The sequence below is a fragment of the Pseudomonas syringae group sp. 247E2 genome, from assembly GCF_032587795.1.
In the GTDB taxonomy this organism is placed as follows: Bacteria; Pseudomonadota; Gammaproteobacteria; order Pseudomonadales; family Pseudomonadaceae; genus Aquipseudomonas; species Aquipseudomonas amygdali.
In genome coordinates this window covers 386,271-847,643 of sequence record NZ_JAWHPK010000008.1, presented here as the reverse complement: position 1 = coordinate 847,643, position 461,373 = coordinate 386,271, and the positions used below count along the sequence as shown (strand labels likewise).

Genomic DNA, 461,373 nt, shown 5'->3' with positions numbered 1-461,373 from the left:
AATCGAGGTGCTGCTGGACATCATTCGTGACCTGAAAGCCAAGGGCGTGGCGTGCGTGTACATTTCGCACAAACTCGATGAAGTGGCAGCCGTGTGCGACACCATTTCAGTGATCCGTGATGGCAAGCATATCGCCACCACCGCCATGTCGGACATGGACATCCCGAAGATCATCACCCAGATGGTCGGTCGCGAAATGAGCAACCTTTACCCCACCGAACCCCATGAGATCGGCGAGGTGATTTTCGAGGCGCGGAATATTACCTGTTACGACGTCGATAACCCCGGACGCAAACGGGTCGACGACATTTCGTTTGCTCTCAAGCGCGGGGAAATTCTCGGCATTGCCGGGCTGGTAGGCGCGGGTCGCACCGAACTGGTGTCCGCTCTGTTCGGTGCCTACCCGGGCCGATATACCGGTGAAGTTTGGCTGGACGGCCAACCTGTCGACACGCGCACGCCGCTCAAATCAATCCGCGCCGGCCTGTGCATGGTCCCGGAAGACCGTAAGCGTCAGGGCATTATTCCGGACCTGGGCGTTGGTCAGAACATCACCCTCGCGGTTCTCGATACCTACTCGAAAATGACCCGCATCGATGCCGAAGCCGAGCTGGGCAGCATCGACCGGGAAATCTCGCGCATGCACCTCAAGACGGCCAGCCCGTTCCTGCCGATCACCAGCCTGTCCGGTGGCAACCAGCAGAAAGCCGTGCTGGCGAAGATGCTGCTGACCCGCCCGCGCGTTCTGATTCTCGACGAACCGACCCGCGGCGTCGATGTGGGTGCCAAGTACGAGATTTACAAGCTGATGGGCGCGCTGGCGGCCGAAGGTGTGTCAATCATCATGGTCTCTTCGGAGCTGGCCGAAGTACTGGGAGTCTCCGACCGTGTGCTGGTGATTGGCGAAGGCCAGTTGCGCGGCGACTTCATCAACCATGAACTCACTCAGGAACAGGTGCTCGCCGCTGCGCTCAGCCACCCCGATGCCCCTGACAATAATGCCCGGAAGACCGCATAGATGAACCAGGTCAAACAGTTCTTCACCCGCTACAAAATGCTTGCGCTGGTGATTGCCATCGCAGTGATCTGGCTGTTCTTCAGTTGGCAGACCGATGGAGGGTTTCTGACCCCGCGCAACCTTTCCAACCTGCTGCGGCAGATGTCCATCACCGGCATTCTGGCTTGCGGCATGGTATTGGTGATCATCAGTGGCGAGATCGACCTGTCGGTGGGTTCATTGCTGGGCCTGCTCGGGGGGCTGGCGGCGATTCTGGATGTGGTTTACCACATGCCGCTGCTGGCAAACCTGAGCGTGGTTGCGCTATGTGGGCTGATGATTGGCCTGGCCAACGGCTACATGACGGCCTACCTGCGCATTCCCTCCTTCATTGTCGGGCTGGGCGGTATGCTGGCCTTTCGCGGCATTCTTCTGGGGATTACCGGCGGCACGACCATCGCCCCGGTATCGCCTTCGCTGGTCTACGTCGGCCAGGGATATTTGCCGCACTCTGTCGGTACAGCGCTTGGCGTACTGTTGCTGGCCCTGACGCTGTTCCTGACCTGGAAACAACGGCGCAACAGAGCCCTGCACGGGCTGGCGGCACATTCGATGATCCGTGATGTGTTACGCGTGGTATTGATCGGCGCTGTGTTGGGCGGGTTTGTCTATGTGCTCAACAGCTACGACGGAATCCCCGTTCCGGTGTTGCTGTTGCTGGTCCTGCTCGGTGTGTTCAGTTATGTCACCAGCCAGACGGTTTTCGGACGGCGCGTCTATGCGGTGGGCAGCAACATGGAAGCCACGCGGTTATCCGGCATCAACGTACAGGCCGTAAAACTGTGGATCTTCGGCATCATGGGCGTCATGTGTGCCTTCGCCGGGCTGGTCAATACCGCACGCCTGGCTGCAGGCTCGCCCTCGGCCGGCAACATGGGCGAACTGGACGCCATTGCCGCCTGCTTTATCGGCGGCACCTCCATGCGCGGTGGCTCGGGCACTGTCTACGGTGCCCTGCTTGGCGCGCTGGTCATCACCAGTCTCGATAACGGCATGTCCATGCTCGACGTCGACAGTTACTGGCAGATGATCGTCAAGGGCGGCATCCTCGTGCTGGCGGTGTGGGTGGACGTGAGCACACGGGCCGGACGGCGGTGATTCGCAGAAGTCAGAGGTTGTGCTGAACACTTTATTCTGGAGTTTCCGGTCTCGACAGGTCCCACAGGTTAATCGAGATACCGGGAACCACAGCGTGCGTTCCGGCCGCTCACCGTCGATATGGTTTTCTACGGATACTGGCAATGAACTCATCCTCCACTCTACAAAAGCTGCTTGATAGGCGTGGTCAGGCGGCCAACGGAAATTCTGCGACACAGGCCGTACAGTGGCAGGAAGGAATGAACCTCACGCTGCATGTAAACGGCGATAGCCTCACGATGTTGGCAGAGACCATCGATCTGCGTGCCGACCCTCAGGACGACATCCTCTTGCGCAAGCTGCTTGCCCATGCTTTTCCGGGCCTGCGGCTACGACGCGGCGCGTTGACCATCAACCCGGGCGAGAACACGTTGGTGTATTCCTACGAGCATGACTTTCTCGCACTGGACAAGACCCGATTCGAAAATCTGCTGGCTAACTTTGCCGAAACAACGCAGGAGTTGCGTAACACCGCGCAGCGCCTGCGTTACCGCTGAGGACAGAGCCCATGTTGAACAAGCCGACGTTGAACGAGATTTCCCCTACCGCACAAGCCGCTGCTTCCCATGCCGTCGAGGGCCCCACAAGCCCCACGCCAATGCGACTGGATGCAGCGCAAGGTCAGCGATCACTGCCACCGATGGACGCGCCATCGTCGCTACGCCTACGAGCGTCCGGCACATCGTCAGGTGGAGAACCGCAGGCGGCTCAGGAAAACTCAGGCAGCGCGGCTGCAGACAACAATGGAGCCGCACGCGCTCGGCGAGAGCCGGGGATTGATCCAGTCAGGCTTTTTGTGAAACTGATGGTAGGAACCCTTGCGCTCTCGACAGGATGTCGATTGACAAGGCATCCGGATGATTTTGCAAAAGATCCTGGAGGCAGTATATGGGCGGCCATGAGTTTAAAGCATCGCTCTTCTCAGAACGATCTGGATCAGGGAAACAGAACGGTTCTGGAGCGTTACGGCGCCTACATTCCCAAAGACAGTAACTGTTTCAAAGCAAAGGCAGACGTCACTCACGACATTCCCCCTGGCGTCGCAGGTCAGTGGAACGTTAAAACCCGTCAGGTGAAGCTGAACCCCAACATTGCGCTTGAAAGTCACCCGGCCGAGGTCGCAGGGCACGAGTTCATACACTGTTACACCCACCCGGAGTTCAGGGGTCGTCACATTGATCATCGGCACTGGAAAGCCTTGAACGAAGGCCTGACCACTCATCTGACGGAAAAACTACCCACGCCGAAACGCCTCTTGCCTATCCCTCTGGCCAAAGACCCCTATCACGGTTTCAAACTGGCCACAGGAGACTCATGGCCCGCTGCGGCGAAACGTATTGAAGGTGCTGTCGGCGAAGATACGCTGCTGAAAGCGTTCTTCGGCGGCGACGATGACGCCATCAGTGAAGTCGCCAAAGCCGCTGCCCAGATCTATCCCCGGCTTGCGTCAAGCCGCACCGAGCAGGAGTTGTACAGAGCCGGAATGATGCGCGGCTCGCAGCAATTGGCTGAGTGTTATGCCGGTGCCTTGCTCGCCAGCGGCCAGCCTTTGCCCGAGAGCTGGTCACGCAATATGCTCCCGGTGTTCAGTTTCTCGGACATGCAACCCGAGCAGGCGAAAAAGGCGCAATTGCAAGCAGAGCAGAGCCAGGAGCGAATGGGCATCATATTTGATGCGGCATTTTTCTCACCAGACCTGAAGACCCAACGACAGGCATTGGGCATGCTGCGCGAAGATCTACTGATGCACTGGGAAAACGTTGTGCCCGATAAAGGCTGATCCATCGAAGCCCTCGCTTTAAAGGCTACCGGGAAGGAAAGGTGCTCAAGCCTGCCTGGCCGCTACCGCTTCCACTTCGATCAGCGCACCGGGCAACGGCAGCGCCACTACCTGCAAAGCGGTGCGCGCGGGTTTCAAGGGTTGCTCGGGGGTGCCGAAAAACTGCGTGTAACCGGCCTGCAGGCCTGCAAAGTCAAGCTTGCCGCCGGTTTCCTCGGCCCCCACCAGAAACACCCGCAACTGCACGATATCGCCCAGATCAAGGTCCTGTTGCCGGAGGATATTGCGCAGTTTGTTGAACACCGAAACGCTCTGCACTTCAGTGTTGCCATAGGCGGCAGGCGTACCCGCCGGAGCGTGTGGGTCGGCAAGGTCGGGCAAAGTGCCGCTGATGAACACCAGGCTGGCCGAGGCAGGCACGGTCACGGTTTGCGAGATTGGAAAATCGCCGACGCTGGTACGTTGAATGCTGTCGCTCATGGTGTCACTCCTCAATGGATGTTGATGCTGCAATAAAGGCTCAGGACGCCGTGAGGGCCGCCGTCTGTCGTTGCTGGATGACCCGCTCGGCCAGTTGCCCGACCACATGGCGCGCCGAATTGGCGGCTGATTCCTGCCAGATACCCACGCCGCTCTGCACCAGCCCGTCGCCAGCGAAGTAAACCCGGCCATGAGGTTCATCCAGCAAGGCGCTGGCGTCGGCCGGGAAATGTTCGCGTTGCAGCCACGGGCCTTCGCTATAAGGAATCTGCTCCCAGGACACGGCCAACGGGTTACGCAAGTGATGCGAGTAACCGGGATGCAGCAGTTCGACCGCCTCTCTGGAGGCTGCGTATTGCGCCTCGAACGGTTTCGCGCCGAACACGTCGGCACCCTCCCCGGTCACGTAACCGGCGACGAGCAGGCCATCGCGGGTGTTCAAGTCATTGCTCGGGTACCACAGCAGGCGCGCCGGATGGTCGATCCAGGACAACCCGCCATAGGTGCGGTAATCGGTTTCCCAGAAGCGCGGGGATTGCCACGCCACCTTGGTCGCCTGATCGTTGCGGGTGCTCAGCAAAGCGGCCTTTACCGGATTACTGAAGTCGGTATCCAGCCTGGCCAGCAACGGCAACGGCAGGGTCGACACCAGATAATCGGCGCGTACTACCTGTTCGCGGCCGCTGTGTCTGTCGTGATAGGTGACCGCCACACCGTCTTCCAGTTGACGAATCTGGCGCACCTGCGCGCCCAGTTGCACCTGTTCAGTGAGGCGCTGGTAAAAGGCGTCGGTGATGCGGTCCATACCGCCGACCGGCTGAAACATGGTCGCCGAGAACTCGGGAAACTCAGTGTGCAGCAGCGCGCCCCACAGCTCGGGATGCAGCAGGCGCTCCAGCCCTACCGGCTGCGCACTGGTCGGCAATGCCCCCGGATGCGAGAGCGACTCCTGATGTCCAGAACGCAGGCTGCCCTCATAAGCCAGTTCCTGCGAGAGGTCGCCATACACCTGCAAAAACGCCAACAGGCGCTGACGCTCTTCGCCGCTCAACACATCGTCCAGAGCATCGCGCTGCACCGCCGTGGCCAGTAGACCCGAGAGGTGGCCGCGGGCGTCGTTGATAGCCTGGCCGACAGTGAACGCGGGCTGTTGCAGGTCCGGGCGGACCTGAGCGCCATGGCTGCTGTTGACCAGCACTTCAAGCGGCACCCCCAGCTCGCTGCAATAGTCGAGCAGCGTGCGGTGCTGGCTGGGAATCCGCGCTGGCCCGGCATTGAAATACAGCCCGGGATCAAAGCCCACGGTCTGCGTGCGACCGTCCTTGTAGTCCACCTGATCGCCGCTGCGCAACGTCCAGTTGCGGCCGCCCACTCGATCACGGGCCTCCAGCACTTGCACAGTAAACCCTGCCCGCGTCAATTCCAGCGCAGTCACCAGCCCGGCGATTCCGGCACCCAGCACCAGTACGCGAGTGCCCTGCCCCAGCCCGTTTCCGAGTTTCAGAGGTTTTGGCCGCCGGTGTGATGAAGGCCCCAGCCCCAGTACCGCAAGCGCGTCCTTGACGGCTTTTTCGCCACCTACCGCAGCAATGCTGGAAAGTGCTTCACGTCGTGTCAGTCCCATATCATTTGCTCCCTTGAAGTCCTCAATCCGGTAAGCCGGGCGGGTTGATCAGCGACTTGTCGACGCGCTCCACATCCAGGCCCCAGCGCTGCAACACTTGCTCGTACTGCCCGCCGGCAATCGCGCCTTCAAGGGCGGTATGAATCGGTTTGACCAGACCGTTGTCCTTGCGCGTGGTCACTGCGATATCAGCCTGCAATGGCCAGCCGCCGTTAACCGTGCCGACCCGCTTGATGCCTCCGGTGATGGCGGCCGAGTAGGCATACACCGAATTGGGCCCGAACAGCGCATCACTGCGCCCCGACTGAATGGCAAGCTGCGCAGCCGCCTGATCATCGAAATACTGCAACAGCGCAGGCTTGATACCAGCCTTTTCGTTAGCCTCGTTCCACGCCAACAGAACCTTTTCCTGATTGGTGCCGGAGCCGACGATGATCTTCAGCCCCGCGATGTCCGACGCCTGTTTTATCTCGCTGATTTTGCTGTTGGTCTTGACATAGAAGCCCAGGACATCCTGGCGGTAGGTGGCGAAATCGAAGCGTTTCTTGCGCGCTTCGGTCACGGTGACGTTACTGATGACTGCGTCGTATTTGCCCGAACTGACGCCCAGTGGCCAGTCCTCCCAACTGGTCTGCACCACGTTCAATTGCAGGCCCAGGCTGTCCGCCACCAGTTGCGCGGTGTCGGCCTCGCTGCCGATGGTGGTCTTGTCATCATTGGCCAGCAGCGCCAGGGGCGGCCCCGCCACACCGGAGACGGCCACGGTGAACTTGCCTGGCTGGGCAAACTTGAAGCCCGCCGGGATCTGCGCAATGGCCGCTTCGTTACGCGGTACATGAATGCGTTGTCGGTCAGGACTGAGGTCGACCGGTTGCGCGGTGGAAGCAAAAGCACTTTGCGCCACGCTGACGGCTATCGTCAGCAGGGCTACGCGGGCGGTATTCACTAGCATCAGCAATCACTCCTTGAAAGCGGGAAATTCACAGCACCTTGCCGAGAAAGGCAGCGGTGCGAGGGTGTCGGGGATGGTGGAAAACCTGTTCCGGCGGCCCTTGCTCAATCAACTGGCCATCGCACAGAAACACCACGTGATCCGCCACTTCCCGGGCAAAACCGATCTCGTGGGTCACTACCACCAGCGTGACACCCAGTTGCGTGAGCCCTTTGATGACATCCAGCACCTCGCCGACCAGCTCGGGGTCGAGGGCTGAGGTAGGTTCATCAAACAGCAGCACCTTGGGGTCCAGCGCCAACGCACGGGCAATGGCGACGCGCTGTTGCTGGCCCCCGGAAAGCTGGCGTGGGTAAGCGTCCACCTTGTCTGCCAGGCCAACCCTGGCCAGCAGTTCACCTGCTCTTGCCTGCGCCTCGGCCTTGCTCCAGCGTTTATGGGCCAACGGTGCTTCAGCAATGTTTTCCCAGGCGGTGAGGTGCGGGAACAGGTTGAAATTCTGAAACACGAAGCCGACCTTGATGCGCCGCTTGAGGATTTCACGCTCCTTGAGCTCATAGAGCAGATCACCCTTGCGCCGATAACCAACGTAGTCGCCGTCGATGGTGATGTAACCGCTGTCGATCTTTTCCAGGTGGTTGATGGTGCGCAACAGCGTGGACTTGCCCGAGCCGGACGGCCCGAGAATCACCGTGACCTTGCCCGGTTCAATGCTCAGGTCAATGTCCTTGAGCACCTGCTGGCTGCCAAAGCGTTTGCCCACGCCCTGGATCTGAATGCGCCCTGCGCGCACGGGTGCAGAGGCTTCACTCATGATGCTTCTCCTTCAACCAGCCGCGCACTCGCTGCAAGGGCGTGGGCGGCAAAACACGCGCCGTGCCACGAGCAAAGTGTCGCTCGACGTAGTACTGCGCGCTGGTCAACAGCGTGGTGATGATCAGGTACCAGACGGTGGCAACAATCAGCAGCGGAATCACCGCCTGGGTACGGTTGTAGATGACCTGCACGGTGTAAAACAGCTCTGGCAAGGCCAGCACGTAAACAATGGAAGTGCCTTTGACCAGGCCGATGATTTCGTTGAAGCCCGAAGGCAGGATCGAGCGCAGTGCCTGGGGCAGAATGATGCGGAAAACCCGACGCGAAGCCGGCAAGCCCAGGGCTGCGGCGGCTTCATGCTGGCCAGCATCGACACCGATCAGCCCGCCACGAATGATTTCTGCGGTATACGCCGCCTGCATCAGGCTCAAGCCCAGGACCGCCACGGTGAATTGACTGAGCACGTCGACCGTTGACCATTCGGCGAAGACCAGATCGGTAAACGGCACACCCAGTAAGATGTGGTCGTACAGGTAGGCGAAGTTGTAGAGAATGATCAACACCAGCAGCGCCGGCATCGAGCGGAAAAACCAGATGTAGCCCCAGGCCAGCGCCGCCAGCAGCGGTGAGCCCGACAGGCGTGCCAGCGCCAGCGCCGTGCCGAGAATGATGCTGAACACGGTGCTGAGCAGTGTCAGCAGCAACGTCTGGGCCAGGCCGCGCAGCACTGACGGCGAGAAGAACCATTGCCCGAACACGCCCCACTCCCAGCGCGGATTGGTCGCCAGCGAATGCACGATGGCGACCAGCACCAGTGCAGCGAATATCGACCCCACCCAGCGACCGGGATGCCGGGCGGGTACTACTTGCAACGCCTTGATCGGTGGTTGTGCTACCCGGCTCTGGCGCAGCGGGTACCGGCTGGGCTCGTCGATGAAGTCATAGGGTTTGGCGACAGTGGGCATGCTTGTTCCTCGCACTCAATGGGGGTTTTCAGGTGCTGGCCTTAAAAGGCGTAAGTCAGCCGGGTGTAGTAGTAACCGCCGGTAAAACCGTAGGGCGAATAGGTGCCGTAACTGCTGACCATGGTGCTGCTGGGAACCCCCTGTTTCTTTGGATAGATGTCGAACAGGTTCTTTGCGCCGATGGCAACGTTGAGGTTTTTGCTGAGGTTGTAGCCGAGGTCCAGATCGGTGATCCACTTGGCGCTGTACACCCGATCCAGATCGCGATTGGCTGAGGAATTGACCTCTTTGTAGGAACCGTACCGGGTCAGCGTCAGGTTCAGGTTGAAGCGCTCGATGCTCCAGTCGCCGCCCAGAATCAGTTTGGTACGCGGCTGCACGCCAGTAATCAGATTGCGGGCCTCGCGGTCCATCAGCTCATAGGACGTACCGAGGATAGAGGTGGATTCCTTGTAGCTAAGGATCTTTGTCTGGTTCCAGTTGAACGCCGCTGTCCACTTCACTGACCCGTACTGCCCAAGGTCCTGACGGTAGTTGCTGACCAGATCCAGCCCCTTGGTGCGGGTGTCGGCACCGTTGATGAAATACTGGCCGCCCGACGTCGAATCGATGCCGTTGTTGAGCAGCACCTGAGTGACCTCATCACCCAGCAGGGTGCCGGTCAGAGTGATGCGGTCACGCAGATTGATCACGTAGGCATCGGCGGTCAGGGTCAACTGATCGGTAGGCGTCAGGGTGAAACCGAGGCTGAAATTGGTGGAGCGCTCCGGCTTGAGGTCCTCGGCACCCAACGCTCTGGCGGCACCCGAGCCGGTCGGCAATACGCCGTAATTGATCGACTGATACACGCCGTCCACCACGCCGTAAGTGGTCGAACGTGCACTGAACAGACTGTTGGCCAGGGATGGCGCACGAAAGCCATTGCTGACGGTGGCGCGAACGGCGAACTGCGGGGTGAAGTCGTAGCGTGTGGTCAGCTTGCCGCTGCGGGTCGCGCCCACACCTTGGTTGTAATGTTCATAGCGCAGTGCGCTGCCGACATACCAGTCAGGCACAGGGTTAAAGCCCACGTCGACATAACTGGCGACACTGTTGCGCGAGGCGCTGCTTTCTTCATCCGGCGAAATGCCGTTGGTGACCTGCGCACCTGACGATGCACAGTTGCCCGGTGCAATGCAGTAACCGCCGTTGGCATAGGATTCATAGTCGCCCGCCTGCACCTCATACGTGTCGCGTCGATGTTCAAGGCCGTAGGACACGTCGAGGGGCTTTTGCAGGCCGATGTCAAAGCCGCGCTTGAAATCCAGGTTGGTGGTCAGCTCGGTGGAAATCCACGTTCCTGATGTGAAGCTGTTGGGCGTGGCCTCACCCAGCGACGGGTTCTGGTTATGCGTGGTGCCCTGCTCCGCCTCGTTGCGCCCGTACGTGCTGGACAGATCCCAGTCCCATTCACCAAGCGTGCCTTTGCCACCAAACGCAGCCTGAAAATCGTCTTCGTCGATGTACCAGGTCGGTGTGTATCCCGCCGGATAACCATTGGGCCCGGTGGTGATCGTATTGGTAATGGTCGGTAGGCGAAAATTCTGCCCCTGCTCGGCCTTGCGATGCGAATAGGTGGTGAAGGAATACAGACTGAAACTGTCATCGATCGGCAGCTCGGCGTTGTAACCCAGAGTCAACAGATTGGTCTTCGGCGTGCCGTAACCGCCATACGTGGACTTGCCCGCCAGGTCGTAGGCTTGTTCGTAGCTGTAGCCATTGGCGCTGGCCTTGTTGTCGTCATTCTGGCTGCGGGCGTCCAGCGCCAGTTGCACGATACCGCCGTCGCCAATCTCGAAGCCTTTATTGAGGCTTTGCTGCACGGTCTGCTTCTTGCCGTCATAACCGAGCCCGGCGTTGGTCACCGAGGTGCCGCTGGTGTCGGCCTTGAGAATGACGTTAATCACCCCGGCAATGGCATCGGAGCCATATTGAGCCGCGGCACCGTCACGCAGCACTTCTACATGATCAATGGCGCTGATCGGGATCAGATCCAGGTCTGCCGGCGCAGCGCCGGTGTTGATGCCATTGATATTAAGAGTCGCGCTGGTATGGCGGCGTTTGCCATTGACCAACACCAGCACCTCGGCGGCACTCAAACCACGCAAGTTGGGCGCACGGGCAATGCCGCTGGCGTCCCAACCGGTTTTTTCCGGCAGTGTCAGAGATGGGATGACCGCGCTCAAAGCCTCCATCAGGCCGGGCTTGCCAGTACTCTGTAATTGTTTGGCACTGACCACATCGATCGGCACCGGGCTGCTGGTCACGGTGCGTTGCTCGGCACCGCGATTACCGGTGACCACCACGGTGGACAAGGTACGACGCTCATCCTCGGAGGTTTTTTCCTCGGCCTGAATCGTCCCTGACAGCAAAACGCTCCCTATCGCCAACGCCAGCGGGCAGTAGCCCAGCACGGCAGTCGAGGCTCGGGCACGGTGTAAAGCTTGCTTCATATTCACTCCAGACATGGCCGTCATTGAAGCCATGCATGCAAATCGCAAAGTCGGGCGTTCCTGCTGTCGTAGGGACAGCGCGGTACGCACGTTTCAGGCTGTGCAGGTAAAACCTGCGCGATGAGCTAGCGGTGGGGTGAGAAGCCGGTTGGCGGCAGAAGTGACGCGCAGCGCCTGTCAACAGCAGGGCGAGAGGAATAAAGCCAGTGGCAGGATTGAACAGGCAACATACGTTGAACTCCCTTCCAACGATTCTGCTTGAGGGGAATGGTTTATCCCTCGGTCATGGCGCACTCGACGGCGGCCTGATGCGCAGAATCCTGATAACGATTGGTACCATCCGAGGTAAGGGGTAGGCTGTTGAAACCAAACATAACGGAATCAATTTCGAAAATATAATTCTATTTGGTCATAAGCTAATATTATTATTTTTGATTTATATTTATTTTATTATTCACAAATAGCATTTTCAGTTCTCAGGTGTCTGACTGACAGGAAGACCCGATTATCAGGCCGGGCTTTCCAAGGCTGCTTTACTTTGAGAGCAACAACTCAATCAGCTCATCCGCGCCTCTGGAAATACCCGCCTGCGCCGCCGACAAACGCCCGAAGGTCGAGCTTATGTCATAAACCTTTGGATATTGCCGAGTGACATAGGACTCCAGAAGCTGCGAAGTGGACGCATCGTATATCTCGACGGCATAGCTGACGGACCCGGTAAACGTACCTTCACGGTCTCTGGAGGCCTGAACGAGGTTATATGACCCCATGCCGATATCGAATCGGGAGAATGTAGACAGCCCGGTAACAGTGGTCTCGGCCCCGGTCAGGGTGAGGCGAATGCGCATTGTCCCGCGTGAAGGTGTGTCGGTGAACCGGAAATGCTTGCCCAGGGCTTCAGAGAACCTGACCGTCATGTCGTTAGCCAGGACGGTCTTTTCGTTGCGCTCCAGGTCTGAAAATTGCGCATCCGCTCCCGAGTAGATCACCACGGGTTCAAGCATTACCTTATCGTATTGGTTCCAGTTGACTGACGTCGAGTACTTGAAGGGAATACGACCCGAGCTGTCCTGTTTGTTGGGCCGCATTTCAAGTGATGACTCGATTCCTGAATAAGGCGACGGCTCGTGACTGGCACACCCTGTGACCAGAAAAACCAATAACAACAGCCCGGCCAACTTCATGTTTTTAACGTAGTGCATGCAGAACTCTCCAGCGTGATCAGGTTATTGAAATTCAAGCACTCACCGTCAATCCCCGAGCCCGACGACTATCAGGCACGCACCGTCACGGGCAGTACCTTTGAAGGGCACTGGTAATATCCCGGGACTGTTTATCCAGAAGCACGTTTTCCAGAGGAACTGTATCTTGGAGCACTCTCTTGCCTGATGCAGGGCCATCCATGATCGCGACGTACCGCGTTGCACGGCATTCAATCGATCATCATCAGACTGCTCTGCGAGGCGCTGCCGGACTGTTCTGGATATGTGTCAGTCTGCAATGAACTGCGAGACCACCAAAACTGTACCGACGTGTATAGTTTTAAACCGTTGGCGATGGGTCGTCAACCTAAAATGTACACATCGGTATGCTTTTGAAGAGTTCACTATTCACATCAAGCGGGGTGAACCCGTCAGACCCTTGCCCGGCAATCATTCCAGATTCCGCGAATCAGATCCTTGAGTAACAGTGCCTCGCTCCAGCGATCTGAAATTTCGCGCCCGTCACTCCCTGTGATTGCATACGGGGGTGGGCCCAGCTCGCACGTGAAAGACAGGCTGGCTGGTTTATTCGGTCGAGCCAGCCAATCTTCGATACCGTAACGCCACCAGGCTGAAAACCGCTCAAGCCAGGGACGGTGTTGTGCAAAGCTCAACGGCACCTGCACTTGTTCACTATTGGCTATACGGCCGTGAAACCCCCAACTATGGCGCAAGATGCTGTGAATGTGCTCGTCGTCCTCGGCCGTCGCCGACTCGGGCAACTCCCGACCTACCACGTAGTGGGACAAATCAGCCAGCAGTTTGAGGTCCGGCATCTGCGCCAGCACGTCGAGGGTAAACAACAGATCACTGGTAAGGCGGTAACGGTGAGTTTCCAGCAGAACCGGAAAGTCCACCTGCTCGGCCAGACGCTGCCAGCCCTCGATCAACGTGATCGCCTGGGCCAGCGTCCGCGGACGTGCATCGGCCTGCAGAGTCAGGTGGTGACAACCGTAGCGGCAAGCAACTTCAAGCGCCCTGTCCAGATCGGCCACTGTCTGTGGGAATAGCTGACCTTCAATCTGTAAGCCACGGGCCTCTGCGGCGGCATGCAGCCGCATGACATCGGGGGCATGCCAGTAATGGTCGGTGATCCCGTCAAAGCCGGCGGCGGCAATTCTGTCCAGTTGCGCCTCGACGGGAAGGTCACATTGGCCACGATGGTCCTGCATGGCCCATAGCGACTGAAATACCAGAAATGTGTCCATGTCAGAGCCTCAGCAGTTGTTTGAGCGAACACTCGGGGTCGTTGAGCATGGTGACGCTCAGCGGAGTTCTGGCAACGATCAGGCGCTCACACAGCTTGATACCTTTGGCAACGCTGTTGCCCATCGCCAGGCCACAGGCACCCTGCAGTCGTTGTTGCGCATCCAGGTAGAACAGCAACCGCCCTCCGCAGGCCAATGCGCGGCTGGCTGAAGGCAGGGGCTGCGTGGTTACACCGACTGTCTGCACGCTCCAGTCGTACTGATCGGACCAGAAGCCGGGCACGTCCTGGAAAGGAAGATCGTACCCCAGCATATTCAATGCGCTGTGGCGCCCCTGCGCTTCGGCGTTGCGCCAGGTCTCCTGCCGCTGGTACACCCCCTCGGGGTGCAGGCGATACTCACACACATCACCGGCGGCGAAGATGTCCGGGGCGCTGGTGCGCAGTCGATCGTCGACACGAATCCCTTGCCCCACGGCAAGGCCAGCCGCTACTGCAAGCTCGATGTTCGGCTGCATGCCAACGCCGACAACCACTGCGTCACAAGGCACACTCCGGCCGTCGACCAGCAGCACTGACTCGGCGCGCTCATTGCCTTGCACGCCTTCAAGCACGACATTGAGTTGTACATCGACGCCGTGCTGCCGATGCAAATCCAGCAATGCTCGGGACACTTCTTCAGGCAAGACGCGCCCGGCCAGACGAGGGCCTGCTTCGAGCAACGTCACCTGGCAGCCTAGAGCCCGCGCCGTCGCCGCAACTTCAAGGCCAATGAACCCGGCACCGATGATCACCAGGCGTGAACCGTGGATCAAGGCACCCCGCAACGCCAATGCTTCATCGTGGGTGCGCAGGTAGAAAACATTGCTCAGGTGCCTGGGGATCTGTGCCAGGCAACGCGCCCTGCCCCCGGTCGCCAACAGCAATCGGCTGTAAGGCAACTCATCGCCGTCAGCCAACTGCAGGCGATGACCCTGCGGGTCGAGGCTCTTTACCGGATTGTCGGTCAGATGCTCGATACCCAGCTCAGTGAGGCGCGTGTCCGCACACAGACTGCAACCGGCCAGGTCCACGGAGCATCGCAGCACGCCCTTGGACAAAGGTGGACGCTCATACGGCACGTGCGGCTCGGCGCCGATCAGTATCAGTCGGCCGGCGTAACCCTGATCGCGCAAGGTCAGCGCTGCACGGCCACCTGCATGACCCGCGCCCACGATAATCAATGGAGCATTCATGGCATGCACTCCTGATATTCAGTCACTGACCGCAAGCAAAACCCGCCCGGCTTCGACCCGTACGGCAAAGGTCTTGAGATTGACGCACACGGGTGCTCCAAGGGCTTTGCCATTGCGATAGTCGAAGCGGCCGTTATGTTTAGGGCATTCGATGACGTGATCTATTACCAGCCCGTCGGCGAGGTGAATCTTTTCGTGGGTGCACAGGCCCGCCGTGGCGAAAAATTCGTTGTCGGCGGAACGGTATACGGCATAGGTATGCGGGCCGTGATCGAAGCGAATGACGTCTTCTTCATCAATTTCGCCCACGGCGCATACATCAATCCATTGATTGTTCATGGTTTTTCTCTCTCGTTCGGGAACAACCGGAAAGTGTCAGCCGGAGGTCGCTTCAGGCTGGGGACGTACGGCGGTGGCAGACGCTGAAGCATGTGACACCTGGCGCTTGATGAAGTAGGTCGGGTCGCGGCGCTGCCTCAGGAGGGTTGGAATAATTTCCTTGAAGGCTTCGCCGAGGCTGGCATAAGGCGGCGGACAGTCGTGGCGGATCTCTTCATGAAGTTGCGCCAACGCGTGATACGGCACCATCGGGTACATATGGTGCTCAAGGTGGTAGTTCATGTTCATGTACAGAAAGCGCAGCACGCGGTTCATGTAGATAGTGCGGCAGTTGCTGCGATGATCGAGCACGTCTTCAGCCAGCCCCACATGTTGAGTAAGGCCGAACAGGTAAGACAGCCAGCCGCCATAAAGCATGGGCAAACCGACGTACATGAGGGGTAACCAGCTTTGCAGATACAGTGCCGCAGCAACCACTCCGGCATAAATAGCGAGCCAGATACGCGCGGCCAGAAACACTCTGGGCCATTCGGACACCGGGATGAAATCCTTCTCTTGCTCGCTCATGTGCGCAAAAGCATGTCGGCACACGCCGCCCATTGTTTTGATCAGTAAGGGAATCTGAAACAGGCTCAGGAACATCATCACAAGGCTCGGCGGCCGTGGCTCGACAATTTCCGGGTCGCGACCTACCACGATAGTGTCGGTATGATGCCGCGCATGGCTCCAGCGCCATACATGTGGCTCGAACATGCACATGAAACTGGCCACCTGGTACAACCCGTCATTCATCCACCGGGTCTTGAACGCGGTGCCGTGGCCAGTCTCGTGCCAGCGCGGGTTGGAGGCTGTGGCGTAAAGAACGCCATAAGCCAGGAAGAACGGCACACATGCCCAGGAACCCCAGAACCAGTAGCCGCCAAAACCGCTGACCAGCAGCGCCAGCAACCAAATGGCAGTGTCGAGCAAGGCCGGGCCGTCGCGGCGCTGCATCAATTGTTTCATGCGTTGACGGGATATGGGCGACTGGTACCACTCGGCAGATACCAGGCCTTTTTCCGCTGCACGGGCAGCTTCGGGGCCGGTCAGGCTATAGTCGCGCTGACAGGCTGCAGTGTCTTGAGGCATTGTTATTATTCTCCGCAAGTGTGAGGTTTCAGGAACTTTGCGTAAGAAAATATAGAGAGCACCCACCCCCTCTCAAGGCCTTGAATACATTCACTATCAAGCTATCATCGAGCATCTGCGGTGCTTGATAGTTTTCTATCAAGCCGCTTCAAGGGCATGTCATGAATAACAATAAGCGCCCCACCATCGCGACTGTTGCCGCGCAGGCAGGCTTGAGTGTCGCGACTGTCGATCGCGTGCTCAACGCCCGCGCTCCGGTAAACCCCGCTACCGCCGAGCAGGTGCTGAAGGCCGCGGAAGCAGTGGGTTATTTCGCCGCACGGCTGATTGCGCAGCGCATTGTCGAGCAACGTCCCACTTACCGTTTCGGCATTCTGTTGCTGAACACCGCCCAGGCGTTCTATGCCAACCTCGCTCAGGCCATTGGCCAGGCCGCGCAACGTCGTATCGGGGCCAACCTGACCTGCCAGTTCGAATACGTGACTGATCGCAGCCCGGCCGCCATCGTTGCCCAACTCGAACAACTGGCAGTGCAATGTGACGGCCTGGCGGTGGTCAGCTTTGCCCACCCGCTGATCAACGCTGCTCTTGAACAGATTCGCCAGGCTGGCGTCCCGGTGATAGCGCTGCTTTCAGACATTCATGAGAAGGCCGATGAGCCTTACGTCGGTCAGGACAATTATCAGGTCGGACGCACCATGGGCTGGCTGCTGGCACGTACCTGCGGTGCTCGCAAAGGCAGCATCGGCATTCTGCTCGGCGGCCATCGCTTTCTCGGTCATCAGGCGCGGGTTGAAGGGCTACACAGTTACCTGGCAGAACATGCGCCGGGGTTACGTCCTCTGGTGCCGCTGATCAACCTCGACAACTGTGATATCACCGAAGAGGCGAGCCTGGAATTGCTGGGCAATCATGACGATCTGCGCGGGCTGTGCGTGGTGGGCGGTGGTGGCGACGGCATCATCAGTGCTCTCTCGCAACTGCCCAGACGTCCAGCGCTGTGCTGCATTTTGCAGGAGTCCACCGAACTGTCGCGCCTCGCACTCGCGAACGGGCTGGTTGACGTGGTGATCGACTCCCAGCCTCTTCAAATTGCCGAGGCACTGGTAAATCTGCTGATCGAGTTGCAGACCGTCAACAGCTTCGATCCGCTCAGGCACCGGGTGTATGTACCGCTACAGATCGTGACCTCGGAGAATACCGACGCCTGACCGGCGTCAGAGCCCTCGAAAATCGGCGGCGTTCAAGCCGAATCGACTCATTTTGTTGTACAGCCCGCCGCGGGAAACGTTCAGCTGTCGAGCAGCGAGGCGAATGTTGCCTCGGGTGCTTTCGAGCGCCGCAATAATCGCGTGCATTTCGTGGGTGCCAAGGTCATGGGCCGCCAAAGGTACTGGCAGCCGGCCCGGCACCGCGGGGCCGCTCCGCTGCCTGATTTCAAGGGGCAGATCGGCGGGCTGGACGAGCTCACCCGTGGCCAGATTGGTCGCGCGCTCAATGCTGTTTTCCAGCTCTCGCACGTTGCCCGGCCAGCTATAAGCCACCAGCAATTCCAGGGCTTGCGCAGAAAGCCCCAGCACTGACTTGCGCAATGAACGGGCACAACGATCAAGAAAATGTTGCGCCAGCAAGGCAATGTCTTCCCTACGCATACGCAGCGGCGGTACGGTCAGGTTGAGCACGTTGAGTCGGTAATACAGATCTTCACGAAAGGCGCCTTCGGCCACTGCCTGACTCAAGTTACGGTGAGTGGCGGCAATGATGCGTACATCCACTGGTCGCGAGCTTTTCGCCCCGACCCGGGTTACTTCGCCCTCTTGCAACACCCGTAACAGGCTGACCTGCGCGTCGAAGGACATGTCGCCGATCTCATCAAGAAAGATCGTGCCGCCATCGGCCAGTTCGAACTTGCCCGCCGACCCGCCTTTAGCCGAACCCGTGAATGCGCCCTCGACATGGCCGAACAGCTCGCTTTGCACCAGGTCCCGGGGAATCGCGCCACAGTTGACCGCTACAAAAGGCCCGCTATTGCGGTCACTCGCATTATGGATCGCCTGGGCGAACAACTCCTTGCCGGTGCCGCTTTCGCCAAGAATCAAGGTGGTGGAATCGCTGCGACTGGCGATCCGCCCGAAATGCACGGCATCTGCAATCGCCCGTGAACGGCCCTGAATGGTCTCGAACGTGTAACGGGCCTGAGTGCCGATAATTCGCCGGGTGATCTCCCGAATGCGCCGATTTTCTCGCAGCGACACCACGCGCCCGCCCTGCTCCAGTGGGCATACCGAAACCAGACAGGACAACTGGCTGAAATCATGCAGTTCAAAGGTGCAGTCCAGGTCCCGCAGCCCTTCACCGATACGCGCCAGAATCTGTCCGTTCAAATCACTGCGTCCCAGACGCTGGAACGGGCTGCCCAGCAAATCCAGGCCGACCCGAAAAAGCTGCCGGGCATAGCGATTGAGCGCTTTTATACAGCCTCGTTCGTCCAGTACCACCAAACCTTCGTTGAGCACTTCGAGCACGGTTTGCTGTTCTTCCAGCAGCGCCTGCAAGGCCATTTGCCGCGAGACGGCCTCGGCCGCCGCCTGGACAGTGCCGAGCGTATGAAAATGGAACCAGCCAGGTTCTGCGGTCAGGGTCAGCATCGCCAGGGTCTTGCCTTGGGCATTGCGGATGGGCGCCGCAGCGCAATGCATTCGCCGCTGACGAAGGCCTGTACCGAAGTTTTCCTCTGCCAGTACATACACCAGGGAATCTTCAGCCAGGGCCAGCCCGGTGCAGTTGGTGCCCTGCACCGACTCCAGCAAACGCGTACCCACCGGCGTCAGATCCAGCCCGCAAAAATACAGTGTGGTGCCCTCAGCATCGGTGAGGTTGATATGGCCTCTCGGGTTATAGGCAAGCAAGCCGCGCATCACTTGAGCTGCTGCGGCAATCAAAACCCGATTGGCCGCCAGAGTAGCCGCAAGGTGTTGAGGGTCGACAAACCGGTAGTCGCGGTCTTCAGGGTTCACGCCGCCTGCGATGCTGCGTCCCCAGGAATCCCAAATAACCTTCCTGACCGTCGCCGGGCGCTCGTCAACGCCACTCAGGCGCGCCCGCCAGGCCTGCTCCAGTTCGGGTATGGGACCGCTGTTGAGTGCCACAGTCCCCAATGCGGTGAGGTATCCGAGGTCTTGCACGCTGAAGGTCGCAGACGGTGAGGACATTGATGTATCCATGTTTATATATTCAACATGTCAGTATAGACATGTCATTAAAATGAACACTTTTTGACTGGAAATTTTTAATAAACGTTTAAAATCAATAGCTTAAGTTATGGCATAGCCTTTGCTCTTCCCCCTTTGCCCGGCGCGCTTACGGCCGGGAAATAATCGAACAACAATTAAAAAGGGTTATTTCATGAGCAAAAAAATTCTCCGCCTTGGTCTGATTGGCGCCGGCCGCATGGGCAGCTTCCACGGCCAGACCGCCGCCCACCATGTTCCCGGTGCCTGCCTTGCGGCCATCGCCGACCCCACTCCGGGCCAGGCGTCGCGTCTGGCCGCAGAGTTAGGGGTAGATCGGGTTTACACCGACCCTCAGCAATTGCTGGACGACCCAGACCTGGATGGCGTGCTGATCGCTGCCCCCGCGCGCAGCCACGCAGAATTAGTCATCAGCGCGGCGCGGGCCGGCAAGGGCGTTTTTTGCGAGAAACCCATGGCGATCACTCTCGAGGAAGCCGACCGCGCTATCGCTGCGGCCGCCGATGCCGGCGTGCCCTTGCAAGTCGGTTTCAACCGTCGCTTCGCCAAAAGCTTTCGTACGGCTCATCTGAACGTGGTTGAGGGGCGTATAGGTACACCGCAACTGTTGCGCTCGTTAACCCGCGATCCTGCGCTGAACAATCCGGCAGCCTCGCCGCAATGGGTGATCTTTCTTGAAACGCTGATTCATGACTTCGATACCCTGCGCTACCTGAACCCCGGTGCCGAGGCAGTCAGCGTGTTCGTTATGGCTGATGCGCTGATTGCACCGGATTACAAGAACAATGGGTTTCTGGACACAGCGGTGGTGATGATCCGTTTCGACAACGGTGCCATTGCCACCGCTGAAGCCAGCTTTCAGGCGGTCTACGGTTACGACGTCCGGGGCGAGGTCTTCGGCAGTGCCGGCATGTTGACTATGGGCAACGTCAGTGAATCTGATCTGACCCGTTATCTGGCCAATGGCATACAGGCCGACTCCCAACGACTGGACACCGACCTGCTGCGTGACGCCTACATCGCCGAACTCAATCATTTTGCCGACTGCCTGCGTACCGGGGCCAAACCCCTGGCCAGTGGCGAAGATGCCCGAGCGGCGCTGGCCATTGCCCGCGCCTGCATCGAGTCGTTCCAGCAAGGCCGACCGGTGGCGGTGTCACGAGGAGTCTGCGCATGAGCTCCATACCGTTCACATTAGCGGTCAGCGCCGAGATGGTGTTCCTGGATTTACCCTTCACCGAGCGTGTCAGGCGTATTCACGAGCTGGGCTTCAGCGCCGAAATATGGAGCTGGGCCAATAAGGACATCGCAGCGCTGGCTGCCACAGGGGCGAATTTCACCTCCATGACCGGCTACACCCACGGCAATCTGACCGATGCCGACGCAATCCAGCACCTGCTGGACAGCGCACGCGAATCCCTCGCGGTTGCCGCCCGGCTCAATTGCCCGAGCCTGAACCTGCATGGCACGGGCCTTGACGACAAAGGTCTGCCCGTCAATCCGGTGGCTCATGTCAATGGACGCATGTGGCTGAGTGCCTGCAAAACGCTGGAAAAACTCGCTCGCCTTGGCGAAGAGGCCGGCCGGGTATTCTTGCTGGAAAACCTGAATACCGAGGTCGACCACCCCGGCACCCCGTTCGCTCGCGCTGAAGACACATTGGCCCTGATCGAAGCCGTGGGCAGCCCGCACCTGAAAATGAACCTGGACCTTTATCACGCGCAAATCGGCGAAGGAAACCTGATCGAACTCGTCCAGCGCTCAGGCAGCGCTATAGGAGAAATCCAGGTCGCCGACGTCCCAGGTCGCCAAGAGCCTGGTACGGGTGAAATTCATTATCCCGCCATTGCCAGAGCGTTGTTCGATATGGGCTACACGGGTGTCGTCGGGCTTGAAGGCTGGGCCAGTGGCAACAGCGAAGCAGCACTGGAACGCTTCAAAAAAGCCTTCACCCTGGCTTGAGGAACACCTTGGCAAGCTCTCGTGAAAAGCGCTGGAAACGTTCATGACAGGTCTTGGTGAACGTCACACATAACAACAAAAGGAAACGTCTCATGCCCTTCTGCAAACTGTTTATCGCCGTGCTGTTACTGGTTTCCAGCCAATGGGCTGCTGCGAGCTACCGAATTGGCGTCACGATCGCCAGAGTCGACGATAACTTCATGACATATGTGCGCAGCGGTCTGGAAGAAGCTGCCAGAAAAGAGAATGTGCAGCTCCAGTTCGAGGACGCTCAAGGCGATGTTGTTCGCCAGATCAATCAGGTTCAGGGCTTTCTCAGCCAGAAAGTGGATGCGGTCATCGTCTTGCCGGTGGACACCGCCGCCACGGCAAATATGACCCGCGCAGCAGTCGAGGCAAAGATGCCACTTGTCTACGTCAACCGTCACCCGGATGAGCGCGTCTTGCCCAAGGGCGTTACCACCGTGGCGTCCAACGACATTGAGGCAGGACAATTGCAGATGCGCTATCTGGCAGAAAAGATGGGAGGCAAAGGTACTATCGCGCTCATCATGGGTGACCTTGCGCAGAACTCGACACACGACCGCAGCGAAGGCGTCAAACAGGTGCTCAAGGACTATCCGGGCATAACGATCGTCGAGCAGCAAACAGCGGAATGGCAACGTAACAAAGGTATGGACCTGACCAGTAACTGGCTACTGGCGGGCAGAACCTTTGATGCCATCGTGGCCAATAACGACGAGATGGCCATCGGCGCCGCCATGGCGTTACAACAGGCTGGCAAAGCGAAGGGGGAAGTTGCAATTGTAGGCATTGACGGCTTGCCTGATGGCCTGGCGGCAATTAAACGTGGAATGCTGGCAGCCTCGGTGTTTCAAGACCCAAAGGCCCAAGCGACCACAGCTCTGCAATCGGCCATAAAAATGATCAAAGGCGAGCCGGTCGATGCCGAGGTCTGGGTGCCCTTCCAACTCATTACACCGGAGCAGGTAGCGGTGTTCGAGCAACATTATAAATAGTAGTCGGGAAGGCGAGTATCGAATGGTGGGATGGACGCCCTGACCAGATGAGTTTCGAAGTTCAGAGGCAACGCATGGCATGGGCTACCAAGCCGGGTATCGAAACTGGCGTAGAAGGTGTGCGCTGGGTACAGCGCTGCCAATAACGATACCGCCTGGGTGAACTATTAAAGCGCTGACTGCCGGGTTTTTTACCCGGCAGGATGGCTGCCCTGCCGGCGATTCAACCGACAGTGGCTTCCTTGCCGAAGTCTTCGTAGGTGCGCAGCGGGTGCCCGATAATGGCCTCCAGCCGGTCTACTGTTCCTTCGACTGCTTGAGGTGGCGACGGCTATATGGCTTCGGACGCCAAAACTGCTTCAGACAATCAGAAGTACATCACAAGAAAGTAAACCCGGGATATTTACCACAAAAACGAAAAAAGACGCCTAAGCGTCTTTTTTGTTAATCCCATATGCCTCTTGTGCATACATGGATTTATATTTGGAGCGGGAAACGAGACTCGAACTCGCGACCCCGACCTTGGCAAGGTCGTGCTCTACCAACTGAGCTATTCCCGCATTGTCTTGATGACGGGCGCTATTCTAGCGTTTCAGAAAGCTGAGTCAAGCCCTTGATTCAAAAACTTATTTTTTTTCTGCCGTAGTCTTGAGGTGCGGCCATGCGGCTCTGAGGTATTGCACCATCGACCACAGGGTCAGCCCCGCTGCAACGAGCAGCAATGCGTAACCGAGAATCACCCAGATCGTGATCGCAGGTGGGTTGCCCAGCAGAATGACCAGCGCGAGCATTTGCGCCGCCGTTTTCCATTTGCCCATATTGGAAACGGCAACCTGCGCACGCGCGCCGATTTCCGCCATCCATTCGCGGAGTGCAGAAATGACGATTTCGCGACCGATGATCACCGCTGCGGGCAGCGTCAACCACAGATTGGCATGCGCCTGAACCAGCAGCACCAGTGCAACGGCCACCATCAGTTTGTCTGCTACCGGGTCGAGAAAGGCGCCAAAGGGCGTACTTTGTTCAAGACGGCGGGCCAGATACCCGTCGAGCCAGTCGGTCGCCGCAGCGAACGCAAAGACTGCACTGGCGGCCATGTAGCTCCAGTGATAAGGCATGTAGAACAGCAAAATGAAGATCGGAATCAATAAAACGCGTAGTACGGTGATCAGATTAGGGATATTCATCGGCACAACTGGCTACGAGGTGAGCGGGCATTCTACTCGCTGTGCAGGTTTGCATAAATCGACTCTGCCAGCTTTTTACTGATTCCGGGTGCTTTTGCGATTTCATCAATGCTGGCACGGGACAATTCCTGTAATCCGCCGAAATGTTTGAGCAGGTCACGACGCCGGGTCGGCCCGACGCCTGCAACGCCCTCAAGGGTCGAGGTGCGCCGGGTCTTGCCGCGCCGCGCGCGGTGACCGGTGATTGCGAAACGGTGGGCCTCGTCGCGAATCTGCTGGATAAGGTGCAACGCTGGAGAATCGCCGGGCAGCGTGAATTCATGTGCTGCGTCGTTCAGGTAAAGGGTTTCAAAGCCCGCCTTGCGCGTGGTGCCCTTGGCGACACCGAGCAGAATCAGATCAGGCACCTGCAATTCATTGAGCACATCACGGGCCATGGACATCTGGCCCTTGCCGCCGTCCACCAGCAGCACATCCGGCAACTTGCCCTCCCCGGCCTTGATGCGGCTGTAACGTCGGGTCAAGGCCTGGTGCATGGCGGCATAGTCGTCGCCCGCCGTTACGCCTTCGATATTGAAACGCCGGTAATCGGACTTGATCGGGCCTTCCGGACCGAACACCACACAGGACGCTACGGTCGCCTCACCACTGGAGTGGCTGATGTCGTAGCATTCGAGGCGCATTGGCGGATCTTCAAGCCCCAGCACCTTGGCCAGCGCTTCGAACCGCGACGCAACATGCTGACGGTTGGCCAGCCGCGCAGTCAGTGCCTGCTCGGCATTGGTGACCGCCATTTGCTGCCAGCGCGCCCGGGTGCCGCGCACGCGATGACTGATAACCATCTCGACGCCGCGCAGTTCTTCGACGGCGTCGACGAACGCAGGGAAATCGTCGTTGATGACATTGACGATGACTTCGCCGGGCAGCTCACGGTCGATGCCGCCGAGGAAATACTGAGCCAGGAATGCCGACATCACTTCGCCGACCTCCTCTTCTATGCCGACCTGCGGGAAGAAGTTCTTGCTGCCCAGCACCCGCCCGCCCCGCACGCTGATCAGGTGCACGCAGGCACCGCCAGGGTTGACGAACGCGGCGACCACATCGACATCGCCGGTACCGCCGTCCATGCTTTGCTGATCCTGGACGCGGCGCAACAAGGCGACCTGATCGCGCAACTCGGCTGCGCGTTCGAAGTCGAGCGCCATCGCGGCTTTTTCCATGGAGGCGTTCAGTTCGTCACTCAGGGCATTGCTGCGTCCCTCGAGAAACATCACCGAGTGACGTACGTCCTCGGCATACACCTCAGGCTCGACCAGCCCGACACACGGCCCTTTGCAACGTTTGATCTGATATTGCAGGCAAGGACGCGTGCGGTTCTTGAAGTAGCTGTCCTCGCACTGCCGCACCTGAAAGGTCTTCTGCAGCAGGCTAAGGCTCTCGCGAATCGCGCCGGCACTCGGGTAAGGCCCGAAATAACGGCCCTTGGCTTTTTTGGTGCCGCGATGAATGCTCAGTCGCGGGTAGTTACCATCGGACAGAAACACATAGGGATAGGACTTATCGTCACGCAGCAGAATGTTGTAGGGCGGCCGCCACTCCTTGATGAGGGTCTGCTCCAGCAACAGCGCTTCAGTTTCGTTGCCCGTGATGGTCGTTTCAATCTGGGCGATGCGCGACACCAGCGCTCCGGTCTTGGGCGCGTGTCCGGTTTTGCGAAAATAGCTGGCAAGACGCTTCTTGAGGTTCTTGGCCTTGCCGACGTAAAGCAGTTTAGCTTCGGCGTCGAACATACGGTAGACGCCGGGACGACCGCTACAGGTCGCGAGAAATGCACTTGGATCGAATGTCTGGGTCATGTTCAGGCGCTGGCATCAACCATGCCGTGACGTACAGCGAGCAAAGCCAGTTCAACATCACTGCTGATCGAGAGCTTTTCAAAGATACGGTATCGGTAGGTATTAACGGTTTTCGGTGACAGGCACAGCTTGTCCGAGATGGTCTGGACTTTCTGGCAGCCGACAATCATCAGGGCAATCTGGATTTCACGCTCGGAAAGCAGATCGAACGGCGAATTGTTGACCTGCGGCTGAAACGACTTCAAGGCCAACTGCTGGGCAATCTGCGGGCTGATGTAACGCTGACCGGCAAACACCAGGCGAATGGCCTGGACCATTTCGGCAAGCCCCGCACCCTTGGTCATGTAGCCGGCAGCACCTGCCTGCAGCAAACGGGTCGGAAACGGGTCTTCTTCACAGACAGTGACTGCGACGACCTTGATATCAGGGTGGCTGCGCAGCATCTTGCGCGTCGCCTCCAGCCCACCGATGCCCGGCATCTTGACGTCCATGAGTACAACGTCAGGCTTGAGCTCGCGCGCCTTCTTCAGTGATTCCTCGCCGGAATCAGCCTGCCCGACAACCTGCAGACCGTCTATGTCGGCCAGCATGCGTGTGATGCCTGTCCGGACAAGATCATGGTCATCGACAACTAGCACCTTAATCAAGCAGACACCTCGCGCAACGGTCATAACGAATGCCAATCACCATAACAAAAACAATGAGTCAGACCTAGCACTGCGAACTCAGACTCTCGACAACTTGACGGTGGGTGCTTCGAGAACGACGGAAAAAAACCGCAGGCCGCAGAAAAGCAGGCTGCATGTCCGCCTCGCAATGCCTGCCCTAAGGAAGCTTTTCAGGAGCGGAAAGCTCGGCAATGGTCGTCGTCAAACGCCTGATCGCATCCTGATCATCCTTGGCCAACACCCGGTAATTACCCAGAATCTTTTCTTCGATCACACTGAGGTTGTCAATCGGCACCGGCGTGCGCGCTCCCGTCAGCACATAGAGCACATCCACACCTTTGGCCGCCACCGCAGCCAGGTAATCGGCCTTGGGCGCGCGATCACCATTTTCATACTTTCCCTGGGCGTTAGCCTCAACTCCCCCTATTTCACCGAAGGTACGCTGAGACATGCTCAGACGCTCTCGTTCTTTTCTCAGCCGACAACCGATTCCACTCATTTGAATCTATGATCCTGTTAAAGCCATCCTAACGAATGTTAGAATCCCGCGGAATTGAATAGATTTGAACGGTTTTGAACTATGCCCGGAATACGCACTGCCGCACAAGCCAAGGCCTGGCTCGAACAACAGGGAAAATCTGTTCAGGCATTCGCTCGGGAAAACAGCATTGATCCGGCGACAACTTACCAGGTGCTGGCAGGCCGCAAGAAAGGCAGGCGCGGTGAAGCGCATAAGGTAGCCGTATTGCTGGGCATGAAGATCGGGACCATCCCGAACATGCAAACCCCGCAGGAAGAAGTAATGGGTGAAGAGTAGCTGATCCTGCCGGAGACTGCAGGCGCAATATGTAGAAGCCTGGCCGAACCATAGCCTGCCGCCAGGTAACTGTCATCAGCCGTTGAGCGGTTTACCCCTCGCCCTCTGGACCACCACGTCAATGCTCGTAGCCATTGATAATCCTGGTGATTGAATTTTCCAATTGAATGCGCCGCCGCTCCTGAAGTAAGCTTCGGAGCAATCAACGGAGACCCACCATGCTGCAATCCACTTCATCACTGCTTAAAGCGGCTACCGGCATTTCCTGCCGTGCATGCGCTGTGGCTGTGCGGGTTGCCTCGGTGAATGCTCCTGTTCAGCTTAACTCTTATTATGGGTATTGGTTTAGCCACTGGCGCGCCTGATACCCATCCGGCGCCCACTTCAAGGGGACGCCAACCAGAGAATTCTCTACCCCCGGTCGGCTTCCCGACCGGGGGTTTTGTTTTTTCAGGGTCAGGCATTTTCAACCCTTCCTAAATATCACGCTGCACATTGAGGACTAGGACATGAATTACGCCACTTATTACCGCAACGACATCGACTTCGCCTGGCGATTTAGCCATCTCCGTTCGGGACAGCCTGCCGCCTCCGTTCGGTCACTGCCAGGTGGCAACCACAAACGCCCGGCCAATACGGCCCTTTGTCGAACACCCCAGTAGGTCTGCGCGGTACTGCACCGCCAGCCCAGGAAGCCAGAATATGAATTCGTCCGTTGCCGTAAAACCGTCCGACCTGTCCAGTCATGCCGTTGCTCTGGCAGACAACAGCCCCTCCTCAAAACGTCTGCCCGGCACGCTTGAACTGAAAATGCGCCTGCCACTGAATGCAGCGCTGACCGAACAGGTTGCTGCCCATCGCCGCGCCGTACGCGCCATCCTTGAAGGTGAAGACTCGCGACTACTCGTTATCGTGGGTCCTTGCTCGATCCATGACCCGCAATCTGCTCGTGAATATGCCGAGCGACTGGCCGGCCTTGCGGCACAAGTCAGTGATCAGATGCTGCTGGTGATGCGCGCCTACGTCGAAAAACCGCGCACGACAGTGGGCTGGAAAGGCCTGGCGTACGATCCCCATCTGGACGGCAGTGACGATATGGCTGAAGGCCTGGCGCTGTCGCGACAATTGATGCGTGACATGCTGCAAATGGGTCTGCCGATTACCACCGAGATACTGCAACCCATGGCCGCGGGCTATTTCGATGACCTGCTCAGTTGGGTCGCGATCGGCGCACGTACCACCGAGTCGCAAATCCATCGGGAAATGGCCAGCGGGCTGCCCATGGCAGTCGGCTTCAAGAATGGCACTGACGGTGGCGTCGCGGTGGCCAGCGATGCAATGCGTTCAGCGGCGTATCCGCATCGCCACTTCGGCATGGACGGTCACGGTCATCCGGCAATCATCCAGACGCAGGGCAATCCGGACACTCACATTGTGCTGCGCGGCGGCCACAGCGGCCCCAACTACGATGGCCAGAGTGTCGCTCGGGTGCAGGCCAGCCTGACCAAAAACAATATCGCATCGCGAATCATGGTCGATTGCAGCCACGCCAACAGTGGCAAGGACCCGTCATGCCAGCCCCACGTCTTTAACGATGTTCTTGAACAGCGCCTGGCCGGCAATACCTCACTGATCGGCATGATGATCGAGAGCCACTTGTTCGACGGCTGCCAGGCATTGGGCGGGACGCTGCAGTACGGCGTTTCGGTCACCGATGGCTGCCTTGGCTGGGAAGGCACCGAACAGCTATTGCGTCACGCGGTTGACCGTCTGCGTTACAGATAAACAGAGCGAAGGAACTTTGTCGGGAAATACCGCACTGAATCCGGTAGGCTGTTTCTTTTTTTTCACAGGAGATTATTCCCCATGGCTAAAGCCACTGCCCGCCACATCCTTGTTTCGAGCGAAGAAAAATGCAACGAACTCAAGGCTCAGATCGAAGGCGGCGCTGATTTCGCTGAAATCGCCAAGGCCAACTCCAGCTGCCCATCGAGCCGCCAGGGCGGTGACCTGGGTTCGTTCGGTCCAGGCCAGATGGTCAAGGAATTCGACACTGTCGTATTCAGTGCTCCGGTGAACACCGTTCAGGGTCCGGTAAAGACTCAGTTCGGCTACCACCTGCTGGAAGTGACCAGCCGCCAGGACTGATCCTGCTGCGCTGAGTACCAGACGGCTCATCTTCGGATGGGCCGTTTTTGCAGGTGGCCGTTAATACCGTTGCCTGCTCGTAGCAGCTTGGCGAAGCGACCATTTGTCTGTAGAAGATACCGCGACGCAGATGCCTGAGCGCTGCCGGGATTTTCGTCATACCTTGACAGCCAGTCGCCTTTAACCCTGACATTCGCTTGCGGACGTCAGTCAGGATTCGAGTCATGCGTTTTGTTTTTTCATCGTTGCTCGCCTTGACGCTGACCTTCGTTGGCGTTGTTCAATCGCTGTCTGCAGCACCACAGCACGCACTGACCGTTTACGGCGAGGCCCCGCGCTACCCTGCCGACTTCAAACATTTCGATTATGTGAACCCGGACGCCCCGAAAGGCGGCAGCATGCGCCGCTCGGCCATTGAAATAGGTCAGTTCGATCACTTGATGCCGTTTACCGACAAAGGTATGGGGGTTTCGCAGATCAATGGCCTGCTCTATGCCCCGCTGGCCATACGCTCTATGGATGAGCCTTATACGGTCTACGGACTTGTCGCCGAGAAAATGGAGCGTGGTGCAGACGGCCTTTCCTTGCGCTTTTACCTCAACCCGAAGGCGCGTTTCGCGGATGGCACCCCGATTACCGCCGACGACGTCAAGTACACCTACGAACTGCTGATGACCCAAGGCAACATGCAATACCGGACCCAGTTTGAGGCGGTCAAAGGCCTGGAAGTCGAATCCCCCTTGCAGATCCGTTTCGACTTCAAGCACAGCGACAGCCGCACCCTGCCCCTGGACCTCGCTTCACTGCCGGTATTCCCGGAGCACTGGTGGAAATCCCGCGACTTCGCCAGTGGCGCGGGGTTTGAAGTTCCTCCGGGCAGCGGGCCTTACACCATCAGCCGTGTCGACCCGGGGCGCACCGTCACGTTTCAACGTGACCCAGGCTGGTGGGGCAAAGACCTGCCGGTCAGCAAAGGCCTGTACAACTTCGACACCTTCAGCATCGAGTATTTCGGCGACATTGACGTGGCACGCACGGTTCTCAAGGGCGGGGCCTACGACTACAACCGCGAGTTTTCAGCGACCGGCTATTCAATTCGTTATGACGGCCCGGCACTCAGTGACGGTCGCTTGCAGAAGGCCCAACTGGCCAAGGGCGCGGTGCAAAGCTCACAGGGCTTCGTATTCAACCTGAGCCGACCGATGTTTCAGGACCGCCGCGTGCGCCAGGCGCTGTCGCTGCTCTGGGACTTCGAATGGACCAACCGGCAGTTGATGCGCAACATGTACATTCGCCAGGACAGCTTCTTCTCCAACTCGGAGCTGGCTGCCAGCGAGCTGCCGACTCCCGCCGAACTGAAAATCCTTGAGCCGCTGCGTGGCAAGGTCCCTGACCAGGTGTTCGACAGCGTGTTCAAGGCACCAAAAACCGATGGCACAGGCTTCATTCGCGACAAGCAACTGCAAGCACTGGCGCTGATGAAAGAGGCTGGCTGGAAGCCGCAGGGCGACCAACTGGTTAATGCTCAGGGCGAACCCTTCAGCTTTACGTTTCTCAACGCACAGAACGGTTTCGAAAGGATGCTGCTGCCCTACAAACGCACGCTGGCGCAGATCGGCATTCATTTTGATATTCGTCGCATCGATTCCGCGCAATACCTCAACCGAGTAATGGCCCGCGATTACGACATGATTGTCACCGGCTACCCGGTATCTACCTCGCCCGGGGCCGAGTTATACAACAGCTTTGGTTCGAAAGTAGCGATGGACCCAGGTTCCAGCAATTACATGGCACTTCAGGACCCCGCCGTAGACACCCTGATTGCAGGCCTGCTCAAGGCTGACAACAAGCAGACCATGACCGACTATGCACATTGCCTGGACCGGGTACTGCAATGGAATTACTACTGGATTCCCAACTATTACCCGCCAGGCTCCTCCACCGTCTGGTGGAACCGTTTCGGCATTCCGAAAATCCAGGCCAGCAACAATGAAGCCATCGAAACATGGTGGGAAATCAGCCCGACGCCATTGACCAATGAGCAGTTCGCTGAAAAACGCGGTGCTTCAGCCATCGTTTCGGAGATGCACTGAATGCTCGGCTATATTTTGCGTCGCCTGCTGCTGATCATCCCTACTCTGCTGTGTATTTTGCTGGTCAACTTTTTCATCGTGCAGGCCGCGCCGGGCGGCCCTGTCGAACAGGCTATTGCGCGCTTGCAGGGAATTGGCGGTGCGACCGTGGGCGCGGGGGCGAGCGAATCGGCCGATGCCGGACACTCCCGAGCGTCCCGAGGACTGGACCCGGTACTGATCAAACAGATCGAACATCAATACGGTTTCGACAAGCCCTTGCATGAGCGGCTCTGGCTGATGCTGAAGAGTTACGCCCGACTGGATTTCGGCAACAGCTTCTTTCGCGGTGCCACGGTGACCGACCTTATTCTGCAAAAAATGCCGGTCTCCATATCATTGGGCCTCTGGGCGACGTTGCTGACCTACCTGGTATCCATCCCGCTGGGTATTCGCAAAGCGGTCAAACATGGCAGTCAGTTCGATATCTGGAGCAGCACCGCGATCATCATCGGTTACGCCACGCCAGCCTTCCTGTTCGCCATGCTGCTGGTGGTGGTGTTCTGCGGTGGCACGTCACTGAACTGGTTTCCGGTGCGCGGGCTGGTCTCGGACAACTTCGAGCAACTGACCACCGTCGGCAAGATCGCTGACTATTTCTGGCATTTGGTGCTGCCTGTTTCAGCGCTGGTGATCGGCGGTTTTGCCACACTGACCCTGCTGACCAAACATTCCTTTCTCAACGAAATAACCCGTCAGTATGTGACTACCGCCCGCGCCAAGGGTATGAGCGAGCGGCGCGTGCTCTATGGCCATGTGTTTCGCAATGCCATGTTGCTGGTTGTGTCGGGTATTCCGCAGGCGTTCATCAGCGTGTTCTTTGCCGGTTCGCTGCTGATCGAAGTGATCTTCTCGCTGGATGGCCTGGGCCGCATGAGCTATGAAGCGGCCGTTTCGCGGGATTATCCGGTGGTGTTCGGCTCGCTGTTCATCTTTACCGTCTTCGGCCTGCTGATAAAACTGATTGGCGATGTCTGCTACACGCTGGTTGACCCCCGAATCGACTTCAGCGCGAGGAATGCATGATGCGTAGCCTCTCGCCGCTGGCCCGTCGCCGTCTGGAGCGCTTTCGCAGCAATCGCCGGGGCTGGTGGTCGCTTTGGCTATTCTGCGCGCTGTTTGCCCTGACTCTGGGCGGCGAGCTGATCGCCAATGACAAACCGCTGATAGTCAGTTACCAGCACTCGCTCTACTTTCCGGTGTTCAAGCGCTACACCGAGCAGCAATTTGGCGGCGAACTGCCCTTCCAGCCGGATTACCGCAGTGACTACGTGCGCCAGCTGATTACCAAGGGCGACGGCTGGATGCTGTTTCCGCCAGTCCCGTTCAGTGACGACACACCTAACTATGAGCTGACGACACCAGCGCCTAGCCCACCCTCTGCAAGCAACTGGCTGGGTACAGACGATCAGGCGCGCGATGTACTGGCTCGAGTGATTTTCGGTGCGCGCATTTCAATTCTATTTGCCCTGGTGCTGACCTTCATCAGTGCCTTGATTGGCATCTCTGCCGGCGCGCTGCAAGGCTATTACGGCGGCTGGGTAGACTTGCTCGGTCAACGTCTGCTGGAGGTCTGGTCCGGCTTGCCTGTGCTGTACCTGCTGATCATCCTGTCAGGCTTCGTCGAACCCGATTTCTGGTGGCTGCTGGGCATCATGGCGCTGTTTTCCTGGCTGACGCTGGTTGATGTCGTGCGCGCCGAGTTCCTCCGTGGGCGCAACCTGGAGTACGTCAAGGCAGCGCGTGCACTGGGCCTGGGGGACCGGAAGATAATCATGCGTCACATCCTGCCCAACGCAATGACTGCGACGCTGAGCTATCTGCCGTTCATCCTCACCGGTGCCATTTCGACCCTGACCGCTCTGGATTTCCTGGGCTTCGGCATGCCAGCGGGCAGCGCTTCACTGGGCGAACTGATCGCCCAGGGCAAGCAGAACCTGCAAGCGCCCTGGCTGGGCCTGACAGCGTTCTTTGCCCTCGCGTTGATCCTGACGCTGTTGGTATTCATAGGCGAGGCGCTGCGTGATGCCTTTGACCCGAGGTCCTGATATGCCGGAAAACCTGATCGAAATTCGCGACCTGAGCGTTGCGTTCAGCGGGCAAAAGGTCGTCAGCAACCTGAGCCTGGACGTACGCCGCGGTGAATGCCTGGCGCTGGTGGGTGAATCCGGCTCTGGCAAGTCCGTCACTGCGCACTCGATCCTGCAACTGCTGCCGCACAACGGTACGCTGACCACTGGCAGCATCACCTACCGGGGTCAACAACTGGTGGGTGCCGACCAGCGCACCCTGCGCGAGCTGCGGGGCAACCGCATTGCCATGATTTTCCAGGAACCGATGACCTCGCTGAACCCGCTGCACAGCGTGGCCCGACAGATAGGCGAGACGCTGCTGCTGCATCGCGGCATCAGTGGCCGTGAAGCGCAGAAACGCATTGTCGAACTGTTGGAAATGGTCGGCATTCAGCAGCCGGAAAAACGCCTGAAAGCCTACCCGCACGAACTGTCCGGAGGCCAACGCCAGCGGGTGATGATTGCCATGGCGCTGGCGTGCGAGCCGGAACTGCTGGTTGCCGACGAACCGACCACTGCGCTGGACGTCACCGTGCAACGCAAGATCCTCTTGCTGCTCAAGGAGCTGCAGCAGCGCCTGGACATGTCGCTGCTGCTGATCAGTCATGATCTCAATCTGGTTCATAGCGTGGCGCAGCGCGTCTGCGTCATGCGTGCCGGCGAGATTGTCGAGCAGTCCGATTGCAAATCGCTGTTCAAATCGCCGCAGCATCCTTACAGCCGCCTGCTGCTGGATGCCGAACCTGCGGGCGAGCCGCTGCCACGCGACACGCGGGAAACGGTTCTGCAGGTCGATAACCTGAAAGTCTGGTTCTCCCTGACCGGCGGCATTCTGCGGCGGCACAAGGAGTACCTCAAGGCGGTGGATGACATCAGCCTGAGTATCGAGCGCGGCAAGACCCTCGGTATCGTTGGCGAATCAGGTTCCGGCAAGTCGACACTGGGCCAGGCGATCCTGCGCCTGCTGGAATCACGCGGCGGTATCCGCTTCCGCGGGCAGGCGCTGGACGGCCTGAGTCAGAAAAAGATGCGCCCGTGGCGTAAAGAGATGCAAGTGGTCTTTCAGGACCCTTACGGCAGCCTCAGCCCGCGCATGTCAGTGGCGCAGATCATCAGTGAAGGACTTGAGGTGCACAGCCAGTTCGCCCCTGCCAAATGCGATGCCGAAGTCATTCGGGCGCTTGAAGAAGTCGGCATCGACCTGCAGAGCCGGCATCGCTACCCCCATGAGTTTTCCGGTGGCCAGCGTCAGCGTATCGCCATTGCACGGGCGCTGGTGCTGAAACCCGCGCTGATTCTGCTCGACGAGCCTACCTCGGCGCTGGACCGCACCGTGCAGAAACAAATCGTCGCACTGCTGCGCGAGCTTCAGGAAAAGCACGGCCTGACGTACCTGTTCATCAGTCATGACCTGGCGGTGGTCAAGGCGCTCGCCCATGATGTCATCGTGGTAAAGGACGGCAAGGTTGTCGAGCGCGGTGCCAGCCACGATGTGTTCGAATCACCGCAGCACCCCTATACACAGGAATTGCTGGCTGCTGCGCGCCCTGAATAATCTGGTCCACAATGAAGCTTCTGCCCGGAGCGCAGGAGCTTCACCGATTTACGCCTGCGGCCCCGGCGCGTCGTCATCGACCAGCCCCCACTCGGCGGTACTTGCCGTGCTGCTGCCGGTCGGGGCCGGGGGCGGCGTCGTCAGGCTGGCGACTCCGCCTTCACTGTGCAGTTTGAGGCGCAGACGAACGTTGTTCTGCGAGTCGGCATTCTTCAGCGCCTCCTCCTCGCTGATCGCCCCCTCGACGGCCAGATTGAACAACGCCGTGTCGAAGGTCTGCATACCGAGGCTGCCGGATTTCTCCATGATGCCCTTGAGTTCGGTCAGTTCATTGCGCTGAATCAGGTCGCGAATGGTCGGCGTGCCCATCATCACTTCAACCGCTGCGCGACGTTTGCCGTCCGGGGTTCTAACCAGCCGCTGGGACACGAACGCCTTGAGGTTATTGCCCAGGTCATGCAGCAACTGCGCACGACGCTCTTCCGGGAAGAAGTTGATGATCCGGTCCAGCGCCTGGTTGGCGTTGTTGGCATGCAGGGTCGAGATCGCCAGGTGGCCGGTGTCGGCAAACGCCAGCGCATGCTCCATGGTCTCGCGATCACGAATTTCGCCGATCAGAATCACATCCGGAGCCTGACGTAACGTGTTCTTCAGCGCCGCGCGGAAGCTTCGGGTATCAACCCCCACTTCGCGCTGGTTGACGATGGACTTCTTGTGCCGATGGATGAATTCGACCGGGTCTTCAATGGTGATGATATGGCCGCTGGCGTTGCGATTTCGGTAATCGATCAGCGCCGCCAGCGAGGTCGATTTGCCCGAACCGGTGGCACCGACGAACAACACCAGCCCGTGCTTTTCCATGATCACATCGAGCAGTACGGGCGGCAGGAACAGGTCCTCGAAACGCGGAATATCCAGCTTGATATTCCGCGCGACGATCGACACCTCGTTACGCTGCATGAAGATATTGATCCGGAACCGGCCGATGCCCGCCAGCGAAACAGCAAGGTTCATCTCCAGTTCGCGCAGGAATTCGAGCTTCTGCTCCTCGTCCATCAGCCCTTGGGCGATCACCGCAACCTCGCCCGGCTTGAGGGTTTCACTGCCCAGCGGCTTGAGCACACCGTTGAACTTGGCGCACGGAGGCGCTCCGGTGGAAAGATACAGGTCCGATCCGTCCTGACTGGCCAGAATCTTCAACAGCGCCGGAAAATCCATAATCAATACCGTACAAAATGAAGTAAATAGACGACGACCGTCATGACGGCACGCGTGACGCACGGGCGTCGCTCAGCAAGAGCAGGCATAATGGCAGCCTTTTGCAGCAGGTGATATTGCGACATGAAAGCCCAAGCCCGCCATATTCTGGTGAAAACCGCCGAAGAGGCCGAACAGCTCAAGCTGCGCATTGCCAAGGGTGAGGCGTTTGACGTGCTGGCTAAAAAGCATTCTAGCTGCCCATCCGGCAAACGTGGCGGTGATCTGGGCGAAGTCCGGCCAGGGCAAATGGTCGGTGCCATCGATCAGGTGATCTTCAAGAAGCCGCTACGCGTGGTGCACGGCCCGATCAAAAGCAAATTCGGTTATCACCTGGTGCAGGTCTTCTATCGCGACTGAGCCACAGGTCAAAAGCTGAAAAACCCCGAACCGGTTGAGGTTCGAGGTTTTTCGGGCCTTGACGAAAGCAGTGATTATTTCGGCGAAATCGCCCCGTCCACCAGCACTTGAGCTTCTGCTACCAGGCGCTTGAGGTGATCTTCGCTGACAAAACTCTCGGCGTAGATCTTGTAGATGTCCTCGGTGCCTGAAGGGCGTGCCGCAAACCAGCCGTTTTCAGTCATGACTTTCACGCCACCGAACGCCTGATCATTACCCGGCGCGTTGCTAAGCACCTTCTGAATCGGCTCCCCCGCCAGCTCGGTGGAAGTCACCTGCTCCGGCGACAGCTTGCTCAGCAGCGCCTTCTGCTGCGGGTTGGCCTTGGCGTCGACGCGGGTCGAGAACGGCTCGCCCAGCTCGTCGGTCATGGTCTTGTACGTTTCGCTTGGGTCACGACCGGTACGGGCAGTCATTTCCGCAGCCAGCAAGGCCGGAATCAGACCGTCCTTGTCAGTGGTCCAGACCGTACCGTCGCGGCGCAGGAACGAGGCGCCGGCGCTTTCTTCACCGCCAAAGCCCAACGAACCCTCGAACAGGCCCTGCGCGAAATACTTGAAGCCGACCGGCACTTCGTACAGGCGTCGACACAGGCGCGCAGCCACACGATCGATCATGCCGCTGCTGACCACAGTCTTGCCGACTGCCGCATCGGCGCGCCACTCAGGACGGTTCTGGAACAGGTAATCGATGGATACCGCCAAGTAGCTGTTGGGCGTCATCAGGCCACCGCTCGGGGTCACGATGCCGTGGCGGTCGTGATCCGGGTCACAGGCAAATGCCACTTGATAACGGTCCTTGAGACCGATCAGGCTCTGCATGGCATGGCTGGAAGACGGGTCCATACGAATCTGGCCGTCCCAGTCGACGGTCATGAAGCGGAACGTAGGGTCGACAAATTTATTGACCACATCCAGATTCAGGCCGTAATGCTCGCCAATCGCCGACCAGTAGCTCACCCCGGCCCCGCCCAGCGGGTCGACACCAAGACGCAGACCCGAATTGCGGATGGCGTCCATGTCGATCACGTTCTTAAGGTCGGCCACGTAGGTGTTGACGTAATCATGGCGGTGCGTGGTATCGGCACGCAGCGCTTTTTCATGGCTGATGCGTGAAACGCCAGTGACTTTATCGGCCAGCAGTTCGTTGGCCTTGTTCTCGATCCACTTGGTGATATCACTGTCAGCCGGGCCGCCATTGGGCGGGTTGTACTTGAAGCCACCGCTTTGCGGCGGGTTGTGCGACGGCGTAATGACGATGCCATCAGCCAGCCCCGAAGTACGGCCACGGTTGTAACAGATGATGGCGTGAGACACCGCAGGGGTTGGCGTGTATTCATCGCCTTGCGAGATCATCACCTCTACGCCGTTGGCAGCCAGCACTTCAAGAGCAGTGGCAGCGGCTGGCGTGGACAACGCATGGGTATCAGCGCCAAGGAACAAAGGGCCGTCGATACCATTTGCCTTTCGGTACAGGCAGATCGCCTGGCTGATAGCCAGCACGTGCCATTCGTTGAAGCCCAGATCGAACGACGTGCCACGATGTCCGGAAGTGCCGAACGCAACGCGTTGAGCAGGTACCGATGCATCAGGTTGACCGGTGTAGTAAGCCGTGACCAGTCTCGGAATATCGACCAGTAACTGCGCAGGTGCCAGCTTGCCGGCGAAAGGACTGAGACTCATACAACCTCCACTAAGAAATGAAATACGGAGAAAAAATAAAGACTTGCTGCAGGTAAAAACATAATCGATGCGGCAGTTTACTGGCAGTTCGACAGCGCTGCTTGAGTATCGATCCCTAAGCCGTTGACGTTTCAGGCCGCCACCACGCCGGAAACAGCTGCTTGACCTTGTGCTCGGCAAAACGATCGTCGATCAGCATCACCACGCCACGATCACTCTGGCTGCGGATCACCCGCCCCGCGGCCTGCACCACCTTCTGCACGCCGGGGTAAAGATAGGTGTAGTCGTAGCCAGCACCGAACAGTGCAGCCATGCGCTGCTTGAACTGCTCGTTGACCGGGTTGAGCTGCGGCAGCCCCAGGGTGGCGATGAACGCGCCGATCAACCGTGCGCCCGGCAAGTCGATACCCTCACCAAAGGCACCGCCCAGTACGGCAAAACCGATGCCCTGACTGCTCAGGGTAAAGCGGTCGAGAAACGCGTGACGCTCACTCTCGCCCATGCCCCGCGCCTGCTGCCAGAGGGTGATGTGCGGATGAGTCTGCGCCATCAGTTCAGCCACTTGTTGCAGGTAATCAAAACTGCTGAAAAACGCCAGGTAGTTACCTGGCCGCGCTTCGAACTGCTCCGCCATCAGCTCGACAATCGGTGCCAGCGAGGCCTGACGATGAGTGAAACGGGTGGAAATGCGGCTGACAATCCGCACGTCGAGTTGGTCGTGACTAAACGGTGATTCCACATCGATCCACGCTGTGTTGACCGGCAGCCCGAGCAGGTCCGCATAGTAATGCCGCGGGTTGAGCGTTGCGGAAAACAGCACGGTGCTGCGCGCAGCGGTCAGGCGCGGACGGATGAAGCGTGCTGGAACCACGTTACGCAGGCTGAGGCGCGACAGAATGCGCTTGCCGCCCGCCTCGCGCCGGGTGATGTCGAATATAAAATGCTCGTCGAACAGCTCGGCGATGCGTGCAAAGCCGATGGCTTCCAGATAGAAACCCTGCAACGTGCCATCCACTGCCTGCGGGTGCTCGTTGAAATGATCACCAATGGTCGAGATGCACTGGTTCAGGCTGCCGATGAGTTTTTCCGGTGCCGCCGAGTACGCCTGATAGGCAGCGGGCTGCACTTTGTGCAGCGCATTCCATTGCCGGTCGAGACGCTGCAAGGCTTTTTTAACGGGTTCGGGCGACGTCTGGATCAGGGCTTTCAACTGGCTCTGATCAAGACTGGCGCTGTACATCTGCCGGGCCCGCTCGACCATGTTGTGCGCTTCGTCGACCAGCACCGCCACGCGCCACTGATTGAGCTGGCCGAGGCCGAACAGCAGCGCACTGAGGTCGAAGTAATAATTGTAATCAGCGATTACTACATCGGCCCAGCGTGCCAGTTCCTGGCTGAGGTAATACGGACAGACCTGATGCCGCAATGCGGCCTCGCGCACGCTGGCCTGATTCAGCCAGGGCGACTCAAGTGCAGCGGCGCGGGCCGCTGGCAGACGATCGTAAAAGCCATTGGCCAGTGGACAGGAATCTCCGTTACAGGCCTTGTCCAGATGCTCGCAGGCCTTGTCCCGCGCCACCAGTTCCAACACCCGCAGCTTTAGCTCCGGCACACTGTGATTGATGACCTCAAGCGCATCCAGTGCCAGCCGACGCCCGGGAGTCTTGGCGGTGAGGAAGAAAATCTTGTCAAGCTGCTGACCGGGCGCCGCCTTGAGCAATGGAAACAGCGTGCCCACCGTCTTGCCGATGCCCGTAGGTGCCTGAGCCATCAGACAACAGCCGGTGCTCACCGCCTTGTACACCGACTCGGCCAGCACCCGTTGCCCGGTTCGAAAGGACGCGTGAGGGAACTTCAGGCTGCCCAGCGTCTTGTGCAGCGCCTGCGTATGCGCCATCTGTTGCTGCGCCCAGCCGAGGAATATCGTGCACTGTTGCTCGAAGAACTGTTGCAGCGTCGTTGCACTGAATGGCTCGCGAATCAGGGTTTCCTGCTCGCTGACAATGTTGAAATACACCAGAGCCAGCGTCACTTGTTCAAGTTGCAGACGCTGGCAAAGCAGCCAGCCGTAGACCTTCACCTGTGCCCAGTGCAATCGACGATGGTTGGCGGGCATCGCATCCAGCTCGCCGCGATAGGTCTTCACTTCTTCCAATTGATTGCGACCGGCGTCGTACCCGTCCGCCCTGCCCCTTACCGTCAGCTCGCGATAATCGCCACTCAACGACAACTCGGCCTGATAATCAGCGCCACGACGCGACGCGACCGTGCGGTGTCCGGCAATCCCTTCCTGAGCCGTGGGTGATGGTGTGAAGCGCAGGTCAAGATCGCCGACCTTGGCGGTGAACTCGCACAGTGCGCGCACGGCCACGACATAATGCGCAGGCGAGTCGCTGATGAGGGCTTGCCCGGAATCGGGTTTTACAGGGGCGGTCGGAGTCACTGCGCTGGGAAGCCGTAGGTTGTGAATACTGGACAGGCGTCCAGTTAACAGCCTTGAATCACGTCTGGCAAACATAAATGGATCGACGGCTTGCGATGTCAGTGCCTAGTGCAGACGCGCCTGCGTTAACGCTCCTCCCAACGCGGCCAGGCGCGCGGCCGGATCCTGACCCCAGTCGATGGCGTAGCTGACCCATAAATGCTGCCCATAACGGTTTTGCAGGCTGAACAGCTCGCCGGGAGTAATGACGATGCGCTGGGCCAGCAGCCTGTCGAAGACCTGGCGCATGTCTACGGGATGCATGCTCTCGGCCCAGACGCCGCAGCCGCCCTCGGGTACCTGATAACGCAACGCTCCACCCGTCTGTTCATCCAGTTGTTGTGTCATCGACTGCATGCGTCTGACCAGCGTTTCTCGCAACGCCACCAGTTGCCTGTCCAGACGCCCACTGCTGCACAATCTGGCAATCGCCCGCTGACGAATCGGCGGCAGTTCGAATGCTCGCAGCCAAAAATACTGCTGCCAGCGCACCTCAAGGGTTTTGCACAGCAGATAGCCGTAAGGGGCTTCAGGCCCAAGACTCTTGTCAAATGCGCCGATAATCACCAGACGCTGCGGGTCAACCCAGTGGCGCAGAGGGATCTGCTCGTAAGCAAATTGCAAACCCGCATGGCTGTCATTTTCCAGCACCCAGACTTGATGGCAATTTAACGCTCGCGCAACGGCCTCGCTGTTACCCGGAGGGCGCATGCTGCCTCGCACCGGGTTCAGTAAAGAAGGCAACACGGCAAGCCGGATATCATTGTCGCGCAACAGGTTATCGAGTCGCGCAGGATCAAGGCTGCCGGTCTCGTCCAGTGGCAGCTCGATAACGCGAATGTCGAACGATTGCAGCAAGCGCAGCAACGCCCAGGCGCAGGGCGACTCCACCAACACCACAGTGCCACGCAGCCCCAACGTTTCGATAACGGCCTTGAACGCCCCATGCAGGTCTGGGGCGATATAGACATTGTCAGCGTGCCAGCAGTGTTCTGCATCGCGGGTGTAGCGGGCTGCCAACGCGGTGCGCAGCTCTGGCTCGCCAAACGGCTGAAAACCTGGCTCCCGCAGGCGCGGATAATGCCGAGTCAGTTCTCGCTCCATTGCCGGTAGCGAACTTTCCTGTGCATGCAGAAGGGTCGGTTCATCGCAACCCAGCAGCGACATGCCCGGACGACTGGCGTTATCGCACAGTACGTGTAACAGATCGCCATCGCTGTCAGAACATGCCCGCCCCGCCCTGTTCCCGCTGCACGGTGCCGAGTAATAGCCCGACTTGGGAAGCGAATAGACGCGCCCTTCCTTTTCCAGTAGCGAATAGGCGCTTTGTACTGTGGATATAGATACGCTCAGTCGCTGCGCCAGCTGTCGCAGTGATGGCATCTTCAGCGCCAGCTCGCCTTGTTGCTGGTCGACCAGCCGCACCAGATAGCGGTAAACCGCCTGGTAAGCAAAATCCATGTTGTTTTTCATCCAGGTATCCGCCGCTCAGCCAGACCAGACTTTAGAAAGTCGCGACATGACTGATGCCGGTTGCCGACAGCAGCCATGATCCGAAACCGGTTCAGCGCCCGGAAAGCATCTCGACCACTGCCTGACCGGTCGCCGGGTCAACGGTCATGATTCGGCGTTTGTCAGGATCGGCAGCGCGAATTCTGGCGATGATTGAATGCGGGTCATCGAAGTTCACCCGTTGTTTGCCGTAAAGGTTTTGCAGCGATTGGAGGCTCAGACCGCTGATATCCACCAGCCACTGCATCACTTGATCCGGGGCCGTCGAGCCCGAGAGCACCTTGTGCAGATCCGGCAGTGCCACCAGCATGCCGGGATGGCAGCGGCGCAGAAATGATTCAAGGCCATCGCCCTGATTGACGAATGGCGAGAACAGCATGCAGACCAGTTGAGTCTCGTTCAGGCCAAACCCCTCCTGAGCGAAGCCTGAGGCCAGCTCGCGACGCGTCTCGATTCGCGCCCGCCCGGCATAAGCGCTGAGCGCCTGATCAATCAATCGTGGCGGCATCTGCTTTCTGCGCATCAGCGATGTTGCCAGCTCAAGGTATTCGGCTATCCCGTCGGCATAATTGCGCTCTTGCAGGTACTGCGCAGTCAGGCCCCGCATATGAGCCATCAGCAAAGGATTGGCGCAATCGGACTCACTGAAGCTGAACGACAGATCATCGAAGCGGAAATCAAGGAATTCAGTCAGCAGGTTCCAGTGCTCGTCTGCCTTGCAACTGACCAGATCGGCGATGGTGATAAAGGCTGGCGCGTTGGCTTTTTCAGGAACCGCTATGGATCGGTTTGCCCGCGGGCTGTCTTCGCCGTCCCCGTACAGTTCGTGGTAATACGCCTGGCCGATCGTGTCGATGACCTTGAGTACGCCAGTCAGCGTCTGGTTGCCCCAACTGCCCGTGTACTGCCCGGTGCGCTGGGCCAGACGCATGATCCACGTCGCGTACTGCCGCTGCTCCCTGCGTGAATCGCCGCTGACCACAGCATCGACACCGTTACCCCAGCTCAACGCGCGCCCCAGAAATTCCGCCAGCCCCAGATAGCAGGTATTGCAAAACGTGGTGCGCGCGTCACCTGCGGACAGATGTCCACCGAGCAGCATGTCCAGGCGATTCTGCTCGCGCCCTGCGCTGGAAAAAGGCAGATCCGGCTCGAAGGCCTGGGTGTACTGGTTGTCGATCACCAGCGTTTCGACGCGCGGGTCGTCATACAAAAACAATGCTGAATAGGTGCGGTTGATGTTATCCATCACCGCGGGTGTCATTCCCGCGTGGCGTCGATTGGCGACCCGCAAATTGAACGTACCGGGCGATCGACAGGCAATGCTCAACTGGGCGGCGCGCAAAAAGGCCAGCGTGTAGGCACTGTCCTTGCCACCGCCGAACGCCACCAGCACCTTGAAACCGGAAATCCGCTCGATCCCGCCAGCCGCGACAATCAATCGCTGAATCAACAACTGCAATGCCGTGCGTTCCGCACGGGTGAAATACCCCAGCAAACGTTGCAATACTTGCTGATAGACGTAATTCATTGCCTGTTCGTGGATAGAGCTCATTGTGTGTCACCTGCCTGTCGCTCAAGACGCGACACGGTGCAGGCAGAACATTGAACATCAAGCTGACAACCAAGTTTATAGTCGAGCATGACTCATTCCCTGAGTGGTAATTACCGACGCATTATCAATATCTTCAAAACAATTACAATAGACAGTTTTCTTTTGAAAACAACGCAGAATGTTTACATAAGGCGGCCGTATTAGACAACGCGTTTAAACGCCCCACTCATTCAGCAGCCAAGAACTTATTATTTTGCCAATTATACTCCACGCCAGATCCCTCTACAGGAAGCTCTCGGCGAGCAGGAGCGTATCGACATACAATGATGCTTTTACTCTGCCCTGTAGGAAACACCAGTGGCATTGTGCGCATTCTGACAGATTGATTAAACTTTAATACTCATGTCGCCCACAGCTCCATATTTACCTTCGTCCAGCGGAACTGAACCGGTACTTTCAATGAAGCCATAAAGAGCATCGTGCCCGGCGCGGCATTGTCGAGGTGAAATATCACACAGCCGGCATTCAATTGTCTCGATCATCGCCAAAGGTTCTAAGCGGCACTCACCGACATCGACCCACTCTGTCCTAAGCTTGATCAATGCGCTCTGCATTAAAGACGCACAAGGAGTTTTCAAACCCAACAAGGACGTACAACCATGGCCCTACCATCCGCTTCCCTCGAAAAAAGTTCATCTCCGACCTACGCCAGTCTGTTTCCGGAAAACCTAGCGCACACCACCTCCGCGGGCGCACTGGATTCCAGCGACGGGCCTCTTGCCTACCTGAGCGATCTGTATCAACGAGCCATCAAGCTGGAAATAATGGCCGACAACAAGGCCATCAAACTCGGTGTCCGACGCCCTGCGCTGGGCGATCTGCTGCTTGACGAAACCAGCGCCCACCAGACCGTATCCGCGCTAAAACTGGTGATCGATATACTCGCTCATCCCGCGCAGATGCTGGCCGGCATTACACCATTGCCGAATGCCATCGCCGCATCGGGCAGTCATGCAACGCTGCCATTCCATCTGGCTTTCCAGCAAATGCGGGCGGTGCTTGAGCAGAAGGGCATAACGCTGTTCGATGTGCACAAGCTTGCGTCTTATGATTATCCCAACTTCTGCTACCAGAATTTCCGCCAGAAAGACCTGCGCGCGGCCATACTCTCGGGCAGCGGCCTTGACCCGTCCCTGCACACACTGCTGCTGGACAATGAGACTGCGGCAAAAGCCGATTTTTTCAAAACTGCCTACGGCGTAGCCGGTAGCGCAACCGAGGCTCTGCTGGCGATCAGCGATGTAGCCCTGTTTCGCCACCAGACCGGGCTGAGCGAACAGGACCTTTACGACCTGCTTGCCCTCAAAAGTACGGACGATGGAAAGCAGACCGGCTTCAGCACCACGGTAAAACGTTCCGAACACCTCCCTGTCGCATCGCAAACAGAGGTTGCAGCCAGTCAGGTTTACGGTGCCTCGTTTATCAACAATGCCAGCAGCCCGGCAATCGCCATTACAGTGCCCGCTGACAGCTCGTCAGGCCAGCAACTGACCAACGTCAACGCCAGCCATTTCGCCCGCCTGCACAAGCTCATTCACTTGCAGCACTTCCTCGGCCTGCCGTTCGCTGACGTCGATACGCTGGTAATGTCCGCCTTGCGTGCAGAAGGTCAAACCAAAGATTTCCACTTTACCGCCAACACGTTGCGAGCAATCAGCGTGTTCCGTTACCTGCATCGTGATTTCAAGGTCAGCGCATGGCAGTTTGCGACCATGCTTGGCGCGTTGCCGGTATATTCGGTGGGTCAGGCATTGCCCGCTCTGGATACCGTATTGGGTGCGCAGGCCGCCAACGGTAACGACAGCAATCAGACCCGAGTGATATTCGATGACGCTGAGTTCGATCTGGATACCGACGCGGGCCAGGCTACGCTGGCGCAGATGTGCTACGCACTGAAGATCGACGAACAGACCGCCAGAGATTTCGTTGCAACTACACAGCGATTCCAGCAACCCGCCGCAAAAGGCGCCCCGACAAAACTGCCCAAACGAACACTGACCTTGTTTTCTGCGTTATATCGTCAGGTTTACCTGCCGCGCCTGTTGAGGCTATCGCCGCAGGCCGGGGCCGGTCTGATGTCGCTGCTGTTCATCGGCAACGACGACCTGCTCAAGCAACTGGCTGGCGCACCGACGCTTCTTGATAAAGACGATCAGCCGGACATCCTCGACGTGATAATGGCTGCGGTGAACCTCACTCAGTGGGCGAGGCTGCAAAACATCGGTCTGGATCTACTGGCGTTGCTGCTGACGCCCACGCCGGATATCGAGGCGAAAACGCTCCCCGCTCCGGCCGACTGGCTGGAATTGATCACGGAATCTGCAGATCGGCTGGGCAAATCATCGCTGACAGAAGCCAGACTTGCATCATTGGCCGCTGTGCAGCAGGTTGCACTCAAGGACGACAAGAATACCTGGCTGCAGCTTTTCAACCCTCTGATTGACACAGATGGCTGGGTCAAGGCAATTCCCGTATTCCAGGGCCAGGACCGCTTGGCGGCGATCAATGCTCAGATTTCAATCTGTCTGACGGGCGCGTTAGCACAGAGTGATGCATTGGATGTAGATGCCTACCTCAAAACCGGTGAGGCCTTCGCCGCGCAGATCAATGGAGCGCTGATCGCTCAGGAAGATGTTATCAAGTCGTTGGGGGCGGCGCTGTCAGGCAATAGCAATCAGCCTGGTCGATCGGTATTGAGTGAACAGCACGTATTGCTCCTGTTGCGCTGGCTCGACATCAGTACCGCTACCTTGCTCAATGAAATAAAAAACAACGCAATTCAGGCGGGCAGCCAGAACACGTTCAGCAAAAGCGCATTCGTCATGTGGTCAGAGCTAAAACGCCATGCCGAACTGATCATGCGCTTCAACCTCAGCCCCGCCGGGCTTGAGTTGCTACTGGAATACCCTGAGCAAATGGCCTTGGACGAGTCGGGATCAAGCCTTGACCTGTGCTACCAGCTTTCATGCCTTGGCAATTGGGTCAAACGCGCTCAGGAGACTGGCTATCAGGAGTCCGATGTTCTGGATTATCTGCAGGCCATCAACAGCGATGGAGACGAGTCAACAGGACTTGAGGCGGCAGAGCGACTGGCGAAGTTGATTGGCTGGAACGCTGAAGAAACGCTATGTGCCGTGGGGACTACGTATCTGCCGGAGCCAAAGCCTGCGCCAGAGGCCACCAAAGTTATCGTCAAACCAGATCGTAAGACATTTGCCGATTACCTCGCCAGCCTGGACAAGAGCTCCAGAGACACCGTCAACGGGAATGGAGGAGTCTCATATATTGCACAAAACTATTATTGGACCCTGGACATCAACAATGTGTATTCAGGGATAAAGCCGATATTCATGTCGTTTCAAAAATTTTTAAGCGATAACCCTGGACCGCTGATCGTTAGTCCGGATGAGTTCACTGAAGTCTATTCGCAAAATAAGGAAAGAGCTGAGTACCTGAAGAAAAGTGGCAAACTCTTAAAATTTAAAGGTCAGATTCTCGGCTTTACTGACCGCACGCGAACCGGGGACCCTTTAAATGGGCTGCTGAACACGGCACCCAAAGAAGTAGCTGAAGCCAAACCGATTCAGAAGAGAGCTTTCAATGTCGCCGATGTCGATCAGGTCCTGCGCTTACAGTTGCTTTGCCAGAAGACAGGGCTGTCATGCCAGTCGCTTATCGCATTGACTGCACTGGATGCAAAATCATCCTATGGACAGGTTCAGTCACTTGCCACGCTGTTGTTCGCAAGTTGTGATGAGGCCGAGCAGCACGCTATCAATATTCCGCTCAACGAAGCGTGGCGAGATGCACTGGTTGGCTACCTGCTGATCAACTTGCCCAACACGCCTGACTACAGGTTTTCCACTGCTGCCGACGCCGACGATCTGTCCAACTTTCTGCTGACCGACGTGCAGGTTTCCAGTGAAGTCATGACCAGTCAGATGGCGCATGCGACGGCCAGTTTGCAACATTACCTCAGCCGATTTTTCGCACACCTGGAACCGGGTTACGACACAGCGGCGCGGAATATTATTGCTGACGCGGACGACGAATGGCGTCGCTATTGCAACCAGTACGCGCGCTGGCGCAGTTGGCACCAACAGGTCAACCATCCGGAAAACCTTATCCAGCCGGCCTTGCGGCCCGGCAAGAGCCAACCATTCGTCGAGCTGGAAAATGAACTGAATCAGGGCAAACTGACCAACGACATGGTGCAACTCGCGGTGGCTAACTACATCGGCAAGTTCGAGCACGTCAGCAACCTGCAAGTGGTCAGCGGCTACCTCGACGGCTTTGACCCGGTAAGCGATACCTACCATTTCATCGGCAAGACCAACGTCGAACCGACTGAGTACTACTGGCGATCGCTGGATATCAGCAAGCGCGATAATCTGGGGCAACTCAGCCCGCTGGCATGGAGTGAATGGGAGAAAATCGGCTTGCCTCTGAGCGGGCAGATCGTGCAAACACCAACCACAGATGGGCAAACGCTGGATGTGATTCGTCCGATCATCATCGCTGGGCGTCCCTATGTGATCTGGGTCGAACGCTCGACCACTCCGATACCCAGCGCAGACGAAACGAAGCAGACGCCTACAAAGTTCAGAAAAATTACCGTGCATTACTGCTATAAGCAGATAGATGGGCTATGGAGCCCAGCGAATGAGTTGCTGGCCCTGGACGGGACAAAGGATGGCAAGCGTTTAAAAGATGAAAATAACAATTACCTTAAAGACGACACTTACAAACCCGGGCTAATTGCTATTGTGGACGAACATGGCAAGCGCGAGAACGACCCCTGGTTGATCGCACTGCTTTACGATGCAACGACAGAAGACAAGCCTGAAAGAGAGAACCCTATAAAAGGACAGCCAAAAATACCAGGTAAAAAGAAGGATGCGCTAGGAACGAAAGATTATGATTTTTTTGTTCAGGCGCGTGACTTGTTGTTGATTGATGAAAAAGTGATAGGCGAAGAACACCAAAATGAAGAGGACAAGGAAAGCAAACTGCTTACTGCATTGCATACTGAGTACAACGATGCTAGAAGGATTCAGCACGTGTATGTAGGTGATATTTTATCCAGCCAATCCTACAAACTTGAGTTTCAACTTACTGAAAGCGACTTTCCTATAAAATCGACAACAGATTCAACCAAAGGTGAAAACTCCACCCTCTTTACAAGAAAATATGAAAAAGCAGTTATAGATTTTTTCACTGACAGCACAGTACTTATACAGGATTCTGAACACATAAACGGGCTTGAACATTATATCGCCGAAATACTCGAAGCCGTAGGTATCTCGTCACCTACTAAAAATCAAAAAAAATATGTTTTACAGTTAATGCTCGAATTACTTAACGACATCGGCGACGATGGAAGTAATGAAATTAGGACACAAAACCATTCAGAATTTTTTAAAATAAACAACACAATAAATACACCCGAATACTTAATTGAACACATAAAAACCTTAAACCTTAAAACTGCTTCAACAAACGGAAACTTAACTGTCGCACTAACTTTCACATCGAGCAAAATATCATACAGAAAACTTGTATTCACCAACCACGAGCATCTTGTCACCCTCGTCCCAGTCAAGGCGTCGCCGAGCACGCTATCGACTTATGTAAAAAGACCACTGAACAAAACCTTACGTATTTCATTCAACTTTTTGCAGCAAATACCGCTGCCCAACGGCGCATGGTCTGCCCTTCAGGGTGATGCCGCCTTTGCCTCCATACAGCTGAAAATCCTTACCAAAGCTGCCGCTGACGAAACGTTCGTAGAGCGGGCCAGGAAAGAGGTAGTGGCCAATGGGGAGGCTTTTATCGAAGCAGACCTTGATGAGATTTCACCTGGTACTTACCAGGTGGCGTTGGTGGGGGTGGACCACTGGGTGGTCAATCAACTCCATGAAGTCAAAATAGTCTCGTCTCGAACGTTTACTCTATGGGACTGCAAAATCACCCGCAACCCGGAACAGGCCCTTTACCTGGAACTCAGTGGTATGCAAGACCTCCCGTTCAGCACTATCCGGCTCAACACGTTGTTCGGCAAGCAACTGGTCAGCCGGGCCACGCAGTCGGTTGATCGTGTGCTGGCATGGGATACACAGATGCTACTGGAGCCTGCCATCGACGCCGAAAGTACAGTTTCGGTGGACTTCCATGGTGCCAACGGGCGCTACTTCCGTGAATTATTCCTGCATCTCCCGTTTCTGGTCACCACACGTCTCAGCGAGGAGAAACAGTTTCAGGAGGCGTTACGCTGGTGTACTGAGCACTTGTTTGACCCTTACCGCACTGGCACTGGAGAACATGACCAACCTGCGCTGTGGAGTACCAGGCCGCTTGCCGACATCAGCACAGGCACGTCGCAGCTTGATGATTCTGTCGACCCGGCGATACGGGCCTTCACTTCGTCCCGTCACTACCGGCAGGCAGTATTCCTGTTTCTGGTCGAACACTGGCAGCGCGAGGGTGATCATTATTATCGGCACCTCACCCGTGACAGCCTCACGCAGGCCTGGCTCAGCTATCAGCAGGCGCTCAAGCTGATCGGCCAGATTGCCGAAACATCAAGGGGAGACAGCTGGACGGCTCAACCGTTGAAAGGCGTCACCGAAGGGGCGTTCCGTACCCCGCTCAACGCCCGCCTTACCGATCTGCGCAGCACCATCGAACAGCGCCTGTTCAACCTGCGCCACGGCCTGACGCTTGACGGCAAGGCAATGCCATTTTTGCCACTCTACGCAACCGACGATCCGTTCAGCCATTCATCCGGGAAAGCCGGTGGACTCAGTTCCACCTATAATAGTGCCTTCGGCCTGATACCGGTCTATCGTTTTCCCGCACTGGTAACGAGGGTGCAGCAAGCAATAAGGGTGTTGACCGACATGGGTCGTCATCTGATGCATCTTATGGAGAGTGAATTTGACACATCACTGTCGGTGCAGCTACAGGACCAGCAAGTCCAGCTTGCTGACTTCACAATAAAGCTCCAGGCAGAAGCGCTCAACGCTGCCCAGGCAGGCAAACAGACGCTGATATCGGGTAAGCATGCAATAGATTTACGGCACACGTTTTATAGGGATCAGGTCTCCGAGGGGAAAACTGATCTTGAGTCTATAGCACTGCGTTGCAAGGTCGATGCTGCGTACATGGAAACTGCGACGTCGTTACCAGAGGCCGTGAAAGGAACGCTTGATGCGCTGCCCAATGTTTTCGGTATGGCAATGGGTGGTCAGGAATTTTCTGCTCCGGTGTCTGCCGCGATTGGTGGTGCTCATGCTTTGAGCAGAGCACTGGCCTTCGCGTCGGACAGATTGACTACCGAGGCCGAATACGAACGTCGCTCAAGAGGCTGGCAACTTGAAGTGGATCTCGCCGCTTTCAAAATGGCGACCCTGAACCAACAAATCGTCGAACAAGACATACTTATAAAATCTGCAGCAATCGCCGTCGAAGAAGCAAAAGCTCAGCGTATTGCAATGCAGGAAGCCTATGTGTCGATGACCACCGGCTTCACTATCATTCCTACCTACAACTGGCTGGTCGCGCGGATGAGCACTGTCTACGCCCCGGCCTACGATGCGGTATTGTCAATGGCTCTCGCCCTCGAAGGCGCCTGGCGCTATGAGATAGGCGACTACGAACATGCGCAGTTCATTCGCACCGGCGGTTGGAATGACAACTTCCGCGGCATGCTGGCCGGAGAGTCATTGCAACTGGATGTGCTGGAGATGGAAGCGGCTTACCTGCAGTCTTCCGAACGGCGCATGAACATTCGCAAAACGGTTTCGCTCAGATCCCAAGTAGGTATAACCGACGACGGTAAATGGCTTAAGACGTTGCAGGAACTGGGCACCAAGCCTCTGATGTTTTCCTTGAGAGCTGCTGACTTCGACCGTAACTATCCCGGGCATTATTTGCGTCAGCTCAAGCATGTGTCGGTGTCCTTCAAGTTGCAATCCAGTGATCCGGACGGCTTGCAGAACCTCTGCGCTGTGCTTAACCAGACCGGCAGCACCACGCTGGTCAGACCGGATATCGAAGCCGCCAGGCTTTTGTACGAAACACGCAAGTCCAACCCGTACCTCAAGACCAATCTGCGCGCGCAACAGCAAATCGCGCTGTCTTCCAGCCTGTCGGACGACGGCCGGGGCATAGGCAGCGAAAACTGGCTGTGCGAGCTGATGTTCGACGATGGGCGCTATTTGCCTTTTGAAGGGACAGGCGCGATATCGAACTGGACGCTGGAATTTCCAGATGCAGAAGTTGTGAAGCAATTCATAGGAAAAGACAACAAAGCTGCGGTTACCGACATTCAACTGCACATCGTCTACACCGCCGCAGAGGGTGGCAGTCAGTTCGCGTCATCCATCAAGCAATTATTGAAGGAGCAGGAAACGCCAAACTCCTGAATGCAAAAGCCCTCCAGAGCGGAGGGCTTTTTTATTACAGGGCAAAAAAATATTAGACCGATTCGACTTCCAGCACCGCACGCCCACCAATCGGGCAGACGTCCATGTAACGGTGCGCCTGCACCACCTGCTCGAACGGGAAGCTGCGCGTCTGCAACGGCGCAAGTACCTTGTCGGCGGTCATTTGATTGATCTGCTGCAAGGCGCGTTGCAGTGCAGCCTCATCCTGAGTAATACCCAGCTCAGGCTTGCCGGTGAAATTGCCCAGGCAGTGCACGTAGAACTGAATGTTTTTCTGGAACGCAGCGCAGGCCGGGAACGGCGTCTGATTACCGCCTTGCAGACCATACAGCACCAGGCTGCCGCGTGGCGCGAGCACATCACCCATGATCGACATCTGCGGGCCACCGAGGCCATCGAAAACAGCATCGACACCACGGTTTTCGGTGTACTTGTTGATTGCCATCAACAAGTCCTGCTCTTCGGTGACCACCACCTTGTCGGCACCCAGCGACTGTAAATACTCACGGGCATCTTCAGTTTTGGTCGCGGCGATCACTCGAACGCCCAGCGCCTTGCCCAACTGCACGAAAGCAGGACCGGAACAGTGGCTGGCGTCGGTGACCAGCACGGTTTGCCCGGACTTGATACGCGCCAGGTCAACATAGGCAAAGTACGCCACCAGATACGGTGTGTAATGCACGCTGGCCTCGACCGGCGAAAGCACATCCGGGTAGCGAGTCAATGCCCGACGCGGCAATACGATGGTTTCACCATAGACCGGGTGCTGGTTGGCATCGGCTGCCGGAAAGCTGGCGACCTTGTCGCCGACTTGCAAATCGTCGACCCCATCGCCCAGCGCAGTCACCACGCCAGCCATCTCATAACCCAGGCCGGCAGGCAGCCTGGCCTGGGTAGACGCGAGATTTTGTCGCCAGAGAACGTCGTACCAGCTGACACCGATGGCCTGGACGCGCACCTGCACCTCGCCGGTAACAGGCGACGCGACAGGATGCTCTTCGAGCTTGAGCACCTCGGCCGGGCCAAACTGGTGAAAACGGATCGTGCGGGACATTTAGAACCTCGCCTGGTAAACCTTGATGCCACAAACTTTATCCGGGCATTGCCGGGAACACTATCGGTGGCTATTGATAGTCGACATGCCTGTCATCGATTGTGTCCTGTGAGCTGCATGTCGCAGCCAGAAAGCGTCTGGAAGCCACGATGCGCAATGGCCGCCATTGTTCGCATGTCGACGAGACATTGCAAGCCATGTGGACATTCCGTGGCCTTGCCATTAATTTTCCCTGCGCCAGACCCGCATTTGCTCGTACTATCGCACCCTGCTCACGTCCCAACCGACAAATGGCCCGAGATATTCCGCATGAATCGTAACGACCTGCGTCGCGTCGACCTCAATCTGCTCATCGTTTTCGAAACCCTGATGCATGAGCGCAGCGTTACGCGTGCGGCGGAAAAGCTGTTTCTGGGTCAGCCAGCCATCAGCGCCGCGCTTTCTCGGCTGCGCGGCCTGTTCGATGACCCGTTGTTCGTGCGTACCGGGCGCAGCATGGAGCCCACCGCCCGCGCCACAGAAATATTCGGCCTGCTTTCCCCGGCACTCGACTCCATCTCGACAGCGGTCAGCCGTGCTTCAGAGTTCGACCCGGCCACCAGCACTTCAGTGTTCCGCATCGGTTTGTCGGACGACGTCGAGTTTGCCTTGCTGCCCACCCTGCTCAAACGCCTGCGCTCTGAAGCTCCAGGGATCGTGCTGGTGGTCAGACGAGTCAATTACATCCTCATGCCGCCATTGCTGGCCTCGGGTGAAATCTCGGTCGGCGTCAGCTACACCCAGGACCTGCCTGCCAACGCCAAGCGCAAGGTTCTGCGCAGGAGCAAGCCGCAATTGCTGCGCGCCGACTCGATACCCGGCCCCTTGAGCCTCGACGACTTCTGCGCCCGCCCCCACGCACTGGTCTCTTTCGCCGGCGACCTGAGCGGGTTCATTGACGAGCACCTGGAAAAAATCGACCGCAAACGCCACGTCGTCCTCGCCGTGCCGCAGTTCAATGGCCTGGCGACACTGCTGACCGGCACCGACATCATCGCCACCGTGCCTGATTATGCCGCGCAGGTGCTGACGGCGGCTGGCGGCGTTCGGTCTGAAGACCTGCCGATCGAGACGCGTACGTTTGAGCTGCACATGGCCTGGAGGGGGGCACAGGATAATGATCCGGGGGAGCGTTGGTTGAGGTCGCGGATTCAGATGTTTTTTGGGGATCCGGATAGTCTGTAATGAAATCCCACTAAAATCAAAAAATACGTTATTGGCGATTGAAGTATCGGCTGTATGGCAAGGAAAACCGTTTCTCCATCGGCGCTTACCCCGATATCGGCCTGAAGGAGGCTCGCGACATTGCGCGCGGTGCGCTCATCACGCGGTCAAGACAATCACAGACTGTAAGTCCGCCACGGTGCTCTCGTGGCGGACTGATCAATTAGATGATAGTGCTCTGGATTGCGCGGGCAAGCCGGCCGTCGTCCATCATTTCACGAATCGCATGAAGCTCTGGATACATATCTCGATCCTCGTCACGTGCGGGCACGCAAGTACGGATCAAATCGTAGGCTGCCCCTGTGCCTCGACCAGGCCGTAGCGGGCGCTGGAACTCCAGACCCTGGGCAGCGCAAATGAATTCGACGCTGAGAATGTATGCTGCGTTGTTCGCTGCGGCACGCGCCTTACGCGCAGCACTTACACCCATCGACACGTGATCTTCCTGGCCTGCACAGGTCGAAACAGTGTGCACACTCGCAGGGGCCGCGAGCCCACGGTTATCGGCTGCCAGAGCGGCGGCAACATAAGGCGGAATCATGAAACCAGAGTTCGAACCGCTTCCATCTGCCAGAAATGCCGGCAAGCCGCTGAGATAACTATTGGTCAAACGGTCCGAGCGGGCCTGAGACATGCTGCTGAGTTGTGCGATTGCCACCGCCAGAAAATCAAGTGCCAACGCGGTTGGTGCACCATGACCATTGCCTCCGGGCAAGGCGATCAGCGTATCGTCCTCAACAACGAAAACCGGGTTGTCCGTCACCGAGTTTATCTCGATATCAAGCACGCTTCGGCAATAGGCAATGGCGTCACGGACAGCGCCATGTACTTGCGGAATGCAGCGCAGGCTAAGGGCGTCCTGTAGCCGGTGATCGACATTCGCCGCGATGATTTCACTGGAGTCCAACAGGCTCATCAACCGTGCGGCGGTTTTCACTTGGCCGGGGTGCGGTCGCATGCGTTGCAGGCGAGGGTCAAAACCCCTTGTATTGCCTTTCAGCGCCTCAAGGCTCATCCCCCCCGCTACATCTGCCAAAGCGATCAATTGTTCCGTCTCGTGGAGCGCCAGTGCGCCGATGCCGGTAATTTCGTAGGTTCCGCTGAGAAGAGCGTGCCCCTCCCGAGGGCCTGGTTCGCGTACAGCGATACCTGCTCGGGTAAGTGCCTCGCCGCCTGGCAGCAATTCTCCCTGATACCACGCCTGGCCCTGGCCAAAAACAGCAAGGCCAATGTGCGCTGTCGCTATCAGATATCCAACCGAGCCGCCACCAGGTGACCAAGGCGTGACGCCACGGTTGAGCATCTCAGTCATGGTAATGATGAGGTCGGAACTGACACCGCTGGAACCCTGCAGCAGAGCCTTGATCATCGTGGCCATGATGGCGCGTATAGCCTGGTCGTCGTGCGGTGCTCCTACCCCGCTTGCGTGACTTCTCAACATGTTGAGTTGCGATCGTGAAATCTCGTCCGGGCGTAGCGGCACTGAATACAAGTCACCCACGCCAGTGGTAAGCCCATAAATCGCCTTGCCGCTATCAAGTTCGAACTTAATGAGGTCGGACGTGCGTTTCATTGCGGCAAGCAAGACAGGGTCTAGAACAACACGCGCCCCGTAGGCAATCGCTGCAATATCCTCGACAGACGTTGGCGCTGCACCCAGTTCGACGGTCGTCATGTTACTGGTCAAGATTGTGTCCTCACTGAAAGGTTATTCGGTTGGTGGAACTCACCACGTCGCTGCAACGCCGCATGTGCCTCAGTTGATCTTGTGGGCGGTCAACCAGCGATCAGCAATCACGTCGATACTTTCATGCTCGTCCACACTGCCGTTCATGACGATAAGATCCTCAGTGGTCAACGCTGAGGAAACCGCATTGAATACGGCAGCCGCTTCAGGGCCGACTTTTTTAGCCGAGAAAATCGGCACAATGTTCTGGGCTGGAAAGAGGTTCAGAGTGTCCTCAAGGACGACAAGGTTGTTGCGTTTGATTGCTGGATCGGTCGAGGTCATATCGGCAGCATCAATTTGACCGTTCAACAAGGCGGAGAGCGTCAGCGGTCCGGCAACGTCCAGGGTTTTGAATGATTTGAATGTAAGGCCATACACGTCTTTAAGACCCTGGACGCCTTCTTTGCGAGACTTCCATTCCGGCGGTCCACCGAGGACTAGTTTGCTGGCGACGGGCTTGAGGTCAGCGATAGTCACAAGCTTGTATTTCTCCGCAGTGGCCTTGGTGACGACGACAACATCAGAGTCTTGAGCCGAAGATGGCGGCAACATCGATATGCCCTCCGGAAGCGCCTTACGCAAGGCTTCTGCCACCTCCTCGGGAGTATGCGCGGTTGCCTTTTTGTCGAGATAACTCAACGTGGCACCCGAATACTCAGGAATCATATCGATTGAGCCATCGAGCAACGCTGGCAGGTAGACCTCGCGGCTGCCAATATTCAGTTTGGTATTCACCGCAATACCCTTTGCCGTCAGAGCTTTTGCGTAGATCGTAGCGAGCAGCTGGCTTTCAGGAAAATCCGCCGAACCAATCGTGATGGCCTCCGTTGTCGGCTTTTCGGCAGCCATGGCTGAAACGGTCAACAGGCTGGAGACAGCGAACAAACCCAAGGCAAACATTGCTTTCATCATCGTCTGAACTCTCTAAAGGATCCCGAGGGAGGTTAGGTGGGTGAAATCATCAACACATGGAACGACGCCGGACGCATTTCGACACCCTCCGGGTCAGCCCGGGGGATACCAGCAGAAAAGACAACAGACCGATCAGCAGATCGACTCCGAGCGCGAGGACAGCAACCAGAAACGCACCTGCCGCCATCTGCGCATAATCGTTCTGAGCGCGACCATCGATAATCAATCGGCCTATCCCGCCGAGTGAGACATACGCAGCGATGGTTGCGGTCGAGATGACCTGGAGTGTTGCGCCACGCAGCCCGGACAGCATGAGCGGGAGCGCACAAGGCAACTCGACACGGAACAGAATTTCCAATGGCCGGTAGCCCATACCTCGTGCCGCATCGACAACGGCCTCATCAACAGCGACCATCCCGGCGTAGGTCCCGGTCATGATGGGCGGAACCGCGAGCAAAATGAGCACGATAAGACTCGGAACAATGAACGCCAGGTCCGACGCGAAAACGGGACCGAAGAGAATCACCAGAAGGACGATGAGACCGATGCTGGGCAACGCCCGCAGTATGTTTGCAAGCCCCGCGACCAGAACCACGCCACGTCTGGTATGCCCGACATACAGCCCAATTGGAACCGCAATGACCGCCGAGATCAGCAGTGCGATGCCGCTGTAAAGGAGGTGCTCCGCGACAAGCATCAGGACTCCTTCAGAGCCCGTCCAGTGGGAAAGATCAAAGAGCCAGTCGATCATGAGTGCCCCCTGCGCGGTTGCCAGGAAGTGAGTCGTGCAGCCAGGAAAATCACCAGCCCATCCAGCAGGACCGCAAGAATGAGGCAGAGCACGATGCCAACGATAATCGGGGTTAGAAAGCGCTGTTGCATCCCCTGTGAAAACAGCATGCCCAGTTGCGGCGTGCCAATGAGCGCCGCGACAGAAACCACGCTGACATTGGAAACAACGGCCACTCGTAAATTGGCAGCGATGACCGGGGTTGCAATGGGCAGCTCGACAGCAACCAAGCGGTGCAAGGCGCGGTAACCCATGGCATCAGCAGCCTGGAGTGTTTCTTCAGGCACTGAATCCAGGCCGTCGCTGACCGTGCGAATCAACAGTGCCAAGGTATAAACCGTGAGGGCGATCACCACGTTCATCGGGTCCAGTATTTTGGTCCCAATGATCCCCGGCAGGAGCACAAACAGCGCAAGTGCCGGGATGGTGTACAGAAGGCCAGCGGCCCCCAGAAGGACGGACTTGAAAACCCCGCTGCGTTGCGCTGCCCACCCTAATGGCAATGCCAGAGCAAGACCGATCACGACCGGCAACAGTGACAGGATCAAGTGTGACCAGAACAGTCCCGCGATGGTCCCGGATTGCTGCATTATCCAGTCGAACTTCATGACACTTTCCTGCCCGGTGCATTCTGGGTATCACCGAGTGCCGCTGCGACGTCCGTCAGACTTACTGTCCCCAGGAGCATGCCATCATTACCCACGACAACACCGCGTCGGCTTGGCGCACTCAAGGTGGCGTCGAAGAGTTGACGAAGCGTCCCATCGACGGGTGCCAGGGTCCCGCTGAGGTTCAAATCGCTAACCTGAACCGACGCCTGCAGGTTGGGAGCATCTGCCCAGCCGAGCGGTCTCCCCGCCGCGTCCAGCACCAGGATCCAGCGATCATTAGCGAGGTGACGTGCTGCCTGCGCTGACTCACCGAGCTTTACTGTCGGTTCGAAACGAAGAGGCAAATTGTCGGACATCGGCGTGAATCCCAGAAAGCGATACCCTCGATCACGCCCGACGAAATCAGCGACAAATGCATCGGCGGGTCGGGTAAGCAATTCCTGTGGTGAAGCCACTTGAGCCAACTCACCACCGGTGCGAAAAACAGCTACCTGATCACCGAGTTTGAGTGCTTCATCAATATCGTGGGTCACCATAATGATGGTCTTGCCGATCTCGCGCTGTAGTCGCAGAAATTCATCCTGTAACTGCAGGCGCACGACCGGGTCAACGGCGCTGAAGGGCTCATCCATCAGCATGAACTCAGGATCTGACGCCAGCGCACGGGCAACGCCGACGCGCTGTTGTTGCCCGCCCGAGAGTTGCCACGGATACCGATCCGCGAAGTCCAGCGCCAACCCGACACGCTCGATCAGCTCCAATGCAATGGTGCGCGCCTTGGAAGGCTTGATTCCATTCAGCAGCGCTGTAGTGGCGATATTCTGAATTACAGTTCGATGAGGAAAGAGTCCGGCGTGCTGAATCACATAGCCTATCCGCCGACGTAACAATGCCACGTCCATCTTTGACGTCGGCTCACCATTGAGGCTAATCGTGCCTGAACTCGGCGAGATCAATCGATTGACCATGCGAAGCGACGTTGTCTTGCCGCATCCAGAAGGTCCGACCAGGACAGTCAACTTTCCAGTGGGTGCAACCAGCGACAGTTGGTTCACCGCAACAGCGCCGCCGATGTACTCTTTAGTGACATTCTCAAACGTAATCACAGCACTTCCTCATTCAAGGGCAGGGACCAGACCGCAAGTAATGCTTCAGCTCACCGGACGTCCGGCCCCTGTGCGATGCAAGGTGTAACGGGTAAGAAGAGAAGTGTTCATCAGCGTCGCAAACCCCACCCAAGAGGTTTGGCAGTCGGAATAAACAGCTAGACACTCACCTGCCCCATGGCTGCGCCTCTGATGACAAATAGTCTTTCCCCCAACCCCTCTCAGGCGCACTCATTTCGCTTTTCGGTGATCAACACCACCGATGAGATGTCATCGTCGCCGTGCCCTTCCTGCGCCAGTTGCGCGAAATAACTTCTCGCAAGATCAGCAACGGGTAAGACCAATCCGTTTGCGGACATGATTGCCGCTGCGTTGTTGAGATCCTTGAGGAAAGTCCGCACATGGCCGCCCGGGACGAAGTTACGCTCTTCCATGCGCAGACCGTGGATCTGCAACATCTTGCTGTCCGCAAAGCCGCCCGTCAGCGCTGAGCGAACACGAGCTGGCTCCAGGCCCAGTTTGCTGGCGAGAACCATGACTTCCGAGACTGCAGTGATGGCAGTGGATGCAATGGTCTGACTGAGCAACTTGACCGTCTGGCCCGCGCCTGAGAGGCCAACGTGCGTTACACGGCCCATGCATTCCAATATGGGCCGGGCATATTCAATTGCATCGACACTGCCGCCCGCCATGATTGCCAGCGTCCCCAGCTCGGCCCCATCCGGACCACCCGAAATCGGTGCGTCCACATAGGACATACCCATTGCGTGGAAACGCTGGTTAATTTCCGAGGACTCATGAGGCGCGATTGAGCTCATATCAATGATCACTTGACCCTCGGCCAACTGATCAAGCAACTCTGGCGCGAAAAGTACTTCGCGTACCGCTGCACCATTCTCGATGACTGAAATCAGCAATTGCACATCGGTCGCCACGTCTGCCAGTGTTTTAACCGCCTGCGCGCCATGCGTCGCCAGCGCTTCGGCCTTCGCGGGCGTCCGGTTCCAGACGCGGACCTGATGACCTGCGTCCAGCAATCGCCGCACCATGGGAGCACCCATTACGCCCGCGCCGATAAATCCGATCCTCATTTGGTGCACTCCTCAACGAATTAGGATGTCATTACATGTCATGTAGAGTTACTAGCAAGCTCCGAGCCAACTCGCCACGGACCAAAACGAACGTGAGAGAGATTTTTCGCCGCCTCTAGTTGTCATGACATGTTTACACTATCTAGATCTGTAGGCGCTGTCGATAGTTTTTCGAGGCAAGATTTGATCGCACAGATCACTCCCGAAAATGTTCAGGCAATAAAAAACCGGCTCGGTGGCCGGTTTTTGCAATCCGTAGAACTACAGATCGGTGGGACGCAGAGATGTCGGCGCAATGTTTGGTGCCGCCTCTTAAGTCTGGGCCCCGTTCAGCAGAGCTGTGCCCACAAATCGTTGTCGAGATCCTGGGTGTACAAACCGGGTGAAAGAAGTCATCGCATCATTGACCCACGTTTTGCGCGTCAGTATCAGAAACGCTTCAGGGCCTGCCAACTCGAGTAGTGTCGACTCCACCCCGCTCGGCAACGCAGCCTGGATTTCGTGCTCAGACTTGGTCGGCATCGCAATGGACTGAAGGTAATCAGTCGTCGATTGCCTGGTGAAATCCTGAGCCAGGTAAAGCGGCGCAAAGCTTGGCGAGACATACCGGTCTTCCAGCTGAATCGGAACGCCGTCGGCGCAGTAGACCAATAGACTATGAAAGTAGTATTCCTGCCCTCCTGCCCCCTGCAGCAACGGTACCTCAGCCATGATTTTGGCCTTGGCCTTGACCCGTTCCAGCTTGTGGACCCTGATTGTCAGGATCTGTCCTCGACTGCGGATGTCGTCGGCAATGTTGTGCAGCTTTATGAAGGTAGACGCGACTCTCGGCGGAGCGACAAAGGTTCCCACGCCCTGAATCCGATCCAGCACGCCAGACTCCGACAGCTCACGAAGTGCACGATTGACCGTTAAACGTGAAGCCCCCATCTCGGCGACAAGTTCATTTTCGCTGGGAATTTTCTCCCCGGACCGGAAACGCCCACTTGCTATGCCGTCCAGTACATAGGCCTTGACTTGTTGATAGAGAGGAAGAGGCAATGGGGCACCCATCTTTTAAAAGAGGATTTAATCCTATCACGAATGAATTCAGGCGCATGCGCGCCATAAGCCGGGCTTGAGTGCCACCCGAGCCGCCTTTGGAGGGCATTTCATGTTTGATGTGGTTGTCATGACGTGTTTATATTAGCCAGGTGAAATTCACCCATTCAATGACGCGCACGCAATCCATAAACGCTCAGAAAATGACCGAGGTTCCTATGTCATCCACCACAGCATCACCCAGCCAAACTCAGGATTCGGCGAGCGCTGGCCCCCTCACGGGCCTGAGAGTTGTCGATTTTACCCGCGTGTTGTCCGGACCGTTTTCCACGGCGTTGCTGGCCGATCTAGGGGCTGAGGTCATCAAGATTGAGTCACCAGGGGGCGACGACTATCGTCATGTCGGGCCCTTTGTAGAAGGATCAAGTGCGTTATTCGCTTTTGCGAACCGAGGAAAAAAAAGCGTTGTTCTGGACTTGAAAAAGCCCGAAGACCTGAGCGCTGCACGCCAACTGTCGAGTACTGCAGACATCGTCGTGGAAAATTTTCGTCCAGGTGTAGCCGATCGCCTGGGAATAGGCTATGAGTCCCTGCGCTCATTGAACGAGAAATTGATCTACGCCAGTATTTCCGGCTTTGGACAACACAGCCCCTTCAAGGAAAAACCCGCCTACGACTTGGTCGTCCAGGCGTTGACCGGCTTGATGTCGATCAACGGCGATGCGGACGGCCCTCCCATGATTGTCGGCGAGGCATTCGGTGACCTCACTGCAGGATTATTCGCATCCTGGGCCATATTGGCGGCGGTGGTTCAACGCAACGCTAATGGAAAAGGCTGTCAGATCGACGTTTCAATGTTCGACTCATTGCTCACACTCATGCCCACTGCGGCGGCCAGCTACCTGGTCTCGGGCAAGGCTCCAACTCGAACAGGCAACCGTCACCCCTTCTCCGCACCATTCGGTGCATTTGCAGCGCACGACGGGAATGTCGTTATCGCCGTTTTAAACAACAAACTTTTCGAACAGTTTGCTCTCATCATTGGTCGCCCCGACTTATCCCGGGATCCGCGCTTTCAGAGCGATGAACTGCGGGGAATCAATGAAGCCGAGCTTCGAACTGCCATTGAGGCATGGAGCCAATCGAGATCTGTCGCCAGCATCGTTCAGGTGTTGGAGAAAACCGGAATTCCGTGCGCTGCCATTGATGATGTAGCCAACGCCGTGGACGGACCTCAGGCCGTCGCGCGGTCTCTGTTTCGTAAGGGGAATGTCGGCGAACTTGAGATGCGACTTCCGGAACAGCCGGTCCACTTCTCGACTATGTCCCGAGGGCAGCCGACGGTGGTGCCAGGCCTTGGACAGCACAATGACGTGCTCGCTGGACTGAAAACGGTCCTCAGTGATACTCAGCAGCCCTTAAACAAACAGCCTCAGAGCGTTGAGAATACTGAAGTTGTGACCCTGAATATTGATGGACCGGTTGCGACTATCACTATCAACAGGCCTGATGCCGCCAATGCATTGAGTGCCGAAGTCAGGGAAAAATTGCTGACGTTAGTCACAGAGTTGGAGTCAAACCGATCCATACGTGCAGTGATCCTGACAGGTGCTGGGTCCAAGGTATTCGCGGCAGGCTCGGATATTCGAGACATGGCATCGATGACCGGTGCCGAATCGATGGCGTTGTCTGAAAGTATTTTGCACCTCAACAATCGGATCTCAGCCTTGACCCAACCTGTCATCTGCGCAGTCAATGGTTGGTGTCTCGGTGGAGGCCTGGAGCTGGCGCTTGCCTGCGATATCCGAATCGCCTCGGATTCGGCAAGATTTGGATTTCCCGAAGCGAAGCTGGGAATCATGACAGGAGGCGGCGGCATACCACGCTTGATACGCGTGGTGGGGAGCGGCGTCGCACGGCACATGACACTGACCGGCCAATTCCTCAGCGCACAACGTGCTTATGAATCAGGACTGATCACTCAAGTGTGTGCACCTGACGAGTTGATGAAAGAAGCAAAAGCCATGGCGATGCAAATCGCAACACTTGCGCCGATAGCCTTGTCCCAGATCAAACGCATCATCGCGGTTGTAGAGAATACAGATGTGACATCGGGTATGCAGGCAGAAGCCCAGGCTTGCGCGGTTTGCTTCTCCACCTGGGACAAGAAAGAAGGTATGGATGCATTCTTGGAGAAACGTCTTGCTGCTTTTGAATGGCGCTAGGTTCTGCAGGTGGTTAGCTTTCAGCCACCATACTCTCAATTGGACAGTCGATTGGGGCGGCAGAAAACCTGCGCTGGTATAGCAGCTTGTTGCCTGGCGCACCCGTCACTTCGCCCCGTTGCGGGAGCGCCAAGTCTGCGAGCGAACCTGACGCGGGCGGCACGCGTTGCATAGTTTCGAACCCGAGCGCATTACGCTAAATCAGCAGACAAATGTGATGCGTTCGCTCTACCGTCAATGCCAACGTGCTCTACGAAAAATACTGTTACGGCGCAAACTCACCACGTTGTCAAGGTGTTGTGTATCGCTATTGCTAGCCGTGATTCACTCCAGGCCACTGAATATCTCCGCACAAGGCACTTTAAAGGTCAAGCCACAATCAAAGGGATCGTTGAAAGTTTTAGGCTTCGCGCAGAACAAAGTATCGCTTTCGAAATTATCAAGGGCACCATTAGTAATACCCCGAAACTTAAACAGTTTGTTGGGAAGAAGGGGAAAAGCAATTTTTTTGGCCCTCGCAGCAGCACCAGGCTTGTCATACTCTTCGCGTATGATTTTTCTCAGTAACTCTTTGTCTTTTTTGACATCGACCATCAACGCTATCCTTGACGCCTCGTTAGTACAAAAGCGGGAGTGAACACGATTCCCCGAGGATCGAGACCGGCAAACGCTGCCAACCCATCAGATAGCCTGTCTCGATACTGCATATGCGCAAAACCATTTCGCCTTTCGCGCATCCGGCTCCGTGTCAAAGGAGCCCAAGGACCTGACTGAGGGTAAAAAAGTGTGCAATTGCGTGTCCCAGAGTCAGCCAATCACCACAAGCCCAATAATGTCGCTGAAGGTGCCAAGTCACACCTCCTGGCTAATGACCCGTGACATCCTCGCGTTGCTCCACTAAATTACGCCCCCCGAAACGCCCTGAGCCTTTCGCGCCTCACATCTGAAATGCCTCAAACCTGAAATAGTGAAATTCAATGCCTGATTCCCAGACCAACGAAGCCCTGACCTCCTCCAAGCTGGAATACGAAAGCGCAATTGGTCTTTCCCAGCACGTGCCGCAGGCCAAGACCATCAGCGAGATGGTGCTTGATGCGTTCCAGACCGCCAAGGAAAGCGAAGAAATCCGTGAGCTGCGTGCAGCTATTCGCCTGGCGCAGGATGAGCACGATGACGACAAAGCTTACGAACTGATGGGCCAACTGAAGCGCCTCAAGGATGCCGAAGCAGCAGACAGCGCAGCACTGGCTGATCTTGGCACGCAGTTCCCGATCAGCCGTATCCTGTCCAGCTACAAGAATGATCCGGCGTTTCAGGAGCTGGTATATGGCCTGGCGCTCAAGGTGCTGAACCAGACGCATCAGGCGATCAGCACCCCCAATACCGCCAAGAGCAAAACGACGCGTGCCCGAAAGGAAGCCGAGGTCTACACCATCAGCAAGGATGGCCAGAGTGTCAGCCTGCCGTTGCGCACCCCGCGTTCCAACCTTAATGTCGACCGCGAAGCCCTCGAGTTCCTTGGTTTCACCTTTGTCGGCGAAGGCGACACCGCCGAACTGCAGGAAACAACCTTCGTCGACAATGAAGGCAGCGAACTGCCGGTGACCCGTAAAAACATCGTCACCGCCCTGCAACAGGGCAAGGCATTCAACGCTTACAGCATTGCGTAATGACGATCGGCCGGCGATGCGATAACGCCATGGCGCTCGCCTCGCCGACGACCATGTGTTGAGCGAAGAGCAAGTCCAGTGGTTGTCTCCAGCCACTGGCACCGATTTACTCCATCAGCCGATCGCCTCTCGCAAAACCATGAGCCCGCGCACGCAGCGCAATAACCAGGCTCAGCACTAACAATGCAAACAAGACCCACGTAAACGAGCTCACGCCCCACTGTCCAAGCAACACTCCGCCCAGTAGCCCACCGCCTGCAATAGCGCTGTTCCAGACAACGACATTCATCGAAAGCGCCACATCAGCGCCCTCACCTGCCGAGTCGGCGAGCGCGGTTTGCAGAAGCGTGGCGGCACCCCCAAAGGTCAGGCCCCAGATAAATACGCCTACATAGATGGCCAGGGCCGAGCCAGAAAACAGGCCCAGGAACACCGAAACCGCCGCAAAGCTCGCGAGGCTGGCCAGCACGGTCTTGCGTAAATGACGATCAACCAGCCGTCCCGTTACCCAGATGCCTGCCAGCGCGGCGACACCAAATGTCAGCAATACCAAATCAACGTCACTCGCCAACCCGGCCTCGGAAACAAACGGCGCGACGTAGGTATAAAGAATGTTGTGAGCCAGCATCCAGGTGAAGACCACTCCCAGTACCGAGCGTACGCCTGGGGTGAAAAAGACCTGACGCAATGCCATGCGCTGTGAAGCGGACTGGCCAGGGTAATCCGGCACTTTGATCAGCACCCAGATGATCAACAGCAGGGTCATTCCGGACATCAACCCGAATGCCATGCGCCAGCCCATCAACCCGCCCAGCCAGGTTCCGAGAGGCACGCCCAATGACAACGCGATGGGCGTTCCTACCATCGCGACCGCCAGCGCGCGGCCCTGCAATTGCGGGACGACCATACGTCGTGCGTAACCCGCGATAAGGCTCCAGGCCAGCCCCGCAGAGACGCCAGCGAAAAACCTCGCGATCAGGGTCAGCCAGTAGCTGGAAGACAGCGCAGTGACGGAATTGAATATCAGGAAGCCGACAATCGTCAGCAACAAGACTGTTCGGCGGCGCCAGCTCTGCGTAGCGATGGTCAGCGGAATGGCTGCCAGCAGTGAGCCCAACGCATAAACAGTCACCATTTGCCCTGCAAACGATGCCGAGACTCCCAGGCCACTGCCGATTTCGGGCAGCAAACCCGCAGGCAACGTCTCGGTCACGATGCAAATGAACCCTGTCATCGCCAAAGCCAGCAATGCCCCGAGCGGAAGTTTTTCGCACTGTTTCTCGTCTGCCGTCATTCGAATCTCTCCACTAATATACTGATCGATACAAATATAGGCAGGACATCCAAGGTAGTCAATGACTTATGTATCGACTAGTATTTAAATGATTCTGAAGGAGACCTGGCATGGCAAAGATGGGACGTCCGCGCACGTTTGACCGTGACGTGGCAATCAATCAGGCGCTGCATTTGTTCTGGGAGCATGGATACGATGCGACATCCTTGAGCCAATTGAAGGCGAACATAGGCGGAGGCATTACCGCGCCAAGCTTTTACGCCGCTTTTGGCTCGAAACAAGCGCTGTTCAATGAGGTGATGGAGCGCTACCTCGCCACCCACGGTCGGGTTACCGACAGCCTGTTTGACAACACTCTGCCGCCCAGGGAGGCGATTGAACTGACCCTTCGCCGGTCCGCAAAAATGCAGTGCGAGCCCGATCATCCCAAGGGATGCCTGGTGGCGTTAGGCCTGATGAGCGCTTGCACGGAAGAGAGCAAGGCTATTTCCGCACCGCTCGCAAAAGCCCGGAACCTGAATCGTGCGGGTATCGTTGCCTGCATCCACCGCGCCGTTGCCGCAGGGGAGCTGCCCGCGACGGTGATACCGGAGACCCTCGCTGCTGCGTTCGACAGTTTTCTTCTGGGCTTGTCTACACTGGCTCGCGACGGTGTTCCATATGCCACACTGGATGCTGCAGTCACTCAAATGATGGGACTGTGGGATAGCCTGCGTAGTGTTGCCGACGACCAATGACCCGTAAGCTCAGAAACCTCTGCATTCCCTGGTAATGCCTCGACGCATTGTGCACAGGCGTCCAATGCCAGAATCTTCACTAAATCCTTTCGGAGACCACCATGCTTCGCGCGTTTGAAAAATGGCTCGACCCCTTCCCGCCCGACGAAGTGCCGCCGCCTCCTGACGGTCTGGTGCGGTTTCTCTGGGCCTGCACACGGGGGGCTCGTGGCTATATCCTGGCGCTTGCGCTATTGAGTGCCGGCGTATCGATTTACGAAGCGTGGCTGTTTTCTTTCCTCGGACAGGTCGTGGACCTGCTGTCGGCGTGGAAGGCCGGCGACGCGACGGCCATGCAGGAAAGTAGCGTGCTGTGGGGCATCGGTCTGGTACTGCTGACCAGCATCGGGCTGGTGGCGTTGCGTACGATGGTGCAGCACCAGGTATTGGCGATCAACCTGCCATTGCGGCTGCGCTGGGATTTCCATCGGTTGATGTTGCGCCAAAGCCTTTCTTTTTTCTCCGATGAATTCTCTGGCCGTGTCACCACCAAGGTGATGCAGACGGCCCTGTCGGTGCGTGAGGTGCTGTTCACCCTCATCGAAATCGCACCCGGAATCGGGGTGTACTTCATCGCGATCATTGCATTGGCCGGCGGCTTCGACCTGAAGCTGATGCTGCCTTTCATTGCCTGGATCGCCCTGTTCGGTCTGGCCATGCTGTATTTCGTGCCTCGCCTGGGCAAAGTCGGACAGGAGCAGGCTAACGCGCGCTCATCGATGACCGGGCGTATCTCGGATGCCTACACCAACATCACCACTGTGAAGCTGTTCTCCCACTCCAAACGCGAGGCGCACTTCGCACGTGCTGCAATGGAGGACTTCAAGCTCACCGGCTTTCGCCAGATGCGCCTGGTCAGCCAGTTCGAGATCGTCAATCAGGTATTGGTCGTTGCGTTGATCATGGGTGCAGGTGGTTATGCCCTGTGGCTGTGGCACCAGGGTCAGGTTGGCACCGGTGCCGTTGCAGCGATTACCGCCATGGCGTTGCGCGTCAATGGCATGTCGCACTGGATCATGTGGCAAATGACCTCGCTGTTCGAGAACATTGGCACCGTACAGGACGGTATGGAAACCTTGACCCGCGGCCCCAAGGTTCAGGATGCGCCGGATGCAGCCGCGCTGGTCACCACGGGTGGTGCGGTAACCTTTGATAATGTGAGTTTCAATTACAACGGTGAACGTCAGGTGCTCGATGCCCTGAACCTGAGCATTCGGCCGGGTGAAAAAATCGGCCTGGTGGGTCGCTCCGGCGCCGGGAAGTCCACGCTCATCAACCTGCTGCTGCGCTTTTATGACGTGGACGAAGGAGCGATCAGTATCGACGGGCAAAATATTGCGCATGTCACTCAAGACAGCCTGCGTAGCGCCATCGGCATGGTCACTCAGGACACGTCCCTGCTGCACCGTTCCATTCGCGACAACATCGCCTATGGCCGTCCCGACGCGACTGATGCGCAAATCCACAGCGCGGCGGCCAGTGCCCAGGCCGATGGGTTCATCAGCCAACTGAGCGACAAGCAAGGCAATAGCGGCTACGACACTCTGGTGGGTGAGCGTGGCATCAAGCTGTCGGGCGGTCAGCGTCAACGTGTCGCGATTGCCCGGGTGATGCTCAAGAACGCGCCGATCCTGCTGCTGGACGAGGCCACCAGCGCGCTGGATTCGGAAGTCGAAGTGGCTATTCAGGAAAGCCTCGATGAAATGATGAAAGGCAAGACTGTGATCGCCATCGCCCATCGCCTGTCTACCATCGCAGCCATGGACCGGCTGATTGTCATGGACGACGGTCGCATCATCGAACAAGGCACCCACTCCGAACTGCTCGGCAAGAACGGAACCTATGCGCGGCTGTGGCAGCACCAGAGCGGCGGATTTCTCGGGGAGGATCAGGGTGTGGCCGATATCATCGATTAGGCAGACTGACCAATAGCCCGGCCAGGTCGCTGGTGGCGTACGCAAGCACTCCAGCGGCGATAAGAGAAAGGGCATCCATGCCCTTTCTTGCCTTTAAAGCGTTGCTTCGATCTTTTTGGCAGCAGCGTCACTGACCCAGGTGTGCCAGATTTCCGGGTGCTCCTTGAAGAATATCTTCGCCAGCTTGGGTGAATCGATACGCTCCTTGCTCATGCGGGCCAGGTTCTGGTTTAACAGGTCGATCGGCAGATTGACCTTTTCCAGAACGGCTACCAATTCCGACGCCTGCTCGTGAAAGACATTGGAAAGCCCTACCTGAATGCTGATTTTCTTATCGACGCCCGGCTTTTCTTCCAGCTTTAACAGATCGACTTGTCCCATTAACGGCGTCGGCGCCCAGTAGTAGAAAAGAATGGGCTCGCCCCGCTTGTAGCTCGACAAAACGGCAGCATCCAACGCCGGGCCTGTACCCGGGCGGAAGTTGGTATAACTGGCTTCCAGGCCATAGCTCTTAAGCATCTCGCTGTTTTCCAACTCGCAGGTCCAGCCCGCCGGGCAATTGTAGAAACGGCCTTTGTCCGGTTCTTCCGGGTCCTTGAAGAGCGCCACGTACTGGGTCAGGTCGGCGATCTTCTTCAGATCGGGAGCCTTGGGCTTGAGGTTGCGTTTGGCATCGCCTTCGACCAGATAACGTGGCACATACCAACCTTCGGTGGCCCCGATAATCGGTGCCCCCACACCGACTACCTTCCCACTGGCCGCCGCCTTGTTCCAGACCTCGCTTCGCCCGACCCACTCCTCCGCCAGTACCTGAATGTCGTTATTGCTCAAGGCGCTTTCCATGGTGATGGAGTTGCCTGGCAATGTATCGATCGCACAGCCATAGCCGTCCTTGAGCAATATCTGCAGTATGTCGGTGAGCAACATGCCGCTTTCCCAATTGAGCCCGGCAAATTTGACCGGTTTACCCGACTCGCACCAACCGGCGGCCTGGCTTGCAGCACTGCCGGCAAACAGCCCGAGAGCAATCAGTGTGGCGGTAAGGTTTTTTCTGATCTTCACAATCGCACGCTCCAACACAGTGAACAGAGTTATGGCAGTGCAAATGCTCGTCACATCAGTGGCGAACCTGTTTCATCTACATGAAACTCAAGCTCCTTGATGTATCGTCGGGAACCAATCTTCGCGCAGTCTCTGACCGGTCTGCATCGCATGCCCTGGATACGGTGGAGAGGTCCGTCCTGGACGCTCGAAGTAACGTATATCGTCGCCAAGCCAGCGCAGCGACAAGACACGACGGCGCTGAGCCGACGCATTGCCTTTAGCACCATGCACGGTACGGAAATCGAACAGCACCGCGTCGCCCGGCTGCATCTCCCACTCCAGTACCTGCAGGCCTTGCTCGGTATCAGTATCTGGATCCGGCGCGTCGCGGTACCCGCCAGCATCTTTGTAGAAATCGCTTTGATCGGCCCAGTGCACCGGTTTTATGCCCTTCTCCCAACGGTGTGAGCCGGCAAGCAGCCGCAGCGTCGACTCGCGCACCGGGTCCACGGGGATCCAGAAGCTCACGTTCTGGCTACCTTCGACAAAATAGTAAGGGATGTCCTGGTGCCATGGCGTGGCCTTATGCGCGCCGGGTTCCTTGACCAGAACATGATCATGAAAAAACTGTGCCGATCTGGAGCGCATCACGGCAGCCGCGACAGACGCTGCCGGTGAATCCTCGACCATGGCGCGAAACTCTGGAATCCGCTGCCAGTTGCAATAGTCGTCGAAAAAGCCGCCCGGTTTGTCATCCTTCTCGACGTAACGGCTGGCGTAAGCACCCGGCTCGGCGAGGTTACGCTCGATTCCGTCGGCAATGGTGCCGATCCAGTCGCGGAAAACGCCGCGCAGGCAAATTGCGCCATCGCGCTGAAAGGCCTCAATGTCTTCTGTCGTGAGGGCAAACGAATGTTGTGTCATGACCTGAAACTCCCTCGGAGAAGAATAAATGTGGGCAAGGGGCAAATATTTCATGACACTCAGCGAAGATAAAATAATATGTATTGATTTATCACCCAAGAAATTCTTATGAAGTTCAGTCTGCGACAACTCCGTTATGCGCTCGCTGCCGCCAAACACGGCAATCTCACGTTGGCGGCCGAAGAGCTGCATGTTTCCCAACCGTCAATTTCAACGGCGATTACCGAACTCGAGCAGCTTTTTGGTCAGCCGCTGTTTGTTCGTCAACGCGGACTGGGCGTATCGCTTACGCCTTTCGGGCGCACAGTGATGGCCCAGGCCAGGCGGGTTCTGGCCGAAGCCCGGACGTTTTCAGACATCGGCAGCGACAACAACGACTTTTCCGGAGAGCTGGTACTGGGTTGTTACGAGGACCTGGCACCCTATTGCCTGCCGCAGATCCTCAGGCGCCTGCAACAGGAACATCCGCGAGTGAGGGTCGACATGCGCGAAGGCGGCTTCGACTATCTGGGCAAGCGCCTCGCCGAAGGTACTCTGGAACTGGCGCTGACCTACGACCTGGGGCTGCCGGCAAACATGGCGTGTGTCGAGTTGCGTCAACTGACTGCCCATGCCCTGCTGGCGGCTGATCACCCATTGGCAAACGAGCCCGATGTCAGTCTGCACGCACTCAGTGAAGGCAATCTGGTAGTTACTGATCAGGTCCACAGCTGGCAGCACGTGCTGGACCTGTTCAACATGCATGGACTGTCGCCTCAAAGCCTCCAGCGCACCCACAGCTTCGAGTTTCAGCGCAGCCTCGTCGCCAACGGATTCGGTGTTTCCCTGACCTATACCAGGCCCTTCGGCGACCGCAGCTACGACGGTCAGCCCTTGGTGTGTCGCCCGATACGCGAAACGCTGCCCACTCAGCGCATCGTACTGGCCTACGATCAGCGCTATCCGTTAACGCCGCCCGCCGAAGCATTCAAAAACCAGGCCGTTGCCTGGTTCCAGGAAAGAGTACCTTTTGTCTGAGGCAGCGCCCGGGCGCCTATGACGCTGAAGCGGCGACAACCCGCCAACAACAAAATAAACAAATGCATTTTTAGCAAAAATACAATTATTCTTTGCCCATGATCAAAGAACTGAAAACGTTTATCGCCGTGGCAAGAGAAGGCACGTTCGCTGCGGCGGGCAGCAAGATCGGGCTCACCCAGGCCGCTGTCAGTGCGCAGATGCAGCGCCTTGAAGCTGAACTGGGCGTCGAGCTGTTCGACCGAAAAGGACGTTCAGCCCAGCTCAACCGCATGGGGCAGCAGGTGTTGTTACAAGGTCAGGATCTGGTGCGCCAGTTCAGCAGCCTTGGCACTACGACAGTAGGGCTACCCGCGAGCGTGCTGGTGACCATCGGCGCAATTGCCTCTGTACAACGCTCCTTTCTGCCGGAAGCGCTGGCTCGGTTTCATCAGCAATTCTCCGCGTGCAGGACGCGCGTCATTCCCGGCCTGTCCATGGACCTGGTCAATCAGGTGGACGCTGGCGAGATCGACATGGCAGCGATCATCCGTCCGCCCTTCTCACTGCAAAGCGACTTGCGCTGGACAACGCTGGTCCGTGAACCCTATCGCCTTATCGTGCCTGCTGACATGCAGGGGGATGACTGGGCCGAACTGATTTCGGCTCATCCATTCATTCGTTACGATCGATCGTCATTTGGTGGCCGACAGGTCGATAGGTTCCTGCGCCAGACCCATGTCTCGCTGCGCGAAGTCTGCGAGCTCGATGAACTGGATGCGATTATGAAACTGGTCGCCAACGGCGTCGGCGTCGCATTGGTTCCGGAAACGGCAACCCTGCAGAGATGGCACGCCGGTGTGCGCTCTATCGACTTGAAAGAGCATACGTTCCATCGCGATATCGGGCTGGTACATCGCGCTCGCCGCAGCCTGACCGAACCGGTAACCGCGCTGGTCCAACTGATCAACGAACACGCTCTGACTCGTTAGCGCTGCGCCCGCTCTAGCAGGCCTGGCGCAACATAGTGTGCGCCAGGCTTTTTACTATTTTGCGAACAGCTGACTCATGTCTTTGAACGCCTTGAACTCAAGCGCATTACCGCAGGGATCGAACAGGAACATGGTGGCCTGCTCACCCACCTGCCCCTTGAATCGAATGTAGGGTTCGATGACGAACTCGGTGCCGAAGGATTTCAAGCGCTCGGCCAGAGCTTCCCACTGAGCCCATTCCAGAATGATGCCGAAGTGCGGAACCGGAACGTCGTGACCGTCTACCGGGTTGCTGTGCACACTCTCTTGAGAGGCGGTTTTCGGGTGTTCATGAATCACCAACTGGTGCCCGTAGAAATCGAAGTCGACCCACTGATCGCTGGAGCGCCCTTCGGAAAGACCGAACACTTCACCGTAGAAGGCACGTGTCGCGGCCAGGTCATAAACCGGGATTGCAAGGTGGAAAGGAGAAAGACTCATCAGGACTCCGATTTCAGCTCTTGGTGGCGTGTGAAAGCGGGCAGCGTGCTCGCTGTCCGGCGACTTATTCAAGTTCCACTCATGCTAAGGCCGGGCGATACCAATAAAAATCAATATATATTTTAAAAATGCACAAATTATTTTTGTGATAGCGGTCATGCTCGTGCTCATGGGAGTCCACGTCGTGCTCATGGCCATGGCCTGTATGCCCGTGACTGAGCCTGGCACTTTCGACCTTGTACAACTGCTCGCCACGCCAGGTGCGCCATAGCATCCACAATGCAATGGCGATGATCACGGCAGATGACCCGAGCTGGAAGTAAGGTTCCGTGGTTTCAGCATCCAGCCCCTGGCCCAGATACATCCCGCCGATTGCCACCAGCCAGACGACAGCGGTGTGCGAAACGGTAGCGGCGACGCCGAGCATCACGGCCTGTTTCACAGAGCCACGAATGGCCACAATGAACGCCGCCATCATGGTTTTTGAATGCCCGGGCTCCAGCCCGTGCAACGCTCCCAGCAGAATGGCACTGGGGAAATACAGCCAGGCGTGCGAACCCCCTTGCTGCAACAGCTCGACGAAGTTGGGCATGTGAGACCTAGAGGTATTTGGTGATTTGCTTGAAGGCTTCCAGTGGTGCGCGCGCCCCTGGCAATTGAACCGAGCGTGTCTTAAAGGCAGTGATCGATATGATCCTGAATCAACGTACGCTTGGCCTGGCACACCGCTTTCTCGACCGCGTGCAGCTGCTGGGCGATATCCACACACTCGCGCCCTTCTTCGATCATGGTGATGATGCTGCGCAAATGGCCGTCGGCCCGTTTCAGGCGCTTTATAACAGCTGTGTGGGACAGGTGCGTAGGCCGTGGGGGTGGTCGTATTCACTCATGGCTTGAGCTCTGGCCTGGACAATTCAGACCGGCACTCTATCCCCCCAGGGAGGATAGAGTCAAAGGTAATGCAGGATTGGAACCGGAAGCGAGCCCACCTATGAAAACCTGTTCAATTCATCCCGTTGAATGCCAGCTCGCTGTCCTTGATGTTGGCAATCGGCCCGAGAATGGCTGGATCGAAGTCGCGGAGTGGCTTGCCCTGACGCAACAGCTGTGGCAGGTCCGGATTGGCCAGCGCGCCCTTGCCCACCGCGATGATGTCCGCCCCCTGATGAAGCACCTGGTCGGCTTTTTCCGGGTCGTGCAGGCCGCCATTGGCGATCAGCGCAACGCCTGGCGCGTAGCGTCGGGCCAGTTCGACCAGGCTGGCTTTACCTTGGGCAAAGGCCGGCTGCCATGCTTCGTGTTCGGTTACATGGATGTAATCGACGCCGGCACTGGCCAGCGTAGCGAAAATGACTTCGGCATCGCGCCCGCCCCCCGCCCATTTATGTTGAAAGTCGTTGACCTTGCCTTGTGAAAGACGCACACCCACCGGTGCCTGCCCGGCGACCTTTTTCACCGCGGCGATGACCTCAAGCGTCAGCCGCAGACGCTGTACGACCTCACCGCCCCATTGATCGGTGCGTTGATTGCTGTAATCGGTCAGAAACTGGTCCAGCAAGTAACCATTTGCGCCGTGAATCTCGACACCGTCAAAACCCGCAGTGCCTAAAGCCAGCTGCGTGGCACGGGCGAACCCGTCGATGGCCTCGGCGATATCCTTGTCGCTCATGGCTCGCGGAATTCGATAGCTGCCCGCGCCGTAATAGAACGCCATCTGTTCGCCCTTGGGACGAATGGCCGAAGGGCCCGCCGACTCGCTGACGAAGCGATTGGCCTGGCTGAGTGCGCCTGCGTGCATGAGCTGCGCAATCATGACACTGCCATGCCGGTGCACAGCATTGGTCGTGGCACGCCATGCCTGAGCCTGCTCGTCATCGGTGAGCCCGGGCTGGAAGCGGTAGCCTTGGGAAGAACTGCGATCTGTATAGTTGCCCTCGGTGATGATCAGGCCAAAACCACCCTTGGCGAACCGCTCGTAATAGCGCGTCATGTTCTGCGTTGCACTGCCCTGCTCGTCCGCGCTCACGCGTGTCATGGGTGCCACCGCAAACCTGTTCTTAAGTTTGAGATGACCCATGTCGAACGGGGCTGTAACGTGTTTGTTTATCTCGCTCATACTTCAAACCCTCACTGTGCAGATCGCCTGCGAATTGCCCGCAGTCATGGACAGAACCTGTAGCAACGGTAAGGGCTGGCGAAGACCATTGGAACCCGGCCGTGCAGATAAGGCGCTTTAACGAAAATGGATATAATCCGTGCAAATATCTGATATAGAGGTGTTCGCCGCCATTGCTTCCAGCAGAAGCCTGTCGGAAGCGGCGCGTCGACTCGGGTTGTCACCGATGGCAATCTCCAGACGTCTGGCTGCGCTGGAAAACGACCTGGGCGTCAGGCTGTTTCACCGTACAACCCGCTCGGTATCACTGACGCCAGAGGGCGAAGTTTTTCTGCCTCATGCCAAAACCATACTGGAAGCAAGCGAGGCCGCCCGCACCACGCTGAAGGCTGATGCAGGCTCTGCCAGTGGCGTTTTGCGGGTTACGGCGCCGAGTGTGTTTGGTCAGACAGTCATCATGCCGTTGCTGCCCGCATTGATGCTGGAAAACCCGGCACTGAGTATCGACCTGACGCTGTCGGACAGCATTGTCGACATCGCCGGACTGGGAATCGATGTCGCCATCCGGATTGCCACGATACGCGACTCGGCACTGGTAGCCAGGTCGCTGGCGCCCAACCCACGGGTGGTGTGTGTAAGCCCAGACTACCTGGCGAGGCACGGCAAACCAGCGCTACTGGAGGAACTCAGACACCACCCGTGCATTGCCTTGCACGCAATGCCCTGGTGGCCGTTCACAAGAAACGGCGAGCCCATCACCATTCGCGCTCAGGGCCCCTTCTCTGCCAACAGCGTCGAGGCCGTGCGCACGGCATGTAAACAAGGTATGGGACTGGCCATGCTGACCTATTGGGATGTCCGACAGGAAATCAACGAAGGCAGCCTTCAGCAGGTGGACTTCGAAGATGCCATGCCCGAACAGCTGTCTGTCACGGCAGTGCTGCCAACACGCCAGCGCGTTCCTCACAGGGTGCGCCTGTTCATTGACCGCCTTGAAGCAGCGCTCAAGAGCAAGGCAGGCGCGGCGGGAGCCACCTTGTAAACGAACGAACCGGCGTCAAGCCGGTTCGCAAACCATCCACTGCAATCAGACCTACAGGGGCTGCGTGATCAGGGCACGATTCTAAACGCGTAGTTAGCGATGGTTCTGGCGTCAAGCGGTTGTCTGTTCATCGGATGCTCAGGCTTGCCTGCGAGGAATTGGGCAAGTTTTTTCATATCCATGAACACCAGGTCCTTATTTCCCTGCTGACTGTAAAGCTCCGACGTGTCCGTCGGATTCCCCGCCAGGCCGATCACCTGCTGACGAGAATTTTCCAGCGACAATGGTTCACCAAAAAGGCAATGGGTCGCATCGTCCGGGTGATGGTGTTCCGCGTCCCTGAAGGGCGGATTTTGGGATTCAACAACGGCCTTGGAGACCGTACGCAGTTGATTGAATTGCGAGGTTATAGGGTCCCGGGCTGCGCGGATATCGTCCACAACTGCCGGCCGGTCCGCCGGATCGGTTATAAAGGCTGCAACAACCCTCCTTACTCCAACCCCCGGGTTCAGGTTAAGCAAGCGCATTCCGTAAGCCACATTATTTTCATAATCCTCCCGCTCCGGAATTACCCGCAATGCGCTGGAACGCGCGCCATCTGGTCGCCTGGAGGCAGCTGGAGGATGCACCGGAACGGCTGGGCGAGGCGGAGCACTAACGGGACGTGGCCCAAGCACGCGGTGCAGCGCAACACTCAAATCCATCAGCGGGCTTTCCACAAGGCTCTCAGCCGTGTCAACACTTGGGGGAATGCCCACGCTCTGCAACGCGTACGCTATATCCAAGGGGATCGGTTGGTGCCGCAATAGATGTCTTTCAAGCGCCGTGCGCAGGTCTTCCAGATTGACCCCTTGTTGAACCAATCCCTGCAAGGCTGCGGCGGCCTGGTTATTGCCACGATTACGCATCGCAGCCCTGTCGGGGCGTATGGGTACCTGATTGACGCGTGGCGGGCTTCTGTCTACCGGTGTCTGAGAGGTCGATGCGTTTGACGAACGTCTCTGATCAGGCGTCATCAGCCGGGCGAACCGCCCAAATAATGAACGCTGGCTGCTACTCGATGATGATTGCGTAGGGGTACGGGCCGCCGGGGGCCGCGTCGGTGTCCTTGCTGGAGTTGACGCCGCCTGTTGGCGATCCGCTCTACGGAGCGCATGACGGAGCTCGATAGCGAGCTCTGAATGGGGGTTGATTCCAGTCGCAATCATGTTAGGGAAATGCTCGCGCAAAATACTCTGTTCGGCTCTAGACAGAGCCATCTCTTCGCCTCTCATGATATTGCGCAGCGTGGTACGAGTATGGGCAAGATCAGCGCCCGCGCTGACCAATTGCTGAACGATGCTATTGGCGTGTGCCGTCACCCCTGCGTGCTGCGGCCTGGGTCTTGTCTCGGCAGGTGCATGCGGTGCTGCGGCATCGGCAGACCCATGCGGTCTGCTACGCACTTCAGCCTCCGCCGTTGGCGGCATGCCCTGCTCCAGCCACTCCCTGGTTTCGCGCGACAGCGGTCTGGACCGCAAAAGCCTCTCACGCCGATCTCGCGCCTGCGAGGCGGAAGCCTCTGAAGGGGGCGGCGGCACCTGCAGACTGTTCGAAGAGCTGGCGCCGCTGCTGGATTCGCGTGCGCGCCCTGATGCAGGCTCGGGGTCTGTGTGCCCGGTAATATAAGCGCCCGATGGCCCCGCTCTATTGATACCCACCATATGCTAATCCTCCGCGGTTTTCTGGCTGCGGGCTGACTCACCCGCAAAATCAGCAATGTGTGGCGATCAGGAAAGAACAGGTTCCACCCCGCTTCTCCCTGGAATCGCTGCGAACCTACACCGCAGACATTAACCAAGCACCATAAAATACCTATAAAGCATAATAAATTATCAAATAAATCATAAAAACCTATATTAGCTTATAAGAAAAAATACTTTTACAGCCTCCTTACATAAGAATACGGTCTTAAAACCAGCCGGATCGCTGCGCTCGACTTGAAGAGGACTTTTCCATGCACCGTACTCAACCTTCGACTTTCGCCTACAGATTCGTATATCGGAGGACAGCGCGATGACCGTGCGCCCTCTTCTTGCACGCCTGTTATTCGCCGTCATTACTGCCCTCACCCTGCTCGGCTGCTCGCCCTCTGGGCAAGAAGGCCAGGCAAGCAAGACGCTCAAAGTCGCTTTCTTCAGAGACAACACCACGCTGGTCAGCCTGGATCCGTTCCAGGTGTATTGGCTGGAGCACCGAGTGGTGCTGCGTAACGTCGCCGAGTCGCTGACCGATCAGAACCCACAGACCGGCACTATCATTCCCTGGCTGGCAGAACGCTGGGACGTCAGTGAAAACGCGCTGGAGTACACCTTCCACTTGCGCAAGGATGTGACGTTCAGCAATGGCACGCGCTTCGACGCACAGGCCGTGAAGACCGCCTACGACAGCAATAAAGCGTTTGCCGCGCAACTACCTGCAACCTTTGGCGCGACCTACCTGAAGGGTTACGACCACGCCGAAGTCGTGGACGATTTCACTGTCAAACTGGTGCTGGCCACGCCAAATGCGGGCTTTCTGCAAGCCACCTCCACCACCAACCTCGCCATTCTCGCCCCGGAGTCCTACACACTCAGCGTCAAGGAACGCTCGCTGGGTGCAATCATCGGCACCGGGCCATTCGTGCTGGAGCGCTACACCCCTGAAAGCGGTTTGCGCCTGATCAAACGCAAGGGCTATGCATGGCCATCGGCCAATGCGCAGAACCGGGGCGAGGCGCATCTGGATGCGGTCGAGGTCAGTTACGTTCCAGAAGAGAGCGTGCGCAACGGCCAGTTCGTTCAGGGCCAGGTCGACATCCTCTGGCCACGCAACCCGTTTTCCGAAGTGGACCTGAACCTGTTCAAATCCAGGGGCGCGACCATCCAGAGCCGCTCGCTGCCAGGGCCGGCCCTGAACATGTACCCCAACACGCGCGGCAATCGCATCCTCGCTGACCGCAATGTGCGTCTGGCGCTACAAAAAGCCATCGACCGCAAGACCTACGCCGCCACTGTTTACAACCCGCAATTTCCGGTGGTGTCGGGTATCTACGACGTCACCACGCCGTTTTACAAGAATCAGGCCGACAGACTGGCCTATGACCCAGAAGGTGCCGAGCGCTTGCTCGACGAGGCTGGCTGGCAGAAGAACGCCGACGGCTATCGGTACAAGGACGGCAAACGACTGAAGCTGGCCTACAACCTGTCCCCCGCTGAAACCGCTGGCGATGTGCTGATTCAGGATCAGCTGCGCAAGGTCGGCATCGAGCTCAAGCTCAACGTGGTGACCACCGCCGAATGGGCCGCTGCCAATGCGGCAGGCAATTATGACCTGACGTCCACCTACATGACCCGCGCCGACCCGATCATCCTGCAGACCATCATCGACCCGCGCAGCGCCAACAGCTCGACATTGGCGACCAATCTTTACGCACCGCAAACACTGCCCAAAGCCCTGGAACTGTTTGACGCCGGGCTGACCGCAACGCGCAGCGAACAACGCGCAAAAGCCTATGGCGACCTGCAGGACCTGCTGATCGATGAAGGTTCGGCATTCCCGGTCTACGAGCGGGTCTGGCAAGCCGCCACGGCGAAAAACGTGCGTAACTTCCACTGGACGGCGGAAGGCTTTGCGCTGTTCAACGATATCGAGATCGCAGCGCCATGAGCCGTTATATCCTCAGCCGGATCGCCCAGGCGCTGCTGGTACTCTGGGGTGCTTACAGCATCACCTACTTCATTCTGTATCTGCTGCCCGGCGATACCTTGTCGATCATGCTCAGCGCCTCGGGTGTCGAAATCGACTCCCTGTCCGCGCAGGACCTGGCGCAAGCCAAGCTCTATTACGGGCTGGACCGAGGCGTATTCGAGCAATACGTCGATTTGCTGTGGGGCGCTGTCCAGGGTGACTTCGGCAATTCGCTGACACTCAATCGTCCGGTTTCGAAACTGCTGGTTGAACGTCTGCCGCAAACCCTGAGCCTGGCCGGGCTGGCCATTGTTCTGTCGCTGATCGGTGGCGTCGGACTGGCTTACCTCACCGCCTACGTGCGCTGGCAGCCGTTGAAGGTCGTCTTGTCCCGGCTGCCGTCGCTGGGTTTTTCAGTACCGGTATTCTGGATGGGCCTGTTGTTTATTCAGCTGTTCGCATTCAGCCTTGGCTGGTTTCCAGCGACCGGCAATCAGGGCTTTTCCAGCTTGATATTGCCCGCTGTCACACTGGCGATCCCCAGTGCTGCAGTGTACGCGCAGGTTTTACAACGCGGCTTTCAGGGCGTCTGGAAAGAGCCCTACATCATTACCGCCTACGCCAAGGGCCTCACTCGCGCCCAGGTTCAGGCCCGCCATGCGTTCAAGAACGCTGCCTTGCCGCTGTTGACGCTGATCGGTCTGCAAGTGGGCAACACCGTGTCCGGTGCCGTGCTGGTGGAAACCATTTTTGCCCGATCAGGGGTCGGTCGACTTGCCCAGGAGGCCGTGCTGCGCCAGGACATTCCGGTGGTGCTGGCCATCGTTGCGGTCTCGGCAGCTGCTTTCGTCGTGGTCAATCTGATCGTTGACCTGCTGTACCCCGCGCTGGATCCGCGCATCGCCCACACGCCAAAGGTCTCCTGACGCCATGACTATCTTCGACAACCGCCTTGCGCGCCTGACCCGCCTTGTTGATTCCAGTCAAAGCCTTTCCGGCAAAACCGCCCCCGCCGCGCAATGGCGGCGGCGTAGCAACCTGAGTCGCGCCGTAGAGGCCGCCAAGCCTCTGCTGCGTCGTCCGGGGTTTCTGCTCGCGGTGGCAATGGTCGCCTTTGCATTACTGGCCGCGCTGGCACCCAACCTGCTGAGCAGCTACGCGCCTTACGCCACCTCGCCCAGCGACAAGCTCACCGCGCCAAATGCCGCGCACTGGTTCGGCACCGACGAACTGGGCCGTGATCTCTACACCCGCGTGGTACACGGATCGAGCCTGTCGGTACAAGCCGCATTGCTGGCGGTGGGCATCGCCATGGCCGGTGGCCTGAGCCTGGGGGTGATTTCCGGTTTTGCAGGCGGGCGCATCGATGCGGTAATCATGCGCCTGATCGATGTATTACTGGCCCTGCCCGGCCTGTTACTGGCGCTGGCGATTGTCACCGCCATCGGTTTCGGCACCATTCCGGTGGCCATCGCGGTGGGTGTAGGAATCATCCCCGGCTTCGCCCGTACCACCCGCGCCGAAGTGCTGCGGGTCAAGACCCTGCCTTACGTCGAAGCGGCGCGTCTGGGCGGTGCCAGCTGGACCCGAACTCTGCTGCGCCACATTCTGCCCAACGCCTGGGGCCCAGTGGCGGTGCTTGCCACGCTGGATTTCGGTGCAGCGATTCTGGCGACTGCCGGGCTGAGTTTCCTCGGCTTCGGTGCCGAGCCACCGGCTGCCGAATGGGGCACGCTGATCGCCAACGGTCGTCACTTCCTGATGACCGCGCCCTGGGTGTCGCTGCTGCCGGGCCTGTTCGTGGTCGGCGTGGTGTTCAGCTTCAACCACATCGCCCGCACTCTGGAAGAGACTCAACGATGACCGATACCGCTCAACTGATCGACATTCGTCATCTGAGTGTCGCCTACCGTTTCGACGGCCAGACCAACCAGGCCGTGCGCGGCGTCTCGTTTCAGGTGGCCAGGGGCGAAACCGTGGCAATTGTCGGTGAATCCGGGTCCGGCAAGTCGACCCTGGCCAACGCCATACTCGGCCTGTTGCCGGATAACGCGACCATCACCGGCGGCGAGCTGCACGTCGACGGTCACGACCTGAGCCACGCCTCCGAGCGAGAAAAACGTCGGGTTCGCGGCAGCGTGATCGGTCTGGTGCCGCAAGACCCGATGGTCGGCCTCAACCCTACCCTGCGCATCGGCCGGCAAATTGCCGAAGCACTGATTCAGGCCCACGGCCGGCGTTACTTGGCGGTGGATGCCGATGTGCTGGAGTTGCTGCAACAGGTCGGTCTGGACAAGCCGGTATTGCGCGCCCGCCAGTATCCGCACGAACTGTCCGGTGGCATGCGCCAGCGCGTGCTGATCGCCATCGCGTTGGCGGGCAATCCTCGCCTGATCATCGCCGATGAGCCCACCAGTGCTCTGGACGTGACAGTGCAGCGCAAGATCCTTGATCACCTGCAACACCTGGTGGCCGAGCGCGGCATTTCCCTGCTGATCATTACCCACGATCTCGGCGTGGCTGCCGATCGTGCTGACCGTGTGCTGGTGATGAACAAGGGCGAGTTGGTCGAACAAGGCCCGCCGCAACAGATAATCATCACGCCTCGCCATACCTATACGCGCGCACTGATCGCGGCAGCACCGGCTTTCGGCCAGCGCAAGAGCCCGGCAACAGTGCGCCCGGTATCGAGCAGCGACACACCTCTGCTGACCCTGAGCAACATCGGCAAGACCTATCGCCTGCCCTACGTGAAAGGTGAAGACACAGACTTCCAGGCATTGCAGGACGTCAACTTCAAGGTTTATCCCGGCCAGACCCTGGCCATCGTCGGCGAGTCCGGTTCTGGCAAAAGTACTGCGCTGCGCATTGCGCTGGGCCTGGAAAAACCCACGCAAGGGCGAGTTTTGCTGGACGGCCAGGATGTCACCGACCTGGGCTGGCGCGAGTTCAGACCGCTACGGCGACGCATCCAGCTGGTACAGCAAAACCCGTTCGCGGCACTTGATCCGCGCTTCACGCTATTCGAAAGCATCGTCGAGCCACTGGTCTCGTTCGGCCTGCTCAAAGGCCGTGAACTGGAGCAGGCCGCGCGCCAATTGATTGAGCGAGTGCACTTGCCCGTGGCGTATCTGGACCGGCTGCCCCGTGAGCTTTCCGGTGGCCAGCGTCAGCGCGTAGCGATTGCCAGAGCGCTGGCCCTGCAACCGGATCTGCTGCTGCTCGATGAGCCGGTTTCCGCCCTGGACGTGTCGGTGCAAGCGCAGATTCTTGACTTGCTGGTCGAACTGCAATCCGAATCCGGCATCGCCTACGTATTGGTGTCCCACGACCTGGCAGTCGTCGCCAGCGTTGCCCACCAGGTTCTGGTGCTCAAGCAGGGCAAGACCATTGAACAAGGTCCGGCCAGCGACGTTTTCGAACGGCCTGAAGCCACCTACACGCAAGAATTGATTGCCGCGATACCTGGCCGTCGCGCTGAACTGCAGGTCGCCGCGCAGCAGTAATCGACTGAGTCGCACCGATAAAACAAAAAGCCCTGACGCGCAAACGTCAGGGCTTTTTGTTATGGAATGTTTGGGCAGCACTTTAGCGTTGCCTTCTTAACAGTATTAGCATCTGAAAATGACGCTACAGCATCGAAAGCAGCAATATGGATATTCTTTTTAGGTATATACGTACAATAAAAAGAAATAAACATTCTAACAGCCTTTGATTTCAATAGCCTGCACGCGGCGAGTGCTACTTAGGACAAACAGGCTTATTCCTTTCGGTTGTAAAAACCCTTTTTTTATTATTTTATTCCATGCAAAAAGCTTTTTATAGTGAGGCTTCCTCTGACCGCTGCTGCATGCCCCAAGGACTACCCGATGTCTGCACGCCTCCTGTTACCAGGCCTGTTATTGCTGCTGGCCGGCTGCACCGCCTCCTCTGCTCTGCCCATCCATACCACCAACCCGGCCAGTTCGACCCTGATCGGCGACAGCAGCCGCCCGGCGCAAGCGCAATGGCTGCGTACCGAATTGTACTTTTCCGTCGGCGCGCTGGACGACCCGCAACCGCAAGTGAATACGGCCCGCTGGCGCGAATTTCTCGACAAGGAGGTCACGCCACGCTTTCCCGATGGTTTCACCGCATTCGACGCTTATGGCCAGTGGCGTGACAAAGGCGCTGTCCAGCCAGAGCGGTTGAGTACCAAAGTCATCGTGATCCTCCATGAAAACACCGCCAGACGCAGCGCAGACATCGAAGCCATACGCCTGGCCTGGAAACGGGTGACGGGGGATTTGTCGGTGTTGCGACTGTCGCAGCCTGCGGAGATTTCTTTTTGAGTGTGATTGGCTGATTCGCCATTGAACATAGCCTGTACCTGAGGGGTCATTGCCTCACAGGTTCGGCGTTTGATTGCCACGTGAGCGATGTCGGCCGCTAAGCGTACATAGCCAGAATCACGCCAAACAGCATGATCGTTAATATTGCCTCTTTTCTAGAAAACGACACGCCAATGACCACTTGAAAAATGACAGCCATCGCTACCGCCACACCTCGAAAAACTGATCGATTGCTGTCGCCAGGTTCCATGGGCTCGAAGGATGAATAGTGTTGCAGCGGTGCAAGGGAGTCAGGTTCAAACCAGTCATACTGCGAGCCTTGGAAAAACGCATAGGCAAGCAGGCATGTGAGGTAGACGGTGTACACGAAGAATCTGGTTAGGCACTTTTTTACTTTTATAAAACTCATATCACGAGCCGACTGAAGCGTTGCCAGGAATTGACAATGAAATTGCCATAACGAGTATCTCTTTTTATTTCTTCAAGCGATAAATCCATACCGCGGTTATAGCGAGCACCTATAACCCTAACTTCATCCACTCTAATAGAATCGAACAGATCATGGTCAGCAAGCATGCGCAGATGCCTTGCGACTACATTGATATTGTACACATCGCGCTCAAGGCAGTTAGCCAGCCCCCTTAGCTGATCGGTATTCATATCATCCGGGTTAAGCCCTAGCGTACGAGCTGCAGTACGAAGCTGTATGCTAACCCATCCGAAGCTTGTTTTTGCCGGCGGCACTGTCACGACTCTCGACGGAGTACCCAGATGGTCAAAGCTTCTTATCTCGAATGCGACTCTATCTATAAAATTCGGATCTCCCCCTGTTTCAATCCAGCACACCCCGGCCAACAGCTCTACAGGAAGTGAATACTCATCCGCCGATGCTCTAATGTAATGCTTATTGTGGACTAACCACGCATCTTTAAAATTCTTTATATAGCCACGTCCACCAGCAAAGCGCTCAGGCACCAGCTTCCAAATAATGACATCCAGTATACCCCACGCTGGACTATGGTTGGAATTCGTACTGCAAAAATCATTCATATCAAATCCTTGATACCTGACTCACCTACACAAAATATCTGTATTGGAATTCGCGAAGATAAGCGCTTTACGCAAACGGCTTGTTTGCGACCCTGTCCCACCCACCGGAAACCATACCCGCGCTAGCACCGTCTGTGCGACGCTGCTGAGAATATTCAAATTTTATTCGACCATAGTTCAGTGTGATAGACTCTACCGGCAAGCCCGCATGCTCTGCACCCCGCCCACTGACTGTAGAGATTAAAACCTCCTCCATAACAATATCTAGGTATTTAAATTTCTCACTGCCAGCGCGATGCACTCGAAGCGTTACGATTTTGATGTGCGAGCCTTTGCAGCACAGTTCAAACAGCTTCGGCGTTGCGCGGTCTACATATTTACTGATCTGAAAATCTACAAGCGTCACGCCACCAGCGGACGCACCACCGCTTGAACTAGCAGAGTGACTGATCGATTGCACAGCATCATAATGGTAGGATAATAACTCGATTCACCCCTTATGTTCGGCATCCACAGATTCACCTTCAACACCTTCCACTTTCATAAACGTATCAAATGACATGGCGACTTCCTGACATGAGGTTTAAGAAAGCCCAACATACACTGACCTTTTCACTCATTAACAGAGTTCATCACTCGACACTTAACTTTCAGAATGCGCCGTCAGATTTTTATGCCCACTCAATTAGGAAATTCACACCAGCAATGTAGTAATTATCTCACTCAACGTGTAAGAATTTTCCATTGCGCTGCAGCTCCCAAACAACCCAACATACCATCCAGACTTTAGTTCTGCTCGACGAGCTACTATCCCCCGTGCCACCCCACCCCCACCACGCTAACCTCCCCGCCGCTCGCTGCAAAATCAGCGGCTGGGTTTGGCGACCCAAAGAAAAGACAAAATACGCACCATCGCAAAGCAGCCGACTCTATCGGTCTGACTTTCGCGCTATGGCGGCTGTGTGCGGGAGACCTTCGGGTCTGCCGGGGGTTTGTCTTTTTGCCCGGTTCGCCAACCTTCACACAGCTGCCACCCATTCGTTTGGCGACGATTCGTGACGGCTCTTGATAAACAAAAAAGAGTGTCATCCATGCAAAATATTGCTCTCAGAAACACCCACACCGCCTATTTCGACGCCACTCTGTTTCTGCGTCACGGTCGCATGCTGCGCGCCATTTTTACTGACGCCCAAGCCTGGTTCTGTCTGGCCGACCTTGCCCGGCTGATGGGCAAGGCGCTGGACCAGCGCGCCACGCTCAAGCTCGATGCAGACTAGCGTCGCGAGGTCTGGTTGCAGGCCAATGGCGAGTGCCAGCGGCAATTGATGATCAGCGAGTCCAGCACGCTGGCGCTGCTGGTTCATCACTACGTGCCGGAGAACCGCGCGCTGCGTCAGTGGCTGACGCATGAGGTGCTGACAGTTTTGCACGATCAACAGAACGTGACTCTGGACAACCCCAGAATGAGCCAGCTGCAATGGCCGGGCACGTCGCTGAGCGTGCTGCACTGGCGCAGCGAAACCTGGATTCGGTTGCGTGATATGCCGAGTGTGGTGACCGAAGCAGCACCCCGGCCAGAGAGCACGCTATGGCGCAGGGTGTTGAAGCGGATGGAATGCAAAAGCGCCGTTGATTGATGACCCCCACCCTCAAAAACCGTAAGTAGCCCGCGCATAGTAATACGCACCGTTGGTGCCGATTGGTGACAGCACGTCGTACGGCAGATTGCCGCCATAGTTGATTTGTGAGTTGGAACGCTCCGGATAGCGATCCGTGAGGTTATTGCCGCCTACTGCGATGTCGAATGTCGGCGTGAATGTGTACTGCACCTCGGCGTCCAGCTGCCATACCGCGTTGTACGTCTGCTCTGGCTGGGAGTCGCCAAAATCGAACACGCGGGTGGTCTTGCCCTGTCGTGTCAGTCGCCCGAGCAAGCCCCAGTGCTGGCTGGCCCAGTTGGCAGAAAACATCAGGCGGTCACGGGGTGCTGCGTCGGTCAATGTGTTGCGCTCTTCAACACCGACCAGTGCGTCGTCACCAATGCCCAGTGCACTGAGTTGCGAAGGCGTGCCTTTGGTCTTGGTGACTTTGGTGTGGTTCCAGGTGTAGGCCGAGGTCAGGCCCAGTTGCCCGTCGAGCCAGGGCTGGTGATAGTTGAGCACCAGCTCGGCACCGTCAGTGCGGGTATCGGCAGCGTTGGTAAAGAAGTTCACATCGTGGACCCCGGCGACCCCGAGGTTGTTATTGATATATTGCTCCAGCGCATCGCTGCCGATGCGCTGAGAGAAGGTGATGCGATCCTTGACGTCGATGCGGAACACATCCAGTGACGCATCGAAGCGCTCGCTCAATTGCGCGGTGAGGCCGAGGCTGAAGTTTTTCGAGGTTTCCGGCTTCAGGTCTTCGGCACCCAGCGCCCGGGCAATCGGATCATTGACTGATAACACACGAATATCGGTCAGCGTGCCGCCGGTGCCGAAGTTGCTGGTGGTGTGCTGAAAACCGACCTGCGCCAATGACGGTGCCCGGAAATTGTTGGATATGGCGCCGCGCAACGCCAGTTGTTCAGTCAGGCGATAACGGCCGCTGAGTTTACAGGTCAGTTTGCTGCCGGCATCGTCATAATGCTCCCAGCGCGTGGCGGCATCGACGAGCAGGCGGTCGGTCAGGTCGCCGGACAGTTCGGCGTAGGAGCCGAACACATTGCGGTCCAGGTCCACCTCTTCGCTCGGGCGCAGGCCGTTGGCACCATCGGCCCCGGTGCCAAAGTAGGAAGCTGCATCACCGGCGTAGGTCAGGTAATTTTCGTAACGGTATTCACCGCCCAGCGCCAACACGAAGGAGCGTGAACCCAGACGCAGCTCGCGGCTTGAATCAAGGTTGGCGGTGGTCTGGCGCAATTCGTAATCACCGGTATCAAAACGCGTAGGCGAATCCGCCCCCAGGGCAACGTTGAGGGTGCGTTCGGTGGCGGACTCAAAGCGGTTGCGGCCGTGGGTGATGCTGCTGTCGTAATCCCAGTCTTCTCCGATCAGCCCCTTGAAACCCGCTGTGGCCGACAGGTCAGTGTTATCGCCCAGCGATTGCGGCAGGTAGCCGTTGGAGTAGAACTGCGGTTGATCCGTAGGGTAGCGATAGAACTCGGCACCGGTGGTATGCCGCTGGTTGTACGTACCGAATGAATACGCCTTGCCGTTACCCAGTGGCACTTCGCTGTTGAACCAGAGATTGACGTCGCGCGCTACACCGTCGCCCATCACATAGTTGCGCTGCCCCGGAGTGTCGGCAAAGCCGTCGAAACCGGCGCGGTTGGTCGGGTTCCGGTCCTTGTATTCAGTACCACCACGGATGAACCCGCCCTCTTCACCCAGCCGTGTACCGATCTTCGCCGTGGTCAGGCTGTTCTGGCCATCGGTAGTGGTTTTGCCGATAGCCTTCTGCCGGGTGTGGTAGGCGCCATAGGTGGAGGAGACTTCGCCGCCTTGCGGGGCGTCGTCGAGGATGATGTTGATGACCCCGGCAATCGCGTCAGAACCATACTGTGCACCGGCGCCGTCGCGCAGCACTTCAATGCGCTTGATCGCACTGATCGGGATTGAGTTGAAATCCACCGGCGCGGTGCCACGGCCGATCTTCGACGAATCATTGACCAGGGCCGAGGTGTGACGACGCTTGCCATTGACCAGCACCAGCACTTGATCCGGGCTCATGCCGCGCAGTTGCGCCGCACGCACATGGTCGGCGCCTCCGGAGTTGGACTGACGGGGAAAGCTGAAAGATGGCAGCAAGGTCTGCAACGCCTGACCAAGCTCGCCATTGCTGGCACCGGCAGACTTCAAGTCACCGGCGGTCAGCACGTCCACCGGGACCGGCGAGTCCAGTACCGTGCGCGCTTTGCCACGGGTTCCGGTGACCGTTACCGCCCCCAGACGCGTGTCATCGGCACTGTCGGAAGTTTCCTCTGCCTGCGCAGAAAGTTGCGTCAATGCCGACACTACAGCGGCGGCCAGTAATGAACGTGAACGATAATACATACAGCGCTCCTTTAAATCGCAGGCAACACCGGTCCGTGCTGGCATTAAAGCCAGCAAGAGACCCTGCTGTAGTTATATGTTTATATCGGCAAACCCACTGGTGCTCCGCCAACAGCAACTGTTGGAAGGTCAACAATGTTCGAACTTTCTTTCCACTCCTTGCGCTGGCTGAACAACTATTGATTCAGGCTTGCGAAGTGACAGCGCGCAATTATTTGGCGAGCGGAATCCACGGTGCATTGGCAACATCCTTGGCGTCCGCGAATGCCGGTAGTTTCTGCGCAAGATCACGCACGTTCTTTACATCAAGATCAAGCAACTGTTGACGGGTTATCAGCGCTGGCGGCACCTGCACGCGGCTGCCCGGATCTTCACCGGCAATGCGCATCGCCAGGCTGCGCACACTGATTGCGCCAATCACTTCAGGGTTGACGGCGGCCGTCGCCACCCAAGCGCTGTCAGGCTCCTTCATGATCTGGATATCGGAAGTCGAAATATCTGCACTGTAGATTTTGATCTGCTTGCCAAGGCCCGCTTCGTCGACGGCAATCTTCGCCCCTTTGGCAAACTCGTCGAACGGCGCGAAAATCACTTGTAGCCCCGGATTGGCGCGCAGGACGGCACTTGCCTGATCCGCTACAGAGTTGGCAATCGGCGGGTTGAGCGTCCCGAAGCGAGCCTTCTCGACGATGCCGGGGTTGGCTGCCTTGACCTCACGCCAGATATCGTCGCGGCGCTCCATCGGGGTAAAGCCGCCAATGAACACATAGCCCGCCTGGAACGCGTTGCCGTTGTCCTTCAATGCCTGCCCAAGGGCCAGACGCGCGAGCTCGTGGTGATCCTGCTCGACCTGCGTCACTTGCGGGTTACCCAGATCAACGTCGAAGGCAACCACTTTGATACCCTTGGCAACGGCCTTGGCCACGGTGTCCTTGAGGGTTTCTGCGAGGCCCAGCTGAATAATTATGCCATCCACACCGAGGTCGATGGCCTGTTCGAGCATTTCCCGCTGGGTGGCGGCCTGCTGCCGTGCATCGAACAGGCGCAGATTGATGCCTAACGCTGCAGACTGTTTTTGCACGCCGCGCAGGTACGCTTCCGGAAAGTCGCCGGAAAACATGTAACCCACCAACGCGATGTTCACACCGCCCTTGTCGAACGGCGCTGGCGCACCGGCAATCCCGGCCGCATGGGCGCCGCCAGCCAATGTAAAAACCAGTGCCGCAGCAAACAGTCGGCGTAGGCCGCCGTGGATGATTCCGTACATCGTGTATTCCTTTTCCGAAAAAGCTCAGCGCGCCCGTTGCGCGAGGCCGAACGTGAACATCAGAGCGAGGACCAGCACCGCGCCCTTGACGAAATCCTGGGTGTAATAAGGGGCATTGAGCATGGTCAGGCCGTTGAGCAGCGTGGCGACCAGAAGCGCACCTATGAGGGTGCCGAACGCATTGGGCTTGCGAGCCCCGAGCACCGCGAAACCGATCAGTGCCGCGCCCAGTGCGTCGAGCACCAGACCGTTGCCGGAACTCACATCGCCACGCCCCAATCGCGCTGCCAATAACAGGCCGCCCAGCGACGCAAGCAAGGCCGACAGCACGTAGGCCAGCAGCTTGTATTTTTCCACCGGGGCCCCGGCCAGACGCGCCGCGCGTTCGTTGCCACCGATGGCGTAGAACACCCGGCCAAAGCGGGTCAGTTCCAGAAACCCCCAGACCAGCAGCGCCATGACGGCCATGATCAGCACCGGAACCGGCACGGTATCCCACAGCCTGGCGCGGCCCAGCGCGAGAAATCCAGCGCTGAAACTGCCGCTGGCTTCATCGCCATCAGGCAAGGTCATGCCTACCGCAATTGAACGTCCGCCGGTGGGAATCAGCTGCACGCCGATGATCAGGAACATGCTGCCCAGCGTGGCCAGAATGTCCGGTATGCCCATACGCACGATCAAAAAGCCATTGAACAGGCCCACCAGCGCACCACAAGCCAGGCTGATGAAAATGGCCGGCAGCGGCCCCCAATCGAGTACCACCATCACGTAGCTGGCGCACATCACACTCATGGCGGCCACCGCACCGATCGAAAGATCAAGCCCGCCGACCGACATGCTCAGCGTCACACCCAGTGCCAGCAGCGCCACGATGGATACCGACTGAAGGATGATGAACAGGTTGCCAACCCGCAGAAACGCTGGCTCGACGATGGAAAACAGCAGCAGGACCAGCGCCAGCACCAACAGCAAGCCGTAATGGACGATGAAGCGCAGAATGGCGTCGTCACGAGGCGGTTTCCGGGCTATGGAAGGAAAGGAATCAGACAAGAGTGGCTCCTTGAGGCAGTAAAGGCCGGGCGGCAGGCTGCGGCGTAACGCCCGCCAGTTGCGCAAGCAGTTCGTCGCGGTGCAGGCCGGCGCGCGGGTATTCGGCGACCACACAGCCGTCGCGGACCACCAGAATGCGATCGGCTATTTCCAGTGCCTCGTCGGGGTCGGTGCAAATCACCAGCGTCGCGCGCTGTGAGGCACTGGCGCGGATGCGTGTACCGATTTCGCGGCGGGCGCGGATATCCACGCCTTGGAAGGGTTCGTCGAGAATCATTAGACGGCCGTTGCCTAACAGCCAGCGCGCCAGCACGACCTTCTGCTGATTGCCACCGGAAAGGGTTTCCATCGGCACATCGACGCCAGCGCACTTGATCCCCAGGGACTGCACCTGGTCCTGCACCGCCTCGCGCTCCTTGCCCTGGCGGATGAACCCGCCCCGACTGAAACGCGACAGAAATGGCAGCGTCAGGGTTCTGGCCAGCGAAAAGCCTGGCACCAGCGAACCTCGCGCGCGGTCTTCACTGGCCATGAATACCCCACCGGCAATGGCCTGACGCGGTGATTGCGGTGCCCACGGCTGCCCGTCCAGCTCCAGGCTTCCAGCCAGTGGTTTGCGCAAGCCATAGAACAGTTCGGCAATCTCGCTTTTGCCCGCACCCAGTAGACCGATCATGGCCACCACTTCACCTTCGTGCAGGCTGAGGTCAAAGCGCTCACTGTACGCATCGAGCCGGCAGCCCCGCACCTTCAGGACTTCACGACCACTTTCGCTACGCTGATGCGCCACCGCTGCCAGCTCGCTGCCGAGCATGGCCCGCACCGCAGCGGCAAGGTCCAGCGGCGCAGCAAACTCGCCGCTGACGCGTCCGTCACGCAGCACAATGGCCCGATCAGCAATGCGCTGAAGGTCGGACAAACGATGAGAAATGTACAGAATGCACACGCCTTGGGCGCGCAATGTATCGATCAATTCAAACAGGCGCTGCGCCTCGGTAGTCGATAACGATGCGGTCGGTTCATCCAGCACCAGCAGCCTTGGCTGCAACGCCAGCGCGCGCGCCAACACCACCAATTGCTGTTGCGCAGTCCCCAGGCTTTCGATCGGCGCATCGAGCGGCAGGCTCAGTTGCAGCGGTGCGGCGATCTGCGCAGCCCGCTGGTGCAGGCGCTGGCGTTGACTCCAGAATGGTGCGTCCTGCTGGCACAATTCGTCGAGCAGCAGGTTCTCGGCCACGCTGAACCCCTGCACCAGCGCTTGCTCAACGTGTTGATGCACGGCGACGATACCGGCCTGACGCGCCTCCAGCGGTGAGGCAAAACGTGTCGCCCTGCCCCCGACCAGCAACTCGCCAGTATCATGGCGATGGCTACCGGCAAGGATTTTCACCAACGTGGATTTACCTGCGCCATTGGCACCGAGCAAGGCCACCACCTCACCCGGAAAAAGACTCAGATCGATGTCTTGCAATACACGGCTTGAAGCAAACGACTTATTCAGGCCGCTAACGCTGACCCACGCTTCTTCACGAACAATTAGTGGTGCTTTCATGGGCATCTCGACACAAGAAAAAAAACAGACAGAAACAGGGTCAATTCACGCCGAAGTGATGCGAGATATACCCCACTGTAAGCACAGTGCTACAGAGCCTAATGGACTAATCAGCAAGTTATAAATAACCAATAAGCATATAAATAGATGGATTCGCCTGGTGCGTTTTTCAGGCCTGACAACGCAGCGAATAACGTATATGCATATTCGTTATTGATATTTAGATTTATTTTTTAATAGCTATAAGGTGCTGCCTTATGCAAAACGTGCAGTGCGTTAGAACGGACCGCATGCGCAGGTTTACTGCCGCTACATTCGCTTACCCTCTTTCTATTCTTTCGAGCACTTTTAATGAAAGGCATCAACCCCCTGTCGTTCCCAGCCCTGATGGGTTCAGCGCTGTTGCTGAATGCCGTCATTTCGTTTCCCGCCCTGGCCGGGCTGTTGGAAAAAGGTCGCAGCGACGGTCTGACCGCAGGCATTGCCAACGAACAGCCCTATGCCTACATCGGCACCGATGGCAAAGCGACCGGGGCCAACGTAGAGATACTGCGTGCGATTCTCGAACCGCTGGGTATCAAGCAGATCGAGACGCCTATCACCGATTTCGGTTCGCTGGTGCCGGGTCTGGCGGCAGGTCGTTTCGATCTGATCGGTGCAGGCCTGTTCATCAACCCGAATCGTTGCAAGGTGATCTCGTTCTCCAATCCGGTGACGCGATCCGGCGGTGCGTTCATTGTCAAAACCGGCAACCCGCTGAACCTGCACAGCCTCAAGGACGTTGCCAGTAACGGCAAGGCGCGGCTGGCCACGCAACCTGGCAGCAATCAGGTTCAGGAAGCCAAGGACAGCGGTATCGCCAACAGCAACGTGGTGTTGTTTGACAAGGACACCGAGGCATTGGCGGCTTTGCAGGCGGGTCGTGTTGACGTGGTGTATTTCCCGGATGCCGAAGTCATCAGCCTGATCAAGAAGGCCAACAGCCCGGACATCGAGCGCGCCTTGCCTTTCGAGCAGATCCCGGACGCCAATGGCAAGCCGGGCTGGAATTACCACGCCTATGGTCTGCCAAGAATGACCCGGCCTTTGAAAAAGCTTTCAACGAGCAACTGGCCAAACTCCGGGCGTCGGGCGAGTTGCTGAAAATCCTGCAGAAATACGGCTACACCGAAAACGAGCTGGCTGACCCGGCCATCACCGCAGCCCAACGCTGCAACCCATGACCTGCCTCGCCCCGCAAGGGCGTGCAGTCAACGGCCCTGACCCACACGAGTACGGCCATGCCTGTTGATGCTGCAATACTGGAAACCGCCGGCTTCATCGCCAGACAACTGGCCCACGGCGCCTGGATCACCCTGCAGATCACCTTGCTTGCCGAACTGCTGGTGCTGGTGCTGTCGTTTGTAATCGCCCTGATGCGCCTGTCGCCATTCAGGGCGTTACGCTGGTTCGCCACGGTGTATGTCGAAGTGCTGCGTGGCATCTCGGCATTGGTGCTGCTGTTTTATCTGTTCTTCATCCTGCCGCTGTTCGGCATTCGCCTGTCACCCATGACCACGGGTGTGCTGGGGCTGGGCCTGACGTTTTCGGCGTATGGCGCGGAAATAATTCGCTCGGCACTGATCAACGTCAGCCAGGGCCAACGTGATGCTGTGCGTGCGCTGGACTTTGGGCCGATAAGCGCGTTTCGGCGAATTATTCTGCCGCAGGCCCTGCCCTTCATGATCCCGCCGATGGGCAACCAATTGGTCGAGCTGCTGAAAACCACCTCGCTGGTTTCCCTCATTACCCTCACCGACCTGACCTTTACCGGCAGTCAATTGATAACCACGTTGGGCCAGCAAACGCTGATCTGGAGCATCGTGCTGGTCTGCTACTTCGTGATGGCCTGGCCACTGAGCTGGCTGGTCCGGCGCTATGAGCAGCACGCCACCGCGTGGCGTACGACCAGGGGATGAACGATGGAGTTTGATAGCGCATTCGCCTGGTCGATCCTGCCGGAGCTGTTTCAAGGCCTGCTGGTGACCGTGCAGGTCGTGGTGCTGGGGTTCCTGCTCGCAGTGTTGCTCGGTCTGATCCTGGCCCTGACATTGCGCTCGCAGATAACCATCGTGCATCGCCTGAGCAAAGGCTACCTGAGCTTTTTCCGTAATACGCCGTTGATGGTCCAGTTGTATGTGCTGTTCTTCGCGCTGCCGCTGGCGGGCATCACCTTCCCGGCAATAACCACCGGTGTGATAGGTCTTGGCTGCTATTACGCGGCCTATATTGCCGAAGCGTATCGCGGTGCCATTGACGACATCCCGGCCGGACAGTGGGAAGCCGCACGCGCCCTTGACTTCAATCGTGGCGACGCCTGGCGGCGCATCATCCTGCCGCAGGCGTTGAAACCCATGCTGCCGGTGCTCGGCAATTACCTGATCGGCATGTTCAAGGAAACGCCGCTGCTGGCGGTGATCACCATCCCTGAACTGTTTCAGGCTGCCAAGCAGGTCGCCGGCATGACCTACCGTTACAACGAACCGTACACAGTGATGGCGCTGATGTTTCTGGCGATCAGTGTGCCGACCTCGTTGCTGTTCAAATACCTGGAAAGGCGTAGCCATGTCTGATCTCGCACACACCGCAATCCCACCCGTCACCACTGCGCAGATACAGCTGAAACACGTGGTCAAGGACTTCGGCCGCAACCGGATCATCGATCACCTCGACCTGAGCATTCCTCAAGGCCAGAAAGTCGCGTTGATCGGTCCCAGCGGCTCGGGAAAATCAACCGTACTGCGCCTCATCAAGGGCCTGGAAACCTACCAGCAAGGCAGTATTGAGGTCGCTGGCAAAACCGTGCCGGCGCGCAAGGTCCAATGGCAATGGCCTGGCTCACGCAGAGCCCCGGTAGAGCATCGGGTTGGCATGGTGTTCCAGCAGTTCAACCTGTTCCCGCACCTCACCGTGCAGGAAAATGTCACCGAAGCGCCGTTACGGGTACTCAGGCTACCTCGCGAAGAGGCCCTTGAACGCGCGCATCAATACCTGGGGCTGGTCGGGCTTGCACACAAGGCCGATGCCTATCCGAGCCAGCTTTCCGGTGGTCAGCAACAACGTGTAGCGATTGCCAGAGCGCTGGCCATGCGCCCGCAGGTCATGTTGTTCGATGAAGTTACCTCGGCGCTCGACCCGGAGCTGGTCGGCGAGGTGCTGTCGGTGATTCGCTCGATTGCCCACGAATTTCAGATGACCATGTTACTGGTTACCCACGAGATGAAATTCGCTCAGGACATCGCTGACCGAGTGCTGTTCATGGAGGGCGGCCGCATCGTGGCAGACGGCACCCCGGGCGAAATTCTGCTGAATCCGCAAAACGAGCGAACCCGAAGGTTTTTGCAGTTGGTGGAGCAGCGCTGATTGCCAGCGCTGCTCTTTTTGCAGGGTGAGACTTTTGGGCCTCGCGACTTTTTGAAAGTGGCTGCAATCAGATCCGGAAGCGCGCAACCATGCCTTGCAGGTTGCTGCCCAGGCGCGCCAGTTCCACGGTAGACGCCGCGCTTTGTTCGGTGGCCGTGGCCGACTGATCGGCGATGTCCCGTACGCTGATGACACTGCGATTGATTTCGTCGGTGACGGCGCTCTGCTCTTCAGCGGCAGCAGAAATCTGTTGGCTCATCTGTTCGATGGTCCCAATCGAATGAGTGATTTCAAGCAGCGATTCTTCGGCCTGCCGCGCCAGCGCCACTGTGCCTTCGGTACGTTGACGGCTGGCATTCATCAGCTCCGATGCCGCGCCGGTGCCATCCTGCAAGGACTTTATCAGCGCCTCGATTTCAGTCGTGGATGACTGTGTACGCTGAGCCAGCGAGCGCACCTCATCGGCCACCACGGCAAAGCCGCGCCCCTGCTCACCCGCACGTGCGGCTTCGATCGCCGCGTTGAGGGCCAATAGGTTGGTTTGTTCTGCGACCGCCTTGATCACATCGATTACACCGCCAATCTTGTCACTGTCCTGTATCAGGCGCTGCATGGCCTCGCCCAGTTGCCCCACTTCACCGGCAAGCTGGCTGATTTCACGCGTGGCGTGTTGCACCACGCTGCTGCCATGAGCAGCACGATCACTGGCCTGTCTGGCGGCCTGCGATGCATCTTCAGTGTTCTGCGCCACTTCCTGAACGGTGGACGCCATCTGGTTCATGGCGGTCGCTACCTGATCGACTTCCAGTTTCTGCTGAGTGACGCCCGCGCTGGTCTGTTCGCTGACGGCTGAAAGCTCCTCGGCCGCCGTGGCGATCTGTGTCACACCATTACTGATACCGCCAATCAGGGTGCGCAACGATACGGTCATCTGGTGCATGGTGTTTTGCAGCAGGCCCAGCTCATCCTGGCGAGTGGTGCTGAGGTCATTGGTCAGATCGCCGTCGGCAATTCGACGCGCAGCGATCACCGTGGAATCGAGCGGACGAGTAATCTGACGGGTAATCAGAATCGCCGCGAATATGCCCAGCAGCAATACGATCACCGCCACCGTGAGCAACTGGGTGACCGCACTGTCTTTTTCTTTATTGGCACTGACTACCTGGCCCGCCATCAGCTTTTCGGTACTGGTGACGATGTCCATTGACTGCTGGCGAAGGCTGTCGCGAATCTGATCGCTCTGTTGCATCAACTGCGAGATGGAGACCATCAACGATTTGTACTGTTGCAGTGCCCTGAGCGCCTCATCCACTGCCGGGCCGGCCTTGTTCGGCAATTGGTTGCGCGCACTGCTCACCTGAGCGATCAGTGAGTCGGCAGCATCGAAGGTGATCTGCCTGTTTTCAGCGGTCGGGATACTGATATAACGGCGAAACACCAGGCGAAAACTGGTCATGCCATTGCGCAGGTCGCCGGCAATCTTTACCTGGTCGATACCGCTTTGATCCAGCGAGCGGGAAACGTCGTCGAAGGTCTTTTGCAGGAGTGTCTCGAAGCTTCCGCTCACCTGCTCGGAAATGGTGATCAACGGCTGCATGGCCTGATCAATTTGCCGATTATTATCGACCAACTGGCTGAACGTTTGTCTCAAGCCACCCACCTGATCACGAATACCTCTGAGAATATCGGCATTGGCCGGAACAGTCAGAAGCTTCAGGCCGTCCTCGATGGTCTTGCCCAGGTTGTCCAGAGCGACCGTGTAGCCCTGCGAATTGCTCGCGTCAGGCTTGGCAGTATAGGCCTGCGCAGCGATCCTGAGGCTTAGCGCATCGGCCTTTACTTCAGAAACTTTGGCTGCCTTGCCCAGCCGTTCGATCAGCAGGTTGGTGCTGAGGTAGCCGATCGCGGTGACCGTCAGCACACCCAGTAGTATCAGACCGAAGCCTATACTCAGCTTTTTGCTGACCTTCAAATTGTCCAGCCATGTCGACTTCATCAAATTTTTCCTCGGGATTTATCGTAATACTCAAGGATCGACTGTTCGCTGGACAACTTGATAGCGGCGGCGATTGCAAAGATTGATCGAAGAGATAGCAATATGACATGAGCTTTTTGGCTCGCCATAAGGGGAGCATTCTCAGCCCCGAATTCCTGGCCACCATTCACCTTGCGGGTCACTCGGAGGCAGGTTTTCGAAGACCTATGGGTACTCATCATTGCCAGTGATAGTAACCTTCGGTTTATTCGATTCGTTAATAACACCCTGTGCGCAACAGAATCCGCCCATTCCTTACTATCGGCGGAACTTCCCATGCACCAGACACTCAGCCATCTGCGCTACCCCCTCACCGCCCTCGCCCTTATCGTTATCAGTGCTTGCGGCCGCGCGCCGGAAGCCACCAGTGCGCCTGGCGCAGCCAAGGTCAGCGTGGCCAAGGTGCTGGAGCAGCCGATCAACGAATGGGATGAATTCACAGGTCGTCTTGAAGCGCCGGAAACCGTCGAGGTTCGCCCAAGGGTGTCTGGTCAGATCGATCAGGTAGCGTTCACCGACGGTTCGCTGGTCAAGAAAGGCGACCTTCTTTTCCAGATCGACCCGCGCCCGTTCCAGTCCGAAGTTCGTCGTCTTGAGGCACAGCTGCAGCAGGCCCGTGCCGTTGCACTGCGCAGCGACAATGAAGCCCAGCGCGGCGAGCGTCTGCGTACCAACAACGCGATTTCCGCCGAGCTGGCCGACTCGCGCACCACCTCGGCGCAGGAAGCCAAGGCCGGTGTCGCGGCCATTCAGGCGCAGCTGGATCTGGCTCGACTGAACCTCAGTTTTACCCGTGTTACTGCACCGATTACAGGTCGTGTCAGCCGTGCAGAGATCACCGCTGGCAACATTGTGACCGCAGATGTCACCGCGCTGACCAGCGTGGTCTCCACCGACAAGGTCTACGCCTACTTCGACGCTGACGAACGCGTGTTCCTCAAGTACACCGAGCTGGCCCGCAAAGGCCAGCGCGGCCAGACCACTCCGGTGTACCTGGGCCTGTCCAACGAAACCGGTAACCCGCACCTGGGCCAGATGAACTTTGTCGACAACCAGGTCAACCCCAGGACCGGCACCATTCGCGGTCGTGCGGTGTTCGATAACGCCGACGGTGATTTCACCCCCGGCCTGTATGCCCGTCTGAAACTGGTGGGCAGCGGCACTTACTCGGCGGTGCTGATCAATGACGAAGCGGTGGGCACCGACCTGGGCAAGAAGTTTGTGCTGGTCATGGACAAGGACAACAAGCCTGCCTACAGAGCTGTCGAGCTGGGCCCGAAAATCGAAGGCCTGCGCATTGTGCGCAACGGTCTGGGCAAGGACGACACCATCGTCGTCAAAGGCTTGCAGCGCGTGCGTCCGGGCCAGCCTGTAGACCCTGAAGTGACACCGATGGCCAGCGCCGACACCCTCGCAGCATTGCTCAAACAACGCCAGGCTCTTGAAGCCAGCAACCTGCCACAAGTGGCGCCCAAAGCGGCCGTCAAAATCGCCAGCGCCACTGCACCGCGCGGCTAAGGGACTTGTCCGATGAACTTCTCCAAATTCTTTATTTCCCGGCCGATCTTTGCCGCAGTGCTGTCGCTGCTGATCCTGATCGCCGGTGCTATCTCACTGTTCCAGCTGCCGATCAGTGAATACCCGGAAGTAGTGCCGCCCACGGTAGTCGTGCGCGCCAACTTTCCCGGCGCCAACCCCAAGGTGATCGGCGAAACCGTAGCCTCTCCTCTGGAACAGGCCATCACCGGTGTGGAGGGCATGCTCTATATGTCGTCCCAGGCCACTGCCGACGGCAAGCTGACCCTGACCATCACCTTTGCGCTGGGCACTGAACTGGACAACGCGCAGGTGCAGGTGCAGAACCGTGTGACGCGTACCGAGCCCAAGCTGCCGGAAGAAGTGACGCGCATCGGCATTACCGTGGACAAGGCCTCCCCCGACCTGACCATGGTTGTGCACTTGACCTCGCCGGATCAGCGCTACGACATGCTGTACCTGTCCAACTACGCCGTGCTCAACATCAAGGATGAGCTCGCGCGACTGGGTGGTGTCGGTGACGTGCAACTGTTTGGTATGGGCGACTATTCGCTGCGGGTCTGGCTGGACCCGAACAAGACGGCCTCACGCAACCTGACCGCCACCGATGTGGTCAATGCGATTCGCGAGCAGAACCGTCAGGTTGCAGCAGGTCAGCTGGGCTCCCCGCCCTCGCCGAATGCCACCAGTTTTCAGATGTCGATCAACACCCAGGGCCGTCTGGTCACCGAGGAGGAGTTCGAGAACGTTGTGGTTCGTGCAGGCGCTGATGGTGAAATCACTCGCCTGAAAGACGTTGCGCGCATCGAGCTGGGCTCCAGCCAGTATGCGCTGCGCTCGCTGCTGAACAATCAGCCTGCCGTGGCCATCCCTATTTTCCAGCGGCCCGGCTCCAACGCCATCGACATCTCCAACGATGTACGGGCCAGAATGGCCGAGCTGAAAAAGAGCTTCCCGGAAGGCATGGACTACAGCATCGTCTATGACCCGACGATCTTCGTGCGCGGCTCCATCGAGGCGGTGATTCACACCCTGTTTGAAGCACTGATTCTGGTCGTGCTGGTGGTGATCCTGTTCCTGCAGACCTGGCGCGCTTCGATCATCCCGCTGGTGGCCGTACCGGTGTCGCTGATCGGCACCTTTGCAGTCATGCACATGTTCGGCTTCTCTCTGAACGCGCTGTCATTGTTCGGGCTGGTGCTGGCAATCGGCATCGTGGTGGACGACGCCATCGTGGTGGTGGAGAACGTCGAACGAAACATCGAGCTGGGGCTTGAACCGGTTCAGGCCACGCACAAGGCGATGGCCGAAGTGACCGGACCGATCATCGCCACCGCGCTGGTGCTGTGCGCGGTATTCGTACCGGCAGCGTTCATTTCCGGCCTGACCGGACAGTTCTACAAGCAGTTCGCACTGACCATCGCCATCTCGACAGTGATTTCGGCCTTCAACTCGCTGACCCTGTCGCCTGCGCTGGCCGCGGTACTGCTCAAAGGCCACGATGCGCCCAAGGATCGTTTCTCGCGTTTCCTCGACAGAATCCTTGGCGGCTGGCTGTTCCGCCCGTTCAACCGTTTCTTCGAAAAAGCCAGCCATGGCTACGTCGGCACCGTCGCCCGGGTTATTCGCAGCAGTGGTATCGCGCTGTTGGTGTATGCAGGCCTGATGGTCCTGACCTGGCTGGGTTTCGCCAGCACGCCGACCGGTTTTGTACCCAGCCAGGACAAGCAGTACCTGGTGGCATTCGCCCAACTGCCGGACGCTGCCAGCCTCGACCGTACCGAAGACGTCATCAAGCGCATGTCCGAGCTGGCACTTAAACAGCCGGGCGTGGAAAACGCGATTGCCTTCCCCGGCCTGTCGATCAACGGCTTCACCAACAGCCCGAACAACGGTGTGGTATTCGTCGCCCTCAAACCGTTTGAGGAGCGCAAGGACCCCAGCCTGTCGGCCAACGCCATTGCCGGCGCCCTGAACGGCCAGTTCGCGTCGATCCAGGAAGCGTACATGGCGATCTTCCCGCCACCTCCGGTACAGGGGCTGGGCACCATCGGCGGTTTCCGCCTGCAGATAGAGGACCGTGGCAACCTGGGTTACGACGAGCTGTACAAGGAAACCCAGAACATCATTGCCAAGAGCCGCAGCGTGCCGGAACTGGCCGGGTTGTTCACCAGCTATACCGTGAACGTGCCGCAGGTTGATGCCGCCATCGACCGCGAGAAGGCCAAGACGCATGGCGTTGCGGTCAGCGACATCTTTGACACCCTGCAGGTTTATCTGGGCTCGCTGTATGCCAACGACTTCAACCGTTTTGGCCGCACGTATCAGGTCAATGTCCAGGCAGAGCAGCAGTTCCGTCAGGATGCCGACCAGATCGGTCAGCTTAAGGTGCGCAACAATCTGGGAGAAATGATCCCGCTGGCAACCTTCGTCAAAGTCAGTGACACCGCAGGTCCCGACCGCGTAATGCACTACAACGGCTTCATCACGGCAGAAATCAACGGTGCTGCCGGTCCGGGCTTCAGCTCTGGTCAGGCGCAGGCGGCGGTCGAGAAACTGCTGCGTGAAGAGCTGCCCAACGGCATGGTTTACGAGTGGACTGACCTTACGTACCAACAGATTCTTTCAGGCAACACGGCGCTGTTCGTCTTCCCGCTGTGTGTTCTGCTGGCATTTTTGGTACTGGCGGCTCAGTACGAAAGCTGGAGCCTGCCACTGGCGGTGATCCTGATCGTACCAATGACCCTGCTTTCGGCGATTGCCGGGGTGATGATTGCCGGTAGCGATAACAACATCTTCACCCAGATCGGGCTGATCGTACTGGTGGGCCTGGCGTGCAAGAACGCGATTCTGATCGTCGAGTTCGCCAAGGACAAACAGGCCGAGGGAATGAGCCCGCTGGATGCAGTGCTGGAGGCATGCCGACTGCGCCTGCGTCCGATTCTGATGACGTCCTTCGCGTTCATCATGGGCGTGGTACCACTGGTGCTTTCCAGCGGTGCAGGTGCGGAAATGCGCCATGCCATGGGGGTCGCCGTGTTCTCCGGGATGCTGGGGGTCACGTTCTTCGGCCTGCTGCTGACGCCGGTATTCTACGTGCTTATCCGTAATTACGTCGAACGCCAGGAGGCCCGCAAGGCCGCCAGGGCACAAAGACTGCAAAACCTGCCTGCGGAGATGCATTGATGAGCGCGTTCAAACTTTTCCTCCCGAGCCTGCTGGTCATGGCGCTGGCGGCCTGCGCCGTCGGCCCGGACTACAAGGCACCGGTTACGGCGCCAGCACAACTGGCGTCCGCAGCCCAGGGCAACTATGACCGTAGCAAAGTGGACACCGTCTGGTGGCAGCAGTTTGAGGACCCTACCCTCAATAAACTGGTAGCCAGGTCGCTGGACGGCAACCGCGATCTGCGTGTTGCCTTTGCCCGCCTGAAAGCCGCACGGGCGATTCGCGATGACGTTGCCAACGACGCCATGCCGGTGATCACCAGCCGGGCCAGCAGTGACCTGGGCAAGGGTCAGCAACCTGGTGTTACCGAGCGGCGCGTCAATAGCGAGCGGTATGACCTTGGCCTGGATATGGCCTGGGAGGTCGACCTGTTCGGACGTATTCAGCGCCAACTGGAAGCCAGCGATGCCGATCAGGAAGCCGCCGAAGCCAACCTGTATCAGCTTCAGGTGACTCTGATTGCCGAGGTGGTCGACGCCTACGGACAGCTACGCGGCGCACAGCTGCGTGAAGCCATTGCCCGCGACAACCTGAAAAACCAGCAGAGCTCTCAGGACGTGACCACCCAGTTGCGTGATGCCGGCGTGGGTAATGAACTGGACGTGGTGCGTGCCGAGGCACGACTGGCAGCCGTTGAAGCGACCGTGCCGCAGTTGCAAGCCGAACAGGTTCGCCAACGCAATCGTATCGCCACGTTGCTGGGCGAGCGCCCGGAAAACCTCAGCGTCGACCTGAGCCCGAGCAAACTGCCTGCTATCGCCAAGGCTCTGCCGATTGGCGATCCAACGCAGGTGCTGCGCAATCGGCCCGACATCCGCGCCGCCGAACGCCAACTGGCCGCCTCGACCGCACGCATCGGCGTGGCGACCGCCGACCTGTTTCCGCGGGTCAGTCTGAGCGGCTTCCTGGGCTTTACCGCTGGCCGCGGGTCGCAGATCGGTTCGTCAGCGGCCAAAGCCTGGTCACTCGGCCCCAGCATCACCTGGGCGGCTTTCGATCTGGGCAGCGTCCGGGCGCAGATTCGCAGCGCCGATGCCGATGCCGAGGGCGCGCTGGCCAACTATGAGCAGCAGGTATTGCTGGCCCTGGAAGAGTCGGAGAACGCTTTCAGCGATTATGACAAACGCCAGCAACGGCTGGTCTCGCTGATGCGCCAAAGCGATGCGAGTCGCTCCGCAGCCAGGCTGGCTTCAGTGCAGTACCGCGAAGGCACAGCGGACTTCCTGGTCCTGCTGGATGCCGAGCGCGAGCGTCTGGCCGCTGAAGACTCTCAGGCACAGGCAGAAATCGAGCTGTACCGTGGCATCGTGGCCATTTACAAGGCACTGGGTGGCGGCTGGCAACCTCAGGCCTGATACGCCAACAGGCCGTAAACCCGCCCCGCGCCCATTCAGGACGCGGGGCTTTTTTTGTCCGAACGCCGACGGCATCATGATTGTCGTTTGACAGCTGCCACCCACTCCCCGAAGCTGCAACCCGTCAAGCATTGGAAATCGATATGCCCAGACTTTCTACCAAGGGGTTATCGCCTCAACCCACTACTCGACATCGCTGGCTGATCGGCGCAGCGGCTGCGGCAATGCTGGCGCTATCACTGGCTTTCTGGTGGTGGCGCTTGCCTGTTCAGACAGCTCCCGCCAGGTTGAGCCACACCTACGCTCAGGCACTGGAACAGGCACACGATGGCAAGCCCGGCGCTGCACGCGTGCTGTACCAGCAACTGGCACGAACCGACCTGTCTGACGAGCAGCGCATCAACCTGCTCGCCGAATTGAGCGACTACCCCAGCCCTCAGGCCCTCAAATTGCTCGATGCCGCGCTGGGTGACCGATCCGCACAGGTGCGTGAAGCGGCTATCGATGTCAGCGTCAGACTGGTCTCCAACAGCCAGCGCAGCCTGCTGCTGGGCCCATTGCTGGACGACGACGAACAATCCGTCAGATTCCGCGCCACCAGTGCCCTGCTCGGCCTGTCACCTGATGAGCTGGGCCTGTACTTTGCCGTGCTGCAGCAAAGTGCCGAGGCGTTTCAGGAGTCGCTAAAGAGCCAGCCGCAAAACGCACAAAATCAGTTGCAACTGGCCAGACTGTACCTGCAGACCGGCGACCTGGAGCCGGCAGTCGCCGCGCTGCAGAGGGCCACAGCACTGGACCCGGGCAATATCGAAGCGGCGCTGGCGCACATCGAGCTGCTGGACCGCAAGGGCCAGGCCGAGCAGGCACGCAGCCTTTTTGCACAGTTGCTGGAACATAATCCTGGTTCATCCATGCTTCAGCACGCGCTGGGCATGTGGCTGCTTAACCACGGACAAGCAGAGTTCGCTGTGCTCAGCCTGGCGAAGGCTACAGAGCTGGCGCCCGATAACACCGACTACCGCTACGACCTGGCGGTTGCCCTGCATTCGTTGCACGAGCTTGAGGCGGCGCAGAGGCAGTTGACGCAGATTGTTCAGAGCCAGCCTGCGAACCGAAAGGCCAGAGTGCTGCTGATTCAATACTGGAAAGAAAATGGTCAGTTGCAAAACGTGCAGATTCTGCTGGCAGAGCTCGAGCAGCAGAACCCCGACGACCCGGTGCTGCAACAGGGACTGTAGGGTCAGAAAGGCAAAAAAAGGCGGGCCAAGGGCCATCTTTTATGCCGCTACACGCCCTTTCATCCGCTGCCTTCAGACACTTCTGCTCTTTCCGCATCCGCCAGCCTTCATGTCTGTCAGATGTTTCTCCTTTTAAGCCGTCCAGTGTCGCATGGCTCGTTTTCCATCTGCGACTAATGTCGGAAATAACTTACACAACAGCTCGCCTGATAACGCCGGCTTCATCGCCTATATCCAACACCCTCCACCACGACTATTTAACGAATTTGAAAAAGGCTATTTTCTAACTGAAAAAAAAGGTGCATCATTTACGGGCTACTGAGTTATAACTATCCTCTGTCTGCGCAATGACAAGCCGCAAAGGCCATGTTTCAGCATAGAAACCGCAGGTACAGGGCAGCATCGAGTGAGCGAATCGGCCAATCAGTTTTGTCTCATCGCTTTATAGGGCTGACAACAGCCATTACATTGTTGGAGTGTATTACTTGTCCAGACTTGCCGAGTTTCGAGCAGCAGAGAAAGCCCTTCAAGAACAGCTTGCACAGCTGGAATCCTTGAAGAATGACGCCGGGTTGAAGAAGGAAATCGAGTTCGAGCAAAAGCTCCAGGACCTGATGGGCACCTACGGCAAAAGCCTGCGTGACATCATCGCAATCCTTGATCCTTCAAGCGCCACGTCGCTGGTCGCACCCGCCGGACCAAAGCGTCGTCGTGCACGCGTGGTCAAGGTTTACCAGAACCCCCACACCGGTGAGCTGATTGAAACCAAGGGTGGTAACCACCGCGGTCTCAAAGCGTGGAAAGAGCAGTACGGTGTAGACACTGTTGATTCGTGGCTTCGCGCCTGATTAAAACTTTGTCAATTGAAGCCCTGCACTTGCAGGGCTTTTTTTATCGACCCATACGTCAACTGAGCGTCTGCACACTGCATCCGCCTGATCAAACGCCCATACACAGTTGACTGTCTGCCCGCCGCCGACATTCATATATATGATTAAGTGAACTGCTCGGTACATGTACTTCCAGCGCGTCAGGTATTAATACCGTTGAAATAATGACGCCAATAAAAATTCATCGATTATTCGATTCAGCGCACAGTTACAAACCTGAACAGTTGCTGAAATGTGTAGAGTAATTGTTCAGTTTATTCGGTCTAGTGAGCGATAAGAGAATTTGTTACTGCGTGCTTCGCCGGATCGAAAATCGGCGGATGGCTGACACCGCGCAGCTTCACACTTTTTTCACATGGATTCTCGGATGATGAAGACCGCTAAAGGAATAGCGCCCCATGCCCGCCTCGGCGGGCTTCTTTTTGTCTGCGAAAAAGCAGGTATCACTGCGCATCGTCCAGACGCAAACTCTCGCGGATACGCAACGCCTCTTCCTTGTTGGCCGTGTACCCATCTGCCGATCCTGCGTAGGAAAGCGACCAGGCCATCTCTTTACTGGCAGCCGCTACCAGTGTCTGGGTCAACACATGTACGCCGTTCTGGGTGATCGTGCAGGTGGTTTCCAGTGCCGGCACGACGCTGAGCCGGCTCTCACGCACATGCGTGCAGACGCTCTGCAGGCCGCTGCGGGCAAAATTGACCTGAACCGACTTGCGCATCTCCAGCAGCACACCCGGGACATTAACCTCATGCCCGGGCGTCAGGCGTGTCTGAGTCAGCTCCATGACCATCAGCGGGTTTCCACTTTGATCGTTTTTCACCGCGCGCTGTCTGACTTGCACGGACGGTTGCACGGGCTTGCCCGACTCGGTCGGCAGCGACTCTACCTCCCAGCCTGCGGGCCAGATGATCATTGCGTCGGCGGCGTGAGTCTGTGCGGCGCCCAGCAGCAGGAACAGGCACAGACCTGGCAAGGAGCATCGGTATTGCGAAAGGATCATGGTCAGGTCGCCAGAACAGTTGACCGGAAATTCTGAGCCTGTTGCCGGCATCGAGCAAGACCGAAGCGACGTTATCCGAACGAGGGTTTGGCACTGCCCGCCCTGCCCCGTATCATTTGGCATTATTTGTACATTCTGTTGGAGACACATTGATGAGCTTGCACGAACTCAACACACTACCGGGCGTTACGGCCGACCCTGAAGCGGCTACCCGGCAGTTTGTGTTCAACCACACCATGCTGCGCGTCAAGGACATCACAAAATCGCTGGATTTCTACACCCGCGTGCTCGGCTTCAGCCTGGTTGAAAAGCGTGATTTCCCGGAAGCCGAATTCAGCCTCTACTTCCTCGCACTGGTGGATAAGGCGCAGATCCCGGAAGACGACAAAGCCCGCAACGAGTGGATGAAATCGATCCCCGGCATTCTCGAGCTGACCCACAATCACGGCACCGAGAGCGATGCGACAGCTTCGTACCACAACGGCAACAGCGACCCGCGTGGCTTTGGTCACATTTGCGTCTCGGTACCAGACGTGAAGGTTGCCTGCGAGCGATTCGAGACTTTGGGCGTCGACTTTCAAAAGCGTCTGTCCGATGGCCGCATGAACAGCCTGGCCTTCATCAAGGACCCGGATGGCTACTGGGTAGAGATTATCCAGCCAACCCCGCTCTGAGGCCTTGGTTGCCCTGAGTGATTGCTCCCGCTCGGGAACGATCACCCAGATAACAAAAAGCCCCGTGATCGCTCACGGGGCTTTTTGTTTAGCGCTGCCCGATCAGGCCGGTGCGGAGGTACGGATCAGGTGGTCAAAGGCACTCAGGGAGGCTTTGGCACCCTCGCCCAGGGCGATGATGATCTGCTTGTACGGAGTTACCGTCACGTCACCGGCAGCGAAGATGCCCGGCACCGAGGTTTCACCACGTGCATCGACCACGATCTCACCACGCGGCGACAGCTCGATGGAGCCTTTGAGCCATTCGCTGTTAGGCAGCAGGCCGATCTGCACGAAGATACCTTCCAGCGGCACGGTGATTTCTTCGCCGGTGGTGCGGTTCTTGTAACGCAGGCCGTTGACCTTCTGCTCATCGCCGGTCACCTCAGTGGTTTGCGCACTGGTGATCACGGTAACGTTGGGCAGGCTGTGCAGTTTGCGCTGCAAGACGGCATCGGCACGCAGTTGCACATCGAACTCCAGCAGCGTCACGTGTGACACGATACCCGCCAGATCGATTGCCGCCTCGACACCCGAGTTACCGCCACCAATCACGGCGACGCGCTTGCCCTTGAACAATGGACCGTCGCAGTGCGGGCAATAAGCCACGCCCTTGTTACGGTACTGCTGTTCGCCCGGTACGTTCATCTCCCTCCAGCGTGCGCCGGTGGCAAGAATGACGGTCTTGGCCTTGAGGCTGGCACCGCTGGCGAATTTAACTTCGTGCAGCTCACCGGCCGCGCCCGGAATCAGCTTGTCGGCGCGTTGCAGGTTCATGATGTCGACTTCGTACTGTTTGACGTGCTCTTCCAGCGCAACGGCCAGTTTTGGGCCCTCGGTGTGCTGTACCGAAATGAAGTTTTCGATCGCCATGGTGTCGAGCACCTGACCGCCGAAACGTTCGGCTGCAACGCCGGTACGAATGCCTTTGCGGGCTGCGTAGACCGCAGCCGCCGAACCAGCAGGGCCGCCGCCGACTACCAGCACATCAAAAGCCTGTTTGGCGTTGAGTTTTTCTGCCTGACGCGCACCGGCACCGGTGTCGATCTTGGCGAGAATTTCTTCCAGGCCCATGCGGCCCTGACCGAACAGCTCACCATTTAGATAGATGCTGGGCACCGACATGATCTTGCGATCTGTGACTTCGTCCTGGAACAGTGCACCGTCGATAGCGACATGCTTGATGCCAGGGTTCAGTACTGCCATCAGGTTCAATGCCTGGACAACGTCCGGGCAGTTCTGGCAGGACTGCGAGAAATAGGTTTCGAAATGGAATTCGCCTTGAAGAGCGCGAACCTGTTCGATGGTTTCCGCACTGACCTTGGGTGGGTAGCCGCCAACTTGCAGCAGCGCCAGGACCAGCGAGGTGAATTCATGGCCCATGGGGATACCGGCGAAACGCAGGCTGATATCGTGGCCAGGGCTGCTCAGAGAGAACGACGGAGTACGCGCATCGTTGCCACTGTCATTCAGGGTGACATCTTTGGAGACACTGATCACATCATTGAGCAGTGCAAGCATTTCCTGAGACTTCGCGCCGTCATCAAGGGACGCGACGATCTCGATGGGGCGAGTAACCCGCTCCAGATAGGATTTCAACTGGGCTTTAAGATTGGCGTCCAACATGTGGCGGCTTCCTGTTTACAAAGGGTAGAAATAACAACGCCCAGGCGATTACCGCCCGGGCGTTTTTTGGGGCGATGCGGTTTACTTGCTCAAGAGCTCAACGCCCCCAGCCGATTCATGCGACTCAGATCTTGCCAACCAGATCCAGGGACGGAGCCAGAGTAGCTTCGCCTTCTTTCCACTTGGCTGGGCAGACTTCGCCCGGGTGAGCAGCAACGTACTGAGCAGCCTTGATCTTGCGCAGCAGCTCGGAAGCGTCACGGCCAACACCACCGTCGTTCAGCTCGACGATTTTGATCTGACCTTCAGGGTTGATCACGAACGTACCGCGATCCGCCAGACCGGCTTCTTCGATCAGCACGTCGAAGTTGCGCGAGATAGTCAGGGTCGGGTCACCGATCATGGTGTACTGGATCTTGCCGATTGCAGGCGAAGTGTTGTGCCATGCAGCGTGGGCAAAGTGGGTGTCGGTCGAAACGCTGTAGATCTCGACGCCCAGCTTCTTGAACTCTTCGTAGTTGTCAGCCAGGTCTTCCAGCTCGGTCGGGCAAACGAAGGTGAAGTCGGCCGGGTAGAAGAATACGACAGACCACTTGCCTTTGAAGTCGGCGTCCGAAACGTCAACGAAAGCGCCGTTCTTGAACGCGGTAGCCTTGAACGGTTTTACTTGGCTGTTGATGATAGGCATCGGTATATCTCCTGATGGGTTGGATGGGTTGTTAATTCGATGGAGTGAAGCTTACGCATGATCAGTGACAATCGCTCATTGGCAAACCTGATGTCACTGATTGCTTTTCACTATGAAGGCAGCTTATCGATAGAAGAAACCTTCGACCCGTTCCCTGTCTCCAGGTTGCCCGGGAACGGCGCGGCGTCAATGTAGCGCATCGCCGACTTGATGTCCCTCCAGCCTACATAAGACATCAGTGACTTGAGGTCCCAGCCGTTGCTGTGCGCCCAACTGGCGAACCCGCGGCGTAGCGAGTGACTGGTGTAGTGCTCGGCGGCAATGCCTGCACGCTGGAGAGCCTGACGCAGCAACGGGATAACGCTGTTGGCGTGCAGCCCCTCCTCGCCAAGATTACCCCATCGATCCACCGCCCGAAACACCGGACCGCTCACCAGCGCCGCGCAATTGATCCACTCTATATAAGCCTGCACCGGGCACAGCCGCTGCAAGGCGGGCGTCTGATACGTTCTGCCCAGGTTATCGCGATCGCCCTTGCTGCGCGGCAGATAAAGGCTGATGCCCGAGTGGGCTGTGGCCTTGACGTCCTGCACTTGCAGGCGACACAGCTCGTCGCTGCGAAAGCCGCGCCAGAACCCCAAGAGGATCAGCGCCGAGTCACGACGACAACGCAATAGCCGCGGCTGATCGTGTCGCGCCTCTGCATCACCTATCTCGATCTCCAGCCAGGCAATGACTTTCTCCAGGTCCTGCAACTGCAAAGGCTCGGCCTGCTTCTCTTGTGCCGGATGCAATGCACGAATGCCCTTGATGACCTTACGCACCATGGGCGCCTTGGTGGGATCGGCAAAACCCTGACTGGCATGCCATTGCGCCAGTGCTGACAGGCGCAGTTTCAACGTGTTGACCGATAGCTTTCCGGCATGGCTGGCCAGGTAACGCGCCACGCTTTCGCTGGTCGCCGGCAGAAACCCGCCCCATGTCACTTCGAAATGCTCGATGGCCGCCCGATAACTGCGGCGTGTGTTGTCACGGGTTGCGGCATCGATATAGCGATCAACGTCATTCATGGCTCGAACCTGCGCGGTGTACCGGAAAGAGCGCCGAAAAATGAACTGACAACGCCTGATACGGGATAATACGCCAATATCCCGGGTTAATTAATTCAAAAAATGGCAAATTATTTCTAATAATATAGTATGTAATTACAGGGTACATACCACAGTACGAAATCGTAGGGGGACACATGGCTCGGGGCGGCGTAAACAAGGCGTTGGTGCAGAAAGCAAGGGTTTCCCTGCTGTCCAGAGGTGAAAATCCCAGCATTGATGCAGTACGTATCGAAATGGGTAATACAGGCTCGAAAACCACGATTCACCGGTACCTCAAAGAGCTGGACGCCACGCATACGCCAGCGCCGGACATCAATGAGGAGTTGAGCGGCCTGGTAGCTCATCTTGCTCAGCGTCTTCAGGAACAGGCTCAGGAACGCATTGATCAGGCCTGCGACACGTATCAGGCTGATCGCGCCACCCTGCAGCAACAATTGGCGACGACTCAGCAACAGATCAGCGAACTGCAGGAACATGCGCAGCAACGTAATGAGACTCTGGAACAGCAGGCTGCCGCCCTGCTTCGCACGCAAAATGACCTGCAAACCGCACAGACCGAGCACGCCAGACTGTTTCAGGCCAACCGGGATCTGGAGTCGCGCCTGCACGACAAGGACGGCCAGATCCACTCGCTTGAAGAAAAACATCAGCACGCTCGCGAAGCCCTGGAGCACTACCGCAACTCGATCAGAGAGCAGCGCGAGCAGGAACAGCAACGCCACGAAGGTCAGGTTCAGCAACTGCAAATGGAGCTTCGACAGGCACAGCAAGGCATCGCCATGCGCCAGGAAGACATCACACAGCTGAACCGTGACAACGAGAGATTACTGGCTGAAAACCGCAGCACACTGCGTGAGCTGCACGAACGAAAAGACCTGCTGAACCAGGCCACTACTCAGGCTGCCGCCCTGGCAGAACAACAGCATCACGCCCGCACCCAATGCGCTCTGCTGGAAGAACGGTTAGGCAGCCTGCAGGAAGAGAGCTCCACGCTCAAACAAGCCATGACAGAGGTTCGGCAACAGAACCGGATGCTGGAACTGCTGCTGACCAAAAAGGAAGCAGCATTGGAAAACCTGCAGAACGGCCTCATCCAGCCAGATAAACCCACTACCCCCAGAAACAAGCCAAAAGGCAAGGCATGACAAGCAACACTCAGGCAGTCGTCATCGCACAAGGCAAGAGCAGGTGAACCTGAGTGCCCTGACCTTCATGGCTTTTTATCTGCACATGCCCGCCCGCCTGCTTGATGAAACCGTAGACCATGGACAAACCCAGACCCGTGCCCTGTCCTGCGGGTTTGGTGGTGAAAAACGGGTCGAACGCCCGGTCGATGACGTCTTGAGCCATTCCACAGCCGTTATCTTCTACACTGAGCCGTACGTAATCGCCAGGTGCCAGCCCGTCTTTCTGAGCGGCAAGCGTTAACAGCTGGCTGCGCACCCGGAGCCGCCCTCCGACCGCAACAGCGTCACGCGCGTTGATCACCAGGTTCAACAAGGCATTTTCCAGCTGATGCTCGTCCGTGCACACACTACTCAACCCCTCCTCCAGCTCGATATGCAATTGCGCGCCAGCGCCCACCGCACCTCGCAGCAGCTCTTCCATAGACCGGACCATGCGATTGATATCCACTGCCGTGACATTCAGCGACTGACGGCGAGCAAATGTCAGCAGCCTCCGGGTCAGCGCAGCCGCCCGATTTGCGGAACTGGTTGCAGCGTCCAGATAGCGATCAATGTCCCCCGCCCGGCCTGCCGCGACACCGAGCCGGATCATATCCAGAGCACCCATCACGCCGGAAAGCACATTGTTGAAGTCGTGGGCGATGCCGCCCGTCAACTGGCCAATCGCGTCCATTTTTTGCGCATGGCGCAAGACCTCTTCAGCTATTGCTCGCTCGACGATCTCGGCCTGCAACAATTCATTGGCAGTTGCCAGCTCGCGAGTGCGCTCGGCAACGCGCAACTCCAGACTTTCATTGAGTTCGCCCAGCGCCTCTTCAGCGTTGACCTGAGCCGTAATATCGGTATGAGTGCCCAGCCAGTGGGTGATGTGGCCCTGCGCGTCGCGCATGGGCAGTGCACGCGACAGAAACCAGTTGAAGGCACCGTCCTTGCCGCGCAGTGGAAAGGTATCTTCCCAGATCGAGCCCGTCGAAAAGCAGTACTGCAAACGCGCCAGCACACGCTCGCGATGCTCGGGATGCAGTAACGAACGCCAGCCCAGAGCCTTCATCGCCTCGAGCGACGTCCCGGTGTATGCGTACCAGTGCTCGTTATACCAATGGGCCTGCCCGCGAGGACTTGCAGTCCAGGCCAGCTGACTCATGTTGTCAGCCAGGGTTCTGAACTGATGCTCGCTTTCACGCAATGCATCAATGTGCAGCGCGATTTTACGATTCTGAACGGCCAGATGCAGGCGCATTCCGGCCGATGGTTTTTCTCTGTTCACGTCGGGATCCGTCCTTTTCAAGCCTTGTCCCGGAGCTCTTCCTGACCTCCGGGTATTGCGCTGCCTGACGTTAGCGTTTGGCAGGCGTGCGCATGGTTACAAACTCTTCTGCAGCAGTCGGGTGTACGCCGATAGTGTCATCGAACACCTGTTTGGTCGCGCCAGCCTTGATGGCAATTGCCAGACTCTGGACGATTTCGCCCGCATCCGGCCCTACCATATGGCAGCCCAGCACGCGGTCGGTTTTCGCATCCACAACCAGTTTCATCAAGGTGCGTTCCTGATCGTCAGTCAGGGTCAGCTTCATCGGCCGAAAACGGCTTTCGAACACCTGCACATCGTGACCAGCCTTGATCGCGTCCTCTTCAGTCAGCCCGACTGTACCGATGTTCGGCAGACTGAAAACCGCCGTCGGGATGTGATTGTAGTCTACCGGGCGATACTGCTCAGGCTTGAACAGCCGACGTGCGACGGCCATGCCCTCAGCCAGCGCAACCGGAGTCAGTTGCACGCCACCGATGACATCGCCGATGGCCAGAATGGAAGGCTCGCTGCTCTGATAATGCTCATCAACCTTGATATAGCCATGCTCATCGAGCTTGATGTCGACACTGTCCAGCCCGAGGTTGTCGAGCATCGGCCGACGGCCAGTTGCGTAGAACACGCAATCGGTCTCGAGTGTGCCGCCGCCTTTCATGGACAATAGCAGGCTGCCGTCGGCCTGCTTGTCGATACGCTCGATATCGCTATTGAAGCGAATCGTCATGTGACGCTTGAGCAGTTCCTCATGAAGATGAGTACGGACCCCGCCATCGAAACCGCGCAAAAACAGCTCGCGACGATAGACCAGTGTGGTATCTGCGCCCAATCCATTGAAGATCGAGGCAAATTCCACGGCAATGTAACCACCCCCTACGACCACAACTCGCTTTGGCAACGTCTTGAGGTAAAACGCCTCATTGGACGTAATGGCATGCTCGCGTCCTGGCACATCAGGCACCTGTGGCCAGCCGCCGGTTGCTATCAGAATGCGCTCGGCGCTGTAGGACTGGCCGTTGATCTCGACCCGCTGCGGGCCGACCAGCCTGGCGTGGCCTTCGAGCAGGGTAACGCCGCTGTCGACCAGCAGTTTGCGGTAGATGCCATTGAGGCGATTGATTTCGCGATCCTTGTTGGCGATCAGTGTGGACCAGTCAAAACTGGCCTCACCCAGCGACCAGCCGAACCCTTTGGCATGATCGAAATCTTCGGAAAAATGCGCTCCGTAGACCAACAGCTTTTTGGGCACGCAACCCACGTTGACGCAGGTTCCACCCAGATAGCGGCTCTCGGCCACGGCAACCTTGGCACCGAAACCGGCAGCAAAACGTGCCGCCCTGACGCCGCCGGAGCCGGCGCCAATTACAAACAGATCAAAATCAAAGGCCATCGATATCTCCTTGGCAGAGGCACAGCATAACCGCTTGGCGGCCAGTCAGAAATGACAAAGCCACCCGAAGGTGGCCTTGTCCCGAGCGTCATCAATCGAAAATCAATGCGCTTTACCGGTTTTGTAAAAGTGTTCGAAGCAGAAGTTGGTAGCCTGGATGTAGCCTTCAGCGCCACCGCAGTCAAAGCGCTCGCCCTTGAACTTGTAGGCCAGTACATTGCCTTCTGCAGCCTGCTTCATCAGCGCGTCGGTGATCTGGATCTCCCCACCCTTGCCTGGCTCAGTCTGTTCGATCTTCTCGAAAATATCCGGAGTCAGGATGTAGCGGCCGATGATCGCCAGGTTGGAAGGCGCATCTTCAGGCTTCGGTTTTTCAACCATGTTGGTCACGCGAAACAGGCCCGGCTTGATTTCTTCACCGGCGATCACGCCATACTTGTTGGTTTCCTGCGGATCGACTTCCTGAATGGCAATGATCGAGCAGCCATAATGCTTGTGCAGTTTGACCATCTGCGCCAGCACGCCATCACCATCAGGATTTACGCACAAGTCATCCGCCAGAACCACGGCGAATGCTTCATTACCAATCAGCGGACGACCGCTGAGAATGGCATGACCCAGACCTTTCATTTCAGTCTGGCGAGTGTAGGAAAAGCTGCACTCGTCGATCAGTTTGCGAATACCAACCAGGTACTTTTCCTTGTCCGTGCCCTTGATCTGATGCTCAAGCTCGTAGCTGATATCAAAGTGATCTTCAAGAGCACGCTTGCCACGACCGGTCACGATGGAAATTTCGGTCAGGCCTGCCGCGAGGGCTTCCTCAACACCGTATTGGATCAGTGGCTTGTTGACCACCGGCAGCATTTCCTTGGGCATGGCCTTGGTCGCTGGCAGGAAGCGAGTGCCGTAACCGGCTGCTGGGAACAAGCATTTCTTGATCATAAAAGTCCTTGGTAAGGGCTGTTGGTGTTAACGGCGCAGTCTAATCAGGAGGCGGTCACCTTACAATGCCCCGCCTTTGGCCGTACGATGCCATGATAGAGGAATCCTCAGGCAGATAGTTCCGCACTTCCTGGATATTGCCTACAGCCAATTGCAGACTGGACCACGCTCAAGTCACCGCCAAAGCCCGGCGTAACAGCCTTGTGCACGCTCTTTCGACGACCGAAGCATTTATGCTCTGCTCCCAGAGAGCTGCAACAGTGGCCAGCAAACGACGAGCTATTTATCGAGCTATCTATGATGAAAAACATGGCGGAACGATGGCACTTGTTACCAGTCCAACGTTCGCATTTGTCAATTCTCTGACCTTATCTTGAAGCGAAAAACATGATCAGAATCCTTTCCCTACTGTCCATTATTGTTGCGCTGGGCCTGACCGGCTGCGCAACCGCCTCCAACACTTACCTGAAAAACGGCAGACAGGGCTTGAGCATCGACTGCTCCGGCGAGGCGATGTCCTGGGCCAGCTGCTACGAAAAAGCGGACGCCTCCTGCGCGGGTACAGGTTATGAAATTGTCGGTACGGACGGCACTCCGCAGCCTGCGGAAAGCGAGAAAACACTGGGTGTGGACGTAGGCAACTACAAGAGCCGCAGCGTGCTTGTAGTGTGCAAATAATCAAGCCTGCCGCCCTGTCCGAAGCGGACAGGGCCGGTTGAACCCGCCAGAGCGATCAGCCTGAAATGCACGCTTCGGCAGCGTTCTGAACATCCCTGAAGCGGATCGGCACGTTGGAAAGTCGTTCATAGACCTTGATCGTACTGCCACCCGAGCGGCTCTCGACATCGACGACCGCCGCAGGCGATTTGCTGAGCTTTTGCGCCACAATTACCCGCAGGCCATCATGACGAGGCTCGACAAGCGGCGGCTTGCGACTGCTGGCGATCTTGCCGACGAAGCAATCGGCATACTCCTTGGGGTTCTTGCCCGACATCACGTTCATGGTGGGGGGTGTATGTTCGATGTCATTTACTGTGGCACAGCCAGTCATTGCCAGAGCCAGGACTACTACAGCCAGTTTCATACAAAGCCTCCAAATAAAGGTGCTACGACAAGCTCGCGCGCAATTAAATCCCTACTGAGGCAATATTTGCCAGAAACACGGCAAATTAGTGTCCAGCGACGTCAAATTGCGGGCATCACATGCTATCGTTTTGATTTTTCAGAAAAACCCTCATTCGGAGCCCGTCATGAAATTCGTACACCAGCGTGAGCATCTCAACGAGGACGACCTGGTCGTTATCGAGTGCTCGCAAACCTGCAATATTCGTCTGATGAACGATGCGAATTTTCGCAGCTTCAAAAATGGCGGTCGACACACTTATCATGGCGGTGCATTTGACACGTTTCCGGCCAAGATCGCCGCGCCGAGCACCGGTTTCTGGAACATCACCATCGATACCGCAGGCCGCAAGATAGATACCAATGCAGGCCGCAAACCGCCTTTCACTCACAAGATCAAGATCGTCCGGCGCTCTACCTCACGCCTGGGATGATGCAAGGAGTCACCGTGAACAATCCAGTCCCGCGCACCACTAAATTTGCTGTCAGCTACAAGCTCAACGGCGAACGCCGCTTCGAGTTCGCCCAACTGCAATCGGCCTCAACCGAAGAAGCCGAAGCCGCCTTGAAAAAAATGCACGGCCAGAGCGACGATCAAATCACTGACGTGAAGGTCAGCAAGGCGCTCTGATACCCGCAGGAGCTTGATCCGACCATGCAACGCAAAGGTGAAACTCCCGCCAATCTGGATCTGTTTGCCGACCAGACGACCCAGCCTGCAAGCAATGAGCTGATCGGGCCTGGGTCATGGCTGCTCAGAGGCTTTGCGCTGCCTGTCATGCCACAACTGCTGGACTCTCTTGAGGCGACACTGGCCCTGTCTCCATTCAGGCACATGCAGACCCCCAGCGGCTTAAGCATGTCTGCTGCACTCAGCAGCTGCGGACAACTGGGCTGGATAACCGACCGTCATGGTTATCGATACACCGCAACCGACCCACAAACAGGCCTGGTATGGCCTGCGATGCCGGACGCCTTCATGCAACTGGCAAAGGATGCTGCGCACGCGGCAGGCTATGCCGACTTTATGCCTGACGCCTGCCTGATCAATCGATACATCCCTGGGGCGAAGATGTCTCTGCATCAGGACAAAAACGAGTACGACCATCGCTGGCCAGTGGTATCAGTGTCACTGGGTATACCGGCCACCTTCCAGTTCGGCGGCCTGCTGCGCAGCGACAAGACCCAACGCATATCACTGTTTCATGGAGACGTGGTGGTCTGGGGCGGCGAGGACCGGTTGCGCTTTCACGGCATCCTGCCCGTCAAACAGGCCGAGCACCCTCTGCTCGGCGAACAGCGGATCAATCTGACGTTTCGCAAGGCTGGCCGCGACAGCTGATCATGCGCCTTCAAGCTCGCTCGATGTGCGAGCCAGTGCGGGGCACACCGCTCGATGCAGATTCAATGCGGTGTTGATAATGCCGATGTGACTGAACGCCTGAGGGAAATTGCCCAGCATGCGGCCGTCCTTCGGATCATATTGTTCCGCCAGCAGACCAACGTCATTGCACAGATCACACAGCCTCTCAAACAGCCGCGCAGCATCATCAGCCCGCCCCAGCAGCACGTAAGCGTCAGCCAGCCAGAACGAACACACCAGAAACGTCCCTTCGCGGCCGGCGACACCATCAACACTGCGCTCGTTGTCGTAACGCAGCAGCAGGCCATCCTGCATCAGCGTGCGCTCTATTTGCGCGACAGTGCCGGTGACACGAGGATCTTCCGGCGCAAGAAAACCGGTCAACACAATTTGCAGCAGACTGGCGTCGACCTCTTTGGAGCCATACGTTTGCACGAAACTGCCAAGATCAGCATCGAAACCGTTGCGACAGACATCAGCATGGATTTCGTCTGCCACACGCCGGTAGTGGCTCGCCAATGCACGATCCTCATCGTTTTCGGCAGCCTTGGCGATCTGAGTGGCGTTTCGGTCGAAGGCCACCCAGGCCATGACTTTTGAATGGGTAAAGTGACGTGGTTCTGAACGAATCTCCCAGATGCCCGCATCCGGCAGGTGCCAGATCTTTTCCAGATAGGGCATGACCACCTTGGAGATCGCCACGCTGCGCGGATGCTGCGGCATGCCGCCTCTCAGCGCCTGGATCATGGCATCGGCAACCTCGCCATAAACGTCCAGTTGCACCTGAGTCGCTGCGCCGTTGCCGACACGCACCGGCAGCGAGTTCTCGTAGCCACTCAGCCACGGCAGCTCGTACTCCTGCAAACGTCGCTCACCGCCTACGCCGTACATGATCTGTATCTGTTCCGGGTTGCCGGCAACCGAGCGCAGCAGCCAGTCTCGCCAGGCGGTCGCCTCCTCGAAATAGCCCAGATTCATGAACGCCAGCAATGTCATGGTGGCATCGCGCAGCCAGCAATAGCGGTAGTCCCAATTGCGCTCGCCACCCAACTGCTCGGGCAATGAAGTGGTCACGGCGGCAACAATGCCACCGGTAGGAGCGTAAGTCATGGCTTTGAGAGTGATCAGCGAGCGCTTTACCTGAGCCGTCCACGGCCCGACGTCAGGGCAGCGATCAGAAAACTCCCGCCAATAAGCTGCTGTAACCTCCAGCGCCTGATCGGCATCAATCTGCGCAGCCAGCGGCTCGAACGAAGCCTGATACGCCAGCGTGAAAACCTTGCGCTCGCCCTCATCGACGTGAAAACGGCTGGCGGTGTGATGATCCTGCGGGTGCAAGGCCACAGGGCTGCGCAGCACCAGCATTTCCGGCCCGGCCACGGCAGTCAGGGTATGTTCATCCTTGCGCTCGACCCAAGGCACACTGCTGCCGTAATCGAAGCGAATGGCGAGGTCCACGCCGAACTCGACACGCCCGGACAGCCCGACCACGATGCGCACCACATGACCAGTCGTCTTCATGGGCATGAAATCGATCAGCATGGCGCGACCGTCACGGGTTTCGAAAACAGTTTCAAGAATCAGGGTGCCGTCGCGGTAACGGCGCTCGACAGCGATGACCTCTGCAGTCGGCGCAATCTTCCAGCGGCCCTGATCGTCGTTACCCAGCAACGCGGCGAAACAGGCAGTCGAGTCGAAACGGGGGAAACACAACCAGTCCAGCGAACCATCACGGGCGACTAGCGCCGCTGTCTGACAGTTGCCCAGCAATGCATAGTCTTCGATCAGTGCAGCCATTCAGAAATGCCCGTCGTGATGATGATTCGTCCGCATGCGCAAACTGCTCGATCAAGCTGGAAGAATGTAACGCTCGATGGCGACAGCAACGCCGTCCTGCTCATTGCTATCTGTAACATGATCAGCCTGTCCCTTGACTGTCTGCTCGCCCTGCCCCATCGCAATCGACAAGCCAGCCTTATGGAACATCGCCACGTCGTTACCACCGTCGCCAATGGCCGCCGTGCGAGAAAGATCGACTCCCAGGTACTTTGCCAATGTAACCAGCGCGGAGCCCTTGTTGGCCTCCAGCGCAGTCACGTCGAGGTAGTATTTTTGCGAACGCGCAGCCAGGGCCAATCCTTCGATCTGCGGGTTGATGCGAGCTTCCAGAGTCTTCAGCAGCTCAAAATCAGCGCTGGCCGCAACGATCTTGTCGACGCGATCAAGGTATGGCTCGAAACTCTCGACCTGAACATAGCGGTACCCCAATGCGTCGAGCTCATGATCAACGTAATCGGCGTGAGGATCGAGCAACAGCCATTGATCGTCGGCAAACACCCAGATCGCAACGTTCTGGCCGGTGAACAGCTCAAGACACATCCTGACCGCTTTAGGGTCAATGCGATGAGCCACCAGCAGGCTGCCATCGGGATGAGTGATGGTGCCGCCATTGAATGCCACGGTGGGCAGATCCACACCCAGCGCTTCGATCACCTGGCGCATGGCCCTGGGCGGGCGACTGCTGGCAAGCGTGAAGTGAATACCCACCTCGCGCAAGCGCCTGATCGCGTCGATATTGGCCTGGCTAAGGCTGTGATCACGGCGCAGTAACGTGCCGTCGATGTCGGACAACAGGAACTGTACGGGCAGTTCAGACATTCAATTCTCTCCATTCGCGGCCATCACGGCTCAGCAGCTCTTCACCCGCTTGCGGGCCATCCTTGCCAGCTTCGTAAAGCTGCACTTGCGGCTGCGCGGCCCAGGCGTCGAGGAACGGCTGCACGGCACGCCAGCCGTTCTCGATGTTGTCGGCCCGCTGGAAGAGCGTCTGATCACCGGTCAGGCAGTCATAAATAAGGGTTTCGTAACCTGTGGAGGGCTGCATTTCGAAGAAATCCTTGTAGGCGAAGCCCAGCGCGATATCTTCCATTTTCAGTTCCGGGCCAGGACGCTTGGCAAACAGATCGAACCACATGCCTTCGTTGGGCTGAATCTGAATCCTCAGGTAGTTGGGCTTGAGGCGGTCGACTTCGGTGTCGCGAAATTGCGCATACGGCGCGGGCTTGAAGCAGATGGCGATTTCCGTGCTGCGAGCACTCATGCGCTTGCCGGTGCGCAGGTAGAACGGCACCCCGACCCAACGCCAATTGTCGACCATGACCTTGAGCGCGACATAGGTTTCGGTCGTGCTGTCGGGCTCCACGCGATCCTCCTGACGATAACCGACAACCTCCTTGTCACCCATCGCGCCTTTCGCATACTGGCCACGCACCGAGTTGGCCAGAGCCTCCTCCTGACTCCAGGGCCGGATCGCTCCAACCACCTTGGCCTTCTCGCCGCGAACGGCATCGGCACCGAAAGCGGCCGGCGGCTCCATGGCAACCATAGCCAGCAACTGGAACAGGTGATTGGGCACCATGTCACGCAATGCGCCGGTGTGTTCGTAAAAACTGCCACGGGTTTCGACGCCTACGGTCTCCGCCGCCGTGATCTGTACGTGGTCGATGTAGTGGTTGTTCCAGAACGATTCGAACAGACCATTGGAGAAACGGCTGACCAGAATGTTCTGTACCGTTTCCTTGCCCAGGTAGTGGTCGATGCGGTAGATCTGCTTCTCGCTCATGACCTTGAGCAGGCAGCCATTGAGCTCGACCGCACTGGCCAGATCGGAACCGAACGGTTTCTCGATCACTACCCGACGAAACCCGTCGCCGTTTTCCTGCAACAAACCTGACGAGCCCAGCCGCTTGGCTACTTCGCTGAAAAACCGGGGTGCGGTGGCCAGATAAAACACCGCGTTCGCGGTGCCGGTGCTCTCGATCTTGCTGGCGATGTCCTGATAGGTGGAGTCGTCGAGGAAATCACCCTGCACATAACTGATGCGCTCGGCCAGCTTGCTCCACAGCGCAGGATCGAGTGGATCCTTGCCGCCACCGGCAACCTTCCCGGCGGCTTCGTCGCGAATGAAGTTCTCGAGCTTTTTCGCAAAGTCGGCATCGCTGATCGCATTGTGATCGACGCCAACGATGTGCAGCCCTTCATCCACCAGACCGTCGCGTGACAGGTTATAGAGTGCCGGCATCAGCAGGCGCTTGACCAGATCTCCATGGGCACCAAACAGAAACAGGGTCGTGGGGGGCGCCACTTCGGCTTTTTGCTCGGCGCTGTCGCGCGACAGGCCCATTACTTGGGTTCCTTGTGGCCACCAAATCCGAAGCGCATGGCCGACAGCATTTTATCTGCGTAGGAACTCGCCTGACGTGAGCGGAAGCGCGCAAACAACGCACTGGACAGTACAGGAACCGGAACCGCCTGCTCGATGGCGGCTTCGATGGTCCAGCGCCCTTCGCCACTGTCGGCAACCGAACCGGAAAACGCATCCAGTTGCGGGTCTGTCGCCAGGGCATCAGCGGTAAGGTCCAGCAGCCAGGAAGACACCACACTGCCACGACGCCAGACCTCGGCGATATCAGCCGTGTTCAGATCAAACCGCTGCTCAGCCGGCAAATGCTCGGAGTTTTTCTGCTTGAGAAGATCGAAGCCCTCAGCGAAGGCCTGCATCATTCCGTACTCGATACCGTTATGGATCATCTTCACGAAATGACCGGAACCCGCAGGGCCGGAATGGATATAGCCACGTTCGGCGCGATCGTCGGTCGAGGTACGGCCTTTGGTGCGCTCGATCGAGCCAAGACCTGGTGCCAGCGTTGCAAACAGCGGATCCAGGCGCTCGACAACAGCAGCCTCGCCTCCAATCATCATGCAATAGCCGCGCTCAAGCCCCCAGACCCCGCCTGACGTGCCGACATCGACGTAGTGCAAGCCTTTTTCGGTGAGCTCCTGAGCGCGCCGAATGTCATCCTTGTAGAAGGTATTACCGCCGTCGATGATCACATCATCGGCGTCAAGCAACTGGCTGAGGGTCTGAATGGTCTCTTCGGTCGGCGCACCTGCCGGGAGCATTACCCAGATGGCGCGGGGCTTGTGGAGCGCATCGACCATTTCCTTCAGGCCTGCGACTGCAACCGAACCGTCATTGGCCAGGGCGTTGCGTGATGCCTCATCGCGGTCATACACAACAGTCGTGTGGCCGTTCAACATCAAGCGGCGTGCGATGTTGCCGCCCATGCGGCCCAGTCCAATAATCCCAAGTTGCATGAAGGTGCTCCTTAAATCGTAAAAAAGGTGCCGCACTTGCTGTCCAGCGCATCGACAGGTTGCGAGCATGCTGGTTAGTCAAGCGAGGCGGAACGTCGGTTCCCTTGCGAGAAGATGAAGGCGTCTACGCCCTCCTGTGGTGCATTTTGTCGCGATTAATAAACATTCGCGACAATTAAAAATAAAAAAGTTCCAAAATCATGCAAAAGAAATCAAAATCGGTGCCGATAGAGAGGGTAAGCAGCGGCGCTCATGGATTGAAAGTCATTGCCACGGACCTTTCTGAGGTTGAATCCGCCATTTGCGAGGTGAGCAATGGGCACTGTACTACCAGCACTTGCACCACAAACCCTGTATGTCACGATCCGCCGCGACGAATTGCGTGCATTGAAAGAAGAGCGCGAGCAGTTGCAGAAAAAGGTCGCTCATTTGAGCTCGATGCTGCAGCAACCCCACTTGTCTGCACCCGGCAAGATGCTTCAAGCCTGACTGCCATTGCATCACCCTTTAAAACGCTTCAGGGCAAGCCCGATATTCTGGCTTGCCCACCTGATCTGCTCTCACAGTTTGCGCCCCTTCCCTGTCCGATTCTGCTGAACAGTTTTCCCTTGCACCCGACACGGCTGCACACAAACCTGCTGCGTACTTTATAGCGCCTTCTGCCAGAACATGGCACGCCCCATTTCAGGGCTCAACTGGTAATTGTCGAAACCGAGCTTCCTGTAGGCACCTTGAGCTACCTCATTGCCCTCCAGAACCTCAAGTGTCAGTTTGCAGCAACCTCGCTGGCGTGCAATCTCTTCCACCTTGAGCAACATTTTCTGGCTGATGCCCATGCCGCGGTATTGAGCGACGACCGCAACGTCGTGAATATTGACCAGCGGACGACAGGCAAAGGTTGAAAAACCCTCAAAGCAATTGACCAGCCCTACCGGCTCTCCGGAAATGAACGCCAGCACACTGAAAGCGTAGGGACGTTTGGCCAGCTCGATAGCCAACTGCTGACGCGCATCGCTCGACAGCGGCCGACCTGTACCCATGACATCCATCGAATATTCATTCAGCACAAATCCAATTGCATCAGCGTGCACGGGATTCGTGTAACTCGCTTGCAGTACCAATACCTCGGGGGCTTCCATTTCCATCCTCGTCAATTCAATAAAAGTGATTCTGTAAAATCAGTCAAAGGGTAACTCTTTCAGGCCAGCACGTTATTTCAAGCCAGCTCTGTGACTAGAGCGTCTAGCCCGATTCTATCCTGCCTCGCTGCAAAATGTTCCAGCGCGGATGTAGGAATTTTCTCGCCACGCCCACAGATTGACCGCCAGACGCACCCAGAAAAGGCGCGACGCACCGATGGGGCTCATGAGCGGCTCCACTCACCCGTTTTTTTCGATAAAAAAGAAACGCATGACCTTGATTGTCGAACGATCCGACGACCGGTCATGCGCGCTCGGGACTCGAATTTAACCCATAAAAAAGCGCAACGACTGCCGGGCTGGCCCTTGCAGCGTGCCAACAAGCGCGGCTTCAAAGCCCTTGCCAGACATTCGCGCAGAAAAAAGTCGAAACTTCTCCAAAACGCCCCGGTCAGGTGAATGGAGCATCTATGCTATTGGCTGACATCCGGTAATGGCGACATCACGCGGCTTTGTCACTACGCATGGTCCAAACGGGTATTGATCTTGCGTAGTGCACGTATGTGTACCCGGCCATAGGAAATGGCCAATAAAAATCAAGTGATGCACCAAGACTGTTTTAAGGGGAAAAATCGATGATTAGCGCCGCTGTCAAAACCCAGAAGGGAGAGAGTTTTAACCAGCCTGTCGGCGAGCTGACTCATCTGCCAGTCTTCTCTACCAAGAGCGTTCCTTTGCTGCAATTACCAACCTCGACAATTCAGCCTGCGCCGACCATGTCTCAGGTCAGCAGACGCAAAGTGTTGTTCGTGACCTCGGAATTGGCCGACCTGGTGAAAACCGGTGGGCTGGGCGACGTATCCGCCGCATTGCCACGAGCAATGCGCCACCTGCATGACGTGCGGGTTCTTATTCCAGGTTATCCGCAGGTCATCAACAGCGGAAACCCGATCCATATCATCAGCCAGCTGGGCGGGCATGCTGCACTGCCACCTTGCAAGGTGGGTCGCATGGACATGAAAGATGGCCTTGTGATCTACGTGTTGATCTGCCCTGAGCTTTACGAGCGTGAAGGCACGCCTTACGCCGACAGCGATGGCCGCGACTGGTCCGATAACCATATTCGTTTTGCCCGTCTGGGGCTCGCGGCTGCCGAATTTGCGGCTGGCGAAGTGAAAAGCCAATGGTGCCCCGAGCTGGTCCATGCCCATGACTGGCCTGCCGGCCTGGCGCCTGCCTACATGCGCTGGCGCGGGCAGTCCACGCCAAGCATCTTTACTATTCACAATCTGGCCTATCAGGGGACCGTGAGTACCGCTTCGAGTCGTGAACTGGGCATTCCGGATGAAGCGATCACCCCGGAAGGCATGGAGTTCTACGGCAAGCTGTCCTTCATCAAGGCAGGCATGGCCTTCGCGAGCCACATTACGACCGTGAGTGCCACCTATGCTCGGGAAATCACCACGCCAGAGTTTGGTTGCGGCCTGGAAGGTTTTCTGCAGAGCAAGGCTAACAAGGGTCAGCTCAGCGGCATCCCTAACGGAATCGACGAAAGCTGGGATGCAGCGACCGACGAACACCTGATCTGCCACTTTGCGCCCAACGAATGGACGCGCAAGGAAATCAACGCCGACTATGTGCGTGAGCTGTTTGAGCTGGATGCCTCGACCGGGCCCCTGTATGCAGTGGTTTCGCGCCTTGTGTATCAAAAAGGCCTGGACCTGACCATCGGGGTTGCCGAGCACATCGTCAACAACGGCGGACAAATCGCAATTATCGGTCGCGGCGAGCCCGAGGAAGAAGATGCCATGCGCGAGCTGGCCGCACGCTTCCCGGGGCACATTGGTGTGCGTATCGGCTTCAATGAAACCGACGCTCGACGCATGTTCGCCGGCAGTGATTTTCTGTTGATGCCATCGCGCTATGAACCCTGCGGTCTGAGCCAGATGTACGCGCAACGCTTCGGCTCCCTGCCTGTCGCACGCAACACCGGCGGCCTGGCGGACACAATCGAGGACGGCGTGACCGGCTTCCTGTTCAAAGAATCAACCATCGAAAGCTACACCGAAGCCCTGAGCCGCACGTTTCAGGTATTCGCCCACCGTGAGCTGCTCAACGCCATGCGCTGCCGTGCAATGGCGGCTCCCTTCAACTGGCATCAGGCAGTAGAGCCCTACGCAGATCTCTACCGTGACCTGTTGAAGAAAAACGTGAGCATTTCCAGCAACTACTAGTTTAAGGATCAATGGATGCCACTGCGTACAGACGATAACTGGCGCCACGGCGCCGTCTTGCTAGACCTCGAACACACCCGGTTTGCCCTCTGGGCACCGGATGCCAACTACGTAAATGTCGAACTCCAGGATGGCCAGGGTGTTCAGTCACTGGCCATGCTGCCCCAGCCGGACGGCTGGTTCGTCCTTGAGGCCCGCTGCGAAGCGGGCACTCGATACAGCTTCAAAATCGACCATGAACTGGAAGTGCCTGACCCCGCCTCCCGCGCGCAGGTCGACGATGTCCATTCTCAAAGCTTCGTAGTGGACCCTCTGGCCTATTCATGGCAAAACACCTCATGGCAAGGTCGGCCGTGGCATGAGGCGGTGATCTATGAGCTGCACGTAGGTGCGATGGGCGGCTATGCTGCGGTGGAAAAACACCTGCCGCGCCTTGCGCAAATGGGCGTTACCGCGATCGAGCTGATGCCGCTTGCGCAGTTTCCCGGTGATCGCAACTGGGGCTACGACGGCGTTCTGCACTACGCCCCGCAATCTTCCTATGGCACTCCGGAAGAGCTCAAGCACCTGATCGATACAGCTCACGGTCTTGGCCTGATGGTAATTCTGGACGTGGTGTACAACCACTTCGGCCCGGACGGCAACTACCTGGGAAGTTACGCCAAGGAGTTTTTCCGCAGCGATCTGCATACCCCGTGGGGCGATGCCATTGATTTTCGCCGCCCGCAGGTGCGCGACTTCTTCGTCGACAATGCGCTGATGTGGCTGCTGGAATACCGCATCGACGGCTTGCGCATGGACGCTGTGCATGCCATTCGCGATGAAACGTTCCTGCCAGAATTCGCAACTCGCGTACGCGGCCAGATCGAGCCGGGCAGGCACGTGTGGCTGAACCTTGAGAACGAGTTCAACCAGGCCGGTCTTCTGGAGAAAGGCTTCGATGCACAATGGGACGACGACGGGCACAACACTTTGCACGTGCTGCTGACCGGTGAAACCGACGCCTATTATTCCGACTTCGCTCAGGAGCCTACGCAAAAGCTTGCGCGCCTGCTCAGCGAAGGGTTTGTCTATCAGGGCGAACAGACGCGGCATGGACACACGCGAGGCGAGCCCAGCGGCCACCTTGCGCCAACAGCCTTTGTGTTGTTTCTGCAGAACCATGACCAGATCGGCAACCGCGCACTCGGTGAACGTTTGCCGCAGCTGTGCACGCCTGCTGCGCTGAAGGCCGCAACCGCCCTGTTGCTGCTTTCGCCGATGATTCCGCTGATGTTCATGGGCGATGAGTGGGCGGCCAGCGAACCGTTTCTGTTCTTCACCAGCCACCACGGCGAACTGGCCGATGCGGTGCGCGAAGGACGTCGCAAGGAGTTTGCCGACTTTGCCGCATTCGCCGACCCGGAAAAGCGCGAGCACATTCCCGACCCGAACGACATCAAGACATTCGAGGCATCGCGTCCGGCGTTTTCGGCAGTTGATCTGGAGACCGACAAAGGCCTGGATCACCGCAGCTGGGTCGACTTTTATACACAGTTGCTGGCTTTGCGGCACAAAGAAATCATGCCGCGCCTGCCCGGTGCACGCTTCCTGAAAACCGATATTCTCGGCGACAAGGCAGTCAGTGCACGCTGGGCGCTTGGCGATGGCAGCGAACTGCGTATCGACCTGAACCTGAGCGAACAGGCTGTCGATGCTCCGCCGCAGCAAAATGCCCGGCAGATATTCTCCAGCGCCGCAAAATCGTCCGAACTTTCCCCGCAGGCCATCCTCAATCCTTACACGGCCATTGTCAGCCTGACAGCAAGTGATGTTCTGGAGGAACAGGATGAACAATGAGCAACTGGAGAGGCTTGCGACCGAGGCAGGGCTATCGGTACATTGGGTCGATGCCAACGCTCGGCCGCAGACTGTCAGCCCTGATGTACTGCGCAAGGTTCTGGAGGCGCTGGGCTATCCGGCCGAAAACGGCGAGGCTATCGATGCCAGCCTGTTAAGTCTGCAAAACGCCAGCCACGGCAAAAGCGCCCCGCCGCTGCTGACGGTCGACACGGACAGTAATCTGGATCTGTCCGAGTGGTTTGCGCCGCAAACGCCATTCACGCTGCACCTAGAAGACGGTTCATCGCTGGACGCCAGGCTCACCGCGTCCGGCGAACTTCCAGCGCTGGCACCGCCCGGCTATCAACAGTTGGAGATTGCCGGTCAACATCTGACCATCGCTGTCGCCCCTAAAACCTGTTTCAGCATGGCAATGGCCACCGATGCGCCGAAGCCGCATGGCTGGGGTCTGACTGCTCAGCTTTACAGCCTGCGCCGCGAGGGCGATGGCGGTTTTGGCGATACGGAAGCACTGGAGAAGGTTGTTCGCGCTGCCGGAGAGCGCGGTGCCGATGCGCTGGGCATCAGCCCGATCCATGCAATGTTCGCCAATGATCCACACCGTTACAGCCCTTATTCGCCGTCCAGCCGACTGTTTCTAAATAGCCTGTATGCGTCGCCCGGTGCCATTCTGGGTGAACATGCATGGCGTCAGGCGATAGAAGACGCGCGCGTCGGTGACGAAATGAAGCAACTGGAAGCGCAGCAGTTGATTGACTGGCCTGCTGCTGCCCAAGCCAAGTGGAAAGCGCTGCACAAGCTGTACGAAGGGTTCAGTGCGGGTGATCACCCTTTGCACGAAGACTTCAACAGCTTCCGCCACAGCGGTGGCGAGGCCCTGGAGAACCACTGCCGCTTCGAAGCGCTGTGTGCCGAATCCGAAACGTTGAATATCGGCAACAATTGGCATGAATGGCCGGAAGAGTTCAAAGACCCTCGTAGTGACGCCGTAGCAGCATTTGCCGAAGCGCACAGCGAGCACATCAGTTTTCATGCATTCGCTCAATGGCTCATCGCCCGCGGCCTGGAGCGTGCGCAGTCTGCCGCACGCAGCAGTGGCATGCGCATCGGCCTGATCGCCGACCTGGCAGTGGGTGCCGATGGTGCCGGAAGTCAGGCCTGGAGTCGTCAGGACGAGTTGCTGTCGGCTCTGACTGTTGGCGCACCACCCGACATTCTCAACCGTGCCGGCCAGAGCTGGGGGATTTCCGCGTTTTCACCGGACGGCCTCAAGCGTAACGGTTTTCGCGCGTTCATCGAGATGCTGCGGGCCAACTTCGCCCATGCCGGCGGGTTGCGTATCGACCATGTCATGGGCTTGCAGCGGCTATGGGTCATCCCTCAGGGGGCGCCTCCCAGTGAAGGCGCGTATCTGAATTTCCCGTTGGACGACATGCTTCGCCTGCTGAGTCTGGAATCCTGGCGGCACAAGGCGATCGTGCTCGGTGAAGACCTTGGGACTGTGCCTGAAGGTCTCAGCGACAAGCTCAGCGCTCGGGCGATTCTGGGCATGCGTGTGCTGCTCTTCGAACAGAACAACGGTCAGTTCAAGCCCATCCTTGACTGGTCGGACCAGGCACTGGCCACCACCAGTACCCACGATTTGCCGACACTGGCAGGCTGGCTCAGCGAGCTGGATATCGAGTGGAATGCCCAGCTGGGTCACATTGACGAGCAACATGAATCGCAATGGCGTGAAGAACGCGGGCGCGAATATGCAAGCCTGTGCCGAGCCTTGAGTCAGAACGTCGACAGCCTGCCGTCCGACAGTGAAGACCCTGAGCAGATCATCGACGCGAGTATCCGCTATCTGGGTCACACGCGCGCTCCACTGGTGCTGCTACCGATGGAAGACGCGCTGGGTGTCAAGGAGCAGGCCAACCTGCCCGGCACCATTGACAGCCACCCGAACTGGCGCAGACGCCTCCCCGGCGATGCGGCCTCCTTGCTTGATAACCCGAATGCTGCTCGACGACTGGAATTGCTCTCCCAATCCCGGCTGCAAGCTGCGGAGCGTGACCAATGACCCGTCCATTACAGCCTTTGCGCGCTACCCAGCGTTTACAATTTCATAAAGATTTCACGCTCGACGATGCGGTGCCACTGGTGCCCTACTTCGCCAGCCTGGGGATCAGCCATGTCTATGCCTCGCCGCTGCTCAAGGCGCGTGCTGGCTCAATGCATGGTTACGACGTCGTCGACCCGACCGTCATCAACCCGGAACTGGGTGGCGAGCCTGCCCTGCTGCGTCTGGTATCGGCTTTGCGCGAACACGGCATGGGGCTGATCCTCGACATCGTCTCCAACCACATGGCCGTCGGTGGTGCAGACAATCCCTGGTGGCTGGACCTGCTCGAATGGGGTCGTCGCAGCCCGTATGCCGAGTTCTTCGACATTCAGTGGAATTCGCCGGATCCGTTGCTGGAAGGCCAGTTGCTGCTGCCGTTTCTGAGCAGCGATTACGGCACCGTCCTGCAGGCCGGAGAAATCCCGCTGCGCTTCAACGCCGAGCGCGGCATGTTTTATATCGAGCACTACCAGCATCATTTCCCGATCTGCCCGCTGACCTATGATTCATTGCTTCAGGCAGTCGAACACCCGCAATTGAAGGAAATGGGCCAGCGCTTCACTGCGCTTGCTCAATACCCGCAAGCCTACGAACGTGCACGTCAGGCCAGAACCGAGCTGGCCGAGCTGGCGAAAGATCCGCAGGTGCTCAAAGGCATCGAGCAGATCCTTGCGCACTTCGACTCCAGCAAGCCGGAAGGCTTTCAGCGTCTGCATCAGTTGCTGGAACGTCAACACTATCGTCTGGCCAGCTGGCGTACTGCCGGTGATGACATCAATTGGCGGCGCTTCTTCGACATCAACGAGCTAGGTGGTTTGCGTGTCGAACGGCCACAGGTATTTGAAGCCACCCACGGCAAGATATTCCAGCTGATTGCCGACGGCCTGGTTGACGGGTTGCGGATCGATCATATCGATGGGCTGGCCAACCCGCGCGGCTACGGCCGCAAGTTGCATCGCCGGGTAAAAAGCCTGCTCAAGCTGCGTCCTGCCGAGGCGCGCATTGATCATCTGCCTATTTTCGTCGAGAAAATTCTGGGGCCGGATGAGCCGTTGCGTGAAGACTGGAGTGTGGACGGCACGACCGGCTACGAGTTCATGAATCAGGTCTCGCTGCTGCAACACGATCCCAAGGGCAAAGAGCCGCTTGGAGAGCTGTGGAGTCGACTGACAGAACGTACCGCTGACTTCGATCAAGAAGTGCTGGTGGCCCGGGATCTGGTCCTGCACGGCACACTGGCGGGCGATTTCGAGAACGTCGCGCAGTCGTTGCTGCAAGTTGCACGCAGCGACCTGATGAGTCGTGACCTCACGCTGGGTGCAATTCGCCGTGCCCTGCTCGCGCTGATCGTCAATTTTCCGATTTATCGCACCTATATCTCGGTATGCGGCCGCTCGGCGCAGGACGACAAGTATTTCCAGCAGGCAATGGAAGGCGCTCGCACCACTTTGAACGAAGGCGACTGGCCAGTGCTGGATTATCTGGCACGCTGGCTGGGTGGCGAAGCGTGGCGAAAACTGCCACGCGGACCGTTGCGCAAGCTGTACAAGAATGCGTGTGTACGGTTCCAGCAACTGACCTCCCCGGTTGCCGCCAAGTCGGTTGAGGACACCTCGTTCTATCGCTCTGCAGTGCTGTTGTCGCGCAACGACGTAGGCTTTCATCCGCAGCATTTCAGTGCGCCGGTGGAAGACTTCCATCAGGTCTGCCTGGAGCGTCTGGAAAAATTCCCCGACAACTTGCTGACCACTGCAACGCACGATCACAAGCGTGGCGAGGACACACGTACACGCCTTGCGGTCCTGAGTGAATGTGCGCCGTGGTACGCCGAACAGGTAGAACGCTGGAGACAGCTGGCAGTGCCCCTGAAAGGCGAAGAACCGGCCATCAGTGCGGGTGACGAGCTGATGCTTTATCAGGCCTTGCTGGGCAGCTGGCCGCTGAGCCTGGAGGGCGAAGAAGCTCACCAGGAATACGCGAAGCGCATGGTGCAGTGGCAAGAGAAAGCCCTGCGCGAAGCCAAGCTGCAAAGCAGCTGGAGCGCGCCGAATCAGCCTTACGAAACGGCTTGCCGCGAATTTCTTGAACGTTTGCTGTTGGCTCCTGAAGCGCTCGCGTTGCGCCAGTCACTGAGTGCAACGGCCAATCGTATCGCGACCGCCGGGGCACTCAACAGTCTGGCGCAAACCTTGCTACGCTTGACCGTACCCGGTGTTCCCGATTTGTATCAGGGCACCGAGTTCTGGGATTTCAGCCTGGTGGATCCGGACAACCGGCGACCGGTTGATTATGCAGCCCGACAGAAAGCGCTGGCAGAAGATGCAAGCGCTGCCGACCTGCTCGATAACTGGCAGGATGGCCGCATCAAACAGGCGCTGATTGCGAAGGTTTTGAACCTGCGTGCCGAGCACCCAACGCTGTTCAGCGAGGGGCGTTATCAGCCTCTGGAAATAAAGGGTAGCCACGCCGGGCACGTGATGGCTTTTGCCCGGGAGACACAAGGAGTACGCGCTATCATCGTAGTCCCACGCACAAGCAGTGAACTATTGGGTACTGCGCAAACTCCATTGATTAATGCTGCCAATTGGGGCGACACACGGATTATGCTTCCGTTTGCCGACTCTGGATCTGACTGGAAAGGACTCTTTTCCGACGGTGTCGCAACACACGTTCGGGAGATACCGCTCAGTGCAGCGCTTGAAAGATTTTCCGTCAATTTGCTTATTCAAACTATGTAATAGCTGGGAGTCTCAAGATGAGTGCCGACGAAAAAAGAATTCGCGATTTTGCTTACCAAATCTGGGAGTCCGAGGGTAAGCCCTCCGGACACGACGAGCGTCACTGGGAGATGGCGCGCAAGCTTGCAGAAGCAGAAGCCCTGGCACCTGACAAGTCCAGCGTGCGCAAGTCCAGCAAGCCCAAGCTGCCTGAAGTAGACAGCGCCAAGGCGCCTGCCAAGGGCGCAGCCAAGCCTGTGGCGAAGTCAGCACCAGCAGCAAAGCCAGCGGCCAAGCCCGCAGCTGAAGCCAAGCCAAAGCCAGCGGCCAAGGCGGCTCCCAAGCCTGCTCCCAAAGCCAAGCCGGCTACCGCTGCGCCAACTGATGCCCCAGCCAAGCCTGCTGCCAAGAAGCCACGCAAACCGTCGAATTCTTGAAACTCTTCTGGCCGGGCGCCAGTCCATTGTTGCAGGTCGCACTCTGATCGGAGATGAGGCCTGCTACACCCCCATACTTTATCGTCAATATTGAAGCCCTTGTGGCTTCGATAGCGGCCTTGGCCGCTCAGAAAATCATTCGACGTCAGGAAGTCATCATGAATACGAAGTCCACTACAACGGCAGAAGATAATTCAGCCCCGCAAGACAATCCAGGCAGCACCCCGTCTCGCATTCGTGAAGGACTTCCCTTTCCTCTCGGCGCTAGCTGGGACGGCCTGGGTGTCAACTTTGCCCTGTTTTCGGCCAACGCCACCAAAGTAGAGTTGTGTCTGTTTGACTCGACCGGTGAAATCGAACTGGAACGCATCGAACTTCCGGAATACACCGATGAGACGTATCACGGCTACCTGCCAGATGCGCATCCGGGCCTGATCTATGGCTATCGCGTCTACGGCCCTTATGACCCTAAAAACGGTCATCGCTTCAACCACAACAAACTGTTGATCGACCCGTATGCCAAGCAACTGGTCGGCGAATTGAAGTGGTCTGAAGCATTGTTCGGTTACACCATTGGTCATCCTGACGGCGACCTGAGCTTCGATGAACGTGACAGCGCGCCCTTTGTACCGAAGAGCAAGGTGATCGACGAGGCTTACACCTGGGGCCGAGATCAGCGCGTCGGTACGCCTTGGGACAAGACCATTTTTTATGAAACCCACGTGCGCGGCATCACCATGCGCCACCCGGAAGTTGCCGAAGAGCTGCGCGGCACGTTTGCCGGTCTGGGATCAGCTCCCGTTGTCGACCACATCCGCAAGCTGGGTGTAACATCCGTCGAGCTGCTGCCGATACACGCCTTCGTCAACGATCAGCATCTGCTGCAAAAAGGAATGACCAACTACTGGGGCTACAACAGTATTGCGTTCTTTGCGCCAGACCCGCGTTATCTGGCGAGCGGCAAGATTGCCGAATTCAAGGAAATGGTTGCGCACCTGCATCATGCCGGGCTGGAGGTCATTCTTGATGTGGTCTACAACCACACGGCCGAAGGCAACGAGCTTGGCCCTACCCTGTCCATGCGCGGTATCGACAACGCCTCCTATTACAGGCTGATGCCGGACGACAAGCGTTATTACATCAATGACTCAGGCACCGGCAACACCCTCGACCTGAGCCACCCGTGCGTACTGCAGATGGTCACTGACTCCCTGCGTTACTGGGCTTCGGAAATGCATGTCGACGGGTTCCGCTTCGACCTGGCAACCATTCTGGGTCGCTACCACGATGGTTTCGACGAACGTCACAGCTTCCTGGTCGCCTGCCGTCAGGACCCGGTGCTGCGTCAGGTCAAACTGGTCGCCGAGCCTTGGGACTGTGGCCCAGGTGGCTATCAGGTCGGCGGTTTCCCACCAGGCTGGATGGAGTGGAACGACAAGTTTCGTGACACCGTACGTGCCTTCTGGAAAGGCGACGAAGGCCAATTGGCAGACTTCGCGGCACGCATGACCGCCTCCGGCAACATGTTCAACCAGCGCGGTCGGCGTCCACAGGCGTCGGTGAACTTCATCACCGCGCACGATGGTTTCACGCTGCACGACCTGGTGTCGTACAACGACAAGCACAACGAAGCCAACGACGAAAACAACCAGGACGGCAGCAACAACAACCTGTCCTGGAACCACGGCGTCGAAGGCCCGACCGAAGACGCGGAAATCAACACCCTGCGTCTGCGTCAAATGCGTAACTTCTTCGCTACTTTGCTGCTGGCGCAAGGTACGCCGATGATCGTCGCCGGTGACGAGTTCGCCCGTACCCAGCACGGCAATAACAATGCCTACTGTCAGGACAGCGAAATTGGCTGGATCAACTGGGATCTGGACGAGGACGGCGCAGCATTGCTCAAGTTCGTGACCCGCGTGATCAAGCTGCGTCAGACCTACCCGATCCTGCGCCGCAGTCGCTTCCTGGTGGGCGATTACAACGAAGAAATCGGCGTCAAGGACGTAACCTGGCTCGCTCCGGATGGCAACGAGATGAGTGTCGAGCAATGGCACGATGCCAATGGCCGTTGCCTGGGCATGTTGATGGATGGCCGTGCACAGGAAACCGGTATCCGTCGTCCAGGTGCCGACGCTACGCTGCTGCTGGTCGTCAACGCGCACCACGACGGGGTCAACTTCACCCTGCCGGAAGTGCCTGAAGGCACCCATTATGAGTGCCTGATCGACACCAATCAGGATGATGCACGCAGCAAGGAGCACTTTGCGTTCGGTTCGCAATATACCGTCACGCCGCGCTCGCTGCTGCTGTTCGAACTGAAGCGCGAAGACCAGCAATGATTGATGCCTTGAGTGAGTTTCTCGACTGGCGCAAGCACGGTTATGCCGATACGCGTGCGCTGGGCGAGTGCTTGCAGGCATTGGTCAACGAAGGTCTGGATCAGCTCCCCCTGCCTGCCAGCGGTCAGACACTTGAGCGCTGGCGGGCGCTGGCCTGCATTGCAGGCCATGACCTGGGGTTGTGCAAGTTGTACGAGGGGCATACCGACGCCTTGGCGATCATGGCGGAACTGGGTGCCCCGCCCCCCGAACAATTCAGCACCTGGGGCATGTGGGCGGCAGAGCCGCCGCAGGCACGGGTGAATATCAGCGGCACTGGCGATTCAATTCGTCTGAATGGCCGAAAAGCGTGGTGTTCCGGTGCTACGGCCTTGAGCCATGCATTGATCACCACATGGGATGAAGAACATCGCCAGCAACTGGTGGCGGTGCAACTCGACCAGCCCGGCGTGCATATGACCAGTGATGGCTGGCGCGCAGTGGGCATGGGCGCCACCGGCAGCGTCGAAGTTGTGTTCGAGCACGCTACCGGGCAAGCGATTGGAGCGCCGGGCGGCTACCTGGAACGGCCTGGCTTCTGGCAAGGCGGCATCGGCATCGCGGCGTGTTGGTATGGTGCCTCCCGGGCGATCGCCCAACGCTTGCTGGCACAGGTCGGCAAACGCGAAGAGCCACACGCTCTTGCGCACCTGGGTGCTGTAGATGTCGCGTTGCACGCAGCAATCGATGTACTGCGTGCCGCCGCTGCGCATCTGGATCAGGCCCCGGCTGAAAATGCCGAGGTGCTCGCCAGACGCTGTCGTGCCTACGTGGAGCACGCTGCGGAACTGGTCATTCAGCACGTGGGCCGCGCGGTAGGTGCGGGTCCTTACTGCAAGGACCCGCACTTCGCTCGACTGATCACCGACCTGCCGGTTTTTCTGCGCCAGAGTCATGCCGAGCAGGACCTTGCTGCACTGGGTCAATTGACGGGTAAACGGCTGCCAGCTTTACGCACGTGGTCACTATGAGAGCGTATCCATCATGAGCGAAGGCTTTCTAGTCAGCGACGACGAGTCTGGCCAAGGCACGCCTCTGGCTGCCTGGAACGCCTCCGGCAAACTGCGCAGCGTACCTGCGATTACGGCAGACCTGCTGGTGCCGAACAATTGCAGGGCGGTCATCATCGCCCCGCATCCGGACGATGAAGTACTGGCATGCGGCGGCTTGATGAGCCAGTTGGCGCAGCTGGAACGCAATCTGTTGTTGATCTCGGTCACTGACGGCACTGCCAGCCATCCGGGCTCCACGCTCTGGCCTGTCGATCGACTGTCTGCAATCCGGCCCCAGGAAAGCGCCGAAGCCTTGAATCGTCTCGATATTCCCCTTGAGCGTCTTGAGTGGCTGCGCTGCGGCTTGCAGGATGGTGCCGTGGCCGAGTCCGAAGATCAGCTGGCAGAGTTTCTTGAACGTCATCTGGGCCCTGCCGACGTAGTGTTCGCCACTTGGGCAGAAGATGGTCATGGCGACCACGAAGCCGTTGGCCGCGCCAGTGCAAGAGCCTGTGCGTCTACCGGGGCGCAGCTTTGCGAAGTACCGGTCTGGGCCTGGCACTGGGCTGACCCTGAAGATGAGCGTCTGCCATGGGACCGCGCACGCAAGTTGCTGCTGGACCCGGCGACCCTTGCTCGTAAACGCAATGCCGCTCAGGCGTTCGTCAGCCAATTGCAGGGTGACCCGGCCATCGGTCTTGCGCCCGTTCTGCCAGCCGTTGTTCTGGAAAGACTGCTGCAACCGTTTGAACTGGTGTTTGTATGAGCGTCGAAGACGGCTATTTCGATGAACTGTTTCGCAACAACGATGACCCGTGGGCGTTCAAGCAACGCTGGTATGAGCGGCGCAAGCGTGCGCTGACACTGGCCGCGCTGCCCCGTGAACACTATCGCTCGGTATTCGAGCCTGGCTGTGCCAATGGCGAACTCAGTGCCGACCTTGCCGGTCGCTGTGACGCACTGGTGTGCTGCGACACGTCAAACCTGGCGGTGGATCTGGCACGCAAGCGTTTGGCAGGCCTGCCCCATGTGCGCGTGTTGCAGGCCCGTTTGCCAAAGCAATGGCCGCAGGGACAATTTGATCTGATCGTCTTCAGCGAACTGGGTTACTACCTGGACGTCGATGACCTGCACCGCCTGATCGACTGCGTTCTATCCTCGCTTTCACCTGACGGCCAGTTGCTCGCCTGTCACTGGCGTCCTGATATCGAGGGCTGCCCGCTGAACGCGCAGGCTGTACACGATATCCTTGCCGAACGCTTGGCCATGCACCGCCTTTTCAGTCATCACGAACAGGATTTTCTGCTGGACCTGTGGAGTCGTGATGGAACCTCCGTAGCAGAACAGGAATTCTCCGATGATCGGCATTCTGATCCCGGTGCACAATGAAGAGCAGCTACTCGATTTGTGCCTCGAAACGATAAAGCAGGCGGCTGAACACCCGGATCTCAAGGGTGAGCGAGTAGAGGTGCTGGTGGTTCTCGACAGTTGCACCGACAGCTCGGCAGACATCGCGCGAGCGCACGGGGTGATGGTCCTTGAGGTCTCGGCCCGCAACGTCGGACAGGCACGCGCCGAAGGAGCAGCTTTTCTCCTCGACCGAGGTGCGCGCTGGCTGGCCTGCACCGATGGCGACAGCACCGTGGCGAATGACTGGCTTGCCGAGCAACTGGCACTGGATGCCGATGCGGTATGCGGGACCGTCATGCCCGGCGATTGGAACAAGGATATCTCTGCGGCTGCGCAGGCGGCTTACCTCAAGCATTACCAGCACCGGGACGGCCATCGGCACATTCATGGTGCCAACCTGGGTGTCAGCTCAATTGCCTATATCAGTGCAGGCGGGTTTCCGGCACTGGCCTGCCACGAAGACGTGCATCTGGTTCGCCAGCTGGAGCTGATCGGCGCGCGGATCGCCTGGAGCTGCCGCCCGCGGGTCACGACCAGTACCCGCCTGGACTCAAAAGCCAGAGGCGGGTTTGGCGACTTTCTGAGTTCGCTGAACGCCTGAAAAGCGCTTATTCGTGATGCGCTGTCTGCATACCTGAATGGTCAGGGTCGGCAGAATTGAGCGCCGTGCTGAAGAAGCGCACAGCTTCTGCGCTCAGGTTGCGGTGAATGTCTTCGCGGTCCACTCCGTCAGGGTCGTTGCACAGTAACGGTGCGCTCGAACGCTGTTCGTCACTGCACGGTGCCATAAAGACAAAGTGCCCTGCCCCCGCCAACAACTTATAGTCCGGTGCCTGCGGCAGTTTGCGCGCCAGCGCTTCGGCGTTGCGGTCGATGGCCAGCAACTGGTCGTCATCCCCGGCATACATCAGCACCGGTACATGCACATCGCCCAGCGTGTGACGGCCGAACATCAGGCTCAACGGGGCCATCAACATCAGCGCACCGACCCTGGGGTCAGCCTGGGCATGCAGGTCATCGCGGTCAGCGACCAGCTCCCCTTGAGTCTTGCAGGCGTCACGGTCTGTGGGGCGTTCGAGGCAATACTGGCGCAGGCGCTGTAGATCAGGCTGCGCGCCCGCAAGAATAAGCGCAGTTTCGCCACCCGCCGAATAGCCGATCACGCCCACCTGACGAGCATTGAGATAAGGGGCAAGCATAGGGTCGAGCAAGGCCGTGCTGATCGCTTCAGAGATCTGCAGCGGGCGACCATACAGGTTACTCAGGCTGCCCAACCGACTGTGATCACGATCATTGTCGCCAGGATGAACCACAGCAACCACCACAAACCCCTGGCGCGCCAATGATGTGGCCAGGTCATGCAACGCCAGCGGTGTACCGGTATTGCCATGAGACAGCAGCAGCAACGGGAACCGGCCCATTGCAATCGGCGCATTTTCGCCGGCCTCGACGCGATAGCCGTGCAGGGTGCTCCACTGCTCACTGGCGGTCGACGGGTAAAAAGCGATGGCCTGCACCGGCTGTGAATCCAGCGGGTCAGGGAAACTCAGCTCGTGATAGCCCGCGCTCCAGGCGTCATCGGCCTGAGCGTGAACCGCAATCAGGCTGTCGAGCAAGCAAACCAGCATCACTGCACAAAGACGTACCATCGAAAGGCCCAACCTTTGCAAATCCGGAGGCTCGCCCGGATAGTCCATTCAGCGCTTGTGTCGAGCATCGTGCTCCAGCGCGCCGCTCTCACCCAGATGAGAGTGTGTAAAACAGAAATAGTGCACAAGCCGGGCCATAAACCGCCCGCTCTTTTCAGCAATCGTGAAAAGCACCACAAAACCGCAAACACAGTGCCGCGAAGATGCAGTTTAGTCCTTGAATAACCCGCTTACCTGTAAGGAAGCTGTCAAGGTTGAGTACGCTCAAGACTGCGTGCATTTATGCGGCGCACAAAAAACTCCACAACCCGGCGCACGTTGCTCGCGCGAGTTGTGGAGTCTTGTTCAGACCATCACCGACTCAGGCGGCGAACAGCTCGCTCTCGATATGTTGCTGCGCGGCTGTCATGGCGTTGGCACGCGGCTCTTCACCATAGGCCAGGCCGTGCGCGCGAACAAATTGCAGGTCGGTGATACCGATGAAGGCGAACAGCGCCTTGAGCAGTTCTTCGTGGCCAGCGCCGGTTGGCTGCCCGACGTGCAGGCCACCGGAAGTGGAAACAATAATAACCTTCTTGCCGCCACACAGGCCTTCAGGGCCGGTTTCGGAATAACGGAACGTGCGGCCGGCAACCATGATCCGGTCAAACCAGGCTTTCAACTGGGACGGGATAGTGAAGTTGTACATCGGCGCACCGATCACCAGCACGTCGGCGGCAAGAAACTGCTGCAAGGTGGCTTCATTAGTGTCGACTTCCTGTTGCTGGGACGCATCTCGGGCTTCTACAGGGGTACCCGCTGCGGCAAGACTGGCAGCAGAGAAATGCCCGAGGGCTTCGCTGGCGAGGTCGCGGTAGGTTACCTGGCTGTCGGCATGCGAGCGCTGATAGGCCTGAACGACCTCATGGGTCAACTGACGCGAAGCGGAATGATCGCCGAGGATGCTGGAATCGAGGTGCAATAAATTCATAACGTAGCTCCTTAAAGAAAATCGCCACTTAGCGATGAAGTGGCGAGCATCCTATCCTTGATCGCAATAGATGATTAGTGGTCTTGAATGCGACTGTTCGTTCTATGAAGAGAACAATAAAGCGAGTCGGGACTAAGGCTTAGCTCTTTGAACGAGGTTTCGAACACATCCAGCAGCCCTCTGACCGCGGGAAGCAGCCCACGGCGCGAAGCAAACACGGCGTGCACGATGCCGCACTTTGGCCGATGCTGACTGAACAGTTCGACAAGACGCCCGTCCTGCAAGGCTTCGCGGACAATCAGTTCCGGCAGTTGCGCCACCCCAACCCCTTGCAGGGCGGCCTGCAGCATCATGTCCAGATCCGAGCTGATCAGCCTCGGCGTGTGACGAATTTCAGCATAGTGGCCGGAAGTAGTTTCCAACAGCCAGCGATGCTCATGGCTTGCAGACGGCGTGTCGAGGCTGGGCAGTGTTGATAGCGCCTCGAGTGTCGATGTTGCGGACAGCCTGGCAGCCAGATCCGGGCGTGCGACCAGACGTTGAGCACTGTGCCCGAGCAACTTGACCACCAGCCCGTCGTCTTCCAGTGGCGGAAAGCGCACACGCAACGCGATATCGATGTTCTCCGTCAGCGGGTCGACGCGGCGGTTGGTGCTTTCGACCTGCACCTGAACCTTCGGGTGATCGGCCGCGAACCGGGCAATGGTCTCGTTGAAGCCCATCGCCGCCAGTGCTGGAGGACAGCTGATCGCCACCCTGCCCTGCGGCTCGGACTTGGAACGCAGAATAGCCTCTTCAGCAGCCTCGGCTTCGACCAGCATTGCCACGCAGTGAGCGTAGTAATCGCGCCCGCTCTCGGTCACGGCGAACGTGCGCGTCGAGCGGTGAATCAGTCGTACACCCAGGCGCTCTTCCAGCCCGGCAATACGACGGCTGAGCTTGGACTTGGGAATCCCCAGTTTGCGGCTTGCTGGCGCAAAGCCGAGGCATTCGACCACCTGAACGAAATAAAACAGATCATTGAGATCAAACACCCGGCCACCTCGCTTTCAGAGCCGCGAGTATGCAGCGCCATGGCAAGCCTCTCAATACCGGGTTTCAGATCCCGTCAGCTCACTCGGCCGTCAGGAATGCCAGCACCGGCACCGTGAATGACTCCCCGGCCTCGACACTGGACAGATGAGCCGCGTGCAATTCGATCATCTGCGAACCTTTAATGCGCTCGACCATAAAAAGCCCATCCGCGGGAGTGGTTACCGCATCTTCAGTGCCGCAGACGACCAATACCGGCAGCTGGATGGAGGCAATCTGCTCACGGAAATCTGCATCACGCACGGCAGCGCAATTAGCTGCGTAGCCCTGTGGCGATGTGCGGGCCAGCATACCGACAACCGTGTCGACCACAGCAGGCTCGGCATGCGCAAATGAAGGCGTGAACCAGCGCGCAACAGAAGCATCACGCAATGCAACCATGGCTGACTGCCCGTCACGCAGAACGGTTTCGATGCGAGGGTTCCAGATATCAGGGTTGCCGATTCTGGCTGCCGTATTGCACAGCACGACCTTGCGCAGGCGCTGCGGCGCATTGATCGCCAGCCACTGACCGATCAAGCCGCCCATGGACAAACCACAGAAAAAAGCCGTGTCTATGTGCAGCGCATCCAGCAACGCCAGCACGTCGCGACCATTCTGCTCGATGCTGTAACTGCCCTCGCTGACCAGCGATTTGCCATGCCCGCGCGTGTCGTAGCGCAACACCTGAAAATGACGAATGAACGCAGGAATCTGGTTGTCCCACATATGCAGATCAGTGCCCAGCGAGTTGGACAACACCAGCACCGGCGCACCGGCCGGGCCTTCGAGCAGGTAGTTCAGTTCACCATCGGCGAGTTGCACGGCAGACATTCGAGACTCCGGAGAAGGACAAACCTGCACACTAATGAGTGTCGCAGCAGCATACAATCCGCTGATCGAATATCCGTGCGGCTATCGAACAGCTTACCGCTCGACGCCTCACTGAAGGAGCATTCCGTGAACAAGACCCGTCACAAAGAAGACATCGCCCGGTTCTGCCTGGACTTGCCAGGCGCCCGAGAGGATTACAAATGGGGCGGTGTGCGCGTATTTTCCGTTGCCGAAAAAAAGATGTTTGCGGTCATGGACCTGGTCGGCCAGGACCTTTCATTCAAGGTCCATCCGGAACTGTTTCTGGGTTACGTGGATCGGCCCGGCATACGGCCTGCGCCTTACCTGGCCCGCGCGCACTGGATCAGCGTGGCAGACCTGCACACACTGAGCGACGATGAAGTGCGTGATCTGCTGACCCGCTCCCACCAGCTTGTAGTCGGCAGGCTACCGAAACGACAGCAGATCGGCTTGAAACTATAAAGGCAACAGCTGTAAAAGCCGCTTGCCCAGAAACAGCCAGTCAAGCCACAGCACCTGATGCGCCAGCACGATCAGCCAGAACACGATCTGGAAAGATACCTTGCGGGTCTTGTGCCGAAACACCTGTTGCGCCAGCAATGCTCCGGGCCAGCCACCGAGCAGCTCGGTGGCATGCAGGACGTTCTCTGGCGTACGCTGACCGCCGTTTCCGGCCTGTCGCTTGTCATGCCTATAGAGCACAAACGCCAGCAGGCTCATGACTATCAAAGCCAGCGCCGGGATCAACGTGACCTGCCTGAGCCCAAGCGACGCCGAGCCGTAGACCGGTAGCACACAGAGCAGCAGGAACGCCGAGACCTTCAGGCGCAATTGCCGGACCGGTGCCCTGCCCCGACCGGCTGGCCGCTGCGGCTCGCGAGCCCGCGTCATGCCTTGGCCGATGCCCAGTCGATCCAGCCAAACTGCCAGGTCGCCAGAATCAGCAGGCCGAAGGCGATGCGATACCAGGCGAACACTGCATAGCTATGAGTTGCGATGAACTTGAGTAGCGCGCGAACTGCGATCATCGCGAAGATGAACGAGGTAATGAAACCGATGGCAAACACCGCGAAGTCGTCCGGGCGAAACATGTCCCGGTATTTGTAGCCCGAATACACGGCTGCACCGACCATGGTCGGCATGGCCAGAAAGAACGAAAATTCGGTCGCTGCCTTGCGTGACAAGCCGAACAGCAGGCCGCCAATGATGGTCGAGCCCGAGCGCGATGTGCCGGGGATCATCGCCAGGCACTGCACCAGCCCGACTTTCAGCGCATCGCTCCAGGTCATGTCATCGACGGTTTCGGTGCGCACAGTGTGCTCGCGGCGCTCGGCCCAGAGCATGATCACACCACCCACGACCAGCGCCGTTGCCACGGTAATGGCATTGAACAGGTAATGGTGGATGGTATCGGCGAAAATCACGCCCAGCACCACTGCCGGCATGAAGGCGATCAGCAGGTTTAGGGTGAAACGCTGCGCCTGTTGCTGTTTCGGCAACCCCACGACAACGTCGAGAATCTTGCGCCGAAACTCCCAGACCACCGCCAGAATCGCACCCAGCTGGATGATGATATTGAAGGCCATGGCGCGCTCGCCGCCAAAATCGATCAGGTCGGCGACGATGATCTGATGCCCTGTACTGGAGATCGGCAAGAACTCCGTCAACCCTTCTACAACACCCAATATCAAAGCCTGAGCAGCGGTCCAAAGATCCATCATTCCCCCATGAAGCGATGCCGCAGGCTCGCTGTTTAATGTTGTCGTATAAAAAATGCTTGCCACTATGCCGTCGCCTGCCTGAACGAAGCTTGAAGAAAGTCGCGCAAATGCAAGGCGCGGAATGCTAGCAGACCTCCGCGCACAAAGCCTGCCGACGTGCAGCCTGACGCAACACAAGCTCCACGCCGCGCGCAGAAGCGCATACAATCGCCGCCCCCGACCCTCACAACCCTAACCAAGGAGCCGCCATGTCCGGGCTTGAACTCTTCGCTGCCGCCATTGGCGTTATCGCGGTCTGGCTGACAGTGAAGCAGAATCCCTGGTGCTGGCCAATCGGGCTGGTGATGGTGGTGATCTACATCTGGATATTCTTCGACGTGAAGCTGTATTCGGACATGCTGCTGCAGGTCATCTATGCAGGCTTGCAGATCTATGGCTGGCTGCAGTGGACTCGCCATGGCGACGGCCTGCCGGTCAAGGCTGTCACTGTGCTGCCGAGCCATTCAGTGCTTAAAGGGCTGGCTGTCGGCGCAGTCATCAGCCTCGCGCTGGGCGCTGGCATGGCGCATTTCACCGACGCCGCACAGCCCTGGCTTGACGCAGCACTCACGGGCTTCAGCCTGGTGGCACAAGTGTGGATGGCACACAAACGCGTTCAGTGCTGGCCGCTATGGATTGTGCTGGATGTGATTTTTGTCGGCCTGTTCATCTACAAAGAGCTGTACCTGACCGCTGCACTCTATGCGCTGTTCACCCTGCTGGCCGTGCAGGGCTGGCGCGAGTGGCGTAACGATCTGGCGCTGGCGCGATGAAAGTCCTGGTCCTGACCGGGCCTGAGTCCAGCGGCAAGAGCTGGCTGTCGGCCGAAATACAGAATCGGTTCGGCGGCTTGCTGGTCGGCGAATATGTACGTCATTTCATTGATCAACAGGGGCGCGATACCCACTACGCCGATATTCCGGCCATTGCTCGGGGCCAGCTGGACTGGGAGGATACTGCCCGCGCCAGCGAGCCGCACTTGCTGATACTCGACACACACTTGCTGAGCAATGTGCTCTGGAGCCGCACCCTGTTCGGCGACTGCCCGGCGTGGATCGAACAGCAACTGCTGAACCGCTCCTACGACCTGCACCTGCTGCTGTCGCCCGAGGGCGTGGACTGGATCAGCGACGGGCAACGCTGCCAGCCGCAGTTGCGCGAACGCCAGGCCTTCTTCGACAGCAGCCGGGAATGGCTGGACCACCATCGGCAGGCCTATAAGGTGCTGGGCGGTGACTGGCCGCAGCGCCGCGAGCAGGCGATGACGGCTGTCTCCCAGTTGCTGGGAGTTCAGCGAATCTGATGCTTGTGTAACAGCCGATAGAAGGTCGGTCGCGATATGCCCAGAACTCTGGCCGCCACACTCAGATTGTCACTGTGGCGGGTCAATACGTCGCACAATGCCTGACGTTCGGCACGCGATTTATATTCCTCCAGCGTGCCCATGCTGCCAGCACTGTCCTCTTCGCCCAGCAAGCCCAGGTTTGCCGCTTCTATCTGTCGGCCTTCGGCCAGCAGCAGCCCGCGCCGTACCCGACCGGCCAGCTCCCGCACATTACCCGGCCAGTCGTGCTTGCCCAGCGCCACCAGCGCATCCTGGCTGAAACTGCGTGCTCGCCTGCCGCTGTCCTGACTGTAAAAATGGGCGAAATGATTGGCCAGCAACGCCAGATCGCCATGACGCTCACGCAACGGCGCCACCCCGACCTGCAGCACATTGAGCTGGTAATACAGGTCTTCACGAAAGCGCTTTTTCCGCACAGCCGTTTCAAGATCCTCACGGGTCGCGGCCAGCACCCGCACATCCACTGCAATCGACTCACCGCCGCCCAGACGCTCGATTTGCCGGTCTTCCAGAAAGCGCAACAGCGACGTCTGGGTTTCCAGCGGCAGATCACCGACCTCGTCAAGCAGCAGCGTGCCGCCGTCAGCAGCTTCAAGCAGCCCGATCCTGTGCGCTTGAGCACCATCAAACGCATCATCCTCATGACCGAACAGCTCGGACTGGATCGAATGCCCGGTGAATGCACCGCAATCCACGACAACAAACGGTTTACCGCGTCGCTGAGACTGCACATGCAGGCTGCGTGCTATCAGCTCTTTGCCCGTACCTCGCTCGCCCCGAATCAATACCGGTGAATCGATAGGTGCCAGCCGGCTCAACAACTTGCGCAGCTCACGAATGGGCCGACTGTCGCCCAGCAGCTCGGGCTCGGCCTCGGAAAGCGCCAGCCCGCCTTGCGCTTCGGGGCGGCCAGCCGCGAACGCTTTGTCCAGCGTGCCATGCAACCGCGTTGCATCGAAAGGAAGGGCGTGAAAATCGAAAAACCACTGGCAAACGAAATCGCCTATTTTTTCGCGTTGCAGATCGTTGGCTGACAGCACTGCAACCCAGCGCATGTTGCTATGGGCGACAAGCTCTTGAAGCCTGGGCAATTGTTCGAAATGACCGGACGTCAGTCGAATCAGGCCCACGTCATGATCGGGACTGAAGGTAGAACCTGAGGTGCTTTCCTGCACCGTCCATCCGGCATCACTCAAAGCAGGAATCAGAGGATGACAGTCGTCACCGCCGTCGATGATTAGCAGACGTCGCGTTGGGGCCGATCCATGCATGAAGTTTCCTTGGCGCCCGACGTGGAGTTGGATTTTTAAAAGCTTTTCATAAACAGCATGTTGGCGAGCCCAACTATCACCCTAGCAACTTTTTGACGCAGCGTTGTACCGTTTGGGTCTAACGCTCATAACCCTCTGTCACTAACGCCGTCGCTGCTGAAGGATGTTTATTTGCAAGGTCACGCGGGCGACCCTTGAAAAAAATTCGCATATTTTTCGTTGAAGGGTGTGACTCATGCCCCCTTGTCGTTCATCAACACAAGTAACCAGCCGGACGGTCAGCCCGCCGCCGTGACTGAATTGATATGGGCACTTGAGGAAAAAACCATGAACGCCCCACTGCGCTTCAACGATGCACTTTTGATCGCTGGACACGCTTTTGAACCCTTCCAGTGTGTTGCCTGGGCACCACAGGATGGTAACGGCGAACTGAGCCTGACGGTGATCGACCGCACCAGCAACCGTATCGGTCGCAAGCAGATCCCGAGCAGCACCTATTCAGACAAGCGGCAACTGGCCAGCGCTCTGGAACAGGCGCGTGCAGAAATCAGCAACGAAGGCTACGACCTTGAGCCTTGGACCATGCCAGCCTGACGCAGGTTTGAGCGTTGCCCGTGCACTGCAACTGACTGTCGTGCCAATGCTTCAGCGCATTGGCACGCAGTTCCAGAACTGCCAGACCTGATAGCTCAAACCGGTTTCAGCTCATCAATGTGCTGATAATCAGCCCCCAGGCTGGACGCCAGTTCCCGCGCCCTGCCCAAGCGGATCGGGCCTTTCTCGATATCGATCAACACACTCGCGCAATTGAATGCAGGCAGAACGGGTAACTGCTTGATCCTGCCATCGGTCAGCACCAGAACCCGCTGCTGCTCGGCCGGATAGCGTTTTTGCCGCTTTGCCAGCCATTCACCGGCCTGCTGAAGCGCTGCAGACAGTGGCGTGCCGCCGCCCGCACCCAGTGCATCCAGCCATGGACTCAATGCCGAGGACGCTTTCAGGCCCTGATGTTGCCAGCGTGGCGTGTCACCGCTGGCGGTCAGCAAGGCAAGACGCGCGCGGCGTCGATACGCATCGTCGAACAATTGCGACAACAGCCCCTTGGCCTGGCTCAACGCCTGATGGCGCCGTGTAGAAGCTGAAGCATCGACAATCACCAGCAATAACTCACTGGGACGGCTGCTGCGCGGCTGGCGAATCAGGTCCTTGCGGCTTTTCGGCCGACCGCGCAACAGTGTGGGCAACCATTGCACCGGGCCATCAGCACCGGCACGCATGGCCCCTTGTCTGCCAGTGGCCAGTCGACCAGGACGGGGAACGGCATCCGCCCCCTGCGCGATACGAGGGCGGATGCCTAAGGCTTTTTTGGCCAGCTCGGCACTTCGCGGCGTGCGCCGGTAGTGACGGCCTGGGCGGGCAGCTCGCCCCAGTTGCCCTGCCCGCTTTCAGGGTCGGCCTGCCTGCTGGACGATCCGGGCGGCGGCGCTTCCGGGTTTTGTGGTGGCGGGGCTGGCTCGCGCCGTCGATGACGCAAGGCAAACTCGGCGACCGCTTCGATGTCCTGTTCTTCAATTCGACCGGCACCACGCCATGCAGCATGGGCGCGCGCGGCGCGCAGCCAGACCAGATCGGCGCGCATACCGTCGACACCTGCAGCAAAGCATCGCTCGGTGATCATTGCCAACGAGTGGTCATCCAGCTCGATACCTGCCAGCAGCTGACGCGCCTGCTCACAACGAAGCCTCAAGGCGTCCTGCTGCGCTTGCCATTGCTGGCAAAACATTACCGGATCGCTGTCGAAATCCAGACGGCGACGGATGATCTGACTGCGCTCGGCAGGCTGGGTCTGGCCACTCAATGCGACGTTCAAGCCAAAGCGATCCAACAACTGCGGGCGCAATTCGCCTTCTTCCGGGTTCATGGTGCCGATCAGTACGAAGCGCGCTGCATGGCGATGGGAAATACCATCCCGCTCGACCATATTGACGCCGCTGGCAGCAACGTCCAGCAACAGGTCGACCAGATGGTCGGCGAGCAGATTGACCTCATCGACATACAGCACACCGCCGTCGGCCTTGGCGAGTACACCCGGGGAAAATTGTGCACGACCCTCGGCCAGCGCGGCGTCCAGATCCAGCGTGCCGACCAGACGCTCCTCAGTAGCACCCAGCGGCAAGGTGACGAACTGACCACTGGCCAGCACATCGGCCAACCCCCGCGCCAGCGTCGACTTGGCCATGCCCCGAGGCCCTTCGATCAATACGCCGCCGATGCGCGGGTCAATGGCGGTCAGGCACAACGCCAGCTTCAGGTCATCGGCACCGACCACAGCGGCCAGCGGAAAATGTGGAGTTTCGGTGATGTTCGGGTCAGGCAAGGTCATCAGTTCTCTTCTATGTCCAGGAGCAGGTCTTCCAGCGCCTGCTGATACTCGCCCGGCTCCTGCCAGAGGCCGCGCTGCTGGGCTTCGAGCATGCGCTCGGTCATGTCGCGCAAGGCATCGGGATTGTGCTCGGCGAGGAAATCACGCGTGGCCGGGTCAAGCAGATAGGCGTCGGCCAGCAGCGCGTACTGGTGATCATCGATCAGCTCGGTCGTCGCATCGAAGGCGAACAGGAAATCCACCGTGGCGGCCATCTCGAACGCGCCTTTGTAGCCATGACGTCTGGCCCCGTCGATCCATTTCGGATTCGCTGCGCGCGAGCGTATCACCCGGTTCAGCTCTTCCTTCAGGGTGCGGATTTTCGGCAGGTCCGGCTGGCTGTGATCGCCATGGTAACTGGCGGTCTTCTGCCCGCTGAGGGTTTCCGAAGCCGCGAGCATGCCGCCTTGGAACTGGTAATAATCGTTTGAATCGAGCAGGTCGTGTTCGCGATTGTCCTGATTCTGCAGCACGGCCTGCACCTGAGACAGACGCTGGGCAAAGCGCTGCCGCGCAGGCGTACCTTCATCGGCCGCGCCATAGGCGTAGCCGCCCCAGTTCAGGTAAACCTCGGCAAGGTCCTCACGGCTCTGCCACAGACGGCCGTCGATCGCGCCCTGCACGCCAGCGCCATAGGCACCGGGCTTGGCGCCGAAGATCCGCCAGCCCGCCTGACGTGCCGCTTCGTCTTCGCTCAACCCTTCTGCGATAAAACCTTGTCGTTCTTCTCGCACCCTGGCCGCCAGCGGGTTCAGGTCGTCCGGCTCGTCCAGCGCGGCAACTGCCTGCACCGCAGCGTCGAACAGCTTGATAAGGTTGGCGAAGGCATCACGGAAAAAGCCGGACACCCGCAATGTCACGTCCACTCGCGGACGGTCCAGCAGGCTGACCGGCAGAATCTCGAAATCATCGACCCGCTGGCTGCCCGTCGCCCAGACCGGGCGTACGCCCATCAACGCCATCGCCTGAGCGATATCGTCACCACCGGTGCGCATGGTCGCCGTGCCCCAGACCGACAGCCCCAACTGACGCAGGTGGTCGCCATGGTCCTGAAGATGCCTTTCCAGCAACAGGCTGGCGGACTGGAAACCGATACGCCACGCCGTGGTGGTCGGCAGATTGCGGACATCTACGGTAAAGAAGTTGCGCCCCGTGGGCAGAACATCCAGACGCCCCCGACTCGGCGCGCCGCTGGGGCCTGCAGGAACGAAGCGGCCGCTCAGTGCATCCAGCATGCCCTGCATTTCGCCGGGGCCGCAGGCGTCCAGACGCGGCGCGACCACTTCACGCAGGCTGTCGAGAATCAGTGCCAGATCATCGTCGACCGGCAGGTCATGCAGCGCTTCGCCTTGGGTCACGCGTTCGATGAGGGCAGCGGCGTAAAGCTCAAGCCGTTCACGCGCATCACCGGCAGTGCGCCACGGGTCACAGCTGACCGCCAGCAACGCAGCGGGACGCGCGCCGGTCCAGGGCTCGGCCAGTTCGCAATCCAGCGGGTCAAAATCCAGACCGAACGCTTTGCTGAGCGCCCGTAACAGACTCGACTGCGCGCCGCGCCCGTCGCCGCGCGGGATGCGCAGCAGGGCCAGCAAGGTGTCGGTGCGCAGGCGGCCTTGTGGCGACTGACCGAAGATGTGCAGGCCATCGCGAATCTGCGACTCTTTCAGGTCACACAGGTAAGTGTCCAGACGCGGCAGCCACAGCGCCGCATCGGCGTCACTGTCGAGGTTTTCGCCCAGGGCCAGCTCACGGTCGATATGGGTTTCACGGACCAGTTCAAGAATGTCCCGTTGCAACTCGCGCGCGCGGCGCGGATCAAGCAGTTGCGCCTCATAGAACTCGTCGGCGAGCAGTTCCAGATTGCGCAGCGGGCCATAGGTTTCCGCACGGGTCAGGGGCGGCATCAAGTGATCGATGATCACCGCCTGGGTGCGCCGTTTGGCCTGTGCGCCCTCGCCCGGATCATTGACGATGAATGGATAGATGTTCGGCATCGCGCCCAGTACGGCGTCCGGCCAGCAGGTTCGGGACAGGCCGACGCCCTTGCCCGGCAGCCACTCAAGGTTGCCGTGTTTGCCGACATGCACCACGGCATGAGCGCCATACGCCTTGCGCAGCCAGAAGTAAAACGCCAGATAACCGTGGGGCGGAACCAGATCCGGGTCGTGGTACACCGCGCTGGGGTCGACCTGGTAGCCACGCGCAGGCTGAATGCCAACGAAGGTCAGGCCAAAGCGCAGCCCGGCAATCATCATTCTGCCACTGCGAAACATCGGATCGCTGTCCGGCGCGCCCCAGCGGGCATTCACGGCATCACGGTTTTCCTGCGGCAGCTCGTTGAACGCCGCCAAGTATTCCTCCAGTGCCATGCTTTGCTGGCAGGGCCGCAGGTCAATGCTGTCCAGATCATTGGTCACGCCACCCAGCAATTGCTGGATAAGCTCGGTGCCGCTGTCCGGCAACTGTGTCAGCGGATAGCCCTCTGCCTGCATGGCGCGCAGGATATTCAGCGCCGCAGCAGGCGTGTCGAGCCCCACACCATTGCCGATGCGTCCGTCGCGAGTCGGGTAGTTGGCGAGGATCAGCGCCACGCGCTTTTCGCCATTGGGCAGGCGCGCAAGCTCGATCCAGCGCCGCGCCAGTTGCGCGACGAAATCCATCCGGTCCGGCTGGGCGCGGTAACACACCACGTCCGACTGGCTGCGCTCGCTGCGCCAGGCCAGGTCCTTGAAACTGATCGGTCGACTGATGATCCGCCCGTCCAGCTCCGGCAAGGCAATGTGCATCGCCAGATCGCGCGCACCAAGGCCCTGTTCACTGGCCTGCCAGGCAGGCTCGTTGTCCTGCGCGCAGATCGCCTGAATGACCGGCACGTTGCGCCGAAACGGGCGCAGATGCGGCGCTTCCGGGCTCGACTGGGCAAAGCCTGTGGTGTTGAGGATCAGCTCGGTTTCAGCCTCGTCCAGCCAGTTCTCCACCTGAGTGAAACAGCCGGGTTCCTTGAGGCTGGCAACGGCAATGGGCAACGGGTTAATGCCGTGTGCCTGCAAGCGAGCGCAGAACTCGTCGATAAAACCGGTATTGGCGGCCTGCAAGTGCGAGCGATAAAACAGCAGCGCCGCGACGGGCTGCCCTGCAACCCAGTCGGCTTGCCAATCGGTGAGCTGCGCACTCGCCAGTCGAGGGTGGTAAATGGCTGTGCGTGGCAACGGTTGGGGCTCGGTCCAGGAATAGTCCCGGTCCAGCCAGCGGCTGGCCATGCAACGATACATTTCCAGCGCATTCTGCAAGCCGCCCTGACGCAGAAACTGCCAGAGCCGGTCGCGTTCTGCGGCAGGCACCGTGCTCAGGTCACTCAGCTCAGGATCGGGACGATCATCACCTGGCACCAGAATGACCTGAACCCCGCGTGCCGCGAGCTCCATCAGCCGCTCGACGCCGTAACGCCAGTAACCGATGCCACCGTGCAGGGAAATCAGAATGACCTTTGCGTGGCGCAGCACCTCATCGACATACAAGTCGACAGAGGCGTGATTCTGTACCTGCATCGGGTTGGCCAGACGCAGGCTCGGGTAGTCGTCAGGGAGCTGCCGGGCAGCTTCGGCCAGCAGCGCCAGGCTTGAGTCTCCGCTACAGAGAATCACCAGCTCGGCCGGGGTCTGGCCCAGATCGGCAATGCTGTCGTCGGGTACGAAACCGCCGGGCTGGGTTCTCAGTAAATGCATGGGGTCAGCCGACAACTGCAGCGTTGAGCTGCGCTTGCAGGACCACGGCATCCAGCTCCTGACCAATCAGCACCAGATGCGTGGCACGCTCTTCGTCGGCGCGCCAGGCGCGGTCGAAGTGCTTGTCGAAACGCGTACCCACACCCTGGATCAGCAGGCGCATCGGCTTGCCGGGAATGGCCGCGAAGCCCTTCACGCGCAGAATGCCGTGCTGCACGACCAGTTGATTCAGTGCGTCGAGCAACAACTTTTCATCGGCCTGAGGCAATTTCAGGGAAATCGAATCGAAAGCATCGTGATCGTGGTCATCATGATCGTCATCGTCGTGATGATCATGGTGGGTCTTGCGACCATCGATGTGCAGCTCGGACTCGGCGCCAACGCCCAGCAGTACGCTGATCGGCAGACGACCGCTGCTGGCTTCAATCACCTTGACGGCTGGCGGCAGTTCTTCGGCAACTTCGGCACGCACCGCTGCCAGACCTTCGGCGTCGATCATGTCGGCCTTGTTGAGGATGACCAGATCGGCGCTGGCCAGTTGATCAGCGAACAGCTCGTGCAGAGGCGATTCATGGTCCAGATTCGGGTCGAGTTTGCGCTGCGCATCGACCTGATCGGGGAACGCAGCAAACGTACCGGCCAGTACCGCAGGGCTGTCGACGACAGTGATCACCGCATCGACCGTGCAGGCATTGCGAATTTCCGGCCACTGAAAAGCCTGAACCAGCGGCTTGGGCAATGCCAGCCCCGAGGTTTCGATCAGGATGTGGTCCAGATCGCCACGGCGAGCGACCAGCTCGCGCATGACCGGGAAGAACTCTTCCTGCACCGTGCAGCACAGGCAGCCGTTGGCCAGCTCATATACCCGGCCGTTGGCCTCTTCTTCGGTGCAACCGATGGTGCACTGCTTAAGGATTTCTCCGTCGATGCCCAGTTCACCGAATTCATTGACGATGACCGCGATGCGCCGCCCTTCGGCGTTGTCGAGCATGTGCCGCAACAGGGTGGTTTTGCCCGAGCCGAGGAAGCCGGTGACGATGGTGACGGGAAGCTTGGCCAGTGTTTTCATCAGGTGCCCTTTGGCAATGCGGCGGGCAAACAGGACGAGAACCGCGTGCCTGGCACACGGATCGGATCGCCACCGGATCACCCCGCCCGGTTGTAGTGAGAATTCGCAGGCTTTTTGGTCAGCCCGGTTCGAGGCAGGTCTCCTGGCTCACGGCGGCATGTGGCAGGCAATCAAGACCGTGCCAACACGCATTCATCGCGCCTTCCCGCCGTAGCAGTGGCTGTGCAATGAACCTCACCGTTTACAGTTGCGGGGGCAGCTGCGGCGTGTACCGCATTCCCGTCTTAGCTCCATGTGTAACGCTTTACGCATGGAGAACCTCGAACCAGCAAGGCTACGCAGTGACCGCAGACAGGTCAATCGTTCAGATTGACGATTCCCCGCCGCCCATGCTCTCCTGTACGCCTTGTTTCGGGTGCCCCTCACGGGGTGAAACGGGAAACCGGTGCGCTCACGCTGTCGAGCAAGTCCGGTGCTGCCCCCGCAACGGTAAGCGAGAGAAGGTCTTATCCACTGTGCCACGGCATGGGAAGGTGACCTTGCAGGCCTTGAACGCGCGACGTTTGAGCCCCTCGCGAGCCCGGAGACCGGCCCGACATCGTTGAATGACAAACCCGCGGTGGGCGGGCGCAGTTGAAACCTTCGGCGTCTGCCGGCAGGTTCCTTTGCGCGTGGCCCGCTTGCCAATTACCAAGAGGGATCGCCATGTCGACCATCAGCAGCAGCCACGCCGCCACTACCAGCTCCACACGCACTCAACGCCTGACAGCCGCCATCAGCGCTGCGCTGCTGGGTGCATGTCTGGTGTACTTCGCCGGTTTCTCGCACATCGCGGCCGTACACAACGCCGCACACGATACCCGTCACAGCGCTGCCTTTCCTTGCCATTAAGGACTCCACAATGTTCAAGCGAATCGCACAAACTGCCGGGTTCACGGGCTTGCTTGCGGCCCTGCTGCTGACCGTGCTGCAAAGCTTCTGGGTGGTGCCACTGATCCAGCAGGCCGAAACTTACGAAAACGCATCTGCCGAACAGGTCCATGAGCATGCCGACGGCGCGGCTGCCGAGCACAGTCATGCGCATGAAGAAGCTGCCTGGGAACCTGAAAACGGCTGGCAGCGCGTGCTGTCCACCACGGGCGGCAACCTGGTGGTCGCAGTAGGCTTCGCCCTGATGCTTGCCGGGCTTTACACCCTGCGTGCGCCAGGCCGCACGGTGCAAGGCGTATGGTGGGGGCTGGCCGGTTTCGCGGTTTTTGTGCTGGCACCCACGCCTGGCCTGCCACCTGAATTGCCCGGCACAGCTGCCGCCGAACTGAGTCAGCGTCAGGCCTGGTGGATAGGTACGGCCGCATCGACTGCCGCCGGGCTGGCCTTGCTGGTATTTGGTCAGAACTGGCTGCTCAAAGCGCTGGGCGTGGCGATTCTGGTCGTTCCTCATGTGATCGGCGCACCACAACCACTGGTCCATCAGAGCCTGGCACCGGAGGCTCTGGAATCGCAATTCATGCTTGCCTCGCTGCTAACCAACGCGCTGTTCTGGATCGCGATGGGGCTGATCAGTGCCTGGCTGTTCCGCAGAAACGATGCAGACCTGCACCAGGCCTGATTCACCGACCCTTCAGCCCGGCGCATCACTGGTGGCCGGGCTGGGTTGTCGGCGCGGTTGCTCCGCAGCGACTTTGCGCGAGCTGATCGAGAACAGCCTTCGCGTGATTGGCCTGGAGATCGCCAGCGTCACTGCGCTGGCATGTATCGATCTAAAAGACCAGGAACCGGGCCTGCTTGAACTGGCCGCGCAACTGGCAGTGCCGCTGGTGTTCTTCAACGCAGCGCAACTGGTGGCGTGGGAGCTGCACCTCACCCATCGTTCTGCGCAGGTCTTCCAGACCACGGGCTGTCACGGTGTCGCCGAAGGTTCGGCACTGGCGCTGGCCGCGCAACTGGGAGACGGCACCGCCACCCTGCTGATCGAACGGCAGAAAAGCGCCAACGCCACATTTGCCTTGGCAATCAGCCCTGCACACAGCGGATAATCTCCCCGCGCTCATCCACTCCGGAGAATTCATTGACTGTCTATTTCATCGGTGCCGGCCCTGGCGATCCCGAGCTGATCACCGTCAAGGGGCAACGCCTGATTCGCACATGCCCAGTCATTATCTATGCAGGCTCTCTGGTGCCGCTCGCCTTGCTGGAGGGGCATCAGGCCGTGCAGGTGACCAACAGCGCCGAGCTGCATCTGGAGCAGATCATTGAACTGATAAAGGCCGCGCATGCGAAGGGCCAGGACGTTGCTCGCGTGCATTCCGGCGACCCGAGCCTGTATGGCGCCATCGGCGAGCAGATCCGCCATCTGCGGGAACTGAATATTCCATTCGAAATCATTCCAGGCGTCACCGCGACCGCTGCCTGCGCTGCGCTGCTGGGCGTCGAGCTGACCCTGCCGGATGTTTCGCAAAGCGTGATTCTGACCCGCTATGCCGACAAGACCTCAATGCCCAGCGGCGAGGAACTGGCCAGTCTGGCCAGCCACCGGGCAACCATGGCGATTCATTTGGGGGTGAACAACCTGCAGCGGATTGTCGACGAGCTCGTTCCACATTACGGAGCCGATTGCCCGGTTGCCGTGGTGCACCGCGCCAGTTGGCCGGATCAGGACTGGGCAGTTGGCACACTGGCGGACATTCACGACAAAGTGCAGGCCAAAGGCTTTCGCCGCACTGCATTGATTCTGGTCGGACGTGTGCTTGCCGACGACACGTTCAGCGAGTCCTCGCTGTACCGCGCCGGGCATGCACACCTGTTCAGACCGAGCTGATATTGGCGAAGGCGGTACTCCCGGCGCTGAACACAGCGGATCATCCCCGGTCGCTGCGACAAGTCGATGCGAAGCATCTCTCCGTCAGGCAGCCGCCTCGTACAACTTCGGTGCAACCACTTCGCCACTTTCCAGGCTCTTGCGCAGAATATCGGCCTGCAATGCCGCCGCTTTCATGGCGCTCTCCTTGATATAGCCATAACCACGAATTCGCTCCGGCAGACGTGCCAGGTTCAAGGCGGTATGGCGATTCTGTGCTTGCAGGTGCTGAAGAATCAGTTCGATGTCACGCACGTAACCATCAATCAGCTCCCTCTCCTGTTTGCGCTCAAGGCTGTGGCCGAACGGATCGAGCGCTGTGCCACGGAGGAATTTGAATTTCGCCAATACATTGAAGGCGCGCAGCATCCAGGGGCCGAAACTGCGTTTGCGCGGCAGGCCGTTGTGCGGATCGCGTTTTGCCAACCATGACGGGGCCAAGTGGAATTCCAGCCGATAATCGCCTTCAAACTGCGCTTCCAGCTGGCGGGTAAACTCGCCGTTGCTGTACAGCCGTGCCACTTCGTATTCATCCTTATAGGCCAGCAATTTGAAATAGTTGAACGCAACCGCTTCAGAGAGCATCGGCTGCTGACCGGGAAACACGCGTGATTCGGTATCGCGCACACGTTGCAGCAACTCCACATAGCGCTTGGCATAGGCGCCGTTCTGATACGCCTTCAAGGTTTCGACATTGCTCTGAATACGCTGATCAAGGTCCATTGGCTGCTGCGGCTCGCTGACCTTCTGCTGCGGATTGACGAAGGCTTCGACCGCCGCAGGATCATGGGCGGTACGACGGCCCCAGAGAAACGCCTGCTGATTGAGATTGACCGCCACCCCGTTGAGTTCGATCGCCTTTTCGATGGCCGCCGAGGTCAGCGGAATCAGGCCCAGCTGAAACGCGTAACCGAGCATGAACAGGTTGCTGGCGATGCTGTCGCCCATCAGCCGCGTGGCCAGCGATGTGGCTTCGACGAAGTGGGTCTTCGCAGCGCCGACCGCCTCGATGATGGTCTGCTTCATGGCCTCGGCCGGAAACACGGCATCCGGGTTGCGCGTAAACTCGGCAGTCGGCGTTTGCTGGCTGTTGACCACCGCGTGGGAAATCTTGCTGTCGAGCTTGGCAATCGCATCCGGCCCGGCCGCTACCAGCAGGTCACACCCCAGCAACAGATGCGCCTCCCCAGCCGCGATACGCACCGCGAACAAATCCTGCTGACGCGCTGCGATACGGATGTGGCTGACCACCGGGCCGAATTTCTGTGCCAACCCGGCCTGATCGAGCACGCTGCAACCCTTGCCTTCCAGATTCGCGGCATAGCCCAGCATCGCACCGACGGTGGTTACGCCTGTTCCGCCAACCCCCGGCAACAGAATATTGAACGGTCGCTCCAGCGACGGCAGTACAGGTTCGGGCAAGCGAGCGAACCCCTCGACTTGCCTGGGCAATGCTGGCTTGCGCAGCTTGCCGCCATGCACGGTGACGAAGCTTGGGCAGAAACCTTCGACGCAGCTGAAATCCTTGTTACAGGCGCTCTGATCGATTTCGCGCTTGCGGCCCTGAGCCGTTTCCTTGGGCAGCACAGACAGGCAACCGGATTTAACCCCACAGTCGCCGCAGCCTTCACATACAGCCGGATTGATCAACGCACGCTTTTCCAGATCCGGCATGGTGCCGCGTTTGCGACGGCGGCGCTTTTCAGTCGCGCAGGTCTGATCGTAGATGATCACCGATACGCCTTTGAACTCACGCAGCTCGCGCTGCACGCTGTCCAGATCACGCCGATGATGAAAGGTAGTAATCGGCGCGAAATCCTGTCGACTCGGGTACTTGTCCGGCTCGTCGGAGACCAGCGCAATACGCTGCACGCCCTCGTTGAACACCTGGCGGCTCAGTTGATCGACGCGCAGCACGCCGTCGATTGGCTGGCCACCGGTCATGGCAACGGCATCGTTGTAGAGAATCTTGTAGGTGATATTGACCTTGGAGGCCACGGCTGCACGCAGCGCCAGATGCCCGGAGTGAAAGTACGTGCCGTCGCCCAGATTCTGGAAGACGTGAGGTGTTTCGGTGAACGGTGCCTGACCGATCCAGGTCACGCCCTCGCCGCCCATCTGGGTGAAGGTATCGGTTTCCCGATCCATCCAGATGGTCATGTAATGGCAACCGATCCCGGCCAGGGCGCGACTGCCTTCCGGCACACGCGTCGAGGTGTTGTGCGGGCAGCCGGAACAGAAATGCGGAGTGCGCTGAGTGTTGAACAGCGGAGCCTGAAGCGCCTGCTCCTTGTCGCTGAGAAACTGTAGACGTGCCTCGATCTGCGGGCTGCTGTAGAACGGCGCAAGACGCTTGGCGATGACCCTGGCGATCATTGCCGGCGTCAACTCGCTGAGGTTCGGCAGCAGTGAGCGGCCCTGTTCATCGAACTCACCGACCACCACCGGGCGGCGGTCCACGGGCCAATTGTAAAGCTGCCCGGTCAGTTGATCTTCGATGACACTGCGTTTTTCCTCGACCACCAGAATTTCGTCCAGCCCTTCGGCAAAGTCGTGCACCGACACCGGTTCCAGCGGCCAGCTCATGCCGACCTTGAGCACGCGAATCCCGACCCTGTCGCACAGCTCCTGATCGATACCCAGCTCTTCAAGCGCCTGACGCACATCCAGATAGGACTTGCCGGTAGTAATGATGCCCAGCCTGGGCTGCGCAGAATCGATAACCACCTTGTTGAGCTGATTGGCACGCGCGAAGGCCCTGGCCGCGTAGATCTTGTAGGTGTTGAGCCGCGCTTCCTGGGCCAGCGGCGGATCCGGCCAGCGGATGTGCAAACCGCCTTCCGGCAGTGCGAAATCTTCCGGAATGCGCGTTTTGACCCGCAGTGGGTCAACCTCGACCACGGCTGAAGAATCCACGTTCTCGGCAATGGTTTTCATCGCCACCCAGCAACCGCTGTAACGCGACAATTCCCAGCCGATGATGCCGTAGTCGAGAATTTCCTGAACATTGCTGGGGTTGAGTACCGGGATCATCGAAGCGATAAACGCATGTTCGCTCTGATGAGCAATGGTCGATGATTTGCAGCCGTGGTCATCGCCCGCAAGAATCAGTACACCGCCATTGGCTGCAACGCCTGCCGAGTTGCCGTGCTTGAAGACATCCCCGCAACGGTCCACGCCCGGGCCTTTGCCGTACCAGAGGGCAAACACGCCATCGTATTTGCCGTGGGGGAACAGGTTGACCTGCTGACTGCCCCAGACGGCCGTAGCCGCCAGTTCTTCATTGATGCCCGGCTGAAAATGGATGGCGTTTTGTTGCAGGTAGTCCTTGGCGTCCCAAAGGCTTTTGTCCAGATTGCCCAACGGCGAGCCTCGGTAGCCGGAAATAAAACCGGCGGTATTCAGGCCCTGCGCTTCATCACGTTGTTTTTGCAGCATCGGCAGGCGAGTCAGGGCCTGTGTGCCGGTCAGGTACAGATTACCGGTGGCAAGCCGGTATTTATCATCCAGACGAATATCAGCCAGAGACATGCGGATACCTCTCTTGTTCTTGTCTTGTTCTTATAGGTGTCAGGCTTTTGCGCAGGGACGGTCCAACCCGGCAGCCTTGCCACTAGACTGCCAGCAGCAAAGAGGCTTTTTCTTTCTAAATGCGTGCAAATCTGCTGATATTGAGCATGCTTTTTTCGACCAGAACAAAAAACAAGGTCAATTCATGCAGCCTAAATTAAGCCCCATCGATCGCAAGATTCTTCGTCTACTGCAACATGACGCCAGCCTGTCTGCGGCAGAAATCGCCGAACGGGTCGAGTTATCGCAATCGCCCTGCTGGCGGCGCATCCACCGGCTTCAGGAAGACGGAGTGATAGAACGCACTGTCGCCCTGCTCAGCACTCAGAAGCTCGGCCTGAGCATGACCGTGTTTGTCGAGGTCAAGCTGTCGGGCCATGGTCGGCGCTATCTGGCCGAATTCGAAGAGGCAATCATCGGCCACCCGGAGGTGCTGGAGTGCTACACCATGGCCGGGGGGATGGATTTCATGCTCAAGGTGGTTGCCCAGGACATCGCCAGCTATGAGCGCTTCCTGCGCGATCATTTGCTGCAGTTGCCGCACGTACATGAGGCCCATTCGAACATTGCCATGAGCACGGTGAAACGCACCACGGAGTTGCCGCTGGACTAGAGGGTGTCGGGTGGGAAAGAAAAAGAAAAATCCGCCGAGCAGGTGCTGGCGGATTATCTGTATCGATGAGGGCAATAAAAACATTTGACTTGCAAATGATAATGATTATTATTGCATCAGCGGGTCGCGAGATCCGCTGGATAACCTGGAAGTCTTAGGTCGGCTTCCTGATTATCTCCTCATCAGGCTAATCACGGTTTTTGACCCGGCTTTTTGCCGGGTCTTTTTTTGGTTCTTTCTTTTGGTTTCGCTGCTTCAGGCTAATGAAGTCTGGGTACTGCGCAGGTGTGTAGCAATGGCGCAGATCATAGCAAAGCAACCCTGATACGGGTCATGTTTTTGCAGCGAAAATGCCCGGATAAGGCATATAAAAAGTAAATGCTGCAACTTTTCACTTGAGAATGATTCTCGTATTCACTAGTCTACCCTTGTCACGGACGATGCCAGTCATTGCAAGGAACAATCCCATGGAAGATCAGCGAGCGATACATCATGAGTAATCAGCTCCCTTCTTTGCTGCACCTCCCCGCCCGCCTGCCTGAGCCGCAACCCGCGCCGCAGGTCATCGAACTCGGCCACCGGCTTGGCAAGCTTTCGCGCCGTACCCGGCAGATATTTCTGCTCAGTCGGCTCGACGGTCTGGCGTATGCCGACATCGCCCGTTTCATGGATGTCGATATCGCCCGGGTAGAGCGCGCGATGCTTCGCGCACTGGGCAAGGCACATCTTCAGAGCGCCGATGACAGCCGTGCCATTCAGGACCAGGCCAGCCGCTGGTATGTGCACTTGCAGAGCCCTGCTGCAACGGCCAGCGAACGCATCGAATTTCGCCACTGGCTGGACGCCGATGCTGCACACCTTTCAGCGTTCCAGAACAGCGAGCGCATGTGGCGCCAGTTGCAGGCACCCGCCTTGTTGCTCGGTGCGTCCGGCTGGCATCGGCGCAAGCGACGTGCCTATCTGGTGTGGTGCCTGCTGACGGCATTCATCTGCAGCCTGATGGTCACAGCCGAGGCTATTTCCTGACACAGGATGACCGCTGCGATGAAGTTTACGTCGCAAGGTGCCCGGTTGATCGGTGTACAGTAGCGGCCTGAAAAGGCATCTACGTAAGCAGGCACCTATCTTGACCCTCACGATCAGTTCAGATTTCGACAGTGGCAATATTCAGGTTCTCGACGCAAGCGACCCCGCGCATATAAGCCTGGCGATCCGGCCAGACACGCAAAGCGCGCATTTCCAGTGGTTTCATTTCAAGGCTGACGGCCTGAACGTCGGCCAAACCTATGGTTTCAGCCTGACCAATGCCAGCGAGTCCACCTTCAACAATGCCTGGACCGGCTACAACGCCGTAGCGTCCTACGACCAGCAGAGCTGGTTTCGGGTGCCGTCCGGTTTTGACGGCAAGGCACTGAACTTCAGCCTTGCGCCTGACCAACCGCAGGTCTGGTTTGCGTATTTCGAACCCTACAGCCGTGAGCGCCATGACCGGCTGATCGAACAGGCACAGGAAAAGGCCGGCGCACACTTGCTGGCTGTCGGCAAAAGTGTCGAGGGTCGTGATATTCAGCTGCTGCGCAAAGGCGACAGTGCCGAAGGCAAGCGCAAGATCTGGATGATTGCCCAGCAGCATCCCGGCGAGCACATGGCTGAATGGTTCATGGAAGGCGTGATCGAACGCCTTCAGCAAAAAGACGACGCAGTGCTGCAGCAATTACTCGCCAACGCGGACCTGTATCTGGTGCCTAACGTCAACCCGGACGGCGCCTTTCATGGCCACTTGCGTACCAATGCCAACGGCAAGGATCTCAACCGCGCGTGGCAGGACAGCACTGAAGAACAAAGCCCGGAAGTCTTCTTCATCAAGCAGCAGATGGAAAAATACGGCGTGGACATGTTCCTCGACGTGCACGGTGACGAGGAAATCCCTTACGTATTCACCGCCGCGTGTGAGGGCAACCCGGGGTACACCGCGCATCAACGCCAGCTTGAAGAGCGCTTTCGCAGCCGTCTGTGCGAGGTTAGCGACAGCTTCCAGACGGTCTACGGCTACCCGCGCAGCGCGCCCGGCCAGGCCAATATGAACCTGGCGGCAAATGCCGTGGGCGAACGCTATAAATGCCTGGCGCTGACGCTGGAGATGCCGTTCAAGGACCACGATAACGCGCCGGACCCGGTAACAGGCTGGTCAGGCAAACGCTCCGCGCAACTGGCCGGGGATGTATTGACCGTGCTGGCCGAGATGGTTAACGACCTGCGCTGAAGACTCCCGCCTGTCGGCAAGCCGAAATGCCCACTTAAACGTGGGCATTTTTGTTTTTGCTGGCTGTACGGCGCACGATCAAACTCGCCAATGCGATTAATGCCAGCGTGATCACCACTGCTCCGTAGACATTGCTGGTCATCACCAGCCCTGCCGAGTGGGCAAAGAACCCGGCAACCAGTGCCGGTATGCAGAAGGCCAGGTAGCTGAGTACCAGAAAGGCTGACATCAGCCCACCACGCTCATGGGCATGCGCGGTTGGCATGAGCATGCGCAGTGCACCGAGAAAACTTGATCCGAAACCGATGCCCGCCACCACGGCACCGACGAAGAACAGCCACAACATGCCCAGGTTGACCGCCAGTAGAATGACCGCCACACCGAGCGGCAAAAAGCTTGCGCCTACCCACAATCCCAGCACCGGCTCGCGCTGACGCAAGCTCAGAATCGCCAGCGCGCCACTGAGCGTCAGCGCCGCAACCGCCAGGCCACCGTTGAGTGGCGAGTTCGAGCCAGTCGCCGCTGCCAGCAAGGATGGGCTCAGCGACAGAAAAAAACCGCCCAGTGCCCAGGCTGCTATATCCACCGGCAGTACCAGCCATAACATACGCCGCGACTGCTGCGGAACGTGCAGCGATGGCTTGAGGGATTGCCAGACGCCTGGCTGGCGGCTGACGGTTTCTTCCACTCGACCAAGGTAAATCGCTTGCGCCACAAAGGCAGCCAACAGGAAGCAGTAACCCAGCACCAATGGTAACGGCGCGAACTGCACCAGCAGTGCCGTGCCCAGTGCACCCACCGCCATGCCGAGCATGGGCGAGATGCTGTTGATCAGCGGCCCTTTGACTGAATCGCTGTCCAGCAAGGCAGCCCCCAATGCACTGGCAGCAAGTCCTGTAGCAAACCCCTGCAACAGACGCGCGGCCATCAGCCAGCTAACATCGCTGGCAAAAATGAACAGCAACATCGAAACGATTTGCAGCAGCAAGGCACCGAAAATCACCGGACGCCGCCCCAGGTAATCAGACAACGAGCCACCGATCAGCAAGGCGGCCAGCAGGCTGAATGCATACACTGCAAAAATTAGGGTGAGCACGCCGGACGAGAAGCCCCATGCCTCCTGATACAGATGATAAAGCGGCGTGGGTGTGCTGGACGCGGCAAAGAAGCACAGTGTGGTGAAGGCCAGAAACCCGAGGTGGCTTCGCGCCCGGCCACCAGACTTGAGGTCTGATAGCGTCGAACCTTGTGAAGGAAGGGACATGAATACGCTCTCCGCCAATGCAACCTGTTAAAGCCATAAATTAGCTTTTGCGGAGTGTGCGACGCAGGAGCGCTTAAAGCAAATACTTTGTGTTAAGGTCCGCCGTATGGCTATCAAAGAAGCAGTACGCACCGGAGGCCGCAGCGCCCGAGTGCAGGAATCCATTCACCGCGCGGTCCGCGATTTGTTGCTGGAGCATGATCGTTCGGCACTCAGCGTGCCAATGATCGCGCTCCGGGCGGGCGTTACGCCGTCGACCATTTATCGCCGCTGGGGTGACTTGACCACCTTGCTGGCAGACGCCGCCATTGAGCATCTGCGCCCTGATGCGCCAATAGATCAAGGCAGTCTGCACCAGGACCTGCTGACCTGGAGCGAAATGTATCTCGACGAAATGTCTTCGACCCCAGGTCGCGCCCTGATGCGCGATGTGGTCGCCAGCACCTCTGGCTGTGTCGGCAGGTGCGCGGCAATGGTCCGTGAGCAATTGCAGGTGATGATTGATCGTGCGACTGCCCGCGGCGAAGCCTCGCCGACCGCCGATGACCTGATTGATGCCATCGTTGCGCCGATGATCTACCGGATTCTGTATTCCGAATCGGCCCCCACGCCCGAACGCGTGCGTCAATGGGTCGAGCGCTGCCTGAGCTGAGGCAACACTTGCTGCAGTCAGTCGCTGAAACTCCCGTTATGATGCGCGCCTTGTCCGATATCAATGACCGAGCCTATTCATGCACACCCTCGCAGATCTACGCGCCGGCAAGCTGGCAGGTATCAAACGGCTTGACCTTTCCTGCGGCCTGAGCGAATTCCCGGTCGAGGTATTCGACCTGGCGGACACCCTGGAAGTATTGAACCTCAGCAGCAACTCGTTGACTTCGCTGCCTGACGACCTGTGCCGCCTTACCCGGCTACGCGTGCTGTTCGCGTCAGACAACTCGTTCACGCACCTGCCGGAAAGCATCGGCCAATGCCAGCAGCTGCAGATTGTCGGCCTCAAGGCCAACCGCATTGAACAGGTCAGCGCCGCAGCACTGCCACCGCGCCTGCGCTGGCTGATACTGACCGATAACTGTATCGAGTACCTGCCTGATGAACTGGGCCGTCGCCCGGATCTGCAAAAGCTGATGCTCGCTGGCAACCGCTTGCGTACGCTGCCCGCGACCCTCGCTGATTGCCACAAACTGGAGCTGATTCGCATTGCGGCCAATCGCCTGACCGAGCTGCCGGACTGGCTGCTGAGCCTGCCTGCCCTGGCCTGGCTTGCCTATGCCGACAATCCACTGTGCGCCGAGCACCAGGCCGAGCCGATCCGTCAGATCCCGTGGCATCAGTTGAGCATCGGTCAGCGCTTGGGCGAAGGCGCTTCCGGGATCATTCAGCAGGCGCTCTGGCAGCACGCAAACAGTGAGCGAATGACGGCGGTCAAGCTGTACAAAGGCAGTGTCACCAGCGATGGCTCACCGCTCAATGAAATGGCCGCCTGCATCGCCGCTGGCAGTCACGCCAACCTGATCGAGGTGCTCGGGCAAATCAGCGGGCATCCCGATCAACAGCGTGGCCTGGTCATGGAACTGATAGCGCCCGACTTCGGCAATCTTGCCGGGCCGCCGACCCTGGAGTCCTGCACCCGCGATGTCTATGCCCGCGAAACACGCTTTTCGCTGCCGGTGCTGTTACGTATCGCCGAAGGCATCGCGTCGGTCACTGCGCACCTGCATGCCAACGGCATCACGCATGGCGATCTTTATGGCCACAACATTCTTGTGCAGGAAGATGGCAACTGCCTGCTGAGCGACTTCGGCGCGGCGTCGTTTCACCCGTCAGCGGTACAGGGAAAGGCGCTGGAGCGCATCGAAACACGGGCATTCGGTATCTTGCTGGGAGAATTGCTGGAGCGCTGCGATGCAGATGAGCAGAACCAGAACGTCGTCGAGGGGCTAAGGGCGCTTCAGGCGAGTTGCGTACAGACTGATTGCCAGCGACGACCGTCACTGGCGGAGATTCTTCTACAGATAAAAGCATGGAGCGCGTAAAGCGCTCCATTACACAGTGATCAGCCTGCAAGACCCACGTACACGTTCTGCACGTCGTCGTGATTGTCGATGGCTTCGAGAAACGCTTCGACTTCGGCCATCTGCTCCTCGGTCAGACCATCCACGGTGCTTTTCGGGCGATAACCCAATTGCGCCGACTGCACGGTGAAACCAAATTCAGGGAGCGCCTTGCAAACCGCATCCATGTCTGTGGATTCGGTCAGGAACAGCGTAGCGCCCTCCTCAGCCGACTCGAAATCCTGGGCACCGGCTTCGATTGCCGCCAGCTCCGGGTCGGCATCCGCTGCTGCAGGGACAGCCTCGATCATGCCCTGATACAAAAAGTCCCACGAAACCGAGCCCGCAGCACCCAACTGGCCCTTGCGGAACAGCACACGAATTTCCGAGACCGTACGATTGATGTTGTCGGTCAGGCACTCGACGATCACCGGTACGCGATGCGGCGCAAAGCCTTCGTAGGTCAGACGCTCGAAGTTGACGCTCTCGCCCAACAGGCCTGCGCCTTTCTTGATGGCACGCTCCAGGGTTTCGCGCGGCATCGAGGCCTTTTTGGCCTGTTCCACTACCAGCCGCAGACGCGAGTTCATGTCCGGGTCTGCGCCAGCGCGTGCGGCGATCATGATCTCCTTGGACAGCTTGCCAAACGTGCGTCCCTTGGCATTGGCTGCCGCTTCTTTATGCTTGACCTTCCACTGTGCGCCCATGTCTGCTCTCTTGATTCGCTAGGCACCTCGCCGCCTGCGTCTGCACCACTGACAGAACGCGGCGCTGGCAAGGCGCTGAAAAAGGGTCACCGGCAAATATCCTGTCCGGCGCGGCGCATTTTATACGCGATCACGGCAGATGAAACCCCCGCCGCGCACATTGCTCGAACGAACTCGCCAAGATGGCTGCCAATCGTGCCGACGGCAATCATCCGCTTTCCATCACTGCTTGTAGTCTTTTTCCGAAAAACCTTGCAGCAATGCTTTTAGGCCAAGGTATTCCGTAACCTGCGCACCCTGATTTTGAAGGTAGAGAGCCCCGCAGATGCGCAAGGACCTGCAAATGCCAATCATACTGGCGATTACCGACTGCCAGACGGATCTGCATGTCATCAGCTTCACCGGCCGTGATGCTCTCAATGAAGCGTATCGCTTCGATATCTGGCTGGTCGGCGACCCTCTTCTGGATGTGCGCAGCCTGCTGCACCGAGAAGCGTTTTTGAGGTTCGGTGAGCGTCGCAGCGGCGTGCATGGCCAGATCTGCCATGCGGCCCGAATCCACAGCGGGGTTCGTGTGAGCCTTTATCACCTGATCCTGATGCCCAGCCTTGGCAAGCTTGCCGCCCATCGGCGCCGACGCATCTATCAGGATATTGCGCCTCCTAAGCTGATCGCTCAGTTGCTTGAAATACACGGCATTGGAGCAAACGCTTACCGGTTCGAGCACATGAACGGTCTTTACCCGGCAAGACCGCTGCATATCCAGTACGACGAAAGCGATCTGCACCTGCTGCAACGCCTGTGCGAGGAAGAAGGCATTCATTTCCGTTTCGAACATCGTCAGAGCGGCCATCGACTGGTGTTCTCGGATGACTCTGCAAGCTTTCCGGCACAGCCGGTACCCTTTCGCTTCAAGCGTCAGGAACAGTCAGGCACATCGACCGGGACGCTCTTGCACATGGCAGAAGTACTGAGGCTTCCAAGCGCTTCGCGACAACTAGTCCGAGACCTGAAACAGACGCAGCCCCGCTCGTCAAAGCACGACGAGAACGCCAGAACACCCGCAGCCAATCATGCATTTCAACCGCCAGACGTTCGTGGCGCAATCAACCGGGAAGAGGCGCTGAGTCGCCAGCGCGGTATGCGCGAGCTGGAACGCCTGCGCTGCGAACGGCGCGAGGTCAGCGGGCACAGCAACCGCCCTGGCTTGCGCAGTGGCGAAGTCATTCAGGTGCTTGATCACCCGGAGCCATTGCTTAATGATCAATGGCTGCTGACCGAAGTGCTTCACGCAGGTCGGCAATTACAGGTGCTGAGAGGGGCCGCCGCCAAAGATGCCCTGGCAATCCTGCGCATACTCGCCGACGAGCAGCGCTCGTCACCTGCGGCCGCACAGCTGTCAGGCAATGGGTATGGCAACCGTTTCAAGGCCATCCCCTGGGCGATGCCGTTTCGCCCTTCAGTCAGACATCCTCGGCCGGCCGCCACGGGCGATCATATAGCCACGCTGCAAGACAACGCCACGTACGCAGAACAGCCCGGTTATCGACCGGTTCGTTTCGACTGGCAAACGCAACACCCGGCAGACCGAACCAACCAGCGCTGGCCGATGGCGCTGGTGGCCTGCCGCGAGATTCATCAGTTGCTGCCTGGCTCACGCGTACTGGTCCGTTACCTGGACAATAATCCCGAGCGCCCGGTCATCTGCGCAGCCCTGTCACCAGCTGAACACGCGTCGCAAGACAGTCTGTGGCACGGCGACCTGGCTGAAGAACCAGCCGATTGCATTCGTCTTGCGAGCGGCGAGCACTTGCGCATTACAACAGAAAGCGAGTTGATTGTTCGCGGGCAGACGGCAGAGCTGCACATTGATGCACAGCACATCCTGATTCTGGGTCGCGTAGATCAGCAGTCCTTGAAATCCGGCTGGCGCTTGTCGATAAACGCGTTCATGCCCTCCTTCTGATCGTGACTGGCGAAGGCTGCGTGAAACACCCGGCGCTCGAACCGGATGCCTTCGGCCAGACTGACCTCGAACGCGCGGTTGACGCTCTCCTTGACCATCATCGCCACCGGCAGGGACTTGCCGGCGATCACCGCCGCTACCGCGAGGGCTTCAGGCAGCAACTGCTCAAGCGGCAAAACCCGCGCAACCAGCCCGGCACGTTCGGCTTCGTGAGCATCGATCAGGCGACCAGTCAGGCACATTTCCATGGCTTTGGCCTTGCCGACAGCGCGGGTCAGACGCTGCGTCCCGCCCATGCCCGGCAACACACCGAGATTGATCTCCGGCTGCCCGAACCTGGCGTTTTCAGCCGCCAGAATAAAATCGCACATCAACGCCAGCTCACAACCGCCACCCAACGCAAAACCGGCCACTGCCGCCACGATGGGTTTGCGCCGCGCGGCCACCCGATCACTTTCGCGAAACAAGTCGTCGAGGTAGATTTGTGGGTAGGACAGGTCGACCATTTCCTTGATATCGGCACCGGCCGCAAAGGCTTTTTCCGAGCCGGTCAGCACGATGCAGCCGATGGCACTGTCTGCTTCGAACTGGTCGAGTGCGTGGTTCAACTCGTCGATCAATTGAGCATTCAATGCATTAAGTACCTTGGGACGGTTCAGCGTAATCACGCCAACCTTACCTATAATCTCACTTAGAATTGTCTCGTAAGACATTGATAACTATCCTTTTAAATTAATAACCATGCACAAGCATAAAATCTAGAATCTACATTCGAAAAAAATCGTAAGTCTTTGAATAAATTATCTAATCGATGATTTCAATGGCGACAGCGGTGGCCTCTCCGCCACCGATGCAAATCGCCGCCACCCCGCGCTTGAGCTGCCTGCGCTGCAAAGCCGCCAACAGCGTCACAATGATCCGCGCGCCCGAAGCGCCTATCGGATGACCCAGAGCGCACGCCCCACCGTTGACATTGACCTTCTCGTGCGCAAGGCCCAGTTCACTCATCGCTACCAGCGGCACGACTGCAAACGCTTCGTTGATCTCAAACAGATCGACGTCATCCAGCGCCCAGCCTGTCTTGCTCAGCAGACGCTGAATGGCGCCTATCGGTGCGGTTGGAAACAGGCCCGGCTGGTCGGCAAATGCCGCATGTGCGTAAAACACCGCCAAGGGCCGCAACCCTCGCCGCTGCGCCTCGGACTGACGCATCAACAGCAGTGCTGCGGCGCCATCGGAGATTGAGCTGGAGTTGGCTGCCGTAACCGTGCCGCCCTCGCGAAAGGCGGGCTTGAGCGTCGGGATCTTGTCCGGACGCGCCTTGGGCGGTTGTTCATCGTGAATGATCTGCCTGGACTCTTTACCCACGGTGGCCTGCACCGGCACGATTTCTGCGTCGAAATGACCGTCGGCGATGGCCTCCTGCGCGCGGGCCAGTGACGCCAGAGCGAACGCATCCTGCGCCTCGCGACTGAAACCGTTCGACCCGGCGCAGTCTTCGGCGAAGGTACCCATCAGCCGACCCGGCTCATAGGCATCCTCAAGGCCATCCAGAAACATATGGTCCAGCACCTTGCCGTGCCCCATGCGGTAGCCATTGCGAGCGCGATCCAGCAGGTAAGGTGCATTGGACATACTCTCCATGCCGCCAGCCACTACCACCGCCGTGCTGTCTGCCATCAACAGGTCATGGGCCATGATTGCGGTCTGCATACCGGAACCGCACATCTTGTTGACCGTGCTGCACAGCGTCGCATTGCCTAGCCCGGCCCCCAGTGCAGCTTGTCGGGCGGGCGCTTGACCGAGGCCCGCTGGCAGCACGCAACCAAACAGCACATGCTGCACGTCTGCACTTTCAATGCCTGCCCGCTCAACGGCCGCGCGGATGGCGATCGAACCCAGTTCTGTGGCACTCAGGCTCTGCAGAGCACCCTGAAAACCGCCCATGGGCGTGCGCGCAGCGCTGACAATGACCACAGGGTCTTGATGAAGGGGTGTCCTTTCGATGGACATGATTATCTCCAGTCTTGTTTTTATAGGATCGGTCGAATCATCAACCTGCTGCCTTGCGGACGCAATGGTTGAAACAGGCAGATTAGCGGGTATCCCGGCATTGCGCCCGACAGGACGAATCTCTCATGGCAGACGAGGTCTGAAGATGACTGAACCCGACGCTGGAGCACACGAATGTCGCTACGCCCGATCCGCGCCCTGCTCTCAGGCCTGCTTATCCTTGGTTTGAGCGCGTGTGCACTCATCCCCCATCAAGACCCGCTGACGATCAATGTCGTCGGTATCGAACCCGTTCCCGGGCAGGGACTTGAACTGCGCATGGCGGTCACATTGCGGGTGCAGAACCCGAACGAAACCGAGATCAACTACACCGGCGTGGCGCTGGATCTGGACGTGAACGGTAAGCTGCTCGCCTCTGGTGTGAGCAACCAGAAAGGCACCGTAGGACGCTTCTCCGAAGCGGTACTGGTGGTGCCGGTCAGCGTGTCGGCGTTCGCCGCCTTGCGCCAGGCACTGGGGCTTAGTCAGAGCCAGCGTTTGGACAATCTGCCCTATACACTTCGCGGCAAGCTGGCTGGCGGCCTGTTCGGTACGATGCGCTTCAGTGACAGCGGCACGCTGGATTTGCGCCAGGCAGAGGGAGATCCTTGGTAACCAGTCATTACGGGTAGTAATGCCTGTCAGGGTTTGGCAGCGTAAACGGGGCGATACAGGTGGCATGCTTTCTGCTGGCTGACTGCTGAGCATGCTCCATGCCTCCCCACCCTCAAGGAAGATTTGCCAATGACCCCGCAGAACCCGTCAGCACGTTTTTTCCCGACCTTTCTGGCTCTTGTGACGCTGATGCTCAGCCTGTGCATGGCACCGACATGGGCTGCAGAAAAAAGCGCCAAGCGCGGCATTGCCTACGACATCGCCCTGCCCGCCGACCTGAGTGCGTTATCTTCGGGCGTGAGCTGGTGGTACAACTGGAGCCCCAAGCCCCACGACCGCCTGGCGTCCTACGACTACGCTTCAATGTACGGTGTGGATTTCATCCCGATGGTATGGAACGGCAACGTTGACGACGGTCAATTGAAGCAATACCTGCTGACCCATCCCGCCATCCGCTATTTGCTGGTGATCAATGAGCCGAATCTGCTCGACCAGGCCAACATGACGCCCGAAGCGGCGGCCAGCTTCTGGCCGAGGCTGGAACAGATCGCTGCCCAGACCGGCGTAAAACTGGTGGGGCCAGCGATGAACTGGGGAACCATGCCGGGCTACGGCGACCCGGTGGTATGGCTTGATGCCTTCTACACAGCCTATCGATCGATGAATCAAAATCGCGACCCGCGCATCGATTACCTGGCTTTTCACTGGTACGACTATGGTTTGCCAGGAATGCTCGATCGGCTGTCGAAGTACGGAAAACCCTTCTGGGTCACCGAGTTCGCCAATTGGCACGCCCTGGATGACGGTGCGCAGATTGATACGGTCGAAAAGCAGAAGCAGCAGATGGCCGAGATGGTCGCCACGCTTGAGCAGCGCACGGACGTGTTCAGGTACGCCTGGTTCACTGGCCGGATGAACCCGGACCCGCACTTTTCCAGCCTGTTGAACAATGAGGGTAAGCTGACCGAACTGGGCCAATACTACCTCTCGTTGCCGTATAACGAGTGACACTGCGTTGAGTGACCACAGGGTCTTCACAGCTGGCGAGCGAGGCTGCGCCAATCTCGGTCAGGCCACTGATGATGTGCTGGGTATAAGGAAATGACTGATCGGGCTCCAGGACTCTTGCGGAGACCAGAAGCCCCTCCCTGACCAGCGTGTCGACCGCTGCCACACAAACGTGGATGGCCGGGGCACGGGCGTGCGCGCGCACCAGCTCCCGGTAGATCTGACCAAACGTAAGCTTTTGGGGTTTGCTCAAGCACAATCGCTTGACGATGCTCAAGATCGCGAGGTCAACGCGTGGACATTCGTAACTCACCGCATTTGCCTTTAACTTAATGACGCCTGACGCGCAAAACAGTGGACACCCGAACCGTTCTTCCCGACCTGCACAACACACGCTCAACCTTAAATAAAGCCGTTCACAAAGCGTCAATTTTTGCGCACTTTTTAGAACACTCTATTTATTGAAGCGCATTCAAAAACAATCATTGAGCCCATCAATATTTTATAGAACCGCCCTGAATAGACTATTAGTCGCTTGTATTGAACGCACGTAAAATCGTCAGAATGCAAAGCTTACCAGATCACTAAACCTAACGACAATTAGGTTTACTAAAAAGCAATTTAAACCTAAAAATTCCAAATTTTTTAACAATTAAAACCAATTTAATAGCAGAAATAGCTATTTAAACCTGTAAAAATCATCACTCCAATTGTTTTTCGTCAAGAAAAACCTGATGGAGGCCAACTGACATCATTTAATAAAAACAGGGTTAGTAATACTTTATCTACCGGTGAACTTTTTACTGTCGCGTTGGACTTACTGTTCAGCCAAGCGATGTGTCATTGCGGCAGCCGTCTGTTTTTCTCCTGCAAACCATTAATCGAGATGCAATCGATGACTAGAACCATGCTGTCTGTTTTCAGTGCAGTACTTTTGTGCGCGCACAGTGTCTGCGCACTGTCAGCGGACTCAACTTCCAGCACAAATACCGCTGTGTCCGATCAACAGATCCGGACGCAGGTGGAAGCCAAGCGCGACCAGTTATCAGGCGCTGACAAGATCAACCCGGCTCAACAACAGAGTTCGTCGTCCCTGCTCGAAGCGCCAGTGGACACCGACGACGCCCCTGCCCAGGCACAACGACCATGAACAACCTCAATCAACCGATCACATCGACCGGAAGGACACTTGCCTTGTCAGCCTTCAAACAGACGCTGAGCCTGAGCCTGCTGACGTTCAGCGTCATGCAGGCCAACCTTGCGCTCGCCGCCGTGACCCCGGCGACCGGTAACGCAGTCGAAGCGCGCGTCAGCTCGATTCTCGACAACATGAACCAGTCGGAAAAGATCAACTTCACTCGCGTCGACGACGGCCACATGATCCCTTCCCTGCTCAAGTGGGGCATCAAGGGCACCGTAGCGTATGACTCGTCCATGGGCGTGCACGTCAACAATGCCACGTTCGGTGCTCAGTACCCTTCGCAGTCGGCGCTGGCAGCGACCTGGAGCATCAACCGGGCAAAGGAATTCGGCCTGGCCATCGCTTATGAGACACGGATTTCCGGCGGTCAGCAGATGCTGTCGCCAGGCGTCAACCTGTACCGCACGCCCTACAACGGCCGTTCGGCAGAATATGTCAGCGGTGAGGACCCGTTCCTCGGCGCGGTACTGGCACCGGCCATTGTCAACGGCATTCAGGCCCAGGGTATCCAGGCCAGCGGCAAGCACTACCTGGCCAACGAGCAGGAAGCCAATCGTCAGGCAGTCGACATCAAGGTCGATGAGCGCACCCTGCGTGAACTGTACCTGCCGGGCTTCGAGTCGATGGTGAAGAACGCCAATGTCGCCTCGATCATGTGCGGTTTCAACAAGGTCAACGGCGACTATGCCTGTGAAAACCATCACCTGATCACTGAAGTGCTCAAGGGCGAATGGGGCTATCAGGGCATGGTCATCAGTGATTTCAACGCCATTCACGATGCCTTCAAGGGCGCATGGGCCGGTACGGACATCGACATGCCCTCCGGCCTGCAGTTTACCGAAGCCAAACTGCTGCCTTACCTGTGGAGCGGGCAACTGACCCAGAACGTGATCGACGACAAGGTCAAACGTAACCTGCGCGCCATCGTCAGCTACGACCTCCAGGAAAACCTCAACACCGCCAAGACCCTGGAGCATCCCGAGTACGGCATGCGCGCTGCACTGAATACCGCGCGCGAATCCATCGTATTACTGCGCAACGAAAACACCGCTGCGGGCAAACCGTTGCTGCCGCTGGCGCGCTCGGCGAAAATCGCTGTGATTGGCAACTGGGCCCACGATGTCCCTGCATCTCCTTTTGGCACTGCGAACTCGCCGCCCAACAGCTATGTAACCGAGCTGAGCGGCCTGCAGCAACTGGCGTCCAGCAGCTCCGATGTCACCTACCTTTCGGAAATGAGCCTGAATCCGGCCAGTTCGGTGTGGTATCAGCCAGCAACCGGCGACAACGGAATCAGCAACGCCGGGGTAAAAGCCGAGTACTTCTCCAACACCACCTTTTCCGGCGACCCGGTGCTGACGCGCGTGGAACCAGGCTTGAACCTGAACTGGACCACCGGCAGCAACGTCACCAACGCAGGCAGTACTGCGGTGTCTGGCTTCAGCCCGTCACCCGGGGCATTCTCGGCGCGGTTTACCACCACCATCAAACCAACCGTCTCGGGCGCTCAGGTGTTCAAGGTGCGAGCAGACGGCCCTTACAAACTGTGGGTCAACGATGAACTCGTTCTGCAGAGCGATGGCGTGCCTTACTCCGGTGACGTAGTGAACGCGCTGACAACGTCGGGGAAAACCGCAGCATTGTCGGCTGGCAAGACCTACAGCGTGAAGCTGGAATACCAGCGTGTACAAGGCAACTTTATCCCTGTGCTGGGTAGCCTGACGGGCGTGCAGATGAGCTGGGCGTCGTTGCGTCCGCCAAAAGACCTGTCGAAATACGATGCAGTCGTGGTTGCTACAGGGAACACGTCCGAGAACGAAGGCGAAGGCTCTGACCACGGTTTCGATCTGCCCGATCAACAGGCTGAGCTGATCAGCTTCGTTGCCAAGGCCAACCCCAACACCATCGTCGTCATGCACGGCGGCGGCGTGGCCAACATGCAGCCTTGGGCAAACAAGGTGGGCGCTACGCTGCAAGCCTGGTTCCCGGGCCAGCAAGGCGGTCAGGCGCTGGCCGAGATCCTCTATGGCAAGGTCAACCCGTCGGGCAAGCTGCCGGTCACGATCGACAAGAAAATCGAGGATAACCCAAGCTATGCTTCCTATCCGGACCCGGCGGCCTATCGCGGCAACAACCCGCTGACCGAAATGACCTACAGCGAAGGCCTGTACATGGGTTATCGCGGCTATGACAAGAAACACGCCAAGCCGCTTTACCCGTTCGGTTATGGCCTGTCCTACACCACGTTCAGCTACAGCGACCTGAAACTGTCGACCAACGTGCTGACGCCAGGCTCGACAATCGACGTTAAATTCACCGTGACCAACACCGGTGACAAGGCAGGCTTCGAAGTGGCACAGCTGTATGTGCAGCCGGTCAAACCTGCGGTGGACCGTCCGGAGAAAGAGCTCAAGGGCTTCACCAAGGTGTACCTGCAGCCCGGCGAGAGCAAGACTGTCAGCGTACCGATAGACTCCCGCTCCCTGGCCTACTACGTCGACAAGACGGCAAGCTGGGACGTGGACGCCGGGAAGTTCAAGATTCTTGTGGGGGCAGACTCGGAGAACCTGACCCTCAACAGGACGCTGATCACCCTGTACCCGGAAAAACTGACCACTCGTGACAGCAACCCGCTGCCACTGCCACTGCGCAAGGCAGTACAGGTCAGCGCGGCACAGACTTACTGATGCACCCCGTCAAGGCTCAGGGATGAGCCTTGATGTCCCTGCCCAGACGCTGCACGTAGATATCGAAAACCGCCATGACATCGACGTCTTGCGGGCTTCTCAGCCACTGAATCTGCAAACCGTCCATGACCGAGAAGATTTCCTGGGCCAGGGCTTTGACATTGATGTCGGCACGCACCTCCCCCGCCTCTATCAACGCGTGCAAATGGCCGCGTGCATGCTCATGGGTCAGCTGGAATCGCTCGCGGTGCCATGTCCACGCAGGGTGCGACTTCGACAGGCTCTCGGTATTCATCAGCAGTGCCGCCTGACACTCGTCAGCATTCTCGATACTGAAGCTCATGCTCAGTTTCAGAAATTTCAGAAACCCTTCAAGCGTCGGTTCGGTCACCAGATCCTGGAAGCGTGACGTAACCCGCTGATCCCTGCGCTCCAGCAACGCAGCGAGCAGGGCTTCCTTGTTGGGGAAATGGTGCAGCAAGCCGACGGTGGTAATACCGGCAAGCAATGCAACCTCGCGCATTGATGCACTCGAATAACCGTCCCTGGCGAAAACAACCGTGGCGGCATCCAGCAAAGCCTTTCTGCGCATGTCGCCCTTGGGCGCACGACGGCGCTTGGGCGCAGCTGTTTCTTCGGATTCATTCCCTGATTCTTCGATAACCATAAAAACCTGATAACGCCTTGATTCAATGTACCCCGATGCTGGAAACCGGGGTCCTGCTGGTGAAAAACCGCTTCGCTGTCAGTGAAGCCGTGGTGATGGAGATCAGCGCAATGATCGCATTACCGGTAAACATGCCAGGCAACGCACCGCTGCTGCCAAACCAGTGAATGCCGGCGAACACGAAGGGCACGGTACCCGCTGTTGCCCTGAGCCAGGCAAACACCGCTACCCACCATGATTTGTTCATGGTCATGAATACGGCGATGGCGACGAAATCCAGACCAATCAAAACCCAGAGACCGCCGCCCCACAAGCAAAAGGCCATGAACACAGCGCGGGCCTCGGCTCCCAGCTGGTAGAGATCGGCAATCATGCCGCCACACAGCACCAGCATCAACCAGACTGCCAGCCCGTAACAGACCACCAGCCGTCGAGTAAAGATGACCGCAGAGCGCACGCGATCGTCGCGGTTCGCACCAATATTCTGGCCAAGCACCGGGGCCAGCGCGCCAGGCAAAGCAAAAAAGGCGCAATACGAAAACTGCAGGACCCGATCCAGCACCGCCATGGCGGCCAGGGCGGAGGTGCCGAATGCAGAAAGCGAGGCGACAAGATAAGCCAAACCGACCGGCGTCGCCAGATTCGCCGCCATGGCAGGAAGCGCAAGCCTGAAGGTACGCACGGCATGCAGGCGCAGTAGCTTCAGATTGCGCGTGAAAACCATCCCTATGCGGCTGCGCACCCAATACAGCCCGATAGACGCGGACACCGCTGCCGATATGGCAAAGGCGATGCCTGCGCCGTTCAGCCCCAGGTCCAGCACAAAGATAAACAGCGGGTCTGCGACCGCCAGCGTGGCGGCCGCTGAGAGCACCACTGCCAGCGCCCGACGGTTATCACCGGTGGTTCTGAGCATCTGCGCCGACATCTGCATCACGGCCTGTAGCACGGTAAAAGGCAGTGTCAGCCAGATGAAACTGCGCGCCGCCTCGTAAGTGGCCGCCTCGGCACCCAGCCAGTGGGTAATCGGCACCACCAGCGCCAACTGTGCGGCAGACGCCAGACCGGCGACCATGACCACCATCAGCATGAGGCTGCCGGTCAGTCGAGGTATGGACTTGACCGCGCGATGGCCGATGCGCTCCGACAACACCGAAGTCGCAGCGATGATCACACCGGTCACCAGCGCGCTGTTGAAAAAAATCAGCACCTTGGCGATGCCGACCGCAGCCAGAAGCACAGGGTCATGCAACATCGAGACATAGACCAGCGTGAGTATGTCGACAAGAAAAATCGCAAACAGGCTCAAGGCACTGGTACTGGCGGTGATGACGATATGGCGCGCTACGCTGCCCTGGGTGAATCTTGCGCTGGCTTGGGCCATCAATGTTCTCAAAAGGCCTGAATCAGCCCGGCATGCAAGGCATTCCCATGCAGGGGCATGACGAACGGAAATTTGTAACCGTCATGCCAACGCTGGCACGAGCAACGATTACCGCCAAATGCGAAGGCCGCTGTCGCAGGCTACTTGCTCGCCGCTACCAGACGATTCACTTCACTGCGTACCATGTTGGCGTATTCCGGCGGGCTCATCGTGTCCAGTTCGGAACGTACCCATTCGGACCACTTGCCCTTGCGCTTCGCGCGCTCGCCCATCAAGCGTGCAGCCTCACTCTTGGCCTTGCCCAGATTGCTCTGCCAGAGGTCGAACAAACGGGATTTCTCGTCTTCAAGAGCGGTACGTTCGGGGAGCGGCCGATTGGCCAGATTGAAACTCATCACAGTCACCTACGGCTAAAAACGGCTGCATCTTACACCCGTAAGGGGCGTTACCTGCAGAGTCTTGCGTCGGGTCATTCAAGCAATTGCAACTTTTAAGGATGCGCGAGACTCCATTGATCACTGTTGCCATCACTTGAAAGGAAGATACCCATGGCTCGTAAGACCCCTGCTCAACAAGCTGCCGATCAAATCAAGGATCAGGCATTCAGTGACCTGCAGGCACTGATCGAAGAATCCGACAAATTGCTCAAGGAAAGCGCTGCGCTGGTTGGCGAAGAAGCAGAAACACTGCGTGCGCAACTGAGCCTCAAGCTGAAGCAGGCACTGGACTCGATGGCCAGCGTGCGCGACCGCACCAAACCAGTTGTTGAAGCGACCGAAACCTACATCGGTGGTCACCCGTGGCAAACCGTGGCTATTTCTGCTGGCTTCGGCCTGGTAGTCGGCCTGTTGCTGGGTCGTCGTTGATCGACAGCCGCTGATGAGAAGCATCGCGGGCCTGGGTACGGGCCCGCGATGCTTGATGCTGTTGTAACGATGGTGTAGGTCTGATGAATTACCTTAAGCGGGCGTGCTGTACCACCGACGGCTCGGCAAACCGGTGGGATTTGCTCACTTTGGCCTGCAACAACACGCGCTGTTCCTCGGCCTGGGCCTGGCTTTCATAAGGTCCGATCAATAATTGCTGTTTACCGTCGATATCCACGATGACCGGGGCGTAGCTGCGTTCCAGCAGCCAGGCGCTGGTATCACTCACCGCTTCGCGCGAATTCATCTGGATGAACCACTGTGGCGTGGAGACCGGAGCAGTAACCGCCGCATCCTGGGCTTTTTCCCTGGCGGGCGCACTCGAGCTGCCTGCATCGCATCCGGCCAGAGCCAGTACCGCTATCATCATTACCGTCTTGCGCACGTAGGTCTGCTCCTCGTCTGAAGTGGCGCGAGTCTAACATTCCCGCAACGCCCGTTGATGGACTGTGTCGAGGTGTCGCATGCCCGGCCAAAGGGCTTTGGGCACTTGCCATGCGCTGTTCTCGCAACAATCAGTTATATTTTTTGCGATCACTGGTCATGTGATCAGATATTTCTTTGCATATAAACGCAACATGAAGTGTCAAACGCCTGCGACCATGTTGACCGACGGCTTGCCGCCGTTGGTGCATTAGAACAGGAGTTCATCATGTGCGACGACCGTAACCCCCTGCATTGCTTCATTCCGCCTTATATGCTCGAGCGTATGGCGCAATCCCCCAAGACTCTGGTCAGCGCCCGGGCCATTGCCAACCTGACGAGCAGCTCGGCGTTCCTGGCATCACGACTTTCAGCCCGAACCATGCCCTCCATGCACGCGATCAAATCGCCTGACGGTCGAAAGCACCGCGTGATTCACGATGCCAAGGGAACCGACGATCTTCCCGGCGCCGTGGCTCGCAAGGAAGGCCAGGCCCCGACTGGTGACAAGGCAACCGATGAAGCCTACGACGGTTCCGGCGATGTCTACGATTTCTACGCAGAACTGTTCGAGCGTAATTCGCTGGACGACAGTGGCATGTCGCTGGTGTCTACGGTGCACGTCGCCGAGGTGGACTTCAATGGCGACCACGTACCGCTGAGCAACGCCTACTGGAATGGTAGCCAGATGGCGTATGGCGACGGCGACGATCTGGTCTTCAAGCGCTTCACCGGCAGCCTGGAAGTAATCGGCCATGAACTGACCCACGGTGTGCAGAGTTTCACCTCGAATCTGGATTACCGCGGGCAGTCCGGAGCCCTCAACGAGCATTTCGCCGATGTCTTCGGCATGCTGGTGCGTCAATGGAAACAGGGCACCAGCGCCGCCGAGTCGGACTGGGTAGTCGGCAAGGAATTGTTAGTGCCCGCTCCTACACGACGGGGCATTCGCGACATGGAAAAACCGGGCACCGCCTATTCCAACGATCCGGACCTGGGCGATGATCCGCAACCGGCAACGATGGCCGACCTGTACACTGGCGCCAAGGACCGCGGCGGCGTACACATCAATTCGGGCATCCCCAATCGGGCGTTCGTGCTGGTCGCCAAGGCGTTGGGCGGAAATGCCTGGGAAGTAGCGGGCAGAATCTGGTATGAAACGATGCTGGAGCTGGCCTCTGACAGTCAGTTTGTCGACTGCGCCAGAGCCAGCATAAAAATCGCCTCGGATTCACGCTTCGGCCCTAAAGCCAAAAAAGCCGTACAAGCGGCCTGGAAGGAAGTCGGGGTCAAGGTTTAGCCGAAGTGCGACCACCACAAAGGTGCTTGAAATGAAGGTCTGTCTAGTGCAATCCGGCGGTTTTGCGGGTGCCGTCAAACGCTGTGAAGTCGATACGTCCACCCTTGAGCAGCCAGAAGCCGAGCAACTGCAGCGGCTGGTCAGTGACAGCGGCCTGAATCAGTCCAGCAGCGCGTTCAATGATCAGGCGCGGGATCTGAATCAGTACGAGATCACTATTGAGGATGAGGCCAGAGAAATCTGCCTCACGTTTGACGAACACAACGTGCCAGCGTCCGCCCGCCAGTTGCTAGGGTTCCTCAAGCAACGCGTAAAGCCCGGCAAGCTCTAGGATAGGCCTGTTTGAAAACAATACGGCGACCGGTGCCTTGCAGATGACTGTAAAAGGCATCGGTTGCTGACATATTCTCCACCCTTATTCCTGCATGTGCTCCCGCATGGAATAATGGCGCTATGACATGTGAACCACCCACCGCTATCGCGGTCAATGACGTGTACCAATACGTTGGCATGGACTGTACAAAAAAAAACGCTTCACACTGCCATTAACGAGGTATCTTTTCGTGCTTCGCGTTCTCACCCCTTACCTCTGCAGCAATGGCGTCGATGAGCACTGTGCATCCTACTGAACACTCTCCTGGCCTGATCATTTGCGAGCATTGCGACTCGCTGTACGAAGCGCAACCGCTGAAGCCCGGTGAAGCAGCGTTCTGCCTGCGTTGCGAGGCACTGCTCGGGCGCGGCCACCGAATGACCATCGAGCAGTTACTGGCACTGACCGTCGCTGCGGCCATGCTTTTTGTATTCGCCAACCTGTTTCCCGTGATCAGCATCAGCATGAAGGGCCTGACCAACGAGGTCACGCTCTGGCAATCGGTTGAAGCCCTTGCTCAAGGGCGAATCACGATCATTGCGCTGGTCGCCGGCCTTTCGATTATCTTTGCGCCGCTTTTGCAGATCGCCTTGCTGTTCTGGGTGTTGGTACACGCGCACAAAGGCATCATCGCGCCCGGCTTCAGGGCCTGCATGCGCGCCCTGGAACACCTGCGGCCGTGGAGCATGCTCGAAGTGTGCATGCTCGGTATTCTGGTGGCGATCATCAAGCTGTCAGGAATGCTCGACGTGCATCCCGGCGTCGGGCTGTGGGCCATGGCCATGCTGATGGTGCTGATTCTGCTGATCGCCAACAAGGACATCCGCAGGTTGTGGGATGAACTGGGAGTGCCGCCGCAATGAACGGCATTCCCTTCGCCCATGAACACAAGCTCTGCCTGTGCCATACCTGCGGTTACGCCTGCCAGGAGGACGCTACGCGCTGCCCGCGCTGCGACTCACCGGTACACAGACGCAAGCCCAACAGTATCAGCCGCACCTGGGCTTATCTGATTGCCGCACTGATCTTCTATATCCCGGCCAATGTGCTGCCGGTGATGTACACCAACCTGCTGGGCAACCGCAGTGAAAGCACCATCATGAGCGGCGTACTGGAGTTTTTTGAAAGCGGCTCCTGGGACATTGCCATCCTGATCTTTGTCGCCAGCGTTCTGGTGCCCTGTATCAAATTTCTGGTGCTGGGCATGCTGCTGATCACGTGTCAGCGCCGCAGCACCTGGGCGATGCGCGAGCGCGCACGTCTTTACCGTTTCATCGAGCTGATCGGCTACTGGTCGATGCTCGATGTGCTGGTTGTAGCCCTTGTGGCGTCTCTGGTTCAGTTTCGCGAGCTCAGCACCATCGAGCCGCGGATCGGTATTCTGTTTTTTGGCTTGGTAGTGGTGATGACGATGTTCGCCGCCATGAGTTTCGATCCCCGGCTTATCTGGGACGCAGAGGTTGAAGATGTCTGACAATACCCTCCCCCCGTCTGCTTCAGTGCCACGCCCTGAAGTCAAACGTCGTCGCCTGCGCGTCTCGCTGATCTGGCTGGTGCCGATCGTTGCAGCGATCATTGGTGTATCCATGGCTTTGCATGACTGGATGAACATCGGCCCGAAAATCACCGTGAGCTTCCTGACCGCAGAAGGCCTTGAGGCCAACAAGACCCAGGTCAAATACAAAAACGTGATCATCGGCATGGTTACCGATATCACCCTTAGTGAAGACCGTACCCATGTACTGGCCAGCATCGACCTGAACACCAGCGCCGCGCCGTTCACGAGAATCGACAGCCAGTTCTGGGTGGTGCGACCGCGCATCGGCGCGCACGGCGTATCGGGCGTCGACACGTTGCTGTCAGGCGCCTTCATTGGCGCCGACGCGGGCAGCTCCGAGGAGACCAAAACCAGCTTTACCGGCCTGGAAACACCGCCACCGGTCACTTTCGGTGAAAAAGGCAAGCGCTTCAAACTGCATACCGACGACCTCGGCTCTCTGGACATTGGCTCACCGATCTACTATCGACGCATTCAGGTCGGTCAGGTGGTTGGCTACGAGTTGTCCAAGGATGGTCGCGGGGTCGATATTCAAATCTTCATCAACGCACCAAATGATCAGTACATCACCACCGACACCCGTTTCTGGAATGCCAGCGGGGTCGACATCACGGTTGGCGCGTCAGGGGTGAAGGTCAATACCCAGTCGCTGACCTCGATCATCTCCGGCGGCATTGCCTTCCGCGAGCCCAACTGGAGCCCGGACTCGAAACTCGCCGACGAGAACGCCGAATTCAAGATATTCGATGATCAGGCCACCGCGCTGGCTCCGCCCGACGGCGAACCGCGCTATATCCGCATGCGCTTCAATCAGTCGCTTCGCGGGTTGACGGTCAACGCAGCGGTAGACTTTCTTGGCGTCAATATCGGCAAGGTGGTGTCGGTCGATCTGGATTACGACCCGGCCACCAAGACCTTCCCCGGTATCGTGGGTGCAGTGATTTATCCCAAGCGCCTGGGTGCGGCCGAGTCGAAACTGCAGGAGCTTGGCGGCAAGGGCGATGAAGAAGAACAATCCGCCAGAGTGCTGGGAGCGTTCGTCGCCAACGGCCTTCGCGCTCAAGTGCGCAACGGCAACCTGTTGACCGGCCAGTTGTACATCGCCATGGAATTCGATCCCAAGGCACCGAAAGTGGCATTCAATGCCAAGGCCCGTCCGCTGGAAATCCCGACCGTACCGGGCAGCTTCGACAAGTTGCAGGAGCAATTGCAGGCGTTCGTCGAGAAGCTCAGCAAACTGCCGATCGACGACCTGGCGAAGAACCTGAATGGCAGCCTGAGCGAGCTGCAGAAAACCCTCAAACAGGTGAACAGCAGTGTGCTACCGCAGATGCGTGGCACCTTGCAGCAGGCTGAAAAAACGCTGGGCACCGCCAACGATTCATTCGCTGAAGATTCGCCTGCGCGTCAACAATTGGGCCAGGCGCTGGATGAAGTGCAGCGCACCGCTCGTTCGGTACGGGTGCTGACTGACTTCCTCAGCCGCCATCCAGAATCGCTGATTCGCGGTCGCACGGGCGATGCAGCCCCACGCTCGTTCAACGCCCCGTCCTCATCCCGAGCCATTGATCTGGAGCCAAAACAATGACCTTGCGCCTGAAACTGGCGGTACTTGCCGCAGCCCTGGGCCTGGGTGCCTGCACATCGACGCAGACCCACTATTACACCCTGATTGCGCCCATGGGCGCGGCCAGCAGCGTAGCGGCCAGACCCATGCCGTTCCAGTTCGAGATGCTGCCGGTCTTGATGCCGGTTCAGGTTGACCAGCCGCCACTGGTGGTTCGCCAAGGCAACGGCAGCCTTGCGATTCTGGACACCGAACGCTGGGGCTCGCCACTGGGCGACGAGTTTCACGATGCGCTGACGCCGCAACTTGAACGTCATTTCGGCAGCCGCGACATGGCCGGTCTGCCGAAAAACAGCGATCAACCGGTGCTTTCGGTCCGTACAGATGTACGCCGCTTCGAGTCGATGCCTGGCAATTATGCGTTGATCGATGTGGTCTGGACGCTCGGGCTTCGCGATGCAGGCGCTACCGCCGGCAGCAAGCGGCAGAGTCTGACCTGCAGCAGCGTGATTCGCGAACAGGCCGGGGAAGGCATGGAAAATCTCATTATCGCCCATCAGAAAGCCGTGTCCCGGTTAGCTGACAAGATCGCCGCAACTGCCGCCAGCTGGACCGCGCAACCTGCCTCTCGTTGTTTGTAGGTCGGTCGGGAGGTCCGGTTAAAGACCTCCCGGTTTCAGGAAATATCGCTGCTGTAAGCCTTTCAAAGCCGCCGTTTAAAAGCGTTCAAGTCCGTACAAAAATGTATCACCTCGTTTAATTCCTACGTACACTCTACCGCCTGTCTGGCACGTTAGTACCTGATCGGCCCTAATGCTCAGTTTTCCGGGTCTGTTGGAGTGCCTTATCGATCAGTGCCAGTAACGCTTGTTAACCCTGATGTGTGGCAACAAGCCTTTGGCTTGCAGCGGACAGTCTATCGAGGACAAACGGATGACAGGGATCGGAGCACGGCTGAAAAAGGAACGTCTGCGCCTCAAACTTTCGCAAAGCGCACTGGGCGCGATAGGTGGCGTGGAAACCAACGCTCAGGGCAATTACGAAAACGGTGTTCGCTCGCCTCGGGCAGACTACCTTTCCAGCGTCTCGAATGCGGGCGTGGATGTGGCCTACGTGGTGACCGGTCTCAGCTCACCCGCCGTCACGATTTCGAATAGCCAGGCCTGCGCTCCTCTCAACCGCGTTGTTGCTCGCCTGCACGGCAACCTGCACGACGTGACTCAGAACCTGTACCACGTGACCCGCTTGATTGAATCAAATGCAGGCGAAAGCAACGTCGACAGCGACCAGCTGGAAAACATCAAGAACGACGCAGAAGCCATTACGGTTGCGACCGTTCGGCTGATCTACATGACCTCGAAGTTGAAGTGACGCAGAGCATGTAGTGTGCCGCCAAGGCGGCTCATTGCGCCGCAAACGCCTTGTCCCTGAGTTTTTCCATGACCAGCGCTATGAATGCCGACACCGCAGGCGGCAGATGTTGCCGACTGGGATAAAGCACATGCAGACCATGACTGGTGCGCTGGTACTGCGTCAGTACCGGCACCAGTCTGCCATCGCGCAAATCCGAGCGGATGAGCGTCGCGGGCAATAGCGCAATACCAAGCCCTGCCAGGGTCGCTTTACGCAATGCCTGCGCGGTGTTGGCATTGAATCGGCTGGCCATCTGCACCTCATGCATCTTCGCGTCCGGCCCGAGCAACCGCCAGACAGTGCTCCCGCCGGGATGCGCCGTGCTGACGCAGTAATGCCCGTGCAGGCTCTGCAGGGAATCAGGCATGCCGTGAGCGGCGATATACGCCGGGCTGGCAACCATGCTGTCATGCCCCTCTTCGATCAGTTGTCGCCCTACGTAGCCCGAATCCTGCAAGGGGCCGCCGCGAAGCGCGATGTCCAGCCGGTCAGCGATCAGGTCGGCGCGCTCATCGCTGAGCACGAACTCCAGCTGAACCCGAGGATATTCGGCAAGAAAATCAGCCACCCACTCCATCGAAAAGAAATCGAAGAAATCCGCCATTGCGGCGATGCGCAGCCGACCGCCAGGCTCTTCACGGCCTGAAACAAGCTGCTCTGCGGCATCCATCAAACCATCGACAGCGCCCACACAGCGTTCGTGGAAGTCCTCCCCTGCCTGGGTGAGGACCAGCTTGCGTGTCGACCGCTGCAACAATCGAGTGCCCAGCTGTATTTCCAACTGCTGAACCCTGCGGCTGACCGTATTGGAAGGCATGCCCAGATGCCTTGCCGCCTGCGCAAAGCTGCCGCTGCGCACGACCTGCACAAACAGGGCGACATCGTTGAGGTCAAGCGCCACGGGGTTTATTCCTTCCATTTATGGATGAGTCCAAACCAACTATACCGACTAATCAAGTAATCCACAGAGGCTTATTCTTTGTGCTCAGGCATCAAGGCCTAGAGGACAACGCTATGAACACTATCGTCAGCATTCAGCCACGCGCCATCACCCATCGCACCAGCGGCAAAAGCCGAGGGCCTATCACTCGCCTGATGAGCCCTGGCGATCTGGGTCAGTTATTGAAGCCTTTCGTATTTCTTGATCAATTCGACTTCAAACCCGAGCCGGGAAAAAAAGGCTTCGGCATGCATCCACACTCAGGAATTGCAACGCTGACCTATATGATCGAAGGCGAAATGGCCTACGAAGACACCACCGGTAAATCAGGCATATTGCCCAACGGTGGTGTGGAATGGATGAGCGCGGGCAATGGCGTATGGCATGACGCCCAGCCGGTAAGCGATGCGCCGATTACAGGCTTTCAGCTATGGATAGCCCTGCCCGCAGCGCAAGAGAATGGCCCTGCACACAGCGTTTATCTGGCGGCGTCGCAGGTTGCGCGGCAAGGCCCGGCACAGGTGCTGCTGGGGCGTTACGGTGCAGCACAAAGCAGCATACCTGCACCACAGGGCATGAATTATCTGGCCGTAAAACTGAAAGACGGCGAGCACTGGCGCTACACGCCGCCCGCAGGTCATAGCGTCGCCTGGCTGGCGATCAACGCCGGACACCTCGACGCAGGCGGCCCGATCAGCGCTGGCGAACTGGCTATTTTCGAGGAATCGGATCGCCCTATCGACTTCGTCGCAAAAGGCGATACCCATTTCGTGCTGGGGTCGGCAGTCAAGCATCCGCATGATCTGGTCACCGGCTACTATTCGGTGCACACCAGTAAGGCCGCGCTTAATCAGGGCGAACTGGAAATAGAGCGAATCGGCGCAGTGCTGCGCGAGCAAGGCAGGCTCTGATTGAGCAGCCGCCTCCTGTTCAAAAACCGGCTACGTACTCATCTGGACAGCGGCGCACTGGAACCGATACTTGAGCCCAGGTGGCAGCGCCTCACCTGGCCGTATCTGTACTATCCAGAACGCCGCTACCTGCCCTCGCCGCTCAGGGCTTTTATCGACTAACCCATAGCAGCAATCGGGCGCACGCCATGGCGCGCCGGTGCTGCCATGGCGAACAACTCATCAACGCGTCTGACCTCCTCCGCACTTGGCTTGATCGCAATGGCGCACGCGACAAAAATGCCCGCATTGAAGATCAGGCCGATGATGCCGCTGGTCAACGAACCCAGTGCCGGAATGTCATCGGGGTAAATTGTGGTCAGCACAATCGCGATAACAATACCGACCAGCATGCCGGCAATCGCGCCTTGCTTGTTGCCACGACGACTGAAGACCCCGAAGAACAGCGGCACGGCCAGCTGGATGATGCCCTGATAGGAAATCTGTGCCAGCAGTTGCAGGCGCGCGTAATCGAAGGTCAGGTACGCCAACAGCGACGCCGCCGCGATGAAGACCACCATGCCCACCTTGGCGAGAACAGTCTTCTCGCGATCACTGCGCGGCTTGCTCCAGGTCGCCAGATCGTTGGCAAACTGTGTACCGCACACCTGAACGCAGCCGTCGACATGGCCGATGCTGGCCGCCAGGACAATCATGATTGCCAGCCCCAGCAACCACGGCCCGCCGATATCGAACAGTGACAGGAACCAGCCATGCTGCGGATGCGCGGCCACGTTGGGGTCCTGACTGATTGCCGCGGCGAACAGCATCAGAATGCCATAGAAGCCACCCACCAGCATGATGGTCAGGAGTGTGCCCTTCTTCACCGAACGCACACCGCTGGCGGTATAGATACGCTGAAAGCTCATGGGCCAGCACATTGAGCCGATCACGCCGGTAAAGATCAGGCTGAACATGTACATCGGGCCGTAAGTGCTGCCTGCGCCACCGGGGATCACCAGCATGCTGGCGGGCAGTTGCGACAGGTTGGCGAACGACGCCTGAGCACCGAACAGCAGGAAAATGCACAGCGCGGCACACAGCACGTAGGCAATCAGCCCCTGATACATGTCGGTCATGATCAGACCGCGCATGCCCATGCTCACCGTCCAGTACTGCCGAATCAGGATCACCACCACCCCTACCAGCAGGCAAGTGGTCACGCCCCAACGGCCAAAGCTGGCGAACTGAAAAAGCGTCGCGAGGGCCTGAATGCCCATCACCACCCAAGGGAATACCGAGATGATGCCAATGATCGAAGCAATGCGTTTGACCACCGGGCTGTTGAAGCGCATGCCCAGCAGGTCCGGCTGGGTGGTCAGGTTGAAACGCTTGCCCCAGGTCCAGGCACGATTGGCCATCAGGTACATGGCGGTCACGCCAAGCGTGGCATAGACCATGCCGTAAAAGCCCAGCGCGCCACCGACAGACAGTGCAAAGAACGCAGTAAACGTTGCACCCGGCCACCACGAGTTGGTGTAGCACATGGCGATGAACCAGGGACCGTAGGAGCGACCGCCCACCGCGTAGTCGGAAAAGCTCTCGCTCTTGCGATTGGTCGCGTACAACACGGCAATCATGCCCGCCAGGAACACGCCGATCAGGCCGAAGGTGATGTAAAGGTCTAAAACTGTAGTCGTGCTGATCATTGCCCGTCCCCCTCTTGTGGAATTTCACCCAGCAGAGACTCGACCACGTACAGCATCCACAGGCCCAGCCCCATGAGCACGGCGATCAGAATCCAGTAGAAGATCGGCAGTGGCACACCGAGCACCAGCGCGGTGCTGCCACTGACCTTGAGGTAGAACGGCGGAAACAGCGCCATCATCAACAGCGCGAAGAAGTACAGGCCAAACACCAGATTTTTCAGGCGGCCGGGATTTTCAGAAGACGGAACGTTACTCATGGAGTGCTCCTTGAATTTCAGGATCTGGCTATGGATAAGTGATCGGATAAAACTCAAGCAGGAAAAGGAACACGCGGTCACCCGCTACTTTTTTATTATTGGAGTGCTTGTTACAGGTATGCCTGGAGAGGACGGGTCATGCCTGTCGCAACCAGGTTTCCCATTGCGAATCATTGATGATGCTGCGCGCGCGCATGTGCTTCCAGGTGCCGTACTTGTAAAAGTCGAAGTCCAGTTGCGACACGGCGTGCTGGACCATTGCCCAGGTTGACCATTTGATATCTGCCAACGCCTTGTTCAGCTTGATCCGCGCTACGGTTTGCGCGCTGACCTGACCGAAATAGTCCTCGATCAGCGCCAGTTCCATCTCGTCACTGAAAAACATCTCGCCGAACCACAGCGCCAGTTCGTAATGGCGATCGTTATTGGAGGCGTACTCGAAATCCACCAGGCGAATCTGACGCTCCGCGTTGAGCATGAAGTTGCCTGCCAGCGTGTCATTCATGCACGGTGCCAGATCAATTCCGGAAGCTTGCAGGGCAGCTTTTGCGCGCTGATATTGCAGGCACAACCAGTCGTCATCCTGAGGCTTGATGCCCTTGAGCTCTGCCACCTGGTTCTGGTGCTCGGCAATCATGTCGAACACGGTCTTGGTCTGTTTCAGCAACGGCTGATCGTTGAACGCCTTGAGCCCGTGCAGAGCGCCGTGGCGTATGTCGCGCTGCAGGAAGTCATGATTGGAGGATGCCCGCCAGCCCTCCATGAACTCGAACACTTCGACACCGAAAGATTCGAGGAACGCAAACACCGGCGCACCGTAGCCGGTTTGCGCCGCTTTCACACTGGCCTCGTGGGCGGTGTGGCGGTCAATGAACATTTCTGTGCCGGCGCCCGGCACCTTGAAGAAGTACGCCGTGTCGGCCCCCTCGACCTCAACCCGCCAATTAGTGTTGGAGATACCGCCGCTGACCGGCTCGTAGCCGACGCGCCGCCCCTGCCAACTGTCGATACTGCGCACCGCAGCTTCCAGTTGTCGTTCCTGGGTACTGACAGACTGCCCTAACGTTTTCATGCTTTACCCTCCTGAACCTGACGCATCCAGCCTTCCAGTCGCGGGTCCTGAACACACTGCCGGCAACGCAGCAGCGTCCATTGACCGACCTTGGAAAACTCCAGTGGCCGCACGGACGTCGTACCTGCCCAAAGCCCCCACAATGTCCAGTACCAGTCGTTGATCAGCGCATACAAGCGGCAGACGGCATAGTCGACTTCCAGACACTGCCCCGCCCATGCGCTGATCCCTTCGCGCCACTGGCTTTCAAACGAATAAAGCTCGTTGAGGGTAATCGCAACGTCGTACCAGGGGTCCATGCAGCCGCCGTAGTCGAAATCCACCAGGCGCAACCGGCCTTCGCTTGACACCATGACATTGCTGGCAACGCCGTCACCGTGCAGCGGCACCGCCTGCACAGAGCGGGTCTGCAATGCCTGCCAGACCATGTCAACGCAGCGGTCAATCCATTGGTGTTCTGCGGGCAGTGCAACGTTGTCACGTTCGCACAGTGTGCGAAGGCGCTCGATATCCATCATCGGCGAGCGCACAACATCAGGCACAGGCCCGACATGCACCAGCCGCTTCAGCGCCCACAGCGCCTGAAGGCGGCCCGGCGCGAGCAGGTCATCGAGCCGGGCAGCACGCCAGTCCAGACCCAGATCCTCGAAAATCAGCACACCGCAGGCCGTGTCCGCGCCAAGCAAGCGCGGTGCCGCGCCGCTACGGCCTGCGCATTCACTGGCCTGCGCCGCCTTTTCGAAATCAATCAGTTGCGCCATATCGGCATGCAGCACTTTGGCGTAAACAGCGCCCTGTGCACCGACCACTCGAAAACCCGTCCATTCGGTCGACAGCCTGGAGGGCGATGCCACGCCCTGCGTAACGACCTCGGTGTGCGCGTTCGCATCCAGCCCGCAGTTTGCCAATGCGCCGAGCAGGCGTGTGGTCAGGTCGTCAGCATATGACATGGTCAGTCCTCAACGAAACGATGCGGATGAGGTGCAAGCCCGATACAACAGCCCGGTCAGCATGCGCAAACCGTTGCGCATGTCCTGATCGCTGGTGTATTCGGCCTCGTTATGGGAAACGCCATTGCTGCTGGGGATGAACAGCAGGCACACCGGGTAATGGCGGTTCATGCTGATCGCGTCATGACCGGCGACCGTCATGCTGTCGGCGGTCGACAGGCCCAGCTCGCCGCCTACTGCGTGCGCCAGTTCCGCAAACCCTTCATGCAGCCTGGCGGGCGGGCGCAGTACGCTGCTTTCCACCTCAAACCCGGTCATGGTCCTGTCGGCGATGGTGTGCAACGTTGCATCCAGGCGCTCACCTGCCGCGCTCAGCAGACCGACATCGCGGGAGCGGTACTCGATCAGCAGGGAGACCCGGGAAGGCACGACATTGGGTGAATTGGGGTACACCTCGATACGTCCTACCGAGCTGTGCATCTGCAAGCCATGTTGCCCGGCTTCGTCGCGCACCGCCGTGATGGTGTGTGCGGCAGCCAGCAATGCGTCACGGCGGGCGGCCATGGGCGTAGGGCCGGTATGATTCTGCTCGCCATCGAAACGCACCCGCCGTTTCAACGCGGCCCAGGTTTCCCGGACCACGCCGATTGCCGTCTGGCTGCTTTCCAGGCCAGTGCCTTGTTCGACATGAATTTCGACGTATCCGGCAATGTTCAAATCAACCTGATCATTACCCAGATAACCTATGGCTTGCAGCGCATCCTTCAAACGGATGCCATCGCCATCGCGGCTTTCCCAGGCATTTTCCAGGGCCAGTGCCCCGGTAAATACACCGCTGCCGATCAGGCTCGGCTGAAAGCGGGCGCCCTCCTCGTTGGTCCAGTTGACGACGGCCAGATTGCAGGCAGGTATTTCACCGCGTTCACGCAGTTGCCGCGCCAGACTGGACACCGCCACGGCAGCGGCAAGCACGCCGTATACACCGTCGAAACGACCCGCGCTCGGCTGGCTGTCCAGATGTGAACCGCACAGCAGATAAGGCGCCTGGGGATCAAACGTCATGAGGCCGAACAGGTTGCCGATCGCATCGACACGCACTTCAAAGCCGTGCTCTTTCAGCCAGTCCCGAAACAGGTCGCGCACCCGACCGTCTTCAGCAGATGCCGCCAGCCGGTGCAAGCCACCCGCCGGTGTTGCACCAATGGCCGAGCTTTGCTGAAACAGCGCTTCAAATGCCGCCAGATCAGCTGCACCTGGCTCGATCAATTCAGGGATAGAGGGTGTCGACATGATCTTTCTCCAGGCGTGTCACAAACTCGTCGGATAACGCGCGATTGGTGACCAGGGTGGTTATCGCGGCGAACGGAAGAGTATTGATAAAGGTGCGATGACCGAACTTGCCATCATCAGCCAGCACAACACTGCGCGCGCAGTGCCTGACCAGCGTCCTGCGCAACATGGCTTCCGGCTCCTGGTAATCCATCAGCCCCAGGTCCAGATCAATGCCGCCGATACCCATGAAGGCGATGTCGTAATGAAACTGCCGGGCGAACTCCAGCGTGTGCGGCCCGATCAAGGCGTTGTCGGTACGCCGCACATCGCCGGGCGCAACCAGCACCTGATTGTCGCTTTGGTGCGATATCAACTGGGCGATGTCCAGCGAATTGGTGATGATCTTCAACTGGCTGAACCGCGTCAGTTGCTGGGCCAGCGCCAGCGTCGAAGTACCGGTGTCGAGGAAGATCGCCATGCCTTCGCTGACCAGTTGCGCAGCGCGGGCAGCAATACCTGCCTTGGCGCGGGGCTTGAGCCTGCTGCGTTCCTGCAAAGGCAGTTCTTCGCTGGATCTGGGCAGAATCGCGCCACCGTGAATTCTCCTTAATCGGCCCTCTTCTTCCAGATACTTGAAGTCGCGGCGAATGGTCTCTTCGGACACGAACAGCAATTGAGCAAGGTCCGACGCCTTGACACGCTGCTGTTGGGCGAGCAGGCGCATGATTTCGTCCAGACGCGGCTGGTTGAGCATGGGGGTGGCATTCCGTTGCAAAGTAAGAACTCCAGTGTCCGGGCCCGTTGGCCGTTGATCCGCAAGCAAGAGGGACATGGCTACTGCCCCAAAATCGGTGGCAAGTGTTGATCCCATGGCGCGATGGCTTCCACAGCGGCACAGAACTGCAGCACCTGAGCGTCGGCAAAGCGTGGCCCGACCACTTGCAGACCAATGGGCAGCCCGCCGGAACTCCACCCACAGGGCAGGTTGGCCGCCGGGTTGCCGGTGATGTTGAAAGGGTAAGTAAATGGCGTCCAGCGCGCCCAAGGCACAGCGCCGTCCTGCCCGGCATAACCGGCCGGTGCCACGTCGTCGGCAGCAAACGGCAGAATCGGCAAAGTGGGCATGATCAGCAAATCGTAATCTTCAAACAGCGCATGGACCTGATTGGCAAACGCAGCGCGCTGCTGAAGTGCCTGCAAGTAATCGCTCAGGCTGTACTGGGCAGAACGCCTGATCAGATCGGCAAAGCCAGGGTCAAGCTGGTCCAGTTGCTGCGCAAGCGCTTTGCCATAAGCAATACCGCGCCCGGCAACCCACAGCGTTTCGAACGTCGCCAGCGGATCCTGCCAGGCTGGTTTGAGCGTGCTGACCGTGACGGGCAGCGACCTGGCGATGTTGCCTACGGCGGCTTCGACCGCTGAGGCGATTTGCGCGTCGACCGGTGTGTCAAACAGCGTCGGGCAGAAGCCGATACGCAACGGACTCAACGGTTGGTCACACCGTGCCAGAAAGGACTCGTCAGGGGCTGGCAGCGCCTGGTGATCCAGCGGATCCGGCCCCGACAGGATATCGAACAGCAACGCGCTATCACGCACGGTTCGGGTAATCGGTCCGGCATGACTGAGCATCTCGGTGGCTGACCAGGGCCAGGTCGGAATGCGTCCCAGAGTGCCTTTGAGGGCGAACGCACCACAGAACGAGCCAGGTATGCGCACCGAGCCGCCACCATCGGAGCCCAGTGCGGCCGGCACCATGCGCGCCGCCACCGCAATCGCCGAGCCGGAACTGGAGCCACCACTGGTCAGTGCCGGATCCCAGGGGTTACGCCCGTTGCCGAACACCCGTGACGTACTCGCGCCGGTCCAGCCGAATTCGGTCGTCGCTGTCTTGCCCAGAATGATCGCACCAGCATTCTTGAGGCGGCGAATGATCGGTGCATCCTGGACCGGCACCGAGTCCAGAGCAGTCAACGAGCCACGCGTGGTGCGCAGTCCCGCTGTCGAAAAGAGGTCCTTGATACCAAAGGGTATGCCGTGCAGCGGGCCTCTTACCTGACCACGCTGCAGTTCGGCAGTCATCGTCCAGGCCTGTTCGAGCGCGACATCGGCGTATACGTCACCAAAAGCATTGAGTGTGGAATTGTGGGTTTCAATCGTTGCCAGACATAACTCAGTCAAGCGTATCGGCGTCATGCAGCCTTTGCGGACAAGCGCGGCAGCTTCAATCACGGTAGGCATGGACGATGGCTGTGGCTCAATCAATGTAGATACCTCTTTCATCAGTGAGATACTTCTGCGCAATGCCCAGTGCCGACGACTGTCGGCGCATTACATTCAGCAGGGGCTGGCGCGTCAAGTGGGTTTTGTTGGATATATTGAATTTGTGGTTTTAAATTTTGTAACAGCACCGTCACGGTGCCAAAAAAAGCTCAAAACCCTGCGTCGCCCAATTGCGGTGCGCAGTTAAAACGGCGGGAAGAGGCAGGAGAAAGAAAGAAGGAGGCGATGGGCAAGCAGATAGAACGGCGCCTGTCCGTGGCGCAGTCCTGTCATTGAAACCGGTATTTCAAGTCAGCGATCAAACCGCCAGATCGTGAGCATGGAACTCGGTTACACCGACCAGCTGGATTTCAAAGTCTGCATGCAAATCACCATTGACGTTGCCGGACAGCACGTGGTCGGCGAAACGCAGCTGGCCCGCGCCGGTGAACTCGCCGCTGCCAATGAAGCTGAAAGCATCAAGGGCTTTGGTGTCCACGTTGGCATCCATCTTCAGGAAGCTCAGCTTGTCGCCCTGCTGGCTGTTGAAGTCGGTAATCACGTCGCTGGCGTGGCCTTTGCCCATTTCTGCCAGGTCATTGAACACAAAACGGTCAGCGCCGCTGCCACCGGTCATGATGTCTGCGCCCAGACCGCCAACCAGCTTGTCATTGCCCGCGCCGCCGAACAGCACATTGTTCGCATCGTTACCGGTCAGGGTATTGTTGCGATCATTGCCCAGCAAAGTGAACTCGCCCTCACCTTTGAGGTGGACGTTTTCAAAGTTGGCCAGCGGGCCGGCATTCAGGTCGATCACTGTGGCAACCGGCGATGTGTTGTCATAGGTGATCTTGAGTGTATCGATGCCCTCATTGGCCTTCTCTTGCACCAAAGCGAGCTCACCAGCCTGATCAATAACGTAGGTGTCGTTGCCCAGACCGCCAATCATGGTGTCCAGACCGCCACGACCATCAAGCACGTTATCCAGGCTGTTGCCGATCAGCGTGTCATTGAAAGCAGAGCCAATGGCGTTTTCAATGTGCGCACCGTAGGCAATCGCCAGCCCTGAGTTCATCAGCGTCGGGGCATCAGGATTCTGGTTGTAATCGAGGAACGCCTTGCCGATGGTGCTGAACTCACCCTCGTTGAGGTTGATCTTCACAAACGAAGCCTGATTGCTGGCATCAATCGTATCCTTGCCACCAGCGTCCCAGATCGTCTCGAACACCGACTGATCGGGTGCCCATTTGTAGACGTCATTACCGGTGTGATAGCTGGTGTTGGCACCGTATATGAACTGCATGGCCGCCACATCGAGCAACATCGGCGTGGTGGGTTTGAAACTGTAGTTGTTGGTGTAGCTCATGATGGTGTAACGGGCATCTTCAAACTTGGCATCGAGCAGAACATCGTTGTATTGCGAGGCTTCAAACGAATGTTTCAAACCCAATGCATGACCCGTTTCATGCATGAACGTCAGGTAATCATCCGTGCCTTTGGCAGGATCAGCCGCGTTGACTTTCGGCCCGATCCAGACATCACCGGACCGGCCCAGTGTGCCTGGCGCGTAAGCCTGGCCGTACTCAGTACTTTGCAGACTCTTGAAGCCGCCAAAACGAATGTCTCCGACATTGTCCGGGGTGTCCTGAACCTCGGTGAATTTGATGTCTGCCACTGCACTCCATGCACCCAACGCACTTCTTGCCGCCGCGGCCTGTGCATCGGTCAGTGAATAGGCATCGCTGGGCTCCTGAGAGCGACTGTAGTCAGTGGCATAGACGGAGTTGGCAGTATGAAAGCTGTAAGTGAGGTGAGTACCGGTTGAATCGCCTAACCAGAACGGCCCCCACAACAGGCTGGTGACTCTGTCGTCGGGAGACCCTTCGGGCAAAAGTTCGGCAGGACTTGAATCATTTGGGCCGGGCATCAGCAATGCTCCTGAAGAATACACACGTTAGTGATTAACCAACGATCTTTGCCCACGCAAAAATCGCCAGGCAGTTTATTACACAACAGGCACACTATGGGCACAATAAGTTACAAGCAAACTACTTACGGATGCCGGACACGCATTGCCAACACCCGTAGACTTCTTATTACGAATGTACTTTTATGGCTATTATACGCCTCCTACTAATAACGCTACATGAAACCTTCTTTAAACCCACGATTCCAACTGACCGGGTTCATTGCCCAAGCCGCCAATTAGCATTCACGGCAAAACGCGAGAACCCGATCAAGACCGGCAACGAAGGCGGTACAGTTGAGCTATCGTGTAACGGCTGTCGACGCGCTGGACGGTTCAGCGTTCGCGACAGGCACAGAACTGAAGCCTGTCGCATCCGGCCGGATCGCGTGCATTTATACGCTGTGTACCTTGCTGCCCTGTATAAATCATAGGCATCATAAGACCTTATCTCATCTGATCGCGGTGCGCCCCATGACCCACCACCCTGCGCCACTTCCTGCCAACGAAGAAGAACGAGTCCTGTCTCTTGAGCATCTCAGGATACTGGACAGCGCTCCCGAGCAGGACTTCGACGACATTGTGCTGCTCGCTACCACGCTGTGCGACGCGCCCATCGCCCTGGTTTCGCTGGTTGACCGGGAACGCCAGTGGTTCAAGGCCTGCATCGGCCTGGACGTCAAGGAAACCCATCGCGATCTGGCCTTCTGCGCACACGCAATCCTGCAACCTTCCGATGTGCTGGTCGTAGAAGATGCAACCACCGACCCCCGCTTCAGAGAAAGCCCCCTGGTGCTGGGCCCTCCTTATATCCGGTTTTATGCAGGCGCACCGATTCGCACCGACTCGGGCCATGCGCTGGGCACGGTGTGTATAATCGATATCTGGCCGCGTGTTCTGACCGAACAACAACGTCTGGCCCTGCTGGCACTGGCCCGCCAGACCGCAGCCTTGATGCAATATCGCCTGCTTACACAACAACGCGACCAACATGCCGCAGAACTGGCCCTGGGACTCGAAAGCGCACAGAGTCAAAGCCTGGCGGTTGAACGCAATCTGCGCGAGTCACAGCGGGTGTCGTCATTGGGAATGCTCACAGCGAGCATCGCCCACGACTTCAACAACCTGCTCCAGGCGCTGAGCGCCAGCCTGCAACTTGTCCGCATGCGCTCGCGCCGCCCAGCTGATGTCGAGACGCTCAGTGACACCGGCCTGCGAGCTGTGGATCACGGTCGACAATTGGTCACCCGTTTGCTCGATAGCGTTCGTCAGGACGGCCCCGAGCTGATCTGCATCGATGTCAGCGAACGGATCGATGCCGCCCGTGATCTGTTATTGCGCTCGGCAGGCGACAATCTGGAACTGTCGTTCGACCTTAGCGCCCAGGGCTGGGGCGTCCTGTGCGCCGAAGCGCAGTTGCACGCCGCAGTATTGAACCTCTTGGCCAACGCCCGTGATGCAATGTCAGGGTCTGGCAAGGTACATATCGCCACTCGACTGGAGTCAGTCAAGGAAGACCCACGATTGCCGGAAGGCGACTACCTGGTACTCAGCGTGGCTGATAATGGCCCAGGCATGGCCGCCGATCTCAAGGAACAGATATTCGAACCCTTCTTCACCACCAGACGCTCCGAACCAGGTGCCGGCCTGGGCCTTGTTCAGGTGCAGGAGTTTGCGGTGAACGCAGGCGGAGGCGCACGCGTCGAAACAGCACCTGAAAACGGGACGACCGTGCATCTCTATCTGAGAATACTGGGTCCGATCAATTCAACGAATTAAGCGCCCCACTACTTCACGGACGTCTGACGCGGCCTTGTTATTCATTAGATGAATAACAAGGCCGCATCAGACGCATTCACCTCATGAATTACATTACCATCATGACGACAATAGCAATGTACTTATTGCGCGTTAGATGCTTGTAAAAAATAAACAGCACAGGTTCTCTTTTACAAAAAAATACACACACAACAATGGTGCTTTCCGATTCACGACTATATTCAATCAACAGCAAACATTCTGTTTGCGCTACTGCCTTGGCAACAGGATGTTTGCTGTGGGATACGCAGTTGCAATAACTGCACGTTGTACACACATTAATCAAGGAATAGATTACATGTTGAAGCCTCATGGTTTAACGCCGCTCGCATTGACGGGCGGCATTCTTGTATCGCTATTGTCTGTCAGCCTGTCTGCCCACGCCGATATCGCCACCGATGTTGCCACTACCGGTTGGGCTACTCAAAACGGGGGCACCAAGGGTGGTTCAAGGGCAGCAGCGAATAACATTTATACGGTGAAAAACGCCGCCGAGCTGAAAGCCGCACTGGCTGCGTCGGCAGGCAGCAACGGCCGGATCATCAAGGTGACAGGGGTTATTGATGTCAGCGACGGCAAACCGTACACCAAAACCTCTGATATGAAGCAGCGCGCCCGCCTGGACATCCCCGGCAAAACCACGATTGTCGGCACCTCCAGCAGTGCCGAGATAAGGGAAGGGTTTTTCTACGCGAAGGAAAACGACGTCATCATTCGCAACCTGACCATTGAAAACCCCTGGGACCCGGAACCGGTCTGGGACCCGGAAGATGGCAGCGCCGGCAACTGGAACTCGGAGTACGACGGTCTGACGGTCGAAGGTGCCAGCAATGTATGGATAGATCATGTGACGTTTACCGACGGCCGTCGTACCGATGATCAGAATGGCACGGCCAATGGTCGTCCAAAACAACACCATGATGGCGCACTGGACGTCAAGAACGGCGCCAACTATGTCACCATCTCGTATTCCGTGTTCCGGAATCACGAAAAGAATAACCTGATCGGTTCAAGTGACAGTAAAACAACCGATGACGGCAAACTGAAGGTGACCATTCACAACTCGTTGTTCGAGAATATTTCCTCTCGCGGGCCGCGTGTGCGGTTTGGTCAGGTTCATCTTTACAACAACTACCACATTGGAAGTACCAGCCATAAGGTCTACCCGTTTGTGTATGCCCAGGGCGTCGGTAAAGGTTCGAAAATCTTCTCTGAACGCAATGTGCTCGATATCAGCGGCATCAGTGGTTGCAGCAAGGTTGCGGCCGACTATGGCGGCAGTGTCTACCGTGATAGCGGGTCGCTGGTAAACGGCAGCGTCATCAGCTGTTCCTGGAGCACCAGTATTGGCTGGACCCCTCCGTATAGCTACACCCCTCTGGCGGCTGACAAGGTTGCGGCCGACGTCAAGGCCAAGGCCGGCGCTGGCAAAATCTGATACGCCGGTTGTACAGGACGATAAAAGACCCTCTCAATGAGGGTCTTTTATTGAGCAGGTTATCGCCGGACGAAGAGTCAGCCTTCATCAGGATCGCACCCCTCAATTGACCAGTTGATTGATTTCGATGATCGGCAACATCACAGCCATAACGATCACCAGCACTACGCCGCCCATGATCACGATCATCAAGGGTTCGAGCAGCGCAGTCATGCCCAGGGCGCGGCGCTCGATATCGCGGGAAAGGGTCTGCGCAGCACGATCAAGCATCGGCGGTAACGACCCGGTTTTTTCGCCGCTGGCAATCAGGTGAATCAGCAGCGGCGGAAAGACCTTTTCCATCCGCAGTGCCACCGCCAGGTTGACGCCTTCGCGGACCCTGGACGTGGCTTCGCTCACCGCCAGACTGAGGCGATCGTTGGACAGGGTCTGACGCGCTGCGTCCAGCGCCCGCAGCAAGGGCACACCGGCAGCACCGAGAATCGCCAGGGTCGATGCAAAGCGTGCGGTGTTCAGCCCCAGTACGAATCGACCGATCAAGGGCAAGCGCAGGATCTGGCTGTGCCATCTCAGGCGCGTAGCCGGGTTGCGTAGACAAATTCGCCAGCCCCACAACGCCGCCAGCAATACGCCCAGACACACCAGGCCCCAGGCACGGATGAAATCACTCGCGGCCAGCATGGCCAGTGTCAAACCGGGCAGGTCCTGACGCGCCTGAGAAAACGCACTGACTATCTGGGGCACTACGTAGCTCAGCAGAAAAATCACGATGGCAATCGAGACCAGCCCCACTACGCCGGGGTAGATGAACGCTGTGAGAATCTTGCCTCTCAGGCCGTTGCGCTCTTCTATGTAATCGGCCAGTCGCTCCATGACCCGGGCCAGGTCGCCAGACTCCTCACCAGCCCCGATCAAGGCCCGGTAAATGTCCGGAAAGTCTCTGGGGCGAGCGGCCAGCGCTTCGGCCAGACGCATGCCACTGCGAACATCGGTGCGTATCGCGCTCAGGGTCTGAATAATGTGTTGGCGTTCGGCCTGCTCGACCGTGGCACCCAATGCTTCATCCAGCGGCAGCCCGGCACTCAGCAGGCTTGCCAGTTGTCGGGTCACCGAGGCAAGGTCAGCGTCCGAAAGGCGCATACTGAACAGCCCCCCTGCCCCATGACTGCTGGTCTTGCTGTCGATCTTTACCTGCAATGCAGTCAGCCCCCGCTGGCGCAGATCAGCCATCACGGCGTCCTGACTGTCAGCGTCCAGATGGCCGGATTCGATCCTGCCCTGCGCATCGGCAGCTTCATAGTGATAGCGGCTCATCAAGCGTCCCGTGTCACACGAATGATTTCTTCCGGAGCTGTGGTGCCATCGCGAACCCAGCGCTGGCCATCCTCGCGCATGCTGACCATGCCGGCATTGCGCGCCGCCCCCCTCAGTACCTGCATATCGGCACCTTGATGGATCAGACTGCGCACCTCATCATCAATACAGAACAGCTCGTGAATGCCGGTGCGGCCGCTGTAACCGGTGCCGCTACAGCGCTCACACCCCTGCGGGCGCCAGCAGCCTGACGCAGTCGGGTCGGGTTGTCTGCACTGCGGGCACAGACGGCGTACCAGGCGCTGCGCCAGCACGCCAAGCAGAGAAGACGCGAGCAGAAAGGGCTCGACGCCCATGTCGACAAGCCTGTTGATCGCCGATACCGAGTCATTGGTGTGCAGGGTGGCCAGCACCAAATGTCCGGTCAGTGATGCCTGCACCGCGATCTGGGCGGTTTCCAGATCACGGATTTCGCCGATCATGATGATGTCCGGGTCCTGACGCAGAATGGCGCGCAATGCCAAGGCGAAAGTCATGTCGATTTTGCTGTTGACCTGAATCTGACTGATACCCGGCAGGTCGTACTCCACCGGGTCCTCCACGGTCAGGATATTGCTGGTGCTGGCATCCAGCCGTGCCAACGCGGCATAGAGACTGGTGGTCTTGCCACTGCCGGTGGGCCCTGTGACCAGCACAATGCCATGGGGCTGGCGTATCAGGTTGTCGAGTCTGGCCAGCACATCAGGGGCCATGCCCAGTGTCTCGAGACGCAGACGACCGGCCTGTTTGTCGAGCAGGCGCATTACCACCCTTTCACCGTGGCCGGTAGGCACGGTCGAGACGCGAATGTCGATGGGCCGACCGGCCACGCGCAATGCGATTCGACCATCCTGAGGCAGGCGCTTTTCGGCGATATCCAGCTGGGCCATGATCTTGATGCGTGACACCAGCGAGCCATGCAACGCCTTGCGCGGCGATACTACATCGCGCAGGCTGCCATCGACCCTATAGCGCACCACCGAATGGCTTTCGTAGGGTTCGATATGAATATCGCTGGCCTCGTCGCGAGCCGCCTGGGTCAGCAGTGCATTGATCATGCGAATCACCGGGGCACCGTCCTGAGCATCCAGCAGGTCGATGATTTCCGGAATATCCTGCATCAGCCGGTTCAGGTCAGCGTCGTTTTCTGCAGCGCCCACCACCGCCGCCGCGCTGCCGGTATCGGCGTAGGCTGCGGCCAGAAGCCCCTCCAGTTGATGCGTGCCAACCTGTTCCAGACGCGCCGGACCGAACTGCCGCCGGGCCTCATTGATTGCCCAGCCAGGAGTAGCGTCGCAGACGATCAGCAGCACACCCTCGTCAGTCTCACGCAAGAGAATGCGTTGCGCTCTGGCCCAGGCATAAGGCAGCGCACTCATGGCACAGGCACTGCGCGAATGACCGCCCGCGGCATCTGACCGGCAGCAGGCTGCAGGTCAGGAATCGCCTTTGCCGCAGAGGGCAACTGCGGCGCCTGCATGTCCGGCAGCATCCAGTTACGCTCGGGACGCAAATTACCCTGTGCGCGGCGCATGAATTCGTAACGGTTCAACGTGATGTTGCGCCCTGTGCCGCTGTCACGAATGATGTAGGGACGCAGGAAGACCATCAGATTGGTTTTTCTGGTCGAACGCGCTTCGTTTCGAAACAGTACGCCGAGAAGCGGAATCCTCGACAGCCAAGGCACCGCTTCATCGCTCTGGTTGTACCCGTCCTGAAGCAGGCCGCCCAGCACCATGATCTGCCCGTCGTCCAGCAGGATGCTGGTATCGATGGCGCGCTTGTTGGTGACGGTGCCTGACGCCAGCGAGGCGCGCTGATCGACATTGCTGACTTCCTGATAGATGTCCAGCTTGACCGTACCGCCTTCGGAAATCTGCGGCCTTACATTCAGTTTCAAGCCGACTTCTTCGCGCTGAACAGTTTGAAACGGATTGTTGCTGGTGCCGCCACCGCCCGTTACATAACTGCCGGTGACAAACGGGATGGTCTGGCCGACGAAGATACTGGCCGCCTCGTTGTCCAGCGTCAGCAGGTTGGGAGTGGACAGCACATTACTGCCACCCTTGCTCTTCAGGGCGCGCGCGAGCACCTTCAAATCCAGCACTTCGCCAATGCCCGGAATGGTCACCGCGCCCCTCACCACGCCGACATTAAAGCCTGGGGGAAGCACGTCGATACTGGTGCTGCCACTGGTATTCAAACCGCTGCCGCCAAGGTTGACCCCGCCAAAGCCGCCGCTGCCATTCAGGTTGCCGGTCTGCCACTGCACGCCGAACTGGTTCGCATCGTCCTCGCTGACCTCGACAATCAGGCTTTCGATCACCACCTGAGCACGGCGCTGATCCAGTTGATCGATGACCTCACGCAAATTGCGATACAGCGGCTCCGGAGCGGAAATCAACAGGGTGTTGGTGGTCGCATCAGCCTGAATGGTCACCCCTGCGGCACTGAACGCGGTGTTCTGTTCGGCTTGCTGACTACCGGCAGTGGCAACCGAAGGCGACGCGCTACTCTGGCCATAACCGCTTCCGGCTACAGTCCCGGAGACAGGGCCTGCGCTGCTGTTGCCTTGCACGTCGTTCTTGTTACCGGTGCTGCCCATGCCACTGAGCATCGCCCGGGTGGTATCACTGGCACCGCTGTCACTTTCACCGGTCAGCAAGCCCCGCAAAGCCTGGGCCAGCTTTCCCGCCTGGGCATTGCGCAGGTACACAACATGCAGATTGCTCGGGTTGCTCTGGGCGTTGTCCAGCTTGTAGATCAGGTTGCGCGCCAGCTCGGTACGCTCCGGGCTGCCAGCACGGATAATGATGGCGTTGGAGCGGGGGTCGCCAATCACACTGATCTTCTGGGTCGCGTCGCCGCCCTGGGTATCCAGCAACTCGCTGACCATACTGGCGATGTCTACAGCGATACCGTTGTGCACGGTCACCACGTCAGTATCGATGGCACTGGGCGTGTCGATACCGTCGATGATCTGCGCCACTCGCACCAGGTTATCGGCGTAGTCGGTGACGACAATGGTGTTATTGCCGGGATAGGCGTTGATCGGGTTGTTCGGCGAAACGATAGGCCGCAGCACCGGAATCAGATTGACCGCATTTTCGTACTGCAAGCGAAACGTACGGGTCAGCATGCCGTTCCCGGAAGGTTTGTCGGCACTGTAAACAGGACCGCCAAGCAGTCTGGCATCGGCTTCAGGCACGACGTGAGCCACGCCGCCGACATCCACCACACTGAAACCCTGCATGCGCAAAGCTGCCATCAGCATTTCATAAGCCTGAGAGGCCGGCACCGACCCTTCGCTGACCAGCGTCAGCGTGCCCGTGACTTTTGGGTCCAGCAAAAACTGCTGGCCTGTGGAACGTGACAACGCCCGCACGACCGATTGAATATCGGCCTCGACAAAATTCAGTTGTATGAGCTGATCACCCAGCGCGCCGTGCGCAGCCCCTGTCCTGCGGGCTGGCGTATGGCCGCGAGCGGTGTTCGACAACGTGTGTTTCTGTCCTGGCGCGACGCCCGGTTGCGCGCGCTGGCGATCATGTGCATCGCGGACGGGTAAGGTTCTGGCCAGCGGTTGACCCAGCTCGCTCTCTACCAGCCCAGGCGGCGCGGGCGATGTGGTGCTGCAAGCGCTCAGCGCCAGCAGGAAAAACGGTGCGACCCTGCGACAGGGCAACGTGCAGGTAAAGGCATACCATTTCATTAAGCTTCCTTTGCGCTCGGCGCCTGATCCATGCGAACAACCCCGGACAGATGACCTGTCAGGTCCTGAGCGTCTTCGCCTGCACGTTGCAGGCTGGCGTCCTTGATGTGTAACGAAAACAATTGCGGCTGCTCCAGCAGCCAACCGATCACTGCGTCGGCTGGCGCGTGATCGAACGCCAGTTGCCAACTGTGCTCAGCCCCTTCACCGTCTTGCTCAAGCTGGCAATACGACCACAACCCGAAGGCTTCAAGGCTGCGCTGCAATGCTGGCTGCAGATCCTGCGGGCCTGTTCGGCGCTGCGGCACGCTCACCTGCTTGAGCAGCGTTTCGAGCGTCTCGGCCTGGGCGCTCAACACAGGATTTTGCGCCTGCCAATACGTGATTTTCTTCAGCACAGGCTGAACCATCAGTAGCCACGTCACCAGGCAGCACAACACCAGCGCGCCTATCGACAGTAGGCGCGTCTCCCTGATCGACAGACCGGCCCTGACAACACGCGCGCGCCCACTCAGTCGCCGCCAGCGGTCGGCGTATGGCTGCCACATTCGGCTACTCAACGTCGCTCTCCGGCGTAGAAGCGGACGCATCGGCCGCTTGATCGGACATCTGGCTCAGGGTCCAGGTGAGATGATCGCGACTGGCTGTCAGACCCACCTGCGCCAGCGAACGCTGCAACGTATCGTCAACAGCAGGCTGGGCGTTATCGGGCAACAGTTGCAGCTGCAGGCGGCCATCTGAATAGGTCAGGCGCTGCACGCTACCTGCAAGGAACGGCAGCGCTCCAGCGGCGCTTTTTACCAGCTGTTCGAATCCGCTGTCGGTGCCGGTGGCTGAACCGCTTTCGAGTGCCGCCACCTGCTGTCGGGCCTGTTGCAAAGGATTGAGAATGACCGGCAAGTGAGGAAAGGCCTGACTGACCCGCTGCACCATACCGGCCCTGAGTTGCTGTCCTCGGGCAGCCTCGCGAGCGGCGTACAGATTCAAGCCCAGCGCCCATACCCCGACAGCCAGGCCGCAGCAGACCCATGCGGCGGTCCAGCCCGATGTCCTGACTTTCGCCGCCCCTATTCCTGCATGCAGGCTCCAGCCGGGTGACGGCCCGCCCAGGAGCAGGACAGCCGATGTTTCCAGGCCTGCCGTGCCCTCGTCGTCCAGCCGGTGCAACTCGCTGCCGTTGGCCAGGCGCGCGTCAGGGGTCTCGGTCAGCCGCGGATGCACGCCACCTTGCCCGGCACTGTGACGTAGCAGCCAGTGCTCATCCCGCAGCACGACACTGACTTGACCCGGTGCAGGCACAGGCAGGCCATAGGGCGCAGGGTAAAGGCCGCGCAACGACAGACGCGACTGACTCAGCAATTGGGTCAGACGTTCCAGCGCAGTTGCGGGCAACCAGCCCAGATAAACGGCCCCGTCAGAATAGCGCGGGCTGCTGGCGATGTGCATCAGCTCACTGCCGCCCAGTATCAGTCCCTGAGCGGCTAACAGCGCAGCGCTTCTGATCCGCGACGCAGTCAGCGGCGGCGTTTCGATCCGGGCCAGCAGACTGTCCAGTGGATGCAGAAACGCTTCCACCGGCTGCAGTGCACCGCCCTGCTTCAATTCCAGCAAATTGCTCAGGCCGCTTTCAACAGTCTTGCCCTGGCTGTCCAGCCGGACGAATAGCAGTGGCGTCTCCGGATTCAGACGCTCCAGAGCAGGCAGGGCGATCCGCAACCGGCTCATACGCCGATCCGCGACCAGATAACATGAGGCACGCTGTCATCGCGCACATACAGCAAGGCCTCCATGCTGGCCTGACGTCCATCTCTGCGCGCCTTGCCACGGAATACAAACCACTCGCTTGCTACTCCGATTTCAAGCCCGTCAGCCGCCTGGGTCGGCACCTGCATGCGAGCGATGATTTCCAGACGGTAGGCAAACCACTGTCCCCTGTCGCGCTCGGCCACCACCGTTTGCGCACTGGGCAATGACAAACCGGGCACCACCGCTGCCAGTACCTCGGCACTCGCTGTATTGCTGTTGACCCAGGTATTGGCGGGCAGAATGCACACGTAAAGTTTCAGCCGCTCCAATACCTGATCGCTCAAACCCTGCATCCCTTGCAGATCATCCAGGCTGCGCAGTGTCACCAATGATGCCGGGATGGGCTTGCGCGTCGCCGAAGAAGTCTCTCGCCCGCTTGCGAACATGCCGCTGACCTGGCCAGTTGCCGGAGTCGAAAAACGTGTGTATGAGCCAAGCACCCGCTGGCTGATGCTCTGGCAAAGAACATCACTGATGGAAATCATCTGACACAAGCGTTCGAAACTGCGCAGTTGACCGATTTCCAGCTGACCATTGCGCAGCAGGTTGCGCAGGTTGAATTTGCCCTGCTGGTCTTCCAGTCGTCCGTGAAAACCTTCTTCAGGTCGATCGGATGGACTCTGGCCGAAGGGCTGCGCCCACGCCTGACCAGGATGAATCGCCCGGCTCTTGCGACGTGAATCCCATAACAGCATGCGGCTCGCGTCCAGCCCGGCCATCAGCGCTGCGCTGTTCTGGATACGCGACTGCTCGGCTTCTACCGTGCGAATCATGACACTCTGACGGGTCAGCATACCGGCCGCGATGACCGCGACAATCGCGACGGTCAGCAGGGCACTGATAATTGCCGAGCCGCCTTGCCTGATTGCGCTTGCCGGGTAAGTGCTCAGCGCCATGTTCAGAGCTGCCATGAGCCGATATCAGCATTGACACCCTCGCCATCGGGCTGACCGTCGGCACCCAGAGAAAAAAGATCCACCTCGCCGTTAACGCCGGGGTTCAGATAATGATAGGGGTGTCCCCACGGATCATTGGGTAGCCGCTCGACATAGGCGCGCCAGTTGTTTTTGTTGATGTTGGCCGGCCGCTCGACCAGAGCTTTCAGGCTCTGAGCCTGATTGGGGTAAGTGCCGTGGTCGAGGCGATAGAGCTTGAGCGCCTGCATCAGCCCTGCGATATCCTGCCGGGCAGCAGCAGCCCGCGCCTGGTCCGGACGGTCAAGAACCCTGGGCACCACAACAGCGGCCAGAATGCCGAGAATAACCACGACCACCATGATTTCGATCAGGGTAAAGCCGTCCTGGCCGCGACGGCCTCCAGACCGAGGCTTGACGCGTGCGACATCCATATCCATATCCTTGATGATCCTCATCTGTCCCGCAGTGTAGACGCCACCACGGCGGGGCACGATAAATCTGCTCAACCCTTATGGTGAGCCATTCATGAACAATCAGATGCTGGTCGGGTGCTATCGTTGTTGCCTGTATCGAGCAGGAGGATTTGCCAGGAGGCGCCCATGCTGCAACCGCACAAGGAGAAAGGCTTCACGCTGATCGAAGTGTTGGTGGCGCTGTTGATCATCGCCGTGGCAATGGCGGCTGCCGCGCGCCTGAGCGGGGTAATGACCTTTAACAACGGTGTGTTGCGCGACCGCGCCATTGCGCTGCTAGAGGCGCAGAACCAACTGGCCGAATTACGCATGATGACAAGGCTCAGGCCTGGTTTCACAACCCGCAAGTGCGATCAGGGCAGGCTCTCGCTGACCTGTGAACAGACGCTCAAAGCCAGTGCAGACGGAATGTTGATGCGGGTCAGTCTGCGAGTATTACAGCGGGACAATAAAGCGCCGCCACTGGCCCGCCTCGATACCATTATCGCCATCCGACGCCAGCCGAAAGAGTCTCCATGAGCGTTTCAACGACGCAGCAGGCTGGGCAACTCCGGCAGGCCTGCCAGGCTGGCGACCTTGAATCGTGTGCGCTCGGTACCCTGCTCGATCAGCACTGCGTCACTCTCGATAGCCACCAGACGTACATCCTTGGCAAGCAACTCCCCCGCCAGATAGCTGCGCGCCGGTCTATCGTTGACAGTGAGAATCGCCACCGCGCCTTTGCTCCCGGTCATGACACCGGTGACCTTGATCCGGACCTGAAGTGGCTGGTTGGCGAACCACTGTCGGGCAGGACTGCCGACATTGGCAGCGGGAACGGCGCTTTCCGGCAACGGTGCGCGCACAGGCTCGGGCGCAAGCAGCAACGACGACCAGAGCGCGATACCCGCCAGCGCCGCAATCAAGGCCGCCGATTGCACCAGGCGCGATGCTGATAATGGATGAAACGAAAATGCCATGACTGAACCTCCTGTTCGTCTGCCGGGGCAGTCTACATCACTGCATCAGAATGCCTGGCACCCGCTTTGATCCGTATGCAAACGTCATCAGGGAACCACCGATCATGAGTATGGACACACAACGGGGTTTTACCCTGATCGAGTTGATGGTGGTTCTGGTCATCATTGGCATTGTCAGCGCAACGGTGAGCATGAGTATCAAACCCGATCCTGCCGCTTTGCTGCGCAAGGATGCTGAACGCCTCGCACACATGCTGCACATTGCACAGGTCGAGGCCAGAGTCGACGGTCGGCCAATCACCTTGCTGGTCGATGACAAAGGCTTTGGTTTCGCACGACGTGCCGAGCAAGGCCTGGGCTACGACCGCTTCATGAACGACCCGCAGCTGCGTTTCAGAGCCTGGGAAACACCCTCCATACGCATCAGCGTAGACCCGGCGCAGCGAGTGGTGTCAGGTCCCGAATGGATCGTCGCACCGCTGCGCATCCAGCTCTCTGACGGTGAACGATCCTTGAGCCTGCAGCGTAGCGCGCTGGGTCAACTGCAGGTGGTCAGCCCTCCATGAATGCAAGGCAAAACGGCTTCACATTACTGGAAGTGATGGTGGCTATCCTGCTGATGATCATCGTCAGCCTGATTGCCTGGCGTGGGTTGGAGAGCATCACTCGCACCGATATCCAGTTACGCGAAAGCACCGGGCACACCGAGTCCGTACTGCGAGCGCTGAACCAGCTGGAGCGCGACGTGGCCATGCGTGCCAGCGTCGAGCTGCAAAAACCGCTGCCTGGCGAAGAACCGGATCCGCAGGCAAAAACGTTGATACCCCTCAGTATTCGCAGTGCGGAAAGGAACGGTATGCGACTTGACGTCATTCGCAGTGCGGCCACGGCCGGGGAAGGACTACAGCGAATCCGCTGGTGGCTAAAGGACAACACGTTGTATCGCGCGGCCGCAGACAGCAGCAATCTCTACCCCCTACCCGCTCCCGATGAAGGAATAGCGGTGCTCGACCATGTCGTCGAGGCAAAAATAAGGGTCTGGAGAACTGTCGGAGGCTGGCAACCGCTCGACAGCCACAAGGAAGACAATCCCGACGGGCTGGAAATTGTGCTCACGCTACATACCCGTAATGGCGACGAGCGCTATCGAAAGGTGCTGGGGCCGCTGAATTAGCGAGCATTGCTTACAGGCGACTGAGGGACGATGGTTTGAATCCATTCTGGCGTCACGTCGTCAAAAGGGCCTGCTTCTACGCCTCAAGACGTCTCAAGTCCCAATGACGCCTTATCACTGCGCTGACCACCGGCTGGGCGTCGACCTGTAACAGCAGCTCATGAAAATCAGGCCGGGTGGTATGCAGATGCTCGCGCGCACCGCCCCATCTGGTCACGATGCAAGCCAGAATCTCAACTGCACCGGGATCATCACAACGCCAGAAGCCTGCATTAGCGAACAGATCCGCAAATGTCTCCCAGTTTTCATGCAAACGCGCACGGGTGCCGGTTTCGAGTAGCGTAGCCTGCGTTTCGTCGGAGCCCGACAGCCAGCGCTGCGGGTAATCGATAATCCCGATCGGGGCGTAGCAGTTGGCGGCGATGTAGACCAGCGCGCGAAGGGCTTGAGCGCGCAGGGCAGGCTTGCTGGGCAGCAACCCGGATTCGTGATGCTCCAGTCCCAGATGAATCAGAATTGCAGCGCTTTCGGTGAGCACCGTGCCATCAGCCAGGACCAGCGTGGGCACCTGCAGCAATGGATTGACCCGCCGCAATGCTTCCTTGCCTGGCCCCTCCTCCCACGCACAGGCCCTGAACAAGGTAAAAGGAACCGAGCAGCGCCAAAGCGCTATCTCGATGGCTGCGGACCCCGAACCCTCTGTGCCAAAAAGCGTGTACATGCCAATGCTCCTTGTCAGGTGCTACATGCTCGGTCCGCGCAGTCACACAGACGCAGGAGCAAACAAATGGGCGTGCATAAAATCAATGAATACCCGCAGGCGCAGGGAAAGGTGCTTGCTCGATGGCCAGAGCAACCTGAAACTTCCGGTATGCACCGTGTAGTCGGTCAGTATTGGCACCAACTCGCCACTGCGAATGGCCGATGAAATCATGAAGTCCGGCAGGCAGGCAATTCCCAACCCCGCCCGCGCAACATCAACAAGAATTTCCGTCGTGTTGCACACCATCACCTGGGGCAAATCGAGATCATCGGCACCGGCCTCGCGACGTAGCGGCCAGTGTTCAAATTTGCCCGAAGAGGGAAACTTGTGCAACAGACAGGCGTGTCGACTCAAGTCTGCTGGATGTTGAGGTGTCCCGCGCCGGGAAAAATAGTCCGGAGCGCCGACGATTTTCAATTGAAAGCCCCCCATCCGCCTTGACATCAGGCCCGAGTCGCCGGGGTCTCCCGTGCGCAGGACGATATCAAAGCCTTCCTCGATGATATCGACCATGCGGTCGGAAAAATCGATGTCCAGTTCGATATCGGGATAGGTGCGCATGAACTCGATGATAACCGGCATGACCAAGCCGCTGACCAAGGGCAGGCTGATGCGCAATCTGCCTCTGGGCAGATCCCTGGCATTGCTCAACTCCATTTCTGCCGTTTCAAGCTCCGACAGAATACGGCGACAGCGCTCCAGAAATATCGAGCCCTCCAGCGTCATGGCAATACTGCGCGTACTGCGATGAAAAAGCCTGACACCCAGGCCCTCTTCCAGACGGCCGATACTCTTGCCTACCCCCGACGATGAAATACCCAGGCGCTTTCCAGCCTGGGTAAAACTCCGTGTTTCCGCGACCAGAACAAACACCGCAATGCTACCGAGCGATTCCAATACCCACTCCTATTAAGGACAGCCCTGTCCTATACCTTCGGAACATAAGCCTGTTTTTGTTTGCAGACGCAACCCCTAATCTCCCGACAGGGCAACTGCCCTTGGATAAATGCGTGCAATGCACCGAAACCTGCGCACGCTTCACAGGGAAATTCACATGACTTCAGCAAGCCAGGTTCAAGCATCGTCTGCTACCAGACGCTGGGGACAATTGTTTGCCGCCTGCCTGACAGGCATCCTGATTCCGTTGTGCTTCACTGGCCCTGCCGTGGTTCTACCCTCGATAAACAAGGCGCTGGGCGGATCAGCCGTCGAGCTCACGTGGGTCATCAACGCTTACATCCTGACTTACGGCAGCGCCATGATGGCCGCTGGAAGCCTGACGGATATCTACGGCAGAAAACGCGTATGGCTGATCGGACTGGCGATATTCGTGCTGTCCACCTTTGCCATTCCGATGGCCTCATCCGTCGTGCAGATTGATGTACTTCGCCTGATTCAGGGGCTGGGCGGTGCAGCAGCGTTCGCTGGCGCAATGTCATCGCTGGCCCAGACCTTCCATGGGGCGGACCGCACCCGAGTGTTCAGCCTGCTGGGCACCACGTTCGGGATAGGCCTGGCCTTCGGCCCTCTTGCGGCGGGCTCGCTGGTCGACTCGGCTGGCTGGAAATGGTCATTCCACGCAACGGCTCTTATTGGGGTTGCGGGATTCTTTCTGGTGCTTTTCAGCGCTACAGAATCCAGAGACCCCAATGCCACCGGCATGGACTGGCCAGGAGCGATCAGCTTTACCGCGGCACTGACCCTGTTCACCTACGCAATCCTGCTCGCCCCTGAAGACGGCTGGACCCATCCACTGGTCATGGGCGGCATTATCGGTTCACTGTTGCTGTTCTGGATATTCATTGCAGTGGAACGGCGCGTGACCAGACCCATGCTTGATCTGTCGCTGTTCAAGAGCGCGCGCTTTGTCGGCGTGCAGATTCTTGCGGCCAGTCCGGCATTTTTCTTTGTCGTGCTGATCATCATGTTGCCAGCACGCTTCATTGGTATCGACGGACTCAGCGCGCTGGAAACCGGACAGATGATGACCGCACTGGCCGCGCCCCTGCTGATCGTACCGATGCTTGCCGCACAACTGGCACGTCGCTTTACCTCCGGGCTGCTGTCCGGTATCGGTCTGCTGCTGGTGGCTGTCGGCCTGCTGTGGCTCGCGCTGGCGCTGGACAGCGGAGCAATCAAAACCGCCTTGCTGCCGATGGCCTTGATCGGCATCGGCATCGGTCTGCCCTGGGGGCTGATGGATGGCATGGCGATCAGTGTGGTTGAAAAGGAACGCGCCGGTATGGCTACCGGCATCTTCAATGCCGTGCGCGTTTCTGCCGACGGCATAGCCATTGCGATCGCAGGCGCACTGCTGGCCACGTTCATTCAGTGGGGCCTGTTCGATGCCCTGACGGGTGTCGCGCCTGATGTGGTGACAAACGCTGCCAACCGCGCCGCATTGGGCGATCTGCAGAATGCGATCAGCCTACTGCCCGGTACTGCTTGCTGCGGTGACCACGCAAATCTGCATCGGTACAGCCGGTATCGTACTGACGCTGCGCAACCCGCTGATGGTCGCCAAACAGGCCTGCAGCCTTGATGTATTGCTGGAGGGACGCTTCCTGCTGGGGTTGTCAACGGGTGATCGGCCCGGCGAATACCCTGCATTCGGCGAGAATTTCGACACACGCGCAGAGCGCTTCAGAGAGGGGGTCGAGATGCTGCACGCCGTAACCGAGCACTCTTTTCCGGCCTTCACGTCGCGCCACTACGGGAAACTCAATGGCACGCTGGACCTACTGCCAAAACCTTTTTTCGGGCGGTTGCCGATGCTCGCCATCGGTCGCTGTCAGCAGGACATCAAATGGCTGGCCAACCATATGGACGCCTGGATATGGCATCAGAGTGGCTTCAACACCCTGCCCGACGTGATCAATCACTGGCGCGATGCCAACGAGCAAAAACGATTCAAGCCCTACGGTTATGCGACGTTCTTTGATCTGGAGGACAACAAGGACGCGCCCATGAAAGTCGGCCGTGGCATCAGTACAGGGCGCAACGCCCTCATCGAGCTATGGCAGCGTCAACGGGAACAGGGCGTTTCGCATGTTGCGCTGAACCTGAAACCACTGAGACGTCCGGCCACGGAAGTGTTACAGGAGCTGGAAGAGTATGTGCTGCCGTATTTCCCGACCCGACGCAGTGAGCATGCCTGAGCGAGTATTTCGCCTGCACGGCCACTGTCGGCAAAGGATCTAGCAGGGAAGAACGACATAAAACCGACCTGGGAGGTCATCATGCGCACTGAAAAAGCTTATCCGATAAAACCTAACCCGATGCGCAGCAGCCGCAACAAGATACAGCTGGGTGTTTTCTCCACTAACACCGAGGGCGGCTGCACCGTTACCAATGCGCCGGAACGCCTTCGCGGAGACGATTGGGCAGGTAATCTGGAAATCGCCCGGGTGGCCGACGATGCGGGGTTTGAAGCCTTCATACCGGTAGGCCGCTGGAAAGGTTTTGGCGGCACCAACAACACCGGCGGTGTCTGTTTCGAAACCTACACCTGGGCTGCCGGTATTGCCGCCCTGACCCACCAGATTGCCGTGTTCACCACATCGCACCTGCCCACGGTTCATCCGCTGTTTGCAGCCAAGCAGGCGGTGACCATCGATCACATCAGCAGCGGGCGCTTCGGGCTGAATATTCTGTGCGGCTGGTACGGCGCGGAAATGCGCATGTTCAACGGCCAGATGATGGAACACGACAAACGCTACGACTACGCGGAAGAGTGGCTGCACATCGCAAAAAATGCCTGGGAGCAGCAAACACCGTTCGACTTCAAAGGAGAATATTTCAACATCTGCGACGCTATCTCGCAGCCGCACCCCCTCAACACCCCCTATCTGATCAATGCCGGCGGTTCACCGCGCGGCAAACGGTTTTGCGCCAAACACTGTGATGCCGCTTTCCTGATCGTCAAACACCTGGACGGTGAAGACGCCGTGCGTCAGCAGATTGCATCCTATAAAGACCTGGCGAAGCAGGAGTTCGACCGCGATATAAAGATATGGTGTTACGGCTACGTGGTGCAGAAGGACACGCAAGAACAAGCGGACGCCTACCTGGATTATTACGCCAACCAGCTGGGTGACGATGAGGGCTGCGATATCATCACCGGCGAGCTGGGCATTCAGACCGGTATTTTCACTCCGGAAGATGCGGTCCGTTTTCGCTTTCATTTCAAGGCAGGGTTTGCAGGCGTGCCGCTGGTAGGCACTCCGGAACAGATCGTGGAACTGTTCAAGAAATATTCTGACTGGGGGATCGATGGCATCGCACTGACATGGCTTGATTACCACGAAGGCATAAAGGATTTCGTCAGAGAAACATTGCCATTGATGGAACAGGCGGGCCTGCGCGAAGCAATCACTGTCGAGGCAATCACTCCGAAAGTAGCTGCCGAAGTAGCCTGATGATGAGGACTCCCTGGCGTAGTTAGCCAGGGAGCTTTACCCGAACGATTTAAATGGCCAGCATGCGTTGTGGATTCAAAAGAGTCATCTCGGCACGACGCTCGCAACTCAAACCGAACGCGTCGAACCACTGCCCGCTCATCGACAGCCACTCGTGCACATCGATCTGACTGGTCTGCCCAAGGTCGGAGCTGTAGACCACATTGGGAACATGACTCAATACCTTAGTGAAATCCTGTCGGTCCTGATAGCCCAACAAGTAGGTCAGCGCCGTCTGTTCGATGTAGACCGATGGCTCACTGCCAATCACCGCAAGCTCGGCTGCTTTCAGACCGGTCAACGGGTTGGCGGGCTGATTGAGCATCAGCCTTGGCACACCGATGCGCAGTGCTTCCTCGATCAGCATCCTGACTTCATCGGCGTCGGCATGCCCTGTCGAGATGACCAGCGGATAGTCACGGGCCATTTTGAGAATATCCAGCGTCTGCGGCGTAAGGCGTCCGTTCTGCGCTGTCACTCTGGCAGGCTTGATGGGCTTTTCGCGCAACAGCGGATGGCTCAGGTTACGGGCCAGCGTGCTGGTATGCGTTCTGCCTGTGACGGTTGGCAAGTGAACAATGAAACGTCCAGATTCATCGCCGCGCAAACAGAGGCTGCGCTCGACCACACGGTAGTCGATGCCGCCAGCGATCTCGTTCAGAACCACAGAACCGCTGACCGGAAAACCCTGATTGCGTGCTTCCCATGCCTGGGCAGCCGTGCACCCCAAGTGATTTTTCAATACGACCCGTCCCTGCACAGCAGCGTAGCGCCGGCCCGCCTCTATCGCGCCATGACGGCGAATGAACGCGTCAGGATTGGCGTGATAATGCACATCAATGAAGCCTGGCTCCTCGATCTGACTCATTGCACACACTCCGCTCTGGCGATCAGAAATGTATCGATGCTCTCCAGCACCCGGTCCAGATCATCCGCCAGCGGGCGCATCCCGCCATCCGGCACACACAGTGAGCGTTGTTTGTGGCCGTTGGTACGCAGCACATGACCCGCCCCCACCAGTTGCGACTTTTCGCCAAACACGCTCAGCACACGCCCTTTGTAATCGAGCAGGCACTCACTGATATCCAGACCGCTCAGTAGCCGGAATCCCAGGGTCAGACGCTGTTCCTGGGTTGATAGCGTTGCGTCATTCTCGCCGCCGGACGAACGCTCGTGTTTCTGGCCTTCAGGCAACACCAGATCGTCCAGCAGGCGTTTGGCTTGCTCCACATGCCCTTGTTCTGCCAGATCCGCCATACGTCCCAGCCTGGAATCCAGCAGCGCATCGGCTTTGGCGGGAGAAGAAAGCAGCAACAACGCAGGCGTCGACCGCAGTAATGAAGTGCCTGCCAACGCCTGTACCAACGCACCACCCAAGGCCACGCCGACGAGTAGATCCGGCACACCCCAAGGCTCTAGCGCGCTGACCCAGCGCTGGGTAAACCCGTCAAAGTCTTCACCCGCCTTGACCGGCAGGGACAGGGAATCAAAAACCGTAACCTGATAACCCGCCGCAGTGAAATGCTCGATCAGCGGTTTGGCGAAGCCACCCGCGTCCCAGACCGGCATCACCGGTGAAAGAATGAATACGCTTGATTGCCCGACACCGAAGGTCTGGCAGGTGATGCAATGAGTCATGGCTTTTGCTCCTGCAAAAATGACAAGACCCGCTGTTTCGAGCGGGTCCGGTCGTTGATCCATCCTGACGGGTCAGCGGGTCGTGCGTAGACGTTCAACACTGGTGGCATAGCCGCGCAGGGTTGACTCGATAATGAGCTGTGCGGGCAGCACCTCCTTGATCAGGTCCGCCACCTCGCCGGCCCAGATCGCCCTGATACTCACATCATCGGCCGCCAGTGCTGCTTCATACTCAAGACGCAATTGATCGGCTGATGCAGCAAACGCCTGCTCCTCACCTACCCAACTGTCGGAAAATTTATTGGCGATCACTCGTCCGCTGTAGCCCTGCGGCCAGTCGATGCCGCGCACCTCATCGAAGATCCGGGTTCGCACCGTATCGCTCGCGACAGCCTGCACCAGGCGCTGTTTTACCCGTTCGGAAGGCAGTGCTTCCTTCGAAGCCAGAAAGCGCGTCCCCATCATCACGCCATCCATGCCGAGCGCAAGCGCAGCAGCCATGCCACGGCCATCGGCAATCCCGCCGGCACCGATAAGCACAACATCGTCACCCACCGCGTCGCGAACTGCCGGAAACAGCGGCAATGAAGCTCGGCGCAAACTGTGACCACCCGCCTCGGCGCCTTGCACGATCAGCGCATCGGCACCGGCGTCCAGTGCTTCTAGCGCCTGGTCGACGTCATGCACCTGAACGATGACTTTGGCGTTGGCCTGTTGAATGGGCCGGACGAAAGGACGTACATCACCAAACGACAACGCAACCACTGCCGGGCGGTACTCGAGAGCCAGCTGAAGCAATTCGAACTGCCTCGCCACGGTAAACATGACCAGGCCCACACCCCATGGTTGCTGCACGTCGTGCATCATCTCCAGTTCACGCGCCATCCATTGCGGATCGCCGTAACTGGCACCCACCAAACCCAGGCCACCGGCCCGGGAAACTGCAGCCGCCAGACGCCCTCCGGACGCCCCACCCATCGGTGCCAGAATCAGAGGATGTTCAATTCCAAGAAGAGAAGTCAGTGCTGTATTGATCGTGGCCATCGCCTGATACCTGTGAAAATCCGAGTGAATGTCAGACGAAGGCGACGCCTAAGCAGCCTTCGTCTGCAGCTAATGGATCAACCCGCTTTTTGTAATGCAATTTCAGGGGTGATGTACTCGGCCACGTTATAGAGGTGGTATTCCCAGGTACCGGTTTCCTTTAACCGGGAGTATCGCAACAGAAACTCTTTGTCGGTAAACAGCGACTCGAACTGACTGCGGTCACTCCATTGCGCCTGATTGATGACGGTCTTGCCGTCCGTGCTCTTCATCAATCGGCTCCATTTGAACGCACTGTAAGTACGTGCGACATAACTGACCGTTTCTTCGAGAATCTCGATAGCCAGGTTCTGAGCACCTTCATTGACCTGTACAACGTTGATCAGATACACCGCCTTGTCATCGGTGACGGAGTGAGCATCGAACAATTCCATTTTCATAATCAGTTCCATTTATAAAAAGAAGTATAAGAACACGTAGTCAAGCCAGAAGCGGTGTTGAAGCCGCCGGTTTACCGTCTTGCCAGAGCAGCGGTGAAATCACCTCGGCCACTGCCGTTTTCTCGACCAGCCCGATAATGATCTCGTGAGTGCCGCAGGTCATTCGTTGGGCCACCGAACAGAAAAGCGTCGCCTGGGCGGTACGCAGATAAGGCACCCCCTGGTCCTGCTGCCAGTCTCCGCTTTCAAACCGCGCAGGCCCGTTGACTGCTCCGCCAAACACGCTGACCAGTTCAGCCTGCCCGGTTTGCAACAGATTGACCGAGAACTTTCCCCGCTCAAGCAAAGGCAGGTAAACACTGGCGCTGTGATTGATGCACACCAGAATGGACGGCGGGTCACTGCATACCGAACTGACGGCAGTGGCTGCCATACCGTAAGGCGTGCCTTCATGTTCGGTCGCCACAAGGGTGACGGTCGACGTCAGGCGGCGCATGGCTTTCTTGAAGGCAGCGACATTCATGTCGGGAGACTCAGGTGCGCTGAGTCGAGTTTGAGGTTCAGGCACATTTGCGCGTGCTACCAATCGGGAAGCCTGATTCATGGCCGTTCCCCCATGCTGACTTTTTCAGCGTCCGTCAGCCAGGGCTGGTCGTAACGATAGGTGCTGCGGGCATTCTCCAGTGTCGAGCCCGTGGATATGGCCTCGATAATGCTGCGCTCAGTCTGCTCGACCGCCTGAGCACGGCGTACAACCTCGGCGGCCAGTTGCTGTGGAATAACCACGCAACCACTGCCATCACAGACCAGAAGATCACCGGGCCGGACAGTAACCCCATCAATGACCACAGGCACTTGTACCGCTTTGAGTTGTGCGCGGTTCTTGGCTGACTGCATGAAACGGCCACGACTGAACAACGGATAGTTGCACCTGATAACGGTATCGATATCACGTGCCACGCCATCGATAACAGTGCCTTTGATGCCGTTGGCCAAGGCGAAGTGGGTCATGATATCGCCCCATACCGTGCAGTCATGACGCCCGGCGTTGGAGGAAACAATCACCGCGCCGCAAGGCACCTGATCGATGTAGTTGGCCGCCCCCTTGAAGGTTGTTGGCGCATCGACCGCTTCGTACTGCACGGTGAACGCAACACCGACACAACGAGTGCCCGGCACTTGCGAAACAATACCCGGCAGCCCTCCGTTGATCCCGAGACTGTCCAGTGCATCAGACAGCGAAGCGGTATCCAGATGTTCACATGCGTCCAGCACGGTTTGCGTAATTGCCACCGTTTCAAAGTGCACTGACATAACGTTCTCCCTGAACTGAGGCCTGTTCGGTGCGGTAGCCGACAGAGCTGGCCTGCAACTCGATGCACTGCAGGACAATCGCTTCGCCCACCTGGTCAGTGGTGTGGGAACCGCCAAGGTCGTAACTGCGAACGCCAGATTGTGAAACCAGGCTGACGGCGCGGGTAATAAATGCCGCCTGGGCCGGGTATCCCAAATGTTCCAGCATCAGTGCAATGGCCATGAACATCGCGCTGGGGTTGGCCTTGTTCAACCCCGCATGAGCAGGTGCACTGCCATGTACAGGTTCGAAGTAAGCACCTGAATTGCCAAAGTTGCCGCTGGGCGCAAAACCCAGACCACCCATTACGCCAGCACCCAGATCGGAAAGGATGTCGCCGAACATGTTCTCGGCAACAATCACCCCGAAGCGTTCGGGCCGTTGCACCATCCACAAGGCAACCGCATCGACATTTTCGATGACACCGGTTATGTCCGGATAACGCTGCGCGATTTCTTCGAAGATACCCCGTGCAAACGCACTGCTGTGTCGCAGCACCATCGGCTTGTCGACAAACGTGACCCGGGTGAAGGTGTTCTTGCGCGCGTAATCGAATGCGTATTCAAAAATACGAGTCAAACCACTTCGCGTCTGCAGGCGCAACGTGACGGTCGCATCCTCCTGCCCTTCCCGCTGCCACGGTGCGCCAAGTGCTTCGCGCTCTTCAAGCAAGGGCACCAGCGCATCCGGGACATGCCCGAAGTCCAGCCCCGCATAAAGACCTTCGGTGTTTTCTCTGATCACGACAAAGCGAAATCTGTCTTCACCGGTCATGTCGGTAACCGGGCGTACATTGGCGTAAAGGTCCAGGTTCTGCCTGAGCTGAATGACCGGGCTGACGTAGCGGCGGTTCTGGCCCTGGAGTGCCAGGGGCAGCTCTGCTTCCGCCTCTGCCAGCGGCTTGCTGGTTATTGCCCCCAGCAACGTTGCGTCACAGCTGGCCATGACTTCCCAGGTCTGGGCAGGAACCGTTTCACCCTCGCGCTTCCAGCATTCCCAGCCGATATCCGCCGGTATCAGATCAAACGGCAGGTGCAACGCTGCAATCACCGGAAGCGCCGCTTCCATGACCTCAATGCCGATACCGTCGCCGGGCAGAATGCATATACGCTTACGGGATATTTGGCCGGTCATAGCGCAACTCCTTTTACGCTTTGCGACAGGTCACTGAAGATATTCGACAACGCCGCTCGCGGAGCAAGGCGCGCCACTTTGTCCGTTGATGCATGACCTCGATCGCTCGGTACTCGGAGGTCAATTGAAACCGTTCAAGGGTGTCTCGCACCCGCTGACTGACATCGTAGGGGAAGTTGTAAGTGCCCAGAATGATATCCATCAGCGGGCTGGGCATATTGTTATGCGGTATCGAGTTGGCTGTGACAGCGGACAATTCGATCACCTTGACCAGGTCAAAACCGTGGCTGACGCCTATACGCTCCAGATAAGCCACCAGCATGCTCAAGTGAAGATTCCCGGCCCCTTTACCCATGCCGCAGATGGACGTGTCGATGTATTCAGCACCGGCCTCGATAGCCGCCGATGCATTCGCCAGCGCCAGCGACAGATTGTTATGGGCGTGAAACCCCAGTGGCACCAGCAACCGGCTTACGAGGCGACTGAACAGCCGATGCACATCGGCTGGCAGCATATGACCGTTGGAATCCGCGCAACAGATGATGTCCGCACCGGCACCCTCTGCACGAGCGGCCGTATCGAGCACGGCTCCCGGCGTCTGCGATGTCACATGCGTTACATTGGCGCTGACACTGAAGCCGTGATCCCGGGCCAGTGACAAGGTCGCCAGCCCTTCATCCAGTTGATCGCGGCGCAGACAGACACGAATCATCGAAACACCCTGCTCCTTGAGCATGGCGAAGTCATCTACCGTGATGTTTTTCGGGTGAACCATAACCGCCAGCTCAATACGTCCAGCGGCGGCCTGCGCAATGTTTTCAATAAAGCGTGCGCCTACATCACTGGTCAGCCCGTGCTCGCCCTTCGGCGCAAATGATCCCTTGCAGTAACCAATTTCACAGAGGTCGACGCCTGCATCCGCCAGGCCTGAAGTAATAGCTCGAGCCTGGTCTTCCGTGAAGTTAAAGTTGTTTCGATAACCACCGTCACGCAATGTAACGTCGAGAATCTTTATGTCGGCCATGAGAATCTCCGGCTGTCCTTAGGTTGTAAACAGGGTGCTTGAGATGATCTTGCCACTGCCTCTATTCTTGTCGTTATCCAACAGCGCCGCACCTGCAAACATTGCCGAGCCGACACCTGAACGTCTCGGAGTTTCGAATCATTAACTTCTTAACTCGACATTGATCCTCGTCAAAATCGACCGCATTGTAAATTGTCGATATTTGATCAGGGGATGGGAATTTTTTCACCGCCACCTTATGTGTCTGCCGAAATAACGACTTCTAGCACTGGCCCGACTAGCGATAACAGCTTTCTACATAATTCATCGCGGCCTGAATGGAAGCCACCGCGCGCAAGTCTTCATGCACGCCCAGCCAGACATCAACCTCCAGCGGTGCCGACAGCTCTACCCGGCACAGACGAGAGTTAGCCTCTACCGCAAAACTTGGAAGCAAGGCAATGCCCACACCGGTTTCCGCGGCACGAATTTGCAGTTCTACTGTTTTGGCTTCCAGCACGAAGGGGCGTTCACCGACAATATTTCTGAGCCAACCGTTCTGACTGTCGCTCATCAGTTCATTGTCGTAGGCAATAAACTCATAGTGCTCCGGGTGCCGCTCCTCCAGATAAAAACGTGCGCAATAAAATGAAAATGAGGCGGTGCCGATACGTCGTGCGACGATGCCACTTTCAACCGGTCTGGAAAACCGTATGCACAAGTCAGACTGGCAACTGGATAACGACGAATACTGATGATCCCCCAGCAAGCGCAGCACAATGCCGGGGTGCATGGCACGAAACGCCCCCAGTTGCGGCACCAACTTCTCGACCGCCACCGAGGGCGGCGCGCTGATGGTCACTTCCACACCCTGCGCTACCTGCGCGGCAACAGCGAGACGGCCAATGGCCTGGGTCTGCGCCTCGATCTGCCGCCCGATAGCCGCCAGACGCCGCCCTTCATCAGTCAACTCATACAACCGCTTGCGACGGTCGACAAGCTTTACATTCAGGGATTTTTCCAGCGAAGCGATACGCCGCGAAACAGTAGCGTGCTCCACACCCAGCACCCTGGCAGCGCCGCTCAAGGAACGGATGGCGGAAAACATCACGAAGTAATGCAAGTCCTCCCAGTCAAAACAGACTTTCGGTTTTCTGAACAGGTTATTAACGTCAAGGGAAACTGATCCATCCAATGGAGTCATTGTCATTCAAGTCATGTCCTTATACGGTTCGCGCGAATAAAAGTCTTCATTACGTATCGACGATGAGTAGTGGCAGACGTGCAGAACGATAAGGATAATGCTGATAACTTCCTCAGGCCCGAAGAGCGAGCGGGTGCCGTGGGGTAGTTTAGATTATTGGCGGGTGGGTATTACGGAGAGGGGTTCGGATGATTTGGGACGGGGGTGTCCGGAGTGAGGAGATTGGTTTGGAAAGAAGCAGCGAGATTAAAAAGAGAGGTTATTGCTAAGCATAGAGCATTTTTGCTTGTTATCTACATACGGGGTATACCCATCTAGAAGCACTGCCACAGCTACCTTTCAGCTCATCATTATTAAAACGGCAAACTTTTCAGATTGAACTCAATCACTACCCAATAGATCCATACTGCTCAGCAATACATCATTACCTTTTCTGAAAAACCTACAAAAAGAACACATAATAGCAGCATAAAGAAGCTTTTTAAAAAAGATATATATAAACGCCCTCTAAATAATAAAAATCACGCACCTATATAAGTAAAATATAACCCTCTCACGAAAGGGTTTTCACAATCGCTCCCTCAAGTTCTCCTGCGCATGCTACTGCAACGGACTCAGGAAATACCACATCACCCGTTGCTTGCTGGTCTTAACTTCCGCCGTCACCGCCATGTCCAGCGGCAGCTTGATGTCCACACTTAACTATGCTTGAAGGGAACAAATTTTGAGGGGTGTAAACATCAACCGCTCCTAATCCGGAAATATTCAAATCGGCAGTCCGCTGCCCCTGAACACCTTTTGACGATGCTGTGTCGACCAGCTACCTAAAAGCCAACAGAAAATTCGTTGCGCAGATGCTCGATGCCTTGATCGCTCAGGCAACGACCAAGGCGAGCAGCGAAGGAAGGAAGATTTTGCAGTAAGCAGATAAAACAACACCGGCGCGAGGCAGGTGTTGGGAGAATGTCATCACTGTACAGTCAACTTAACTCAATTGATTTCAGCTGCCCCTCTCCGTCGCACAAAATAACAACCGTACCGTAAGGGCAATCAAGAGTTATCACTTTATCCTTGTACTCATCATCAACAACTCCAGATGCCCTTCGAGTAGAGCTATCGAAACTAATCTCAGCTAACAGGATGACCCTCGCGCGGCGACCGTCACGCTGACTGATGGTGGCTGATCGTGTGCGACGGCTCAGCTCGGCACTTTCTTCAGGACTCGGGACGATATCTTGTGCGCTCCTTTCTTCGCCTCCAACGGTGTAATCAACGAGCAAGCATAGACGATTTCACAGAGCATTTATTTTTGCGAAAGCGCACTAGTACTACACTCATAAAATCAAATAAAGCCACTCTTATCTATTCTCACAGAAAAACTTAAAGGTAGCATATGGATAATATCTTTAACATCCTGCGGCAAAGAACTAAACTCCCTGTTTTTTTTTGGCCTAGCAATTAATTTGTACCCCCCATCATTACTAACGTCGTAGCTCAGTAGACCTCTCCTTGCCATATCGACAAACGATAGCAAGTAACGCTCACGTTGAGCGTCACCGCTAAAGGTAGGTAGATTCTCCTCAATCACGTCAAAATCGGCGCTATCATCTACAGAAATAAAATAATTATAAATAGCCTCGTTTTTTGATATTGACTTTCTTACGGCGAACGGTACGAGACCTCGCCCCCCAGTTATAAAGTGCGCTAAAAATCCATCTTGACAAGAGGCAAACCAATCCAAATCATTTACCTCTAAAAACTCATCATCCATTTCCATTACTCAGCTCCAAATATACTAGTGCAATTATCGCAACGAGGAACTACCTCCCCCGTCCTAGGACGAATTGCCGGAGTAAATTTAATATCTTTCAACGTTAGACCAGGATTGCTTAAAAGCAATTCATTCGCAGCTCTAAACTCAGCACAGCGATCCAACGTATTACCGCAAGCGGTCTTGACCCCTAAACCACCTAAACTTTCAGCATACGCAGCCAACTCAGGTACAATCACATCCGGGACAGCACCGCTGGATGTCGTTACTATTTTCCCTGTTAGAGGATCCACAGCACCAATTACAGTTGGCGGCTTGTATTTACCGAAAGTCGCAATGTAATCGGCTAGCTGCTGAGCAGCGTCTTCAAGTAGTTTACCAGTATCTACCTCCGCCTTTGCGTCATCAGTTTTTTGATACGAAGCATCTAGGGCAGTGCCCGGCTGGTTACCCGCCAGATCAGACTCTTTACGCGTCTGATCAACACTATCACCAACTTTTTGAGGCTGTGCATCCAGCGCCGCACCGGACTGTTTACCTGCCAGATCAGACCCTTTAGGCGTCTGAGCAATGCCATCAAGCTCGGCCTTCCCGGCAGCTACCGCGCCAGCATCAACAATACCAGCAGCCGCCGCACGCTTAGCCAACAGCGCCCTTAGTACCGCAGGTGAACCGGTCAACGCAAGTGCTGCGTCCAGATCCCAGGTAACACGATCAACTCCGCCCGACAATACACCTGAAACCCGTTGCACCAGATCATCAAGCTCGCCTTGGCTACTCGATACCTTGGCCAGCTCTCTTAGGTAAATCGCAGCGTTTTTATCGCCAAACTGCTCTTGCCAAGCGGCAGGAACGACTGAGGGTTCATCAGCCCAGTTATTGGCGCCACTTTGCGACCATTGGGAGGCGGTGTTAAATAAGCCAGCATCCTTGAACTGACTGGTGGTCGACTGGAACGCATGTACCGCTTCACCATCTGCAATGATCGTACTGCCGTCGTCCCAAGTCAGCACGATGTTCTGTGCAGCGAGGCGTCCAACGCTTGTCTTCGCAATCAGCAGCTCTTCTGCAAAGCGTGCGCCCTCTGGGTTACCTGCTCCGTAGCTAGTCAGCAGAGCCTGTAGACGAGCATTTTCTTTTGCGTCCAGTTCTGCACTAGATGCAAGCAAGAGAAGATCACCCCAAGATACACTGGACGAGGGTTTACCCAAACGACTTTCGAGGGCCTTGGCTTCCTCAGTCAAGACTCGCTTTTCTGTACTGTGAAGCAGCCGATTATAGGACGTAGCACTACCGGCCACCCACGATCCTGTCTGTAAGCGTGCCGTGGTAGGTACTTACCCTTAGTAAGCTACAGCTCAGCGCCCAACATTAATTCAACATCAAAATAACAATGAGAGCTGACAGCTGGATCTTTCTCACCAATTCAAAGTCCATACTTAATTATGAGGCTAACCACCTCATCAGCTTTTGTCGGTTCTTTATCAGCAAGGGCAAGCAAAGAATCCTTTAGAGCTTCGCGAACGATTTCAGCGCTGTAGTTCATGTGCGCCGGTTCTATCCCACTAAAGTTGACATCCGCGGAGAAATCATAGGACTCATAACCAACCTCATTTCTCAAAAATTCAAATTCCCAGCCCGGGTCCCCCAAAAGCCCACTGCCATGTGTAAAAAATCTCTTTAAAAGCTTTTCCAAGCTGACATCAGAATAATATTGTATAGCGAACCAGAGCACCCAGAACAATAAGTCCCTGTCGTCCCCCGGAAGCTTTCCCCACTTCACTTAACGACACCGACTGGAAATGCCGTCGGGACATACATTTGCTCACTCTTGATATTTATCGGAACCTGAAATCTAACTTTACCCACAACAACCTCCTGCAATGAATTACCTGTTACCTGATACTGAAGCAGCGCTTTGTAAGCAGCTTCATTAGCCATATTTGGCATATCTGGATATGTTTTTGGATCATACACTGTCTTTACTGCATCTTTTGTAGAATTCGGCAGCTGATATTCGACCTTATAGATTCCAGGAGCAACCTCTATTTTCGATGAAATCGTCCCTGAATACTCAGTTAGCGCTTGCATAAAACTATCCATATCATGCCCTCCCGATATCTGCTTCCCTGAGCGAGTCGCATCTACGAGATGATCTTTCAGATCAGGCCGAACAACACCACGACCAACAAAATCGGCGTCTGGTAAAAGATTATCTGGTAGCCCAAGGTTGGTACCACCTTTCACGCTAGCCTCAGATTGAACCCACTTACCCCCAACCCACTTGACCGCAAACCCACCAATCTCTGCAGTGATCAAACCACTGACGACGTCAAATATCAACCCACCCGCCTGCTGGTCGGATTGCGCCAGTAGTTTATCGCCTACTCGCTCAAGGCCTTGGGCTGGGATCGGACTGGCAGCCCAATCCAAACCCGAACCGGCTGCAGACAAAATGTTCTGCCCGACCCCTAACGTCGTATCAATAGGGTTACTGACAAAATTTACGACACTGTCAGCAACTTTGCCTGGCCATTCTACGGCCTGTTTGATGGTGCCAAGGCCCCGTTCGGAAAGCATATAACCCAACGTTCGCAGGGGCGTACCCATCAAATGTGACCTGACTCTGATCTACACCTTTGCTGGCAAAATAATCGTCGAACAGAGCCTTGTTGTATTCGCCCAGAGTCCAGCCGCCATCTTTAAAAGATTGGAGCTGAATTGCACGTTTACGCTCTTTCAGTTCGTAGTCTCGTGCCTTGTCCAGTTCATCCGTTGCACGAGTGACATTTGCTTGGCAAGCACCAACGTCACCACAAGCCGTCGCACAGGCAGCCCGAGCCTTATCAGCATCCCGAATCTCAGCGTGTGATAGCCAGTTGTACTGGGTAGCATTAGCGGATACGGCAGCAGAGACGCCGACATCCGAATTCCCAGCGGCAGCGCCTAGTACGCCGACAATTTGCGACAAAGCAAGAAGATTGGCCTGCGCCTGCTCATACTCGGGCGTTCCCTTGACAAGGTTTGACGGAAGTAACTTATCCCCCAGCAATCCGACCAACACTTCGTTTGCACCACCGGCAATAGCTCCGGCGCGGAAATCACCACCCATGGCTTCGGCTAGCAGGCCACCCAGGCCTGCGTGCAAGAGAATCTTGGTAATGCTTCCTTCAGTTAACTCAAGATCTCCTATCGTCATTGCCCCTTTGGCGCCACCTATGCTGGCCGCGGCAGCGACTGCCGAACTGGCCAGGTTATCCGCAAAGCTCCCGCCGTAAACGGCTGTTTTGATTACTGCGTCAGCCGTTACTTTTACGGCGATGGTTTTTGCACTTGCCGAATCGAACCCCAACTCACTCGGCTTGTATCCAAGACCATCGGCCACACCCGCTGTCGCAACTGCCACCGCATAGCCTTTGATGCTGTCCTTGGATGTAACATCTTTCACAACCTTCCCAAGGTTGCCTCTATTGTCAACCGTACTGACAGTAGCCTTTGTAGCGACACTGATGGCGCCCGCCTGCAGCATCGAGTTCATGCCAGCCATCATTGGCCCCATGACAGCTGCCAAGGCAATTGCAATGATCAATTGCGAAGCCGGGCCCAATCCAGAGTTCTGATACTTGAAAGACTCATGAACCTCCTTCACGAGTCGCCAGTCAACATCGCCTCTCGCTTCAGCCTGTTTTAGCCAAGCAAGTTGTGGATCAGCTTTGACCATCGCATCAATAGATTGACTAACCGTCTGTTGGTCTATCTGCTTGACATCGATTGTCAGCCCGTTAACAGCTTTAATCGCGATACTTCCTTCAGCAGACATCTGCGTCTGACGAAGTGTCTCGTCTGTATTGCCTTTACCCTTTGAGGAAGTCCAGAAAGCATCATTATTGCTTTTGGTATGACTTTCGTCATGTAGATCCTTCACCCCCTCAAACGTAACCGCACCACCACTTTGAATCGTCAGGTCCTTACCGCTCTCCAGCTTCGCGGCCTGAAACTTCTGATCGCCCCCACTCGCCAGCAAAAGATCTCCACCCGTGGTGATTTCACTACCAATGTTTTTCACATCAGTGATTTCGTCACGCTTGGTTTTCTTCGCCCCAAAACTCCCCTTCTTCTTTTTGTCATACAGCGAATAATCGCTGTCCTGCGCAGCCAAGATGTCGAGGTTCTCACCGGCTACCAGATACGCCTCTTTACCCGCAGTAATACGGCTGGAGATCACGGAGAGGTTCTGGCCAGCCTGCAAGGCAACGCTGCCTCCCGCTTCAAGATCGGCGGCAACCTGGCTGACGTGGTCTTCCTGACGGGTCAGTTTTTTGCTTTTGGACAGGGAGTGTTCTTCGTCCGCCGCAGAGCTGATGGTGAGGTTTTCGGTCGCGGCCATGGCGATGTCGCGTTTGGCGTCGATCTGGCTAGCGATGAGGGAGATGTCGCGTCCGGCCTGAACGGTCAGGTCGCGCCCTGAACTGGCGGTGGAGCCCAGTTGGGTGATGTCGCTGCTGTTGTGTTTGCTGTCCGAGAACAGGCTGTTGGTGACTTCGGTCGGGGCGATGGTGACGTCGCGTCCGGCCTGGATAGTCATGTCACGACCGCTTTCCAGCACGCTGCCTTTGTTGATGACGTCGCGGCCTGCCGAAATGCTCATGTCGTTGGCGGCTTCGATGCGCGCGGCGCTGTCGGCGAACTCGTTATGTCGCTGACCGCGCGCGCTGTTGTCCATCGAGGTGATGCTGCGTTCGTTGATCACGTCGCCGTTGATCGCGGTCAGTGAAACATCGCGACCTTTGATGATGCCGCCAGCGGTGTTGATCAGATCATTACCCGCGAGCAGATCGAGCCGGTTGCCGGCTTCTATCAGGCCGGCGTTGATCAGGTTGTTGCCTGCGACTGCCGAGAGGTTGTTGGCGGCGTGCAAGGTACCGACGTTGTCGAGGTTCTGGCCGGCAATCAGAGAGACGTCGTTACCCGCAATCAATGCGCCGGTCGGGCAAACTCAACGACCGTGTTGCACTCGGTTCCTGCAACCGCCATCACACGAGGAATGCCATTCTCGTCAACGTATTTGAGGGGGCCACCATCGGTCTGAAAAGGCTTCCAGCCTTGAGCCTCCGCGTACTCCTTTAACTTACTTGCTTTTGGCGTGCGACCGGTTTCAAAAAATTTATCAATGCCTTTTGCACCTATTCAACTCTTCAATGCTGGCAAAGACAGCACTTCATCGTACTGTGGCCAGTCTTCCCTTGCGCGCTTTAGCACACCTTGCATCAACTCATCCAACTCAGGCACTGGATGCTCGGGCGGCAATTGGTCAAAGGGCGCGGCCAGCAGCGGATGATCAATCTTCTGCGGATTGGCTAAACCTTCCCACTGGCGCAGGCGCAGGATATAGAGAATTTCCACCGGCACGCGCTCCAAGTGCCAGTCCTGATTGAAATCGTAAGAGTTCTTCTGGCTCTCTTTGCCGGTTTGCCAAGTGTGGCGGTCACACGCGGCCAACAGACAGGGCATCAGGTCGTCGGGGCTGGGAGTGCGCCACTTGGCCAACAAGGCTTCGTAGATGGGTTCGTCGTAAGCATAAGCAGGCCATTGATGTGAGACATCGCCCACCCAATCGGCAAACACACGCAGCATAAAGGCTTGGGCGCGGCGGTGTTGCTCTTCGTACTCGATGACCAGTTGATGACCACGGTTGAGCGCCGCATGGGTCAAATAGCCTTGGTGGATGACAGCTTCCTTCCAGCCCAGAATCGCCATGGCGGCCATCATGTTGGCTGCGGTTTGGATGCTGTAGTTTTGTTGGCGTCTGTCATTACCTACGGCTTTAGCTAAAACGTCAAACTGCCCCGCCCAAAAAAACAACTGCCAAATGCCTACTTGGTAGTAACGCATCCAGTGTGCCAATTCGGAAAGCCATCGAGGGTTTACCGTTGCAGTGGCAAGTACTTTGTGAGCCCTTGTCACCGACATCCATTCTGCACGAGCATCTGTTGCATTGTTTCTGTTTGGAACCATCATTGAATGCTTCGGCGAAGCATCCTCGCGAGTAACGTACTCGCGAATACCGGCTATCTCATATTCATCCGAGACATGTGGCCCCTTGGCTATGCGCCCCAGCACACTTTTGTAAGAAGGCCATTTCGGGTTTACGCCCGAGCGCTCGCACTGAATTATTTCTTGGACCATGGTTCCACCTTAAATTCTGCTACACCTGTTTTACCGGGGGCAGGAACACCGACTTTGACGGTCACGCCTTGGACTTTGACGTTTTCAGAAAGAAGCGCTGCTCGCAAAGCATCACGTAACGCTGGGTCCGAATCGGCAATTGAGCTATTACCCAACCACCCTCTCAACCTCGTCGCCGGATCTCCATGCGGCGTACCGGCCTTACTCACGCCATTCACCGAAGACTTCGCATCCATAACCACCACAGTAATGGTATCGCCATTGATTGCCACCGCACAGCCATCGCAGCCGTGGTTGCTACTGTTTTGCAGAGGTTTGAAATTGAGGCCGGTTTTCTCGTTAAGGGTTTGCAGGGCCAGTTGCTCGCCCAACACCCCATCATTTACAAGCGAACCGGTCTTCCAATTGGGAAGGTGCGACAGCGGGATACTTTCAAATGTCTGCCCAAACAGGTCTTCAACCGAGCTGAGCTTGGGGGGGCTTATTACATCAGGGGTAACCTGGCCCGGGCCTTTTGCACCAATATCATCTCCAAGCTCTAATCGGTCAAGCACATTATCAAGCTTTTTGCCGATGGCCTTTTCGACCAATGCATCCCCTGTGCTTGCCACACCCTTGGCGCCGGTAACGGCTGCAAATATCCGGATGGCCAGCAAAGTCTTCTGGGCAGTGCCAACATCTTGACCGTAGATAGCATTCAACTTCCCGGAAAGCTCTGAATTCAACGCTACAGCAGTGCCTTCACCTATTGCCTGACCACTCTCCTTGAAGCTATCAACAACTCCTTTAGGCAGCCCGGTTATACCTTCAAAAATACCGTTAAAAATGGCTGAAGGGTTTTCTTTCGCTGCCTTGGCGAGATCGACGACACCGTCCTTGAGCGCAACTCCTGAATCTTTCAGCTCCTTGACCAGTCCCGCACTCAGGTCGCGACTGATACCGCTCTGGACGAACTGTTTATAAAAAGCTGGATCGGCGGAATCAGCAAACATTTCAGGCCTGAACAGCTGATTATTTTCCGCGGTAAACAGTTTCTGATCGGTACCCAGATTATTTACAAAGGTCTGTCCTGCTTTCGCGAGAAATCCTTGAGCAGCAGGGTCGTCGCCATCACTCAACACTGAGCGCCACAACATATCCGTGTTTTTCAGCGCTTGTTGGCTAAGGCGCTCCATGGCTGCCTGCTCTGTTATGTCCAGATCCTGAGCAAATTTTTTCGCGTTTTCATTCAGCCATTTCTGTTCTTCATAGTGCAGCTGCCGATTGTATGTTGTCGCGTATTTGGCTACCTCGGCCCCTTTGGCTACGTCTCCATTCACCGCAGCAGCGGCTACGATACCTGTGAGCTGAGACGCCATTACCTCCAGGTTCTTGTCACCGCCTACCATGTTGCTGATCACGTTGATCAACGCTTCGTTAGCGCCTGCGGCCATCGCGCCGGTTTTGAAATCGCTACCAGTAGCCTCAGCCACAAGGCCACCCATCAAGGCGTGCGCCAATACTTTCTGAATACTGCCGTCTTCGTATTTTCCGAGAGCCCAACCTCCAACAGACTTAAATCCAACGGCCATACCAATATTGCTGGCTTGGCCAGCCAACGCATTGCCAAGATTGTCTGAGTAACTGCCGCCATTGATAACAGTGTTTACGAACGCGTCGGATGCGGACTTCATCAACACTGCTTGCGCACTTTGCAGGTTGAAGCCGAGCGAAGTGGGATCGTAGCCAGGCATCATGCCAGCCATCGCGGCTGATGTTAGATATCCCTTCAGCGAACTGGACGAGGTGACATCCTTGAATGTGGCTCCAATATTGCCTTTGTTATTAATTGTGCTTATCACTGCCTGAGAAGTAGCGGAAGTCAAACCTGCAACAACGGCTGTATTGGCAGCAGTACCAATTGCCGCAGCCGTTGTGGTGGAAATACTGGCAGCCGTTGCCGCTCCGCTGGCAGCAGAGCCTGCTGCCGCACCCGCTGTAGCGAATGTGCCAGCCCCAGCAGTTAACGCCGTAACGATGATAATGATCGCCAGCATTGCCCCCTGACCGAGGCTTGAATTGTTGTACTTGAACGAATCATGTACCTCTTTGATCTGACGCCAATCCACATCACCGCGCTGCTCAGCATCCTTAAGCCACGCCAGTTGCGGGTCGGCCTTGACCATTGCATCAATAGTCTGGCTAACGCTTTGCTGGTCGACTTGTTTGATGTCGATTTTCAAGCCTTCAACAGCCCGGATCGCTACTTCGCCTTTGGCCACCAGCTCACTCTGGCGCAGAGTTTCGTCGGTGTTGCCCTTACCTTTACTCGAATTCCAGGCAAGGTCACTTTTGCTCTTCTCATGACTCTCCTGATGCAGGTCCTTAACGCCCTCAAACGTAACCGCACCACCACTCTCGATCGTCAGGTCCTTACCGCTCTTCAGCTTCGCAGCCTGATACTTCTGATCGCCGCCGCTCGACAGCAACAGGTCGCCACCGGTAGTAATTTCGCTACCGATATTTTTCACATCGGTCACTTCGTCACGCTGGGTTTTCTTCGCGCCGAAGCTGCCTTTTTTCTTCATGTCGTACAGCGAATAATCACTGTCCTGCGCAGCAAGAATGTCCAGATTCTCACCCGCAACCAGATACGCCTCTTTCCCAGCGGTAATACGGCTGGAGATCACGGCCAGATTCTGCCCAGCCTGCAAAGCCACACTGCCGCCCGCTTTCAGGTCCGCAGACACCTGGCTGACATGATCTTCCTGCTCGGTCACCTTCTTACTCTTGCCGTACGAATGCTGTTCATCAGCCGCCGAGGACAGGGTCAGGTTTTCCGTCGCGGCCATCGCGATGTCGCGCTTGGCGTCGATGCTGCTGGCGATCACGTTGATGTCGCGGCCGGCCTGGGCCGTCAGGTCGCGTCCGGCGCTGACTGTGGAGCCCAGTTGCGTAATGCTGGAATTACTGGAGTTCACGCCGCGTGTCTGGCCGCTCTCGGTCTGGGCCGAGTCGATAGCGACGTCACGGCCCGCAGCGATGCTCAAATCACGACCAGCCTGCAATACGCTGCCGGTGTTTTTCACGTCACGACCCGCTTGCAGGGTCATGTCGTTAGCCGCTTCGATACGTGCCGCGCTGTCAGCGAAATCCTTACGCCAGGTCGCATCATCCGCAGCGCTCTGATGGCTGGTCACGGTACGTTCGTTGATGACATCACCGCGCAGGGCGGTCAGTGTCACATCACGTCCGGCGATAATGCCCCCGGACTTGTTGATCAGGTCATTACCTGCCAGCAAGTCCAGACGGTTGCCAGCTTCTATCAGGCCGCTGTTGACCAGGTCATTTCCAGCGGCCGCCGACAGGTTGTTGGCCGCACGCAAGGTGCCGACGTTATCGAGGTTTTGCCCGGCAATCAGCGAGACTTCGTTACCTGCAATCAACGCCCCGGTCGGGCCAAGGCGATTGTCCGCCTGAGCCAGATACAGCACTGGCACCAGCACCTTCTCGCCATTCACTTCGTGCTCTTCGAGCCAGACGATGTCGTGGGTCAGCGCTGCAACTTGCTGTGAACTCAGCGATACGCCCACAGCCAGGTTCAACTGCTGCTTGCTGGCAATGGCGTTGTTCATCAGGTACTTGAACTGGGCCTCGTTGGACGATGGTTCAGGCCGCGAGATTCCAGATAGGCCAACGCTTCGGGCGATTTATTGAAATTGGCGCGGTAGAACTCGACCATCGAACGCAGAAGCGCTGCGCTTAGAAATCAGAAGCGCCTGCGGCTAAAGGGAGGTGCCGAGCATGTTTTCCAGTAGCGCGGCGTTACGCAGCTGTTGCACCCCGTGCGGGAACGACCAAGACGAGCAGCGAAGGAAGGGAGATTTTGCAGTAAGCAGATAAAACAACACCGGCGCGAGGCCGTTACAATTCCAATCACTTTTACAGAAAACATCAGTGCGAGTTCTGCTATCGGGGCCAAGCAAAATATCTAAATCTCAAGTTATGGATATATACCGAGCCGCTCAAGCTCAGAGAAAAAATGTTCCATACCTTCCCGTATGTTATCTGAATTTTTCCTTATTACAACATCGTTACTTGTCGACATACTTAAAATAAAAGTATAAATATTACGCTCTCTTTCACCATCCACCTTAAAGATGAAAAACACTTGCTCTTCATCGCCAACAACTCTAGCATTTGAATAAACCCCTATAGCCCGACGCTATTCATACTTGGCAAACCGAAACGAGCCGCATACTTTCCAGAAAGGTAATTGAAAGAAATTAATCCAGCCCTCTTAATGCTTTTGAAATGTTTTGGACATGAGCTAGCTTCCCCGTCGCGACCTTATCCACAGCACTAAAAATAATTTGTTTTGGCAGACCATCCACGCCGTTTTTTATAATCAACTGCTCAACCACCTTAACAGCAGTCCGCTTGTTCCCATTATCAAACAGATGCTCGCCTGCAATATCCCTGACCATTGAGCCAGCCCTATTATAAAAATCATCATAATTGGCAGCATTTGCAATAGCCGTATCTACTTCTCTGAATGAAACCGAACCGCCAGACTGTGAATTTATAGCAGTGATGTCGTCGGCACTTAAGCCGACCTTGAAACCACCTAGACCTATTCCACTTGGAAGGTTTGACGCTGAACTTAAGTCGCTAGTAGCTAGTAGCTAGATCATCTACCTTTCCGGCAGCGCCATCAGTTGCTTTCGCACCAACGGCTTGACCTAGCTTTCCAGCAAACCTTCGACCACAGTTCGATCAATATCTGTGAAGACTACTTCTATCTCGTGTCCATTGTCACCAACCCAATCAAGGACCGAGTCGCGCAAAATCTCCAGGTATACCTTTAGGTCGTCTCTTGGTAAACCTGGCAAAGACTTGTGCACAATGACGATTTTGTGACACGGAACCCAGCTGAGATCCCTTAAGCAGTCATACAGGGCATCCCAATTAAATCCAAAGTAACCCGGCAACCAAAGTAAGTAATACAACGACCTTATCAGCTCCTCCTTAATCCGAATGGCGGGGTCAATCCGCACATAAAAAACTTTGGCCGTGTCGTATGAAGGTGGGGTTTCCACAAATATGAATGGCAACATTTCGAAAGACCTCAATTTTTACTGGAATGAAGGTTTTGTAGTGGTCAGCGGTGTAATACATTTCGCCACCTTTCCCTACGACTATTCGCTGAGGCCTAGGTCCTGCAATACCCGGCGTTGGATGGACATACTCGGTATAGTAACCGGCTGGCTTCTGCGGCAGATCCAATGCACGACTCTGGAACACAGAGCCATCGTTTCGATGAGGAAAAGATCCTCCTGACTCAGTCCGATCTATGGTTGGACCAAGATCAACTGTGCCGTTGAAAATTTGCCCAGTTTTTTGATCAACTACCTCGATGCCACCGATAAATCGAGTGGTGTATTTTGCACCAACTTATCCAGGCAGAAGATATTTCTTCCTAACCTGTGCCATACAATCGATCATTTCTGCCAGATGCTCGCCTTTGAGCCCCACTTCTGCCAAATCATCGACGCAGCATTTTTCATAAGCCCTAGCCAAACCCTCTAACATATCCTCCGCATAAGGACTTTTCGTAGATAACTCTAACCCATACTTCATACCCTCGCTAAATATTGCAGTTTGCAATACTGCAAACAAACCTACATCAGCAGACGTGCAAAGAGAGCCCGCTTCATCTTGGACATAAGCGAAGGCTTGCTCTGGCCGAAGACGAATCTGTGATATAGCCTTTTCATAAAGCCTAGATACTATAGGATAAATTTCTTCCACAGCCAAATCGGTCGCCACAATCACTTCTCCACAGTAAATACATTTAATTGGATATTAGGATATCGTTCGCGAAACTGAGTAACAATATTAGTACAACTTGGACAAACCATTTTCTCTGAAATCAAATTGATACGCCCAGAAGCTGGTGAGTTCGGACCTAGGCGCTGAGCTAAAGTTTCTAAAATTTTAAATTCTGTATCCATGTCTCGCAGATATCCCTCAGCTGTTCCAACATATTTAGACGTAGAGACTTGAGGTTTTAATATCCACGAACTCAGATCACCACTAGGCTTCGGCAAAAACTCCTCGACCCTAGCATCAAACTGACTATAAGCTTTCATCACCATAGTCTCTGATGAAAGCGCACCAACATCCACTTCAGCAAATGCGACGTTTCCTTCTCGAGGTAACCCTGTCCGAACATCACTAACTGCCGCCGAAAGCCTATCCCTGATTCCCGGCGCGGTGGAGTTAGATAGGTAAACTAGGCGTTCCCCATCTGCAATCGTCCCAGTCGCTTTTGCCCCATCTCGCACCGTATCAAAGCTAGAGCTTACACTATCTCCAGGCATTTCAGGAGCATCCGGCACATCCAGATCACGCCCAACACTCTCGAGCTTCGCCAGCTTCTTCTCCAGCGAACTCGCCTTGTAGCTCGCCGCAGCAGTCTTGAGGGTACTGCTCGAAAGGTCGATCCCCATCCTCGACAGCTCTGCCGCCGCTTTCGCAGTGTTCGTCTGACCTCCCGCCAACGCGCCGACAACAATCGATATCGCTTGCCCCATCGTCGTGCCTAATTGCTCGGCGTTTTCATCACCCCCCTCCTGAAGCGCTGTATTGATCTTGGCCAATTGCAACGCCAGAGCATCAGATGCCGCGCCCAATAGCTGTCGTCCCGAGGCCGATTCGACAAAATCTTTCATTGCGGCGAAGCTTTCGATTGGGTGCGCCACAAGTTGTGCGGCACTGTCGAGTGAGGTCAATCCGGAGTCAGCCAGCCCGTCTTTGAGACCGATCAACATCCCTTTGCCGGAAATGAAGTCCTGTCTCGCCGATATGCCAGACCATTTGAAAATGACGCTCATTTGCTCTGCCAAGCTTGAGGCAGCCGCAAACTCTTTGTTCGCCTGAACGATTTGCTGCGTTGCCAGCCAGTTGTTGTCCACATTGGCAATAGCTGCGTTGCTGGCGGCGGAGGCGCTACCGGGGTCCGTGGCGGCAGCTATGCCTGTAACGAGGCTGGTGATTATGTTTCGCTTGGCTTCCCGCTCCTGGTCTGTTTCATCTGGTTTGGTGTCGTTGAAAAGCGCGGCCAGTGCGCTTGCAGCAGCGCCTCCCGTTGCACCAGCCGAACAGCTCTGACTACTGGCAGCCGCGCCTGCGCAACCTAGGATTGCGTGAAGCGCAGTATGAATCGGGTCACCCTCTTGAATATCGCCTGCGGCTACCAGCTTGCCGATGTACCCGGAGCCTTGCTGCTGGACATAATTGACCACCATGTTTTGAGCAAACTGGCTTGAAGCGCCTGTCACATTACCTGACACACCCGCAACCAGAGCTGTTGCAATCTGGCGATAGGTGCCGCCCGCTCCCCAGTCGTTCGCAATGTCACGGGCCTGCTGATTCAAGGCAAGATAGTTGTCCCTGTGTAACTGCTGCTGCTCTGGGGTCAACGCAGGATTGAAAGACTGAAGTCGCTCATTCTCTGCATTCGCTTTTGCCTGATCGACCTCTCTTGCACGCGACTCAAGGTAGACCCCTGCGTTTTGTACAAATTTGCCTACAATGTTGAAATTCGTTTGAATTTCATCCGCATCGAAAATTGGCTTGAGCCTGTTGCTGCCATCTCGGTCGCTAGCCACGTCCGTGTTGATGTCTGCGATGGCTTGCGCAGCTGTTTGCCCCGTCAGAGCTTGCTGTTTGGCGTCATCCTTAATAGTGACTTTTGCACCGCTGATCCCGCTGTAGGTGGTGCTACTTGCTTCACCGCTGGCATACAGGGCAATCGGTGTATTCGCGCTGAGCTTACCGTTATCGGCAACAGGAGTTCCTGGCGCTCCAGCTTTCTGATCCCCATTCGCATCCCTACCGACATGTTCACCACTACTGCCGCTCAGGCCAATACTCGTGGCCTCATATTCCGCTTTATTTTTCACGTTGACTGTCGTCAATGTTCCAGTCGAAAGCGTGTTCTTGCCGTCTTTTACGGCCTGATCTGTGCTGGCAATCACGCCACCCACAAGGCCAGTGTTACCTTTGACATCAATCTGAAAACCGCCGTCCCCGGCCTTGATGCCGGATTGCTCCACGACACTTGCATAGTCACTCTGCATTTTCTGTTGATTGAATGACGCCGAACCACTTACGCCATAACAGAATGGTGGAATGCAAATGCTGATCCCAACGCTTGAGTCCATCTGTTTGGCGGCGAATTTACTCGTGTCCTGCAGGCTCTCTATGATCAGATCGCCGCCAGCGTTTACCTGGACTTGATCGGCTTTAACAACTGCGCCCTTGAGAGACGTATCACCGCCACTTTCAACTGATGCTTTATTCCCCGCACTCACAACGGTATTTGTTTGGGTAACATCAGAGCCATCCGACTTGCCTTTACCCTTGTTGGCGGCAAGATCAAGCGTGAACCCGTTCTGCGATCCGCCAACGCTGAAGCCGATCCCCACACTCCCACCGGCATTACCATTTGTGCTGTTTTGAAGAGATGTGTTCTGAGCTGAAAGGAGATTGACGTCGCCGTCGGCTTTCAAATTAACGTCATGCCCCGCGTCGATTCGGCTGCCAACGATGTTGATGTTGCTGTCTTTACCTGCGCCGGTGGCCTGAATATCGACATTGCCGCCAGCAACCAGGCCACTCGATACAACGTTGGCTCCGGACTGACTACTTTCGCTATGGCTCTGGCTATTACTCAGGCTGACACTGACCTTGATACCCATTTCACCATTCATGAGTGCCTGGCCACTGTCATAAGCCTGATTAGCGCTCATCGCAGCGTTGGCTGCAGCCAATCCCTGCATGCGTGCGTCGTCAGTTTTTGCTCCAGCCTGCACCGCTTGTTGGGCACTACGTACTGCGTCAACCAACGGTACGTTTATACTTCCGCCAATCGCTGTTCTGCTCGAACCTGCAGTATGGTTAGCGCTTAGCACATCGAATCCAGCCTGAATATCGACGTCCTTCGCCTTAATCGAAATATCGCCCTTGGGCGCGATGACCTGACTGGCAACCTGATTGTAATTTTCACCGGCATTAATGTTGACATTGCCGCCCAACGAAGCGACTTGGCTACCGACTTGTCGAGTTACATCGTTGTCGTTGCTTTCCTTAAGGCTCACTACGCCTAGCGCGCTCTGCCACCATGAACCAATCTCTCCCGCTTTTTTTCCAGAAGAACTGCTGGTGGAGTTTGAGCTGTTCTGAGCGCTTACAATTTCAACATTGCGTCCTGCGTCGATTTTTGTATCGCCATCGGTAACCAGCGTGCTTCCACGTATTGCAGTATCACGTCCACTTATTACGTCCAGCGTATCGGCACTAATGCTACTGCCAACGCTTTCACTTGAATTTTCCTGGCCTGCTTTTCCTTTTTGTGCCAACGAAGGGGCACCAGCAAAGTTTATAGAAAACTTGCTCGAAGAACTTGATTGACTGGCCGATTGCTGTCGCTCGGCAGTGCCAATGACGACGTCACGTCCTGCATCCAGTTTTGCATGCTCTTGCGCGTAGATAACTGCTGCGTTCAACTTGATGTCGTTGTCAGCCTGCAAGCTGATGCTCTCGCCTCGAAACTCTGTACTCGTGACCATTGTCTGACTGGACGAGCTAGCATTACTTTTGCTGGAGAAAATCCCTTTTTTTGACGAAGCGCTGGATTGACTTTCAGAGCTCTCAGCAACGCCAAGGTTGATATCTCGGCCAGCACTGGCGTTTAGAGCGCCGGCACTCTCCAATTTGGCGCCTTGGGAATTGATGTCATTACCGGCTGAAACAACGAGTTTTTTTCCAGATTCGATTACTGAGCTGACAGCGATATCGCTTTCGCTCTCTGTCATTCCGGAGGTCTTCTTACCCAATGAACCTTTCTTGGTTTTTGAATAATATGAGTAATTGCTGTCCTGTGCGGCGAGTAAATTGACGTCATTGCCTGCATATAAATATGCTTGATCTGTTGCACTCACTCGGCTGGCAATCATGCTCAGATCCTTGCCAGCACTCAACGCAATACTTCCTCCAGCATTAAGATTAGTCACGACTTGTGTCACATGATCTTCCTGCTCGGTCACCTTCTTGCTCTTGCCGTAGGAATGCTGTTCATCAGCCGCCGAGGACAGGGTCAGGTTTTCCGTTGCGGCCATCGCGATGTCGCGTTTGGCGTCGATGCTGCTGGCGATCACGTTGATGTCGCGGCCTGCCTGGGCCGTCAGGTCGCGTCCGGCGCTGACTGTGGAGCCCAGTTGCGTGATGCTGGAATTACTGGAGTTCACGCCGCGTGTCTGGCCGCTCTCGGTCTGGGCCGAGTCGATAGCGACGTCACGGCCCGCGGAGATGCTCAAATCACGACCAGCCTGCAATACGCTGCCGGTGTTTTTCACGTCACGACCCGCTTGCAGGGACATGTCGTTGGCCGCTTCGATACGTGCGGAGCTGTCGGCGAAGTCCTTACGCCAGGTCGCATCATCCGCAGCGCTCTGATGACTGGTCACGGTACGTTCGTTGATGACATCGCCGCGCAGGGCGGTCAGTGTCACATCACGTCCGGCGATAATGCCCCCGGATTTGTTGATCAGGTCGTTACCTGCCAACAAGTCCAGACGGTTGCCAGCCTCTATCAGGCCGCTATTGACCAGGTCATTTCCAGCGGCAGCCGACAGGTTATTGGCCGCACGCAAGGTGCCGACGTTATTCAAGTCCTGTCCGGCAATCAGCGAGACGTCGTTACCGGCAATCAATGCCCCGGTCGGGCCAAGGCGATTATCGGCCTGAGCCAGATACAGCACTGGCACCAGCACTTTTTCGCCATTCACTTCGTGCTCTTCGAGCCAGACGATGTCGTGGGTCAGCGCTGCAACTTGCTGTGAACTCAGCGATACGCCGACCGCCAGGTTCAGCTGCTGTTTGCTGGCGATGGCGTTGTTCATCAGGTACTTGAACTGCGCCTCGTTGGAGGTCTGGCCGTCGATGAACGCCTGGCCGGTTCTGGCCACAAGGGCTTGCTGAACGAGGCGTTGTTCATAAAGACCATCGCCCAGGCGCTTGGCGCTGGCTTCCGGGTCGTAGCCCAAGCCTGCGAGCAGGTAATCCGAACTCATGAATTGCTTGAGTTCGGTGAGGACCGGGTTGGTTTCGATCAGGTATTTCTGCGGCTTGGAAACGGACGAGCTACTTGGCAACCCTTCTACTCGGGTCACAGTTTGCGCTGCGGCAGAAACCACCGGTGTGATCGCACTGGCTTGCGCCACGGTGGCGGGCTGAGTACTGGTGGTCGGGGTGCTGACAGGGTTTGGAGCGGCAATAGTCAAAGCGCCGCCCTGAGTAGCAACAGGGTTACGAACAGGGGCGACGACCGGAACGCCTTGGACATTTACAACCACTTGGGTAACGGCAGCAGTCGCGCCTGACCGGGCACCTGTCGTAGCCTGATTGACCGCGCTGAGCAAGTTACCCTGCGTGCCATTTACAACCTGCCCCGCCTGATTGACCTGGATGCCCTGCACCATTCCGGCGTTCTGAGCGGCCGAGTTACCGGAAGAAATCGCAGTGATAGTCGGAAGACCCGACGTCGAGCCTGAATTCTGGACAGGCAGCAAAGCACCGCTGCCCTGATTGCCCGTCGCAATGCCGGCCACACTGTCGACACTGGTGACGCCTGCGGAATCAGAGGTGTGCCCAGGGAGTACAAGCCCGCCGACAGGTGCGGCACCTGGGGCGCTGGTGTCGAAAGCAGATGCATTGGCGCTCACGCCTGCGCTTTGCCGTGTAACCGAAGCAAGCTGGCGAGTGGCGCTGGCTATCTGGCCTACCGAGCCGATCTGGATGGTGCTTGCCTGGGCATCAGAAACGGTTTGCTGGCGTTGCGCGACGGAGACCGCTGCGCTGCCCATCGTCCAGCTTTGCGGCAGGCCTACAGGTTGAGCGACAGTGGCTGCGGTGCCCGTCTGGCCGCTCAGGCGGAACAGACCGTTCTGGCCGGTGGGCAGGCTAAAGCCTGGCAGACTTAACGGATTGACTTGTTGCTGGGCCAGGTCTGGCGGCAGTTGCTGGTTTACGGTAATGCGCGTGGAGAATTGGCTGCCTGGCGCATTGGTATCAGTGCGCGAACCGCCGCTCACATAGCTGTAGCCAGCGCGTACGACGTTGTTGCCGATGTTTTTACTGGCGTTGACGTTGACCGCACCGCCGGCTTGAATAATGGCGGCATAGCTCTGATCGCCGTTCGATAACTGAGTAACCTTGCGGAACTCGGGCATCTCGGTTTCAGTGGTGGCGATGAAGTCGGCCATTGCCGGTTCCAGGCCGCTGAGGTTGTTGGCGTTATAACCGCTGCTGGTAAGCCAGTACTTTTCAGTAAAGTCGCTGGCGGCATTGGTCCAGGAACCGGCGTTGGTGGTGCGAGCACTGCGGTAAACACGCACTGTTTCGGTATCGCTGGCTTCTATGCCGGTGTTGGTCAGGTTGTTCAGCGTAGCGGTGAAGTTGCCGCTAGTGACGATGGTGCTGCTCTGGTTGTACAGATCACCGCCGTTGATGTTCAGATTACCGCCAGCGGTGATGCCGGACGCAGCACTGGCTGCGGTTACTTCCAGCTTTTCACGCTGGGTGATTTCCCAGGTATGAGTTGCCTTGCCGCCGCCGCAGTCATTGTTATAAAACTCCCGGTTACATGCCCCCTCATCAATCCTGGCGGTGTAGATACCGCCATTGCTGGTGGTCAACAACGCACGGATATTTTGTATCGTGCTCGCCGCCAGACTCATGCTGCCGTCGCTTTGCATCGACGCCGAACTGTTGACGATGCTGTCGGCAAGGGCGCCTTGCCCGTTACGGTCAATCGTGAGATTACCCAGGCTGTAGATGTTGGCGTAGCTGTTGTTCAGCGAACTGACCCGCAGGCTCATGTTGTTGCCACTGAAGATCAGCCCGCGGTCATTGACCAGCGAGCCGGTGGTCACCGTCAGTGCTTGACCACTGCCCAGCGTGCCCTGGTTGTTGATGCTCCCTGCATTGACGGTCAGGTTACTCGCCGAGGTCAGGCGGCCGACATTGCTCAATTGCCCCCCAACCGAAACCGTGGTGTCCCCGCCGCCAGCGATGGTCGAAGCGGCGTTGAGGTTCACTTGCGCGGCACTCAGTCCGAGCGTCCCGAGGCTGCTGAGACGGCCATTGCCGCCGTATGTACCGCCGATATTGAGGCTTAGCGAGCCGTCACTGGCAATCAGTCCGTCATTGTTCCAGTTACCGCCGCTACCGACGAAGCTGGTGGAAGCCAGAAGTTGGCCGCTGGCGGTCTGGCTGAAGTTATTGACGTTGACGTTCAGACGCCCGGCCTGGATGACGTTGCTGTTGGTCCAGCTATCGGCACTCAGTGTCAAACCACCACGGGTAACGACGCTGCCGCCAGCATTGGTGACGTTGGCCGTAGAAATATCAAACGTGCCATTACCCGTATGCAGCAGCGAACCGCCACCATTGAGGAAGTTGCCAGCGTTGAGAGTCAGGTCGCTGTTGGCGCTTTCCAGGGTGCCGTTGCGGTTGTCGAACAGGTTGCCGATCTGGAAGTTCGTGGCGCCGCCACCGCCCAGCGCGCGCAGTTGTCCGGTCTGGTTGTCCAGACTGGCAGCGGTCACGGCCAGAGTGCTGTCACTTTCGATGATGCCGAAGCGGTTGTTCAGTGCGCCGCTCAGGTTCAGCTCGACCTGGCCACCGGCGATCTGGCCGTCGTTGTCGCCACTGTTGTCGAAGTTGCCACCGTTGACCCGCACCAGGCCTTTGGCGTACAGGCCGCCGTTGCGGTTGTCGAAGCCGGGGGTAGTAATCAGCGCTTCGCCGCTGCGTGCGGAGACTCGCCCGCCGTAGTTGTCGAAGCCGCCCAGCGCGGTCAGGTTGAGGCGTTGCGCCTGAATGACACCGCCTTGGCGGTTGGCGTCATAGCCATTTTTCAGCACGCCGGCCAGTTTCGCGGTGAACAGACCTTGCAGGCTGGACAGCACTCCGCCCTGACTGTAGAGGTTGGCACCGGTCAGGTTCAGGTCGCCGTTCTGCGCGATGATCCGGCCGTTCTGGTTGTCGACGGTATCAGCGACATCCACAACCAGTGCGCCGACGCTCTGGACCGCGCCACGAACGTTGGAGAGGCTCGCTGCATTCAAATGCGCATCGGCGTTCTGGCTATAGATCAAGCCATCAGCATCGTTGAGGACACTGCCACCCGCGACGACTTTCAGTGTGTTGTTGGCAGCAACGGTGCCGCGGTTGCGGTTATCCAGTTGCCCGGATGTGTTGAGGGTCATCAGGCTCTGGCTGATCAGTTGCCCGGCCTGGTTGTTGATCGCCGCGCTGCGCCGCAACAGCAGGTTACCGCCGCTGGCCAGCTTGCCGCTGGTGTTGGTCAGGCTGCCCAGCAGGTCGAGTGTCATATCGGCCTTGCTGCTCAGGTTACCGGCGCTGTTGTCGAGGCTGCTGCCTTCGAAGCTGAAACCCTGCTGGGCCGTCAGGTTACCGGCCGCGTTGTTCAGGGCATTGGCTTTGATGGTCAGCCCTGCACCACCGTCGATCAGGCCGTTCTGGCTGTTGTTCAGCAGGCCCGCCACGGTCAGGGTCTGACCGGTTCCGCTGGAGAGGATGCCGCCGCTGTTGTCGAGGCTGTCAGCGGTTACGCTCAGTGTGTTCTGGCTGACCAACGCACCGTTGCCGCCGTTGAGCAATTCACCGGTCAGGGTTGTAACAAGGTTGCCGTTGCGGCTGGACAAGGTGCCGTTGGTACGGTTATCGAGTCGATTGCCGGAAACGTTCAGGCCCTGCCAGCCGGATATCAGACCGTTCTGGTTGAGCAGGTTGGTCGCGTTGACTGTCAGCACGTTGCTGCTGATCAGCTTGCCGCTGCTGTTATCGAGGGTGCGGCCATCGAACCTGAAACTCTGCGCGCTGGAGACCTCGCCAGACTGGTTATTCAGGTCGCGAATGCGGTTAAGGGTCAGCGGACCGTCTGCCGTGATCAAGCCGCCGAGGTTGTTGAGGTCGTTGCCTTGCATGTCGATGGACAACCCGGCGTCGCCCATCACGCGTCCGCCATTGAGCGACAGTGCATTGAGGACCAGAGTCATGTCGCGCGTGGCCGACACTTCGCCGCCGTTGCCGGCATCCAGGCTGCCCGCCGTCAGGTTCAGGGTGCCGGTGCTGTTGATCAGGCCTTTGGCGGTGTTGTTGATCGATGTGGCGTTGAGGATCAGGCTGGTGCCGCCCAGCACCTGACCGCTCTGGTTATCGAGGCTGGCCGCGCCCACCTTGAGCGCCTGAGCAGCGTTGATCAGTCCTTTGTCACGGTTGGTGAGCAGACCGGTAACCGTCAGGTCCAGGTTGTTGCGGCTGGTCAGCGTACCGCCCGTGTTATCGAGGGTATTGGCGGTGGCGTCGACACCGGCTGCGGCGATCATGCCTTTGAGGTTGGTCAGCGCACGGGCGATGCGCAGGGTCAGCAATTGGTTGCTGAGCAGTTTGCCGCCGCTGTTATCCAGTTGTTGAGCGTTGACGGTGAACGCCTGAGCGCTGGAGATTTCGCCGTTCTGGTTTAGAACCTCGTTGACGTTTTTCAGCAGCAATGCGCCTGGCGCGTTGATCAAACCGCCCTGGTTGTCGAGCTGGCCGTTGTTCAGGTCCAGGCTCAAGGAGGTGTTGCTGAACAGGCTACCGCCCTGCTGACTCAGGCGGCTGACACTGGCGGTCAGTGCCTGGCTGCTGCCGATGCTGCCGCCATCGCTGTTGGTCAGTTGTGCGGTCGTCAGGTCCAGACGATCACTGCTGCTCACGCGACCGTTGTGGCTGTTGTCGAAATTCCCGGTCTTGAGGGTCAGAAGGCCTTTGCCGCTGATGTTGCCTTTCTGGCTGTTATCAAGACTGGCACTTTTCAGGTCCAGCGCACCATCGGTCAACAGTTTGCCGCCCTGGTTGCTGATTGCTCCGGTGCTGTCGAGGGTCAGTTTTCCAGCGCTGGAGACGCTGCCTGCGGTGTTGGTCAGGCTGGCGGCCTTCACCGTCAGGACGTCTTCGTTACTGATCAGGCCTTGAGTGTTATCGAGCGCTGCAGACAGGTCGATACTGAGGGCCTTGAGGGCGCTTAGCGCGCCACCGGTGTTGTCCAGCGTGCTGCCCACCAGCGTCAAGCCTCCTTGGCTGGAGAGCAGACCGTTGGTTCGGTTGGTGATCTGCGCAACGTTCAGCGTCAGGGCTTTCTGTGCCAGCACCTGACCGCTGTCGCTGTTGTTCAGTTGCTGGCCGGTCAAGATAATCGCGTCCTGACTGGACAGTTCACCGCCGCGGTTATCGATGTCGGTGACATTGATATCGAGGGCTTGGGTTGCGCCGATGAAACCGTTCTGACGGTTGTCCAGCGCGTCGCCGCGCAAGGTCAATGTGCCTTGAGCAAGCATCTGGCCGTTCTGTTGCTGAAGAGTGCCGATCCGCGCATCGAGGTTTCGCTTACTCGCCAGTTGCCCAAGACGGTTATTGGCTGTTGCGGCGGTCAAATTCACATCGCCGTCACCAATCAGCGTGCCCTTGACGTTGGTCAGGGCGGTATTGACCGTCAGGTCCAGAGCTGCGTGGCTGCTGATCAAGCCTTCGGTGTTGTCCAGGCTGTCGCTGCGAGTGTTCAACGCGGCGGCGGAAATCGTACCTTTGATGTTGCTCAGGGCCTTGTTCACGATCAGCGTCAGGGCCTGACTGCTGAGCAGTTTGCCGCCACTGTTATCGAGACTGTTGGCGTTCAGGGTAAAGGCCTTTGCGCTGGAGATTTCGCCGTTCTGGTTGGCCACGCCGTTGAGATTCTTCAGCAGCAACACGCCGGGGGCGTTGATCAAACCGCCCTGATTGTTCAACTGGCCGTTGTTCAGGTCGAGGCTCAGCGAGGTGTTGCTGAACAGCTCACCACCCTGCTGGTCGAGGCTGGTCACGCTGGCCGTCAATGCCAGCGCACTGGCAATACGTCCGGCGCTCTGGTTAATGACCTTGCCTGCAGTCAACTGCAGGGTATCGCTGCTGGTCAGGCGACCGCCCTGGCTGTTGTCGAAGGTGCCGGTGGTGACCTGCGTGGCGCCCTTGCCAGCCAGTTTGCCCGCCTGACTGTTGTTCAGGCTGGCGCTGGTCAGTGTCAGCGTTGCGTCGGTGGTGACAGAACCCGCCTGGTTGTTCAAAGCCCCAGTGGTGGTGACGCTCAAGGCATCGGCACTGGAGAGGCTGCCCGAAGCGTTTTGCAGGGAAGCAGCGCTGACCGTCATGGCTGACTCACTGCTGAGCAGGCCGCCCGTGTTGTCCAGCGCGCCAGAAAGACTGATGTTCAGGTCCTTCTGGCTCGCCAGCGTGCCGCCTGCGTTATCAAGGCGTGCACCGTCGAGACGCAGGGTGTTACCGAACAACAGGCCTTTATTCAGGTTGATCACGCGCGCCACGGTCAGCCCAAGCGCCGTACCGGCCAGGACCTTGCCGCCGTCGCTGTTGTCGAGCGTTTGACCAATGATGTCCACACCGATCTGGCTGGACAGCTCACCGGCCTTGTTGTCGATGTCGGCAACCTCGATTTTCAGCGCTTTTGTAGAGCCCACCAGGCCGCCCGACCGGTTGTCGAGGGTTTTGCCGGTCAGGGTCAGATTGCCCTGCGCAACCAGTTCGCCACCCTGCTGGGTCAGATTGGCGATGTTGGCGACCATGTCGGCCTGACTGGCGATACGACCGCTGCCGTTGAGAGCGCTGTCGACCTGCAACTGCATCAGGCCAGCAGCGTTGAGCAGACCGTTCTGGTTATCCAGATGCGTGCCAACCAGTTCAAGACCGGCATTGCTGTTGATCAGGCCTTTTTGCGTGGTGCTCAGGCCGGTCTGGCTATTGTCGAGGGCATCGACGAACAGCTGCAGGCCTTTCTCGGCACGAATCGAACCGCCACGGTTGTCCACGCTGTCGCTATGCACGATCAGCAGGTTCTGCGCGGCAATACGGCCGCCGCGGTTGTCCAGCGTCTTGCTCGACAGGTCCATCAAGCCCTTGGCTTGCAGGCTGCCACCCGTGCGATTGTCCAGTGCGCCGGTCAGTTTCAGAGTCAGTTGGCCATCTGTGACCAGTGCACCGGACTGGCGGTTGTCCAGACTCGCGGCACCGATGTCGATACCCTGCCCTGCGCCCAGCGTTCCGGCCTGATTGTCGATGGTTTCAGTGATGACCAGTTTCAGGAACCGGTCAGCCATGACCTGGCCAGCGGCATTATCGAGGCTCAGCGCATTCAGGATCGTGTTACCGGCGCTGGTCAGCTCGCCGCTGCGGCTCGACAGCTGGCCAGTGACGTTTACCAGCAGGTCGGCATCGCTGCTCAGGCTGCCGCTGTTGTTATTCAGCTCATTGGCCGCCAGATCGATACCGTTGCCGGACACCAGGCCACGCAGGTTGGTCAGCAGTTGATCAACACGCACAATCAGCGCTTTGTCGCTGAGCACCGAGCCTGCGGTGTTGTCCAGCGACGTAGCGGCCAGGGTGAAGCCGTTGGCGCTGGAAATTTCACCGCTGCGGTTGCTGACTGCATTGAGATTTTTCAGCAGCAACTGGCCCGGCGCGGTAATCAGACCGCCGTCGTTGTTCAGCACGCCTTTGCTTAAATCGAGACTGACGTCACTGTTGCCGTACAGACGGCCATCGTTGGTCTGATTCAGACCGGTGACCACGGCAGTCAGGGCCATGGCGCTGGCGATACGCCCGGCGTCACTGTTATTGACCAGCCCGGCATCGAGCTGGAGGGTTCCGGTACTGGTCAGGCGGCCGCCTTGCTGATTGTCAAAGGCACCGGTGACAAGCTTCACGCCCTTGCCGGCGATACGCCCGTTCTGGCTGTTGTCGAGACTGCCACTGGTGAGCACCAGCGTTGAATCGCCGAGAATCTGCCCGCCGCGGTTCACGACCGAACCATCGACCGTCAGGGACGAGGCCCCGGAGCTGGTGATACTACCGGCAGTATTGCCCAGAGAAGCGGCGCTCAACGCCAGCGTGCCATCGCTGCGCAATGTCCCTTGATCGTTGCTTAGGACGCCCGTATCTTTCAGACCCAGACTGTTTTTGGCGTAGACGCTGCCACCGCCCGTGTTGATCAGTTGCCCGACGTTCAACTGCACGCTCTGCTGGCCGGAAACGGCACCAGCGCTCTGGTTGTTCAGGCTGTCGGCGTTGAGCAGCAACGCACCATTGGCCAGTAAACGGCCCTTGCCGCTGTTATCGAACTGGCCGACGGTTGCGGTCAGCTCTCCAAGGCTGGAGAGCTCCGCGTTGCGGTTGTCCAGCGTCGCGGCACTCAGCTCGACACCGGTGGCGGAAATCAGGCCGCGCAGGTTGGTCAGCAACTGGGCGACACGCACGATCAAGGCTTTGTCGCTGATCACCGAACCTTCGGTGTTATCCAGCGTGGTCGCGGCCAGCGTGAAGCCATTGGCACTGGAAATTTCGCCGTTCCGGTTGTTGACCGCCGTGAGGTTTTTCAGCAGCAACCGCCCCGGCGCGTTGATCAGGCCGCCTTGGTTAGTCAGTACGCCGTTGCTCAGGTCGAGGCTGACATCGCTGTTGCCATACAGACGACCGTCGTTGGTCTGATTCAGGCCGGTGACCACAGCGGTGAGTGCCATGGCGCTGGCAATGCGACCGGCATCGCTGTTGTTGACCAGCCCGGCATTCAGTTGGAGTGCGCCGGTACTGGTCAGGCGACCGTCCTGATGGTTATCGAAGGTACCGGTGGTGAGTGCCAGACCATTGCCCGCAATGCGACCACTCTGGCTGTTATCCAGGCTGCCGCTGGAAAGCGTCAGACCTGCATCACTGATGATCTGCCCGCCCTGGTTGACGACGGCAGCATCAACTTTCAACGTGGCAGCACCGGCGCTGGTGACTCGACCGCCGGTGTTGGCCAGAGAAGCTGCTTTCAGGTCCAGCGTGCCGTCACTGCGCAGCACGCCCTGATCGTTATTCGATGCCCCGGTGAGAGTCAAACCCAGTGTGTTTTTTGCATAAACGCTGCCAGCGCCGGAGTTGTTCAGCTGTCCCAGATTCAGCTGAACGCCCTGCTGTCCGGAAACCACGCCGTTCTGGTTATTCAGGTTATCGGCTGTCAGCAGCATTTTGCCGTTGGCCAGCAGACGCCCTTTCGCGCTGTTGTCGAACTGGCCGATGTTGGCAGTCAGGGTGCTCAGACTAGAAATTTCCGCGCTGCGGTTGTCCAGCGTTGCAGCACTCAGATTGAGGCCATTGGCGGAAATCTTGCCGCGCAGGTTGGTCAGCAACTGATCGATGCGCACAACGAGAGCGTTGTCGCTGAGCAGCGAGCCGTCCGTGTTATCCAGCGAGTTGGCTGCCAGTGTAAAACCGTTGGCACTGGATATTTCACCGCCTTGGTTGTTGATGACCACGTTCAGGTTTTTCAGCAGCAACTGGCCCGGCGCATTGATCAGGCCGCCCTGGTTAGTCAGCAGGCCGTTGCTCAGGTCGAGGCTGACATCGCTGTTGCCATACAGACGGCCATCGTTGGTCTGATTCAGGCCGGTGACCACAGCGCTCAGCGCCATGGCGCTGGCGATACGACCGGCATCGCTGTTGTTGACCAGCCCTGCATTCAACTGGAGTGCGCCGGTACTGGTCAGGCGACCGTCTTGATGGTTGTCGAACGCGCCAGTGGTGAGTGTCAGACCATTACCGGCAATACGCCCGCTCTGACTGTTATCGAGACTGCCGCTGACAAGCGTCAGTTGTGCATCACTGAGGATCTGCCCGCCCTGGTTGACGACGCCGTCATTGATACTGATCGATGCGACCCCGGCGCTGCTGATGCTGCCCGCGCTGTTGGCCAGCGAGGCTGCACTCCCGGTCAGTGAACCGTCGCTGCGCAGCACACCCTGATCATTCTTCAGTGTCCCGCTGACGGTCAGACCAAGACTGCTTTTGGCAAAAACGCTGCCCCCACCAGTATTGTTCAGTTGGCCCAGGTTCAGTTGCACGCTCTGCTGCCCGGAAACGATCCCGTTCAGGTTATTCAAGCCGCCCGCGGTCAATAGCAGCGCGCCATTGGCCAGCAGGCGACCTTTTTCGCGATTATCGAACTGGCCTATGGTGGCCGTCAGGCTGCCCAGGCTGGACAGTTCGGCGTTGCGGTTATCCAACGCTGCGGCGCTCAGGGTGACGCCGTTGGCGGAGATCTGCCCGCGCAGGTTGGTCAGCAGCTGAGCGATACGCACGATCAACGCTTTGTCGCTGACCAGCGAGCCGTCAGTGTTGTCCAGCGAAGTGGCCGCCAGCGTGAAGCCGTTGGCGCTTGATATCTTGCCGCTCTGGTTGTTGACCACGTTCAGGTTTTTCAGCAGCAACTGACCGGGAGCGGATATCTGCCCGCTCTGGTTGTTGAGCAGACCGTTGCTCATGTCCAGGCTGACATCGCTGTTGCTATACAGACGGCCATCGCTGGTTTGATTCAGACCAGTCACCACAGCAGTCAGGGCCATGGCGCTGGCGATACGACCTGCAGCGCTGTTGTCGACCTGCCCTGCCGTCAGGCGCATGGCCCCAGTGCTTGATAGACTCCCGCTCTGCTGGTTATTGAACGCACCGGTGCTCAGCACCACACCGTTACCGGCAATACGCCCGCGCTGGCTGTTGTCGAGGCTGCCACTGGTGAGCGTCAGTTGTGCATCACTGACTACCTGCCCGCCCTGATTGGCAACCGCGCCGTTGAAGTTGAGCACGCCTGTTCCAGCACTGGTCACGCTGCCATTAGTGTTGGCCAGACCCGCTGCTTTAAGGTCCATAGTGCCATCACTGCGCACCACGCCCTGATCATTTACCAACACACCGCCCAGCGTCAGATTCAGAGCATCTTTAGCGTAAACGCTGCCACCGCCGGTATTGTTCATCTGCCCCAGATTCAACCGCACGCCTTGCTGACCGGAAACAACCCCGTTCAGGTTATTCAAGCCATCCGCAGTCAACAGCAGCGCGCCGTTGGCCAGCAGACGACCTTTTTCACGGTTATCGAACTGCCCGACGGAAGCCGTCAGGCTGCCAAGGCTGGAAGTTTCGCCGTTGCGGTTGTTCAGTGATCCGGCCGTCAGATCGAGACCGGTCGCAGAAACCAGACCTCGAAGGTTGGTCAGCAGCTTGTTGATGCTTACAACGAGTGCCTTGTCGCTGAGCAGTGAACCGTCGGTATTGTCCAGCGAAGTAGCCGCCAGCGTGAAACCGTTGGCGCTGGATATCTTGCCGCTCTGGTTGTTGACCACGTTCAGGTTTTTCAGCAGTAACTGGCCCGGCGCATTGATCAGGCCGCCCTGGTTAGTCAACAGGCCGTTGCTCAGGTCGAGGCTGACATCGCTGTTGCCATACAGACGACCGTCGTTGGTCTGATTCAGGCCGGTGACTACGACAGTCAGGGCCATGGCGCTGGCAATACGACCGGCATCGCTGTTGTTGACCAGCCCGGCGTTCAGCTGGAGTGCGCCGGTACTGGTCAGGCGACCGTCCTGATGGTTATCGAAGGTACCGGTGGTGAGTGTCAGACCATTACCGGCAATACGCCCGCTCTGGCTGTTGTCCAGGCTGGCGCTGTTCAACGTCAGCCCCGCATCGCTGATGATCTGCCCGCCGCGGTTGACCACCGCACCGCTCGTGCTGACTGACGCCTTGCCGGCACTGGTCACGCTGCCGGTGTTGTTGCTCAGAGACGCTGCACGCACATCCAGGGTGCTATCGCTGCGCAGTGTGCCTTGGTCATTGTTCAACGCGCCGCTGACGGCCAGGTTCAGACTGTTTTTGCCGTAAACGCTGCCGCTTCCGGTATTGGTCAGTTGCCCCAGGTTCAGTTGTACGCCCTGTTGCCCGGCCACCGAGCCGTTCTGGTTGTTCAGGTGGTCGGACGTCAACTGCAACGCGCCGTTGGCCAGCAGGCGACCTTTTTCGCTGTTGTTGAACTGCCCCACCGTCGAGGTCATGCTGCCAAGGCTGGAGATTTCCGCGCTGCGGTTGTCCACACTTGCCGCGTTGAGCAGCAGATCGCCATTGGCGCTGATAAGCCCCAGCTGGTTGAGCAGTTGCCCGGAAATACGGGCAGACAAGCCGCTGCTGCTGGACAATTTTCCCTGCTGGCTGTTGTCTAGCGAACCCGCAGTGATGGTCATAGTGCCATTGCTGCTGATCAGCCCGCTCTGGCTGTTGAGCACCTGAGACGCATTGATGTCGACAGTGCCGCCCTGGCTCAGAATTCGGCCCGACTGACGATTGTCGACGGCTGTAGCCACGATGCGCGTGCTGGACTGCCCGTTCAGTGTGGCACCCTGGTTGTTCAGGGTCTGGGTAATGGTGGCCTGCAAGGCGCGACTGGCGGTTATGCTGCCGCTGTTGGTCAACCCGTTGGCAGAAAGCGTTACATCACCCGAACCATTACGGCTATTGTCGGCATTGACGCCCGCCTCGATCACCGCCGAGTTGTTGAGTTGTCCGCCTGCGGAAAGGCTCAGCGCATCGCGTGCGGCGACGTTCTGCCGGGTGGTGAGATCGCCCGCGGTGCTCATGGTCAATGACGACCCCGCATAGACCGGGCCGTTGACTTCGGCACTGTTGGCCCTGGCCGTGACAGCGCCGCTTGCCGCGGTCTGCGTCATGCTCAAATGGCCGTTGGCATCAATCTGGATATCGCCGCCACTGGCCGCAAGATTTCCCGCAAGCCTGACCCCGACGCCTGCCTCGGTGCCCACCAGACGGATCGCGCCCGCATACATCCCGCCCAGCGCCGAGCTGTCGACGGCCAGTTCCGGTTTGGCACTGCCATCGTCAGGCAGGGCCGTGGGATTGAGGGTCTGCGCGTCGACATCGTTACGACCGGCAATGATGTTGAGGCGCTTGGCGTGCAGCTCGGCATTGATCTTCGCGCTGCGGGTGATGATGTCGAACTGGTCGACGTTGTCTGCGTTCAGCCCCACGCCATCAATGGATATGCTGCCGCCCTGCACATTGAAACGCTGCAACTGCCCGTTGGCATCCAGCACCGGTTTGCCGGTAGTCAGCGTGACCTGCGGGGTATTGATGAAACCGCAGCCGTTGCAACTGATGCCATACGGGTTGGCGACAATGACCCGCGCCGCTTGGCCGGCCACTTCCGTGTAGCCCCTGAGCTGGCTGGCGTTGGCCCCGACCACTTCGTTAAGAATGGTGGTAGCGGCCGTTCCACGCAGGTTGGAGTTACCGACAATGATCCCGCCCAGTTGCGTGCTCTGGGTCTGGTTCGTGGAGTTGTTGAGGATGACGCCTTGGCTGTCGACGTTGAACTGCTGATACTGGTTATGCGACAGGCCGGTGGCATTGGGCGCGGCAATGTTGACGATAGGCACGCCATTGCCCGCCTGGCTAAGGCTGGTATTCGGCCCACTGACCACGATGCCTTCGGCCTGAACCAGCAGCGGCTGCCAGAACAGGGCATTGGCCAGGATCAGCGCGAGGCCGCGTTTGGGCATTCCCCAAAAGGACTGGCGCTCAATCAGCACAGCAGAAGGCTGACGAGCAAGCAGAGCCAGTTGGTGAACGTCCATGTGGGCAACCTCGATACAGTGTGATTGAAAACAGCGTTGTTAAAGGAAGAAATCCATACGGAAATAGATCGGTGCTTCGCGCTCGATCACATCAGGACGTTCCAGGGAACGAGCGAAGGTCACTGAGGCCGCAACGTGCTGGCCTCGGGTAAACAGCTCGAACGAATTGCTCGACAAGCGGCCATGCTGGTCGCCGTTGTAACGGTCGTTGCGGATCACGCCCTGGTCGTAACCGGCAGCCGCGCCATACTCGGCGAACACCGGGCGCAGCCAGTCCAGCGTGACCGGGCGGGTCAGGCGTACTTCATTACGCCAGTAACCGCCGCTGTCGCCAGACAGAAACTCATCCTTGTAACCGCGCACCGACGACGACCCGCCCAGGCTGGTACGTTGCGAGCTGAACAACACATCTTCGCTGCGCTGCCCGGTGGCCAGGCTGGTGAAGCTCAGGTTCTCGCCCCACAGTTGAAAGGGGTGCAAGTAGCTGAGAGTGCCGGTGTATTTGCGATAACGCGCATCGGCCTGGCCAGGGCCAGGATCATGGCTGCCCTGCGCATCCAGCGCGCCGATACCCTGCTGCATGCCCAGGTCGATGTTGATGAACGCCGAACCGACCCGCCGACCGTGGTTGATGCCGAACTGCGCCTCGGTGATGCGGTTGCTGCTGAGCGCCAGTTTGCTGTCTTCTACATAATTGTTGGTGCGCAGGTAGGACAAACCGGCATTGAGCGAGGTCTTGCTCAGCGCGTCGCGGTACACGACACGCTCGGCCTTGAACTGGTGGTTCTGGCTGTCGCCGTCCTGCTTGAAGTTGATGTTCGAGGCCTGGGCCACCGAGCGGTATTCGCTGGTGTTGTACAGATAGCTGAATGTCCACCAGCCCCAGGGCAAGCTGTAGGCAAGCGAGGCATTGCGCGAGGCTTTCTGCCGGTCGCTGATCGCATCGTGGCCGCCGCGCAGGCTGAACTGGTCGGCCAGCCCCAGCGGATTGTCCCATTCAAGCCCGGCGTTCCATTGCTGCTCACCGGTGCTGCGCTGCCCCTCGTTGGTACGCGACAGGTTAGCCCGCCACGGTTTTTGCGGAGTGTTCTTGACCACCACATCGCTGCCGCCGACGACCTGGCCGGGGGTCAGCTCCATCTGTGCCTGATTGGACGGCAGACGGTTGAGCTGATCGACCATCTGCTCGATTTCGCGCAGGTTGACCATCTCGCCTTCCCTGCCGGGAAAGGTCATGGCCAGCTCACGCGCCGACAGGCCGCTGGCAGCATCGCCGCGCAGATGTTCCAGCTTGCCTTCAATGACCAGCACTTGCAGGTCGCCTGTGGACAGGTCCTGTTGCGGCAGATAGGCGCGAGTCGTCACCAGGCCTTTTTCAAGGTAATGATCGGTGATGACTTTCAGCAACTCGTTGAGCTGGGCGACGCCAAGACACTTGCCTTGATAAGGCGCAATCAGCTCATCACGCTCGGCAGACGACAGTGAATCAGCGCCCTTGAGCTCTATACGCTGGATGGTGAAGCAGCGGGTGTCGACAGGCGCGCCTGGTGCCGCGGGTACAGCTTGCTTGCCCGGCAGGTCCTTGAGTTCTTCAAGACGACGGCGTTGCTCTTCTAGCAAGCGGTCCTGACGATCACGAATAAGGTCTTGTTCGCCTGGCAAACTGGCGGGAGGGCTGGCTGCAAACAAGGGGAAAGACGCGATGGCGAGCATGAGCAGCAGGGCCACTCTGGGAGCATGAGGGTACACGGTGCGTCCTTGCAGTAGCATATTGATATCAAAAGGTGGGCAATATTAGAACGCCATCATCATGACGTCAAATATTTGTATCGACCCTGTATCCGATTTGTTGAACTTTTTTTGAAGTTGATTTTGACAGTACCGACCTCTAGCTCGCGTCAAAGGATCGTGTGCTTAGTCTTGACAGGGGACAGCCTATCTTTTCGACATGGTATTAAGGTCATAATTAAATATATACAGAAATACCAACCGGCCAGCGCGCGAAAACCGGCTCGCGCCAAGGCCGCGGACGCACTGATAAAATGGCCATGGTTTAAAGGAAACAGGTGAAAGCACGCTGACCCTCCAAGGCTCTGGAGCCGCAACGACAGCTTTTCTGTATCGCTAAGGTGTAAACAAAGAGGCTGCAGGTTATCGGTCAAATCCTGCAATGTGACGCATGAGTAAACACGGGGATGGGTCATGACAACTAGTTGTCGGCAAATACCCGACAATGAACCGCTATTCCAGCCGCCTCCCGTTGTATGCATTATCGGGGGCTCTGCAGTCTTGTATCTGTTTAAAAGCGCGTCATCGACTCTACAGCCTCCCGCGCCTTGCGCTCATCGTTATACACAATCTAACTGCTTATTGTTCCAATGCGGAGCGCGAGAAACGAGAAGCGTGCGGAAAACACTTCTCATTACCCTGCGCGGGAGGCTTTTCGAATCAATGTTGCCCGGACAACTTCATGATCATCCGTGACAGCAGATAGATCCGTGGCGCGACACTGCCCACCTCGGCGTACTCTTCAGGCGTATGAATGTTGCCACCGACGATGCCGAAACCATCCAGTGTTGGCGTTCCTACGCTGGCAGACAAACTTGAATCAGCCGCCCCGCCGCTGCCCTCGATGGTCAGGGTGCGCCCCAGTTCACCATAGATGCCCTGTGCCATAGCGACCAAAGCATCGGACTGCGGGGTCTGCGGCATTGGCGGCAAGCCACGGACCAGACTGGTCTTGACCTCGGTGTCAGGCACCAGTTTGTTGGCCGACACCCTGGCCAGGTCCTGCTCGACGCGATCGAACTCCTCCGGCACTGCGGCACGCACGTCGGCCTTGGCGCTGGCCTGATCAGGAATCACGTTGGTGCGATCACCCGCCTTGAGCACGGTGAAGTTGACGGTGGTTTTCTTCTCCTCGTCGCCCAGTTTGCCGAGTTGCAGGATCTGATGCGCAACCTCGGTGGCAGCGTTACGCCCCAGTTCCGGCGCAACGCCCGCATGCGAGGCTTTGCCCTTGACTTCGACCAGTGCCGTCGCAGAACCCTTGCGCCACACCACCAGACCATCAGCAGGACGACCCGGCTCCAGATTGAGCGTCACGTCATGCTCTTTCGCTGTTTTCTTGATCAGCTCGGTAGCGACGCCTGAACCGGTTTCTTCGCTGGCGTCGAGCAATACTGTGATCTGTGCGTAGTCGGTGAATTTCAGGTTGTGCAGCACCTTCAGAGCATAGATAGCAGCAACGATGCCGCCCTTGTCATCCATAACACCAGGGCCATAGGCACGACCGTCCTTGATATGAAACGGACGCTCGGCCGCAGAGCCTTCCTTGAACACGGTATCCATATGTGCCATCAGCAGAATCTTCGCCTTGCCGGTGCCTTTCAGGGTCGCAACTACATGATTGCTGGCCTCTGGTGTATTCGGAACGAGCTCGATGGTGGCACCGAGCTTTTTCAGTTCTTCAATCGCGATGTCACTGACTTTGGTCAGGCCCGGTACATACCCGGAGCCTGAATCGATGTTTACCAGACCCTCCAGCAGCTTCAAGGCTTCGTCCTTGTATTGCTCGGCATCGGCCTGAATCGCCTTGTGCGGTTCGGCCATGGCCGCTGGTGCCAGAGCTGTCAGCGCAAGCGCCAAAGCGAGATGAGCTGCCAGTGGCGAGCGGGAGAATGAGCGCATGTTGTTCCGTCCTTGTGTTTGGTTCGTCGAGGTTTTCAGGACCATACCTTACACAAACACCGGCCGTAATGAGTCAACTCGCGGTACGCCAGCGTTCAAACGTGTCAAACAGCAGCCCATACAGAATCGGGATCAACCCCAGCGTCACCAGCGTGCCCAACGCCAGCCCGCCCATGATCGTGATCGCCATACCCTCCCAGAGCGGGCCGGCAAAAAGCATCAGTGGGACCAAGCCGATGATGCAGGTCAGTTTGGTCATCACGATCGGCCGCAACCGCTTGATCGCTGCGTTGACCACCGCATCACGAACCGACAGCCCGTGCCCGCGCTCAACCTCAATGCGTTCGAGCAATAACACCGCATTGTTGACAATAATGCCGGCCAGCGACAGCAGTCCAAAGGTCGCCATGAAGCCGAACGGGTATCCGGTGAGCACCAGGGCCAACGCCACGCCGATGAGCACAAAAGGCACACTGGAGATGACGATCAGCAACTTGCGAAACGAATTGAACTGCCACACGAACAACAACAGCATCGCCACCAGCGCGTGCGGCATGTATTGCAGAAGCGCCTGGTTGGCTTCGGCAGAATCCTCTATTTCGCCACCCAGTTCGATGCGATACCCCGCTGGCATGTTGAGCGTCGCAATCTGTGGTGCCAGATGCTCAATGATCGAGGTGGCGGTCAAAGACGGGTTGTGTCCGACCACAGTAATCGCACGCTCCAGGTTGCGGCGCTGAATGGTCGATGCCTCGGCCTGGGGCTCGACCGTCGCGATGGCGGACAACATCAGCGGTGCCGCCCCGGAAGCCGGGTAAATCAACGTGCTGTCCAGATCATTGGCAGGCGTAATCGGTGTGCCCTGCTCACGAGCCACAATCGCCACAGCCGTTTCGCCATCCTGCAGCGATGACACAGACAGCCCGTTGTTCCTCAGTTGCAGGGCCTGAGCGATATCCTGAGTGGAAACACCGGCATGCAGCGCCTTGTACTGATCGACGACTACGTCGTAACGCAGCAGCCGGGTACGCCAGTCATCGCGTACGTCCAGGGTTCCGGGCAATGCCGACAAGGCTTGCTCGATCTTGCGGGCAATATTTCGCAGCACTTTTTCGTCAGGACCAATGACCCGGTAGACCGCAATCCCGGCTTCGGTGGTGCCCATGGAAAACCGCTTGGGCTGCGCTTCGACTTCGGGGTGCTGAGTCAGGATGAAATGCCGGGTTCGCTCAATGACTGCATCAAGGTTGGCACCGTCACGCACACTGACCGTGAAGTAGGCAATATTCGGCGCAGGCAGAGGCGGATTGAGACCCAGAACAATTCTCGGTCCGCCATTGGCGACATAGCCGATGCTGTGTTTGACGTCCTGATCGCTGCTCAGCCACTGACTGATATCGCGCACGGCCTGAGACGTGGCACGCGAGCTGCTGCCGGGTTCCAGCACCAGCGGAATCTGGAACTGCATGCGGTCGGACTTGGGCAGAAAGTCATAAGGCACCTGGGTCAGCACGACGACCGCAACTGTCAGCAATCCCAGCATGCTGGCGATGAAGATCAAGGAGTGATTCAGCAGACTCTCGATGACTTTTCGATAGCCTCGATAGAACACCGATGCATACTCATCGGCGTTGTCAGTCGCACCCGAGACTGCCGGTGCCTTGGCGAAGTAAAAGCATAACAGGGGCGTCACGGTGATGCTGAGCAGCCACGAGCTGATCAGCGTGGTGGCGAGCACAATCGCCAGCGAACGCAGGTATTCGTTAGTGCTGGTCTGCCCCAGAAAGAACGGCGAAAACGCCAGCACAATGACCAGTGACGAGGTCAGCAAAGGGATCATCAACGTGCGCCCGGCTTCCTCGCAGGCCCGCCGTCGGTCCTCCCCGGCGTGCAGACGCCGCTCGATGTCCTCGGCGATGACAATGCCATTGTCCACCAGCAAGCCGAGGGCCAGGATGATCGCGGCAATCGACACCGTCTGCAGCTCGATCCCCAGCGAGCGCATGACCAGCAATGTAGTCAGGATGGTCAGGGGCACAATCACCCCGACCACCAGGCCGGTACGCCAGCCCAGAAACAGCATGACCACACACATCACGATAACGACCGTTTCGGCCATGACGTGATACATCTTGTTCATTTCGTGCTGAACCACGCTGGACTGAAAAGTCACGATGTGCAGGGTAAAACCCGCTGGAAGTTGTTGTTCCAGCTCACCGAGCTTTTTGCGCAGAGCGGCACCGAACGTCTGGACATTGAGCCCTGGCTGCATCGAAGCGGCCAGCACCACAGCATCCTGCCCTTGATAGATCGCTTCGGTTTCCGGCGGGTCGACAGGGCTCACCGATATTCGGGTCAGGTCATGCAACGCTACCATCTGTCCGCCAGGCAACTGCACGGGAAACTGACGAAGCTGATCCAGCGACAGCACCTCGCCGCTGACCGAGAGCGTGGTGCTCTGTTGCCCGATGACCGGGTTGCCTCCCGGCGCGATCAGGTTGCGGTTTTGCAATTGCTGGAGCAACTGTTGCGGCGAAAGTCCGGCTGCCGCCAGGGTCTGGTGATCGAAGTCGAGGTAGATTCGCTCGTCCTGCAGGCCATACAGCTCGACCTGATCGACACCCTTGAGCTCATAAAGCTGATTGCGCAGGCGTTTTATCGGCGCGCGCATCTCGCTCATGGTAAAACCCGGCGCCGTCAACGCAACGGAAGCCACTGCCACGCGACCGAAATCATCGTCCACAAAGGGCCCTTGGGTACCGGCCGGGAAAACGCCGTTGGTTTCGCTGACCTTCGCCCGGAGTCGTTGCCACAGCAGCCCCAGATCCTTGATGGTGTCATACGCCATGACTTGCACAATCACCCGGCCTGGCTGGACCGTGGTGACAATGTTCTTGATCTCGGCCAGTTCACGGATGCGTTCTTCGAGTGGCCTGGCAAGCAGCTCTTCCGTCCGCTCGGTGGAGAGTCCTGGCAGGGATACGCTGACCAGTGCGTCGCGAACCGTAACCGAAGGTTCTTCCTGCGACGGAAACCCCAAAAAGGTCGCGACACCGGCCAGCAAAATCAGGAAGGCCGCAAACAGGGTCAGGCGGCTCGCGCTCATTGCGCGGTAGGTAAGACTCATTGCGTGCCCCCGGTCAAGCGTGTGCCAGGCTGAAACAGGGTGACGGTCTCGCCGTCCTGCAGGAAAGCCGCGCCGGCAGTAACCACTCGCTCCCCGACAGCCAGGCCGCTGGCGATCAGCGCCCGGCCATCTTTAACCGTACCCAGCGAAACAGAGCGCAGGGCGACTGTTCCGCCTGGCTGGTAAACAAAGACCTCGGCGGAGTTGCTGCCGGTGCCCATCCATAACGCCTGGACCGGGACCGACAAGGGCTGTGTGCCGGTATCGGGATGCATCTGCACCAGCAGCGTGACGCCGCTGGGCAATCTGCTGGCAGGCCGCAGCACACGAAACACAGCCGTTCTGACCAGCCCGTCATCGGCACGGGGTGAGATGCCTTCAAGTGCCAGATCAAACCCTGAAGTGCCATCTGCCGTGCTGGAGGCTCTGGCCAGGTCACCAGGTTTGAGGGTTTCGGCAAGCGCCAGCGGAACAGCAGCCACCACCTCCTGCCCTGCAGCGGATTCGATGTCCAGCACCACTTGCCCGGCGGGCAACACGGTGCGCGGCTGTGCATGCCGTGCGACTACTCGCCCGGCAAAGGGTGCGATCAAACGGGTGCGGTCCAGCTCGCGATGGGCCAGAGCCTGTTCGGCCTGGGCCCGGACCTGCTCGGCTTTGGCTTGCTCGCTGGATGCCAGGGCCGACTCGACCACACTCTGGGCGACACTGCCTGCCGCGAGCAGACGCTTCTGACGCTGATAATTAAGCTCACGTTCAACCGCCTGCGCTCTGGCCAGACGCAGACTGGCCTGCGCCTCTTGCAGACGCAGCTGCGCAGGCTGTCGGTCAATGCTGGCGAGCACCTGATCCTTTTCAACGGTATCGCCAATGTCGATCCGCAGCTCTGTCAGGGTGCCTGCCGATTCAAACGCCAGACTGGCGCGCTCCTGCTGCCGAACGGTGCCGATAAAGCGCACCGTGGTTCCCTCTCCTGCCCGTGCAGCTTCAACCTTGACGGCACGGATGGCCGAGACGCTGGCCGTATGTTTATCGCTGCACCCACTGACCATCAGGGCGATCATTACGATACTGCAAGCGTGTAAAACACATCGCTGTAGATCAGGAAACCCATCGGGATGTAATCGCATGGCAGGCTTCACCCCTTTAGAAGGCGTAGTTCAAGGCAATCAAACCGCTGCCTTCAGCATCGGTCTCGACCAGCGGGCTGCCGCGGGTCTGATCGGTGTAGTGAGTCACCCCGACGCTTGCAACGGTTGACCAGTGGGCATCAAAGGTGTGCTGCCAGGCGAGCGCAGCCGAGTACGCGTAAATCCCGCTGTCTGCCGTGAATCTGGAAAAGCCGGTGCGCTGACTCTGGATCGGGCTCACACCGAAGTAGGTCTGGTTGTAACGGCCGTCACCGGCATGCGCATCGATATCCAGCGTCACCGTATCGGTCTGGCTGTGGTAGGCGATGCCCTCAAAACCCAAGCGGTAACGGTTGCCACGCTTTTCACCGGCCACACGCAGTTCGGCCTCGGCACTGGCCGACAACCATGGCGTGAGCTGTTGAGAGATCATGAAGTCGCCAACCGTTGCCCCCTTGACGGTGCCCATCCCTATGAGCTCATTGGAACCAGGGCGGTTTGTACTGTTTTTCTCGGTGCGGCCGAAATCGTAGTTGAGCGCTGCGCTGGCCCCGAACCCGGAATCGGACTGCCATTGCAGCCCCACTCCCCGTGCGGTATCCGCAAAAAAGATACCGCGCTGGACAGTGAGCATCGGCAACACCTGACTGCGGTATTCATCGGCCCCCATGTAGCGTGGCAGCACGGCCATGCCGAGGCCGAAATTGACGTTGAACCTGTCGCCGAAAATAGACTGGCTTTGCGTGGACGCGCTGTCCTGAGCACAGGCCTGACCGACCAGTGTCATGGCCACTGAGGCGATCAACACGCCAAGTGCAGGCTTGAGCAGTGCAGGACGAACGTGAGGACGAGCGATTTCAGGACTCATGGTGATACTCCGGTTTCATTCAGGATTGAGGTGGGGTTGTCGGTTCTGCGCCGCGAAGCACTCGAAACAGGTCGATCCGGTTTTGTTGCAGCTCATCGAGTGACTTGCGACCGGCTGCATCGGCTTCGGCGATACGGATGGTGGAGCCCAGCAATGCCGTGCGTTCGGTAGCACCGGCATTGAGTTCGAAGGACAGGCGGCGCACTTTTTCCTGGACCAGCGCGACGCGCTCGATCTCGTTGCGAACATGGCCCAGGGCCTGCTGACGACGGGTCAGCACACCGGCCATTTCACGGAAGGCGTTTTGAATGGCTTTTTCATACTCGGCGACCGCGATCTGCTGGCGCACATGCGCCAGATCCAGGTTGGCCTGATTACGCCCGCCGTCGAACAACGGCAGGTTCAGTTGCGGGGAGAACAGCCAGGTACCGCTGCCATTGCTGAACAGCGTGCGCAGACTGTCGCTTTGCAGACCTACGCTGGTACTGAGTTTTATGGACGGAAAGAATGCAGCACGGGCGGCACCAATATTGGCGTTGCTGGCCTTGAGTGCTTCTTCGCGCTGACGAATATCAAATCGCTCAAGCAAACGCTGAGACGGCAGATTCGACAGCCAGGCCGGGGGCTCGACCAGCGCGGCGGTCAGCGCCGGCGTATCCGGCGTGGTGGCTGGCAAAACTGCCGAGTAGCCGGTGAGCAGCAGCAAAGCCTGGGAAGCATTCGCGTGATCGCTTAGCGCATCCTGCACCTGTTGCTGTGCAGTCAAGGTATCAAGGCGCTGCGCCATCAGATCGTCGAGTGAAATGGCACCCTGGCGCTGCTGCTCTTCGGCCGCCTTTACCAGCATCAGCCGGGCATCATGAACGGTCTGCGCATCCTGCTGCACGGCGGCGGCCAGACGCTCGGCCAGCCAGGCGCGAGCCACTTCGGCAACCAGCGCACTGCGCGCCGCCTGCTGGCCATACGTGCTGGCCAGATAATCATGCCGCGCGGCCTCGGACAGGCTGCGCACGCGCCCAAAAAAATCCAGCTCAAAGTCCGAGACGCCCACCGATGCGATGGAAAGGTCCTGGCCGTAACGCTCATCGGCAGCCGCATTATCGAAGTGTTGACGGTTACGCTGGACGCCTGCTGCAATCGTCGGGAAACGATCGGCACGGGTTATGCCGCGCATCGCCCTGGCTTCATCCACTCTCAGCACCGCCACGCGAAAATCGCGGTTGAACGTCAGGGCTGATTGCAACAGAACCCGCAGTTCACCCTTTGGCGACAGCTCGGCAGCCAGCGCTTCTTCGTCAGCGGTCAGCGCGATGGCAATGGACGCATCACCGGCCGGGACGACAGCAGACAACTGGTCTGCAGGAACCGGCAAGGCCGGGCGCTGATACTCGGGAATCAACGAGCAACCCGAAAAAATCAGGCTCAGCAGCATAGCCAGGCAACAGCATCCGAGGTTGCGGATACGCTTGGACAGCGGTGTACTCATCAGCATAGGATCTGTCCGCGACAGTGGGCTCTGGACGCAATCCTGAACGTCGACTTTCAATAAACCGTTCGTGAATTATCAAGATTTGATCAAGAGGCATTCTTGTGTCAGGAAAACGCATTCTGATCGTCGAAGACGATGCCGACAGCGCCAGCATTCTCGAGGCTTATCTGCGTCGTGACGGGTTCAGCGTAGGGCTGGCCGAAAACGGGCAGCGCGGTATCGATATGCATCGCCAGTGGAAACCCGACCTGATTCTGCTGGACGTCATGCTGCCGCTGGTCAGTGGTACGGACGTGCTGTCGGCAGTGCGCCGTTGCAGCGACACACCGGTGATCATGGTCACGGCCATGGGCGACGAACCGGAAAAGCTCGGCGCATTGCGCTACGGGGCTGACGATTACGTGGTCAAACCCTACAACCCCAAGGAAGTGGTGGCCCGTGTGCACGCGGTGCTGCGCCGCTCCCAGCAGAACGCCAGTAATGACCGCCATTTGCGTTACCAGAACCTGCTGGTGGACCTGAATGCAGTCACCGCCATCATTGAAGGACACGACGGCACAGACACACTGCTCGACCTGACCCCCACCGAGTTCAAGATCCTTTCGACCTTGCTGAAAACACCCTCCAAAGCCTTCACCCGCGAAGAATTGCTGGAAATCTGCCTGCCCGACAGCGAGGCGCTGGCCAGGGTTGTCGATGCGCACGTGCACAATCTGCGTCGCAAACTCGAAATTCACGGCGTGGATAATGTGCTGGTGACAGTCCGCTCTGTCGGCTATCGATTCAGGTGAGCCTCATGCGACGTTTTTTCAGACACCGGCAGAAACCTTTATGGCACTGGGTCGGCATGCGCATGAGCATGCTGGCGGTCGGTGCGGTCATCGTGATCGCGTTCTGCATGTGGCTGCACGTCACGGTGTCTGACTGGCTCACATTGCAGGCAATGCCAGCCGATGTGCGCACGGAGTTCATACGATTGCAGGCCGAACCTGCCATGGACATGGTCAAGCTTCGCGAGCTGTTCTTCGAGTATTACCCGATTGAAAACCTGCTGCCGGGCATCGCCAACAAGGAATGGTGGGTATTGGCAGCGCTGGTGATGATGGCCATCCCTATCATCATATTTTTCGGCTTTTTGTTCTCCCGCCCGCTTTCCAGCCAGTTCTCTTCGATTGCCAGAGGCGCACGTCAGGTCGCCCAGGGCGACTTCAAGACGCGCCTGCCAATGAGCGACAAAGACCCGGACGAGCTACAGGCGCTGGTCAGCGACTTCAATACCATGACCACCCAGCTGGGCCGTTACGAACTGGAGGTCAGCGAGTCCAGCGCGATGATCGCCCATGAACTGCGCACGCCACTGAACGCGGCCATGGGGCGTATTCAGGGCATGATCGATGAAGTGTTCCCGCGCGATCTGGCACAACTGGAAATGGTCCACCGCCAACTTAACCAGTTGAACAAACTGGTGAGCGATCTGCACCTTCTCTCGCTGGCCAGCGCTGGCCAGCTGACCCTGGACAAGACGGTATTTTCCCTTGAGAAACTGGTGGCCGAACGCCTGAGCTGGTTTGCCACACAGCTTGATGAAGCAGGCGTTGTCGTGACGATCGACATCCCCCCACGACTGACCGTCAACGCCGATCGTGACCGGATCGGCCAAGTGGTCAATATTCTCGTCGATAATGCGCTGCGCTACTCGGCGATGGGCGGTGAACTGCTGATTGTCGGCAGGGCCCGCGCACGGAGCATGGAACTGACCGTCTCCGACCGCGGGCCCGGCTTCGGCTCGGAAAACCTTGAGCAGGTGTTCGACCGTTTCTGGCGCGCCGAACGTTCGCGGGCGCGCTATTCGGGAGGCAGCGGCCTTGGCCTGTCCATCGCCCGGGCTATTTGCCTCGAGCATGACGGCACTATCGGGGTGCGCAACAGGCCTGGCGGCGGGTCGGTGATCCGCCTGGAAATCCCGGCCTGACCCTGCTGACCCGGACCTGCGGATCAATGCCCCATCAACGAATCGATAGCGTCCGGTTTGTCGTGCACGCCAAACCGATCCACCAGCGTGGCCGTCGCCCGGTTCATACCTACAACGTCCACACTGATACCCGCCCTCCTCAGCTTGAGCACCACCTTGTCCAGCGCGGCAACCGCAGTGATGTCCCAGAAATGCGCCTCGCGCAGATCAATGGCGAGTGTTTCGACGTTTTCGCGCAGGTCGAAGGACGCCATGAAGCGCTCGGCAGAAGCAAAAAACACCTGACCGGTCACGTAATAAGTGCGGTGGCTGTGCTCGGGGTCGCGTTGCGAAGTGACGTCGAGATAACGGGCGATCTTGCTGGCAAAGAACATCGCGGCCAGCAGGGACCCCACCAGCACGCCATAGGCGAGGTTATGGGTGGCTACCACCATGATCACCGTCACGACCATCACGATATTGGTCGAGAGCGGGTACTGTTTAAGGTTGCGGATCGACTCCCAGCTGAACGTGCTGATCGACACCATGATCATCACCGCCACCAGCGCTGCCATTGGAATACGCGCCAGCCAGTCGCCCAGAAACAGCATCATGATCAACAGCAGCAAGCCCGCGCTGAGGGTCGAGAGTCGTGTTCTGCCCCCCGACTTCACGTTGATCATTGATTGGCCGATCATCGCGCAACCGGCCATGCCACCGATCAGGCCACTGGCAATATTGGCAATGCCCTGCCCTCTGCACTCACGATTCCTGTCGCTGGTGGTATCGGTCAGATCGTCGACAATGGTTGCGGTCATCATCGACTCAAGCAGGCCCACCACCGCCAAAGCTGCGGAGTACGGCAGGATGATCAACAGCGTGTCGAGATTCAGCGCAACGTCCGGCCACATGAACACCGGCAGACTGTCAGGCATCGCGCCCATATCACCAACTGTTCGTACATCAAGGCCCATGTAAATGGACATTGCCGTGAGCAGCAGAATGCACACCAGCGGCGACGGCAGCAGCTTGCCCAGCAACGGCAGGCGCGGGAACAGATAGATAATTGCCAGGCCCGCCGCCGTCATGGCATAGACCGGCCAGGTCGCATGGGTCAGTTCTGGCAGTTGGGCCATGAAAATCAGAATCGCCAGCGCGTTCACAAAGCCGGTCACCACTGATCGTGAAACAAAGCGCATCAGCTCTCCGAGGCGCAAGTACCCGGCGATGATCTGCAACACGCCGCACAACAAAGTGGCCGCCAGCAAATACTGAAGACCGTGCTCTTTCACCAGGTTCACCATCAGCAGTGCCATCGCACCTGTGGCGGCGGAAATCATCGCCGGGCAGCCGCCCACGAAAGCAATGACCACACAGATACAGAACGAGGCGTAAAGCCCGACTTTCGGGTCTACCCCCGTGATGATGGAGAACGCAATGGCCTCTGGAATCAGGGCCAGTGCAACGACAAGCCCGGCCAGAACATCGGCCCGGACGCTGGAAAACCACGTAGCTTTGATTTTTTCGAGCATGGAAATACCTGTATCGAACACAGCGGGACGCGCAGCAGCGAATGCTGGACGTACGTGTGCATCGGTTTTCGAATGAGTAGTGATGGAGGTGGCGGCGACCGTCAAACGGACACAGCAACGGGTGACCGCGGTCAGTGGCAGTCAGGGTGTGGCGAGGGGGCGAAGCGCTAAGGCGGCGTAGGCAGCCAGCTGGAACGGGACAAAAGTGATTCCTTCGATGGGTCGCAGGACGTAAGCATCATAGACCCATACGTTTGAGGGGTTCAAGACGCAGAGGCTAGCCCGACAGCGACACAGCGCAGCTGATATGCTTTTTCCAGGATAACTTGCCCCTGTTTTGCAAAGGCGGTTTTCACTCATGATGCAGGCATCATTTGCCCCCGATGCCTTCTATGAAACGCTACGAAAAGTTCGCCGCCGACATTTCGGAAATGATTCGCAGCGGCGTGTTGCCCGCCGGTGAGAAAGTGCCCTCCGTCAGGGTTGCCAGTCGCACCTATTCGGTGAGCCCCGCCACCGTCTTCAAAGCGTATTACCTGCTGGAAGACAAAGGCCTGATTCAGGCTCGCGCACGCTCCGGGTATTACGTGCGCGAGCATGCTGCCAATGCGCTGACCGAGCCTGAACTGGTCAGGCACACCAGCGAAGGCACCGAACTGGGCGTCAGCGACCTGATTTTTTCCGTGCTTGGCTCGCTCAAGAACCCGGACACCGTCCCTTTCGGCTCGGCATTTCCCAGCCCGCACCTTTACCCATTGCCGCGCCTGGCCAAGTCGATGTCTTCAGCGGTGCGGGCGATGACGCCAGCGGGCATTGTCAGCGACATGACCACCGGGAACTCCGAACTGCGCCGACAGATTGCTCTGCGCTACATGATCAGTGGCGTGCGCCTGCCCGCCGACGAACTGGTGATCACCAACGGCGCGATGGAAGCCCTGAATCTGTGCCTGCAATGCGTTACCAAACCCGGCGACCTGGTCGCCATCGAAGCACCTGCGTTCTATGCCTGCCTTCAGGTGCTGGAGCGGCTCAAGCTGAAAGCCGTCGAAATCCCCGTGCATCCGCGTGACGGCGTGGATCTGGACTCTTTGCAGGACAGCCTGACACGCTTGCCGATCAAAGCCTGCTGGTTCATGAGCAGCTTCCAGAACCCGCTGGGCGCGAGCATGACCCAGGCGAAAAAACTCAGGCTCTACAACCTGCTGGAACGGCAGCAGATCCCGCTGATCGAGGACGATGTATACGCCGAGCTGTATTACGGCGCCAATGCACCCCATCCGGTCAAAAGCCTGGATCACAGCGGGCTGGTGATGCACTGCAGCTCGTTTTCCAAGACCCTGGCCCCCGGCTACCGTGTCGGCTGGGTGGCAGGCGGGCGTTATACCGAACAGATCAATCGGCTGAAACTGATGACCACCATTTCACCCTCTGTCCCCGCCCAGGCGGCGATTGCCGACTACCTCAAACATGGCGGCTACGATCGCCACCTGCGCAAATTGCGCGACACCCTCGAACTGCAACAAGGCGCGATGCTGGCTGCTGCCGCTCGTTATTTCCCGGCAGCGACACGCGTCACCCGACCCGCTGGCGGGTACTTTCTGTGGTTCGAATTCCCCGAGCAGGTAGACTCGCTGCAGGTGTTCCAGATGGCCCTCGCCCAAGGCATCAGCCTTGCACCCGGTCCGATCTTCTCGGCCTCGCAGCGCTTCAAGAACTGCGCACGCCTGAACTACGGCACGCCCTGGGATGAACGCAGCGAGCAGGCCATGGCGATGCTTGGACGAATCATCGCGTCGTTCTGAAGTGTTTACGTTCGGCCCACGTACGACTGATCCGTATTTTTAAGCTGTTTCTGAATCTGTACCAGAATCTGCCTGCGCAGGATAATGGCCACGCATTAAAACGCGCAGGAAACCGTCAGAAGCCGGAGCCTGCAACTCGTTACAGACAGATCGATCAGCAGGAGACGCTCATGGGCAAGCTCGGACTTTCATTGATAGGTTTTTTGTTGCTGGCGATAGCGGTGGGTTTGCTGGGGACTATTTCGCCGTATTGAGCATTGATTACCGCCGTCGTGCTCATCGCTCACGTTTGTACACGCACGTCCTGATGACTATCGCGCCAGTTCTCTTCAGGTATCGGCGCTGGGCCTAGGCTGCATGAGCATGACCTACGGCCCGGCCGCCGACAGGCAAGCCATGATCAGCCTGATCCGCAGCGCGCAAGAACGCAGGGTCGACTTCTTCGATACCGCAGAAGCCTACGGCCCGTTCAGCAACGAAGAGGCTCGACGCTGGCCTATCCATCACTTCGCCCCTGTCATCAATCAGTTCCTGCAAACCCATCTGTTCGGCGACATCTTCGAGCGCGACAACCTCGACTGGCAAAACCGCGAGCTGGCCACCGTCGGTGCCCTGGCAGCAACGCCGGGTGCCGAGCCGCAGTTGCGTTCCCATATGCTGGCGAGCATGAGGGTGGGTTTAAGCGCTGCACAGTTGCGCGAAGTGGCCAACATACTCGCCGAGCAGGCAGATGAAACCATCGCCAGGCGCGAACGCGAGGTGCTGACACAAGCACTCAAAACGTCAAAGGGATGATCATGAACGTGGCAAGCAACCTTCTGATTCACCGTCCTGAAATCGGCATCAAGAGCAATACGCACTTCCCGATGTCCGACCTGAACAACGTCCAGATTGCAGACCTGGTAGCGAAGTTTCTCGCCGAGAAGAATCTGGACTGACAGATCATCGGCAACGCACGGCGTATCGGCCGATACGCAATATGCTCACATGAAGCCTGGTCCGTTCAACTTACCAAAGACCTCCTCAATGTCTCGCGCCAACCTCAACGATCTGCAAGCCTTCGTGGTTATTGCCCGCGAAGGCAGTTTCACTCGCGCTGCGGCACAGCTGGGCGTATCGCAATCGGCGATCAGCCACACCATGCGCGCACTCGAAGCGCGTCTTGGTGTGCGGCTGCTGACCCGAACCACGCGCAGCGTGTCACCGACCGAAGCCGGCCAGCGCCTGTACCAGTCGATGGCACCACGCTTCGAAGAAATCGAACTGGAACTGGCAGCCGTCAGGGAGTTTCGCGACACGCCTGCGGGCAATGTGCGGATTTCCGCTTCAGAACATGCCGCCAATAACATCCTTTGGCCCGAACTGCTGGAAGTGCTTCCGGACTTCCCAGACATCCATGTAGAAATCACCGTCGATTACGCCCTCACCGACATTGTTGCGCAGCGCTATGATGCCGGTGTCCGCCTCGGCGATCAGGTGGCCAAAGACATGATCGCCGTGCCGATCGGCCCCAGACTGCGCATGGCGGTCGTGGCCTCCCCCGAGTATTTTCGCAACTACACGCCACCTGTAACACCCGGCGATCTCGCGGAACACAACTGCATCAACCTGCGCCTGCCCACTCACGGCAGCCTGTTGCAGTGGGACTTTGAAAAGGAGGGTCACGAGCTGAAAGCGCGCGTCGAAGGGCAATGGACATTCAGCAGCAGCGCGCCAATTCTGCGCGCAGCGGTTGCTGGCTGCGGCCTGGCCTTCCTGCCGGAAGACATGGTTTCAACGCAGCTTGCCGAAGGGCGTCTGGTGCGTGTGCTGGAAGACTGGTGCCAACCGTTTCCCGGATACCATTTTTACTACCCCAACCGTCGCGAGCAGTCGTCAGCATAGGGCGTCGTGATAGATGCATTGCGCCATCAGCCCTGAATCCGTCTAAGGTTGCGGCTGATTTTTTGATCGAGCAAGCCCTCTGGTGTGCAGCAACAGATAACGAAATGGTCTTAAGCCGCTTTGTAGACACATACAAAAAAATTAGATCACCACGCTATGGATGACATCCCAATATGCTGAATTGCCTTCATTGCTACTGTAAGCTCGGGCGCTATTCTGTGCATTTCCTTTTATATATTCCTGCTTATCCAGATTATTTAAAATTGACAGCGTTTGATCGGCGATACCGGAACAATCAAAAAAGTCCACCAGGTATCCATTGACGCCGTCAGTAACAACCTCTTCGACGGGCCTGGTTCTTGACCCCAAAACAACACACCCCATCGCCATCGCCTCCAGCAATGACCAAGACAACACAAATGGATAAGTCAAGTAAATGTGCACCGATGACAATGACAACACCTGTTTGTATTTCGCATAGCTGACTTTTCCGAGAAAGTGAATACGCTTTAAATCAGATGAACTCATATCAGAAGTCATTTTCTCCCTCCAGCCTGAAGCACCGTGAGGGCGAGCTCCATAGCTGACGCTGTCACCACCGACAATCAGAACTTGTACCGAATCATGGTGATTGAGTATTCGTGACAAAGAACGCATAAATACATGAAATCCTCTATAGGGCTCAAGATTTCTGGCAACGTAGGTGATGACAGGGTCACCACAGCGAACAACCTGACCATTATCTAAAATCAAGTCACTACGGTGAACATCCATAAGCCCATCAAGATCAATGCCTTCATGTATGACTTTTATCTTGTCTCGGTAGGCAGCCGGATGAAGGGAGTGCTGCCAGCGGGTCGGCGTGATACCTACATCGCACTGTTCAAGGTTGAGTAAGTGAAGAGAATTTATAATCCGTAGTCGAGCACGGCTATCGGCTGATGCAGGAAACTCGGGATCAAATCCTGTATCAGCACCCATAGCATGATAGTAGTACTCGCAAAAATTAATAAGCGGCGTGTCCGGAAATGCATCTTTTATGAATAAAGCTTCTCCCCATCCTGGGTGCGCCAGAATAACAGCAGGACGGTAGCCAGTTCTTTTCAATTGCAATAACACTCTCAGAACCTGCTGACCATGAAGCACAGCATCCTCAAAAGTTCTTAAATAGTTATGGGTCGTACTTGATACCGACCTCTTGGGTCTGTACCTGATGTGACGCACACCGTGATAGACAGGCGTAGTATCCCGAGAAATGACGGTCAACTCACACGTTGAACGACCTGAAATATCACGAACCAGATTCTTGAACTGGCCCGGAAAATTCTGATGAATAATCAGTATATTCAAGTTTCTTCTTCCTGAAACCAGCATCCAGGCACAGTGTGCCTGGATGCTGAAAGGTCACATGACAACGGGCGTAGAGTAGTTAATCCAGTTGGAGGCGATCAACGAATCAAAAACAGCTTGCTGGTCGCCGGTCAGAGTTATAAGACCATTGATGGGTTGACCCAGCGTCGACATGACCTCTACCATGTCTTCAACGCCTTCGGCGCTTAAGCTATAACGTCCATTTGTTACCTGATCAAGTTTATGATCCGCGCCCAAATACCAGTCAGCAATAGTGACCGAATTATCCGTTCCCAAGTGTGAAATAATCAGGTCGACATTATTTTTGGCAAACCAGACAGTTCGAATATTCGAAACGCCCAACATAAGAGAATCACTGTCCGAGGGGGTGCTAGAGTAATTATTAATTATATCCTTGCCTGTATCACCTGCAAAGATATTCAAATACATATCATTCCCTCTTCCGCCGATCAGGTAGTCATCACCACCACTCCCGTCTAAAATATCGTTACCTGATGACCCCTCAATGAAATCACTGGACTGAGTTCCTCTCATATAAGTATTACTTTGCTTGGCAAGCACAATATTCGAATAATCTCGCTCTTCAGGAAGCTCAGCGTAAACGTCGGAAACCTCCCCCGAAAAGATATCAATACCATAAGCTGAGGCAATAGCGGCCGATGAAACAGCACCATCATCGAAGATTATATTTTCTATCACATTACCGTCACCGCCAAACCAGTTCTCAAGCGTAATAGAGTCAGACGAGCCATGTACGTTAATGACCAGGTTGTTGGCGTCTTTAACCAAACCGCCACTAATGTCTGCACCATTGATACCCACCAGTCGTAAAATATCTTTTCCACCTCCGGCGTTATCAATAACATCCTGACCATCACCCTTGGCAAAAACGTAAACGTCGTCACCACGACCGCCTATCAGTCTGTCGTTTCCAAGACCGCCTGACAACAAATCATTGCCATTCCCTCCACTGAGCCTGTCGTCTCCCCCGCGCCCCAACACAGTATCCGAACCATTGAAGCCAAATATGTCATCGCGGGAGTCTGAGCCATTGATTACAGAGTCAGTATCTGGCAAGTCATTTATACGGGAATCATAAGCCGGGGAAGACATTAACGGCATTGCGATATTGAACATATCAAATATTTTCTGAGCAGGTACGACATCACCCGCCTGAGTCATGAATTTTTCAACAAGAAACTCACCGCCGAGAAAAAAGTTTTTGACGGTCACTTGCCCCGCAGAGACAGCATTAAAATCGAAAAGCAGATCGTTGTTTATCTTCTTTACAGAAGACGCAATCAAGTTAATATCAATATCCCTGTCAAACACAACAGTATCATTACTGCCGCTAACCTCATGGACAGTCAAATACTCGCCCGATGAAAAAAAGTATCGATCACTTCCACCACCACCGTAAACCTCATCAATACCTGTGTTGCCGTATAAATCCTCTGGCGCATCAGAGCCAAAGAAAATATCATTGCCCGCGCTGCCACCAAGCATTGCATTAGGAACAGGCAATTCCGCGATCATCGCACCCACGTCTTCCTTGTTGTAAATCGCCCCATCAGCAGTCCTGACTGTATAATCACCCAGCGTGCTGGCTGCAAAATAATTCTCTACCAGCACAACTTTATTGAAGTCAGAATCAACAAGAATAGCCAGCGAACTCTCAAACTTATGAAACGACAATCTTTCGGCAGTAATACCATTTCGAAATAGAATATTATCATGCCCTTCGACAGCACCCGTTATATTAACCATTCCAGCGCCGCTTAATACGATAACGTCATCACCCTCCCCACCTTCAACCGTTGAACCGACAGAATTGACAACCAGCGTATCATTACCCTTACCACCGTATAAACCAGGCCCGACCCCAAACCAGTCTTTATTTGCAACAGTTTCCAAATAATCATCGCCATCAAACCCATAGGCGTCATATTTATTAGTCGTTACGGTATCGTTACCCAAACCACCCATGAAGCTTAAGGGCGTCTCAATACGATTGCTTGTCAAGCCTGTGTAGTCGACATTCGCGCCAGCAAGATATACATCAGGCACGCCAACCAGACCTTTTTGAGCCATCAAATCATTTAGCGAAATTTCCGTTCCGTCAGCAAAACGAATCAGCTCAATGCCAGACCCACGCGGATCATTAGCATGAGGAAGGAGGATCTGGACCTTGTGCCCTCCCCAACTTAAATCTAAAGTATTATAAGCCATGGCGGCTTTCGCAGCTTCGACGGCTCCTGAATATTGTGCGTCCGGTGTTTTCAAGAGATCAAGACTCACACCTTCCGAAACAACGACGCTTTGCGTGAGCACCAGGTCTGCAATGGTTACGCCGTCTGGCAAAATAACAGTATCAGCAGCATCGAGAGAATATGTCTCATACCCAAATGTCCAAATGTGCAGGTTATCCGCAGTCCAACTATCGTGATCATCTGGCTCTGGAGTATCCGAAATAATATCAGTGCCAGCGGAGCCATCTATAACGTAGGTGTCTTTTCCGTTACCACCAAAAAATACGTTATTCCCGCCGCCGCCAATTAAAATATCGTCACCGTGATGGCCGACTAACGTATCGTTGCCGTCACCACCTGACATCATCGTCCCACCGTACCAAAGATCATCATGATACGCATATAGAGCGTAAGCGACTAATAAATCATCTCCACTACCTGCATAAAAAATATTACCGTGTTCAACATCAACTCGCCCGCTCACATTGTCGCCATAAACAATCTTATGGGTAAATGTCGTCAAGCTAGTAGACACCGAAAACAGCTTGGAAATTTGTGTGGAGCCTTCAGGAATACTTTTATACGAATTCGAAGAGGCCGAATTGGCTGGGGGATAAACCCACCACCCATCCGGCTTTCCAGTAACGTCGTTAACCTCAACTATAGTGCTACCCAAAGCAAAATCAAATCCAGTGTTAGAAACGCTAGGGTGAAACACTGCACCGGACTTCGGAACAAAATTTGATCCTGTTGAGTGGCTCGGAGCGACGGAAACAATAAAGCTGTTCTGAACCAGTTTACTGGAACTCGAGTCTTCAAACAACACAGCAACTGCCGGCTGGCTATGATGCATGCTTCCATTTGTCGACTCAACATGACCAATAACAAACTCACTTTTCCAGTTATTATAGGAAACCGAACTTGAAAAACCATAGTCGCTCCTGCCGACCCATTGAAAGTTACCGCCCCCCAATGAAGTGTATACATCACTGGTAAGCCGTAAAAACAAATCATTCTGAACGCTGTCAATAAATTGCTGTTGATAAGATGCGTACGCCGAGGTTCCTTGAAAAGCGGAAGCTTCAAGGATCTGATCAAACCCCTTATAAGTCACACCAGCTAAAACCGCGCTCCAACTTTGATGTAGGGTGTAATAATCCTTTAATGTAACGCTTTCTGGCCCGTTACGGCTGGTAAGAACAAGATCAGCACCCGATTGAGTTACCAGCACGTCGGACAACTTATAGTCCGAGCCAAAAATCAATGTGTTATTCGATGCGCCGTCCGCGATGAATGTGTCATTCTCCATACCTCGCGAAAAATAGAATGTATTATCTCCAGCGCCACCCTCCAACACATCGTTACCTGAACCGCCATCAAGACGATCATCGCCATCCCCGCCGTATAGGTGGTCATCACCATAGCCCCCATACAACGTATCGTCTCCCTGCCCGCCTACGATACTGTCATTCCCTAAGCCGCCGTAGATGAGGTCTGCCCCGTCTTTGCCATCAAGTTGATCATCAGCATCTGTGCCGGTAATCGTATCTGCGCCGTTGCTGGAAACAGCCGGTGTTGAAGATACTATTTTCATCACGTCAGCGTGAGTGAGCACCGATCCATCAGCAAAACTATACTTCGAGATGACACTTTCAAAACCACCGAGAATGGTTAATGACCCGCCTGGGTACTCTACCAAGAGAACTTTCTGCAATGAAAACGTCAAGGCCTCCTTAAAAAGAACATTATCTCTGGTGATCCCCTGCCCAAAACGGACAACGTTTCCTGAAATATCACTGTCTGCAGCTACGGCATTGGTGGCTTGTTCAACAGTAAGTGGAGTGACTGTGCTAGCGGGAACCCAGACGCTATCAGATATTATGTCATCACCATCGTTTGCATTGACGATATATGTATCTGCGCCCTCTCCGCCATCTAACAGATCGTCACCGCCTTGGCCATTGAGGGAATCGTCACCGCCTTCAGCATTAATGACATCAGCTAACATGGTACCATATACAAGCTCAGACTTTTCAAAGCCAGTGTATTTCAAACTATTCTCGGAGAGTTTTATAAGCTCGGCATAGCTTAATGTAGCCCCATCTACAAAACTAAAACTGGACGTTGACCACGCTGGCATGTTAGCGAGCAAAACATAACTGCCTAATGAGTCACCTACATGAAGATACTGTTGACCCAACGACGGAGTTGAAATTCTGACTTCAAGAGAGTCGACCGAAAATTTACCACCAAAGAAAATCTTATTATTGCCTCCGCTGTCTTCGATAGTGTCTGCGCCGTCCCCACTGTTAAACAGGTACACATCATTGCCGGTAGAAGCCGAAACAAAATCGTTACCCTGCCCGCCTTCCAGAACGTTATCTCCCATCCCCCCGAATAATACGTCGTTATCATTACCGCCAAATAACGTATCGTCACCGCCTGCACCTTGAAGGGTATCCTCGCCATTTCCTCCATCAAGGTAATCATTCCCTTCATATAAAGTTGTCAGGCCAGGAAAATCTCCCTCAAGAAAATCCGCACCTTCTCCACCATACAAGGAGTCGGAGCCGCCTCCACCCCATAGGCTATCGTTGCCTGCCTCACCAAAGATCAAATCATCCCCATGCGACTCTGCGGCAACGTCACGACCATCGCCCAAAAGAGTGTCGTTCTCGCTCCCTCCGAAAAGGGTATCGTTGCCTCCCATACCCTGAATTTCGTCATTACCTTGACCGCCATACAAGACGTCGTTGCCGTGCTGGGCTTTGGGTGCAGACGTTTCATCTCCGAACAGAAAATCTTCGCCATCGCCGCCGTAGAGAGTGTCGTTATCTTGGCCTCCCATCAGATAATCCGAGCCGTCTCCTCCATCCAGGAAGTCTTGACCTGGAAGATCGTCTCCTCCAAAAAAATAATCGCCCCACAAGGTATCGTTGCCAGTACCCCCGATTAGTATGTCGTTTAAAGCCGATCCGATCAGTTGGTCATTACCATCACCGCCATCCAGGTAATCAGCCCCTTTTCCCAAATTCCCAGAAAAGTCCCGGCTATCTCCCGACAGGAAATCGTCTCCCGTGCCTCCAAAAAGTGTGTCATTTCCATCGTGACCATCAAGTATGTCATTACCGGAGTCGCCACTTAAATAATCGTTTCCAAAACTCCCCCAAAGCATGTCATTTCCTGCACCACCGTACATGACGTCATCACCGCCATCCTCAATATCGTCATTCAGCCCTCCTTTAAACGTTTTAAGTAACATCAATCCATTGGTTTGCAAATCTGTAGTAAAAGACCAATCTGCATCAGGAATACCACCTATCTCGTCACCGCCAAGAAAATCATCACCATTGCCACCTGCCAAGGTGTCCGCGCCTTCACCGCCAAGCAGCATATCCCGTGATGAGGATCCGATAAGTAGATCATCTCCTTTACCAGCATCTAGCCAATCCTGAAAATTGGCCCCATTCTTGGGTGACGTTGTCATTATAAAGTCGTCTAGCGTTGTTTCCACTTCAGCATATAATTCATCATCACCATCGCTGGAAATGAGAATATCTGCTCCAACACCACCGACCAAGGTATCATCACCGACACCACCTGTTAACGTATCGTCTCCACTACCACCATCTAGCCTGTCATCGCCACCCTGTAGAGACGTTAACTCGTCGTCTCCGCCCAGCCCTAATAAATTATCATTCCCAGGGGTATCAAATAATCTATTTTGGCGGTCCGGATCTGCGACGCCAGGCATGACTATTTCATTACCCCAGCCATCAAGGCCGACCTGAATATCCGCCTCCGTGGCATCCTGATCTTCAGGTTTCAAATCTCCTTCAATGGTATTTAAATTACCAAAACTTCGATCAGGCTCAATATAGTCGCTTAGGGTGATTCCAAAAGTACCCATTACGAAATTATCGATGACTATCCGATCGCCGTCTCCATAAAACATTGACAAGCTTTTACGGTCACCACCTTCGTCACTTAAGGAAAATCTTACATCTCCCGTTTCACTCAACCAAGTGTTAGCACCAGGACCAACTTGCTTACCACCGTGCACAGCCGCTTCATTTATTTTTATTAAACCATCCCCGTCAATAATGTGATCAAGACCGTCGCCTTTGAAGAAGCTATAAGTATCAATACCCGCCCCCCCTTCAAGCTGATCACTTCCTGAGCCGCCGGTTAAGGTATCGGCTCCGCCCATGCCGATTAAACGGTCATCGTCTCGCCCACCATTCAGGTGATCATTACCTTCCCCGCCCTCAAGCAGATCATCGCCATCACCTCCGTACAAATAATCATCACCACTTTCGCCATAAAGATGATCACGTGCCAAGCTTCCAAGCAGGTTATCATCAGACCGAGAACCAAAGAGTATTGATTGCCGATCTATACCTTCGTTGACATAAAGAGTGTTGTAGGTGGTATTTCCTTCTTCAAACAGGAAAGCGTGCTTTGACAGTGTTATCAGGGGAGAGCCCAATGCCGTATCTGCACCTTCGGCACCAGCTTTCAATAGCAAACTCAAGTATAACGCTCTATCTGACACCCATGCCGAAGTTATATTGCCTGTGCCTGTCGCCTGATTGTAATCATTCAGAGTATCGATCCCTTGCATGCCCTGATAAAAGCTGTCGTTTTTCAACGCAAAACCATTAAAGTTGTAGGCTGCGTATTTATAAGCAACGTTGCTGTACATGAGACTTTCGATTGCGCCAGCAGATAAACCTACCAACGAAGTAACAAAAGTAGTGGGCTTGTCTCCAGCCACCCAGTGATTTTCCATAGACAATATATTTTTGTACATATCGTCCCGTGAAAGCTCACTAACCCTTGCGGGCTCCTTGACAGGGCTCGAATTGATGATCGCGTTTAAAGCCGATACAACCGAGTCCAGTGCCAGGTTTTCATCAAGCGTGCTACTGGACAAGATACCTGCAATAGCACCAAGGGTCAGAGAGGGATCAAAAAAGTGCAACAACGATGCAACCGCAAGTGCATCCGAAAGATTGACAATAGAGTGCGCACCCCCTATATCTGACAGTTCATCGAAGCTTTTATAGATGGTCCCTGGCACGGTACCTATTTTGGACACCATATCGCCAGGAGATACCAGATTGGTTATTTTTTCCGGCGAGAACTTGGTACCAATCGATGTGGCTCCAGTCTCCGCAACCTGCAATGCAGCTAGCGTGTTAAATAACCACTCGGTATTATTAGCCGCGGGAACAAGTGCCGTATCAAAACCCGGCGCATTGTATGTAAATACCGATTTCACACTGTCGTCTGCCAGCCTGCTCAGCACGATCGACAGGTGCCCTCCCAGAGAATGGCCTGCAATATTAAAACCACTTGAACTTAATTTATACCCGTCGCCTGCAATCTTGACCTCAGTTGTAATTCCTGCAGGAACGATGGTCAACCCGAGAGGCGTGTAAATACCCGAGCTGTAACTATAAGCAGTGTATGCTTGACCTGCCGGCGTAGTGAGCTCTTGGTAATAATTGAATAGATCAATGCTTTGCCAAGTTGCAATTCCATTGAATCCAATTCCGATTGCGTCCGCCTCAACCATATCGTTAAAATCGCCTTCGGTCCCTCGAATCGAAAACGTAACCTCATGTGTAATACGATTTTCAAATATCGCAGCTGCAAATCCGTTTTCTGTATTCTCTTGGTAGCTGACTAGTTCATAGTCCTTAATAAATTACTTAGCTTGAGTATCTGAAAACCCCCCTTTTTTTGGGTCTTTTAACGCAGCGACTACATCTACATCCGCCAGCGATTTAAATAGCCCATATGATGCCTGCGCCAACAGACTATTTAGCGCATAAGTCTGAACATTCATTCCATTCACCTGCTCAAGATGGGAGGAATAACTTCCTCGATAATGTTTTTTCTATTTGAATTACCGGAACACTGCGCGCTTCGACCCACCTGATCAGCAGAAAAAAAAGCAAATAGTAAATCTTGTATTAATCCACCAGAATACTGAACCACAACGGACTCACCTAGCACCGCGTCAGTATCTATATTTTTTACAATATCCTTTTCGATTTTTCCGCCGCCCAACATTTTTATCTGCTGATTCTGATATTGATACTTACTTCTAAGGCTTGTAACTGCTTCTTTATCTACAATCCCACTGGGGTCTTTATAAAACCTGTATATTTGGTCTGTAACTGGCTTTAATCCGGTGAGTTCAGGACCCTCAATGAAACTATACCCATGATTCAGAAAGTAACGTGACTCTACTTCCCCGACATCAGGATAAAAAAAACCGTCAACAGACTCTTTGCCATAGATGTGCAGCCCTGCCGTAGTAGCGCACGCCACTCTCCACTCAGCATAAGAATAGAGTTCAGACCCATAGAATATAAACGACAGACAGAGAAACCTTATTACAACGTGAACCTTCCTTACATTGCTCGAGTAACCCCACAGAGAAACTTTGCAAATAAACCAGAAAGCAAGAACATAGTACAAGTACAACAACGGCATTACGAAGATCGCCAAATTTTCACCTCTCCCTTATCATCAGAGCACGCTGATGCCACAACATTATTTAAATAAACATGCAGACCAAGTGATCTACATTCGAGAACGCTATAGTGCAAATAAATTTCAACACGTAGTTTTCAAACCAACGTGCTGATCCAAACAGTAAAGCGCTTGGCATGCATTTTTTGCATGCCATGAATCTTAATAAATATCGAAAAGACATCGGTGGAGGGTCTTCTTCAGCCACCTACAACGGCCCTCGTCGACCTGTATCAAATCTTGTACAAATCTGTAGAGGAAGTAAATTGCGCTCGGTGCTGGCAGATTGCTTTTATTGCAAATACCGAATAAATCCGACGAACGGTTTGAACCATCTGCTATAGGCTCATCTGACTGCGGCTGCAGCGGCCGCGCGAAATCGCCCTTCGCTGAAAAAAACGCTGGGTTTTCCAAGAAAGGGTCTATTGGATTAGGGTTTGACGGCGGTTCGGGCGAGAGGCGAATTCAACACGTGACGACATGCGCTGTAGCACGCGGTGCTCAAGGCTATGACGCGAAAAGTGCTTGAAAAGTGAGGAGCAAAGCGAGATTTAAATTCATTACTGGCCGCGAGTAAGGCTCCAAACCTTAGCTACCGCGGTTAAGTGATTGCAGAGCAATCACTTAAATCAACACTGAACTTGAATTACAGAAAGTGGCTCCACGACCTGGACTCGAACCAGGGACCCAGTGATTAACAGTCACTTGCTCTACCAACTGAGCTATCGCGGAATGAGCGCTATGTTACTGATTAGGAAAAGGAAGTCAAGCAAGGGCTGAAAAAATTTCGGCGCTGCGGCTTGCGCGCGCCCAGCGTTACGAACACGTCGTAAGGTGGCCATAGAACGAGCTTCTGCCCGAAGGGCGTAGGAGTTTCAGGAGGTTACGACGGCTACGATGGGCTGCGAAGCGGTTCCAAAATGGGCTACGGTTGTACCAGACGTACCACGTGCACCGTTTATGCTGCCGGTTCCCGGCAGATCGCGGACAAGTCCGCTCCTACACTTGAGAGATCGCGGACAAGCGGGCATCGCCCAGCCCATTTGAACGTACTGAAATGGGCGTTTATGTCACATCAAGAAACATCTGCATCAGCCGACACCTCGGTCAGGTAGTCCCTTTCCCACGGCTCAGGTATAACAAAAAAATGGCCTCGCTCAAGACAGTGCAAGCTCGCTACACCGCAACCTTCGTGGGGTTCATGGCCTTGGTCATCGTTCTGACGGTTTATGGAATCGGTCAGTTCGTCTCCCCCAGGCTCACCGCCAACGATGAAAACATGCTGACCGCCAAGGCAGCAGATATCAGTAACGAGATCAAGACCGAACTGGCCCGCGTACAGGCGCAGGCGCGGGTCATTACCGAACTGGTGCCGCAACTGTCCAGTGACGATATCGACCGCCTGCTGCCGTTCATGGTCAACCAGTACGGCGAAGCCAAGGTGTTTGGCGGCGGGATCTGGCCTTTGCCGAACGTGCGCACGCCCGGTCGTGCCAAGCACAGCACCTTCTACCACCGCGATGCGTCGGGAAAATTGATCGTCAACACCCATTGGAACTCGCCTGAGTCGCTCAACTATTTCGAACAGGGCTGGCACAAAGGCGGCTTGAACTCCCCCGCTGGCCAATGCGCCTGGGCGCCCGCCTATCAGGATGCCGCCAGCCCGGAACCGCGCACCAACTGCGCCATGGCCATTACCAAGGACGGACAGCCTTGGGGCGTGTCGACCATCGATGTGACGCTGGGCTTCTTCAACAAGCTGGTTGAAGCCAAAGAGCAGGAAGTCCATGGCCGGATCATGATCATTGAGGCCGATGGCAAGATTCTGTCCAACGTGCCGGGCAGCAGCGACAAGATCGTGCTGCGCAATGTCTCCGAACTGGCGGCGCAATCGCCGTTCATCAATGGCATCAAGTCGGCACTCGCCGTCAAAGGTTCTGGCACCTCGCGTCTGACCTACCAGAACAGCGATGGCGAAGAATCAACGCTGTTTCTGATGCCGGTTGCTGGAACGCCCTGGTTGCTGGCCGTTTCGCAAAACACCGACCTGCTGAAAAGCCAGAGCGAAACCGTCCTCAAGACCCTGGCCTGGCTGCAGATCCCGATGGTTCTGGTGCTGCTGGTGCTGATGATCGTGGCGTTGCGCACGCTGATGAACCGTCTGGGCGTGCTCAAAACCAACATCGACACGCTGTCGGCCGGTGACGCCGATCTCACCCGGCGCATTGCCGTCAAAGGGCACGATGAAGTGGATCAGGTGGGTGAGTCGGTCAACAACTTCATTGCCTACCTGCAACGCATGATGCTCGACGTCAGCAGTTCCACCAGCGAGATTGCCAGCGGTATCGAACAACTGCGCAGTCAGGCGGGCGTTACCAGTGCCATTCTGATCCGTCACGCCAACGAAACCGATCAGGCCGTTACTGCGATCACCGAGATGTCCTCCACCGCGGACGAAGTGGCCCGCAGCGCGGCGCAGACCGCAAGCTTCACGCAGTCGGCCAATGAGAACGCGCAGGTATCGAAAACCGTGGTTGCAGACGCTTCTGACAGCGTGAATGCACTGATCAGCGAGGTCGATTCGGCCACCAGCAAAGTGCAGTCGATGGAGCAGGACGCCAAGCGCATCAACGCGGTGCTGGCGGTGATTGGCGAAATCGCCGGGCAGACCAACCTGCTCGCGCTTAACGCCGCCATTGAAGCCGCGCGCGCCGGCGAACAGGGCCGTGGCTTTGCGGTCGTGGCCGATGAGGTGCGCGCCCTCGCCGCTCGCACCCAGGCCAGCACGTCGGAGATCAACGAAATGCTCGGCAGCCTGCAACAAGGCGTCAGCGCCGCAGTAGCCGCGATGGAAAAAACCCGCCAGAGTTGCCAGACCACGGCAGGCAAAACCACCGCAGTAACAAGCGGCCTGGACGACATGACTCGCTCGGTTCTGCAGATCAACGACCTGAGCACGCAAATCGCCACAGCGGCCGAGGAGCAAAGCGCGGTGTCAGAGGAAATCAGCCGTAACATCATTGCCGTTCGGCACATCGTCGAAGAGCTGGTCGAAGGCGGCTCCAGCAACGAACGCAGCACCGCTGCCCTTTCCGAGTCCAACACTCGCCTGATTGCGCTGGTACGGCGCTTCAAGGTCAGTTAAAACCTCTGCGGGCCTGCCGCAGCATGCATCAGGCCCGCTGTCTATTTGATCCGGTAGTGGAAGGTATTCTTCACCCCGGATACGGTCACCGCCCTGCCCTCGACAACCCGTGGCTGATAACGAAAGGTTTGCGCTGCGGCCAGTGACGGACGGATGAACAATGGATGGCACGCACCCTGCACTTGCGGGTTGACCACCGTGCCTTGCGGCGACACGTCGTAGACCACCGTGCAATCACCCTCGATGCCTTTGTCCAGAGCCCGTTCGGGATAGTCCGGAGCCTCCTTGCTGAGTGGCTGATACTGGCTGCTGTCAGCGGCGGCCTGCTGTTGTGCTGATTGCTGCGCCTGGCGGGCGCGCTCGGCAGACTGACGCGCCTGTTCGGCCTGACGTTGTTGCTCAACCTGCTGACGTTGCTGCTCGGCCAGCCGCTGCTGTTCCTGGCGCTTTTGCTGCTCGGCTTCGTGCAGGCGCTGAACGCTCTGTTGCTGTTCGCGCTCGCGCTTTTGCTCGTCAACGCGCTTGCGTGCCAACGCCGCCTGTTCGACCTGGCGCTGCGGCTCTGCCTGCGGTTTTGCAGCTTCTACCGGCTGGGTGATCGGCAGCGAGGCCGGTGCAGGTGGCGGCAGCTGAACAGGCTCGACAACCGACGCAGCGGTGACTGGAACCGGCTCAGGCGCTGGCGGCAAAATCACTAATTGCGTGGTCAGGGTTCTGGTCTGTGCGGGCGGTGCTTCGTGTGGGCTCCAGCCGAACATAAGACCGCCCAGCAGCACGCCATGCAACGCCAGTGCGACGGCAACGGCCAGTCCATTGCTGCGCAGCCAGGGCCCATTCACCCATTCGCGGCGCGGCGGGTGGTAATCGAGGGCCAGGGTGTTCATTGCGGGGCCTCGGTCACCAGCCCCAACTGCGTTACGCCACTGCGTTGCAGCGCCGCCATGGCGGCGACTACCCGGCCATAATCAGCCTTGTCATCGGCGCGGATGAACACTTGCGTGTCCTTGCGCTCGGCAACCAGTCGGGCGATGCGCTCCTGCATGTCTTCAAGGCTCGCGGCCTGATCGGTCTGCGTTTGAGTATCGACCGTGTCGCCCAGGTTCCAGTAGTAGCCGCCCTGCGCCTTGACGGACAGGGTCACGATGCGCTGCCGGGTATCGGTGGCGAGTGCTTCGCTGGCGACTTTGGGTAACTCGATTTTCACGCCTTGGGTCAGCATCGGAGCCGTGACCATGAAAATCACCAGCAGCACCAGCATCACGTCGATATAGGGCACGACATTCATTTCGGCTTTCGGGCCATGTTTGCGTTGTGGTTTGACCAGCATGACAAGTCCTCAGGCCGCAGCGGCCATGTTGCGGGTCAGGCCTTGCAGGGTGCGGTTCAGGCGCACCTGCAGTTCATTGCCGAAGCTGTAGTAACGGGCCGTGAGCGTCTGGCCACGCGCGGCAAAACGGTTGTAGGCGATAACGGCAGGAATGGCGGCGAACAGGCCGATGGCCGTGGCAATCAAGGCTTCGGCAATACCCGGCGCGACCGTCGACAGTGTGGCCTGCTGCACTTGAGACAGGCCGATGAAGGAATTCATGATCCCCCAGACCGTGCCGAACAGACCGATGTAGGGGCTGACCGAGCCGACCGTAGCGAGAAACTGCAGGCCTTTTTCCAGTTGCAGCTCCTGCTCGCTAATCGCGACTTGCAATGCGCGTTCGACGCCTGACAGCACTACGTCAGGCTCGATGCCGGGACGTGGCTTGAGTTGCACGTACTCGGCATAACCGGCGTTGAAGACGCGCTCGATACCGTCAGCGCCCTCCTGAGCCGAATGGCTTTCGGCGTACAGCGTTGCCAGCTCGGCTTCAGCGCGAAAGCGCTGCTGAAATGCATCCAGCGTCCGCTCGTAATGGCCCAGCGCAAGACTGCGCTGGATGATCAGGTACCAGCTGACCAGCGAAGCGAGTAACAGAATCAGCATCACGGCCTTGACCAGCAGGCTGGCATCGCTGATCAGGCCCCAGATAGTCATGTGTTCGAGGGTGGCGTGCATCGTGGTAGTCCTCTGTAATGGAACGAATGATTAGCACCGCTTGATGACAAACGACTTACGGCAGCTTCAAGGTTTTCATCACCTCGGCCCACGGCACGAACTTGAAGTTCTGCGCCTGCTCGGGCATGCGTTTGCGCCCGTCCTGCACCACCAGCATGCCTTTGCTCCAAGGGCCGCCGAGGTTCATGGAGGTCACTTCGATGCCGTCGGTTTCCGAGGTACCGTCAATCCCGGCGTTCGCATTGAGACCGACCCGAAAAGCGCCGCGCAGTGCGTAAGGCGGCTCGGCATCGACCACCACGTAGCTGTCGTTACCCTGACTGGAGATCACCAGATAGTCGTGCTTGTCACTCTGATACAGCGCCAGCCCCTCGACATCGGCATGCACCGCCTCGCCCACCTTGATCACACTGGAAAGCGTCGCAGGCTGATCCGCCCGCGCATTGACTTCCCAGACGCCAACGTCCTCTTCACCGAGAAACAGGCGTTGACGCTGGTCATCGGCCACGCAGCCTTCCGGCTGGGTGTCGACCTTGAAGCGGCGTACCAGCTCGCCTTTTGCCTTACCGTCGGACGCGCTGAGCCGATACTGGAGAAAGCTGCCGTCTTTACCGTTGGCGAAGGCGTATAGCTCGCCACTGGCAGGTTTGAACAGGCAGACGCCATAGATTTCCGCCAATGGTGTGGGGATCTCTCCCGCTTCACGAATGACGCCGCTGACCCGGTCGATGCTGAACAGGTTCAGGCTGTTGTGATCCCGGTTACTGGCTACCGCCAGATCGACAGTCTTCTTGCCGAGCATGAAGCCTGGGCGTAGATCGACGTTGTTCAGGCGGCCTACCGGTAATTCCTGCAACTGCTTGCCAGTGAGGTCATAAGCCAGCAGGCCCTGCTTTTTGTTGGTGCCCAGCACGCGACTGAGCGCCGGATTTTTCGGGTGGACCCAAATGGCCGGGTCGTCGGCGGCGTCACCCTGACGCCCGACCGGCTGGCTCTGACTCGCCGCCATGACAGTCGGCAACGGCTTGGCGTTATTCACCGGTTTGGGCGACCAGCTCAGTTCCCCCTGATACAGGCGCTCGCCGTCATTGTCGTTGACCAACACCTGCAAGCTGTTCTTGCTCTCACGCACAGAAAGCCCTTCCGGCTTTTTCAGGCTCATCAGCGACAGATCGGCCACCGGCGTCCAGCTCTCCAGCGAATCCTGCTGCTGATAGAGATGCAACGCCTTGCCTTTCGGGTCCAGCGCCAGCAAACCGCCCGGAACAATGGCCATTGCCCCCGCCGCCTGTTTCAAATCGCCAAACGGTTCGCGCAGAGCCACAGGCTGACGTGCGACCTCAGCCTCGGGGTGCGCCGAATAAGCCCACCAACCGATGTTTTGTTCATTGACGAACAACCTGTGCGCAGCGTCATCGACCTGACAAAACTCGGCTTTGGGTGGTAGCGGCAGGTTGCGCACCAGGCGTGGCGCGTCGTTCAGTCGATTATCTGCGCCAATCAGCCATTGTTCGCCCTTGCCCTCCTCGCCCACCAGAAACACAAACAGGTTGCTGGCGTCATCGCGGTACAGGCACAGACCAGCCACTGAATAATCGCGTGCGGGCAGATAAACCGGCTTTGACCAGTGTGCTCCGGTCGGATCGAGCTGGGTCAGCATGGCCTGCTGGCGGGCATTATCCAGCGTTGCAATGAGCACACTTGAGCCTGTAGTACGGCTGTCGAGCCCTTGGAACGACCCCGGCATTTTCGCCAGCTCGCGGCCCTGCTCATCCAGCAGCAACAGACCGGCCTTGACGCTCGCGGCCAGGCGGCGGGTGCCGTCACTGCCCGGCAGAAAGCTCGCCGATTGAGCCCTGAACGAAGCATTTTCAGCCCAGCGTGTCAGGTTCAGGTCCATCGGCGGCGAAGCGTGCGCAGCCCCGGCCGCAAGACAAAGCAGTAGCGCCAGGCACGCTGGCTTGGGTGATAACGAAATGATCATGAACGGTTGAATCCTTTGAATGAGCGCGTCAGGTCGATCAGAAGTGAGTGAAGGTCAGGCCGACTTTGTAGGTCGGGCCGTATTCTTCGTACTGGCCGTTGTAGGCGCGATGACCGCTGTAGACGAAATACGGCTGATCGGTGAGGTTCTGCGCCTCGAAGCTGACCTTGAGGTTCTTGGTCAGTGAATAGCGGGCGCTGAAATCGACGAAAGTCTGCGCATCCACGTACTGGTCGTGATCCTTGTCGCCGATCGACGCCAACTCGTAGAGATAGGCCGATTTGTAGTTGGCGGACAGACGCAGACTCAGCTTGTCGTTCTCCCAGCCGAGCATGACGTTACCGACGGTTTTCGACTGGCTGGGCAGGTCGATATCGCGCTTGCGGTTGGTGCCGGTGCTCTGGTCGAAACCGTTGATGCTCGCGTCGGAACGGCTCAACGTGGCGTTGGCGCCCAGCAGCAGACCGTTCCATGGCGATGGCAGCCAGTCGAGCTTTTGCGAATAGGCCAGTTCCAGGCCATAGAGCTTTGCCTTGTCGCCGTTGGCGTAGGTGTTGGCTTCGGAGAAGTTCGCCCACTGCCCGGTGCCCGCCAGGTCGGTGTTGTAGACGAAATTCTGGATGTCCTTGTAGAACACGAACGCCGACACCGTCCCCGCTCGGCCCATGAAGTGTTCGATGCCCAGGTCAAGGTTGCTCGACTCCAGCGGCTTCAGATTCGGGTTACCGAAAGAGGCTTCGTCATCGTCGATCACAAAGCCCGGCGCCAGTTGCCCGAACGTCGGGCGCACCACGGTTTTGGTCCAGGCGGCGCGTAACTGGGTGCTCTTGTCGATCTGATAACGGGCATGCAGGCCCGGCAGCCAGTGGTGATAGCGGCGGTTGGTGGTACTGGACTCGAACGCGCCATCGCGCACACCGGTGCCCTTGGCGTCCATTTCCGTGCCTTCGTAACGCAGGCCGGCGATGAAGCGCCACTTATCGACATCCAGGGTATTCATGAAATAACCGGCATTGATGTCTTCGTTGATCTTGAAGTCATTGGCCCGGCTTTCGGCCTCGTCGTAGGCGTCGGCGGCGTTCAGGCCGCCGATCAGGCCCTTGACCGCAGTGGGACTGATACCGCTGCCGAAATTGCCCAGTCGATAGTCGATGGTGCCTTTCTGGAACTGTGTCAGGTTGAGTTGCTGATCGCTGAAACCCTGGTCATCGAAATCGTCGTATTTCCAGACTTCCAGATCGTTGCTTTTGTCGCGTCGGCTGACCTTGCCGCCAAACTTGAACTGCGAGGCATAGCCCTTGAAGTCGTAATCGCGGGCCAGGTCGAGGCGCACGTTCTTCTCGGTGTCTTTGGTGTACTGCTTTTCCCGGTCGACCTTGTCCAGAGTAAAGTTCGAATTGTCGTAGAACGAGGGATCGACGATGGGCCTTGGCTTGTCGCGGTCGTAGAAACCGGTGTCGGCAAAATCATCGTTGCCCACGAATGTGGCCCCGGCAATATGGCTAGGGCTGTCTTCACTGGACTCGCTGTAACCGGCCTGGCCGCTGAGGGTCCAAAGGCCGACCATACGCTCGCCACCAAACACGTAGGACTGGATTTCCTGAGTTTCGGTGCGCGCCTTGAGCTTGCGCGTGCCTTCGGCATCGCCGGTCTGCCCTGCGCTCTGGGCATTGGCAAATTCGAAACCGTTGGTGGTGCGCACCTCATCATCCTTGAAACGGCTGTACAGGGTGCGCAGGTAGTATTTGCTGAGGTCATCGGGTTTGTAATCGAAGTTAAGACCACCCCCGGTGCGCTCGCGGCTGATGTCGTAGTCGCGTTGTTCAAACGATTGCAGTCGCGAGCCGTCCCAGTCTCCGCCGGTCTCGACGTTGTCGGAGCCGAAATCACGCTTCTGCCAGCTCAGTGCTGCCGCCACACCGAAGTTGTCGATGCCGTCGCCAAGGCTGAAACGATTGCTCGCCGCGCCGGAAAACTTGGGGCTGGTCTGGTGGGTGTTCTTGTCGTAGCTGGCTTCGCTGCTGCCGGTGTAGAACAGCCCTTTGTGGTCGAAGGCAGAGAGGCTTTCGACATCGACTGTACCGCCCAGCGAGTTGGCGTCCATGTCCGGGGTCAGGGTTTTGATCACTGACAGTGACTGCACCAGTTCGGCAGGCAGCACATCCAGCGCCACGGCGCGTCGGCCACTTTCCGGGGCAGGCACCAGCGTGCCGTTGATGGTCACGCTGTTGAGGTCAGGCGCCAGTCCCCTGACGGTGACAAAGCGCCCCTCGCCCTGATCGCGCTCGACGCTGACGCCCGGCATGCGTTGCACTGCTTCGGCGACGTTCTGGTCCGGTAACTGCGCAACACCGTCGGCATGCACCACGCTCTTGATGCTGTCGGAGCTGCGTTGCTCCTTGAGCGCGTTGTCGATACTCGCCGCCTGCCCGACCACTTGCACGTGCTCGGTGGTATCGGCTTCGGCCGCCTGTAAGCGTTCGCTGGCAATGGCAAATGCCAGCGCGCTGAGTGTGAAGCCGACCAGTTGAGCCCTGCTGCGACGCCTGTGCATGTTAAGTCCTCCCCCATAATCCCGACAGGCCAGGCAAATGACCCGGCAACTGGAGGCGCAAGCTAGAGTCGTGCAGTGACGGTTCTGTGACAGGTAACGGGCGCAGGGGCTGGAAACAGCGGGTTTGGGGGTGACTTGGCAGGCAAATGAGCTGATTTGACTTTCAGGCGGGGCTGGCCGGAATCAAAAGCCGATGTGCGTATGACTCTCGTTCCAACGCTCCGCGTTGAAACGCAGTTCGTGACGCTCTGCGTCGCCAGTGCCACCGTGATCGAGAAGCACGTATGGCGACCTCCTGCAGACGCATCATGACATTGTGCTGCTCCGGAGACTTGTGACGCAAAGCGTCACGAACCGCATGCGTTTGGCAGGCGAACCAGCCGGGTGGCGGTCAGGCGCGTAGAAAAAGCCTGCAACACACGTGAGCTGATTCGACCTTTCGCGGTCCGCGTTACCCGTCACCGAAGTGTCATGTACATCTGTTCTGCTGGCCGATAACCAGCAGCTCGGGAGCCGTCTTTTCATGTTCAGGATCATCCAACCCCATCGCTGGAAACTCGCTGCGCTGATGGTCGCTTCCAACCTGGGCCTGCTGGCCTTTCTGGCATTTGGCAACGTCAAACAGGTCAGCGAATGGCAATGGCTGGACATCGTCGGCGAAGGCGGCTCCGCGCTGCTGTCGCTGGTCTGGCTGTTTCTGGTGTTCAAGAGTCGACCAGCCGGTCGGGTCACCAATTACCTGTCGACAGGCCTCAGCTGTGTGTTCTTTTCCTGGTGGATCGACGCGCTGGACGAGTTCATTCGCCTGCCCAGCCACATCCAGTGGGGTCACTGGCTGGAATCCGGACCGATGCCAATCGGCCTTATCCTGCTGACCCTCGGTATCTATCACTGGCATCGCGAGCAACTGGCGATCAGTGCGCAGATGGAAAAGCGCGAGCGTGGCTTTCGTGAGCATCGGCTTTACGACAAGCTCACACCGCTGGGCAGCGCCGACTATCTGAAACGCCAACTGGTCGTCAGCCTTGAAGAAAGCCTCTGCCAGCAGCAACCGTTGTCGCTGCTGGCACTGGATGTGGATGACTTCAGCGCGATCAATAACGCATTCGGTCATGCCGAGGGCGATGAGGTTCTATCGGCGCTCAGCCATCTGCTGGTACTCAATTTGCGCCGCCAGGACCTGCTCTGCCGTCTGGCGGGCGACCGGTTTGTGGTGTTGTTGCCCAATACTGGAGAGAGTCAGGCGAAACTGCTGGCGCTGGAGCTGCAACAGGCGGTTGCCAGCCTGGCGCACAAGACTCGGCAACAAGGTGAACGCATTCAACTGTCGGCCAGCGTGGCGGTGGTCATGGCCCTCAATGAAACGCCGGACAACCTGCTGCGTCGCCTCAACCTGTCGCTGGCCCGCGCCCGACGTCCCCTGACCCGTACTGCCTGAGCGACTGCCGTGACTCTCAAAAGTGACTGGTACGAAGCCGACAGCCGCTTCATCCCCGGCCATTACCAGCCGGCTACGCTGATTGATCTGGCCTTGTCGCGCGGGATCGACAGCCATCGCCTGCTCAAAGGCACAGGCCTGTTCTACGAAGACATCGTTGCGGGCAAGACGCGGCTCAGTGCGCAGCAATTCTTCGTTCTGATCGGTAACGCGCAACGCCAGATGGAAGCCGACGACACCAGTTTCCTGTTCGGCCAGCGACTGTTTCCCGGCCATTACGGCGCCGCAAGCCATGCGCTGCGTCATGCGCAAAACCTGCATCAGGCGCTGGAAATCCTGATCCACCAGCATGCGCTGCTCAGCCCGCTGCTGACGCCGCGTCTGGAGCTGGATGAGCATTTTGCCTACCTTTACTGGCTGGACAGTTGCGGCGCTGGCGAACAGCAACGCTTCCTGCTGGAGGCCGGTATGACTGCACTGGTCGCGATGAGTCAGTTGCTCAGCGGGGAACGGCTGCCGTGGGAATGCAGTTTCTGTCACGAGGAACCGCGCTACATCGAACAATACTGGGTGCATCTGGGCGAGAACACGGCATTTCGCCGCCCGCTGGACATGATGCGCCTGCCCCGGCATTACCTCACCCGTGCGTGGCCAGGCGCATCACCCATCGCCGTGCAGGTCGCACAACAGGAAGCCGCCGGGCAACTCGCTGCGCTGGGTATGCCATTCAGCCTGCTGGACCGGTTGCACCAGCACCTGCGTGATAACGTGCGCCAGGCTACCAGCCTGGAACAGGTTGCAAATGCCTTCGCCATGAGCCCGGCTACGCTGAAGCGCAAGTTACACAAACACGGCACCAGCTTTCAGGCCCAGCACGACCTGGCGCGCAAGCATGTCGCGCTGTACCTGTATCAGATCAAGGGGCTGAGCAACGAGGCTGTGGCGGACTACCTGAACTTCAACGATCCGGCCAACTTCCGCCGCTCGTTCAAACGCTGGACCGGCAGTACACCGACCTTGATCCAGCGCCTGTTCAATTTCGACTGAGCAGGCCTCAGCGCTGGACACACAACTTGTAACCCAGGCCGTGAGCGGTATGCAGCAACGGCGTCTCGTGATCGCCGTCCAGCACCCGCCTAAGGATATGAATGTTGCTGCGCAGGCTACTGCTGTTCGGGGCATCACGCCCCCAAAGCACTTCTTCCAGCTCGGATCGCTTCACGATATGGGGACTTTTGCGCATCAACAATTCCAACAGCTTCATGTTGGTCGGGTTGAGCTTCAAAGGCACACCGTTGCGGGTTATCTCAAGGGTATCCAGATCGAAGTGCAGGTCAGCGACCACCATCACCCGGTTATCCTTGCGCTGGCGTCGGCCCACCACCGCCTCGACCCGGGCGAGCACCTCGGACATTGCAAACGGCTTGGTGATGTAATCATCGGCACCCACCTTGAAGCCGGTGAGACGGTCATCCAGCTCATCCCGCGCACTGAGCATCACAATGGCGACTTCCGACTTCGAATACTGGCGCAGACTGCGGCAGATCTGGTTGCCATCAATGCCCGGCAACATGATGTCGAGAATGATTGCATCGAAGCGCTTCGAGGCGGCCAGGTGCAGCCCGCTCAGGCCGTCCAGCGCACCTTCGACCGCGTGCCCCCTGAGTTCGAAGAATTCCAGCAGGTTATCGTGAATGTCACGGTGATCTTCAATAACCAGAATGTTCATTGCAGCGCCTTCTTGTTTTTCTACCCGGCCGAGCGGGACCCTGTTGCCATTGAATCGGCAGGTTGAGTAAAAAATTCATCACGCCGACCGGAAACCGCTGCGTTGCGAATCGGCTGTTGCAACCTGGACCGTCCATAAAAGCACAGTGCGACCAGCAGCGTGCTCAGCCACACCACGATACCCGCCCAGAACGTGTGCGACATAAAGTGCCAGCCTTGCAGCACCCGCGTAGTGCCGTAGATCATGCCGAGCACAAGAATGCCCGCCAGCAGGGCGTTGGTATGTTTCCAGCAGTAGCGCCGAGCCACGAAGTACAAGGCCAGCAGACTGAATGCGCTTGACGCATGACCACCCGGCCAGCAACGCCCGGCACCGGCCTCATGCAGAAAATTGAAGTTTCGGAACCACTCGATGTGCGCCTCGCTGCCACCGTACAAGGTGGTTTCAACGGGGCAGTACACACTGGTGTGGCTTTTCAGGTAATGGATCATGCCGGTGCTTAACGCAAAGGCAACGATCACGAAAAAGAAGTCCAGCCGATGCCTGCGCGTAAAGCGCAGAAACGCCTCTGTCCGGGACCCCGACAGGCGCCTCACGAAGCGCGAACCGGCCTTTTTTTCCAGTAAAGGCCAGACAAACGACAGCATTGCACCAATGATCGCCAACTCGCCGGTCCAGTCCGGGATGATTCGCGCCCACTTGTGCGTGATGGTCTCGAACAGATGCATCTGCCCGATGGGAAATACACCGGCTGCCGAATCAAAAAACAGGTTACTCAACTGTCGGTCAATACTGGTCAGGTCGAATGTCACGAAGACCAGTAGAGCGAAAAAAACGGGTACACCCAGATTGACGGCGTAAAACCGCAGCCTGGGGCTGGAGGATGTCATCAATTGAATTGCTCGCTGCTGAGGTTGGCCCATTGCCCGGAGGTCAGGGAGCCGAGAATTTTAGGCCGGTGGGTACCATCCATCTGCACGAAAAATGCCTGAGCGTATTCACTTGAACGCTCGCCGCCGATCACGCCGACCTTGCGTTCAAACTGGTCGATACAGCCGCTGTGCGTTACCAGCACCAGGTTCTCGCCACTGACCTTATGGTCTTCGACGACCTTCATGAAACCGCCGTCGCAGTCGTTGATCCAGTCCTGAGCGGCCACGGAATGGCCTGCCAGAAGTTGTGCAGTCTGTTGAGTACGGGTCTTGGTGCTGGCGATCATGCGCACATGGTCCATGCCCATTTTCTGCAGACCGGCGCCCACTGCCAGCGCCGCATCCCGCCCGTTGGAAGTAATGCCGTCAGCATCGCCCATGCAAGGGTTGGTCGAGCGGTCGCAGCGTTCGGCGTGCCGAACCATCACCACCACATCACCTTGCCGCCAATGCTCGCGAAGACCGGAAACCTTCAGGTTGCTGCCAACGCCCAGATCCACTACATGCACGCTTGAGAACGCCGTATAAAACCAGGCGCAGATCGCCAGTAATACGACAGTCACCGTTATCGAGACGATGTGCTGATGCACTTTGTGGCGCTGCTGAATGCCCGAATCGGCAAGCACATTCTTGTTTATTGTCGTGTCAGCCAAGTGACCACTCCTGCCATGAACCTATGTGTGGTGTTGACTCGGGAGGTGCCCGATGTCTTCACCGCTCCCGTGCAGGCAAGATAGGTTCAGCATCGTGCTGACGCAGTGAAGAAGATGTGAAAAACGTGTTGTGGCCCAGCGCCATGTTTTTCTGCAAGTGCCCTGAAAACGGGGCTTTGCGGCTTTTCTGATTTGAACATGAAGATAATTTAAGCGTTTTTCGAAAAATTCAGCGCGTCCCTGCCCTGCACGGGGCATTCCTGGCGCGACGACAGGTTCCGTGCAGGCCTCAATGCTATTAAGGGGCTAAAGGTATAACGACTTAAGCACAGTCATGCCGCTCAAACACCCCACAGCAGCCATCGCTACTCGCTCATACCTGCCTATAACGCCCGTCAATACAGGAAATAGTCGTCATACGACTATTGACATCGTCCTACAAGGCTGCAAATAATCGCCCCAGTGTTGTATGACGACATACTAATAACCTGATAACAACAATATCCATGAAGGTCCTCATGAAAATCACTTCGGTCAGTGTCGACGTTTTTTCCTTCCCTTCACGCCGCGCTGTGGACAGCGCAGGTCATGCCCATCCAGGCGAAGAAAAACCGGTCAAAATGGCCATGCTGCGTATCGCCTGTGACGAGGGCAGCGAAGGATTTTCCTTTGGCTCGCCCGAACTGATCCGGCCACACATCATCGAGTCGTTCGTGAAAAAGGTGCTGATCGGCCAGAACCCGATGAATCGTGAAAAAATCTGGCAGGAACTGGCCCACTGGCAACGCGGCAGCGCCAGCCAGTTCACCGACCGTGCGCTGGCACTGGTAGAGCAGGCGCTGTGGGACCTTGCCGGACGCGCCTTGAAACTGCCCGTGCACAAACTGTTGGGCGGCTATCGCGACAAGGTACTGGCCTACGGCTCGACCATGTGCGGTGACGACTTGCCCGGCGGCCTGTCCACTCCGGACGAATACGGCCAGTTTGCCGAAAAGCTGGTAAAGCGCGGTTACAAAGGCATCAAACTGCACACCTGGATGCCGCCGATCTCGTTCGCGCCTGACCCGCGTATGGATGTACAAGCCTGCGCTGCGGTTCGTGAAGCGGTCGGCCCGGACGTTGCCCTGATGCTCGACGGGTATCACTGGTATAGCCGCACCGACGCGCTATACATCGGGCGTGAACTGCAAAAGCTCGACTTTGCCTGGTTCGAAGAGCCGATGATGGAAGACTCTGCCGAATCCTACGCCTGGCTGGCGGCCAACCTGGACATTCCGGTGCTTGGCCCGGAAAGCATTGCCGGCAAGTACCACAGCCGCGCCAGCTGGGTGACCAACAAGGCCTGCGACATCCTCCGTGCTGGCGTGGCTGGCGTCGGCGGCATCGGGCCGTGCCTGAAAGTCGCGCATCTGGCCGAGTCGTTCGGCATGGACTGCGAAGTCCACGGCAACGGCGCTGCCAACCTCGCCGTGGTCGGCGCGATCAGCAACTGCCGCTGGTACGAACGCGGCCTGCTGCACCCGTTTCTTGAATACGACGATGTACCGGCCTACCTCAATACGCTGGTCGACCCAATGGACAGCGACGGTTTCGTGCACCTTTCCGGGCAACCGGGACTGGGCGAAGACATCAACTTCAGCTATATCGAGACACACACCGAACAGCGTTACTGACTGGCAGCATCGCGAAGGGCACGCCGAGCGCCCTTCGCTCGACATCCCGACACAGCGTCTTATAAATATAAAAAAGGACTGCCCCCATGAAGCTCTGGCTCAAGCGCCTGCCCTGGCTGCTATGCCTCGCCCTGACGGCGATACTCGTGCACACCCCGCCCGCTCTGGCGCGCGGTGAAACACCGGTCGATCAACTGGTGGTCGGCATGAGCATGATCAACCTGCTGTCCCTGGACCCGGCAGGTGCCACCGGCCTTGAGGTGTCCGAGGTCAACGCCAATGTCTATGACATGCTGCTGGAACAGGACGCTGCCCGCCCCGACCAGCTGATTCCGGCACTGGCCGAGCGCTGGGAAATCAGCCCCGACCGCATGCGCCTTACCTTCCACCTACGCCCGGGCGTGACATTTCACTCCGGCAACCCGCTTACTGCCCAGGACGTTGCCTGGTCGCTGCAACGTGTGGTCACACTCAACAAGGCCCTGGCTTCCACCTGGAAAGCCTACGGTTACACCGCTGACAACGTCAGCAAACTGATGCGCGCCGAAGGACCATCGACCTTCGTGCTTGACCTGCCCAAAGCCACCGACCCCATGCTGGTGCTCAACACGCTGGCAACCTCGCCCAGCGCCTTCGTCATTGATCGGCTGACCACGTTGCAACATGCCAAGGGTGATGATCTAGGCGCCGCCTGGCTGACCACCAACACAGCGGGCTCCGGCGCATTCAAGCTGGACATCTGGCGTGCCAACGACGTGATTCTGATGAGCCGCTTCGAGCAATACTGGCGCGGCCCGGCCAGACTGCGCCGGGTGATCATGCGCAACATGACCGAATCCCAGGCGCTGCGCCTGATGGTGGAGCGCGGAGACCTGGACGTGGCGCGCGGTATGGCGGCCACCGATATAAAGGCACTGACCCGTTCGAAAGACGTCAATGTGCAGACCATCCCGCGCGGCACTCTGTACTACATCGCACTGAGCATGGAGCAGCCACTGTTTCAGGATATCCGGGTGCGCCAGGCAATTCGTGCGCTGATCGACTATCAAGGCATCAACTCCGTGGTCATGCCGCATTACGGGCTGATCAACCAGCGCCCGCTGCAACTGGGGCTGGCGGCCAGACTGGATGATCCGGGCTATGCGCTCAATGTCGCCGAGGCCAGGCGCCTGCTGGCCGAAGCCGGACACCCGAATGGCTTCAAGATCACCATTCGTTCGCTGACCGATTCGCCCTTCATCAACATCGCCACCAGCCTGCAATCGACCCTCGCCCAGGCAGGTATTCAGGCGTCGATCATTACCGGCACCGGCAATCAGATCTACGGCGCAATGCGTGACCGGCGCTTCGACATTCTGGTCGGGCGTGGCGGTGGCGGTGGCGAGCGCCATCCGCACTCCAGCCTGCGAGCGCTCATTTACAACCCGGACAACCGCGAAGAAGCCAGGTTGAGCAACTTTCAGGGCTGGCGTACCTCGTTCTACAACGCCGAGATCAACCAACTGATCGAGCAGGCCGAACGCGAGCGTGACGCCAGTAAGCAACTGGCCGACTACCAACGCATCCAGACCCTGTATGACCAGAAAGCCGGGCCGATCATGCCGATTTCGCAGATGACCGATGAAGTGGTCATTCACGCCGATGTCCAGGATTACCTGGGTCACAGCGCCGCGACCACGCGCCTGCGTGACGTCTACAAGCAACGCTGAACCCATGCGTTCAATCGCTCAAGCCAAGGCAGGAATAACCATGTCGAGTGCATCGATTTCAATTTGGAGCAGTCGGGTTGCCCACGGCACCCGTCGCAGCGGATCAGTGGCGGCGACCCTGTTCGGCCTGCTGTTGCTCACTTTCTTCATTGGCCGGGTCATGCCGCTGGACCCGGTACTGGCCATCGTCGGCCCTGACGCAGATGCGGCCGCCTACGCTCAGGCGTATCAGGAACTGGGCCTGGACAAGCCGCTGACCACCCAGTTCGTCATGTACCTCAGTGACCTGCTGCACGGTGATCTGGGCAAAGCCCTGCTGACCGGCCACCCGGTGATAGACGACATCGCGCGGGTCTTCCCGGCCACGCTGGAGCTGGCCACCCTGGCAATCCTGTTCGGCGTGCTGCTGGGCTTGCCATTGGGGGTGTATGCCGCCACCCATCAGGGCCGCAGCGGCGACCATATTGCCCGGGTCATTACCCTGTTTGGCTATTCCACGCCGATCTTCTGGCTGGGCATGATGGCTTTTCTGGTGTTCTACGCCTGGCTGGGCTGGGCCGGAGGGGTTGGACGCATCGGTCTGGCTTATGACGGCCTGATCGAAACCCGTACCGGCCTGTTGCTGATCGATACCGCGCTGTCCGGCGACTGGGAGGCCTTTCGCAGCGCACTGCGCCACATCCTCCTGCCTGCGGTAATTCTCAGTTTCAATTCGGTGGCGTATATCAGCCGCATGACCCGCAGCTTCATGCTCGAACAGCTTTCGCAGGAATACATCATCACCGCCCGGGTCAAGGGCCTGTCGCAGCGACGCATCGTCTGGGGCCATGCGTTCCGCAACATCCGCGTGCAACTGCTGACCATCGTCGCCCTTGCCTACGGCGGCCTGCTGGAGGGCGCGGTGCTCATAGAAACCGTGTTCGCCTGGCCCGGTTTTGGCCAGTACCTGACCAGCAGCCTGCTGCTGGGCGACATGAATGCCGTAATGGCCTGCGTCCTGCTGATCGGGTTGATCTTCGTGATCCTCAACCAGATCAGTGACGCCCTTTATAAAGTCTTCGACCCGAGAACCCGCTGATGACGACTTCCATTGCAAGCAGCGCCACGCCCATGGTTCAGGCGCCAACCTCCAGCCTCGCAGCATTGGCCGCCAGCAGTGCGCGCCTGATGCGTTTTCTGTTGCGCAACCCGATGACGCTGGCGGGGCTGATCGTCATCGGCACGCTGATGATCGTCGCGCTGTTCGCGCCATGGATCGCAACTCATGACCCGCTGGCTCAGGACCTGTCGGCCGCGCTGCGCATGCCCGGAGCACAGAACTGGTTCGGCACCGATGAATACGGCCGCGACGTGTTCAGCCGATTGGTCTACGGCTCGCGCATCACGCTGTACATCGTGATGCTGGTGACGGTGATCGTCGGCCCGATCGGCCTGCTGATCGGCACTGTGTCCGGTTATTTCGGCGGCTGGGTCGACAGCCTGTTCATGCGCATCACCGACATCTTCATCTCGTTTCCCAGCCTGGTGCTGGCACTGGCCTTCATCGCCGCCCTGGGCCCTGGCCTGGAACACGCAGTCATCGCCATCGCCCTGACGGCCTGGCCACCGATCGCCCGCCTGGCGCGGGCCGAAACCCTGTCGCTGCGCAACGCCGACTTCGTTGTCGCGGTGAAGCTGCAAGGTGCCTCGGCAGTGCGCGTGATCGGCCGTCACATCATTCCGATGTGCCTGTCTTCGGTGATCATCCGCCTGACCATGAACATGGCCAGCATCATTCTCACCGCCGCCGCACTGGGCTTTCTCGGCCTCGGCGCACAGGCGCCGCTGCCGGAATGGGGCGCGATGATCTCCAGCGGCCGTCGTTACATGCTGGAAAGCTGGTGGCTGGTGGCGGCACCCGGCGCCACCATCATGCTGGTCAGTCTGGCGTTCAACCTGTTGGGCGACGGATTACGCGATGTACTTGACCCACGCAGCGAATGACACGCATCGAACAATAATAAAAGGGCTAAAACCATGTCACAGACAGCCATGCCACAGATAAAGCTGGCAGTAGAAGATTTACGCGTCGAGTTCAGTCATGCGGGCAAGGTCACGGCAGCCGTTCGCGACGTGTCATTCAGCCTTGGCCGGGAAAAGCTGGCGATTGTTGGCGAATCGGGATCGGGCAAGTCCACGGTCGGTCGCAGCCTGCTGCGCCTGCATCCGGCAACGGCCAGGGTCACGGCGAAAACCCTGCGTTTCGGCGATATCGACTTGCTTGAATGCAGCGAAAAACAGATGCAGAGCATTCGCGGGCGGCGCATGTCGATGATCATGCAGGACCCGAAATACTCGCTGAACCCGGTGATCAAGGTAGGCGAACAGATCGCTGAGGCCTATCTGGCGCATCACAGGGTTTCGAAAAAGGAAGCCCGCGAACGCACGCTGGACATGCTCGCCAAGGTGCACATCCGCGAACCGGCGCGGGTCTACGAACTGTATCCCCATGAAGTTTCGGGCGGTATGGGCCAGCGGATCATGATCGCGATGATGGTGATCACCGACCCGCAAGTGATCATCGCCGACGAGCCGACTTCCGCACTGGATGTGTCGGTGCGCCGTCAGGTGCTCAACGTGCTGGAAGAGCTGGTCAGCGAGCGCGATCTGGGCCTGATCTTCATCAGCCACGACCTGAATATGGTCCGTCACTTCTGCGACCGGGTGCTGGTGATGTACGCCGGGCGTGTCGTGGAATCGCTGAACGCCAGCGAACTGGATCAGGCGCGTCATCCCTACACGCAAGGTCTGTTGGCCGCCCTGCCCAGCCTGGATCACCCGCGTGCCAGCCTGCCGGTTCTGCAACGCGATCCCCTTTGGCTCACTCACTGAGAATGCTCCCATGGCAATGATCACAGTCGATTCACTGAACCTGAGCTTCGGCACTGGCCCAGCGCTGAATCAGGTGCTGCGTGACGTCAACCTGCAGGTCGAGCAAGGCCAGTCGTTCGGCCTGGTCGGCGAATCCGGCTCGGGCAAGACCACCGTGCTGCGCTGCCTGGCAGGACAATATCATCACTGGAGCGGCGCACTGAGCGTGGCCGGCCAGACCGTGCAGCGCAAGCTCGATGCCAGTCACTACCGCACCGTGCAGATGGTCTTTCAGGACCCCTATGCCTCGCTGCATCCGCGCCACACCATCGACGCAGCGCTCAAGGAGCCCTTGAGCATCCACCGGATCGGTGACCGCGACCGTCGCGTCTGTGAAGTGCTGAACAAGGTCGGTCTCAACGAGAGCTTTCGTTTCCGTTACCCGCATCAGCTGTCCGGCGGCCAGCGCCAGCGCGTCGCTATTGCAAGGGCGCTGATTCTCGAACCGCGCGTACTACTGCTCGACGAACCCACCTCGGCACTGGACGTTTCGGTGCAGGCCGAAATTCTCAACCTGCTGGCCGACTTGCGTCATCAGCAAGGCCTGACCTACCTCATGGTGACCCACGACCTCGGCGTAGTGGCGCACTTGTGTGACCGGGTTGCGGTCATGCAGCAAGGCCAGGTGGTGGAAACCCTCGATAGCAGCCAGTTGATCAACAACCAGGCTCGGCACGAGTATTCGCGACTGCTGATTCAGGCCAGCCGCGACATGGACCTGCGCCCGACGGGATGAGCCGCCGCCGGGCTCACGAGCGCTGAACCCGTAACCCTGCCGACACTGTGATCCCCGGCCCTCTCGGCCAAGGGATCCGGCTGCCTGCGATTTGCCTCAACACACCCAAAACAGCCATCAAACAAGAATAAAAAAATGAAAAAACCACTCGCACTGATCTCTCTGACTGCTCTGTTCCCCGGCGCCTGGGCGCATGCCGACAGCGCGTACATCAACTACCGTCACCAATATGCAGAAAGCACCCGTATGCATGCTGACCGAGTCAAATTCGGCAGCCGGCTGGACAGCGGCTGGGGCTTCGAAGGCGAGCTCAAATACAAGACCGCAGGCGACCGCCAGGACGTAGCGTTCGACAACACCGTCGGCAACGGCCACGAATTGACGGTCAGCTATCAATACCGGCTTGACGAAAAATGGCTGCTGACGCCTTCGTTTGCACTGGAAAGTATCGAGAAATCGACGGCCTATAAAATGGGCCTCAAGCTGGGCTACAAAGTAAACGATCAGTTGAGCGTATCAGGCCGTTACCGCTACGACTCGATCAAGCTGGACAGGGACAAGGTCAACCATGAAATGCCTGACAACCAGATGGATGATCAGTCGATCAATCGTTACGACGTCTGGGTCAACTACGCCAGCAAAGGCCCGTGGGCGTACGAGTATCAGTTCACCTACTTCGACGCCGACTACATTCGCTATGACAACGGCAAGACCGACTACGAACAGAATGCGGCCTTCAAATACAAATGGGACAAGCACTGGGTGCCGTTCTTTGAAGTCGGCGACATCAAGGTCGATTCCGAAGATGACAAGCGCCAGCTGAGATTGCGCGTAGGCGTGCAGTACAACTTCCTGTAGCGCGCGATAATCTCACCATCGTGCGACGCTCCGCATCGCATGCAGTTCTGGACGCTCTGCGTCCTCTTTGTCTGGCAGAAACTCCGCGTCCGGCCCTGAATCGCTCAGTCGCTGTACAGCGCCTGAGTGCGACGCAGGCGCATGCGGCTGCCGTTGAGGTGCAGGTACATCGCCGAGCGCGCTGCGTCGACGTTGCCTTCGGCGATGGCGTTGTAGATTTGCCGGTGTTCGGTGTTGATTCCGGCCAGGTAGGCGTTGCGATCGCTCTGCCCTGTGTAGGCCGAGTTCATCCGCGTGCGGGGAATCAGCTTGGTGCCCAGATGTTTCATGATGTCGATCAGGTAGGCATTGCCTGACGCCTTGGCGATCTTGAGGTGAAATTGAAAATCGGCATTGATGGTGGTTCCGGATTTCTGCGGGCCTTCAAGCAGCGCATCGAACGCCCGCTTGAGCTCAAGCAACGCTTCAGGGCTGCGTCGTTGCGCAGCCAGCCCTGCTGCCTCGACTTCCAGGCTCAAGCGAAACTCCAGCAGGTTCAGCACATCGGACAAGGTGGCGATGGTCGCAGGCCCTACCGAAAAACCTTCAGGCGGTGGCATGTCTAGAACAAAGGTGCCGACGCCATGCCGGGTTTCCACCAGCCCGGCGGCCTGCATCCGCGACAGCGCATCGCGCACCACCGTGCGGCTGACACCCTCGGCTTCCATGATGTGGATCTCGGAAGGCAGTTTCTCGCCGCGCACCAGCACACCGTCACGCATGCGCTGGGCGAAGCGGTCGACCAGGGTTTCTGCCAGGCGTCGATGGTTCTTTTGCGAGGAAAGCGCGTTGTCCGACATTGCAGCCTCAGTTCTGTCCGATACGCGAGTATAGGCTGCGATCCCCACACAAAACACGCCTTGAGTACGGTTATACTCAGCCACCCGACACGGACCCGATCACCCGCCATGGAACAACCTTCCACATCAAAAGGCCGTCGCTCCAGCCTGACTCAGCAACTGGTCGCCGAGTTTTCGCGCAGAATTCGCGAAGGCGAGATCCAGAGCGGTGAAAAGCTTCCTACCGAACAGGTGATCATCCGTGAAACCGGGGTCAGCCGCACCGTGGTTCGTGAAGCGATGTCGCGTCTGCAAGCCGAAGGTCTGGTCGAAACCCGGCATGGCATCGGCACCTTCGTGGTCGATGCCGCGCAGCCAGGAAATTTCCAGCAGGTTGAACCGCCAATCGGTACACCCGGCGACGCGGTATCCATCATCGAACTGCGCCTGAGCATCGAGCCGGAATCCGCCGCGCTCGCGGCTCAACGCCGCACGCCCGAACAACTGGATGCCATCCGTCAGGCACTCGATGAGCTGCATCGCTGTGCGCGCCTGGGGCACGACACCATGAAGGCCGACTTCGAGTTTCACCGGCAGATATCACTGTGCACCGCCAATAGCTTCTTTACCGACGTGATGAGCCAGCTCGGCAGCAGCATCCTGCCTCGCACCCGCAGCGGCTTCGGCAATATCACGTCGTTGCACGCAGAGGACGACCCAGTCATCCAGCAACGCGAACAGGAGACCATCTTCGACGCCATTGTCCATCAGGATCGGGATGCCGCCCGAGCCGCGATGCGTCTGCATCTGATCAACAGTCTGCTGCGCCTGCGCGCAAAGGATTAGCCACTAAAACGCTTATCGTTTACCATGCCGCCCGTCGGTTTCCGAGAGGAACTAACAGGGAATTCGCACGCTTTGTCTGCACAAGGCCAAAACGAAACTGCCCCCGCAACTGTAGGCATCGAGCCTGCTCCATGACTGCCACTGGATTCAGCTCCGGGAAGGCCGGAGCCTGGCGATGACATGCCAGTCAGGAGACCTGCCGACCTGCTTCAATCCACTAACCGGCGGGGTGTCCGGGAAGGACATCCGCACGCGGCAGCATTTCCCGTCGTGCCCGGTCATTTGCCGGGGATGTGTTTCCTGATGTGCATTGCGCCTTGGCACCTGCTCCAACGGAGACCGCATTTCATGTCGCTGCCCCGCCTTGCCGTACTTGCCGCCAGCCTGACGCTGTCCACCCTGACCCTCGCCGCGCCTACTCAGTATCCGCTGACCCTCGAAAACTGTGGTTCGACCCTGACGTTCGCACATGCGCCGACCAAGGCAGTGACCATTGGCCAGGCCGGTACTGAAATGCTCTACGAACTAGGCCTGGGCGACCGGCTGGTGGGCACTTCGCTGTGGTTCAACAACGTTTTGCCACGCTTCAAGGCGCAGAACGATAAGGTAGAACGTCTGGCCGACAACGACCCAAGCTTTGAAGCGGTGATTGGCAAACGTCCGGAACTGGTGGCAGTGCAGCTGGAGTGGATGGTCGGCAAACAGGGCGTGGTCGGCACACGCGAGCAGTTCCATGACCTGAAAATACCCACTTACATTCTGCCGTCCGATTGCGAAGGCAAAGATAATCTGGTCGGTGCCGATGGCACACGCCTAGAGCCGTTCCGCATCGAAACCATCTACAAGAGCATCGAGCAACTGGCGCAGATTTTCGACGTACAGGACCGCGGTGACACGCTGGTCGCCGACCTCAAGGCCCGCCTGAGCGCCGCGATTGCCAACGTCAAACAGAACAAGGCGAACGACGTCTCGGCGCTGTTCTGGTTTTCCAGTTCCGATCTCGCCAGCGACCCGTTCGTGGCAGGCCGCAAAGGCATCCCGGACTTCATGCTCAACAGCCTGGGCATGCGCAATATCGTCAAGTCCGACGAGGAATGGCCGACAGTGGGCTGGGAGACCATTGCCAAGGCCAATCCAAGCATTCTGGTGATTGCACGCATGGATCGCCGCCGCTTCCCGGCCGACGACTACCTGAAAAAGATCGAATTCCTCAAGAGCGACCCGGTGACGCGCAACATGGACGCAGTCAAGCATGACCGGATCGTGATCATCGACGCCGAAGGCATGCAGGCTGGCCTGCGCCTGTTTACCGGGTTCGAGGAACTGGCTGACGCCGCCAACCGTTTCAACGCTGCACAATGAGATTACAGGTAGCGCTGGGCCATGTGCTCTGGGTCTCGGCAGTACTGGTGCTGGCGATCATGGTCGGTGCGGCGATTGGCGAAACCTCGATCAGCCTGAAGGTGGTTTTTCAGGTGCTGGCCAACAAACTCTGGGCTGCCGGCTATGTGCTCGACCCTATCGACGAAGGCATCGTCTGGAACTACCGGCTGACCCGCGCGATTGTCGCGGCAGCCTGCGGGGCCGGGCTGGCGATCTGTGGCGTAGTGTTGCAATCCTTGTTGCGCAACCCGCTGGCAGACCCATATCTGCTGGGAATTTCCGCCGGGGCCTCGACCGGCGCGGTGCTGGTCGCCATTCTGGGCTTCGGCGCGGGGGCTATTTCGATGTCGGCAGGCGCTTTTGCCGGGGCCGTGGCGGCGTTTTCGCTGGTCGCCCTGCTGGCGCACTCGTCGCGAGGCACCACAGCGGCCGGGCAGATCATTCTGGCCGGAATCGCCGGCTCACAGCTGTTCAATGCCCTGACGTCGTTTCTGATCACCAAATCCGCCAGCTCCGAACAGGCACGCGGCATCATGTTCTGGCTGCTGGGCAACCTCAGCGGCGTACGCTGGCACTCGGTCTGGCTGGCAGTGCCGACGGTGCTGGTCGGTCTGCTGGTGTGCCTCTGGCACCGGCGAGCGCTGGACGCGTTCACCTTCGGCAGCGACTCGGCGGCGTCACTGGGGATTGCCGTGCGGCGCGTGCAGATCATCCTGATCGCGACCGCAGCCCTGGTCACCGCAGTGATGGTATCGATCGTCGGCTCCATCGGTTTTGTCGGGCTGGTGATCCCGCACGCGGTGCGTATGCTGGTCGGTGTGCGCCACGCACGGCTGGTGCCGTTGAGCGCATTGAGCGGCGCGCTGTTTCTGATCGCTGCCGACATCCTCTCGCGCACGCTGATCAAGGGCCAGGCGCTGCCGATTGGCGTCATTACCGCACTGATCGGCGCACCGGTCTTCGCTTTGATTCTTATCCGGGGCAATAGCACGCGATGAACGCCTTTCCTCATCTGGTCAACGCACCGGTGCTGGGCTGCTCAGGGCTGGGTTATTCGGTGCGTGGCACTGCGTTGCTGCGCGACGTCGACTTGAGCATCGCAGCCGGCGAGACACTGGCCGTGGTCGGCCCTAACGGTTCGGGAAAATCCACCCTGCTGAAACTATTGGCCGGAATTCAGAAACCGGTCTGCGGCACGGTCAGACTGGGCGGGCAACCACTTGAGGCAATGAGCCGCAGAGACGTGGCGCGCTTGCTGGCGGTGGTCGAACAACAAGCGGAAACCAGCGATGCCGTGACGGTTCTGGATGCCGTCGAGCTAGGCCGCACGCCCTGGCTGTCGGCACTCGAGCCGTGGAGTGCGAACGATGACGCAATCGTTCGCCAGGCGTTGCAGGATGTGGACATGCTGCACATGCAGAAACGTGCCTGGCACACCTTGTCCGGTGGCGAGCGGCAGCGCGTGCACATCGCCAGGGCGCTGGCGCAACGACCCAGGATCCTTCTGCTGGACGAACCGACCAATCACCTGGATATCCAGCACCAACTGACCATTCTCGGTCTGGTCAGGGCTTTGCCGGTAACCACTGTGATAGCCCTGCACGATCTGAATCAGGCGCTGGATTGCGACCGCGTGGCGGTCATGGAGAAAGGCCGGCTGGTCGCACTGGGGGCGCCGGTCGAGGTGCTGACCCCGGAACGCCTGCTGAGCACCTTCGGCGTCGTGGCGCACTGGCTGACCGACCCTTTCGACGGCGCGAAAATCCTGCGTTTGCGCTCTCACTGAAGACGCGCCGATGGTCAGCCGGTCGCCTGACGCACGCTTCAACAGGTGCGTCGCGCGGCCTGTAGCACTACAATGCGCGCTTTGCCCGCCGCAGGATCCCGTTGCCATGTCGTTACCCAAGCACCACCTGGAGTTGCTCAGCCCTGCACGGGACGTAACCATCGCCCGTGAAGCCATCCTGCATGGTGCCGATGCGGTGTACATCGGCGGGCCGAGCTTTGGTGCGCGACACAACGCCTGCAACGAGGTCAGCGACATTGCCGAGCTGGTCAAATTCGCTCATCGCTATCACGCGCGGATCTTCACCACGATCAACACCATCCTGCATGACGACGAACTGGAACCAGCCCGCAAGCTGATTCACCAGCTCTACGACGCAGGCGTGGACGCATTGATCGTGCAGGACCTCGGGGTGATGGAGCTGGACATTCCGCCCATCGAGCTGCATGCCAGCACCCAGACCGACATCCGCACCCTGGGCCGGGCGAAGTTCCTCGATCAGGCCGGTTTCTCGCAACTGGTGCTGGCCCGCGAGCTGAACCTGCAGGAAATTCGTGACATCGCCCGTGAAACCGATGCCGCTATCGAGTTTTTCATTCATGGCGCGCTGTGCGTGGCGTTCTCCGGGCAGTGCAATATTTCCCACGCGCAAAACGGCCGCAGTGCCAACCGCGGCGACTGCTCGCAGGCTTGCCGCCTGCCCTACACGCTCAAGGATGATCAGGGCCGCGTCGTTGCCTTCGAAAAGCATCTGTTGTCGATGAAAGACAACAACCAGAGCGCCAACCTGCGCGATCTGGTGGACGCAGGCGTGCGCTCGTTCAAAATCGAAGGTCGCTACAAGGACGCAGGCTACGTCAAAAATATCACCGCCTATTACCGCCAGCGTCTGGACGAGATTCTCGAAGACCGTCCGGACCTGGCACGCGCTTCCAGCGGCCGTACCGCGCACTTCTTCGTGCCCGACCCGGAGAAGACCTTTCACCGCGGCAGCACCGATTATTTCGTCAGTGACCGCAAGATCGACATCGGTGCGTTCGATACGCCGACGTTTACCGGTCTGGCAGTCGGCACCGTCGAAAAACTCGGCAAGCGTGATCTGATCGCCGTGACCCATGAGCCGCTGTCCAACGGTGACGGTCTCAACGTGCAGATCAAGCGTGAAGTGGTGGGCTTCCGTGCCAATATCGCCGAGCTCAAAGGCGAGTTCGAAGAAGATGGCCAGAAGCGCTGGCGCTACCGTGTAGAACCCAACGAGATGCCTGCGGCGCTTTCCCGTGTGCGTCCCAACCATCCATTGAATCGCAACCTGGACCACAACTGGCAGCAAGCGCTGCTCAAGACCTCGGCCGAGCGCCGCATCGGCATTCAGTGGCAGGTTACCCTTCGTGAAGACCATCTGCGCCTGGAAGCCATCAGTGAAGAAGGTGTGAGCGTCGCGGTAAACCTTGACGGCCCGTTCGGCGCAGCCAACAAGCCCGAGCAGGCGCTGGATCAACTGCGTGACCTGCTCACTCAGCTGGGCACCACGATCTACCATGCTCAGGATGTCAGGCTCGACGCGCCACAGGCGTTCTTCGTGCCCAACTCGCAGCTCAAGACCCTGCGTCGCGATGCCATCGAGGCGCTGACCGAAGCGCGCATCGAGGCGCATCCACGCGGTGGCCGCAAGGCTGAGACTACCCCGCCGCCGGTGTACCCGGAGTCGCATTTGTCCTTTCTGGCCAACGTCTACAACCAGAAGGCCCGCGATTTCTACCATCGCCACGGCGTGCAACTGATCGACGCGGCCTACGAGGCCCACGAAGAAACCGGTGAAGTGCCAGTGATGATCACCAAACACTGCCTGCGTTTCTCGTTCAACCTGTGCCCGAAACAGGCCAAAGGTGTGACGGGCGTGCGCACCAAGGTCGCGCCCATGCAACTGGTGCAGGGTGATGAAGTGCTGACCCTGAAATTCGATTGCAAACCTTGCGAAATGCACGTGATCGGCAAAATGAAAGGTCACATTCTCGACCTGCCGCTACCCGGCAGCGCTGCGGCTAAATCAGTGGTCGGCCACATTACCCCGGAAGACCTGCTCAAGACTGCGCGTCAGCGTTCTACGCGCTGATCGGTACAAGGGGGTTGGCGCCCTGCCAGCCCCCTTTCGTCTTCTGACAAAGCCCTCTTAAAGAACGCGCTCCATGTGGGTCGTGTTCCACACCGGATCGCTCTCCACATCGGTCACGGCAAAGCCCTGTTTCTCCCAGAAACGGATCGCGCCGGGCAGAAACGGATGAGTATGCAGGTACAAAACCTCTATGCCACCTGCCTCGGCATGGGCCCAGAGCGCCTGACATAAACGGCTGGCCAGACCGTCGCCGCGAAACTCCGGCGTGACGAACAGGCGCACGATCTCAACGGTTCTGCGCCCGCGATAATCGAGCTGCGGGAAACGATGATCGAACGGCAAGTAGCCCACAGCCGCGATGATCTGCCCTTCACTGCGGGCGATCAGAAACTTGCCGTCCTCCCCGTCCAGATACACCTGCTCGAAACCGGCCAGATCGGGCGGAACGGTGACGGTGTCGAGCAAGGGAAAGATCCCGGCACGTGCACGCATGACGAAATCGACGGTGTGCGGGATCTCGGAGGGGTGTACCTCAGTAATAGTGATGTTCATGAGCACGGACTTATTGGGGGAATTGCAGGGTGATACAAATGTTACGCCAGAGATGGGCCTTTGGACGCACGGCTTAACTATAGAGCAGGCGGCGCGGCGCAGAATTGTGACGCGGAGCGTCACGACAGGCATTCCCACGCGGAGCGTGAGGAACGATATGTGCCTGGAGCGACTGGGGCGCCCGGAGGTAAAAACGCCGATTATCGTGAGCGGGCAATGCGGCGCACAGCTTTACAGCGCAAACCCTTCGATGCGCACCAATGCAAGGCAGGAAAAATCATGCGCCGGACGCCCTTGTAAACGCTGCGCAACCTTGCGGGCATTGCCAATTCGGGCTTGGAGCACTGCCAACGCAAGCTGGCACAACCTCTGCATAATCCTCAACAACCCCATCATGAATGTGGTCGGGCCGCCCCGGTTGATCGACGTTGATCGCCAGTCTCGAAGAGACCAGAGGGCCACATGGGTGCATCCGGCAACGTGGCTTGATGGCATCCCCGAACACCCAATAAGAGAACAGGCAAAGGCGCCTGGAACCGAAAGGTTCCGGGCGCTTTTTTTTTGCTTCAAAAAACCTGATTGGCCTCGGCCGGGACTTGCTATGAACACCACAGTCTTCCCCATGAACGATGTAAAAACCCTGATCGTCGTCGGTAATGGCATGGTCGGGCACCATTGCGTCGAGCAGTTGATCGCAGGCGGCGCACTGGAGCGTTATCGCATCCATGTATTTGGCGAAGAAGCACAGCGTGCCTACGACCGCGTGCATTTGTCCGAATACTTTACCGGCCGCGATGCCGAGTCGCTGGCCATGAGTGAAATGTCTGTCTACGAACAACCTGGCCTGACGCTGCACCTGGGCGTACCGGTGCTGGAGATTGATCGTGATCGTCATGAAATCATCACTGCCGAAGGCTGCTTCAGCTACGACAAGCTGATCCTGGCCACCGGGTCCTTCCCGTTCGTACCGCCGATCGAGGGCGCACAGGGCAACTCGCGGCTGGTCTATCGCACGCTTGAGGACCTGGACACCATTCGCTACGCCGCCTCGAAAGCTCGCCGTGGCGTGGTAGTCGGCGGTGGTCTGCTCGGGCTTGAAGCGGCCAACGCACTGAAGTCGCTTGGCCTGGAAGCTCATGTTGTCGAGTTCGCCCCGCGCTTGATGCCGGTGCAACTGGACGAGCACGGCGGGGCTGCCTTGAAAGCGCGTATCGAAGCGCTGGGCGTTGGCGTACACCTGTCGCGCGCCACGCAATCGATCAGCGACGGCAAGCAATACCGCTATCGCATGAACTTCGCCAATGACGAATTTCTGGAAACCGATCTGATCGTGTTCTCTGCCGGTATCCGCCCGCAGGACGCGCTGGCTCGCCAGTGTGAACTGGAACTCGGCCCGCGTGGTGGTATTGCAATCGACGAGCACTGTCGTACCAGTGACGCCGATATCTATGCAATCGGCGAGTGCGCGGCCTGGAACGGCAGTGTATTCGGCCTGGTGGCACCCGGTTATCAGATGGCCCGTGGCGTAGCTGCACAGTTGTGCGAAAAGGACACTGAGCCGTTCTTCGGTGCCGACATGTCCACCAAGCTCAAGCTGCTGGGCGTGGATGTCGGCTCCATTGGTGACGCGCACGGTGCGCTGGCCGGGGCTGTCAGTTATCGTTTCATTGACGAAGCCACCGCCAGCTATCGCCGGCTGGTGGTGTCGGCAGATGGCAAGCAAGTGCTCGGCGCGGTGCTGGTCGGCGACAACAGTTACTACGACACCCTGCTGCAATACGCCCAGAACGGCATCCCGCTGCCCGCCGATCCATCGAGCCTGATTCTGCCGCGTGGCGAAGGCGCGCCGACGCTGGGTGCCGATGCCCTGCCCGCCACCGCGACCATCTGTTCCTGCCATAACGTCAGCAAGGGCTCTATCTGTTCGGCAATCGACAATGGCTGCACCGACCTCGCCGGAGTCAAGGCCTGCACCAAGGCAGCCACCGGTTGTGGTGGCTGCACTGCGCTGCTCAAGCAGGTGTTCGAGCATGAGTTGATGGCGCGCGGTGTGGCGGTCGACAAAAGCCTCTGCGAGCACTTCGCCTACACCCGCCAGGAGTTGTACTCGATGGTCCGCGTCGAAGGTATCGAGACCTTTGACGAACTGCTGACTCGCCATGGCAAAGGCGCGCATGGCTGCGACATCTGCAAGCCTGCGGTCGGCTCGATTCTCGCTTCGTGCTGGAACCGCCCCATCACCGAACCTTCGCTGGTGCCACTGCAGGACACCAACGACACCTTCATGGCCAACATGCAGAAAAACGGCACCTACTCGGTCGTACCGCGTATTCCGGGCGGCGAAATCACCCCCGACGGGCTGATCGCGATTGGTGCCGTGGCCAAGAAGTACGACTTGTACACCAAGATCACCGGCGGCCAGCGCATCGACCTGTTCGGCGCGCAACTGCATGAACTGCCGGACATCTGGAGCGAGTTGATTGAGGCGGGGTTCGAGACCGGGCATGCCTACGGCAAATCGACCCGGACGGTTAAGTCCTGCGTCGGCAGTACCTGGTGCCGCTATGGCGTGCAGGACAGCGTCGCCATGGCACTGCGCATTGAGGACCGTTACAAGGGGCTACGCTCGCCGCACAAACTCAAGTTCGCCGTATCCGGCTGCACCCGCGAGTGCGCCGAAGCGCAGAGCAAGGATGTGGGTGTAATTGCCACCGAGAACGGCTGGAACCTGTACCTGTGCGGCAACGGCGGCATGCGTCCACGCCACGCCGAGCTGTTCGCCACCGACCTGGATGACGAAACCCTGATTCGTTACATCGACCGTTTTCTGATGCTCTACATCCGCACTGCCGACAAGCTGCAACGTACCTCGGTCTGGAGGGAATCGCTGGAAGGCGGCCTCGACTATCTCAAGGCGGTCATCATCGACGACAGCCTGGGCCTGGCCGCAGAGCTGGAGTCGCAGATGCAGCTGGTGGTCGACCGCTATGAATGCGAATGGGCCAATGCCCTCAAGGACCCGGAGAAACTCAAGCGCTTCCGCACCTTCGTCAACGACGGACGTGGCGACCCGGACGTGCATTTCGTCAAGGAGCGCGCCCAGCGTCGTCCGGCAAAACCCGAAGAGCTGGCCCTTATCCCGCTGTTCAAGGAGGTGGTGTAATGAATTCGTCCAACACCGTATTGGCGGGCGAAAACGCCCATTCTGCACTGCAACTGCACTGGCATGCCCTGTGCGGACGCAAGGATCTGGTCGCCAACTCCGGCGTGGTAGCGTGGCTGGACGGCGCGCAGGTAGCGCTGTTCTACCTGCCTGAAACCCCTGAGGGCGAACAGCTCTTTGCCATCGACAACCGCGACCCCAAGTCCGGCGCCAATGTGATCGGTCGCGGACTGATTGGCCATATCGCTGGCGAGCTGGTGATTGCCTCGCCGTTGTACAAGCAGCATTTTCGCCTGCACGACGGTAGTTGCATCGAGTACCCGGAGCAACGCCTGGAGGTCTGGCCGGTACGGCTTAACGGAGATCAGGTAGAGATTGCCGTCTAGCTGATAACAATAGGGCCAGACAACCTGGTCGCTGGCCGACCAGGCTGTTGCGTGGGATGAATGACCGACTATTGCAGCTCGGACACCAGCGCTTTATTGAAGCCCTGCGGATCTTCCATCTGCGGGGCATGCCCCTTGCCCTTGAACTCCACCAGTCTGGCGCCAGGGATCATCTGCGCCACCTGCTTGCCCAGTACCTTGTAATTGCCGATCTTCGCCTTGACCTGGGGCGGCGCGATGTCGCTGCCGATGGCGGTGGTATCGGCATCGCCGATCATCAACACAGTCGGCACCTGCAGCCTGGGAAACTCGTAGAACACTGGCTGGGTAAAAATCATGTCGTAGATCAGCGCCGAGTTCCAGGCAACCATCTTATGGCCCGGCCCCTTGTTCAGGCCCGCCAGCATGTCGACCCATTTGTCGTATTCAGGCTTCCAGCGCCCGTCGTAGTAGGTCTTCTGCTCGTAGGCGCGAATGCCTTCGGCGGTGGTCTTCAGTTCGCGCTCATACCACTGATCGACGCTGCGGTAAGGCACGCCAAGGGCCTTCCAGTCTTCCAGACCGATCGGGTTGACCATCACCAGTTTCTCGGTCTGTTTCGGGTACATCAGCGCGTAACGCGTGGCCAGCATGCCGCCGGTGGAATGGCCGACGACCGACGCCTTGTCGATACCCAGCTTTTCGAGCAACGCGTGGGTGTTCATCGACAACTGCTGGAAGCTGTATTGATAGTACGCAGGTTTGGTCGAGGTGCAAAAACCGATCTGGTCAGGCGCAACAACGCGATAGCCCGCAGCACTCAGCCCCTCGATAGTGTCTTCCCAGGTCGCGGCGCAGAAATTCTTGCCATGCATCAGCACCGCGGTGCGGCCATTGGCCTTGCCGGTGGGTGCGACATCCATGTAACCCATTTCCAGCGTCTGGCCCTGGGACTGAAAACTGAATTTGTGCAGCGCGTGGGGGTAAGTGAAACCTTCCAGTTGCTGGCCGTAACCGGGCGTTTCAGCCAGTGCAGCGCCTGACAGCGTCAACGACATCAACATGCCGGCAATCTTTGCAGCCCGCATAAGGGGCACCTCCTGTAGCCTGTGGATAGGGGTCGAAATCTGCAGCCGCTTCCACGTTAAACCGCAGACCTGCAAGTAGACCTTGTTTCCCGCTACAGATTCGCCCCTTTCCTGCCTGTAGAACCGTAAGCAGACGTTTCATCATGCCAGCCAGACGGCGGCAAAACGCTGGACGCCCCCTGCCACGCTTGCCTAGACTGAGCCGTCGGTTACAGGCCGTCGTGGTCAGCCAGGTCTGATGCCAAGGAACAGCAATGAATCGAAATGAACTGCGCAAGGCCGACATCAACCTGATGGTGGTCTTCGAGACATTAATGCAGGAGCGTAACGTCACCCGGGCCGCCGAAAAGCTGTTTCTCGGCCAACCCACGATAAGCGCCGCACTGAATCGCCTGCGCAACCTGCTCAATGACCCGTTGTTCATCCGCGTCGGGCATCGTATGGAGCCGACCGCGCGCGCCCATGAGATTCTCAAGCACCTGACGCCAGCGCTGGATGCCATGTCTACCGCGCTGAGCCTGACGACCGATTTCGATCCCTCGGTCAGCAAGATGACGTTTCGCATCGGCCTGACCGACGACGTCGAATTCGGCCTGTTTCCCGCCATGCTCAAGGCCATCCGCGAGGAGGCGCCTGGCGTGGTGATCGTGGTCAAGCACGTCGACTACCTGAATATCTCCGAAGTGCTGATGTCCGGCGACATCACCGTCGGCGTCTGCCTGACCCGTGAACTACCGGCCAATGCCAAACGCAAGACGCTGCGCAACGTGCAGCCACGGCTGGTGCGCGCCGACAAACAGCGCGGCCCGATGAGCATCGACGAGTATTGTTCACGACCTCATGTGGTGGTGTCGCACGTGGCCAGCATCAGCAGCTTTGCCGATGAGTGGCTGACCGCACTGGGTCGCAAGCGTCAGGTCGTGTTGTCAGTGCCGCAGTTCGCCACCCTGCCCGCACTGATGGCTGGCACCGACATGATTTCGGGCCTGTCCGACTACGCGGCGAAGGCAATGAGCGCATTGGGTTTGCTGTATGACGAGCCGTTGCCCTTCCCCACGCCGGGGCTGGACCTGTCGATGACATGGCTGAGTGTGATGGACAGCGACCCTGCCGAGCGTTGGCTGCGCAGCAGGATCGAGGAATTCATGGGCGGGCGCCAGGAAGCGCCCGCCCTGGCAGGCTGATCAGCCGAAACGACCGGTAATGTAGTCTTCGGTCTGGGTCTTGGAGGGCTTGGTGAAGATGGTGTCGGTGTCGCCGTGCTCGATCAGTTCACCCATGAACATGAAGGCGGTGTAGTCAGAGCAACGCGCCGCCTGCTGCATGTTGTGGGTCACGATGATCACGGTGAACTGCTCCTTGAGTTCAGTGATCAGCTGTTCGATACGCCCGGTCGAAATCGGGTCAAGTGCCGAAGTGGGCTCATCGAGCAGCAACACCTGAGGGCGCAGCGCGATGGTGCGGGCGATGCACAGACGTTGCTGCTGACCACCGGACAGACCGGTTGCGCTCTGCTTGAGCTTGTCCTTGACCTCATCCCACAACGCCGCACCACGCAGTGCCTGCTCGACGCGATCTTCCATTTCCCGACGCGACAGCTTTTCGTGGTGCTTGATGGCATAGGAAATGTTGTCGTAGATCGACATCGGGAACGGCACCGGCTTCTGGAACACCATGCCCACATGACTGCGCAGGCGGTTCATCGAGTAGCCTGGCGCCAAGATGTTTTCGCCATTGAGCAGCACTTCGCCGCGCGCTTCCTGTTTCGGGTACATCGCGTAGATACGGTTGAAAACGCGCAGCAGGGTCGATTTACCGCAACCCGACGGGCCGATGATCGCAGTGATGCGCTTCTCGGGGATGGTCATGTCGATGGACTTCAACGACTTCTGGTTGTTGTAGAAAAACTCCAGACCGCGCACTTGGATCTTGGTCTTTTCGTTGGCCAGGGAAAGGTTGTTCATCAGGACGCCCTATTGCGCAGAAGAATTAAGCGAGACAGCAGACTCAGTATCAGTACGAACAACGTCATGACCAGCGCACCGGCCCATGCCAGAGAGTGCCAGTCATCGAACGGGCTCATGGCGTACTGGAAAACCACCACCGGAACACTGGCGATTGGTTTGAGCAGATCGCTGCTCCAGAACTGGTTGCCGAAAGCGGTGAACAGCAGCGGCGCGGTTTCGCCGGTGATACGTGCCAATGCCAGCAATACGCCGGTAACCACACCCGCCTTGGCAGCGCGCAAGACGATTTGCAGAGTCAGCTTCCATTGCGGCACACCCAGCGCCAGTGCGGCTTCACGCATGGTCGAGGGTTGCAGTTGCATCATTTCGTCAGTGGTACGCACCACCACCGGGATGACCAGCAATGCCAGAGCCAGCGCACCGGCAATCGCCGAAAACCCCACTTGATGGCCTGTGACTGCGTTGAGCGGCAGTACCACAACGGTGTAAACGAACAGGCCGAGCACGATGGAAGGCGCCGACAGCAGGATGTCGTTAATAAAGCGTACTGCGTTACCCAGCTTGGTGTAGCGAGCAAACTCGGCCAGCCAGATACCGGCCATCAGGCCGATTGGTGTACCGATCAACAGGCCTATGCCCGACATCAGCACGCTGCCATAGAACGCGTTGGCCAGGCCACCCTCGGTGCCAGGTGGCGGGGTCATACCGGTGAACAACTGCAGGTTGAGCGCGTCGATACCCTTGATGATGGTGGTCAGCAGAATCCACACCAGCCACAGCAGGCCGAAGGCAGTGGCACCACAGCTGAGCACCATCGCAATCTTGTTCTTGATGCTGCGAACCCGATACAGGCTCTCGCTGCCAGTCACATCCTTACTCATAACCCCTCCTTACGCGAAAGGCGCGACAGCATCAGACGTGCAAGGGCCAGCACGATGAAGGTGACCACAAACAACAGGAAGCCAAGGGCGATCAGTGCCGAACGGTGCAAGTCGGTATAAGCCTCGTTGAACTCGTTGGCGATTACCGAGGCGATGGAACTGCTTGGCATCATCAGCGATGCAGAGAACTGGTGAGCGTTACCCAGTACAAAGGTGACCGCCATGGTTTCGCCCAGCGCGCGTCCCAAGCCGAGGAACACACCGCCGACCACTGCCGAACGGGTGTAAGGCAGCACGATGTCCCAGACCACTTCCCAGGTGGTGCCACCCAGTGCGTAGGCCGACTCTTTGAGGGCTACGGGTACAGTGCGGAAGACTTCCTGCATGACCGAGGTAATGAACGGCGTGATCATGATCGCCAGCACGATACCGGCGGTCAGCATGCCGATACCCAGCGGCGGGCCTTGAAACATCGGACCGATCAGTGGCAGTGCGCCGAGGTTTTCGGTGATCCAGGGTGACAGGTGTTCAGCCATGAACGGGCCAAAGACAAACAGTCCCCACATGCCGTAGATGATCGACGGGATACCTGCCAGCAGCTCGATGGCCGAGGCAATCGGCATGCGCAGCCAAGGCGGAGCTACTTCGGTCAGAAAGATTGCAATGCCGAAACTCACCGGGACGGCGATCAGCAAAGCCAGAAAAGAGGTAACCAGGGTGCCGTAGATCGGAACCAGCGCGCCGAACTTGCCGGCGTTCACGTCCCACTCGGTGCTGGTCAGAAAGCCAAACCCGAAAGTCTGGAATGCCAGACTGCCGCCCCACAGGGTCGACAAGGCAATACAACCCAGCAAAGCAAGCACCAGCATCGCTGCGGCCTGCAATGAACGCTTGAACCACAGGTCATGACGATGATCCCGTTTGGCGCGCTTCTCGCCCTCGGACTCACCAGCGGAGACGTTAGCGGACAGGTATTGGGTGTTTTCAGTCATGTTGAGGCCACTCGCAAGGAAAAGCCCCTGTCACCGAGCCGATATCGCGGCTGATGACAGGGGTGGTACGGGTTGAATCACTTACTTGGTGAATTCCGTTTTCCAGTAGCTTTCCACGCGTTCAACCAGCGATTTCGGCAATGCTACATATTCCAGTTTCTCGGCTTGTTTCTGGCCGTTTTCCAGCGACCATTTGAAGAAGTCGAAAGCGGCTGCGCTTTTCTCTTCGTTCTTGGCTTTCTTGTACATGATGATCCAAGTGGTCGCGGTGATCGGCCATGCAGCCTCACCCGGCGCGTTGGTCATGATCAGGTTGAAGTCTTTGGCGCTCGCCCAGTCGGCAGTGTCAGCAGCGGCAGCAAAAGCCTTGGCGTCTGGCTTGATGAATTTGCCGGCAGCGTTTTTCAACTGGGTGTAAGACAACTTGTTGGTCGTCGCGTAGGAGTACTCAACGTAACCGATCGAACCCTTGATCTGTTTCACGTAGGCAGAAACACCTTCGTTACCCTTGCCGCCCACACCGGCTGGCCACTGCACGGTTGAACCGAACTTCAGCTTCTCGTTCCACTCCGGGCTGACTTTGCTCAGGTAGTTGGTGAAGTTGTAAGTGGTACCCGAACCGTCCGAGCGGTGAACAACGGTGATCGCAGTATCAGGCAGCTTCACACCCGAGTTCAGGGCAGTGATTGCCGGGTCGTTCCACTTCTTGATGTCGCCCATGAAGATCTTGGCGATAGTTGGGCCGTCCAGCTTCAGCTCGCCACTTTCAACGCCTTCGACGTTGACGATCGGCACGATACCGCCGATGACGCTCGGGAACTGACCCAGACCGCCAGCCTGCAGGTCCTCAGCGGACATAGGGGCGTCGGATGCACCGAAGTCAACAGTCGCTGCCTTGATCTGGGCAATACCGCCGCCCGAACCGATGGACTGATAGTTGATACGGTTATCCTTGGTTTTGCTGTAGTCCTGGGACCACGCTGAAATAACCGGGTAGACGAAACTCGAACCAGCACCTGTGACATCAGTCGCATGGGCCACACCGCTGAGGCACAGCGAAGCGATCAGAAGCGACAAGCGTTTTTTAGTCAGCAGTATCACGGTAATACCTCAGTCCAGGAGATTGTGTGGTGGCCCAGTTAGGGAGGCCCGAGGCGGATTTAAAACCTGAAATGTTGCTGTTTCATGACAATCCAACGAATCGTGTCAGCGAAGGAACTTTTTTGTAGGCGATTTCCTACGCTGTCGACGTTGAAAAACCCCGTAGAGCCCAGTGTTTACGGCGAAATCACACCCTCAAGCGCTAAATAGCTTTTTGCCACCTCTAGATGGATAGCTAAACGCCAGCTGCGTTATAAAAATGTAAGAAAGTATGATTTTAAGAATCGTTGGGGATGACCGGACGGTCAGCTTATAGCTAAATCAACTTAAAAATGTTCCAAACGCGCTGATCAAGCCTATGTAAACAGACGAACGCGAAAGGTTTGAAACCGCCGAATCAAAGAGTCGGTATCAAGTGCGCGCGCGTGGCACACAGCTACCGTTCGTCGGGTTAAAGGGCACCTATGGCCACTGGCCAATGACCAATATACGTACTTTAAAGAACTACTTTAAAACAACGGAGTAAGCATCATGATTAAGACCAAACTGACTGCCCTCACCCTGGCAGGCCTGATGGCCGTCGCTTCGGGTGCAGCCTTTGCCGAATCGACCACCAGCTCTGAAACGCCAATCAACAAGAATGCGACCAAGCTGCCGGGCACTAACACCCAGCCGATGGACCGCACCTCTTCCGAAACTCCTGGCGCGCAAACAGACAGCAAAAAAGCGGCTGCCGAAAAGTCGATGAATCATGACAAGGGCGCACATGGCACGCATGACAAGAGCAACGTTACTGAAAAAACCAAGACTCAGTAATTATGCTTCTGACGCGGGCAGGACAACATGTTTTGCTCGCGGGTCAGTGGCAGATCCCGTAACACCGTTCTACCCCATTGCACTCACGGAGGTTGCAGCATGATCAGGAATAGATTGGGGGCATTAGGCCTTGCAGCACTGCTGGCGCTCTCGTGCGCAAGCGCATTCGCAGGCTCTACAGGCCCAACGAACCCGGTAGGCGACGGTCCGAAAGTACCCGGCACCGGAGCGGAAAAGAACGTGGACGGAACCAGTCCCGGCGCGCCAGGCACAAGTCCCGGCACCAAAGGCATGGACCCGCTGCCCGGAAAGAACGGCAGTGCGGCTGACAAGCCTCATGACTCGAAACAACCGCATGACGCCAATCACCAAGACAGTCAGGATGAACACAAAGCGCCTTGATGGCAGGCCAGCTCTTCAATGACGTCGGCAGCATGCTCAGTTGCCCACTGCACATAACACACCTCCACCGGCATACCATGCTCGGCGCAGAAATCCAGCCAGCGCAGTTGGTTGTCCTGGAGACGATCCCCTGGTCCCTTGACCTCTATCATTCGATAGCGCCGCTGCTCCGGGAAGAACTGGATCAAGTCCGGCATTCCGGTCCGGTTGGCTTTTACATCCTGCAACAGACGACGAAACCAATGACGCAGGTGCTCAGCGGGCAGGCAATACAGTGCCTGCTCCAATAGCTGCGGCGTCAACGCAGCCCAGAATACGAAGGGTGACTGCAGGCCGAATTTGCTTTGAAAATGCTCGCGAATGGTCGCCAGGTATTCACCTGACTCCAGTTGCATCAGGCAGGCATCGAACAATGCCACCCTGCGCTGATAGAAGTCCGGGCTGTACAGATCGCTGGGTGCACTGTGAAACGGGTGAAAGAATGCGCCAGGCAAGGGCGCGAAAATGGCCTTCCAGCACAGCAGACCAAACAGGGAATTGATCAGCGCATTCTCGACGTAATGCACTTCCCCACCCTGCTCTTGTTCAAGGTGCTGGCGTATCAGACGTTCGACACTTATTCCCGATACTGGCGTGATTTGAACGTCCAGCCGCGCAACGGCCTGCACATTGCGTTTGCGCGCGCCCGTGAGGCCGAGCTTGCGTTGCAGCCGTGGCAGTACGCGTGACAGGTGCTGGACCTCGGCATCACTTTCAGGAGCCAGACGGGCCTGTTCCGCCAGCGTCAGCGCCGCGGTGTACTCGGCGTTGCGCTCCAGCACGCGGATTTGCCTTGAACGCGCGCCGGGGTAGCTGGACTGACGGTACACTGCCATCGCCAGAGGCCAGTCCTGCAGGCGCTCGGCCTGCTGCCCGATGCGAAACAGCAGTTTGGCGCGACGCATATGCAACCACGCATTGCCGCACTGGACCGCGATGACCTGTTCGGCCAGCGCATGCAGATCGGTGCAGGTTTCCAGCGCTTCTCGACAGGCATGCAATTGCAGGCACACATCGATGTCGGCGCGCTGATTGATGACGCGCGACTGCACCGAAAATTCGACCTTTTCGTAGCGGTAAATACCCAGATCAGCCAGCACGAACTCTGACCACTCCTGATACAGATTGCCGAAGTACAACAATCGCAGGCGGTCACAGAGCGGCATGATGTTCAGGCCGAACACGGCGTCAGACAACGTCGGGTGCCATTGCTCAAGTGCCTGTGGCGCTTCATACAACGGCTGCAAGCGCTCCAGCCATGCCTGCTTGCGCTCTGGCCCCTTGACTGCATGGGCTTTGAAGCACTGGGTCAGCTCGTCGCGGCGCAGCAACTGGAACAGTTCGCTCAAACCCAGCGGCGGGCTGGTGACGACCCAGCCGCGATCCAGCAGCGGCTGCACTGCCTCACGAGGGTCGCCGATTTCGACGTAACTCAGTTTGCTGGCCCGAAACAATACGCCCTTGCGCATCACCATGCGTACCAGCAGACCCTGGGCACGCACGGGCACCTCGGCAAACTCGCTGATGAAACGGCGCTCGGCTGCGTCGAGCAGGTCGTCGTAGCGCAGGGCAATCCAGGCGAGGACCTGCCGGAAGTTTTCCAGGTAATAGAACGGATTGTCGAGAGGAGCAGTATTCAAGGCCAGCGTTCACATGAAAATGATCAGACTGGACAAGAATACTGGTTATCCGTACAGATTCCAGCTCAAATACCTGCTGAGCGCCGGTCGGCCGATCAATGGCACGTATCGCGGCCAGACAGTCGGCCTTAGAATCAGTGGGATAACCTCTATAGCCAAGAGTCGGATATGCAAACGCCACTGGTTTATCTCGCAGGCTTCGACGTGTTCCGGCCAGACGCCGTCGAGTACGGACGCTACCTCAAGGCGTTATGCTCGGCACACGGGCTTGAAGGTTTGTACCCCTTCGACAATGAAGTGACGCTCGGGCGCACGCCGCATGAAACTGCGCAGCAGATTTACTCGATGAATATCGCGATGATTCATCGCTGCTCTGCCGTACTGGTCAACCTGAATGTGTTTCGCGGTCTGGAGCCGGATTCGGGCAGCGCATTTGAAGTCGGTATGGCGGTGGCATTGAACAAGCCCGTTTGGGCGTACTTCGAGCCAGTGACCTCGTTGCGCGAACTGGTTTCTCATGATGAACACGGGTTTGACCGCGACGGCTTTATGGTTGAGGACTTCGACTTGCCCCGCAACCTGATGCTCGCCTGTAGCTGGGCGGGTACCAGCTCTACCGTGGAGCTGGGTGCCGAGGCACTGGCAAGGTACCTGAATGGCTTAAAGGTCATGCCCGGCGAGTAGCTGAACGCACGCGCTCACCCCCAACCCAGAAAGTCCCCGCCGTTGTCACGCAGCATCTGCAACATGCCCTCTGCCGCTGGCGACAGGTAGCCGCCCTTGCGCAGGGTCACGCCGATGGTGCGTTTGAGCGTGGTCTGTTCCAGTGGCACTTCACGCAGGTGTTGCATGGTCTTGCCAAACTCCAGCGACTCGCGGGCGATGAAGCTCAGCAGGTTGCTTTGGGCAATCAATCCTGGCAGCAGGGAGATCGAGTTCGCCTCGATCTGCACTGTCGGCAGCGGCAGGCCGTTGGCAGCAAAGGTCGCGTCCAGCCACTTGCGTGATGAAACGCTGACCGGCGGCAGTACCCAGCGATATGCGCAGAGGTCACTCATCTTCAATGAGGTCTTGAAGATCGGGTGCTTTTTGCTGGCGACCACCACGGCTTCGTCCCTGAGTATGGCAAAGCTGGTGACGTCTTCGCTGTCGGGTGCCAGTGCGCAGATGATCATGTCCAGTTGCCCTGAACGCAGCGACTCACGCAACAGGTCATCCTGGCCTATCACCAGCTTGAAAGTGACATCCGGCGTACGCTGTAACAGGGCCGAGGTCAGTTTCGGCATCAGGTATTCCGCCATCGTCGCGGCGCAGCCGACGCGAATGTTGCCCACCATGCCACTGGCGAAATCCCTTACTTCCCGCTGGGTCTGGGCAATGCTCTGCTGCAGTTCCTTGCCGCGTGCCTGCAACAGCTCACCCACCGGGGTCAGTTTGATGCGTCGACCGTCACGCTGAAACAGCCGCGTTCCGAATGATTCCTCCAGCCGCTGAATGCTTTTTGTCAGCGCGGGCTGACTGCGATTGAGCTTTTCCGCGGCTCGCCCGAGGTGGCCCAGTTCGGCAATGGTTTCAAAATAAGTGAGATCGCGCAGGTCCATATCTATCAACCAAAGTTATCAATTCATGATTATTAGAAAATAGACTTGATCGGTTGCCAAGTCGATACTGTTTGCATGTGATCCACCCGATTCAAGGAGAACGTCCTTGTCAAACGCTTCACGCTTTTCACTTTCCACCCTTGCCCCGCTCACTCAATGGGCGGGCCTGATCCTGATGGCCGGTGCTGCCGGTCAACTGCTCAAACTGTTCAATATGCCTGCTGCGATGTTCCTCGGCCCCATGCTGGTTGCTATCGGCTTTGGCGTGTCGGGCGCCACCATCCGCATGCCCAAGCGGGCGTTTCAGCTCGGCCAAGGCACCGTTGGTGTGCTGATTGCGCATGCGATGTCAGTCAGCGTATTGCTCACGGCGCTACAGTCCTGGCACGTCATGCTGCTGGCCACGATCCTGACTGTGGTGCTGAGCGCGGCGGTGGGCTTGGTACTGGTGCGCTTTGGCGGAATCCCGAGTAACACTGCCGCCTGGGGCACGTCGCCCGGCGCGGCTTCGGCGATGGTCGCCATGTCCGAGGATTACGGCGCAGACTCGCGAGTCGTTGCCACCATGCAATATGTGCGCGTGGTCTGCGTGGTCACCATCGGCGCGCTGGCCAGCCATTTCATCGGCGCACCGGATTCCGGGGCTGACCTGCACAGCACTGCAGCCGCCTTGCATAGCCTGAACCTGATCGACCTCGCCCTGAGTCTGGCAGTGATCGTAACGGGCGTAGCACTGGGCTCGCGCCTGCCAGCGGGTGCCTTACTGGTGCCGTTGATACTGGGCGGCGCGCTGCAACTGAGCGGCGTCATGCAGATCAGCATTCCTGACTGGCTGCTGCCAATCGGCTATGGCGCTATCGGCTGTTATGTAGGGCTGCGTTTCGACCGGCCGACAGTGCAATACGTGTGGCGACGACTGCCGATGATGATTCTGGCCTCACTGCTGCTGATCGTACTGTGTGCCCTGTCGGCCTGGCTGATTGCAGCGATGATGGGCAAGGATTATCTCTCGGTGTACCTGGCAACCAGCCCGGGCGGCCTGGACACCATGGCCATTATTGCCATCGATACTCATGCCGATGTCGGCTTCGTGCTGGCCATGCAGACCCTGCGCCTGTTCGGCGTGATCCTGACCGGCAGCTTCCTGGCCCGGCAGATTATCCGCCTGAGCGACAAACGCATCCCTGCGCTCTGATTGCCGATGCCAGGCTCAGCCGTTCACTCATGCCCCGCCAGAGCACTGGCCAGGCTGGGTGCCAGCGGCAACACCGGCAACAGCGTGGCCTGATAGGCGTGATAAAGGTCCGGCTTGCCCGGCCAGATATCAGCGCTTGGCTCGTTGCGCTGGTTCAGCTCATGGCGCCAGCTACCATGCTCATGATCGATGAACAGGGTCTCGTTGAATTCCCAGAAACGGCGATACCAATCTTCATACTGTTGCTCGCCGGTACGTTGCAGCAACGCGGCAGCAGCAGCGGCCGCTTCGCAGTGGGTCCAGTGCAGGCGATGACGGACCACTGGCTGGTTCTGCCAGTCAAGGGTGTAGACGATACCCGGCGCACCGTCGACATCCCAGCCGTAGCGGCAGGCATTGGCAAACAGCTGGCGGGCGTCATCCAGTAACCATTCCGGATTTGCGCGCCCGACATGGCGACGCGCGGCCTCCAGATGCAGCACCAGCCGTGCCCACTCGAAGGCATGCCCCGGCGTGGTGCCGAACGGCCGGAAGCCATCAGCCGGGTTTTCGCGGTTGTAATCGGGCAGCGGTTGCCAGTTTTGTGTGAAGTGCTCGATGACCTGAAAATTGTTGGCCCCGGCATGTTGATGGATCACCCGCTCGACAATGCTCAACGCCCGGTCGAGCCATTGAGCATCGCCGGTTACGTCGGCCAGCGCGAGGAAGGCTTCGGTGCTGTGCATGTTGCTGTTGGCGCCGCGATAGGCCTCTTCGTTGCTCCAGTCCTGCGCAAACGACTCACGCATGGCACCTTCCTGCTCGCTCCAGAAACGGGTCTGGATGACCTGGATGGCCTCGGACAGCAATGCTTGCGCGCCAGGCCGCCCCGCCACCACGGCAGAACTGGCCGCCAGTGCGACGAAAGCATGCAGATACGCCTGTTTGTCGGTTTTACCGCCGTCTTCGAGCGCAGCACTGAACCAGCCATCGTGTTCGGCATCGCGCAACGGGCCACGCAATGCGGCGATGCCATGATCGACCAGTGCGGCACAGCCGGGTATGCCTTGCGCATGGGCCATGGCAAAACAGTGGGTCATACGTGCGGTATTCATGGTTTCGGCCGTGGCGCCGACCATCAGACGGCCGTAGTCATCCAGACTGCCAAAACCGTTGTCGAGCCGGGAAGCCTTGGCGAAGGTCAACAGACGGTTGCCTTCCAGTGCCAGCCATTGATGATGGGCTGGCGAGCGCAGCCAACTGCTGAAGGTGTGATTATTATTATCCATGACGCGATGCCGCCCCCTTCGATAAGGTTGTGCCCAGACTGTACCGGAGGTCATTTCGACCGAGGGCATAATGCGCGCCCGGTCGATCGTCGGCAAGCGGACACAACCTGTATCAATGTAGGGTTTTACACCTTGAAGCGTGAGACCACCTGATTCAGGTCAGCAGCAAGACGCGACAATTCATGACTCGACGCACTGATCTGGTTGGCACCCTGAGTCGACTGCATGGACAGATCGCGAATGTTGACGATGTTGCGGTCGACTTCACGCGACACTTGCGCCTGTTCTTCCGCAGCGCTGGCAATCACCAGATTACGCTCGGAAATCTGATTGATCGACGATGTGATCTCACTCAACGACTCGCCCGCGCCTTTGGCCAGCGCCAACGTCGAATCGGCACGGTCGCGGCTGGTGTTCATCGAGTCGAGCGCCTGCGCAGAACCGCTGCGCATGGCATTGACCATCGAGTCGATTTCCAGCGTCGACTGCTGGGTGCGATGCGCCAACGCACGGACTTCATCCGCCACTACCGCGAAACCGCGGCCCGACTCGCCCGCGCGCGCCGCCTCGATGGCCGCGTTGAGCGCCAGCAGGTTGGTCTGTTCGGCAATCGAGCGGATCACGTCCAGCACCTTGCCGATATCCTGAGACTGATTGGCAAGGTTCTGCACCAGTGTCGAGGTGGCCTGCACGTTGTCGGTCAGTGTCTGGATCGACTGCACCGTCTCGATCACCCGCGTCTGGCCTGCCAGTGCCGAGGTACTGGACTGGGTGGAGGCGTCCGACGTGGACACGGCGTTACGCGCAACTTCCTCTACTGCCGAGGTCATTTCATTGATCGCCGTGGCGGCCTGATCGATCTCTGCATTCTGCTGGTTCAATCCGCGATAGCTGTCCTCGGTGACCGAGTTGAGTTCGGTAGCCGCCGACGCCAGCTGGGTAGCCGAGCTGCCGATGTGGCGCATGGCTTCACGCAGATTGACCTGCATCATTGCCAAGGCACGCAACAGTCGGGTGACTTCGTCTTCGCCGTCGACCTCGATGGTATGGGTCAGGTCGCCGTTGGCAACCTGCTCGGCAGCAGTCACGGCACGTTGCAACGGCCCCACGATACTGCGGGTCAGCCAGAGCGCCAGACCGATGGTGCACAATGCAGCGAGAACGACAAAGACAATGACGATGTCACGTGATTTGTCATATTGGGCTTCAGCCGACTTGCCTTCGGCATCGACTTTGGTGACATAGAAATCAGCCAGATCATTGAGCTGTTTACCGGAACCGTCGACGATCTGTTTCATATCGACCAGCAGCAGCTTGTTCAGACCGGTGCTGTCGCCCTGCCCGGCGAGAACAAAAGAGCGATCCAGCGCGCTGCGGTATTGACCCATGGTGACCATGAACTGGTCAGTCAGGGTCTTCTCTTCAGGGGTGTCGACGAACGTCTTGAGAATGCCCAGCTTCTTGTCCAGATCACCCAGACGTACGTCCAGTTGCCCGCGATAGGTCGGAATGCTCGCAGGGTCGGTGTCCAGTGCCATGCGCAAGGAGATGGTCCGGATACGCAGCATGATTTCCCGGATATCGTTGACCACTCGCATGCTGGGCAGCCAATTGGTCTCCACTGCCACTTCGCTCTGGCGAATGGTCGACATCTGTGCCAGCGCGAACCATCCAAGTAAAGCCACCAACAGGGAAATCAGGGTAAAACCCAGACCGGCACGACGAGCGATTGTGAGTGTGCGTAGATTCATGACCAGTGCTCTTTTGTATTTGGAGGGCAGTATCTGACGCCAAGTTGTCAGACAACCGAGAGCATATCGCCCTTGTCCGACAATTCTTTAGGATTGCTGGTGATAATCAGGTTTTTTACTCAAAAGGCCGATCGGCCAACTGGACCGAGCCTGTGCAAGGCGCTGCCCGAAGGGCAGCCTTCAGCGTCCTGCCGCCATTTGCCAGAGCCGCGCCAGGTCACGCGCGCGGTCGTGCAGCAGGCGACTGGCATCGCGACAGGCCTGTTCAAGGCTCATCGGCCCGCTGACCAGCGCGAAGGCCGCGCCAATGCCGTGCGGGTAAAGCTGTTCGTAGCCTTCGCCCAGCGTTCCAGCCAGCACGATCACTGGCACTTGCTGGCGCTTCGCGACGCGCGCGACGCCAAGCGGGGTCTTGCCGCGCAAGGTCTGCGCATCAAAACGGCCTTCGCCGGTGATGACCAGGTCGGCCCCGGTCAACGCCTGCTCCAGCCCGGTCAGCTCGGCAACCACCTCAACGCCTGCGCGAAACGAGGCATTCAGATACGCCTTGGCAGCAAAGCCCATTCCGCCTGCCGCGCCGCTGCCAGGGCTGTTGCGCTGGTCCAGACCGAGGATCCGCGCCGAATGGTCGGCGAAACACCCAAGTGCGGCATCCAGCGCCACAACCTGCTCGGGCGATGCGCCTTTTTGCGGGCCGAAGATATGCGAGGCGCCATTCGGTCCACACAGAGGATTATCGACGTCGGCGGCAATCTCGACGCACACGTCAGACAAGCGCGGATCAAAGCCGCTCAGGTCGATACGGGCCAGATCGGCAAGCGCGAGACCGCCCGGTGGCAAGGGCTGATCGTCGGCATCTAGAAAGCGTGCGCCCAATGCCGAGAGCATGCCGCTGCCGCCGTCGTTGGTTGCGCTGCCACCGATGGCCAGAATCACGCGACGGGCACCCGCATCCAGTGCCGCCGAGATCAACTGGCCCGTACCTGCTGTGCTGGTCACACAGGCATCGCGCTGTGCCAGCGTCAGTAATTGCAAGCCACTGGCCATGGCCATTTCGATGATTGCCGTTCTGCTCTCGGCCAGCCAGCCCCAATGAGCCTGGACCGGATCGCCCAGCGGTCCGCTGACCCGGGCGCTCATCAGTTCACCATTGCAGGCTGCCAGCAGCGCTTCGATGGTGCCCTCCCCGCCATCTGCCATCGGGCATTTGATCAGTTGGGCATGCGGCCAGACCTCGGCCAGACCACTGGCGATGGCGTCGGCAACGGCCTGTGCACTGAGGCTGTCCTTGAACGAGTCGGGGGCGATGACTATTTTCATTGTTGTTCTCCATATCCGATGCTCGCATGCTCTCATCCGCCACCAGGTTTGCCGCCAGCCCTTCGCACAACGATCGGCAACCGTTATCGGGCATTTGAACAAAAACCGTGTTCAGTCGTGACGAGTGATCATCTGCGCGCCCAGATACAGACGCAGCAGGTCATCGGTCTTGTAAGGATCGCAGCCGGTCAGCTCGCCGATCTTCTCCAGCCGGTAACGCAGGCTGTTGCGATGGATGCCCAGGGCTTCGGCGCAGGCCTGGCTTTCGCCGCTGTACTCGAACCATTTGCACAGGGTGTCAAGCAGTTGTACGTGGTTATGCAAACGGCCAATCGGCTCGGCGACGTCTTCAGCCAGCCAGTCGTGGCGGTAGCGCCAGAACAGCACCGGCAAACGGTACGCCTCAAGACGCAGCAAGCGTTGCCCCGGCAGAGCCTGACTGGCGTAATCGAGCAGATCCCGCGCCGCCGCACAGGCATGACGCAAGGCAGGCAGATCAGCAGACTGAGCCACGGTGGCCATGCGCAGCACCGGCCAGCGGTGCTCATCGAACTGCTTGAGCAGCAGCGCATCGTCACGTTCCTTGCCCGTCGCTCGGCACCAGTACAACAAGGTGGGCTCGCGCAGCACGCACCAGCTGTCGGCGTAACGCGTGCCAAGCCAGGTTGCCACCTGGCTGGCAACCTGCCCTTGCTGGTCAAACTGGATCAATACCACCTGACGCGCCACATGCGGCTGCAAACCAAGCTGGCGGGCTTCATCCACCAGGCTATCGGGGCAATCCGGCAGCAGCAGGCGCGCCAGCAGGTCTTCGCTGCGCTGTGCCCGCCATTGCAGGTCAGCCTGCTGACGGCGGTGCTCCATAAGCATCTCGGCGGTCATCTTCACCAGCTCGCCGTACACCCGAACCTCGTCCGGCTCGCCGGTGATGCCGAGCACGCCGACCAACTGATGATCGAGCATCAGCGGCAGATTGACCCCCGGCTTGACGCCACCGAGCTGCAACGCCGCCTGCGAATCAATTTCCACCACCTGCCGGTTGGCCAGCACCCGCTGCGCGCCCTCATGACGGGTACACAAGCGCTCGGGGTCGCCACTGCCGATGATGATGCCCAGGTAGTCCATGACATTGACGTTGTAGGGCAGAATGGCCATGGCCCGGTCGACGATGTCTTGGGCCAGCGCCCGATCAAGGGCGAACATGAAAAGCTCCAGACGCGTGGCGAGGCTTGCAATGGTTAGGCATATGGATACATTTTGTTGAAGTTATAGAACGCCCGAGTGTGCCTGAAAGTGGTCACCGGCGCGACGTACATGGCAGAGTGCCCGCGTCGACCTTTTGAATTTCCACACACGTGCACAGGCCCCCTTTTGATCAAATCCCGACTCGCCAGTCTGCTGTCGCTATTGACCCTGCAAGCCTGCACCTCAATGGCGGAAAGCGAAGCACCGACGCAGCGTTTTGAAGACTACCGTCAGCAAACCATTGAACTGATCCGCAAGCACCGCAACTTCCAGACCGCCGACCATGAGGCCGAACTGGGCTGGAACGCGCCGCGCCAATGGACCCCGACTGGAACGCCTAAAGGCGGCGTTCTGCTGGTGCACGGGCTGGGTGACTCAGCGTGGTCCTTCAATGATGTGGCACAGAAACTCGCCGCTCAGGGCTATCTGGTCAGGACTGTGCTGCTGCCGGGGCATGGCACCAGGCCCGAAGACATGCTTGATGTGCGTCTGGAGCAGTGGCAGCAGGTGGTGCGAGAGCAAACGCAACAGCTGAGCCGCGAGGTGCCGAAAGTCTATCTGGGGGGCTTTTCAACCGGGGCCAATCTGGTGCTCGATTACGCCTATGACCACGAAGAAATTGCCGGGCTGGTGTTGTTCTCGCCGGCATTTCGTTCCAACAGCGGCTATGCCTGGCTGACCCCATGGATCGGCTGGGCCAGGCCGTGGCTTGCCGCCCCCAACGACGGCCTGCGCCCGATGCAGACGCCGGTTCGTTACATGAACATGCCCACCAACGGTTTCGCCCAGTTCTATCGCAGCAGCGCGCTGGCTCAGGACCGCCTGCATCAACGTCGCTATGACAAGCCGGTGTTCATCGCCATCGCCGAGCACGACTCGGTACTCGACACTGATTACGTGCTGGACAATTTCAGCCAGCGCTTCAGTAACCCCGCCAGTCGCCTGATCTGGTACGGCGACCTGCCCGCCCGCGCTGCCAATACGCCGCGCGTCGAGGTGCGCAAGGACTACCTGCCGGAATACCGCATCAGCCGCTTTTCCCACATGGGCCTGCTTTTTTCAGCGGATAACCCGCTTTATGGCGTATCCGGTAGCCAGCGCATCTGCTGGAACGGCCAGAGCACACCGGACACCGCGAAATGCATGGCGGGCGAGCCGGTGTGGTATTCGGACTGGGGCTATACCGAACCGGGCAAGATCCACGCACGCCTGACCTTCAACCCGTATTTCGAGTGGCAAACCCAAGTGATGCTCGGCGTGCTGAATGCAACACAGTAAAACTCAAAGGCTCTTACGCCAGCGGCACCAGTCGCTCACGGCTGTTGCTCAGGTGCGTCCACATCGCCGCACGCGCTGCATCCGGGTCCTTGCGGCGAATGGCGCTGAGCAGTGCTTCGTGTTCCAGGTTGGCCAGATAGCCTTGATGCGCGAGGTTATTGCCCGCCCTCTCGCTTGACGCAATGCGGCTACGCGGAATGATCGCGCTGCCCAAGTGCTGCATGATTTCCATGAAATACGGGTTGCCAGTGGCTTCGGCGATGAGCATGTGAAAGCGTTTGTCGGCCTCCACACAACTGTCGTCATTGGCCAGCAGGTCCTGATAATCGTCCAGTGCCTGACGCATGGCCGCCAGTTGCTCATCGGTGCGACGCACAGCGGCCAGCGCGACGGCCTGGGTTTCCAGGCCAATACGCAGTTCGATGATATCGCGCACCCGTGAAACGGTTTCAACCTTCAGACGCAGGCCGGTCTGGTCACTGCGCTCCAGCACAAACGTACCGATACCGTGGTGGGTCACCACCAGCCCTGACGCCTGCAACTTGGAAATGGCCTCGCGCACGACAGTGCGACTGACGCCGTGCTCACGAACGATCTGGTTTTCGGAAGGCAGCTTCTGACCGGGTGCGATTTTGCCCAGCAAAATACGCTGGCTCAGTTCGGTGACCAGATCGGTGGCCAGGCTGTGCTGACGACGTTTGGGCGCTGCGCTGACAGGCTCTTGCATGGCGAATGAATCCTGACTTGTCTGGTCGGGCTGCCGTATCACGGTCATAACAGCGCGAATGTTAGGTTGAGTGCGCAAAAAGGCCGGTGGAATCGGCCTGCGCGGTTGTCTTACTTGTATTACAAGCTATCTGTCACTGTCAAAGCTCTTGATTTACCTCGAAGCGTTTTTTCAACAGCACAGCTTGAAAGAAACGGCTCGTGAATAGGTCATACCCGACTCATTAAAAAGGCTAATACCCAGCAATCAATGGGTAAAAATATTAAATTAACATCGTCATACTGACGCGCCCTGCGCACGTACCTGCATCCAGAAAAACTTTCCCAATCGTCCAAATCATCAGCATCAGGGGATTGCACAAGCCTTTTTTACTTGTATGATGACCGACAATGCGAAGGACACACTTCGCACATACCCGCATAAAAACAACGAGTGGGAGATTCAACTGTGAGCACATCCAATTCCAGGATGGCCGACGGCACTGATTCGGTTCTGAGTTCAGCCGTATCGAAGGTCAAACGTCACGTCCTGCCGCTTTTCGTCATCATGTTTATCGTCAACTACATCGACCGGGTGAACATCGGCTTTGTGCGTTCGCACATGGAGCATGACCTGGGTATCGGTGCTGCAGCCTATGGCCTGGGTGCCGGACTGTTCTTCATCGGTTATGCCCTCTTCGAAGTCCCTTCCAACATTCTGCTGCAGAAAGTCGGCGCACGTATCTGGTTGACGCGGATCATGCTCACCTGGGGCATCGTTGCTGCCTGCATGGCCTTCATCCAGAACGAAACCCACTTCTACATCCTGCGCTTTCTGCTGGGCGTGGCCGAGGCAGGCTTCTTTCCAGGCGTGATCTACTACTTCACCCGCTGGTTGCCCGGGGTTGAGCGCGGCAAGGCAATTGCCATTTTCCTCAGCGGCTCGGCCATCGCTTCGCTGATTTCCGGACCACTGTCAGGCCTGCTGTTGCAGATCACCGGTTTCGGAATGAAAGGCTGGCAGTGGATGTATTTCATCGAAGGCATGTTCTCGGTGGGCCTGTGCTTCTTCGTCTGGTTCTGGCTGGACTCCAAACCGCACGACGCCAAATGGCTGACCCGCGAAGAACAGGACGCGTTGGTCAGCGCCATCGATGCCGAACAGGCTGCCCGCGAAGCGGCGACGCCAGTCAAAGCTTCCATCGGCAAGTTGCTCAAGGACAGCCAGATCATTCTGTTCTGCCTGATCTACTTCTTCATTCAGTTGACCATCTACGCAGCGACCTTCTGGCTACCGAGCATCATCCGCAAAATGGGCAGCCTGACTGACTTTGAAGTCGGCATGTTCAACTCCATTCCATGGCTGCTGTCGATTATCGGCATGTACGCTTTCGCCACGCTGTCCGCCAAGTGGAAGCGCCAGCAGGCGTGGGTAGCGATTGCGCTGCTGATTGCCGCTGCCGGGATGTTCATGTCCACCACTGGCAGCCCGATCTTCGCCTTCGTTGCCATCTGCTTTGCAGCACTGGGTTTCAAGTCGGCTTCGTCGCTGTTCTGGCCCATCCCGCAAGCGTATCTGGATGCACGTATCGCCGCAGCGGTCATTGCGTTGATCAACTCGGTGGGCAACCTGGGTGGCTTCGTGGCGCCGACCACTTTCGGCTTGCTGGAAGAGCACACCGGCTCCATCCAGGGCGGGCTGTATGGCCTGACGGTCACATCGATCATTGCCGCAATCATCGTCTTCGCTGCGCGCAATACGCCCAAGCCAGGCGCGACGCCGGTAGCCGCCATCCATACCCCGGCCACGCATTGATGCAGGTTCGAAGCGACGCCATTACAGGCCATATTTTTTTACGGGATCAGCTATGAACATTCAACAAGCCAACATCACCAGCAAGGCCCCTGTCATTACCGAGATGCAAGTAGTGCCAGTGGCTGGCCATGACGACATGCTGCTCAACCTCAGCGGCGCGCATGGCCCTTACTTCACCCGCAATATCGTGATACTCAAGGACAATGCCGGGCATGTCGGCGTCGGCGAAGTGCCGGGTGGCGAGTTGATCCGCCAGACGCTGGAAGACGCACGCTCGCTGGTGGTCGGCAGCAGCATCGGCACTTACCAGAAGATCCTCAATGAGGCACGCAAAGCCTTCGCCGATCGCGATTCGGGCGGCCGCGGCCTGCAGACCTTCGACCTGCGCATTGCCATTCACGCTGTCACCGCGCTGGAAGCCGCCCTGCTCGACCTGCTTGGTCAGCACCTGGACGTACCGGTTGCTGCATTGCTGGGCGAAGGTCAGCAACGTGATCAGGTCGAGATGCTCGGCTACCTGTTTTATGTCGGCGACCAGCGCAAAACCGACCTGGCCTACCGCAGCGAGCCCGACGCCGATAATGACTGGTTCCGCATTCGTCATGAAGAAGCGCTGACTCCGCAGGCGGTGGTCCGTCTGGCTGAAGCTGCGCACCAGCGTTACGGCTTTCAGGACTTCAAGCTCAAGGGCGGCGTACTGAGCGGTGACGCAGAGATCGAAGCTGTCACGGCGCTGGCTGAGCGTTTTCCCGATGCGCGTATTACCCTTGACCCCAACGGAGCCTGGTCGCTCAAGGAAGCCATCCGCCTGTGCCGCGATCAGCATCACGTGCTGGCGTATGCCGAAGACCCGTGCGGCGCGGAAAACGGTTATTCCGGTCGCGAAGTCATGGCCGAGTTCCGGCGCGCTACCGGGCTGAAGACTGCCACCAACATGATCGCCACCGACTGGCGGGAAATGGGCCATGCCATTCAATTGCAATCGGTGGACATTCCACTGGCTGATCCGCACTTCTGGACCATGCAGGGCTCGGTACGTGTGGCGCAGATGTGCAACGAGTGGGGTCTGACCTGGGGCTCGCATTCCAACAACCATTTCGATATTTCTCTGGCGATGTTCACCCACGTTGCCGCTGCGGCGCCGGGCAACATCACGGCGATTGATACCCACTGGATCTGGCAGGACGGCCAGCGCCTGACCAAGGCCCCGTTGCAGATTATCGGCGGCAAGGTCGATGTGCCCAAGCAGGCGGGGCTGGGCGTCGAGCTGGACATGGACCAACTGGCCAAGGCTCACGAACTCTACAAAGGCATGGGCCTGGGCGCACGCAATGACGCAGTGGCCATGCAGTTTCTGATCCCGGACTGGAAATTCAACAACAAGCAGCCTTGCCTGGTGCGTTGAGCCAGCTTAAAAAACCACTCGCCGCCTGCTGACAATCTGGCTGGCACACGGCGCGCAACCCCCTTGCGCGCCGTTTTTTTCAAATCCGGCTTGGCATGCAAAATGGGCATGCTACTGTCTCGTAATCTCCTGTAACGACTAGACCGCATGCGCCATCTTGCCCGCACCCGCCCTCGCCTGACGCTCGCAGCTCTGGTTGGCCTCACCGCCGGCATTGCCTGGGCCTGGCTGATCCCCCACGCAACACTCACGCAGAGCCTGCTGACCGGCTGGGACACAGGGGTATGGCTGTATCTGATCCTTATTTTCGTTCGGACACTGCGCAGCAATGCCGACGATGTCCGCCGAGTCGCGATGATGGAAGACGAAAACGCGGGCGTCATTCTGGTAACGGTCTGCGTGGCGGCACTGGCGAGTCTGGCGGCCATTATCTTCGAAGTCGCGAGCAGCAAGGGCCTGTCCAGCGACGCCAAAATGCTCCATCACGCCTTCACCGGACTGACCGTCATAGGTTCGTGGCTGATGATCGGGGTGATCTTCAGCCTGCATTACGCACGCATGTTCTATACCTGGAAAGGCAAGGAGCCCGCGCTGGCGTTTGTCGGCGGAGAAAAGCACCCTGACTACTGGGACTTTCTGTACTTTTCGTTCACCCTCAGCGTTGCGGTACAGACCTCCGATGTCGGCGTCGCGACCCGCGAAATGCGCAAGGTTGTGCTTGGTCAGTCGTTGATCTGCTTTGTGTTCAACACCGCGATTCTGGGCTTTTCGATTAATATCGCTGCCAGCCTGTTCAATTAGTGCTCGGTTTCATACAAACCCGTCAAGAGGCCTTCAGACAATGACCCCGTTGAAAATCGCAGTGCTCGATGATTGGCAAAACATAGCCAGCGATGTGGTGGACTGGTCGGTGCTCGACTCAGTGGGCGACATCAGCTTTCTGCACGACTTCCCGGCCGACACCGCAACCATGGCGCAACGCCTGCAAGGCTTCGACATCATTTGCCTGATGCGTGAGCGAACCCTGTTCGATGAGGCACTGCTCAGCCAACTGCCTGCGCTCAAATTGCTGGTCACAGGCGGCATGCGCAATGCGGCGATTGATATCCCTGCGGCCAAGCGGCACGGCATTGTGGTGTGCGGAACAGAAAGCTATAAACACGCGGCACCGGAACTGACCTGGGCGCTGATCATGGGCATCACCCGCAATCTGGTGGCCGAGGCCAACTCTTTGCGCGCGGGCAACTGGCAGGTCGGGCTGGGCAGCGACCTGCACGGCAAGACCCTGGGCATTCTCGGGCTGGGCAGTATCGGCAAATGGATTGCCCGCTACGGTCAGGCGTTCGGCATGCAGGTCATTGCCTGGAGCCAGAATCTGACACCCGAAGCGGCTGCCGAATCGGGCGTCACGTACGTCAGCAAACAGCAACTGTTCGAACAGGCGGACGTGCTCTCGGTGCACCTGGTACTCGGCGACCGTAGCCGTGGCCTGGTGGACGCGGAGGCACTGGGCTGGATGAAACCGAGCGCCTACCTGATCAACTCGTCACGCGGCCCGATCATCGATCAGACTGCGCTGCTTGAAACACTGCAACAGCGCAACATCGCAGGCGCCGCACTCGACGTGTTCGACATCGAACCGCTGCCGGCCGATCACCCGTTCCGCACGCTGGACAACGTGTTGGCAACACCGCATATCGGGTACGTCACCGAAAACAACTACCGGACCTTTTATGGGCAGATGATCAAAGACATTCAGGCCTGGCATGCGGGCTCGCCGATTCGGCTGCTTGGCTGACACGTTGTACGCCGTCAAAACGGTAATCTGTCGGCTCAGTCACTCAGACTTTTTGTTGCTCTAAAAACCCTGTTTATGCGACCCTGCTCCGCTAACAGATAACGCTCAAAACAGGATTATGCCAGGACGCCATATTCCAAGGAAGAACAGAAAAAGAAAAACGTTAATAAAAGCGTCATCTTAAGTTTCCCTCCCCGTTATATGAATACTGCAATCCACTAAGTTATAGCTGGCCTGGCGACTTATTCTCCTGTTTCGCAGGGCGCAGCCACTTGTCGCACGGAGCCTACAGAGACATTCGATGAATATTCGCTCAGACAGGTCATATGACCCCCTCATGGCCGCCAGGGAAAAGCCTGTAATGGCCGGTAGAACCACGCGTGCTGTGGGCGCTGGCGCTACTGAAGCGAATCCGGATACGCAGGCGAAGCTCGACACCTACACCGCCTCTGACAGCCGCTCCGCCGAGGCACCGGAAGCTTTTCCGGTCTACACGAGAACCATGCTCAGTCGAAATGCTCGGTCACTGGAGAGCGAAGCATCCCCGTCGGATAGGGCATTGCTTGCCAGTCAACAGACGCTTGCCACTCAGGGCGATACCAAGGCTCTGCGCGACGAAGTGGCCGCTGTCAAAGACAACGCAACCCCTTCCGCGCCAGAAACGAAAGTCACAGACAAAGACAAGGTCGCCTCTGCAGAGCCTGTCAAAATCGCCGAGAAAGTCTCGCGCGGGGGAGCCAACGCCAATCCTGATGACATCGCCACACCTGCTGCTGCCACGAAGATGATTCAGGACCTGAAAACGATTGGAGGCGGGACCTTACGCTTCCAGATGACGCATGATCAGATCAAGGACGCCAGGCAGATGGATAAGCTCAGGGCATTGCTTAGCGAAGGAGACAAACAGGGTGTGAAAGTTCAGTTCACCTTTCGCGACAATGCGAACCAGGGTGGCGGAAACGTGCTGACCGGAGAAAAGTTGAAGCAGGCCTCGGCCGACATCAGTAATGTGGTCAAAAAGTTTGGCAGTCGTACCAGTTTCGTACTGGACACTTTCAATCAGGGCGGCAAAAGCGCCAGTCAGGACTGGGCTGACATGCAGACCACATTAATTAAAGCCGCGCGCAATTCCGGCTATAAAGGAACTATTGTTGTCGAGGACAGCAACTGGGGAGGTGGCCTGACTGCTGGCCCGCAAAGCGGCCTGGTCAAGTTTGCCGATCAATTAAAGGCCGCCAATGGCGAAGACAACCCTGCCCTGATTGGCAGTTTTCATGTGTACGCCAGGGAAAGCGAAGCCTCTTCCCGGCTCGGAAAACAGATCAAGGCACTGCGAGAGGCTGGTTATAAATTCCAGATTGGCGAAGTGGGTAACGCCAAATTTCTGGTAGGAAACACGTTCCAGCAAAAGGACGAAGCCACCAAAGCCTTGCAGGATAATATGACCGCTCTCAAAGCAGCCGGAGCGGACATTCTACCTGGCAAGGACCAGTTCCAGGATGGCAAACTTCGCCGCCGTGCCGGCTTTTCAAAGTCAGATCAGTTCTTATGATTCAATACGGCGCGTGATCAGGGTCCGGTATCCATGACACACGCTGCTGAACCTGACCCTCAAAGGGTCAGGCTTTGCATCTCAGGTACTTGCACCATCACAACGTATAAGCAATCCCCACCTGCACCGTCCGCGGCGCCCCCGGATACGCATAGACGTTGCCAAACGCACCTTCCTCATACTCGGTATCGAAGACGTTCTTCAGGTCCAGGTTGAGCTTCACGTGCTGGTTGACCTTGTAGTACGCCAGCAGGTCGAACACGGTGTAGCTGTCCATCGAAAAGGCGACATTGGCGGTGCGCCCGGCGCGCTGGTCGACATAACGACCGCCGCCGCCCAGACCCAGGCCGCGCAAGGTCCCCTCCTGAAACTCGTAGACGTTGAGCAGGCTGAAGGTCTGCTCAGGGATGTTCATCAACCGTGTGCCGGAGCGCAGGGTGTTGTCCTTGGTCACTTCGGCGTCGACGTAAGCGTAGCTGCCCATCATCCGCCACTCGGGCGTCAGGTTGCCGACCACGTTGAGATCCAGGCCACGGCTGCGCACTTCGCCTGCCGCTACACTGAATGTGGAATCAACCGGGTCGGTGGTCAGCACGTTACGCTTCTCGATCTGGTAGATCGCCGCATCAACACTCAACTGGCCTTCCAGCGCTTCCCACTTGGTGCCGATTTCGTAAGACTTGCCCTCTTCCGGCTTGAAGCCGCCACCCAGCCGGCTCGCGCCGCTGTTGGGTTTGAATGAACGTGCGGTATTGGCGTAGACAGCGATGGTGTCGGTCAGGTCGTAGCTCAGGCCCACACGCGGTGTGACGGCATTATCGCTGGCGGTCCAACTGCTGGTGCCGGGCAGGAAGGAATCGTAGTCATGTTCAAAACGCTCCAGACGCACGCCGCCCAATAGCTTCAGACGCTCGGTCAGCGCCACCTGATCCTGCACAAAGGCAGCCCAGGTCTTGAGGTTTTCCTTGTCGTGGGTCGTGGTCCGGGTAAGTGCTGGCCGGGCCTGACCATAGACAGGGTTGAAGATGTCTATCGGGTAGGCACCGACGGCGCCGCTGGAACGCTGGATGATCGACTTGTAGTCATAATCCTCATACTCGACCCCGGTCAGCAGCGTGTGGTCGAAACCACCGACGGAAAAGTGCCCGGTCAGGTTCAACTGCACATCGCGATCTGTCCATTCCAGCTTGCGATAGTTGAAGTTGCGCCCGAGGGTGCGACCATCTGCCGCCAGGCCGTTGGCCTCGATGGCATTGCCTTGCAGGGAACCGTCGAGAAGCTGGACGCCGCCACCCAGCTTCCAGTCGGCATTGAGGTCATGTTCGAAGCGCAACTGAGCCATGTTGTTGTCGTTATGCAGCTTGCCCACGCTCTTCTCGCCGAAGAACGTATCGCGCGAGGCGGTACTCGTCTGGTTGGCATAACGCGTCAGGCCACGATCCAGCGGTGCATTGTTGCGCATGAAGTCGCCTTCGAAGGTAATGCGCGTGGCGTCATTGACCTCCCAGCTCAAAACCGGAGCCACGCCATAGCGTTCGGTCTCGACGTGATCACGAAAGGTATCGCCGCCTTCGCCCACGACGTTGAGGCGATAGGCGAAACGCCCTTCGTCATCGAGCGGACCGGACGCGTCCAGCGTGCCGCGCTTCATGCCCTGATCATTGAGCTGGCTGCCCAGCGTGACCTTGCGCTCGGCCAGCGGCTGCTTGGAGACCACGTTGAAGGTGCCGCCCGGATCGCCCCGGCCGTACAGCGTAGTGGCCGGACCGCGCAACACTTCAAGGCGCTCGATGGTGTTGGCATCCGGCATGTTCGGATAGCCGCGATTGATCGGGAAGCCGTTGCGATAGAACTCGCCGGTGGTAAAACCGCGCACCGTGAATGTAGTCAGCCCTTGACCGCCGAAGTTGTTGGCCCGCCCGACGCCACCCGCGTAGTCCAGAGCGTCCTGCAATCGTGTGGAACCGATGTCTTCTACCGCGTCGCGGGTCACAACGCTGACGGACTGTGGCGTTTCATGCAGCGAGGTATCGGTGCGCGTGGCGCTGGCGGAGCGTGTGGCCCGATAGCCTTCGACCGGCCCTTGCGCCGTTTCGGCATTGGCAGCGCCCTGGATGTCGATATTCTGCAACTCTACGGAAGGTTGCCCGGCAGTAATCTGGTCAGCCCAGGCGGCTTGAGAGATCGCTTGAATGACGCAAAGTGAAACGAGAGTACGACGCATCGACGTGCAGCCCTTGGCAAGAAACCAGGCCTCTTGGGACCCGGCAGGATTTTTCGCGAATAGTACAGATTCGTATTAACACCTGATACAAATTCGCAAAAATATCTTTTGCCCATGCTGCGCATCACACTTCGCAACCGTGGGGACAAACAGGCAAACTGGCGCTCATCGCACCTGACAAGAGAACCGACAATGCCTCTTTCCAACAAGCCCGCCGACCCGCGCTGTGCTTTGCTGGTGATCGACATGCAGTACGACTTCATGCCCGGCGGACAACTGGCGGTGGCTGACGGCGACGCGTTGCTGCCGTTGATCAATCGTCTGGGCGCGCGCTTTGCCCGAGTGATCATCACGCAGGACTGGCATCCTGCCGGGCATATTTCGTTTGCTTCAAGCCACGCTCAGCGCCTGCCGTTCGAGAGCATCACCCTGCCCTACGGCCCGCAAACCCTGTGGCCGGACCATTGCGTGCAAGGCAGCCACGGTGCGCAGTTGCACGCTGATCTTGACCTGCCTCACGCACAACTGATCCTGCGCAAGGGCTGCAATACGCATATCGACAGCTATTCGGCATTTCTGGAGGCAGACCGCACGACCAGCACAGGACTGGCCGGGTATCTGAAAGAGCGCGGCATCGACACGGTATTCGTGGTCGGTCTGGCGCTGGATTTCTGCGTCGCCTGGTCTGCTCAGGATGCACGCAGTGCCGGTTTCAATACGTATGTCATCGAAGATGGCTGTCGCGCCATCGACATGAACGGCTCGCTGGAGAATGCCTGGAAGACCCTCCTGAGCATGGGTGTAGAACGCGTGCAAAGCTCAGATCTGCTGGGCTAGACGGGCGCACCCTGCAACCGGCGCAAACAATCGTTGATACGTCCCGCTGTTAGCGAACGACCGCGCGCGGCGCCTGTCTGAACCATCGGACCGGCAATGCCCGTGCCGGTCCCTTTCATCACTGGCGCTGAGGATGTTGTATGGATCACGAAGTAGACGGCAAGACCCCCGGCCTGTCAGCCGAGGAAGAGCGCGAGATTGATGAGAACCAGCCGCCCCGCGCGGCGGTGCTGCACGAAACCATCCGTATTCAGGGCGATCACGAACTGGAGCGCAGTGTTGCCGCCCTGTGGTGGTCGGCGCTCGCGGCCGGGCTGACGATGGGCCTGTCGTTGATGGCGATGGGGCTGTTCAAGTCGCGGCTGGAAGGCATACCCGGCAGTCACGTCATCAGCAGCCTTGGCTATTCGGCCGGGTTTCTCGCGGTCATCCTGGCGCGCCAGCAATTGTTCACTGAAAACACTATTACCGCCGTGCTGCCGGTCATGAGCAAGTTGAACCTGGCCAACATCGGTCGATTGTTTCGGCTCTGGGGCGTGGTATTGGCGGGCAACCTCGCAGGAACGCTGCTGGTGGCGTATGTCATGCTCAATCTGCCGATTTTCGACACCAGTACAGACAAGGCATTTCTGGAGATTGGCCACAAGGTCATGGAAAACGACGTCAGTCAGATGTTTTCCAAGGGCATCGTGTCCGGCTGGATGATCGCAACTATGGTCTGGATGATTGCATCCATGGAAAATGCCAAGATCGCCATCATCATTCTGATCACTTACCTGATGGCGCTCGGGGACTTCACGCACATTGTCGTGGGCTCGGCCGAAGTGTCCTATCTGGTATTTGCCGGAGAGCTGGGCTGGAAGGATTTCTGGTTTACCTTTGCCGGTCCTACATTGGCAGGCAATATCATTGGTGGCAGCTTTATCTTTGCCTTGATCAGCCATGCACAGATCCGCAGCGAAAAAGACACGACCGCCAAACTGGAACGCGATCGTCAGGACAAGGCAGAAAAAAGCCGCCGGGAAAAGCAGCAGCAAACGCTCAAGGACGCGGATATCAGCATGCAGAATGACATATGATCCCTATCATTAAACTTTCTTTCAGGAAGCGCAGTGGCTTTTAAAGGCAGAATGAGTTTTTGAACGCACTTATTCAGGCAGGGACCATGACCCGAATTCTGGCAATCGAAGATGATGCCATCACAGCAAAGGAAATCGTGACCGAACTCAGCAACCACGGACTGGAAGTGGACTGGGTGGACAACGGCCGTGACGGTCTTGCACGTGCAGTGAGCGGCGACTATGACTTGATTACTCTGGACCGCATGCTTCCGGAGATGGATGGTCTGACCATCGTCACCCATCTGCGCGCCCAGGGTATCGCCACGCCAATCCTGATGATCAGCGCTCTTTCCGACGTGGACGAGCGGGTGCGCGGGCTGCGTGCAGGTGGGGATGATTATCTGCCCAAACCGTTTGCTTCCGACGAAATGGCGGCGCGTGTCGAAGTGCTCCTGCGCCGCAGTAACCCGGTCAGCGCGGGCAAGACAGTGCTACAGGTCGCTGATCTGGAACTGAACCTGATCAGCCGCGAAGCCTGCCGTGGCGGTGAGCCGCTGACCCTGCTGCCCACCGAGTTCAAGCTGCTGGAATTCCTGATGCGTAACAGCGGCCAGATCATCACCCGCATGATGATTTTCCAGGAAGTCTGGGGCTATCACTTTGATCCGGGCACCAACCTGATCGACGTGCACATTGGCCGTCTGCGCAAGAAGATAGACCAACCTGGCACCGCACAGCTGATCCAGACCGTGCGAGGTTCAGGTTATGTTATTGCCGAACCCGTCTAAGGGCTGGCGATCTTCAACAAGCCGATTACTGGCGCTATACAGTTCCCTGTTTGTCGCCTGGAGCGTGATGCTGCTGGGCGTCCTCTACTGGGAGGTCAACTCCTACCTGGACAACCTCGCCCGCCAGTCACTCACTCACCGCCAGCAGCTGTTTTCGCGCTTTGAAGGCCAGGCCCTGGTTGATGCTCTGGCCACCAGCATGACCTTCGATACGCGCGCAGTGGACGCCTATGGCCTGTTCGACCGAAACTTTCGTCCCGTGGCAGGCCCCATCACCCGTGTGCCGAAAAATCTGCCCATCGACGGCCAGATCCATGTACTGAGCGACTGCATCGAATCGGATGACCCGGGCCTGCCGCAAGGCAGCTGTGATGCGATAGTCAACCGAACGTCCGACGGGCGCTGGCTGGTACTGGTGCGCGAGAATGGCTCGTTGCTTGCCGTCAGCACTCTGATCCTGCATGCCTTGCTGTGGGGCATCTCTCTGACCATTATTCCCGGGGTCGCCGGCTGGCATTTGCTGCGCCGCCGCCCGTTGCGCCGCATACGCGCCATTCAGGCCAGCGCCGAATCAATCATCGCCGGCGACATGGCTGGCCGACTGCCGGTCTCGAACAGACGTGATGAGCTGGACATGCTGGCGGTGATCGTCAACGCCATGCTCGACCGTATCGAAAAGCTCATGAACGAGGTCAAGGGCGTCTGCGACAATATCGCCCATGACCTGCGCACGCCACTGACCCGACTGCGCGCCCAGCTTTATCGCATTCAGCAGCAATCAGCACACGATTCGCCCCATTCCACCCAGATTGCCCAGGTCATCAGTGAAGCAGACACGCTGATGGCGCGTTTCCGCGGGCTGCTGCGCATTTCGGAACTGGAAGACCGCCAGCGACGTTCGGCGTTCGTTGAGCTGGAGCTGCAACCACTGCTGCAGGAACTGCATGATTTCTACCTGCCACTGGCCGAAGAAGACCAGATCACCCTGCTGCTGGACCTGCACGACACATTACCCACGCTGGTAGGCGACCGAGCGCTGCTGTTTGAAGCGCTGACCAACCTGCTGGGAAATGCAATCAAGTTCACCCCTTCCGGCGGGATTGTAAAAATCAGCGCCTACCCCTCCAGCGACGGCATCACGCCGTGCATTGAAGTACAGGACTCTGGGCCCGGCATCCCCGTCGCCGAGCGCGCAGCCGTCTTCCAGCGCTTCTATCGCAGCGAAACCGGCACTGAACAGAGCGGCTTCGGGCTCGGTCTCTCCGTAGTCGCCGCTATCGTCAATCTGCATGGTTTTACGCTGCAAATAGGCATCAGCGAATACGGCGGCGCAAGCTTGTTGCTGGAATGTCGCACCGTAAACACTCTGGCCTGAGATTCAATCACGCCCCCCTGCGCAAAACACTACGTGCCTGCTTTTTGACGAGCTTGAAGCGTCTGGGTCAGTGGTTCCAGAGGTTTCGATAGTTATCTGGCGCAGCCTGCCAAGCGCTAATTTGTAACAATATGTTTCAAAAAATACTGTAGCTTGACCGTTTCAGCGCTCACAAGTTCCACTCAATAAATGCGCTTTTCTGGCTTTATATGACGGTTTTCCCCGAATAAATCACCCCATCGAGCAGATGGCGGTTCTTCGCCTTCCAAGCAAAATGTGAACGAATAGACATTTTTATGACGTCAGCGTCTTGTCGCTTCGCTGGCACTGCGCTATCTATAACCGGGCAAACAAGGTTCCTGCTGCACCGTTTGGCTGCACCCAAAATAATAACTCACCGGATTTCGCCACTAACAAGGCGAGGCTTTGACATGGCTGCCAAAGCAGAGAACGCTGTACTAATTAGTTGGATCAACATCGGCTGGGAGGCTGTTATGGGCGCACAATCAAAGATTTTAAGCGTAGGTCAGTATAAGGTTTACACCGAGACTTACTGGAAAGGCAGCGAGGCCAAGACCATCTTGCTGGTCAACGGTGCGTTATCGACCACCGGCTCTTTCGGGCAAACCGTCAAGTACCTGCAACCGCACTACAACCTCGTGCTATTCGACCTGCCGTTTTCGGGGCAGTCCCGAGCCCACAACCCGGACGACATGATTGTCAGCAAGGAAGATGAAGTAAACATCCTGCTGCAGTTGATCGACCTTTATCAGGTGAACCACCTGCTGTCGGTATCCTGGGGCGGTGTATCGGCCCTGCTGGCCCTTTCCGAGTGCCCGCCATCCGTGGAAAAGGCGATCATCAGCTCGTTCTCGCCGGTCCTCAACGAGGCCATGCTCGATTACATCGATAACGCCCAGATCTATCTGGCCGCCCGCGAGAAGCGCAAGATCGGCTCACTGCTCAATGACACCGTGGGCAAGTACCTGCCGCGCCTGTTCAAACTTTATAACTACAAGCACCTGATCAGCCTTGCCGAACACGAATATCGCCAGATCGACTTTCACATCAGCCAGATTCGCAAACTAAGCGCCACTAACTACGTCGAGCGTTTTTCCTCGATCAAGATTCCGGTGCTGTTCATCAACGGTGAAAAAGATGAGTACACCACCGTTGAAGATGCGCGGATGTTTTCCAACTACATCGCCAAAAGCAGTTTCAACGTCGTTCCGGACACCGGGCACTTTCTGGATCTGGAGAGCAAGGCGGCGTGGCACCACTCGCAACGCACCGCACTGACTTTCCTGGGCACCGAAGCCACTCAACAGGTGTGGCCAAGCGTCACCGCGATGGCCTGAAATACGCTCGCCTGCGCCCGGGAAGCCGTGCAGCTTTTCCGGCGTGACGCAGTGGTTCACCGGTGTTGGTTTCTTTGATCGGGCAGTGCTATTCGTTGATGACTTTTCCCTTTGCAACGCGCTTGCGTTGGTACTGCCGTGCTACCGGAAATGTCCGGCTATCGCACCTTATACCTGTTCAGCCCGGCCTGGTGCTGGGGTTCATTTCACTGCTCTCGCTCAGCGCTTGTTCCGCAGGGAAACCTGCAGAAAAGGCGCTGGTGCGAGTCGAGGTACAGCCAGTTGCCTTGGTGGACGTCTCAAGCAGTGTGACGCTGACAGGCGATATCCAGGCGCGCAAAGTAACCGAGCAAGCGTTTCGCGTGTCGGGCAAGCTGATCAAACGCTACGTGGATGTCGGGAACCGCGTGCGTGCCGGGCAAGTGCTTGCCAGGCTGGACCCGCAAGAACAGAAGAACGAGCTGGCGTCGGCCAATGCCGAAGTGGCCATGCGACAGTCGCGCTTATACCTCGCCGAACAAAATTACCTGCGTCAGCAGTTACTGCTGCCCAAGGGCTATACCAACCTCAGTGAATACCAGAAGGCACGCTCCGGCCTTGAGAGTGCGCGAGCTGAATTGGCAGCGCTGCAAGCTCAACAGGCCAATGCACGTGATCAAGTCGGTTACACCGAACTGCTCGCAGTAGCAGATGGCGTCATCACTGCACGGCATGCCGAAGAAGGTCAGGTGGTCCAGGCCGCCGCACCGGTGTTCAGTGTCGCTCACGATGGCGAACGCGAGGCCGTATTTTCCGTGTATGAATCGCTGCTGCGCTCCGATCAGACAGGCGCTACGGTGATCATTAGCCCTATCGCTGAACAGGGCCTTCAGTTGACCGGCATCATCAGGGAAATCATGCCCATCGTTTCCGCCGCTAACGGCACATTGCGAGTGCGCGTTGCGCTGCCGGACGTCGCCGTTGCACCTGCACTCGGCTCAGTGGTCAGCGCCCGCCTGCGGGTTCGATCACAACGGGCGTACGCTCTGCCCTGGTCAGCGCTGAGCCGCTCCAAGGGTCAACCGGCAGTCTGGCAGGTGGACGCTCAGGCAAGGGTCAAGCTGACGCGGGTCAACGTGCTGCGCTATGAACAGGGCCAGGTGATCGTTTCCGAGGGGCTGTCCGAGGGGGATAGGGTGGTTTCCCGAGGGCTGCAGTTTCTCTACCCGGGGCAACGGGTCGAGGTCGCCGAGCGAGTGCCAGTCGAGGTGGCCGTCTCGTTGGCGTCATCGGCACCAGGGCAATGAGCAGCACACCTGCAGAACCACGACCGACACATGCTTGCTGGCTGCTCTGTTTGCTGATCATGACGCTGCCGGGCTGCCGCGACAAACCGCTTCGCGAAGCGGTCGAGCGGCCCGTGCTGTTCACCGAAATTGCCGATCAGCGCAGCGCCTCTTATGCACGCTTCGCCGGAGTCATCCAGCCGCAATACGAGGTGGCACTGGGTTTTCGTGTGGCCGGACGACTGGCAACCCGGCACGCAGAGGTCGGTGACCGAGTGCGCAAAGGCGATCTGCTCGCCACGCTGGAGCCAGGCGATCAGCAACATCGTTTGCGTGCCCGCCAGGCAGAACTCGGCAGAGCCCGGTCTGCCTGGCAGCAGGCGCGCGATGAGCAAACGCGTTACCAGCAACTCTACGAGCGCGGTATCGGCTCGCGGGCGCGTCTGGACCAGTTGAACAGTGAAGTGCGCACTCAGGACGCACTTCGCAGTCAGGCCAGCATTGCGCTGCAACAAGCTACTGACCATGTGTCCTACACGCGCCTGTCAGCCGAATTCGACGGCCTGATCACCGAATGGCAAGCCGAAGTCGGTCAGGTCATCGCGACCGGTCAGGCAGTGGTCAGCCTTGCGCGTCCGGAAAGCCGCGAAGCGGTGGTCGATTTGCCGCTGGGGGCACTGGATGACAATCAGCGCATCAGGGTGATTTTGCAACTCGATGAGCAAGTCTCAGTGGCCGCAAAAGTCCGCCAGCTTGCACCGCAAATCAACGCCGAAACCCGCACTCAACGTGTCCGTCTGGCCTTGCAGCACATGCCCGACAGCTTTCGTCCGGGCTCGACGGTCACGGTCGAAATCAGCGGCGACGCACCGCCGTTTCACGAGCTGCCCGGTAGCGCCGTTGTGGAGCGCGACGGCCTGTCTCAGGTATGGGTCATCGACCCATCGACCTCGACACTCGTTGCGCGCACGGTGCAGGTACTGACGCGCACGGGCTCGAAGGTACGGATCAGCGGCGAGCTGCACGAGGGCGAAAAAGTGGTGACTGCCGGCGTTAACGGCATGCAGTCCGGACAGAAAATACGCATGCAGCGAGAGGTCAGTTTGTGAGGGAGCGTTTCAATCTGTCGGCCTGGGGGCTCAGGCATCGCACGCTGGTCTGGTACATGATGTTCGTTTCACTGCTGATGGGCAGTTGGTCGTTTCTGAATCTGGGCCGCGAGGAAGACCCTTCCTTTGCCATCAAGACCATGGTCATTCAGGCGCGTTGGCCGGGTGCTACGTTGCCCGACACCTTGCAACAGGTCACCGACCGGCTGGAGAAGAAGCTCGAAGAAATCGACGCGCTGGATTACGTGAAAAGCTACACGCTGGCCGGCGAATCGACGCTTTTTGTCTTCCTCAAAAGCGAGACCCGTAGCGCCGACATCCCGGCAGCGTGGTATCAGGTACGCAAGAAGATCAGCGATGTACGCAGCGAATTGCCCAGCGGCATTCAGGGCCCTGCATTCAACGACGAGTTTGGTGATGTGTTCGGCAGTATTTATGCGTTCACCGCTGACGGCCTGTCGTTCCGCCAGTTGCGCGATTACGTCGAACAGGTGCGCGCCGATATCCGCAGCGTGCCCAACCTGGGCAAGATCGAGCTGCTCGGTGCCCAGCGCGAAGTCATTTATCTGAATTTTTCGATCCGCAAGCTCGCGGCGTTGGGCATCGATCAGCGCCAGGTGCTGCAAAGCCTGCAAGCGCAAAACTCGGTAACGCCCGCCGGGGTGATTGAGTCAGGCCCGGAACGCATTGCGGTACGCGCCAGCGGTCAATTCAGCAGTGAAGAGGACCTTGAGGCCGTCAATCTGCGCTTCGGCGAGCGGTTCTTTCGCCTCAGCGATCTGGCGACTATCGAACGCCGCTACGCTGACCCGCCCTCCTCGCTGTTCCGTTTCAACGGCCAACCGGCCATCGGGCTTGCGGTGGCCATGAAGCAAGGCGGCAACATTCAGGCATTCGGTACGCAGTTGCAGCAGCGCATCGACCAGCTGACCACCGAGCTACCGTTGGGCATCGACGTGCATCTGGTGTCCAGCCAGGCCGACGTGGTTGAAAAAGCCATCGGCGGCTTCACCCATGCACTCTTTGAAGCAATCCTGATTGTGTTGGTCGTGAGCTTCATCAGCCTCGGCATTCGCGCAGGTCTGGTGGTGGCCTGTTCGATCCCACTGGTGCTCGCGCTGGTCTTTGTGTTCATGGAGTACAGCGGCATCACCATGCAGCGCATCTCGCTGGGTGCGCTGATCATCGCCTTGGGGCTGTTGGTGGACGACGCAATGATTACCGTCGAAATGATGGTGACCCGCCTGGAAAGCGGCGATTCGTTGCCACAGGCCGCGACCTTCGCCTATACCTCGACGGCCTTCCCGATGCTGACCGGCACGCTGGTGACGGTTGCCGGTTTCGTGCCCATCGGCCTGAATTCCAGTTCAGCGGGCGAATACGTGTTCACCATGTTCGCAGTCATCGCAGTGGCGCTGTTGCTGTCCTGGCTGGTGGCGGTGCTGTTTGCGCCACTGATTGGCGTGCACATTCTCAAGGCGTCGGCGCCGCATGCCGCGCCGGGGCGCTGGATGCGCGGTTTCAGCGGCCTGCTGGTCAAAACCCTGGAGCACCGCTGGTGGGTGATCGGCATCACGTTACTGATGTTCATCGGCTCACTGTTTGCCACCAGAATGCTGCAGAACCAGTTCTTTCCGGACTCCGACCGCCCAGAAATTCTGGTGGATATCTATATGCCGCAAAACGGCTCCATCGAAGGCACACGCCAGACCATGGATCGCTTTGAGGCCACGCTCAAGAACGATCCCGATGTGCTGCGCTGGAGTTCCTATGTAGGCAAAGGAGCGGTGCGTTTCTACCTGCCACTGGACCAGCAACTGAGCAATCCCTTTTATGGGCAACTGGTGATCGTCAGCCAGGGCGGCGCAGCGCGTGATCGCCTGATCGAGCGTCTGCGCCAGCGCTTTCGTGACGATTATGTCGGGGTGGGCGGCTACGTCCAGCCACTGAACATGGGGCCGCCAGTGGGCTGGCCGGTGCAATACCGGGTCAGCGGCCCGGACATCGAACAAGTGCGCAGCCAGGCGATGGCACTGGCGGCCATCCTCGACGCCAACCCAAACATCGGCCAGGTCATCTATGACTGGAACGAGCCGGGCAAAGTGCTGAAGATTGATATCGCGCAGGACAAGGTGCGTCAATTCGGCCTGTCTTCGGAAGACGTGGCGCAAATCCTCAACAGTATGGTCAGCGGAACGACCATCACTCAGGTGCGCGACAGTACCTACCTGATCGACATGGTCGCGCGCGCAGAAAACGATGAGCGCAACTCGGTACAAAGCCTCGGCAACCTGCAGATCCCGACACCCAACGGTGCGAGCGTGCCGCTGCTGGCGTTCGCCACGCTCAGCTACGAGCAGGAACAGCCGCTGGTCTGGCGTCGCGACCGGCTGGCGACCATCACCCTTAAAGCCAGCGTGCTCGGAAAACTGCAACCGGCCGCGCTGGTCAGGCAATTGAAACCGGAAGTCGACGCCTTCAGCGCCAGCCTGCCACTACGCTATTCGCTGGCTACTGGTGGTGCGGTCGAGGCCAGCGCCCGCTCGCAAGGGCCCATATTGAAGGTCGTGCCACTGATGTTGCTGCTGGTGGTGAGCTTTTTGATGATCCAGCTGCACAGTGTCAAAAAACTTCTGCTAGTGGTCAGCGTGGTGCCGCTCGGCCTGATTGGCGTGGTCGCAGCGTTATTGATATCCGGCTATCCGCTGGGCTTCGTCGCGATTCTTGGCGTGCTGGCGCTGATCGGCATCATTATTCGCAATTCGGTGATTCTGGTCACACAGATCGACGAGTTCATCGCTGCCGGTGAGAGTGCCTGGACATCGGTGGTCAAGGCCACCGAACATCGCTGCCGGCCGATTCTGCTGACCGCAGCAGCCGCAAGCCTGGGCATGATCCCGATTGCCCGCGAGGTGTTCTGGGGCCCGATGGCGATCGCCATGATCGGCGGTATCGCCATCGCCACCTTGCTGACGTTGTTTTTTCTGCCTGCGCTGTATGTGGTGAGCTACAGGATCAGGCCGCCTGCGGCTTAGCGGGTCAGATTTCGATTGGCAGAAAATCGAACAGCGCCTGAGGAGCCTCGACCAGCAACATGTTTTTGAGCGGTTCCGGGCACTCAAGCGCCCGGAACTGCTCGACCACACTGGCGTAACTGACCTCTTGCTCATGCTGGGTGTGTGGCCAGTCGCTGCCCCATACCAACCGGCGCGGACCAAAGCTTTGCAGCAGCAGAGGCAATGCAGCGTGGGCAAACGCCGCATTTTGCTCGGCAGTGCCGTCCAGTCGATAAATTGCCGAGACTTTCATCCACAGCTGCCCGCTCAGGCCCAATTCCAGCAATGCCTGGAACGCCGGGTCATCAATACCAAGGCGCGCATCGGGTCGACCAAAATGGTCGATCACAATCTTGCAACCGAATGGCAGCAACTGCCGGATCAGCCCCGGCAAGTCCGCAACCTCACGGTGCAGTTCAACATGCCAACCAAGGGTCCAGACGTTCTTGAACAACGACTTCCATTCAGGTGCGGTGAAGTCAGGCAATGCCCTGCCGATGAGGTTCAGGCGAATACCGACAATGCCCAGCCCCGCCATACGCTGCAAGGCACCACGGCTGATATCGGTATCAACCACCGCCACACCGCGCAACCGATCAGGGGCCTGCGCCAGAGCGTCGAACAGAAATCGGTTATCGGTGCCCAGAAAACTGGGCTGCACCAGCACGCCATGACTCAAACCATGTTCGTGCAGGTGGGCCAGATACGCTTGCACAGTGGCATCGTAGTCCGGGCTGTAACGTCGTCCTGACGTCAGACTCAAATCCTTGCTGAAGACATGAGCATGGGCATCAATGCCCAGGATTGGCGTGGTACAGGGGTCGGTCATGAGTTCATCTGTAGTCAACGCAGTGCCGTAACACCGCGGGTGAAAGGATATTCAAGCCTGCTGCGCTGCGCCCTTATCCAGCGGGTCGGCAGCAATCAGCGTGGCATCAAGATTGCGTCCACGGGTTTCCGGCAGGCAGAAAGCAGCCACCATCGCCACGCCATAGGCAATACCGGCATCGATGCCGATGGCAGTGCCCAGCGACATCGATTCGCTCATATGGCCCACCAGAAACGGGAACACCGCCGACAATACGCGCCCGAAGTTGTAGCAGAAGCCAACCCCTGCCCCACGTACGTCTGCCGGGTACAACTCGTTGAAAAACGAACCCAGGCTGGCCGGAATGCCAGCGGCGAAGAACCCCAGTGGAAAGCCAAGAAACAGCATTTGCGTGTTGCTCAACGGCAGCATCAGATAGCACTGCACCGTGACCACGCAGCACAGCGCGAACAGCATGATGTTCTTGCGTCGGCCAATGCGGTCGATCAACAGACCGCTGCATACGCAACCGCACCAGAATGCAACGATAATGACCGCCAGATAGCCGCCGGAGCTCAGCACTGACAGGTTACGTTCGGTCTTCAGAAAGGTGGGCAGCCACGTCATGACCGCGTGATAACCGCCGTGCGCACCAAGGCCCAGCAAGCCGCCAAGCAAAGTGACGCGCAATAATTCGGGGCGAAAGATTCCGGCCATCGACTTGAAGAAATTACCCTTCGGCGCAGCGTTTTTCTGCATGCGCTGGAAGCTGTCCGGCTCCTCGACGTTGCGGCGCACCCAGATAATCATCAGTGCCGGCAGCAGGCCGACGAAAAACATTACCCGCCAGGCAATATCCTCCGGCACAAACGAATAGATCAGGGTAAACAACACCACCGCCAGCCCCCAGCCGACAGCCCAGGCGCTTTGCACCGTTGCCATCACCTTGCCGCGGTAGCGCGACTGGATCGTCTCGGCCATCAACACCGCGCCCGCCGCCCACTCACCGCCGATGCCAAAGCCCTGCAGCGCTTTGATGATCAATAACTGATTGAAGCCGGTCACGAAGGCAGACAGAAAGGTGAAGAAGGAAAACCACAGGATCATCCATTGCAACGTGCGAACCCGGCCATAGCGATCCGACAACGTTCCGCCGACCCAGCCACCCAGTGCCGACGTCACCAACGTCACGGCGCTGATCAGCCCTGCGTCGCCTTTGGTCAGGGCAAAGGCGGCAATCAAGGCCGGAATGGCCAGACCGAACATCTGCACTTCCAGAGCGTCCAGCGACCAGCCGCCGAAACAGGCCCAGAAGGTCTTGCGCTCCTTGGGAGTGACTTCGCGATACCAGTTGAACATGGCTTCCTATCCTTATGAGCGTTGAATGAGTCGGGGTGATTGCAGTGCGATCAGCGAATTTCCACGCTGTAGCGGAAATGGCTGGCGTGCCCTCGTGAACGTCGCCACTCCAGAGGTTCACCGGCGTAATTACGCGCCAGTCGTTCAATGACCACTACCGGGCTGCCGGCCGAAACCTGCAGCAACCGGCCGTACACCTCGTTGACCGCTTCAGCCGTCAGGCTCTCTTGCGCATAAGCCACAACCTGACCGCAAGCCTCTTCATAGATCGGATAAAGCAACGGCCCCTGAGTATCGAGATCCAGATCCAGCAACGCCTGGAAGCGGATCCGAGGCAGCCAGATTTCTTCAGCCAGCACCGGCTGACCATCCAGCAAGCGCAGCCGGTTCATCCGAATGACCGGCGCATTGGCCACCAGACCCAGCGCCTGACTGACCGCTGAAGGCGCAGCCACAGGCTCTATTGATAAAATCCGGCTTTCCGGTACACGGCGCTCGCCCGCTTCGGTCTGAAAACGGAAAAAACGAAACAGCGACGACTGAAACCTGGCACGCCGAATAAACGTGCCACGCCCCTGCTGGCGCTCCAGAACGTTGTCGCTGACCAGCAGATCAATAGCCTTGCGCACGGTGCCGGTGGACAGGCAATACTCAGCGGACAGCGCCGCTTCAGTAGGAATGGCTTCACCCGGACGCCAGCGATTATTGGCAATCTGTTCGGCCAGACTGTCGCGCAGGCGTTGATAAAGCGGAAGGCGTTCGTCGCTGGAGAGCTTGTTCATTGTTGTAGTTATCCAGTCATATATATGAATATTTGAGCGGATTATTGGCACGTCGCCGTTGGGCGTCAAGGGCCGATAGTCAGGACGTCAGATCAAGGATATGAATTCAAAAGGTTTCTTGGTGGTGCGGAAATAGCCTTGGTCAACGCTGACGAGCGCGTTGGATGCCGATAATTACATTCACCAAAACCGGAGAAAAGGGCTGAAGAAACTGCTGAGCATCTACCTCAAGCAGGTCATTTTTTAACAGATCGAGAACATCATCTTCCTCAATAAACAGCTCAGCAGGGTCAATGCTGCAAGAAAACAGCAGCGCATCAATCATCTGCTTGCGCTCTCCCACAAGACCCCGGTTCGACTCATGGGTATCGCCTAAATTGAGCACGTTGATACTTGCGCACGCCCGAAGCGTGGTGCCTGCCACCAGGCCCGAAAGCTCAAACTGCAACTCTTTTTCACATTCGATCATCAGCGGCGTAAGCGGCAAAAGCTGACGGCCATGAGCCTTGTCACACCGCTTGGCGTTAGTGCAGCTCGCGACAATATTGCCGAAATCCAAAGTGCGATGCGGTGCTAGATGCTGCGCTTCAACATGTTCATTGCAGGCACTGCCTTTCTCTGCGGTGATCCTGCAGCAGCAATAGGCGCACAAGCCATGCTGCTCAGTGACACAGGCGTGGCGAATGGCATCCTTTATATCTTCATGCCCCACCAGGTCGCCGTATTTCTTTCCCTTGTTCGCGCGCTTCCATTTTTCCAGCACCGCGAGACTTCCCTTTTCAATCTTTCTCACGGCGCACTTCCAGCTTACGAATCAGCAGCGAAGCTTTCGCTAGTTCGATGTGATTTGCAGGTAGTTCGTCAGTCAACCCTGCGTAGAGCGTCCGAGCCTCATCGAGCTCTCCTCTCATCAAAAAGTGCTGCAGTTTATCCAGAACTGTTTGAATCTCCTCATTTCGAATATCAGTGTCCATGACACTCGACAGCACCTGATTGGCATCAAGGCCATAAAGACTGTCCTGCTCATGTAACTCGCCATTGTCCATGACGTACACCAGCACATCCTTGCTGTCGCTGATGACCAACGGCGAATGCGTGGTCAGGAGGAACTGGCAATTGGGGAACGTTGTAGTGAGTTGTGCGATGAGACTGCGTTGCCATTTGGGGTGCAGGTGCAGATCAACTTCGTCGATCAGGACGATGCCATTGCCGTGTAATGGGTTTTCCAGCGCCGGGTTCATCATGGCGAGGCGTCTGGCGATGTCGCCGACGAGCGCCATCATCGATTTTTCGCCTTGGGACAGCTGGGATACGTTTAGCGTCTTGCCTTCTTTATCAATAGCCATGTGCAAGCGCGGCTTACGCTTGACACGCAGTTTTGTGAAACCTGGCATGAACGCCTCAACCGCAGTTCTGACCGCAGTCAGCTGGCGGTCACGTGAAGAGGCATGCTCCCTGGTCAGCACTTTCCAGAGTTCTGTATCAATCAAGATCTTTTGAGACAGCTCATTCAGCAACTCTGTCGAGATACCCGTTTCATTCTCGCTGTCTTCGCGCTCCCGAAACCACTCGAAAAAGCGACGAAAATCCACGCCACGCCCCAAGGCGTTGTCGTAGCCGTCGAGTTGATCAAAGGTATGTCTGGCGTGGACTTTGAGCGGTATCTCGATGACAGAGCGCTCGACGGGGTAGAAAGCCAGAAGAGGAAGAGACGTATCACTTTTTTCAGTCAACTTTGAGCGATAGCCATCAGCAAGTCTGTTGAGCTCGCTTAATACTGTGGATGAGGTGGCGTTTCGGCCTTTCCGAGTAGCGGTAATTGCCCATTCAGATTCAAGTGGATTGATCTCGTCATCCGAAATCAACACATCCTCTATCCGAATGGTAATCGAGGAGGTAGCGGTGCCGTTCTGAACCATACCCTCATCGATACGACTGCCAGCACCTTTCGGCGTCCTGACTCTCGCCACCAACCAGCTCAACGATGTAGCGACAGACTTGAGCAGCGTAGTCTTCCCCGCTCCATTATTGCCGACCAGCACGGTCACCTTCGACGCATATCTTTCGGTAGGCGCCAGAGCGACTTCAAGATCGCTGAAACGCCCCACATTAACGAGCCTGAAGCTTTTGATTTCCATGAAGGTCTCTGAGGGGATTGATCCAGAACACACTGACGGTCGGCATTATGGCACTCCTGCACGCTCCGTGAAGACCTCGCCATAAAACGACTTACATCAAATCATCATTCCTGGAAATATCCTGTATCAACTCGCCGCACCTACTTAATCCCCGACAAAACCGTTAGCCTGCTTGCCATCAGTCAAAAACCCGCCTGACAGATGCGCCTCGCGTGCCTGTCAGGTATACGCTCAAGCGAGAATCTTCATGCCCCACTCGTCCCACGCGGCGCACAAAGCCGTGAGCATGACCCCGGCCATGGTCATGCTGTTTGCCTTCTGCTGCGGCGCGATTGTCGCCAACATCTACTATGCGCAGCCGATCATCGAGCTGATTGCCCCGGACATCGGGCTGTCGAGTACGGCGGCGAGTCTGATCGTTTCGTTAACGCAGATCGGTTATGCGCTGGGCTTGTTCTTTCTGGTGCCACTGGGGGATTTGCTGGAGAACCGCAGGCTGATGCTGATCACCACTGCGGTTGCGGTGCTCAGCCTGCTGGGCGCTGCGTTTGCCGAGCAGCCGAATCTGTTTCTGCTGGTGTCGCTGCTGGTGGGTTTCAGTTCGGTGTCGGTGCAGATGCTGATCCCGCTGGCGGCGCATCTGGCACCGGAAGAATCCCGCGGCAGAGTGGTGGGCGGAATCATGGGCGGGCTGTTGCTGGGGATTCTGCTGGCGCGGCCGATTGCCAGTCTGGTGGCCGACCATTTCGGCTGGCGCGCAGTGTTCGGGGCAGCGGCCGTGGTGATGATCGGTATCAGTGTGGTGCTGGCAACCACCATGCCCAAACGCGTTCCGGATCATCGTGCATCCTACGGCCAGTTGCTGTTCTCGCTCTGGACGCTTTTGCGCACCCAGCCGGTGCTGCGCCAGCGGGCTTTTTATCAGGCATGTATGTTCGCGACCTTCAGTCTGTTCTGGACCGCCGTACCCCTGGAGCTGTCACGCAATCACGGGCTGTCGCAAAGCCAGATCGCGATCTTTGCCCTGATCGGCGCAATCGGTGCCATTGCGGCACCCATCAGCGGCCGCCTGGCAGACGCCGGTTACACCCGCATCGCGTCTTTGGGCGCACTTCTGTTCGGTGCACTGAGCTTTCTTCCGGGCCTTATTCATCCTGCCTACAGCGTGATAGGCCTTGCGGTAACGGGCGTGGTGCTGGATTTCTGCGTGCAGACCAGCATGGTGTTGGGCCAGCGCACCGTCTATGCACTGGATGCCGCCAGCCGCAGCCGGCTCAACGCCCTGTACATGACCAGCATTTTCATCGGCGGCGCGATTGGCTCGGCGGTGGCCAGCCCGTTGTTTGATCATGGCGGCTGGACCTGGGTGCTGATCGCAGGCACGGTGCTGCCGTTGACTGCCTTGCTGGCGCTGCTCAGGGATCGATCCAGACAGAATGCGTAAACGCTGCACTTTGTAACTGATTTGCAGGATAATGCCGCGGCGATGGCATGGCTCATCGCCCTTCTGGCTCTCTCTCGCACCTCAAGGCTCGCGTATCCGGCACCTCTGGATCTGCGCGATTGAACACGGATTGTACAGACGCCTCATCCCAAGGCCCCGAATCCGCCGATACTGCTTTTCAAGCGCATCGGTACGCACTTGCGCAACCCGAACAAGGCAAAACAGCAATGGACGCAGCACCACGAACAAGCAAAATTTCCGCGATTTTCGCCAGGATATCGCTCGGCATCAGCGGCATGATCGGGGCTATCTGGAGCATCTTCACCTACCTTTTCCCGGACCCGGCCGTTCTTGGCCTCAGCATTGACTTCATCAACTGGAAGACACTGGTCATTATCGTCGGCACCGGTATGGTGATAAGCGGGCTGTACATCGCAATCATGGCCAGAAAGCTTCCATCGCCGCTCAAGCTCGGCGTGTGGCTGGCGCTGTCACTGTTTCTCTGCGCGGTGTTCTTCAAACTGGGCGGCGAATACGCTAAACCTTCGGTCGATTTCGCCCGCGGTCAAACACTGTTCACCGAGAATGAAAGCGCCAACCTGTTCGGCAAACGCTCCGAGACGGTCGACAACGTGAGTATGGAGTTGCTGGGTTGTGATCAGAATGGCCAGTCGCCTACCTGCATGCTGGAGCTGACCAACAAAAGTACAGACCGCGACTTCCGTTTTCTGAACCCGATCAGCCTGTTCGAAGAAACAGGCGGCGCTCTGGGCCTTTCGCAACTGCGTGTCGGCGATGCGAAATACGACCGCTGGGACAGCTTCCAGTTGATCCGTAACGTCCCTACCCGCGTGACGCTGATCTTTGAAGCGGCCAAGGGCCGGGTCAAGCAGTCACCTGCTTTGAAGCTGACCTTCCGTGATCGCGAGAACAAGGACAACGTGCTCAAGTTCAACGAGGTCAAGGTCAATTAGTTAGCAAACATAGAGGGTGCGTCGTCTTGAGTATGACGACGCACGTATTCGCTACCGGACTGACTGCTGCAGCCAGTTAGCCAGGTCAATGACTTCGGCTTCGTTGATGCTGTGCCCCAGCCCTTCATACCCATGAAATTGCGGTGACAGGCCAAGCGACTTCAGCGTGGCTTCGGCTTGCGGGCCGCTGGCGTAGGCCACCTGGCGATCCTGTACCCCGTGACCGATGAAGACGTTCAGGCGTTTGAGGTCATCAGAGGCTTTGAGCTCGGACTGCACCACCGGCAACAACCGCCCGCTCAACGCCGCAATCCCCCCTACCAGCTTGGGCTGACGCAGGGCGACTTCGTAGCTCATCATCGCGCCCTGGCTGAACCCGACCAGAAACACCTTGCCCGGCTGCGTGTGGAACTTGCCGGTGGCCTGGGTGATGAATGCGCTCAACTGCTTGCCGCTGCTCTTGAGGTCTTCGGTCACGCCATCGTAGTCAGGCACGCCTGGTTTCTGGGTGAACCACTTGTAACTGTCAGCGCGCAACTCCACTGGAGCCTGCACCGACAGGTAGTTGTAAACGGCCGGAAGATGTTCCTTGAGCCCGAACAAGTCAGCCGCATTACTGCCGTAGCCATGAATGAAGATCACCAGCGGCCGGTTCGGGGTTTCGACGTTGACCTGTGCCAGGTAATCCAGCGGCAGATCAGTGTGCAGGGTGTCCTGCGCCTGCGCCATGCCGGCAACGGCAAACAGCAAGGCAGTGAAAAATTTCAGCATCGGTTCATGACCTCTGTTTGACGCTGCCAGCAAGCAGCGTCGTGAGTGGGTTCGGAAGCAGAAACTGACACAGCCTCAGTTCTGCATGCTGGTCCGCGAAACTTCCGGCTTGATCAACTGCATCTGCTGACGGTAGTCATCCGTCACCTGACGTGCCTGGCTACTGCTGGTGATGACTCGCGGCGTGATCAGCACGATCAGCTCGGTACGGCCCTTGGACTTACTGGTACTGCCGAACAGCCATCTCAAGCCCGGAATGCGTCCCAGATACGGCACAGCGTTGACCGTCTCGGCGTTATCCTGCTTGATCAAACCGCCCAGCAGCACGGTCTGGCCACTCTGCGCGGCCACCTGCGTAGCGACCGAGCGCGTGGAGATACGCGGATTGCCGTTGGCGTCGTTGTCAGCGGAATTGGTGTCGGCGCTACTGACCTGCTGCTGAATGTCCATGTACACCAGTCCGCCCGGATTGATGCGCGGCACGACGTCGAGAATCACACCAGTCTGCACATATTCGACGCTGCTCAATGTGGTGTTGGTGGAGGTGTTAGTGTTGATCGAAGTCTGGCTGATCGGGATGTTGTCGCCAACCTGAATCTGCGCCTGCTGGTTGTTCATCACCACCAGCGATGGTGCCGACAGGACCTGGGTTCGACCATTGGTTTCCAGCGCACGTAAGGCGACCTGCAAGTTGTTGCTGACAAAGGAGTAGAAGAACGCGTCAGTAGAAGCAAGCGCAGCCCCGCCGGTACCAATCGCACCCTGACTGCCCGCAGTGTTGGTAACGTTGCCGGTTGTACCCGAGTTGCCCGCCAAGCGTCCCAGATACCACTGCACGCCCATGTCCAGCTCGCCAGTCAGCGAGACTTCCAGAATGCGCGTCTCGATTTGTACTTGTAGCGGCGGATTGTCGAGGCGCTTGATCGCCGACTCGATTTCCTTCCACTGCGCCGGACGGGTGCGTACCAGCAACTGGTTGCTGCTCTTCTGCGCAGTGATGCGCGTGCTGGCGTCCAGCGACTTGCTGTTGCCGTTCGCGCCTCCACCTTCCTGGCTGGCCGAATCCGATTCACCGCCGCTCTGATCGTCGCTCTCGGATTCACTGTCGCCACTGTTCTGGCTGTTGTTCATGCCCTGGCTGTTGCCAAAGCCGCCGCCATTACTGATGCCACCGCCGTTGCTGCCCAGCCCGTTGGAACTGCTCATGCCGCCAACACCGCTGCCGCCATTGGAGTTGAGCGATGACAAGGTGGTGGTGCGCAGCCCCGGCGCAACCTTGGCTGCCGAGTCTTCCTTGATGGCACCCGACCCGTAGATCTGCCGCAGGTATTTGGCCAGATCGGTAGCTTTCATGTTGCGCACGTCGTACACGTACATCTGCGGCTCGTTACCGCCGCCTTCATCGATGGTATGAATCCACTCGCCGACTTCGCGCAGGTATTCAGGCTGCGAGGAAATCGCCACCACCGAATTGGTCCGCTCGATCGGCAGGAAACGCACCATGCCCGCCAGCGGCATGCCGCTCTCCGGACCGAACATTTTCTGCAACTCAGGCATCAGTTCACCGACCGAGGCACGTTGCAGACCGAATACGCCGACCGACATGCCCTTGAGCCAGTCCACATCGAACGTGTCGATGGTGTCCTGATAGTTGGACAGCTCTTCGGGCGTACCCGCCAGGCTCAGTACATTGCGCGCCGGATCAACCAGCAGGAACGCGTTTTCCCGGGCGAACGGCTTGAGCAGCTTCTGCATTTCGGTCGCCGAGATATAACGCAACGGAAACAACCGCGCCGACATGCCCGCCGACGGTTGCGCTACCGGCATTTCAGGCACCAGCTTGCCGGCAACGGCCTGATTCGAGGGCAGGATCACATAGCGATTGCCCTGTTTGATCATGGCGTTGTCGGTCCAGGACAGCAACGTTTCAAGAATCGACAACGCTTGCTGCTTGTTGACCGGCTTGGAGGTCGAGAAGCTGACATCGCCCTTTACACCTTGGGCAATGCTGTAATTCTCGTGCAGCAGATCACCCATGATGCTGTTGATCACCGCCTGAATCGGCTGATTGGTGAAATTGAAGACGATGTCACCGGTTTCGGCCGGACGCGCCGCCGGAGCAGCAGCGGGCTGGCGGATGAAACGCTGGTTGCCCTTGATGATCTGGCGCTGCGGCGAGCTCGCCGGTTGCTGTGAAGGTGGCTCGACTGGCGGTCGTTCGCTGCGCGGGTCTACCGGCGGGCGTTGTGAACCGGTTCCCTGGAGCGCTTCCTGCAGCATGCCATTGTCGGGATCGAGAGTGTCGGGCTTTGACGCGCAGCCGCCTAGGGCGACGGCGGTAGCCAGGCAAAGCAAGGGTGTGCGCAAGGTAGCGATGGCAGAAACTCCAGAAAAGGTACCCATCACAGGGTGGAATCGTTGGTTAAGGTAATCGGCGGTGTACTCGACGGCGGCGGCAGACGCAACGCGGGCAGGCGTAGCATTTGCGTACGGCCATCGAGTTGAAAGGTGGCCTGGGTAGGCTCCAGACGGTCCAGCGTCCAGCCGTTGGGCAGGCGATCGCCCTGACGGATCTTCAACGCTGGACCGCTGGCTTGTTTGATCAGTGCGACACGCAGCGAGCCGTCCATGATCACCCCGGTCAGGGTCAGGCCGGCCAGGCTGGTGGCCTGCGCGTCGGCTTTGCGAACCGCCACGTCCGGGCTGCGGTCAGGACTGAACAGCGGGGTTTTCCAGGTATTGGCCAGGCTGTCCAGCGTCGCCGACGGCGCATTGTGGGTCTGCGCCTTCTGATCGATCGGGTTGCGCGGTGCCTGCTCCGGCAGCCAGTCGGGCGAGTGTGCAGCGCCACTGAAAATCAGGGCGATCAGCCCCGCCAGCAGCGCGGCCAGAGCCAGTAGCGACCACTCCAGCGGGCGTAAGGAACCGATCATTGCTCACCCTCCCCGGCGCTGGCCGGTTGCAGGTAGCCGCGCACCAGCAGGTGCACCACCAGTTTGCCGGCGGCACCGCTGGCCGGAGCATTGGCATCACGACGCATACTCATCTCGTCAATGAACAGAAACGGGCGCTGGTACTCCAGCGTATGCAGAATGGCCGTCAGTGGTTCGATGGCGCAGTTCAGGGTCAGGCTGACCTTGACCTGCCGATACGGCTCGGCGCTATCCTGCTCTGGCGTGATCGGCATGCGTTGGGTCAGCTCGCAGCCGCCGCCGGTGCTGGCCTGACTGCTGACCAGGTCGGCAATACGCTGCATCAGATCCGCCGCCACAGCGCTCGGGTCTTCGCCCGGCAACAAGCTGGTGCTGCTGGCCGGGTCACGACGGGCCTGTTCCAATTGCTCACGCAATGAGTCGCCCTGCTGCAGAAGGCCGGCGTAACGCTGCTGCTGTTCGCGCAACTGGTCGGTCTGCTCGCTGATGTCGCGCAAGGGTCCGGCGAACCAACTGTCGATCAACAGCCAATAAGCCAGGCACAGCACCAAGGCAAGAATCATCAGGGCCGCGCCCCGCCGCTCACGGCTTGTCAGTGGACGGCGCATCGGCGTTCTCCTGATGCTGGTTCTGGTGCAAATGCGCACGCAGTGAATACTGATCCTTGCCGGTCTTGGTGTCGGGCTGGATCACGCCCTGAAACTGCGCGTTGTCCAGACTGTGACAATCCTTGACGCGGCCGATCAGGGCACTGGCCTTGGCGCTTTGCCCGGAAAACGCGACTTCGGCGCTGTCACTGATTTCCAGATGCTCGATCCAGGTGTCCGAGGGCAGGCAAGCGGTCAATTCACTGAGCAGCGCCGACAGCGGCGGTTGAGCAGCCTTGCGGCGGATCAGGTAATTGGCTGCGCCCAGCGTGTTGGTCAACTGCTGACGCAGCTGTTGAATCTCACCCACCCGGGCCTTCTGCGCCTGGACACTGGCCTGCATGTCATCGAGCAGACTCTGCCGGTCATTCAGCCACAACAGCATGGCGCTCAGCAGCAAACCGGCACACAGCCAGAGCAGCCAGCGCTGCAAACGATGACCGGAGTGCGATTGCTGCGGGCGCAGTGGCATCGGCAACAGATCGATGCCCATACGCTGCCCGCCAGTACCCATGGCGGCAGTCCCCATGTCAGTGACGACATCTACCGCATCGGGACGCAAACCGCGCTCGGCGCACTCACTGAGTATCGCGTCCAGCCGCTCGCGCAATATCGCCACCAGTGTGACCTGCACAAAGCTGGCGCTGCGACTGTCCTGACGGGCCACAAAATACAACTGGCCAGCGTCGAACGGGGTGAAGCGGTCCAGCTCGTAACCGACGACAGTCGACAGATTGCGCGCCGCGGCAGCTGGCAGTTGCAGGGGCTGCACCAGCACCGCCGACGCTGGCAGCAACAACACACGTCGTGCCTGAGGCGATGCATCGGGCAGTGGCTCGACCAGCGGCCAGACGTGCGCCTGCTCCAGGGTCTCGCGGCCCAGCCAGCGACGCACACGCGGCGGCAGGCAGGCGCGAAGCTCCGCGACCCACCATTGCCAACCGTGTTGCGCCGGACTGCCACGCCACTGCCGGGCGACCTGTTCGCGTAACGCGTAGACAGGCGCCAGACGTGCAGAAACTGATGAATTCATTCTTGCCAACGCAACACCCTGTAGGGCTGTGCGCCTCCCTCCGATGGGCTCAATAAAACAGTGGTTTGTAACAGGGCAGTCACACCGCCCGGTCGTTCTGCGCGGCTGTCGATGGCCAGCACTTCACCTGGATCGGCCCCGACCGCGCTCTGGTTCGGCAGGTTCAAGGCCCGTCGCAGCAACGCCGAAGCGAATGCCGGGTCGGGCCGATCCAGGCCGCTCCATAATGTTATTTCCGGCAACAGCCGGGCATACAGCGGCTGACTCATGCCCGGCAACTGGCGTACTTCCTCAACCACCCGCAATGGTGACTGACCGCCGTTGCGCTGCTCTTCCAGCACCTGGGCAATACCGCTGGCCTGATTCTTAGCTGCGCCGCAGGCCTGCAACAGCCGCGATATATCCGCCACCGGCGCGCTGTTGAGGTCCAGCTTGCCGCGCTCGCTCCTGATGCTGACGAGCAATTGCGTATCATCCATCCGCAACGACACCAGACGCCCATCGGCAATCCAGCGTTTGCGCTGCGCAGGATCCAGCAAACCCTGCACAGCCATATTCATGCCAGCTTCGGCGGCCATCAGCGCCTGAGTGTTCTGGCGCAACCAGAGTGCCTGCCGGCTTTCCAGTTGCACCCACCCGGCCAGCCCGCCAAGCAGCAGGCTCAACAGCGCGAGCACCCAAAGCACCACCAGCAGCGCAACACCACGCTGCTGTCGACTGGCTATATTCATTCGCCGCCCGCCCCACCGGACAGGTCCAGACGCAAAGCGACTACTTCAGGGACCCACTTCACCGCCCCGCTGGTCTTCAGGTCGATCCTTACAGCACCGGGCAAACGATTCGGCCAGGGCCATTCGGCCATCCAGCCTGTCGGCTTGCCCTTGGGAGTCAGCCCGCGATAACTGAACGTCAGTGACTCGACGTTTTGCAACAACACCTGAGGCTCACCCCACGGTTTCAGGGCAATGCCGTTTGCACCAGACTGGACCTGAGCAAAAGACACTTGCAAAGACCGATGGCCTTGCGGCCCTCCAAGTTCCAGGCTGTGCACCTGTATGCCACCGCCCAGCTCACCGGGCAACGTGGCGACAAAGCGCAACTGCTGCGCCGAGCCTTCAAAAAAACCGCTGTTGACGTCGTCTTCGGCAGACGTATCCAGCGGTAGGGCCTGACCAATCGAGCTACGCAGAAACGCCTGCGCGGCGCGGACTTCGTCCAGGTTCACGGTGTAACGTTCGGCCTTGAGCACCGCACGGTTGGCACCCAGCAGCGCCCCCGCAACCAACACCAGCAGCACGCCCAACAGACTGATCACCAACAGTACTTCCAGCAGCGTGAAACCACGCTGGGTGCGGGTCATGATCCGGCCCCGCTGACAGCGCCGCGCAGTTTAAGCGTACTGAACTGCGCTTTGCGCTGGTGCTCGCTGAGCATCAGGTCGAGGCGAAACATCCGTGCCTCACCATTGGCACCCGACAGTTGACGGATATCCAGGGTCCAGTCGATGCCTGAGAGTGTTCCCTGACGCGTACCGTTTTCCAGTGGGCCGGCACTTTCCTGATCCATAATCGTGCGTGCTGCATGGCTGATCCGGTCACTGCGCGACACCTGTTGCAGAGAGCGAGCGCTCTGCCCGAATGCAACCAGCAGAACGCCGCTGCACACTGCCATAACGGTCAATGCAGCAAGCATCTCCAGCAGGGTGAACCCCGACTGCGATGTTTTCATTAAAGCGACCGTACCTGAACGCTACCGGTCAGCCAGCCAATATCAATACGCCAGCGCCGGTCGCCGTCGGCGACAACCACGTTGCCGCCACTGGAACCGCCATCCGGGTAGAACTCCACGGACGAGCCGAGATCCGACGCGGTCTGCATGGTCACATGCAGATTTTCAGGCCAGTGCACCTCACGCTTGCCGGGCGCCTTGAACGTCGCCTTGCGCAGATTGAACTCAGTGCGTGCAGGCTGACCGGTGACAATCGCACGCACTCTGGTTGCCCTAAGCGCCTCGACCATGTCGCCGACCGCGCGTCGCTCACTGGCGGTACTCAAACCCTGTTGCAGACCGAACCCCACCAGACCGACGGCAATGCTCATCAACACCAGCACTACCAGCATTTCCATGAGGGTAAAACCCCGGCTTGCGACAGGCGTTCTCATGCTGAACGTTACTCCCAGTTGCCCAGGTCGGCGCTGTACCCTTCGCCGCCCGGCTGACCGTCCTGGCCGTAGAAAATCAGGTCGAAACTGCCGTGCTGGCCCGGGAAGCGGTAGCCGAACGCGTGGCCGAACGGGTCTTTAAGGTCCGAAGGCTTGGCGTAAGGGCCATTCCAGTTCGAGGCGTTGCCCGGTCTCTCGGTCAATTGCTGCAAGGTCTTGGGTGGCGAACCGACGTCCAGCGCATAGCTTTCGATCTTCATGCCCAGGCTGGCCAACTGAGCCTTGCCTGCGCCGTATTTGCCCTTGTCGACGTTGCCACCTACCTGGCGCACGACGATGGTCGCAACGATGCCCAGCAATACGATAACCGCGAGCATTTCCAGCAAAGTGAAACCGCCCTGTCGGCGTGCGGGTTTGAAGCGTGTGCGGCTAAAAGTCATCGGAGTGGTTTCCTCTTTCATGGATTCAGATATTGCTGGTCAGGCTCATCAGCGGCAGCATGATAGCCAGCATGATCACCGCGACCATGCCCGCCATCACCACCGTCAGCGCCGGTACGAGCGCGGCCAGCATGCGGTCGATACCGCGCTTGGCCTCGACGTCGAACACATCGGCGACCTTCATCAGCATGGTGTCCAGTTCGCCCGCCTGTTCGCCGACCTCGATCATTTGCAGCGCCAGATCCGGCAGCAGCGGTTGCGCGCCGAACGCACTGGCCAGCGTGCCGCCGCCCTTCACCGACTCGGCAGCCTGCTCCACCTGCGCCTGCAAGGCGCGGTTGGTGCAGACCTGGCGAGCGATCACCAGCGCCTGCAACAACGCCACTCCATTGGTCAACAGCGTGCCAAGCGTTCGAGTCAGACGCGCTGCTTCAATGCGTTGCAGCAAGGGACCGATTACCCGAATGCCGAGTATGCGGCGGTCGCGGCGTTCACGGCGCTGTGGGTCGCGCATGCGAATGGCCATGCCCCAGATCAGCGCGATCAGGCTCGCCAGAACAGCCAGGCCGTAGTTGCTCAAAAATTGTCCGAGGTTGAGAATGACCTCGGTGATCAACGGAATCGGCACGCCGAGATCCTTGAAGATCGGTACGAACTGCGGCACTACATAGGCCAGCAACAGGGCCAGCGAGCCCAGTACGCCGACCACTAGAAAGGCCGGATAGATCAGCGCGTTGATGACCTCGCCACGCAGCAGTTGGCTACGTTCAAGGTAATCACTCAATTGACGCAGCGTGCTTTCCAGCGCGCCCCCGGCTTCACCGGCGCGGACCATGCTTATATAAAGTGGCGAAAACTGTGTGCCCTCTTCTTCCAGCGCAACGGACAATGGCTTGCCGGCCTTGACCTGTTCGCGGATGCGCTCGATCAATGCCTTGGTCTGCGGTTGTCCAGGCTGTTTGAGCAGAATTCCAAGAGATCGTTCCAACGGCTGTCCGGCACCGAGCAACGTTGCGAGCTGCTGCGTGAAACTGACCAGCGCTGCCCCATTGAGCAAGCCGCTGCCCAGTGCGCGGCGCAACCCGCCCATACCGGCCGCGTCAATCTGCAAGACCATCAGGCCACGTTTTTGCAGCGCGGCGATTGCAGCATCCTGGTCGCGGGCTTCCAGCGTGCCGTTCTGCGGCGCACCTTGAGCATCCAGTGCGCGGTACTTGAACAGGCTCATGTGCCTTCACCTCGGGTGACGCGCAGCACTTCCTCCAGCGAGGTCACCCCGGCCACGGCCTGGCGCAGGCCCTCTTCATGCAGCGTGCGCAAGCCGCCACGTCGGGCAGCTTCTTCCAGAGTCGACGCATCGGCGTGGCGCATCAACAGACTGCGCAGCTCTTCGTTCATGACCAGCAACTCGGTGATTGCACTGCGCCCCCGGTAACCGCCGCCAGGTGCATCGGCACGCGGGCGATACAAGCGAATCGGGCGTTCGTCAGTGAAGCGCTCCAGCCCGTGCTCGGCAATCAACTCCGGCGGCGCATCGAAGGCTTCACGCGTTGCCGGATCAAGACGGCGGACCAGACGCTGGGCCAGAATGCCGTTGACCGTCGAGGCGATCAGGTAGCTTTCGACGCCCATGTCCAGCAGACGGGTAATACTCGCCGCCGCACTATTGGTGTGCAGGGTCGAGAGCACCAGGTGACCGGTCAACGAGGACTGAATGGCGATGCGGCAGGTTTCCAGGTCGCGCATCTCACCGATCATGATGACATCCGGGTCCTGACGCACGATGGAGCGCAGTGCCCCGGCGAAGTCCAGGCCGATGGAAGGCTTGACCTGAATCTGATTGATGCCCTCGAGCTGATACTCGACCGGGTCTTCGACGGTGATGATCTTGCGCTCGGCGGTATTGAGCCGTGAGAGCGCAGTATAAAGAGTGGTGGTCTTGCCGGAGCCGGTCGGCCCGGTGACCAGCAGAATGCCGTGCGGACGCTCCAGCACGTCGAGAAATTCATCCAGCCGCTCGCCGTCGAAACCCAGGCTGGGGAAATCGAAATTGATGGTCTGCCGGTCCAGCAAACGCATGACCACCGATTCGCCGAAGCTGGTGGGCACCGTAGACACCCGCAGGTCCAGCTCCTTGCCCTGGATGCGCAGCATGATCCGGCCATCCTGCGGCAGACGACGCTCGGCGATGTCCAGCCGCGCCATGATCTTCACCCGGGAAATAACCGCCGCCGAAGAACTGGACGGTGGCGCTTCGGCCTCATGCAACACGCCGTCGATGCGATAGCGCACTTTTAGCTGGCTCTCGAACGGCTCGATATGAATGTCCGACGCACGCTGTTCGACCGCGCGTTGCAGAATCAGGTTGACCAGACGAATGACCGGCGCTTCGGAGGCCAGATCCTTGAGGTGCTCGATGTCTTCCAGCGAGCCGCCCTCCTCATCCAGGTTCTCGATCAGGGTGCCCATTGCCGAGCGGCCCTGTCCGTAATAACGCTCAATAAGGGTTTCGACTTCATTGCGCGGCCCGATGGACAGCCGCACCGGCACTTCGCAGGCATAAGCGATGGCCTGGAACGGGTACAGCGTACCGGGGTTGGCGCTGAGCACTTGCAGCCCTTGATCGCTCCAGCCTACGGGCACGACTTGATAGTGGCGCATGAAGCGCTCGGTCAAAGGCGGCAAGGGGTCGAGCAGCGGCGGCACAGCGTCAGCAAGTAGCAGCGGTGCCTGCAACAGGGCTGCCCATGCGCGGGCCAGTTCAAATTCGGAAACCAGCCCCAGACGAGTCAACAGCCCGAGCAGCTCGGTGCCTTCAGACTCTTGCTGCAAACGTTGCGCCCGCTCCAGATCGGCCATTTTCAGACCCGCGTGCTCGGTCAGCCAGGCGCAAACCTGCGCGGCATCCGGAATGAGGAGGCGGGAAACATCGACGGGAACTGGCGGCATGAATGAGGGCATTTTGCTACTTCGGAGGGACATGTTACAGCACTCTCCGACTGGAAAGTGCTGTGCTCAAAGGCTTCAAACGATCAATTTGACTGCTTTTGAGGGGTTGCGTTCTGCGGGCGACCACCTTTTGTCGTTTCGGTCTTCTGGTTTTGCGCCTTCTGCGCTGCCTTGGCGTCCTGGGTCTGAGTCATGACCGTCGAATCGCTTGCACCGGATGTTGCATCGTCATCGGTCGCTTCAGCGGCAACTACTGCACCACTAAGGGCCAGACCCAGAACAACGCCCGCACTGATTACAGAGAATTTCATCGTAGTTAACTCCACAGAAAAAAGAAGTGAATTCTGCAAAAGGCAGAAATCGGATAAAGACCGGGCAAGAAATAGCGTACAGCACGCATCGCAACTTGCGAGCTGTCTTTCTTCGTCCTGAAAAATCTTAAACCAATCGACCAGTAGGTTTAACAAGAGTTCCTAAATTGTAAAGAAAAAATACGAAATGAAAGAAAAATACGCTTTTATTTGACATTTATGCCTTGTTTTAGGGTTAATTGTAACGGTTTTGAGATTCAAAGTGCCACCATGTGATAGCTATTTGATGGCGCTTGAGAAGTAGAAAAGATAATAAATAAACATCGAAACAGTAATTAAACAGCCATAAGTCGCTCCCCTGTTAAGAGGGGAAAAAACGCGACAGCGGGCAACTTTTGCCCGGAGAAAAGAGTAAGCCGCAAAGGCAAATGACGACGAGTTAGTCCTTCGCACGTGCGCAGGCAACCAGTTAATTGAAACGTAGTTGGAGAGCAATATGAACAAGCGAAAGATGATAGGCGCGCACTCGGCGCTGGCCTTGCTGGCATTGGCAGTATCCCAGGTGCACGCCGCTGACCCTACTGTGCAACAAGGTCGCGAGGACCGCGCTGAAAAAGCCGCGCAGAAGACCCTGGCGAAGATGACCATGGAAGAAAAGCTGGCCTACATCGGCGGCACCGGCGGCTGGGATGTCAAGCCGCTGACCAACTACGGCGTTCCGCAGATTCACGGTGCCGACGGCGGCGTGGGCGTGCGCTACACCAGCGAAGGCAACGATCAGGGCGTGGTCTATCCGTCCGGCCCTAACCTGGCAGCCACCTTCAACCCGCGTCGTGCCATCGACCTCGGCCGTGCGCTGGGCTATGACACTGCCGTCGGCGGCTACCAGTTCATCACTGGCCCCGGCGTCAACCTGTACCGCATGCCTTACGGCGGCCGCGCGTTCGAATACCTCTCCGGTGAAGACCCGTTCCTGGGTGCCAGCCTGGCACCGGGCGTCATCAACGGTATCCAGTCTCGTGGTGTATGGGCCAACGCCAAGCACTACGCGGCCAACGACCAGGAAAGCAACCGCTTCAACCTGGACCAGAAGATGCCAGAGCGCGTCCTGCGCGAAATGTCGCTGCCTGCATTCGAGTCGTCCTCGAAGAACGGCAACGTTGCGATGATGATGTGCGCCTTTCAGAAAGTGAACGGTGATTTCGCTTGCGAAAGCGAGCACCTGATCGCGCAGATCCTGAAAAAGGAATGGGGCTTCAAGGGCTTCGTACAGAGCGACTACAACGCTGTCGTTCACGGCTTCGAAGCCGCCCGCGCCGGGGCCGATCTGGACATGATGGGCTACCAGATGAACAGCTCCGTGCTGAAGCCTCATCTGGACGCCGGTGACCTGAGCGCTGCGACCATCGACGACAAGGTCCGCCGCATCCTCAAGCAGATCTACCTGTACAAGTTCGACAGCAAGACGCCGCTGACCACGCACAACATGAACAGCTCGACCAGCAACAAGGTTGCTCTGAATGCTGCGCGTGAAGGCATCGTGCTGCTGAAAAACCAGGGCGATCTGTTGCCGCTGGACAAGCAGAAGGTCAAGAAAATCGCCGTTGTCGGTACCCTGGCCAAGTACTCGCCACCGACCGGTTTCGGCAGCGCCAACGTCATGGCCAGCCATTACGTCAGCGAATTGAGCGGTCTGCAACAAATCGCGCCTAACGCCAAAGTCGACTTCATCGAAGGCCTGTCGCTGGACCCAAGCACCAGTGCCTGGACCACCACCGACGCAACTGGCAATGAAGTCCAGGGCATGAAAGTCGAGTACTTCAGCAACACCAACTGGTCTGGTGATGCAGCGGTCACCCGTACCGAGAAGCATGTTGACCTGGACTGGGCCAACGACAAGGACCTGCCGTTCGAAAGCAACACTTCGACGTCCGATCCGTACACCAGCAAAGGTTCGACCGCTGGCGAACTGAATGGCGATACATCGTCGACTTCGATTCGCTACACCGGCAAGGTCACCCCGACCCAGAGCGGCGAGCAGGTGTTCAAGGTTCGTGCCGACGGCGCTGTGCGTCTGTGGGTCAACGGCAAGAAAATCATCGACAACGGTGACGGCAAGCCATTGCCGGGCAACAGCATCCCGCCGACCATTCCAGAGTTCGCCAAGATCAATCTGGAAGCTGGCCAGTCTTACGATGTGAAGCTCGAGTACTCGCGTCGCGCCGGTTACCTGTCGACCATGGGTGGCCTGGTAGGTGTGCAGCTGAGTTCGGCTTCGCTGAACGCTCCTCAGGACCTGTCCGGCTACGATGCGGTCGTGGTTGCAGTGGGTAACAGCAACGAATACGAAGGCGAAGGTTTCGACCACAGCTTCGATCTGCCTGAGTTCCAGAACGAGCTGATCCAGAACATCGCCAAGGTCAACCCGAACACCGTGGTGACCATGTATGGCGGTACGGGTCTGAAGATGAGCGACTGGATCGAACAGGTTCCGGTAGCGCTGCATGCCTTCTACCCGGGTCAGAACGGTGGTCAGGCCCTGGCCGAAATCCTGTTCGGCAAGGTCAACCCATCGGGCAAGCTGCCGATCAGTATCGAACGCAACATCGAAGATAACCCGGCTTACGCTTCCTTCCCGAAATTCGACAATCAGAACACTCTGACCGACATGGATTACAAGGATGACCTGATGCTGGGTTATCGCGGTTACGAGAAGAAAGGCATCAAGCCGCTCTACCCGTTCGGTTACGGCCTGTCGTACACCACGTTCGGTTACAGCAACATCAAAGTGACGCCGGGCGTTGCGGTGGGCAATACGCCGATCAAGGTGTCCTTCGATCTGACCAACACCGGCAAGGTTGGCGGTTCTGAAGTCGCTCAGCTGTACGTGGGCCAGCAGAACCCGAAAGTCGAGCGTCCGATCAAGGAACTCAAAGGCTACAAGAAAGTGTTCCTCAAGCCGGGCGAAAGCAAGCGCGTGACCATTGAGCTCAATGACCGCTCGCTGGCCTACTTCGACGTGAAAACCAATCAGTGGGTGGTCGATGCCGACACCTTCAACCTGTCGCTCGGTGGTTCGTCGCAGGACATCCGCCTGAACGCCAAGCTGGTCAACTCGTTCCGTCAGGAACTGTCGACCACCACCAGCAACCCGCTGCCACGCTCCGCTCTGAACTCGGTTCTGGTCGAGAAACCACCGGTCAAGACCGGCGGTGTATTCAAGCAGACCGTCGAGTAAGCGTTAGCTGACTGAAGGGTAAACGGACAAATAAAGGCTCAGGGACGAGCCCTTACCGCTGCATCGACCTGCGCAATGTAGGTATCGAAACACTCGACCAGGTCCACCTGATCGGGAAAGCGTAACCACTGAATCTGCAAGCCATCCATCATCGCCAGAATCTGCCGGATGATCTTGTCCAGATCCACATCCGCACGCACCTCCCCGCGCTCCACCAAACCTGCAAACTGTCCCATCAAGTGCGCGTGAATACGCTCGTAGCGCGTCTGGAACCATTCAAAGGCTGGCTGGTTTTCCAGCAGACTTTCAGCATTGAGAATCGAAAAGGCACGCACCACGCCGGGCGCCGTGGCGTTTGAACGGTTGATTGCGCGCAGGCCGCCAAGCAGGCCGGTCAACGTGTTGTCGGTGCGCACCTCGGCAGCAATTCGGCTATTGACCTCATCGCGTCGGTCCAGCACGCCCATCAACAGCGAAATCTTGCTGGGAAAATGGTGCAGCAGCCCGGCGACGGAAATACCGACGATGGCTGCTACCTTGGCCACCGAAGCGCCGGTATAGCCCTCAAGGGAAAACACTTGCAAGGCCGCATCAAGCAGCTCTTTGCGGCGCTTTTCACCCTTTGGCGCGCGCCGCTGCCGGGTGACTGCCGTGCCCGTTTCCGTGGGGTCATGCAGAGTCATATCAGGCTCCTTCTTGAACAGCCGCGTACCCTAACCATTCAGGCGACTACTGGCAACGCTATTGAACCGGATTGTTGGACAATTTCATTTTGCGCGGCCATTTAGATTCAATGCAATTGCCACTGTAATCAACACCAGGCTGATCGCCAGCGACAACCACAGCAGGCCGCTGCCGCCCTGCGCTTCACGCACCCACGCAAAAAACCACGGAGCGCCAGCTGACAGCAGAAAGGCAGGAGCCAGCAATCGGCCCTGCAGGTGTACGTAATGCGAATGTGCAAACAGCTCAAAGGGTAGATTCGCCCTCAGCAATGTGGCCAGCCCGTTCATCGCGCCATAACCGAACAGGAACATGCAGGCCAGCAGGGTATGGCCCTGACTGAGCAGCCCCAGGGTAAAACACAGCACCATTCCGGCAGCGACCCAAACATTCAGGCGCAGCGCTGGCATCGACTGCGCCAACAAAGCCTGCGCCAGACGCGCGCAGGTCTGACCGATGCCCCACAGCGCTGCCAGCACGACCGGCACACCCAAACCGGCCAGCAACGCGGGTAAATGGGCAGACAAGCCGGCTGACAGGAACGCGATCAGGGACATGCTCAGGGCGTAGCCGAACTGAGGTATCCAGGCCGTGGTGTCAGCGGGCGCAGGCGCGGCTGGCCCGGCGTAAAAGACCGGCAACCGGGAGTCCGGCAGGCCGCTGACCAATAACCCGCTGAGCAATGCCAGGCAGCCGTAGACAGCAACCGCACTACGCCAGCCCAACGCATTCAACAAGCCGTGGCCCAGCGGCCAGAATACCGCCGAAGCCAGCCCGCCCAACAAGGTAATCTGCACCATCAGCGCCCGAGAGCGTGCACCGAACAGCGCTGCCAATGCAGCAAACAGCGCATCGTAAAGTGACAGACGCATGCCGACGCCCAGCACTGCCCAGCCAAAAAACCACGACTGAGGTGTCTCGCACACAGCCAGCATGCAGCAGCCAAGCGCGTTGAGCCCGGCCCCGTATTGCAACACCTGCCGTGCACCGAGACGCTGGAGCAAATGCGCACTGAAGATCGAAACCAGGCCCATGATCAACAGTGCGACTGACAGCCCGGAAAAGACCTGCTGGCCGCTCCAGCCCAGATCATCGGCAATCGCATTGCCGAAAGCCCCCGGCAGATAAAACGTCACACCCCAACTGATCAGTTGCGCGAGCCCCAGTTTGACTACCGCCAGCCTGGACAGATCAGCGCGGTCCACGTCAGTCAGGCCCGCTCGGAAGGTGCACTGCCCGAGCCGTCGCCGAGCATGCGCTGCATCAGCACGGTGTCCACCCAGCGACCGTGCTTGAAGCCGACTGACTCGAATACCCCGACACGGCGAAAACCCAGGCGCTCGTGCAGACGCAGCGACGCGATATTCTCGCTATTGCCGATCACCGCGACCATCTGCCGCCAGCCGCCCTGCTCGCAGCGCTGTACCAGCTCGCCAAGCAATGCCAGACCGATGCCCCGCCCGCCCATACCGTCCCGTATATAAACCGAGTCTTCTACGGTAAAGCGGTAAGCAGGACGCGGACGATAGGGTGTGGCGTAGCCATAGCCGACCACCTCCCCGGCGAGCTCGGCCACCAGATATGGCAGGCCGTTGACGAGCACCTGCGCACGGCGCTGCAACAGCTCGGCGACACTCGGCGGATCGAGTTCGAAACTGGAAATGCCATGCAGCACATGATCGGCGTAGATCGCCTGTACGGCAGGTATGTCTTGATCATACGCATCACGCAGGATAAAGGTCGGGGTCATATCGGGCTCTGGGCAAATGTCGTTGGATGAGTGCAATCATGCCGCTCACCAAACCGTTAAAAAAGCTATGATTTATCATTCACAGCATAAGAAATACTTTGCCATGCGCCGACTCAACCTGAATCACTTGCACACCTTCTCGCTGGTCATAGCGCACGGCAGCTTCTCCGCAGCGGCCGAGCGACTGCACCTGACCCAGCCAGCGGTAAGCCTGCAAATTCGGCAGCTGGAGGACCAGTTGAACCTGAAATTGATCGAGCGCGTAGGCAAGCGGCTCAAGCCCACCTCGGCGGGCACTACGCTGCTGGAGCATATTGCGCGCATTGATGCGGTGGTCGAAGACGCCCTGCTGGAGTTGTCCAGTCACGCCAGCGGCGTTGCCGGAAAGGTTGCGATCGGTACCGGCGCGACCGCCTGCATTCATCTGCTGCCGCCCATGTTGCAGGCACTGCGCCGTCGCTTTGCACAACTGGATGTGCGGGTCAGCACCGGCAACACGGACGGCATTCTCAAGGCTGTGGAAGAAAACCGTCTGGATCTCGCACTGGTGACGCTGCCCGCCTCGGGTCGCAGTCTGCATATCACCCCGCTGCTTGAGGATGAGTTCGTGGCGATCTTCGCCAGCAGCCAGCAGCCGATTGCCGCTGAAATGACCCCGGAGCACCTCTGCGAACTACCGCTGGTGGTCTTCGAAGCAGGCAGCAGTACGCGGCTGCTGATCAATGAATGGTTCTTGCAGGCCGGGATCCGGATAAAACCGGTCATGGAACTGGGGAGCATCGAGGCCATCAAGGAAATGGTTGCTGCGGGCCTGGGCTACAGCATCGTGCCGCGCATGGCGGTTGCTGCAGTCCATCACCGCCGCGGTTTGCAGGTGCTGCAGCTGGTGCCGGGGTTGAGCCGCACGCTGGGAATTGCATTGCGCCAGGACAAACCGGTCAGCAAGGCGTTGCGCCAGGTGCTGGATGCATTGCACAACCTCAACGCTACACCACCTTAAAAGGTCACAAAAGCGCGCCACGATAGAAGCCTGATCGCGCCCATGCGCTATAAAGAGCAGCGGCGCTTGACCTGGCAAATCAGGCCGACAGTTGCATCAGCAGCGAATCAAGTTGTACGATGACTGCCCACTGGTTTTAGAAAAAATGATCGCTGGCCTGCTTTTACACGCCACATCACTGACAATCTGTAAAGCAACTCGGCAACCCATAAGGAGCGCCGGTCCGGATACCTTCCATACCGACCTCCAACCTCAAAACAACAGGAGATACCGATGCCTAACATTCTCGGCCAGAATTTCATCGCTGGCGGCCGCAGCGCTCTTGGCCAAAGCCTGCAAAAAAGTCTGGATGCCACAACAGGCGAAGAACTGCCTTACAGCTTCCATCAGGCTACCGACGGCGAAATCGACGCTGCCGCCCTCGCCGCCAAGGCTGCCTTTCCAGAATTCCGTCAACTGAGCCCGGCCCGTCGCGCCGACTTCCTCGACGCCATTGCCGATGAACTGGATCAGTTGGGTGATGATTTCGTCGCCATCGTCTGCCAGGAAACCGCTCTGCCCCAGGCACGTATTCAGGGTGAGCGCGGTCGTACCAGCGGCCAGATGCGCCTGTTTGCCAAGGTTCTGCGTCGCGGTGATTTCGTCGGTGCACGCATTGACCTGGCCCTGCCGGATCGCAAACCGTTGCCACGCGTCGACCTGCGCCAGTACCGCATCGGTGTGGGCCCGGTTGCCGTGTTCGGCGCGAGCAACTTCCCGCTGGCGTTTTCCACTGCTGGCGGTGACACCGCTGCTGCACTGGCTGCCGGTTGCCCGGTGGTGTTCAAGGCGCACAGTGGCCACATGGCGACTGCCGATCTGGTGGCCAGCGCTATCATCCGCGCCGCAGAACGCACCCAAATGCCGAAAGGCGTATTCAACATGATCTTCGGTAACGGCGTGGGTGAAGGTCTGGTCAAACACCCGGCTATCCAGGCCGTCGGTTTCACCGGCTCGCTGAACGGCGGCAACGCTCTTTGCAAAATGGCCGCCGAGCGTCCACAGCCGATTCCGGTGTTTGCCGAGATGTCCAGCATCAACCCGGTAGTGTTGCTGCCAGGTGCCCTGCAGGCACGCGGCGAAACCGTGGCCAAAGAGCTCGCCGGTTCAGTGGTGATGGGTGCCGGTCAGTTCTGCACCAACCCTGGTGTGGTCATCGGCCTGCGCTCCCCGGCGTTTTCGACGTTCGTCGAACAACTGACCGAACAGATGGGCAGTCAGGCACCGCAGACCATGCTCAACGCAGGCGGTCTGCGCAGCTACAGCAAAGGCGTCGAGCATTTGCTGTCGCATCCGGGCGTGACGCACCTGGCTGGCAAGCCGCAGGAAGGCAAACAGGCGCAGGCTCAGTTGTTCAAGGCTGACGTCAGTCTGCTGTTGAACGGCGACCAGTTGTTGCAGGAAGAAGTCTTCGGACCGACCACGCTGATAATCGAGGTCGCTGACGATGCGCAGTTGAAAGACGCGCTGCTGGCCTTGCGTGGTCAGCTGACTGCGACCGTGATCGGCGAGCCTGCGGACCTGAGCCAGTACAGCTGGCTGCAACCGATACTCGAAGAGAAAGTCGGGCGCATTCTGTTCAACGGCTACCCGACCGGTGTCGAGGTCTGTGAAGCCATGGTTCACGGCGGTCCATATCCGGCAACCTCGGACGCACGCGGTACTTCGGTAGGCACTCTGGCCATCGACCGTTTCCTGCGTCCGGTCTGCTATCAGAACCTGGCCGACAGCCAGTTGCCGGCTGCATTGCAGAATGCCAACCCGCTGGGTCTGCGTCGTCTGGTCAACGGTGAATGGAGCGATCAGCCTCTCGTGTAACAACCATCGCTTGACTCGTAAAAAAAGCAGCGCGACCTGATGAGGGTCGCGCTTTTTTTTGAAAAATATTTCTTTTTTGTGCTTTAAATCGCTTATAGCGGACCTGTTTTCCAGCCTGGTGGCAGCACCATGGAAGTGCAAAACATGAGCTGTTCATAAAATAACCACACAGCTGTAAGCCACGTGTAACAAGGGTTTCAAAAAGTTACCCACAGACATACCCACGATTTCCGTGGACAACTTTTCATCAATTTCGGACCTTAAAAACCCTGAGCAGCGCAAGCGTAAATTTTTACAGGTTCCCCACACCCTCATGTGTGATGGCACTGGCAATGGCCCTTGGGGCTCCGTGACATAACCTTATGCACGTTTGGCGGTTGATTCGGCAGGCTGTCCGGCGTGAAATAAGAGATTTATCGAGGCATTCCGATTATGCAGCAGCGTTGTGAAGTGGCCGTGCTCGGTCTGGGTGCCATGGGTGCAGCCACTGTCTATCAACTGGCGAAGGCCGGAGTCGATGTAATTGGCGTCGATCGCTACGCCCCTCCGCACACACAAGGCTCCAGCCACGGCGATACCCGCATCACACGACTGTCGGTTGGCGAGGGCCCGCAATACCTGCCGCTGGTACGCAGTGCGCACAGCATCTGGCGCGAACTTGAGGCGCTGAGCGGCGAGTCGCTGTTCGAGCAGTGCGGAGTGCTGGTGATGACCTCCAGCCCTGCGTACGATCCTGAGGACAGTAACGACTTCACCCACCAGACCATCGCCCTGGCCCGCACCTATGGCGTGACGCACGAAGTGCTGTCGGCGGCGGCCATTCGCGAGCGCTTTCCCCAGTTCACCCCTGTTCTGGACACCGCCGTTGGCTACTTTGAGCCTGAAGGCGGATTTGTCCGGCCAGAGCGCTGCATCGAGGTACAGCTGCGGCTGGCGAGGCAACACGGCGCAAGGTTGCTGACCCATGAGACGGTTACGCACTTACAGGCACAGGGTGATCAGGTGCGCATTACCACTGACAAGGGCTCGATCATCGCTGACAAAGTCGTGGTCAGTGCGGGCATGTGGTCAGCCGAATTGCTCGGCGCACCGTTCAGCGACCTGCTGCGGGTGTGTCGGCAAAAGCTGTTCTGGTTCGAATTGCAGGAGAATGCCGCTTTTGCACCACGTTCGCCGAGCTTCATTCTGACTCACGGGCCCGGGGAGGATGATGTCAACTATGGCTTCCCGCCCCTGCCCGGTGAAAACAGTATGAAGGTCGCTACCGAGCAATACATTGAAGCATCCGCTGCCGACCAGCTGGATCGCACTGTTACGGCAAGCGAGGAGCAGGAAATGTTCCAGACCCAGGTGCAGGGCAAGATTGCGGGACTGACGCCGAACGTGGTCAAGTCTTCGGTCTGCGCCTACACCGTCACGCCGGACTGCCACTTCATCATCGATGAACACCCCCATCTGAAGAACGTGACAGTGGTTTCGGCCTGCTCCGGTCACGGCTTCAAACACTCAGCCGGGCTCGGGCTGGCCCTTGCGCAACGCTGTATTCACGGCACCAGCGATGTAGACCTTTCAGCCTTCTCGCTGGCGCGTTTCACTGCGCAGAACTGACCAACGACACTCAGCGCGCCACAACGAAGGCCTCGTCAATACGCGCCAGATCGGTGTCGCGCAACGTACCGGCGTAGTAATGCAGTTTGATCCAGGCCATCAAGTAATCGTAACGGGCTTTCGCCAGATCACGCCGGGTGCTGTAGAGCTGCTGTTCGGCGTTGAGTGCGTCCAGGCTGATGCGCTCGCCGCCGAGAATGCTCTGACGTGTCGACTCGACCAGTGCCTGCGCAGAGACCAGTGCTTTCTGATAAGCGCGCAACTTGCTCACCCCTGACGCACAGGCGTTGAACTGGCGACGCAGCTCGATCAGGGTTTCGCGGGTCTTGCCCTCCAGCTCGTATTCCGCCTGCTCGCGCTTGCTGTTGGCCTGACGCACCGAGGCGCTGGTGCCGCCTCCGGCGTACAGCGGCAGACTGAGCTCGATACCTATCGTGTTGGTGTCGTAACGCTGATTGTAAGTGTTGCCGCTGTCCGATTCGTTCTGACGGATACTCGCGTAAGCATTCACCGTCGGCAGATGCCCGGCGCGGTTGCGCTCCACCTCGTATCGCGCCACTTCCAGCGACTGGCGTTGCGAGGCCAGGATCGGGCTGTTGGCCATGGCCAGCGCATGCCACTCGGTAAAGCTGGACGGTGCCAGCACCAGCGCCTGAAAACTGTCTCTCAACGGCTCCAACTGCGCAACATCGATACTCGACTCGCCCAGCAACGCGGCCAGTTCGCGCAAGGCCGCGTCCTGCTCGTCGCTGGCTTCTATCTGCTCGGCAATCGCCAGCTCGTTGCGCGATTCCGCTTCAAGAATGTCGGTGCGGGTACCCTCGCCTTGCTGGAACATTTGCCGGTTCTGTGCAAACTGGCGTTCGAACGCCTGCTGTTTGGCGCGGGCTATATTGATCTGGTCCTGCGCGAACAGTGCCTGGGTATAAAGGGTCAGAACCCGCACCAGCAATTCCTGACTCTTGCTGCGAAAGGTCTCGTCGGCAAACAACGCCTGAGCCAGGCCTTTGCGATAATTGGCGTAGGCTTCGTAATCGATCAGCGGCTGCTGAATCGTCAGGCTTGAACCAAAGCTGTTGTAGTGGCGATGGTCAGTGGTGTCTTCACGGCCGCCTTTGAGGGTGGCCTTGGAGTCGTTGCGCCCTTTGTTGTAGCTGTATGAAACACGCGGCAGCAAGCCTGCACGACCAATCACCCGGTTTTCCAGGCCCGCATCGCGCTCCTTGAGCGCGCCCAGGTAAGTCGGGTCGTTGCGAAGCGCCAGCTCATAGACCTGAAACGGGCCCATCGCATGACTCAATGAAGCAGTGCCCAGCAGGATGGCCGTCAGCAAAGCGGCTTTCAGGGGATGACGAGACATCCTATTCCTCCGTCAACGCGGAGCCGGCACGGTCCAGCAAAGGTTTGAACAGATAATTGAGCAGCGAGCGTTCACCCGTGCGCACAAACATTTCAGCGGGCATGCCCGGCTTGATCACCAGCCCGTTGAGTTTTTCCAGTGCCGCATCGCCCACCGAAGTGCGCAGCACGTAATAGGGCTGGCCGGTTTTCTCATCCTGCATCTGATCGGCGGAAATCAGGTTTACCTCACCGGAAACCCGCGGCGTGCGACTTTGATTGAACGCAGTGAAGAGGATATCGACCGGCAAATGGCTGGCGACCTTGTCGATCAACTGCACCGGCAGACGCCCTTCGACTTCAAGACGTGTGCCCTGCGGTACGATTTCCAGCAGGGTTTCACCGGCACGCACCACTGCGCCTTCGGTGTGCACGCCCAGGTTGACGGCGATGCCATCAGCAGGGGCAAGAATTGCACTGTGCTGCAGACTGAAACCTGCCGAAGCCAGTTGTTGCTCAAGGGTAAGCGCCTTGACCTGGGCATCGGCCCACTGGCTGCGCACTTCTTTCTGATACTCCTCGCGCTGCTGCTGAAGACGCAACCGCGACTCGACGATCCCCTGCTCTATCCGCCCGGTTTCGCCTGCGTTCTGCGCCAGGCTCTGCTGCACTTGAGAAAGCTGGCGTTGAAACTCCAGCAGACGGTTGCCCGGAATGAAACCGTTCTGCGCCAAGGGTTCCAGGTTACTCAGTTGCTTGCGTAGCGAGTCAGCCTGAGCCAGCAGGTCCGATCGAGCGCGGCGCATACCGGCGAGTTGCAGCCCGGCACCTTCGATACTCGCCTGCAAACCTGATTGCTCTCGAGCCAGGGCCTGTCGCCGACTGCTGAACAGTTGCCGCTGGCCCTCAAGCACCAGCGCCAGACGCGGGTCGGGGTTCTGCCCCTGCCCGGCGGCAATCAGTTCTGCGGGAAAGTGCACCTCATCCAGGTTGTCGCGCTCGCTCTGCCAGCGGGCCAGGCTGGCCCAGGCCATTCGATACTGGGCACGCAGCGATTGCACGTCGGCCTCGACCTGAGTCTGATCAAGGCGAAACAGCGGCTCGCCCTCCTTTACCGACTGGCCTTCGCTGACGAGAATTTTGCTGACAACGCCGCCATCCAGCGACTGCACGGCCTTGCGCTTGCCCGACACCACGACGGTGCCTTGCACGGCAATGCCCTGATCCAGCGGGGCGAGACTGGCCCACAGAAAGAAGCTGCCCGCCCCTGCCAGCATGAGAATCCAGCCTGCGCGAACGAAGAACTGCACGCCGCGCTCCTTGCCCGGCACGGCGTAATGAGTGTCAATGGGGCTGTTCATACGTCGGACTGCCTGTTCTGCGTGCCGTACTGACGGCTCATGGAAAGCCCGGCGGGTGCCGAACGAAGTTGCGCTTGTGAGGGTGCAGCGGGTTGCCCCGACAGGGCTTGCAAGACCTGCGCGGTAGGGCCAAAAGCCTGCATGCGCCCCTCACTCAGTACCAGCAGCCGATCAGTCTGGGTCAGTGACGGGGTACGGTGAGTGACCAGTACGACGGTACATCCGCGAGCCTTGAGCTGACCGATTGCCTCAGTCAGGGCAGCTTCGCCTGCAGTGTCGAGGTTGGAGTTGGGCTCATCGAGGACCACCAGCTTCGGCTCGCCATACAGGGCGCGAGCAAGTGCTACCCGCTGTTTCTGACCGCCGGACAACCCGCCGCCGTCATCACTCAGAACCGTGTCGTAGCCCTGCGGCAGACGCAGGATCAGCTCATGAACCCCAGCGAGTTGCGCAGCCGCGACCACGGCACTCGCCTCGCCGCTGCCATCGCCATCACGAAAGCGCGCAATGTTTTGCGCAACGCTGCCGCCGAACAACTCAATGTCCTGCGGCAGATAACCGATGTGCGGCCCCAGTGCCTCGCGGTCCCAGCGATGCATGTCAGCACCGTCAAGCCGAACTGCCCCGCCCAGCACGGGCCAGACGCCGACCAGCACACGAGCGAGGGTCGACTTCCCGGAGCCGGATGCACCCAGCACACCGAGCACTTCCCCGGCCTGCAGTTGAAAGCTGACGTGTTGAACCGTAGGCGAGGTTTTGCCAGGAGGCGCGGCACTGACCTGCTCCACGCTGACCTGCCCGCGGGGCGTCGGCAACGCCATGCGCTGCGCGGGTTCAGCGTAGGTTTTGAGCAATTGATCAAGACGGCCGTACGCCAGACGCGCAGAACTCCATTGCTTCCAGACCGCGATCAACTGATCTATGGGGCTCAGCACCCGGCCCATCAGTATCGAACCGGCAATCATCATGCCCGTAGTCATTTCGCCGCGAATCACCAACAGAGCCCCCAGGCCCAAAACCAGCGATTGCAGGCACAGACGCAGGGCCTTGCTGATCGAACTGATTACCGCGCCTATGTCGCTGGCACGGTTTTGCAAGGCCAGAAAGCGCCCATGCACATCAAACCAGCGACGCCGCAGCGCTTCGAGCATGCCCATAGCCTGAATGGCCTCGGCTTGCTGCAAATGGCGGGAAGCAAGCTGCGATGACTGCTGAGAATAGCCACTGGCTTCGGCCAGCGGTTTGCGGGTCAGCCACTCGTTCAGACACGCCAGCGCCACCAACAAAACGGCGCCGATACTGGCTAGCAGGCCTAGCCAGGGGTCGAAGAGGAAAATCACCGCCAGGTAGATCGGAAACCAGGGCGCATCGAAAAATGCAAACAAGGCAGGCCCCGTCAGAAACTGGCGGATGAACGTCAAATCGCCCAAAGCCTGGCCAGCCTGACGCTGCCCGGCGTGCAGGTTGCTTTCGAACGCCGCCTGATACACCCGCAGGTTGAACCGTCGCTCCAGCTCGCTGCCGATGCGAATCACGACAAAGCTGCGAATCATCTCCAGCAAGCCGATGAAGGCGAAAAACCCGACCACCATCAGGGTTAACATGGCCAGCGTGGTCTGGTTCTGCGATGTTAGTACGCGGTCATAGACCTGCAACATGTAAATCGACGGGGCGAGCATCAACAGATTGATCAGGGCAGTGAAGCAACCCACGCCGATCAGAGCGCTCTTGTAATCCGCCAACGCCTTGTACAGCGGCGGTTGGTTGCCTTGGGGCGACGTACTCATGGTTCTTCCTTGAAAGCCGCGCTTGCGGCCGGGGGACATCCGGGGATGCATTTTTTCCGGGGAATATGATCGCGCAGCGTCTATGGGGCCACGCGTTCCAGCATCAGCACCTCACCATCCGGTAAACGCGCCTGATAATGCTGCTCTCCCATATGGTTGAAGTGGATCAGTCGATTGCCCTCTTTGCCGGTCAACGCCAGGCCATCAGGTGTAGGGAACCAGCCGACTGGCACTTCGTGCAGCCATTTTGCGGCGCAAGCGGGATCGCCCCCCAATTGCGGCATATCGGTATTGAGCTGCAGTTCGCAGGCTTGATCGGCCCGCGCCTTGATAAATAATCGCCACTTGCCGCTCAGTTCGGCGGGACTGGGAAGTTTCAGACTCATGGCCATGCTTGCTCCAGAAATACTCACCAGCAGCGCAAGAGCAGCTGGAGCGAATTGAAAAAAACGGTTGAGTTTCATAGGGACGAACGTTCTCGATCGTGGGCGGATCAACCGACCCGCCCACGAGTATTACCGATTAAACAATGATGTCAGCAGCGACTGCCTGACCGACAGTGCCGACCAGGAAATCGCTCACACCCTGACCTGTGAAGTCGATCGCCAGGCTACCCAGATTGCTGCTCTGGTTGTAGCTGAGGATCGCTTCGCCGACATGGCCGCTGAACGCGTTGACGAACTGCAGAGCGCTCAGCGTGGAAATGGCCGATACATCGATTTTGTCCTGACCGCTGACAAAGTCACGAATCGTATCCTGCGCTGCACGGTTGGAATCGGAACTGGCACCAAACACAAAAATGTCTGCACCAGCACCACCGGTCAGGCTGTCGGCACCGCCACCACCGTAGATGATGTCGTTGCCGGCACCACCTTTAAGGTCGTTGGCAGCGGCATTGCCGATCAACAGGTCGTTGCCCGAACCGCCCACCGCGTTTTCAACCACCACGCCTTTGGCAATTGAAACGTTACCCACCATGCCACCCACGTCCGAGAACGAGGCCGCATTGAGGTTTATCTTCTGGTTCTGGGTGAAACCCGAGAAGTCGAGGGTATCCTTGCCCCCGCCGTCCCACACCGAGAACACCACCTTGGAAGAGGCAGAAGTGGCGCTGTAGAAATCACGCCCGGCGGTGGAGTTGAAACCGTAGACCGTATCACCGGCACGGGTGCTCATGTTCGCGCCATAGAGCTGTTGAACAGCCGCAATATCGTCCAGCAACGGTGCCGAGGAGTACGCGGCAACGCCGCCCTTGACGAAGTTCTGGTCGGTGTTGGACTCACTCCAGTAACTCATGACGCTGTAGCCACGCGTATCTTCTGCGTAGCTGGCATCCTTGTAGGTCGGGTTGCCTTCGCCAGCGTTGTAGTCGCCAGGGTGAGACAGGCCCAGGGTGTGGCCAATTTCATGGGTCAGGGTCTGACGACCGTAATTGCCATTGTCCGGTGTCGTGTTGACCTTGTAGCTGTTATCGACAAGGTACCAGGACTGACCGTCAGTACGGCTGTTGCCGCTGGGCAGATAGGCAAAAGCCGCTCCGCCAGCGCTGCCGTTACTGTAGTTGCCAAAGGTCATGTGCCCGTCGCCGCCGGAAGCCGCCTGGGTAAAGCTGACTTTGGCAACGTCTGCCCAGGATTGCATCGACAATACGGCCTGTGCTTTCTGCTGTGCGTTGAACGCACTGAAAGTCCCCAGCGAATTGTCGAACCCGGCAGGTTTGGCGGTCAGGAAGGTGTATGTGAGGTTGATAGTGCCGTTGCCATCGCGATCAGTCCACGCAGCGTTGTCGCGAAGGATGTAATCGGCGGCCTGATCGACCGAGTACGAAGGCTTGCCATTGATCGTGAGGTTACCGCCACGGTCATACAGGTGAGCGAACGTATTGATCTGGTCGAAAGAGGTGCTGGTAGCAGCAGAGAGTTGAATTGCAGCATTTTCTTTGACTTTCGTCATGACACTTCCTTGTTTGCTGATTAACAGGTTAGGTACGGCGGGACTCCCCCTGTAGCGAGAGAGTCCAGTCACTCGCCTTGTGGTGCGTAATGCATTGAAGCGTAACAAAGCTGACACATTTAGAAATCTTGTGTCCAGCTCTGTTCCATGATGTCAATTAGCCCAAAACGAGGAAGTGCCCACAGGCCTTGGGGAATCGTCCGATATTATTTTTTGTGATGATCAAAAGCTGATAAGTGCTTGAGCAGACGAGGACAATCTTGATAAAGATGACTGATCGGTCAGGTGTCCTACGATGCGTAATTTGACTGGACGGACAGTCTCTGGCCAATCCGGCTTGCCCTTCCCAGGCTGCCGGAAAGGCATATCGCCATCATCTGAGATCCTGACACTTCTTAAATCCCGGAAACGCAAAAGCCCCGAAAGATCGGGGCTTTTGTTTAACGCGTTTGAAGCGCAACGGCCTGAGTACTCAGGCCGAAGTCATCAGTCGTCGCGGCTCATGATGCCGAAAATCTGCAGCAGGCTTATAAACAGGTTGTAGATCGATACATACAGGCTGACCGTCGCCATGATGTAATTGCGCTCACCACCCTGAATAATCGCGCTGGTCTGGAACAGAATGCAGACCGAAGAGAACAGCACGAAGCCTGCGCTGATCGCCAGTTGCAAACCGCTGATCTGGAAGAACATGCTGGCCACTACTGCGCCAAGCAGAACGAAGAAGCCTGCGGTGATGAAGCCACCCAGGAAGCTCATGTCCTTGCGGGTGATCAACACGTAAGCCGACAGACCGCCGAAAACCAGTGCGGTCATCGCGAAAGCGGAGCTGACGACTTCAGCGCCACCGGCCATGCCCAGATAACGATTGAGGATCGGGCCTAGCAGGAAACCCATGAAACCTGTCAGGGCGAAGGTCGAAACCAGGCCCCAGACCGAATCACGCAATTTATTGGTCAGGAAAAACAGACCATAGAAGCCGATCAGTACCACGAAAATGTTCGGATAGCCGACGCGCATCTGCTGAGCGACAAATGCCATGACACCGCTGAAAGCCAGCGTCAGAGCGAGAAGACCGTAAGTGTTGCGCAGGACACGACTAACCTCTAGCTGGTCGGCCTGCATGCCGGTTTTAAGGCTGTAATCCTGTTCGCGCATGGCGAAACTCCTTCCTGTTGAAATGTTGAGTTGCAAAGATCATAACAGAGGCGCTGCAACTGGCTAGTCACAGAGTTTGACAGCTTGTTTCATTCCGGTATTATGGCGCCCGCAACGATAGTGGAGGTATGGCCGAGTGGTTTAAGGCAGCAGTCTTGAAAACTGCCGACTGTAACAGGTCCTAGAGTTCGAATCTCTATGCCTCCGCCATATTTGGTAGCGCAAAGCCCTGATTATTCAGGGCTTTGTCGTTTCTGGGGTTTGGCTAATGCAATCGCAAGCTCATCCGCCCACGCTTGGCCCGCGCTGACAAAATGTGGATACTGCCAGTTTGCCAGCCGATGAACCATGGAAGATCCCAATGGCACCCAGCCGAACGCTTGTCCATCCTGTTGGAGGCACGCAACCCCACGCGGGCGAGATTCGGCATGCTGCCGAGTCTGACAGTCACGGCTCAGTGTCAGACACCTTTGAAATACGCCTTATCGATGAAGAGCTCGAACGCCTCGCGATCGGTCGATATGCCCGCTTCAGTCGAGCGTCAGGCAATCTCGCGGGCGGCACTCAGCCTTATCCCGACCGTATCCATACAACGGCTTCCGATGAGGACTTCTCCGACCTGGCCATAGGGCGCTATGCGCGCTTCAGCAGACCGTCTCCCAACCTTGTTGGCGGTACACAACCGCAGGCGGACATAGCGTCGGAACAGGCGCCCTCGGCCTTCGCTCCGCAAATGCGCCATCCAGAGCGCGAGTCTGAGTTCTTTACCATCCGGCAGGACTCTCCCGGCACCAACTCTTTCAGCATTCCCAAGGCACCTGATCGTCCGGCGAAGGCCAGATGGCTGCGTCCAGGGGAGCCGTTCAACGTGGCCGATATCACCTTGCCCGGCGGCATGATCTACACAGGAACGCAAAACCCGGAATTCAGGCTATCCGAACCTTCTTTCATAGACGCTGCCTTGCCGGTGGCCGGTTCCGATGCGCCTCCCGCTGCACGGTCGGCATACTATTGGTCGACCTATAAAGACCTCGAACCTGCGGCACGCCGGGGCTATCTGCAGTGGCTGGCAGGGGGACGTTGCGATCCTGAAGCAAGCAGCGGTTACCTGTTCATGTTTTTCCACGGCCTTGAACGGCGTTTACTGATCGACAGCCTTTCTGATCCCGACGCACGAAAAGAAATTCCCGCGTTAAGAGAGGAAATCGAGCGTTTGCGGACTGTTTATCATCGGGATTTTTCGTTTTGCAACCAGGCTTCGCGGCTTCTCGAATACCTGAGCATGCCTGTCATTTCAGGGCAGATGTATTTGCGCGAGCCACCAATGGAGTCGGCCGACTACTATGAAATGCCCATCGTGCTGCGAGTGGCGCTAGGTCAGATGGCCATCGACAAACACCCGCTGAATGCATCCTGGGCCTTGTCTTGGGCGCTGACGGATCCGAATATCTCGCGTGGCAAACCTGTTGGCAGATGCACAGATCTGTTTCAGCGGCTGTTCAGGGCCGAATATGAAGAACAGTTTCCCGATGGCCTGAAGCTGCTGAGAAACAAGACCAGACTATGGGTCGCCTATCGCCCATCGTCCGCCTACCTCGATGTACCGGAAATACCGGTGGGCGACCTGCCAGACGTCAGCATTACGTCCGCCACTCGCAAGAAAATTCAACTCCTCGTGCAGAGCTGTGCTTCAGTACTTGCTCCATTCAGTCGGTACATGGGCCGCAATGCCGATGATCTCGATAAGCATGAGTCATTGGAGGCGCTGCTATTGCTGCCCGTGTCGCTATGGCCCGAATACGCCAGACATGAACTGCGACAGCTTCAATCGGAGGTCAGGACTGCTACGAAGCTGACGACGCTTGATCAACTGGCCATACGTTTCAAGTCTGACGGTGCCCAGTCACGCAACCAGATCGTCGCGCTGACAAAAGTGCTTGAAGGTATGCACATAGGTATGGAGCCGGATGTGCTGGCAGGCAATCGTGCGCCCAAACCTGAGGACAGCATCGTTCTGTTTGTGACCGAGCCAGATCCAGGCATGTCGAGGGTGACAGTGGATTACAATGCGGCTGTTGTCACTCTGGATCTCGCCAGCAGTGTTGCAACGGTTGATAGAGGCACAAGCCAGCGTGCAGTTGCACTGCTCGAACAGCATATCGACTCATGGGGTCATCTGCGTATCTCGCATCGAACACGTCTCAAGGCATATCTGTTGATGCAAATGCAGCAGCCGCCCAACCTGGCAAGCCTGAAAAAGAAGCTGAGCTCGCTAAATCAGGACGAAAAGCAGGCCATCGTCGGTTGCCTGACTCACCTGGCCCACGCTGACGGAGCGGTTACGCCTGAGAAAGTCAGACTGCTTGAGCGGATATACAGGGCACTTGGACTCGATCCTCACACCCTTTACAGCAACCTTCATGGTGCTGCGGCCGGTTCGCAGACAGGCCCGGTATCGACAGCGCTGTCAGCCACTACAGCAACAGGGCCCGACAAGAAGCCAGGCTCCGGAATCGTGCTGGACATGGGCAGGGTTGCCCAATTGCGACGTGAAACGGCAGAGGCGTCGGCGCTGCTGGCTGATGTTTTTCGCGACGATCAGGAGGACGAGCAGCAGGATGACAAGCAGATAGCCAAAGACGATGCATCACAAGACACTCCAGACACTGACGCCCATCTTCATGGGCTTGATGCGGGCCACTCTGCGTTTCTGCGCCTGCTGGTTTCGCGCAACCAATGGAGTCGACGAGAGCTGGAAATCGCAACGGCAGAGATGGCGTTGATGCTCGACGGCGCGCTGGAGCAAATCAACGATATGGCATTCGAATTGTTCGACATGCCGGTTTCCGAGGGCGATGACCCTATCGAAATCAATCCGGATATTTTAAGCGAGCTTGCCCTATGAACAAGATACGAGCCAAGGATCGCGATGCGGTCATTCAATCACTGCGCGCGGGTGTCGTTCCTCGTGTCGGGCAGCACTTGATCCAGGTCGGACGGGCGGGTGAGCTGGCAGCTCTTATCAAGGATGTAGACCGGCTGGCCGAAGGCGGTTCTGCCTTTCGCATCGTGGTCGGCGAGTATGGCGCGGGCAAGACTTTCTTCCTCAACCTGGTCAGAGGCATTGCGATGGAACGCAAGCTGGTGACGATGCACGCCGATCTGAACCCCGATCGACGCCTGCACGCCTCGGGCGGTCAGGCCCGCTCCCTGTACGCCGAGCTTGCCAAGAACATGTCTACACGCACCAAGCCGGACGGTGGCGCACTTCAGGGCATTGTCGAAAAGTTTATTTCCCAGGCCAGAACCCACGCGAGTAGCAAAGGCGTAGACAGCGAGACGGTCATACGCCAGAACCTCGCCGAGCTTACGGAAATGGTCAACGGCTATGACTTTGCCGAAGTCATAGCCGCTTACTGCCGAGGCTTTAACGAAGGGAACGAACAGCTGAAAGCCGATGCAATCCGCTGGCTTCGGGGAGAATTCACAACCAGGACGGACGCTCGCGCGGCCTTGGGAGTCAGAAGCATCGTTGACGACGCGTCCGTTTACGATCAGCTCAAACTGCTTTCCCGATTTGTGCGTCTGGCAGGCTTCGGCGGGCTTATGGTGTGCCTGGACGAATTGGTCAACCTCTACAAGCTTGCCAACACGCAGGCTCGCAATGCGAACTATGAACAGATCCTGCGCATCCTCAATGACTCCCTGCAAGGATCGACTGACGGGCTGGGCTTTGTTCTGGGCGGCACGCCGGAATTTCTGATGGACACTCGCCGCGGCCTCTACAGCTACCCGGCCCTGCAATCGCGCCTTGCAGAAAACACCTTTGCCAAGACAGGCTACGTTGATCTTTCCGGCCCTGTCATTCGGCTGACCAGCCTGACCCCGGAGGACTTCTATGTCCTGCTGCTGAACCTGCGTAACGTTTATGCATACGGCGACGCGAAACAATACCTGCTTCCGGAAGAGGCGATCCCGGCCTTTATCGAGCACTGCGGTCAGCGTCTGGGTGAGGCTTACTTTAGAACGCCACGCACCACCATTACCGCGTTTATCAACCTGTTGGCGGTTCTGGAGCAAAACCCTGAGGCCAACTGGAGAAACCTTCTGGGCGCCATTGACATTGCCAGGGATGACGGCGGCAAAAGTGATTTCACTGTAGAGGCCGATGATGAACTCACAAGCTTCAAGCTCTGACTCATCCGCATTCCAACGGCTTCACCCCAATGTACAGCAATGGGTGTGGTCGCAAGGCTGGACATCGCTAAGGGATGCTCAGGAATGGGCCATCCCTGCGCTGATCGACGCTGATCGCGACGTTATAATTGCGGCCTCCACCGCAGCGGGCAAGACCGAGGCGGCATTTCTGCCCATTCTGACCCATTTGCTCAACAATACCGATGCGCCGGGCGCTGTGCTCTATATCAGCCCGCTCAAAGCCTTGATCAATGATCAGTGGGACAGGTTGACACGTCTTTGCGAGCGTCTGGAGATCCCGGTTGTCGGCTGGCACGGGGATGTTTCGGCAAGCAGAAAGCATCGTTTTCTGAAATCGCCCAGCGGTGTACTGCTCATAACCCCCGAGTCGCTGGAAGCCCTGTTCGTGAACCGGGGCTCGGCGCTTGCAGGCCTCTTTCAGCCCCTTCGCTACATCGTCATCGACGAATTACATGCTTTCATCGGCAGCGAGCGCGGCAAACAATTGCAGTCCCTGATGCATCGCGTGGAAACGGTCGTCGGCAAAAAGCTGCCACGCGTAGGGCTGTCCGCAACCCTGGGCGAGATGGCGCTCGCGCGCGAGTTCCTGCGTCCGGGGCAAGGCCAGCGCATGGACGAAATCATTTCTCAAACGTCGGGCCAGGACCTTCAGGTTCAGGTACGTGGTTACACCATGCTGCCGATGAAGAAACTGGCGGCAAACCTGCAGATGGTCGTCACAAAAGACGACGACAACGATCAGGATGAAGAGCAGGAAGAGGATGTCTCCGGGACCAGACACGCTATAGCCGCGCATATGTACAAGGTGTTACGTGGCAGTAACAATCTGATCTTTCCCAATAGCCGCGACAAAGTTGAATGGTACGCCGACCGGCTGCGGCATTTGTGCGAAAACGACGGTTTGCCGAACGAGTTCCTGCCTCACCACGGAAGCTTGTCCCGAGACTTGCGTGAAGATACGGAGCGAGCACTAAAGGCCGGCAGCCCGCCCGCCTCGGCCGTCTGCACCACGACCCTCGAACTTGGCATCGATATCGGTAACATCAAGGCGGTCGCGCAGATCGGACCTCCGCCATCAGTGGCGAGCCTGCGCCAGCGACTAGGCCGCTCCGGGCGTCGCGCAGGTGAGCCCGCCACACTTCGCGCCTACTGCCAGGAAGACACCCTGACACCTGATTCAGACCTCTCGGATCAGCTCCGGCAAAACCTGGTGCAGACAATCGCCATGATTCGATTGTTGATCGAAAAGTGGTTCGAACCTCCAAGAGCAAACGGCCTGCACGCCTCTACGCTGGTCCAGCAATGCCTGTCTACGATTGCGCAGCAAGGTGGTGCACATGCTTCACAGCTCTGGAATGAGCTGATCGCGAGCGGAACATTCGCGGCCGTTGATAAAAACGACTTCATGGCCCTTCTCAAGGCTCTGGGTGAAAAGAAACTGATCGTCCAGGACAGCTCTGGCCTGCTATTGCCTGGCGAGATCGGCGAAAAGCTGGTCAACCACTACGAGTTCTACAGCGCGTTCAGCAGCGACGAAGAATTCAGGCTGCTTCTCGATGGCAAGCCGCTAGGTTCCATTCCTGTCAGCCGCCCGCTGACCCTCGGGCAACGCATCATCTTCGCAGGCAAACGCTGGCAGGTCATGGATGTGGACCTGGAAAAGAAAGTCATTACTGTCAAACGCGCCCGTGGCGGCGAACCTCCGGTATTCGACGGACTGGGCGCAAAGATCCATGACCGGGTGCGTAAAGAAATGCGCGCGGTACTGACGGAGGTCACCCCCTGCCCGTTCCTCGATGCCAATGCACAAGTCCTACTGGCGGAAGCGCGCCAGACATTTCACCGGCTGGGACTAGCTGACCAGTGTCTGACGGGATCGACCTCAAACAGCTATCTGCTGACCTGGGCGGGCGACTACACCAATGATGCGCTGTGCTTGCTGCTTAACCAGGCTGGGGTCATGTGCACAGCTTCGGGACTAGTACTCGAAATCAGCGCCTCTCAGGAAAGCGTGCTGACAGCACTGGGCAGGATTGCGGAACTGGACGCAACCGACGTGGAACCACTGCTGAAAGATGTGAAGAATCTGATACGGGAGAAGTGGGACTGGGCCCTGCCAAATTCGTTGCTGATCAAATCATTTGCCTCCAGCCAGCTTGATATACCGAACGCGATTGCGCTTGCGAAGACCTTGACGGCCTGACTGCCCTGCCCGCGCAACCTGATATATTGATGTCCATACCGAATCAATAATCCTGGTCATGCAATGCCCATCAATTTCGACCTCAACGACCTCCAGGCATTTCGTGCCGTGGTCGAGAATGGCAGCTTCCGCAAGGCCGCTGAAACCGTACAGATCACCCAGCCTGCACTCAGCCGCCGTATAGAAAAGCTTGAGTCTGCGCTGAACGTGAAGCTGTTCGAACGGACCACCCGCAGGGTCAGCCTGACCACGGTGGGCCGTGCATTTCTGCCTCAGGTCGAGCGAATACTGGATGACCTCGATATCGCATTGATGACCATCGATGGCGTCGGTTCCACCCGGATGGGTAGCGTCACCATTGCTTGCGTGCCGTCAGCCGCCTACTACTTCATGCCGCAGGTCATCAGCGAGTTTCATAAGCTGTTTCCAAAAATCAGAATCCGCGTCATGGATGCCAGCGCCAACGAGGTCAACAGCGCAGTTGCCCTTGGCGAGGCAGATTTCGGGGTGAGTTTCAGCGGCAATCTGGCACCGGAGGTCGACTTCGAATTGCTTCTTCAGGAACGCTACGTGATGGCCTGCCGCCGGGATCACCCGCTTGCGACCTGCGCCAGCGTGAGCTGGGAGGAAATGTACCGCCACGACTACATCGCTCTGGACATAACGTCAGGTAACCGTCTGGTACTGGATCAGGCACTGGCGCTCTCACGCCCGAACAAGGAGAGTATCTGCGAAACGCGGCATGTCACCACCATGATCGGCCTTGTGGAGGCCGGCCTCGGCGTGGCGGCGGTGCCCTCGATTGCCATGCCGATGACCGCTCACCCGTTTCTGGTGAGCGTGCCATTGGTTGCACCTGAAGTGGTTCGCAACGTAGGGCTGATCAAACGTCGCGGGAGGACATTGACGCCTGCAGCCCTTGAACTGGAACGACTGGTCAGGAAGATGCCGCTACGTTCAGCGGGGAACTGAATCCAGCCCGGTAGACTGCACCGTGGCCTGCGCTTTTGGGGACGCCAGGTAATCGAGCAATGCCTTCGCCTGCTTCGGGTGCTCGGCATTGACCGGAATGCCAGCGGCGTAGCGGGTAACCGACTGAACGTCTTCCGGAATCTTCGCCACGAATGTCACGCCGGGAACCGGCAACAGTTCGGCCACCTGTTGAAAGCCCACTTCGTAGTCGCCCTTGGCAACCACTGAAGCAACCGGGATGCGCTCGATCATCTTGCCCTTCGGCGCGAGTTCCTTCTCGATACCGAGCTTTTTGAAAAGCTCTTTTTCGATGTACACACCACTGGCGCTGTCGGAGTAAGCAACCGACTTCGCCTTGAGCAGCGTGTCTTTCAACTCGCTGTCGGTACCGATTGCAGGCTTGGCGGCGCCCTGTTTCACGACCATACCAATACGCGAATCCGCCAGCTCGACACGTGATGCCGGGTCTACCTTGCCTTGCTTGATCAGATCATCCAGCGCATAGCCGACCATGATCACCACATCGGCATGCTCGCCACGAGCCAGGCGGTTTGGAATGGCCTCGGGGGCCTTGCCCATCGACGGGCCAAGGATGGTGTCCAGTGTATCCCCGGAAGACGTCGCGTATTGCGGCCCCAGCAGTTTATATGCAGCAGTAAAGCCGCCTGATGTCATGACCTTGAGCTCTTCAGCCTGAGCGGCAACGCTGACTGCCATACAGCCCAGAAAAAGCACCGCCAATTGATGTTTATGCAACAGTTTCATAGTTTTTTCCTTTATTAAACAGCCAGTTGCGGGCGAACCGAAAGGTGCCGGTAGAGCACCAGGGTCGCGCCAAGCGCGCAAGCTGCAGCGAACGTCATCCAGTAAGCAGGTGCAGCCTTGTCACCGGTCAGATGGATCAACCAGGTCGAGATTGCCGGGGTGAAACCGCCGAAAACTGCTGTCGCCAGGCTATAGGCCAGAGAAAAACCGGCCACCCGCACCTCTACCGGCATGATTTCAGTCAGCGCCGGAATCATCGCGCCGTTATACAAACCGTAGAGAAACGAGAACCACAACAGCACTTCCAGCATATGAGCAAAGCTTGGCGCCTGAGCGAGAAAGGACAGCGCCGGATAAGCGCTGATGATGGTCAGCAGCGTCATCGCTACCAGCAGCGGCTTGCGTCCGAAACGGTCGCTCAACATGCCGCCGACCGGCAGCCAGATAAAGTTGGAGACACCGACCAGCAACGTCACCAGCAGCGCATCGGAGGTACTCAGATTGAGTACGGTTTTGCCGAATGTCGGTGCATAAATGGTGATCAGGTAAAACGTGGTGGTAGTCATCGCCACCATCAGCATGCCGGCAATCACCACGCGCCAGTTTTGCAGCAGCGTCGCGAACACCTGTCGCATGGTCGGACGGTGAGCGCGCGTGGCGAACTCTTCGGTTTCCTGCAGGCTGCGGCGTAGCAGGAAAATGAACGGGATGATCAGGCAGCCGATGGCGAACGGAATTCTCCAGCCCCAGTCGGCGACAGCAGCAGGTGTCATCCATTGGTTCAAGCCGTAACCCAGCGCGGCGGCGACAACGATTGCCACCTGCTGGCTGCCTGACTGCCAACTGGTGTAGAAGCCCTTGCGGCCGGGTGTCGCCATCTCTGCCAGATACACCGACACGCCGCCCAATTCCGCGCCTGCGGAAAAGCCTTGCAGCAAGCGACCGACCAGCACCAATGCCGGTGCCCACAAGCCGATGCTCGCGTAACCGGGCACCAGGACAATCAGTAACGTGCCACTGGCCATGATCGACAGAGTCACGATCAAGCCTTTGCGCCGGCCCACGTCATCGATGTAAGCGCCCAGAATAACGGCACCCAACGGGCGCATCAGGAAGCCCGCACCGAAGACCGCGAAGGTCATCATCAGCGAAGCAAACTCACTGCTGGCCGGGAAAAATGCGGAGGCGATCTGGGTGGCGTAAAAGCCAAACAGGAAGAAGTCGAATTGCTCGAGGAAGTTGCCTGAAGTGACGCGAAATACTGCTCCGGCCTTCGACCGGGTGTTGCCTGTTCCTGATGGGGATGAGCTGTGCATCAGTGTTCTCCAGCGATCTTATTAGAGTGTTGTAAGCGCTTATGGGGAAGGAGTCTGCCGGACACACTTTGAAACGATAAGTGCTATGTTTTCATCGATTGATGCCCGATTAACATCAATCGACACTCAGACGGTTGCGCCCTGACCCAGCGCTTACAGGTCGAACCGCGCCAAACTCACACGTCGGCCCTTGAATTCTTTATCATTGCGGATGTTTTGTTGGCAGAGCCGATCATGAAATTCGCCATCTCACTTTTTTCCGCCGCCCATGCGCCCTCCTCGCGAAGAGCCTTGCTGTTCGCCAAAGCCGTACTCGCAGGCGGACATGAGATCGTCCGGTTGTTTTTTTATCAGGACGGCGTACACAGCGCGTCGGCCAATGTCGTGACGCCTCAGGATGAGCAGGATATGGCCCTGCAATGGCGTGACTTCATCGCCGAACACCACCTGGATGGCGTGGTATGCATCGCCGCCGCGCTGCGTCGTGGCGTGCTTGATGCCCAAGAGGCCGAGCGTTATCAGCGGCCAGCGGCGAATCTGCGGGAGCCTTGGGAATTGTCTGGGCTGGGGCAGTTGCACGATGCCGTGCAATCGGCTGATCGTTTGATCTGCTTTGGAGGGCCGTGACATGCCCAGATCATTATTGGTAGTCAGCCGCCAGTCGCCGTGGTCCGGTCCCGGTGCCCGTGAAGCGCTGGACATCGTGCTGGCGGGTGGTGCATTCGATCTGTCGGTCGGACTGCTGTTTCTGGATGACGGGGTTTTCCAGTTGTCGCCGAAGCAGTTGCCCGCCGCCCTGCAACAGAAAGACCTGACCGCAAACCTCAAGGCCCTGTCGATGTTCGGCGTTGAAGACCTGTATGCCTGCGGGCAAAGCCTGACCGAGCGCGGCATCCCTGCCAGCGCATTGAGCGAAGAAATCAGTCAGTTGTACACACGCTCCGAACTGTCGGCACTTTTTGACCGCTACGACGAGGTGATTACGATCTGATGGCTACTTTGCACGTTCTCTCCCATTCGCCTTTTGCCGACACCCGACTGGACAGCTGCCTGCGCCTGCTGGGCCGTGACGACGGCGTATTGCTCTGTGGCGACGCTACTTATGCACTGACGCCGTCATGCGCACCATTGAAATCCCTACAGCCCCTGGTCGATTCATTGCAGTTATTTGTGCTTGATGAAGACATCAAGGCACGCAATCTGCCACTGCCCACCGGAGTAAACAGCATCGACTACCCTGCCTTCGTGGAACTGTCCTTACGCTTCGACAAGGTCAATACCTGGCTATGAAACAGTTGACGATTGACGGGCACAGCATCGAACTGGACAAGGATGGCTTTCTGCAGGACCTCAACGACTGGTCGCTGGACGTCGCACACGCCCTGTCCGCCGAGGAAGGTATCGCCCTGAGTGCCGAGCACGTAGAAATCCTCCAGTTGCTGCGGGATTTCTACGCCGAGTTTCAGCTTTCGCCGGCCACTCGGCCGCTGATCAAATACACCGCACTGAAGCTGGGTACGGAAAAAGGCAACAGCATGCACCTCAACCGCCTGTTCAACGGCACTCCCGCCAAACTCGCCGCCAAGCTGGCGGGCCTGCCTAAACCGACCAATTGCATATGAACGATTACACCGCGCTTGTTACCGAAACACCTGAAGAACATCCCTTTGCGACATTTGTGCGCATCCTGGGCAAAGGCAAACGCGGTGCGCGCAACCTGACGCGCGAAGAAGCGCGAGAGGCCATGGGTATGTTGCTCGATGAAAAAGTCGAGGACACCCAGCTCGGGGCTTTTCTGATGCTGCTGCGCCATAAGGAAGAAAGCCCCGAGGAACTGGCGGGGTTTACCGAAGCCGTGCGCGAACGCCTCAATGCTCCGGCGATTCAGGTCGATATCGACTGGCCGACCTACGCGGGGAAAAAGCGTCATCTGCCGTGGTACTTGCTGGCGGCCAAGTGTCTGGCGCAAAACGGCGTGAAGATCCTCCTGCACGGCGGCGGTGCCCATACTGCGGGACGCCTGTACACCGAACAATTGCTCGGCCTGCTGAATATTCCCCTGTGCCGCAACTGGTCGGCAGTCGAAACCTCGCTTGAGCAAGGCAATATAGCGTTCATTCCGCTAGGGGACTGGGCACCACAGCTGCAACGCATGATTGATCTACGCAACACGCTGGGCCTGCGCTCCCCCATTCATTCTCTGGCACGCATTCTCAACCCGCTTCAGGCCCGTTGCGGCCTGCAAAGCATCTTTCATCCGGGCTATCAGAGCGTGCATCGCGATGCCAGCAGCCTGCTGGGCGACAACGCCATTGTGGTCAAGGGTGACGGTGGCGAAATCGAGATCAACCCGGACACTATCAGCCATTTGTACGGCACCACTGGCGGCCAGCCTTGGGACGAGGAGTGGCCAGCGCTTTCGCCGCGCCGTCACGTAAAACCAGCGACACTCGACCCGCAGCAACTGTTGGCCTTGTGGCGCGGGGAAATCGAAGACAGCTACCCGCAACTGGCGTTGATATCGACCATCGCGCTTGCCCTGCGCGGCCTGGGTGTCGCTCGCGACGAAGCGTTCGAGCAAGCCCGAGTGTTCTGGGATCGCCGCGACAAGAACCTCTGACCTATCGGCTGTGACGATCACCAGCCCCCATAATCTTGCGCTTTTTCGGTCGAACCGATGCGCCCTGGCTGACCTCCAAGCTCTATAACCTGGAAATGGGAGTCAGACATGGGCCTTCTGGTCGAAGGACACTGGCAAGACCAGTGGTACGAAAGCAGCAAAGATGGCGCCTTTCAGCGAGAAAACGCGCAACGACGCAACTGGGTCACAGCCGATGGACAAGCGGGGCCATCCGGTGAGGGCGGTTTTGCTGCACAGGCCGGCCGCTACCACTTGTATGTCTCACTGGCATGCCCGTGGGCACACCGCACGCTGATCGTACGCAAGCTCAAAGGCCTGGAAAGTCTGATCGGTGTTTCAGTGGTCAGTTGGCTGATGCTGGAAAATGGCTGGACTTTTGATCAGCAGAAAGGCTCCAGCGGCGATGCGCTGGATGATTTCCAGTTCTTTCACCAACGCTATACGGCCGATGATCCCAGCTATACCGGACGCGTTACTGTCCCTGTGCTGTGGGACAAACAGCGGAAATGCATCGTCAGCAATGAGTCTGCGGAAATCATTCGCATGTTCAATGACGCATTCGACGAACTGACCGGCAACACGCTGGATTTTTATCCGCAAGCCTTGCGGGCGAGCATCGACGAGCTCAACGAGCAGATTTATCCGAACGTCAACAACGGTGTCTACAGGGCCGGGTTCGCCACCTCACAGGGGGCATACGAAGATGCATTCAATGATGTGTTTGCCGAACTGGACGTGCTGGAAAACCTGCTCGGGGAAAAGCGCTACCTGACAGGGAAGCACCTGACCGAAGCCGACATACGCCTGTTCACCACCATCGTGCGCTTCGATGCGGTGTATTACAGCCACTTCAAGTGCAACCTGCGGCGCATCGCGGATTACCCGAACCTCAGCAATTGGCTACGTGAGTTGTACCAATGGCCAGGTATCGCGGAGACCGTGAACTTCGAGCACATCAAGGGCCACTACTACGCGAGCCATCGCACCATCAACCCGACCGGCATCATACCCAAGGGGCCAGCGCTTGATCTGCAGGCAGGTCACGACCGGCAGCGGCTGTCCGGTGAGGGTGTCTGGAGCAATTGACAGATTGGCAAAAAAGGATGGATAGCCCGAACGGGCTATCCGCAATCGGCTTCAGACAGTCGCCTGAGCCCCTTCGAACCATGCCAGTTTTTCACGCAACTTGACCACTTCGCCGATGATTACCAGCGTTGGCGCATGCACCTCATGCTCGGCAACCAGTTGCGGCAGATTGGCCAGAGTGCCGGTAAACACACGCTGATTGACCGTCGTGCCCTGCTGGACCAGCGCAGCAGGCGTATCGGCAGAGCGACCATGCCTGATCAGCTCTTCACAGATGACCGGCAAACCGATCAGCCCCATGTAAAACACCAGCGTCTGAGCAGGCGCAACCAGCTCTGACCAAGGCAGGTCTGTTGTACCATCTTTCAAGTGACCGGTAATGAAACGCACAGACTGTGCATGATCACGGTGCGTCAGCGGTATACCGGCATACGCCGCACAACCGCTGGCGGCGGTAATACCTGGAACCACCTGAAACGGAATGCCATGCGCAGCCAGTTCTTCGATTTCCTCGCCGCCACGGCCGAAGATAAACGGATCGCCGCCTTTGAGGCGCACTACCCGCTTGCCTTGCTTGGCCAGTGCAACCAACTGCTGGTTGATCTGCTCCTGCGGAACAGCATGCTCTGCACGACGCTTGCCGACATAGACACGCTCGGCATCGCGACGGCACAGGTCAAGAATCGTCGGCGCGACAAGGCGGTCATACAGCACCACATCCGCTTGCTGCATCAGGCGCAAGGCACGGAAGGTCAGCAAGTCAGGATCACCGGGGCCAGCACCGACCAGATACACCTCGCCGGTCTCCGGCGGCGGCTCGCCAGCGATCTTGGCGATCAGCAGACGCTCGGCCTCGGCCCCCTGCCCGGCCAACTGGCGGTCGGCAATGGCACCCTGAAAAACATCTTCCCAGAACGCTCGGCGTTGCTGCACATTCGGAAACAGACCTTTGACCTGATTGCGAAAGCGCGCAGCCAGCCCGGCGAGCTGCCCGTAGGTGGAGGGAATCCAGGTTTCCAGCTTGGCACGGATCAGACGTGCCAGCACCGGCGCATCGCCGCCACTGGACACAGCGATCACCAATGGCGAGCGGTCGACAATCGCCGGAAAGATAACCGTACACAACGCCGGGGCATCCACCACATTGACCGGAACGCAGCGCAGCCGGGCGTCATGGGAAACCTGGGCGTTGAGCGGCTCGTCATCGGTCGCGGCAATAATCAGCACACAACCATCAAGGTCGCTTTCGCTGTAGCCACGCAGGATCATCTCACCGCCGCTCTGGACGACCAGCTCGCTCAGTTGGGCCTCGATTTCTGGCGCAACCACGCGCAGCACTGCGCCAGCGTCGGCAATCAGGCGTGATTTGCGCAGGGCAATTTCACCACCGCCGACCACCAGCACCCGGCTGCCACGCAGGTTATGGAACAGCGGCAGAAATTCCATTTAACCGATGACCTCAAGGCCGCCCATGTAAGGCTTGAGCACCTCGGGCACACGAATCGACCCATCCGCCTGCTGGTAGTTTTCCAGCACCGCGACCAGTGTACGACCCACCGCCAGCCCCGACCCGTTGAGGGTGTGGACCAGTTCCGGCTTACCGGTTTCCGGATTGCGCCAGCGGGCCTGCATGCGGCGCGCCTGGAAATCACCGCAGTTGGAGCACGAAGAGATTTCGCGGTACTTGTCCTGGCTTGGAATCCACACTTCCAGGTCGTAGGTCTTCACGGCACTGAAACCCATGTCGCCGGTGCACAGCGCCAGCGTACGGTACGGCAGTTCCAGCAACTGCAGAACGCGCTCGGCGTTGCCGGTCAGCGATTCAAGCGCAGCCATGGAGTCCTCAGGCGCAACAATCTGAACCATCTCGACCTTGTCGAACTGGTGTTGGCGGATCATGCCCCGCGTGTCACGACCCGACGCGCCCGCTTCGCTGCGGAAGCAAGGGGTATGGGCAACAAACTTGAGAGGCAGCTGTTTGGCATCAAGAATTTCACCCGACACGATGTTGGTCAACGATACTTCCGCGGTCGGAATCAGGTACAGATCAGCTTCGCCTTCGCGGGTGATCTTGAACAGGTCTTCCTCGAACTTGGGCAACTGGCCCGTACCCTGCAACGCAGGTGCCTGCACCAGGTAAGGCGTGTAGGTCTCTTCGTAACCGTGTTCGTTGATATGCAGATTGATCATGAACTGCGCCAGCGCACGGTGCAGGCGCGCGATTGGGCCACGCAGCAACGCAAAACGCGCACCGGACAGCTTGGCAGCGGTCTCGAAATCCAGCCAGCCGAACTTCTCGCCCAGAGCGACGTGATCCTTGACCTCGAAATCGAAGGCAGTCGGCGTACCCCAGCGACGCACTTCGACGTTGCCTTCTTCGTCAGCACCGACCGGCACCGATTCGTGAGGCAGGTTCGGAATGCTCAGCACCAGCGCATCCAGCTCGGCCTGAATGCCGTCCAGCTCGACCTTGCCTTCGCTCAGCTCGTTGCCCATGCGCTCGACGTCAGCCATCAACGGCGCAATGTCTTCGCCGCGCTGCTTGGCCTGACCGATGGACTTGGAACGTGCATTGCGCTCGGCCTGCAGCTGTTCGGTGCGGGTCTGCACCACCTTGCGCTGGGCTTCCAGCGATTCAATGCGCGCCACATCCAGTGTAAAGCCACGGGAAGCCAGGCGATCCGCTACGTCCTGAAGTTGAGTACGTAACAGTTTGGAATCGAGCATATCGTTCTCTCGTCTATCAAAGTCTGGTCAGGGACAGGCCAACCCAGGTTGCGAGCAGCCCGCCGAATACGCTGATACCGGCATAACCAAGGGCCAGCGGTACTTGCCCGCTTTCCAGCAGGCGCAGCGTATCCAGTGAAAAGGATGAAAAGGTCGTCAGACCGCCTACAAAGCCGACAATCAAGCCGGCACGAATTTCGATGGGCACTTCCGGGCGCAGCAAAAACAATCCATACAGTACGCCGATTATCAGGCACCCTACGATGTTGACCGCAAGCGTTGCTGCGTAAAAATGTCGTGGCCAGTTGGCGCTTACCCAGGTACCCGCTGCAAAACGCAATAATGTACCAGCGATCCCGGCAATCGACACCGCAAGAATGGTCTGAATCATCACTTTCTCCGCTGGCGGGGACTGGCATCGTCCAATGCGCTCAGATGCCTGAGCTTCTCACCGATCTTGAGTTCCAGACCGCGTGGCACAGGCTGGTAATACTGCCGTGGTTCCAGCTCGTCCGGAAAGTAGTCCTCACCCGCCGCATAGGCTTCAGGCTCGTCATGGGCGTATCGGTATTCTTCGCCATAACCGAGCTGCTTCATCAGCTTGGTCGGCGCATTGCGCAAATGCAGCGGAACCTCCAGCGAACCATGCTCGCCGGCTTCGCGCATTGCTGCCTTGAAGGCCATGTAGACCGCGTTGCTTTTTGGCGCACAGGCCAGATAGACGATGGCCTGCGCTACCGCCAGTTCGCCCTCGGGGCTGCCCAGACGCTCCTGCACGTCCCAGGCCGACATGCACAGCGGCAAGGCGCGCGGATCTGCATTGCCGATATCTTCACTGGCCATGCGCACCACGCGACGCGCCAGATACAGCGGATCGCAGCCGCCGTCGATCATCCGGGCAAACCAGTACAGGGCTGCGTCGGGGTCAGAACCACGTATTGATTTGTGCAAGGCCGATATCTGGTCATAGAACGCCTCGCCGCCCTTGTCGAAGCGGCGTCGGCTGTCACCCAGCAGGCTCTGCAGCAGCTCGACGTCGATCTCGCTGCCGTCTTCGGCAAGATCGGACGCGTTTTCCAGAAGATTGAGCATGCGCCGACCATCGCCATCAGCGGCGGCCATGAGAATCGTGAAGCCTTCATCGCTCAGGGTCAGTTGGCGCTTGCCCAACCCGCGCTCCTCGGTCAGAGCACGATGGACCAGTTTGCGCAGCGCCGCCTCGTCCAGGCTTTTGAGCACATAGACACGGGCACGGGACAACAAGGCATTATTGAGTTCGAACGAAGGATTTTCGGTAGTAGCGCCGATAAAAATCAGCGTGCCATCCTCGACATAAGGCAGGAACGCATCCTGTTGCGACTTGTTGAAGCGGTGCACTTCGTCGACGAACAGAATCGTGCGTTTGCCATATTGCCCGGCCTGCTGTTTGGCGACTTCCACTGCCTGACGAATTTCCTTGACCCCCGCCAGCACGGCGGAAACAGTCTCGAAATGCGCGTCCGACACCTTGGCCAGCAGCCTCGCCAGGGTAGTCTTGCCCACACCGGGCGGGCCCCAGAAAATCATCGAATGCAGCGCACCCTGCTCCAGCGCCTCACGCAGAGGCTTGCCGTGGGCAAGCACGTGCTCCTGACCGACGTATTCATCCAGATTGGTAGCACGCAAACGTGCAGCCAGAGGCTGAGCTATTGGTTCGCGGCTGAACAGATCCATGATCAGGAATTAACCCTTTTACTCTTGAATGACATCAGCACCCTTGGGAATCTGGAACTGAAACTTGCTGGCCGCAACAGGCTCGTTGGCCTTGACGCCGGTGAACAGGATATTGGTGCGCTGGCCCACGCTGTCGATCAGTTGCATGTCGTTGATGATGCCGTTACGAAATGACAAACGCAGGCTGTCGAACAGGGTGTCCTTGGTCTTGGGCTTGAGCACGAAGTCGATCACACCACCCGCCTCTTTCGCCGTGATATCGAAGCTTTCGCTGATCTTCGACACGTCACCGGACAGCAACAAGGCTGGGGTCTGGGTCAGGCGCTGATCGAGTTTCTTGATGGTGACCTGCTCCAGATCAGGGTCCCACAACGACACTTTCTTGCCGTCGGAAACCATCAACTGCTCCTGTGGCGCATCGGTGTGCCAGTTGAACAGGCCTGGACGCTGCAACGTCATTTCGCCGGTAGTCTCTTGCAATTGCGTGCCGCCACCGTCCAGTGTCAATTGCGAGAAGCGTGCGGTCAGGGTCTGGGATTTCTCCAGCAACTGGGTCAGGCGTGCCACGTCCTTGCTGTCGGCATGGGCGGACATCACGGAGAAGGTCAGTGCGGTGGCCAACAGCATGCGGATAAGACGCATGGGATTCCTCTTTGAAGTCGATGATGATGCGGCAGCGTGACTTGCACGCTGCCGCCGCAGTTCGGGGTGATAAAAATCAGTCGCGCACCGGTCCTGGAGCCAGAACTTCACGCGATCCGTTGGTATTCATGGAGGTCACGACGCCAGCCATTTCCATCGCTTCGATCATGCGCGCTGCGCGGTTATAGCCGATCTTCAGCTTGCGCTGCACGGCGGAAATCGATGCGCGGCGGCTTTCGAGTACAAACTTGACCGCCTCATCGTAAAGCGCGTCGCTTTCGCTGTCTTCACTGCCTTCGCCGCCACCGCCATCAAAGCCGCTGCCGGGCTCTTCCACACCGGCGAGAATATCGTCGTTGTAGTCAGGCGAACCACGCAGTTTCCAGGCCTCTACCACGCGATGCACTTCCTCGTCGGAAACAAACGCGCCGTGCACGCGAATCGGCAGGCTGGTGCCCGGCGGCATGTATAGCATGTCGCCATGGCCCAACAGTTGTTCGGCACCGCCCTGATCGATGATGGTCCGGGAATCGATCTTGCTCGACACCTGAAACGCCATGCGCGTCGGGATGTTGGCCTTGATCAGACCGGTAATCACATCCACCGAAGGACGCTGTGTCGCGAGGATCAGGTGGATACCTGCCGCACGAGCCTTCTGGGCGATACGGGCGATCAGCTCTTCGACCTTCTTGCCGACGATCATCATCATGTCGGCGAATTCATCCACCACTACCACGATGGTCGGCAGCTTGCTCAGCAACGGCGCTTCGTCATGAATGCTTTCCCGCTTGTACAGCGGATCGGCAAGTGGCTCCCCGGCATCCTGCGCATCCTTGACCTTCTGGTTGAAGCCCGAAAGGTTACGCACACCCATTTTCGCCATCAGCTTGTAACGGCGTTCCATCTCGGCAACGCTCCAGCGCAAGGCGTTGGCAGCGTCCTTCATGTCGGTAACGACCGGACACAACAGGTGCGGAATACCTTCGTAGATGGACAGCTCAAGCATTTTCGGATCGATCATGATCAGCTTGGCGTCTTCCGGGCCGGACTTGAACAGGATCGACAGGATCATGGCGTTGACACCAACCGACTTACCGGAACCGGTCGTACCGGCCACCAGCAAGTGGGGCATCTTGGCCAGGTCGGTAATCACCGGCTTGCCGCCGATGTCGTGGCCCAGCGCCAGGGTGACCGGCGACTTGGCATTATCGTATTCAGGGGTCGACAGCACCTCGGAGAAGCGCACGATCTGGCGGTCTTCGTTGGGGATCTCGATACCGACGGTGGTCTTGCCCGGGATCACCTCGACCACGCGCACGCTGGTGACCGCCAGTGAGCGGGCAAGGTCCTTGGCGAGGTTGGCAATGCGACTGACCTTGACGCCAGCGGCCGGCTGAATCTCGTAACGGGTAATGACCGGGCCGGGATGGATGGAGTCAACCGAGACCTCGACACCAAATTCCTTGAGCTTGATTTCCAGCAGATGACCGACCGCCGCCAGGGACTCTGGCGAGTAGTTGAGCTGCTTCTTTTCTGCCGGATCAAGGATGGAGATGGGCGGCAAGGTGCCTTCGACTGCGCTGTCAACGAACAGCGGGGCCTGTTTTTCCTTCATGACCCTCTTGCTCGGTTCTGCAGGCTTTGAAGGGGCTGGCGCAATAACCGCAGGCACGTGCTTTTGCTCGGTCATGTGTTTGCTCAGCGACACTTCGCGCTCCATCAGGCGCTCTTTGGCCTTGGCCTGCTCGCGACGGTCAGGGGCAACGGGCGCGACCACATCGTTGACGCGCATGTCGACTTCACGCAACTGCGCGACCATCTGCTTGCGCTCGGCACGGGCGGTCCACCAGCGGTTCGCCGCCCCCTGGAACAATTCGAACAGGTCAAGGGTGATCTTGCCGGTGACGTCCATGACCTTGAACCACGACAGGTCGGTAAACACTGTCAGACCGAATAGAAACAGGGCGATGAACAGCAAAGTGCTGCCCTGGATGTTCAGGGCTTTCTTGGCCAGATCGCCCAGCACTTCGCCCAGCACGCCGCCAGCAGAGCCCGGGAAGCCTGCCGAAAAGTGAAAATGAATGTGCGCCAGCGCCGCGCCCGCCAGTATCAGGAATACCAGCCCGATCAGACGCCAGGAGAAGAGCCAGCCGCTCCACTGCCAGGGTTCGTGACGATGACGAAACACCTGCCAGGCCTTGATTGCCAGCAGCAGCGGGAAAATATAGGCGAAATAGCCCAGGATCATGAACAGGATATCGGCACAGAAGGCACCGGCAAGCCCCGCAGCGTTCTGCACCTGCGCGGCGTTACTGCTGGTGTGGCTCCAGCCGGGATCACTCTGATCGTAGGTCAACAATGCCATTATCAGGTACAGGCACAGGGCGCCAAAGGCGATCAGGGCCCCTTCCTTGAGCCGGTAGTGCAATTGCTGCCGCCAAAGCGGAACAGCGCTGGGTGCTGGGGTGGATTTCTTCAAAACGCTTTAATTCCTGCGCTGTAGCGCGAACATCTCGTTGATTGACCAGAAACGGCTGTCGGACGGCGCTGAATGCTCCCGCATGAACAGGGATAGCAGACATCGGGAAGCCCGTTCGGCAGACGTTTGAATGATAACGCCCAAAGCAGGCATTGTACGGCTTTACGGGCGCTTGGGTCTGTACGAAAACGCGTCAGACCGACTTCAGACAGTTCCGCAATGCGGGACATGCTTTCATGTTCGCTGATGATGTTCAATTTGAGCACGCATTCCGTTTTGTGACAAAGGCTTATGACGTGTTTCTATCAACCGCCCACAACTTCAAGGGCTACACCATCATCGCCGCGCTCTTGCCCTACCGTATGTGCCAGGTACGCGCCATAATGACAACCGCTTGTGACCACGCCTGCCGCACAGAGTTGCACTGACAGGCCGGTGCGCCCTCCCCTTCCGCAAAGTTGTGATGCCATGCTGACCTGGTTGAACCGCAATAGCCTGGATTTCCCGCCACTGGAGAAAGCCCTCCGCGAGCCCAACGGATTACTTGCCGCCGGTGGAGACCTGTCAGCCGATCGCCTGATCAATGCCTACCGGCACGGCTGCTTTCCGTGGTTTCAGGACGGCCAGCCGATTCTCTGGTGGTCTCCCGATCCGCGTACCGTACTGTTTCCCGAAGAACTGCATGTTTCGCGCAGCCTCGGCAAAATGTTGCGCCAGTCTCGCTACCACGTGACCTTTGACCGGGATTTTGCGAGCGTGATCAAGGCCTGCGCTGCGCCGAGAAGTTACGCCAATGAAACCTGGATCACCGGCTCGATGCAGGATGCCTATCTTGAGTTGCACCGACGCGGCCATGCGCACAGCGTCGAGGTCTGGGATCAGGATGAACTGGTCGGCGGGCTGTATGGCCTGGCAATGGGCCAGCTGTTCTTCGGTGAGTCCATGTTCAGCCGTGCAGACAACGCCTCCAAAGTCGGATTCGCCACACTGGTGCAGCACCTGACTGACTGGGGTTTTGTATTGATCGATTGCCAGATGCCGACCCAACACCTTCACAGCTTCGGCGCACGCTCGATTCCTCGGCAGACTTTTGCCGACTATCTGTCCCGGCATCTTGATCAGCCAAGCGGTGCCGACTGGTCATCTAGGCGAGTTTGACAGGCTGGCATACACTCACAGGTAAGGATTTACCATTAGGCGACGACCATGACAGAGCTGGCGAGGCTGAAGTTTTATGCCACTCAACCGCACACCTGCAGTTACCTGCCTGAAGAGCAGGCGACGACCCTGTTTCTGGACCCCAGCCAGCCAATGGATGTGCAGGTCTACGCCGACCTCTCGGACATGGGCTTTCGCCGTAGCGGCGATCATCTTTACCGCCCCCACTGCCAGAACTGCAGCGCTTGCGTGCCCGCACGCATCCCCGTGAACCTGTTTGTACCCGACAGACAGCAAAAAAGGATTTTGAAACGTAATGCCGATGTACAGGTGCAAAGCGCCAGACCGGCTTTCACCGAGGAATATTTCGATCTTTATCAACGTTACATAGAGCAACGGCATGCTGACGGCGACATGTTTCCACCCAGCCGCGAGCAGTTTTCGACATTTCTGGTTCGCGACCTGCCCTTTTCGCGTTTTTACGAATTTCGCGTCGACCAACGACTGCTGGCAGTTGCGGTCACCGACCTTTTGCCCAACGGCCTTTCCGCGGTCTACACGTTCTACGAACCTGATGAAGAGCGCCGCAGTCTGGGCCGTTACGCGATTTTGTGGCAGATCGCCGAAGCCGCCAGACTTCAACTGCAGGCGGTGTACCTGGGTTACTGGATCAAAAACTGCAAAAAGATGAATTACAAGACCCAATATCGGCCCATTGAGCTACTTACCAATCAAAGATGGGTCACTCTGTATTGAACCCCTTGGCTTAAACTGGTTTTTTCGGGCACAATGCACGCCGCTTTTGCCTGGCGCCACTTGCACCGGGCCACTCATTTGTATACCGAGGGCTTTACTGCATGTCGAAAGAAGACAGCTTCGAAATGGAAGGCACTGTCGTCGACACCCTGCCCAACACCATGTTCCGCGTGGAGTTGGAAAACGGGCACGTCGTAACCGCGCATATCTCCGGCAAGATGCGCAAGAATTACATCCGTATTCTGACCGGTGACAAAGTGCGTGTAGAACTGACGCCCTATGACCTGAGCAAAGGGCGCATCACCTACCGCGCTCGTTAAACAGGCATTGACGAAAACGCCCGGCATAAGCCGGGCGTTTTTGTTTGCCTGTTTCATACAACCAGAGACCTCGGCCTGCCCCGCATCCATTCACGATGCGGAGCGAGGCTTGGGCGTCAGGCCATTTCTGCTGTGGTTTCGAAGTCGAAGGTAATCTCGCCATCCTTGATATCGATGTGAACCACACCGCCGTGCTCTGACAATTCGCCGAACAGGATCTCTTCGGCCAGTGGCCGCTTGATCTTGTCCTGAATCAGGCGAGCCATCGGTCTGGCACCCATCGCCGCATCGTAACCACCCTGCGCCAGCCAGTTTCTCGCCGCCTCGGACACTTCGAGCAGTACGCGCTTGTCTTCCAGCTGGGCCTGAAGCTCGGTAAGGAACTTGTCGACCACGCTCTTGATGACTTCGTGGCTGAGACGGCCAAACTGAATGATGGTGTCCAGACGGTTGCGGAACTCCGGCGTGAAGCTCTTCTTGATCACTTCCATCGCATCAGACGAGTGGTCCTGATGCGTGAAACCGATCGAAGCACGCGCGGCGGACTCAGCCCCGGCATTGGTGGTCATGATCACGATCACATTGCGGAAATCTGCCTTGCGCCCATTGTTATCGGTCAGCGTACCGTGGTCCATCACCTGCAAAAGCAGGTTGAAGACTTCCGGGTGAGCCTTTTCGATTTCATCGAGCAGCAGCACGCAATGCGGTTGACGAGTGATGGCTTCGGTCAAAAGACCGCCCTGATCGAAACCGACGTAGCCCGGAGGCGCGCCGATCAGACGGGAAACGGTATGCCGCTCCATGTACTCGGACATGTCGAAACGAATCAGCTCGACACCCAACGCCTTGGCCAACTGGCGAGCGGCTTCGGTCTTGCCGACACCGGTAGGGCCTGCGAACAGGAACGAACCGACCGGCTTGTCAGGCGACTTGAGGCCTGCACGCGAAAGCTTGATCGCCGTAGACAACGAGTCAATGGCTGCATCCTGACCAAACACGGTGAGCTTCAGATCGCGCTCCAGGTTACGCAGCAGCTCCTTGTCCGAACTGTTGACGTGTTTTGGCGGAATACGCGCGATCTTGGCGACGATGTCTTCGACCTGAGGCACATCGATGCGCTTGACGCGCTGCTCGACAGGCTGCAGACGCTGGTAGGCACCGGCTTCATCAATAACATCGATCGCCTTGTCGGGCATATGACGGTCATTGATGTAACGCGACGCAAGCTCAGCTGCGGCGCGCAGCGCTTCGTCACTGTACTCGATGCTGTGATGCTGCTCGAAACGGCTTTTCAGGCCACGAAGGATGCCGATGGTGTCTTCGACCGAAGGCTCGGACACATCGACTTTCTGGAAGCGACGCGCCAAAGCGCGGTCTTTTTCGAAAATCCCGCGAAACTCCTGAAAGGTCGTGGAGCCGATGCAACGGATCTCGCCAGACGACAGCAACGGTTTTAGCAGGTTGGAGGCATCCATCACCCCGCCTGATGCCGCACCAGCACCAATGATGGTGTGGATCTCGTCAATGAACAGGATCGCCTGAGGACGCTTGCGCAGCTCATTGAGCAACGCTTTGAAACGCTTCTCGAAATCGCCGCGGTATTTGGTCCCGGCCAGCAGGGCACCCAGATCAAGCGAGTAGACAACGCTGCTGGCGAGCAAATCAGGGACCTGATTGTCCACGATACGCTTGGCCAGGCCTTCGGCAATAGCCGTTTTACCGACCCCAGCCTCACCGACCAGCAACGGGTTGTTCTTGCGACGACGAGCCAGAATCTGAGCTACGCGCTCGACTTCGCTTTCGCGACCGACCAGCGGATCGATGCGCCCCTGGCGCGCCAATTCGTTCAGATTGCTGGCATAGGCATCCAGAGGATTGCCTGAGGAAGATGCTTCACCGCCCTCGTCGTCCTGCATATCCTGTTCACCTTCAGAAGAGTGTTCGCCATGCCCCGGAACCTTGGAGATACCGTGGGCGATATAGTTGACGACATCAATCCGGGCCACGCTCTGCTGCTTGAGCAGAAACACGGCCTGGCTTTCCTGCTCACTGAAAATTGCAACCAGCACGTTGGCGCCGGTTACTTCGCGCTTGCCGGAGCTCTGCACGTGGAAAACTGCCCGTTGCAGCACACGCTGGAACCCGAGCGTCGGTTGTGTCTCGCGATCCTCGTCATGAACGGGGATCAGCGGAGTGGTGGAGTCGATGAACTCCTGCAGATCATGCTTGAGTTTATCGAGGTTTGCACCGCAGGCACGCAGAACAGTGGCTGCAGCCTCATTATCCAATAGAGCCAGCAGGAGGTGCTCGACCGTCATGAACTCATGACGCTTCGAACGTGCCTCCTTGAAGGCAAGATTGAGGGTGACTTCGAGCTCACGGTTTAACATAGCTTCACCTCATACCCAAGTGGTCGGCGTTTAACCGTCCTTCTCGATCTCACAGAGTAGCGGATGCTGGCTCTCCCTGGCGTATTGATTGACCTGCATTGCCTTGGTCTCGGCGATGTCGCGGGTAAACAATCCGCAGACTGCCCGTCCCTCTGTATGGACGGCCAGCATGACTTTGGTGGCCAGCTCACGATTCAGGTTAAAAAACACCTCGAGTACTTCTACGACGAAATCCATCGGGGTGTAGTCATCGTTGAATAAAACCACCTTGTACATCGGTGGCGCCTGCAGGGTCGGCTTGGCGTCCTGCACCGCGATGCCTGCCGCGTCGTCCTCGTGCGACTGCGGACTGTCCTGATTGAATGTTAGTCGAATCTTGCTAAATGCATGCATGGAAAGAAATGTTCGTTTGAGGGCGGATTGAGCTGTCAGTCGCAGTTTGGACGCTTTTCAAACAGACCGCCACATGACCTTGACTATCAGCTAAACGGTGTTACAAACAATAGAGCCCACATTGGGTAAAAAGGGTCCGCGCAGTCAACCAAAATTTTTGGGGAGGCGGATTGAAGTGGATGATACTCCTGACGGAGTCCTTTGCAGAGGGATATGGCGATGCTTAACGGAAAAGTCAAGTGGTTCAACAATGCAAAAGGTTATGGATTCATAATCGAAGACGGCAAGCCGGATGACGACTTGTTCGCCCATTTTTCGACCATCCAGATGGAAGGTTACAAGACCCTCAAAGCCGGCCAGCCGGTCAGTTTTGAAATCATTCAGGGGCCAAAAGGGCTGCATGCCGTGAATATCGCGCCATTGCTGGCTAAAGCAGGTGAGCCCGTGAAGGAAACCCATGCTGCGTCTGAGCATGAACCTGAACATGCACACGCTTGAAGTCCTCCATGGAAACAGCCTGACAGCAGATCAATGGCCTTTCGCGCCAGTTGACTGAGTAATCAGAAACACGCAATGAGCCTGTACCGGATCTTAAGAAACCGCAGCTTTGGTAGCTTGAACCGATGCGACTCCACAGGGTATCGAATTAGCGGTTATTGCACCGCGGATGCCCCTACCGTGACAGAGCCATCAGCGCCCCACTCCTCCGCCAGATCCCGCCTCTTGACGCCTGATTGACACCTCGTAGACATCCCGGTCGTTCGACCAACGGCGGATGTTCATTATTCGATAGCACGCATAGCATTAATGCCTCGCGCCAATGGTTTGATATACTCGCGCCGTGACCGAAGAGTCATAAAGGCTGACCCGTCTGAAATCAGACCCTCAACCTTCCTATGCGTCGGGTCGCTACCTGGCCTGACAGCTTGACGCTCGACTGATGCACCCAACATCACCGCGAATGAACCTCGACCTGGGCCCATGGCCGAACCGTGGGCAAGAGTGCATACCCTGCGCGTATCGAGATTTTGTGCATGCTCAGCAAAACAGAGAGTTAATACGAATGTCCAACCGCTCGAAGATCATCTACACCTTCACCGACGAAGCTCCGGCCCTCGCCACCTATTCGCTGCTGCCTATTATCGAAGCTTTCACAGCCTCCTCCGATATCGACGTGGAAACGCGCGACATCTCCCTGGCGGGCCGTGTTCTTTCAAGCTTCCCGGAGTCGCTTGGCGCCGATCAACAAGTGCCGGATCATCTCGCCGAGCTGGGCAAACTGGCCACTACGCCAGAAGCCAACATCATCAAGCTGCCTAACATCAGTGCCTCGGTCCCTCAATTGAAGGCGACCATCAAGGAGCTTCAGGATCAGGGCTACAAGATTCCCGACTACCCTGAAAACCCTGTCACTGACGCGGAAAAAGAAACCCGCGCACGCTACGACAAGACCAAGGGCAGCGCCGTGAACCCGGTGCTGCGCGAAGGCAACTCCGATCGTCGCGCACCGTTGTCGGTCAAGAACTACGCTCGCAAGCACCCACACAAGATGGGCGCCTGGTCTGCCGACTCCAAGGCCCACGTTGCGCACATGAGCAACGGCGACTTCTACGGCAGCGAAAAAGCAGCCCAGATCGCAGCCGACAACACCGTTAAAATCGAACTGATCGCTCAGGATGGCACCACCACCGTTCTGAAGGAAAAAACCGCCGTCAAGGCTGGCGAAGTCGTTGACTGCTCGGTAATGAGCGCCAAAGCTCTGCGCGGCTTCATTGCCGCCGAGATCGAAGACGCCCGCAAGCAAGGCGTTCTGTTCTCGGTGCATCTGAAAGCCACCATGATGAAGATCTCCGACCCGATCATGTTCGGCCAGATCGTTGATGAGTTCTACAAGGATGCATTGACCAAGCACGCTGACACGCTGAAGCAGATCGGCTTCAGCCTGAACAACGGCATCGGTGACCTGTACGAGCGCATCACCAGCCTGCCTGCTGAAAAACAGGCCGAAATCAAGGCTGACATCGAAGCGGTCTACGCCACTCGCCCACAACTGGCGATGGTCAACTCCGACAAGGGCATCACCAACCTGCACGTGCCGAGCGACGTAATTGTCGACGCATCGATGCCAGCGATGATCCGTGACTCCGGCAAGATGTGGGGCACAGATGGTCAACTGCACGATGCCAAGGCAGTGATCCCGGATCGCTGCTACGCCACCATCTATCAAGCGGTCATCGAAGACTGCAAGAAAAATGGCGCATTCGACCCGACCACTATGGGCAGCGTACCGAACGTTGGCCTGATGGCTCAAAAAGCCGAAGAATATGGCTCCCACGACAAGACTTTCCACATCCAGACCAACGGCGTGGTTCGTGTAACCGACAGCCAGGGCAACCTGCTGATGGAACAGAACGTCGAAGCGGGCGATATCTGGCGCATGTGTCAGGCCAAGGACGCGCCGATCCAGGATTGGGTAAAACTGGCCGTCAACCGCGCTCGCGCCAGCAACACACCGGCTATCTTCTGGCTGGATTCGTCTCGCGCCCATGACAGCGTGATGATCGAGAAAGTCCGCAAGTACCTGGGCGACCACGACACGTCGGGCCTGGATATCCAGATCCTGTCACCTGTCGACGCGATGAAGCTGACCCTGGAACGCACTCGCGCCGGCAAGGACACGATCTCGGTAACGGGCAACGTGCTTCGCGATTACCTGACCGACCTGTTCCCGATTATGGAACTGGGCACAAGTGCGAAAATGCTGTCGATCGTTCCGCTGATGAACGGCGGCGGTCTGTTCGAAACCGGCGCTGGCGGTTCGGCTCCCAAGCATGTGCAGCAGTTTGTTGAAGAAAACTTCCTGCGCTGGGATTCGCTGGGCGAGTTTCTGGCTCTGGCGGCGTCCCTGGAACATCTGGGCAATGCCTACAACAACCCGAAAGCGCTGGTTCTGTCCAAGACCCTCGACCAGGCCACTGGCGAGTTCCTGGACCGCAACAAGTCGCCTTCGCGCAAGGTCGGCGGCATCGACAACCGCGGCAGCCATTTCTACCTGACCCTGTTCTGGGCTCAGGCACTGGCTGCTCAAAACGACGATGCAGACCTCAAGGCACAGTTCACGCCTTTGGCCAAAACCCTGACTGACAACGAAGAAAAAATCGTTGCCGAGCTGAACGCTGTTCAGGGCAAGCCGGTAGAAATTGGCGGCTACTACTTCCCTAACCCGGAAGTCACCAGCAAGGCCATGCGCCCAAGCGCCACGCTCAACGCAGCTATCGATGCGTTGAAAGCGTAAGCGGCATGAGACCGGTGCGACGCATTACTGCGTCGCCCAGCCAAAAGCCCCGGCCCGCGTGTCGGGGCTTTTGCATTAAAGCCAAAGACAGACCGGCAGGCCACATACTGAACATTCTTATCTGGCAGCAGAGGATCAATCCATGACCTGGCAAGCCCACGTTTCCGTCGCCACCATCGTCGAAGATCAGGGACGCTTCCTGTTCGTCGAAGAAATGAAAGGCGGACGCGCCGTACTCAACCAACCCGCCGGGCACCTCGACCCGAACGAGAGCCTGCAACGTGCGGCAGTGCGGGAGACTCTTGAAGAAACCGGCTGGGATGTCGAACTGACCAGCGTGGTGGGCATTTACCTGTACACCGCGCCGAGCAACGGCGTGACCTACCAGCGGATATGTTTCGCCGCCAAGGCCATACGCCATAACCCTGAATATCAGCTGGACGAAGGCATCATTGGCGCCGTCTGGCTGACTCGCGAGGAACTGCTGGCCCAACAGGAACGCTGGCGCAGCGAGCTGGTACTGCGCTGCCTGGACGATTACCTCAATGCCGAACATTTCAGTCTCGACCTGCTGCGCGACAAGGCGTGAGACTCGACGCCCTCAGCCTGATAGAATCGCGTCCTTTTACAGGTCAGCCGTTGAATCCCCATGCGTGATCCAGCCCCCTCGAACTCAGAAATGAAGCGCGTCATAGTCGGCATGTCCGGCGGCGTGGACTCTTCCGTTTCCGCCGTACTGCTCATGGAGCAGGGTTATCAGGTGGAAGGCTTGTTCATGAAGAACTGGGAAGAAGACGACGGAACGGAATATTGCACCGCCCGCGAAGACCTGGCAGATGCCCAGGCCGTGTGTGACAAGATCGGCATCAAACTGCACACGGCCAACTTCGCTGCCGAGTACTGGGACAATGTCTTCGAACATTTCCTTGAAGAGTACAAGGCCGGGCGCACCCCCAACCCGGACATCCTTTGCAACCGGGAAATCAAGTTCAAGGCGTTTCTCGACTATGCGCTGATGCTGGGTGCCGACCTGATCGCCACTGGTCACTACGTGCGCCGTCGCGATACCGATGGCCGCACCGAACTGCTCAAGGGCCTGGACCCGAACAAGGATCAAAGCTACTTCCTGCATGCCGTCGGTGGCGAACAGATCGCCCGGACGCTGTTTCCGGTGGGCGAGCTGGAAAAACCGGAAGTACGTGCCATTGCTGAGAAACACGGCCTGGCGACGGCTAAAAAGAAGGACTCCACCGGAATCTGCTTCATTGGCGAGCGCCGTTTCACCGACTTCCTGCGTCAGTACCTGCCCGCCCAGCCCGGAGAGATCAAGACCACCGAAGGTGAAGTCATCGGTCGTCACAGCGGCCTGATGTATCACACCATCGGCCAGCGCCAGGGCCTTGGGATTGGCGGCCTCAAGGACGCCAGCGATGATCCGTGGTACGTGCTGGTCAAGGATCTGGACAACAACGAACTGATCGTTGGCCAGGGCAACGACCACCCGTGGCTGTTCTCCCGCGCACTGGTGTCTTCGGAAATCTACTGGGTCAACCCGATTGATCTGAGCAGCCCGCGCAAACTCACGGCCAAAGTCCGTTATCGTCAGGGCGACCAGCCATGCACACTGGAAAAGACCGCCGACGGCTACCGAGCCACATTCGATGATCCGCAGCGGGCCGTCACACCCGGACAGTCCGTGGTGTTCTACGATGGCGAAATATGTCTGGGCGGCGGCGTGATCGAAATTGCCGAACCCTGGACCAGCAAGGACAAGCGTTGATGACCCCGATTCAGGAACAACTGATCGCTCTGGGTGGCGTATTTCAGGCCGCCGTACTGGTCGACCGGATCGCCAAGACCGGACAGGTCAGCGAAGCCGCGCTGAGCTGCATGCTCGGCAGCCTGCTGGTGGTTGACCCGAAGGATACGCTGGACGTCTACGGCGGCGATGACCTCAACCTGCACGAAGGCTATCGCGCCATGGCCAGCGCTCTGGAACGCGATCCTGCAACACTGCAGCGCGAACCGCTGCGTTACGCCCTGTCGATGCTCGGCCTGGAGCGACAGCTGGCCAAGCGCGACGACTTGCTCGAAATCATCGGCAGGCGCATCCCGGTGATTCAGTCTCAGGTCGAACATTTCGGCATCGCTCACGAAAACGTGATCGCTGCGACCGGCGCCCTTTATGAAGACACCCTGAGCACCCTGCGCCAACGCATTCAGGTCCAGGGCGACATGCGCAACCTGCAGCAACCGAACAACGCGTCGAAGATTCGCGCCATCCTGCTGGCAGGCATTCGCTCCGCACGCCTGTGGCGACAAGTTGGCGGTCATCGCTGGCAACTGGTGTTCAGCCGTCGCAAGCTATTGAAAGAACTCTACCCATTGCTGCACGGCTGATCCGCCACGCACCAATGACCTTCACCACCACAGGCACGGCGCTGTCTACGCTGGTCAGCGGGCTCCGGTCCGAGTGACTTTTCATGTATGATATGCGCCCTTTTCGTTGCCCGACTGTCCGAGAGCATCCCATGCAGCTTTCTTCGCTCACTGCGGTTTCCCCTGTTGATGGCCGCTACGCCGGCAAAACCCAGGCCTTGCGCCCTATTTTCAGCGAATACGGCCTGATCCGTTTCCGTGTGATGGTTGAAGTTCGCTGGCTCCAGCGTCTGGCGGCCCACCCGCAGATTACCGAAGTCCCGGCGTTCTCTGCGCAAGCCAACGCCATCCTCGACACCCTGGCTGAAGACTTCTCGGTTGAGCACGCCGAGCGCGTGAAAGAGATCGAGCGCACCACCAACCACGACGTCAAAGCCGTTGAGTATCTGCTCAAGGAGCAGGCTGCCAAGCTGCCGGAGCTGGACAAGGTCAGCGAGTTCATCCACTTTGCCTGCACCAGCGAGGACATCAACAACCTGTCTCACGCCCTGATGCTGCGTGAAGGCCGTGACACTGTGATGCTGCCGCTGATGCGCCAGATTGCCGATGCTATCCGTGAACTGGCGATCCGCTTCGCCGACGTGCCGATGCTCTCGCGTACCCACGGTCAGCCAGCGTCCCCGACCACGCTGGGCAAGGAATTGGCCAACGTGGTTTACCGTCTGGAACGCCAGATCAACCAGATCGCCGCAGTGCCCTTGCTGGGCAAGATCAACGGTGCGGTCGGCAACTACAATGCCCACCTCTCCGCTTATGCCGATATCGACTGGGAAGCCAACGCACGCGCGTTCATCGAAGACGAGCTGGGGCTGGGCTTCAACCCGTACACCACCCAAATCGAACCGCATGACTACATCGCCGAGCTGTTTGATGCGATTGCGCGTTTCAACACTATCCTGATCGACTTCGACCGCGATATCTGGGGCTATATATCCCTGGGCTACTTCAAGCAGCGCACCATTGCTGGCGAAATCGGCTCGTCGACCATGCCACACAAGGTCAACCCGATCGACTTCGAAAACTCCGAAGGCAATCTGGGCATCGCCAACGCGCTGTTCCAGCATCTGGCGAGCAAACTGCCTGTCTCTCGCTGGCAGCGCGACCTGACTGACTCCACCGTACTGCGCAACCTGGGCGTCGGTTTCGCCCACAGCGTTATTGCTTACGAAGCCAGCCTCAAGGGCATCAGCAAGCTGGAACTGAACGAGCAGCGCATTGCTGCCGATCTGGACGCGTGCTGGGAAGTTCTGGCAGAGCCGATTCAGACCGTCATGCGTCGTTACAACATCGAAAACCCGTACGAAAAACTGAAAGAACTGACACGCGGCAAGGGCATCGGCCCGGAAGCGCTGCAGACTTTCATCGACGGTCTGGACATGCCTGCCGAAGCAAAGGCCGAGCTGAAAAAGCTCACGCCAGCCAACTACATCGGTAACGCAGCGGCTCAGGCCAAGCGCATCTGACACGCAAAAAAATTGCACACGCCCGGCTGTGCCGGGCGTTTTCATTTCAAGGGCTTACACATGAATCCTGATATTCCTCTGCAACTTCTGGGCGGCATCAGTGCACGCGTTTTTCTGCGTGACTACTGGCAGAAAAAACCACTGCTGATCCGCCAGGCTCTGCCGGACTTTCAAAGCCCGATCGATGCGGACGAGCTGGCTGGCCTTGCTCTAGAGGAAGAAGTCGAGTCCCGCCTGGTCCTCGAACACGGCGAGCGTCCCTGGGAGCTGCGTCGCGGTCCCTTTGCGGAGGATGAATTCAGCAAGCTGCCCGAACGCGACTGGACCCTGCTGGTGCAGGCCGTGGACCAGTTCGTTCCAGAAGTCAGCGAACTGCTGGAAAACTTCCGCTTCCTGCCCAGCTGGCGCATTGACGATGTGATGATCAGCTACGCCGCCCCAGGTGGCAGCGTCGGCCCGCATTTCGATAACTATGACGTGTTCCTGCTTCAGGGCCACGGCAAGCGTCATTGGCAGATCGGCCAAATGTGCGATGCAGAAAGCCCGCTGCTGCAGCATGCCGACCTGCGCATCCTTGCCGAATTCGAAAAAACCGAAGAGTGGACGCTGGAACCGGGCGACATGCTTTACCTGCCGCCACGCCTGGCTCACTGCGGCGTTGCCGTCGACGACTGCCTGACCTACTCGGTCGGTTTCCGCGCGCCAAGCGCTGCCGAGGTCCTGACTCATTTCACCGATTTCCTCAGCCAGTTCATCCCGGATGAAGAGCGCTATACCGACGCGGACGCGCAACCGGTCAGCGATCCGCATCAGATCCAGCACGATGCGCTGGACCGACTCAAAGCGCTGCTGACCGAACACATGAGTGACGAGCGCCTGCTGCTGACCTGGTTCGGCCAGTTCATGACCGAACCGCGCTACCCTGAACTGGTGACCGGCCCGGAACTGGAGGAAGACGACTTGCTCGACAGCCTCGAACAGGGCGCGGTGCTGATTCGCAACCCGAGTGCAAGACTGGCCTGGTCTGAAGTCGACGACGATCTGCTACTGTTTGCCAGTGGTCAGAGCCGCCTGTTGCCGGGCAGTCTGCGCGAATTGCTTAAACTGATCTGTGCTGCCGACGCATTGCACAGTGAAAACCTCGGCCAATGGTTGGCCGATGACGATGGACGCAATCTGCTTTGCGAACTCGTAAAACAAGGAAGTCTGGGATTTGCCGATGAATAAAGTCACCGTAGCTGTCGCACAATGGCAGAAAAACAACGCCGACATCCGGCGCATACGCGATTCGGTATTCATCGCCGAGCAATCGGTGCCACCGGAGCTGGAGTGGGACGCTGAAGATGCGACTGCCGTGCATTTTCTCGCCTATGAAGGGGAATACGCAGTAGGCACCGCTCGCCTGCTGCCCGACGGTGAAATCGGTCGGCTGTCGGTTCTCAAGGACTGGCGCGGCATGAAAGTCGGTGAAGCGTTGCTCGGTGCGGTGATCCACGAGGCCGAACAACGTGGACTGGAGCCGCTGAAGCTCAGCGCTCAAGTGCAGGCCGTCGAGTTTTACCAGCGCTTCGGGTTTGCCGTGGTCAGTGACGAGTTTCTCGAAGCCGGTTTACCGCACGTCGAGATGCGCCGCGAGACACCTGAAACCTGATTATGTAGGCACGTTTCAAAGCACTACATGATGATCGCCCTGCCCTTTTTCGCTAGACGCTTTTCAGGTCGAGACGAAAAATGCCAGGGCGTTTTTGTGTCGCCCCATTCAGCTTGCCCGGCTATAGCCGATACACTGGCAAACTCATGCTTTACGCGCTTATCGCGGAGAATGATCATGTCAGTCCGTAACCTGCTTAACGTGGTAATCACCTCAGTGCTGATCGCATTCAGTACTCAGGCCCTTTCAGCGACCGAAGTCGTTCCTCTCAATTACCGCACCAGTGCCGATCTACTACCCGTAGCTAAATCCTTTCTAGGCACCGAAGGCTCCGTCAGCGCTTATGGCAATCAACTGATTGTCAATGCAGAGTCGCGCAAGATAGAAGAGCTTCGCAGCCTTATCGCGCAACTCGATACCGCGCCTAAACGCCTGCTGATCAGCGTCGACACCAGCGAAAACGCGGCGCGCAACAGCAGTGGCTCACGCGTCATAGAATACGGCACCACCAGCCGTGAGGGCGGCGTGCAGCAAGTGCAGACCAGCGAAGGTACGCCAGCACTTATCCAGATCGGCCAGAGCGTTCCACTGACCTCCTCGTCCACGGATTCCTATGGCTACTCCCAAAGCAATACTGAATATCGCAATGTAACCCAGGGCTTTTACGTCACTGCCAGTGTGACCGGCGATACCGTTCACCTGAGCATCAGCACCAACCATGACCGCATGAGTCAGGAGCGCGCTGATGCCATAAAAGTGCAAAGTACCGATAGCCAGGTCAGCGGCCGGCTCGGAGAATGGATCACGCTGGCGAGTAATAGCGATCAATCGGTTGCTGATCAGCGTGGCCTTGCACAACGCTACTCCACCCAGGGTCGTGAAGACATGATTTTGCGCGTAAAGGTCGAAACCCTCGAGTAGCCTGCGCTGGCGCGAAACCCAGCACCTACGGGCCTTTTAGTGACTCACCAGTCTGATTACGCAATTATGTAGTGATACTTAAAAAGCACTACAAATCGTTTGACGACCCCGATACCCCGAGGCATGATTGCCTCGCTCCCGCTGATCGGAGGCTGCGCAAAAAGCCTTTGATTGTCGCTCTCCGAGCAGCGAGCAGCCATCTACAGTGCCTTCGATAAACGAGGCGTTTTGGCGGAGCAGGACTTCTAATCAAGACCTACTTCTCGGGGTTTACAAAATGGCACTGACACGCGAACAACAAATAGCCGCTCTCGAAAAAGACTGGGCCGAAAATCCGCGCTGGAAAAACGTGACCCGTACCTACTCCGCAGCCGATGTGGTCCGCTTGCGTGGCTCGGTTCAACCCGAACACACCTTTGCACGGCTGGGCGCTGACAAACTGTGGAACCTGGTGACCCAAGGCGCCAGGCCGTCTTTCCGGCCAGACAAGGACTTCGTCAACTGCATGGGCGCTCTGACCGGCGGTCAGGCCGTGCAGCAGGTCAAGGCCGGTATTCAGGCCATCTACCTTTCCGGCTGGCAGGTTGCTGCCGATAACAACTCTGCCGAATCGATGTACCCGGATCAGTCGCTGTATCCAGTCGACTCGGTGCCAACCGTGGTCAAACGCATCAACAATTCGTTCCGCCGCGCCGATCAGATCCAGTGGAAAGCCGGCAAGGCTCCGGGTGACGAAGGTTATATCGACTATTTCGCGCCCATCGTGGCCGACGCAGAGGCCGGATTCGGCGGCGTGCTCAATGCGTACGAGCTGATGAAAAGCATGATCGAGGCGGGGGCCGCCGGGGTGCATTTTGAAGATCAGTTGGCATCGGTGAAGAAATGCGGCCACATGGGCGGCAAAGTACTTGTCCCGACTCAGGAAGCGGTCCAGAAACTGGTTGCTGCGCGCCTGGCCGCCGATGTGGCCGGTGTGCCGACGATCATTCTGGCCCGCACCGACGCCAACGCTGCCGACTTGCTGACTTCCGATTGCGACCCCTATGACAAGCCGTTCGTGACCGGCGAACGGACTCATGAGGGCTTCTACAAAGTACGTGCCGGTCTGGATCAGGCAATCTCCCGCGGCCTCGCCTACGCGCCTTATGCCGACCTGATCTGGTGTGAAACCGCCAAGCCGGATCTGGACGAGGCACGCCGCTTCGCCGAAGCAATCAAGAAGGAGTACCCGGACCAGTTGCTTTCCTACAACTGCTCGCCGTCCTTCAACTGGAAGAAAAACCTCGACGACGCAACCATCGCCAAGTTTCAGCGCGAGCTTTCGGCCATGGGCTACAAGCACCAGTTCATCACCCTGGCAGGCATTCACAACATGTGGCACAGCATGTTCAACCTGGCGCACGACTACGCCCGCAACGACATGACTGCCTACGTGAAGCTACAGGAACAGGAATTCGCCGATGCTGCCAAGGGCTATACCTTCGTGGCCCACCAGCAGGAAGTGGGCACGGGGTATTTCGATGACATGACCACCGTGATTCAGGGCGGCGTATCGTCGGTAACCGCACTGACCGGCTCGACGGAAGAAGAGCAATTCCACTGAGACACCGCGCAACGCGTTGAAAACACAGACCGTCCGTAAGGGCGGTCTGTGTTTTGTATCAGATAGTGCCTGTATTGATTTCGGACAATGTGCAGCTCACGAACAGATGCTACAAAAACCGCACTTTATAAGCGGTGTCCTTCATAACTATGCTCCGAGTATCCTTTGGCGAACTATACAGGTCCATTTAAATGATATTAATTATCATTCAAATTGCCTTTCGTTCCTTTTCGTCACCGAGAAACATAATTAGCCAAAACCTTGCTGACGCCCGGCTGGCATGCCTTACAGCCCTGATAAAGGACGGCGGGCGATTAATTTCGTAAATAAATTTCATGTAGAAAATTTACTTGCCAACTGTTTGCACATAAAATCAATCCGTTGACCGCACTGCGACATTTCGTCACTGCCTCGACTCTTTATCAAGCACAGAGACCTTTGCTCTCTAACAAGGACTGCCAGCATGCCCGAATCGACAGGTCTGATTGCCCACAACTGGGGCTTCGCCATTTTCCTTTTGGGTGTTGTCGGCCTCTGCGCCTTCATGCTCGGCCTGTCCAGCCTGCTCGGAAGCAAAGCCTGGGGCCGCAGCAAGAACGAACCTTTCGAATCCGGCATGCTGCCTACCGGCAGTGCGCGCCTGCGGCTCTCCGCAAAATTCTATCTGGTCGCGATGCTCTTCGTGATCTTTGACATCGAAGCCCTCTTTCTCTTTGCCTGGTCTGTGTCCGTCCGCGAAAGCGGCTGGACCGGATTCGTCGAAGCTCTCGTTTTCATAGCAATTCTGTTGGCAGGTCTTGTCTACCTATGGCGGGTTGGCGCTCTTGACTGGGCTCCTGAAGGTCGCCGTAATCGGCAAGCGAAGCTGAAACAATGAGGCTTTGGCGATGCAATATAATCTCACCAGGATCGACCCGGACGCTCCTAACGAGCAGTACCCCATCGGCAAACGGGAAACCGTTTCCGATCCGTTAGAAGATCAAGTCCACAAAAACATCTACATGGGCAAGCTGGAAGACGTGCTGAATGGTGCGGTCAACTGGGGACGTAAAAACTCCCTGTGGCCCTACAATTTCGGCCTGTCGTGCTGCTATGTGGAAATGACCACCGCCTTCACGGCCCCTCACGATATCGCGCGTTTCGGTGCGGAAGTTATCCGGGCGTCGCCACGGCAGGCGGATTTCATGGTCATTGCCGGTACCTGCTTCATCAAGATGGCACCGATCATCCAGCGTCTCTACGAGCAAATGCTCGAACCCAAGTGGGTCATCTCCATGGGTTCATGTGCCAACTCCGGTGGCATGTACGACATCTACTCAGTGGTCCAGGGGGTGGACAAATTCCTTCCCGTGGATGTCTACGTGCCCGGCTGCCCGCCCCGCCCCGAAGCATTTCTGCAAGGCTTGATGCTGCTGCAGGAATCCATCGGCAAGGAGCGTCGCCCTCTTTCCTGGGTCGTTGGCGATCAAGGCGTATACCGCGCCGAGATGCCGTCGCAAAAGGAACAGCGCCGCGAACAGCGTATTCAGGTGACCAACCTGCGCAGCCCCGACGAAGTCTGATCCAGCCCGTTCTTCTTATAAAAAAGACAGGAACCGGGGTTGATTCTGTACGTTGACCGAAGTGATTGAGACCTATGACTGCAGACAACGCTCTGTACATCCCGCCTTACAAGGCTGACGACCAAGATGTCGTCGTTGAACTGAACAACCGTTTTGGTGCCGAGGCTTTCACTGCCCAGCCGACTCGCACCGGTATGCCCGTGCTGTGGGTCGAGCGCGCCCGACTGTTTGAAATTCTGACGTTCCTGCGCAACGTGCCCAAGCCCTACTCCATGCTCTATGACCTGCATGGCGTGGACGAGCGTCTGCGTACCAACCGTCGCGGCCTGCCCGGTGCAGATTTCACCGTGTTCTATCACCTGCTGTCGATCGAGCGAAACAGCGACGTGATGATCAAGGTAGCGCTGTCTGAAAGCGACCTGAGTGTGCCAACCATCACCAGTATCTGGCCAAATGCCAACTGGTATGAGCGCGAAGTCTGGGACATGTTCGGAATCGACTTTCCGGGACACCCGCATCTAAGCCGCATCATGATGCCGCCAACCTGGGAAGGTCACCCGCTGCGCAAGGACTTCCCTGCCCGCGCGACGGAGTTTGACCCCTACAGCCTGACACTCGCCAAACAGCAACTGGAAGAGGAAGCCGCACGTTTCCGTCCGGAAGACTGGGGCATGAAACGTTCTGGCGCGAACGAGGACTACATGTTCCTCAACCTGGGGCCGAACCACCCTTCCGCTCACGGTGCGTTCCGTATCATTCTGCAGCTGGATGGCGAAGAAATCGTCGACTGCGTTCCGGACATCGGCTACCACCACCGTGGTGCAGAGAAGATGGCCGAGCGCCAGTCCTGGCACAGCTTCATCCCGTACACCGACCGCATCGATTATCTCGGCGGGGTGATGAACAACCTGCCTTACGTACTCTCGGTCGAAAAACTGGCAGGCATCAAGGTGCCGGAAAAGGTCGACGTCATCCGCATCATGATGGCCGAGTTCTTCCGTATCACCAGCCACCTGCTGTTCCTGGGTACCTACATCCAGGACGTGGGTGCCATGACGCCGGTGTTCTTTACGTTCACCGACCGCCAAAAAGCCTACACCGTGATCGAAGCCATTACCGGTTTCCGTCTGCATCCGGCCTGGTATCGCATCGGCGGGGTTGCCCACGACCTGCCTCGTGGCTGGGAGAAACTGGTCAAGGACTTCGTCGACTGGCTGCCCAAGCGCCTCGACGAATACACCAAGGCTGCCCTGCAGAACAGCATCCTAAAGGGCCGTACCGTGGGCGTTGCCGCGTACAACACCAAAGAGGCCCTGGAATGGGGCGTCACCGGTGCAGGCCTGCGCTCCACCGGCTGCGATTTCGACTTGCGCAAGGCACGCCCTTACTCCGGCTACGAGAACTTCGAGTTTGAAGTACCGCTGGCCGCCAATGGCGATGCCTACGACCGCTGCATGGTCCGCGTAGAAGAGATGCGCCAGAGCATCAAGATCATCGATCAGTGCATGCGCAACATGCCGGAAGGCCCGTACAAGGCGGATCATCCGCTGACCACGCCGCCACCGAAAGAGCGCACCCTGCAGCACATCGAAACCCTGATCACGCACTTCCTGCAGGTTTCGTGGGGCCCGGTCATGCCGGCCAACGAGTCCTTCCAGATGATCGAAGCGACCAAGGGTATCAACAGCTATTACCTGACGAGCGACGGCGGCACCATGAGCTACCGTACCCGGATCCGCACCCCGAGTTACCCGCACCTGCAGCAGATCCCTTCGGTGATCAAAGGCAGCATGGTCGCGGACTTGATCGCGTACCTGGGTAGTATCGATTTCGTTATGGCCGACGTGGACCGCTAAGCATGAATAGCCCGCTAATCCAGACTGACCGTTTCGCCCTGAGCGAAACCGAGCGCTCGGCCATCGAGCACGAGATGCATCACTACGAAGACCCGCGCGCGGCGTCCATCGAGGCCCTGAAGATCGTTCAGAAAGAGCGTGGCTGGGTGCCCGATGGTGCCATCTACGCAATCGGCGATTTGCTCGGCATCCCCGCCAGCGACGTCGAAGGTGTTGCCACCTTCTACAGCCAGATCTTCCGCCAGCCGGTCGGACGCCACATCATTCGCGTCTGCAACAGCATGGTGTGCTTCATCGGCGGCCACGAAAACGTGGTAGACGAGATCAAGAGTTCACTGGGCATCGGCCTGGGTCAGACCACCGCTGACGGTCGCTTCACCTTGCTGCCGGTCTGCTGCCTCGGCAACTGTGACAAGGCGCCGGCCGTGATGGTCGACGACGACACTTTCGGCGATGTACAGCCTGCTGGCGTTGCCAAGATGCTGGAGGGTTACCTATGACCATCACTTCCTTCGGCCCTGCCAATCGCATTGCGCGCACGGCAGAAACCCATCCGCTGACCTGGCGTCTGCGCGACGACGGCGAGCCGGTCTGGCTCGACGAGTATAAGGCCAAAGACGGTTATGCAGCAGCGCGCAAGGCGCTGACGCAACAGTTGCCTGACGATATCGTCCAGTCGGTCAAGGACTCGGGCCTCAAAGGCCGCGGCGGTGCGGGCTTCCCTACCGGCGTTAAATGGGGCCTGATGCCCAAAGACGAATCCATGAACATCCGCTATTTGCTGTGCAATGCGGATGAGATGGAACCCAATACCTGGAAAGACCGCATGCTGATGGAGCAACTGCCCCATCTGCTGGTCGAGGGCATGCTGATCAGTGCGCGTGCGCTGAAAGCCTATCGTGGCTATATCTTCCTGCGTGGCGAATACGTAACGGCCGCCAGGCACTTGAACCGCGCCGTGGCCGAAGCGAAGGCTGCCGGTCTGCTGGGCAAGAACATCCTAGGCACCGGCTTCGACTTCGAATTGTTCGTACACACCGGTGCCGGTCGTTACATCTGCGGTGAAGAAACCGCGCTGATCAACTCGCTGGAAGGCCGCCGCGCCAACCCGCGCTCCAAGCCGCCCTTCCCTGCTGCCGTAGGCGTCTGGGGCAAGCCGACCTGTGTAAACAACGTCGAAACCCTGTGCAACGTGCCCGCCATCGTCAATAACGGCAACGACTGGTACAAGTCGCTGGCCCGCGAAGGCAGTGAAGACCACGGCACCAAGCTGATGGGCTTCTCCGGCAAGGTTAAAAACCCGGGTTTGTGGGAGCTGCCATTTGGCGTACAGGCTCGCGAACTGTTCGAAGACTACGCCGGTGGCATGCGCGATGGCTTCAAGCTCAAGTGCTGGCAACCCGGCGGCGCCGGTACGGGTTTCCTGCTGCCAGAGCATCTGGACGCCCAGATGTACGCAGGCGGTATTGCCAAGGTCGGTACCCGGATGGGCACCGGTCTGGCGATGGCCGTCGACGATTCGGTCAACATGGTTTCACTGCTGCGCAACATGGAAGAGTTCTTCGCTCAGGAGTCCTGCGGCTTCTGCACCCCATGCCGCGACGGTTTGCCATGGAGCGTAAAAATGCTTCGCGCCATCGAGAAGGGTCAGGGGCAGCCGGGGGATATCGAAACCCTGCTGGGTCTGGTCAATTTCCTCGGCCCAGGCAAGACCTTCTGCGCCCATGCACCGGGCGCTGTTGAACCGCTGGGCAGTGCGATCAAGTATTTCCGTTCGGAGTTCGAAGCAGGTATTGCGCCAGCCAGCGCAACCACGCTCGTTCCGGGCAAAAGTCCGACCGTGGTCGGCGCATAACAAGACACAACGGTCGGCGGCTGTTCGGGCTGCCGTCCTCGTACCTGCTGACGCCCTCCGGGCTGAACGATACGGGTACTACCGAGATTCCATTAGCCACGCCCGCTGACAACGGGCCAACGAAGACCTTTGAACCATGGCTACTATTCACGTAGACGGCAAAGCGCTCGAAGTCGATGGTGCAGACAACCTGTTACAGGCATGTCTGTCGCTGGGCCTCGATATCCCTTATTTCTGCTGGCACCCCGCCCTTGGCAGCGTTGGCGCCTGTCGCCAGTGCGCGGTCAAGCAGTACACCGACGAGAACGACACCCGTGGTCGTATCGTCATGTCCTGCATGACGCCAGCCACCGACAACACCTGGATCTCCATCGAAGATGAAGAGTCCAAGGCCTTCCGGGCCAGTGTTGTCGAATGGCTGATGACCAACCACCCGCATGACTGCCCGGTCTGCGAAGAAGGCGGTCACTGCCACCTGCAGGACATGACAGTGATGACCGGCCACAACGAGCGCCGTTATCGCTTCACCAAGCGTACTCACCAGAATCAGGAGCTGGGGCCGTTCATCGCGCATGAGATGAACCGCTGCATCGCCTGTTATCGGTGCGTACGCTTCTATAAAGACTACGCAGGCGGCACTGACCTGGGCGTTTACGGCGCTCACGACAATGTTTACTTCGGTCGCGTTGAAGACGGCACGCTGGAAAGCGAGTTCTCCGGCAACCTCACCGAGGTCTGTCCGACCGGTGTGTTCACCGACAAAACCCACTCCGAGCGCTACAACCGCAAGTGGGACATGCAGTTCTCGCCAAGCATCTGCCACGGTTGCTCCAGCGGCTGCAACATTAGCCCGGGTGAGCGCTACGGTGAATTGCGCCGCATCGAAAACCGCTACAACGGCTCGGTCAACCAGTACTTTCTCTGCGACCGCGGCCGTTTCGGCTATGGCTACGTCAACCGCACAGACCGTCCACGTCAGCCACTGCTCGCTGAAGGCCAGGTCAAACTGAGCCTTGACGAAGCACTGGACAAGGCAGCGGATCTGTTGCGCGGCCGCAACATCGTTGGTATTGGCTCACCTCGCGCCAGCCTCGAAAGCAACTACGCACTGCGCGAGCTGGTCGGAGCCGAGCATTTCTACAGCGGCATCGAAGCCGGCGAGCTGGAGCGTGTGCGCCTGATCCTCAAGGTGCTGAATGACAGCCCGCTGCCGATCCCGACCCTGCGTGACATCGAAGATCACGATGCCATCTTCGTCCTCGGCGAGGACCTGACCCAGACGGCGGCACGTATGGCCCTGGGCTTGCGCCAAGCCGTCAAAGGCAAGGCTGAAGACATGGCTGCGGCGATGAAAGTCCAGCCGTGGCTCGACGCGGCCGTGAAGAACATCGGCCAGCACGAGCTCAATCCGCTGTTCATCGCCAGCCTGGCTGAAACCAGGCTCGACGATATCGCAGAAGAATGCGTGCACGCTGCACCTGACGACCTGGCTCGCATCGGTTTCGCCGTTGCACATGCACTGGACGCCAGCGCCCCGGCCGTAGAAGGTCTGGACAGCGAGGCGCTGGAACTGGCGCAACGTATTGCCGATGCCCTGCTCGCGGCCAAACGTCCGCTGATCATTTCCGGCAGCTCGCTGGGTTCGACAGCGCTGATCGAGGCGGCGGCAAACATTGCCAAGGCCTTGAAGCTGCGTGACAAGCAAGGCTCCATCAGCCTGATCGTGCCGGAAGCCAACAGCATGGGTCTGGCGATGTTTGGTGGCGATTCTGTCGATGCCGCCCTGCAAGCAGTGATTTCCGGTCAGGCCGACGCCATTGTGGTACTGGAAAACGATCTGTATCGCCGTGTAGACGCCAAAATCGTCGACGCTTCGCTGAGCGCTGCGAAAGTCGTGATCGTCGCCGACCACCAGAAAACCCCGACCAGTGATCGTGCGCATCTGGTCTTGCCAGCTGCCAGCTTCGCGGAAGGCGACGGCACGCTGGTCAGCCAGGAAGGCCGCGCCCAGCGCTTCTTCCAGGTGTTCGATCCGACCTACCTGGATGCCAGCATTCTGGTTCACGAGGGCTGGCGCTGGCTGCATGCCCTGCGCGCCACCTTGTTGAACAAGCCGGTCGACTGGACGCAACTCGATCACGTCACCGAAGCCTGCGCCAGCAGCACCCCGCAACTGGCGGGTATCGTCAACGCTGCGCCGTCTGCCTCGTTCCGGATCAAGGGCCTTAAACTGGCTCGTGAACCACTGCGCTACAGTGGTCGCACGGCGATGCGCGCCAACATCAGCGTGCATGAGCCGCGCACCTCGCAAGACATCGATACAGCGTTCTCCTTCTCCATGGAAGGTTATTCAGGTTCCGCCGAACCTCGTCAGCAAGTGCCGTTCGCCTGGTCTCCGGGTTGGAACTCGCCGCAGGCCTGGAACAAATTCCAGGACGAAGTCGGCGGTCACTTGCGCGCCGGCGACCCGGGCACTCGCCTGATCGAAAGCCAGGGCGATGGTCTGTCGTGGTTCTCCAGCGTGCCACGTGCGTTCTCTCCAGAGCGCGGCACCTGGCAGGTCGTGCCGTTCTTTCATCTGTTCGGCAGCGATGAAACTTCGTCTCTGGCCGCTCCGGTTCAGGAACGTATCCCGCAGGCTTATGTAGCGCTGGCCAAATCCGAAGCCGATCGCCTGGGTGTCAACGATGGTGCCCTGCTCTCCTTGAGCGTTGGCGGTGAATTGCTGACCTTGCCGTTGCGCATCAACGAAGAACTGGGCGCGGGCCTTGTGGCATTGCCGGCAGGACTGCCTGGCATTCCGCCAGCACTCTTCGGCAAATCCGTTGACGGTCTGCAGGAGGCAGCGCAATGACCTGGTTTACCCCTGATGTGATCGACGCAATCATTGCAGTGGTCAAGGCCATCGTGGTGTTGCTGGCGGTCGTGGTTTGTGGTGCCCTGCTGAGCTTCATCGAACGTCGTCTGCTGGGCTGGTGGCAGGACCGTTATGGTCCGAACCGTGTGGGTCCGTTCGGCATGTTCCAGATCGCAGCCGACATGCTGAAGATGTTCTTCAAGGAAGACTGGACCCCACCGTTCGCCGACAAGGTGATCTTCACCCTGGCGCCGGTGGTTGCCATGAGCGCCCTGCTGATCGCCTTTGCGGTCATCCCGATCACCCCGACCTGGGGCGTGGCGGACCTGAACATCGGTCTGCTGTTCTTCTTCGCCATGGCGGGTCTGTCGGTGTATGCGGTGCTGTTCGCCGGCTGGTCGAGCAATAACAAATTCGCCCTGCTGGGCAGCCTGCGAGCTTCGGCACAAACCGTATCCTACGAAGTGTTCATGGGCCTCGCGCTGATGGGCATCGTGGTTCAGGTCGGCTCGTTCAACATGCGCGACATCGTTGAATATCAGGCGCAGAACCTGTGGTTCATCATTCCGCAGTTCTTCGGCTTCTGTACGTTCTTCATCGCGGGTGTTGCGGTCACTCACCGCCACCCGTTCGACCAACCGGAAGCCGAGCAGGAACTGGCTGACGGCTACCACATTGAATATGCCGGCATGAAATGGGGCATGTTCTTCGTGGGCGAATACATCGGGATCATTTTGATCTCGGCACTGCTGGTCACGCTGTTCTTCGGTGGCTGGCACGGCCCGTTCGACATTCTGCCATCGCTGGCATTCTTCTGGTTCACCTTGAAAACCGCGTTCTTCATCATGCTGTTCATTCTGCTGCGCGCTTCCATCCCGCGCCCGCGTTATGACCAGGTCATGGATTTCAGCTGGAAGTTCTGTCTGCCGCTGACCCTGATCAATTTGCTGGTGACTGCTGCGATTGTGTTGTTGAACACACCGGCAGGCTCGGTTCAGTGAGGATTTGACCCATGTTCAAATATATTGGTGACATCGTTAAGGGTACAGGTACCCAGTTGCGCAGCCTGGTCATGGTCTTCGGCCACGGCTTCCGCAAACGCGACACCCTGCAATATCCCGAAGAACAGGTATATCTGCCGCCCCGCTACCGCGGCCGTATCGTTCTGACCCGCGACCCTGACGGCGAAGAGCGCTGTGTAGCCTGCAACCTGTGTGCAGTGGCATGCCCGGTCGGCTGTATTTCTCTGCAGAAGGCCGAGACAGAAGACGGACGCTGGTACCCGGACTTTTTCCGTATCAACTTCTCGCGCTGCATTTTCTGCGGCCTGTGTGAAGAAGCGTGTCCGACTACCGCAATCCAGCTTACACCGGACTTCGAGATGGCCGACTTCAAGCGTCAGGATCTGGTGTACGAGAAGGAAGATCTGCTGATCTCCGGTCCCGGCAAGAACCCTGACTACAACTTCTATCGCGTTGCCGGTATGGCCATCGGCGGCAAGCCCAAGGGCTCCGCACAGAATGAAGCCGAGCCGATCAACGTCAAGAGCTTGCTGCCTTAAGGAAGTAAAGATGGAATTCGCTTTCTACTTCGCATCCGGTATCGCTGTTGTGTCCACCCTGCGGGTGATCACCAACACGAATCCGGTGCATGCCCTGCTCTACCTGATCATCTCGCTGATCGCTGTGGCCATGACTTTTTTCAGCCTCGGTGCGCCGTTTGCCGGTGTGCTGGAAGTCATTGCCTATGCGGGCGCGATCATGGTCCTGTTCGTGTTTGTGGTGATGATGCTGAACCTCGGCCCAGCCTCGGTTCAGCAAGAGCGTGCATGGCTCAAACCCGGCATCTGGATTGGTCCGGTGATTCTCGGCACGCTGTTGCTGGCCGAGTTACTGTACGTACTGTTCGCCAATCCAACCGGCGCTGCAATCGGTCACACCACAGTCGACGCCAAGGCGGTCGGCATCAGCCTGTTCGGGCCTTATCTGCTGGTGGTGGAACTCGCCTCGATGCTGCTGCTTGCTGCAGCCGTCACGGCATTCCATCTGGGCCGCAACGAGGCCAAGGAGCCAAGCCAATGAATGCTATCCCTCTTGAGCACGGTCTGGCGGTCGCCGGGGTCCTGTTCTGCCTGGGTCTGGTCGGCCTGATGGTGCGCCGTAACATTCTCTTCGTTTTGATGAGTCTGGAAATCATGATGAACGCCTCTGCACTGGCGTTCGTAGTTGCCGGCAGTCGTTGGGCGCAACCGGATGGGCAGGTCATGTTCATCCTGGTGATCAGCCTTGCGGCAGCCGAGGCCAGTATCGGCCTGGCGATCCTTATGCAACTGTATCGCCGCTTCCACACTCTCGATATCGATGCTGCCAGCGAGATGCGCGGATGAATCTTCTCTTTCTGACTTTCGTATTCCCCCTCATCGGCTTTCTGTTGCTGTCGTTCTCTCGCGGACGCATCTCGGAAAACCTCGCGGCGCTGATTGGCGTCGGCTCTATCGGCCTGTCAGCCATTGTCACGGCCTGGGTCATCTGGCAGTTCAACGTTGCACCACCGGAAGGTGGTCACTACACCCAGGTGCTGTGGCGCTGGATGGACGTTGATGGCTTCCAGCCCAACTTCGCGCTGTATCTGGACGGTCTGTCCGTCACGATGCTGGGCGTAGTGGTTGGCGTCGGTTTCCTGATTCACCTGTTTGCGTCCTGGTACATGCGCGGTGAAGCGGGCTACTCGCGCTTCTTCTCCTACACCAACCTGTTCATTGCCAGCATGTTGTTCCTTGTTCTGGGCGACAACCTGCTGTTCCTCTACTTCGGTTGGGAAGGTGTGGGCCTGTGCAGCTACCTGTTGATCGGTTTCTATTACAGCAACCGTAACAACGGCAACGCAGCACTCAAGGCGTTTATCGTTACGCGTATCGGCGACGTGTTCATGGCCATCGGCCTTTTCATCCTGTTTCAGCAATTGGGTACGCTCAATGTGCAGGAGTTGCTGGTCAAAGCACCGGAGCACTTCAAAGTCGGCGATTTCTGGATCGTGCTGGCAACGTTGATGCTGCTGGGCGGTGCTGTCGGTAAATCGGCACAACTGCCACTGCAAACCTGGCTGGCAGATGCGATGGCCGGTCCTACACCGGTTTCGGCACTGATCCACGCAGCAACCATGGTTACCGCGGGCGTCTACCTGATCGCGCGGACTCACGGCCTGTTCGCACTGGCACCGGACATACTGCATCTGGTCGGCATTGTCGGCGGCGTGACGCTGGTTCTGGCGGGTTTCGCCGCACTGGTGCAGACCGACATCAAGCGTATCCTCGCCTACTCGACCATGAGCCAGATCGGTTACATGTTCCTGGCATTGGGCGTAGGCGCATGGGAAGGCGCGATTTTCCACCTGATGACACACGCCTTCTTCAAGGCGCTGCTGTTCCTGGCTTCCGGTGCGGTGATCGTTGCCTGCCATCACGAGCAGAACATCTTCAAGATGGGCGGCCTGTGGAAGAAATTGCCATTGGCCTATGCCAGCTTCATCGTCGGCGGTGCAGCACTGGCTGCCCTGCCGCTGTTGACGGCAGGCTTCTACTCCAAGGACGAAATTCTCTGGGAAGCGTTCGCCAGCGGTAACAATGGCCTGTTATATGCCGGTCTGGTGGGCGCGTTCATGACGTCGCTGTACACCTTCCGTCTGATCTTCATCGCGTTCCACGGCGAAGCCAAGACCGAAGCACACGCAGGTCACGGTATTGCTCACTGGTTGCCGCTGTCGGTACTGATTGTGCTGTCGACGTTCATCGGCGCGCTGATCACTCCGCCACTGGCCGGTGTCCTGCCGCAGAGCGTTGGCCACGCCGGTGGCGAAGCCAAACACAGTCTGGAAATCGCCTCTGGCGCCATCGCCCTGGCCGGTATCCTGCTGGCAGCGCTGCTGTTTCTCGGCAAGCGCCGCCTGGCGACGGCTATCGCCAACAGCGCTCCGGGCCGTTTCCTCTCGGCCTGGTGGTTCGCGGCATGGGGCTTCGACTGGATCTACGACAAGCTGTTCGTCAAGCCGTATCTGGCAATCAGCCATGTACTGCGTAGTGATCCGTTCGACCGCACCATCGGCTTGATCCCACGTCTGGTCAAAGGCGGTCATGACACCATGAGCCGCACCGAGACCGGCCAGTTGCGTTGGTATGCTGCCTCGATCGCCGTGGGTGCCGTTCTGGTACTCGGTGCCGTCGTTCTGGTTGCGATCTGATATGAACCTTGCGAATTTGCGAAAGGAATTGAGCCCGTCATGATTCTGCCCTGGCTAATCCTGATCCCCTTTATCGGCGGCCTGCTGTGCTGGCTGGGTGAGCGCTTCGGCTCTACCCTGCCGCGCTGGATCGCGCTGCTGACAATGACCCTCGAACTGGTTCTCGGCCTCTGGCTGTGGGCTACCGGCAATTTCGGCTATGCGCCGGTGCCTGGCGCCGACCCGACCTGGGCCCTGGAATTTCACCACCCGTGGATCACCCGCTTCGGCATCGACGTGCATCTGGCACTCGATGGCCTGTCTCTGCTGATGATCCTGCTGACCGGCCTGCTCGGCGTGTTGTCGGTACTGTGCTCGTGGAAGGAAATCCAGCGCAAGGTAGGCTTCTTCCACCTGAACCTGATGTGGATTCTGGGCGGCGTGGTCGGCGTGTTCCTGGCCATCGACCTGTTCATGTTCTTCTTCTTCTGGGAAATGATGCTGGTGCCGATGTATTTCCTCATCGCGCTCTGGGGTCACAGCTCTTCGGACGGCAAGAAGACTCGTATCTACGCCGCAACCAAGTTCTTCATCTTCACTCAGGCCAGCGGCCTGATCATGCTGGTGGCGATCCTGGGTCTGGTGCTGGTGCACTTCAATCAGACAGGCGTGATCACCTTTGCCTACGCTGACCTGCTGAAGACCAAACTGGCACCGGGGACCGAATACATCCTGATGCTGGGCTTCTTTATTGCCTTTGCCGTGAAGCTGCCAGTGGTTCCGTTGCACTCCTGGCTGCCGGATGCGCATGCCCAGGCACCGACTGCCGGTTCTGTCGACCTGGCAGGTATCCTGCTGAAGACCGCTGCATACGGCCTGTTGCGTTTCGCCCTGCCACTGTTCCCCAACGCATCGGCCGAGTTCGCACCGATTGCAATGACGCTGGGCCTGGTCGGTATCTTCTACGGCGCATTCCTGGCGTTTGCCCAGACCGATATCAAGCGCCTGATCGCGTTCTCAAGCGTCTCGCACATGGGCTTTGTACTGATCGGCATCTACTCCGGCAGCCAGCAAGCGCTGCAAGGCGTACTGATCCAGATGATTGCCCATGGCCTGTCGGCTGCGGCACTGTTCATCCTCAGTGGCCAGTTGTACGAGCGCCTGCACACTCGTGACATGCGCGAGATGGGCGGTCTGTGGTCGCGTATCGCCTACATCCCGGCCATCAGCCTGTTCTTTGCTGCCGCCTCTCTGGGTCTGCCGGGCACGGGCAACTTCGTGGGTGAGTTCCTGATTCTGCTGGGCAGCTTCGCCAGTTCGCCATGGATCACTGCAATTGCCACGTCCGGCCTGGTGTTCGGCTCTGTCTACTCGCTGATCATGATCCACCGCGCCTATTTCGGCCCGTCGAAGTCCGACGAGGTTCTGAAGGGCATGGACGGACGTGAAATGATCATGGTGCTGGGCCTTGCCGTGTTGCTGGTCGTGCTCGGGGTTTTCCCGCAGCCGTTCCTCGACACATCGGCAGCGACCATGCACGGCGTGCAGCAATGGCTAGGCACTGCCTTCACTCAACTCGCTTCGGCCCGGTAAGAGCGCTATGGACCTGACGATTCAACACTTTATTGCGCTTGCGCCACTGCTGATCACCAGCCTCACCGTTGTAGTGGTGATGCTGGCAATCGCATGGCGCCGCAATCACTCGCAAACTTTCCTGCTTTCGGTAGCAGGTCTCAACCTGGCCCTGCTGTCGATCTATCCGGCACTGAAAGTTGCCCCACTGGTCGTGACACCACTGCTGCACATCGATAACTTTGCCTGCCTGTACATGGCGATCATCCTTGCCTCTACCCTGGCCTGTGTGACCATGGCACACGCCTATCTGGGTGACGGCAAGGCTGGGTATCCGGGCAACCGTGAAGAGCTTTACCTGCTGGTCCTGCTGGCAGCTGCCGGTGGTCTGGTGCTGGTCAGCGCTCAACACCTGGCCGGGCTGTTCATTGGTCTGGAGCTGCTCTCGGTGCCGGTCTACGGTCTGGTGGCGTATGCCTTCTTCAACAAGCGCTCGCTGGAAGGCGGCATCAAGTACATGGTGCTATCGGCCGCAGGTTCAGCGTTCCTGCTGTTCGGCATGGCGCTGCTGTACGCAGAAGCTGGCTCGCTGAGCTTCGAGGGTATTGGCAAAGCCATTGCCGCGACAGGGATGCCAAGCCCGATTGCCAGCCTGGGTCTGGGCATGATGGTCGTCGGCCTGGCCTTCAAGCTGTCGCTGGTGCCTTTCCACCTGTGGACACCGGACGTTTACGAAGGCGCCCCTGCGCCGGTCGCGGCCTTCCTGGCAACCGCCAGCAAGGTGGCGGTATTTGCGGTACTGGTGCGTCTGTTCCAGATTTCACCGGCAGCCAGCAGTGGCGTACTGCATGACGTGCTGGCAGTCATTGCCGTAGCGTCGATTCTGGTCGGTAACCTGCTGGCGCTGACTCAGACCAACCTCAAGCGTCTGCTGGGCTACTCCTCCATCGCCCACTTCGGTTACCTGATGATTGCGCTGGTGGCCAGCAAAGGCATGGCGGTCGAGGCGATTGGTGTCTATCTGGCAACTTACGTCCTGACCTCGTTGGGCAGCTTCGGCGTGATCACCATGATGTCTTCGCCTTACAGCGGACGTGATGCCGACGCGATGTTCGAATACCGCGGTCTGTTCTGGCGTCGCCCTTACCTGACGGCAGTCATGACCCTGATGATGCTGTCGCTGGCAGGTATCCCGCTTACCGCAGGCTTCATCGGCAAGTTCTACATCATTGCCACCGGTGTCGAGTCGCAACTGTGGTGGCTTATCGGAGCACTGGTGATCGGTAGCGCCATTGGCGTGTTCTATTACCTGAGAGTGATGGTCACCATGTATCTGGTCGACAACAAGCTTCCACGCCACGATGCAGCGATCAACTGGGCGCAGCGCACTGGCGGCGTTATGCTGCTGGCCGTCGCGATCCTGACCTTCGTGCTGGGCGTGTACCCGCAACCGCTGCTGGATCTGGTGGTCAATGCCGGTCTGCACGTGGCAGGCTGATCATCTGCAAACAAGAAACCCTGCTATCGAGCAGGGTTTTTTTTGCCTTCGGAAACAGCTGAAATGGTTACCCGTCGACGCTTTTCGCGGCCCGCACAGCGCCTGGCGATATGCCCACCGTTCTTTTGAATGCGCGACTGAAGGCCGCCAATGAACCGTACCCCAGCTGATTGGCAACGGCCTCCACCGAATGCTGCTCGCGGCTCAGGCTGTGCAATGCCAGGCGCATTCTCAGCTCCGTCAGGTACTGCAATGGCGGCTTACCCGTTGCTTCGAGAAAGCGCTGTGCGAACACTGATCGAGAATGCCTGGCCTCATGGGCAAGCGTAGCTACCGTCCAGCGTCTGCCTGGATGCTGGTGCATCATAACGATGGCTCGACTCAGCCGAGGGTCTTGCAAAGCACCGAGCCAGCCCGTGGCATTCCCACAGCCGCCTGCAACCCAGCCACGCACCAGCAGCGCGGCCACGACTTCAGCAAGACGTGCCAGAATGCCTGCGTGCCCAGCCTGTAGCATCAAGGCTTCACGCTCCATTGCCTCGAGCATGGGCCGCAGCTCGGGACACGTCTCCAGCAGAGTGCTGACCTGCATGACATCCGGCATGGCGGCAACAAGCGGCTGCATGCCGCCCAGCTCCAACTCCATGCAACAGCTGAAGATAATCGCCTGATCAACAGCTCCGCCCTCCCCGGCATCTGCCCGATCTTGAACGCCATCGCTGATGCCGGTAGACGGATCAAACCGCTGTACATCGCTTGCAGACGTGTTTTCGGTCGTCAACATAGCGTGGTGCCCACCGCGCGGAATAAGAACCGCGTCTCCGGTATCGAGTTTGTATAGAACGTTCTCAGCGCTGCGTAGCCAGACAGGCCCACGTCCGACGAAATGAAACTGTGCTCGTCCGATTGCGTTAGTGAAGCCAACACCCAGAGGCGGCACAACTTCCAGCCTGCGGAATTGAACGCCGAAAAGACGCATACCGAGCAGCAGCTCGCTGATGGGGTCATTTGACGGGGCTTGCATGGAGAGAGGCCACTTCGAGTTCAGGACGATCAATCAATTTATCAGGATCTTACGTCATAGACCGTCCTACGTCATCGACCTACAGTGCGCCCATCACTTCTGCCGCGTGGAAATAGCCTCATGAATCACATTCGCTTCGTTCACCTGCTGCGCAATACCTTGCTTGCTGCGCTGCTGACCGGACTATCGTCACTGGCCCTGGCAGTAGACAAACACTACACCGTCACAGCCCCTGACGGCGTCGAACTCGCTGTGCAGGAATCAGGCGATCCGAACGGGCAAGCCCTGATTTTCATTCACGGTTTGCTGGGCAGCCGCCTCAATTGGGAAAAGCAGATCGTTAGTCCGCAGCTGCAGCGTTATCGAATGATTACCTATGACCTGCGCGGTCACGGGCTTTCCGACAAGCCCGCTAATACCGAGGCGTACCGTAACGGGCGTCGTTACGCGGACGATCTGGCAGCGGTACTTGAAGCCACGAACAGCAAGCGTCCAGTATTGGTCGGCTGGTCATTGGGGGGCGTGGTCATGTCTAACTACCTCGCCGCCTATGGTGACGCGAAGATCGGCGGCGTTGTGTATGTTGATGGTGTCATTGAGCTTAATGCTGCTCTGATTACAGCCCATCCTCATGTATATGCCGGCCTGAGTTCAGAGGACCTGAAGACACACCTTGATGCAGTACGCACTTTTCTCGGACTGTGCTTCCACACACAGCCAGATGCACCGACTTTCGAACGGCTTTTGTCGAATGCTGCGATGGCATCGTGGACGATGACCCGTGCCACACCTGCAATGACTATCGATGTGGCCAAAGGCTTGCCCAAAGCAAAGGTGCCGGTATTGATGCTGTATGGTGCCAAGGATGAGCTGGTCAACGTTCAGCCCAGCATCGCACGCGCCCGGCAACTCAATGCGCGGATTCTATCGAAGGTGTACGAAAATTCAGGTCACGCGCCATTTCTGGAAGAAGCATTGCGCTTCAATACCGATCTGGCAGCCTTCATGGAGTCGGCTGTCATTGCCGCAAGGGGCTCTGAATGAAGTCTGTTCCAGGCCTGTTACATAAATGAATAACCCGCGCATACCCCTGCCTGATAACGACAGGGGCATTCGCGGGTCTGTATCGGCCATGCGTACCGGTATGTCAGCCTGGCAGCCTGACGGGCTTCTTGGCACCGCTGAACAACCCCCAGCTGGAGATGAACAGTGCGGCCACCAGAGGCCCTATGACAAAGCCGTTCAGACCAAAGACCGACATACCGCCCAGCGTGGAAATCAGGATCAGGTAGTCCGGCATTTTCGTGTCCTTGCCCACCAGGATCGGACGCAGCACGTTATCCACCAGACCGATCACGAAAACGCCGAACAACCCCAGCACTACACCTTGCCAGATCATGCCACTGAGCAGGAAGTAGACAGCCACTGGCGCCCAGACAATCCCCGCCCCCACAGCGGGCAACAGCGACAGGAAGGCCATGATCACCGCCCACAGCAACGCACTCGGGATGTCCAGCGCCCAGAAGATAAAACCGCCCAGCGCACCTTGCGTTACCGCGACCACGACGTTGCCCTTGACCGTGGCACGCACCACTCGAGTGAACTTGAGTTGCAGACGACGCTTCTGCTGTTCGCCCAACGGAAAGGCCGTACGTATCTTGCGTACCAACTCCTGCCCATCTCGCAGGAAGAAGTACAACAGGTACAACATGATGAACACGCTCACCACGAAATCGAAGGTGCCCTGCCCGAAGCTGAACGCTTGAGTCGCCAGATACTGACTGCCCTGCATTGCCCCTTTGGTGATCTTGTCGCGCAATCCTTCAAGATCGCCCATGCCCAGTCGGTCGAGCAGTGCCTGGATCGAATGCGGCAGCAGGTCCTTGAACTCGGCGAGATAACCGGCGATATCCAGTTGCCCGGTCTCGACATTCTTGTACAGCGTGGTGCCCTCCTGAACCAGCAAGGCGCTGATGACGATCACCGGCAGAATCGCAATCACCAGACAGATGGTCAGGGTGCACAGGGAGGTAAGATTGCGTGACCAGTTGAACTTGATCTGCAACCTGCGCTGCACAGGCGCAAAGATGATCCCGAGAATGACCGCCCAGAATACTGCGCCGTAAAACGGCAGCAGAATCCATATGAAGGCAATGGTGACCAGCACCAATAGCATGATGAGGGTTTTATATTGCAACGTGGTTTCGTTCATGTCCTGTCCATGTCAGTAGACCGCGCCTCGCGCCCGGTCTACAGCTTAGTCAGCACTTGAACGTACGAGTGCCATCTTCTATGAAGGCAATATGACCGCGATGGCAGGCGCAGGCTGTTGCGGACATCAGCGCCCCTGCCACGCAAGCATCAGACACGGAACTGGCCGACCAGACTGTCAAGGCGCGAGCCCAGTTCGGCAAGGCTGCGTGAGGTCTGTGCACTTTGCCGGGTTTCGTCGGCGACGCTTTCGACTGCACCTGCGATCTGATGAACACTGCGATTGATTTCTTCGGCAACTGCCGTTTGCTCTTCGGCTGCGCTGGCAATTTGCGCGTTCATCGAATTGATCGTCGCGATCAACTCACCTATGGTCACCAGCGATGTTCCTGCTTCGTTGGCTTGCGCAGAGGTCCCGTCGCCAGCTTCGCTGGAACGGCGCATTGCCGTAACAGCCTCCTGAGTGCCCTGCTGCAGACGGTCGATCATGCCTTGAATTTCCTGCGTGCTTTGCTGGGTGCGGCTGGCCAGCGCCCGAACTTCGTCGGCAACCACAGCAAAACCACGCCCTGCTTCCCCTGCCCTCGCGGCCTCGATGGCTGCATTGAGTGCGAGCAGGTTTGTTTGTTCGGCGATAGAGCGAATGACGCCCAGTACGCTGACGATCGAAGAAACGTCCTTTTGCAGAACATCCAGTGACGAGCCACTTTTGCGGATGTCGTCTACCAGCGCATGAATCTGTCTGATGCTGCCGTCCACAACGCGCTTGGCGGCGCGCCCTTGCTCGTCGGTCTGCTGAGCAGCCACGGAGGCACCCTGCGCGCTCTTGGCGACCTCTTGAGCCGCAGCCGACATCTGATTGATTGCGGTCGCCACCTGATCTGTTTCGTGGCGCTGACGGTCCATGGCGGTTTCCGAGCGCTGTGCCTGGGATGACACTTCTCCGACCAGTCCATTGAGTTGCCCGGTCATTTCACTGACCTGACGAACCATACCGTGGATCTTGTCGACAAACCGATTGAACGAACCCGCCAGATCACCAAGCTCGTCATTACTGGTAATGGCCAGACGCCGAGTCAGATCGCCTTCACCCGCCGCGATGTCATCCAGATTGTTTTTCATCAAACCGAGCGGACGTAGCAGAGTGCCGGCCATCAATATCCCGATGACGCCAATGATGACCAGCACCAGGACGGTGATACCCAAAATGCTGTACAGCATTTCCTTCAGGCGCGCTTCGACGTTCTGCCTGACTTCGGCAACTTTAGCGTCAATGCCGTCTATATTGATGGCAGAACCGATGATCAGATCCCACTTCGGCAGATAATCCGTGTAGCCAATCTTGGGCACAGGTTCAGTCTTGCCAGGCAGGGCCGAGGAGTACATCACATAGTGAGTGCCCGCCTTGCCGACCGCCACCAGTTCGCGGTTGATGTAGACCCCGTTCGCATCGCGGGCGTCATTGAAACTCTTGCCCACGCCATCAGGACTGTTGCTACGGAATATCCGGATTACCTGAGAGTCATAGCCAAAGATATAACCATCCTTGCCATAACTGATGGAGGAAAGCAGCTTGATCGCATTAGCGCGCGCAGTTTCATCACCCGGCGCTGCCGCCTCGTAAAGCGGCTTGATGGCCGTCATGGCGATCGCAACGTAGTTCTGCAACGTTGCTTTGGCTTCAGAGAGCAAACGCTCTCGCGTATCACTGACCTCGCGCTCGGCCTGTCGGTGCAGCATGAACACCGTGGTAGCACTGATCACCAGCGCAAATATCAGAACCGGCAGAACTGCCAGCGACAGAACCTTGGCTTTCAGACTGAGACGCATAGGAGTGGCCTTATGGTTATTTTTATGAGTCAGAGATACCTGTCAGGCTATCGGCGGCATCCGACGGACATTAAGACCTGGCGTATTTTTTTGTATGAACACTCTGAGAGTTGCGGGCTGGCAACTTATGGAGCAGTGCGCTCGGGAAGATCAATGCGTACGCGAAGCCCTCCAGCGGGGCTCTCCTGCAACTGCAGTTGGCCGCCCCAGGCCTCAACGATATCGCGCACAATCCCCAGGCCCAGGCCATGACCGGTAATCTGCTCGTCAAGGCGAGCGCCACGGCTGAACACCTCTGCGCGCTGCGCTTCCGGAATACCGGGCCCGTCATCGTCCACCAGCAGGCTGAAGCCCTGAGCCTGACTGAAAATGCTCAGACGCACTTCACTGTCGGCCCACTTGCAGGCGTTATCCAGAAGGTTGCCCAGCAATTCGAGGATATCCTCCCGGTCCCACGGCAGGTGCATGCCTGCTTCGACATCGTTGACCAAATGAAGGTGAGCACCATGAATCATGCCCAACGTGGAAAACAACCCGGGCAGTTCAGCATCACAGTCGAAACGGGCTCCGGGCAGCGCGTCCCCGGAAAGACGGGCCCGATTGAGTTCACGCTCCAGACGCAGACGGATATTTTCCAATTGCTCCTGCAACGTCTTGCGCAGTGCCGGGTTGCCGTCCAGCTGTCCACTGAGGGCCAGGCTGAGCAATACCGCAAGCGGTGTCTTCAAGGCGTGCCCCAGATTGCCCAGTGCATTGCGTGAGCGTTTCAGGCTGTCTTCAGTATGCGCAAGCAGGTGGTTGATCTGAGCCACAAGGGGCTCAAGCTCAAGGGGAACCTGATTGTCCAGTTGCGAACGCTGACCCTGCTGAAGCTGGAAGATCTGTTCGCGAACGGTTTCCAGGGGACGAAGCGCCCTGCGCACAGTGATGCGCTGCAAAACCAGCACCAGGATCAGCGCCGCGAGGCCGAGCCCGAGCCCGATCTGCTGCATGAGACGAAAGCTCGCCCTGACCGGCGTGTAATCCTGGGCGACGGTAATTGAAATCTGCTTGCCGAACTTTCGGTATTCGCTGGTCAGCATCAACAGCGATTGACCGGTCTTGCCGAGCTCAAGGTTAGCGTGCAACCCCACCCCAGGCTGAGGCAGCTCAAAATCCCACAAAGAACGGGAGCGCCAGTGGCCATGCGGCAAGTCCATGCGGAAATAGTGGCCGGACAGCGGACGCTGATAAGCACCCGACAAACGATGTTCATCCAGTTGCAGCCCGGCAGGACCCCGCACCAGCGCCACCAGCAGGTTCTCGCTCTCATTGCGTAAGCCAGACTCCAGATAGCGCTGCAGGCCCACTTCAAACAACCAGAGACTGGTCTGCGCCATCACCAGGCCGACAACGACCATAACGGCGATAAGACCCAGGCTCAGACGCCGTTGTATGGATTTCAACCTCCGGCTCCGCCGTACAGATAGCCTTGGCCACGGCGTGTCTCGACCACTGCGCGGCCTAGTTTGCGCCTCAGGTGATTGACATGGACCTCGATGACATTGGAGTCACGCTCGTTTTCGCCATCGTACAAGTGCTCAGAGAGATGGCTTTTGGAGAGAATCTGTCCAGGGTGGAGCATGAAATAGCGCAGCAGACGAAACTCTGCAGACGTGAGCTGGATATCAACGCCATCCCGGCTGACACTCTGGCGACCTTCATCCAGATTAAGGCCGGCAGACTCCAGGGTTGGCTGGTTGGCAAGCCCGTGCGAACGCCTCAACAGGGCCTGAATACGCAACTGTAGTTCTTCAGGATGAAAAGGTTTGGTCAGGTAATCGTCAGCCCCCGCCTTCAAGCCTTCTATACGCTCTGACCACGAACCTCGTGCCGTCAGAATCAGTACGGGGGTAGCCAGGCCCTTGCCGCGCCATTGCTGGAGAACTTCAAGCCCGGGCATGCCGGGCAAGCCCAGATCCAGAACAATGAGGTCGTAGGGCTCGGTTGCGCCTTGATAAACCGCGTCACGACCGTCAGCCAGCCAGTCGACTGCGTAGCCTTGCCGTCCCAGCGCAGCGAGTAACTCATCCGCGAGAGGAACATGGTCTTCAACCAGTAGCAGGCGCATCAGTCATCATCCTCGTCTTTCAGCAATCGGCTATCGCGCGCATCGAACTTGAGCTCACGGACAACACCCTGCGGGGTCAGCAACTCGAATTCATACACGTACATGTTATTTTTTTCCTCAAGCTCAGCCTCCAGCAGGCGAGCGCCGGGATGAAGACCCAGCGCGCGCTCGATAAACTGTTCGAGAGGCAGTATCACCCCACGCTGCCGCAGACTGAGCGCTTCATCCTGGTTCAGATCTCTGGCATAGACAAAAGAGCAGGTCAGACTCAAACCAAGGATGACACAGAGACGCTTGTCGACATTCATTAGTTATCCTGATGATTCCTGTAGACCTGGCCCGTAGCGGCGTCTATTTCTAGAACCCACTCAATATCGTGCTTGTCACGCAGCTCGACATTGTAAACGTACCTGCCGTATATATTCTTGAACTGTGTATCAAGAATGCTGGCACCAGGGTGCTTGCTGAGGGCGTTAGCATCGAGCTTTTCAGCAGACTGGAGAGTGCCCGCATTACTGAGGCGCAATACCTCCTGCGGATCGACACCACGCGCCTGGATGACACAAGACGTCAGAACACTTGTCAGGGCCGTCAGCAGGGTTGTCAGCGTTTTCATTACTGGAGGTGTCCATAGCGGTCGATGCTTCTATGGCGATTACCTTACCCCGTACAACTTAACTCAAACTGAATTAATCTGGCCGAGTGCCATCAATCGCACTTGAAAGAATCGTCACACCCAAGCCCTGCATGGAGTTTCAGGCCATTGCTGTTAAACTCGTCGACTGCATTTATCGCGTCTGCGATCGCCATTTTTCCGGGGCCAATACACAGTGGAAATTTTCAAAGAGTTTACCTTCGAGTCAGCACACCGCCTCCCTCACGTACCAGAGGGGCACAAGTGTGGACGTCTGCACGGCCATTCGTTTCGTGTCGGCATACATCTGGCAGGCAAGGTTGATCCTCACACAGGCTGGATCCGCGACTTTTCGGAAATCAAGGCTATTTTCAAACCGCTGTATGAACGCCTTGATCATAATTACCTGAATGACATCCCGGGCCTTGAGAATCCAACCAGCGAAAACCTGGCGAAATGGATCTGGGATGAGCTGAAGCCCCTGCTGCCTGAGCTGTCCGCCGTTCGTATTCACGAGACCTGCACCAGTGGGTGCGAATACCGCGGGGATTGATTCTCCCTGAAAATAAAAAACCACCTCGACCAGGTGGTTTTTTTATATCTACACGGTACGAAAATACTTTAACGCGCCAGACAAACAAAAACCCTCAACGCGTAAGCGATGAGGGTTTTTGGAATTTAATCTTGACGATGACCTACTCTCACATGGGGAAACCCCACACTACCATCGGCGATACATCGTTTCACTACTGAGTTCGGGATGGGATCAGGTGGTTCCAATGTTCTATGGTCGTCAAGAAATTCGGGTACCGAGTCGTGCCTTGCGGCGCGCTTCAGCAAATCGGGTATGTGATAGCTCGGTGCGTTTGTGACGCAAACTTTCGGTTCGTGTCGTCTTCACAGTCACCGCAATCTGATGCTCCTGTCAGGAAGTCGACTCAAATTGCTTGGGTGTTATATGGTCAAGCCTCACGGGCAATTAGTATTGGTTAGCTCAACGCCTCACAGCGCTTACACACCCAACCTATCAACGTCGTAGTCTTCGACGGCCCTTTAGGGAACTCAAGGTTCCAGTGAGATCTCATCTTGAGGCAAGTTTCCCGCTTAGATGCTTTCAGCGGTTATCTTTTCCGAACATAGCTACCCGGCAATGCCACTGGCGTGACAACCGGAACACCAGAGGTTCGTCCACTCCGGTCCTCTCGTACTAGGAGCAGCCCCTCTCAAATCTCAAACGTCCACGGCAGATAGGGACCGAACTGTCTCACGACGTTCTAAACCCAGCTCGCGTACCACTTTAAATGGCGAACAGCCATACCCTTGGGACCGGCTTCAGCCCCAGGATGTGATGAGCCGACATCGAGGTGCCAAACACCGCCGTCGATATGAACTCTTGGGCGGTATCAGCCTGTTATCCCCGGAGTACCTTTTATCCGTTGAGCGATGGCCCTTCCATACAGAACCACCGGATCACTAAGACCTACTTTCGTACCTGCTCGACGTGTCTGTCTCGCAGTCAAGCGCGCTTTTGCCTTTATACTCTACGACCGATTTCCGACCGGTCTGAGCGCACCTTCGTACTCCTCCGTTACTCTTTAGGAGGAGACCGCCCCAGTCAAACTACCCACCATACACTGTCCTCGATCCGGATAACGGACCTGAGTTAGAACCTCAAAGTTGCCAGGGTGGTATTTCAAGGTTGGCTCCACGCAGACTGGCGTCCACGCTTCAAAGCCTCCCACCTATCCTACACAAGCAAATTCAAAGTCCAGTGCAAAGCTATAGTAAAGGTTCACGGGGTCTTTCCGTCTAGCCGCGGATACACTGCATCTTCACAGCGATTTCAATTTCACTGAGTCTCGGGTGGAGACAGCGCCGCCATCGTTACGCCATTCGTGCAGGTCGGAACTTACCCGACAAGGAATTTCGCTACCTTAGGACCGTTATAGTTACGGCCGCCGTTTACCGGGGCTTCGATCAAGAGCTTCGCTTGCGCTAACCCCATCAATTAACCTTCCGGCACCGGGCAGGCGTCACACCCTATACGTCCACTTTCGTGTTTGCAGAGTGCTGTGTTTTTAATAAACAGTCGCAGCGGCCTGGTATCTTCGACCGGCGTGGGCTTACGCAGTAAATGCTTCACCCTCACCGGCGCACCTTCTCCCGAAGTTACGGTGCCATTTTGCCTAGTTCCTTCACCCGAGTTCTCTCAAGCGCCTTGGTATTCTCTACCCAACCACCTGTGTCGGTTTGGGGTACGGTTCCTGGTTACCTGAAGCTTAGAAGCTTTTCTTGGAAGCATGGCATCAACCACTTCGTGTTCTAAAGAACACTCGTCATCAGCTCTCGGCCTTGAGATCCCGGATTTACCTAAGATCTCAGCCTACCACCTTAAACCTGGACAACCAACGCCAGGCTGGCCTAGCCTTCTCCGTCCCTCCATCGCAATAACCAGAAGTACAGGAATATTAACCTGTTTTCCATCGACTACGCTTTTCAGCCTCGCCTTAGGGACCGACTAACCCTGCGTCGATTAACGTTGCGCAGGAAACCTTGGTCTTTCGGCGTGGGTGTTTTTCACACCCATTGTCGTTACTCATGTCAGCATTCGCACTTCTGATACCTCCAGCAAGCTTCTCAACTCACCTTCACAGGCTTACAGAACGCTCCTCTACCGCATCATCATAAGATGATACCCGTAGCTTCGGTGCATGGTTTGAGCCCCGTTACATCTTCCGCGCAGGCCGACTCGACTAGTGAGCTATTACGCTTTCTTTAAAGGGTGGCTGCTTCTAAGCCAACCTCCTAGCTGTCTAAGCCTTCCCACATCGTTTCCCACTTAACCATGACTTTGGGACCTTAGCTGACGGTCTGGGTTGTTTCCCTTTTCACGACGGACGTTAGCACCCGCCGTGTGTCTCCCATGCTCGGCACTTGTAGGTATTCGGAGTTTGCATCGGTTTGGTAAGTCGGGATGACCCCCTAGCCGAAACAGTGCTCTACCCCCTACAGTGATACATGAGGCGCTACCTAAATAGCTTTCGAGGAGAACCAGCTATCTCCGAGCTTGATTAGCCTTTCACTCCGATCCACAGGTCATCCGCTAACTTTTCAACGGTAGTCGGTTCGGTCCTCCAGTTAGTGTTACCCAACCTTCAACCTGCCCATGGATAGATCGCCCGGTTTCGGGTCTATTCCCAGCGACTAGACGCCCTATTAAGACTCGCTTTCGCTACGCCTCCCCTATTCGGTTAAGCTCGCCACTGAAAATAAGTCGCTGACCCATTATACAAAAGGTACGCAGTCACCCAACAAAGTGGGCTCCCACTGCTTGTACGCATACGGTTTCAGGATCTATTTCACTCCGCTCTCCGCGGTTCTTTTCGCCTTTCCCTCACGGTACTGGTTCACTATCGGTCAGTCAGTAGTATTTAGCCTTGGAGGATGGTCCCCCCATATTCAGACAAGGTTTCTCGTGCCCCGTCCTACTCGATTTCATTGCAAAGGGATTTTCGCGTACAGGGCTATCACCCACTATGGCCGTCCTTTCCAGAACGTTCCGCTAATCTCAATACAACTTAAGGGCTGGTCCCCGTTCGCTCGCCACTACTAAGGGAATCTCGGTTGATTTCTTTTCCTCAGGGTACTTAGATGTTTCAGTTCCCCTGGTTCGCCTCTTGCACCTATGTATTCAGTACAAGATAACCATCTTATGATGGCTGGGTTCCCCCATTCAGACATCTCCGGATCACAGTCTGTTTGCCGACTCCCCGAAGCTTTTCGCAGGCTACCACGTCTTTCATCGCCTCTGACTGCCAAGGCATCCACCGTATGCGCTTCTTCACTTGACCATATAACCCCAAGCAATCTGGTTATACTGTGAAGACGACATTCGCCGAAAGTTTGCATTCACAAACTTTACCTTAGCCCGGACACACACCAGTGAAAGAGGTGCCCGGTCTATTTCTTTCTATCACATACCCAAATTTTTAAAGAACGATCTAATCAAAGACTAGAAATCAACATTCATGCACTGATCATCAGGATCAATGGAATGCTCATTTCTAAGCTTTCAAACAGAAGCAGTAAGTGGTGGAGCCAAGCGGGATCGAACCGCTGACCTCCTGCGTGCAAGGCAGGCGCTCTCCCAGCTGAGCTATGGCCCCGTATTTCTACATACC

Annotated in this window: 366 protein-coding genes, 4 tRNA genes, 2 rRNA genes, 21 pseudogenes and 3 riboswitches (1 of these 396 cut by a window edge); of the genes and pseudogenes, 185 read left to right on the top strand and 208 right to left on the bottom strand. The window is 57.9% G+C overall.

Annotation, left to right across the window (positions count from 1 at the left end; genetic code table 11):
- The 4 genes from xylG to RYC18_RS10890 form a co-directional block, all read left to right on the top strand.
- On the top strand, window positions 1–1,018 hold the 3' portion of the coding sequence (gene xylG, locus RYC18_RS10905) for a D-xylose ABC transporter ATP-binding protein (RefSeq protein WP_316885891.1). It extends 539 nt beyond the left edge of the window; only the last 1,018 of its 1,557 coding nucleotides appear in the window; its start codon lies off the left edge, out of view; its stop codon occupies window positions 1,016–1,018.
- Window positions 1,019–2,155 carry a sugar ABC transporter permease gene (locus RYC18_RS10900; RefSeq protein WP_316885889.1) on the top strand — a complete coding sequence of 379 codons (1,137 nt, stop codon included), beginning with the start codon at window positions 1,019–1,021 and terminating at the stop codon, window positions 2,153–2,155.
- Between the two features lie 143 nt (window positions 2,156–2,298).
- Window positions 2,299–2,691, top strand: a complete 393-nt coding sequence (locus tag RYC18_RS10895; protein ID WP_225231678.1) for a CesT family type III secretion system chaperone — start codon at window positions 2,299–2,301, stop codon at window positions 2,689–2,691.
- Between the two features lie 401 nt (window positions 2,692–3,092).
- The gene (locus tag RYC18_RS10890; protein ID WP_005777017.1) at window positions 3,093–3,974 is read left to right on the top strand and encodes a hypothetical protein; all 882 of its coding nucleotides are present in this window, start codon (window positions 3,093–3,095) and stop codon (window positions 3,972–3,974) included.
- Between the two features lie 45 nt (window positions 3,975–4,019).
- Here the strand turns inward: RYC18_RS10890 and RYC18_RS10885 are convergent, their stop codons facing one another.
- The 11 genes from RYC18_RS10885 to RYC18_RS10835 all read right to left on the bottom strand — a co-directional run bounded on the left by RYC18_RS10885 (window position 4,020) and on the right by RYC18_RS10835 (window position 16,474).
- On the bottom strand, window positions 4,020–4,454 hold the full coding sequence (locus RYC18_RS10885) for a RidA family protein (protein WP_005733123.1): 435 nt from the start codon (window positions 4,452–4,454) through the stop codon (window positions 4,020–4,022).
- Between the two features lie 40 nt (window positions 4,455–4,494).
- A complete protein-coding gene (locus RYC18_RS10880) occupies window positions 4,495–6,078 on the bottom strand; it encodes a flavin monoamine oxidase family protein (protein ID WP_005746432.1) in 1,584 nt (527 codons plus the stop codon).
- Window positions 6,079–6,100: 22 nt separating this feature from the next.
- Entirely contained in the window at window positions 6,101–7,030 is a 930-nt protein-coding gene (locus tag RYC18_RS10875) for an ABC transporter substrate-binding protein (protein WP_005733125.1), read from the bottom strand.
- 28 nt (window positions 7,031–7,058) lie between these two features.
- Window positions 7,059–7,844, bottom strand: a complete 786-nt coding sequence (locus tag RYC18_RS10870; RefSeq protein WP_316885880.1) for an amino acid ABC transporter ATP-binding protein — start codon at window positions 7,842–7,844, stop codon at window positions 7,059–7,061.
- Window positions 7,837–8,811, bottom strand: a complete 975-nt coding sequence (locus RYC18_RS10865; protein WP_005746431.1) for an amino acid ABC transporter permease — start codon at window positions 8,809–8,811, stop codon at window positions 7,837–7,839. Before RYC18_RS10865 ends, RYC18_RS10870 begins: the two co-directional genes overlap by 8 nt.
- A gap of 41 nt (window positions 8,812–8,852) precedes the next feature.
- Complete coding sequence (locus RYC18_RS10860) at window positions 8,853–11,303, bottom strand: TonB-dependent receptor (RefSeq protein WP_316885878.1); 2,451 nt, start codon at window positions 11,301–11,303, stop codon at window positions 8,853–8,855.
- Between the two features lie 533 nt (window positions 11,304–11,836).
- Entirely contained in the window at window positions 11,837–12,505 is a 669-nt protein-coding gene (locus RYC18_RS10855; RefSeq protein WP_005746429.1) for a DUF3313 domain-containing protein, read from the bottom strand.
- A 431-nt stretch (window positions 12,506–12,936) separates the two neighbouring features.
- Window positions 12,937–13,773, bottom strand: a complete 837-nt coding sequence (locus tag RYC18_RS10850; RefSeq protein ID WP_005746428.1) for a sugar phosphate isomerase/epimerase family protein — start codon at window positions 13,771–13,773, stop codon at window positions 12,937–12,939.
- A 1-nt stretch (window position 13,774) separates the two neighbouring features.
- Window positions 13,775–15,007: an NAD(P)/FAD-dependent oxidoreductase gene (locus RYC18_RS10845; RefSeq protein WP_005746427.1), complete on the bottom strand. Its 1,233-nt coding sequence runs from the start codon at window positions 15,005–15,007 to the stop codon at window positions 13,775–13,777.
- A gap of 18 nt (window positions 15,008–15,025) precedes the next feature.
- Window positions 15,026–15,346, bottom strand: coding sequence for a MocE family 2Fe-2S type ferredoxin (locus tag RYC18_RS10840; RefSeq protein WP_003376651.1), 321 nt, complete (start codon window positions 15,344–15,346; stop codon window positions 15,026–15,028).
- A gap of 36 nt (window positions 15,347–15,382) precedes the next feature.
- On the bottom strand, window positions 15,383–16,474 hold the full coding sequence (locus RYC18_RS10835) for a fatty acid desaturase family protein (protein ID WP_005746425.1): 1,092 nt from the start codon (window positions 16,472–16,474) through the stop codon (window positions 15,383–15,385).
- Window positions 16,475–16,594: 120 nt separating this feature from the next.
- Here RYC18_RS10835 and RYC18_RS10830 point away from each other — a divergent pair.
- A pseudogene (locus RYC18_RS10830) lies at window positions 16,595–17,685 on the top strand (LacI family DNA-binding transcriptional regulator).
- 6 nt (window positions 17,686–17,691) lie between these two features.
- On the opposite strand, the gene RYC18_RS10825 reads toward RYC18_RS10830, so the two are convergent.
- Complete coding sequence (locus RYC18_RS10825; protein ID WP_005746424.1) at window positions 17,692–19,686, bottom strand: sigma-54 interaction domain-containing protein; 1,995 nt, start codon at window positions 19,684–19,686, stop codon at window positions 17,692–17,694.
- 193 nt (window positions 19,687–19,879) lie between these two features.
- Between RYC18_RS10825 and RYC18_RS10820 the strand changes: the two genes are divergently transcribed.
- The 3 genes from RYC18_RS10820 to RYC18_RS10810 all read left to right on the top strand — a co-directional run bounded on the left by RYC18_RS10820 (window position 19,880) and on the right by RYC18_RS10810 (window position 22,706).
- The gene (locus RYC18_RS10820; protein WP_005746423.1) at window positions 19,880–20,902 is read left to right on the top strand and encodes a Gfo/Idh/MocA family oxidoreductase; all 1,023 of its coding nucleotides are present in this window, start codon (window positions 19,880–19,882) and stop codon (window positions 20,900–20,902) included.
- Window positions 20,899–21,687, top strand: coding sequence for a TIM barrel protein (locus RYC18_RS10815; protein WP_005746422.1), 789 nt, complete (start codon window positions 20,899–20,901; stop codon window positions 21,685–21,687). The genes RYC18_RS10820 and RYC18_RS10815 overlap by 4 nt, the downstream gene beginning before the upstream one ends.
- Before the next feature lie 92 nt (window positions 21,688–21,779).
- Complete coding sequence (locus RYC18_RS10810) at window positions 21,780–22,706, top strand: sugar ABC transporter substrate-binding protein (protein ID WP_005732034.1); 927 nt, start codon at window positions 21,780–21,782, stop codon at window positions 22,704–22,706.
- A gap of 484 nt (window positions 22,707–23,190) precedes the next feature.
- Here the strand turns inward: RYC18_RS10810 and RYC18_RS10805 are convergent.
- From RYC18_RS10805 to RYC18_RS10785, 5 genes are all read right to left on the bottom strand, one after another.
- Window positions 23,191–23,266 (bottom strand) — tRNA-Gly (locus tag RYC18_RS10805).
- A gap of 66 nt (window positions 23,267–23,332) precedes the next feature.
- Window positions 23,333–23,893 (bottom strand): CDP-diacylglycerol--glycerol-3-phosphate 3-phosphatidyltransferase, encoded by a 561-nt coding sequence (gene pgsA, locus RYC18_RS10800; RefSeq protein WP_002553346.1) that lies wholly within the window; start codon window positions 23,891–23,893, stop codon window positions 23,333–23,335.
- Window positions 23,894–23,925: 32 nt separating this feature from the next.
- Window positions 23,926–25,749 carry an excinuclease ABC subunit UvrC gene (uvrC, locus tag RYC18_RS10795; protein ID WP_316885855.1) on the bottom strand — a complete coding sequence of 608 codons (1,824 nt, stop codon included), beginning with the start codon at window positions 25,747–25,749 and terminating at the stop codon, window positions 23,926–23,928.
- Window positions 25,750–25,751: 2 nt separating this feature from the next.
- Complete coding sequence (gene uvrY / locus RYC18_RS10790) at window positions 25,752–26,396, bottom strand: UvrY/SirA/GacA family response regulator transcription factor (protein WP_002553344.1); 645 nt, start codon at window positions 26,394–26,396, stop codon at window positions 25,752–25,754.
- A 178-nt stretch (window positions 26,397–26,574) separates the two neighbouring features.
- Window positions 26,575–26,868, bottom strand: a complete 294-nt coding sequence (locus tag RYC18_RS10785) for a helix-turn-helix domain-containing protein (protein WP_005746418.1) — start codon at window positions 26,866–26,868, stop codon at window positions 26,575–26,577.
- 129 nt (window positions 26,869–26,997) lie between these two features.
- Here RYC18_RS10785 and RYC18_RS10780 point away from each other — a divergent pair, with 129 nt between their 5' ends.
- The 7 genes from RYC18_RS10780 (at window position 26,998) to RYC18_RS10750 (ending at window position 35,141) form a co-directional block, all read left to right on the top strand.
- A complete protein-coding gene (locus tag RYC18_RS10780) occupies window positions 26,998–27,234 on the top strand; it encodes a DNA-binding protein (RefSeq protein ID WP_005746417.1) in 237 nt (78 codons plus the stop codon).
- Window positions 27,235–27,936: 702 nt separating this feature from the next.
- The gene (locus tag RYC18_RS10775) at window positions 27,937–29,019 is read left to right on the top strand and encodes a 3-deoxy-7-phosphoheptulonate synthase (RefSeq protein WP_316885847.1); all 1,083 of its coding nucleotides are present in this window, start codon (window positions 27,937–27,939) and stop codon (window positions 29,017–29,019) included.
- Between the two features lie 81 nt (window positions 29,020–29,100).
- The gene (locus RYC18_RS10770; RefSeq protein WP_002553340.1) at window positions 29,101–29,382 is read left to right on the top strand and encodes a peptidylprolyl isomerase; all 282 of its coding nucleotides are present in this window, start codon (window positions 29,101–29,103) and stop codon (window positions 29,380–29,382) included.
- 224 nt (window positions 29,383–29,606) lie between these two features.
- On the top strand, window positions 29,607–31,475 hold the full coding sequence (locus RYC18_RS10765) for an extracellular solute-binding protein (protein ID WP_316885840.1): 1,869 nt from the start codon (window positions 29,607–29,609) through the stop codon (window positions 31,473–31,475).
- A complete protein-coding gene (locus RYC18_RS10760; protein ID WP_016980726.1) occupies window positions 31,476–32,540 on the top strand; it encodes a microcin C ABC transporter permease YejB in 1,065 nt (354 codons plus the stop codon).
- Window positions 32,540–33,562, top strand: a complete 1,023-nt coding sequence (locus tag RYC18_RS10755) for an ABC transporter permease (protein ID WP_016980727.1) — start codon at window positions 32,540–32,542, stop codon at window positions 33,560–33,562. The genes RYC18_RS10760 and RYC18_RS10755 overlap by 1 nt, the downstream gene beginning before the upstream one ends.
- Before the next feature lies 1 nt (window position 33,563).
- On the top strand, window positions 33,564–35,141 hold the full coding sequence (locus RYC18_RS10750; protein ID WP_029240837.1) for an ABC transporter ATP-binding protein: 1,578 nt from the start codon (window positions 33,564–33,566) through the stop codon (window positions 35,139–35,141).
- Window positions 35,142–35,189: 48 nt separating this feature from the next.
- Here RYC18_RS10750 and RYC18_RS10745 read toward each other — a convergent pair whose 3' ends face one another.
- Window positions 35,190–36,359, bottom strand: coding sequence for a PilT/PilU family type 4a pilus ATPase (locus RYC18_RS10745; protein WP_005746411.1), 1,170 nt, complete (start codon window positions 36,357–36,359; stop codon window positions 35,190–35,192).
- A 123-nt stretch (window positions 36,360–36,482) separates the two neighbouring features.
- On the opposite strand from RYC18_RS10745, the gene RYC18_RS10740 reads away from it, so the two are divergent.
- Window positions 36,483–36,758, top strand: coding sequence for a peptidylprolyl isomerase (locus RYC18_RS10740; protein WP_002553334.1), 276 nt, complete (start codon window positions 36,483–36,485; stop codon window positions 36,756–36,758).
- Window positions 36,759–36,832: 74 nt separating this feature from the next.
- Here the strand turns inward: RYC18_RS10740 and pgm are convergent, their stop codons facing one another.
- The 5 genes from pgm to RYC18_RS10715 all read right to left on the bottom strand — a co-directional run bounded on the left by pgm (window position 36,833) and on the right by RYC18_RS10715 (window position 44,642).
- Entirely contained in the window at window positions 36,833–38,479 is a 1,647-nt protein-coding gene (gene pgm, locus RYC18_RS10735) for a phosphoglucomutase (alpha-D-glucose-1,6-bisphosphate-dependent) (RefSeq protein WP_005746410.1), read from the bottom strand.
- A 115-nt stretch (window positions 38,480–38,594) separates the two neighbouring features.
- The gene (locus tag RYC18_RS10730) at window positions 38,595–40,922 is read right to left on the bottom strand and encodes an ATP-dependent DNA helicase (protein ID WP_005776979.1); all 2,328 of its coding nucleotides are present in this window, start codon (window positions 40,920–40,922) and stop codon (window positions 38,595–38,597) included.
- A gap of 105 nt (window positions 40,923–41,027) precedes the next feature.
- Window positions 41,028–42,434 carry a PLP-dependent aminotransferase family protein gene (locus RYC18_RS10725; RefSeq protein WP_005776978.1) on the bottom strand — a complete coding sequence of 469 codons (1,407 nt, stop codon included), beginning with the start codon at window positions 42,432–42,434 and terminating at the stop codon, window positions 41,028–41,030.
- 91 nt (window positions 42,435–42,525) lie between these two features.
- Window positions 42,526–44,028 (bottom strand): hypothetical protein, encoded by a 1,503-nt coding sequence (locus RYC18_RS10720; RefSeq protein ID WP_010197391.1) that lies wholly within the window; start codon window positions 44,026–44,028, stop codon window positions 42,526–42,528.
- A gap of 386 nt (window positions 44,029–44,414) precedes the next feature.
- On the bottom strand, window positions 44,415–44,642 hold the full coding sequence (locus RYC18_RS10715) for a hypothetical protein (protein WP_135187567.1): 228 nt from the start codon (window positions 44,640–44,642) through the stop codon (window positions 44,415–44,417).
- Window positions 44,643–44,687: 45 nt separating this feature from the next.
- Between RYC18_RS10715 and RYC18_RS10710 the strand changes: the two genes are divergently transcribed.
- Window positions 44,688–52,514, top strand: a complete 7,827-nt coding sequence (locus RYC18_RS10710; RefSeq protein WP_316885805.1) for a Tc toxin subunit A — start codon at window positions 44,688–44,690, stop codon at window positions 52,512–52,514.
- 52 nt (window positions 52,515–52,566) lie between these two features.
- Here the strand turns inward: RYC18_RS10710 and RYC18_RS10705 are convergent, their stop codons facing one another.
- Window positions 52,567–53,589, bottom strand: a complete 1,023-nt coding sequence (locus tag RYC18_RS10705) for a zinc-dependent alcohol dehydrogenase family protein (RefSeq protein ID WP_005776975.1) — start codon at window positions 53,587–53,589, stop codon at window positions 52,567–52,569.
- Between the two features lie 309 nt (window positions 53,590–53,898).
- Between RYC18_RS10705 and RYC18_RS10700 the strand changes: the two genes are divergently transcribed.
- Window positions 53,899–54,813: a LysR family transcriptional regulator gene (locus RYC18_RS10700; protein ID WP_002553328.1), complete on the top strand. Its 915-nt coding sequence runs from the start codon at window positions 53,899–53,901 to the stop codon at window positions 54,811–54,813.
- Window positions 54,814–54,836: 23 nt separating this feature from the next.
- Window positions 54,837–54,947: pseudogene (locus RYC18_RS10695) on the top strand (Arm DNA-binding domain-containing protein); the annotation flags it as partial.
- Window positions 54,948–55,015: 68 nt separating this feature from the next.
- Here RYC18_RS10695 and hutH read toward each other — a convergent pair.
- From hutH to RYC18_RS10660, 7 genes are all read right to left on the bottom strand, one after another.
- Window positions 55,016–56,539 carry a histidine ammonia-lyase gene (gene hutH / locus RYC18_RS10690; RefSeq protein WP_316885797.1) on the bottom strand — a complete coding sequence of 508 codons (1,524 nt, stop codon included), beginning with the start codon at window positions 56,537–56,539 and terminating at the stop codon, window positions 55,016–55,018.
- 69 nt (window positions 56,540–56,608) lie between these two features.
- Window positions 56,609–57,493, bottom strand: a complete 885-nt coding sequence (locus tag RYC18_RS10685; RefSeq protein ID WP_316885795.1) for an ABC transporter substrate-binding protein — start codon at window positions 57,491–57,493, stop codon at window positions 56,609–56,611.
- 49 nt (window positions 57,494–57,542) lie between these two features.
- On the bottom strand, window positions 57,543–58,244 hold the full coding sequence (locus tag RYC18_RS10680) for an ABC transporter permease (protein ID WP_054077718.1): 702 nt from the start codon (window positions 58,242–58,244) through the stop codon (window positions 57,543–57,545).
- Window positions 58,241–58,891 carry an ABC transporter permease gene (locus RYC18_RS10675; protein ID WP_316885793.1) on the bottom strand — a complete coding sequence of 217 codons (651 nt, stop codon included), beginning with the start codon at window positions 58,889–58,891 and terminating at the stop codon, window positions 58,241–58,243. The genes RYC18_RS10680 and RYC18_RS10675 overlap by 4 nt, the downstream gene beginning before the upstream one ends.
- On the bottom strand, window positions 58,888–60,000 hold the full coding sequence (locus RYC18_RS10670) for an ABC transporter ATP-binding protein (protein WP_316885791.1): 1,113 nt from the start codon (window positions 59,998–60,000) through the stop codon (window positions 58,888–58,890). Before RYC18_RS10670 ends, RYC18_RS10675 begins: the two co-directional genes overlap by 4 nt.
- Before the next feature lie 221 nt (window positions 60,001–60,221).
- The gene (locus RYC18_RS10665) at window positions 60,222–61,091 is read right to left on the bottom strand and encodes an NAD(P)-dependent oxidoreductase (RefSeq protein ID WP_054077715.1); all 870 of its coding nucleotides are present in this window, start codon (window positions 61,089–61,091) and stop codon (window positions 60,222–60,224) included.
- Window positions 61,092–61,403: 312 nt separating this feature from the next.
- On the bottom strand, window positions 61,404–62,132 hold the full coding sequence (locus RYC18_RS10660; RefSeq protein WP_162234744.1) for a UTRA domain-containing protein: 729 nt from the start codon (window positions 62,130–62,132) through the stop codon (window positions 61,404–61,406).
- Between the two features lie 218 nt (window positions 62,133–62,350).
- Here RYC18_RS10660 and RYC18_RS10655 point away from each other — a divergent pair, with 218 nt between their 5' ends.
- Window positions 62,351–64,357: a CoA transferase gene (locus RYC18_RS10655; protein WP_316885786.1), complete on the top strand. Its 2,007-nt coding sequence runs from the start codon at window positions 62,351–62,353 to the stop codon at window positions 64,355–64,357.
- Window positions 64,358–64,681: 324 nt separating this feature from the next.
- Here RYC18_RS10655 and RYC18_RS10650 read toward each other — a convergent pair whose 3' ends face one another.
- On the bottom strand, window positions 64,682–64,951 hold the full coding sequence (locus RYC18_RS10650; RefSeq protein ID WP_316885784.1) for a hypothetical protein: 270 nt from the start codon (window positions 64,949–64,951) through the stop codon (window positions 64,682–64,684).
- Between the two features lie 383 nt (window positions 64,952–65,334).
- Here RYC18_RS10650 and RYC18_RS10645 point away from each other — a divergent pair, with 383 nt between their 5' ends.
- The gene (locus tag RYC18_RS10645; protein ID WP_057401798.1) at window positions 65,335–66,027 is read left to right on the top strand and encodes a hypothetical protein; all 693 of its coding nucleotides are present in this window, start codon (window positions 65,335–65,337) and stop codon (window positions 66,025–66,027) included.
- Window positions 66,028–66,133: 106 nt separating this feature from the next.
- Here RYC18_RS10645 and RYC18_RS10640 read toward each other — a convergent pair whose 3' ends face one another.
- Entirely contained in the window at window positions 66,134–67,321 is a 1,188-nt protein-coding gene (locus RYC18_RS10640; RefSeq protein WP_316885780.1) for an MFS transporter, read from the bottom strand.
- Window positions 67,322–67,431: 110 nt separating this feature from the next.
- On the opposite strand from RYC18_RS10640, the gene RYC18_RS10635 reads away from it, so the two are divergent.
- Complete coding sequence (locus RYC18_RS10635) at window positions 67,432–68,058, top strand: TetR/AcrR family transcriptional regulator (RefSeq protein WP_316885777.1); 627 nt, start codon at window positions 67,432–67,434, stop codon at window positions 68,056–68,058.
- 101 nt (window positions 68,059–68,159) lie between these two features.
- Window positions 68,160–70,013, top strand: coding sequence for an ABC transporter ATP-binding protein (locus tag RYC18_RS10630; RefSeq protein WP_016980566.1), 1,854 nt, complete (start codon window positions 68,160–68,162; stop codon window positions 70,011–70,013).
- A 93-nt stretch (window positions 70,014–70,106) separates the two neighbouring features.
- Here RYC18_RS10630 and RYC18_RS10625 read toward each other — a convergent pair whose 3' ends face one another.
- Together RYC18_RS10625 and RYC18_RS10620 are read right to left on the bottom strand one after the other, a co-directional pair.
- Window positions 70,107–71,075, bottom strand: a complete 969-nt coding sequence (locus RYC18_RS10625) for an ABC transporter substrate-binding protein (RefSeq protein ID WP_316885774.1) — start codon at window positions 71,073–71,075, stop codon at window positions 70,107–70,109.
- Between the two features lie 87 nt (window positions 71,076–71,162).
- Complete coding sequence (locus tag RYC18_RS10620) at window positions 71,163–71,981, bottom strand: phytanoyl-CoA dioxygenase family protein (protein ID WP_016980564.1); 819 nt, start codon at window positions 71,979–71,981, stop codon at window positions 71,163–71,165.
- Window positions 71,982–72,089: 108 nt separating this feature from the next.
- Here RYC18_RS10620 and RYC18_RS10615 point away from each other — a divergent pair, with 108 nt between their 5' ends.
- Entirely contained in the window at window positions 72,090–72,998 is a 909-nt protein-coding gene (locus tag RYC18_RS10615; RefSeq protein ID WP_316885773.1) for a LysR family transcriptional regulator, read from the top strand.
- Window positions 72,999–73,096: 98 nt separating this feature from the next.
- On the top strand, window positions 73,097–73,969 hold the full coding sequence (locus RYC18_RS10610) for a LysR family transcriptional regulator (protein WP_003364397.1): 873 nt from the start codon (window positions 73,097–73,099) through the stop codon (window positions 73,967–73,969).
- A gap of 54 nt (window positions 73,970–74,023) precedes the next feature.
- On the opposite strand, the gene RYC18_RS10605 is transcribed toward RYC18_RS10610, so the two are convergent.
- From RYC18_RS10605 to RYC18_RS10590, 4 genes and pseudogenes are all read right to left on the bottom strand, one after another.
- Window positions 74,024–74,449: a VOC family protein gene (locus RYC18_RS10605; protein WP_003364399.1), complete on the bottom strand. Its 426-nt coding sequence runs from the start codon at window positions 74,447–74,449 to the stop codon at window positions 74,024–74,026.
- A 139-nt stretch (window positions 74,450–74,588) separates the two neighbouring features.
- Window positions 74,589–75,041 (bottom strand): annotated as a pseudogene (locus RYC18_RS10600) (nickel/cobalt efflux transporter); the annotation flags it as partial.
- 7 nt (window positions 75,042–75,048) lie between these two features.
- Window positions 75,049–75,339, bottom strand: a pseudogene (locus tag RYC18_RS10595) (metal-sensing transcriptional repressor).
- 113 nt (window positions 75,340–75,452) lie between these two features.
- Complete coding sequence (locus RYC18_RS10590) at window positions 75,453–76,565, bottom strand: NADH:flavin oxidoreductase (RefSeq protein ID WP_316885766.1); 1,113 nt, start codon at window positions 76,563–76,565, stop codon at window positions 75,453–75,455.
- 139 nt (window positions 76,566–76,704) lie between these two features.
- Here RYC18_RS10590 and RYC18_RS10585 point away from each other — a divergent pair, with 139 nt between their 5' ends.
- Window positions 76,705–77,607: a LysR family transcriptional regulator gene (locus RYC18_RS10585; protein ID WP_054078951.1), complete on the top strand. Its 903-nt coding sequence runs from the start codon at window positions 76,705–76,707 to the stop codon at window positions 77,605–77,607.
- 68 nt (window positions 77,608–77,675) lie between these two features.
- Here RYC18_RS10585 and RYC18_RS10580 read toward each other — a convergent pair whose 3' ends face one another.
- The gene (locus tag RYC18_RS10580) at window positions 77,676–78,623 is read right to left on the bottom strand and encodes a type III effector (RefSeq protein WP_272939219.1); all 948 of its coding nucleotides are present in this window, start codon (window positions 78,621–78,623) and stop codon (window positions 77,676–77,678) included.
- A gap of 1,039 nt (window positions 78,624–79,662) precedes the next feature.
- On the opposite strand from RYC18_RS10580, the gene RYC18_RS10575 reads away from it, so the two are divergent.
- From RYC18_RS10575 to RYC18_RS10555, 5 genes are all read left to right on the top strand, one after another.
- Window positions 79,663–81,294 (top strand): ABC transporter substrate-binding protein, encoded by a 1,632-nt coding sequence (locus RYC18_RS10575; RefSeq protein ID WP_316885760.1) that lies wholly within the window; start codon window positions 79,663–79,665, stop codon window positions 81,292–81,294.
- Window positions 81,291–82,241: an ABC transporter permease gene (locus tag RYC18_RS10570; protein ID WP_316885758.1), complete on the top strand. Its 951-nt coding sequence runs from the start codon at window positions 81,291–81,293 to the stop codon at window positions 82,239–82,241. The genes RYC18_RS10575 and RYC18_RS10570 overlap by 4 nt, the downstream gene beginning before the upstream one ends.
- A 4-nt stretch (window positions 82,242–82,245) precedes the next feature.
- On the top strand, window positions 82,246–83,178 hold the full coding sequence (locus tag RYC18_RS10565) for an ABC transporter permease (RefSeq protein ID WP_005745125.1): 933 nt from the start codon (window positions 82,246–82,248) through the stop codon (window positions 83,176–83,178).
- The gene (locus RYC18_RS10560) at window positions 83,175–84,821 is read left to right on the top strand and encodes an ABC transporter ATP-binding protein (protein WP_316885755.1); all 1,647 of its coding nucleotides are present in this window, start codon (window positions 83,175–83,177) and stop codon (window positions 84,819–84,821) included. Before RYC18_RS10565 ends, RYC18_RS10560 begins: the two co-directional genes overlap by 4 nt.
- 363 nt (window positions 84,822–85,184) lie before the next feature.
- Window positions 85,185–85,646, top strand: a complete 462-nt coding sequence (locus RYC18_RS10555) for a DUF3574 domain-containing protein (protein WP_316885754.1) — start codon at window positions 85,185–85,187, stop codon at window positions 85,644–85,646.
- A gap of 97 nt (window positions 85,647–85,743) precedes the next feature.
- Here the strand turns inward: RYC18_RS10555 and RYC18_RS10550 are convergent, their stop codons facing one another.
- From RYC18_RS10550 to RYC18_RS10540, 3 genes and pseudogenes are all read right to left on the bottom strand, one after another.
- A complete protein-coding gene (locus tag RYC18_RS10550; protein WP_316885752.1) occupies window positions 85,744–86,013 on the bottom strand; it encodes a hypothetical protein in 270 nt (89 codons plus the stop codon).
- 38 nt (window positions 86,014–86,051) lie between these two features.
- Window positions 86,052–86,696, bottom strand: coding sequence for a hypothetical protein (locus RYC18_RS10545; RefSeq protein WP_316885750.1), 645 nt, complete (start codon window positions 86,694–86,696; stop codon window positions 86,052–86,054).
- A gap of 67 nt (window positions 86,697–86,763) precedes the next feature.
- A pseudogene (locus tag RYC18_RS10540) lies at window positions 86,764–87,258 on the bottom strand (Hcp family type VI secretion system effector).
- 529 nt (window positions 87,259–87,787) lie between these two features.
- Here RYC18_RS10540 and RYC18_RS10535 point away from each other — a divergent pair.
- Window positions 87,788–88,333, top strand: a pseudogene (locus RYC18_RS10535) (Bro-N domain-containing protein).
- A gap of 12 nt (window positions 88,334–88,345) precedes the next feature.
- Here the strand turns inward: RYC18_RS10535 and RYC18_RS10530 are convergent.
- The 4 genes from RYC18_RS10530 to RYC18_RS10515 form a co-directional block, all read right to left on the bottom strand.
- Window positions 88,346–90,730 (bottom strand): TonB-dependent receptor, encoded by a 2,385-nt coding sequence (locus tag RYC18_RS10530; RefSeq protein ID WP_316885748.1) that lies wholly within the window; start codon window positions 90,728–90,730, stop codon window positions 88,346–88,348.
- A 211-nt stretch (window positions 90,731–90,941) separates the two neighbouring features.
- On the bottom strand, window positions 90,942–91,997 hold the full coding sequence (locus RYC18_RS10525) for a substrate-binding domain-containing protein (RefSeq protein ID WP_316885747.1): 1,056 nt from the start codon (window positions 91,995–91,997) through the stop codon (window positions 90,942–90,944).
- Window positions 91,998–92,021: 24 nt separating this feature from the next.
- A complete protein-coding gene (locus RYC18_RS10520; RefSeq protein ID WP_410478361.1) occupies window positions 92,022–93,026 on the bottom strand; it encodes an ABC transporter permease in 1,005 nt (334 codons plus the stop codon).
- 13 nt (window positions 93,027–93,039) lie between these two features.
- The gene (locus tag RYC18_RS10515; protein WP_316885742.1) at window positions 93,040–94,599 is read right to left on the bottom strand and encodes a sugar ABC transporter ATP-binding protein; all 1,560 of its coding nucleotides are present in this window, start codon (window positions 94,597–94,599) and stop codon (window positions 93,040–93,042) included.
- Window positions 94,600–94,950: 351 nt separating this feature from the next.
- On the opposite strand from RYC18_RS10515, the pseudogene ehuB reads away from it, so the two are divergent.
- The 4 genes and pseudogenes from ehuB (at window position 94,951) to RYC18_RS10495 (ending at window position 98,001) form a co-directional block, all read left to right on the top strand.
- Window positions 94,951–95,822: pseudogene (ehuB, locus tag RYC18_RS10510) on the top strand (ectoine/hydroxyectoine ABC transporter substrate-binding protein EhuB).
- A gap of 57 nt (window positions 95,823–95,879) precedes the next feature.
- A complete protein-coding gene (gene ehuC / locus RYC18_RS10505; protein WP_117139360.1) occupies window positions 95,880–96,557 on the top strand; it encodes an ectoine/hydroxyectoine ABC transporter permease subunit EhuC in 678 nt (225 codons plus the stop codon).
- Window positions 96,558–96,560: 3 nt separating this feature from the next.
- Window positions 96,561–97,211 (top strand): ectoine/hydroxyectoine ABC transporter permease subunit EhuD, encoded by a 651-nt coding sequence (gene ehuD, locus RYC18_RS10500; RefSeq protein ID WP_117139361.1) that lies wholly within the window; start codon window positions 96,561–96,563, stop codon window positions 97,209–97,211.
- Window positions 97,204–98,001, top strand: a complete 798-nt coding sequence (locus RYC18_RS10495; RefSeq protein WP_117139362.1) for an amino acid ABC transporter ATP-binding protein — start codon at window positions 97,204–97,206, stop codon at window positions 97,999–98,001. Before ehuD ends, RYC18_RS10495 begins: the two co-directional genes overlap by 8 nt.
- A 67-nt stretch (window positions 98,002–98,068) precedes the next feature.
- Here RYC18_RS10495 and RYC18_RS26435 read toward each other — a convergent pair whose 3' ends face one another.
- Window positions 98,069–98,773 (bottom strand): methyl-accepting chemotaxis protein, encoded by a 705-nt coding sequence (locus tag RYC18_RS26435; RefSeq protein WP_369812055.1) that lies wholly within the window; start codon window positions 98,771–98,773, stop codon window positions 98,069–98,071.
- A gap of 201 nt (window positions 98,774–98,974) precedes the next feature.
- Window positions 98,975–99,997 (bottom strand): annotated as a pseudogene (locus RYC18_RS26430) (methyl-accepting chemotaxis protein); the annotation flags it as partial.
- 315 nt (window positions 99,998–100,312) lie between these two features.
- Between RYC18_RS26430 and mexE the strand changes: the two are divergent.
- The 5 genes from mexE to RYC18_RS10465 all read left to right on the top strand — a co-directional run bounded on the left by mexE (window position 100,313) and on the right by RYC18_RS10465 (window position 108,241).
- Window positions 100,313–101,554: a multidrug efflux RND transporter periplasmic adaptor subunit MexE gene (gene mexE, locus RYC18_RS10485; protein WP_002553305.1), complete on the top strand. Its 1,242-nt coding sequence runs from the start codon at window positions 100,313–100,315 to the stop codon at window positions 101,552–101,554.
- Window positions 101,555–101,566: 12 nt separating this feature from the next.
- Entirely contained in the window at window positions 101,567–104,758 is a 3,192-nt protein-coding gene (locus RYC18_RS10480) for an efflux RND transporter permease subunit (RefSeq protein WP_005745134.1), read from the top strand.
- The gene (locus tag RYC18_RS10475; RefSeq protein WP_005780332.1) at window positions 104,758–106,155 is read left to right on the top strand and encodes an efflux transporter outer membrane subunit; all 1,398 of its coding nucleotides are present in this window, start codon (window positions 104,758–104,760) and stop codon (window positions 106,153–106,155) included. The genes RYC18_RS10480 and RYC18_RS10475 overlap by 1 nt, the downstream gene beginning before the upstream one ends.
- A 143-nt stretch (window positions 106,156–106,298) precedes the next feature.
- Complete coding sequence (locus RYC18_RS10470) at window positions 106,299–107,393, top strand: tetratricopeptide repeat protein (protein WP_016980809.1); 1,095 nt, start codon at window positions 106,299–106,301, stop codon at window positions 107,391–107,393.
- Window positions 107,394–107,878: 485 nt separating this feature from the next.
- On the top strand, window positions 107,879–108,241 hold the full coding sequence (locus RYC18_RS10465) for a histone-like nucleoid-structuring protein, MvaT/MvaU family (protein ID WP_002553302.1): 363 nt from the start codon (window positions 107,879–107,881) through the stop codon (window positions 108,239–108,241).
- Between the two features lie 485 nt (window positions 108,242–108,726).
- Here the strand turns inward: RYC18_RS10465 and RYC18_RS10460 are convergent, their stop codons facing one another.
- Window positions 108,727–109,335: a DUF4946 domain-containing protein gene (locus tag RYC18_RS10460; RefSeq protein ID WP_005745138.1), complete on the bottom strand. Its 609-nt coding sequence runs from the start codon at window positions 109,333–109,335 to the stop codon at window positions 108,727–108,729.
- Between the two features lie 101 nt (window positions 109,336–109,436).
- Here RYC18_RS10460 and gloA point away from each other — a divergent pair, with 101 nt between their 5' ends.
- The gene (gloA, locus tag RYC18_RS10455) at window positions 109,437–109,958 is read left to right on the top strand and encodes a lactoylglutathione lyase (RefSeq protein WP_002553300.1); all 522 of its coding nucleotides are present in this window, start codon (window positions 109,437–109,439) and stop codon (window positions 109,956–109,958) included.
- Between the two features lie 102 nt (window positions 109,959–110,060).
- Here gloA and ahpF read toward each other — a convergent pair whose 3' ends face one another.
- The 3 genes from ahpF to RYC18_RS10440 all read right to left on the bottom strand — a co-directional run bounded on the left by ahpF (window position 110,061) and on the right by RYC18_RS10440 (window position 113,381).
- Window positions 110,061–111,623: an alkyl hydroperoxide reductase subunit F gene (gene ahpF, locus RYC18_RS10450; RefSeq protein WP_004658541.1), complete on the bottom strand. Its 1,563-nt coding sequence runs from the start codon at window positions 111,621–111,623 to the stop codon at window positions 110,061–110,063.
- 124 nt (window positions 111,624–111,747) lie between these two features.
- Window positions 111,748–112,311 (bottom strand): alkyl hydroperoxide reductase subunit C, encoded by a 564-nt coding sequence (gene ahpC / locus RYC18_RS10445; protein ID WP_002553298.1) that lies wholly within the window; start codon window positions 112,309–112,311, stop codon window positions 111,748–111,750.
- Window positions 112,312–112,421: 110 nt separating this feature from the next.
- Window positions 112,422–113,381, bottom strand: a complete 960-nt coding sequence (locus RYC18_RS10440) for a site-specific integrase (RefSeq protein WP_005745140.1) — start codon at window positions 113,379–113,381, stop codon at window positions 112,422–112,424.
- 176 nt (window positions 113,382–113,557) lie between these two features.
- Between RYC18_RS10440 and RYC18_RS10435 the strand changes: the two genes are divergently transcribed.
- On the top strand, window positions 113,558–114,568 hold the full coding sequence (locus tag RYC18_RS10435; protein WP_316885710.1) for a DNA-binding protein: 1,011 nt from the start codon (window positions 113,558–113,560) through the stop codon (window positions 114,566–114,568).
- Window positions 114,569–114,578: 10 nt separating this feature from the next.
- Here the strand turns inward: RYC18_RS10435 and RYC18_RS10430 are convergent, their stop codons facing one another.
- From RYC18_RS10430 to galU, 3 genes are all read right to left on the bottom strand, one after another.
- Complete coding sequence (locus RYC18_RS10430; protein ID WP_316885708.1) at window positions 114,579–115,877, bottom strand: PAS domain-containing sensor histidine kinase; 1,299 nt, start codon at window positions 115,875–115,877, stop codon at window positions 114,579–114,581.
- A 70-nt stretch (window positions 115,878–115,947) separates the two neighbouring features.
- Window positions 115,948–117,306 (bottom strand): glutathione-disulfide reductase, encoded by a 1,359-nt coding sequence (gene gorA / locus RYC18_RS10425; protein WP_004664951.1) that lies wholly within the window; start codon window positions 117,304–117,306, stop codon window positions 115,948–115,950.
- Window positions 117,307–117,408: 102 nt separating this feature from the next.
- A complete protein-coding gene (galU, locus tag RYC18_RS10420; RefSeq protein WP_002553293.1) occupies window positions 117,409–118,248 on the bottom strand; it encodes a UTP--glucose-1-phosphate uridylyltransferase GalU in 840 nt (279 codons plus the stop codon).
- Window positions 118,249–118,644: 396 nt separating this feature from the next.
- On the opposite strand from galU, the gene RYC18_RS10415 reads away from it, so the two are divergent.
- A complete protein-coding gene (locus RYC18_RS10415) occupies window positions 118,645–118,926 on the top strand; it encodes a hypothetical protein (RefSeq protein ID WP_029240846.1) in 282 nt (93 codons plus the stop codon).
- A 55-nt stretch (window positions 118,927–118,981) separates the two neighbouring features.
- Here the strand turns inward: RYC18_RS10415 and RYC18_RS10410 are convergent, their stop codons facing one another.
- Window positions 118,982–119,332 carry a hypothetical protein gene (locus RYC18_RS10410; RefSeq protein WP_005745143.1) on the bottom strand — a complete coding sequence of 117 codons (351 nt, stop codon included), beginning with the start codon at window positions 119,330–119,332 and terminating at the stop codon, window positions 118,982–118,984.
- A 166-nt stretch (window positions 119,333–119,498) separates the two neighbouring features.
- On the opposite strand from RYC18_RS10410, the gene RYC18_RS10405 reads away from it, so the two are divergent.
- Genes RYC18_RS10405 through alkB form a run of 3 tightly spaced genes read left to right on the top strand, consistent with a single transcriptional unit; the run spans window position 119,499 to window position 120,712 of the window.
- Window positions 119,499–119,804, top strand: coding sequence for a DUF1883 domain-containing protein (locus RYC18_RS10405; protein ID WP_002553290.1), 306 nt, complete (start codon window positions 119,499–119,501; stop codon window positions 119,802–119,804).
- Between the two features lie 14 nt (window positions 119,805–119,818).
- The gene (locus RYC18_RS10400) at window positions 119,819–120,001 is read left to right on the top strand and encodes a hypothetical protein (RefSeq protein WP_002553289.1); all 183 of its coding nucleotides are present in this window, start codon (window positions 119,819–119,821) and stop codon (window positions 119,999–120,001) included.
- Between the two features lie 24 nt (window positions 120,002–120,025).
- On the top strand, window positions 120,026–120,712 hold the full coding sequence (alkB, locus tag RYC18_RS10395; RefSeq protein ID WP_005780321.1) for a DNA oxidative demethylase AlkB: 687 nt from the start codon (window positions 120,026–120,028) through the stop codon (window positions 120,710–120,712).
- On the opposite strand, the gene RYC18_RS10390 is transcribed toward alkB, so the two are convergent.
- The 4 genes from RYC18_RS10390 to gnd are packed head-to-tail and all read right to left on the bottom strand — an operon-like array spanning window position 120,713 to window position 125,890.
- Window positions 120,713–122,530, bottom strand: a complete 1,818-nt coding sequence (locus RYC18_RS10390) for a glycoside hydrolase family 15 protein (RefSeq protein ID WP_122351140.1) — start codon at window positions 122,528–122,530, stop codon at window positions 120,713–120,715.
- Between the two features lie 51 nt (window positions 122,531–122,581).
- Window positions 122,582–123,391, bottom strand: a complete 810-nt coding sequence (locus tag RYC18_RS10385; protein ID WP_057405053.1) for a Cof-type HAD-IIB family hydrolase — start codon at window positions 123,389–123,391, stop codon at window positions 122,582–122,584.
- Window positions 123,384–124,916: a glucose-6-phosphate dehydrogenase gene (gene zwf, locus RYC18_RS10380; RefSeq protein WP_005780310.1), complete on the bottom strand. Its 1,533-nt coding sequence runs from the start codon at window positions 124,914–124,916 to the stop codon at window positions 123,384–123,386. The genes RYC18_RS10385 and zwf overlap by 8 nt, the downstream gene beginning before the upstream one ends.
- Window positions 124,916–125,890 carry a phosphogluconate dehydrogenase (NAD(+)-dependent, decarboxylating) gene (gene gnd, locus RYC18_RS10375; protein ID WP_316885693.1) on the bottom strand — a complete coding sequence of 325 codons (975 nt, stop codon included), beginning with the start codon at window positions 125,888–125,890 and terminating at the stop codon, window positions 124,916–124,918. Before gnd ends, zwf begins: the two co-directional genes overlap by 1 nt.
- Window positions 125,891–126,205: 315 nt before the next feature.
- Between gnd and RYC18_RS10370 the strand changes: the two genes are divergently transcribed.
- Window positions 126,206–126,379 carry a DUF6026 family protein gene (locus tag RYC18_RS10370; protein ID WP_002553283.1) on the top strand — a complete coding sequence of 58 codons (174 nt, stop codon included), beginning with the start codon at window positions 126,206–126,208 and terminating at the stop codon, window positions 126,377–126,379.
- Between the two features lie 158 nt (window positions 126,380–126,537).
- On the opposite strand, the gene RYC18_RS10365 is transcribed toward RYC18_RS10370, so the two are convergent.
- A complete protein-coding gene (locus RYC18_RS10365) occupies window positions 126,538–127,029 on the bottom strand; it encodes a GNAT family N-acetyltransferase (RefSeq protein ID WP_004658555.1) in 492 nt (163 codons plus the stop codon).
- 635 nt (window positions 127,030–127,664) lie between these two features.
- On the opposite strand from RYC18_RS10365, the gene glgA reads away from it, so the two are divergent.
- The 10 genes from glgA (at window position 127,665) to RYC18_RS10315 (ending at window position 141,750) form a co-directional block, all read left to right on the top strand.
- Window positions 127,665–129,263, top strand: a complete 1,599-nt coding sequence (gene glgA, locus RYC18_RS10360; RefSeq protein WP_316885689.1) for a glycogen synthase GlgA — start codon at window positions 127,665–127,667, stop codon at window positions 129,261–129,263.
- Between the two features lie 15 nt (window positions 129,264–129,278).
- Window positions 129,279–131,102, top strand: coding sequence for a malto-oligosyltrehalose trehalohydrolase (treZ, locus tag RYC18_RS10355; RefSeq protein WP_057405055.1), 1,824 nt, complete (start codon window positions 129,279–129,281; stop codon window positions 131,100–131,102).
- Window positions 131,092–133,170 carry a 4-alpha-glucanotransferase gene (gene malQ, locus RYC18_RS10350; protein ID WP_016980822.1) on the top strand — a complete coding sequence of 693 codons (2,079 nt, stop codon included), beginning with the start codon at window positions 131,092–131,094 and terminating at the stop codon, window positions 133,168–133,170. The genes treZ and malQ overlap by 11 nt, the downstream gene beginning before the upstream one ends.
- The gene (locus RYC18_RS10345) at window positions 133,167–135,950 is read left to right on the top strand and encodes a malto-oligosyltrehalose synthase (RefSeq protein ID WP_016980823.1); all 2,784 of its coding nucleotides are present in this window, start codon (window positions 133,167–133,169) and stop codon (window positions 135,948–135,950) included. The genes malQ and RYC18_RS10345 overlap by 4 nt, the downstream gene beginning before the upstream one ends.
- Window positions 135,951–135,967: 17 nt before the next feature.
- Window positions 135,968–136,366: a DUF2934 domain-containing protein gene (locus RYC18_RS10340; protein ID WP_002553277.1), complete on the top strand. Its 399-nt coding sequence runs from the start codon at window positions 135,968–135,970 to the stop codon at window positions 136,364–136,366.
- A gap of 158 nt (window positions 136,367–136,524) precedes the next feature.
- A complete protein-coding gene (gene glgX / locus RYC18_RS10335) occupies window positions 136,525–138,708 on the top strand; it encodes a glycogen debranching protein GlgX (protein ID WP_004667555.1) in 2,184 nt (727 codons plus the stop codon).
- The gene (locus RYC18_RS10330; RefSeq protein WP_057405056.1) at window positions 138,705–139,718 is read left to right on the top strand and encodes an acyl-CoA dehydrogenase family protein; all 1,014 of its coding nucleotides are present in this window, start codon (window positions 138,705–138,707) and stop codon (window positions 139,716–139,718) included. The genes glgX and RYC18_RS10330 overlap by 4 nt, the downstream gene beginning before the upstream one ends.
- A 13-nt stretch (window positions 139,719–139,731) precedes the next feature.
- The gene (locus tag RYC18_RS10325) at window positions 139,732–140,505 is read left to right on the top strand and encodes a PIG-L deacetylase family protein (protein ID WP_005745159.1); all 774 of its coding nucleotides are present in this window, start codon (window positions 139,732–139,734) and stop codon (window positions 140,503–140,505) included.
- On the top strand, window positions 140,502–141,128 hold the full coding sequence (locus tag RYC18_RS10320) for an SAM-dependent methyltransferase (protein ID WP_057405058.1): 627 nt from the start codon (window positions 140,502–140,504) through the stop codon (window positions 141,126–141,128). Before RYC18_RS10325 ends, RYC18_RS10320 begins: the two co-directional genes overlap by 4 nt.
- Window positions 141,097–141,750 (top strand): glycosyltransferase, encoded by a 654-nt coding sequence (locus RYC18_RS10315; protein ID WP_002553273.1) that lies wholly within the window; start codon window positions 141,097–141,099, stop codon window positions 141,748–141,750. The genes RYC18_RS10320 and RYC18_RS10315 overlap by 32 nt, the downstream gene beginning before the upstream one ends.
- Before the next feature lie 7 nt (window positions 141,751–141,757).
- Here the strand turns inward: RYC18_RS10315 and RYC18_RS10310 are convergent, their stop codons facing one another.
- From RYC18_RS10310 to pcaD, 4 genes are all read right to left on the bottom strand, one after another.
- Entirely contained in the window at window positions 141,758–142,798 is a 1,041-nt protein-coding gene (locus RYC18_RS10310) for an alpha/beta hydrolase family protein (RefSeq protein WP_005745161.1), read from the bottom strand.
- A gap of 361 nt (window positions 142,799–143,159) precedes the next feature.
- Window positions 143,160–143,768, bottom strand: coding sequence for an FMN-dependent NADH-azoreductase (locus tag RYC18_RS10305; RefSeq protein WP_002553271.1), 609 nt, complete (start codon window positions 143,766–143,768; stop codon window positions 143,160–143,162).
- Window positions 143,769–143,842: 74 nt separating this feature from the next.
- Window positions 143,843–144,802: a LysR substrate-binding domain-containing protein gene (locus RYC18_RS10300; RefSeq protein WP_005745162.1), complete on the bottom strand. Its 960-nt coding sequence runs from the start codon at window positions 144,800–144,802 to the stop codon at window positions 143,843–143,845.
- A gap of 79 nt (window positions 144,803–144,881) precedes the next feature.
- Entirely contained in the window at window positions 144,882–145,673 is a 792-nt protein-coding gene (pcaD, locus tag RYC18_RS10295) for a 3-oxoadipate enol-lactonase (protein WP_005745164.1), read from the bottom strand.
- Window positions 145,674–145,799: 126 nt separating this feature from the next.
- Between pcaD and RYC18_RS10290 the strand changes: the two genes are divergently transcribed.
- Entirely contained in the window at window positions 145,800–146,156 is a 357-nt protein-coding gene (locus tag RYC18_RS10290) for an MmcQ/YjbR family DNA-binding protein (RefSeq protein ID WP_002553268.1), read from the top strand.
- Here RYC18_RS10290 and RYC18_RS10285 read toward each other — a convergent pair.
- Together RYC18_RS10285 and RYC18_RS10280 are read right to left on the bottom strand one after the other, a co-directional pair.
- Window positions 146,151–146,585 carry a DUF1294 domain-containing protein gene (locus RYC18_RS10285; protein ID WP_016980828.1) on the bottom strand — a complete coding sequence of 145 codons (435 nt, stop codon included), beginning with the start codon at window positions 146,583–146,585 and terminating at the stop codon, window positions 146,151–146,153. The genes RYC18_RS10290 and RYC18_RS10285 overlap by 6 nt on opposite strands.
- A complete protein-coding gene (locus RYC18_RS10280; protein WP_054078925.1) occupies window positions 146,582–147,412 on the bottom strand; it encodes an undecaprenyl-diphosphate phosphatase in 831 nt (276 codons plus the stop codon). The genes RYC18_RS10285 and RYC18_RS10280 overlap by 4 nt, the downstream gene beginning before the upstream one ends.
- 251 nt (window positions 147,413–147,663) lie before the next feature.
- Between RYC18_RS10280 and pnuC the strand changes: the two genes are divergently transcribed.
- A complete protein-coding gene (pnuC, locus tag RYC18_RS10275) occupies window positions 147,664–148,227 on the top strand; it encodes a nicotinamide riboside transporter PnuC (protein WP_005731787.1) in 564 nt (187 codons plus the stop codon).
- On the top strand, window positions 148,224–148,757 hold the full coding sequence (locus tag RYC18_RS10270) for an AAA family ATPase (protein WP_117139374.1): 534 nt from the start codon (window positions 148,224–148,226) through the stop codon (window positions 148,755–148,757). The genes pnuC and RYC18_RS10270 overlap by 4 nt, the downstream gene beginning before the upstream one ends.
- Here the strand turns inward: RYC18_RS10270 and RYC18_RS10265 are convergent.
- Window positions 148,745–150,070, bottom strand: coding sequence for a sigma-54 dependent transcriptional regulator (locus tag RYC18_RS10265; RefSeq protein WP_117139375.1), 1,326 nt, complete (start codon window positions 150,068–150,070; stop codon window positions 148,745–148,747). The two genes, RYC18_RS10270 and RYC18_RS10265, sit on opposite strands and share 13 nt — an antisense overlap.
- A 327-nt stretch (window positions 150,071–150,397) precedes the next feature.
- Here RYC18_RS10265 and RYC18_RS10260 point away from each other — a divergent pair, with 327 nt between their 5' ends.
- Window positions 150,398–150,664, top strand: a complete 267-nt coding sequence (locus RYC18_RS10260; protein WP_003315350.1) for a hypothetical protein — start codon at window positions 150,398–150,400, stop codon at window positions 150,662–150,664.
- Between the two features lie 95 nt (window positions 150,665–150,759).
- Here RYC18_RS10260 and RYC18_RS10255 read toward each other — a convergent pair whose 3' ends face one another.
- The 4 genes from RYC18_RS10255 to cobW all read right to left on the bottom strand — a co-directional run bounded on the left by RYC18_RS10255 (window position 150,760) and on the right by cobW (window position 157,286).
- Window positions 150,760–151,347: a vWA domain-containing protein gene (locus tag RYC18_RS10255; RefSeq protein ID WP_005745170.1), complete on the bottom strand. Its 588-nt coding sequence runs from the start codon at window positions 151,345–151,347 to the stop codon at window positions 150,760–150,762.
- 77 nt (window positions 151,348–151,424) lie between these two features.
- The gene (locus RYC18_RS10250; RefSeq protein ID WP_117139376.1) at window positions 151,425–152,453 is read right to left on the bottom strand and encodes an ATP-binding protein; all 1,029 of its coding nucleotides are present in this window, start codon (window positions 152,451–152,453) and stop codon (window positions 151,425–151,427) included.
- Window positions 152,453–156,217, bottom strand: coding sequence for a cobaltochelatase subunit CobN (gene cobN / locus RYC18_RS10245; RefSeq protein WP_316885658.1), 3,765 nt, complete (start codon window positions 156,215–156,217; stop codon window positions 152,453–152,455). Before cobN ends, RYC18_RS10250 begins: the two co-directional genes overlap by 1 nt.
- A gap of 4 nt (window positions 156,218–156,221) precedes the next feature.
- Complete coding sequence (cobW, locus tag RYC18_RS10240; protein WP_004664916.1) at window positions 156,222–157,286, bottom strand: cobalamin biosynthesis protein CobW; 1,065 nt, start codon at window positions 157,284–157,286, stop codon at window positions 156,222–156,224.
- Window positions 157,287–157,400: 114 nt separating this feature from the next.
- Window positions 157,401–157,624: riboswitch (cobalamin riboswitch) on the bottom strand.
- A gap of 58 nt (window positions 157,625–157,682) precedes the next feature.
- Window positions 157,683–157,897: riboswitch (cobalamin riboswitch) on the top strand.
- Window positions 157,898–157,991: 94 nt separating this feature from the next.
- On the opposite strand from cobW, the gene RYC18_RS10235 reads away from it, so the two are divergent.
- The 4 genes from RYC18_RS10235 to cobM are packed head-to-tail and all read left to right on the top strand — an operon-like array spanning window position 157,992 to window position 160,104.
- A complete protein-coding gene (locus RYC18_RS10235) occupies window positions 157,992–158,177 on the top strand; it encodes a CbtB domain-containing protein (protein ID WP_002553258.1) in 186 nt (61 codons plus the stop codon).
- Between the two features lie 10 nt (window positions 158,178–158,187).
- Window positions 158,188–158,895 (top strand): CbtA family protein, encoded by a 708-nt coding sequence (locus RYC18_RS10230; RefSeq protein ID WP_316885655.1) that lies wholly within the window; start codon window positions 158,188–158,190, stop codon window positions 158,893–158,895.
- The gene (locus tag RYC18_RS10225) at window positions 158,873–159,322 is read left to right on the top strand and encodes a cobalamin biosynthesis protein (RefSeq protein ID WP_005780279.1); all 450 of its coding nucleotides are present in this window, start codon (window positions 158,873–158,875) and stop codon (window positions 159,320–159,322) included. Before RYC18_RS10230 ends, RYC18_RS10225 begins: the two co-directional genes overlap by 23 nt.
- Before the next feature lie 32 nt (window positions 159,323–159,354).
- Window positions 159,355–160,104: a precorrin-4 C(11)-methyltransferase gene (gene cobM / locus RYC18_RS10220; RefSeq protein WP_005780276.1), complete on the top strand. Its 750-nt coding sequence runs from the start codon at window positions 159,355–159,357 to the stop codon at window positions 160,102–160,104.
- Window positions 160,105–160,188: 84 nt separating this feature from the next.
- Here the strand turns inward: cobM and RYC18_RS10215 are convergent, their stop codons facing one another.
- The gene (locus tag RYC18_RS10215; RefSeq protein WP_316885652.1) at window positions 160,189–163,674 is read right to left on the bottom strand and encodes an indolepyruvate ferredoxin oxidoreductase family protein; all 3,486 of its coding nucleotides are present in this window, start codon (window positions 163,672–163,674) and stop codon (window positions 160,189–160,191) included.
- A 184-nt stretch (window positions 163,675–163,858) separates the two neighbouring features.
- Here RYC18_RS10215 and RYC18_RS10210 point away from each other — a divergent pair, with 184 nt between their 5' ends.
- From RYC18_RS10210 to RYC18_RS10200, 3 genes are all read left to right on the top strand, one after another.
- On the top strand, window positions 163,859–164,326 hold the full coding sequence (locus RYC18_RS10210) for an Lrp/AsnC family transcriptional regulator (protein ID WP_002553253.1): 468 nt from the start codon (window positions 163,859–163,861) through the stop codon (window positions 164,324–164,326).
- Between the two features lie 492 nt (window positions 164,327–164,818).
- The gene (locus tag RYC18_RS10205) at window positions 164,819–165,352 is read left to right on the top strand and encodes a DUF4880 domain-containing protein (protein ID WP_005745181.1); all 534 of its coding nucleotides are present in this window, start codon (window positions 164,819–164,821) and stop codon (window positions 165,350–165,352) included.
- Window positions 165,353–165,452: 100 nt separating this feature from the next.
- Window positions 165,453–166,589 carry a M14-type cytosolic carboxypeptidase gene (locus RYC18_RS10200; RefSeq protein WP_005745182.1) on the top strand — a complete coding sequence of 379 codons (1,137 nt, stop codon included), beginning with the start codon at window positions 165,453–165,455 and terminating at the stop codon, window positions 166,587–166,589.
- Between the two features lie 34 nt (window positions 166,590–166,623).
- Here the strand turns inward: RYC18_RS10200 and RYC18_RS10195 are convergent, their stop codons facing one another.
- A complete protein-coding gene (locus RYC18_RS10195) occupies window positions 166,624–167,853 on the bottom strand; it encodes an MFS transporter (protein WP_316885632.1) in 1,230 nt (409 codons plus the stop codon).
- Window positions 167,854–167,959: 106 nt separating this feature from the next.
- Between RYC18_RS10195 and RYC18_RS10190 the strand changes: the two genes are divergently transcribed.
- Window positions 167,960–168,505: a TetR/AcrR family transcriptional regulator gene (locus RYC18_RS10190; protein ID WP_002553247.1), complete on the top strand. Its 546-nt coding sequence runs from the start codon at window positions 167,960–167,962 to the stop codon at window positions 168,503–168,505.
- A gap of 79 nt (window positions 168,506–168,584) precedes the next feature.
- Window positions 168,585–169,889: a leucine-rich repeat-containing protein kinase family protein gene (locus tag RYC18_RS10185; RefSeq protein WP_057404290.1), complete on the top strand. Its 1,305-nt coding sequence runs from the start codon at window positions 168,585–168,587 to the stop codon at window positions 169,887–169,889.
- A 20-nt stretch (window positions 169,890–169,909) separates the two neighbouring features.
- On the opposite strand, the gene RYC18_RS10180 is transcribed toward RYC18_RS10185, so the two are convergent.
- Window positions 169,910–170,614, bottom strand: coding sequence for a YebC/PmpR family DNA-binding transcriptional regulator (locus RYC18_RS10180; protein ID WP_002553245.1), 705 nt, complete (start codon window positions 170,612–170,614; stop codon window positions 169,910–169,912).
- Window positions 170,615–170,700: 86 nt separating this feature from the next.
- Complete coding sequence (locus RYC18_RS10175) at window positions 170,701–170,826, bottom strand: hypothetical protein (RefSeq protein WP_263635535.1); 126 nt, start codon at window positions 170,824–170,826, stop codon at window positions 170,701–170,703.
- Between the two features lie 113 nt (window positions 170,827–170,939).
- Here RYC18_RS10175 and RYC18_RS10170 point away from each other — a divergent pair, with 113 nt between their 5' ends.
- Window positions 170,940–172,580 carry a type VI secretion system Vgr family protein gene (locus RYC18_RS10170; RefSeq protein ID WP_057404291.1) on the top strand — a complete coding sequence of 547 codons (1,641 nt, stop codon included), beginning with the start codon at window positions 170,940–170,942 and terminating at the stop codon, window positions 172,578–172,580.
- Here the strand turns inward: RYC18_RS10170 and RYC18_RS10165 are convergent.
- Complete coding sequence (locus tag RYC18_RS10165; protein ID WP_005745187.1) at window positions 172,520–173,293, bottom strand: enoyl-CoA hydratase; 774 nt, start codon at window positions 173,291–173,293, stop codon at window positions 172,520–172,522. The two genes, RYC18_RS10170 and RYC18_RS10165, sit on opposite strands and share 61 nt — an antisense overlap.
- Before the next feature lie 91 nt (window positions 173,294–173,384).
- The gene (locus RYC18_RS10160; protein ID WP_057404292.1) at window positions 173,385–174,593 is read right to left on the bottom strand and encodes an acetyl-CoA C-acyltransferase; all 1,209 of its coding nucleotides are present in this window, start codon (window positions 174,591–174,593) and stop codon (window positions 173,385–173,387) included.
- Window positions 174,594–174,767: 174 nt separating this feature from the next.
- Here RYC18_RS10160 and RYC18_RS10155 point away from each other — a divergent pair, with 174 nt between their 5' ends.
- Together RYC18_RS10155 and RYC18_RS10150 are read left to right on the top strand one after the other, a co-directional pair.
- Window positions 174,768–175,247: an LEA type 2 family protein gene (locus tag RYC18_RS10155; protein WP_016982595.1), complete on the top strand. Its 480-nt coding sequence runs from the start codon at window positions 174,768–174,770 to the stop codon at window positions 175,245–175,247.
- A 189-nt stretch (window positions 175,248–175,436) separates the two neighbouring features.
- A complete protein-coding gene (locus tag RYC18_RS10150) occupies window positions 175,437–176,255 on the top strand; it encodes a glycoside hydrolase family protein (RefSeq protein ID WP_410478360.1) in 819 nt (272 codons plus the stop codon).
- A 37-nt stretch (window positions 176,256–176,292) separates the two neighbouring features.
- On the opposite strand, the pseudogene RYC18_RS10145 reads toward RYC18_RS10150, so the two are convergent.
- A pseudogene (locus RYC18_RS10145) lies at window positions 176,293–176,610 on the bottom strand (hypothetical protein); the annotation flags it as partial.
- A gap of 552 nt (window positions 176,611–177,162) precedes the next feature.
- Between RYC18_RS10145 and RYC18_RS10140 the strand changes: the two are divergent.
- Window positions 177,163–177,405 carry a hypothetical protein gene (locus tag RYC18_RS10140; RefSeq protein ID WP_002553239.1) on the top strand — a complete coding sequence of 81 codons (243 nt, stop codon included), beginning with the start codon at window positions 177,163–177,165 and terminating at the stop codon, window positions 177,403–177,405.
- Entirely contained in the window at window positions 177,402–180,143 is a 2,742-nt protein-coding gene (locus RYC18_RS10135) for a beta-glucosidase (RefSeq protein WP_010198750.1), read from the top strand. Before RYC18_RS10140 ends, RYC18_RS10135 begins: the two co-directional genes overlap by 4 nt.
- Window positions 180,144–180,159: 16 nt before the next feature.
- Here RYC18_RS10135 and RYC18_RS10130 read toward each other — a convergent pair whose 3' ends face one another.
- The 3 genes from RYC18_RS10130 to RYC18_RS10120 all read right to left on the bottom strand — a co-directional run bounded on the left by RYC18_RS10130 (window position 180,160) and on the right by RYC18_RS10120 (window position 182,589).
- On the bottom strand, window positions 180,160–180,810 hold the full coding sequence (locus RYC18_RS10130) for a TetR/AcrR family transcriptional regulator (RefSeq protein ID WP_005745194.1): 651 nt from the start codon (window positions 180,808–180,810) through the stop codon (window positions 180,160–180,162).
- A gap of 22 nt (window positions 180,811–180,832) precedes the next feature.
- Window positions 180,833–182,194 carry an MATE family efflux transporter gene (locus RYC18_RS10125; protein WP_054996269.1) on the bottom strand — a complete coding sequence of 454 codons (1,362 nt, stop codon included), beginning with the start codon at window positions 182,192–182,194 and terminating at the stop codon, window positions 180,833–180,835.
- Window positions 182,195–182,334: 140 nt separating this feature from the next.
- On the bottom strand, window positions 182,335–182,589 hold the full coding sequence (locus RYC18_RS10120) for a hypothetical protein (RefSeq protein ID WP_002553235.1): 255 nt from the start codon (window positions 182,587–182,589) through the stop codon (window positions 182,335–182,337).
- 153 nt (window positions 182,590–182,742) lie between these two features.
- Between RYC18_RS10120 and RYC18_RS10115 the strand changes: the two genes are divergently transcribed.
- Window positions 182,743–183,060, top strand: a complete 318-nt coding sequence (locus tag RYC18_RS10115) for a YqjD family protein (RefSeq protein ID WP_002553234.1) — start codon at window positions 182,743–182,745, stop codon at window positions 183,058–183,060.
- Between the two features lie 88 nt (window positions 183,061–183,148).
- Here the strand turns inward: RYC18_RS10115 and RYC18_RS10110 are convergent, their stop codons facing one another.
- Window positions 183,149–183,505, bottom strand: coding sequence for a hypothetical protein (locus RYC18_RS10110; RefSeq protein ID WP_316885605.1), 357 nt, complete (start codon window positions 183,503–183,505; stop codon window positions 183,149–183,151).
- A 267-nt stretch (window positions 183,506–183,772) separates the two neighbouring features.
- Between RYC18_RS10110 and RYC18_RS10105 the strand changes: the two genes are divergently transcribed.
- The 7 genes from RYC18_RS10105 (at window position 183,773) to RYC18_RS10075 (ending at window position 189,712) form a co-directional block, all read left to right on the top strand.
- Window positions 183,773–184,843 carry a M4 family metallopeptidase gene (locus RYC18_RS10105; RefSeq protein ID WP_005745200.1) on the top strand — a complete coding sequence of 357 codons (1,071 nt, stop codon included), beginning with the start codon at window positions 183,773–183,775 and terminating at the stop codon, window positions 184,841–184,843.
- A gap of 31 nt (window positions 184,844–184,874) precedes the next feature.
- The gene (locus tag RYC18_RS10100) at window positions 184,875–185,174 is read left to right on the top strand and encodes a protealysin inhibitor emfourin (RefSeq protein WP_002553232.1); all 300 of its coding nucleotides are present in this window, start codon (window positions 184,875–184,877) and stop codon (window positions 185,172–185,174) included.
- 275 nt (window positions 185,175–185,449) lie between these two features.
- Complete coding sequence (locus tag RYC18_RS10095) at window positions 185,450–186,079, top strand: paraquat-inducible protein A (RefSeq protein WP_005731758.1); 630 nt, start codon at window positions 185,450–185,452, stop codon at window positions 186,077–186,079.
- Window positions 186,076–186,690 carry a paraquat-inducible protein A gene (locus RYC18_RS10090; RefSeq protein WP_004664882.1) on the top strand — a complete coding sequence of 205 codons (615 nt, stop codon included), beginning with the start codon at window positions 186,076–186,078 and terminating at the stop codon, window positions 186,688–186,690. The genes RYC18_RS10095 and RYC18_RS10090 overlap by 4 nt, the downstream gene beginning before the upstream one ends.
- Window positions 186,683–188,362 carry an intermembrane transport protein PqiB gene (locus RYC18_RS10085; RefSeq protein WP_005745202.1) on the top strand — a complete coding sequence of 560 codons (1,680 nt, stop codon included), beginning with the start codon at window positions 186,683–186,685 and terminating at the stop codon, window positions 188,360–188,362. The genes RYC18_RS10090 and RYC18_RS10085 overlap by 8 nt, the downstream gene beginning before the upstream one ends.
- Window positions 188,359–188,982 carry a membrane integrity-associated transporter subunit PqiC gene (locus tag RYC18_RS10080; RefSeq protein WP_004658604.1) on the top strand — a complete coding sequence of 208 codons (624 nt, stop codon included), beginning with the start codon at window positions 188,359–188,361 and terminating at the stop codon, window positions 188,980–188,982. Before RYC18_RS10085 ends, RYC18_RS10080 begins: the two co-directional genes overlap by 4 nt.
- Before the next feature lie 292 nt (window positions 188,983–189,274).
- Window positions 189,275–189,712, top strand: a complete 438-nt coding sequence (locus tag RYC18_RS10075) for a helix-turn-helix domain-containing protein (RefSeq protein ID WP_002553227.1) — start codon at window positions 189,275–189,277, stop codon at window positions 189,710–189,712.
- A 31-nt stretch (window positions 189,713–189,743) separates the two neighbouring features.
- Here the strand turns inward: RYC18_RS10075 and RYC18_RS10070 are convergent, their stop codons facing one another.
- Window positions 189,744–190,655 carry a LysR family transcriptional regulator gene (locus RYC18_RS10070; RefSeq protein ID WP_005745204.1) on the bottom strand — a complete coding sequence of 304 codons (912 nt, stop codon included), beginning with the start codon at window positions 190,653–190,655 and terminating at the stop codon, window positions 189,744–189,746.
- Between the two features lie 113 nt (window positions 190,656–190,768).
- Between RYC18_RS10070 and RYC18_RS10065 the strand changes: the two genes are divergently transcribed.
- Window positions 190,769–191,605, top strand: a complete 837-nt coding sequence (locus RYC18_RS10065; protein WP_044318926.1) for a pirin family protein — start codon at window positions 190,769–190,771, stop codon at window positions 191,603–191,605.
- Window positions 191,606–191,620: 15 nt separating this feature from the next.
- Window positions 191,621–191,767, top strand: a pseudogene (locus RYC18_RS10060) (LysR family transcriptional regulator); the annotation flags it as partial.
- Here RYC18_RS10060 and RYC18_RS10055 read toward each other — a convergent pair.
- The 8 genes from RYC18_RS10055 to RYC18_RS10020 all read right to left on the bottom strand — a co-directional run bounded on the left by RYC18_RS10055 (window position 191,764) and on the right by RYC18_RS10020 (window position 201,030).
- Entirely contained in the window at window positions 191,764–193,293 is a 1,530-nt protein-coding gene (locus tag RYC18_RS10055; protein WP_005745206.1) for a sodium:solute symporter, read from the bottom strand. The pseudogene RYC18_RS10060 and the gene RYC18_RS10055 overlap by 4 nt on opposite strands.
- Window positions 193,290–193,550, bottom strand: a complete 261-nt coding sequence (locus RYC18_RS10050; RefSeq protein WP_004664870.1) for a hypothetical protein — start codon at window positions 193,548–193,550, stop codon at window positions 193,290–193,292. The genes RYC18_RS10055 and RYC18_RS10050 overlap by 4 nt, the downstream gene beginning before the upstream one ends.
- A gap of 136 nt (window positions 193,551–193,686) precedes the next feature.
- Entirely contained in the window at window positions 193,687–194,622 is a 936-nt protein-coding gene (locus RYC18_RS10045) for a choline kinase family protein (protein ID WP_005745209.1), read from the bottom strand.
- Entirely contained in the window at window positions 194,619–195,572 is a 954-nt protein-coding gene (locus tag RYC18_RS10040; protein ID WP_016982598.1) for an aminoglycoside phosphotransferase family protein, read from the bottom strand. The genes RYC18_RS10045 and RYC18_RS10040 overlap by 4 nt, the downstream gene beginning before the upstream one ends.
- A 9-nt stretch (window positions 195,573–195,581) precedes the next feature.
- Complete coding sequence (locus RYC18_RS10035; protein ID WP_016982599.1) at window positions 195,582–196,862, bottom strand: M20 family metallo-hydrolase; 1,281 nt, start codon at window positions 196,860–196,862, stop codon at window positions 195,582–195,584.
- Entirely contained in the window at window positions 196,840–197,598 is a 759-nt protein-coding gene (locus RYC18_RS10030; protein ID WP_002553219.1) for a DeoR/GlpR family DNA-binding transcription regulator, read from the bottom strand. The genes RYC18_RS10035 and RYC18_RS10030 overlap by 23 nt, the downstream gene beginning before the upstream one ends.
- An 80-nt stretch (window positions 197,599–197,678) precedes the next feature.
- Complete coding sequence (locus RYC18_RS10025; RefSeq protein WP_316886135.1) at window positions 197,679–199,082, bottom strand: amidase; 1,404 nt, start codon at window positions 199,080–199,082, stop codon at window positions 197,679–197,681.
- Window positions 199,083–199,422: 340 nt separating this feature from the next.
- Entirely contained in the window at window positions 199,423–201,030 is a 1,608-nt protein-coding gene (locus RYC18_RS10020) for a M10 family metallopeptidase (protein ID WP_004664861.1), read from the bottom strand.
- Window positions 201,031–201,543: 513 nt separating this feature from the next.
- Here RYC18_RS10020 and RYC18_RS10015 point away from each other — a divergent pair.
- Together RYC18_RS10015 and RYC18_RS10010 are read left to right on the top strand one after the other, a co-directional pair.
- Window positions 201,544–202,848: a sensor histidine kinase gene (locus RYC18_RS10015; RefSeq protein WP_316885584.1), complete on the top strand. Its 1,305-nt coding sequence runs from the start codon at window positions 201,544–201,546 to the stop codon at window positions 202,846–202,848.
- Between the two features lie 337 nt (window positions 202,849–203,185).
- Complete coding sequence (locus tag RYC18_RS10010; RefSeq protein WP_316885582.1) at window positions 203,186–204,325, top strand: pectate lyase; 1,140 nt, start codon at window positions 203,186–203,188, stop codon at window positions 204,323–204,325.
- A gap of 102 nt (window positions 204,326–204,427) precedes the next feature.
- On the opposite strand, the gene gspF (RYC18_RS10005) is transcribed toward RYC18_RS10010, so the two are convergent.
- Genes gspF (RYC18_RS10005) through gspG (RYC18_RS09975) form a run of 7 tightly spaced genes read right to left on the bottom strand, consistent with a single transcriptional unit; the run spans window position 204,428 to window position 212,544 of the window.
- Window positions 204,428–205,639 carry a type II secretion system inner membrane protein GspF gene (gene gspF / locus RYC18_RS10005; protein WP_316885580.1) on the bottom strand — a complete coding sequence of 404 codons (1,212 nt, stop codon included), beginning with the start codon at window positions 205,637–205,639 and terminating at the stop codon, window positions 204,428–204,430.
- Window positions 205,639–207,057, bottom strand: a complete 1,419-nt coding sequence (gene gspE, locus RYC18_RS10000; protein ID WP_316885578.1) for a type II secretion system ATPase GspE — start codon at window positions 207,055–207,057, stop codon at window positions 205,639–205,641. The genes gspF (RYC18_RS10005) and gspE (RYC18_RS10000) overlap by 1 nt, the downstream gene beginning before the upstream one ends.
- Window positions 207,054–209,390 carry a type II secretion system secretin GspD gene (gene gspD / locus RYC18_RS09995; protein WP_316885576.1) on the bottom strand — a complete coding sequence of 779 codons (2,337 nt, stop codon included), beginning with the start codon at window positions 209,388–209,390 and terminating at the stop codon, window positions 207,054–207,056. Before gspD (RYC18_RS09995) ends, gspE (RYC18_RS10000) begins: the two co-directional genes overlap by 4 nt.
- Window positions 209,390–209,938, bottom strand: coding sequence for a type II secretion system protein GspM (gene gspM, locus RYC18_RS09990; protein WP_316885574.1), 549 nt, complete (start codon window positions 209,936–209,938; stop codon window positions 209,390–209,392). Before gspM (RYC18_RS09990) ends, gspD (RYC18_RS09995) begins: the two co-directional genes overlap by 1 nt.
- Window positions 209,939–209,942: 4 nt before the next feature.
- Window positions 209,943–211,115 carry a type II secretion system protein GspL gene (gene gspL / locus RYC18_RS09985; protein ID WP_316885572.1) on the bottom strand — a complete coding sequence of 391 codons (1,173 nt, stop codon included), beginning with the start codon at window positions 211,113–211,115 and terminating at the stop codon, window positions 209,943–209,945.
- Complete coding sequence (gspK, locus tag RYC18_RS09980; RefSeq protein ID WP_316885571.1) at window positions 211,112–212,107, bottom strand: type II secretion system minor pseudopilin GspK; 996 nt, start codon at window positions 212,105–212,107, stop codon at window positions 211,112–211,114. The genes gspL and gspK overlap by 4 nt, the downstream gene beginning before the upstream one ends.
- Complete coding sequence (gspG, locus tag RYC18_RS09975) at window positions 212,095–212,544, bottom strand: type II secretion system major pseudopilin GspG (RefSeq protein WP_004664843.1); 450 nt, start codon at window positions 212,542–212,544, stop codon at window positions 212,095–212,097. The genes gspK and gspG (RYC18_RS09975) overlap by 13 nt, the downstream gene beginning before the upstream one ends.
- 168 nt (window positions 212,545–212,712) lie before the next feature.
- Here gspG (RYC18_RS09975) and gspI point away from each other — a divergent pair, with 168 nt between their 5' ends.
- Window positions 212,713–213,105, top strand: a complete 393-nt coding sequence (gene gspI, locus RYC18_RS09970) for a type II secretion system minor pseudopilin GspI (RefSeq protein ID WP_004660604.1) — start codon at window positions 212,713–212,715, stop codon at window positions 213,103–213,105.
- Window positions 213,106–213,110: 5 nt separating this feature from the next.
- Here gspI and RYC18_RS09965 read toward each other — a convergent pair whose 3' ends face one another.
- Window positions 213,111–213,545 (bottom strand): type II secretion system protein N, encoded by a 435-nt coding sequence (locus RYC18_RS09965; RefSeq protein ID WP_316885568.1) that lies wholly within the window; start codon window positions 213,543–213,545, stop codon window positions 213,111–213,113.
- Window positions 213,546–213,649: 104 nt separating this feature from the next.
- Here RYC18_RS09965 and gspH point away from each other — a divergent pair, with 104 nt between their 5' ends.
- Together gspH and RYC18_RS09955 are read left to right on the top strand one after the other, a co-directional pair.
- Window positions 213,650–214,111 carry a type II secretion system minor pseudopilin GspH gene (gene gspH, locus RYC18_RS09960; RefSeq protein ID WP_005746889.1) on the top strand — a complete coding sequence of 154 codons (462 nt, stop codon included), beginning with the start codon at window positions 213,650–213,652 and terminating at the stop codon, window positions 214,109–214,111.
- The gene (locus tag RYC18_RS09955; RefSeq protein ID WP_316885566.1) at window positions 214,108–214,719 is read left to right on the top strand and encodes a type II secretion system protein J; all 612 of its coding nucleotides are present in this window, start codon (window positions 214,108–214,110) and stop codon (window positions 214,717–214,719) included. Before gspH ends, RYC18_RS09955 begins: the two co-directional genes overlap by 4 nt.
- 76 nt (window positions 214,720–214,795) lie before the next feature.
- On the opposite strand, the gene RYC18_RS09950 is transcribed toward RYC18_RS09955, so the two are convergent.
- A complete protein-coding gene (locus RYC18_RS09950; RefSeq protein ID WP_316885564.1) occupies window positions 214,796–215,440 on the bottom strand; it encodes a glutathione S-transferase in 645 nt (214 codons plus the stop codon).
- A 42-nt stretch (window positions 215,441–215,482) separates the two neighbouring features.
- Entirely contained in the window at window positions 215,483–216,379 is an 897-nt protein-coding gene (locus RYC18_RS09945; RefSeq protein ID WP_005780196.1) for a LysR family transcriptional regulator, read from the bottom strand.
- A gap of 157 nt (window positions 216,380–216,536) precedes the next feature.
- Between RYC18_RS09945 and RYC18_RS09940 the strand changes: the two are divergent.
- From RYC18_RS09940 to RYC18_RS09930, 3 genes and pseudogenes are all read left to right on the top strand, one after another.
- A pseudogene (locus tag RYC18_RS09940) lies at window positions 216,537–217,922 on the top strand (MFS transporter); the annotation flags it as partial.
- A 1-nt stretch (window position 217,923) separates the two neighbouring features.
- A pseudogene (locus RYC18_RS09935) lies at window positions 217,924–218,640 on the top strand (LLM class flavin-dependent oxidoreductase); the annotation flags it as partial.
- Between the two features lie 81 nt (window positions 218,641–218,721).
- Complete coding sequence (locus tag RYC18_RS09930; RefSeq protein ID WP_005780190.1) at window positions 218,722–219,900, top strand: LLM class flavin-dependent oxidoreductase; 1,179 nt, start codon at window positions 218,722–218,724, stop codon at window positions 219,898–219,900.
- 49 nt (window positions 219,901–219,949) lie between these two features.
- Here RYC18_RS09930 and RYC18_RS09925 read toward each other — a convergent pair whose 3' ends face one another.
- The 27 genes and pseudogenes from RYC18_RS09925 to RYC18_RS09800 all read right to left on the bottom strand — a co-directional run bounded on the left by RYC18_RS09925 (window position 219,950) and on the right by RYC18_RS09800 (window position 270,634).
- The gene (locus tag RYC18_RS09925; protein ID WP_316885559.1) at window positions 219,950–220,807 is read right to left on the bottom strand and encodes a DUF6282 family protein; all 858 of its coding nucleotides are present in this window, start codon (window positions 220,805–220,807) and stop codon (window positions 219,950–219,952) included.
- Window positions 220,804–221,577 (bottom strand): hypothetical protein, encoded by a 774-nt coding sequence (locus RYC18_RS09920; RefSeq protein ID WP_316885557.1) that lies wholly within the window; start codon window positions 221,575–221,577, stop codon window positions 220,804–220,806. The genes RYC18_RS09925 and RYC18_RS09920 overlap by 4 nt, the downstream gene beginning before the upstream one ends.
- Before the next feature lie 72 nt (window positions 221,578–221,649).
- Window positions 221,650–222,621: an NAD(P)H-dependent flavin oxidoreductase gene (locus tag RYC18_RS09915; RefSeq protein ID WP_316885556.1), complete on the bottom strand. Its 972-nt coding sequence runs from the start codon at window positions 222,619–222,621 to the stop codon at window positions 221,650–221,652.
- A 77-nt stretch (window positions 222,622–222,698) separates the two neighbouring features.
- Complete coding sequence (locus RYC18_RS09910; RefSeq protein ID WP_316885554.1) at window positions 222,699–223,061, bottom strand: antibiotic biosynthesis monooxygenase; 363 nt, start codon at window positions 223,059–223,061, stop codon at window positions 222,699–222,701.
- A 40-nt stretch (window positions 223,062–223,101) separates the two neighbouring features.
- Window positions 223,102–223,584 (bottom strand): flavin reductase family protein, encoded by a 483-nt coding sequence (locus RYC18_RS09905; protein WP_016981910.1) that lies wholly within the window; start codon window positions 223,582–223,584, stop codon window positions 223,102–223,104.
- Window positions 223,585–223,661: 77 nt separating this feature from the next.
- Window positions 223,662–224,375: an RraA family protein gene (locus tag RYC18_RS09900; protein WP_057401110.1), complete on the bottom strand. Its 714-nt coding sequence runs from the start codon at window positions 224,373–224,375 to the stop codon at window positions 223,662–223,664.
- Complete coding sequence (locus RYC18_RS09895) at window positions 224,359–225,549, bottom strand: isocitrate/isopropylmalate dehydrogenase family protein (protein WP_316885548.1); 1,191 nt, start codon at window positions 225,547–225,549, stop codon at window positions 224,359–224,361. Before RYC18_RS09895 ends, RYC18_RS09900 begins: the two co-directional genes overlap by 17 nt.
- Window positions 225,546–226,573: pseudogene (locus RYC18_RS09890) on the bottom strand (nucleoid-structuring protein H-NS). Before RYC18_RS09890 ends, RYC18_RS09895 begins: the two are co-directional and overlap by 4 nt.
- A 277-nt stretch (window positions 226,574–226,850) precedes the next feature.
- Complete coding sequence (locus RYC18_RS09885) at window positions 226,851–227,762, bottom strand: LysR family transcriptional regulator (RefSeq protein WP_005746904.1); 912 nt, start codon at window positions 227,760–227,762, stop codon at window positions 226,851–226,853.
- 1,336 nt (window positions 227,763–229,098) lie between these two features.
- Window positions 229,099–229,533, bottom strand: coding sequence for a hypothetical protein (locus RYC18_RS09880; protein WP_316885544.1), 435 nt, complete (start codon window positions 229,531–229,533; stop codon window positions 229,099–229,101).
- Window positions 229,533–230,771, bottom strand: coding sequence for a hypothetical protein (locus RYC18_RS09875; RefSeq protein ID WP_316885542.1), 1,239 nt, complete (start codon window positions 230,769–230,771; stop codon window positions 229,533–229,535). The genes RYC18_RS09880 and RYC18_RS09875 overlap by 1 nt, the downstream gene beginning before the upstream one ends.
- 182 nt (window positions 230,772–230,953) lie before the next feature.
- Window positions 230,954–231,310, bottom strand: a complete 357-nt coding sequence (locus tag RYC18_RS09870) for a hypothetical protein (RefSeq protein WP_058399682.1) — start codon at window positions 231,308–231,310, stop codon at window positions 230,954–230,956.
- A complete protein-coding gene (locus tag RYC18_RS09865) occupies window positions 231,307–232,137 on the bottom strand; it encodes a CdiA family toxin C-terminal domain-containing protein (RefSeq protein ID WP_316885540.1) in 831 nt (276 codons plus the stop codon). The genes RYC18_RS09870 and RYC18_RS09865 overlap by 4 nt, the downstream gene beginning before the upstream one ends.
- A pseudogene (locus tag RYC18_RS09860) lies at window positions 232,043–234,517 on the bottom strand (DUF637 domain-containing protein); the annotation flags it as partial. The pseudogene RYC18_RS09860 and the gene RYC18_RS09865, both read right to left, overlap by 95 nt.
- A 197-nt stretch (window positions 234,518–234,714) precedes the next feature.
- Window positions 234,715–235,389 (bottom strand): hypothetical protein, encoded by a 675-nt coding sequence (locus tag RYC18_RS09855; protein ID WP_042930298.1) that lies wholly within the window; start codon window positions 235,387–235,389, stop codon window positions 234,715–234,717.
- A gap of 308 nt (window positions 235,390–235,697) precedes the next feature.
- Window positions 235,698–239,357 (bottom strand): annotated as a pseudogene (locus tag RYC18_RS09850) (DUF637 domain-containing protein); the annotation flags it as partial.
- Window positions 239,358–239,978: 621 nt separating this feature from the next.
- Window positions 239,979–240,179 (bottom strand): hypothetical protein, encoded by a 201-nt coding sequence (locus tag RYC18_RS09845; RefSeq protein WP_057404941.1) that lies wholly within the window; start codon window positions 240,177–240,179, stop codon window positions 239,979–239,981.
- Window positions 240,180–240,434: 255 nt separating this feature from the next.
- On the bottom strand, window positions 240,435–240,809 hold the full coding sequence (locus tag RYC18_RS09840; RefSeq protein ID WP_057404942.1) for a barstar family protein: 375 nt from the start codon (window positions 240,807–240,809) through the stop codon (window positions 240,435–240,437).
- Window positions 240,739–241,047: a ribonuclease domain-containing protein gene (locus RYC18_RS26425; RefSeq protein WP_410478359.1), complete on the bottom strand. Its 309-nt coding sequence runs from the start codon at window positions 241,045–241,047 to the stop codon at window positions 240,739–240,741. Before RYC18_RS26425 ends, RYC18_RS09840 begins: the two co-directional genes overlap by 71 nt.
- A 99-nt stretch (window positions 241,048–241,146) precedes the next feature.
- Complete coding sequence (locus RYC18_RS09835; protein ID WP_057404943.1) at window positions 241,147–241,521, bottom strand: hypothetical protein; 375 nt, start codon at window positions 241,519–241,521, stop codon at window positions 241,147–241,149.
- Between the two features lie 2 nt (window positions 241,522–241,523).
- A complete protein-coding gene (locus tag RYC18_RS09830; protein WP_316885534.1) occupies window positions 241,524–260,327 on the bottom strand; it encodes a hemagglutinin repeat-containing protein in 18,804 nt (6,267 codons plus the stop codon).
- 39 nt (window positions 260,328–260,366) lie between these two features.
- Complete coding sequence (locus tag RYC18_RS09825; RefSeq protein WP_005745944.1) at window positions 260,367–262,076, bottom strand: ShlB/FhaC/HecB family hemolysin secretion/activation protein; 1,710 nt, start codon at window positions 262,074–262,076, stop codon at window positions 260,367–260,369.
- Window positions 262,077–262,775: 699 nt separating this feature from the next.
- Window positions 262,776–264,017, bottom strand: a complete 1,242-nt coding sequence (locus RYC18_RS09820; RefSeq protein WP_005745943.1) for a M20/M25/M40 family metallo-hydrolase — start codon at window positions 264,015–264,017, stop codon at window positions 262,776–262,778.
- Window positions 264,018–264,090: 73 nt separating this feature from the next.
- The gene (locus RYC18_RS09815) at window positions 264,091–267,144 is read right to left on the bottom strand and encodes an efflux RND transporter permease subunit (protein ID WP_044299669.1); all 3,054 of its coding nucleotides are present in this window, start codon (window positions 267,142–267,144) and stop codon (window positions 264,091–264,093) included.
- Complete coding sequence (locus tag RYC18_RS09810) at window positions 267,141–268,208, bottom strand: efflux RND transporter periplasmic adaptor subunit (RefSeq protein WP_005745941.1); 1,068 nt, start codon at window positions 268,206–268,208, stop codon at window positions 267,141–267,143. Before RYC18_RS09810 ends, RYC18_RS09815 begins: the two co-directional genes overlap by 4 nt.
- 82 nt (window positions 268,209–268,290) lie before the next feature.
- Entirely contained in the window at window positions 268,291–269,142 is an 852-nt protein-coding gene (locus tag RYC18_RS09805) for a MipA/OmpV family protein (protein WP_004665610.1), read from the bottom strand.
- A gap of 19 nt (window positions 269,143–269,161) precedes the next feature.
- Complete coding sequence (locus RYC18_RS09800) at window positions 269,162–270,634, bottom strand: efflux transporter outer membrane subunit (protein WP_316885525.1); 1,473 nt, start codon at window positions 270,632–270,634, stop codon at window positions 269,162–269,164.
- Window positions 270,635–270,732: 98 nt separating this feature from the next.
- Between RYC18_RS09800 and RYC18_RS09795 the strand changes: the two genes are divergently transcribed.
- Window positions 270,733–271,422 carry a response regulator gene (locus RYC18_RS09795; RefSeq protein WP_004665612.1) on the top strand — a complete coding sequence of 230 codons (690 nt, stop codon included), beginning with the start codon at window positions 270,733–270,735 and terminating at the stop codon, window positions 271,420–271,422.
- 5 nt (window positions 271,423–271,427) lie between these two features.
- Window positions 271,428–272,603 (top strand): sensor histidine kinase, encoded by a 1,176-nt coding sequence (locus RYC18_RS09790; RefSeq protein ID WP_046835250.1) that lies wholly within the window; start codon window positions 271,428–271,430, stop codon window positions 272,601–272,603.
- A 23-nt stretch (window positions 272,604–272,626) separates the two neighbouring features.
- Here the strand turns inward: RYC18_RS09790 and RYC18_RS09785 are convergent, their stop codons facing one another.
- Window positions 272,627–274,114, bottom strand: coding sequence for a SulP family inorganic anion transporter (locus tag RYC18_RS09785; protein ID WP_057404626.1), 1,488 nt, complete (start codon window positions 274,112–274,114; stop codon window positions 272,627–272,629).
- A gap of 392 nt (window positions 274,115–274,506) precedes the next feature.
- On the opposite strand from RYC18_RS09785, the gene mapR reads away from it, so the two are divergent.
- The 6 genes and pseudogenes from mapR to RYC18_RS09760 all read left to right on the top strand — a co-directional run bounded on the left by mapR (window position 274,507) and on the right by RYC18_RS09760 (window position 277,800).
- A complete protein-coding gene (mapR, locus tag RYC18_RS09780) occupies window positions 274,507–275,916 on the top strand; it encodes a GntR family transcriptional regulator MpaR (RefSeq protein WP_057404627.1) in 1,410 nt (469 codons plus the stop codon).
- Window positions 275,917–275,984: 68 nt separating this feature from the next.
- Window positions 275,985–276,170: a hypothetical protein gene (locus RYC18_RS26420; RefSeq protein WP_371217819.1), complete on the top strand. Its 186-nt coding sequence runs from the start codon at window positions 275,985–275,987 to the stop codon at window positions 276,168–276,170.
- Between the two features lie 103 nt (window positions 276,171–276,273).
- Window positions 276,274–276,399 (top strand): annotated as a pseudogene (locus tag RYC18_RS09775) (aldo/keto reductase); the annotation flags it as partial.
- 12 nt (window positions 276,400–276,411) lie between these two features.
- Window positions 276,412–276,711, top strand: a pseudogene (locus RYC18_RS09770) (carboxymuconolactone decarboxylase family protein); the annotation flags it as partial.
- 23 nt (window positions 276,712–276,734) lie between these two features.
- Window positions 276,735–276,854: pseudogene (locus RYC18_RS09765) on the top strand (alpha/beta hydrolase); the annotation flags it as partial.
- Between the two features lie 88 nt (window positions 276,855–276,942).
- On the top strand, window positions 276,943–277,800 hold the full coding sequence (locus RYC18_RS09760; protein WP_057404628.1) for a LysR family transcriptional regulator: 858 nt from the start codon (window positions 276,943–276,945) through the stop codon (window positions 277,798–277,800).
- Window positions 277,801–277,941: 141 nt separating this feature from the next.
- On the opposite strand, the gene RYC18_RS09755 is transcribed toward RYC18_RS09760, so the two are convergent.
- The 5 genes from RYC18_RS09755 to RYC18_RS09735 form a co-directional block, all read right to left on the bottom strand.
- Complete coding sequence (locus RYC18_RS09755) at window positions 277,942–279,150, bottom strand: glycosyltransferase family 4 protein (protein ID WP_057404629.1); 1,209 nt, start codon at window positions 279,148–279,150, stop codon at window positions 277,942–277,944.
- A 54-nt stretch (window positions 279,151–279,204) separates the two neighbouring features.
- Complete coding sequence (locus RYC18_RS09750; protein ID WP_316885518.1) at window positions 279,205–287,001, bottom strand: calcium-binding protein; 7,797 nt, start codon at window positions 286,999–287,001, stop codon at window positions 279,205–279,207.
- A 132-nt stretch (window positions 287,002–287,133) separates the two neighbouring features.
- Complete coding sequence (locus RYC18_RS09745) at window positions 287,134–287,274, bottom strand: hypothetical protein (RefSeq protein WP_316885516.1); 141 nt, start codon at window positions 287,272–287,274, stop codon at window positions 287,134–287,136.
- Between the two features lie 5 nt (window positions 287,275–287,279).
- On the bottom strand, window positions 287,280–287,762 hold the full coding sequence (locus RYC18_RS09740; protein WP_225231668.1) for a hypothetical protein: 483 nt from the start codon (window positions 287,760–287,762) through the stop codon (window positions 287,280–287,282).
- 860 nt (window positions 287,763–288,622) lie between these two features.
- A tRNA-Asn gene (locus RYC18_RS09735) sits at window positions 288,623–288,698 on the bottom strand.
- 325 nt (window positions 288,699–289,023) lie between these two features.
- On the opposite strand from RYC18_RS09735, the pseudogene RYC18_RS26415 reads away from it, so the two are divergent.
- Window positions 289,024–290,202 (top strand): annotated as a pseudogene (locus tag RYC18_RS26415) (cache domain-containing protein); the annotation flags it as partial.
- A gap of 63 nt (window positions 290,203–290,265) precedes the next feature.
- Window positions 290,266–291,111 carry a methyl-accepting chemotaxis protein gene (locus RYC18_RS26410; protein WP_373561842.1) on the top strand — a complete coding sequence of 282 codons (846 nt, stop codon included), beginning with the start codon at window positions 290,266–290,268 and terminating at the stop codon, window positions 291,109–291,111.
- 41 nt (window positions 291,112–291,152) lie between these two features.
- On the opposite strand, the gene RYC18_RS09725 is transcribed toward RYC18_RS26410, so the two are convergent.
- The 5 genes from RYC18_RS09725 to RYC18_RS09705 are packed head-to-tail and all read right to left on the bottom strand — an operon-like array spanning window position 291,153 to window position 297,696.
- Window positions 291,153–291,995, bottom strand: a complete 843-nt coding sequence (locus RYC18_RS09725) for an energy transducer TonB (protein ID WP_316885510.1) — start codon at window positions 291,993–291,995, stop codon at window positions 291,153–291,155.
- Window positions 291,992–292,438, bottom strand: a complete 447-nt coding sequence (tolR, locus tag RYC18_RS09720; RefSeq protein WP_005745933.1) for a protein TolR — start codon at window positions 292,436–292,438, stop codon at window positions 291,992–291,994. The genes RYC18_RS09725 and tolR overlap by 4 nt, the downstream gene beginning before the upstream one ends.
- A 9-nt stretch (window positions 292,439–292,447) precedes the next feature.
- Complete coding sequence (tolQ, locus tag RYC18_RS09715) at window positions 292,448–293,158, bottom strand: protein TolQ (protein WP_016981370.1); 711 nt, start codon at window positions 293,156–293,158, stop codon at window positions 292,448–292,450.
- Between the two features lie 55 nt (window positions 293,159–293,213).
- Window positions 293,214–295,142 (bottom strand): phytase, encoded by a 1,929-nt coding sequence (locus RYC18_RS09710; RefSeq protein ID WP_316885507.1) that lies wholly within the window; start codon window positions 295,140–295,142, stop codon window positions 293,214–293,216.
- A gap of 37 nt (window positions 295,143–295,179) precedes the next feature.
- Window positions 295,180–297,696, bottom strand: coding sequence for a TonB-dependent receptor (locus tag RYC18_RS09705; protein ID WP_005780145.1), 2,517 nt, complete (start codon window positions 297,694–297,696; stop codon window positions 295,180–295,182).
- Window positions 297,697–298,219: 523 nt separating this feature from the next.
- Here RYC18_RS09705 and RYC18_RS09700 point away from each other — a divergent pair.
- Both RYC18_RS09700 and RYC18_RS09695 read left to right on the top strand, forming a co-directional pair.
- The gene (locus RYC18_RS09700) at window positions 298,220–299,134 is read left to right on the top strand and encodes a GGDEF domain-containing protein (RefSeq protein ID WP_005755754.1); all 915 of its coding nucleotides are present in this window, start codon (window positions 298,220–298,222) and stop codon (window positions 299,132–299,134) included.
- Between the two features lie 9 nt (window positions 299,135–299,143).
- Window positions 299,144–300,181 carry an AraC family transcriptional regulator gene (locus RYC18_RS09695; RefSeq protein ID WP_031596678.1) on the top strand — a complete coding sequence of 346 codons (1,038 nt, stop codon included), beginning with the start codon at window positions 299,144–299,146 and terminating at the stop codon, window positions 300,179–300,181.
- A gap of 7 nt (window positions 300,182–300,188) precedes the next feature.
- Here RYC18_RS09695 and RYC18_RS09690 read toward each other — a convergent pair whose 3' ends face one another.
- The 3 genes from RYC18_RS09690 to RYC18_RS09680 are packed head-to-tail and all read right to left on the bottom strand — an operon-like array spanning window position 300,189 to window position 302,448.
- Entirely contained in the window at window positions 300,189–300,863 is a 675-nt protein-coding gene (locus RYC18_RS09690) for a response regulator transcription factor (protein WP_004665622.1), read from the bottom strand.
- 20 nt (window positions 300,864–300,883) lie between these two features.
- A complete protein-coding gene (locus tag RYC18_RS09685; RefSeq protein ID WP_010198975.1) occupies window positions 300,884–301,753 on the bottom strand; it encodes a phosphatase PAP2 family protein in 870 nt (289 codons plus the stop codon).
- Window positions 301,753–302,448 carry a histidine phosphatase family protein gene (locus RYC18_RS09680; RefSeq protein WP_004665623.1) on the bottom strand — a complete coding sequence of 232 codons (696 nt, stop codon included), beginning with the start codon at window positions 302,446–302,448 and terminating at the stop codon, window positions 301,753–301,755. The genes RYC18_RS09685 and RYC18_RS09680 overlap by 1 nt, the downstream gene beginning before the upstream one ends.
- A 518-nt stretch (window positions 302,449–302,966) precedes the next feature.
- Between RYC18_RS09680 and RYC18_RS09675 the strand changes: the two genes are divergently transcribed.
- From RYC18_RS09675 to RYC18_RS09645, 7 genes are all read left to right on the top strand, one after another.
- The gene (locus RYC18_RS09675; RefSeq protein WP_016981371.1) at window positions 302,967–304,121 is read left to right on the top strand and encodes a mandelate racemase family protein; all 1,155 of its coding nucleotides are present in this window, start codon (window positions 302,967–302,969) and stop codon (window positions 304,119–304,121) included.
- An 86-nt stretch (window positions 304,122–304,207) separates the two neighbouring features.
- Window positions 304,208–305,830 (top strand): ABC transporter substrate-binding protein, encoded by a 1,623-nt coding sequence (locus RYC18_RS09670; RefSeq protein ID WP_316885500.1) that lies wholly within the window; start codon window positions 304,208–304,210, stop codon window positions 305,828–305,830.
- A 40-nt stretch (window positions 305,831–305,870) separates the two neighbouring features.
- Window positions 305,871–306,908 (top strand): ABC transporter permease, encoded by a 1,038-nt coding sequence (locus RYC18_RS09665; protein ID WP_016981373.1) that lies wholly within the window; start codon window positions 305,871–305,873, stop codon window positions 306,906–306,908.
- Window positions 306,908–307,813 (top strand): ABC transporter permease, encoded by a 906-nt coding sequence (locus tag RYC18_RS09660; RefSeq protein WP_016981374.1) that lies wholly within the window; start codon window positions 306,908–306,910, stop codon window positions 307,811–307,813. The genes RYC18_RS09665 and RYC18_RS09660 overlap by 1 nt, the downstream gene beginning before the upstream one ends.
- A 48-nt stretch (window positions 307,814–307,861) precedes the next feature.
- Complete coding sequence (locus tag RYC18_RS09655) at window positions 307,862–308,701, top strand: ABC transporter ATP-binding protein (RefSeq protein ID WP_029240939.1); 840 nt, start codon at window positions 307,862–307,864, stop codon at window positions 308,699–308,701.
- Window positions 308,702–308,711: 10 nt separating this feature from the next.
- Entirely contained in the window at window positions 308,712–309,476 is a 765-nt protein-coding gene (locus tag RYC18_RS09650) for an ABC transporter ATP-binding protein (RefSeq protein WP_005745917.1), read from the top strand.
- A 135-nt stretch (window positions 309,477–309,611) separates the two neighbouring features.
- Entirely contained in the window at window positions 309,612–310,334 is a 723-nt protein-coding gene (locus RYC18_RS09645) for an oligogalacturonate-specific porin KdgM family protein (RefSeq protein WP_005745916.1), read from the top strand.
- Window positions 310,335–310,438: 104 nt separating this feature from the next.
- Here RYC18_RS09645 and RYC18_RS09640 read toward each other — a convergent pair whose 3' ends face one another.
- Window positions 310,439–311,173: a FadR/GntR family transcriptional regulator gene (locus RYC18_RS09640; RefSeq protein WP_005755744.1), complete on the bottom strand. Its 735-nt coding sequence runs from the start codon at window positions 311,171–311,173 to the stop codon at window positions 310,439–310,441.
- Between the two features lie 108 nt (window positions 311,174–311,281).
- Here RYC18_RS09640 and RYC18_RS09635 point away from each other — a divergent pair, with 108 nt between their 5' ends.
- The 5 genes from RYC18_RS09635 to RYC18_RS09615 all read left to right on the top strand — a co-directional run bounded on the left by RYC18_RS09635 (window position 311,282) and on the right by RYC18_RS09615 (window position 317,280).
- A complete protein-coding gene (locus tag RYC18_RS09635; protein ID WP_016981375.1) occupies window positions 311,282–311,998 on the top strand; it encodes a FadR/GntR family transcriptional regulator in 717 nt (238 codons plus the stop codon).
- An 18-nt stretch (window positions 311,999–312,016) separates the two neighbouring features.
- Window positions 312,017–312,217, top strand: a riboswitch (cobalamin riboswitch).
- 129 nt (window positions 312,218–312,346) lie between these two features.
- A complete protein-coding gene (locus RYC18_RS09630) occupies window positions 312,347–313,360 on the top strand; it encodes an ABC transporter substrate-binding protein (protein ID WP_005731962.1) in 1,014 nt (337 codons plus the stop codon).
- Window positions 313,357–314,379, top strand: coding sequence for a FecCD family ABC transporter permease (locus RYC18_RS09625; RefSeq protein ID WP_016981376.1), 1,023 nt, complete (start codon window positions 313,357–313,359; stop codon window positions 314,377–314,379). Before RYC18_RS09630 ends, RYC18_RS09625 begins: the two co-directional genes overlap by 4 nt.
- A complete protein-coding gene (locus RYC18_RS09620; protein ID WP_004665632.1) occupies window positions 314,376–315,167 on the top strand; it encodes an ABC transporter ATP-binding protein in 792 nt (263 codons plus the stop codon). Before RYC18_RS09625 ends, RYC18_RS09620 begins: the two co-directional genes overlap by 4 nt.
- A 106-nt stretch (window positions 315,168–315,273) precedes the next feature.
- Window positions 315,274–317,280: a peptidase U32 family protein gene (locus RYC18_RS09615; protein WP_016981377.1), complete on the top strand. Its 2,007-nt coding sequence runs from the start codon at window positions 315,274–315,276 to the stop codon at window positions 317,278–317,280.
- 57 nt (window positions 317,281–317,337) lie between these two features.
- Here RYC18_RS09615 and RYC18_RS09610 read toward each other — a convergent pair whose 3' ends face one another.
- Window positions 317,338–317,832 (bottom strand): GNAT family N-acetyltransferase, encoded by a 495-nt coding sequence (locus tag RYC18_RS09610; protein ID WP_005780121.1) that lies wholly within the window; start codon window positions 317,830–317,832, stop codon window positions 317,338–317,340.
- Window positions 317,833–318,433: 601 nt separating this feature from the next.
- On the opposite strand from RYC18_RS09610, the gene nirB reads away from it, so the two are divergent.
- Together nirB and nirD are read left to right on the top strand one after the other, a co-directional pair.
- A complete protein-coding gene (gene nirB / locus RYC18_RS09605) occupies window positions 318,434–320,995 on the top strand; it encodes a nitrite reductase large subunit NirB (protein ID WP_117139412.1) in 2,562 nt (853 codons plus the stop codon).
- Window positions 320,995–321,381: a nitrite reductase small subunit NirD gene (nirD, locus tag RYC18_RS09600; protein WP_002553915.1), complete on the top strand. Its 387-nt coding sequence runs from the start codon at window positions 320,995–320,997 to the stop codon at window positions 321,379–321,381. Before nirB ends, nirD begins: the two co-directional genes overlap by 1 nt.
- A 68-nt stretch (window positions 321,382–321,449) precedes the next feature.
- Here nirD and RYC18_RS09595 read toward each other — a convergent pair whose 3' ends face one another.
- On the bottom strand, window positions 321,450–322,448 hold the full coding sequence (locus RYC18_RS09595; protein WP_016981444.1) for an alpha/beta fold hydrolase: 999 nt from the start codon (window positions 322,446–322,448) through the stop codon (window positions 321,450–321,452).
- A 254-nt stretch (window positions 322,449–322,702) separates the two neighbouring features.
- Between RYC18_RS09595 and RYC18_RS09590 the strand changes: the two genes are divergently transcribed.
- A complete protein-coding gene (locus RYC18_RS09590) occupies window positions 322,703–323,632 on the top strand; it encodes a LysR family transcriptional regulator (protein WP_016981443.1) in 930 nt (309 codons plus the stop codon).
- On the opposite strand, the gene pstB is transcribed toward RYC18_RS09590, so the two are convergent.
- The 4 genes from pstB to pstS all read right to left on the bottom strand — a co-directional run bounded on the left by pstB (window position 323,633) and on the right by pstS (window position 327,389).
- Window positions 323,633–324,412: a phosphate ABC transporter ATP-binding protein PstB gene (gene pstB / locus RYC18_RS09585; RefSeq protein WP_002553918.1), complete on the bottom strand. Its 780-nt coding sequence runs from the start codon at window positions 324,410–324,412 to the stop codon at window positions 323,633–323,635.
- Window positions 324,412–325,296, bottom strand: coding sequence for a phosphate ABC transporter permease PstA (pstA, locus tag RYC18_RS09580; protein WP_002553919.1), 885 nt, complete (start codon window positions 325,294–325,296; stop codon window positions 324,412–324,414). The genes pstB and pstA overlap by 1 nt, the downstream gene beginning before the upstream one ends.
- On the bottom strand, window positions 325,293–326,288 hold the full coding sequence (gene pstC / locus RYC18_RS09575; protein WP_003371940.1) for a phosphate ABC transporter permease subunit PstC: 996 nt from the start codon (window positions 326,286–326,288) through the stop codon (window positions 325,293–325,295). The genes pstA and pstC overlap by 4 nt, the downstream gene beginning before the upstream one ends.
- Window positions 326,289–326,369: 81 nt before the next feature.
- On the bottom strand, window positions 326,370–327,389 hold the full coding sequence (gene pstS / locus RYC18_RS09570) for a phosphate ABC transporter substrate-binding protein PstS (RefSeq protein WP_002553921.1): 1,020 nt from the start codon (window positions 327,387–327,389) through the stop codon (window positions 326,370–326,372).
- A gap of 531 nt (window positions 327,390–327,920) precedes the next feature.
- Between pstS and RYC18_RS09565 the strand changes: the two genes are divergently transcribed.
- Window positions 327,921–328,205, top strand: a complete 285-nt coding sequence (locus tag RYC18_RS09565; protein WP_002553922.1) for a hypothetical protein — start codon at window positions 327,921–327,923, stop codon at window positions 328,203–328,205.
- 99 nt (window positions 328,206–328,304) lie between these two features.
- A complete protein-coding gene (locus tag RYC18_RS09560; RefSeq protein WP_016981442.1) occupies window positions 328,305–328,607 on the top strand; it encodes a hypothetical protein in 303 nt (100 codons plus the stop codon).
- Here RYC18_RS09560 and RYC18_RS09555 read toward each other — a convergent pair.
- Entirely contained in the window at window positions 328,583–330,286 is a 1,704-nt protein-coding gene (locus tag RYC18_RS09555; protein ID WP_005745904.1) for a VRR-NUC domain-containing protein, read from the bottom strand. The genes RYC18_RS09560 and RYC18_RS09555 overlap by 25 nt on opposite strands.
- Window positions 330,287–330,454: 168 nt before the next feature.
- On the opposite strand from RYC18_RS09555, the gene RYC18_RS09550 reads away from it, so the two are divergent.
- Entirely contained in the window at window positions 330,455–330,970 is a 516-nt protein-coding gene (locus RYC18_RS09550) for a nucleoside 2-deoxyribosyltransferase (protein WP_002553924.1), read from the top strand.
- Window positions 330,971–330,984: 14 nt separating this feature from the next.
- Here the strand turns inward: RYC18_RS09550 and RYC18_RS09545 are convergent, their stop codons facing one another.
- A complete protein-coding gene (locus RYC18_RS09545) occupies window positions 330,985–331,887 on the bottom strand; it encodes a LysR family transcriptional regulator (RefSeq protein ID WP_004665637.1) in 903 nt (300 codons plus the stop codon).
- A gap of 106 nt (window positions 331,888–331,993) precedes the next feature.
- Here RYC18_RS09545 and RYC18_RS09540 point away from each other — a divergent pair, with 106 nt between their 5' ends.
- Window positions 331,994–333,082, top strand: coding sequence for an AbrB family transcriptional regulator (locus RYC18_RS09540; RefSeq protein ID WP_316885476.1), 1,089 nt, complete (start codon window positions 331,994–331,996; stop codon window positions 333,080–333,082).
- Window positions 333,083–333,105: 23 nt separating this feature from the next.
- Here the strand turns inward: RYC18_RS09540 and RYC18_RS09535 are convergent, their stop codons facing one another.
- The 5 genes and pseudogenes from RYC18_RS09535 to RYC18_RS09520 form a co-directional block, all read right to left on the bottom strand.
- Window positions 333,106–334,350, bottom strand: coding sequence for an AGE family epimerase/isomerase (locus RYC18_RS09535; RefSeq protein WP_005745901.1), 1,245 nt, complete (start codon window positions 334,348–334,350; stop codon window positions 333,106–333,108).
- Window positions 334,351–334,475: 125 nt separating this feature from the next.
- The gene (locus RYC18_RS26405; protein ID WP_371911623.1) at window positions 334,476–335,315 is read right to left on the bottom strand and encodes a methyl-accepting chemotaxis protein; all 840 of its coding nucleotides are present in this window, start codon (window positions 335,313–335,315) and stop codon (window positions 334,476–334,478) included.
- 15 nt (window positions 335,316–335,330) lie between these two features.
- Window positions 335,331–336,101, bottom strand: a pseudogene (locus RYC18_RS26400) (MCP four helix bundle domain-containing protein); the annotation flags it as partial.
- Window positions 336,102–336,281: 180 nt separating this feature from the next.
- Window positions 336,282–337,421 carry a glycerate kinase gene (locus RYC18_RS09525; protein ID WP_057405168.1) on the bottom strand — a complete coding sequence of 380 codons (1,140 nt, stop codon included), beginning with the start codon at window positions 337,419–337,421 and terminating at the stop codon, window positions 336,282–336,284.
- 111 nt (window positions 337,422–337,532) lie between these two features.
- Complete coding sequence (locus RYC18_RS09520) at window positions 337,533–338,624, bottom strand: sugar diacid recognition domain-containing protein (RefSeq protein ID WP_057405167.1); 1,092 nt, start codon at window positions 338,622–338,624, stop codon at window positions 337,533–337,535.
- Between the two features lie 228 nt (window positions 338,625–338,852).
- Here RYC18_RS09520 and RYC18_RS09515 point away from each other — a divergent pair, with 228 nt between their 5' ends.
- Entirely contained in the window at window positions 338,853–339,944 is a 1,092-nt protein-coding gene (locus RYC18_RS09515) for an alpha/beta hydrolase (protein ID WP_044293864.1), read from the top strand.
- A 13-nt stretch (window positions 339,945–339,957) separates the two neighbouring features.
- On the opposite strand, the gene RYC18_RS09510 is transcribed toward RYC18_RS09515, so the two are convergent.
- Window positions 339,958–340,671: a FadR/GntR family transcriptional regulator gene (locus tag RYC18_RS09510; RefSeq protein ID WP_054078644.1), complete on the bottom strand. Its 714-nt coding sequence runs from the start codon at window positions 340,669–340,671 to the stop codon at window positions 339,958–339,960.
- A 468-nt stretch (window positions 340,672–341,139) separates the two neighbouring features.
- On the opposite strand from RYC18_RS09510, the gene RYC18_RS09505 reads away from it, so the two are divergent.
- From RYC18_RS09505 to RYC18_RS09485, 5 genes are all read left to right on the top strand, one after another.
- Window positions 341,140–342,465 carry an MFS transporter gene (locus RYC18_RS09505; RefSeq protein WP_005745896.1) on the top strand — a complete coding sequence of 442 codons (1,326 nt, stop codon included), beginning with the start codon at window positions 341,140–341,142 and terminating at the stop codon, window positions 342,463–342,465.
- A 52-nt stretch (window positions 342,466–342,517) separates the two neighbouring features.
- Window positions 342,518–343,870 (top strand): glucarate dehydratase, encoded by a 1,353-nt coding sequence (gene gudD, locus RYC18_RS09500; RefSeq protein ID WP_044345239.1) that lies wholly within the window; start codon window positions 342,518–342,520, stop codon window positions 343,868–343,870.
- A gap of 147 nt (window positions 343,871–344,017) precedes the next feature.
- Window positions 344,018–344,671, top strand: coding sequence for a DUF1345 domain-containing protein (locus tag RYC18_RS09495; RefSeq protein ID WP_004665647.1), 654 nt, complete (start codon window positions 344,018–344,020; stop codon window positions 344,669–344,671).
- A gap of 40 nt (window positions 344,672–344,711) precedes the next feature.
- On the top strand, window positions 344,712–345,668 hold the full coding sequence (locus tag RYC18_RS09490) for a D-2-hydroxyacid dehydrogenase family protein (RefSeq protein WP_057405166.1): 957 nt from the start codon (window positions 344,712–344,714) through the stop codon (window positions 345,666–345,668).
- A gap of 301 nt (window positions 345,669–345,969) precedes the next feature.
- Entirely contained in the window at window positions 345,970–347,220 is a 1,251-nt protein-coding gene (locus RYC18_RS09485; RefSeq protein ID WP_057405165.1) for a cellulase family glycosylhydrolase, read from the top strand.
- Between the two features lie 97 nt (window positions 347,221–347,317).
- On the opposite strand, the gene RYC18_RS09480 is transcribed toward RYC18_RS09485, so the two are convergent.
- Window positions 347,318–349,444: a TonB-dependent receptor gene (locus RYC18_RS09480; protein ID WP_316885473.1), complete on the bottom strand. Its 2,127-nt coding sequence runs from the start codon at window positions 349,442–349,444 to the stop codon at window positions 347,318–347,320.
- 192 nt (window positions 349,445–349,636) lie between these two features.
- On the opposite strand from RYC18_RS09480, the gene pncA reads away from it, so the two are divergent.
- From pncA to RYC18_RS09440, 8 genes are all read left to right on the top strand, one after another.
- The gene (pncA, locus tag RYC18_RS09475) at window positions 349,637–350,281 is read left to right on the top strand and encodes a bifunctional nicotinamidase/pyrazinamidase (protein ID WP_316885471.1); all 645 of its coding nucleotides are present in this window, start codon (window positions 349,637–349,639) and stop codon (window positions 350,279–350,281) included.
- Window positions 350,282–350,421: 140 nt separating this feature from the next.
- A complete protein-coding gene (locus RYC18_RS09470; protein ID WP_002553942.1) occupies window positions 350,422–351,360 on the top strand; it encodes a formate/nitrite transporter family protein in 939 nt (312 codons plus the stop codon).
- 86 nt (window positions 351,361–351,446) lie between these two features.
- Window positions 351,447–352,130, top strand: coding sequence for a response regulator transcription factor (locus RYC18_RS09465; protein WP_002553943.1), 684 nt, complete (start codon window positions 351,447–351,449; stop codon window positions 352,128–352,130).
- Window positions 352,108–353,505, top strand: a complete 1,398-nt coding sequence (locus tag RYC18_RS09460; protein WP_016981055.1) for a sensor histidine kinase — start codon at window positions 352,108–352,110, stop codon at window positions 353,503–353,505. Before RYC18_RS09465 ends, RYC18_RS09460 begins: the two co-directional genes overlap by 23 nt.
- 431 nt (window positions 353,506–353,936) lie before the next feature.
- On the top strand, window positions 353,937–354,863 hold the full coding sequence (locus tag RYC18_RS09455) for an alpha/beta fold hydrolase (protein ID WP_005731927.1): 927 nt from the start codon (window positions 353,937–353,939) through the stop codon (window positions 354,861–354,863).
- 98 nt (window positions 354,864–354,961) lie between these two features.
- On the top strand, window positions 354,962–356,149 hold the full coding sequence (locus RYC18_RS09450) for an efflux RND transporter periplasmic adaptor subunit (RefSeq protein WP_039847474.1): 1,188 nt from the start codon (window positions 354,962–354,964) through the stop codon (window positions 356,147–356,149).
- A complete protein-coding gene (locus tag RYC18_RS09445; RefSeq protein WP_016981053.1) occupies window positions 356,146–357,237 on the top strand; it encodes an efflux RND transporter periplasmic adaptor subunit in 1,092 nt (363 codons plus the stop codon). Before RYC18_RS09450 ends, RYC18_RS09445 begins: the two co-directional genes overlap by 4 nt.
- Window positions 357,234–360,272 carry an efflux RND transporter permease subunit gene (locus RYC18_RS09440; RefSeq protein WP_057405161.1) on the top strand — a complete coding sequence of 1,013 codons (3,039 nt, stop codon included), beginning with the start codon at window positions 357,234–357,236 and terminating at the stop codon, window positions 360,270–360,272. The genes RYC18_RS09445 and RYC18_RS09440 overlap by 4 nt, the downstream gene beginning before the upstream one ends.
- Before the next feature lie 4 nt (window positions 360,273–360,276).
- Here RYC18_RS09440 and RYC18_RS09435 read toward each other — a convergent pair whose 3' ends face one another.
- From RYC18_RS09435 to RYC18_RS09415, 5 genes are all read right to left on the bottom strand, one after another.
- Entirely contained in the window at window positions 360,277–361,122 is an 846-nt protein-coding gene (locus RYC18_RS09435; protein ID WP_005780088.1) for an amidohydrolase family protein, read from the bottom strand.
- Between the two features lie 51 nt (window positions 361,123–361,173).
- Complete coding sequence (locus tag RYC18_RS09430) at window positions 361,174–362,460, bottom strand: MFS transporter (RefSeq protein ID WP_057423816.1); 1,287 nt, start codon at window positions 362,458–362,460, stop codon at window positions 361,174–361,176.
- Between the two features lie 50 nt (window positions 362,461–362,510).
- A complete protein-coding gene (locus tag RYC18_RS09425; RefSeq protein WP_316885459.1) occupies window positions 362,511–363,242 on the bottom strand; it encodes a GntR family transcriptional regulator in 732 nt (243 codons plus the stop codon).
- 142 nt (window positions 363,243–363,384) lie between these two features.
- Window positions 363,385–364,035 carry a hypothetical protein gene (locus tag RYC18_RS09420; RefSeq protein WP_016982205.1) on the bottom strand — a complete coding sequence of 217 codons (651 nt, stop codon included), beginning with the start codon at window positions 364,033–364,035 and terminating at the stop codon, window positions 363,385–363,387.
- A complete protein-coding gene (locus RYC18_RS09415; RefSeq protein WP_005780080.1) occupies window positions 364,022–365,380 on the bottom strand; it encodes an AAA family ATPase in 1,359 nt (452 codons plus the stop codon). The genes RYC18_RS09420 and RYC18_RS09415 overlap by 14 nt, the downstream gene beginning before the upstream one ends.
- Before the next feature lie 247 nt (window positions 365,381–365,627).
- Between RYC18_RS09415 and RYC18_RS09410 the strand changes: the two genes are divergently transcribed.
- Window positions 365,628–366,824 carry an MFS transporter gene (locus RYC18_RS09410; RefSeq protein WP_016982206.1) on the top strand — a complete coding sequence of 399 codons (1,197 nt, stop codon included), beginning with the start codon at window positions 365,628–365,630 and terminating at the stop codon, window positions 366,822–366,824.
- A 227-nt stretch (window positions 366,825–367,051) separates the two neighbouring features.
- The gene (locus tag RYC18_RS09405) at window positions 367,052–367,798 is read left to right on the top strand and encodes a hypothetical protein (protein ID WP_005745663.1); all 747 of its coding nucleotides are present in this window, start codon (window positions 367,052–367,054) and stop codon (window positions 367,796–367,798) included.
- A 51-nt stretch (window positions 367,799–367,849) separates the two neighbouring features.
- Here RYC18_RS09405 and RYC18_RS09400 read toward each other — a convergent pair whose 3' ends face one another.
- From RYC18_RS09400 to RYC18_RS09340, 13 genes are all read right to left on the bottom strand, one after another.
- Window positions 367,850–368,569 (bottom strand): alpha/beta hydrolase, encoded by a 720-nt coding sequence (locus tag RYC18_RS09400; RefSeq protein WP_316885454.1) that lies wholly within the window; start codon window positions 368,567–368,569, stop codon window positions 367,850–367,852.
- 75 nt (window positions 368,570–368,644) lie between these two features.
- Window positions 368,645–370,972, bottom strand: a complete 2,328-nt coding sequence (gspD, locus tag RYC18_RS09395) for a type II secretion system secretin GspD (protein WP_316885452.1) — start codon at window positions 370,970–370,972, stop codon at window positions 368,645–368,647.
- Window positions 370,972–371,502 carry a type II secretion system protein N gene (locus RYC18_RS09390; RefSeq protein ID WP_002553956.1) on the bottom strand — a complete coding sequence of 177 codons (531 nt, stop codon included), beginning with the start codon at window positions 371,500–371,502 and terminating at the stop codon, window positions 370,972–370,974. Before RYC18_RS09390 ends, gspD (RYC18_RS09395) begins: the two co-directional genes overlap by 1 nt.
- Window positions 371,499–372,110 (bottom strand): type II secretion system protein GspM, encoded by a 612-nt coding sequence (gene gspM, locus RYC18_RS09385; protein ID WP_316885449.1) that lies wholly within the window; start codon window positions 372,108–372,110, stop codon window positions 371,499–371,501. Before gspM (RYC18_RS09385) ends, RYC18_RS09390 begins: the two co-directional genes overlap by 4 nt.
- Window positions 372,085–373,182, bottom strand: coding sequence for a type II secretion system protein GspL (locus RYC18_RS09380; protein ID WP_316885448.1), 1,098 nt, complete (start codon window positions 373,180–373,182; stop codon window positions 372,085–372,087). Before RYC18_RS09380 ends, gspM (RYC18_RS09385) begins: the two co-directional genes overlap by 26 nt.
- The gene (locus RYC18_RS09375) at window positions 373,179–373,913 is read right to left on the bottom strand and encodes a type II secretion system minor pseudopilin GspK (protein WP_316885446.1); all 735 of its coding nucleotides are present in this window, start codon (window positions 373,911–373,913) and stop codon (window positions 373,179–373,181) included. Before RYC18_RS09375 ends, RYC18_RS09380 begins: the two co-directional genes overlap by 4 nt.
- Window positions 373,910–374,542: a prepilin-type N-terminal cleavage/methylation domain-containing protein gene (locus RYC18_RS09370; RefSeq protein ID WP_002553960.1), complete on the bottom strand. Its 633-nt coding sequence runs from the start codon at window positions 374,540–374,542 to the stop codon at window positions 373,910–373,912. The genes RYC18_RS09375 and RYC18_RS09370 overlap by 4 nt, the downstream gene beginning before the upstream one ends.
- A complete protein-coding gene (locus RYC18_RS09365) occupies window positions 374,539–374,910 on the bottom strand; it encodes a type II secretion system protein (RefSeq protein WP_004665669.1) in 372 nt (123 codons plus the stop codon). The genes RYC18_RS09370 and RYC18_RS09365 overlap by 4 nt, the downstream gene beginning before the upstream one ends.
- The gene (locus tag RYC18_RS09360) at window positions 374,910–375,344 is read right to left on the bottom strand and encodes a prepilin-type N-terminal cleavage/methylation domain-containing protein (protein WP_002553962.1); all 435 of its coding nucleotides are present in this window, start codon (window positions 375,342–375,344) and stop codon (window positions 374,910–374,912) included. The genes RYC18_RS09365 and RYC18_RS09360 overlap by 1 nt, the downstream gene beginning before the upstream one ends.
- An 8-nt stretch (window positions 375,345–375,352) precedes the next feature.
- The gene (gene gspG / locus RYC18_RS09355; RefSeq protein WP_002553963.1) at window positions 375,353–375,784 is read right to left on the bottom strand and encodes a type II secretion system major pseudopilin GspG; all 432 of its coding nucleotides are present in this window, start codon (window positions 375,782–375,784) and stop codon (window positions 375,353–375,355) included.
- A 25-nt stretch (window positions 375,785–375,809) separates the two neighbouring features.
- Window positions 375,810–377,012 carry a type II secretion system inner membrane protein GspF gene (gspF, locus tag RYC18_RS09350; RefSeq protein ID WP_002553964.1) on the bottom strand — a complete coding sequence of 401 codons (1,203 nt, stop codon included), beginning with the start codon at window positions 377,010–377,012 and terminating at the stop codon, window positions 375,810–375,812.
- On the bottom strand, window positions 377,009–378,733 hold the full coding sequence (gene gspE, locus RYC18_RS09345; RefSeq protein ID WP_004665672.1) for a type II secretion system ATPase GspE: 1,725 nt from the start codon (window positions 378,731–378,733) through the stop codon (window positions 377,009–377,011). The genes gspF (RYC18_RS09350) and gspE (RYC18_RS09345) overlap by 4 nt, the downstream gene beginning before the upstream one ends.
- 83 nt (window positions 378,734–378,816) lie before the next feature.
- Window positions 378,817–379,044 (bottom strand): hypothetical protein, encoded by a 228-nt coding sequence (locus tag RYC18_RS09340; RefSeq protein WP_005745674.1) that lies wholly within the window; start codon window positions 379,042–379,044, stop codon window positions 378,817–378,819.
- Window positions 379,045–379,540: 496 nt separating this feature from the next.
- Between RYC18_RS09340 and RYC18_RS09335 the strand changes: the two genes are divergently transcribed.
- Window positions 379,541–382,282, top strand: a complete 2,742-nt coding sequence (locus tag RYC18_RS09335; protein ID WP_057402613.1) for a beta-glucosidase — start codon at window positions 379,541–379,543, stop codon at window positions 382,280–382,282.
- Window positions 382,283–382,320: 38 nt separating this feature from the next.
- Here the strand turns inward: RYC18_RS09335 and RYC18_RS09330 are convergent, their stop codons facing one another.
- The 3 genes from RYC18_RS09330 to RYC18_RS09320 all read right to left on the bottom strand — a co-directional run bounded on the left by RYC18_RS09330 (window position 382,321) and on the right by RYC18_RS09320 (window position 384,755).
- On the bottom strand, window positions 382,321–382,965 hold the full coding sequence (locus tag RYC18_RS09330; protein WP_002553968.1) for a TetR/AcrR family transcriptional regulator: 645 nt from the start codon (window positions 382,963–382,965) through the stop codon (window positions 382,321–382,323).
- Between the two features lie 84 nt (window positions 382,966–383,049).
- The gene (locus RYC18_RS09325; protein ID WP_316885439.1) at window positions 383,050–384,210 is read right to left on the bottom strand and encodes an MFS transporter; all 1,161 of its coding nucleotides are present in this window, start codon (window positions 384,208–384,210) and stop codon (window positions 383,050–383,052) included.
- A gap of 5 nt (window positions 384,211–384,215) precedes the next feature.
- Window positions 384,216–384,755 (bottom strand): N-acetyltransferase family protein, encoded by a 540-nt coding sequence (locus tag RYC18_RS09320; protein WP_316885437.1) that lies wholly within the window; start codon window positions 384,753–384,755, stop codon window positions 384,216–384,218.
- A 103-nt stretch (window positions 384,756–384,858) separates the two neighbouring features.
- On the opposite strand from RYC18_RS09320, the gene RYC18_RS09315 reads away from it, so the two are divergent.
- From RYC18_RS09315 to solA, 3 genes are all read left to right on the top strand, one after another.
- Entirely contained in the window at window positions 384,859–385,755 is an 897-nt protein-coding gene (locus tag RYC18_RS09315; protein ID WP_005745680.1) for a LysR family transcriptional regulator, read from the top strand.
- 273 nt (window positions 385,756–386,028) lie between these two features.
- The gene (locus RYC18_RS09310) at window positions 386,029–387,612 is read left to right on the top strand and encodes an aldehyde dehydrogenase (NADP(+)) (protein WP_316885434.1); all 1,584 of its coding nucleotides are present in this window, start codon (window positions 386,029–386,031) and stop codon (window positions 387,610–387,612) included.
- A gap of 432 nt (window positions 387,613–388,044) precedes the next feature.
- Window positions 388,045–389,220 (top strand): N-methyl-L-tryptophan oxidase, encoded by a 1,176-nt coding sequence (solA, locus tag RYC18_RS09305; RefSeq protein WP_316885432.1) that lies wholly within the window; start codon window positions 388,045–388,047, stop codon window positions 389,218–389,220.
- A 10-nt stretch (window positions 389,221–389,230) separates the two neighbouring features.
- Here solA and RYC18_RS09300 read toward each other — a convergent pair whose 3' ends face one another.
- From RYC18_RS09300 to RYC18_RS09275, 6 genes are all read right to left on the bottom strand, one after another.
- On the bottom strand, window positions 389,231–390,580 hold the full coding sequence (locus RYC18_RS09300; RefSeq protein WP_005745684.1) for a TolC family outer membrane protein: 1,350 nt from the start codon (window positions 390,578–390,580) through the stop codon (window positions 389,231–389,233).
- A gap of 1 nt (window position 390,581) precedes the next feature.
- Window positions 390,582–391,919 (bottom strand): HlyD family type I secretion periplasmic adaptor subunit, encoded by a 1,338-nt coding sequence (locus RYC18_RS09295; RefSeq protein ID WP_005745685.1) that lies wholly within the window; start codon window positions 391,917–391,919, stop codon window positions 390,582–390,584.
- A complete protein-coding gene (locus RYC18_RS09290; RefSeq protein WP_316885428.1) occupies window positions 391,916–393,706 on the bottom strand; it encodes a type I secretion system permease/ATPase in 1,791 nt (596 codons plus the stop codon). Before RYC18_RS09290 ends, RYC18_RS09295 begins: the two co-directional genes overlap by 4 nt.
- A gap of 80 nt (window positions 393,707–393,786) precedes the next feature.
- Window positions 393,787–394,170: a protease inhibitor Inh/omp19 family protein gene (locus RYC18_RS09285; protein WP_316885427.1), complete on the bottom strand. Its 384-nt coding sequence runs from the start codon at window positions 394,168–394,170 to the stop codon at window positions 393,787–393,789.
- Between the two features lie 58 nt (window positions 394,171–394,228).
- Window positions 394,229–395,659 (bottom strand): serralysin family metalloprotease, encoded by a 1,431-nt coding sequence (locus tag RYC18_RS09280; RefSeq protein WP_316885425.1) that lies wholly within the window; start codon window positions 395,657–395,659, stop codon window positions 394,229–394,231.
- A 486-nt stretch (window positions 395,660–396,145) separates the two neighbouring features.
- Entirely contained in the window at window positions 396,146–396,817 is a 672-nt protein-coding gene (locus tag RYC18_RS09275) for a Bax inhibitor-1/YccA family protein (RefSeq protein WP_002553978.1), read from the bottom strand.
- 122 nt (window positions 396,818–396,939) lie between these two features.
- On the opposite strand from RYC18_RS09275, the gene RYC18_RS09270 reads away from it, so the two are divergent.
- The 5 genes from RYC18_RS09270 to RYC18_RS09250 all read left to right on the top strand — a co-directional run bounded on the left by RYC18_RS09270 (window position 396,940) and on the right by RYC18_RS09250 (window position 404,210).
- Window positions 396,940–397,027 (top strand) — tRNA-Ser (locus tag RYC18_RS09270).
- A 151-nt stretch (window positions 397,028–397,178) separates the two neighbouring features.
- A complete protein-coding gene (locus RYC18_RS09265; protein WP_316885416.1) occupies window positions 397,179–399,722 on the top strand; it encodes a TerB N-terminal domain-containing protein in 2,544 nt (847 codons plus the stop codon).
- Complete coding sequence (locus tag RYC18_RS09260) at window positions 399,719–401,014, top strand: ATP-binding protein (RefSeq protein WP_316885415.1); 1,296 nt, start codon at window positions 399,719–399,721, stop codon at window positions 401,012–401,014. Before RYC18_RS09265 ends, RYC18_RS09260 begins: the two co-directional genes overlap by 4 nt.
- 43 nt (window positions 401,015–401,057) lie before the next feature.
- On the top strand, window positions 401,058–403,238 hold the full coding sequence (locus RYC18_RS09255) for a DEAD/DEAH box helicase (protein WP_117143879.1): 2,181 nt from the start codon (window positions 401,058–401,060) through the stop codon (window positions 403,236–403,238).
- Between the two features lie 63 nt (window positions 403,239–403,301).
- A complete protein-coding gene (locus tag RYC18_RS09250; RefSeq protein WP_004665681.1) occupies window positions 403,302–404,210 on the top strand; it encodes a LysR family transcriptional regulator in 909 nt (302 codons plus the stop codon).
- Here the strand turns inward: RYC18_RS09250 and RYC18_RS09245 are convergent.
- A complete protein-coding gene (locus RYC18_RS09245; RefSeq protein ID WP_117140777.1) occupies window positions 404,196–404,975 on the bottom strand; it encodes a substrate-binding domain-containing protein in 780 nt (259 codons plus the stop codon). The genes RYC18_RS09250 and RYC18_RS09245 overlap by 15 nt on opposite strands.
- Window positions 404,976–404,989: 14 nt before the next feature.
- Window positions 404,990–406,291 carry an MFS transporter gene (locus tag RYC18_RS09240; protein ID WP_044345597.1) on the bottom strand — a complete coding sequence of 434 codons (1,302 nt, stop codon included), beginning with the start codon at window positions 406,289–406,291 and terminating at the stop codon, window positions 404,990–404,992.
- Between the two features lie 234 nt (window positions 406,292–406,525).
- On the opposite strand from RYC18_RS09240, the gene tusD reads away from it, so the two are divergent.
- From tusD to RYC18_RS09210, 6 genes are all read left to right on the top strand, one after another.
- Complete coding sequence (gene tusD, locus RYC18_RS09235) at window positions 406,526–406,918, top strand: sulfurtransferase complex subunit TusD (protein WP_002553985.1); 393 nt, start codon at window positions 406,526–406,528, stop codon at window positions 406,916–406,918.
- A gap of 1 nt (window position 406,919) precedes the next feature.
- Window positions 406,920–407,282 (top strand): sulfurtransferase complex subunit TusC, encoded by a 363-nt coding sequence (tusC, locus tag RYC18_RS09230; protein ID WP_117140779.1) that lies wholly within the window; start codon window positions 406,920–406,922, stop codon window positions 407,280–407,282.
- Window positions 407,282–407,581 carry a sulfurtransferase complex subunit TusB gene (tusB, locus tag RYC18_RS09225; protein ID WP_005745694.1) on the top strand — a complete coding sequence of 100 codons (300 nt, stop codon included), beginning with the start codon at window positions 407,282–407,284 and terminating at the stop codon, window positions 407,579–407,581. Before tusC ends, tusB begins: the two co-directional genes overlap by 1 nt.
- Window positions 407,578–407,913: a TusE/DsrC/DsvC family sulfur relay protein gene (locus tag RYC18_RS09220; RefSeq protein ID WP_016982226.1), complete on the top strand. Its 336-nt coding sequence runs from the start codon at window positions 407,578–407,580 to the stop codon at window positions 407,911–407,913. Before tusB ends, RYC18_RS09220 begins: the two co-directional genes overlap by 4 nt.
- Window positions 407,910–408,911 carry a glycosyl transferase family protein gene (locus tag RYC18_RS09215; RefSeq protein ID WP_005755650.1) on the top strand — a complete coding sequence of 334 codons (1,002 nt, stop codon included), beginning with the start codon at window positions 407,910–407,912 and terminating at the stop codon, window positions 408,909–408,911. Before RYC18_RS09220 ends, RYC18_RS09215 begins: the two co-directional genes overlap by 4 nt.
- 108 nt (window positions 408,912–409,019) lie before the next feature.
- On the top strand, window positions 409,020–410,018 hold the full coding sequence (locus RYC18_RS09210) for a glutathione S-transferase family protein (protein ID WP_016982229.1): 999 nt from the start codon (window positions 409,020–409,022) through the stop codon (window positions 410,016–410,018).
- Between the two features lie 51 nt (window positions 410,019–410,069).
- Here RYC18_RS09210 and cysG read toward each other — a convergent pair whose 3' ends face one another.
- The 6 genes from cysG to ftsK all read right to left on the bottom strand — a co-directional run bounded on the left by cysG (window position 410,070) and on the right by ftsK (window position 417,579).
- Complete coding sequence (cysG, locus tag RYC18_RS09205; protein WP_016982230.1) at window positions 410,070–411,464, bottom strand: siroheme synthase CysG; 1,395 nt, start codon at window positions 411,462–411,464, stop codon at window positions 410,070–410,072.
- Window positions 411,465–412,745 (bottom strand): serine--tRNA ligase, encoded by a 1,281-nt coding sequence (gene serS, locus RYC18_RS09200; protein WP_002553992.1) that lies wholly within the window; start codon window positions 412,743–412,745, stop codon window positions 411,465–411,467.
- 16 nt (window positions 412,746–412,761) lie between these two features.
- Window positions 412,762–413,136, bottom strand: a complete 375-nt coding sequence (gene crcB, locus RYC18_RS09195) for a fluoride efflux transporter CrcB (RefSeq protein WP_002553993.1) — start codon at window positions 413,134–413,136, stop codon at window positions 412,762–412,764.
- Complete coding sequence (locus RYC18_RS09190) at window positions 413,136–414,458, bottom strand: replication-associated recombination protein A (protein WP_002553994.1); 1,323 nt, start codon at window positions 414,456–414,458, stop codon at window positions 413,136–413,138. The genes crcB and RYC18_RS09190 overlap by 1 nt, the downstream gene beginning before the upstream one ends.
- Before the next feature lie 18 nt (window positions 414,459–414,476).
- Window positions 414,477–415,100, bottom strand: a complete 624-nt coding sequence (gene lolA / locus RYC18_RS09185) for an outer membrane lipoprotein chaperone LolA (RefSeq protein WP_002553995.1) — start codon at window positions 415,098–415,100, stop codon at window positions 414,477–414,479.
- A 76-nt stretch (window positions 415,101–415,176) separates the two neighbouring features.
- Window positions 415,177–417,579 (bottom strand): DNA translocase FtsK, encoded by a 2,403-nt coding sequence (gene ftsK / locus RYC18_RS09180; protein ID WP_316885403.1) that lies wholly within the window; start codon window positions 417,577–417,579, stop codon window positions 415,177–415,179.
- 236 nt (window positions 417,580–417,815) lie between these two features.
- On the opposite strand from ftsK, the gene RYC18_RS09175 reads away from it, so the two are divergent.
- The 4 genes from RYC18_RS09175 (at window position 417,816) to infA (ending at window position 419,813) form a co-directional block, all read left to right on the top strand.
- Window positions 417,816–418,007: a hypothetical protein gene (locus RYC18_RS09175; protein WP_005745701.1), complete on the top strand. Its 192-nt coding sequence runs from the start codon at window positions 417,816–417,818 to the stop codon at window positions 418,005–418,007.
- A gap of 40 nt (window positions 418,008–418,047) precedes the next feature.
- Window positions 418,048–418,737 (top strand): leucyl/phenylalanyl-tRNA--protein transferase, encoded by a 690-nt coding sequence (aat, locus tag RYC18_RS09170; protein WP_005731880.1) that lies wholly within the window; start codon window positions 418,048–418,050, stop codon window positions 418,735–418,737.
- Window positions 418,738–418,785: 48 nt separating this feature from the next.
- A complete protein-coding gene (locus RYC18_RS09165; RefSeq protein WP_004659516.1) occupies window positions 418,786–419,493 on the top strand; it encodes an arginyltransferase in 708 nt (235 codons plus the stop codon).
- Between the two features lie 101 nt (window positions 419,494–419,594).
- Window positions 419,595–419,813 (top strand): translation initiation factor IF-1, encoded by a 219-nt coding sequence (gene infA, locus RYC18_RS09160; RefSeq protein ID WP_002553999.1) that lies wholly within the window; start codon window positions 419,595–419,597, stop codon window positions 419,811–419,813.
- A 116-nt stretch (window positions 419,814–419,929) separates the two neighbouring features.
- On the opposite strand, the gene clpA is transcribed toward infA, so the two are convergent.
- Both clpA and clpS read right to left on the bottom strand, forming a co-directional pair.
- On the bottom strand, window positions 419,930–422,203 hold the full coding sequence (clpA, locus tag RYC18_RS09155) for an ATP-dependent Clp protease ATP-binding subunit ClpA (protein ID WP_316885401.1): 2,274 nt from the start codon (window positions 422,201–422,203) through the stop codon (window positions 419,930–419,932).
- 30 nt (window positions 422,204–422,233) lie between these two features.
- Window positions 422,234–422,596, bottom strand: a complete 363-nt coding sequence (gene clpS / locus RYC18_RS09150; protein ID WP_002554001.1) for an ATP-dependent Clp protease adapter ClpS — start codon at window positions 422,594–422,596, stop codon at window positions 422,234–422,236.
- Window positions 422,597–422,809: 213 nt separating this feature from the next.
- On the opposite strand from clpS, the gene cspD reads away from it, so the two are divergent.
- The 23 genes from cspD to nuoN all read left to right on the top strand — a co-directional run bounded on the left by cspD (window position 422,810) and on the right by nuoN (window position 449,383).
- Window positions 422,810–423,094: a cold shock domain-containing protein CspD gene (gene cspD / locus RYC18_RS09145; protein ID WP_005731877.1), complete on the top strand. Its 285-nt coding sequence runs from the start codon at window positions 422,810–422,812 to the stop codon at window positions 423,092–423,094.
- Window positions 423,095–423,659: 565 nt separating this feature from the next.
- Window positions 423,660–425,891, top strand: coding sequence for an NADP-dependent isocitrate dehydrogenase (locus RYC18_RS09140; protein WP_005745703.1), 2,232 nt, complete (start codon window positions 423,660–423,662; stop codon window positions 425,889–425,891).
- A 142-nt stretch (window positions 425,892–426,033) separates the two neighbouring features.
- Window positions 426,034–426,480, top strand: a complete 447-nt coding sequence (locus tag RYC18_RS09135; RefSeq protein WP_005780025.1) for an NUDIX hydrolase — start codon at window positions 426,034–426,036, stop codon at window positions 426,478–426,480.
- 60 nt (window positions 426,481–426,540) lie between these two features.
- Window positions 426,541–427,671 (top strand): tRNA 2-thiouridine(34) synthase MnmA, encoded by a 1,131-nt coding sequence (gene mnmA / locus RYC18_RS09130; protein WP_016982233.1) that lies wholly within the window; start codon window positions 426,541–426,543, stop codon window positions 427,669–427,671.
- Window positions 427,671–428,291 carry a high frequency lysogenization protein HflD gene (gene hflD, locus RYC18_RS09125; protein WP_002554006.1) on the top strand — a complete coding sequence of 207 codons (621 nt, stop codon included), beginning with the start codon at window positions 427,671–427,673 and terminating at the stop codon, window positions 428,289–428,291. Before mnmA ends, hflD begins: the two co-directional genes overlap by 1 nt.
- Before the next feature lie 131 nt (window positions 428,292–428,422).
- On the top strand, window positions 428,423–429,793 hold the full coding sequence (purB, locus tag RYC18_RS09120) for an adenylosuccinate lyase (protein ID WP_004659494.1): 1,371 nt from the start codon (window positions 428,423–428,425) through the stop codon (window positions 429,791–429,793).
- 60 nt (window positions 429,794–429,853) lie between these two features.
- Entirely contained in the window at window positions 429,854–431,020 is a 1,167-nt protein-coding gene (locus tag RYC18_RS09115) for a cupin domain-containing protein (RefSeq protein ID WP_002554007.1), read from the top strand.
- A complete protein-coding gene (locus tag RYC18_RS09110) occupies window positions 431,013–431,444 on the top strand; it encodes a GNAT family N-acetyltransferase (protein WP_002554008.1) in 432 nt (143 codons plus the stop codon). The genes RYC18_RS09115 and RYC18_RS09110 overlap by 8 nt, the downstream gene beginning before the upstream one ends.
- A 177-nt stretch (window positions 431,445–431,621) precedes the next feature.
- On the top strand, window positions 431,622–432,365 hold the full coding sequence (locus RYC18_RS09105; protein ID WP_005745710.1) for a secretin N-terminal domain-containing protein: 744 nt from the start codon (window positions 431,622–431,624) through the stop codon (window positions 432,363–432,365).
- 277 nt (window positions 432,366–432,642) lie between these two features.
- Window positions 432,643–433,968, top strand: coding sequence for an isocitrate lyase (aceA, locus tag RYC18_RS09100; RefSeq protein WP_005731868.1), 1,326 nt, complete (start codon window positions 432,643–432,645; stop codon window positions 433,966–433,968).
- Between the two features lie 463 nt (window positions 433,969–434,431).
- A complete protein-coding gene (locus RYC18_RS09095; RefSeq protein WP_002554011.1) occupies window positions 434,432–434,845 on the top strand; it encodes an NADH-quinone oxidoreductase subunit A in 414 nt (137 codons plus the stop codon).
- A 10-nt stretch (window positions 434,846–434,855) separates the two neighbouring features.
- On the top strand, window positions 434,856–435,530 hold the full coding sequence (locus RYC18_RS09090) for a NuoB/complex I 20 kDa subunit family protein (RefSeq protein ID WP_002554012.1): 675 nt from the start codon (window positions 434,856–434,858) through the stop codon (window positions 435,528–435,530).
- A 74-nt stretch (window positions 435,531–435,604) separates the two neighbouring features.
- On the top strand, window positions 435,605–437,386 hold the full coding sequence (nuoC, locus tag RYC18_RS09085; RefSeq protein WP_002554013.1) for an NADH-quinone oxidoreductase subunit C/D: 1,782 nt from the start codon (window positions 435,605–435,607) through the stop codon (window positions 437,384–437,386).
- A gap of 2 nt (window positions 437,387–437,388) precedes the next feature.
- On the top strand, window positions 437,389–437,886 hold the full coding sequence (gene nuoE, locus RYC18_RS09080) for an NADH-quinone oxidoreductase subunit NuoE (RefSeq protein WP_002554014.1): 498 nt from the start codon (window positions 437,389–437,391) through the stop codon (window positions 437,884–437,886).
- Window positions 437,883–439,241, top strand: coding sequence for an NADH-quinone oxidoreductase subunit NuoF (gene nuoF, locus RYC18_RS09075; RefSeq protein WP_316885382.1), 1,359 nt, complete (start codon window positions 437,883–437,885; stop codon window positions 439,239–439,241). Before nuoE ends, nuoF begins: the two co-directional genes overlap by 4 nt.
- Window positions 439,242–439,377: 136 nt before the next feature.
- Window positions 439,378–442,095, top strand: a complete 2,718-nt coding sequence (gene nuoG, locus RYC18_RS09070) for an NADH-quinone oxidoreductase subunit NuoG (RefSeq protein ID WP_316885380.1) — start codon at window positions 439,378–439,380, stop codon at window positions 442,093–442,095.
- Window positions 442,092–443,099: an NADH-quinone oxidoreductase subunit NuoH gene (gene nuoH / locus RYC18_RS09065; RefSeq protein WP_316885378.1), complete on the top strand. Its 1,008-nt coding sequence runs from the start codon at window positions 442,092–442,094 to the stop codon at window positions 443,097–443,099. Before nuoG ends, nuoH begins: the two co-directional genes overlap by 4 nt.
- A gap of 11 nt (window positions 443,100–443,110) precedes the next feature.
- Window positions 443,111–443,659, top strand: coding sequence for an NADH-quinone oxidoreductase subunit NuoI (nuoI, locus tag RYC18_RS09060; RefSeq protein ID WP_002554018.1), 549 nt, complete (start codon window positions 443,111–443,113; stop codon window positions 443,657–443,659).
- Window positions 443,660–443,669: 10 nt separating this feature from the next.
- Window positions 443,670–444,179 (top strand): NADH-quinone oxidoreductase subunit J, encoded by a 510-nt coding sequence (nuoJ, locus tag RYC18_RS09055; RefSeq protein ID WP_004659468.1) that lies wholly within the window; start codon window positions 443,670–443,672, stop codon window positions 444,177–444,179.
- A complete protein-coding gene (nuoK, locus tag RYC18_RS09050) occupies window positions 444,176–444,484 on the top strand; it encodes an NADH-quinone oxidoreductase subunit NuoK (RefSeq protein WP_002554020.1) in 309 nt (102 codons plus the stop codon). Before nuoJ ends, nuoK begins: the two co-directional genes overlap by 4 nt.
- Window positions 444,481–446,334, top strand: a complete 1,854-nt coding sequence (gene nuoL, locus RYC18_RS09045) for an NADH-quinone oxidoreductase subunit L (protein ID WP_004665699.1) — start codon at window positions 444,481–444,483, stop codon at window positions 446,332–446,334. Before nuoK ends, nuoL begins: the two co-directional genes overlap by 4 nt.
- Window positions 446,335–446,373: 39 nt before the next feature.
- A complete protein-coding gene (nuoM, locus tag RYC18_RS09040) occupies window positions 446,374–447,906 on the top strand; it encodes an NADH-quinone oxidoreductase subunit M (RefSeq protein WP_004665700.1) in 1,533 nt (510 codons plus the stop codon).
- Window positions 447,907–447,913: 7 nt separating this feature from the next.
- Entirely contained in the window at window positions 447,914–449,383 is a 1,470-nt protein-coding gene (gene nuoN / locus RYC18_RS09035; RefSeq protein ID WP_316885368.1) for an NADH-quinone oxidoreductase subunit NuoN, read from the top strand.
- Between the two features lie 67 nt (window positions 449,384–449,450).
- On the opposite strand, the gene RYC18_RS09030 is transcribed toward nuoN, so the two are convergent.
- On the bottom strand, window positions 449,451–450,407 hold the full coding sequence (locus RYC18_RS09030) for an AraC family transcriptional regulator (protein ID WP_316885366.1): 957 nt from the start codon (window positions 450,405–450,407) through the stop codon (window positions 449,451–449,453).
- A gap of 120 nt (window positions 450,408–450,527) precedes the next feature.
- Here RYC18_RS09030 and RYC18_RS09025 point away from each other — a divergent pair, with 120 nt between their 5' ends.
- Window positions 450,528–451,451: an alpha/beta hydrolase gene (locus RYC18_RS09025; RefSeq protein ID WP_316885364.1), complete on the top strand. Its 924-nt coding sequence runs from the start codon at window positions 450,528–450,530 to the stop codon at window positions 451,449–451,451.
- Window positions 451,452–451,554: 103 nt separating this feature from the next.
- Here the strand turns inward: RYC18_RS09025 and RYC18_RS09020 are convergent, their stop codons facing one another.
- The 7 genes and pseudogenes from RYC18_RS09020 to RYC18_RS08995 form a co-directional block, all read right to left on the bottom strand.
- Window positions 451,555–452,619, bottom strand: coding sequence for an AI-2E family transporter (locus tag RYC18_RS09020; protein WP_004659453.1), 1,065 nt, complete (start codon window positions 452,617–452,619; stop codon window positions 451,555–451,557).
- A 149-nt stretch (window positions 452,620–452,768) separates the two neighbouring features.
- On the bottom strand, window positions 452,769–453,524 hold the full coding sequence (locus RYC18_RS26395; protein ID WP_371911622.1) for a methyl-accepting chemotaxis protein: 756 nt from the start codon (window positions 453,522–453,524) through the stop codon (window positions 452,769–452,771).
- 102 nt (window positions 453,525–453,626) lie between these two features.
- A pseudogene (locus tag RYC18_RS26390) lies at window positions 453,627–454,358 on the bottom strand (cache domain-containing protein); the annotation flags it as partial.
- 215 nt (window positions 454,359–454,573) lie between these two features.
- Window positions 454,574–455,893 (bottom strand): sensor histidine kinase, encoded by a 1,320-nt coding sequence (locus tag RYC18_RS09010; protein ID WP_004659449.1) that lies wholly within the window; start codon window positions 455,891–455,893, stop codon window positions 454,574–454,576.
- Window positions 455,890–456,558: a response regulator transcription factor gene (locus tag RYC18_RS09005; protein WP_004659446.1), complete on the bottom strand. Its 669-nt coding sequence runs from the start codon at window positions 456,556–456,558 to the stop codon at window positions 455,890–455,892. Before RYC18_RS09005 ends, RYC18_RS09010 begins: the two co-directional genes overlap by 4 nt.
- Window positions 456,558–456,866 carry a PepSY domain-containing protein gene (locus RYC18_RS09000; protein WP_002554027.1) on the bottom strand — a complete coding sequence of 103 codons (309 nt, stop codon included), beginning with the start codon at window positions 456,864–456,866 and terminating at the stop codon, window positions 456,558–456,560. Before RYC18_RS09000 ends, RYC18_RS09005 begins: the two co-directional genes overlap by 1 nt.
- Complete coding sequence (locus tag RYC18_RS08995; protein ID WP_316885355.1) at window positions 456,866–457,174, bottom strand: PepSY domain-containing protein; 309 nt, start codon at window positions 457,172–457,174, stop codon at window positions 456,866–456,868. The genes RYC18_RS09000 and RYC18_RS08995 overlap by 1 nt, the downstream gene beginning before the upstream one ends.
- Before the next feature lie 214 nt (window positions 457,175–457,388).
- On the opposite strand from RYC18_RS08995, the gene queD reads away from it, so the two are divergent.
- On the top strand, window positions 457,389–457,745 hold the full coding sequence (gene queD / locus RYC18_RS08990) for a 6-carboxytetrahydropterin synthase QueD (RefSeq protein WP_002554029.1): 357 nt from the start codon (window positions 457,389–457,391) through the stop codon (window positions 457,743–457,745).
- Between the two features lie 129 nt (window positions 457,746–457,874).
- On the opposite strand, the gene rrf is transcribed toward queD, so the two are convergent.
- The 3 genes from rrf to RYC18_RS08975 form a co-directional block, all read right to left on the bottom strand.
- Window positions 457,875–457,990 (bottom strand): 5S ribosomal RNA (gene rrf, locus RYC18_RS08985).
- A gap of 160 nt (window positions 457,991–458,150) precedes the next feature.
- Window positions 458,151–461,043 (bottom strand): 23S ribosomal RNA (locus RYC18_RS08980).
- A 239-nt stretch (window positions 461,044–461,282) separates the two neighbouring features.
- Window positions 461,283–461,358 (bottom strand) — tRNA-Ala (locus RYC18_RS08975).
- Window positions 461,359–461,373: the final 15 nt, after the last annotated feature.

Bases quoted from the DNA above. Each gene is read 5' to 3' on its own strand.
- RYC18_RS09880 (WP_316885544.1), bottom strand. From the start codon at position 229,533: ATGGAAATGGATGATGAGTTTTTAGAGGTAAATGATTTGGATTGGTTT.
- RYC18_RS09020 (WP_004659453.1), bottom strand. From the start codon at position 452,619: ATGAACGAAACCACGTTGCAATATAAAACCCTCATCATGCTATTGGTG.
- RYC18_RS09950 (WP_316885564.1), bottom strand. From the start codon at position 215,440: ATGTACACGCTTTTTGGCACAGAGGGTTCGGGGTCCGCAGCCATCGAG.
- RYC18_RS10130 (WP_005745194.1), bottom strand. From the start codon at position 180,810: ATGGTTATCGAAGAATCAGGGAATGAATCCGAAGAAACAGCTGCGCCC.
- RYC18_RS10100 (WP_002553232.1), top strand. From the start codon at position 184,875: ATGAAGGTCTGTCTAGTGCAATCCGGCGGTTTTGCGGGTGCCGTCAAA.
- gspK (WP_316885571.1), bottom strand. From the start codon at position 212,107: ATGGCAGCTCTGAACATGGCGCTGAGCACTTACCCGGCAAGCGCAATC.
- RYC18_RS10645 (WP_057401798.1), top strand. From the start codon at position 65,335: ATGCCTGATTCCCAGACCAACGAAGCCCTGACCTCCTCCAAGCTGGAA.
- RYC18_RS09105 (WP_005745710.1), top strand. From the start codon at position 431,622: ATGTCAGTCCGTAACCTGCTTAACGTGGTAATCACCTCAGTGCTGATC.
- tusD (WP_002553985.1), top strand. From the start codon at position 406,526: ATGAAATTCGCCATCTCACTTTTTTCCGCCGCCCATGCGCCCTCCTCG.
- RYC18_RS10435 (WP_316885710.1), top strand. From the start codon at position 113,558: ATGGCTCGGGGCGGCGTAAACAAGGCGTTGGTGCAGAAAGCAAGGGTT.
- RYC18_RS09725 (WP_316885510.1), bottom strand. From the start codon at position 291,995: ATGAACACCCTGGCCCTCGATTACCACCCGCCGCGCCGCGAATGGGTG.
- RYC18_RS10345 (WP_016980823.1), top strand. From the start codon at position 133,167: ATGACCCGTCCATTACAGCCTTTGCGCGCTACCCAGCGTTTACAATTT.
- RYC18_RS10340 (WP_002553277.1), top strand. From the start codon at position 135,968: ATGAGTGCCGACGAAAAAAGAATTCGCGATTTTGCTTACCAAATCTGG.
- RYC18_RS09620 (WP_004665632.1), top strand. From the start codon at position 314,376: ATGAACGCCTTTCCTCATCTGGTCAACGCACCGGTGCTGGGCTGCTCA.
- RYC18_RS09340 (WP_005745674.1), bottom strand. From the start codon at position 379,044: ATGAAATTCTCTGTAATCAGTGCGGGCGTTGTTCTGGGTCTGGCCCTT.
- RYC18_RS10160 (WP_057404292.1), bottom strand. From the start codon at position 174,593: ATGTCCATCGAAAGGACACCCCTTCATCAAGACCCTGTGGTCATTGTC.
- RYC18_RS09250 (WP_004665681.1), top strand. From the start codon at position 403,302: ATGCCCATCAATTTCGACCTCAACGACCTCCAGGCATTTCGTGCCGTG.
- RYC18_RS09610 (WP_005780121.1), bottom strand. From the start codon at position 317,832: ATGAACATCACTATTACTGAGGTACACCCCTCCGAGATCCCGCACACC.
- RYC18_RS10210 (WP_002553253.1), top strand. From the start codon at position 163,859: ATGCAGCCTAAATTAAGCCCCATCGATCGCAAGATTCTTCGTCTACTG.
- RYC18_RS09865 (WP_316885540.1), bottom strand. From the start codon at position 232,137: ATGGGTACGCCCCTGCGAACGTTGGGTTATATGCTTTCCGAACGGGGC.
- RYC18_RS09095 (WP_002554011.1), top strand. From the start codon at position 434,432: ATGCCCGAATCGACAGGTCTGATTGCCCACAACTGGGGCTTCGCCATT.
- RYC18_RS09545 (WP_004665637.1), bottom strand. From the start codon at position 331,887: ATGGACCTGCGCGATCTCACTTATTTTGAAACCATTGCCGAACTGGGC.
- RYC18_RS09910 (WP_316885554.1), bottom strand. From the start codon at position 223,061: ATGAAAATGGAATTGTTCGATGCTCACTCCGTCACCGATGACAAGGCG.
- RYC18_RS10650 (WP_316885784.1), bottom strand. From the start codon at position 64,951: ATGGTCGATGTCAAAAAAGACAAAGAGTTACTGAGAAAAATCATACGC.
- RYC18_RS10305 (WP_002553271.1), bottom strand. From the start codon at position 143,768: ATGAATTTATTGCACCTCGATTCCAGCATCCTCGGCGATCATTCCGCT.
- RYC18_RS09165 (WP_004659516.1), top strand. From the start codon at position 418,786: ATGACAGAGCTGGCGAGGCTGAAGTTTTATGCCACTCAACCGCACACC.
- gspF (WP_316885580.1), bottom strand. From the start codon at position 205,639: ATGAGCCGCTATCACTATGAAGCTGCCGATGCGCAGGGCAGGATCGAA.
- RYC18_RS09280 (WP_316885425.1), bottom strand. From the start codon at position 395,659: ATGACGAAAGTCAAAGAAAATGCTGCAATTCAACTCTCTGCTGCTACC.
- RYC18_RS09790 (WP_046835250.1), top strand. From the start codon at position 271,428: ATGCGACGTTTTTTCAGACACCGGCAGAAACCTTTATGGCACTGGGTC.
- RYC18_RS10215 (WP_316885652.1), bottom strand. From the start codon at position 163,674: ATGTCTCTGGCTGATATTCGTCTGGATGATAAATACCGGCTTGCCACC.
- RYC18_RS09030 (WP_316885366.1), bottom strand. From the start codon at position 450,407: ATGCAAGCCCCGTCAAATGACCCCATCAGCGAGCTGCTGCTCGGTATG.
- RYC18_RS26410 (WP_373561842.1), top strand. From the start codon at position 290,266: ATGATGCTCGACGTCAGCAGTTCCACCAGCGAGATTGCCAGCGGTATC.
- RYC18_RS09365 (WP_004665669.1), bottom strand. From the start codon at position 374,910: ATGAAAACATCGCAGTCGGGGTTCACCCTGCTGGAGATGCTTGCTGCA.
- RYC18_RS09140 (WP_005745703.1), top strand. From the start codon at position 423,660: ATGTCCAACCGCTCGAAGATCATCTACACCTTCACCGACGAAGCTCCG.
- RYC18_RS09660 (WP_016981374.1), top strand. From the start codon at position 306,908: ATGACGACTTCCATTGCAAGCAGCGCCACGCCCATGGTTCAGGCGCCA.
- RYC18_RS10170 (WP_057404291.1), top strand. From the start codon at position 170,940: ATGCGCAAGGACCTGCAAATGCCAATCATACTGGCGATTACCGACTGC.
- RYC18_RS10235 (WP_002553258.1), top strand. From the start codon at position 157,992: ATGTCGACCATCAGCAGCAGCCACGCCGCCACTACCAGCTCCACACGC.
- gnd (WP_316885693.1), bottom strand. From the start codon at position 125,890: ATGCAACTTGGGATTATTGGACTGGGCCGCATGGGCGGCAACATCGCA.
- RYC18_RS10740 (WP_002553334.1), top strand. From the start codon at position 36,483: ATGAAAGCCCAAGCCCGCCATATTCTGGTGAAAACCGCCGAAGAGGCC.
- gspG (WP_004664843.1), bottom strand. From the start codon at position 212,544: ATGGATGTCGCACGCGTCAAGCCTCGGTCTGGAGGCCGTCGCGGCCAG.
- aat (WP_005731880.1), top strand. From the start codon at position 418,048: ATGCTGACCTGGTTGAACCGCAATAGCCTGGATTTCCCGCCACTGGAG.
- RYC18_RS10050 (WP_004664870.1), bottom strand. From the start codon at position 193,550: ATGAGTAACGTTCCGTCTTCTGAAAATCCCGGCCGCCTGAAAAATCTG.
- RYC18_RS09135 (WP_005780025.1), top strand. From the start codon at position 426,034: ATGACCTGGCAAGCCCACGTTTCCGTCGCCACCATCGTCGAAGATCAG.
- RYC18_RS10385 (WP_057405053.1), bottom strand. From the start codon at position 123,391: ATGTCTGAACTGCCCGTACAGTTCCTGTTGTCCGACATCGACGGCACG.
- RYC18_RS09510 (WP_054078644.1), bottom strand. From the start codon at position 340,671: ATGCAAGAGCCTGTCAGCGCAGCGCCCAAACGTCGTCAGCACAGCCTG.
- crcB (WP_002553993.1), bottom strand. From the start codon at position 413,136: ATGATTCAGACCATTCTTGCGGTGTCGATTGCCGGGATCGCTGGTACA.
- RYC18_RS10720 (WP_010197391.1), bottom strand. From the start codon at position 44,028: ATGAGCTCTATCCACGAACAGGCAATGAATTACGTCTATCAGCAAGTA.
- RYC18_RS09320 (WP_316885437.1), bottom strand. From the start codon at position 384,755: ATGACCCCGACCTTTATCCTGCGTGATGCGTATGATCAAGACATACCT.
- RYC18_RS10105 (WP_005745200.1), top strand. From the start codon at position 183,773: ATGTGCGACGACCGTAACCCCCTGCATTGCTTCATTCCGCCTTATATG.
- RYC18_RS10725 (WP_005776978.1), bottom strand. From the start codon at position 42,434: ATGAAAAACAACATGGATTTTGCTTACCAGGCGGTTTACCGCTATCTG.
- tolR (WP_005745933.1), bottom strand. From the start codon at position 292,438: ATGCTGGTCAAACCACAACGCAAACATGGCCCGAAAGCCGAAATGAAT.
- mexE (WP_002553305.1), top strand. From the start codon at position 100,313: ATGCACCAGACACTCAGCCATCTGCGCTACCCCCTCACCGCCCTCGCC.
- nirB (WP_117139412.1), top strand. From the start codon at position 318,434: ATGAACACCACAGTCTTCCCCATGAACGATGTAAAAACCCTGATCGTC.
- galU (WP_002553293.1), bottom strand. From the start codon at position 118,248: ATGATCAAGAAATGCTTGTTCCCAGCAGCCGGTTACGGCACTCGCTTC.
- RYC18_RS10190 (WP_002553247.1), top strand. From the start codon at position 167,960: ATGGCTATCAAAGAAGCAGTACGCACCGGAGGCCGCAGCGCCCGAGTG.
- RYC18_RS10250 (WP_117139376.1), bottom strand. From the start codon at position 152,453: ATGACCTTGCCTGACCCGAACATCACCGAAACTCCACATTTTCCGCTG.
- RYC18_RS10470 (WP_016980809.1), top strand. From the start codon at position 106,299: ATGCCCAGACTTTCTACCAAGGGGTTATCGCCTCAACCCACTACTCGA.
- nuoF (WP_316885382.1), top strand. From the start codon at position 437,883: ATGACCATCACTTCCTTCGGCCCTGCCAATCGCATTGCGCGCACGGCA.
- pncA (WP_316885471.1), top strand. From the start codon at position 349,637: ATGCCTCTTTCCAACAAGCCCGCCGACCCGCGCTGTGCTTTGCTGGTG.
- RYC18_RS10265 (WP_117139375.1), bottom strand. From the start codon at position 150,070: ATGCATGGATCGGCCCCAACGCGACGTCTGCTAATCATCGACGGCGGT.
- RYC18_RS10835 (WP_005746425.1), bottom strand. From the start codon at position 16,474: ATGCCTCAAGACACTGCAGCCTGTCAGCGCGACTATAGCCTGACCGGC.
- gspE (WP_004665672.1), bottom strand. From the start codon at position 378,733: ATGCCGCCAGTTCCCGTCGATGTTTCCCGCCTCCTCATTCCGGATGCC.
- RYC18_RS10845 (WP_005746427.1), bottom strand. From the start codon at position 15,007: ATGAATGCTCCATTGATTATCGTGGGCGCGGGTCATGCAGGTGGCCGT.
- RYC18_RS10750 (WP_029240837.1), top strand. From the start codon at position 33,564: ATGCCGGAAAACCTGATCGAAATTCGCGACCTGAGCGTTGCGTTCAGC.
- RYC18_RS09505 (WP_005745896.1), top strand. From the start codon at position 341,140: ATGGCCGACGGCACTGATTCGGTTCTGAGTTCAGCCGTATCGAAGGTC.
- RYC18_RS10280 (WP_054078925.1), bottom strand. From the start codon at position 147,412: ATGGATCTTTGGACCGCTGCTCAGGCTTTGATATTGGGTGTTGTAGAA.
- RYC18_RS10620 (WP_016980564.1), bottom strand. From the start codon at position 71,981: ATGACACAACATTCGTTTGCCCTCACGACAGAAGACATTGAGGCCTTT.
- RYC18_RS09000 (WP_002554027.1), bottom strand. From the start codon at position 456,866: ATGAATGTCGACAAGCGTCTCTGTGTCATCCTTGGTTTGAGTCTGACC.
- RYC18_RS09175 (WP_005745701.1), top strand. From the start codon at position 417,816: ATGTTCGCTGATGATGTTCAATTTGAGCACGCATTCCGTTTTGTGACA.
- glgX (WP_004667555.1), top strand. From the start codon at position 136,525: ATGAATACGAAGTCCACTACAACGGCAGAAGATAATTCAGCCCCGCAA.
- malQ (WP_016980822.1), top strand. From the start codon at position 131,092: ATGAACAATGAGCAACTGGAGAGGCTTGCGACCGAGGCAGGGCTATCG.
- RYC18_RS10040 (WP_016982598.1), bottom strand. From the start codon at position 195,572: ATGTCATATGCTGACGACCTGACCACACGCCTGCTCGGCGCATTGGCA.
- RYC18_RS10825 (WP_005746424.1), bottom strand. From the start codon at position 19,686: ATGTCCTCACCGTCTGCGACCTTCAGCGTGCAAGACCTCGGATACCTC.
- RYC18_RS09630 (WP_005731962.1), top strand. From the start codon at position 312,347: ATGTCGCTGCCCCGCCTTGCCGTACTTGCCGCCAGCCTGACGCTGTCC.
- RYC18_RS10185 (WP_057404290.1), top strand. From the start codon at position 168,585: ATGCACACCCTCGCAGATCTACGCGCCGGCAAGCTGGCAGGTATCAAA.
- nuoI (WP_002554018.1), top strand. From the start codon at position 443,111: ATGTTCAAATATATTGGTGACATCGTTAAGGGTACAGGTACCCAGTTG.
- RYC18_RS09490 (WP_057405166.1), top strand. From the start codon at position 344,712: ATGACCCCGTTGAAAATCGCAGTGCTCGATGATTGGCAAAACATAGCC.
- RYC18_RS09300 (WP_005745684.1), bottom strand. From the start codon at position 390,580: ATGTCTCGTCATCCCCTGAAAGCCGCTTTGCTGACGGCCATCCTGCTG.
- gspD (WP_316885576.1), bottom strand. From the start codon at position 209,390: ATGAAATGGTATGCCTTTACCTGCACGTTGCCCTGTCGCAGGGTCGCA.
- pstB (WP_002553918.1), bottom strand. From the start codon at position 324,412: ATGAACAACCTTTCCCTGGCCAACGAAAAGACCAAGATCCAAGTGCGC.
- RYC18_RS09210 (WP_016982229.1), top strand. From the start codon at position 409,020: ATGGGCCTTCTGGTCGAAGGACACTGGCAAGACCAGTGGTACGAAAGC.
- RYC18_RS10610 (WP_003364397.1), top strand. From the start codon at position 73,097: ATGATCAAAGAACTGAAAACGTTTATCGCCGTGGCAAGAGAAGGCACG.
- RYC18_RS10035 (WP_016982599.1), bottom strand. From the start codon at position 196,862: ATGTCGACACCCTCTATCCCTGAATTGATCGAGCCAGGTGCAGCTGAT.
- RYC18_RS10515 (WP_316885742.1), bottom strand. From the start codon at position 94,599: ATGAAAGCACCACTAATTGTTCGTGAAGAAGCGTGGGTCAGCGTTAGC.
- RYC18_RS09535 (WP_005745901.1), bottom strand. From the start codon at position 334,350: ATGGATAATAATAATCACACCTTCAGCAGTTGGCTGCGCTCGCCAGCC.
- gspM (WP_316885449.1), bottom strand. From the start codon at position 372,110: ATGCGCCGTCCACTGACAAGCCGTGAGCGGCGGGGCGCGGCCCTGATG.
- RYC18_RS09275 (WP_002553978.1), bottom strand. From the start codon at position 396,817: ATGCGCGAACAGGATTACAGCCTTAAAACCGGCATGCAGGCCGACCAG.
- gloA (WP_002553300.1), top strand. From the start codon at position 109,437: ATGAGCTTGCACGAACTCAACACACTACCGGGCGTTACGGCCGACCCT.
- RYC18_RS10410 (WP_005745143.1), bottom strand. From the start codon at position 119,332: ATGAAACTGGCTGTAGTAGTCCTGGCTCTGGCAATGACTGGCTGTGCC.
- RYC18_RS09215 (WP_005755650.1), top strand. From the start codon at position 407,910: ATGAACGATTACACCGCGCTTGTTACCGAAACACCTGAAGAACATCCC.
- RYC18_RS09550 (WP_002553924.1), top strand. From the start codon at position 330,455: ATGCAAACGCCACTGGTTTATCTCGCAGGCTTCGACGTGTTCCGGCCA.
- RYC18_RS10780 (WP_005746417.1), top strand. From the start codon at position 26,998: ATGCCCGGAATACGCACTGCCGCACAAGCCAAGGCCTGGCTCGAACAA.
- RYC18_RS09335 (WP_057402613.1), top strand. From the start codon at position 379,541: ATGAACAAGCGAAAGATGATAGGCGCGCACTCGGCGCTGGCCTTGCTG.
- RYC18_RS10205 (WP_005745181.1), top strand. From the start codon at position 164,819: ATGAGTAATCAGCTCCCTTCTTTGCTGCACCTCCCCGCCCGCCTGCCT.
- gspD (WP_316885452.1), bottom strand. From the start codon at position 370,972: ATGGGTACCTTTTCTGGAGTTTCTGCCATCGCTACCTTGCGCACACCC.
- RYC18_RS10270 (WP_117139374.1), top strand. From the start codon at position 148,224: ATGAAAGTCCTGGTCCTGACCGGGCCTGAGTCCAGCGGCAAGAGCTGG.
- RYC18_RS10705 (WP_005776975.1), bottom strand. From the start codon at position 53,589: ATGTCCCGCACGATCCGTTTTCACCAGTTTGGCCCGGCCGAGGTGCTC.
- RYC18_RS10085 (WP_005745202.1), top strand. From the start codon at position 186,683: ATGTCTGACAATACCCTCCCCCCGTCTGCTTCAGTGCCACGCCCTGAA.
- RYC18_RS10530 (WP_316885748.1), bottom strand. From the start codon at position 90,730: ATGTATTATCGTTCACGTTCATTACTGGCCGCCGCTGTAGTGTCGGCA.
- RYC18_RS10685 (WP_316885795.1), bottom strand. From the start codon at position 57,493: ATGATGAAAGCAATGTTTGCCTTGGGTTTGTTCGCTGTCTCCAGCCTG.
- RYC18_RS09700 (WP_005755754.1), top strand. From the start codon at position 298,220: ATGTTCAGGATCATCCAACCCCATCGCTGGAAACTCGCTGCGCTGATG.
- RYC18_RS09565 (WP_002553922.1), top strand. From the start codon at position 327,921: ATGATTAAGACCAAACTGACTGCCCTCACCCTGGCAGGCCTGATGGCC.
- RYC18_RS10090 (WP_004664882.1), top strand. From the start codon at position 186,076: ATGAACGGCATTCCCTTCGCCCATGAACACAAGCTCTGCCTGTGCCAT.
- RYC18_RS09685 (WP_010198975.1), bottom strand. From the start codon at position 301,753: ATGACATCCTCCAGCCCCAGGCTGCGGTTTTACGCCGTCAATCTGGGT.
- cobW (WP_004664916.1), bottom strand. From the start codon at position 157,286: ATGAAAACACTGGCCAAGCTTCCCGTCACCATCGTCACCGGCTTCCTC.
- RYC18_RS10590 (WP_316885766.1), bottom strand. From the start codon at position 76,565: ATGAGCGAGATAAACAAACACGTTACAGCCCCGTTCGACATGGGTCAT.
- gspH (WP_005746889.1), top strand. From the start codon at position 213,650: ATGAGTATGGACACACAACGGGGTTTTACCCTGATCGAGTTGATGGTG.
- ahpC (WP_002553298.1), bottom strand. From the start codon at position 112,311: ATGCCTATCATCAACAGCCAAGTAAAACCGTTCAAGGCTACCGCGTTC.
- RYC18_RS10180 (WP_002553245.1), bottom strand. From the start codon at position 170,614: ATGGGCGCACAGTGGAAGGTCAAGCATAAAGAAGCGGCAGCCAATGCC.
- RYC18_RS09445 (WP_016981053.1), top strand. From the start codon at position 356,146: ATGAGCAGCACACCTGCAGAACCACGACCGACACATGCTTGCTGGCTG.
- RYC18_RS09815 (WP_044299669.1), bottom strand. From the start codon at position 267,144: ATGAGTCTTACCTACCGCGCAATGAGCGCGAGCCGCCTGACCCTGTTT.
- RYC18_RS09710 (WP_316885507.1), bottom strand. From the start codon at position 295,142: ATGATCATTTCGTTATCACCCAAGCCAGCGTGCCTGGCGCTACTGCTT.
- uvrC (WP_316885855.1), bottom strand. From the start codon at position 25,749: ATGACCCAGACATTCGATCCAAGTGCATTTCTCGCGACCTGTAGCGGT.
- RYC18_RS09410 (WP_016982206.1), top strand. From the start codon at position 365,628: ATGCCCCACTCGTCCCACGCGGCGCACAAAGCCGTGAGCATGACCCCG.
- RYC18_RS10120 (WP_002553235.1), bottom strand. From the start codon at position 182,589: ATGAGTTTCAATCTGGCCAATCGGCCGCTCCCCGAACGTACCGCTCTT.
- RYC18_RS10745 (WP_005746411.1), bottom strand. From the start codon at position 36,359: ATGGATTTTCCGGCGCTGTTGAAGATTCTGGCCAGTCAGGACGGATCG.
- RYC18_RS09955 (WP_316885566.1), top strand. From the start codon at position 214,108: ATGAATGCAAGGCAAAACGGCTTCACATTACTGGAAGTGATGGTGGCT.
- RYC18_RS09525 (WP_057405168.1), bottom strand. From the start codon at position 337,421: ATGAAAATAGTCATCGCCCCCGACTCGTTCAAGGACAGCCTCAGTGCA.
- gspL (WP_316885572.1), bottom strand. From the start codon at position 211,115: ATGAGCCGGTTGCGGATCGCCCTGCCTGCTCTGGAGCGTCTGAATCCG.
- gudD (WP_044345239.1), top strand. From the start codon at position 342,518: ATGAACATTCAACAAGCCAACATCACCAGCAAGGCCCCTGTCATTACC.
- pstC (WP_003371940.1), bottom strand. From the start codon at position 326,288: ATGACTGAAAACACCCAATACCTGTCCGCTAACGTCTCCGCTGGTGAG.
- RYC18_RS10390 (WP_122351140.1), bottom strand. From the start codon at position 122,530: ATGGCTGCACTGATCGAAGACTATGCATTGCTGGGCAACTGTCAGACA.
- clpA (WP_316885401.1), bottom strand. From the start codon at position 422,203: ATGTTAAACCGTGAGCTCGAAGTCACCCTCAATCTTGCCTTCAAGGAG.
- RYC18_RS10680 (WP_054077718.1), bottom strand. From the start codon at position 58,244: ATGATCGACTGGCTCTTTGATCTTTCCCACTGGACGGGCTCTGAAGGA.
- RYC18_RS10055 (WP_005745206.1), bottom strand. From the start codon at position 193,293: ATGATCAGCACGACTACAGTTTTAGACCTTTACATCACCTTCGGCCTG.
- mapR (WP_057404627.1), top strand. From the start codon at position 274,507: ATGAAACGCTACGAAAAGTTCGCCGCCGACATTTCGGAAATGATTCGC.
- alkB (WP_005780321.1), top strand. From the start codon at position 120,026: ATGCAACGCAAAGGTGAAACTCCCGCCAATCTGGATCTGTTTGCCGAC.
- RYC18_RS09450 (WP_039847474.1), top strand. From the start codon at position 354,962: ATGACTTTTCCCTTTGCAACGCGCTTGCGTTGGTACTGCCGTGCTACC.
- RYC18_RS10875 (WP_005733125.1), bottom strand. From the start codon at position 7,030: ATGCTAGTGAATACCGCCCGCGTAGCCCTGCTGACGATAGCCGTCAGC.
- RYC18_RS10570 (WP_316885758.1), top strand. From the start codon at position 81,291: ATGAGCCGTTATATCCTCAGCCGGATCGCCCAGGCGCTGCTGGTACTC.
- RYC18_RS26405 (WP_371911623.1), bottom strand. From the start codon at position 335,315: ATGCGCCACATCGGCAGCTCGGCTACCCAGCTGGCGTCGGCGGCTACC.
- RYC18_RS09190 (WP_002553994.1), bottom strand. From the start codon at position 414,458: ATGGATCTGTTCAGCCGCGAACCAATAGCTCAGCCTCTGGCTGCACGT.
- RYC18_RS09615 (WP_016981377.1), top strand. From the start codon at position 315,274: ATGTCGTTACCCAAGCACCACCTGGAGTTGCTCAGCCCTGCACGGGAC.
- RYC18_RS09285 (WP_316885427.1), bottom strand. From the start codon at position 394,170: ATGAAACTCAACCGTTTTTTTCAATTCGCTCCAGCTGCTCTTGCGCTG.
- RYC18_RS10495 (WP_117139362.1), top strand. From the start codon at position 97,204: ATGTCTGATCTCGCACACACCGCAATCCCACCCGTCACCACTGCGCAG.
- RYC18_RS10630 (WP_016980566.1), top strand. From the start codon at position 68,160: ATGCTTCGCGCGTTTGAAAAATGGCTCGACCCCTTCCCGCCCGACGAA.
- RYC18_RS10900 (WP_316885889.1), top strand. From the start codon at position 1,019: ATGAACCAGGTCAAACAGTTCTTCACCCGCTACAAAATGCTTGCGCTG.
- RYC18_RS09090 (WP_002554012.1), top strand. From the start codon at position 434,856: ATGCAATATAATCTCACCAGGATCGACCCGGACGCTCCTAACGAGCAG.
- RYC18_RS10710 (WP_316885805.1), top strand. From the start codon at position 44,688: ATGGCCCTACCATCCGCTTCCCTCGAAAAAAGTTCATCTCCGACCTAC.
- RYC18_RS10135 (WP_010198750.1), top strand. From the start codon at position 177,402: ATGAACAACCTCAATCAACCGATCACATCGACCGGAAGGACACTTGCC.
- RYC18_RS09670 (WP_316885500.1), top strand. From the start codon at position 304,208: ATGAAGCTCTGGCTCAAGCGCCTGCCCTGGCTGCTATGCCTCGCCCTG.
- nuoH (WP_316885378.1), top strand. From the start codon at position 442,092: ATGACCTGGTTTACCCCTGATGTGATCGACGCAATCATTGCAGTGGTC.
- RYC18_RS10015 (WP_316885584.1), top strand. From the start codon at position 201,544: ATGACCCACCACCCTGCGCCACTTCCTGCCAACGAAGAAGAACGAGTC.
- RYC18_RS10850 (WP_005746428.1), bottom strand. From the start codon at position 13,773: ATGGACACATTTCTGGTATTTCAGTCGCTATGGGCCATGCAGGACCAT.
- RYC18_RS09915 (WP_316885556.1), bottom strand. From the start codon at position 222,621: ATGGCCACGATCAATACAGCACTGACTTCTCTTCTTGGAATTGAACAT.
- solA (WP_316885432.1), top strand. From the start codon at position 388,045: ATGCAGCAGCGTTGTGAAGTGGCCGTGCTCGGTCTGGGTGCCATGGGT.
- RYC18_RS09025 (WP_316885364.1), top strand. From the start codon at position 450,528: ATGAATCACATTCGCTTCGTTCACCTGCTGCGCAATACCTTGCTTGCT.
- RYC18_RS10150 (WP_410478360.1), top strand. From the start codon at position 175,437: ATGCTCAGCCTGTGCATGGCACCGACATGGGCTGCAGAAAAAAGCGCC.
- RYC18_RS10440 (WP_005745140.1), bottom strand. From the start codon at position 113,381: ATGAATGACGTTGATCGCTATATCGATGCCGCAACCCGTGACAACACA.
- RYC18_RS10890 (WP_005777017.1), top strand. From the start codon at position 3,093: ATGAGTTTAAAGCATCGCTCTTCTCAGAACGATCTGGATCAGGGAAAC.
- RYC18_RS09465 (WP_002553943.1), top strand. From the start codon at position 351,447: ATGACCCGAATTCTGGCAATCGAAGATGATGCCATCACAGCAAAGGAA.
- RYC18_RS26395 (WP_371911622.1), bottom strand. From the start codon at position 453,524: ATGGACCGTCAGCGCCACGAAACAGATCAGGTGGCGACCGCAATCAAT.
- RYC18_RS10605 (WP_003364399.1), bottom strand. From the start codon at position 74,449: ATGAGTCTTTCTCCTTTCCACCTTGCAATCCCGGTTTATGACCTGGCC.
- RYC18_RS10075 (WP_002553227.1), top strand. From the start codon at position 189,275: ATGACAGGGATCGGAGCACGGCTGAAAAAGGAACGTCTGCGCCTCAAA.
- RYC18_RS10230 (WP_316885655.1), top strand. From the start codon at position 158,188: ATGTTCAAGCGAATCGCACAAACTGCCGGGTTCACGGGCTTGCTTGCG.
- RYC18_RS10020 (WP_004664861.1), bottom strand. From the start codon at position 201,030: ATGCCCGGCCCAAATGATTCAAGTCCTGCCGAACTTTTGCCCGAAGGG.
- cobN (WP_316885658.1), bottom strand. From the start codon at position 156,217: ATGCATTTACTGAGAACCCAGCCCGGCGGTTTCGTACCCGACGACAGC.
- purB (WP_004659494.1), top strand. From the start codon at position 428,423: ATGCAGCTTTCTTCGCTCACTGCGGTTTCCCCTGTTGATGGCCGCTAC.
- RYC18_RS10370 (WP_002553283.1), top strand. From the start codon at position 126,206: ATGGGCACTGTACTACCAGCACTTGCACCACAAACCCTGTATGTCACG.
- RYC18_RS10865 (WP_005746431.1), bottom strand. From the start codon at position 8,811: ATGCCCACTGTCGCCAAACCCTATGACTTCATCGACGAGCCCAGCCGG.
- RYC18_RS09330 (WP_002553968.1), bottom strand. From the start codon at position 382,965: ATGACTCTGCATGACCCCACGGAAACGGGCACGGCAGTCACCCGGCAG.
- RYC18_RS10320 (WP_057405058.1), top strand. From the start codon at position 140,502: ATGAGCGTCGAAGACGGCTATTTCGATGAACTGTTTCGCAACAACGAT.
- RYC18_RS10815 (WP_005746422.1), top strand. From the start codon at position 20,899: ATGAGCTCCATACCGTTCACATTAGCGGTCAGCGCCGAGATGGTGTTC.
- RYC18_RS09455 (WP_005731927.1), top strand. From the start codon at position 353,937: ATGGCTGCCAAAGCAGAGAACGCTGTACTAATTAGTTGGATCAACATC.
- RYC18_RS09885 (WP_005746904.1), bottom strand. From the start codon at position 227,762: ATGACAATGACTCCATTGGATGGATCAGTTTCCCTTGACGTTAATAAC.
- RYC18_RS09310 (WP_316885434.1), top strand. From the start codon at position 386,029: ATGCCTAACATTCTCGGCCAGAATTTCATCGCTGGCGGCCGCAGCGCT.
- RYC18_RS10330 (WP_057405056.1), top strand. From the start codon at position 138,705: ATGATTGATGCCTTGAGTGAGTTTCTCGACTGGCGCAAGCACGGTTAT.
- RYC18_RS10285 (WP_016980828.1), bottom strand. From the start codon at position 146,585: ATGACGCGGGCTCGCGAGCCGCAGCGGCCAGCCGGTCGGGGCAGGGCA.
- RYC18_RS09115 (WP_002554007.1), top strand. From the start codon at position 429,854: ATGAATCCTGATATTCCTCTGCAACTTCTGGGCGGCATCAGTGCACGC.
- RYC18_RS09520 (WP_057405167.1), bottom strand. From the start codon at position 338,624: ATGTTCGCCCTTGATCGGGCGCTGGCCCAAGACATCGTCGACCGGGCC.
- RYC18_RS09265 (WP_316885416.1), top strand. From the start codon at position 397,179: ATGGCACCCAGCCGAACGCTTGTCCATCCTGTTGGAGGCACGCAACCC.
- RYC18_RS10045 (WP_005745209.1), bottom strand. From the start codon at position 194,622: ATGAAAACGTTAGGGCAGTCTGTCAGTACCCAGGAACGACAACTGGAA.
- RYC18_RS10525 (WP_316885747.1), bottom strand. From the start codon at position 91,997: ATGTACGGAATCATCCACGGCGGCCTACGCCGACTGTTTGCTGCGGCA.
- clpS (WP_002554001.1), bottom strand. From the start codon at position 422,596: ATGCATGCATTTAGCAAGATTCGACTAACATTCAATCAGGACAGTCCG.
- RYC18_RS09260 (WP_316885415.1), top strand. From the start codon at position 399,719: ATGAACAAGATACGAGCCAAGGATCGCGATGCGGTCATTCAATCACTG.
- RYC18_RS08995 (WP_316885355.1), bottom strand. From the start codon at position 457,174: ATGAAAACGCTGACAACCCTGCTGACGGCCCTGACAAGTGTTCTGACG.
- mnmA (WP_016982233.1), top strand. From the start codon at position 426,541: ATGCGTGATCCAGCCCCCTCGAACTCAGAAATGAAGCGCGTCATAGTC.
- pnuC (WP_005731787.1), top strand. From the start codon at position 147,664: ATGTCCGGGCTTGAACTCTTCGCTGCCGCCATTGGCGTTATCGCGGTC.
- RYC18_RS09360 (WP_002553962.1), bottom strand. From the start codon at position 375,344: ATGAGAACGCCTGTCGCAAGCCGGGGTTTTACCCTCATGGAAATGCTG.
- RYC18_RS09905 (WP_016981910.1), bottom strand. From the start codon at position 223,584: ATGAATGTCGCTGCCTTCAAGAAAGCCATGCGCCGCCTGACGTCGACC.
- RYC18_RS09415 (WP_005780080.1), bottom strand. From the start codon at position 365,380: ATGGAAATCAAAAGCTTCAGGCTCGTTAATGTGGGGCGTTTCAGCGAT.
- gspG (WP_002553963.1), bottom strand. From the start codon at position 375,784: ATGACTTTTAGCCGCACACGCTTCAAACCCGCACGCCGACAGGGCGGT.
- RYC18_RS09810 (WP_005745941.1), bottom strand. From the start codon at position 268,208: ATGATCGCCCTGATGGTCAGTGGGTGCAGCGATAAACATACGGCCAGC.
- RYC18_RS09805 (WP_004665610.1), bottom strand. From the start codon at position 269,142: ATGAGTCCTGAAATCGCTCGTCCTCACGTTCGTCCTGCACTGCTCAAG.
- RYC18_RS10855 (WP_005746429.1), bottom strand. From the start codon at position 12,505: ATGCACTACGTTAAAAACATGAAGTTGGCCGGGCTGTTGTTATTGGTT.
- pgsA (WP_002553346.1), bottom strand. From the start codon at position 23,893: ATGAATATCCCTAATCTGATCACCGTACTACGCGTTTTATTGATTCCG.
- nuoN (WP_316885368.1), top strand. From the start codon at position 447,914: ATGGACCTGACGATTCAACACTTTATTGCGCTTGCGCCACTGCTGATC.
- RYC18_RS10545 (WP_316885750.1), bottom strand. From the start codon at position 86,696: ATGAATGATTTTTGCAGTACGAATTCCAACCATAGTCCAGCGTGGGGT.
- gspF (WP_002553964.1), bottom strand. From the start codon at position 377,012: ATGAGCCTGTTCAAGTACCGCGCACTGGATGCTCAAGGTGCGCCGCAG.
- tusB (WP_005745694.1), top strand. From the start codon at position 407,282: ATGGCTACTTTGCACGTTCTCTCCCATTCGCCTTTTGCCGACACCCGA.
- RYC18_RS10820 (WP_005746423.1), top strand. From the start codon at position 19,880: ATGAGCAAAAAAATTCTCCGCCTTGGTCTGATTGGCGCCGGCCGCATG.
- RYC18_RS09645 (WP_005745916.1), top strand. From the start codon at position 309,612: ATGAAAAAACCACTCGCACTGATCTCTCTGACTGCTCTGTTCCCCGGC.
- RYC18_RS09675 (WP_016981371.1), top strand. From the start codon at position 302,967: ATGAAAATCACTTCGGTCAGTGTCGACGTTTTTTCCTTCCCTTCACGC.
- RYC18_RS09925 (WP_316885559.1), bottom strand. From the start codon at position 220,807: ATGAGTCAGATCGAGGAGCCAGGCTTCATTGATGTGCATTATCACGCC.
- RYC18_RS09240 (WP_044345597.1), bottom strand. From the start codon at position 406,291: ATGCACAGCTCATCCCCATCAGGAACAGGCAACACCCGGTCGAAGGCC.
- RYC18_RS10080 (WP_004658604.1), top strand. From the start codon at position 188,359: ATGACCTTGCGCCTGAAACTGGCGGTACTTGCCGCAGCCCTGGGCCTG.
- RYC18_RS10895 (WP_225231678.1), top strand. From the start codon at position 2,299: ATGAACTCATCCTCCACTCTACAAAAGCTGCTTGATAGGCGTGGTCAG.
- RYC18_RS10700 (WP_002553328.1), top strand. From the start codon at position 53,899: ATGAATCGTAACGACCTGCGTCGCGTCGACCTCAATCTGCTCATCGTT.
- RYC18_RS09460 (WP_016981055.1), top strand. From the start codon at position 352,108: ATGTTATTGCCGAACCCGTCTAAGGGCTGGCGATCTTCAACAAGCCGA.
- ehuC (WP_117139360.1), top strand. From the start codon at position 95,880: ATGCCTGTTGATGCTGCAATACTGGAAACCGCCGGCTTCATCGCCAGA.
- RYC18_RS09745 (WP_316885516.1), bottom strand. From the start codon at position 287,274: ATGAATGTTCAGACTTATGCGCTAAATAGTCTGTTGGCGCAGGCATCA.
- RYC18_RS09405 (WP_005745663.1), top strand. From the start codon at position 367,052: ATGGACGCAGCACCACGAACAAGCAAAATTTCCGCGATTTTCGCCAGG.
- RYC18_RS09370 (WP_002553960.1), bottom strand. From the start codon at position 374,542: ATGACCCGCACCCAGCGTGGTTTCACGCTGCTGGAAGTACTGTTGGTG.
- RYC18_RS10095 (WP_005731758.1), top strand. From the start codon at position 185,450: ATGAGCACTGTGCATCCTACTGAACACTCTCCTGGCCTGATCATTTGC.
- RYC18_RS10030 (WP_002553219.1), bottom strand. From the start codon at position 197,598: ATGCTCAACCAGCCGCGTCTGGACGAAATCATGCGCCTGCTCGCCCAA.
- cspD (WP_005731877.1), top strand. From the start codon at position 422,810: ATGGCGATGCTTAACGGAAAAGTCAAGTGGTTCAACAATGCAAAAGGT.
- tolQ (WP_016981370.1), bottom strand. From the start codon at position 293,158: ATGCACGCCACCCTCGAACACATGACTATCTGGGGCCTGATCAGCGAT.
- RYC18_RS09435 (WP_005780088.1), bottom strand. From the start codon at position 361,122: ATGACCGACCCCTGTACCACGCCAATCCTGGGCATTGATGCCCATGCT.
- RYC18_RS09480 (WP_316885473.1), bottom strand. From the start codon at position 349,444: ATGCGTCGTACTCTCGTTTCACTTTGCGTCATTCAAGCGATCTCTCAA.
- RYC18_RS09760 (WP_057404628.1), top strand. From the start codon at position 276,943: ATGTCTCGCGCCAACCTCAACGATCTGCAAGCCTTCGTGGTTATTGCC.
- treZ (WP_057405055.1), top strand. From the start codon at position 129,279: ATGCCACTGCGTACAGACGATAACTGGCGCCACGGCGCCGTCTTGCTA.
- RYC18_RS10225 (WP_005780279.1), top strand. From the start codon at position 158,873: ATGCAGACCTGCACCAGGCCTGATTCACCGACCCTTCAGCCCGGCGCA.
- RYC18_RS09845 (WP_057404941.1), bottom strand. From the start codon at position 240,179: ATGGTCAGGGATATTGCAGGCGAGCATCTGTTTGATAATGGGAACAAG.
- RYC18_RS09635 (WP_016981375.1), top strand. From the start codon at position 311,282: ATGGAACAACCTTCCACATCAAAAGGCCGTCGCTCCAGCCTGACTCAG.
- RYC18_RS09625 (WP_016981376.1), top strand. From the start codon at position 313,357: ATGAGATTACAGGTAGCGCTGGGCCATGTGCTCTGGGTCTCGGCAGTA.
- RYC18_RS10675 (WP_316885793.1), bottom strand. From the start codon at position 58,891: ATGAAGTTCGACTGGATAATGCAGCAATCCGGGACCATCGCGGGACTG.
- RYC18_RS10255 (WP_005745170.1), bottom strand. From the start codon at position 151,347: ATGCGTGCCGGTGCTGATGGCCCGGTGCAATGGTTGCCCACACTGTTG.
- zwf (WP_005780310.1), bottom strand. From the start codon at position 124,916: ATGGGCCTGTCGCGCGACAGCGCCGAGCAAAAAGCCGAAGTGGCGCCC.
- RYC18_RS09590 (WP_016981443.1), top strand. From the start codon at position 322,703: ATGAATCGAAATGAACTGCGCAAGGCCGACATCAACCTGATGGTGGTC.
- infA (WP_002553999.1), top strand. From the start codon at position 419,595: ATGTCGAAAGAAGACAGCTTCGAAATGGAAGGCACTGTCGTCGACACC.
- RYC18_RS09930 (WP_005780190.1), top strand. From the start codon at position 218,722: ATGCGCACTGAAAAAGCTTATCCGATAAAACCTAACCCGATGCGCAGC.
- RYC18_RS10880 (WP_005746432.1), bottom strand. From the start codon at position 6,078: ATGGGACTGACACGACGTGAAGCACTTTCCAGCATTGCTGCGGTAGGT.
- RYC18_RS09900 (WP_057401110.1), bottom strand. From the start codon at position 224,375: ATGTCAGTGCACTTTGAAACGGTGGCAATTACGCAAACCGTGCTGGAC.
- RYC18_RS10665 (WP_054077715.1), bottom strand. From the start codon at position 61,091: ATGAGGATCGGATTTATCGGCGCGGGCGTAATGGGTGCTCCCATGGTG.
- nirD (WP_002553915.1), top strand. From the start codon at position 320,995: ATGAATTCGTCCAACACCGTATTGGCGGGCGAAAACGCCCATTCTGCA.
- RYC18_RS09245 (WP_117140777.1), bottom strand. From the start codon at position 404,975: ATGAAACTGTTGCATAAACATCAATTGGCGGTGCTTTTTCTGGGCTGT.
- RYC18_RS10140 (WP_002553239.1), top strand. From the start codon at position 177,163: ATGCTGTCTGTTTTCAGTGCAGTACTTTTGTGCGCGCACAGTGTCTGC.
- nuoJ (WP_004659468.1), top strand. From the start codon at position 443,670: ATGGAATTCGCTTTCTACTTCGCATCCGGTATCGCTGTTGTGTCCACC.
- RYC18_RS09470 (WP_002553942.1), top strand. From the start codon at position 350,422: ATGGATCACGAAGTAGACGGCAAGACCCCCGGCCTGTCAGCCGAGGAA.
- RYC18_RS09430 (WP_057423816.1), bottom strand. From the start codon at position 362,460: ATGTTCAACTGGTATCGCGAAGTCACTCCCAAGGAGCGCAAGACCTTC.
- aceA (WP_005731868.1), top strand. From the start codon at position 432,643: ATGGCACTGACACGCGAACAACAAATAGCCGCTCTCGAAAAAGACTGG.
- RYC18_RS09495 (WP_004665647.1), top strand. From the start codon at position 344,018: ATGCGCCATCTTGCCCGCACCCGCCCTCGCCTGACGCTCGCAGCTCTG.
- gorA (WP_004664951.1), bottom strand. From the start codon at position 117,306: ATGGCCTTTGATTTTGATCTGTTTGTAATTGGCGCCGGCTCCGGCGGC.
- RYC18_RS10840 (WP_003376651.1), bottom strand. From the start codon at position 15,346: ATGAACAATCAATGGATTGATGTATGCGCCGTGGGCGAAATTGATGAA.
- RYC18_RS10775 (WP_316885847.1), top strand. From the start codon at position 27,937: ATGAATTCGTCCGTTGCCGTAAAACCGTCCGACCTGTCCAGTCATGCC.
- RYC18_RS10010 (WP_316885582.1), top strand. From the start codon at position 203,186: ATGTTGAAGCCTCATGGTTTAACGCCGCTCGCATTGACGGGCGGCATT.
- RYC18_RS10260 (WP_003315350.1), top strand. From the start codon at position 150,398: ATGAACGCCCCACTGCGCTTCAACGATGCACTTTTGATCGCTGGACAC.
- RYC18_RS10475 (WP_005780332.1), top strand. From the start codon at position 104,758: ATGAGCGCGTTCAAACTTTTCCTCCCGAGCCTGCTGGTCATGGCGCTG.
- cysG (WP_016982230.1), bottom strand. From the start codon at position 411,464: ATGGAATTTCTGCCGCTGTTCCATAACCTGCGTGGCAGCCGGGTGCTG.
- ehuD (WP_117139361.1), top strand. From the start codon at position 96,561: ATGGAGTTTGATAGCGCATTCGCCTGGTCGATCCTGCCGGAGCTGTTT.
- RYC18_RS10565 (WP_005745125.1), top strand. From the start codon at position 82,246: ATGACTATCTTCGACAACCGCCTTGCGCGCCTGACCCGCCTTGTTGAT.
- RYC18_RS09485 (WP_057405165.1), top strand. From the start codon at position 345,970: ATGAATATTCGCTCAGACAGGTCATATGACCCCCTCATGGCCGCCAGG.
- RYC18_RS09515 (WP_044293864.1), top strand. From the start codon at position 338,853: ATGGCGGAAAGCGAAGCACCGACGCAGCGTTTTGAAGACTACCGTCAG.
- pstA (WP_002553919.1), bottom strand. From the start codon at position 325,296: ATGAGTAAGGATGTGACTGGCAGCGAGAGCCTGTATCGGGTTCGCAGC.
- RYC18_RS09655 (WP_029240939.1), top strand. From the start codon at position 307,862: ATGCCACAGATAAAGCTGGCAGTAGAAGATTTACGCGTCGAGTTCAGT.
- pcaD (WP_005745164.1), bottom strand. From the start codon at position 145,673: ATGTCTGCCGTGCAACTCGCCGATGGTGAACTGAACTACCTGCTCGAA.
- RYC18_RS09640 (WP_005755744.1), bottom strand. From the start codon at position 311,173: ATGTCGGACAACGCGCTTTCCTCGCAAAAGAACCATCGACGCCTGGCA.
- hflD (WP_002554006.1), top strand. From the start codon at position 427,671: ATGACCCCGATTCAGGAACAACTGATCGCTCTGGGTGGCGTATTTCAG.
- RYC18_RS09315 (WP_005745680.1), top strand. From the start codon at position 384,859: ATGCGCCGACTCAACCTGAATCACTTGCACACCTTCTCGCTGGTCATA.
- RYC18_RS10785 (WP_005746418.1), bottom strand. From the start codon at position 26,868: ATGTCTCAGCGTACCTTCGGTGAAATAGGGGGAGTTGAGGCTAACGCC.
- RYC18_RS10655 (WP_316885786.1), top strand. From the start codon at position 62,351: ATGTCATCCACCACAGCATCACCCAGCCAAACTCAGGATTCGGCGAGC.
- RYC18_RS09220 (WP_016982226.1), top strand. From the start codon at position 407,578: ATGAAACAGTTGACGATTGACGGGCACAGCATCGAACTGGACAAGGAT.
- RYC18_RS09665 (WP_016981373.1), top strand. From the start codon at position 305,871: ATGTCGAGTGCATCGATTTCAATTTGGAGCAGTCGGGTTGCCCACGGC.
- RYC18_RS09375 (WP_316885446.1), bottom strand. From the start codon at position 373,913: ATGAATATAGCCAGTCGACAGCAGCGTGGTGTTGCGCTGCTGGTGGTG.
- lolA (WP_002553995.1), bottom strand. From the start codon at position 415,100: ATGCGTCTTATCCGCATGCTGTTGGCCACCGCACTGACCTTCTCCGTG.
- nuoL (WP_004665699.1), top strand. From the start codon at position 444,481: ATGAATCTTCTCTTTCTGACTTTCGTATTCCCCCTCATCGGCTTTCTG.
- RYC18_RS09390 (WP_002553956.1), bottom strand. From the start codon at position 371,502: ATGATCGGTTCCTTACGCCCGCTGGAGTGGTCGCTACTGGCTCTGGCC.
- RYC18_RS09290 (WP_316885428.1), bottom strand. From the start codon at position 393,706: ATGAGTACGTCGCCCCAAGGCAACCAACCGCCGCTGTACAAGGCGTTG.
- glgA (WP_316885689.1), top strand. From the start codon at position 127,665: ATGATTAGCGCCGCTGTCAAAACCCAGAAGGGAGAGAGTTTTAACCAG.
- RYC18_RS10460 (WP_005745138.1), bottom strand. From the start codon at position 109,335: ATGCCGGCAACAGGCTCAGAATTTCCGGTCAACTGTTCTGGCGACCTG.
- RYC18_RS09425 (WP_316885459.1), bottom strand. From the start codon at position 363,242: ATGAACAAGCTCTCCAGCGACGAACGCCTTCCGCTTTATCAACGCCTG.
- gspI (WP_004660604.1), top strand. From the start codon at position 212,713: ATGCTGCAACCGCACAAGGAGAAAGGCTTCACGCTGATCGAAGTGTTG.
- RYC18_RS09785 (WP_057404626.1), bottom strand. From the start codon at position 274,114: ATGCTCGAAAAAATCAAAGCTACGTGGTTTTCCAGCGTCCGGGCCGAT.
- RYC18_RS10065 (WP_044318926.1), top strand. From the start codon at position 190,769: ATGAACACTATCGTCAGCATTCAGCCACGCGCCATCACCCATCGCACC.
- RYC18_RS09560 (WP_016981442.1), top strand. From the start codon at position 328,305: ATGATCAGGAATAGATTGGGGGCATTAGGCCTTGCAGCACTGCTGGCG.
- RYC18_RS09820 (WP_005745943.1), bottom strand. From the start codon at position 264,017: ATGCGCTCATTCTCCCGCTCGCCACTGGCAGCTCATCTCGCTTTGGCG.
- RYC18_RS10615 (WP_316885773.1), top strand. From the start codon at position 72,090: ATGAAGTTCAGTCTGCGACAACTCCGTTATGCGCTCGCTGCCGCCAAA.
- RYC18_RS09800 (WP_316885525.1), bottom strand. From the start codon at position 270,634: ATGCTGATGAGTACACCGCTGTCCAAGCGTATCCGCAACCTCGGATGC.
- RYC18_RS10870 (WP_316885880.1), bottom strand. From the start codon at position 7,844: ATGAGTGAAGCCTCTGCACCCGTGCGCGCAGGGCGCATTCAGATCCAG.
- RYC18_RS10155 (WP_016982595.1), top strand. From the start codon at position 174,768: ATGTCGCTACGCCCGATCCGCGCCCTGCTCTCAGGCCTGCTTATCCTT.
- RYC18_RS10575 (WP_316885760.1), top strand. From the start codon at position 79,663: ATGACCGTGCGCCCTCTTCTTGCACGCCTGTTATTCGCCGTCATTACT.
- RYC18_RS09110 (WP_002554008.1), top strand. From the start codon at position 431,013: ATGAATAAAGTCACCGTAGCTGTCGCACAATGGCAGAAAAACAACGCC.
- ahpF (WP_004658541.1), bottom strand. From the start codon at position 111,623: ATGTTGGACGCCAATCTTAAAGCCCAGTTGAAATCCTATCTGGAGCGG.
- RYC18_RS09965 (WP_316885568.1), bottom strand. From the start codon at position 213,545: ATGGCATTTTCGTTTCATCCATTATCAGCATCGCGCCTGGTGCAATCG.
- RYC18_RS10025 (WP_316886135.1), bottom strand. From the start codon at position 199,082: ATGCCTACCGTGATTGAAGCTGCCGCGCTTGTCCGCAAAGGCTGCATG.
- RYC18_RS10755 (WP_016980727.1), top strand. From the start codon at position 32,540: ATGCGTAGCCTCTCGCCGCTGGCCCGTCGCCGTCTGGAGCGCTTTCGC.
- RYC18_RS10760 (WP_016980726.1), top strand. From the start codon at position 31,476: ATGCTCGGCTATATTTTGCGTCGCCTGCTGCTGATCATCCCTACTCTG.
- RYC18_RS10580 (WP_272939219.1), bottom strand. From the start codon at position 78,623: ATGACGCCTGATCAGAGACGTTCGTCAAACGCATCGACCTCTCAGACA.
- RYC18_RS09400 (WP_316885454.1), bottom strand. From the start codon at position 368,569: ATGCTGAAATTTTTCACTGCCTTGCTGTTTGCCGTTGCCGGCATGGCG.
- RYC18_RS10560 (WP_316885755.1), top strand. From the start codon at position 83,175: ATGACCGATACCGCTCAACTGATCGACATTCGTCATCTGAGTGTCGCC.
- RYC18_RS10770 (WP_002553340.1), top strand. From the start codon at position 29,101: ATGGCTAAAGCCACTGCCCGCCACATCCTTGTTTCGAGCGAAGAAAAA.
- RYC18_RS09595 (WP_016981444.1), bottom strand. From the start codon at position 322,448: ATGCGGGCTGCAAAGATTGCCGGCATGTTGATGTCGTTGACGCTGTCA.
- nuoC (WP_002554013.1), top strand. From the start codon at position 435,605: ATGACTGCAGACAACGCTCTGTACATCCCGCCTTACAAGGCTGACGAC.
- RYC18_RS10325 (WP_005745159.1), top strand. From the start codon at position 139,732: ATGAGCGAAGGCTTTCTAGTCAGCGACGACGAGTCTGGCCAAGGCACG.
- RYC18_RS09920 (WP_316885557.1), bottom strand. From the start codon at position 221,577: ATGACTCATTGCATCACCTGCCAGACCTTCGGTGTCGGGCAATCAAGC.
- RYC18_RS10480 (WP_005745134.1), top strand. From the start codon at position 101,567: ATGAACTTCTCCAAATTCTTTATTTCCCGGCCGATCTTTGCCGCAGTG.
- RYC18_RS10195 (WP_316885632.1), bottom strand. From the start codon at position 167,853: ATGTCCCTTCCTTCACAAGGTTCGACGCTATCAGACCTCAAGTCTGGT.
- RYC18_RS10635 (WP_316885777.1), top strand. From the start codon at position 67,432: ATGGCAAAGATGGGACGTCCGCGCACGTTTGACCGTGACGTGGCAATC.
- RYC18_RS10405 (WP_002553290.1), top strand. From the start codon at position 119,499: ATGAAATTCGTACACCAGCGTGAGCATCTCAACGAGGACGACCTGGTC.
- RYC18_RS09380 (WP_316885448.1), bottom strand. From the start codon at position 373,182: ATGAATTCATCAGTTTCTGCACGTCTGGCGCCTGTCTACGCGTTACGC.
- RYC18_RS09690 (WP_004665622.1), bottom strand. From the start codon at position 300,863: ATGAACATTCTGGTTATTGAAGATCACCGTGACATTCACGATAACCTG.
- RYC18_RS09830 (WP_316885534.1), bottom strand. From the start codon at position 260,327: ATGGACGTTCACCAACTGGCTCTGCTTGCTCGTCAGCCTTCTGCTGTG.
- nuoE (WP_002554014.1), top strand. From the start codon at position 437,389: ATGAATAGCCCGCTAATCCAGACTGACCGTTTCGCCCTGAGCGAAACC.
- RYC18_RS10125 (WP_054996269.1), bottom strand. From the start codon at position 182,194: ATGGCCCAAGCCAGCGCAAGATTCACCCAGGGCAGCGTAGCGCGCCAT.
- serS (WP_002553992.1), bottom strand. From the start codon at position 412,745: ATGCTCGATTCCAAACTGTTACGTACTCAACTTCAGGACGTAGCGGAT.
- RYC18_RS10115 (WP_002553234.1), top strand. From the start codon at position 182,743: ATGGCTCGTAAGACCCCTGCTCAACAAGCTGCCGATCAAATCAAGGAT.
- RYC18_RS09895 (WP_316885548.1), bottom strand. From the start codon at position 225,549: ATGACCGGCCAAATATCCCGTAAGCGTATATGCATTCTGCCCGGCGAC.
- RYC18_RS26435 (WP_369812055.1), bottom strand. From the start codon at position 98,773: ATGGCGTCCACCGTTCAGGAAGTGGCGCAGAACACTGAAGATGCATCG.
- RYC18_RS10365 (WP_004658555.1), bottom strand. From the start codon at position 127,029: ATGGAAGCCCCCGAGGTATTGGTACTGCAAGCGAGTTACACGAATCCC.
- RYC18_RS10315 (WP_002553273.1), top strand. From the start codon at position 141,097: ATGATCGGCATTCTGATCCCGGTGCACAATGAAGAGCAGCTACTCGAT.
- RYC18_RS10175 (WP_263635535.1), bottom strand. From the start codon at position 170,826: ATGATTGCCGTCGGCACGATTGGCAGCCATCTTGGCGAGTTCGTTCGA.
- RYC18_RS10310 (WP_005745161.1), bottom strand. From the start codon at position 142,798: ATGGTACGTCTTTGTGCAGTGATGCTGGTTTGCTTGCTCGACAGCCTG.
- RYC18_RS10885 (WP_005733123.1), bottom strand. From the start codon at position 4,454: ATGAGCGACAGCATTCAACGTACCAGCGTCGGCGATTTTCCAATCTCG.
- RYC18_RS10640 (WP_316885780.1), bottom strand. From the start codon at position 67,321: ATGACGGCAGACGAGAAACAGTGCGAAAAACTTCCGCTCGGGGCATTG.
- RYC18_RS09650 (WP_005745917.1), top strand. From the start codon at position 308,712: ATGGCAATGATCACAGTCGATTCACTGAACCTGAGCTTCGGCACTGGC.
- RYC18_RS10810 (WP_005732034.1), top strand. From the start codon at position 21,780: ATGCCCTTCTGCAAACTGTTTATCGCCGTGCTGTTACTGGTTTCCAGC.
- pgm (WP_005746410.1), bottom strand. From the start codon at position 38,479: ATGAGTCTCAGTCCTTTCGCCGGCAAGCTGGCACCTGCGCAGTTACTG.
- RYC18_RS10765 (WP_316885840.1), top strand. From the start codon at position 29,607: ATGCGTTTTGTTTTTTCATCGTTGCTCGCCTTGACGCTGACCTTCGTT.
- RYC18_RS10555 (WP_316885754.1), top strand. From the start codon at position 85,185: ATGTCTGCACGCCTCCTGTTACCAGGCCTGTTATTGCTGCTGGCCGGC.
- RYC18_RS10715 (WP_135187567.1), bottom strand. From the start codon at position 44,642: ATGCAGAGCGCATTGATCAAGCTTAGGACAGAGTGGGTCGATGTCGGT.
- RYC18_RS10165 (WP_005745187.1), bottom strand. From the start codon at position 173,293: ATGTCTTACGAGACAATTCTAAGTGAGATTATAGGTAAGGTTGGCGTG.
- nuoM (WP_004665700.1), top strand. From the start codon at position 446,374: ATGATTCTGCCCTGGCTAATCCTGATCCCCTTTATCGGCGGCCTGCTG.
- RYC18_RS09705 (WP_005780145.1), bottom strand. From the start codon at position 297,696: ATGCACAGGCGTCGCAGCAGGGCTCAACTGGTCGGCTTCACACTCAGC.
- gspE (WP_316885578.1), bottom strand. From the start codon at position 207,057: ATGAGTGCGCTGCCTTATGCCTGGGCCAGAGCGCAACGCATTCTCTTG.
- RYC18_RS10860 (WP_316885878.1), bottom strand. From the start codon at position 11,303: ATGAAGCAAGCTTTACACCGTGCCCGAGCCTCGACTGCCGTGCTGGGC.
- nuoK (WP_002554020.1), top strand. From the start codon at position 444,176: ATGAATGCTATCCCTCTTGAGCACGGTCTGGCGGTCGCCGGGGTCCTG.
- tusC (WP_117140779.1), top strand. From the start codon at position 406,920: ATGCCCAGATCATTATTGGTAGTCAGCCGCCAGTCGCCGTGGTCCGGT.
- RYC18_RS09005 (WP_004659446.1), bottom strand. From the start codon at position 456,558: ATGCGCCTGCTACTGGTTGAAGACCATGTTCCTCTCGCGGATGAGTTA.
- gspM (WP_316885574.1), bottom strand. From the start codon at position 209,938: ATGTGGCAGCCATACGCCGACCGCTGGCGGCGACTGAGTGGGCGCGCG.
- nuoG (WP_316885380.1), top strand. From the start codon at position 439,378: ATGGCTACTATTCACGTAGACGGCAAAGCGCTCGAAGTCGATGGTGCA.
- RYC18_RS09840 (WP_057404942.1), bottom strand. From the start codon at position 240,809: ATGTTGCCATTCATATTTGTGGAAACCCCACCTTCATACGACACGGCC.
- RYC18_RS09295 (WP_005745685.1), bottom strand. From the start codon at position 391,919: ATGAACAGCCCCATTGACACTCATTACGCCGTGCCGGGCAAGGAGCGC.
- RYC18_RS09750 (WP_316885518.1), bottom strand. From the start codon at position 287,001: ATGGTTGAGGCGGACGCAATCGGAATTGGATTCAATGGAATTGCAACT.